This window comes from Mycobacterium sp. 5-140-3-2 (assembly GCF_035666375.1).
Lineage (GTDB): Bacteria > Actinomycetota > Actinomycetes > Mycobacteriales > Mycobacteriaceae > Mycobacterium > Mycobacterium intracellulare.
In genome coordinates this window covers 1,018,832-1,480,204 of record NZ_CP142025.1, presented here as the reverse complement: position 1 = coordinate 1,480,204, position 461,373 = coordinate 1,018,832, and the positions used below count along the sequence as shown (strand labels likewise).

The 461,373-nt window shown below is 67.9% G+C and carries 413 protein-coding genes, 4 tRNA genes, 3 rRNA genes, 4 pseudogenes and 2 riboswitches (1 of these 426 running past the window's edge); of the genes and pseudogenes, 179 read left to right on the top strand and 245 right to left on the bottom strand.

The genetic code is table 11. The annotated features are described in order from the left end of the window. Positions 1 to 191 precede the first annotated feature (191 nt). Positions 192 to 1,688, top strand: a complete 1,497-nt coding sequence (locus tag P6281_RS07225) for an acyl-CoA carboxylase subunit beta (protein ID WP_014379629.1) — start codon at positions 192 to 194, stop codon at positions 1,686 to 1,688. Here P6281_RS07225 and P6281_RS07220 read toward each other — a convergent pair. The 5 genes from P6281_RS07220 to P6281_RS07200 are packed head-to-tail and all read right to left on the bottom strand — an operon-like array spanning position 1,685 to position 6,333. Next, the gene (locus P6281_RS07220) at positions 1,685 to 2,749 is read right to left on the bottom strand and encodes a TIGR03857 family LLM class F420-dependent oxidoreductase (protein ID WP_026071494.1); all 1,065 of its coding nucleotides are present in this window, start codon (positions 2,747 to 2,749) and stop codon (positions 1,685 to 1,687) included. The two genes, P6281_RS07225 and P6281_RS07220, sit on opposite strands and share 4 nt — an antisense overlap. Further along, a complete protein-coding gene (locus tag P6281_RS07215; protein WP_008254988.1) occupies positions 2,746 to 3,126 on the bottom strand; it encodes a nuclear transport factor 2 family protein in 381 nt (126 codons plus the stop codon). The genes P6281_RS07220 and P6281_RS07215 overlap by 4 nt, the downstream gene beginning before the upstream one ends. After that, positions 3,126 to 4,247, bottom strand: a complete 1,122-nt coding sequence (locus tag P6281_RS07210; RefSeq protein WP_026071495.1) for a PHB depolymerase family esterase — start codon at positions 4,245 to 4,247, stop codon at positions 3,126 to 3,128. Before P6281_RS07210 ends, P6281_RS07215 begins: the two co-directional genes overlap by 1 nt. 18 nt (positions 4,248 to 4,265) lie before the next feature. Further along, complete coding sequence (locus P6281_RS07205; RefSeq protein ID WP_014384124.1) at positions 4,266 to 5,888, bottom strand: flavin-containing monooxygenase; 1,623 nt, start codon at positions 5,886 to 5,888, stop codon at positions 4,266 to 4,268. After that, positions 5,875 to 6,333, bottom strand: coding sequence for a nuclear transport factor 2 family protein (locus P6281_RS07200; RefSeq protein WP_014384123.1), 459 nt, complete (start codon positions 6,331 to 6,333; stop codon positions 5,875 to 5,877). The genes P6281_RS07205 and P6281_RS07200 overlap by 14 nt, the downstream gene beginning before the upstream one ends. A gap of 85 nt (positions 6,334 to 6,418) precedes the next feature. On the opposite strand from P6281_RS07200, the gene P6281_RS07195 reads away from it, so the two are divergent. The 6 genes from P6281_RS07195 to P6281_RS07170 are packed head-to-tail and all read left to right on the top strand — an operon-like array spanning position 6,419 to position 11,646. Then, entirely contained in the window at positions 6,419 to 7,426 is a 1,008-nt protein-coding gene (locus tag P6281_RS07195; RefSeq protein WP_009957694.1) for a Rieske 2Fe-2S domain-containing protein, read from the top strand. After that, positions 7,423 to 8,052: a cysteine hydrolase gene (locus P6281_RS07190; RefSeq protein WP_014384122.1), complete on the top strand. Its 630-nt coding sequence runs from the start codon at positions 7,423 to 7,425 to the stop codon at positions 8,050 to 8,052. The genes P6281_RS07195 and P6281_RS07190 overlap by 4 nt, the downstream gene beginning before the upstream one ends. After that, positions 8,049 to 8,669, top strand: coding sequence for a PaaI family thioesterase (locus tag P6281_RS07185; RefSeq protein WP_014384121.1), 621 nt, complete (start codon positions 8,049 to 8,051; stop codon positions 8,667 to 8,669). The genes P6281_RS07190 and P6281_RS07185 overlap by 4 nt, the downstream gene beginning before the upstream one ends. Positions 8,670 to 8,677: 8 nt before the next feature. Beyond that, positions 8,678 to 10,330 carry an acyl-CoA synthetase gene (locus tag P6281_RS07180; RefSeq protein WP_324738684.1) on the top strand — a complete coding sequence of 551 codons (1,653 nt, stop codon included), beginning with the start codon at positions 8,678 to 8,680 and terminating at the stop codon, positions 10,328 to 10,330. A 3-nt stretch (positions 10,331 to 10,333) separates the two neighbouring features. Continuing rightward, positions 10,334 to 10,807, top strand: a complete 474-nt coding sequence (locus P6281_RS07175; protein WP_324738683.1) for an SRPBCC family protein — start codon at positions 10,334 to 10,336, stop codon at positions 10,805 to 10,807. Further along, entirely contained in the window at positions 10,804 to 11,646 is an 843-nt protein-coding gene (locus P6281_RS07170) for an SDR family NAD(P)-dependent oxidoreductase (protein ID WP_014379622.1), read from the top strand. The genes P6281_RS07175 and P6281_RS07170 overlap by 4 nt, the downstream gene beginning before the upstream one ends. On the opposite strand, the gene P6281_RS07165 is transcribed toward P6281_RS07170, so the two are convergent. Further along, positions 11,647 to 12,852 (bottom strand): cytochrome P450, encoded by a 1,206-nt coding sequence (locus P6281_RS07165; protein ID WP_009957701.1) that lies wholly within the window; start codon positions 12,850 to 12,852, stop codon positions 11,647 to 11,649. Beyond that, a complete protein-coding gene (locus tag P6281_RS07160; RefSeq protein ID WP_080587985.1) occupies positions 12,849 to 14,345 on the bottom strand; it encodes an aldehyde dehydrogenase family protein in 1,497 nt (498 codons plus the stop codon). The genes P6281_RS07165 and P6281_RS07160 overlap by 4 nt, the downstream gene beginning before the upstream one ends. A 90-nt stretch (positions 14,346 to 14,435) precedes the next feature. Between P6281_RS07160 and P6281_RS07155 the strand changes: the two genes are divergently transcribed. The 4 genes from P6281_RS07155 (at position 14,436) to P6281_RS07140 (ending at position 19,506) form a co-directional block, all read left to right on the top strand. Beyond that, positions 14,436 to 15,644, top strand: a complete 1,209-nt coding sequence (locus tag P6281_RS07155) for a cytochrome P450 (protein ID WP_008254970.1) — start codon at positions 14,436 to 14,438, stop codon at positions 15,642 to 15,644. Between the two features lie 22 nt (positions 15,645 to 15,666). Next, positions 15,667 to 16,881 (top strand): CaiB/BaiF CoA transferase family protein, encoded by a 1,215-nt coding sequence (locus tag P6281_RS07150; protein ID WP_036458572.1) that lies wholly within the window; start codon positions 15,667 to 15,669, stop codon positions 16,879 to 16,881. 154 nt (positions 16,882 to 17,035) lie between these two features. Beyond that, positions 17,036 to 18,181 (top strand): thiolase family protein, encoded by a 1,146-nt coding sequence (locus P6281_RS07145; RefSeq protein ID WP_009957706.1) that lies wholly within the window; start codon positions 17,036 to 17,038, stop codon positions 18,179 to 18,181. An 83-nt stretch (positions 18,182 to 18,264) separates the two neighbouring features. Then, the gene (locus tag P6281_RS07140) at positions 18,265 to 19,506 is read left to right on the top strand and encodes an amidohydrolase family protein (RefSeq protein ID WP_201408043.1); all 1,242 of its coding nucleotides are present in this window, start codon (positions 18,265 to 18,267) and stop codon (positions 19,504 to 19,506) included. Positions 19,507 to 19,518: 12 nt separating this feature from the next. Here the strand turns inward: P6281_RS07140 and P6281_RS07135 are convergent, their stop codons facing one another. Genes P6281_RS07135 through P6281_RS07110 form a run of 6 tightly spaced genes read right to left on the bottom strand, consistent with a single transcriptional unit; the run spans position 19,519 to position 26,288 of the window. Beyond that, a complete protein-coding gene (locus tag P6281_RS07135) occupies positions 19,519 to 20,712 on the bottom strand; it encodes an acyl-CoA dehydrogenase family protein (protein ID WP_014379618.1) in 1,194 nt (397 codons plus the stop codon). Next, positions 20,712 to 21,764, bottom strand: a complete 1,053-nt coding sequence (locus P6281_RS07130) for an acyl-CoA dehydrogenase family protein (protein WP_009957710.1) — start codon at positions 21,762 to 21,764, stop codon at positions 20,712 to 20,714. Before P6281_RS07130 ends, P6281_RS07135 begins: the two co-directional genes overlap by 1 nt. Before the next feature lie 2 nt (positions 21,765 to 21,766). Continuing rightward, entirely contained in the window at positions 21,767 to 22,597 is an 831-nt protein-coding gene (locus tag P6281_RS07125; protein WP_008254960.1) for an amidohydrolase family protein, read from the bottom strand. After that, complete coding sequence (locus P6281_RS07120; RefSeq protein WP_014384115.1) at positions 22,594 to 24,219, bottom strand: acyl-CoA synthetase; 1,626 nt, start codon at positions 24,217 to 24,219, stop codon at positions 22,594 to 22,596. Before P6281_RS07120 ends, P6281_RS07125 begins: the two co-directional genes overlap by 4 nt. 22 nt (positions 24,220 to 24,241) lie before the next feature. Further along, positions 24,242 to 25,444, bottom strand: a complete 1,203-nt coding sequence (locus tag P6281_RS07115; protein ID WP_201407336.1) for an amidohydrolase family protein — start codon at positions 25,442 to 25,444, stop codon at positions 24,242 to 24,244. A 19-nt stretch (positions 25,445 to 25,463) separates the two neighbouring features. Next, positions 25,464 to 26,288, bottom strand: a complete 825-nt coding sequence (locus tag P6281_RS07110; RefSeq protein WP_009957714.1) for an enoyl-CoA hydratase — start codon at positions 26,286 to 26,288, stop codon at positions 25,464 to 25,466. A 264-nt stretch (positions 26,289 to 26,552) separates the two neighbouring features. Here P6281_RS07110 and mbp1 point away from each other — a divergent pair, with 264 nt between their 5' ends. Next, the gene (gene mbp1 / locus P6281_RS07105; protein ID WP_009957715.1) at positions 26,553 to 26,792 is read left to right on the top strand and encodes a microaggregate-binding protein 1; all 240 of its coding nucleotides are present in this window, start codon (positions 26,553 to 26,555) and stop codon (positions 26,790 to 26,792) included. A gap of 62 nt (positions 26,793 to 26,854) precedes the next feature. Here the strand turns inward: mbp1 and P6281_RS07100 are convergent, their stop codons facing one another. Next, positions 26,855 to 27,871: a dihydrodipicolinate synthase family protein gene (locus P6281_RS07100; RefSeq protein ID WP_201408041.1), complete on the bottom strand. Its 1,017-nt coding sequence runs from the start codon at positions 27,869 to 27,871 to the stop codon at positions 26,855 to 26,857. A 52-nt stretch (positions 27,872 to 27,923) separates the two neighbouring features. Further along, entirely contained in the window at positions 27,924 to 28,721 is a 798-nt protein-coding gene (locus P6281_RS07095) for an SDR family NAD(P)-dependent oxidoreductase (RefSeq protein WP_008254948.1), read from the bottom strand. A gap of 208 nt (positions 28,722 to 28,929) precedes the next feature. Here P6281_RS07095 and P6281_RS07090 point away from each other — a divergent pair, with 208 nt between their 5' ends. Beyond that, positions 28,930 to 29,715, top strand: coding sequence for a TetR/AcrR family transcriptional regulator (locus P6281_RS07090; protein WP_324738682.1), 786 nt, complete (start codon positions 28,930 to 28,932; stop codon positions 29,713 to 29,715). Positions 29,716 to 29,733: 18 nt separating this feature from the next. Here the strand turns inward: P6281_RS07090 and P6281_RS07085 are convergent, their stop codons facing one another. Together P6281_RS07085 and P6281_RS07080 are read right to left on the bottom strand one after the other, a co-directional pair. Further along, positions 29,734 to 30,630 (bottom strand): enoyl-CoA hydratase/isomerase family protein, encoded by an 897-nt coding sequence (locus tag P6281_RS07085; protein WP_014711113.1) that lies wholly within the window; start codon positions 30,628 to 30,630, stop codon positions 29,734 to 29,736. After that, on the bottom strand, positions 30,627 to 31,310 hold the full coding sequence (locus P6281_RS07080; protein WP_201407338.1) for a hypothetical protein: 684 nt from the start codon (positions 31,308 to 31,310) through the stop codon (positions 30,627 to 30,629). The genes P6281_RS07085 and P6281_RS07080 overlap by 4 nt, the downstream gene beginning before the upstream one ends. Positions 31,311 to 31,465: 155 nt before the next feature. Between P6281_RS07080 and P6281_RS07075 the strand changes: the two genes are divergently transcribed. The 6 genes from P6281_RS07075 (at position 31,466) to P6281_RS07050 (ending at position 38,523) form a co-directional block, all read left to right on the top strand. After that, positions 31,466 to 32,287, top strand: a complete 822-nt coding sequence (locus P6281_RS07075; RefSeq protein ID WP_201359149.1) for an enoyl-CoA hydratase/isomerase family protein — start codon at positions 31,466 to 31,468, stop codon at positions 32,285 to 32,287. Between the two features lie 98 nt (positions 32,288 to 32,385). Further along, positions 32,386 to 33,198 carry an enoyl-CoA hydratase/isomerase family protein gene (locus P6281_RS07070; protein ID WP_014382113.1) on the top strand — a complete coding sequence of 271 codons (813 nt, stop codon included), beginning with the start codon at positions 32,386 to 32,388 and terminating at the stop codon, positions 33,196 to 33,198. Further along, a complete protein-coding gene (locus tag P6281_RS07065; RefSeq protein WP_014384108.1) occupies positions 33,189 to 34,001 on the top strand; it encodes an enoyl-CoA hydratase/isomerase family protein in 813 nt (270 codons plus the stop codon). Before P6281_RS07070 ends, P6281_RS07065 begins: the two co-directional genes overlap by 10 nt. Further along, positions 34,001 to 35,470, top strand: a complete 1,470-nt coding sequence (locus P6281_RS07060; RefSeq protein WP_014384107.1) for a class I adenylate-forming enzyme family protein — start codon at positions 34,001 to 34,003, stop codon at positions 35,468 to 35,470. Before P6281_RS07065 ends, P6281_RS07060 begins: the two co-directional genes overlap by 1 nt. After that, a complete protein-coding gene (locus P6281_RS07055; protein WP_201407341.1) occupies positions 35,460 to 37,001 on the top strand; it encodes a class I adenylate-forming enzyme family protein in 1,542 nt (513 codons plus the stop codon). Before P6281_RS07060 ends, P6281_RS07055 begins: the two co-directional genes overlap by 11 nt. After that, positions 36,994 to 38,523: a class I adenylate-forming enzyme family protein gene (locus P6281_RS07050; RefSeq protein WP_324738681.1), complete on the top strand. Its 1,530-nt coding sequence runs from the start codon at positions 36,994 to 36,996 to the stop codon at positions 38,521 to 38,523. Before P6281_RS07055 ends, P6281_RS07050 begins: the two co-directional genes overlap by 8 nt. On the opposite strand, the gene P6281_RS07045 is transcribed toward P6281_RS07050, so the two are convergent. The 3 genes from P6281_RS07045 to P6281_RS07035 all read right to left on the bottom strand — a co-directional run bounded on the left by P6281_RS07045 (position 38,520) and on the right by P6281_RS07035 (position 39,923). Next, positions 38,520 to 38,882, bottom strand: a complete 363-nt coding sequence (locus tag P6281_RS07045; RefSeq protein WP_041785422.1) for a hypothetical protein — start codon at positions 38,880 to 38,882, stop codon at positions 38,520 to 38,522. The genes P6281_RS07050 and P6281_RS07045 overlap by 4 nt on opposite strands. 74 nt (positions 38,883 to 38,956) lie before the next feature. Continuing rightward, the gene (locus P6281_RS07040) at positions 38,957 to 39,265 is read right to left on the bottom strand and encodes a hypothetical protein (RefSeq protein ID WP_014384103.1); all 309 of its coding nucleotides are present in this window, start codon (positions 39,263 to 39,265) and stop codon (positions 38,957 to 38,959) included. A gap of 1 nt (position 39,266) precedes the next feature. After that, entirely contained in the window at positions 39,267 to 39,923 is a 657-nt protein-coding gene (locus tag P6281_RS07035; protein ID WP_009952875.1) for a DJ-1/PfpI family protein, read from the bottom strand. A gap of 75 nt (positions 39,924 to 39,998) precedes the next feature. Here P6281_RS07035 and P6281_RS07030 point away from each other — a divergent pair, with 75 nt between their 5' ends. Further along, positions 39,999 to 40,955, top strand: a complete 957-nt coding sequence (locus tag P6281_RS07030; RefSeq protein ID WP_324738680.1) for a GlxA family transcriptional regulator — start codon at positions 39,999 to 40,001, stop codon at positions 40,953 to 40,955. Here P6281_RS07030 and P6281_RS07025 read toward each other — a convergent pair. The 5 genes from P6281_RS07025 to fabG are packed head-to-tail and all read right to left on the bottom strand — an operon-like array spanning position 40,952 to position 46,031. After that, complete coding sequence (locus P6281_RS07025) at positions 40,952 to 41,638, bottom strand: GntR family transcriptional regulator (protein ID WP_009952873.1); 687 nt, start codon at positions 41,636 to 41,638, stop codon at positions 40,952 to 40,954. The two genes, P6281_RS07030 and P6281_RS07025, sit on opposite strands and share 4 nt — an antisense overlap. Positions 41,639 to 41,642: 4 nt before the next feature. Next, complete coding sequence (locus P6281_RS07020; RefSeq protein WP_014941523.1) at positions 41,643 to 42,836, bottom strand: acyl-CoA dehydrogenase family protein; 1,194 nt, start codon at positions 42,834 to 42,836, stop codon at positions 41,643 to 41,645. 23 nt (positions 42,837 to 42,859) lie between these two features. Next, positions 42,860 to 44,062: a CoA transferase gene (locus P6281_RS07015; RefSeq protein ID WP_014384100.1), complete on the bottom strand. Its 1,203-nt coding sequence runs from the start codon at positions 44,060 to 44,062 to the stop codon at positions 42,860 to 42,862. Further along, on the bottom strand, positions 44,059 to 45,285 hold the full coding sequence (locus P6281_RS07010) for an acetyl-CoA C-acetyltransferase (protein WP_014384099.1): 1,227 nt from the start codon (positions 45,283 to 45,285) through the stop codon (positions 44,059 to 44,061). The genes P6281_RS07015 and P6281_RS07010 overlap by 4 nt, the downstream gene beginning before the upstream one ends. Then, a complete protein-coding gene (gene fabG, locus P6281_RS07005; RefSeq protein ID WP_008254916.1) occupies positions 45,282 to 46,031 on the bottom strand; it encodes a 3-oxoacyl-ACP reductase FabG in 750 nt (249 codons plus the stop codon). The genes P6281_RS07010 and fabG overlap by 4 nt, the downstream gene beginning before the upstream one ends. A 113-nt stretch (positions 46,032 to 46,144) precedes the next feature. Between fabG and P6281_RS07000 the strand changes: the two genes are divergently transcribed. The 4 genes from P6281_RS07000 to P6281_RS06985 are packed head-to-tail and all read left to right on the top strand — an operon-like array spanning position 46,145 to position 52,029. Further along, on the top strand, positions 46,145 to 47,338 hold the full coding sequence (locus P6281_RS07000; RefSeq protein WP_041785419.1) for an acyl-CoA dehydrogenase family protein: 1,194 nt from the start codon (positions 46,145 to 46,147) through the stop codon (positions 47,336 to 47,338). Continuing rightward, a complete protein-coding gene (locus P6281_RS06995) occupies positions 47,338 to 48,159 on the top strand; it encodes a mycofactocin-coupled SDR family oxidoreductase (RefSeq protein ID WP_009952866.1) in 822 nt (273 codons plus the stop codon). Before P6281_RS07000 ends, P6281_RS06995 begins: the two co-directional genes overlap by 1 nt. Before the next feature lie 48 nt (positions 48,160 to 48,207). Next, the gene (locus P6281_RS06990; protein ID WP_009952864.1) at positions 48,208 to 48,636 is read left to right on the top strand and encodes a pyridoxamine 5'-phosphate oxidase family protein; all 429 of its coding nucleotides are present in this window, start codon (positions 48,208 to 48,210) and stop codon (positions 48,634 to 48,636) included. 51 nt (positions 48,637 to 48,687) lie between these two features. Further along, on the top strand, positions 48,688 to 52,029 hold the full coding sequence (locus P6281_RS06985; protein WP_420029427.1) for a helix-turn-helix transcriptional regulator: 3,342 nt from the start codon (positions 48,688 to 48,690) through the stop codon (positions 52,027 to 52,029). On the opposite strand, the gene P6281_RS06980 is transcribed toward P6281_RS06985, so the two are convergent. The 3 genes from P6281_RS06980 to P6281_RS06970 all read right to left on the bottom strand — a co-directional run bounded on the left by P6281_RS06980 (position 52,015) and on the right by P6281_RS06970 (position 57,542). After that, on the bottom strand, positions 52,015 to 53,097 hold the full coding sequence (locus P6281_RS06980) for a phosphotransferase family protein (protein ID WP_036458479.1): 1,083 nt from the start codon (positions 53,095 to 53,097) through the stop codon (positions 52,015 to 52,017). The genes P6281_RS06985 and P6281_RS06980 overlap by 15 nt on opposite strands. Before the next feature lie 87 nt (positions 53,098 to 53,184). Continuing rightward, a complete protein-coding gene (locus P6281_RS06975) occupies positions 53,185 to 54,930 on the bottom strand; it encodes an ABC transporter ATP-binding protein (RefSeq protein ID WP_238963625.1) in 1,746 nt (581 codons plus the stop codon). Next, a complete protein-coding gene (locus tag P6281_RS06970) occupies positions 54,927 to 57,542 on the bottom strand; it encodes an ABC transporter ATP-binding protein/permease (protein ID WP_324738679.1) in 2,616 nt (871 codons plus the stop codon). The genes P6281_RS06975 and P6281_RS06970 overlap by 4 nt, the downstream gene beginning before the upstream one ends. Positions 57,543 to 57,813: 271 nt before the next feature. Here P6281_RS06970 and P6281_RS06965 point away from each other — a divergent pair, with 271 nt between their 5' ends. Beyond that, positions 57,814 to 58,239 (top strand): thiol-disulfide oxidoreductase DCC family protein, encoded by a 426-nt coding sequence (locus tag P6281_RS06965; RefSeq protein WP_009952856.1) that lies wholly within the window; start codon positions 57,814 to 57,816, stop codon positions 58,237 to 58,239. 7 nt (positions 58,240 to 58,246) lie between these two features. On the opposite strand, the gene P6281_RS06960 is transcribed toward P6281_RS06965, so the two are convergent. Then, positions 58,247 to 58,576 (bottom strand): hypothetical protein, encoded by a 330-nt coding sequence (locus P6281_RS06960; RefSeq protein WP_009952855.1) that lies wholly within the window; start codon positions 58,574 to 58,576, stop codon positions 58,247 to 58,249. 92 nt (positions 58,577 to 58,668) lie between these two features. Further along, positions 58,669 to 58,752: transfer RNA gene (locus P6281_RS06955), tRNA-Leu, on the bottom strand. A 79-nt stretch (positions 58,753 to 58,831) separates the two neighbouring features. Here P6281_RS06955 and P6281_RS06950 point away from each other — a divergent pair. Both P6281_RS06950 and P6281_RS06945 read left to right on the top strand, forming a co-directional pair. Then, on the top strand, positions 58,832 to 59,212 hold the full coding sequence (locus tag P6281_RS06950) for a hypothetical protein (protein WP_026071506.1): 381 nt from the start codon (positions 58,832 to 58,834) through the stop codon (positions 59,210 to 59,212). After that, positions 59,209 to 59,559, top strand: coding sequence for a DUF3817 domain-containing protein (locus P6281_RS06945; protein ID WP_009952852.1), 351 nt, complete (start codon positions 59,209 to 59,211; stop codon positions 59,557 to 59,559). The genes P6281_RS06950 and P6281_RS06945 overlap by 4 nt, the downstream gene beginning before the upstream one ends. Before the next feature lie 167 nt (positions 59,560 to 59,726). Here P6281_RS06945 and rdgB read toward each other — a convergent pair whose 3' ends face one another. The 8 genes from rdgB to clpS all read right to left on the bottom strand — a co-directional run bounded on the left by rdgB (position 59,727) and on the right by clpS (position 65,547). Continuing rightward, on the bottom strand, positions 59,727 to 60,344 hold the full coding sequence (rdgB, locus tag P6281_RS06940) for an RdgB/HAM1 family non-canonical purine NTP pyrophosphatase (RefSeq protein ID WP_324738928.1): 618 nt from the start codon (positions 60,342 to 60,344) through the stop codon (positions 59,727 to 59,729). A gap of 29 nt (positions 60,345 to 60,373) precedes the next feature. Continuing rightward, the gene (gene rph, locus P6281_RS06935) at positions 60,374 to 61,153 is read right to left on the bottom strand and encodes a ribonuclease PH (protein ID WP_008254891.1); all 780 of its coding nucleotides are present in this window, start codon (positions 61,151 to 61,153) and stop codon (positions 60,374 to 60,376) included. A 22-nt stretch (positions 61,154 to 61,175) separates the two neighbouring features. After that, positions 61,176 to 61,958, bottom strand: coding sequence for a cyclic nucleotide-degrading phosphodiesterase (locus P6281_RS06930; protein ID WP_008254889.1), 783 nt, complete (start codon positions 61,956 to 61,958; stop codon positions 61,176 to 61,178). Between the two features lie 72 nt (positions 61,959 to 62,030). Then, the gene (gene murI / locus P6281_RS06925; protein WP_014384089.1) at positions 62,031 to 62,846 is read right to left on the bottom strand and encodes a glutamate racemase; all 816 of its coding nucleotides are present in this window, start codon (positions 62,844 to 62,846) and stop codon (positions 62,031 to 62,033) included. Beyond that, entirely contained in the window at positions 62,843 to 63,514 is a 672-nt protein-coding gene (locus P6281_RS06920; RefSeq protein WP_036458477.1) for a rhomboid family intramembrane serine protease, read from the bottom strand. The genes murI and P6281_RS06920 overlap by 4 nt, the downstream gene beginning before the upstream one ends. Positions 63,515 to 63,574: 60 nt before the next feature. After that, on the bottom strand, positions 63,575 to 64,630 hold the full coding sequence (locus tag P6281_RS06915) for a P1 family peptidase (protein ID WP_036458561.1): 1,056 nt from the start codon (positions 64,628 to 64,630) through the stop codon (positions 63,575 to 63,577). 5 nt (positions 64,631 to 64,635) lie between these two features. Continuing rightward, positions 64,636 to 65,217, bottom strand: a complete 582-nt coding sequence (gene aosR / locus P6281_RS06910; RefSeq protein ID WP_014384086.1) for an oxidative stress transcriptional regulator AosR — start codon at positions 65,215 to 65,217, stop codon at positions 64,636 to 64,638. A gap of 24 nt (positions 65,218 to 65,241) precedes the next feature. Further along, a complete protein-coding gene (gene clpS / locus P6281_RS06905; RefSeq protein ID WP_026071508.1) occupies positions 65,242 to 65,547 on the bottom strand; it encodes an ATP-dependent Clp protease adapter ClpS in 306 nt (101 codons plus the stop codon). Positions 65,548 to 65,613: 66 nt separating this feature from the next. Here clpS and P6281_RS06900 point away from each other — a divergent pair, with 66 nt between their 5' ends. Further along, a complete protein-coding gene (locus tag P6281_RS06900; RefSeq protein ID WP_324738678.1) occupies positions 65,614 to 66,921 on the top strand; it encodes a nicotinate phosphoribosyltransferase in 1,308 nt (435 codons plus the stop codon). 8 nt (positions 66,922 to 66,929) lie between these two features. Further along, positions 66,930 to 68,957, top strand: coding sequence for an ATP-dependent DNA helicase (locus tag P6281_RS06895; RefSeq protein WP_373306614.1), 2,028 nt, complete (start codon positions 66,930 to 66,932; stop codon positions 68,955 to 68,957). Positions 68,958 to 68,966: 9 nt separating this feature from the next. Here P6281_RS06895 and glgP read toward each other — a convergent pair whose 3' ends face one another. Further along, positions 68,967 to 71,609 carry an alpha-glucan family phosphorylase gene (glgP, locus tag P6281_RS06890; protein WP_014711093.1) on the bottom strand — a complete coding sequence of 881 codons (2,643 nt, stop codon included), beginning with the start codon at positions 71,607 to 71,609 and terminating at the stop codon, positions 68,967 to 68,969. A 295-nt stretch (positions 71,610 to 71,904) separates the two neighbouring features. Here glgP and P6281_RS06885 point away from each other — a divergent pair, with 295 nt between their 5' ends. Together P6281_RS06885 and glgB are read left to right on the top strand one after the other, a co-directional pair. Further along, positions 71,905 to 73,998: an alpha-1,4-glucan--maltose-1-phosphate maltosyltransferase gene (locus P6281_RS06885; RefSeq protein WP_198763772.1), complete on the top strand. Its 2,094-nt coding sequence runs from the start codon at positions 71,905 to 71,907 to the stop codon at positions 73,996 to 73,998. 35 nt (positions 73,999 to 74,033) lie between these two features. Then, positions 74,034 to 76,229: a 1,4-alpha-glucan branching protein GlgB gene (gene glgB, locus P6281_RS06880; protein WP_036458470.1), complete on the top strand. Its 2,196-nt coding sequence runs from the start codon at positions 74,034 to 74,036 to the stop codon at positions 76,227 to 76,229. A gap of 89 nt (positions 76,230 to 76,318) precedes the next feature. On the opposite strand, the gene P6281_RS06875 is transcribed toward glgB, so the two are convergent. Both P6281_RS06875 and P6281_RS06870 read right to left on the bottom strand, forming a co-directional pair. Beyond that, a complete protein-coding gene (locus P6281_RS06875; RefSeq protein WP_008254864.1) occupies positions 76,319 to 77,233 on the bottom strand; it encodes a tetratricopeptide repeat protein in 915 nt (304 codons plus the stop codon). Between the two features lie 180 nt (positions 77,234 to 77,413). Then, a complete protein-coding gene (locus P6281_RS06870; RefSeq protein WP_008254863.1) occupies positions 77,414 to 78,607 on the bottom strand; it encodes an acetyl-CoA C-acetyltransferase in 1,194 nt (397 codons plus the stop codon). 89 nt (positions 78,608 to 78,696) lie between these two features. Between P6281_RS06870 and mce the strand changes: the two genes are divergently transcribed. Next, on the top strand, positions 78,697 to 79,164 hold the full coding sequence (gene mce / locus P6281_RS06865) for a methylmalonyl-CoA epimerase (protein ID WP_008254861.1): 468 nt from the start codon (positions 78,697 to 78,699) through the stop codon (positions 79,162 to 79,164). A 10-nt stretch (positions 79,165 to 79,174) separates the two neighbouring features. Here mce and P6281_RS06860 read toward each other — a convergent pair whose 3' ends face one another. After that, entirely contained in the window at positions 79,175 to 79,477 is a 303-nt protein-coding gene (locus tag P6281_RS06860) for a hypothetical protein (RefSeq protein WP_080552542.1), read from the bottom strand. A gap of 22 nt (positions 79,478 to 79,499) precedes the next feature. Beyond that, the gene (nucS, locus tag P6281_RS06855) at positions 79,500 to 80,168 is read right to left on the bottom strand and encodes an endonuclease NucS (RefSeq protein ID WP_008254859.1); all 669 of its coding nucleotides are present in this window, start codon (positions 80,166 to 80,168) and stop codon (positions 79,500 to 79,502) included. A gap of 45 nt (positions 80,169 to 80,213) precedes the next feature. Here nucS and P6281_RS06850 point away from each other — a divergent pair, with 45 nt between their 5' ends. Continuing rightward, positions 80,214 to 81,839, top strand: a complete 1,626-nt coding sequence (locus P6281_RS06850; RefSeq protein ID WP_014384080.1) for an adenylate/guanylate cyclase domain-containing protein — start codon at positions 80,214 to 80,216, stop codon at positions 81,837 to 81,839. A 13-nt stretch (positions 81,840 to 81,852) separates the two neighbouring features. Here the strand turns inward: P6281_RS06850 and P6281_RS06845 are convergent, their stop codons facing one another. Then, complete coding sequence (locus P6281_RS06845) at positions 81,853 to 82,926, bottom strand: GGDEF domain-containing protein (protein WP_008254855.1); 1,074 nt, start codon at positions 82,924 to 82,926, stop codon at positions 81,853 to 81,855. 213 nt (positions 82,927 to 83,139) lie between these two features. Between P6281_RS06845 and P6281_RS06840 the strand changes: the two genes are divergently transcribed. The 4 genes from P6281_RS06840 to P6281_RS06825 all read left to right on the top strand — a co-directional run bounded on the left by P6281_RS06840 (position 83,140) and on the right by P6281_RS06825 (position 86,221). Beyond that, complete coding sequence (locus P6281_RS06840; protein WP_014941506.1) at positions 83,140 to 84,627, top strand: DNA-3-methyladenine glycosylase 2 family protein; 1,488 nt, start codon at positions 83,140 to 83,142, stop codon at positions 84,625 to 84,627. After that, positions 84,624 to 85,115, top strand: a complete 492-nt coding sequence (locus P6281_RS06835; protein WP_008254850.1) for a methylated-DNA--[protein]-cysteine S-methyltransferase — start codon at positions 84,624 to 84,626, stop codon at positions 85,113 to 85,115. Before P6281_RS06840 ends, P6281_RS06835 begins: the two co-directional genes overlap by 4 nt. Before the next feature lie 61 nt (positions 85,116 to 85,176). Continuing rightward, the gene (locus P6281_RS06830) at positions 85,177 to 85,485 is read left to right on the top strand and encodes a hypothetical protein (RefSeq protein ID WP_008254847.1); all 309 of its coding nucleotides are present in this window, start codon (positions 85,177 to 85,179) and stop codon (positions 85,483 to 85,485) included. Positions 85,486 to 85,507: 22 nt separating this feature from the next. Further along, positions 85,508 to 86,221, top strand: coding sequence for a hypothetical protein (locus tag P6281_RS06825; protein ID WP_008254846.1), 714 nt, complete (start codon positions 85,508 to 85,510; stop codon positions 86,219 to 86,221). Positions 86,222 to 86,251: 30 nt separating this feature from the next. On the opposite strand, the gene P6281_RS06820 is transcribed toward P6281_RS06825, so the two are convergent. Further along, entirely contained in the window at positions 86,252 to 87,406 is a 1,155-nt protein-coding gene (locus tag P6281_RS06820) for a PPE family protein (RefSeq protein WP_043954605.1), read from the bottom strand. A 366-nt stretch (positions 87,407 to 87,772) separates the two neighbouring features. Between P6281_RS06820 and P6281_RS06815 the strand changes: the two genes are divergently transcribed. Together P6281_RS06815 and P6281_RS06810 are read left to right on the top strand one after the other, a co-directional pair. Continuing rightward, entirely contained in the window at positions 87,773 to 88,072 is a 300-nt protein-coding gene (locus tag P6281_RS06815) for a PE family protein (RefSeq protein ID WP_008254840.1), read from the top strand. Between the two features lie 12 nt (positions 88,073 to 88,084). Further along, positions 88,085 to 89,260 (top strand): PPE family protein, encoded by a 1,176-nt coding sequence (locus P6281_RS06810; RefSeq protein WP_014384078.1) that lies wholly within the window; start codon positions 88,085 to 88,087, stop codon positions 89,258 to 89,260. Positions 89,261 to 89,493: 233 nt separating this feature from the next. On the opposite strand, the gene rrf is transcribed toward P6281_RS06810, so the two are convergent. From rrf to murA, 4 genes are all read right to left on the bottom strand, one after another. Then, positions 89,494 to 89,606 (bottom strand): 5S ribosomal RNA (gene rrf, locus P6281_RS06805). Between the two features lie 89 nt (positions 89,607 to 89,695). Then, positions 89,696 to 92,804 (bottom strand): 23S ribosomal RNA (locus P6281_RS06800). 282 nt (positions 92,805 to 93,086) lie between these two features. Next, positions 93,087 to 94,617 (bottom strand): 16S ribosomal RNA (locus P6281_RS06795). Together the 16S, 23S and 5S rRNA genes form the textbook arrangement of a ribosomal RNA operon. 361 nt (positions 94,618 to 94,978) lie before the next feature. Then, complete coding sequence (gene murA, locus P6281_RS06790; protein ID WP_008254832.1) at positions 94,979 to 96,232, bottom strand: UDP-N-acetylglucosamine 1-carboxyvinyltransferase; 1,254 nt, start codon at positions 96,230 to 96,232, stop codon at positions 94,979 to 94,981. Positions 96,233 to 96,346: 114 nt separating this feature from the next. On the opposite strand from murA, the gene P6281_RS06785 reads away from it, so the two are divergent. Then, entirely contained in the window at positions 96,347 to 96,931 is a 585-nt protein-coding gene (locus P6281_RS06785; RefSeq protein ID WP_036454908.1) for a cob(I)yrinic acid a,c-diamide adenosyltransferase, read from the top strand. A 30-nt stretch (positions 96,932 to 96,961) separates the two neighbouring features. Here the strand turns inward: P6281_RS06785 and P6281_RS06780 are convergent, their stop codons facing one another. From P6281_RS06780 to argS, 21 genes are all read right to left on the bottom strand, one after another. Then, the gene (locus tag P6281_RS06780) at positions 96,962 to 97,405 is read right to left on the bottom strand and encodes a DUF2550 domain-containing protein (protein ID WP_009955321.1); all 444 of its coding nucleotides are present in this window, start codon (positions 97,403 to 97,405) and stop codon (positions 96,962 to 96,964) included. A gap of 6 nt (positions 97,406 to 97,411) precedes the next feature. Then, positions 97,412 to 97,777 carry a F0F1 ATP synthase subunit epsilon gene (locus P6281_RS06775; RefSeq protein ID WP_008254826.1) on the bottom strand — a complete coding sequence of 122 codons (366 nt, stop codon included), beginning with the start codon at positions 97,775 to 97,777 and terminating at the stop codon, positions 97,412 to 97,414. 50 nt (positions 97,778 to 97,827) lie between these two features. Beyond that, positions 97,828 to 99,288, bottom strand: a complete 1,461-nt coding sequence (gene atpD, locus P6281_RS06770) for a F0F1 ATP synthase subunit beta (protein WP_014384076.1) — start codon at positions 99,286 to 99,288, stop codon at positions 97,828 to 97,830. Between the two features lie 28 nt (positions 99,289 to 99,316). After that, positions 99,317 to 100,231, bottom strand: a complete 915-nt coding sequence (locus P6281_RS06765) for a F0F1 ATP synthase subunit gamma (protein ID WP_008254818.1) — start codon at positions 100,229 to 100,231, stop codon at positions 99,317 to 99,319. 6 nt (positions 100,232 to 100,237) lie between these two features. Next, entirely contained in the window at positions 100,238 to 101,893 is a 1,656-nt protein-coding gene (gene atpA / locus P6281_RS06760) for a F0F1 ATP synthase subunit alpha (RefSeq protein ID WP_008254816.1), read from the bottom strand. A 70-nt stretch (positions 101,894 to 101,963) separates the two neighbouring features. Further along, the gene (locus tag P6281_RS06755; RefSeq protein WP_008254814.1) at positions 101,964 to 103,304 is read right to left on the bottom strand and encodes a F0F1 ATP synthase subunit B/delta; all 1,341 of its coding nucleotides are present in this window, start codon (positions 103,302 to 103,304) and stop codon (positions 101,964 to 101,966) included. Between the two features lie 6 nt (positions 103,305 to 103,310). After that, positions 103,311 to 103,844, bottom strand: a complete 534-nt coding sequence (locus tag P6281_RS06750) for a F0F1 ATP synthase subunit B (RefSeq protein WP_008254811.1) — start codon at positions 103,842 to 103,844, stop codon at positions 103,311 to 103,313. Positions 103,845 to 103,853: 9 nt separating this feature from the next. Beyond that, on the bottom strand, positions 103,854 to 104,102 hold the full coding sequence (locus tag P6281_RS06745; RefSeq protein WP_024636915.1) for a F0F1 ATP synthase subunit C: 249 nt from the start codon (positions 104,100 to 104,102) through the stop codon (positions 103,854 to 103,856). A gap of 84 nt (positions 104,103 to 104,186) precedes the next feature. Beyond that, positions 104,187 to 104,945, bottom strand: a complete 759-nt coding sequence (gene atpB, locus P6281_RS06740; RefSeq protein WP_008254800.1) for a F0F1 ATP synthase subunit A — start codon at positions 104,943 to 104,945, stop codon at positions 104,187 to 104,189. Further along, positions 104,938 to 105,432, bottom strand: coding sequence for an ATP synthase subunit I (locus tag P6281_RS06735; protein ID WP_014382086.1), 495 nt, complete (start codon positions 105,430 to 105,432; stop codon positions 104,938 to 104,940). Before P6281_RS06735 ends, atpB begins: the two co-directional genes overlap by 8 nt. A gap of 215 nt (positions 105,433 to 105,647) precedes the next feature. Next, a complete protein-coding gene (gene rfe, locus P6281_RS06730; RefSeq protein WP_201408060.1) occupies positions 105,648 to 106,826 on the bottom strand; it encodes a UDP-N-acetylglucosamine--decaprenyl-phosphate N-acetylglucosaminephosphotransferase in 1,179 nt (392 codons plus the stop codon). 61 nt (positions 106,827 to 106,887) lie between these two features. Continuing rightward, positions 106,888 to 107,547 carry an L-threonylcarbamoyladenylate synthase gene (locus P6281_RS06725; RefSeq protein ID WP_201408036.1) on the bottom strand — a complete coding sequence of 220 codons (660 nt, stop codon included), beginning with the start codon at positions 107,545 to 107,547 and terminating at the stop codon, positions 106,888 to 106,890. Next, on the bottom strand, positions 107,531 to 108,418 hold the full coding sequence (gene prmC / locus P6281_RS06720) for a peptide chain release factor N(5)-glutamine methyltransferase (RefSeq protein ID WP_202378016.1): 888 nt from the start codon (positions 108,416 to 108,418) through the stop codon (positions 107,531 to 107,533). The genes P6281_RS06725 and prmC overlap by 17 nt, the downstream gene beginning before the upstream one ends. 28 nt (positions 108,419 to 108,446) lie before the next feature. Further along, positions 108,447 to 109,520 carry a peptide chain release factor 1 gene (prfA, locus tag P6281_RS06715; RefSeq protein WP_009955314.1) on the bottom strand — a complete coding sequence of 358 codons (1,074 nt, stop codon included), beginning with the start codon at positions 109,518 to 109,520 and terminating at the stop codon, positions 108,447 to 108,449. Positions 109,521 to 109,619: 99 nt separating this feature from the next. Continuing rightward, positions 109,620 to 109,850 (bottom strand): 50S ribosomal protein L31, encoded by a 231-nt coding sequence (gene rpmE, locus P6281_RS06710; RefSeq protein ID WP_036454905.1) that lies wholly within the window; start codon positions 109,848 to 109,850, stop codon positions 109,620 to 109,622. Positions 109,851 to 110,015: 165 nt separating this feature from the next. Beyond that, positions 110,016 to 111,881 (bottom strand): transcription termination factor Rho, encoded by a 1,866-nt coding sequence (gene rho / locus P6281_RS06705; RefSeq protein WP_036454903.1) that lies wholly within the window; start codon positions 111,879 to 111,881, stop codon positions 110,016 to 110,018. 267 nt (positions 111,882 to 112,148) lie between these two features. Then, complete coding sequence (gene thrB / locus P6281_RS06700) at positions 112,149 to 113,096, bottom strand: homoserine kinase (protein ID WP_168710506.1); 948 nt, start codon at positions 113,094 to 113,096, stop codon at positions 112,149 to 112,151. Positions 113,097 to 113,172: 76 nt separating this feature from the next. Then, entirely contained in the window at positions 113,173 to 114,255 is a 1,083-nt protein-coding gene (gene thrC / locus P6281_RS06695; RefSeq protein WP_008254781.1) for a threonine synthase, read from the bottom strand. Next, positions 114,252 to 115,577, bottom strand: coding sequence for a homoserine dehydrogenase (locus P6281_RS06690; protein ID WP_008254778.1), 1,326 nt, complete (start codon positions 115,575 to 115,577; stop codon positions 114,252 to 114,254). The genes thrC and P6281_RS06690 overlap by 4 nt, the downstream gene beginning before the upstream one ends. A 4-nt stretch (positions 115,578 to 115,581) precedes the next feature. Then, complete coding sequence (gene lysA, locus P6281_RS06685) at positions 115,582 to 117,000, bottom strand: diaminopimelate decarboxylase (RefSeq protein WP_008254777.1); 1,419 nt, start codon at positions 116,998 to 117,000, stop codon at positions 115,582 to 115,584. Then, entirely contained in the window at positions 116,997 to 118,649 is a 1,653-nt protein-coding gene (argS, locus tag P6281_RS06680; protein WP_014941497.1) for an arginine--tRNA ligase, read from the bottom strand. Before argS ends, lysA (P6281_RS06685) begins: the two co-directional genes overlap by 4 nt. A gap of 115 nt (positions 118,650 to 118,764) precedes the next feature. On the opposite strand from argS, the gene P6281_RS06675 reads away from it, so the two are divergent. The 7 genes from P6281_RS06675 (at position 118,765) to P6281_RS06645 (ending at position 122,100) form a co-directional block, all read left to right on the top strand. Next, positions 118,765 to 118,840 (top strand) — tRNA-Arg (locus P6281_RS06675). 128 nt (positions 118,841 to 118,968) lie between these two features. After that, positions 118,969 to 119,334, top strand: coding sequence for a hypothetical protein (locus P6281_RS06670; RefSeq protein WP_324738677.1), 366 nt, complete (start codon positions 118,969 to 118,971; stop codon positions 119,332 to 119,334). Positions 119,335 to 119,501: 167 nt separating this feature from the next. After that, on the top strand, positions 119,502 to 119,735 hold the full coding sequence (locus P6281_RS06665; protein ID WP_324738676.1) for a hypothetical protein: 234 nt from the start codon (positions 119,502 to 119,504) through the stop codon (positions 119,733 to 119,735). Next, positions 119,732 to 119,998, top strand: coding sequence for a hypothetical protein (locus P6281_RS06660; RefSeq protein WP_324738675.1), 267 nt, complete (start codon positions 119,732 to 119,734; stop codon positions 119,996 to 119,998). Before P6281_RS06665 ends, P6281_RS06660 begins: the two co-directional genes overlap by 4 nt. Before the next feature lie 152 nt (positions 119,999 to 120,150). Beyond that, complete coding sequence (locus P6281_RS06655) at positions 120,151 to 120,540, top strand: hypothetical protein (RefSeq protein WP_324738674.1); 390 nt, start codon at positions 120,151 to 120,153, stop codon at positions 120,538 to 120,540. A gap of 161 nt (positions 120,541 to 120,701) precedes the next feature. Continuing rightward, positions 120,702 to 120,869 carry a hypothetical protein gene (locus P6281_RS06650; protein ID WP_164681173.1) on the top strand — a complete coding sequence of 56 codons (168 nt, stop codon included), beginning with the start codon at positions 120,702 to 120,704 and terminating at the stop codon, positions 120,867 to 120,869. Between the two features lie 121 nt (positions 120,870 to 120,990). After that, positions 120,991 to 122,100, top strand: a complete 1,110-nt coding sequence (locus P6281_RS06645; RefSeq protein ID WP_324738673.1) for a beta family protein — start codon at positions 120,991 to 120,993, stop codon at positions 122,098 to 122,100. Here the strand turns inward: P6281_RS06645 and P6281_RS26130 are convergent. The 13 genes from P6281_RS26130 to P6281_RS06585 form a co-directional block, all read right to left on the bottom strand. Further along, the gene (locus tag P6281_RS26130; protein WP_442757121.1) at positions 121,988 to 122,602 is read right to left on the bottom strand and encodes a sce7726 family protein; all 615 of its coding nucleotides are present in this window, start codon (positions 122,600 to 122,602) and stop codon (positions 121,988 to 121,990) included. The genes P6281_RS06645 and P6281_RS26130 overlap by 113 nt on opposite strands. 477 nt (positions 122,603 to 123,079) lie before the next feature. Further along, positions 123,080 to 123,445 (bottom strand): transposase, encoded by a 366-nt coding sequence (locus P6281_RS06640; protein ID WP_324738672.1) that lies wholly within the window; start codon positions 123,443 to 123,445, stop codon positions 123,080 to 123,082. After that, positions 123,438 to 123,788: a hypothetical protein gene (locus tag P6281_RS06635; protein WP_324738671.1), complete on the bottom strand. Its 351-nt coding sequence runs from the start codon at positions 123,786 to 123,788 to the stop codon at positions 123,438 to 123,440. Before P6281_RS06635 ends, P6281_RS06640 begins: the two co-directional genes overlap by 8 nt. A gap of 461 nt (positions 123,789 to 124,249) precedes the next feature. Next, a complete protein-coding gene (locus P6281_RS06630) occupies positions 124,250 to 125,110 on the bottom strand; it encodes a hypothetical protein (RefSeq protein ID WP_324738670.1) in 861 nt (286 codons plus the stop codon). Between the two features lie 89 nt (positions 125,111 to 125,199). After that, entirely contained in the window at positions 125,200 to 128,025 is a 2,826-nt protein-coding gene (locus P6281_RS06625) for a hypothetical protein (RefSeq protein WP_324738669.1), read from the bottom strand. Positions 128,026 to 128,170: 145 nt separating this feature from the next. Further along, positions 128,171 to 128,350 carry a helix-turn-helix domain-containing protein gene (locus P6281_RS06620; RefSeq protein WP_324738668.1) on the bottom strand — a complete coding sequence of 60 codons (180 nt, stop codon included), beginning with the start codon at positions 128,348 to 128,350 and terminating at the stop codon, positions 128,171 to 128,173. An 86-nt stretch (positions 128,351 to 128,436) separates the two neighbouring features. Continuing rightward, positions 128,437 to 128,790, bottom strand: a complete 354-nt coding sequence (locus tag P6281_RS06615; protein ID WP_324738667.1) for a hypothetical protein — start codon at positions 128,788 to 128,790, stop codon at positions 128,437 to 128,439. Positions 128,791 to 129,257: 467 nt separating this feature from the next. Continuing rightward, a complete protein-coding gene (locus tag P6281_RS06610; protein ID WP_324738666.1) occupies positions 129,258 to 129,809 on the bottom strand; it encodes a hypothetical protein in 552 nt (183 codons plus the stop codon). Between the two features lie 676 nt (positions 129,810 to 130,485). Further along, on the bottom strand, positions 130,486 to 132,534 hold the full coding sequence (locus P6281_RS06605; RefSeq protein WP_324738665.1) for a bifunctional DNA primase/polymerase: 2,049 nt from the start codon (positions 132,532 to 132,534) through the stop codon (positions 130,486 to 130,488). 303 nt (positions 132,535 to 132,837) lie between these two features. After that, positions 132,838 to 133,164: a hypothetical protein gene (locus P6281_RS06600; RefSeq protein ID WP_324738664.1), complete on the bottom strand. Its 327-nt coding sequence runs from the start codon at positions 133,162 to 133,164 to the stop codon at positions 132,838 to 132,840. Positions 133,165 to 133,166: 2 nt separating this feature from the next. After that, complete coding sequence (locus P6281_RS06595) at positions 133,167 to 133,355, bottom strand: helix-turn-helix domain-containing protein (protein ID WP_324738663.1); 189 nt, start codon at positions 133,353 to 133,355, stop codon at positions 133,167 to 133,169. A gap of 217 nt (positions 133,356 to 133,572) precedes the next feature. Then, complete coding sequence (locus P6281_RS06590; RefSeq protein WP_324738662.1) at positions 133,573 to 134,715, bottom strand: tyrosine-type recombinase/integrase; 1,143 nt, start codon at positions 134,713 to 134,715, stop codon at positions 133,573 to 133,575. A 207-nt stretch (positions 134,716 to 134,922) separates the two neighbouring features. Continuing rightward, positions 134,923 to 135,246 carry a hypothetical protein gene (locus P6281_RS06585; protein ID WP_008254773.1) on the bottom strand — a complete coding sequence of 108 codons (324 nt, stop codon included), beginning with the start codon at positions 135,244 to 135,246 and terminating at the stop codon, positions 134,923 to 134,925. Between the two features lie 175 nt (positions 135,247 to 135,421). On the opposite strand from P6281_RS06585, the gene P6281_RS06580 reads away from it, so the two are divergent. After that, entirely contained in the window at positions 135,422 to 136,105 is a 684-nt protein-coding gene (locus tag P6281_RS06580) for a hypothetical protein (protein ID WP_026071516.1), read from the top strand. A gap of 15 nt (positions 136,106 to 136,120) precedes the next feature. On the opposite strand, the gene P6281_RS06575 is transcribed toward P6281_RS06580, so the two are convergent. Together P6281_RS06575 and P6281_RS06570 are read right to left on the bottom strand one after the other, a co-directional pair. After that, entirely contained in the window at positions 136,121 to 136,591 is a 471-nt protein-coding gene (locus P6281_RS06575; protein WP_008254770.1) for a hypothetical protein, read from the bottom strand. A gap of 99 nt (positions 136,592 to 136,690) precedes the next feature. Continuing rightward, entirely contained in the window at positions 136,691 to 137,221 is a 531-nt protein-coding gene (locus P6281_RS06570; protein ID WP_008254768.1) for an NUDIX domain-containing protein, read from the bottom strand. A gap of 68 nt (positions 137,222 to 137,289) precedes the next feature. Here P6281_RS06570 and P6281_RS06565 point away from each other — a divergent pair, with 68 nt between their 5' ends. Beyond that, positions 137,290 to 137,661: a nuclear transport factor 2 family protein gene (locus tag P6281_RS06565; protein ID WP_008254766.1), complete on the top strand. Its 372-nt coding sequence runs from the start codon at positions 137,290 to 137,292 to the stop codon at positions 137,659 to 137,661. Positions 137,662 to 137,857: 196 nt separating this feature from the next. Next, positions 137,858 to 139,576: a potassium channel family protein gene (locus tag P6281_RS06560; protein ID WP_008254764.1), complete on the top strand. Its 1,719-nt coding sequence runs from the start codon at positions 137,858 to 137,860 to the stop codon at positions 139,574 to 139,576. Between the two features lie 16 nt (positions 139,577 to 139,592). On the opposite strand, the gene P6281_RS06555 is transcribed toward P6281_RS06560, so the two are convergent. Together P6281_RS06555 and P6281_RS06550 are read right to left on the bottom strand one after the other, a co-directional pair. Further along, positions 139,593 to 140,459 (bottom strand): tetratricopeptide repeat protein, encoded by an 867-nt coding sequence (locus P6281_RS06555; RefSeq protein ID WP_008254762.1) that lies wholly within the window; start codon positions 140,457 to 140,459, stop codon positions 139,593 to 139,595. A gap of 69 nt (positions 140,460 to 140,528) precedes the next feature. Continuing rightward, complete coding sequence (locus P6281_RS06550) at positions 140,529 to 141,407, bottom strand: LLM class flavin-dependent oxidoreductase (protein ID WP_008254760.1); 879 nt, start codon at positions 141,405 to 141,407, stop codon at positions 140,529 to 140,531. Between the two features lie 66 nt (positions 141,408 to 141,473). Between P6281_RS06550 and P6281_RS06545 the strand changes: the two genes are divergently transcribed. Then, positions 141,474 to 141,887: a VOC family protein gene (locus tag P6281_RS06545; RefSeq protein ID WP_008254757.1), complete on the top strand. Its 414-nt coding sequence runs from the start codon at positions 141,474 to 141,476 to the stop codon at positions 141,885 to 141,887. 43 nt (positions 141,888 to 141,930) lie between these two features. Beyond that, on the top strand, positions 141,931 to 142,320 hold the full coding sequence (locus P6281_RS06540; RefSeq protein WP_008254755.1) for a VOC family protein: 390 nt from the start codon (positions 141,931 to 141,933) through the stop codon (positions 142,318 to 142,320). A 17-nt stretch (positions 142,321 to 142,337) separates the two neighbouring features. Here the strand turns inward: P6281_RS06540 and P6281_RS06535 are convergent, their stop codons facing one another. From P6281_RS06535 to cysD, 3 genes are read right to left on the bottom strand one after another with little or no spacing between them, the layout of a single operon-like run. After that, the gene (locus tag P6281_RS06535) at positions 142,338 to 142,823 is read right to left on the bottom strand and encodes an Rrf2 family transcriptional regulator (protein ID WP_008254753.1); all 486 of its coding nucleotides are present in this window, start codon (positions 142,821 to 142,823) and stop codon (positions 142,338 to 142,340) included. Between the two features lie 58 nt (positions 142,824 to 142,881). Then, complete coding sequence (gene cysC, locus P6281_RS06530) at positions 142,882 to 144,723, bottom strand: adenylyl-sulfate kinase (protein ID WP_008254752.1); 1,842 nt, start codon at positions 144,721 to 144,723, stop codon at positions 142,882 to 142,884. Beyond that, the gene (cysD, locus tag P6281_RS06525; RefSeq protein ID WP_009955272.1) at positions 144,723 to 145,652 is read right to left on the bottom strand and encodes a sulfate adenylyltransferase subunit CysD; all 930 of its coding nucleotides are present in this window, start codon (positions 145,650 to 145,652) and stop codon (positions 144,723 to 144,725) included. The genes cysC (P6281_RS06530) and cysD overlap by 1 nt, the downstream gene beginning before the upstream one ends. Before the next feature lie 112 nt (positions 145,653 to 145,764). Here cysD and P6281_RS06520 point away from each other — a divergent pair, with 112 nt between their 5' ends. Further along, positions 145,765 to 146,205 (top strand): PaaI family thioesterase, encoded by a 441-nt coding sequence (locus P6281_RS06520; RefSeq protein WP_136244940.1) that lies wholly within the window; start codon positions 145,765 to 145,767, stop codon positions 146,203 to 146,205. Between the two features lie 74 nt (positions 146,206 to 146,279). Here P6281_RS06520 and P6281_RS06515 read toward each other — a convergent pair whose 3' ends face one another. Continuing rightward, a complete protein-coding gene (locus P6281_RS06515) occupies positions 146,280 to 146,771 on the bottom strand; it encodes a beta-class carbonic anhydrase (RefSeq protein ID WP_008254746.1) in 492 nt (163 codons plus the stop codon). Positions 146,772 to 146,983: 212 nt separating this feature from the next. On the opposite strand from P6281_RS06515, the gene P6281_RS06510 reads away from it, so the two are divergent. From P6281_RS06510 to P6281_RS06495, 4 genes are all read left to right on the top strand, one after another. Then, positions 146,984 to 147,961, top strand: a complete 978-nt coding sequence (locus tag P6281_RS06510; protein WP_008254743.1) for an ABC transporter permease — start codon at positions 146,984 to 146,986, stop codon at positions 147,959 to 147,961. Between the two features lie 101 nt (positions 147,962 to 148,062). Beyond that, on the top strand, positions 148,063 to 148,938 hold the full coding sequence (locus P6281_RS06505; RefSeq protein WP_008254741.1) for an ABC transporter permease: 876 nt from the start codon (positions 148,063 to 148,065) through the stop codon (positions 148,936 to 148,938). Continuing rightward, positions 148,935 to 150,770 carry a dipeptide ABC transporter ATP-binding protein gene (locus P6281_RS06500; RefSeq protein ID WP_008254738.1) on the top strand — a complete coding sequence of 612 codons (1,836 nt, stop codon included), beginning with the start codon at positions 148,935 to 148,937 and terminating at the stop codon, positions 150,768 to 150,770. The genes P6281_RS06505 and P6281_RS06500 overlap by 4 nt, the downstream gene beginning before the upstream one ends. 34 nt (positions 150,771 to 150,804) lie before the next feature. Next, positions 150,805 to 152,439 carry an ABC transporter family substrate-binding protein gene (locus P6281_RS06495; protein ID WP_043955643.1) on the top strand — a complete coding sequence of 545 codons (1,635 nt, stop codon included), beginning with the start codon at positions 150,805 to 150,807 and terminating at the stop codon, positions 152,437 to 152,439. Here P6281_RS06495 and P6281_RS06490 read toward each other — a convergent pair. The 3 genes from P6281_RS06490 to P6281_RS06480 all read right to left on the bottom strand — a co-directional run bounded on the left by P6281_RS06490 (position 152,426) and on the right by P6281_RS06480 (position 157,535). Continuing rightward, the gene (locus P6281_RS06490) at positions 152,426 to 153,670 is read right to left on the bottom strand and encodes an alpha/beta hydrolase (RefSeq protein WP_009955263.1); all 1,245 of its coding nucleotides are present in this window, start codon (positions 153,668 to 153,670) and stop codon (positions 152,426 to 152,428) included. The two genes, P6281_RS06495 and P6281_RS06490, sit on opposite strands and share 14 nt — an antisense overlap. A gap of 95 nt (positions 153,671 to 153,765) precedes the next feature. Next, on the bottom strand, positions 153,766 to 156,387 hold the full coding sequence (locus P6281_RS06485; RefSeq protein ID WP_324738661.1) for an AAA family ATPase: 2,622 nt from the start codon (positions 156,385 to 156,387) through the stop codon (positions 153,766 to 153,768). Next, positions 156,384 to 157,535 carry a metallophosphoesterase family protein gene (locus P6281_RS06480; RefSeq protein ID WP_008254730.1) on the bottom strand — a complete coding sequence of 384 codons (1,152 nt, stop codon included), beginning with the start codon at positions 157,533 to 157,535 and terminating at the stop codon, positions 156,384 to 156,386. Before P6281_RS06480 ends, P6281_RS06485 begins: the two co-directional genes overlap by 4 nt. A 162-nt stretch (positions 157,536 to 157,697) precedes the next feature. On the opposite strand from P6281_RS06480, the gene P6281_RS06475 reads away from it, so the two are divergent. Then, positions 157,698 to 158,201 carry a SixA phosphatase family protein gene (locus tag P6281_RS06475; RefSeq protein ID WP_038535523.1) on the top strand — a complete coding sequence of 168 codons (504 nt, stop codon included), beginning with the start codon at positions 157,698 to 157,700 and terminating at the stop codon, positions 158,199 to 158,201. Positions 158,202 to 158,293: 92 nt separating this feature from the next. Here P6281_RS06475 and P6281_RS06470 read toward each other — a convergent pair whose 3' ends face one another. Further along, the gene (locus P6281_RS06470) at positions 158,294 to 158,824 is read right to left on the bottom strand and encodes a DUF3558 domain-containing protein (protein WP_009953976.1); all 531 of its coding nucleotides are present in this window, start codon (positions 158,822 to 158,824) and stop codon (positions 158,294 to 158,296) included. Positions 158,825 to 158,832: 8 nt separating this feature from the next. Further along, positions 158,833 to 159,390 (bottom strand): DUF3558 domain-containing protein, encoded by a 558-nt coding sequence (locus tag P6281_RS06465; protein ID WP_008254722.1) that lies wholly within the window; start codon positions 159,388 to 159,390, stop codon positions 158,833 to 158,835. 181 nt (positions 159,391 to 159,571) lie between these two features. Here P6281_RS06465 and P6281_RS06460 point away from each other — a divergent pair, with 181 nt between their 5' ends. The 3 genes from P6281_RS06460 (at position 159,572) to P6281_RS06450 (ending at position 165,196) form a co-directional block, all read left to right on the top strand. Next, complete coding sequence (locus P6281_RS06460) at positions 159,572 to 161,338, top strand: ABC transporter ATP-binding protein (RefSeq protein ID WP_009953975.1); 1,767 nt, start codon at positions 159,572 to 159,574, stop codon at positions 161,336 to 161,338. Beyond that, positions 161,335 to 163,251 (top strand): ABC transporter ATP-binding protein, encoded by a 1,917-nt coding sequence (locus P6281_RS06455; protein WP_009953974.1) that lies wholly within the window; start codon positions 161,335 to 161,337, stop codon positions 163,249 to 163,251. Before P6281_RS06460 ends, P6281_RS06455 begins: the two co-directional genes overlap by 4 nt. Positions 163,252 to 163,429: 178 nt before the next feature. Next, entirely contained in the window at positions 163,430 to 165,196 is a 1,767-nt protein-coding gene (locus P6281_RS06450) for a serine/threonine-protein kinase PknH/PknJ (RefSeq protein ID WP_008254716.1), read from the top strand. A 43-nt stretch (positions 165,197 to 165,239) separates the two neighbouring features. Here P6281_RS06450 and P6281_RS06445 read toward each other — a convergent pair whose 3' ends face one another. Together P6281_RS06445 and P6281_RS06440 are read right to left on the bottom strand one after the other, a co-directional pair. Beyond that, a complete protein-coding gene (locus P6281_RS06445; protein WP_008254711.1) occupies positions 165,240 to 165,812 on the bottom strand; it encodes a hypothetical protein in 573 nt (190 codons plus the stop codon). 279 nt (positions 165,813 to 166,091) lie between these two features. Then, entirely contained in the window at positions 166,092 to 167,216 is a 1,125-nt protein-coding gene (locus tag P6281_RS06440) for an adenylate/guanylate cyclase domain-containing protein (protein ID WP_014382055.1), read from the bottom strand. A gap of 40 nt (positions 167,217 to 167,256) precedes the next feature. Between P6281_RS06440 and P6281_RS06435 the strand changes: the two genes are divergently transcribed. Continuing rightward, positions 167,257 to 167,781: a DNA-deoxyinosine glycosylase gene (locus P6281_RS06435; RefSeq protein WP_008254704.1), complete on the top strand. Its 525-nt coding sequence runs from the start codon at positions 167,257 to 167,259 to the stop codon at positions 167,779 to 167,781. 78 nt (positions 167,782 to 167,859) lie between these two features. On the opposite strand, the gene P6281_RS06430 is transcribed toward P6281_RS06435, so the two are convergent. Then, positions 167,860 to 169,248: an amidase gene (locus P6281_RS06430; RefSeq protein WP_324738660.1), complete on the bottom strand. Its 1,389-nt coding sequence runs from the start codon at positions 169,246 to 169,248 to the stop codon at positions 167,860 to 167,862. Positions 169,249 to 169,331: 83 nt separating this feature from the next. Between P6281_RS06430 and P6281_RS06425 the strand changes: the two genes are divergently transcribed. Beyond that, a complete protein-coding gene (locus P6281_RS06425) occupies positions 169,332 to 169,766 on the top strand; it encodes an HIT family protein (protein ID WP_009953969.1) in 435 nt (144 codons plus the stop codon). Between the two features lie 219 nt (positions 169,767 to 169,985). Then, entirely contained in the window at positions 169,986 to 173,852 is a 3,867-nt protein-coding gene (locus P6281_RS06420) for a bifunctional diguanylate cyclase/phosphodiesterase (protein ID WP_014384070.1), read from the top strand. A gap of 7 nt (positions 173,853 to 173,859) precedes the next feature. On the opposite strand, the gene P6281_RS06415 is transcribed toward P6281_RS06420, so the two are convergent. From P6281_RS06415 to P6281_RS06405, 3 genes are read right to left on the bottom strand one after another with little or no spacing between them, the layout of a single operon-like run. Next, positions 173,860 to 174,891 (bottom strand): LLM class flavin-dependent oxidoreductase, encoded by a 1,032-nt coding sequence (locus P6281_RS06415; protein WP_009953967.1) that lies wholly within the window; start codon positions 174,889 to 174,891, stop codon positions 173,860 to 173,862. A gap of 47 nt (positions 174,892 to 174,938) precedes the next feature. Then, a complete protein-coding gene (locus P6281_RS06410) occupies positions 174,939 to 176,069 on the bottom strand; it encodes an FAD-binding protein (RefSeq protein WP_008254693.1) in 1,131 nt (376 codons plus the stop codon). Further along, a complete protein-coding gene (locus P6281_RS06405) occupies positions 176,066 to 176,902 on the bottom strand; it encodes a uracil-DNA glycosylase (RefSeq protein ID WP_014379570.1) in 837 nt (278 codons plus the stop codon). The genes P6281_RS06410 and P6281_RS06405 overlap by 4 nt, the downstream gene beginning before the upstream one ends. A 65-nt stretch (positions 176,903 to 176,967) precedes the next feature. Here P6281_RS06405 and P6281_RS06400 point away from each other — a divergent pair, with 65 nt between their 5' ends. The 3 genes from P6281_RS06400 to P6281_RS06390 all read left to right on the top strand — a co-directional run bounded on the left by P6281_RS06400 (position 176,968) and on the right by P6281_RS06390 (position 180,272). Beyond that, positions 176,968 to 178,335 carry an FAD-binding oxidoreductase gene (locus tag P6281_RS06400; RefSeq protein ID WP_008254690.1) on the top strand — a complete coding sequence of 456 codons (1,368 nt, stop codon included), beginning with the start codon at positions 176,968 to 176,970 and terminating at the stop codon, positions 178,333 to 178,335. A gap of 114 nt (positions 178,336 to 178,449) precedes the next feature. Beyond that, positions 178,450 to 179,691, top strand: coding sequence for a cytochrome P450 (locus tag P6281_RS06395; RefSeq protein ID WP_008254689.1), 1,242 nt, complete (start codon positions 178,450 to 178,452; stop codon positions 179,689 to 179,691). Continuing rightward, positions 179,691 to 180,272: a TetR/AcrR family transcriptional regulator gene (locus P6281_RS06390; protein ID WP_008254688.1), complete on the top strand. Its 582-nt coding sequence runs from the start codon at positions 179,691 to 179,693 to the stop codon at positions 180,270 to 180,272. Before P6281_RS06395 ends, P6281_RS06390 begins: the two co-directional genes overlap by 1 nt. Before the next feature lie 117 nt (positions 180,273 to 180,389). Here the strand turns inward: P6281_RS06390 and P6281_RS06385 are convergent, their stop codons facing one another. Then, positions 180,390 to 181,529 (bottom strand): acyltransferase family protein, encoded by a 1,140-nt coding sequence (locus P6281_RS06385; RefSeq protein ID WP_014382023.1) that lies wholly within the window; start codon positions 181,527 to 181,529, stop codon positions 180,390 to 180,392. Then, complete coding sequence (locus P6281_RS06380) at positions 181,526 to 183,229, bottom strand: DEAD/DEAH box helicase (protein ID WP_014382022.1); 1,704 nt, start codon at positions 183,227 to 183,229, stop codon at positions 181,526 to 181,528. The genes P6281_RS06385 and P6281_RS06380 overlap by 4 nt, the downstream gene beginning before the upstream one ends. 99 nt (positions 183,230 to 183,328) lie before the next feature. Between P6281_RS06380 and P6281_RS06375 the strand changes: the two genes are divergently transcribed. Both P6281_RS06375 and P6281_RS06370 read left to right on the top strand, forming a co-directional pair. After that, complete coding sequence (locus P6281_RS06375) at positions 183,329 to 183,931, top strand: LppP/LprE family lipoprotein (RefSeq protein WP_036390547.1); 603 nt, start codon at positions 183,329 to 183,331, stop codon at positions 183,929 to 183,931. 60 nt (positions 183,932 to 183,991) lie between these two features. Further along, positions 183,992 to 187,405, top strand: a complete 3,414-nt coding sequence (locus P6281_RS06370; RefSeq protein WP_014384069.1) for a TM0106 family RecB-like putative nuclease — start codon at positions 183,992 to 183,994, stop codon at positions 187,403 to 187,405. 5 nt (positions 187,406 to 187,410) lie between these two features. On the opposite strand, the gene P6281_RS06365 is transcribed toward P6281_RS06370, so the two are convergent. Further along, a complete protein-coding gene (locus tag P6281_RS06365) occupies positions 187,411 to 189,411 on the bottom strand; it encodes an MFS transporter (RefSeq protein ID WP_014384068.1) in 2,001 nt (666 codons plus the stop codon). 273 nt (positions 189,412 to 189,684) lie between these two features. Between P6281_RS06365 and P6281_RS06360 the strand changes: the two genes are divergently transcribed. From P6281_RS06360 to P6281_RS06345, 4 genes are all read left to right on the top strand, one after another. Then, entirely contained in the window at positions 189,685 to 190,464 is a 780-nt protein-coding gene (locus tag P6281_RS06360; protein WP_029385054.1) for a hypothetical protein, read from the top strand. A gap of 182 nt (positions 190,465 to 190,646) precedes the next feature. Beyond that, complete coding sequence (locus P6281_RS06355) at positions 190,647 to 194,399, top strand: multifunctional oxoglutarate decarboxylase/oxoglutarate dehydrogenase thiamine pyrophosphate-binding subunit/dihydrolipoyllysine-residue succinyltransferase subunit (RefSeq protein WP_014384067.1); 3,753 nt, start codon at positions 190,647 to 190,649, stop codon at positions 194,397 to 194,399. An 81-nt stretch (positions 194,400 to 194,480) separates the two neighbouring features. Then, positions 194,481 to 195,308, top strand: a complete 828-nt coding sequence (locus tag P6281_RS06350) for an SDR family NAD(P)-dependent oxidoreductase (protein ID WP_008254671.1) — start codon at positions 194,481 to 194,483, stop codon at positions 195,306 to 195,308. A 111-nt stretch (positions 195,309 to 195,419) separates the two neighbouring features. After that, positions 195,420 to 196,271: an SDR family NAD(P)-dependent oxidoreductase gene (locus tag P6281_RS06345; protein ID WP_014384066.1), complete on the top strand. Its 852-nt coding sequence runs from the start codon at positions 195,420 to 195,422 to the stop codon at positions 196,269 to 196,271. A gap of 5 nt (positions 196,272 to 196,276) precedes the next feature. On the opposite strand, the gene P6281_RS06340 is transcribed toward P6281_RS06345, so the two are convergent. The 3 genes from P6281_RS06340 to P6281_RS06330 form a co-directional block, all read right to left on the bottom strand. Continuing rightward, positions 196,277 to 197,149 (bottom strand): glycine betaine ABC transporter substrate-binding protein, encoded by an 873-nt coding sequence (locus P6281_RS06340; RefSeq protein ID WP_008254666.1) that lies wholly within the window; start codon positions 197,147 to 197,149, stop codon positions 196,277 to 196,279. Further along, a complete protein-coding gene (locus P6281_RS06335; protein ID WP_008254665.1) occupies positions 197,146 to 198,345 on the bottom strand; it encodes an NAD(P)-dependent malic enzyme in 1,200 nt (399 codons plus the stop codon). Before P6281_RS06335 ends, P6281_RS06340 begins: the two co-directional genes overlap by 4 nt. Positions 198,346 to 198,408: 63 nt before the next feature. Next, the gene (locus P6281_RS06330; RefSeq protein WP_008254662.1) at positions 198,409 to 199,398 is read right to left on the bottom strand and encodes a malate dehydrogenase; all 990 of its coding nucleotides are present in this window, start codon (positions 199,396 to 199,398) and stop codon (positions 198,409 to 198,411) included. 179 nt (positions 199,399 to 199,577) lie between these two features. Here P6281_RS06330 and corA point away from each other — a divergent pair, with 179 nt between their 5' ends. Continuing rightward, entirely contained in the window at positions 199,578 to 200,672 is a 1,095-nt protein-coding gene (gene corA / locus P6281_RS06325) for a magnesium/cobalt transporter CorA (protein WP_008254660.1), read from the top strand. Positions 200,673 to 200,757: 85 nt separating this feature from the next. Here the strand turns inward: corA and P6281_RS06320 are convergent, their stop codons facing one another. From P6281_RS06320 to P6281_RS06295, 6 genes are read right to left on the bottom strand one after another with little or no spacing between them, the layout of a single operon-like run. Then, positions 200,758 to 201,351 carry a suppressor of fused domain protein gene (locus tag P6281_RS06320; protein ID WP_041784837.1) on the bottom strand — a complete coding sequence of 198 codons (594 nt, stop codon included), beginning with the start codon at positions 201,349 to 201,351 and terminating at the stop codon, positions 200,758 to 200,760. Beyond that, the gene (locus P6281_RS06315; RefSeq protein WP_014382019.1) at positions 201,348 to 202,526 is read right to left on the bottom strand and encodes an ABC transporter ATP-binding protein; all 1,179 of its coding nucleotides are present in this window, start codon (positions 202,524 to 202,526) and stop codon (positions 201,348 to 201,350) included. Before P6281_RS06315 ends, P6281_RS06320 begins: the two co-directional genes overlap by 4 nt. A 4-nt stretch (positions 202,527 to 202,530) precedes the next feature. Then, on the bottom strand, positions 202,531 to 203,370 hold the full coding sequence (locus P6281_RS06310) for a carbohydrate ABC transporter permease (protein ID WP_014382018.1): 840 nt from the start codon (positions 203,368 to 203,370) through the stop codon (positions 202,531 to 202,533). Next, positions 203,360 to 204,244: a carbohydrate ABC transporter permease gene (locus tag P6281_RS06305; RefSeq protein ID WP_014382017.1), complete on the bottom strand. Its 885-nt coding sequence runs from the start codon at positions 204,242 to 204,244 to the stop codon at positions 203,360 to 203,362. The genes P6281_RS06310 and P6281_RS06305 overlap by 11 nt, the downstream gene beginning before the upstream one ends. Before the next feature lie 50 nt (positions 204,245 to 204,294). Continuing rightward, a complete protein-coding gene (locus P6281_RS06300; protein WP_008254648.1) occupies positions 204,295 to 205,707 on the bottom strand; it encodes an extracellular solute-binding protein in 1,413 nt (470 codons plus the stop codon). A 23-nt stretch (positions 205,708 to 205,730) separates the two neighbouring features. Continuing rightward, positions 205,731 to 206,258 (bottom strand): general stress protein, encoded by a 528-nt coding sequence (locus P6281_RS06295; RefSeq protein WP_008254647.1) that lies wholly within the window; start codon positions 206,256 to 206,258, stop codon positions 205,731 to 205,733. 183 nt (positions 206,259 to 206,441) lie between these two features. Here P6281_RS06295 and P6281_RS06290 point away from each other — a divergent pair, with 183 nt between their 5' ends. From P6281_RS06290 to P6281_RS06275, 4 genes are all read left to right on the top strand, one after another. After that, positions 206,442 to 207,020 (top strand): DUF4190 domain-containing protein, encoded by a 579-nt coding sequence (locus tag P6281_RS06290; RefSeq protein ID WP_008254645.1) that lies wholly within the window; start codon positions 206,442 to 206,444, stop codon positions 207,018 to 207,020. Positions 207,021 to 207,080: 60 nt separating this feature from the next. Then, complete coding sequence (locus P6281_RS06285; RefSeq protein WP_008254643.1) at positions 207,081 to 208,388, top strand: magnesium transporter MgtE N-terminal domain-containing protein; 1,308 nt, start codon at positions 207,081 to 207,083, stop codon at positions 208,386 to 208,388. Beyond that, complete coding sequence (locus tag P6281_RS06280) at positions 208,385 to 208,927, top strand: DUF1003 domain-containing protein (protein WP_008254638.1); 543 nt, start codon at positions 208,385 to 208,387, stop codon at positions 208,925 to 208,927. Before P6281_RS06285 ends, P6281_RS06280 begins: the two co-directional genes overlap by 4 nt. 104 nt (positions 208,928 to 209,031) lie before the next feature. Next, on the top strand, positions 209,032 to 210,354 hold the full coding sequence (locus tag P6281_RS06275; protein WP_324738659.1) for a lytic transglycosylase domain-containing protein: 1,323 nt from the start codon (positions 209,032 to 209,034) through the stop codon (positions 210,352 to 210,354). Here the strand turns inward: P6281_RS06275 and P6281_RS06270 are convergent. Then, positions 210,324 to 210,593 (bottom strand): annotated as a pseudogene (locus P6281_RS06270) (hypothetical protein); the annotation flags it as partial. The gene P6281_RS06275 and the pseudogene P6281_RS06270 sit on opposite strands and share 31 nt — an antisense overlap. Here P6281_RS06270 and P6281_RS06265 point away from each other — a divergent pair. Further along, positions 210,592 to 211,746, top strand: a complete 1,155-nt coding sequence (locus tag P6281_RS06265) for an Mrp/NBP35 family ATP-binding protein (RefSeq protein ID WP_008254633.1) — start codon at positions 210,592 to 210,594, stop codon at positions 211,744 to 211,746. The pseudogene P6281_RS06270 and the gene P6281_RS06265 sit on opposite strands and share 2 nt — an antisense overlap. A 7-nt stretch (positions 211,747 to 211,753) precedes the next feature. On the opposite strand, the gene tatB is transcribed toward P6281_RS06265, so the two are convergent. The 4 genes from tatB to sigE form a co-directional block, all read right to left on the bottom strand. Then, positions 211,754 to 212,173, bottom strand: a complete 420-nt coding sequence (gene tatB / locus P6281_RS06260; RefSeq protein WP_009956299.1) for a Sec-independent protein translocase protein TatB — start codon at positions 212,171 to 212,173, stop codon at positions 211,754 to 211,756. Further along, a complete protein-coding gene (gene htrA, locus P6281_RS06255) occupies positions 212,174 to 213,688 on the bottom strand; it encodes a serine protease HtrA (protein WP_324738658.1) in 1,515 nt (504 codons plus the stop codon). Between the two features lie 154 nt (positions 213,689 to 213,842). Beyond that, on the bottom strand, positions 213,843 to 214,238 hold the full coding sequence (gene rseA, locus P6281_RS06250) for an anti-sigma E factor RseA (protein WP_020821917.1): 396 nt from the start codon (positions 214,236 to 214,238) through the stop codon (positions 213,843 to 213,845). Positions 214,239 to 214,379: 141 nt separating this feature from the next. Then, the gene (sigE, locus tag P6281_RS06245) at positions 214,380 to 215,135 is read right to left on the bottom strand and encodes an RNA polymerase sigma factor SigE (protein WP_014384063.1); all 756 of its coding nucleotides are present in this window, start codon (positions 215,133 to 215,135) and stop codon (positions 214,380 to 214,382) included. 201 nt (positions 215,136 to 215,336) lie between these two features. Between sigE and P6281_RS06240 the strand changes: the two genes are divergently transcribed. The 5 genes from P6281_RS06240 (at position 215,337) to P6281_RS06220 (ending at position 219,993) form a co-directional block, all read left to right on the top strand. Then, entirely contained in the window at positions 215,337 to 216,005 is a 669-nt protein-coding gene (locus P6281_RS06240) for an O-methyltransferase (protein ID WP_009956306.1), read from the top strand. A gap of 72 nt (positions 216,006 to 216,077) precedes the next feature. Further along, the gene (locus tag P6281_RS06235) at positions 216,078 to 216,716 is read left to right on the top strand and encodes a TetR/AcrR family transcriptional regulator (protein WP_009956308.1); all 639 of its coding nucleotides are present in this window, start codon (positions 216,078 to 216,080) and stop codon (positions 216,714 to 216,716) included. After that, positions 216,706 to 217,671, top strand: coding sequence for an ABC transporter ATP-binding protein (locus tag P6281_RS06230; RefSeq protein WP_014941451.1), 966 nt, complete (start codon positions 216,706 to 216,708; stop codon positions 217,669 to 217,671). The genes P6281_RS06235 and P6281_RS06230 overlap by 11 nt, the downstream gene beginning before the upstream one ends. Then, entirely contained in the window at positions 217,668 to 219,311 is a 1,644-nt protein-coding gene (locus P6281_RS06225) for an ABC transporter permease (RefSeq protein WP_014384062.1), read from the top strand. The genes P6281_RS06230 and P6281_RS06225 overlap by 4 nt, the downstream gene beginning before the upstream one ends. Before the next feature lie 7 nt (positions 219,312 to 219,318). Next, complete coding sequence (locus P6281_RS06220; RefSeq protein ID WP_009956312.1) at positions 219,319 to 219,993, top strand: methyltransferase family protein; 675 nt, start codon at positions 219,319 to 219,321, stop codon at positions 219,991 to 219,993. Between the two features lie 113 nt (positions 219,994 to 220,106). Here the strand turns inward: P6281_RS06220 and glgC are convergent, their stop codons facing one another. Then, positions 220,107 to 221,321, bottom strand: coding sequence for a glucose-1-phosphate adenylyltransferase (glgC, locus tag P6281_RS06215; RefSeq protein ID WP_008254617.1), 1,215 nt, complete (start codon positions 221,319 to 221,321; stop codon positions 220,107 to 220,109). Between the two features lie 156 nt (positions 221,322 to 221,477). On the opposite strand from glgC, the gene glgA reads away from it, so the two are divergent. Next, positions 221,478 to 222,650 (top strand): glycogen synthase, encoded by a 1,173-nt coding sequence (gene glgA / locus P6281_RS06210; RefSeq protein WP_014379458.1) that lies wholly within the window; start codon positions 221,478 to 221,480, stop codon positions 222,648 to 222,650. A 27-nt stretch (positions 222,651 to 222,677) separates the two neighbouring features. Here the strand turns inward: glgA and P6281_RS06205 are convergent, their stop codons facing one another. The 7 genes from P6281_RS06205 to P6281_RS06175 all read right to left on the bottom strand — a co-directional run bounded on the left by P6281_RS06205 (position 222,678) and on the right by P6281_RS06175 (position 228,430). Next, positions 222,678 to 222,851 (bottom strand): DUF3117 domain-containing protein, encoded by a 174-nt coding sequence (locus tag P6281_RS06205; protein WP_003878471.1) that lies wholly within the window; start codon positions 222,849 to 222,851, stop codon positions 222,678 to 222,680. Positions 222,852 to 223,017: 166 nt separating this feature from the next. Continuing rightward, on the bottom strand, positions 223,018 to 223,599 hold the full coding sequence (locus P6281_RS06200) for a DNA-3-methyladenine glycosylase I (protein ID WP_009956315.1): 582 nt from the start codon (positions 223,597 to 223,599) through the stop codon (positions 223,018 to 223,020). A 2-nt stretch (positions 223,600 to 223,601) separates the two neighbouring features. Next, positions 223,602 to 223,955: a DivIVA domain-containing protein gene (locus tag P6281_RS06195; protein ID WP_009956316.1), complete on the bottom strand. Its 354-nt coding sequence runs from the start codon at positions 223,953 to 223,955 to the stop codon at positions 223,602 to 223,604. Positions 223,956 to 224,014: 59 nt separating this feature from the next. Further along, positions 224,015 to 225,013, bottom strand: coding sequence for a glucosyl-3-phosphoglycerate synthase (locus P6281_RS06190; protein WP_014379457.1), 999 nt, complete (start codon positions 225,011 to 225,013; stop codon positions 224,015 to 224,017). Beyond that, complete coding sequence (gene folP, locus P6281_RS06185) at positions 225,010 to 225,885, bottom strand: dihydropteroate synthase (RefSeq protein WP_036397383.1); 876 nt, start codon at positions 225,883 to 225,885, stop codon at positions 225,010 to 225,012. The genes P6281_RS06190 and folP overlap by 4 nt, the downstream gene beginning before the upstream one ends. A gap of 127 nt (positions 225,886 to 226,012) precedes the next feature. After that, a complete protein-coding gene (fadD6, locus tag P6281_RS06180) occupies positions 226,013 to 227,791 on the bottom strand; it encodes a long-chain-acyl-CoA synthetase FadD6 (RefSeq protein WP_009956208.1) in 1,779 nt (592 codons plus the stop codon). A 75-nt stretch (positions 227,792 to 227,866) separates the two neighbouring features. Next, a complete protein-coding gene (locus tag P6281_RS06175) occupies positions 227,867 to 228,430 on the bottom strand; it encodes a TIGR00730 family Rossman fold protein (RefSeq protein ID WP_020188822.1) in 564 nt (187 codons plus the stop codon). Positions 228,431 to 228,517: 87 nt separating this feature from the next. Between P6281_RS06175 and P6281_RS06170 the strand changes: the two genes are divergently transcribed. Then, on the top strand, positions 228,518 to 230,635 hold the full coding sequence (locus P6281_RS06170) for an ATPase AAA (protein WP_041784835.1): 2,118 nt from the start codon (positions 228,518 to 228,520) through the stop codon (positions 230,633 to 230,635). Here P6281_RS06170 and dapE read toward each other — a convergent pair. The 3 genes from dapE to P6281_RS06155 all read right to left on the bottom strand — a co-directional run bounded on the left by dapE (position 230,632) and on the right by P6281_RS06155 (position 233,982). Beyond that, positions 230,632 to 231,696, bottom strand: coding sequence for a succinyl-diaminopimelate desuccinylase (gene dapE / locus P6281_RS06165; protein WP_009956183.1), 1,065 nt, complete (start codon positions 231,694 to 231,696; stop codon positions 230,632 to 230,634). The two genes, P6281_RS06170 and dapE, sit on opposite strands and share 4 nt — an antisense overlap. Positions 231,697 to 231,971: 275 nt before the next feature. Next, a complete protein-coding gene (locus P6281_RS06160; RefSeq protein ID WP_020415601.1) occupies positions 231,972 to 233,132 on the bottom strand; it encodes a PPE family protein in 1,161 nt (386 codons plus the stop codon). Between the two features lie 37 nt (positions 233,133 to 233,169). Continuing rightward, a complete protein-coding gene (locus P6281_RS06155) occupies positions 233,170 to 233,982 on the bottom strand; it encodes a PPE family protein, SVP subgroup (protein WP_014379453.1) in 813 nt (270 codons plus the stop codon). 308 nt (positions 233,983 to 234,290) lie between these two features. Here P6281_RS06155 and dapD point away from each other — a divergent pair, with 308 nt between their 5' ends. Further along, positions 234,291 to 235,244: a 2,3,4,5-tetrahydropyridine-2,6-dicarboxylate N-succinyltransferase gene (dapD, locus tag P6281_RS06150; RefSeq protein WP_029385460.1), complete on the top strand. Its 954-nt coding sequence runs from the start codon at positions 234,291 to 234,293 to the stop codon at positions 235,242 to 235,244. On the opposite strand, the gene P6281_RS06145 is transcribed toward dapD, so the two are convergent. The 4 genes from P6281_RS06145 to P6281_RS06130 all read right to left on the bottom strand — a co-directional run bounded on the left by P6281_RS06145 (position 235,241) and on the right by P6281_RS06130 (position 240,625). Next, on the bottom strand, positions 235,241 to 236,506 hold the full coding sequence (locus P6281_RS06145) for an MFS transporter (RefSeq protein WP_009957210.1): 1,266 nt from the start codon (positions 236,504 to 236,506) through the stop codon (positions 235,241 to 235,243). The two genes, dapD and P6281_RS06145, sit on opposite strands and share 4 nt — an antisense overlap. 163 nt (positions 236,507 to 236,669) lie before the next feature. After that, positions 236,670 to 238,094 carry an acyl-CoA synthetase gene (locus tag P6281_RS06140; RefSeq protein WP_014384057.1) on the bottom strand — a complete coding sequence of 475 codons (1,425 nt, stop codon included), beginning with the start codon at positions 238,092 to 238,094 and terminating at the stop codon, positions 236,670 to 236,672. A gap of 29 nt (positions 238,095 to 238,123) precedes the next feature. After that, positions 238,124 to 239,032, bottom strand: coding sequence for an alpha/beta fold hydrolase (locus tag P6281_RS06135; RefSeq protein ID WP_014379451.1), 909 nt, complete (start codon positions 239,030 to 239,032; stop codon positions 238,124 to 238,126). A 132-nt stretch (positions 239,033 to 239,164) separates the two neighbouring features. Beyond that, entirely contained in the window at positions 239,165 to 240,625 is a 1,461-nt protein-coding gene (locus P6281_RS06130; protein ID WP_009957214.1) for an aldehyde dehydrogenase family protein, read from the bottom strand. Between the two features lie 198 nt (positions 240,626 to 240,823). Between P6281_RS06130 and P6281_RS06125 the strand changes: the two genes are divergently transcribed. Genes P6281_RS06125 through P6281_RS06105 form a run of 5 tightly spaced genes read left to right on the top strand, consistent with a single transcriptional unit; the run spans position 240,824 to position 244,010 of the window. After that, positions 240,824 to 241,369, top strand: coding sequence for an FAS1-like dehydratase domain-containing protein (locus P6281_RS06125; protein WP_009957215.1), 546 nt, complete (start codon positions 240,824 to 240,826; stop codon positions 241,367 to 241,369). After that, on the top strand, positions 241,369 to 241,776 hold the full coding sequence (locus P6281_RS06120) for a Zn-ribbon domain-containing OB-fold protein (protein ID WP_009957216.1): 408 nt from the start codon (positions 241,369 to 241,371) through the stop codon (positions 241,774 to 241,776). Before P6281_RS06125 ends, P6281_RS06120 begins: the two co-directional genes overlap by 1 nt. Then, complete coding sequence (locus P6281_RS06115) at positions 241,773 to 242,228, top strand: MaoC family dehydratase (protein ID WP_009957218.1); 456 nt, start codon at positions 241,773 to 241,775, stop codon at positions 242,226 to 242,228. The genes P6281_RS06120 and P6281_RS06115 overlap by 4 nt, the downstream gene beginning before the upstream one ends. Further along, positions 242,225 to 243,391, top strand: a complete 1,167-nt coding sequence (locus tag P6281_RS06110) for a lipid-transfer protein (RefSeq protein WP_324738657.1) — start codon at positions 242,225 to 242,227, stop codon at positions 243,389 to 243,391. The genes P6281_RS06115 and P6281_RS06110 overlap by 4 nt, the downstream gene beginning before the upstream one ends. 7 nt (positions 243,392 to 243,398) lie before the next feature. Next, on the top strand, positions 243,399 to 244,010 hold the full coding sequence (locus P6281_RS06105; RefSeq protein WP_036458350.1) for a TetR/AcrR family transcriptional regulator: 612 nt from the start codon (positions 243,399 to 243,401) through the stop codon (positions 244,008 to 244,010). Between the two features lie 116 nt (positions 244,011 to 244,126). Here the strand turns inward: P6281_RS06105 and P6281_RS06100 are convergent, their stop codons facing one another. Together P6281_RS06100 and pruA are read right to left on the bottom strand one after the other, a co-directional pair. After that, entirely contained in the window at positions 244,127 to 245,086 is a 960-nt protein-coding gene (locus P6281_RS06100) for a proline dehydrogenase family protein (RefSeq protein ID WP_008254565.1), read from the bottom strand. Next, entirely contained in the window at positions 245,086 to 246,717 is a 1,632-nt protein-coding gene (pruA, locus tag P6281_RS06095; protein WP_324738656.1) for an L-glutamate gamma-semialdehyde dehydrogenase, read from the bottom strand. Before pruA ends, P6281_RS06100 begins: the two co-directional genes overlap by 1 nt. A gap of 83 nt (positions 246,718 to 246,800) precedes the next feature. Between pruA and P6281_RS06090 the strand changes: the two genes are divergently transcribed. The 4 genes from P6281_RS06090 to P6281_RS06075 all read left to right on the top strand — a co-directional run bounded on the left by P6281_RS06090 (position 246,801) and on the right by P6281_RS06075 (position 252,980). After that, positions 246,801 to 248,441 carry a PucR family transcriptional regulator gene (locus tag P6281_RS06090; protein ID WP_009957273.1) on the top strand — a complete coding sequence of 547 codons (1,641 nt, stop codon included), beginning with the start codon at positions 246,801 to 246,803 and terminating at the stop codon, positions 248,439 to 248,441. 10 nt (positions 248,442 to 248,451) lie between these two features. Then, positions 248,452 to 248,633, top strand: a riboswitch (cobalamin riboswitch). Between the two features lie 135 nt (positions 248,634 to 248,768). Next, positions 248,769 to 250,445 carry a PPE family protein gene (locus P6281_RS06085; RefSeq protein WP_324738655.1) on the top strand — a complete coding sequence of 559 codons (1,677 nt, stop codon included), beginning with the start codon at positions 248,769 to 248,771 and terminating at the stop codon, positions 250,443 to 250,445. 94 nt (positions 250,446 to 250,539) lie between these two features. Beyond that, the gene (fadD21, locus tag P6281_RS06080) at positions 250,540 to 252,276 is read left to right on the top strand and encodes a fatty-acid--AMP ligase FAAL21/FadD21 (RefSeq protein ID WP_014384050.1); all 1,737 of its coding nucleotides are present in this window, start codon (positions 250,540 to 250,542) and stop codon (positions 252,274 to 252,276) included. A gap of 17 nt (positions 252,277 to 252,293) precedes the next feature. Next, positions 252,294 to 252,980, top strand: coding sequence for a GAP family protein (locus P6281_RS06075; RefSeq protein ID WP_324738654.1), 687 nt, complete (start codon positions 252,294 to 252,296; stop codon positions 252,978 to 252,980). A gap of 25 nt (positions 252,981 to 253,005) precedes the next feature. Here P6281_RS06075 and P6281_RS06070 read toward each other — a convergent pair whose 3' ends face one another. Genes P6281_RS06070 through cysC (P6281_RS06060) form a run of 3 tightly spaced genes read right to left on the bottom strand, consistent with a single transcriptional unit; the run spans position 253,006 to position 255,271 of the window. After that, on the bottom strand, positions 253,006 to 253,323 hold the full coding sequence (locus P6281_RS06070) for a DUF6955 family protein (protein WP_008254554.1): 318 nt from the start codon (positions 253,321 to 253,323) through the stop codon (positions 253,006 to 253,008). Beyond that, complete coding sequence (gene sat, locus P6281_RS06065) at positions 253,320 to 254,579, bottom strand: sulfate adenylyltransferase (protein ID WP_324738653.1); 1,260 nt, start codon at positions 254,577 to 254,579, stop codon at positions 253,320 to 253,322. Before sat ends, P6281_RS06070 begins: the two co-directional genes overlap by 4 nt. Further along, positions 254,576 to 255,271 carry an adenylyl-sulfate kinase gene (gene cysC, locus P6281_RS06060; protein WP_026071439.1) on the bottom strand — a complete coding sequence of 232 codons (696 nt, stop codon included), beginning with the start codon at positions 255,269 to 255,271 and terminating at the stop codon, positions 254,576 to 254,578. Before cysC (P6281_RS06060) ends, sat begins: the two co-directional genes overlap by 4 nt. Positions 255,272 to 256,033: 762 nt before the next feature. On the opposite strand from cysC (P6281_RS06060), the gene P6281_RS06055 reads away from it, so the two are divergent. Both P6281_RS06055 and P6281_RS06050 read left to right on the top strand, forming a co-directional pair. Continuing rightward, a complete protein-coding gene (locus tag P6281_RS06055) occupies positions 256,034 to 257,221 on the top strand; it encodes a PPE family protein (RefSeq protein ID WP_324738652.1) in 1,188 nt (395 codons plus the stop codon). Between the two features lie 74 nt (positions 257,222 to 257,295). Beyond that, positions 257,296 to 258,453, top strand: coding sequence for a PPE family protein (locus P6281_RS06050; protein WP_201358813.1), 1,158 nt, complete (start codon positions 257,296 to 257,298; stop codon positions 258,451 to 258,453). 12 nt (positions 258,454 to 258,465) lie between these two features. On the opposite strand, the gene pks2 is transcribed toward P6281_RS06050, so the two are convergent. The 4 genes from pks2 to fdxA all read right to left on the bottom strand — a co-directional run bounded on the left by pks2 (position 258,466) and on the right by fdxA (position 268,990). Beyond that, entirely contained in the window at positions 258,466 to 264,852 is a 6,387-nt protein-coding gene (pks2, locus tag P6281_RS06045; RefSeq protein WP_036454839.1) for a sulfolipid-1 biosynthesis phthioceranic/hydroxyphthioceranic acid synthase, read from the bottom strand. 225 nt (positions 264,853 to 265,077) lie between these two features. Next, entirely contained in the window at positions 265,078 to 267,441 is a 2,364-nt protein-coding gene (locus P6281_RS06040; RefSeq protein ID WP_014384044.1) for an APC family permease, read from the bottom strand. A gap of 95 nt (positions 267,442 to 267,536) precedes the next feature. Next, entirely contained in the window at positions 267,537 to 268,622 is a 1,086-nt protein-coding gene (dapC, locus tag P6281_RS06035) for a succinyldiaminopimelate transaminase (RefSeq protein ID WP_085978365.1), read from the bottom strand. 41 nt (positions 268,623 to 268,663) lie between these two features. After that, positions 268,664 to 268,990, bottom strand: coding sequence for a ferredoxin (gene fdxA / locus P6281_RS06030; protein WP_007773662.1), 327 nt, complete (start codon positions 268,988 to 268,990; stop codon positions 268,664 to 268,666). 373 nt (positions 268,991 to 269,363) lie between these two features. Here fdxA and P6281_RS06025 point away from each other — a divergent pair, with 373 nt between their 5' ends. Further along, a complete protein-coding gene (locus tag P6281_RS06025) occupies positions 269,364 to 269,696 on the top strand; it encodes a hemophore-related protein (protein ID WP_008254522.1) in 333 nt (110 codons plus the stop codon). Positions 269,697 to 269,720: 24 nt separating this feature from the next. On the opposite strand, the gene P6281_RS06020 is transcribed toward P6281_RS06025, so the two are convergent. The 4 genes from P6281_RS06020 to mshB form a co-directional block, all read right to left on the bottom strand. Next, a complete protein-coding gene (locus P6281_RS06020; protein WP_014941440.1) occupies positions 269,721 to 270,485 on the bottom strand; it encodes a maleylpyruvate isomerase N-terminal domain-containing protein in 765 nt (254 codons plus the stop codon). A gap of 38 nt (positions 270,486 to 270,523) precedes the next feature. Beyond that, positions 270,524 to 273,166, bottom strand: a complete 2,643-nt coding sequence (locus tag P6281_RS06015) for a bifunctional FO biosynthesis protein CofGH (RefSeq protein ID WP_014941439.1) — start codon at positions 273,164 to 273,166, stop codon at positions 270,524 to 270,526. Between the two features lie 117 nt (positions 273,167 to 273,283). Next, a complete protein-coding gene (locus P6281_RS06010; RefSeq protein ID WP_008254516.1) occupies positions 273,284 to 273,745 on the bottom strand; it encodes a hypothetical protein in 462 nt (153 codons plus the stop codon). Positions 273,746 to 273,837: 92 nt separating this feature from the next. Beyond that, positions 273,838 to 274,752: an N-acetyl-1-D-myo-inositol-2-amino-2-deoxy-alpha-D-glucopyranoside deacetylase gene (gene mshB, locus P6281_RS06005; protein WP_008254515.1), complete on the bottom strand. Its 915-nt coding sequence runs from the start codon at positions 274,750 to 274,752 to the stop codon at positions 273,838 to 273,840. Between the two features lie 56 nt (positions 274,753 to 274,808). Between mshB and P6281_RS06000 the strand changes: the two genes are divergently transcribed. Further along, entirely contained in the window at positions 274,809 to 275,423 is a 615-nt protein-coding gene (locus tag P6281_RS06000; RefSeq protein WP_008254512.1) for a TetR/AcrR family transcriptional regulator, read from the top strand. Between the two features lie 6 nt (positions 275,424 to 275,429). Here P6281_RS06000 and P6281_RS05995 read toward each other — a convergent pair whose 3' ends face one another. The 7 genes from P6281_RS05995 to P6281_RS05965 all read right to left on the bottom strand — a co-directional run bounded on the left by P6281_RS05995 (position 275,430) and on the right by P6281_RS05965 (position 287,013). Further along, positions 275,430 to 277,325, bottom strand: coding sequence for an ABC transporter family substrate-binding protein (locus tag P6281_RS05995; protein ID WP_162130207.1), 1,896 nt, complete (start codon positions 277,323 to 277,325; stop codon positions 275,430 to 275,432). A 45-nt stretch (positions 277,326 to 277,370) separates the two neighbouring features. Next, the gene (gene typA / locus P6281_RS05990) at positions 277,371 to 279,260 is read right to left on the bottom strand and encodes a translational GTPase TypA (protein ID WP_036454829.1); all 1,890 of its coding nucleotides are present in this window, start codon (positions 279,258 to 279,260) and stop codon (positions 277,371 to 277,373) included. A gap of 194 nt (positions 279,261 to 279,454) precedes the next feature. Continuing rightward, positions 279,455 to 280,189, bottom strand: coding sequence for a respiratory nitrate reductase subunit gamma (gene narI, locus P6281_RS05985; protein WP_008254506.1), 735 nt, complete (start codon positions 280,187 to 280,189; stop codon positions 279,455 to 279,457). Continuing rightward, positions 280,182 to 280,850: a nitrate reductase molybdenum cofactor assembly chaperone gene (narJ, locus tag P6281_RS05980; RefSeq protein WP_036454826.1), complete on the bottom strand. Its 669-nt coding sequence runs from the start codon at positions 280,848 to 280,850 to the stop codon at positions 280,182 to 280,184. The genes narI and narJ overlap by 8 nt, the downstream gene beginning before the upstream one ends. Then, positions 280,847 to 282,466: a nitrate reductase subunit beta gene (narH, locus tag P6281_RS05975; RefSeq protein ID WP_201408244.1), complete on the bottom strand. Its 1,620-nt coding sequence runs from the start codon at positions 282,464 to 282,466 to the stop codon at positions 280,847 to 280,849. The genes narJ and narH overlap by 4 nt, the downstream gene beginning before the upstream one ends. Then, positions 282,466 to 286,164, bottom strand: coding sequence for a nitrate reductase subunit alpha (locus P6281_RS05970; protein ID WP_324738651.1), 3,699 nt, complete (start codon positions 286,162 to 286,164; stop codon positions 282,466 to 282,468). The genes narH and P6281_RS05970 overlap by 1 nt, the downstream gene beginning before the upstream one ends. A gap of 456 nt (positions 286,165 to 286,620) precedes the next feature. Continuing rightward, positions 286,621 to 287,013 carry a (deoxy)nucleoside triphosphate pyrophosphohydrolase gene (locus tag P6281_RS05965; protein ID WP_014384037.1) on the bottom strand — a complete coding sequence of 131 codons (393 nt, stop codon included), beginning with the start codon at positions 287,011 to 287,013 and terminating at the stop codon, positions 286,621 to 286,623. Positions 287,014 to 287,170: 157 nt separating this feature from the next. On the opposite strand from P6281_RS05965, the gene P6281_RS05960 reads away from it, so the two are divergent. Next, positions 287,171 to 287,386 (top strand): hypothetical protein, encoded by a 216-nt coding sequence (locus P6281_RS05960; protein WP_008254496.1) that lies wholly within the window; start codon positions 287,171 to 287,173, stop codon positions 287,384 to 287,386. A gap of 70 nt (positions 287,387 to 287,456) precedes the next feature. Continuing rightward, positions 287,457 to 287,741 (top strand): 4a-hydroxytetrahydrobiopterin dehydratase, encoded by a 285-nt coding sequence (locus tag P6281_RS05955; RefSeq protein ID WP_009952356.1) that lies wholly within the window; start codon positions 287,457 to 287,459, stop codon positions 287,739 to 287,741. On the opposite strand, the gene P6281_RS05950 is transcribed toward P6281_RS05955, so the two are convergent. After that, positions 287,738 to 289,048: a mannosyltransferase gene (locus P6281_RS05950; RefSeq protein ID WP_407937423.1), complete on the bottom strand. Its 1,311-nt coding sequence runs from the start codon at positions 289,046 to 289,048 to the stop codon at positions 287,738 to 287,740. The two genes, P6281_RS05955 and P6281_RS05950, sit on opposite strands and share 4 nt — an antisense overlap. Positions 289,049 to 289,197: 149 nt before the next feature. Here P6281_RS05950 and P6281_RS05945 point away from each other — a divergent pair, with 149 nt between their 5' ends. Together P6281_RS05945 and P6281_RS05940 are read left to right on the top strand one after the other, a co-directional pair. Continuing rightward, complete coding sequence (locus tag P6281_RS05945) at positions 289,198 to 289,950, top strand: hypothetical protein (protein ID WP_038535309.1); 753 nt, start codon at positions 289,198 to 289,200, stop codon at positions 289,948 to 289,950. 48 nt (positions 289,951 to 289,998) lie between these two features. Further along, positions 289,999 to 291,060, top strand: a complete 1,062-nt coding sequence (locus P6281_RS05940) for an Rv1157c family protein (RefSeq protein WP_324738650.1) — start codon at positions 289,999 to 290,001, stop codon at positions 291,058 to 291,060. A gap of 72 nt (positions 291,061 to 291,132) precedes the next feature. Here the strand turns inward: P6281_RS05940 and P6281_RS05935 are convergent, their stop codons facing one another. Further along, a complete protein-coding gene (locus P6281_RS05935) occupies positions 291,133 to 291,279 on the bottom strand; it encodes a hypothetical protein (RefSeq protein WP_003875447.1) in 147 nt (48 codons plus the stop codon). A 28-nt stretch (positions 291,280 to 291,307) separates the two neighbouring features. After that, positions 291,308 to 291,880 (bottom strand): HhH-GPD-type base excision DNA repair protein, encoded by a 573-nt coding sequence (locus tag P6281_RS05930; protein WP_324738927.1) that lies wholly within the window; start codon positions 291,878 to 291,880, stop codon positions 291,308 to 291,310. 111 nt (positions 291,881 to 291,991) lie between these two features. On the opposite strand from P6281_RS05930, the gene P6281_RS05925 reads away from it, so the two are divergent. After that, positions 291,992 to 292,522: a nuclear transport factor 2 family protein gene (locus P6281_RS05925; RefSeq protein WP_324738649.1), complete on the top strand. Its 531-nt coding sequence runs from the start codon at positions 291,992 to 291,994 to the stop codon at positions 292,520 to 292,522. Between the two features lie 34 nt (positions 292,523 to 292,556). On the opposite strand, the gene P6281_RS05920 is transcribed toward P6281_RS05925, so the two are convergent. Further along, positions 292,557 to 292,781 (bottom strand): DUF5302 domain-containing protein, encoded by a 225-nt coding sequence (locus P6281_RS05920; protein ID WP_324738648.1) that lies wholly within the window; start codon positions 292,779 to 292,781, stop codon positions 292,557 to 292,559. A gap of 48 nt (positions 292,782 to 292,829) precedes the next feature. Next, complete coding sequence (locus P6281_RS05915; protein ID WP_008254475.1) at positions 292,830 to 293,273, bottom strand: PPOX class F420-dependent oxidoreductase; 444 nt, start codon at positions 293,271 to 293,273, stop codon at positions 292,830 to 292,832. A gap of 74 nt (positions 293,274 to 293,347) precedes the next feature. Between P6281_RS05915 and P6281_RS05910 the strand changes: the two genes are divergently transcribed. Beyond that, complete coding sequence (locus P6281_RS05910) at positions 293,348 to 293,869, top strand: DUF1697 domain-containing protein (RefSeq protein ID WP_014941430.1); 522 nt, start codon at positions 293,348 to 293,350, stop codon at positions 293,867 to 293,869. Positions 293,870 to 293,924: 55 nt separating this feature from the next. On the opposite strand, the gene P6281_RS05905 is transcribed toward P6281_RS05910, so the two are convergent. Next, entirely contained in the window at positions 293,925 to 294,290 is a 366-nt protein-coding gene (locus tag P6281_RS05905; protein WP_008254464.1) for a GntR family transcriptional regulator, read from the bottom strand. A 37-nt stretch (positions 294,291 to 294,327) separates the two neighbouring features. Between P6281_RS05905 and P6281_RS05900 the strand changes: the two genes are divergently transcribed. Then, positions 294,328 to 295,041, top strand: a complete 714-nt coding sequence (locus P6281_RS05900; RefSeq protein WP_202349739.1) for an NAD-dependent deacylase — start codon at positions 294,328 to 294,330, stop codon at positions 295,039 to 295,041. On the opposite strand, the gene P6281_RS05895 is transcribed toward P6281_RS05900, so the two are convergent. Beyond that, positions 295,038 to 295,670 (bottom strand): class I SAM-dependent methyltransferase, encoded by a 633-nt coding sequence (locus P6281_RS05895; protein WP_008254462.1) that lies wholly within the window; start codon positions 295,668 to 295,670, stop codon positions 295,038 to 295,040. The two genes, P6281_RS05900 and P6281_RS05895, sit on opposite strands and share 4 nt — an antisense overlap. A 66-nt stretch (positions 295,671 to 295,736) precedes the next feature. Next, a complete protein-coding gene (locus tag P6281_RS05890; RefSeq protein WP_014384029.1) occupies positions 295,737 to 298,052 on the bottom strand; it encodes an MMPL family transporter in 2,316 nt (771 codons plus the stop codon). A gap of 312 nt (positions 298,053 to 298,364) precedes the next feature. Between P6281_RS05890 and P6281_RS05885 the strand changes: the two genes are divergently transcribed. Further along, complete coding sequence (locus tag P6281_RS05885) at positions 298,365 to 298,487, top strand: hypothetical protein (RefSeq protein ID WP_003878506.1); 123 nt, start codon at positions 298,365 to 298,367, stop codon at positions 298,485 to 298,487. Positions 298,488 to 298,632: 145 nt separating this feature from the next. Here the strand turns inward: P6281_RS05885 and P6281_RS05880 are convergent, their stop codons facing one another. Both P6281_RS05880 and P6281_RS05875 read right to left on the bottom strand, forming a co-directional pair. Next, a complete protein-coding gene (locus P6281_RS05880) occupies positions 298,633 to 299,385 on the bottom strand; it encodes a 3-hydroxyacyl-CoA dehydrogenase (RefSeq protein WP_324738647.1) in 753 nt (250 codons plus the stop codon). 49 nt (positions 299,386 to 299,434) lie between these two features. Next, entirely contained in the window at positions 299,435 to 300,517 is a 1,083-nt protein-coding gene (locus P6281_RS05875; protein WP_041785413.1) for a CaiB/BaiF CoA transferase family protein, read from the bottom strand. Between the two features lie 120 nt (positions 300,518 to 300,637). Here P6281_RS05875 and P6281_RS05870 point away from each other — a divergent pair, with 120 nt between their 5' ends. Both P6281_RS05870 and P6281_RS05865 read left to right on the top strand, forming a co-directional pair. Next, entirely contained in the window at positions 300,638 to 301,450 is an 813-nt protein-coding gene (locus P6281_RS05870) for an enoyl-CoA hydratase (protein ID WP_009954649.1), read from the top strand. 92 nt (positions 301,451 to 301,542) lie between these two features. Continuing rightward, positions 301,543 to 302,901 (top strand): NAD(P)H-binding protein, encoded by a 1,359-nt coding sequence (locus P6281_RS05865; protein ID WP_036458332.1) that lies wholly within the window; start codon positions 301,543 to 301,545, stop codon positions 302,899 to 302,901. A 1-nt stretch (position 302,902) separates the two neighbouring features. Here P6281_RS05865 and P6281_RS05860 read toward each other — a convergent pair whose 3' ends face one another. Both P6281_RS05860 and P6281_RS05855 read right to left on the bottom strand, forming a co-directional pair. Continuing rightward, positions 302,903 to 303,625 (bottom strand): CPBP family intramembrane glutamic endopeptidase, encoded by a 723-nt coding sequence (locus P6281_RS05860; RefSeq protein WP_014381995.1) that lies wholly within the window; start codon positions 303,623 to 303,625, stop codon positions 302,903 to 302,905. Continuing rightward, positions 303,622 to 304,770, bottom strand: coding sequence for an NAD(P)H-binding protein (locus P6281_RS05855; RefSeq protein WP_014384025.1), 1,149 nt, complete (start codon positions 304,768 to 304,770; stop codon positions 303,622 to 303,624). The genes P6281_RS05860 and P6281_RS05855 overlap by 4 nt, the downstream gene beginning before the upstream one ends. Positions 304,771 to 304,861: 91 nt before the next feature. Between P6281_RS05855 and P6281_RS05850 the strand changes: the two genes are divergently transcribed. From P6281_RS05850 to P6281_RS05840, 3 genes are read left to right on the top strand one after another with little or no spacing between them, the layout of a single operon-like run. Further along, positions 304,862 to 305,944 (top strand): type III polyketide synthase, encoded by a 1,083-nt coding sequence (locus P6281_RS05850; protein ID WP_043955624.1) that lies wholly within the window; start codon positions 304,862 to 304,864, stop codon positions 305,942 to 305,944. A 20-nt stretch (positions 305,945 to 305,964) separates the two neighbouring features. After that, positions 305,965 to 306,465, top strand: coding sequence for an isoprenylcysteine carboxyl methyltransferase family protein (locus P6281_RS05845; protein ID WP_014379405.1), 501 nt, complete (start codon positions 305,965 to 305,967; stop codon positions 306,463 to 306,465). Beyond that, complete coding sequence (locus P6281_RS05840) at positions 306,462 to 307,478, top strand: NAD(P)/FAD-dependent oxidoreductase (RefSeq protein WP_324738646.1); 1,017 nt, start codon at positions 306,462 to 306,464, stop codon at positions 307,476 to 307,478. Before P6281_RS05845 ends, P6281_RS05840 begins: the two co-directional genes overlap by 4 nt. Positions 307,479 to 307,494: 16 nt before the next feature. On the opposite strand, the gene P6281_RS05835 is transcribed toward P6281_RS05840, so the two are convergent. Together P6281_RS05835 and P6281_RS05830 are read right to left on the bottom strand one after the other, a co-directional pair. Next, complete coding sequence (locus tag P6281_RS05835) at positions 307,495 to 308,286, bottom strand: crotonase/enoyl-CoA hydratase family protein (protein WP_009957567.1); 792 nt, start codon at positions 308,284 to 308,286, stop codon at positions 307,495 to 307,497. Continuing rightward, positions 308,283 to 309,431 carry a thiolase family protein gene (locus tag P6281_RS05830; RefSeq protein WP_008254449.1) on the bottom strand — a complete coding sequence of 383 codons (1,149 nt, stop codon included), beginning with the start codon at positions 309,429 to 309,431 and terminating at the stop codon, positions 308,283 to 308,285. Before P6281_RS05830 ends, P6281_RS05835 begins: the two co-directional genes overlap by 4 nt. Positions 309,432 to 309,607: 176 nt before the next feature. Here P6281_RS05830 and P6281_RS05825 point away from each other — a divergent pair, with 176 nt between their 5' ends. Continuing rightward, positions 309,608 to 311,050 (top strand): WS/DGAT/MGAT family O-acyltransferase, encoded by a 1,443-nt coding sequence (locus P6281_RS05825; RefSeq protein ID WP_014381991.1) that lies wholly within the window; start codon positions 309,608 to 309,610, stop codon positions 311,048 to 311,050. 21 nt (positions 311,051 to 311,071) lie between these two features. Here the strand turns inward: P6281_RS05825 and P6281_RS05820 are convergent, their stop codons facing one another. The 10 genes from P6281_RS05820 to P6281_RS05775 form a co-directional block, all read right to left on the bottom strand. Beyond that, positions 311,072 to 311,863, bottom strand: a complete 792-nt coding sequence (locus tag P6281_RS05820; protein ID WP_014381990.1) for a lysophospholipid acyltransferase family protein — start codon at positions 311,861 to 311,863, stop codon at positions 311,072 to 311,074. Further along, entirely contained in the window at positions 311,860 to 313,128 is a 1,269-nt protein-coding gene (locus P6281_RS05815) for a cytochrome P450 (protein WP_020188677.1), read from the bottom strand. The genes P6281_RS05820 and P6281_RS05815 overlap by 4 nt, the downstream gene beginning before the upstream one ends. Positions 313,129 to 313,220: 92 nt before the next feature. After that, positions 313,221 to 313,883, bottom strand: a complete 663-nt coding sequence (locus P6281_RS05810) for a maleylpyruvate isomerase family mycothiol-dependent enzyme (RefSeq protein WP_014381988.1) — start codon at positions 313,881 to 313,883, stop codon at positions 313,221 to 313,223. Between the two features lie 87 nt (positions 313,884 to 313,970). After that, positions 313,971 to 315,455 carry an aldehyde dehydrogenase family protein gene (locus tag P6281_RS05805; protein WP_014381987.1) on the bottom strand — a complete coding sequence of 495 codons (1,485 nt, stop codon included), beginning with the start codon at positions 315,453 to 315,455 and terminating at the stop codon, positions 313,971 to 313,973. A 90-nt stretch (positions 315,456 to 315,545) separates the two neighbouring features. Beyond that, positions 315,546 to 316,763 (bottom strand): cytochrome P450, encoded by a 1,218-nt coding sequence (locus tag P6281_RS05800; protein WP_014941423.1) that lies wholly within the window; start codon positions 316,761 to 316,763, stop codon positions 315,546 to 315,548. 10 nt (positions 316,764 to 316,773) lie between these two features. Beyond that, entirely contained in the window at positions 316,774 to 317,787 is a 1,014-nt protein-coding gene (locus P6281_RS05795) for an SDR family oxidoreductase (protein WP_202349736.1), read from the bottom strand. Next, positions 317,780 to 318,928 (bottom strand): spirocyclase AveC family protein, encoded by a 1,149-nt coding sequence (locus P6281_RS05790; protein WP_029385560.1) that lies wholly within the window; start codon positions 318,926 to 318,928, stop codon positions 317,780 to 317,782. The genes P6281_RS05795 and P6281_RS05790 overlap by 8 nt, the downstream gene beginning before the upstream one ends. A 5-nt stretch (positions 318,929 to 318,933) precedes the next feature. Then, positions 318,934 to 320,052, bottom strand: a complete 1,119-nt coding sequence (locus tag P6281_RS05785; RefSeq protein WP_009957561.1) for an ABC transporter substrate-binding protein — start codon at positions 320,050 to 320,052, stop codon at positions 318,934 to 318,936. 87 nt (positions 320,053 to 320,139) lie between these two features. Continuing rightward, positions 320,140 to 321,000: a CbbQ/NirQ/NorQ/GpvN family protein gene (locus P6281_RS05780; RefSeq protein WP_201358826.1), complete on the bottom strand. Its 861-nt coding sequence runs from the start codon at positions 320,998 to 321,000 to the stop codon at positions 320,140 to 320,142. 55 nt (positions 321,001 to 321,055) lie between these two features. Further along, positions 321,056 to 322,816: a nitric oxide reductase activation protein NorD gene (locus tag P6281_RS05775; protein WP_324738645.1), complete on the bottom strand. Its 1,761-nt coding sequence runs from the start codon at positions 322,814 to 322,816 to the stop codon at positions 321,056 to 321,058. Between the two features lie 141 nt (positions 322,817 to 322,957). Here P6281_RS05775 and P6281_RS05770 point away from each other — a divergent pair, with 141 nt between their 5' ends. The 8 genes from P6281_RS05770 to metE all read left to right on the top strand — a co-directional run bounded on the left by P6281_RS05770 (position 322,958) and on the right by metE (position 332,845). After that, the gene (locus P6281_RS05770; protein ID WP_202349734.1) at positions 322,958 to 323,947 is read left to right on the top strand and encodes an SDR family NAD(P)-dependent oxidoreductase; all 990 of its coding nucleotides are present in this window, start codon (positions 322,958 to 322,960) and stop codon (positions 323,945 to 323,947) included. 142 nt (positions 323,948 to 324,089) lie between these two features. Next, entirely contained in the window at positions 324,090 to 325,265 is a 1,176-nt protein-coding gene (locus tag P6281_RS05765) for an acyl-CoA dehydrogenase family protein (RefSeq protein ID WP_179960062.1), read from the top strand. Further along, the gene (locus P6281_RS05760) at positions 325,262 to 326,374 is read left to right on the top strand and encodes an acyl-CoA dehydrogenase family protein (protein ID WP_202349733.1); all 1,113 of its coding nucleotides are present in this window, start codon (positions 325,262 to 325,264) and stop codon (positions 326,372 to 326,374) included. The genes P6281_RS05765 and P6281_RS05760 overlap by 4 nt, the downstream gene beginning before the upstream one ends. Then, a complete protein-coding gene (locus tag P6281_RS05755; RefSeq protein ID WP_202349732.1) occupies positions 326,374 to 327,021 on the top strand; it encodes a nitroreductase family protein in 648 nt (215 codons plus the stop codon). Before P6281_RS05760 ends, P6281_RS05755 begins: the two co-directional genes overlap by 1 nt. Before the next feature lie 138 nt (positions 327,022 to 327,159). Continuing rightward, positions 327,160 to 328,440 (top strand): TetR/AcrR family transcriptional regulator, encoded by a 1,281-nt coding sequence (locus P6281_RS05750; RefSeq protein WP_202349731.1) that lies wholly within the window; start codon positions 327,160 to 327,162, stop codon positions 328,438 to 328,440. Positions 328,441 to 328,537: 97 nt separating this feature from the next. Continuing rightward, entirely contained in the window at positions 328,538 to 329,380 is an 843-nt protein-coding gene (locus P6281_RS05745; RefSeq protein WP_008254428.1) for an SDR family oxidoreductase, read from the top strand. A gap of 86 nt (positions 329,381 to 329,466) precedes the next feature. Further along, positions 329,467 to 330,108, top strand: a complete 642-nt coding sequence (locus P6281_RS05740; protein WP_064893822.1) for an SDR family oxidoreductase — start codon at positions 329,467 to 329,469, stop codon at positions 330,106 to 330,108. Between the two features lie 73 nt (positions 330,109 to 330,181). Next, positions 330,182 to 330,405, top strand: a riboswitch (cobalamin riboswitch). A gap of 169 nt (positions 330,406 to 330,574) precedes the next feature. Beyond that, the gene (gene metE / locus P6281_RS05735; RefSeq protein WP_014941417.1) at positions 330,575 to 332,845 is read left to right on the top strand and encodes a 5-methyltetrahydropteroyltriglutamate--homocysteine S-methyltransferase; all 2,271 of its coding nucleotides are present in this window, start codon (positions 330,575 to 330,577) and stop codon (positions 332,843 to 332,845) included. A gap of 66 nt (positions 332,846 to 332,911) precedes the next feature. On the opposite strand, the gene P6281_RS05730 is transcribed toward metE, so the two are convergent. Then, positions 332,912 to 334,636 (bottom strand): DUF3556 domain-containing protein, encoded by a 1,725-nt coding sequence (locus tag P6281_RS05730; RefSeq protein ID WP_014384010.1) that lies wholly within the window; start codon positions 334,634 to 334,636, stop codon positions 332,912 to 332,914. A 52-nt stretch (positions 334,637 to 334,688) separates the two neighbouring features. After that, positions 334,689 to 335,411 carry a potassium channel family protein gene (locus tag P6281_RS05725; RefSeq protein WP_009957546.1) on the bottom strand — a complete coding sequence of 241 codons (723 nt, stop codon included), beginning with the start codon at positions 335,409 to 335,411 and terminating at the stop codon, positions 334,689 to 334,691. 121 nt (positions 335,412 to 335,532) lie between these two features. On the opposite strand from P6281_RS05725, the gene P6281_RS05720 reads away from it, so the two are divergent. After that, positions 335,533 to 337,029, top strand: a complete 1,497-nt coding sequence (locus tag P6281_RS05720; protein ID WP_026071435.1) for a potassium/proton antiporter — start codon at positions 335,533 to 335,535, stop codon at positions 337,027 to 337,029. Between the two features lie 1,101 nt (positions 337,030 to 338,130). Beyond that, positions 338,131 to 339,510 (top strand): flavin monoamine oxidase family protein, encoded by a 1,380-nt coding sequence (locus P6281_RS05715; protein WP_324738644.1) that lies wholly within the window; start codon positions 338,131 to 338,133, stop codon positions 339,508 to 339,510. Positions 339,511 to 339,571: 61 nt separating this feature from the next. Here P6281_RS05715 and P6281_RS05710 read toward each other — a convergent pair whose 3' ends face one another. Further along, complete coding sequence (locus P6281_RS05710) at positions 339,572 to 340,093, bottom strand: DoxX family protein (protein ID WP_008254413.1); 522 nt, start codon at positions 340,091 to 340,093, stop codon at positions 339,572 to 339,574. A 213-nt stretch (positions 340,094 to 340,306) separates the two neighbouring features. On the opposite strand from P6281_RS05710, the gene P6281_RS05705 reads away from it, so the two are divergent. Together P6281_RS05705 and P6281_RS05700 are read left to right on the top strand one after the other, a co-directional pair. Continuing rightward, positions 340,307 to 341,884, top strand: a complete 1,578-nt coding sequence (locus tag P6281_RS05705) for a pyruvate, phosphate dikinase (RefSeq protein WP_008254411.1) — start codon at positions 340,307 to 340,309, stop codon at positions 341,882 to 341,884. Further along, positions 341,881 to 342,495, top strand: coding sequence for a hypothetical protein (locus P6281_RS05700; RefSeq protein WP_008254409.1), 615 nt, complete (start codon positions 341,881 to 341,883; stop codon positions 342,493 to 342,495). Before P6281_RS05705 ends, P6281_RS05700 begins: the two co-directional genes overlap by 4 nt. Here P6281_RS05700 and P6281_RS05695 read toward each other — a convergent pair whose 3' ends face one another. The 3 genes from P6281_RS05695 to P6281_RS05685 all read right to left on the bottom strand — a co-directional run bounded on the left by P6281_RS05695 (position 342,496) and on the right by P6281_RS05685 (position 345,276). Further along, positions 342,496 to 343,737 carry a WS/DGAT domain-containing protein gene (locus P6281_RS05695; protein WP_008254407.1) on the bottom strand — a complete coding sequence of 414 codons (1,242 nt, stop codon included), beginning with the start codon at positions 343,735 to 343,737 and terminating at the stop codon, positions 342,496 to 342,498. A gap of 4 nt (positions 343,738 to 343,741) precedes the next feature. Beyond that, a complete protein-coding gene (locus P6281_RS05690; protein WP_324738643.1) occupies positions 343,742 to 344,644 on the bottom strand; it encodes an alpha/beta fold hydrolase in 903 nt (300 codons plus the stop codon). A gap of 143 nt (positions 344,645 to 344,787) precedes the next feature. After that, on the bottom strand, positions 344,788 to 345,276 hold the full coding sequence (locus P6281_RS05685) for a VOC family protein (RefSeq protein WP_043955617.1): 489 nt from the start codon (positions 345,274 to 345,276) through the stop codon (positions 344,788 to 344,790). 120 nt (positions 345,277 to 345,396) lie between these two features. On the opposite strand from P6281_RS05685, the gene P6281_RS05680 reads away from it, so the two are divergent. After that, complete coding sequence (locus P6281_RS05680; RefSeq protein WP_008254400.1) at positions 345,397 to 346,260, top strand: alpha/beta fold hydrolase; 864 nt, start codon at positions 345,397 to 345,399, stop codon at positions 346,258 to 346,260. Positions 346,261 to 346,269: 9 nt separating this feature from the next. Here P6281_RS05680 and gnd read toward each other — a convergent pair whose 3' ends face one another. Next, positions 346,270 to 347,292, bottom strand: coding sequence for a phosphogluconate dehydrogenase (NAD(+)-dependent, decarboxylating) (gene gnd, locus P6281_RS05675; protein ID WP_009953426.1), 1,023 nt, complete (start codon positions 347,290 to 347,292; stop codon positions 346,270 to 346,272). Between the two features lie 16 nt (positions 347,293 to 347,308). Next, a complete protein-coding gene (locus P6281_RS05670) occupies positions 347,309 to 348,718 on the bottom strand; it encodes a glucose-6-phosphate dehydrogenase (RefSeq protein WP_014384005.1) in 1,410 nt (469 codons plus the stop codon). A 122-nt stretch (positions 348,719 to 348,840) separates the two neighbouring features. Here P6281_RS05670 and P6281_RS05665 point away from each other — a divergent pair, with 122 nt between their 5' ends. Then, positions 348,841 to 349,674, top strand: coding sequence for an adenylate/guanylate cyclase domain-containing protein (locus tag P6281_RS05665; RefSeq protein WP_009953429.1), 834 nt, complete (start codon positions 348,841 to 348,843; stop codon positions 349,672 to 349,674). On the opposite strand, the gene P6281_RS05660 is transcribed toward P6281_RS05665, so the two are convergent. Continuing rightward, positions 349,626 to 349,835 carry a hypothetical protein gene (locus P6281_RS05660; protein ID WP_014381976.1) on the bottom strand — a complete coding sequence of 70 codons (210 nt, stop codon included), beginning with the start codon at positions 349,833 to 349,835 and terminating at the stop codon, positions 349,626 to 349,628. The genes P6281_RS05665 and P6281_RS05660 overlap by 49 nt on opposite strands. 146 nt (positions 349,836 to 349,981) lie before the next feature. Between P6281_RS05660 and P6281_RS05655 the strand changes: the two genes are divergently transcribed. Then, the gene (locus P6281_RS05655) at positions 349,982 to 350,665 is read left to right on the top strand and encodes a hypothetical protein (protein ID WP_014384004.1); all 684 of its coding nucleotides are present in this window, start codon (positions 349,982 to 349,984) and stop codon (positions 350,663 to 350,665) included. Positions 350,666 to 350,713: 48 nt separating this feature from the next. On the opposite strand, the gene P6281_RS05650 is transcribed toward P6281_RS05655, so the two are convergent. The 8 genes and pseudogenes from P6281_RS05650 to P6281_RS05615 form a co-directional block, all read right to left on the bottom strand. Further along, on the bottom strand, positions 350,714 to 351,037 hold the full coding sequence (locus P6281_RS05650; RefSeq protein ID WP_009953431.1) for a putative quinol monooxygenase: 324 nt from the start codon (positions 351,035 to 351,037) through the stop codon (positions 350,714 to 350,716). 362 nt (positions 351,038 to 351,399) lie between these two features. Beyond that, on the bottom strand, positions 351,400 to 352,032 hold the full coding sequence (locus P6281_RS05645) for a peptidoglycan endopeptidase (RefSeq protein WP_371286264.1): 633 nt from the start codon (positions 352,030 to 352,032) through the stop codon (positions 351,400 to 351,402). A gap of 124 nt (positions 352,033 to 352,156) precedes the next feature. Beyond that, positions 352,157 to 352,516, bottom strand: coding sequence for a hypothetical protein (locus tag P6281_RS05640; RefSeq protein WP_179960061.1), 360 nt, complete (start codon positions 352,514 to 352,516; stop codon positions 352,157 to 352,159). A gap of 85 nt (positions 352,517 to 352,601) precedes the next feature. Next, positions 352,602 to 352,984: pseudogene (locus tag P6281_RS05635) on the bottom strand (hypothetical protein). Positions 352,985 to 353,082: 98 nt separating this feature from the next. Beyond that, positions 353,083 to 353,481 (bottom strand): VOC family protein, encoded by a 399-nt coding sequence (locus P6281_RS05630; protein ID WP_009953435.1) that lies wholly within the window; start codon positions 353,479 to 353,481, stop codon positions 353,083 to 353,085. A 78-nt stretch (positions 353,482 to 353,559) separates the two neighbouring features. Next, positions 353,560 to 354,111 carry a VOC family protein gene (locus P6281_RS05625; RefSeq protein ID WP_038535279.1) on the bottom strand — a complete coding sequence of 184 codons (552 nt, stop codon included), beginning with the start codon at positions 354,109 to 354,111 and terminating at the stop codon, positions 353,560 to 353,562. A 57-nt stretch (positions 354,112 to 354,168) separates the two neighbouring features. Beyond that, the gene (locus P6281_RS05620) at positions 354,169 to 354,540 is read right to left on the bottom strand and encodes a type II toxin-antitoxin system VapC family toxin (RefSeq protein WP_041784823.1); all 372 of its coding nucleotides are present in this window, start codon (positions 354,538 to 354,540) and stop codon (positions 354,169 to 354,171) included. Then, the gene (locus P6281_RS05615; RefSeq protein WP_026071432.1) at positions 354,527 to 354,733 is read right to left on the bottom strand and encodes a type II toxin-antitoxin system VapB family antitoxin; all 207 of its coding nucleotides are present in this window, start codon (positions 354,731 to 354,733) and stop codon (positions 354,527 to 354,529) included. Before P6281_RS05615 ends, P6281_RS05620 begins: the two co-directional genes overlap by 14 nt. 238 nt (positions 354,734 to 354,971) lie before the next feature. Here P6281_RS05615 and P6281_RS05610 point away from each other — a divergent pair, with 238 nt between their 5' ends. Next, positions 354,972 to 355,634 carry a class I SAM-dependent methyltransferase gene (locus tag P6281_RS05610; protein WP_014384000.1) on the top strand — a complete coding sequence of 221 codons (663 nt, stop codon included), beginning with the start codon at positions 354,972 to 354,974 and terminating at the stop codon, positions 355,632 to 355,634. A gap of 79 nt (positions 355,635 to 355,713) precedes the next feature. Here the strand turns inward: P6281_RS05610 and ychF are convergent, their stop codons facing one another. Then, positions 355,714 to 356,787, bottom strand: a complete 1,074-nt coding sequence (gene ychF / locus P6281_RS05605) for a redox-regulated ATPase YchF (RefSeq protein WP_009953440.1) — start codon at positions 356,785 to 356,787, stop codon at positions 355,714 to 355,716. A gap of 141 nt (positions 356,788 to 356,928) precedes the next feature. Between ychF and P6281_RS05600 the strand changes: the two genes are divergently transcribed. Continuing rightward, positions 356,929 to 358,074, top strand: a complete 1,146-nt coding sequence (locus tag P6281_RS05600) for a DUF6542 domain-containing protein (protein WP_193375537.1) — start codon at positions 356,929 to 356,931, stop codon at positions 358,072 to 358,074. Between the two features lie 45 nt (positions 358,075 to 358,119). Here P6281_RS05600 and P6281_RS05595 read toward each other — a convergent pair whose 3' ends face one another. Continuing rightward, positions 358,120 to 359,118, bottom strand: coding sequence for a 4-hydroxy-3-methylbut-2-enyl diphosphate reductase (locus tag P6281_RS05595; protein WP_008254378.1), 999 nt, complete (start codon positions 359,116 to 359,118; stop codon positions 358,120 to 358,122). 89 nt (positions 359,119 to 359,207) lie between these two features. On the opposite strand from P6281_RS05595, the gene P6281_RS05590 reads away from it, so the two are divergent. The 4 genes from P6281_RS05590 (at position 359,208) to P6281_RS05575 (ending at position 362,472) form a co-directional block, all read left to right on the top strand. Further along, entirely contained in the window at positions 359,208 to 359,807 is a 600-nt protein-coding gene (locus P6281_RS05590; RefSeq protein WP_009953444.1) for a lipid droplet-associated protein, read from the top strand. Beyond that, a complete protein-coding gene (gene xseA, locus P6281_RS05585) occupies positions 359,804 to 361,051 on the top strand; it encodes an exodeoxyribonuclease VII large subunit (RefSeq protein ID WP_014383998.1) in 1,248 nt (415 codons plus the stop codon). Before P6281_RS05590 ends, xseA begins: the two co-directional genes overlap by 4 nt. Continuing rightward, entirely contained in the window at positions 361,041 to 361,310 is a 270-nt protein-coding gene (locus P6281_RS05580; protein ID WP_008254374.1) for an exodeoxyribonuclease VII small subunit, read from the top strand. Before xseA ends, P6281_RS05580 begins: the two co-directional genes overlap by 11 nt. A 61-nt stretch (positions 361,311 to 361,371) precedes the next feature. Continuing rightward, a complete protein-coding gene (locus P6281_RS05575) occupies positions 361,372 to 362,472 on the top strand; it encodes a 3-beta-hydroxysteroid dehydrogenase (protein WP_014383997.1) in 1,101 nt (366 codons plus the stop codon). Here P6281_RS05575 and P6281_RS05570 read toward each other — a convergent pair. Continuing rightward, the gene (locus P6281_RS05570; RefSeq protein ID WP_014941405.1) at positions 362,469 to 364,013 is read right to left on the bottom strand and encodes a carboxylesterase/lipase family protein; all 1,545 of its coding nucleotides are present in this window, start codon (positions 364,011 to 364,013) and stop codon (positions 362,469 to 362,471) included. The genes P6281_RS05575 and P6281_RS05570 overlap by 4 nt on opposite strands. 59 nt (positions 364,014 to 364,072) lie before the next feature. After that, positions 364,073 to 367,360 carry an amino acid adenylation domain-containing protein gene (locus P6281_RS05565; protein ID WP_324738641.1) on the bottom strand — a complete coding sequence of 1,096 codons (3,288 nt, stop codon included), beginning with the start codon at positions 367,358 to 367,360 and terminating at the stop codon, positions 364,073 to 364,075. A 154-nt stretch (positions 367,361 to 367,514) separates the two neighbouring features. Between P6281_RS05565 and P6281_RS05560 the strand changes: the two genes are divergently transcribed. After that, positions 367,515 to 368,786 carry a glycosyltransferase gene (locus P6281_RS05560; RefSeq protein ID WP_014381969.1) on the top strand — a complete coding sequence of 424 codons (1,272 nt, stop codon included), beginning with the start codon at positions 367,515 to 367,517 and terminating at the stop codon, positions 368,784 to 368,786. Between the two features lie 7 nt (positions 368,787 to 368,793). On the opposite strand, the gene P6281_RS05555 is transcribed toward P6281_RS05560, so the two are convergent. Both P6281_RS05555 and P6281_RS05550 read right to left on the bottom strand, forming a co-directional pair. Further along, entirely contained in the window at positions 368,794 to 369,591 is a 798-nt protein-coding gene (locus P6281_RS05555; protein ID WP_008254365.1) for a dienelactone hydrolase family protein, read from the bottom strand. 12 nt (positions 369,592 to 369,603) lie between these two features. After that, positions 369,604 to 370,305 (bottom strand): DUF4245 domain-containing protein, encoded by a 702-nt coding sequence (locus P6281_RS05550; protein ID WP_008254364.1) that lies wholly within the window; start codon positions 370,303 to 370,305, stop codon positions 369,604 to 369,606. A 55-nt stretch (positions 370,306 to 370,360) separates the two neighbouring features. Between P6281_RS05550 and glpX the strand changes: the two genes are divergently transcribed. The 3 genes from glpX to P6281_RS05535 are packed head-to-tail and all read left to right on the top strand — an operon-like array spanning position 370,361 to position 373,919. Next, positions 370,361 to 371,440, top strand: coding sequence for a class II fructose-bisphosphatase (gene glpX / locus P6281_RS05545; RefSeq protein ID WP_026071430.1), 1,080 nt, complete (start codon positions 370,361 to 370,363; stop codon positions 371,438 to 371,440). A 34-nt stretch (positions 371,441 to 371,474) separates the two neighbouring features. After that, positions 371,475 to 372,881 carry a class II fumarate hydratase gene (locus P6281_RS05540; protein ID WP_008254358.1) on the top strand — a complete coding sequence of 469 codons (1,407 nt, stop codon included), beginning with the start codon at positions 371,475 to 371,477 and terminating at the stop codon, positions 372,879 to 372,881. Positions 372,882 to 372,932: 51 nt separating this feature from the next. Beyond that, a complete protein-coding gene (locus P6281_RS05535; protein ID WP_324738640.1) occupies positions 372,933 to 373,919 on the top strand; it encodes a hypothetical protein in 987 nt (328 codons plus the stop codon). Between the two features lie 13 nt (positions 373,920 to 373,932). Here P6281_RS05535 and P6281_RS05530 read toward each other — a convergent pair whose 3' ends face one another. From P6281_RS05530 to glyA, 5 genes are all read right to left on the bottom strand, one after another. Next, entirely contained in the window at positions 373,933 to 375,387 is a 1,455-nt protein-coding gene (locus P6281_RS05530) for an adenylate/guanylate cyclase domain-containing protein (RefSeq protein ID WP_324738639.1), read from the bottom strand. Between the two features lie 49 nt (positions 375,388 to 375,436). After that, entirely contained in the window at positions 375,437 to 376,312 is an 876-nt protein-coding gene (locus tag P6281_RS05525; protein WP_008254353.1) for a polysaccharide deacetylase family protein, read from the bottom strand. An 88-nt stretch (positions 376,313 to 376,400) separates the two neighbouring features. Further along, the gene (locus tag P6281_RS05520; protein WP_014941401.1) at positions 376,401 to 377,702 is read right to left on the bottom strand and encodes a PhoH family protein; all 1,302 of its coding nucleotides are present in this window, start codon (positions 377,700 to 377,702) and stop codon (positions 376,401 to 376,403) included. A gap of 244 nt (positions 377,703 to 377,946) precedes the next feature. After that, positions 377,947 to 378,774: an acyl-ACP desaturase gene (locus tag P6281_RS05515; RefSeq protein WP_008254339.1), complete on the bottom strand. Its 828-nt coding sequence runs from the start codon at positions 378,772 to 378,774 to the stop codon at positions 377,947 to 377,949. Positions 378,775 to 378,870: 96 nt separating this feature from the next. After that, positions 378,871 to 380,151: a serine hydroxymethyltransferase gene (glyA, locus tag P6281_RS05510; protein WP_043954550.1), complete on the bottom strand. Its 1,281-nt coding sequence runs from the start codon at positions 380,149 to 380,151 to the stop codon at positions 378,871 to 378,873. A 115-nt stretch (positions 380,152 to 380,266) separates the two neighbouring features. Between glyA and coaA the strand changes: the two genes are divergently transcribed. Beyond that, positions 380,267 to 381,205, top strand: a complete 939-nt coding sequence (coaA, locus tag P6281_RS05505; protein ID WP_008254336.1) for a type I pantothenate kinase — start codon at positions 380,267 to 380,269, stop codon at positions 381,203 to 381,205. Between the two features lie 6 nt (positions 381,206 to 381,211). On the opposite strand, the gene P6281_RS05500 is transcribed toward coaA, so the two are convergent. Together P6281_RS05500 and P6281_RS05495 are read right to left on the bottom strand one after the other, a co-directional pair. Then, a complete protein-coding gene (locus P6281_RS05500) occupies positions 381,212 to 381,637 on the bottom strand; it encodes a hypothetical protein (RefSeq protein ID WP_008254335.1) in 426 nt (141 codons plus the stop codon). 148 nt (positions 381,638 to 381,785) lie between these two features. After that, positions 381,786 to 382,574 carry a (2Z,6E)-farnesyl diphosphate synthase gene (locus P6281_RS05495; protein ID WP_008254334.1) on the bottom strand — a complete coding sequence of 263 codons (789 nt, stop codon included), beginning with the start codon at positions 382,572 to 382,574 and terminating at the stop codon, positions 381,786 to 381,788. A 182-nt stretch (positions 382,575 to 382,756) separates the two neighbouring features. On the opposite strand from P6281_RS05495, the gene trhA reads away from it, so the two are divergent. Further along, positions 382,757 to 383,530 (top strand): PAQR family membrane homeostasis protein TrhA, encoded by a 774-nt coding sequence (trhA, locus tag P6281_RS05490; RefSeq protein WP_238963601.1) that lies wholly within the window; start codon positions 382,757 to 382,759, stop codon positions 383,528 to 383,530. Positions 383,531 to 383,538: 8 nt separating this feature from the next. Here the strand turns inward: trhA and P6281_RS05485 are convergent, their stop codons facing one another. The 4 genes from P6281_RS05485 to mca form a co-directional block, all read right to left on the bottom strand. Beyond that, entirely contained in the window at positions 383,539 to 383,922 is a 384-nt protein-coding gene (locus P6281_RS05485; protein ID WP_008254332.1) for a nuclear transport factor 2 family protein, read from the bottom strand. Positions 383,923 to 383,997: 75 nt separating this feature from the next. Next, a complete protein-coding gene (locus tag P6281_RS05480) occupies positions 383,998 to 386,013 on the bottom strand; it encodes a thioredoxin domain-containing protein (RefSeq protein ID WP_248913542.1) in 2,016 nt (671 codons plus the stop codon). Next, positions 386,000 to 386,317, bottom strand: a complete 318-nt coding sequence (locus P6281_RS05475; protein ID WP_014381964.1) for a hypothetical protein — start codon at positions 386,315 to 386,317, stop codon at positions 386,000 to 386,002. Before P6281_RS05475 ends, P6281_RS05480 begins: the two co-directional genes overlap by 14 nt. Continuing rightward, positions 386,314 to 387,186: a mycothiol conjugate amidase Mca gene (mca, locus tag P6281_RS05470; protein ID WP_008254328.1), complete on the bottom strand. Its 873-nt coding sequence runs from the start codon at positions 387,184 to 387,186 to the stop codon at positions 386,314 to 386,316. The genes P6281_RS05475 and mca overlap by 4 nt, the downstream gene beginning before the upstream one ends. A 112-nt stretch (positions 387,187 to 387,298) precedes the next feature. On the opposite strand from mca, the gene P6281_RS05465 reads away from it, so the two are divergent. After that, positions 387,299 to 387,733: a DUF4307 domain-containing protein gene (locus P6281_RS05465; RefSeq protein ID WP_014379376.1), complete on the top strand. Its 435-nt coding sequence runs from the start codon at positions 387,299 to 387,301 to the stop codon at positions 387,731 to 387,733. 219 nt (positions 387,734 to 387,952) lie between these two features. Continuing rightward, entirely contained in the window at positions 387,953 to 388,447 is a 495-nt protein-coding gene (greA, locus tag P6281_RS05460; RefSeq protein WP_007168983.1) for a transcription elongation factor GreA, read from the top strand. Between the two features lie 19 nt (positions 388,448 to 388,466). Here the strand turns inward: greA and P6281_RS05455 are convergent, their stop codons facing one another. The 4 genes from P6281_RS05455 to P6281_RS05440 all read right to left on the bottom strand — a co-directional run bounded on the left by P6281_RS05455 (position 388,467) and on the right by P6281_RS05440 (position 393,000). After that, positions 388,467 to 389,633, bottom strand: a complete 1,167-nt coding sequence (locus tag P6281_RS05455; RefSeq protein ID WP_014383987.1) for a cystathionine gamma-synthase — start codon at positions 389,631 to 389,633, stop codon at positions 388,467 to 388,469. Between the two features lie 11 nt (positions 389,634 to 389,644). Then, positions 389,645 to 390,379, bottom strand: coding sequence for an RDD family protein (locus P6281_RS05450; RefSeq protein WP_008254318.1), 735 nt, complete (start codon positions 390,377 to 390,379; stop codon positions 389,645 to 389,647). 111 nt (positions 390,380 to 390,490) lie between these two features. Next, positions 390,491 to 391,897, bottom strand: coding sequence for a cystathionine beta-synthase (locus P6281_RS05445; RefSeq protein ID WP_014383986.1), 1,407 nt, complete (start codon positions 391,895 to 391,897; stop codon positions 390,491 to 390,493). Between the two features lie 35 nt (positions 391,898 to 391,932). After that, positions 391,933 to 393,000 carry an alpha/beta hydrolase gene (locus P6281_RS05440; protein WP_009954592.1) on the bottom strand — a complete coding sequence of 356 codons (1,068 nt, stop codon included), beginning with the start codon at positions 392,998 to 393,000 and terminating at the stop codon, positions 391,933 to 391,935. 245 nt (positions 393,001 to 393,245) lie between these two features. Between P6281_RS05440 and P6281_RS05435 the strand changes: the two genes are divergently transcribed. Continuing rightward, complete coding sequence (locus tag P6281_RS05435) at positions 393,246 to 394,208, top strand: SGNH/GDSL hydrolase family protein (protein ID WP_087139827.1); 963 nt, start codon at positions 393,246 to 393,248, stop codon at positions 394,206 to 394,208. Positions 394,209 to 394,301: 93 nt separating this feature from the next. Further along, positions 394,302 to 395,519 (top strand): acetyl-CoA C-acetyltransferase, encoded by a 1,218-nt coding sequence (locus P6281_RS05430; RefSeq protein ID WP_009954588.1) that lies wholly within the window; start codon positions 394,302 to 394,304, stop codon positions 395,517 to 395,519. A gap of 197 nt (positions 395,520 to 395,716) precedes the next feature. Here the strand turns inward: P6281_RS05430 and P6281_RS05425 are convergent, their stop codons facing one another. Then, positions 395,717 to 396,568, bottom strand: a complete 852-nt coding sequence (locus P6281_RS05425) for a Bax inhibitor-1/YccA family protein (RefSeq protein WP_026071427.1) — start codon at positions 396,566 to 396,568, stop codon at positions 395,717 to 395,719. Between the two features lie 226 nt (positions 396,569 to 396,794). Between P6281_RS05425 and P6281_RS05420 the strand changes: the two genes are divergently transcribed. Genes P6281_RS05420 through P6281_RS05405 form a run of 4 tightly spaced genes read left to right on the top strand, consistent with a single transcriptional unit; the run spans position 396,795 to position 401,073 of the window. Then, positions 396,795 to 397,832: an enoyl-CoA hydratase/isomerase family protein gene (locus P6281_RS05420; RefSeq protein ID WP_324738638.1), complete on the top strand. Its 1,038-nt coding sequence runs from the start codon at positions 396,795 to 396,797 to the stop codon at positions 397,830 to 397,832. A gap of 13 nt (positions 397,833 to 397,845) precedes the next feature. Further along, positions 397,846 to 398,628 (top strand): enoyl-CoA hydratase, encoded by a 783-nt coding sequence (locus P6281_RS05415; RefSeq protein ID WP_008254287.1) that lies wholly within the window; start codon positions 397,846 to 397,848, stop codon positions 398,626 to 398,628. 8 nt (positions 398,629 to 398,636) lie between these two features. Beyond that, a complete protein-coding gene (locus P6281_RS05410) occupies positions 398,637 to 400,409 on the top strand; it encodes an alpha/beta hydrolase (RefSeq protein ID WP_014381955.1) in 1,773 nt (590 codons plus the stop codon). Between the two features lie 4 nt (positions 400,410 to 400,413). After that, on the top strand, positions 400,414 to 401,073 hold the full coding sequence (locus tag P6281_RS05405) for a TetR/AcrR family transcriptional regulator (RefSeq protein ID WP_014383984.1): 660 nt from the start codon (positions 400,414 to 400,416) through the stop codon (positions 401,071 to 401,073). A gap of 196 nt (positions 401,074 to 401,269) precedes the next feature. Here P6281_RS05405 and P6281_RS05400 read toward each other — a convergent pair whose 3' ends face one another. Next, positions 401,270 to 401,707, bottom strand: coding sequence for a rhodanese-like domain-containing protein (locus P6281_RS05400; protein ID WP_008254281.1), 438 nt, complete (start codon positions 401,705 to 401,707; stop codon positions 401,270 to 401,272). Next, a complete protein-coding gene (locus tag P6281_RS05395) occupies positions 401,704 to 402,318 on the bottom strand; it encodes a cysteine dioxygenase (protein ID WP_008254278.1) in 615 nt (204 codons plus the stop codon). Before P6281_RS05395 ends, P6281_RS05400 begins: the two co-directional genes overlap by 4 nt. Positions 402,319 to 402,493: 175 nt before the next feature. Here P6281_RS05395 and P6281_RS05390 point away from each other — a divergent pair, with 175 nt between their 5' ends. Both P6281_RS05390 and P6281_RS05385 read left to right on the top strand, forming a co-directional pair. After that, a complete protein-coding gene (locus P6281_RS05390) occupies positions 402,494 to 402,889 on the top strand; it encodes a lipoprotein LpqV (protein ID WP_008254276.1) in 396 nt (131 codons plus the stop codon). Positions 402,890 to 402,989: 100 nt separating this feature from the next. Beyond that, positions 402,990 to 404,060 carry a patatin-like phospholipase family protein gene (locus P6281_RS05385; RefSeq protein WP_170320553.1) on the top strand — a complete coding sequence of 357 codons (1,071 nt, stop codon included), beginning with the start codon at positions 402,990 to 402,992 and terminating at the stop codon, positions 404,058 to 404,060. 25 nt (positions 404,061 to 404,085) lie between these two features. On the opposite strand, the gene P6281_RS05380 is transcribed toward P6281_RS05385, so the two are convergent. The 10 genes from P6281_RS05380 to P6281_RS05335 form a co-directional block, all read right to left on the bottom strand. Further along, positions 404,086 to 404,955 carry a patatin-like phospholipase family protein gene (locus P6281_RS05380; RefSeq protein ID WP_008254267.1) on the bottom strand — a complete coding sequence of 290 codons (870 nt, stop codon included), beginning with the start codon at positions 404,953 to 404,955 and terminating at the stop codon, positions 404,086 to 404,088. A gap of 24 nt (positions 404,956 to 404,979) precedes the next feature. Further along, positions 404,980 to 405,870 (bottom strand): class II glutamine amidotransferase, encoded by an 891-nt coding sequence (locus P6281_RS05375; protein ID WP_324738637.1) that lies wholly within the window; start codon positions 405,868 to 405,870, stop codon positions 404,980 to 404,982. 28 nt (positions 405,871 to 405,898) lie between these two features. Then, positions 405,899 to 406,372 (bottom strand): SRPBCC family protein, encoded by a 474-nt coding sequence (locus tag P6281_RS05370; protein ID WP_008254265.1) that lies wholly within the window; start codon positions 406,370 to 406,372, stop codon positions 405,899 to 405,901. A gap of 35 nt (positions 406,373 to 406,407) precedes the next feature. Continuing rightward, positions 406,408 to 408,039 (bottom strand): fatty acid--CoA ligase, encoded by a 1,632-nt coding sequence (locus P6281_RS05365; RefSeq protein WP_008254264.1) that lies wholly within the window; start codon positions 408,037 to 408,039, stop codon positions 406,408 to 406,410. 373 nt (positions 408,040 to 408,412) lie between these two features. Further along, the gene (locus P6281_RS05360) at positions 408,413 to 409,504 is read right to left on the bottom strand and encodes a YncE family protein (RefSeq protein ID WP_225331965.1); all 1,092 of its coding nucleotides are present in this window, start codon (positions 409,502 to 409,504) and stop codon (positions 408,413 to 408,415) included. A 397-nt stretch (positions 409,505 to 409,901) separates the two neighbouring features. Further along, the gene (locus tag P6281_RS05355; RefSeq protein ID WP_014383980.1) at positions 409,902 to 410,663 is read right to left on the bottom strand and encodes a DUF427 domain-containing protein; all 762 of its coding nucleotides are present in this window, start codon (positions 410,661 to 410,663) and stop codon (positions 409,902 to 409,904) included. Between the two features lie 83 nt (positions 410,664 to 410,746). Continuing rightward, positions 410,747 to 411,544, bottom strand: coding sequence for a hypothetical protein (locus P6281_RS05350; protein WP_014383979.1), 798 nt, complete (start codon positions 411,542 to 411,544; stop codon positions 410,747 to 410,749). Positions 411,545 to 411,630: 86 nt separating this feature from the next. Next, a complete protein-coding gene (locus tag P6281_RS05345) occupies positions 411,631 to 412,848 on the bottom strand; it encodes a class I SAM-dependent methyltransferase (protein ID WP_014381937.1) in 1,218 nt (405 codons plus the stop codon). A 69-nt stretch (positions 412,849 to 412,917) separates the two neighbouring features. Then, the gene (locus P6281_RS05340; protein ID WP_232065568.1) at positions 412,918 to 413,331 is read right to left on the bottom strand and encodes a hypothetical protein; all 414 of its coding nucleotides are present in this window, start codon (positions 413,329 to 413,331) and stop codon (positions 412,918 to 412,920) included. Positions 413,332 to 413,855: 524 nt separating this feature from the next. Continuing rightward, positions 413,856 to 414,545, bottom strand: coding sequence for a GAF and ANTAR domain-containing protein (locus P6281_RS05335; protein WP_041785403.1), 690 nt, complete (start codon positions 414,543 to 414,545; stop codon positions 413,856 to 413,858). Between the two features lie 315 nt (positions 414,546 to 414,860). On the opposite strand from P6281_RS05335, the gene P6281_RS05330 reads away from it, so the two are divergent. Further along, positions 414,861 to 415,649: a GAF and ANTAR domain-containing protein gene (locus tag P6281_RS05330; RefSeq protein ID WP_014383975.1), complete on the top strand. Its 789-nt coding sequence runs from the start codon at positions 414,861 to 414,863 to the stop codon at positions 415,647 to 415,649. Positions 415,650 to 415,709: 60 nt separating this feature from the next. Beyond that, positions 415,710 to 416,474 carry a GAF and ANTAR domain-containing protein gene (locus P6281_RS05325; protein ID WP_014383974.1) on the top strand — a complete coding sequence of 255 codons (765 nt, stop codon included), beginning with the start codon at positions 415,710 to 415,712 and terminating at the stop codon, positions 416,472 to 416,474. A gap of 39 nt (positions 416,475 to 416,513) precedes the next feature. On the opposite strand, the gene P6281_RS05320 is transcribed toward P6281_RS05325, so the two are convergent. Continuing rightward, on the bottom strand, positions 416,514 to 417,824 hold the full coding sequence (locus P6281_RS05320; protein ID WP_014383973.1) for a fatty acid desaturase family protein: 1,311 nt from the start codon (positions 417,822 to 417,824) through the stop codon (positions 416,514 to 416,516). 342 nt (positions 417,825 to 418,166) lie between these two features. Next, entirely contained in the window at positions 418,167 to 418,241 is a 75-nt protein-coding gene (locus P6281_RS05315) for a hypothetical protein (protein WP_232065650.1), read from the bottom strand. A gap of 285 nt (positions 418,242 to 418,526) precedes the next feature. Here P6281_RS05315 and P6281_RS05310 point away from each other — a divergent pair. After that, positions 418,527 to 418,810: pseudogene (locus P6281_RS05310) on the top strand (IS481 family transposase); the annotation flags it as partial. Between the two features lie 449 nt (positions 418,811 to 419,259). Further along, positions 419,260 to 420,300, top strand: coding sequence for an NAD(P)H-binding protein (locus P6281_RS05305; RefSeq protein ID WP_014383971.1), 1,041 nt, complete (start codon positions 419,260 to 419,262; stop codon positions 420,298 to 420,300). Positions 420,301 to 420,924: 624 nt separating this feature from the next. Here P6281_RS05305 and P6281_RS05300 read toward each other — a convergent pair. The 3 genes from P6281_RS05300 to P6281_RS05290 form a co-directional block, all read right to left on the bottom strand. Next, positions 420,925 to 421,269: a hypothetical protein gene (locus tag P6281_RS05300; RefSeq protein ID WP_014383970.1), complete on the bottom strand. Its 345-nt coding sequence runs from the start codon at positions 421,267 to 421,269 to the stop codon at positions 420,925 to 420,927. Continuing rightward, complete coding sequence (locus tag P6281_RS05295; protein ID WP_051019704.1) at positions 421,266 to 421,634, bottom strand: transposase; 369 nt, start codon at positions 421,632 to 421,634, stop codon at positions 421,266 to 421,268. Before P6281_RS05295 ends, P6281_RS05300 begins: the two co-directional genes overlap by 4 nt. A gap of 678 nt (positions 421,635 to 422,312) precedes the next feature. Continuing rightward, positions 422,313 to 422,389 (bottom strand) — tRNA-Leu (locus P6281_RS05290). Between the two features lie 350 nt (positions 422,390 to 422,739). On the opposite strand from P6281_RS05290, the gene P6281_RS05285 reads away from it, so the two are divergent. From P6281_RS05285 to P6281_RS05230, 14 genes and pseudogenes are all read left to right on the top strand, one after another. Beyond that, the gene (locus P6281_RS05285; protein ID WP_014383968.1) at positions 422,740 to 423,624 is read left to right on the top strand and encodes a PPE family protein, SVP subgroup; all 885 of its coding nucleotides are present in this window, start codon (positions 422,740 to 422,742) and stop codon (positions 423,622 to 423,624) included. 58 nt (positions 423,625 to 423,682) lie between these two features. Then, entirely contained in the window at positions 423,683 to 424,837 is a 1,155-nt protein-coding gene (locus P6281_RS05280) for a PPE family protein (RefSeq protein ID WP_014383967.1), read from the top strand. 161 nt (positions 424,838 to 424,998) lie between these two features. Further along, on the top strand, positions 424,999 to 425,295 hold the full coding sequence (locus P6281_RS05275) for a WXG100 family type VII secretion target (RefSeq protein WP_003874404.1): 297 nt from the start codon (positions 424,999 to 425,001) through the stop codon (positions 425,293 to 425,295). 41 nt (positions 425,296 to 425,336) lie between these two features. Beyond that, positions 425,337 to 425,621 carry a WXG100 family type VII secretion target gene (locus tag P6281_RS05270; RefSeq protein WP_008254256.1) on the top strand — a complete coding sequence of 95 codons (285 nt, stop codon included), beginning with the start codon at positions 425,337 to 425,339 and terminating at the stop codon, positions 425,619 to 425,621. Positions 425,622 to 425,848: 227 nt separating this feature from the next. Beyond that, positions 425,849 to 426,622 (top strand): response regulator transcription factor, encoded by a 774-nt coding sequence (locus P6281_RS05265; RefSeq protein WP_009954125.1) that lies wholly within the window; start codon positions 425,849 to 425,851, stop codon positions 426,620 to 426,622. Further along, positions 426,619 to 428,154, top strand: a complete 1,536-nt coding sequence (locus P6281_RS05260; RefSeq protein ID WP_014379347.1) for a sensor histidine kinase — start codon at positions 426,619 to 426,621, stop codon at positions 428,152 to 428,154. Before P6281_RS05265 ends, P6281_RS05260 begins: the two co-directional genes overlap by 4 nt. 159 nt (positions 428,155 to 428,313) lie before the next feature. Beyond that, positions 428,314 to 428,397 carry a hypothetical protein gene (locus P6281_RS05255; protein ID WP_008254247.1) on the top strand — a complete coding sequence of 28 codons (84 nt, stop codon included), beginning with the start codon at positions 428,314 to 428,316 and terminating at the stop codon, positions 428,395 to 428,397. Then, a complete protein-coding gene (locus P6281_RS26125) occupies positions 428,394 to 428,483 on the top strand; it encodes a potassium-transporting ATPase subunit F (RefSeq protein ID WP_051019700.1) in 90 nt (29 codons plus the stop codon). Before P6281_RS05255 ends, P6281_RS26125 begins: the two co-directional genes overlap by 4 nt. Then, the gene (kdpA, locus tag P6281_RS05250) at positions 428,484 to 430,154 is read left to right on the top strand and encodes a potassium-transporting ATPase subunit KdpA (protein ID WP_014941385.1); all 1,671 of its coding nucleotides are present in this window, start codon (positions 428,484 to 428,486) and stop codon (positions 430,152 to 430,154) included. After that, positions 430,154 to 432,304, top strand: coding sequence for a potassium-transporting ATPase subunit KdpB (kdpB, locus tag P6281_RS05245; protein WP_038535228.1), 2,151 nt, complete (start codon positions 430,154 to 430,156; stop codon positions 432,302 to 432,304). The genes kdpA and kdpB overlap by 1 nt, the downstream gene beginning before the upstream one ends. A gap of 1 nt (position 432,305) precedes the next feature. After that, entirely contained in the window at positions 432,306 to 433,175 is an 870-nt protein-coding gene (locus P6281_RS05240) for a potassium-transporting ATPase subunit C (protein WP_014383964.1), read from the top strand. An 11-nt stretch (positions 433,176 to 433,186) separates the two neighbouring features. Further along, complete coding sequence (locus P6281_RS05235) at positions 433,187 to 435,769, top strand: sensor histidine kinase (protein WP_041784818.1); 2,583 nt, start codon at positions 433,187 to 433,189, stop codon at positions 435,767 to 435,769. Positions 435,770 to 435,784: 15 nt separating this feature from the next. Continuing rightward, positions 435,785 to 435,858, top strand: a pseudogene (locus P6281_RS26120) (hypothetical protein); the annotation flags it as partial. Between the two features lie 13 nt (positions 435,859 to 435,871). Then, positions 435,872 to 436,552 (top strand): response regulator, encoded by a 681-nt coding sequence (locus P6281_RS05230; protein WP_009954135.1) that lies wholly within the window; start codon positions 435,872 to 435,874, stop codon positions 436,550 to 436,552. 59 nt (positions 436,553 to 436,611) lie between these two features. Here P6281_RS05230 and P6281_RS05225 read toward each other — a convergent pair whose 3' ends face one another. The 8 genes from P6281_RS05225 to mfd all read right to left on the bottom strand — a co-directional run bounded on the left by P6281_RS05225 (position 436,612) and on the right by mfd (position 446,245). After that, positions 436,612 to 436,917 (bottom strand): hypothetical protein, encoded by a 306-nt coding sequence (locus P6281_RS05225; protein ID WP_009954136.1) that lies wholly within the window; start codon positions 436,915 to 436,917, stop codon positions 436,612 to 436,614. A gap of 111 nt (positions 436,918 to 437,028) precedes the next feature. Beyond that, a complete protein-coding gene (locus P6281_RS05220) occupies positions 437,029 to 437,979 on the bottom strand; it encodes a Ppx/GppA phosphatase family protein (protein WP_202378569.1) in 951 nt (316 codons plus the stop codon). Then, positions 437,973 to 438,461 carry a DUF501 domain-containing protein gene (locus P6281_RS05215; protein ID WP_009954138.1) on the bottom strand — a complete coding sequence of 163 codons (489 nt, stop codon included), beginning with the start codon at positions 438,459 to 438,461 and terminating at the stop codon, positions 437,973 to 437,975. The genes P6281_RS05220 and P6281_RS05215 overlap by 7 nt, the downstream gene beginning before the upstream one ends. Further along, complete coding sequence (locus tag P6281_RS05210) at positions 438,454 to 439,155, bottom strand: FtsB family cell division protein (protein WP_014379341.1); 702 nt, start codon at positions 439,153 to 439,155, stop codon at positions 438,454 to 438,456. The genes P6281_RS05215 and P6281_RS05210 overlap by 8 nt, the downstream gene beginning before the upstream one ends. A 1-nt stretch (position 439,156) precedes the next feature. Next, positions 439,157 to 440,449 carry a phosphopyruvate hydratase gene (gene eno, locus P6281_RS05205; protein WP_014379340.1) on the bottom strand — a complete coding sequence of 431 codons (1,293 nt, stop codon included), beginning with the start codon at positions 440,447 to 440,449 and terminating at the stop codon, positions 439,157 to 439,159. Positions 440,450 to 440,496: 47 nt separating this feature from the next. Further along, positions 440,497 to 441,225: a lytic transglycosylase domain-containing protein gene (locus P6281_RS05200; RefSeq protein WP_008254220.1), complete on the bottom strand. Its 729-nt coding sequence runs from the start codon at positions 441,223 to 441,225 to the stop codon at positions 440,497 to 440,499. A gap of 317 nt (positions 441,226 to 441,542) precedes the next feature. Continuing rightward, on the bottom strand, positions 441,543 to 442,523 hold the full coding sequence (locus P6281_RS05195; RefSeq protein WP_014379338.1) for a nucleoside triphosphate pyrophosphohydrolase: 981 nt from the start codon (positions 442,521 to 442,523) through the stop codon (positions 441,543 to 441,545). A gap of 53 nt (positions 442,524 to 442,576) precedes the next feature. Then, complete coding sequence (gene mfd, locus P6281_RS05190; RefSeq protein WP_324738636.1) at positions 442,577 to 446,245, bottom strand: transcription-repair coupling factor; 3,669 nt, start codon at positions 446,243 to 446,245, stop codon at positions 442,577 to 442,579. Positions 446,246 to 446,420: 175 nt separating this feature from the next. On the opposite strand from mfd, the gene lysA (P6281_RS05185) reads away from it, so the two are divergent. Further along, positions 446,421 to 447,761, top strand: a complete 1,341-nt coding sequence (gene lysA, locus P6281_RS05185) for a diaminopimelate decarboxylase (RefSeq protein WP_014941376.1) — start codon at positions 446,421 to 446,423, stop codon at positions 447,759 to 447,761. Between the two features lie 11 nt (positions 447,762 to 447,772). On the opposite strand, the gene P6281_RS05180 is transcribed toward lysA (P6281_RS05185), so the two are convergent. After that, positions 447,773 to 448,366 carry a TetR/AcrR family transcriptional regulator gene (locus P6281_RS05180; protein WP_008254212.1) on the bottom strand — a complete coding sequence of 198 codons (594 nt, stop codon included), beginning with the start codon at positions 448,364 to 448,366 and terminating at the stop codon, positions 447,773 to 447,775. Positions 448,367 to 448,581: 215 nt separating this feature from the next. Here P6281_RS05180 and P6281_RS05175 point away from each other — a divergent pair. From P6281_RS05175 to P6281_RS05155, 5 genes are all read left to right on the top strand, one after another. After that, a tRNA-Gln gene (locus tag P6281_RS05175) sits at positions 448,582 to 448,653 on the top strand. 132 nt (positions 448,654 to 448,785) lie between these two features. Further along, positions 448,786 to 450,267, top strand: a complete 1,482-nt coding sequence (glmU, locus tag P6281_RS05170) for a bifunctional UDP-N-acetylglucosamine diphosphorylase/glucosamine-1-phosphate N-acetyltransferase GlmU (RefSeq protein ID WP_008254210.1) — start codon at positions 448,786 to 448,788, stop codon at positions 450,265 to 450,267. 91 nt (positions 450,268 to 450,358) lie between these two features. Beyond that, the gene (locus tag P6281_RS05165; protein WP_008254209.1) at positions 450,359 to 451,339 is read left to right on the top strand and encodes a ribose-phosphate diphosphokinase; all 981 of its coding nucleotides are present in this window, start codon (positions 450,359 to 450,361) and stop codon (positions 451,337 to 451,339) included. Continuing rightward, positions 451,340 to 451,684 (top strand): arsenate reductase (glutaredoxin), encoded by a 345-nt coding sequence (arsC, locus tag P6281_RS05160; protein WP_008254208.1) that lies wholly within the window; start codon positions 451,340 to 451,342, stop codon positions 451,682 to 451,684. It begins immediately after the preceding gene. Then, positions 451,681 to 452,337 (top strand): LpqN/LpqT family lipoprotein, encoded by a 657-nt coding sequence (locus tag P6281_RS05155; RefSeq protein WP_014941374.1) that lies wholly within the window; start codon positions 451,681 to 451,683, stop codon positions 452,335 to 452,337. Before arsC ends, P6281_RS05155 begins: the two co-directional genes overlap by 4 nt. A gap of 2 nt (positions 452,338 to 452,339) precedes the next feature. Here the strand turns inward: P6281_RS05155 and P6281_RS05150 are convergent, their stop codons facing one another. Next, entirely contained in the window at positions 452,340 to 455,648 is a 3,309-nt protein-coding gene (locus P6281_RS05150) for a helix-turn-helix transcriptional regulator (RefSeq protein ID WP_442757117.1), read from the bottom strand. 140 nt (positions 455,649 to 455,788) lie between these two features. Here P6281_RS05150 and P6281_RS05145 point away from each other — a divergent pair, with 140 nt between their 5' ends. The 4 genes from P6281_RS05145 to pth all read left to right on the top strand — a co-directional run bounded on the left by P6281_RS05145 (position 455,789) and on the right by pth (position 459,745). Next, a complete protein-coding gene (locus tag P6281_RS05145) occupies positions 455,789 to 457,030 on the top strand; it encodes a cytochrome P450 (protein WP_009952965.1) in 1,242 nt (413 codons plus the stop codon). Beyond that, positions 457,027 to 457,896: an oxidoreductase gene (locus tag P6281_RS05140; RefSeq protein WP_014379330.1), complete on the top strand. Its 870-nt coding sequence runs from the start codon at positions 457,027 to 457,029 to the stop codon at positions 457,894 to 457,896. The genes P6281_RS05145 and P6281_RS05140 overlap by 4 nt, the downstream gene beginning before the upstream one ends. Before the next feature lie 595 nt (positions 457,897 to 458,491). Beyond that, positions 458,492 to 459,157: a 50S ribosomal protein L25/general stress protein Ctc gene (locus P6281_RS05135; protein ID WP_008254200.1), complete on the top strand. Its 666-nt coding sequence runs from the start codon at positions 458,492 to 458,494 to the stop codon at positions 459,155 to 459,157. Positions 459,158 to 459,169: 12 nt separating this feature from the next. Next, positions 459,170 to 459,745 (top strand): aminoacyl-tRNA hydrolase, encoded by a 576-nt coding sequence (pth, locus tag P6281_RS05130; RefSeq protein ID WP_008254198.1) that lies wholly within the window; start codon positions 459,170 to 459,172, stop codon positions 459,743 to 459,745. 10 nt (positions 459,746 to 459,755) lie between these two features. On the opposite strand, the gene P6281_RS05125 is transcribed toward pth, so the two are convergent. Then, a protein-coding gene (locus P6281_RS05125; protein WP_008254197.1) for a fatty acyl-AMP ligase crosses the window boundary here: on the bottom strand, positions 459,756 to 461,373 show its 3' portion. 17 nt of this gene lie beyond the right edge of the window; only the last 1,618 of its 1,635 coding nucleotides appear in the window; its start codon lies beyond the right edge, outside the window; the stop codon is at positions 459,756 to 459,758.

Sequence of the window (461,373 nt, the reverse complement as noted above, 5' to 3'; positions counted from 1 at the left end):
ACGGGTGAAACTCCTCGATTCGGGGCGCCCCCGCCGGCCGAAGACGGACCTTGAGGCGGGGCGCGTCAGGCATGCGGGTAACTTTACAGTAAGCAATCCAGTATGTGACCCCGCAATCCGTGGTGACCGCAAGCGGGTCGCCCCGCTGAGATTCGTCGCGCGACGGATCCTCGATGAGGTAGGACATAGGCATGCCGAAAGCCCAGGACTGGGGAGAAACGCTCGACGATCTCGAGCGCCGCCGTCAGCACGCGTTCGAAATGGGCGGGCCGGAGCGGCTCGACAAGCACCGCAACAAGGGCAAGCTCGACGCCCGCGCGCGAATCGAGTACCTCCTCGACCCGGGCACGTTCCGTGAGCTCGGCACCCTGGTCGGAGGTGAGACCGCGGCCGACGGGCTGGTCGTGGGCTCCGGTGAGATCAACGGCTCACCGGTGATGCTGGGCGCCGAGGACTTCACCACGCTGGCCGGCAGCATCGGTCCCGGCGGCAATTCCAAGCGGTACCGCATCGCCGAACTGGCGCTGCGCGACAAGATCCCGCTGGTCATGCTGCTCGAAGGCGCCGGCTTTCGCCCCACCGGCGGGCACTACGGGCGCACCCCGACCGACCTGCTGGCGCAGGCGCAATGCTCGGGGCGCGTCCCGACCGTCGCCGCCGTCCTCGGCCCCTCGGCCGGGCACGGCGCCCTGGTGGCCCCGGTTTGCGATTTCCGGATCATGAGCCGGCAGGGCGCGATCTTCACCGCTGGCCCCCCCGTCGTCAAAGAGTCGACCGGAGAAGACATTTCGAAGGAGGACCTGGGCGGGCCGGACGTCGCTTTGCCCAGCGGCGTGATCCACAATGTCGCCGAGGACGACGAAGCGGTGCTCGACGACGTCCGCCGCTACCTGTCGTACTTCCCGCCGAGCGCCTGGTCGTACCCGTCGCCGCAACCGACCGGTGCGGCCGCCGACCCGCGGGCGACGCCGGAGCTGCTCGACATCGTCTCCCGGGACAACCGCCGCGTGTACGACATGCGGGCCGTGCTCGACGTGGTCTTCGACAGCGCCGACTGGTTCGAGGTGCAGCCCCAGTTCGGCAGGGCGATCGTCTGCGCACTCGCCCACCTCGGCGGCCACCCGGTCGCGGTGGTGGCCAATCAGCCCCAGGTGCTCGCGGGCTCCATCGACGCCGACGCCGCGGACAAGGCGGCCCACTTCATCATGGTGGCGGATTCCTTCCACCTGCCGATCGTGTTCCTCGCCGACAATCCGGGCATGCTGCCCGGCAGCCGATCCGAGCGCGCCGGCGTGCTGCGCGCCGGTGCGCGGATGTTCGCCGCGCAGACGGCCGCCACCACGTTGAAGCTGCACCTCACGCTGCGTAAGGCGTACGGGTTCGGCTCGATGGTCATGTCGCTGTTGGGTTTCGATCATCAGGTCGCGACCTTCGCCTACCCCGGCGCGACGATGGGCGCCATGAGCGCCGCGGCGCTGAGCCGCGCCTCACACGCCGGCGAAGACCTCTCGGCGAAGCTGCGCAACGCCGAGCTGGAGGCGTCCTATCGATCGGCCGAACACATGGGGTTCGACGAGCTCATCGATCCCCGCGAGACGCGCGATGCTCTGCTCGCGTCCTTGAAGCGTGGCCTGTCGAGCAGGCAGGCCGCCGCCGAGCCGGTGTCCCGGACGGTCATCCTGCCTTAAGACTGCCGCGAGATTGCATCTACCGATTCGCGATACGCCGCGACGATCGGCTCGAGCTCGTCGGGCGTGGCGCCGTGCATGATGACCGCGTCGGCGCCGTAGTCGAACTCCTTGCGGATGCGGTCCACGCACTGTTGGGCGGACCCGGTGGCCGAGGGCTCCAGCCATTCGTCGGGAATCAGCGTCGCAATGTGCTCGATCTGTTCGGGCGTGCCCTTGTGGTCGATCCCGCCCGCGATCGACGTGACCACCGGGTCTTCGCGGAACCGCTGCAGCACATCGGGATCCCAGTCATTGGTTCGGACGAGCAGGTCGCCGTAGCCCTGCAGGTAAGTGGCCAGCCGCGCGACGGTCTTCTTCAGCCGCAGCTCTTCGGGCAGGTGGTCCCCGACGGTCGCGAAGCACGACCACACCCGCACGCTGTCGGGGTCGCGGCCCGCCTTCTCCGCGGCGGACTTCACGGTTTTGACGCTGCGCTGCAAGGTCTCCGGGGTGAAGTAGGTGTGCAAAATGACGTCGTCGAACACGCGGCCGCCGAGCGCGAGCGTGTTGGGTCCGAAGGCCACCAGGGCCAGCCGGATGTCTTCGTTGAAGTCCGGATCGAGAAAAAGGATGGGGTACTTGCCCATCGGGCCGTCGTGGTTGAAGATCAGCTCGCCGTGCCAGAGCCGGCGCATGACTTGGGCCCAATCCTCCATTTGCGCCGTCGTCACCGCCGGGATGCCGAAGGCCCCGTAGATCGCTGCGATGCCCCGGCCGACGCCCAGGGTGAACCGGCCGCCGGAGAGACGATGCATGGTGGTCGCCCACGATCCCGTGATGAGCGGGTGGCGGGTGTTGTGATTGGTTGCGGCGGTGGCGATCTGCATGCGAGTGGTCACCGCGCACGCCGCCCCGACCAGAGACGACGCCTCCTTGACGTTCCAGCGCTCGGAGATGAATCCGGTGCCGAAGCCCAGTTCCTCGCCACGGCGGGCCTCGTCCATCAAGGTCGCCGGGCCCTCACCGCCCGCGCCGGCCAGCAGATAGAAGCCCAGTTCATCAAGCGTACGATCACTCAATTCCAAACCCCTTGCTGGTAGCCGCAGTTCCAAACCTCGGTAATTTTGCCATCGACCACGCGGAACACCTCGATGCTGGCGATGTTGGTTTCGGTGCCGTCCTTGGTTTTGATCGTCGAGTCGTAGACGATCGCCACGTGTTCGCCGTCGTCGCCCTCGATGACGACGTTGAGGTCGAAGTGCAACGATTCGGCCGCCTGCCACATGTCCACCACCCGCTGGACCGCTTCGGCGTGGGTCAGCGTGCGGGAGGAACCGACCTCGTGCCGAATGACGGTGTCGCCCAACAACTCCTCGGCCAGCTCGATGTTGCGTTCGTTCCACACGACCAGGTTGTAGAGTTCGACGACGGTGCGCGCCGTCCAGGTGGGCGCCATCAGCCGGGCACCGCGTCGCGCAGGAATCGGTCGGTGATGCGCTGCACGCGCCGGGAGAAGATGTGCCCGACGTGGCTGCCGTCGTACCAGTACAACTGGCCGCCCCACCGTTCCTGCAACGCGTTGGCGGGCTCGCGCATCGCCATCCGGTCGTGCCACGCCCCGACGATCAGCCGGCGTTCCGGCGGCGGCGACGGCGTGACGGCCAGGGGGTCGATCACCGAGGTCAGCTGGGTGACGACGGGAGATTCCAGCAGCTCGCGAAATCCGTCGCGCGAGGGCCCCCAACGCTGAAGGTGCCGCGCGATCATCGCGTTGAGTCCCAGGATGGGCGTGTACAGGGCCACCGCATCGATCTGCTTTTCCAGATGCGACACCAGTGCGGCCACGGGGCTGCCCATCGAAATCCCTGCCACCACAACGGCGGTGCCTTGCGCCTGTGCCCAGCGCACCACGGCGCGCACCTCCGAGACGACCCGCATCATTCCCGCGACGTTGCCGAGCGGATCCATGTCGGGGTACGCCGGCCATTGCCGGCGCCGGCACCCGTGACCCGGCTGCACCGGCAGCGCGATGTTGAAGCCCAGCTTGCGATGTATCCGGCCGATGCCGGACATCAGCAGGTCTTCGGTGCCGCCCTGGCCGGCGCCGTGCACCCATACCAGCCAGGGTCGGGGGCCGTCGCGGTGCCGGCACACGTGCACCACCGCCCGTGCCGGGCCGCCCAACCCGTCGGCCTCCAAGCTCGGCGGCAGCGCGGGATCGTGTTCGAAAGTCACCCGTTCGTATGCCAGGCCGGCGATGCGGTGCCGGCGTATCGAGGCTTCCCGCAACGGTTTCGGGTCGCCATGCGCGCGGTCGATGCCGAGCGCCGAGAGCTCCTCGGCCGCCGCAATGCAGGCATCGAGCGGGCGCATCGCCGCGGGGCTCCCACCGAGCAGCGAAAAGCCGCTCAGCACAAGCTCATCGAGCATGACCTCACCGAACTGGCGCGCACCGCGCGGCGACAACGGGGACCAATTAGTGGACTCCTGCAGGCCGGCCACGGTGCGCGGCACCAGCATTCCGAGTTCCCGGGCCGCGTCTTTGGCCAGGCTCAGCCCGTTCAATGCCTTCGCCATGTCGCTCACCTTCAACAGCTACGCCAGTTTGAACCCGGTGTATCCGCTTGCCGCGATCTCGTCGCAGCGCCGCCGGTATTCGGGGATTCCGCCGGTATAGCCCATGTACATCCGTTTCTTGCCGGGCACGTTGCCACCGTTGTACCAGGAGTTGCACGACGGATGCACCAGCACCGTCGGCGCAACAAGCGCCGTGGCGTGGTCGATCCACTCCTGCTGAGCGGTGCTCAATGCCTCGATGGTGCGGATGTCGTGGGCGCGCAGGTACGCGATGCAGTCGCCGATCCACTCCACGTGCTGCTCGAGGGCGGCGACGAAGTTCGTCGCGGCGCTCGGGCTGCCGGGGCCCTGAACCGTGAAGAGGTTGGGGAACCCGGCGACCGCCAGACCCAGATACGACAGCGGGCCTTCGGTGGCCCAGAATTCGCCGAGCGAGACGCCGCCGCGGCCGCGAACGTCGATCCGGCTGAGCGCGCCGGTCATGGCGTCGAACCCGGTGGCGTAGACGATGACGTCGAGCTCGTGCAGCCGGTCCTCGGTGCGGATGCCGGCGGGCGTGACCTCGCGGATCGGCGACTTGCGCAGGTCGACCAGGGTGACGTTGTCGCGGTTGAAGGTCTCGTAGTAGCCCTGGTCGATGATCGGTCGCTTACACGCGAACGGATGCACCGGCACCAGGGAGGCGGCGGTCTCCGGGTCCTTGACGATCCGCGCCACCGCCTCGCCGTACAGCTTGGCGGCCATCCGGTTGGCTTCGATGTCGAAGAAGATGTCGCCCCAGTTCAATGCGCCCATGACGCCGTGCTCCTCGATGGCGCGCAGTTGTTCTTCGCGCGTCGCCGACTTCAGCGGCGGCCTGCCGAGCATTTCGAGCAGGACGGAGAAGGCGCTCAGCCGGGCCGCGCCGATCGGGTGGGCGCGCTGGGCCGCACGGATCTCGCCATACCGGGCCTTCATGTCGTCGAGCTCGCCCGGGGCGAAGCGATGCACCCGCCAGGGCAGGGTGTAGGCGGGTGAGCGCTGAAATACCGACAGCTGCAGGGCTTCTCGGGCGACGACGGGGATGAGCTGGACGCCGGTCGAGCCGGTACCGATGACGCCGACGCGCTTGCCGGTGAGGTCGACGCCGCCCTCGGGCCAGCGGCTGGTGAACAGCGACAGCCCGGCGAACGTGCCCATCCCGGGGATGTCGGGTTCCAACGGCACCGACAGGATGCCGGAGGCGGCGACGACGAAGGGAACGCGGAAGGTTTCGCCGGTTTCGGTGCGCACCGACCACGTCGCGGCTTCGTCGTCGAACGTCATCGCGACGACCTTGGTGCCGAATTGGATGTCACGGCGGAGGTCGAGCCGGTCGGCCACGAAGTTCAGGTAGGCCTCGATCTCGGGCTGGGCCGGCATCGACTCGGTCCACACCCACTCCTGCTGAATCTCTTCGGAGAAGCTGTAGGAGTATTCGATGCTCTCGATGTCGCACCGCGCGCCGGGGTATCTGTTGAAAAGCCAGGTGCCGCCCACGTTTTCGGCCATCTCCAGCACACGGGTGCGCAGCCCGAGTTCCCGCAGCCGGTGCAGCATGTACAGCCCGGAGAATCCGGCGCCGATGACGAGAACGTCGAACGAGGGATCAGCGTCGGCCATCGTCACCGCCGGTCATCTTCAAGATGGTTCGCGTCAGGTGCAAGGACTTGATCTGCCAACGACCGTCCCGCTTCTCGTAGGTCTCGTGGTAGTGCCCGGCGCCGTACAACTCGCGGCCGTCACCGAAGATCAGCAGGTCCTCCATCGCCCAGATGCCGGTCGCGGTGGTGGCCGAGGTGAGCGTGATCTCGGGGGTGTGGCAGTGATGTTTGGTGGCCACGCCCTCGAGGCCGCCCATCACCATCGGTGCGAAGTTCTCGACGCGCTCGATCGGCGGCGCGGTCTGGGGGTCCGCACCGGCGGTGGACACCGCCATGTCGAGCGTCACCACGACGTCGGCGGTGAACACTCCGCGCCAGGACTCGAGGTCTTTGGTGTCCAGGAAACGGCAGTAGCGCGCCTTGAGCTGCCGGATGGCTTCCAGCTCGTCAGCCGCTGTCGTCATCTCACTCCCTTGCCGCGCGCGGGCCGGACTGCTGAAATCTATACTGTAATGGATTTAGTATCAACGATCGCCGGGAGGCGCCGACGTGAAAGTCCCCTTCACCTGGAAGGTCACCGGCTGGTTCATGGTCGGCTGGTCCCCGGAGTTTCCCGTCGGCGAGGTCCGGCCGCTGCACTATTTCGGCGAGGACCTGGTCGCCTACCGCGACGAGTCGGGCGAGCTGCACGTCCTGGAAGCGCACTGCAAACACCTCGGCGCCCACATCGGCCACGGCGGCAAGGTGGTCGGCGACTGCGTCGAGTGCCCCTTCCACGGCTGGCGCTGGGGCCCGGACGGCTGCAACAAATACATCCCCTATCAGCCGGACCGACCCAACCGCGCGCTACACCTGAAGGTGTATCCCGTCCGCGAGCAATACGACTGCGTGTTCATCTGGCACCACCCGGACGGCAAGGAACCGCAGTGGGAAATGCCGGACATCTTCAGGAAGTTCCCCCAATTCGAGACCGATCCGGCGGCCTACTACCGGGCATATCCGGAGTTTTCCCGGCGCGCGGAGCGCGAGCCGGTGCATCCGCAGATCGTGGCCGAGAACGCCCCCGACAGCGCCCATTTCGAGTACGTGCACCACGCCACGGTGACACCCCGAGTCCTCGACTGGAAGATCGTCGACCACGAGTGGCAGTTCATCGCCGGCTGGCCTGATGCGAACAGCGACGACCCCGAGGACCTCGCGTTGCGGTTCCACAGCCACCTGTTCGGCCTCGGCGGGGCCATCAGCGTTTTCGAGGGCGCGCAGAATCACCGGCTGATCTTCACGTGCACACCGGTCGACGACGAGTGTTCGGACCTGTTCTACTCGATCTGGTGGCCGCGGATCCCCGGCGATGACTCCCCCGTACCGGAGGGCAAACTCCGGGAGGTCATCGAGAAGCAGTTCTTGTCCACCGTGTTCGACGACCTGCAGATCTGGCGCTACCAAAAGTACGTAGAGCGTCCGCCGCTGTCCAAAGTCGACGCGAAAGGCTATATGGCACTGCGGAAGTGGGCGACGCAGTTCTATGACGTCGCGCCGGTGGGCGCCCCCGCATGACGGACCTGCTGGCCGGACTGGCCGCACCCGAGCACACCGCGATCGTCACCCAGGAGTGCCAGGGCGCGGTGATGGGTCCCGATGCCGGCCTGGCCATGCTCGCCGAGGAGGCTCGCCGCGAGGCGCTGCCCAACATCGCGCGCCTGCTGCCCGCGGCCCGGGCGGCCGGGGTGCGCGTTGTGCATTGCCTGGTGCAACGGCGGCCCGACGGGCTCGGCTCCAATCACAACGCGAAGATCTTCGCGATGGGCGGCGGCAACCGGGTGGACATCACGCCCGGCACACCGGGTGCGGAGTTGCTGCCCGAATTAGGGCCGGAGCCTTCGGATTTGGTGTTGCGCCGCTGGCACGGCGTGGGCCCGATGGGCGGCACCGATCTGGACTCGGTGTTACGCAATCTCGGCGTATCCACCATTGTCGTGGTGGGCGTTTCGCTCAACATCGCGATTCCCAACCTCGTCATGGACGCGGTCAACGCCGCCTACCGGGTGGTCCTGCCCCGCGACGCGGTGGCCGGCATCCCCGCCGACTATGGTGCAGCGATGATCGCCAACACGCTGTCGCTGCTGGCCACCGTCACCAGCACCGACGATCTGCTGCAGGCCTGGGACAAGGGAGCCCGATGACCGATACCGCGCCGGAAGTTCGCGGCGGGTTCCCCGACGTCAAGCCCGTCGAGGACGCTCCCGCCGAGCTGGGCCCGTTCGTCGCCGCGCTGCGTCGCCTGCAGGACCTGACCGTGTCCACCAAGCCGGACCCCGCGCTGTGGGCCGCCGCGACGGCGCACCTGGAGAACGCCTGTGCGCTGCTGGACGGCCACCAGGTCCCGGAGATCGAGGCGGTGGCCGGCCGGGTGCTGACCCTGCCCGGGTTGGCCCATCCCCTCCTGCCGCCCTGGATGGTGACCGAGTCCGGCCCCGACGGTGTGAGGATGGCCGGGCATTTCACCGCCTCGCACATCGGCGGGAACCGGGCCGTGCACGGCGGCATGATCCCGCTGTTCTACGACTGGTTGTTCGGCATGGTGGTGTCCACCGCGGATATCCGGCCGACGCGCACCGCCTACCTGCATGTCGACTACCGGAATATCACCCCGATCGACCATCCGCTGAGCGCTCAGGGGCGCATCACCAAAGCCGAGGGCAGGAAAGTTTTCATTGACGCTACTATGACAGACGCGGACGGCACGTTGCTCAGCGAAGCCAACGGCCTGATGGTTCGCCTGCTACCCCACCAGCCGTGAGAGGCACGATGTCCGACACCACAACAACATTCACGGTGCCTGCCGTCGCGAAGGCCGTCGCGGCGGCCATCCCCGACCGCGAGCTGATCATCCATGGGGATCGCCGGTACACCTACGCGCAGGTGATCGACCGCTCCAACCGGCTGGCCGCCTACCTGCACTCGCAGGGGCTGGGGTGTCACACCGAGCGCGACGCGCTGGCGGGCCACGAGGTGGGCCAAGACCTGCTCGGCCTCTACGCCTACAACGGGAACGAATTCGTCGAGGCGCTGCTGGGCAGCTTCCAGGCGCGGGTCGCCCCGTTCAACGTCAACTTCCGCTATGTGAAAAGCGAGCTGCAGTATCTGCTGGCGGACTCGGGGGCCACCGCGCTGCTCTACCACGCCGCGTTCGCACCGCGGGTCGCCGAGATCCTCCCGGACCTGCCACAGCTACGCGTACTGATCCAGATCGCCGACGCCTCGGGCAACGACCTGCTCAACGGCGCAATCGATTACGAGGCCGCCCTGGCATCCGTGTCCCCGGAACCGCCGCCGGTGCAGCACTCCGCCGACGACCTGTACGTCCTGTACACCGGGGGCACGACCGGCATGCCGAAGGGCGTGCTGTGGCGCCAGCACGACATCTTCATGACGTCCTTCGGCGGGCGCAACCTCATGACCGGCGAGCCGTCCCAGTCCATCGACGAGATCGTGGAGCGCGCGGCCGCGGGGCCGGGCACCAAGTTGATGATCCTGCCCCCGCTGATCCACGGTGCGGCCCAGTGGAGCGTGATGACCGCGATCACCACGGGCCAATCCGTCGTCTTCCCTACGGTCGTCGATCATTTGGACGCCGACGACGTGGTCCGCACCATCGAGCGGGAAAAGGTCGCGGTGGTGACGGTGGTCGGTGACGCGATGGCCCGCTCCCTGGTCACCGCCATCGAGAAAGGGATCGCCGACGTGTCGTCGCTGGCGGTCGTCGCCAACGGCGGCGCCCTGTTGACCCCGTACGTCAAGCAGCGCTTGATCGAAGTGCTGCCGAACGCCGTCGTCGTCGACGGCGTCGGCTCGTCGGAGACCGGGGCGCAGATGCACCACATGTCGACCTCGGGGGCGGTCGCGACCGGCACGTTCAACGCCGGGCCGGACACGTTCGTGGCCGCCGAGGATCTGACGGCGATCCTGGAACCCGGGCACGAGGGGATGGGCTGGCTGGCCCAACGCGGTTACGTTCCGCTCGGCTACAAGGGCGATGCGGCCAAGACCGCCAAGACTTTTCCGGTGATCGACGGCGTTCGCTACGCCGTCCCCGGTGACCGCGCGCGCCACGGCGCCGACGGCTCCGTCGAACTGCTCGGCCGCGACTCGGTGACCATCAACTCCGGCGGCGAGAAGATCTTCGTCGAGGAGGTCGAAACGGCCATCGCGTCGCATCCCGCCGTGGCCGACGTGGTGGTCGCCGGGCGGCCGAGCGAACGGTGGGGCCAGGAGGTTGTCGCGGTCGTGGCGCTGGCCCAGGGCGCCCGCGCCGAGGCCGACGAGCTGGTGGCCCACGCCTCAAACACGTTGGCGCGCTACAAACTGCCCAAGGCGATCGTGTTCCGTCCGGTCATCGAGCGCAGCCCGTCGGGCAAGGCCGACTATCGGTGGGCGCGTGAGCAGGCGGTGAGTGGCTGAGCGATGTCATTGCTGCAGAAGGACGAGACGCTGACGGCATCGACCGAGGTGCGAGCCTCCGCGGAACAGGTGTACGCCGTCGTCTCCGACGTCACGCGGATCCCGGAGTGGAGCCCGGAGACCGTGCGTGCCCAGCGGCTGGCTCCGGACCGTTTTCGGGCCTGGAACCGAAGGCGGCTGGGGCGGTGGCGGACCGAAGCGGTCGTCGCCGAAGCCGCACCGGGACAACGGTTCTCGTTCGTCGTTCAGGCCATGGGCGGGGACTGGACGCAGTGGACATATCTCATCGAACCCGGCTCCACCGCCGGCACATCGCGCCTCACCGAAGTCGTCCGGATGTGTGTCCCATTGCCATGGGCCGCAGTGGCGTTCGAGCGCCTCTTCTTGTTCATCCGGGATCGTCGTAAAGATCTTCAAGCGAACCTCGAACTTTCGGTGGACCGGATCCGCACGATTGTCGAGGCAGGGAATCCATGAACTATCACGGGCGCATCGCTGTCGTCACGGGCGCCGGCTCCGGCATCGGCCGCGCACTGACGCAGGCCCTCACTCGCGGCGGGGCGCATGTCGCGGCCGCCGACATCGACGAAAAGGGCCTCAGCGAGACGCAAGCAGCGTGCCCACCCGGCCAGGTCACGCCGTACCGGGTCGACGTGGCGGACCGGGACGCGGTGCTGGGCTTCGCCGAAGACGTGCACCGGCAACTCGGGCCCGCCTCGATGTTGTTCAACAACGCCGGAGTCGACCTGTTCGCGAGCGTGGCGGACATGTCGTGGAAAGATTTCGACTGGCTCATCGGCATCAACATCGGTGGGGTCGTCAACGGCACCAAGGCCTTCCTGCCGCAACTCGTCGAGGCCGGTTCCGGCCAGCACCCGTCGCGGTTGGTGAACCTGTCCAGTGCCTTCGGGTTGATCGCGGTGCCCTACCAAGGCGCCTACAGCACCGCGAAGTTCGCGGTGCGCGGTTTCACCGAGGCGCTGCGCCAAGAGATGATCATCGAACGTCACCCGGTGACCGTCCACTGCGTGCACCCCGGGGTGGTCAAAACCAACTTCGGGGCCAACATGCGCGCCGCCGAGACGGAGGACCCCGACCAGGCGGCCAAACTCTTTGCGCGCGCGGCAATCACCTCCCCCGAGAAGGCCGCCCGCCTCATTCTGCGTGGGGCCGAGAAGAACCGGGCGAGGATCCTCATCGGCCCTGACGGGCGCGTGATGGCGGCGATGCCCCGGCTGCTAGGCGCGCACTACGCCGCGGTGCAGGCCTATGCCGCGAGGGTGACGAATTCGCGTTCGGGGCGCGCCGGCGCCTGACTACGGCAATACCCGCACCGGGACGTTGTTCCAGCCCGCGACGTTTTGCATGTTGACACGACGGCAGCCCGCCCAGTCCACCTCATAGCGGGGCATGTGATCGAGCAGCTTCTGCAGTGCGACAGAGCTTTCCATGCGTGCCAGCGCCGCCCCGAGGCAGCTGTGGATCCCGTACCCGAATCCGAGGTTCTGCGCCTCGGTGCGGTCACGCTCGATGTCGAAGACCTCTGGCTTCGTCCACGCGTCGGGATCACGGTTGGCCGAACCCAGCAGCAAAAACACCGGCTTGCCGGCGGGGATGGTGACGCCGTGCAGGGTGACGTCTTCGCGCGAGCAGCGCACGTTGTACTGGTTCGGGGATTCGTAGCGCAGCACCTCTTCGACGGCCGCGGGGACCTTGCTGCGGTCGTCGAGCAGTTTCTGCCATTGCTCGGGATGGCGCGCAAACAGCACCACCGCGTTGGCCACCAGCTTGGTCACCGTCTCGGCGCCGGCCCCACCCAATAGCACGGCGAACTGGGCGATTTCGATGTTGTCCAAGGCCGTGAGCTCACCGTTCTCGCGCTCGACGCGGGCCGCCACCAGGGCGCTGATCATGTCGTCGCGCGGGGCGGCCCTGCGCTCCTTCACCAACTGGTAGTAGGCGATCGCCATCTGCGTGGCGGCCTGCACGCCGGCCTCCGACATCTCGACCTCGCCCGGCTCGCGGTGCAGGAACGTGTCGAGCCACAGCCGGATCTGCTGACGGTCCTCTTCCGGCACCCCGAGCATCGTCGTGATGACCTCGACGGGGAACAACGCCGAGAAATCCTGGACGACATCGAATCCCGCGGGGTCGGTGGCGTCGAGATAGCGGTCGACCAGTCCGGTCACCAGCGGGCGCATCGCTTCGATCGCGCGCGGCGTGAACACCTTGTTGACCAGGCCGCGCATGTGCCGGTGCTCGGGCGGGTCCATCATGATGATCGACTTGTGCCCCATCGGTTCCTCGGAGCGCACAGCCGCGAGGTCCACGCCGCGCGCCGACGAGTACGTCTCGAAGTTCTTGTACGCCGCGGCGACGTCCACGTGGCGGCTCAGCGCGTAGAAGTCGTACCGTTCGCTGTAGTAGACGGGGGCTTCCTCACGCATCCGTCGGTAGGTTTCGTACGGCCCGTTGAAGAAGTCCTCCGAGAACGGGTCGAATTCCAGTTCGGCGACGGTCATTTCGCAACTTTCCTGAGTCGGCGGTGCGTGCGGGCCCGCGCGATTCGCAGGGCGGTGTTGGCGTAGAACCGCAACGAACTGCCGAACGGCGGCGCCGCGGTTCCGGTGATGCTGAACGGCAGGTCATTGCCGACCACGGTGCGGTAGTGGCTGAAGGTGTCGAACCCGGCCTTGCCGTGATAGGCGCCCATCCCGCTGCGCCCCACTCCCCCGAACGGCGCCGCGGACGGGATCATCTGCGCCGCAAAGTCGTTGCGGGCGACGCCGCCGCTGCGGGTGTTGCGGACAAAGCTGCGGAAATTCTCGTCGTCGGGACCGTACCAGTACGCCACCAGCGGCGCCGGCCGCCCGTTGATGTAGTCGATTGCCTCGTTCAGACGGGAGTAGCCCATGACGGTCAGCACCGGGCCGAAGACCTCTTCGTCGGCGATCCGCATCCGGTCGTCGATGTCGCGGACAATGGTGGGCGCAATTTTGCGGCTGGCGCGGTCGGGCAGCGACTCGCCCTCCGGGCCAATCGTTTCCACGCGGGCGCCGTGTGCCCGCGCGTCGTCGATCAGTCGTACCACTCGGTCGAAATTGGCCTGGTTGACGCTGGAGCAGTAGTCGGCGTTGGCGATCACCGTCGGGAACATCCCGCGCAACGTTTCGCGGGCGGTGTCGACGAAGCTGTCGAGGTGGTCGTCGGGCACCATGACGTAATCGGGGCAGACGCATACCTGTCCGCCGTTGACCATCCGGGCCCGCGCGATGCGCGCCGCCGATCGCGCAATGTCGGCGCCCGGCGCAACCACCACCGGGTTCTTGCCGCCCAGTTCCAGGGTCACCGGAACGAGGTTCTGGGCGGCCGCGCGTTGGACCAACGCACCCACCGACGGCGAGCCGGTGAAGAACAGATGATCGAACGGCAACGCCGCGAAGGCGGCCGCGACGTCGGCGCCACCGGTGACCACGTCGAGCTCGGCCGGGTCGAAGTACTTGGGCGCGGTCGCCGCCATCAGATCCGCGGTATGCGCGGTGATCTCCGACATCTTGATCATCACCCGGTTGCCGGCGGCGAACGCCGCCGACGCGGGCAGCACCACGAGGTTGACCGGGAAATTCCACGGACCGATCACGCCGACGACGCCGAGCGGGGTGGGCTCGACTTCGGCCCGCAGGCCACACAGCCGCGCGGCGGGCATCAGTTTGGCCGGACGCATCCATTGCGCCACATGGGATCTGGTGTGCTCGACCACAGAAGTGATCCCGATGATCTCGGTGAACAACGAGGCCGCCTTGGACCGGGTGCCGTAGTCGGCGGCCATGGCATCGATGAACGCGTCGCTGTTGTCCAGCAGCAGCGCCATCAGCCGATCGATACGGTTGCGCCGGACCGCGGCGGTGGGCGGCCCCTCGGCCACAAAGGAGCGCCGTTGCCGGTCCAGCATCGCCCGTAAATCGGCTTGCCGCCGCCCCGCCGGACCGTCAACCTGTTGGCCAACTGAACCCATGGCTGCACAGCTTACGGCAGCCGTAGCCGCGTCGATATAGTCTACTGTAATCTTTACAGTACGACCGTGTACCCGAGCCGGAGAGCAGCCGTGGAAAGTCAGCTTCAGGATGCCGTCACCGGCGACAAGCCGGGCGACTACCTGCGCGACCCGTACCCCTACTTCGCGCGGAAGCGCAGCGAGGGCGGGGTTTTCCACGGCACCGTCATGGACTACTCCAAGACCCCCGAGTCGCTGCGACCCAAGCGGTCCTTCGCGGCGGTGTCCTTCGACGCGGTGAACAAGGCGTTTCGTGACGGCCGGGTGTTCAGTTCGGCGATGTACGACACCACCATCGGCCTGTTCATGGGGCCGACCATCCTGGCGATGGAGGGCAAAAAACACCGCGACCACCGCAACCTGGTGTCCGCGGCGTTCAAGTCCAAGGCCCTGGCCCGCTGGGAACCCACCGTCGTCCGGCCGATCTGCAACGCCCTCATCGACGAGTTCATCGACTCCGGCCGGGCCGATCTGGTCCGCCAATTCACCTTCGAGTTTCCCACCCGGGTCATCGCCACCCTGTTGGGTCTGCCGGCAGACGACCTGCCCATGTTTCACCGACGCGCGGTCGAACTGATCAGCTACGCCGTCAAATACGAACGCGCCTTCGAAGCGTCGGCGGCGTTGAAGGACTACTTCCTCGAGCAGATCGAAGCGCGCAGGGCCGAGCCGACCGAGGACATCATCGGCGACCTGGTCACCGCCGAGATCGACGGCGAAAAGCTCAGCGACGAAGCCATCTACTCGTTCCTGCGCCTGCTGCTGCCCGCCGGGCTGGAAACCACCTATCGGTCCTCGGGCAACCTGCTGTTCCTGTTGCTCACCCACCCCGAGCAGCTCGCCGCGGTGCAGGCCGATCGCACCCTGATCGCACCGGCGATCGAGGAGGGCCTGCGCTTCGAGACGCCGTTGACCACGGTGCAGCGGTTCACCTCCGAAGACACCGAACTGGAAGGGGTCACGATCCCGGCCCGCTCGGTGGTCGACCTCTGCATCGGCTCGGCGAATCGCGACGGACACCGCTGGGAGCGCCCGGAAGAGTTCGACATCTTCCGTGCGCACGTGCCGCACATCTCGTTCGCCGCCGGGGAGCACACCTGCTTGGGTCTGCACCTCGCGCGCATGGAGACCCGGGTCGCGCTCGAATGCCTGCTGGATCGGGTGACCAACATCAAGCTGCTCACCGATGACGATCCGCATGTCCACGGTCAGCCGTTCCGTTCGCCGACCGCGCTTCCGGTTACGTTCGACGCGAAGTAGGGTCCCGGGAATGGTCAAGGTAATGCAGGGCTTTCGGGTCCTCGAGGTTGCGCAGTTCACGTTCGTCCCCGCCGCCGGCGCGATCCTCGCCGACTGGGGTGCCGACGTCATTAAGGTCGAGCATCCGGCGCGCGGCGATACTCAGCGTGGCTTCGTCAACATGGGTGGCTTCCAGCTCAATCCCGACCGGCATCCGCTGATAGAGCATCCCAATCGGGGCAAGCGCAGCGTCGGGATCGACGTCTCCACGCCGGGCGGTCAGGATGTGATCTACGAACTGGCCAAGTCCGCCGATGTGTTCCTGACCAACTACATGCCCGCGCAGCGGCAGAAGCACAAGTTCGACGTGGAGCACATCCGCGCGGTGAACCCGAACATCGTGTATGCGCGCGGCTCGGCCTACGGCGACAAGGGCGCCGAGCGTGACGTCGGGGGCTATGACGGGACGGCGTTCTGGACGCGCAGCGGGGTGGGGTACGCGCTGACCCCCGAGGAGTTGGGCGGTGCACTGGGACAGGGCATTCCCGCGTTCGGGGACTCCATTGGCGGCATGTTCATCGCCGGTGGCATCTCGGCCGCGCTGCTGCACCGCGAGCGGACCGGCGAAGCGCTCGAGCTGGACGTGTCGTTGCTGAGCACGGCGTGGTGGGCGGCGGGCGCGAGCGTGACGCAGGGCATGGAAACCGGCGAGGTCATGCGCACCCCGATGCCCGGATCCGCGGCCGCATCGGTGAATCCCTTCCTGGGCAATTACTTAACCTCCGATGGCGGCACGATCAACCTGTGCATCGTCAGCCCGACGGGCTACATTCGCGACACCTTCGAGCACCTCGGCATCCCCGAGGCGGCCGACGATCCCCGCTTCTGCGACGTGCTGCCGTTGATCCAAAACGCCGACGCTGCCGCCGAGCTGATCGCAAAGGCCTTCGCCGGCAAGCCCTTCGACTACTGGCGACAGCACCTGAAAACGATGAAAGGCCAGTGGGCGCCGTTTCAGAGCCTCCTCGATCTGGCCGACGACGAGCAAGCCATCGCCAACGACATGATCGTCGAAGTCGAGTCCAACGACGGCGGTGCACCGTTCAAGGTCGTCCGTGGGCCGGTGCAGTTCAACCACGAACCGCTCGTCACCACCCGGGCCCCGCAAGCATCCGAGCACACCGAAATCGTCCTGATGGAACTCGGGATGGACTGGGACCGCATCGCCGAACTCAAAGATTCAGGAGCCATCGCATGAATCGCGCCGACGACGATGCAAAACGAAGTGATGAGGAGGAGTGGCGCACATGAATCGCGCCGACGACGATGCAGAACGAAGTGATGAGGAGGAGTGGCGCGCATGAATCGCGCCGACGACGATGCAAAACGAAGTGATGAGGAGGAGTGGCGCCATGAATGACGTCGCGATCATCGGCGTGGGCCTGCACCCCTTCGGTCGCTTCGAGGGCAAGTCCGCGATGGAGATGGGCGTCGACGCGATTCGGCTCGCGGTCGACGACGCGGGCGTGCAGTGGAAGGACATCCAGGCCGCCACCGGGGGCAGCTGGACCGTCGCCAACCCCGATGCCATCGTCGGCATGGTCGGGCTCTCGGGCATCCCCTTCACCAACGTGTTCAACGCCTGCGCGACTGCTGCCAGCGCCGCCAAGGCCTGCGCCGACGGAATCCGGTTGGGCGACTACGACATCGGAATCGCCATCGGCCTGGACAAGCATCCGCGCGGCGCGTTCACCGAGGACCCGGCCCTGGTCGGGATGCCGCGCTGGTACGCCGAGAACGGCCAGTACCTCACCACCCAGTTCTTCGGCATGAAAGCCAACCGCTACCTGCACGAGCACGGCATCTCCCAGCAGACGCTGGCCAAGGTGGCGGCCAAGAACTTCCGCAACGGCGCGCGGAACCCGAACGCGTTTCGGCGCAAACCGATTCCCGAAGACGAGATCCTCAACTCGACGATGCTGAATTACCCGCTCACCCAGTACATGTTCTGTGCGCCCGACGAGGGCGCCGCCGCCGTGGTCATGTGCCGCGCCGACATCGCGCACCGCTACACCGCCAAGCCGATCTTCGTGCGGGCGGTCGAGGTACGCACCCGTCGCTACGGCGCCTACGAGGTGAACACCACCTTCGCCCCGGTCGACGAGGACGTGGCGCCGACTGTGTATGCCGCCAAGGCCGCGTTCGAAAAGGCCGGTGTGGCACCGGAAGACGTCGACGTCATTCAGCTGCAGGACACCGACGCCGGCGCCGAGATCATCCACATGGCCGAATGCGGTTTCTGCGCCGACGGCGAGCAGGAGAAGCTGCTGGCCGACGGCGCCACCGAGATCACCGGCTCGATGCCGGTCAACACCGACGGCGGGCTGATCGCCAACGGCGAACCGATCGGGGCGTCGGGCCTGCGGCAAATTCACGAGCTGGTGCGCCAACTCCGCGGCGAAGCCGGCGATCGTCAGGTGGCCGGTGAACCACGCGTCGGATTCGCTCAGCTCTACGGTGCGCCCGGCACCGCCGCGGCCACCATCCTGACCACCTAGCGCGAGCAGACACCAAAGCACCCGACTCGCCGGTGTGTTCCGTGCTTTTGTGTCTGCTCACGCAAGAAAGGGCACCTATCCCCGTGGCTCAATCCACCCAATTCACCGGAGCGCCGATCTTCGACGCCGACCAGCACATGTACGAAACGCCCGAAGCGCTGACGAAGTACCTTCCGGAAAGGTATTCGCGGGCCGTCCAATTCGCCCAGATCGGGCGGCAAACCCGCATCGTGATCAACAACAAGGTCAGTGACTTCATCCCCAACCCGACGTTCGAACGCGTCGCCGCCCCCGGCGCGCACGAGAAGTTCTTCGCCGGGGAAAACACCGAGGGCCTCACGTTGCGCGAGATGCAGGGACCGGCCATCGCGGCGCCGGCCGCGACCCGTAACCCGGTCGATCGGGTGGCCGAACTCGACCGCCAGGGTGTCGTCGAGGCGCTGAACTACCCCACGCTGGCCAGCCTGGTCGAGCACTCCTCGGCCGACGACCCCGAGCTCACACTGGCGATCATCCACGCGTTGAACCAGTGGATGGCCGAACACTGGACCTACAACTACGCCGACCGCGTCTTCTCCACACCCATCATCAACTTGTCCGAGGTGGACGCCGCGCAGCGCGAACTGGACTACCTTCTGGCCAACGGCGTCCGCGCCGCGCTGATCAAACCGGGTCCCGTGAACGGCGTCCACGGCTGGCGGTCGCCGGCGCTGCCCGAATTCGACCCGTTCTGGCGCGATGTCGAGGCCGCGGGCCTGCCGATCGTGCTGCATGCCAGCTACCCTCCGCTGGACGATTACGTCGGCACGTGGGAACCGCCCCACACCCAGAATTTCATGGCCATGAGCGCATTTCGCTGGATGGTGCTGGGGCACCGCGAAATTGCCGACATGATCACCAGCCTGATCTGCCACGGGACCCTGACCCGGTTCCCGAAGCTGCGCATCGCCAGCGTCGAGAACGGCAGTTCGTGGATCTTCCCGTTGTTCAACGACTTTGAAGACCTATACAAGAAGATGCCACAGAATTTCCCGGAGCATCCCCACGACGTGTTCCGCCGCAACATCTGGGTGAGCCCGTTCTGGGAGGGTTGCGTGGCCGACGTCGTCGACACGGTGGGATGGGACCGGGTGCTGTTCGGCTCCGACTACCCGCACCCCGAAGGCCTCGCCGAACCCAAGGGCTTCTGGAAATACGCCGACAACATGGACGAGCGGCGCACCTATGACTTCATGGGCGACAACGCGCGCCGGTTCATGGGCCTGCCGATCACCAACCCCGACCCGGACGCCGTCAACCCGCCCGCCCTCGCCGGCACAGGTTAAGCCCGCCGAGCGCTAGGAAGCCTTCTGCGCGACCGGCGCGTAGGCCGGCTTGCCCAGGCCCAGCACGTACTGCGCGATCATGTTGCGGAACACCTCGAGGGTGCCGCCGTAGATCCCGACCAGCGGCGCGAACCTGAACACGTACTCCGCGGCGCCGTCGTCGGCCGCGCCGTCGGTGCCGATCGGCAGCGCGGACGCCGTGCCGAGGATGTCCATCAGGTCCGGGGAGATGTCACGCATCGTCTGCGCGAGGGCGACACGGCCGAAAATGCTGGGCGCACTGAGCGCCGCTTCCATGCGCGCGGCGCTGCGCCCCAACCGGTACGCCACCGCCGCATCGTCAATGAGCCTGCGCCCGTTCGGATCCCGCTCTGACACCTTACCCGCGGCCTTGTCCAGCGCGTCGGCCATGAACCCGGCCTGATGCATCATGATCGACACGTCCTGTAGCCCGTCGGGGGCGGCCGCCACCGCGCCGTGCTCGACGTTGAGCGGCTCGCGCAGCACCGTCCAGCCCGCGTTCACGTCGCCCAGCCGGTACTTGTCGTCGACGCGCACGTCGCTGTAGTAGACGATGTTGGTGCGATCGCCATCGACGGTGCGGATGCCCTGGATCTCGATGCCCGGGGAGTCCAGCGGGACCAGGAACATGGTAAGGCTCTTGTGCTTGGGGGCAGTCGGGTCCGTGTTGGTGATGAGGAAAACGTACCGGCAGTTGTGGGCACCGGTGGTAAACATCTTGGAGCCATTGATAATCCAGCCGTTCCCGTCCCGCACCGCGCGGGTCTTACAGGTGGCGATGTCGGATCCGCCCTCGGGTTCGGTGTAGCCCAGGCACAGCCGAACGTGCCCGCTGAAGACGCCCGGCAGCACCTCGTCCCGCAATTCGCTCGACCCGAACCGCGCGACCGAACGCGCCACCATGGCGGTGGTGCCCCAGGTCACCCAGGGCACGTGGGCGCGCCGCTTCTCGAGTTCCCAGATGCGGCGATGCACGCGGCTGAAGCCGCCTTCGGCTTCCGGCTTCCATTCGCGTTCCAGGTATCCGGCGGCGCCCAGCGCCAGGTGCACCCCTTCGTCGAAGTTGTCGCCGGTCTCGCGGTCCCGGCGCTTGACGTCCTCGGTCACATGGGTGCGCAGGAATTCGCGTGCTTCGTCGAGGAAACGCCGATCGTCGTCGGACAGCGTGACACGTGAGAAATCCACTATGCGCCCTTCCTCGAGTTGCCTTCGCGCGCCGCGACGAGTTCGCCGATGTACTTCGCGCTGGCCCCGGGATCCCCACCGGCCAGTGCCCAACCGCGGGCACGCACAAGATAGGCCGTCGCGGCCGCCTCCGCCGAAACACCAAGACCGCCTTGCACATGCACCGCCATGGTCGCGGCCTTGGGCGCCTCTTCCGCCATGAACACGAACGCCGAGGGCGCCAACTCGGGGCGTTCGTCGGGCTCGTTGTCGAGGAACCAGGCCGCGCGCCGCGCCAGATTGCGGCCGCCCTGCACGGTGATGGCGATGTTGGCCAGTGGATGGGAGATGCCCTGCAGCGTCGAGATCGGCACGCCCAGCGTGTAGCGGGTCTTGGCGAACTCGGCGGCGATGGTCATGGTCTCTTCCACCAAGCCCACCAACGCGGCCGCCGACAGCACCCGCCACTCATCCAGCGCGCGTTGATATTCCGCCGCCGCCCCAGGGCCGCTGGCCAGGACGGTTCGGGTGTCGGCGGTGGCCGGATCCACCCAGGCCATCGGCAGCCGACCGATGTTGTCCACCTTCGCCGGGCGGGTGCCGAAGCTCAGCGCGACGACGTCCTCGCCGTCGCGCACGACGATCTGGTCGGCGATCGACCCGGTGGGCAGCAGCCGCGCCCCGGAGGCGCTGTCGTGCTGGGGATCGAACGCGGCCAGTCGCGTGCCCTGGACCACATCGGGTTCCGCCGCGCCGAGTCGGGCCAGCAGGCGCGCGGCGCAGACCTGGTCGATCCACGGCACCGGCGCCAGCGACCGGCCGATCTCCTCGGCCACGAGCGTCAGGTCGACGAGCGTCGCGCCGTCTCCGCCCGCGGATTCCGGCACGGCCATCGTGGTTGCGCCCATGGCGCACAACCGCTCCCAGAGGTTCTTGTCGAAGCCGGTCTCCTCCGCGGCGCGCACGGTCTCGATCGGGCAATGCGTCTTGAAGAAATCGCGGTACGCGGCCTGCAACGCCTCATGATCCGACGTCAGGCTGTAGTCGAGCCTACGTAGTTCGTAACGGTCCATACTCAGCGTTCCTCCTGGCCACTGAAGAAGAATTCCTGGGCGTTGTTGTAGAGATAGTTTTCGAGGACGTCGGCGGGCAAGTCCAACGCGGCGGCCTCGGGCACGACGCGGTGCATTTTCAGGACGGGCCAGTCGGAACCGAAGATCACCTTGCCCTTACCGCGCGTCCGCATGTAGTGCAGCAGGCTCTCCGGTAACCGTTTCGGCGACCACGCCGACGTCATCAGGCGCAGGTTGGCGTACTTGATCAGCAGCCTGATCGCGATGTCCCACCAGGGATCCGCGCCGTGGATCATGCACAGTTTCAGTTCCGGGAACCGCACGCACACCCGGTCGAGGTGGATCGGATTTTGCACCTCCCCGGGGATGGGCGGCCCGGGGATGCCGGTGTTGATGCACAGCGGAAGCTCGAGCTCGGCGCATTTGGTGTAGAGCGGGTAGTAGACGGCGTCGCTGGGCGGGTACTGGCCGTCCCCCCAAAAGCTCGGCCCCACAGCCGCATACGCCACGGGCAGGTCGTTGACGACGGCAGTAAGCTCCCGCAGGGAGGGCATCGGCCGCAGCAGGTTCACCCCGCCCATGGCCAGGGCGAACCGCTCGGGCTTGTCCTCGACGAATTTGCGCGCCGTCACCGACGGCTTGGCGAGGTTGTCCATCAGGATGGCCTTGCGCACGCCGTGCGCGTCCATTTCGTCGAGCAACTCGGTCAGCTCGACGGGCGCGAACATGGACTCCGGCCCCTTGAAGTAGTCGTCACGCACCTTGAGCATCCAGGTCGGTTGCTTCTCGGTCTCGCCGAAGTGCACGTTGACCAGGCAATCGATTGCTTTCATGTGGACATCGGCGCCTTTGCTGTTGCGTGACGTTTCGCCCAACGGTAATCGGCCTTGCCGTTGCCCAAGCGTTGGACGTGCTCGACGAACAGGAATTCCTTGGGCGCCTTGAACCGTGCCAGTTGCGTGGTGCACAGCGTGTGCAGCTCGTCTGCCGTCGCGGCGGCGTCTGCCCGGAGTTCGACGAGGGCGACGAGTTCTTCTCCCCAGCGCTCGCTGGGGCGCCCGACCACCAGCGCGTCGGCGATCGCCGGGTGGGCGCGCAGCACCTCTTCGACTTCCTCGACGAAGACCTTCTCGCCGCCGGTGTTGACCACCAGCGAGTCCCGGCCGAACAGCCGCAGGGTGCCGTCGGCCTCCAGCGCGGCGCGGTCGCCCGATATCACCACCCGCTTGCCGTCGATCTCGGGAAAGGTCTTGCGGGTTGCGTCGGGATCGTTGAAGTACCCCAACGGGATTCGTCCCTCCCTGGCGACCCAGCCCACCTCGGCCTCGCCTGGACGGAGAAAGCGGGTGTAGTCCTCGGAGAGGACCAGTCCACCCTCCCGCAGGGTGAACGTGTCGGTTTGCGTGTCGCGCCGGCTGTGGCCGAATCCCATGTTCCCGGTCTCCGACGAGCCGTACCCGTTGATCACCGTGACCTGGGGGATCAACTCCACCAGGGCGCGTTGGTATTTCGGGTTCGTCGCGGCGCCGCCGGTGCCGATCGCGTACAGCGACGACAGGTCATAGGAGCCGCGGCGCAGTTCGGTCACCAGCGGCGCCGCGTAGGCGTCGCCGACCATGGTCATCAAGCCGACCTTCTCGCGCTGCGCCGTTTCGAGAACCGTTCGGGGGTCGAGCTTTTTGCCGGTGTCGTACATCACCACGGGCGTGCCGGCCATGATCGCCGAGAACGCCGTCCACATGCCGGCGGCGTGCATCAGCGGCGACACGGCGAACCACGGCGCCCCGGCCGCCCCGCGCACCTTGTCGTGAATCTCCTCAGCGCAGGCGTGGTCTGCCCCCACCATCGACGACACATAGATGTCGGACTGCCGCCACAGCACACCCTTGGGCCGGCCGGTCGTGCCGCCGGTGCAGATCATCAGCAGGTCGTCCGGCGACCCGACGACGCGCTGGTCGGTATCCCCTTGCGCCAGGGCGTCTTCCAGCGACACCGCACCCGGTAGGTGCGGGGCCTCGCTGCCGTCGTCGACCGCGATCAGCAAGTCCGCGCCATCGCGGGCGAGGACGTCGGCGAACTGGGCGCCCAGCGCCCGGTGGTAGATGACCGCCCGGGGCTGTACGTAATCGAGAAGTTCACCGACCTCGCGCGGGGTGTAGTAGTAGTTGATGTTCACCGGGACGGTCCGGGCCTTGAGGCACCCGATGACCATGTCGGGGTACAGATCGTTGTGCATCACCAGCGCGACCCGGTCCTGCCCGCATTCCCAGTTCTGCAGTTCCGCCCGCTCCCGGTGTGCGCCGAATCCCTTGCTCGCCAGGAAGTTCGCCAGCCGGCGGGTGCGGTCCGCCGACTCGGCGAAGGTGCTGCGACGGTCGCCGCACACCGTCATCGTCCGGTCGCCAATGACGGCGGCGATCTCGTCGAGCACCGCGCCGATGGTCCATTCGCTCACGGAAGTAACCGCGCCCCGGTAATCAAGCAGCCGAACCGACTTGGACGCCTAGGAGGTCTAGGGCGTTGTCTCGCATGATCTTTCGAACATCGGACTCGCTGAAGCCCTTCAGCTCCTCGGCGAACGACACCGGCGATGCGAGTCCTTCCCCGTGCGGCCAGTCGGAACCGAACAGGATCTTGTCGACGCCGATGACCTCGGCCAGCTCCGGCAGATCGTCCTCGTAGTAGGGGGCGATCCACACGTTGTTGCGCAGCTGCTCCACCGGGTCCTCGGGGAAATACTGGGGCTGGGTGTTGGCCGCCTTCTTGAGGCGCTTGATCAGCCGATGCACGAAGTAGGACCCGTTTTCGATGCTGACCGCCTTGAGTTTCGGGTGGCGGGTGAACACGCCGTGCACGATCATCGAGGCCATGGTGTCGTGAATGGCCCGGTCGTCCAGGAGCACCTGATCCAGCGGATCCTTCGCGCCGAAGCCCTCGAAAGTCGATTTCCCGCCCCACAGCGCTGCGATCGCCAGGTAACCGCTGTCGGAGAGGTGGAATCCCACCGGCACTCCCGCTTCGGCCAGCCTGGCCCACACCGGATCGTGGCTGGGATCGCCCAGCGACCGCGGCTTGACCAGCCCGGGCACCGGCGCGGGCCGCACCAGGACCAGCTTGGCGCCGCGCGCCAACACGAACTCGACCTCTTCGACGGCTTTGACCGGATCGGCCAGCGAGATGATCGGGGCGGAGATGATGCGATGGTCCGGACGGTCGAAGCCCCAGTCCTCGTCGAGCCACAGGTTGAATGCGTGCACCGAGGCCATCGTCGCCTCGATGTCGTGTTTGAGCGCCTCTTCAACTCCGCACGCGAACGTCGGCAGCATGAACACCGTCTCGATGTCCTGGGTGTCCATCACCGCGATCCGGGCGTTGCGGTTCTGGTACTCCGGGTGCTCGGCGAGCCGCTCGACCTTCATCAACGAGGCCGGGTCGACGCCTTCCGGGATCTCGCCGCGGAACAACAGGTCGAGGCAGCCCGGCACGATGATCGGGTCGAAGGTGACGTTCGGGATGAAGTGGTTGATGCGGTCGCCCATCAAGGCCCAGCTGCGTTTGCCGTCGCTGACGATCTGGACACCGCGCCGTTTGAACCGCTTGTCCAAATGGCGGGTAAACGAATCCAACGGTTCGTAGTAGTGATTGTCGACGTCGATCGCTCGATAGTTCAGGGTGGTCATGATGTTCCTTTCCGGCTGGTTAGGTGGCCAATGGCGGGAACCGCGGTGGCCGCTTCTCCAGGAAGCTGGTGATGCCTTCGACAACGTCGGGCCGCAGCAGCGACTCGTGCATGAGTGTTTCGGCGCGGGCGCTGACATCGGCGACATCGCGCAGCGCGTCGCCGTAGGCCTGCCGCTTGATGACCGCCAGCGACGCCGGTGAACAATTGCGCGCGATGTCGTCGGCGTATGCCAGGGCGCGCGACATCAGTTGTTCGGGCGCGACGACGTCCTTGACCAGTCCGAGTTGCGCGGCCTCCTCGGCGAAGAACGTGCGCCCGCTCAAGAGCAAGTCCATCGCCGCGCCCCAGCCGGCGAGCCGCGGCAGGATCCAGGAGATGCCGTACTCGGCGATCAAGCCCCGCCGAGTGAACGCGGTGGCGAATTTGGCTCCGGCGGCCGCGAACCGGACGTCACACATCAGGGCGTGCGTCAGGCCGATCCCGACGCAGGCGCCGTTGACCGCGGCGATGATCGGCTTGCGCAGCTCGGTGAGGAAATGCGGGTGGCGGTCGCCGACCAGCTTGGTGACGTCGGTGTCGCCGTCGCCGAGTTTTTCGTCGATGGATCCCGCGCCACCCAGGTCCGCGCCCGCGCAGAATCCCTTGCCGGCACCGGTCAACACGATCACCCGCACCGCGGGGTCGGCTTCGGCGCGGTCGATGCTTGCGTAGAAGCCCCTCGAGATGTCGGGGCCCCAGGCGTTGAGGCGCTCGGGACGGTTGAAGGTCACGACCGCAACACCGGTTTCGGTGGTTTCATACAGCACCGCCTCATCGGTGACCACACGGTCGGCGGCGCCCATATGACCGTCCCCTCATAGCTGACCAACTGGCGAGTTTGTACCCATACTGTATACCTATCGGTACCGCATTCCACAACTGCGTCCACACCCCCGTGAACGGCGACTAAACAGCGATTTTGGGCGTCCGCTTGGCGCCGTGATCACCCCCTAGGCCGAGGGGCGGCGACGGGGATGTGGCGATCGACACGCTGACCCATGTTTGCGTCGACCCCGGGATCGGGAACGCGTAGAGGAGCCGATCATCACATGGGGGAAGGAGAGGCAATGGTTGACACCAAGAGCGGACCGGTCGAACTCGTCCGGGGCATCGTGGAAGACGTCCTCGGGAGGACCAAGCAGGTCATCGGCATCATCATCGGCCACAACGACCTGATCGAAGAGGGCAAGGCCCAGCAGGACAAGGCGGACGCGCAGCGCAGCGCCGGGAAAAAGGAAGCCGCCGCCGATAAGGCCCGCGGCAAGGCCAAGGCGTACGAGCAGCGCGAGCGGGCCGAACAGCAGTAAACGGTCGGACTGAGCGAGCGGGCCCGGTTCCTAACCGGGCTCGCTTCGCGTGGTAATCCCTTCTACTGCAACACCGTTTGGATCAAACCAAGGCGCTGGTAGGCGTGCTCGATCTGGGCCTTCGCCTCCGCGGGTAATTCGGCCTGCGGCGGGCGGGAATGTGGATACGCGCCGATGGGCAAACCCAGCAGCGACGCGGCGTACTTGAACGCGCCGCCCCAGTGGGTGAAGTATTCCGCGCGCCCCGGATAGCACGTCCACCACGATCCGACGTCGAGGTCGAACTGATCCAACCCGGATTCACGGGCGTAGTCCATGGCCTCGACGAGCTTGTCGCTCTGCACCAAATCCCAATACTCGGAGAACAATCGCCGCTCGGGCGTCTCGAACAGGTAGCCCGAGGTACCCAGCTGCGCCGGGCACACGATCCCGTCGCGCAGCCACCCCGCCCGGTACACCGTTTTGTCGCATTCCCACACGGCCAGACCGGGCGCCAGCTGATGAAGCATGCGGCTGGCCGCCGGCCGGAAGGCGCCCTCCTTGGTGGCGCACACCGCGGGCACCTCGTGGTAGATGCGTGCGCTCTCGGCCGGCGTCAACACGTAGCCCGAGGACGGCGAATTGAACATGCCCAGAGCGATATTCGTGCGCGCAGCCACGTATTGGAAAAAGCGGAGCACGCCTTCGCCGCCGTGGGCCTCCATCATCGGCGTCTGGATGTAGACGATGTCGGCGCCCGCTTCCTGGGCGTGCAGAGTCAGATCCAAACAGTCCTTCGCCGACATCGCCGCCGTGCAGGCCTGCACCACCACACCGGGATTGATGCTGCGCGCCTCCTCTACCGCAACCTCCAGCAGGCGTTTCCGCTCGTCGAGGGTCAGCGACCAGAATTCGGCAATGCCGCTGGTGCACCACAACATCGGGTGCCCGAGATCACCGACGCAGTAGCGCACCAGTGTCCGGTAGGCGTCCCAGTCGATGTCGTCGCCGTCGATCCCGCAGAACGGGGTGTAGAGGGAGTCACCGATCCCCCGCAATGCGCCGGGCGCCCACGCGCGTGCCTCTGCTGCCGTAGCCACAGTCGACTCCTTCTGTCTGCCAATCGATTTCTTCGACCCACGGTCAGGGAAGTCAGGTGAAGTCCGAACCGCCGTCGACGTTGATGTTGGCTCCGGTCATGTAGGAGTTGCGGCGCGAGGCGAGAAACGCTGCGACCGGGCCGATTTCCTCGGGGAGGCCCGCCCGTGGCATGTGCGCGGGATGACCGAAATGCTTGCCGATGGCCTCCATCAGGGCATAGGGATCATGGCCGTCGACGCCGACCGAATTCGCCCAGCCGACCAGTGATTCCGATGCGATGCTGCCCGGCGATACCACGTTGACCAAGATCTCGTCCTTGGCCAGCAGCAGGGACAGGTTCTTCGATACGCTCGTCAGCATCGATTTCGCCGCCGTGTACGCGGGCAGCATGACACTTTGTCGCTGAGTCGAGTGCGCCGAGAAGTTCACGATCCGCGCCCACTGCGCCTTACGCAGCAGCGGTAGCGCCGCCCGCACACAGCGCACCATGCCCAGCACCCCGTCTTCAACCGACTGACGCCATTGGTCGTCGGTCAAATCCTCGAAGGTACCCGCGGCGCCCGGCCCCACCGTGATGACCAGAGCGTTGAGTTCGCCGCCCCAGCGCTGGGAAAGCTCACCGAAAGCCGTGCCGACGGCGGCGTCGTCGCCGATATCGGCGACGAGCCCGAGGGCGTCCGGGCTACCCCGTTGCGTGAGATCGGTCACCGCGGAATCCAGCGCGTCACGGCTGCGCCCGACGACCGCTACCCGGGCCCCCTCGTCGGCAAGGCAGCGCGCGGTGGCCAAACCCATGCCGCGGCTACCGCCGACCACCACCGCGGCGGCGTTTGCCAGCCCTAGATCCATTGCTTGACCCGCAGCTCTAACCTGGCCATTTTCGCCTGTCCAGCCGATTTACCAAAAAGCCTACGATAGGTATTACAGTAGCAGAGGGAAATTACGACACGAAAGCGTATACGCAGGTCAGTACCGAAGAGCCGGTAAATTCGATTTTACCGGCAACACGGCCGGCAGACCTCATGCACGAAACAGATTTTGATGGAGGTGCCCGTAGGTGGCAAAACAGGCAACCGCCGATAAGCGTCAGCGACGCGAACGCGGGTCCATCAATCCCGACGACATCATCAGCGGCGCATTCGAACTCGCCGAGGAGGTGTCGATCGACAACCTGAGCATGCCGCTGCTCGGCAAACATCTCGGCGTGGGTGTGACGAGCATCTACTGGTACTTCCGCAAGAAGGACGACCTGCTCAACGCGATGACTGACCGCGCCCTGAGCAAGTACGTGTTCGCCACTCCCTATGTCGAAGCCAGCGACTGGCGGGAAACCCTGCGCAACCACGCGCGCTTGATGCGTAAGACGTTCATGGGCAACCCAATTCTGTGCGACCTGATTCTGATTCGCGCGGCACTGTCTCCGAAAGCGGCACGGATGGGCGCACAGGAGATGGAAAAGGCAGTTTCCAATCTGGTCGAGGCCGGCTTGTCGCCGGAGGACGCGTTCGACACCTATTCGGCGGTTTCGGTTCACGTCCGCGGATCAGTGGTGCTGCAACGGCTGTACGAAAAAAACCAGTCGTCGGATATCGGACCCCGCGCCATCGAGGACGCCGTTGCCATCGACCCCGAAAAGACCCCGCTCCTTTCGCAAGTCACCCGAATCGGGCACCGCATCGGCGCCCCGGACGAGACCAATTTCGAGTACGGCCTCACCTGCATCCTCGATCACGCCAGCAGGCTGATCGACGAGAGCAACGCAGCCAAAGGCAAGGCGGGGGCGAGCCGCCAGCGCAAGTCGTCGACCGCGCGAGGTCGGTCCAAGGTGCCGGCGAATCGCTGACCTAACCGAAACCGCTTGTCACGCCTCGGGTTCGGGCACGTAGAAGTGCTCGTCGCGTAGCCGGAAGGCCTCCCTGGCGCCGTGCTGGGCGCGGGTCTTGACGAAGTTGAATTCGCCCGGCCCGAACTGCAGGTTGGTGCCGAAGGCGTGGAACAGGTAGCTGGCGACCTCCTCACCCTGATACGCCTGGCTCTGCTCGACAAGCCGGAAAGCCTCCTTGGCGATGACGACCCCGTCGGCCGGCATCTTCGCCGCCTTCTCGGCCCAGTAGCGCGCCCGGGCGGTCACCGCGCCGGGATCGCAGGTGTCCGTGAAGATTCCGAGATGTTCGATCGCGCCCGCCTCGATGATGTCACCGGTCAACAGCAGGCGCCGCGCCAGCACCGGCCCGAGCCGGTGGAAGAACATGTGCAAGCTGCCCAGCGCTGGGCCCAGGAAGCGGGTTGCCGGCATGCCGACCTTGGTGTCCCGCGCGATGACGGAGATATCGGTCATCAGGGCCATCTCGAAACCGCCACCCAGCGCGTAGCCGGCGATCTCCCCCACCGTGACCTTGGGGAAACCCATGAAATTGTGATAGAAGCCAAAAGACTTGCGGTCCACGGCAAGTCGGCGACGCTGACTCGGGCGACGCTTGGCTGCCGCATCGTCGGACGCCTTGGCCTTGTCGCCGTACCACCCGTACGCATTGTTCATGTCGGCCCCGGTGGAGAAGACTCCCTCGGCTCCGCGCAACAACACCACCGTGAGGTCGTCGTCATCGGCCACCCGGTCCAGGCAACGGGCGACGGCCTCGCGCATGCTGGCGTCATAGGAGTTCCGCTGTTGGGGATTGTTCAGCGTGACCGTCGCGATGCGCCGGTCTTGATCGATGTCGAAGAGCACGCGATCGTCAGAGGTGCTCGAAGCGGTCATTTATCGGACTCCTTTCGGCGCCTGCCGAACCGCGATCCGGCAAGCTTCTCGGGCCGTGACGCCAACGTGTTGACCTCGCCCGTACACAGCACTTCGTCGTCGAGCCACAGTCGCGCGGTCGACGTGATACCCCGTTCGCCTTCCGAGCGCGCGATGTCGAATCGCAGCTCCGTCAACACCGGTGTCGGTCTGCGGAACGTCACGGCCAAGGACCGGGTTTTGCCGGAAAGGCCGGTGACGCAATTGTGGTGCTGGATCACGCAGTCGAAGAAGACGCCCAGGAATCCGCCGTGCACCAGTCCCGGTGGCCCTTCGTAGATCACCGGGAATTCGACTCCTCCCGTTGCCTTCTCGGCATCGAATCCGGTGAACCGGTACTCGGGGAAACACGGGTTGTAGGCGCCGATGTCGGTGGCGTGATTGAGGTAGACGCGCCGGGGATCGTCGGGCAGTTCGCCGATGCGCGGTGCGTTGTCCGCCGGCGCGGCGGCCGACAACTCGCGCTCCCACTCGGTGAACTTCTCCAACATGGCATCCACCGCCGGGTGCGGATGTTCCAGCGACACCAGCAGCGAGCTCAGGCGGCGCATGGCGGCGGCGGCGGCCACGGTCTGGTCAAGCGGCGCCTCGCCGAATCTGGCGTTGTCGTCGGCGCGACCATCGGCGCCACTCCTCCTCATCGCTTACGCTCTGCATCGTCATCGGCGCGGGCCATGATTCTCTCTTTCACCTGGGTAGTTTCGCAGGCAGCGTATCCTTGCTAACTTATACAGCGTATCAATCGTATTGCCTACTGTATGGGTAACCGTATCGGCGGAGAAAGGCCGGATCGACGGTGAGTCAAGGGGCCGGCTCGGCCGGAGCCGAGGGGTCGGTAACAGTGCACCGAGACGGTGCGGTGTTACGGGTGACGCTTGATCGCCCATCCCGGCGTAACTCGTTGACGCAGTTGATGATCGGAACTCTGGTCGAGTCGCTGACCGCTGCCGCGTCCGACGACTCGCTGCGCGCCGTACACCTCCGCGGAGCCGGAGACGATTTCTGCGCCGGCTCCGACTGGGTGGCCGCCAACGATCCCGGCGGCCAACGTCCCCGCGCCGGTGATCTGGTGCGCCGGGTTCCCCATGCCGCTCACCGCGTGATCGAACTCGTCGCCGGCATTCAGCTGCCGGTGGTGTGCAGCGTGCGCGGATGGGCCGTGGGATTCGGTTGCAATCTCGCCTTGGCCGCTGACTTCACCGTGGCCGCCGACGACGCGGTGTTCTGGGAGCCGTTCCTCGACCGCGGCTTCAGCCCGGACTCGGGGTCCACCTGGCTGGTGCCGCGGCTCGTCGGCCTGGCGCGGGCCCGGCGGATGCTGCTGCTCGGAGAGAAGGTGAGCGGGAACGACGCGGCCGACTGGGGGCTCATTCACCAGTCGGTGAGCGGCCCCGACCTCGACCGCGCCGCCGAGGAGCTGGTTGCCCGGCTGGCCTCCGGTCCGACGGCGGCGATCGGGCTGGCCAAGCAGGCCATGAACTTCGGACAGCATGCGACGCTGGGCCAGTCGCTGAACCAGGAGTTGTTCAATCTGGAGTTATCTTGCCGGACAGGCGATTTCAAGGAGGGCCTGGAGGCCTTCCGGCAGCGGCGGGATCCGGACTTTCGTGGACGCTAGCTCTCGGGCGTCGAGCGCGGGACCTACGCACGGGAACTGCCTCGAATTCGTCCATACGCCCCACACTCGACGTTCTCTGCAAAGCGAAGGGATGACCGATGCCCACTGATTCGTTCGACACCATCAAGTACGAGGTCGACGGGCACACCGCGACGATCACCCTCAATCGCCCGGACGCCCTCAATGCGCTCAGCCCGCACATGATCACCGAACTGCGGGCCGCCTACGACGAGGCCGAAAACGACGACAACGTCTGGCTCACCATCGTCACGGGCACCGGCCGCGCGTTCTGCACCGGCGCCGACGTCAAGGAGATCCCCGAAGACGGCAAGGTGATCTACGAGCGGCCGTACCTGTCGACGTATGACCAATGGGAGGCTCCGCAGGAGGGCACGCCGCCCTTTCGCACCACGGCCAAGCCGGTGCTGACCGCGGTGAACGGAATCTGTTGTGGCGCCGGTATGGATTGGGTCACCACGACAGACATCGTCATCGCCTCCGAGCAGGCAACCTTTTTCGATCCGCACGTCAGCATCGGACTGGTCGCCGGCCGCGAACTGGTTCGGGTATCCCGCGTGCTGCCCCGCTCGATCGCCCTGCGGATGGCCCTGATGGGCAAGCACGAGCGGATGAGCGCGGAGCGCGCCTATGAGCTGGGACTGATCAGCGAGGTCGTCGAGCACGACCGCCTGCTGGACCGGGCCCACGAGATCGCCGACATCGTCAATTCCAATGCGCCCCTGGCCGTCCGGGGCACCCGCCTGGCGATCCTCAAGGGCCTGAATGTGCCGCTGCACGAGGCGGAGATACTCGCCGAAACCTTCCGTGAGCGGGTGCTGCGGACCGAGGACGCGGCCGAAGGGCCCAAGGCTTTCGTCGAGAAGCGCAAGCCGAATTGGCAATGCCGGTGAACAGGCCGATGAGTTTCGAAACCATCCTGCTCGAGGTCGACGCCACCGATCACGTCGCCACCATCACCCTGAACCGGCCCGAGCAGCTGAACGCGTTCAACCGCACCATGTGTGAGGAGATGGCCCGCGCCTGGCACACGGTCAAACTCGACGAGTCCGTGCACGCGGTGGTGCTGCGCGCCGCCGGCGACCGGGCGTTCAGCGCGGGACTGGACATCAAGACGCCCTATGGGCAGCCCGAAAACATCTGGAACCACGAAGATCCCGGCGAAGCCCTGAGTCCCAAATGGCAGAAAATGTGGAAGCCGGTGGTCTGCGCGGTCCAGGGGATGTGCACCGCCGGCGCGTTCTACTTCATCAACGAATCCGACGTGGTCATCTGCTCGGAAGACGCCACGTTCTTCGACTCCCACGTGTCGGCCGGCCTGGTTTGCGCGCTGGAGCCGATCGGCCTGATGCGCCGCGTCGGCCTCGGCGAGACGCTGCGCATCGCCCTGATGGGCAACGACGAGCGGGTCAGCGCCGACGCCGCGCTGCGTATCGGATTGGTCTCCGAGGTCGTCGCTTCCGGCCAGCTCTGGGACCGCGCCCACGAGATCGCGTCGACCATCGCCGCCAAGCCGCCAACGGCGACTCAGGGCACGGTCAAAGCGATTTGGGAGTCGCTGGACAAGCCGTATCGCGCCGCGCTGGAACAGGGCCTCATCTACACCCGGCTGGGAAACCCGCTGGGCACCGCGGAACTGGCCGCGCAGAAGACTCCCGGCGACGGGGCCACCAAACGCACACCGAAGATCCGCTGATGCCGCGTCACTCGCTCATCCAACGCATCGCCGATGTGCTCGACCTCGAACCAGACTCACGCGCCATCGAGTATGGCGGCCAATGGATCTCGTGGGAGCAGGTCGGCACCCTGGCGCAGCGCATCGCCGGCCTGAGCGCCGGCGCCGAGGTCGGGATGCTGCTGCGCAACCGGCCGGGGCACGTGGCGGCCTTTCTGGGTGTGCTGCTGGGCGGCGGAACCGTTGTGGTCATCAACCCGTCGCGCGGCGACGAGCGCACCAAGGCCGATGTCGCGAGGCTGCAGCTTCGATTGATCGTCGGCGAGCGCGACGATCTGACGGCGCTGGTGACGCCGGGCATCCCGACGGTCGCGATCTCGGGACCGGCCGACGACGTCGACGTGTCCGGGCAACCCGGCGCCGAGCCAGGCCCGTCGACCGGTGTCGCGGTGCGCATGTTGACCAGCGGCACGACGGGTCCACCCAAGCGAATCGACCTGACCTACGACATGTTGGCGCGCAGCGTGATGGGCTCCGAACCCGACCGCGCGCCGGCACCCACCGAGCTGCGGCGCGGCGTCGCCATCGTGAACTCGCCGCTGGTGCACATCGGCGGGGTATTCCGCGTGCTGCAATGCATCGCCGAGGCCCGACCGTTCGTGCTGTTGGAGCGATTCGAGCTGAACGCATGGGTCGAGGCGGTGCGCACCCACCGGCCCCGCGCCGTATCGCTGGTACCGGCGGCCCTGCGCACGGTCTTGCACTCGGACGTGTCGCCGGCCGACCTGGACAGCGTCCGGGCCGTCACCTGCGGCACGGCGCCGCTGTCGGCCGATGATGCCGACGCCTTCACCGATAAGTACGGCATCCCGGTGCTGACCTCCTATGCCGCAACCGAGTTCGGGGGCGGCGTGGCGGGCTGGACCCTTCCCGACCATCAGCGGTACTGGCGAGCCAAACGAGGCAGCGTCGGCCGGGCCAATCCGGGCGCTCAGCTCAGGGTGGTAGCCGACGACGGAACACCGCTCGGCCCAGACGAAGTCGGCCTGCTGGAGGTCAAGCCGGGCCAGCTGGGGCCGGCCGCGTTATGGATGCGAACCACGGACATGGCACGCATCGACGCCGACGGGTTCCTCTGGATTGTCGGCCGCGCCGACCAGGCGATCATCCGCGGCGGCTTCAAGGTTATGCCCGACGACGTTCGCGCCGCGCTGGAGAGCCACCCCGCGGTGGCCGGCGCGGCGGTCATCGCCCGGCCCGACGAGCGGCTCGGAGAGACGCCGGTCGCCATGGTCGAACTGCGCGAGCCGGGTGCGGCCGACGCCGACGCGCTGGTGGTGCATCTGCGAGAGCGCTTGGCGCGCTATGAGATTCCGACCGAGATCGCGATCGTCGACGCCATTCCGCGAACGCCGTCGGGCAAACCCGATCTCGGCGCGATCCAGGAACACTTCCGCGAGCTCGCGGCGCCGCGCAACCATGCGCGCTGATCCTGTGACGGTCGCCGCGACGTTGCGACAGCAGGCCCGGGCGCGCGGGGATCACCCGCTGCTGGTCTGCGACGGCGACCGCATCGGATACGCCGAAGCCGATCACCGGTCGGCGGAGCTCGCCCGCGGCCTGATCGCCCTCGGCGCCGGTAAGGGAACCCATGTGGGCCTCCTGCACCCGAACGGAAGCGACTTCGTCGTCGGCATGCTGGCGGCGGCGCGAATCGGTGCCGTGGTGGTCCCGTTCTCCACGTTCGTCACCGCCCGGGAACTGCGCGAGCAGCTGGTCGACAGCGACGTCGAAATCCTGCTGAGCGCCAGGTCTTTTCGGTCTCACAACTATGTGCAGCGACTGTCCGAGGTGATTCCGCGGGCCGACCTCGATTTCGGCGACCGCTTGTTTTGCGCCGCGGTGCCGCAGCTGCGCCACGCGGCGTTTGCGCACGACGCGGTACGCGCGCTGGCCGGCAGCGTCGACGCGGCGCTGCTGCGGGCGAGCGAAGACGTTGTCTACGACTGCGATCCGCTGGCGATCGTCTACACGTCCGGGTCAACCAGTACCCCCAAAGGGGTAGTGCATACGCATAGCGCACTGCTCGGACATCAGCGGAACCTCAACGCGATCCGCGGCCTGACCGCTTCGGACAAGCTGTTCTGCAATTCGCCGTTCTTCTGGATCGGCGGGTTCGCGTTCGGTCTGCTGGCCACCCTGGTGGCCGGATCAACCCTGGTCTGCTCCAACGCCATCGACGCCGGGGCCACGCTCGACCTGTTGGAGGCCGAACGACCCACCATGACCAACGGGTTCGCGGCCGGCATCGCTCACCTCGCCGAGCACCCCAGCTACGCCGAGCGTGATCTGTCGTCGATGCGGCGCGGCAACCTCTACCCGATCATGGCCCCCGACACCCGCCCCGCCGACCCGGAGCTGCGGCACAACATGCTCGGGATGACCGAGGCCGGCAGCGTCGTCCTGATCAGCGAGGACGAATCCGACCAGCCCGAGACGCGGCGGGGATCATTCGGCAAACCCGCGCCCGGCTTCGAGACGATGATCGTCGATCAGGACGCCTCCGGAGTCGGGGAACTCTGCATCCGCGGACCGTACGTGATGCAGGGCTACTACAAGCGCTCTCGCGAGGAGTGCTTCGACGCCGACGGCTGGTTTCACACCGGCGATCTGGTGCGCACCGACGACGACGGATTCGTCTACTTCGTCGGCAGGCTCAGCGCGATGGTCAAGACGGCAGGCGCGAACGTCTCGGCGGCCGAGGTCGAGCAGGCGATCACCCGGGTCACCGGCGCCGAGGCTTACGTGGTGGGCGTGCCCGATACCCAACGGGGCGAGCTGGTCGCGGCGGTGGTCGTGCAGCCGGATTTCGACGAGTCGGCCGTGCGGGAACGGCTCAAGGCGGAGCTGTCGTCGTACAAGATTCCCAAACGGTTTGTCTCCCTGTCCCGCGCCGATGTCCCGCTGTTGTCCAGCGGCAAGGTCGACACGCGGCGGCTGAGAAAGCTTTTCGATGCCTAGCACCATCGACCAACTGGTGCGGTTTCGGGCCCGGCACGACGCGGATACACCGATGGTGATCGATCCCACGTCGCGGCTCAGCTACCGCGAACTCGACTCCACCACAAGGGAACTGGCGGCCGTGTTTGTGGAAGCGGGCGTGGGCAAGGGCTGCCGGGTCGGGTTGATCATGCCCAACGGCACCCGCTGGGTACAGATCGCCGTCGCCCTGACACGCATCGGCGCCGTCCTGGTGCCGCTGAGCACGCTGCTGCAGGCCGGCGAACTCGTCGCGCAATTGCGGGTCGCCGCCGTCCAGTTCCTGGTGAGCGTCGAAGAGTTCCGCGGCCATCGCTACCTCGACGACCTCAAGGCGGTGCCCGAGTCCGAAATTCCGGCGTTGCAACAGGTTTGGTCGACCGATCAGCTCGACAGCGACCCCGCGAGTGACCGGGCCCGCCGGATCATCGATGCCATGACCGAAACGGTCACCCCCTCCGACGCGCTGGTCATCATGTTCACCTCGGGCAGCAGCGGATCACCCAAGGGCGTCCTGCATTCCCACGGCAACGCGCTGGGCGCCGTGCAATCGGGGCTGGCCGCGCGCTGCATCAGCGGCGAAACGCGCCTGTATCTGCCGATGCCGTTCTTCTGGGTGGGCGGGTTCGGCAGCGGAATCCTGTCCGTCCTGCTTGCCGGCGCCACCCTGGTGACCGAAGAATTGCCCCGGCCCGAAACCACGCTGAGACTGCTGGAGCGCGAACGGGTCACCCTGTTTCGTGGCTGGCCCGATCAGGCCGAGGCGCTTGCGCGGCACGCCGGCTCGGTCGGCGTGGATCTCTCGGCGCTGCGACCCGGCAGCCTGGAAGCCCTGTTGCCGCCCGAGCAGCGCGCTCGGCCCGGGGCGCGCGCGACGCTGTTCGGCATGACCGAGGCATTCGGGCCGTATTGCGGCTACCCCGCCGACACGGACATGCCCGCCACGGCGTGGGGCAGCTGCGGAAAGCCGTTTCCCGGCATGGAAGTCCGCGTCGTGGACCCCGAAAGCGGTATGCCCGTCGCGACGGGAACCGCCGGCATGATCCAGATCCGTGGACCGCACACGCTGCGGGGCATCTGCGGGCGCCGGCGCGAAGAGCTCTTCACCCCCGACGGCTTCTATTCGACCGGTGACCTCGGCCACCTCGACGAGCAGGGATTCCTGTTCTACCACGGGCGATCCGACGACATGTTCAAGGTCAGCGGAGCGACAGTCTACCCCAGCGAGGTCGAGCGCGCGCTGCGCACCATTGACGGGGTCGACCACGCCTTTGTCACCAGCGTGCCCGGCGCCGCGGGCGAACGGGTCGGCGCGGCGGTGGTATGCAACGACGCGCTCACCCGCGACCAACTTCATGCGTCGGCGCGAAAGTTGCTGAGCGCCTTCAAGGTACCCACGGTGTGGCTGCTGCTCCACTCCGGCGACGACGTTCCACGGGGCGGCACCGGGAAGGTCGACATCCGCCGGCTGCGGCAGATGTTGATCGACGCGAATCAGCCCTAGGGGACCCGCGTCCAGGGTTGACAATTCTGCGACTCGAAGGCCTTGACCGCGGAATTGATGTTCGCGTACATCGGACCGATGGAGGTATTCGTCTGCAGCACATGGTCCTTGTTCGCATCGGGCGTGCTGTAGGTGAACCACGAGCACATCGAGTCCTGCGTGGGCACATTGTTTATCCACACGCCGAAGGCCGAACCCGAGCCGCCCGTGTGGTAGAGCCCCGGCGCGATATCGGGCCCCACGACAAACACGCCGTTGCCGGGAATCGGGTCGAGTAGGTCGGCACGTGCGGGCGCCGCGAATGCGATCGCTGTCACGCACGCAACGAATCCGGCCACGGCACGAGGCGTTGGAGCCATCTCCTTCTCCATTCGTTGCCCACCCTGATGGCAGCGTATGCCTCAGTGGGCTTTGCTACAAGAGAAGGCGATGCCTACCGACGAGCTCCGGATACCGCCGACTTCGGTAGCCGACCGGCACGCGAGTGACCGCTCAGAACGTCACCCGTGACGAGCACGTCAAAGGCCAGATTCAGCCGCATCGGCTTGGTCACCGCCTGTCGCCACCGCAGCCGGGTACCACCCTCGGTCGACTCGCTCGTAAAGTCTTGCAACGCAACCGTTTCGTCCCTGTACGTCGCGGTGCCCGTCAGCCCACCGCGCAACTCGGTGAACGCGTACAGGACTGCCAGCGTGCCGATCGGGGTCTCGATCGTCACGTCCCAGTCGCCCTGGATGCTCACCCTAAACCTCCAGCGGTTCCCGGCCCACCGGTCGCCATACCGTGCCCCGCCGTTCGTATTCGAAGAGTTGCTCGACAGCGTGCGCGACTCGAGGACCATAGCCACGATCAAGCAGATGCAGTGCGAGATCGAGGCCCGACGTCACGCCCCCCGCCGTAATCAGATCTCCATCGTCGACGACACGGGCCGCGACCGGATGCACACCTGCGGCCTCGAGTAGCTCCAACCCCAGATGATGCGTGACCGCGTGGCGGCCTTCGATCAGTCCGGACATCGCCATGATGATCGAGCCGCCACACACCCCCGCCAGAATCACCTCCGGGTTGGCAGCGGCCTTGTGTAACAGCGGGGTCAGCGCGGTCTGGGCCGCCCGGGCCAAGACCACCGGGATGGTGTCGACACCGTCGTCGGGATCCCCGACGGTCGGTCCGCTGGCACCGGGCACGATCACCCAGCCGCGATCAGCCGGATCGATCGCGGCGGTGGCGGCCAGCGCCAGCCCGCGGGTACCGCTGATCACGGCGCGGGGCCCCTCGGCCGCCACCAACGTCACCGCTAGGTCGCCCGCGACCATCTCGGCACCGGCGGCCAGGACTTCGAACGGAGCGATGACGTCGAACGGGTCGAACCCGTCGTACAACACGATTTGCGCATGCACCCGGCTATGGTCACCCATCGCCGCACCGGAGAACAGTGGCTGGATTGCCACGTTGCGCCGGTATATTGCCAACCCATGCATGCTGTCGCGATCCTGGCTGAGCCCGATGCCATCGCGTTCGACCTTGCCATTGCGATTGAGGTGTTCGGCCGGGTCTTCTTCGAGGACGGCGCGCCGGGCTACCGAGTGCGCGTGTGTGGCTGCGAACCCGTCGTTACAGCGGGACCGATCCGGATCGCGACGGACTACGGCTTGGCTGAGCTCGGCGATGCCGACACCATCGTGGTGCCGGGCCGAAACGACGCCGCGGCACCGGTTCGCGACGACGTGATCGTCGCGCTGAAGTCCGCGTACGAAAAGGGCATTCGGATCGCATCGATCTGTAGCGGCGCCTTCACCTTGGCCGCCGCGGGAATCCTGGACGGCAAGCGGGCGGCCACGCACTGGTTGGCGGCCGAACTGCTGACGGCGACCTACCCGGCCGTAAGGGTCGACGCCGACGCGCTCTACATCGACGAAGGCCAGATCCTCACCTCGGCCGGAGCGTCTGCGGGACTTGACCTGTGCCTGCACCTGGTCGCCCGCGATTATGGGTCGGCCGCGGCGGCCGATGCCGCCCGCCTGGCCGTCACCCCGCTGCACCGCAGCGGTGGCCAGGCGCAATTCATCATCCGAAACCGCCGCATGTCCAGCACCGAACTCGATGAGTTACTGGTGTGGATCGAGAACAACGCGCAGCGGCCGCTGGCGTTGCGCGACATTGCGCGCCGGGCGGCCAGTAGCGAGCGGACGCTCAATCGCCGGTTCAAGCACGAGACGGGCCAGACGCCGATGCAATGGGTCAACAACGTCCGGATCAGGCACGCGCAGCAACTGTTGGAGAGAACCTCCGACAGCATCGAAAAGATCGCGCGTCAAGTGGGTTTCGCGTCGACAACGAATTTCCGTGAGCAGTTTCGCCGGGTGGCCGGCGTGCCGCCGCAGAGTTATCGGCACACCTTTCGCCACCATGGCGGCGACGGTACCAGCTAGGGCGATCCGTCCCCGCCAGTCACCACCCCGCGCGCGATGAGGTGGTCGATCAACGGGACCGCGCCGGCGGCGAGATGCTCCGACATCGCCGCGCGCGCCAGCTCGCCGTCACGCTTTTTCAGCGCGGACAAGATCCGACGATGGTCCCTCATCGACTGCTCGGGCCAGCCCTCGATGGCGGGAAACACCGATTCGGGTGCGTAGCGGGTGATTTGCGACATCAGTTGCGCCAGCTTGGGCGAATCGGCGGCGATGTTGATGGCCCGGTGAAATTCGTGGTTCAGGCCGACGGTGTGCTCATGCTCGTCACCGGCATAGGCATTCTCCAACTGCGCCTGGATCTCTTTGAGCTCGCGTAGCTGATCGTCGGTGATGTTGAGCGCGGCCCGCGCGGCCAGCTCGCCGCCGACGTGCGCCTGCACGTTCGCCACGTCGGTGACATCGCGTCCGGTGACCGGCAGCACCACGAAACCCCGGCGCGGCTGTTGGGCGATCAAACCCTCGGCGCGCAGCGCGAACAGCGCCTCGCGCACCGGCGTGACACTGATGCCCAACTCCGCTGCCAATTGATCCAGCCGGACGTACGAGTCGGCGGCGTACGTGCCATCGAATATCCTGCTGCGGATCAAGCGCGCAACGTCCTCGGAAAGTTGCGGCCGCGCAGCGAAATCCGGAACGCTCATCGTGTCACACCCGATATTCGGCGAGCAGTCGCTTGCTGATGATGTTCTTCTGGATTTCGCTGGTGCCCTCGCCGATCAGCAGGAACGGCGCGTCGCGCATCAGCCGCTCGATCTCGTATTCCTTGGAATAGCCATAGCCGCCGTGGATCCGGAAGCTCTGCTGGGTGACCTCGGCGCAGTACTCGCTGCACAGGTACTTGGCCATCCCGGCGGCGACGTCATTGCGCTCCCCCGAGTCCTTCAGCCGCGCCGCGTTCACCATCATCAGGTGCGCCGCTTCGACTTTGGTCGCCATCTCGGCCAGCTGGAACGCGATGGCCTGATGCTCGGCGATCGGCTTGCCGAACGTCTCGCGTTGTTGCGCGTAACGCACCGCAAGCTCGAAAGCGCGAAGCCCGACGCCACAAGCCCGCGCCGACACGTTGACGCGGCCGACCTCGATGCCGTCCATCATCTGGAAAAAGCCCTGCCCCGTCGCCCCGCCGAGGACGTCATCGGCGCCGGCCTGGTAGCCGTCGAAAATCATCTCGGTGGTTTCGATGCCCTTGTAGCCCAGCTTGTCGATCTTGCCCGGAATACGCAGGCCCGGAACGACTTCGCCGAAGCCGACCGGCTTCTCGACCAGGAAGGCGGTCAGGTTGCGGTGCGGCTTGTCCGAGCCCTCGTCCGTGCGCACCAGCGTTGCCACCAGCGTCGCGGTGGCGCCGTTGGTCAGCCACATCTTCTGGCCATCGATCGTGTAGGTGCCGTCGTCGTTGCGTCGGGCCCGGGTCCGGATCGCGGCGACGTCCGAGCCCAGCTCCGGCTCCGACATCGAGAAGGCGCCACGCGTCTCGCCGGCCGCCATGCGCGGCAGGAAGCGTTGCTTCTGCTCGTCGGTGCCGTGCTGGCGCAGCATGTACGCCACGATGAAATGGGTGTTGAGCACCCCGGACACGCTCATCCACCCGCGCGCAAGCTCTTCGACGCACAGGGCGTAGGTCAGCAGTGATTCGCCCAGGCCGCCATATTCCTCGGGGATCATCAGCCCGAACAGACCCATGTCGCGCAGCTGGTCGACGATGGCCTGCGGGTAGGTGTCGGCGCGTTCGAGTTCAACCGCGTTGGGGATGACTTCCTTTTCGACGAATTGCCGGACGGTGGCGATGATTTCGGTCTGGACTTCGGTCAGCCCGAGCGTCTGGGCGAGTTTGGTCATGTGCTGTGTTTCCTTCCGGCTGCTCAGCCCGCGATGGTCTTGGCGTCCGTCAGGCGCTCGACGTCGGCGGTGGTCAGCCCCAGCAACCGCTGAAGGATCTCGGCGGTGTCTTGTCCCAAGGCGGGCGCCGGCGCGCTGGCGGGATGGATCCCGTCGAACGCCGCCGGTAGGCCCGGCGCGAAGTAGTCGCCGAGGCCCGGTTGCCGCAACCGCGAAAACAGCGGATTGTCAGTGACTTTCGGTCCCGCCGCGACCTCGGCAAAGGTGCGGTAGCGTTCGAACAGCACCGTGGTATTCGACAGCGCGGCGGTGACCTCGTCGGCGCTGTGATCGTTGAACCAGGTGGCGAACAACCCGGTCAGCACGTCCTGGTACCGGTACCGGTCGCCTTCGGACCCGAAGTCCACCCCGAGCGCCTCGGCAAGTGCCGACACAGCGTCCTGGGTGCCGGTGACCTCGACCAGATCGCGGAAGTGCCGCTTGGTCAGGGCGACGACCATGAACCGGCCGCCGTCGCGACTGGTGAAGTCCTGCCCGTACTGGCCGTAGATGGCGTTGCCCAGCCGTTCGCGTTGCGTCCCGTTGACCTGAGGTTCGGTGAGCAACCCCAGGTTGGCGGCGGTGGCCAGCGCGACGTCCTCCAACGCCAGGCTGATCCGCGTCCCCGCCCCGGACTTGTCGCGGCGATGGACGGCGGTGACGACGGACAGCGCGGCGTACAGTCCGCAGCACACGTCCCAGGCCGGCAGGACGTGATTGATCGGACCGGCATGATCGGCCGGGCCCGTGACGAGTGGATAGCCCAGGCCGGCGTTGACCGTGTAATCCACGCCGGTGGAACCGTCACCGCGCCCGAGTAACTGGACGTGGATGACGTCGGGGCGCTCGGCCGCCAGGACGTCGTGGCTCAGCCAGGACAGCCCGGCCGCGTTGGTCACGACGATGCCGTCACCCTCGACGATCAGGCGCTGGACCAGTGCCTGGCCGCCTTCGGAGCGCAGATCGATGGTGGCCGAACGCTTTCCCTTGTTCAGGCCCGTCCAATAGATCGACGTACCGTCCGCCGACAGCGGCCAGCGTTGCACGTCGGACGCACCACCGATAGGGTCGACCCGGATCACCTCTGCGCCAAGCTGATTCAGGGTCATTCCGCACAGCGGCGCGGCGACGAAGCTGGACACCTCGACAACGGTGAGGCCGTCCAGAGGCAGCCCGGGGTCGGTCATCTCGATGCGACCCGTTCGAAGACGGCGGCAAGCCCCTGCCCGCCGCCGATGCACATGGTCTCCAGCCCGTAGCGCGCCTGCCGCCGATTGAGCTCGCGCGCCAGCGTGGCCAGCATCCGTCCGCCCGTCGCCCCCACCGGGTGGCCCAGCGAGATTCCCGAACCGTGCACATTGGTCCGCTCATGGTCGGCCGCACCGAAATTCCATTCCCGCATCACCGCGAGCGCTTGCGCGGCAAAGGCTTCGTTGAGCTCGATGAGGTCGATGTCGGAGAGCTGCAGGCCCGCCTTGGACAGCGCCACCTCCGTCGCGGGGACCGGCCCGATGCCCATGACGTTGGGCGCCACCCCCGCCACCCCCCAGGACACCAGGCGCACCAACGGCTTCAGGCCGTACGCGTCGGCCCTCTCCGGCGTGGTCACCACGCACATGGACGCCGCGTCGTTCTGCCCGCTGGAGTTGCCGGCCGTGACCGTCGCCTCCGGGTCGTCTTTCAGCAGAACGGGTTTGAGCTTGCTCAGCGACTCCACCGACGTGTCCGCGCGCGGGTGTTCGTCGGCGTCGATGACTTCCTCGCCGCTGCGCGTGGGGACGGCAACCGGAACGATCTCCTCGGCGAGGACGCCGTCCTTCTGCGCGGCCACCGCGCGCTGATGCGACCGCACCGCCAGCTCGTCTTGTTCCTCGCGCGAAATCCCGTACTGGCGGCGCAGATTCTCGGCCGTCTCCAGCATTCCACCCGGCACCGGGTAGTGCCGTCCGCCGGCGGTCGTGCGTCCCCGCGCCAACCCGTCGTGCACCCGCACGCCGCCGCGAGCCCCGCCCCAGCGCATATCGGTCGAATAGAAGGCGACGTTGCTCATGCTCTCGCAACCCCCGGCGACGACGAGATCGTGGTCGCCATGGCCGACCTGCAGGCAGGCCTGGATCACCGCCTGCAGGCCCGACCCGCAACGCCGGTCGACCTGCATGCCCGGAACCGTCACCGGCAGGCCGGAATCCAGCGCGACCACGCGCCCGATCGCCGGCGCATCGCTGTTGGGATAGCAGTGGCCGAGGATGACGTCTTGCACGGCGTCGGCCGCCAGCCCGGTTCGCTCGAGCAGACCCTTCAGGGCGGTGACACCGAGGTCGACGGCGCTGAGCGCCTTGAACATTCCGCCGTAGCGGCCGATCGGCGTCCGCACCGGCTCACAGATGACGGTTTCACGGACCCCGCTCACAGGTGTCGGCCGCCGGTGATTTCCATGACGGTGCCGGTCATATACGACGACAGGTCGGAAGCCAGGAACAGGGCCACGCTGGCGACTTCGCTGGGCTCACCGGCCCGGCCCATCGGCACCTCGGCCACCTTCGAATCCCAAATGCGCTGCGGCATGGCCTCCGTCATCGCCGACCGGATCAAACCGGGGGCGATCGCGTTGACCCGGACGCCCAGATACGCCAGCTCTTTGGCGGCCGCCTTGGTCATGCCGACGATGCCGGCCTTGGCCGCCGAGTAGTTGGTCTGGCCGACCATGCCGACCTTCCCCGACACCGAGGACATGTTGATGATGGCGCCGCGCTTGTTTTCCCGCATGATGGCGGCGGCCAGCCGGGTGCCGTTCCAGGTTCCCTTCAGGTGGACGTTGATGACCTGATCGAACTGCTCCTCGGTCATCTTGCGCATCGTCGCGTCCCGGGTGATCCCGGCGTTGTTGACCATGATGTCCAGGCCGCCGAACCGCTCGACCGCGGTCTGGATCAGCGTCTCGACGTCGGAGGACTGGGTGACATCGCAGCGGACCGCGATCGCGACGTCGTCACCGCCCAGCTGCTTGGCCACCACCTGGGTCTCCTCGAGATTGACGTCACCGAGCACGACCCGCGCCCCCTCGGCGACGAAGCGCTCCGCGATGGCCAGACCGAGTCCTTGCGCTCCGCCGGTGATTACTGCGGTCTGACCTGCCAACAACGCCACCTGGATCACACATCCTTCTCTGTTATCGCCGCCATCGGGCACCCATCAGGCAAATATCATATTTGATATAGGATCCTCCCCTGAACCGGGGTGCCCCGGATCGGGAGAGGAGCGTGGAGCCGATGGCCACCGCCGAAATCGCCGAAGTCTCCGACGAGGACTTCCGCGAGATCCTGGCTCAGACAAGGCAATTCGTGCGCAGCGCGGTGGCCCCCCGCGAGCAGGAGATCCTCGACGAGGATCGTGTCCCCGACGACCTGCGCGACGAGGCCAAGCGGATGGGCCTGTTCGGCTACGCGATCCCCCAGGAGTGGGGCGGCCTCGGCCTCAACCTGATGCAAGACGTCGAGTTGGCGATGGAGCTGGGCTACACGTCGCTGGCACTGCGGTCGATGTTCGGCACCAACAACGGCATCGCCGGACAGGTTCTGGTCGGGTTCGGCACCGACGAACAGAAATCGCGCTGGTTGGAGTCGATCGCGTCCGGCGACGTCGTCGCGTCCTTCGCGCTGACCGAACCCGGCGCCGGATCCAACCCCGCCGGCCTGCGCACCAAAGCCGTTCGCGACGGCGACAATTGGGTGATCTCCGGGCAGAAGCGCTTCATCACCAACGCGCCCGTCGCCAACCTTTTCGTGGTGTTCGCCCGCACCCGGCCGGCCGACGACAAGGGACCCGGGATCGCGGTCTTTTTGGTGCCGGCCGATGCCGCCGGCGTGCAGGTGGGCGCCAAGGACGCCAAGATGGGCCAGGAAGGCGCGTGGACCGCCGACGTCGCCTTCGACGACGTCCGGGTGGACGACGCCGCACTGATCGGCGGCAGCGAAGACATCGGGTACCGCGCGGCCATGACCTCACTGGCCCGCGGCCGGGTGCACATCGCCGCGCTCGCCGTGGGCGCCGCCCAACGCGCGCTCGACGAATCCGTCGCGTATGCCGCCACGGCGACGCAGGGCGGGGCGGAGATCGGAAGCTTCCAGTTGGTGCAGGCGATGCTCGCCGACCAGCAGGCCGGCGTGATGGCCGGCCGCGCGCTGGTGCGGGACGCCGCGCGGCTGTGGGTCACCGATCAGGACCGCAGGATCGCGCCGTCGGCGGCCAAGCTGTTTTGCACCGAAATGGCCGGCAATGTCGCAGATCTCGCGGTGCAAATCCACGGCGGCAGCGGCTACATGCGAGGCGTTGCGGTCGAACGCATTTACCGCGACGTGCGCCTGCTGCGGCTCTACGAGGGCACCAGCGAGATTCAGCGCCTGATCATCGGATCGAATCTGGTCAAGGCGGCGGCGCGGACCACCACAACGAAGGAGCGTTAATGGCAGGCAGGCTTGCCGGAAAAGTGGCATTGATTACCGGCGCGGCGCGCGGCCAGGGCCGGGCGCACGCGGTGCGCATGGCCTCCGAAGGCGCGGACATCATCGCCGTCGATATCGCCGGCAAGCTTCCGTCCTGCGTTCCCTACGACCCGGCGAGCCCGGACGACCTGAGCGAGACCGTTCGCCTGGTCGAGGAAACGAACCGTCGCATCATCGCGTCGGTGGTGGACACGCGTGACTTCGACGGACTGCGAAGGGTCGTCGCGGACGGTGTCGCCGCGCTGGGCCGGTTGGACATCATCGTCGCCAACGCCGGGGTTGCGGCGCCGCAGGCATGGGACGACATCACACCGGAAGACTTTCGCGACGTCATGGACATCAACGTCACCGGAACGTGGAACACCGTGATGGCCGGGGCGGACAAGATCATCGAGGGCGGCCGCGGCGGCTCCATCATCCTGATCAGTTCCGCGGCCGGTATGAAGATGCAGCCGTTCATGATTCACTACACCGCCAGCAAGCACGCCGTCACCGGCCTGGCGCGCGCCTTCGCCGCCGAGTTGGGTAAGCATTCCATCCGGGTCAACAGCGTCCACCCCGGTCCGGTGAACACCCCGATGGGTTCGGGCGACATGGTCACGGCGGTGGGCAAGACGATGGAAACCAACCCGCAGCTGTCGCACGTCCTCACGCCGTTCCTGCCCGACTGGGTCGCCGAACCCGAGGAGATCGCCGACACCGTGTGCTGGCTGGCCAGCGACGAGTCCCGCAAGGTCACCGCCGCGCAGATCCCGGTCGATCAGGGCTCGACGCAGTATTGAGCTCAGCGCGGCGGGAATAGATCGCCGACGTCCGCGCTTTCAGGCCACATGAAAGCCTTCACCGAGACCGAACGCCAAGAGTTCCTGGCCGCGAAGCACGTCGGCGTCCTGTCCGTCGCGGCCACCGACGGCCGGCCGCCGGCCAGCGTTCCGATCTGGTACGACTACACGCCGGGCGGCAACGTCCGGATCATGACCGGCGCGTCCAGCCGCAAGGCGCGGCTCATCGAGCGGGCCGGGGTGGTGACGCTCGTCGTCCAGCGCGAGGAGCCGCCGTACCAGTACGTGGTGGTCGAGGGCAGCGTCGTCGAAACCACGAAGCCGGCCCCGGCCGACTTGCAGGAAGCAATCGCCATTCGCTACCTCGGCGAGGAAGGTGGGCGCGCGTTCGTCCGCAGCATGGAGGGCGTCGAGGAGGTGCTGTTCACCATCCGGCCCGACCGCTGGCTGAGCGCCGACTTCACCGGCGACCTATAAGCGCGGAGATATACGCGCATACGCCGATGTTTTGCCGCATGCGGCCAACCCATGCTGGCTAGCATGAGCAAAATCGATCCTCGGGCGGGCACGCCACCCTTGGAATGGAGCGACCTGGGCGTAGGCGAAGGCATGAACGAGCCCCTGCCGACCGGCACCGTGACACTGCTGCTGGCCGACGTCCAGGGTTCGACGCAGCTATGGGACTCCCAGCCGCGGGAGATGACCGCGGCGATCGCGAAGCTGGACCAAACACTCGCCCGGTTGGTCGGGGCGCATCACGGAATCCGTCCGGTCGAGCAGGGTGAGGGTGACAGCTTCGTCATAGCCTTCAGCCGCGCGTCGGACGCGGTGGCGTGCGCGCTCGCATTGCAACGGGCGCCGCTGGCGCCGCTGCGGCTGCGGATCGGGGTGCACACCGGCGAGGTTCAGTTGCGCGACGAGAACAACTACGTGGGGCCGGCCATCAACCGGACGGCGCGACTCCGCGAGCTCGCGCATGGCGGCCAAACGGTGTTATCGGGTACCACCGGCGATCTGGTTGCCGACACGCTCGCCGACGGGGCGTGGTTGAACGACCTCGGCATCCACGCGCTGCGGGATTTGCCGCGGCCGGAGCGGGTTGTGCAGCTGTGCCATCCCGACCTCCGCAACGAATTTCCGCCCCTTCGACACCGCGAATCCGTTGTCTCTCAGCGCCTTCCCGCACAACTGACCAGCTTTGTGGGTCGCGACGCCGAAATGCGCGAGGTGCGAGGTCTTCTCGCGCAGCACAGGTTCGTGACGTTGACGGGCGCCGGCGGTGCGGGCAAGACCCGGCTGGCGGTGCAGATCGCGGCCTCGGTCGCCGCCGACTACGCCGACGGAATCTGGTACGTGGACCTGGCTCCCCTCGCCGACGCCGACCTGGTGCCCATTACCACCGCCCGGGCGCTGGGGCTGCCGGATCAGCCGGGGCGATCCCCGGAGAAATGCCTGCTGCAGTTCGTCGGCGACCGCCACATGCTCGTGGTGCTCGACAACTGCGAGCACGTGCTGGACGCCAGTGCGGGACTTACCGGTGCGCTATTGGGGGGTTGCCCGCGACTGACGGTGCTGGCGACGAGCCGCGAGCCGATCGGCGTGAGCGGCGAGGTGACGTGGCGGGTGCCGTCCCTGTCGTTCGACGACGACGCCACGCGGCTGTTCGCCGACCGCGCGAGCAATGCGCGCCCCGGCTTCACCGTCGACGACGACAACGCGACCGCGGTATACGAGATCTGCCGTCGCCTCGACGGCATGCCGCTGGCGATCGAGCTGGCGGCGGCGCGCGTCCGTGCGCTGTCGCCGCACGAGATTCTGGCCGGCCTGCAGGACCGGTTCCGGTTGCTGACGGGCGGGTCGCGGACGTCGGTGCGCCGCCAGCAGACGCTGCGCGCCTCGGTGGACTGGTCACACGCGCTGTTGACCGAGCCCGAGCGGATCCTGTTCCGCCGGCTGGGGGTTTTCATGGGCGGGTTCGACCTCGACGCTTGCCGAAAGGTGGTCTGCGACCAGGATTTGGCGTCTCACCAGGTGCTGGACGTGCTCGCGCTGCTCATTGACAAGTCGCTGGTGACGGCCGAATCTGCCGGCGGCCCCATGCGATACCGGCTGCTGGAGACGATCCGCCAGTACGCGCAGGAAAAGCTCGGCGAATGCCCCGAGGTCGTCGCCATTCGGGACCGGCACCGCGAGCACTACGCTGATCTGGCGGCGGCCGTCGACGCGCCGGGCGACGAAAGGCTCGAACTCCTCCTCGATCGAGCGCAGGCCGAGATCGACAACCTGCGTGCCGCTTTCGCGTGGAGCCGGGAGAACTCCGACACCAACGGCGCGCTGCAACTGGCGACGTCGCTGCAGCCGCTGTGGCTCACCCGGGGCGGCCTCAGGGAGGGATCGGACTGGCTCGACGCGGGTCTAGCGGACGCCGAGCGTCAGGGCGCCGAGGTGTCGCCCCGAGCGATGGCGAGGGCGCTGGCCGACAAGGCATTCCTGGACAACATGCGCGACCCGGAAAGCCTTGCGCGAGCTCAGCGTTCGCTGGCGATCGCGCGCGAGCTGGACGATCCGGCGTTGCTGGTGCGGACTCTCACGGCTTGCGGTCGCCTCGCCGCGTGGAACGCGGAACTCGCCCGACCGTATTTGTCGGAGGCGGAAGACTTGGCACGGGCCATAGGTGACCGGTGGAGACTGGCCCAGATCCTCTACAGCAAGGCCCTGACGGCGACAGTCGGCACGGGTGATCCCGCCGCCGCCGTGGCGGCAGCGACCGAGGGGCGCGACCTCGCGGACGCGATCGGCGACCAAGGCTACTCACGCGGATGCCGTTGGTGTCTGATCGCTGCGCAATGGGTGTTCGGTGACGTCACAGGCGCCGCGGCGCGACTCCGCGAATTGATGAACGAAGCCGACGCGACGCACGCCCTGATCTGGCAGGTGTCCGCCCGCGAGCGTCTGGCCCACGTTTCGGCGCACACCGGACAGCCGGACGAAGGTCGCGCCCTCGCGGGTGACGCCCTCGACGGCGCCGCCGAGATCGGCCGGTATATGGAGGGCGTGGTGTACTCGTCGCTGGCCTACGCGGCGCTGGCCGGCGGCGATATCGACGCGGCCACCGAGGCCGGCGACACCGCACGCGAGCGGTTCGGGGACTGGCCGCTTGCGTCCACCACCGCGAAGCCCTGGGCGCAGGTCGCGCTGGCCCGCGGCGACCTGACATCCGCGCGTCGCTTCGCCGAGGAGGACATCGCGTCCGGTGCAGGGTGGTTCATGGTGCAGGCGCTGACGACCCGTGCGCGTGTGGCGCTGGCGGAAAACGAACCGGGCCACGCCGAACGCGACACCCACGACGCGCTGACCCGTGCGGTCGAATTGCGGGCGCACCTATTCGTTCCAGACCTGCTGGAGTGCCTCGCCCAGTTGGCACACCTTGCCGGGAGCCACCCGGAGGCGGCACGGCTCTTCGGCGCGGCGGATGCGGTCCGTCGGCGCACCGGCATAGTCCGCTTCCGGGTGTACGACGCGGACTACCAGGCGTCATCGGAGCAGACCCGTAACGCCTTGACGGACAAGGAGTTCGACGCCGCGTGGGCCGCCGGCGCTGCGCTGTCCACCGAGGAGGCGATCGCCTACGCCCGCCGCGGACGAGGTGAACGCAAGCGCCCGCCCACGGGCTGGGACTCGCTGACCCCGACCGAACGCGACGTCGTGCGCCTCGTCGCCGAGGGACTGGGCAACAAGGACATCGGCGAACGCCTCTTCATTTCCCCGCGCACCGTGCAGACGCACCTGACCCACGTCTACGCGAAACTCGGGCTCACGTCGCGGATGCAGCTGGCTCAGGAAGCCGCCCGCCGATCAGTGCTCGACTAGCTCCAGCGTGCCCAGCTCGCGGATCGCCTGGCAGCCGCGGCTGAGCATGGCCAGCACCATGTCGTCGCCACGCTCGGTGGCGGCGGCGAACGCGAACCCCAGCGCCGAGATCAGCGGCGCCTGCAGCACCCCGAGCCGGTAATCGCGCCAACATGTTTCGCGGTCGTAGTCGCTGACGCCGCCGGCCGTCAGCGCGCGATGGTAGTCGGCGACCAGCTCCTCCTCGATGGCAGCGCGCAGCTGCGAATTGAGGCTGGTTGCGGTGAAGTACGCGAGATCCCGGGTCGGCAGGCCCACCCCGAGCGTCTGCCAGTCGACCACGCTGACCCGGGTCCGGTCCGGGTCGAACAGCAGATTGTCCAGCCGGTAGTCGCCGTGCAGCAGGGCGAACCGGTCGTACTCGGACAGCAGCCACGGTGTGATCACACCCATTGCCGCGCTGAAGGTATCGCGGTCTTCGGCGCTCATCCGATCGCCCAGCTTCTCCAGCGTGATATCGGCGCTCATCTTCGCCACTTCGCCCATGCCGGCAGCGCCGGCCTCATCCGGGCGCCCGAACGCGATGCCGGGGAAATCGAGCCAGGCGGGATCGCACCAGGTCGGCGCGTGCAGGCCGGCGAGGGCGTTAACCGCCAGGCGCGCTTCGGCTTCGCCGCAACCGATGAGCTGATCGCCCTGCACCGCCGGCGCCTGATCCGCGAGCAGCAGGGCGAAATCCATTGCGTCTTCGGTGATCTCGGAGTAGAAGCACCGCGGGGTCGGCACCTGCACCCGGTCCACCACCGAGGAGTAGAACGCGCATTCGCTGCGGTAGCCGATCACCACCCGGTCGCGCACGGTGTCGTCCTGGGCGGGCAGCTTGATCACGAAGGTCTGCGGAAGGTCACCGGGATCCGTCGCGTAGCGGGCGCTCACCCGGTAGGTCGCCCCGGTCTGTCCCGTGCCGATCGCGACCACGTCCACCTCGGCGACCTCGACGGGCGCGCCGCGGCCACTGAGCGCGGCCGACAGCCATGCCGGGGTCACGTCGCCGGGGTAACGCGGTATCGACGACAGCACAGCACTCATTCCCAGCACGCCTCCTGCCCGCGGACAGCTCGATCCGACTGACCAACTGTAAGGCATACCGCAAGAGTTGCGGTCAACAGCGGTGATCTAATCGGCCAGAATGCGCCATTCGGCGGCCTCGTGCTGCTGGCGCCAGAATTCGTCGAAACGACCCCCCGCAGCGAGTAATTCGTCGACCGTGCCATCCTCGACCACCTGGCCGCTGTCGAGAAACAGGACGCGGTCGGCGTGGCTGATGCTCGCCAACCGATGCGCGACGATCACCTGGGTGCGCGATTGCGGGTCGGCGGTCAGCGCGTCGACCACGGCGGCCTCGTTCTCGGTGTCCAGAGCGCTGGTCGCCTCGTCTACCAGCAGTATCGGCGCGGGTTTGAGCAACGCGCGGGCGATGCTGACCCGCTGGCGTTCACCGCCCGAGAGCGCCGAACCGGCCTCGCCGACGACGCTGTCGGCGCCGTCGGGCAGCCGTGCGACGAGCTCGTCGACGCGGGCGAGCGCCACCGCGCGCGCGAACCGGTCGTCGTCGGCGCCGGGGTCCCCGGCGAAAACGTTGTCGCGGATGGACCCGTGGAACAGGTAGGGATGCTGGAACACGACGCTGCTCGCCGCCCGCCGGGCTTCGGCGTCCAGCGTCGCCGCGTCGACACCATCGATCAGCACCCGGCCGCGCGTGGGCTCGTGCAACCCCGCGATCAGCGCCAGGATGGTGCTCTTGCCCGACCCGGACGGTCCGACGATCGCCGTTGTGCTTCCCGGCTCCAACGAGAAACTCACCCCGTCGAGCACCAGGTCGGTGGCGCCACCGACAGCTGGGTACCCGAACGTCACGTCGTCGAACTCGATACGCGGGGCCGTGGCGCCCGGCAGCGTCGCGGCGCCCGCGTTCATCAGCGGCGCGGTGAGCACCGAGCGAATGTTGTCGAGCGTGGCGCGGGTGCTCTCCAGCGCCGGCGCCAGCTCGCTGATCGTGGTGAACGGCTCGAGGTAGCGCACGATGACGACGATCAGTGCGATGGCCTCGGCCACCGAGAGCGTTCCGTTCACCGTCAGCGCGGTGGTCGCCCCGGCCAGCAGGATCAGGGCCAGCTGGCTGGCGAGGCTGTACAGCAGCTGACCCGGCACCTGCATGGAGAGCAGCCGCATGGTCGCGCCGTGTTGGGCGGCCAGCGCGTCGCCGACCATGCTCCTGGCCGGTTCGACGCGCCGCGCGGCGCGCAATGCCTGCTGGGTCCGGGCGAACTCGATGATCCGCTCGGTGAGCGCGCTATTGGCCTCGGCCGCAGTGGAATCGGCGCGACGCGCCAGGCGCGCCGACGCCCACAGCGCGCCCAGCATCAGCGGCAGCCCGCCCAGCGCGGCCAGACCGAGTTGCCAGGAGACCGGCAGCAGGACGACCGCGATGGCGGCCGGCAGCAGCACGGCCGAGATCAACGGCGTGAGCAGGTTGACGACGAGGCCGACGAGTTCGGGGCCCGTCGCCGCGATCGCCTGCCGCGCCGTCGCGGTGTGCTCGGCGGTGAACCAATCCAGCCGCACACCGGGCAGTCGGTCGGCCACGTCATGCTGGCTGTGGTCCAGCACCGCGAAGCCCAAGTTGAAGCCGATGCGCGCCGTCGCGGTGTCGATCACCCAGCCGAGCGCGGTGGCGGCGGTCAGCCACCCCAGCCACACCATCGCGCGGTGTGGGGCCTCACTGAACAACGCGCCCACCAGGGGAACCAGCAGCACGGTGGCCACCGCCCGCACCACCACGGAGATCAACGCCAGCACCGTGTAGGCGACGACCCGGGTGCGCCGATCCGCCGGCACCAGGCTCAACCACGTACGGATCATCGGGCACCCTCCCCGGCCGCGCCGGCGGCCACCTCATCGCGCTGGCCGCCCTCCCACAGGCGCCGATACCGGCCATCGGCGGCCAGCAACTCGTCGTGGGTGCCGCGCTCGACGACGCGGCCGTGGTCGAGCACGACGATCTGGTGGGCCCGGGTGATGGTGTGCAGCCGGTGCGCGATCACGAGCACGGTGCGGTCCTGTGTCAACCGGTTGAGCGCTTGCTGCACAAGGTATTCCGACTCCGGATCGGCGAACGCGGTGGCCTCGTCGAGGATGAGAACGCCGGTGCCGGCCAGGATCGCGCGGGCGATGGTGAGGCGCTGGCGCTCCCCGCCGGACAGGCCGCTCCCGGCGCCCAGCATGGTGTCGTAGCCGTCCGGCAGCCGCATGATCCGGTCGTGGATCTGCGCCTCGCGCGCCGCCCGTTCGATCTGCGCCGGGATGGCATCGGGAGCGGCCAGCGCGATGTTTTCCGCCACGGTGCCGTGCACCAACTGCGTCTCCTGCAGCACGAATCCGACCTGGGCGTACAGCTCGTCGGCGGTCATCGACCGGATATCTTGTCCCCCAACGCGTATCGAGCCCTGATCGACATCGTGGAACCGTGCCAGCAACGCGGCCAGCGTCGACTTGCCGGATCCCGACGGCCCCACCAGCGCTGTGACCGTGCCGGGGCACAGGGTCAGCGACACGTCGTGGATCACGGGAACGCCCGGACGGTAGCCGAAACTGACGTCGTCGAACACCACCGCCTTCGTCGGCTCCCCCTGGGCTTGGCCGTGATCGCGCACGGCGAGTTCGGCTTCGTCGAGCGTGTTCTGCAGGCGCCGGGCGGCCAACATGCCGGCGCGGATGCCGCCGAGGCCGTAGGCGATCCCGAGCAGGCGTGCGCCGAAGGTAGTTCCCAGCAACAAGAATGGCAACAGGTTGACCGGATCCATCCGGCCCCCGACCACCAGCAGGGTGCCGGTGGTCGCGATGAGCCACAGGAAGGTCGACGGCCGGGTGACCAGATCCATGAAGGTCTTCTTGCCGGCCAGTGGGCGCTGCCAGGCGACCAGGAAGCCGACGTATTCGTCCAGGCGGCGCCGGAAACTCGATGCGGCGGCACCACCGAAGACGCGGATCACCGGCTGACCCTCCAGGTAGGCGCCGGCCTCGCCGCTCATCGTCTCCGCCCAGCGCTGCGACTGCGGGATGCGCGGGCCCGATTGAATCGTCAGGGACGAGGTCAGCACCAGGTAGACCAGGACGGGCGCGAACAACACCAGCGCCACCCGCCAGTCGACCACGAACAGATAGACGAGCACCGCCACCGGCGCGACGGCCGCGGCCACCGCGTCCGGGATGGCATGGGTGACCAGGTAGTGCAGGGACAGCGTGTCGTCCTGGAGCAGTTGCTTGATGGAACCCGATCCGCGCGCGGTGAACCAGCCCAGCGGCAGCCGAGACAGCTTGCGCAACAATCCCGTACGCAAATCGCGGGCGAATCGCGCGTCGACGACGTGGAGCCAGAGGGTGAGGGCCGCGCCCAGCAACGCCGCCAGGCCCAGCAACGACACCGCGGCGATGCCGACGTTCCACAGCCGGGACGCGGGCGCCCCGGACACCAGGAGGCGGGCGAGTTCGACCAGCAGCACGAACGGCGCCAGCTGCACCAGCGTGATGACCGCCTGCAACAGGCCCGACAGGATCAGCGCCCAGCGCAGCGGCGCGAGCAATCGGCCCGCGGCCTGGGCGCGCCAGTTTCCGCGCGACACCGGGGCGGGCGCCGTCTCGGGAACCTGCCGAGCCGACTCCAGTTGCGCCGCAACCTCTTCCGGGGCGACGGTGGGCGCCACGCTTTCGGAGCCCTCGGGCTCGTCACCGCGGCGGGTGCCCATCGCCCGCCCGGCACTCCAGTACGCCTGGGCGTGCACCTCGGATTTCGGAAAGCCGAACTCGTCGCGCAGCCGGGTCCGCACCTGCTTGAGCGTCGTGGCCTCCGGCGTCGCCCACGCATACCAGTCGGACCAATCTCGGCTCTCGATCGCCGCCGCAAGCGATTTCTCGTCGCGGCGGGCGACCCAGTGCAGCCGCAGCCGCGGATGCTGTGCGATCGGGATCAGCGTGTCGTTGTCGTCGTGCTGTTCGAGGTACATCTCGATCGGGACCTCGTCCGGGACGACGCCGATGATCCCGTTCATCCCCGGGATGGACGCCGAATCGCCGATGAGCAGATACCCGGCCGGCTGCTCGCCGGGCATATCGAACCGCGACGAACCCATCAGTGCCATGACGGCGATGGTGGCGCCGGGCTGCACGGTGCGCGCCCACTGCGACGCCGGACCGGCCGGCTCGTGCAGCACGATGTCGACCGCGAAGCGTCCGGCCGCGACGTCGGCTTCCGAGATCGTGTAGGCGCGCTGAAACTCGGTCTTCGATCCGTCCGGATCGGGGAACCAGAACCGCAGCCATGCGGCCGGTTCGGCGTCCACGTCTTCGAACAGCGTGGGCGACGTCATGCGCACGCGCACGAAGTGCGGTGCGATCCGGACGGTTTCGATGACCGTCGCGGTGTGATCGCGCGCGCCGAAGCTGCGCAACATCACACCTTGGAATCCGCGTGCCATTAGCGGTCCTTTCTCGCGGCGCTCCGCGCCGGCACGGAGCTGACGATCCGGCGGGATCACCGCCACGAGGCCACGGATCGGTGCGGCCGGCGAGGGCCGCACAAACTGTGAATTCGACACCTGCCACGATCCCGCGCGGGCGGCACCCCGCCGCGGATCACCGGCCACCCGGTCACGACTTGGTACGTTACCCCCACAAACTAAGGGTTGCCTTACCATAGGTCAACCTTGGGGCCCGCCCACCTTCCGCGGCGTCAGTAACCTGGGAGACATGAGCGGTGAGTCGGCGGCCCCGGTCCTGCTGTACGACGGTGTCTGCGGGGTGTGCAATCGGGCGGTGCGCACGATCCTTCGCTTCGACCCCGCAGGTCCGCTGCGCTTTGCGGCCCTGCAGAGCGTCTTCGCCAAAGCGATCATCGAACGGCACCCCGAGATCGGCAACGTCGACTCGGTGGTGTTCGTCGACGACCCCGGACAGCCCTCGGAACGCGTGGCCGTCCGCTCAGCCGCCGCGTTGCGCGTCGCGGATTATCTCGGCGGGCCGTGGAAAGCGCTCGCGGTCGCCCGTCTCGTTCCGACCCCCGTGCGCGACTGGCTCTACGACAGGTTCGCCGCCATCCGCTATCGGGTCTTCGGCAAGTACGACAGCTGTCCGCTGCCGCCTCCGGAGGTTCGCGCCCGCTTCGTAGAGGACTGAGAACGCGTCAGTCCGTGGCGGCGCCGGCCGCCAGGTCCGCCTCGGATTCCCTGCGCTTGAGCTCGGCCAGCTTGCGGTCCTCGGCCGCGGCTTCGCGGTGCTTGAGCGCGGATTCGCGGTGCACGTCGCGGTGCGGCACCCCTTGTCGGACGACCCAGTCTTGGCTTTTGGCGACTCGCTCATGCTGGATCGCGGATTCCTCGAAGCTTCGTGCCGCGGACAGCCCCGCGCGAGCCGCGCGCTCGCGCGCCATGGCCACTCTGCGTTCGGCGAGTTCGACATCTTCTGCGGTGAAAGCGTTTTCGCCGGGTGGTGCCGGCTCGCGTCCGGTGGGCATGGCGTCTCCCTTGTGTCCTGTGAGTTCGATGTACCCCCCAGGACGGGTTTGACGCTTAGCCCGCTGAAGATTTCATTTCGAATGTTGACCAGTGCGGGCGGAGGGACTCGAACCCTCAAGCTCTTTCGAGCAATGGCACCTAAAACCATCGCGTCTGCCAATTTCGCCACGCCCGCGCGCCCGGCAATCGTATCGCCTGCGATATGTCCAACTTGTCCGCGACGGGCGCGCATTGACGCGCGGTACGGTCAAGGGGTGTCCACTACACACCGTCGCAGACCCGCGCTGATCGCTTTGGTGATCATCGCGGCGTGCGGCTGCCTGGCCCTGGGCTGGTGGCAGTGGACCAGGTTCCAATCGGTCTCAGGCTCGTTTCAGAACCTCGGCTATGCGTTGCAGTGGCCGCTGTTCGCGTGGTTCTGCGTGTACGCCTACCGCAAATTCGTGCGCTACGAAGAGGAACCACCCCCGCCGCGCAGCACCGAGGCCGTGACGGAGATCCCCGCCGGTCTGCTGCCCGACCGGCCCACGCCCCCGCCGCAGGCACCCGATGACCCGGCGCTGCGGGAGTACAACAAATACTTGGCCGAGCTGGCCGCGCAGGACGCCGAAAAACAAAAGAGGACAACCGCATGACCACACCGGAGACCCCGGGCGGGGCAGTGCCCGCCGTGCCCGTCGACAAGATCCGCACCGCCTTGCTCGGCTACCGGATCATGGCCTGGACGACGGGTCTGTGGCTCATCGCGCTGTGCTACGAGATCGTCTCGCACCTGGCGTTCGACCACGAGATCCGGTGGATCGAAGTGGTCCACGGCTGGGTGTATTTCATCTACGTGTTGACCGCCTTCAACCTGGCGATCAAGGTGCGCTGGCCGATCGGCAAGACGGTCGGTGTGCTGTTGTCGGGGACGATCCCGCTGTTGGGGATCATCGTCGAGCACTTCCAAACCCGGGACGTCAAAGCCCGATTCGGCTTGTAAGCCACATCCGCCACACCCGTCCCTGCCGGGGACGGGACCCGCAATGCCCACCTCCTAGCGACAACGCGCGCGCACGACGGGTTGTCGCTAGGAGGTGGGCATTTCGCCTGTCACCCCGCGCCGCGACTGGTGTGACGAATGTTGCGAATGCCTCGCACGCCGGGGATTCAGCCCGCGGACCGGGCCAGCGTTTCAAGCGACGGCAACAGCAGTTGCAGCGCGCGACCGCGATGCGAGACCGCGTCCTTCTCGCTCGGGCTGAGCTCGGCCGCCGTGCGCTCGTACCCGTTGGGCACGAACACGGGGTCATACCCGAAACCGCCATCGCCGCGCGGTTCCCGGGCGATGCTGCCGGGCCATTCGCCCCGGACGACGACCTCGCCCGCCCCCGACACCAGCGCGCAGGCGGACACGAACGCCGCGCCGCGCCGTTCGTCTTGCACGTCGCGCATTTGCGCCAGCAACAAGGCGGTGTTGCCGGCGTCGTCGCCGTGGCTGCCCGACCAGCGCGCCGACAGCACCCCCGGCATGCCGTTGAGCGCGGCCACCTCTAGTCCGGAATCGTCTGCCACGCTTGGCAACCCGCTCGCGGTGAACGCGTCGCGCGCCTTGGCCAACGCGTTCTCCTCGAAGGTCGCGCCCGTCTCCGGCGCTTCCTCGAACGGGGCGACGCCGTCGAGCGACACCAACGTCAAGCCCGTCAGACCGGCGGCGTCGAGCACCCGGCGCAGCTCGGCCAGCTTCTTCGGGTTGCGGCTGGCGACCAGCAGGCGTGACGAGTGCAAGCGCGGCGGGTCGTCACCATCAGGCACGGTCAGCTGCCGAACGCCTTCGGCGCCGGAGCCCCCTCGGGGAGCTCACCGGGGTATGGCTGCGCCAACGCCTCGCGCTGGGCGGCGAACAACTTGTCGCAGGCGGCCAGCGCCACGTCGAGCAGCTTGTCCAGCGTCGAACGCGGGAAGGTCGCGCCCTCACCGGTTCCCTGAACCTCGACGAGGGTGCCGGTGTCGGTGGCGACGACATTCATGTCCACCTCGGCGCGGGCGTCCTCCTCATAGGGCAGGTCCACCCGGACCCTGCCGTCGACCACTCCGACGCTGACCGCCGCGATGGCGCACGACAACGGGCGCGGATCCGACAGCTTGCCCGCCGCCCCGAGATACGTCACCGCATCGGCGAGCGCCACGAATGCGCCCGTGATGGCCGCGGTGCGGGTTCCCCCGTCGGCCTGCAACACGTCACAATCGACGGCAATTGTGTTCTCCCCCAACGCCGCCAGGTCGATGCACGCCCGCAGCGAGCGTCCGATCAGCCGGCTGATCTCCTGGGTGCGCCCCGACAGCCGCCCCTTCACCGATTCGCGGTCGGAGCGCGTGTGGGTCGCCGACGGCAACATCGCGTACTCCGCCGTCAGCCACCCCAGCCCCGAACCCTTGCGCCAGCGCGGCACACCCTCGGTCACGCTGGCGGTGCACATGACCTTGGTGTGGCCGAATTCGATCAGCACCGAACCGGCTGGGTGGTCAGTGAAACCGCGGGTGATGACGACGGGCCGAAGCTCGTCGTCGAGGCGGCCGTCTTCTCGTCTCGTCACGACGCAACCCTAACGTGGAGTGTCAGACCCTCTCGGAGCGGCGGATATCGAACGTCTCACCGCACACCACCGCATGCACGGGACCATCGAACTCGGCCTTGGCCTCGCTGATCACGTCCTCCCGCGAGGTCCACGGCGGGATGTGCGTCAGCAGCAATTCGTGAACGCCGGCCTCGGCCGCGGCCCGGCCGGCCTCGGTCCCCGACAGATGCAGCGCGGGCGGCCGGTCCGCCGAATGCGTCCAAGACGCCTCGCAGAGAAAAACGTCGGCGCCGCGGGCCAGCTCGACGAGCTGATCGCAGACACCGGTGTCACCGCTGTAGACAAACGACGCGCCGGAGGAATCGGTGATCCGCAATCCGTAGGACTCGGTCGGGTGGGCCACTACCCGCGGCGTCACCGTCAGCTCACCGATCGTCACCGGCTCGCCGTCGACCCAGTGACGAACGTCGAAGATGTCCGAGCAGTCGTCGATCTCGCCGCCGTAGGGTGAGGACGCCGCGCCCAGCCGCGACCAGGTGTCGCCGGGGCCATACAGCAACGCCTTACCGAGCGGGCGCGTCGGGTGATAGCGCCGCCATACGAACAATCCGGGCAAATCCAGACAGTGGTCGGCGTGTAAGTGCGACAACAGCACGTGCACGGAACCGGGGTCGGCATAGCGCTGCAGTGCGCCGAGAACACCCCCGCCGAAGTCGATGACCAATGGCGGAGTGTCCGGTGCCCGGAGCAGATAACCCGACGCAGGCGAATCCGGACCCACCACGCTGCCCGAGCAGCCGAGCACGGTTATTCGCACGGACACTACTGTGCCATGCCCGACAGGGCCATGACGAAAACATGGCCGCTTTGGTGTGACGAGAATCTCGCCCGGTCGTCAATCAACGCGCACCTGATGAACGGGCTGAACTCCGGACACGGCGGGACCGAGGAATCGCGCCGCCAATCTGGTGAATGCGTCGGGGTCGCCGGTGGCTTCGAAGACGCGAGTCGCGGGCGGCGCATCATGCGGGCGAAGCAGGTCTCGCTCGGTGAGCACCCGCAGCACCTCTTTGGCGGTCTCCTCCGCGCTGGACACCAGCGTCACGTGCTCACCCATGGCCAGTTGAATGAGTCCCGACAACAACGGGTAGTGCGTGCATCCGAGCACCAGCGTGTCCACCTGCGCGCGCTGCAGCGGCTCCAGGTAGCCCTCGGCCAACCCGAGCACCTGACGCCCGCTGGTCACGCCGCGCTCGACGAAGTCGACGAACCGCGGGCAGGCCACCGCGGTGATCTCGGTGTCGCGGGCGGCCGCGAACGCGTCCTGATAGGCATGCGAGTTGATGGTCGCCTGGGTGCCGATGACGCCGATCCGTCCGTTGCGGGTGGTCGCGACCGCGCGGCGCACCGCGGGCAGGATCACCTCGACGACGGGCACGTCGTAGCGTTCGCGGGCGTCGCGCAGGCAGGCCGCGGATGCCGTGTTGCAGGCGATGACCAACGCCTTGACGCCGCGGCCCACGAGGTCGTCGCCGATGGCCAACGCGTGCGCCCGAACTTCGGGGATCGTCAGCGGGCCGTAGGGCCCGTGGCCGGTGTCGCCGACGTAGATGATGTCCTCGTCGGGCAGCTGATCGATGATCGCCCGCGCGACGGTGAGCCCCCCGACGCCGGAGTCGAAGACCCCGACGGGCGCCAGTGGTCCGCTCATGTCTTCCGGCGCGGCGACGCGGTGCCGGCCGTCCTTTTCGACCGGGCCTTGCGTTCCGGGGCGGACAACCAATAGGCGGCCACGACGCCGGCGATCGCACCGCACAGATGCGCTTGCCAGGACACGCCCCCGCAGAGTCCGAGCACCGGCATGGCGCCGAGCAGGACGCCGCCGTAGGCGAACATCACGACCAGCCCGATGACGATGTTGGACACCCGGCGCACGAATATCCCGAACACCAGCAAGAAGGCCAGCCAGCCGAAAATCAGGCCGGAAGCCCCGATGTGGTCGGTGGGGCCGCAGCTGCTGCCGACGTCACCGATGAGCCAGGTGCCCAAACCACCGAGGATCCATACGATGGCGGTCGCCCACACGAACCGGGACAGCCCCGCCAGCGTCATGAGGAAACCCAGCACGAGCAGCGGCACCGTGTTGGCCATCAGGTGCTCCCAGCTCGCGTGCAAGAGCGGGGAGAAGACGATGCCCCACAGGCCGTCGAGCTCGAGGGGCCGGATACCGTTGGCATCCAGCGAGTGCCGGGTCATCTGGTCGACCAGCTCGACGAAGTAGAGCAACACGACGAAGGTGAGGATCGTGGCGGCGCCCACCATCGGCGTGGACCGCTTCTTCTCCTGGGCGGCGGGTGCCCTCGGAGCGGTCTTACCCATAGCTGCCCTTCCAGCGCGTTTCCGGCATCGTCCAGGCTACCGGCGCGGCGGGCGGATTCCTCATCGGCCGAGTGCGCCGGGCAGCACGTCGCGGTAGCTCGGGATCCCGGCGATCGATTCGGCGGCCAGCACCCCGCCCAGCACCGCTCGCGCCAGGCAATCGGCGGCCGCGATGCCGACCTCGGTGACCAGCCGCGTCTCGGGGGAGAACGCGGCCGGCACCGGCTTTGAACTGGGCGACGGGGGCTCGACCTCGACCGCCCCGGTGGCCAGGACGAACACCGCGTCCCCGTCGACCGGCGTGTGGGCCGGCCGGATGCTGCGGGCCAGGCCGTCGTGGGCCGAGATGGCCACCCGACGGCACGCCGCCGGGCTCAGGGCGGCGTCGGTGGCCACCACCGCGATGACGGTATTGAGCGGTTCCTCCAGCGGGTCCGACGGGGACGGCAGCCGGGCGAAGGCGCCGACCTGCTCGGGCGGCGGCGGAGAGAGTCCGAACTCGTGGGCCAAGTCGGCCATCCACGGCAACCCGGTCGCCCGGTCGGCGACCTCGCCCGCGGCGTTCACCACGGCCAGCGCGCCGACGGTCACACCGCTCGGCAGCGCCGTCGAGGCGGTGCCGACCCCGCCCTTCAGCGCCCCGGCCCGGGCCCCCACCCCGGCGCCGACGTTGCCCACGCCCATCGCCGCACCTTCTTGCACGGCGGCCGCGCAGGCCAGGTAGCCGAACTCGTCCGTCGGGCGGCACTGCCAGCCGCCGACCGGCAGATCGAAGATCACCGCTGCCGGCACGATGGGCACCACGCCCCCACCCATCGCCACGCCGCGTTCCTGTTCTTCCAGCCAGCGCATGACGCCGTCGGCGGCCGCCAGGCCGTAGGCGCTGCCCCCGGCGAGCAGCACCGCGTCCACGAACCGCACCGTGTTGGCGGGGTCGAGCAGATCGGTCTCGCGGGTTCCGGGCGCCCCGCCGCGGCAATCGACCGCGCCGACGGTCCCCGGGGGCGGGAGCACCACGGTGACGCCGCAGGCCCAGCCCGCGCCCAACGAGGCGTCGGGGTCCAATCGCTGGTAGTGGCCGACGCGGATCCCAGCGACGTCGGTGATCGCGCCCATCGCGGTCACCGGGACCCCATCAGCACCAACACCAGGTACTCCTGCAGGACCGTCAGCCACTGGTAGACGTCGAAGTGCACGGCCAGCGGATGATCGGCCGGCAGCCGCTCGGGGCCCTCGGGTCCGACCTCGAGCATGACGCCCAACGTCAGCCGGATGTCGTTGACCGCCCCGATCCAACAGTTCGCGTCTTCCTCGCTCAGCTCGAACCGGCCGCCGTCCTCGGGGACCGTGCTCAGCAACCGCTGTGCCGCAACGCGTTTGGCGTCGACGATGCCCGGCTCGTGCAGGCTGCGCAGCGCGGCGTTCAGGCTGTCCGCGGAATCTGCAGGCGCGGTGTCCTGGTCGTCGTTTCGGTAGAAGTCCGGCAGCAGCCGGCGCAGGGTGGGGTCTTTGGGCGGTTCGGCGTTGCCGGTCTTGATGCCGGTGATTTCTTCGAGTTCGTCTGCCGGCGAAGAAGATTCACGCTCGTCGAGTAAACCGATCATCGCGGTGGCGAGGTTCTTCAGCAGTGCCGCCTCATGGGACGCCAGGGCCGACCGGAAACGGGGACCGTCCGCGGCCTCGACGCGCTTCCATTTGCGCACAGGGAATCGCCAGCGCCTCGATCGTCAGCGGTCCTGCTGCAGCGTCGCCCACAAACCGGCGGCGTGCAGCTTGGACACATCGGCTTCCATGGACTCCCGGCTACCGGCGGACACCACGGCCTTTCCTTCGTTGTGCACCTGCAGCATGAGTTTGGTGGCATGCGGCTCGCTGTAGCCGAACAACTTCTGGAACACGTATGTCACGTACGTCATCAAGTTGACCGGGTCATCCCAGACGATCGTGACCCAGGGACTCGCCGTGACCTCGACCGGCGCGGACTCGCGTTGTCCTGTAGTGCCCGGCTTAGTGGGCGCTGACATAACAACCATGGCCTACACGATACCGAGGGATGCACGACGTTTCCGAGCCCGCGGGGCAGCCGATACCGTTATGGAATGAACGACTCGGTCGTCACCGGGCTGCTGACCGACAAGTACGAGTTGACGATGCTGGCGGCGGCGCTGCGGGACGGCAGCGCCAATCGCCGCACCACCTTCGAGCTTTTTGCGCGCCGTCTTCCCGAGGGACGCCGTTACGGCGTGGTCGCCGGAACCGGCCGGCTGCTCGAGGCGCTGCCGCAGTTCACCTTCGATGACGAGGCCTGCCGGTCGCTCGGGCAATTCCTCGATCCAGATACGTTGCGGTACTTGCGCGATTTTCGGTTCGGCGGCGATATCGACGGCTACGCCGAGGGCGAGCTGTACTTCCCCGGATCCCCGGTGCTCTCGGTGAGCGGGACGTTCGCCGAGTGCGTGGTGCTCGAAACGCTGGCGCTGTCAATTTTCAACCACGACACCGCGGTCGCGTCGGCCGCCGCGCGGATGGTGAGTGCGGCCAGGGGACGACCGCTGATCGAGATGGGGTCACGGCGAACCCACGAACAGGCGGCGGTCGCCGCGGCCCGCGCCGCCTACATCGCCGGCTTCGCCGCGTCCTCCAATCTGGAGGCTCAGCGCTGCTACGGAATACCGGCCGAGGGCACCTCCGCGCACGCGTTCACCATGCTGCACGCGCGCGCCGACACCCCCGCGGAGTCGACCGAATTGGCGGCCTTTCGGGCGCAGGTCGAGGCGCTCGGCGTCGACACCACCCTGCTGGTGGACACCTACGACGTGACGGCCGGCGTGGCCAACGCGGTGGCCGCCGCCGGCACCGGGCTCGGTGCCGTGCGCATCGACTCCGGCGAGCTGGGCGTGCTGGCCCGCCAGGTGCGCCAGCAGCTCGACGACCTGGGCGCCACCGGGACCCGCATCGTGGTCTCCGGTGACCTCGACGAGTTCTCCATCGCCGCATTGGCAGCCGAGCCGGTGGACAGTTACGGCGTCGGCACGTCGCTGGTGACCGGCTCGGGCGCACCCACCGCGAACATGGTGTACAAGCTCATCGAAGTGGACGGCCTGCCGGTGCAGAAGCGCAGCAGCCACAAGGAATCCCACGGCGGACACAAAGAGGCACTGCGCACCGCGCGCAGCTCCGGCACCATCACCGAGGAGATCCTGTACCCAGCCGGTCGTCAGCCCGACGTCGATGAACCGGCCCGGGTGTTGACCGTCCCGCTGGTCCGCGGCGGGGAGCTGGTGTCCAAACCGAACCTCGCCGCGGCGCGCGAGCTGGTAGCTTCCGGGCTGCGCAGTCTGCCGTGGGAGGGGCTGAACCTGTCGCACGGCGAACCCGCGGTCACGACGACGCAGATCCGCGCCTGAGCAAGGGAGTGACCACGTCCGACGTGTCCGTGCACGAGCTGCTGGCCACCGCCGTGGCCGCGCTCGGCGGCAGTGAACGCAGCGGCCAACAGGAGATGGCCGACGCGGTGGCGCGGGCCTTCGCCACCGACGAACACCTCGTCGTACAGGCCGGCACCGGCACCGGCAAGTCGCTCGCCTATCTGGTGCCCGCGATCGTGCACGCCCTGGACGACGACTCCCCCGTCGTCGTGTCGACGGCCACCATCGCGCTGCAACGCCAGCTCGTCGATCGCGATCTGCCCCGGCTCATCGATGCGCTGGCCGACGCCCTGCCGCGCCGCCCGCAGTTCGCGCTGCTCAAAGGCCGACGAAACTATCTGTGTCTCAACAAGATTCACAACGGCGGGGCGGCCGACGGTGACGACGTCGACGGGCGGCCGCAAGAGGAACTCTTCAACCCCATGGCGGTCAGCGCCCTGGGCCGCGACGTGCAACGGCTCACCGAGTGGGCGTCGACCACCGAATCCGGTGACCGCGACGATTTGAAGCCGGGCGTGCCCGACCGGTCCTGGTCTCAGGTCAGCGTTTCCGCGCGGGAATGCCTCGGGGTGGCCCGCTGCCCGTTCGGCACCGAGTGCTTCTCCGAGCGGGCCAGGGGCCTGGCCGGCCGTGCCGACGTCGTGGTCACCAACCACGCGCTGCTGGCCATCGACGCGGTCGCCGAATCCGCGGTGCTGCCCGAGCACGCGCTGCTGGTGGTCGACGAGGCGCACGAGTTGGTGGACCGGGTGACGTCCGTGGCCACCGCGGAGTTGACGTCGGCCGCGCTCGGGGTCGCCTCGCGGCGGATCAGCCGGTTGGTGAGCCCGGAACTGGTCCAGCGCCTCGACGCGACGACCGCCAACTTCGCGGCGGCGATCCACGACGGCACGCCGGGGCGCATCGACCGCCTCGACGAGGACCTGGCGACGTACCTGACCGCGCTGCGCGACGTCGCCACCGCGGCGCGTTCGGCGATCGACACCACGAACGACGCCAAGGCGGCGGCGGCCCGCGCCGAAGCGGTCGCCGCGCTCAGCGAGATTTCGGAGACGGCGTCGCGGGTGCTCGCCTCGTTCGGGCCGGCCATCCCCGACCGCACCGACGTGGTGTGGCTGGAACACGAGGAGAACCGGGGTGCACCGCGCCCGGTGTTGCGGGTGGCCCCGCTCTCGGTCGCCGGGCTACTTCGCCGACGCGTGTTCTCGCGTTCGACCGTGGTGTTGACATCGGCGACGCTGACGATCGGCGGCTCCTTCGACGCCATGGCCGCGGCGTGGGGCCTGACCGCTCCCACGAGCGACGACGGCGGCGACGCACGCTGGCGCGGCCTCGACGTCGGCTCGCCGTTTCAGCACGCCAAGGCCGGCATCCTGTACGTGGCCGCGCACCTGCCGCCGCCCGGGCGCGACGGCGTCGGCTCGGCCGAGCAGCTGGCCGAGATCGCCGAGCTCATCACCGCCGCCGACGGGCGCACCCTGGGCCTGTTCTCGTCGATGCGGGCGGCCCGCGCGGCCGCCGAGGCCATGCGCGAACGGCTGTCGACACCGGTGTTGTGCCAGGGCGACGACAGCACGTCCGCACTGGTCGAGCAGTTCAGCGCCGACCCGCAGACCTCGCTGTTCGGCACCCTGTCGCTGTGGCAGGGCGTCGATGTGCCCGGGCCGTCGCTGTCGCTGGTGCTGATCGACCGCATCCCGTTCCCCCGCCCCGACGACCCCCTGCTGGGCGCGCGCCAGCGGGCGGTCGCCGCGCGCGGCGGCAACGGCTTCATGGCCGTCGCGGCCAGCCACGCGGCGCTGCTGCTGGCGCAGGGCTCCGGCCGGCTGTTGCGCCGCGTGACCGACCGCGGGGTGGTCGCGGTGCTCGACTCGCGCATGGTCACCGCCGGCTACGGCGGCTACCTGCGGGCCTCGCTGCCGCCGTTCTGGCAGACCACCAACGGGGCGCAGGTGCGTGAGGCGCTGCAGCGGCTGCGGACAGCAGAGGACTCGCAAGAAGGCCTGTCCGCCTGAGCGTTCCGGCTACCGGGCCAGGGTGACCAGACCGAGCTCGTTGCTGGCGGCCAGCATCGGATGGCGGGGCAGCACGCGCACGGTGTATCCCACCGATCCCGCCAGCGGCAGCGGTGTGGTCGTCGAGAACACCTGGTTGCCGCCCTCGGCGGTGCCGGTGTACGACATCTCGACGGTAATCGGCTCCAGCAGCGCATCGCCGGCGTCGACGCGGCCGACCACCGCCTGGACCGTGACCTCCTCGGGCGCCAGCCCGGCCAGCTGCACGGTGGCAGTCAGGGTCAGCTTCGAGCCGAGCACCGGACTGTCCGGCAGGCCGGTGCTGTCGACGTCGGTGATCACGATCTTCGGCCAGGCCTCGTAGGCGCGCCGGCGATAGGCGGCCAGCTCGCGGGCGGCGCCGAACTCGCCGCCGCCGTCGGCGGGCGCGAGCGTCTTGCGCAGCGATTGCGCCGCGGGCGTGTAGTACTGCTCGACGTAGTCGCGCACCATGCGGGAAGCCAGGACCTTCGGGCCGAGCGTCTGCAGGGTGTGGCGCACCATTTCGATCCAGCGCGGCGGTACCCCGTGCTGGTCGCGCTCGTAGAACTTCGGTGCCACGGCTTCTTCCAGCAGCCGATACAGCGCGCTGGATTCCAGGTCGTCGCGGCGCTCCGCGTCGGCCACGCCGTCGGCAGACGGTATCTCCCAACCGTTTTCGCCGTCGTACCATTCATCCCACCAGCCATCGCGGATGGACAGGTTCAGCCCGCCGTTGAGTGCGCTCTTCATTCCCGAGGTGCCGCAGGCCTCCAACGGGCGCAGCGGGTTGTTCAACCAGACGTCGCAGCCCCAATAGAGCAGCCTGGCCATGGACATGTCGTAGTCGGGCAAGAACGCGATGCGGTGGCGCACCTGCGGCCGGTCGGCAAAACGCACCACCTGCTGGATCAAGGCCTTGCCGCCGTCGTCCGCCGGGTGCGACTTACCGGCGACGATCAGCTGGATCGGCCGTTCGCTGTCCAGCAGCAGCTGCTCCAGCCGATCCGGATCGTGCAGCATCAGCGTCAACCGCTTGTACGTCGGCACCCGCCGGGCGAACCCGATGGTCAGCACTTCCGGATCGAAAGCTGTTGCTATCCAACCCAATTCGGCGTCCGAGGCGCCGCGTTCCAACCACGAGCGCCGCAGCCGGCGCCGCACGTCGTCGACCAGCAGGGACCTCAGTTGCGAACGAATCCACCACAGGTGACCCGCATCGACCTGCTGCAGGCGCAACCACACGCCCGGATCGCTGAACGAATCCGACCCGGCCAGCTCGTAGCCCAGCTGCAGCCACTGCGGCGCCGCCCAGGTGCGCGCGTGCACCCCGTTGGTGATCGACCCGATCGGCACCTCCCCGGGGTCGAATCCGGGCCACAGCTCGTTGAACATCGCCCGGCTCACCCGGCCGTGCAGCGACGAGACCCCGTTGGCCCGCTGGGCCAGGCGCAGACCCATGTGCGCCATGTTGAATTTCGTCGGGTCGTCCTCGGCGCCGAGCGCCAGGATGCGCGCCGTCGGCACCCCCGGCAGCAACACGGGCGCGCTCGTCGCGTCGGCCGCCGTGCCGTCGCCGCCGGATGCCGATTCGTCGGCAAGATGGTCGTCGAAGTACAGCCGCACCATGTCGATGGGGAAACGGTCGATGCCCGCGGGCACCGGGGTGTGGGTGGTGAACACGGTGCTCGAGCGCACGACCGCCAGCGCGGTGTCGAAGTCCAACGCCGCGCCCGTCATCAGCTCGCGAATGCGCTCCGCGCCCAGGAACCCGGCGTGCCCCTCGTTCATGTGGAACACCTCGGGCGCGGGCAGGCCGTGGATGGCGGTGTAGGCGCGGATCGCCCGCACGCCGCCGATGCCGGCCAGGATCTCCTGCCTCATCCGGTGTTCCTGATCGCCGCCGTACAGGCGGTCGGTGACACCCCGCAGATCGTGCTCGTTCTCGGGGACGTCGGAATCGAGCAGGAGCAGCGGGACCCTGCCCACCTGCGCGACCCAGATCCGGGCGTGCAGCTGCGCGGAGTCCGGCAGCATCAGCTCAACCAGGGCGGGGTCGCCGGTGGCATCGGTCAGCAACCGCAACGGCAGCCCCTGCGGGTCCAGCGACGGGTAGTTCTCGTGCTGCCACCCGTCGGCGGTCAGCGACTGCCGGAAGTAGCCGGACCGGTAGTAGAGCCCCACCGCGACCAACGGCACGCCCAGATCGGATGCGGACTTCAGGTGGTCACCGGCGAGGATGCCCAAGCCGCCGGAGTAGTTGGGCAGCACCTCGGCGATGCCGAACTCCATCGAGAAGTAGGCGATGGCGGCCGGCATTTCGGCGCCGTGGTCCTGCTGTTGCTGGTACCACAGCGGGCGGTTGAGGTAATCGTTCAATTCGGCGGTCAGCTCGTCGAGCCGGCGAAGGAAGGTCTCGTCGATCGCCAATTCGTCGAGTCGCGCCGGCTTGACCGCCCCCAGCAACGCCACCGGATCGCAGCCGCATCGCTGCCACAGGTCCGGGTCGATGCTCGCGAAAAGGTCCTGGGTCGGCGTGTCCCATGACCATCGCAAGTTGGTCGAGAGCTGGTCCAGCGCGGTCAAACGCTCGGGAAGGTGAGCACGGACGGTAAACCGGCGGAGGGCTTTCACGCGTCCCTACCTTACTGAGGATTCCGGCCCGCGCACGGCGGCGCGAAAGACCGCTTTTCGTTCGCTTTCCGTGGCGGGGTGTGACCGAAGACTAGGGTGGGTATCGGTTAGTTATCGGGGTCGCAACGATGCTTCCCCGCATAGAAAGTTCCCCACGACAGGAAGTTTCCCGACGAGCGGCGTTCCGCGCGGAGCACACCCCGGACTGGCCGCACACAATCTGGATCGCTCCCGGTGACGATGCGGCCCGCGGCGCGGGGCGCGGAGGAAGCGGGAAAATCGGAACGGAGTGGTGGTGCCCGGTCGTGTCGAGATCGATAACGTCCAGCCGGTCGTTTCCTGTGGCGCGTTTCCCGCGAAAGCCGTGGTCGGCGAGGTCGTGCCGGTCAGCGCCGCGGTGTGGCGGGAAGGCCACGAAGCGGTGGCCGCAACCCTGGTCGTGCGCTACCTCGGGCCGGGCTATCCGCAAGTCACCGAGACCCGGCGGGTCAAAGCGGTTCAGGCTCCGGCAAAGCCGGTGACCGATCGCGACGGCAAGGTCGACCAGCAAAAGGTCAAGCCGCTGGCGCTGCCGATGACGATGGGTCTGGAACCCTATGTGTTCCACGGCCAGTTCACCCCCGACCAGGTGGGGCTGTGGACCTTCCGCGTCGAGGGGTGGGGCGATCCGATCCACACCTGGCGGCACGGGCTGGTCGCCAAACTGGACGCCGGTCAGGGCGAGAAGGAACTGTCCAATGATCTTCTGGTAGGCGCCGGGTTGTTCGAACGCGCCGCGAGTGAGGTGCCGCGCGCCCGGCGCGAACCGCTGCTGGCCGCCGCCGCGGCGCTGCGCACCCCCGGCGACCCGGTCACCCGAACGGCGCTGGCGCTGGGGCCGGAGATCGAGGAAATCCTGGCGGACCACCCGCTGCGCGACTTCGTCACGCGCGGCGAGCAGTACAGCGTCTGGGTGGACCGGCCGTTGGCCAGGTTCGGCTCCTGGTATGAGATGTTTCCCCGCTCGACCGGCGGATGGGACGCCGACGGCAACCCCGTGCACGGCACATTCGCCACCGCAACCGCCGCGCTCGGGCGCATCGCGGCGATGGGGTTCGACGTCGTCTACCTGCCGCCGATCCATCCGATCGGCAAGGTACATCGCAAGGGGCGCAACAACTCCCCCACCGCCGCTCCGACAGATGTGGGTTCTCCCTGGGCGATCGGCAGCGATGAGGGGGGCCATGACGCCGTCCACCCGGATTTGGGCACCATCGAGGACTTCGACGCGTTCGTCGCCGCGACACGCGAATTGGGCATGGAGGTGGCGCTGGACCTGGCGCTGCAATGCGCGCCGGACCATCCCTGGGCGCGTAACCACCGCAACTGGTTCACCGAATTGCCCGACGGCACCATCGCCTACGCGGAGAACCCGCCCAAGAAGTACCAGGACATCTATCCGATCAACTTCGACAACGACCCGGCCGGCCTCTACGACGAGGTGCTGCGCGTGGTCCGGCACTGGATGGACCACGGCGTCAAGGTCTTTCGCGTCGACAACCCGCACACCAAGCCGCCGGACTTCTGGGCGTGGTTGATCGCCGCGGTCAAGGCCATCGACCCCGACGTGCTGTTTCTCTCCGAGGCCTTCACGCCGCCGGCCCGCCAGTACGGGCTGGCCAAACTGGGCTTCACGCAGTCGTACAGCTACTTCACCTGGCGCACGGCGAAGTGGGAGCTGACCGAATTCGGTAACGAGATCGCCGCTTTGGCCGACTTCCGCCGGCCCAACCTGTTCGTCAACACCCCCGACATCCTGCACGCCATCTTGCAGCACAACGGGCCCGGGATGTTCGCCATCCGTGCGGTGCTGGCCGCGACGATGGGACCGGCCTGGGGCGTGTATTCGGGATACGAGCTGTTCGAGCATCGCGCGGTGCGCGAAGGCAGCGAGGAGTACCTGGACTCCGAGAAGTACGAGTTGCGGCCTCGCGATTTCGCGGGTGCGCTCGCCGAGGGACGCTCGCTTGAGCCATTCATCACGCAGCTCAACGCGATTCGCCGACTCCACCCGGCCCTCGAGCAGCTGCGCACCATCCATTTCCACAGCGTCGACAACGACGCGCTGCTCGCCTACAGCAAGTTCGACCCGGCCACCGGCGACTGCGTGTTGGTGGTGGTGACGCTCAACGCCTTCGGCCCCGAGGAAGCGACCCTGTTTTTGGATATGGCCGCACTGGGTATGGAGCCCTACGAGCGCTTTTGGGTGCGCGACGAGATCACCGGCCAGGAATTCCAATGGGGACAAGCCAATTACGTTCGCATCGATCCCGGGCAGGCGGTCGCGCACATCATCAACATGCCGCGCGTACCGCATGACGCTCGAATGACGCTGCTGCGCAGGCATTGACACCAGACATGAAACGGACCGGAGGCGAAAGGGACATGAGCCAAGCCGACCAACTCGCTCGGACGCACCTGGCGCCCGACCCCGCCGACCTGTCGCGCCTGGTCGCCGGCACGCACCACAACCCGCACGGCGTGCTGGGGGCCCACGAATACGGCGACCACACCGTCATTCGGGCGTACCGGCCCCACGCGGTCGAGGTCGTCGCGATCGTCGGCGACGACCGATTCCCGATGCAGCACGTCGAGTCCGGGCTGTTCGCCGTGGCGCTGCCGTTCACCAACCTGATCGACTATCGGCTCCAGATCACCTACGAGGGCGCCGACCCCTACGTCGTCGCCGACGCCTACCGTTTCCTGCCCACCCTCGGCGAGGTCGACCTTCATCTATTCGCCGAAGGGCGCCACGAGCGCCTCTGGGAAGTCCTTGGCGCGCATCCTCGCTCGTTCACCACGGCCGACGGCGTGGTCAACGGGGTGTCGTTCGCAGTGTGGGCGCCCAACGCCAAGGGCGTCAGCCTGATCGGCGAGTTCAACGGCTGGACCGGCAACGACGCCCCGATGCGGGTGTTGGGCTCCTCGGGCGTGTGGGAGCTGTTCTGGCCCGGCTTCCCGCTCGAGGGGCTGTACAAGTTTCGCGTTCATGGCGCCGACGGAGTGGTCACCGAACGCGCCGACCCCATGGCCTTCGCCACCGAGGTGCCGCCGCACACGGCCTCCCGGGTGACGCGCAGCAAGTACACCTGGGAAGACGCGGACTGGATGACGCAGCGCGCCGGGCGCAACCCGGTGTTCGAGCCGATGAGCACCTACGAGGTTCACCTGGGTTCATGGCGACCCGGGCTCAACTACCGCCAGTTGGCCCGCGAGCTGACGGATTACGTTGTGGAGCACGGATTCACCCACGTCGAGCTGCTCCCGGTCGCCGAACATCCCTTCGCCGGATCCTGGGGATACCAGGTGACGTCGTACTACGCCCCGACGTCCCGGTTCGGCACCCCGGACGAATTCCGGGCCCTGGTCGACGCCCTGCACCAGGCCGGTATCGGCGTGCTGGTGGACTGGGTGCCGGCACACTTCCCGAAGGACGCGTGGGCGCTGGCCCGCTTCGACGGCACCCCGCTTTACGAACATTCCGACCCGCAACGCGGTGAGCAACTCGACTGGGGCACCTACGTTTTCGACTTCGGTCGCCGTGAGGTACGCAACTTCCTGGTGGCCAACGCCTTGTTCTGGCTCGAAGAATTTCACATCGATGGACTACGTGTGGACGCGGTCGCGTCGATGCTGTACCTGGATTACTCCCGCCCCGAAGGCGGCTGGACGCCGAACATCTACGGCGGGCGGGAGAACTTGGAGGCGGTCCAGTTCCTGCAGGAGATGAACGCCACGGCGCACAAGAGCGCCCCGGGCATCGTCACCATCGCCGAGGAGTCGACCTCCTGGCCCGGGGTCACCCGGCCGACAAACCTTGGCGGCCTGGGCTTTTCAATGAAGTGGAACATGGGCTGGATGCATGACACGCTCGACTACATCAGCCGCGATCCGATCTATCGGAGCTATCACCACCACGAGATGACGTTCTCGATGCTTTATGCGTTCAGCGAGAACTACGTGCTGCCGATCAGCCATGACGAGGTGGTCCACGGCAAGGGAACGCTATGGGGACGCATGCCGGGCAACAATCACGTCAAGGCCGCCGGCCTGCGCAGCCTGCTCGCCTACCAGTGGGCGCACCCGGGCAAGCAATTGCTGTTCATGGGCCAGGAATTCGGCCAGCGCGCCGAGTGGTCCGAAGAGCGCGGTCTGGATTGGTGGCAGCTCGACGAGCAGGGATTCTCCAACGGCGTCCTGCGCATGGTGCGCGACATCAACAACATCTACCGCAGCCACCCGGCGCTGTGGAGCCAAGACACCGTGCCCGACGGCTACTCCTGGATCGACGCCAACGACTCGGGCAACAACGTCTTGAGCTTCCTGCGTTACGGCAAGGACGGCTCGGTGATGGCGTGCGTGTTCAATTTCGCCGGTGCCGAGCACGGCGGCTACCGGCTGGGCCTGCCGTCGGCGGGGCGGTGGCGCGAGGTGCTCAACACCGACGCCACCGTCTACAACGGTTCGGGGGTCGGGAACATGGGCGGTGTCGATGCCACCGAAGACCCGTGGCACGGGCGCCCGGCCTCGGCGGTGCTGGTGTTGCCGCCCACGTCGGCGCTGTGGCTGGAACCGGAGTAGGGCCCCTGAACCCATCGCCGAACGTGGACTAGTTGCGCGATTTCGGCGCTGTTGGCGCCAACAACTCGACCTTCGTAGCCGATTTCGCGTCAGTACAGCGCGTTGGCGAGGTTGCGTCGCCCGACGACGACCTCGGGATCGGCCGGGTCGAACAGTTCGAACAGCTCCACCAGGCGGGTGCGCACCAACGCGCGATCATCGCCGGATGTGCTGCGCACCAAGGCGATCAGTCGCTCGAACGCGGCGGCGACCTCTTGGTTGAGGATCTGCACGTCGGCGGCCGCGAGGGCGGCTTCGATGTCGGTCGGCGCCGCGTCGGCGACCGCGACGGCGTCCGGGCGCTGGGCGGTCGCGCGCGTCAGGAACTCGATCTGGCGGATCGCGCCCTTGGCCTCCGCGCTGGCCGGGTTGGCATCCAGGATCGACTGATAGGACGCCTTGGCGGCCTCAAAGTCACCGTCCTCCAGCTGCTGGCGCGCCGCGGCCAGCTCGGGGTCGACGACGTCGGGTTCCGCGGAACCCGTTGCGCCCCTAAGCTTCCCGGCGGTCGCGGAGAGGATTTGGTCCAGCCAGCCGCGCAGTTGCTCGGCCGGCTGCACGCCTTGGAAACTCGAGATCGGCTGCCCGGCCGCCAAGGCCACCACGGTGGGGACGGCGTCGACGCCGAAGATCTGGGCGACCCTGGGCGCGACATCGACATTGACGGAGGTCAGCGACCATTTGCCGTTGTCCTGGCCGGACAGCCCGGACAGCGTGTCGAGGAGCTGGACGCACGCGTCGCTGCGCGGCGACCACAGCAACACGACGACCGGCACTTCCTCGGACCGCAGCAGAACCTCGGCCTCGAAGTTGGCCTCGGTGACCGCGGTGATGCCACCCCCCTCGGTGGTCGGGGGCGTGGGCCCTCCCGGAGCGGCGCCGGGCGACTGGGCGCGCTGCTTGAGACCGGACAGATCGACAGCACCGGTCAGTGCGGGGCCGATGGAAGGTCGCGGACGCGTCACGCCGTCAAGTTTGTCATGCGCGCGGGCTACCGATCCACCCGGTGGCGGCGCCGCTTGGGCACGGCCGGGACGGGGCCGAAAATCCCCTCAAAAAGGGGCGTGATCGGCCCTATGACGAAGATCACAAAATTCTTGCCGCCGCACGGCGCCAGCAACGTCGCGGGGAGCGTCGATCCCTGGCTAACCCGCCCGCAGAACCAGGGCGTCGCCCTGCCCTCCGGCCCCGCAGAGCGCCGCGACGGCGTATCCGGACCCCCGCCGCGCCAATTCCAGGGCCGCATGCAGCGTGATGCGCGCCCCCGACATGCCGATCGGATGCCCGACCGCGATCGCGCCGCCGTTGACGTTGACGATGTCGGGATTCACGCCGAGTTCGCGGGTCGAGGCCAGCGCGACCGCGGCAAACGCCTCGTTGATCTCCACGACATCGAGCTGGTCGACGGAGATGCCCTCGCGGCTGATGGCCTTCTTGATCGCGTTGGCCGGCTGCGACTGCAGGGTGGAGTCCGGACCGGCCACCACCCCGTGCGCGCCGATCTCGGCCAGCCAGCTCAGCCCCAGCTCCTGCGCTTTGGCCTTGCTCATCACCACCACCGCGGCGGCGCCATCGGAGATCTGGGAGGCCGAACCGGCGGTGATGGTGCCATCGCGGCGAAACGCCGGCTTGAGGCCGGCCAGCGACTCGGCCGTGGTGTTGGCGCGGATGCCTTCGTCCTCGGTGAACTGCAGCGGATCACCCTTGCGTTGCGGGATGTTGACCGGCACCACCTCGTCGGTGAAGACGCCGTCCTTCCACGCCGCGGCCGCCTTCTGATGCGACCCGGCAGCGAACTCGTCCTGCTCCTGGCGGGTGAACTTGTCGACGTCGTTGCGCTGTTCGGTGAGCGCGCCCATGGGCTGGTCGGTGAACACGTCATGCAGGCCGTCGTAGGCCATGTGGTCGAGGACCGTGACGTCGCCGTACTTGTAGCCCGAGCGGCTGTCCATCAGCAGGTGCGGCGCCTTGGACATGGACTCCTGGCCGCCGGCGACCACCACGTCGAACTCCCCGGCGCGAATGAGCTGGTCGGCCAGCGCGATGGAGTCGATTCCGGACAGGCACATCTTGTTGATGGTCAGCGCCGGAACGTCCCAGCCGATGCCGGCGGCCACGGCCGCCTGGCGTGCGGGCATCTGGCCCGCCCCGGCCGTCAACACCTGGCCCATGATCACGTAGTCGACCAGCGAACCCGGCTCTTGAACATTTGGGAAGGCCTTCTCCAGCGCGCCGGCGATCGCGATGGCGCCCAGATCGCTGCCCGAGAAATCCTTCAGCGAACCCATCAGCTTGCCGATGGGTGTGCGCGCTCCAGCAACGATCACCGACGTCGTCATGACTCTCTCCTAAGGCCTGCTGGGCGCTCCCCCGACGGCCGATTCGGACTCCCGGAGAAGCGCAATCTTTGCCGCCAGGTTACCGTTATGTGATGACGACCGATCAAGTTGACGCCCGTCAGATCCTGGCCACCTCACTGGTGACGGCGATCGATCACGTCGGCATCGCAGTCGCCGACCTGGACTCCGCCATCGACTGGTACCACGACCACCTCGGCATGATCCTGGTGCACGAGGAAGTCAACGAGGAGCAGGGAATCCGCGAAGCCATGCTGGCGGTGCGGGGCGCCCCGGCGGGCACCGCGCAGATCCAGTTGATGGCCCCGATCGACGAGTCCTCGACGATCGCGAAGTTCCTCGACAAGCGCGGGCCGGGCATTCAGCAGATGGCCGTTCGGGTCAGCGACCTCGACGCCATGGTCGAGCGGCTCCGCGAGCAAGGCGTGCGGTTGATCTACGACGCGCCCCGGCGCGGCACGGCAAACTCCCGGATCAACTTCATCCACCCCAAGGACGGCGGCGGAGTGCTGATCGAGCTCGTCGAACCGGCCGCCTGAAAGCCGGTAGTCAAGACCACTTCCTGGTGGGACCGCGGGTGGCGCGGTGCGCCCAGCACGGCGTGTGCCAATGCCGGCGGTCCTCGACGTGACCCGCGCCTGTCCCGGACACCGAATCGATCGGCCACACCACCAAATGAGCTGAGCCGGAGCGGATTTCGTGATCACAGCCCGGGCAGCGATAGGTCTTGACCGCTCGGGCCGCCGCGACGGGACGGACCTCGTACTCGTGTCCGTCGGGCCCGACCTCCACCCGGCGCAGCAGCGGCGCCGACGGCCGCTGCCTGCGTGGCGGTGGGCGGCGCCGAGGCATGCGATCAGTCTAGTGACGGGCTTCAGAACAGCCGGTACTCGTCGTTGTCCATGCCCCGCATCTTGTCGTAATCCAATGTCACACAACGGATCCCGCGATCGACGGCCAGGGTGCGCGCCTGCGGCTTGATCTGCTGCGCCGCGAAGACCCCTTGCACCGGCGCCAGCAGGCTGTCCCGGTTGAGCAGCTCGAGGTAGCGGGTGAGCTGCTCGACGCCGTCGATCTCGCCGCGCCGCTTGATCTCCACCGCCACCGAGCCGCCGCGTTCGTCGCGGCACAGCAGATCGACGGGGCCGATGGCGGTCATGTACTCGCGACGCACCAGCGTGTACCCCTCGCCGAGCAGCTGGACGTGCTCGGCGAGCAGCGCCTGCAGGTGCGCTTCGACGCCGTCCTTGACCAGCCCCGGGTCCACGCCGAGATCGTGGCTGGAGTCGTGTTCGATCTCCTCGACGGTGATGCGCAGTTGTTCGCCCGCCTTGTTTTCGACAACCCACACCGGGGGGTCACCGGCCTGCTCGCTCAGCCAGCACGGCGGGCTCATCCAATTCAGCGGTTTGTAGGCGCGGTCGTCGGCGTGCACACTGACCGATCCGTCGGCCTTGAACAGCAACAGCCTGCGCGCGGAGGGCAGGTGCGCGGTGAGCCGGCCGACGTAGTCCACGGTGCATTGAGCGATCACTAGACGCACCCGACTCACCTTAGAGCGTGGCCGACAAATTAGGCTGACGCCACCATGTCGGCCAACACGTCCTTGGCACAACGAATAGGCCGGGTGCTCGAGCGCGTCACCCGTCAGAGCGGCCGTCTGCCAGAGACGCCGGCGTACGGCTCCCTGCTGCTCGGTCGGGTGTCGGAAAGCCAGGGCCGCCGCCGGGTGCGCATCCAGATCATCATGACGGTGCTGGTGCTGGGCGCGAACCTGATCGGCATCGCCGTCGCGCTGTTTTTGGTGACGGTCGCCATCCCGGTGCCGAGCGTGTTCGACGACGCGCCGGCGTGGATCACGTTCGGTGCCTCCCCGGCCTACATCGTGGCGGCCTCGGCGTGGGGCACGTACTGGATCACCCGCCGGACCGTGATCGCCCTGCGCTGGGCGATCGAAGAGCGCGAGCCGACTCCAGAGGACGAGCGCAACACCTTTGTCGCGCCGTGGCGCATCGCCCTCGTCGACCTCGTCTTGTGGGGCGTCGGGACGATACTGCTGACGACGCTGTACGGCATGGTCAACACGCTCTTCATTCCGCGATTCCTGCTCGTCGTGAGCTTTGGCGGGGTGGTGGTCGCCACCGCTAGTTACCTGCTCGCGGAGTTCGCGCTGCGGCCCGTCGCCGCCCAGGCGCTCGAGGCCGGTCCACCGCCACGACGGTTCGCGGCGGGCATCATGGGCCGCACGATGGTCGTCTGGTTCCTCGGTTCGGCCGTGCCCGTCATCGGGATCATGATGCTCGCTCTGTTCGAGCTCGTGCTGCGCAATCTGACCCAGACGCAGTTCGCGGTGGCCGTGTTGATCGTGTCGATGGCTCCGTTGATCTTCGGGTGCGTCCTGATGTGGATCCTGGCCTGGCTCACCGCGACACCGGTGCGGGTGGTCCGTGCGGCGCTGGCGCGCGTCGAGCGCGGCGATCTGCGGGGGGACCTCGTGGTGTTCGACGGTACCGAACTCGGTGAGCTGCAACGCGGCTTCAACACGATGGTCGACGGCCTGCGGGAGCGGGAACGCGTCCGCGACCTCTTCGGCCGCCACGTCGGGCGTGAGGTGGCGCTGGCCGCGGAACGCGAACGGCCGAAGCTGGGCGGCGAAGAACGCCACGTCGCGGTCGTCTTCATCGACATCGTCGGGTCGACGCAGCTGGTGACGAGCCAGCCGCCGGCCGAAGTCGTTGCGGTGCTGAACCGTTTCTTCGCGATCGTCGTCGAGGAGGTCGACCGCTACTGCGGGCTGGTCAACAAATTCGAAGGCGACGCGACGCTGGCCATCTTCGGCGCGCCCAACCGCCTGGACAGTCCCGAAGATGCGGCGCTGGCCGCCGCGCGGTGTATCGCCGAGCGCCTGGCGGACGAGATGTCCGACCTCGAGGCCGGGATCGGCGTGGCCGCGGGCCAGGTCGTCGCCGGAAATGTCGGCGCCAAAGAACGATTCGAATACACCGTCATCGGGGAGCCGGTCAACGAGGCGGCGCGGCTGTGCGAGCTCGCCAAGTCACACACCAACCGTCTGCTCGCGACGGCCGACGCCATCGAGGGCGCAAGCGAAAACGAGCGGGCCCGTTGGTCATTGGGCGAAACGGTCACCCTGCGCGGGCACGAGCGCCCCACCCGTTTGGCGTCGCTCGTCGACGCCCCTTCATCCGCTCAGTAGGGCTTCGGCGGGCTCAGACCGCCACCTGGCGGTGGCGACTCTGGTTGCCGCCGCACCGTTTGGCTTCATACATCGCGGTGTCGGCCTGGGCGACCAATTGGTGGAACGCGTGCTCGGCATAGTCCGAGACGACGCTGCGCAACGCGAGGGTGGCGATCCCGACGCTGGCGGTCACCGATGCGTTCATCGCGGCTATCGCGTCACAGAGCTGTCGGCCCCACTCTGGCAGCTGGTCCGCGGTGACGATGTCGGCGACCAGGAACTCCTCCCCGCCGACGCGGCCGACGATCGCGGTCTCTCCGCAGGCGGTCGTCAGGGTGCCGGCCACCTCGATGAGCGCCTCATCGCCGGCCGCGTGCCCGCGGGTGTCGTTGAGCTCTTTGAAGCGGTCCAGATCGACCATGGCCACCGCCAAGAACATGTGATGCGCGCCCGCGAGCATCCGGCCGACTATCTCCCTGTCGCAGGCTCGCCGGTTCAGCAGGCCGGTCAGCGGATCGCGGTTGGCACGCGAGAGATCAACCCACAGGGCGCGCACCACGACCTGGATGGCGAGCGGAACGACCACGTTGAGTTCCAGAACCAGGAAGTAGCCGGTGAAGGCCAACACTGCTTGCCCCTCGGCGGCCAGACGCACCGCCTGCCAGGCCCCGATCGCGCTGGCCACGCCGAGGTTCAGCGCCATGAGCCTGGTGGTGTGGAAGAACGCGATGTAGCCGCCGGTCACCGAGAGCGCCGAGCAGGACATCAGCCCGACGAGCGGCTGGGGCTGCCACAGACAGCCGCCGCCAATGGATACGCAGCCGGTCATGATGTAGAAGATCGACTGGCGCCGGGTGGGCCATCCGCTCAACCACAGCACCGCCATGCCCAGTCCGATCACGGCGGACACGACCGAAACCGTCAGCGCCACATGGGGATACAACGGCTCGGGGCCCCAGTACACATTGACGGGCACCAGCACCAACGAGGACGCCACGACAGCCAACACCCTGCGGGTGTTGGTGCTCAGCCCGTGCGCTTGCAAATAACCTGTCAGCCAATCGAAGTGGTCGTCCTGCCCCCACCACGTCGCCAGCCGCTTCATCGGTTCGCCTTTCCCCGAACTCACTCACCCCGTCGGGTCACGCCGTCAGAGCCGGCGAGTTGGGTCACAGTAAATACCATCGCGTGCGGGAAGTACCTCGAATCGACAAGAAAGCCGCTCCGACGTGAGGCCAACCGACACCGATGCGTGCCCGCCCACCACGATGTCGCTTTCCCGCTAGTTTTGTCGGTGCCCGGGTGTAAGTCTGGAAGCGTGCACGACGATTTCGACCGCTGCTACCGCGCCGTCCAGTCCAAGGACGCCCGGTTCGACGGCTGGTTCGTCACCGCGGTGCTGACCACCCGGATCTACTGCCGGCCCAGCTGCCCGGTGCGGCCGCCGTTCGCCCGCAACGTGCGGTTCTACCCCACCGCGGCGGGCGCCCAGCGGGCCGGCTTTCGGGCCTGCAAACGGTGCCGTCCCGATGCCTCTCCGGGTTCCCCCGAATGGAACGTGCGCGGTGACGTGGTGGCGCGCACGATGCGGCTGATCGCCGACGGCACCGTGGACCGCGACGGTGTGGGTGGTCTGGCCGCCCACCTCGGTTACACCACTCGCCAGCTCGAACGGCTCCTGCAGGCCGAGGTCGGCGCCGGCCCGCTGGCACTGGCCCGGGCGCAGCGCGCCCAGACCGCCCGCGTGTTGATCGAGACGACGGACCTGCCGTTCGGCGACGTCGCATTCGCCGCGGGCTTTTCCAGCATCCGTCAGTTCAACGACACCGTGCGATCGGTGTTCGAAGGCACACCGAGCGCCCTGCGCCGGCGCGCGGCCGCCCGTACCGCGTCCGAGGACAATTCGCCTGGCACCGTGTGCCTTCGGCTCCCGGTGCGCACACCCTTCGCCTACGAGGGCGTCTTCGGCCATCTCGCGGCCGGCGCCGTTCCCGGTTGCGAGGAGGTCCGCGATGGCGGGTACCGACGCAGCTTGCGCCTTCCGTTCGGCAACGCCATCGTGAACCTGACGCCCGCCGTCGACCATGTCCGTTGCGTCCTCGTGCTCGACGATTTCCGCGATCTGACCACGGCGATCGCCCGCTGCCGGCGGCTGCTGGACCTCGACGCGGACCCGGAGGCGGTCGACGAAGCGCTGGGCGCGGACGCCGGACTGCGACCCGTCGTGGCCAAGGCGCCCGGGCAGCGCATTCCGCGCACCGTCGACGAAGCCGAACTCGCGGTGCGCGCAGTGCTCGGGCAGCAGGTGTCGACCAGGGCCGCGAGCACCCATGCCGGGCGGCTGGTCGCCGCGTACGGACGGCCGGTCAACGACGCCGAGGGAACGTTGACCCACACCTTCCCCTCGGTCGAGGAGCTCGCCGAGATCGATCCCGTCCATCTGGCGGTGCCCAAGGCCCGCCGCCGCACGCTGAGCGCATTGGTTGCCGGCCTCGCCGACGGCAGCATCGTGCTGGACACCGGATGCGACTGGGACAGTGCCCGCAGACAGTTGCTCGCGCTGCCCGGGGTGGGCCCCTGGACCGCGGAAGTGATCGCGATGCGCGGCCTTGGCGACCCCGACGCCTTCCCCGCCAGCGACCTCGGGCTGCGCCTGGCCGCCAAACAGCTGGGATTGCCGTCCGACGAACGCTCCCTCGTGGAACGCGGCGCCCGTTGGCGCCCCTGGCGTTCCTATGCCACCCAATATCTTTGGACCACTCTCGAGCATCCCGTAAACCATTGGCCGCCACAGGAGGTCGCATGATCGAGTACCGCACCATCGACAGCCCCATCGGATTGCTGACCCTGGCCGGTCGCGGCTCCGTATTGACGAACCTACGGATGGTCGACCAGACCTATGAGCCGAGCCGCGCCGGCTGGTCGCCGAACCCGCGGGCGTTCGGCGCCGCCGTCGAGCAGCTGGCCGCCTATTTCGCCGGCGAGCGCACCGACTTCGATTTCGAGTTCGACCTGCACGGCTCCGAGTTCCAGCGGCGCGTATGGAAGGCGTTGCTGACGATTCCCTATGGGGAGACGAGGTCATACGGATGGATCGCCGAGCAGATCGGCGCTCCGGGGTCCGCGCGCGCCGTGGGATTGGCCAACGGGCACAATCCGATCGCGATCGTGGTGCCCTGCCACCGGGTGATCGGCTCGAACGGCAGCCTCACCGGCTACGGCGGCGGCCTGCAGCGCAAGCGCGCCCTGCTGGATCTGGAAAAGACCCACAGTTGCGCAACGCTGTTCGACTGACCGCCGGCGGTGGTCGCGTTTCTTTTGCGAGGTCCGTCGTACGACGCTATCGTCCATATTTGTGGACGACAGTGCGAAGGATCCGGCGGTGGTGCTGCCGTATCTGGTCGGGAGACCCCTGGCGGCCACCGAGGTCTACGAAGCGTTCGGCTACCGCAAGTCCGCGTACTACAAGGCGGCTCGCGAGGGCAGGCTGATCACCGCCGACAACCTGATCAGGGCGGCCAAGTATTTGGGGTTGAACCCGGTCGACCTGCAGGTCCGCTACGGTCTGATCGACCCTGACTCGGTCACCGAGTACCTGGAGTCCCAGACCGGCCCGCCCAGGCTGCGCGACCTTCGCCCCGATCCCAACAGTCCGCCCGTCTGAGCGGCACTGCCGGACCGTTTGGATGATCAAAACCGCACTCATCGTCGTCACCTTGGCCGCCCTTCTGTGCAGCCTGTGGATCCGGCGTTACACGTGGCGCTCCCGATGGGAGGCCGGCGCCACCCGCAACATCGCACTGCATGGCTGCGCGGTGCTGCTGATGTCGCACTGGGCCGCGGCCGCGCTCGGACCCCCGCTGCACCGCGTCTTCGGGCTGTGGAACGTGCAACACCTGCTCGGACACATCTGCTGGATCTTCGCGGTGACGGCGATCATCCGCCATGGGCTCATCCGCCTGGTCGACGAAGCCCACGAGAGCGAGCTGTTGCGCAAGCACGTCACGCGCCCGCTACGCATCGCGGTTCCGCTGCTGGTGGTTCTGTTCGTCATCGCCGACGAGGGCCATCACCTCGACTTCTTCGCGGCCCCCGCCGACTTCTGGCTGCTGGCTTACTGGCTGGTCCTGGGCGCCCTGATGATCTACCTGCTCTCCTACGCCGGGCGAGTGCTGCTGATCCTGCGGACGGATCCCCGCTCAACGACGACCGTCGACCTCTACCTGATCTCGGCGGGATTCGGGGTGGCGGCGAGCGTGATTCAAATCGGCACCGCCTGGGCGGGCACGGACATCGCCTTGCCCGTCTGGTTGTGCGCCTGCCTGAGCGCCATCGGCTTCGCCTACGGATCCGCGCGATCGTGGCAGGCCAAGGTGGCCTGGTTCACGTCCGGCAAGTAGGCCATCCGGCGCCTTCGGCGACCTGAGCGTTTATCCGCCCACCACGTGCCGGGCTACCACCATCGGGCGGAACCCGTAACGCTGCCCGACGATCTTGCCCCCGGCCCCCCGGCCCGTGCCCGACAGCGGGATGCCGCGGAGCAACCCGCTTCCCTTGGCTTCGGCGCCGGCGCCGACGGTGCTGACCGCCGGCGCGGCTGTGTCCGCGCTTGTCGCCGGAGCCGCGGCGGCCCAACTCTGCGGCACCGACAAGTGACCCACCGTGGCCGCCCTGCCCAGACCCGCCGTCACGGGCGAGGACGCACCCGAGGACACCGGGCCACCGCCGAGCGTTCCTCCCACACCGCGCAAGGTGGCCGCGGCCGTCGCGGCTTTGCCGTCACCGGCGGCCGGCATCACGCCTTCCCAGATCTTCATCATGTGCTCCCAGTCGCCCGCGTGGTTGTAGGCCATACCAAGGTGGTTGGTATACAACGAGGTCAACTTTTTCCAGGACTCCGATGCCGACGATTCGGATGCCCCTGACGAGCCTTCCACCACTGCGCTGGAGACCAACGTTGGGTTTGCTAATCCGGAGGTGGAGGCACCGGGTTGCGTGCTTGTTTCGGCCGCCGTGTCGGCGGCATGGGCGACCGCGGCCGCTTGACCGCCCTCCCCCGCCGGGTTGGTGGTGGAGGGCGGCTGGTCGAACGGGGGCAACGCCGAGGCGCCGGCCGACGCCGCGGCGTAGCCATACATCGCGGCCGCGTCCTGGGCCCACATCTCGGCGTAGTGGGTCTCGGTGGCCGCGATCGCGGGCAGGTTCTGGCCGAAGAAATTCGTTGCGATCAGCATCATCAACTGGGCGCGGTTGGCCGCGATCACCGGTGGCGGAACCGTCATCGCGAACGCCGCCTCGTAGGCCCCCGCGGCGGCCTTCGCCTGGACCGCCGTCTGTTCGGCCTGTGCGGCGGTCGCGGTGAGCCACGCCACGTAGGGGGCCGAGGCGGCGGCCATCGTCGCCGACGCCGGACCCAGCCACGCGCCGGTGAGTTCGGCGATCAACGAACCGTAGGAGGCTGCGGTGGTGTACAGCTCGATGGCCAACCCGTCCCAGGCTGCGGCGGCCGCCAGCATAGGCCCCGAACCCGCACCGACGTACATCCGCCCGGAGTTGACCTCCGGCGGAAGCGCCCCGTAATCCACTAAGTGGTCCCCTCGTCTTGTCGGCGACGGCTGTCGCACGCGCGCCGACGCCCCCCGAAACTGTGGTCAGATACTTGTGCGCGGGTACCGTCCAGCGCAGCCGCCGGCGTCGGCCGTCGAATCACGAACGCGATGCCGATCCTCGGGCACGGCGGTCATCTCTTATGAGTGGACGTTTGTACACATATGTGATCGTAAGAACATATATGTACATATGAGTTCACAGATATGAACTGAATCTAGCTGAAAATGAACACTTGTCTTTAGCAATACACTATTGGGCGCGCAGCCCTTAACCTCGCGGTGGAGCGGCTTTCAGCGGCCGTTCAGCACCGTTGAATCGGAACCAGCGAGGAGAGAATCACCGTGTCGTTCGTGACCACCCAGCCCGAAGCGTTAACCGCCGCAGCCCAGAACTTGGCTGCCATCGGCTCGGCGCTGGCCGCACAGAATGCAGCGGCATCGGCGCCGACGATGGGAGTGGTACCCGCGGCAACCGATGAGGTCTCCGTGCTGGTTGCCGCGCAGTTCGCCACGCACGCCCAGATGTATCAGACCGTCTGCGCCCAGGCCACGGTGATTCACGACAGCTTCGTGAGAATGCTGCACTTCGGCGCCGGCTCATATGCGGCAACCGAAGCCATCAACGCCGCCGCGTCCAGCTGAGGCGGGTGCGACGTGCTGGATTTCGGAGCGTTACCCCCGGAGATCCATTCGGAGCGCATGTATTCCGGCCCGGGCTCGGCCTCGATGATGGCCGCCGCGTGGGCCTGGAATCTGCTGGCTGCGGAGTTGGATTCCGCGGCCAACGACTACGACAGGATCATCACGCAACTGGTGAGCGAAGAGTGGATGGGCCCCGCCTCGGCCCAGATGGCCGAGGCCGCCAAACCCTATGTGGCGTGGATGCGCACCACCGCCGTGCAGGCCGAACAGGCCGCCGTTTCGGCCAGGGCCGCGGCGGGCGCCTACGAAGCGGCGTTTGCCGCCACGGTGCCCCCACCGCTGATCGAAGCCAACCGCGCCCAACTCGTCCAGGCGGTGTCGACCAATGTCCTGGGCCAAAACACGCCGCTGATCGTTCAGCTCGAGACGCAATACGCCGAAATGTGGGCGCAAGACGCTACGGCGATGTACGGCTACGCGGGTCAGGCCGCGCCGGTCACCCAGGTGACACCGTTCACCCGGCCGGCGGAGACCACCAATCCGGCCGGCGAGGCCATGCAGGCGGCCTCGGTCGCTCAGGCGGCCGGCACCTCGGCCGGGGCGGAGTCGGCACAATCACAGTTGCTGTCCTCGGTACCGCCCACACTGCAGGCACTCTCGTCGCCCGCGGCGGCGAACACGGAACTGCCGCCGATCACCGACGTGCTGGAACAGAACCCCGTGTTCGACATGTGGGCCGAATACGCCAGCCCTGCCCAGAACACCCTCGCGATGATGTATCGCGTTACCGGGATGTCGACCCACTTCCTATCGCTCTCAAAGGGTTTGGCTCCCGCAGCCAAGGCCGCCAGTGAGGGAGCGAAGGCCGCCGCGAGCCTGCCCGCCGTGGGCGCATCGCTGCGCGGGCTGGCCGGTGGCGGCGGCGCCATATCGGCGACTTTGGCTTCTGCGGCGCCGGTCGGCGGCCTCTCCGTGCCCCCCGCCTGGACCTCCGCGGCGGGCCCGGCGGTCGCCTCCGGAGCCTCGTCGATTCCGGTCAGCCGCTTCATCACCACTCCCGAGACATCGGGACCCGGAAACCTGTTGGGCGGTATGCCGCTGGCGGGTGTCGGCGGGGGTTCGACCGGCGCCGGCCCGCGCTACGGGATCCGCCCGACGGTGATGGCCCGCCCGCCGTTTGCCGGCTAGCCGAGCAACAACGTCCCGAGCAATCGGGTCGAGATCCGGCTCAGCGCACCGCCGTTGGCATCGCGGAGGGCGCTGCACCCGGCTCGGCCGTGGCCCGTCGACCGCGCGTACCGCGTCGCCGGCTTACGGACACGGGACGCTGCGATCCCGCATGCCGGTGTAAATCCCTGTGCGCCAGTGGTTTTGGCTACGAATGCAAAAACACCCCCGTTGCCGGGGGTGTTTTTGTGTATGTTCGGCGGTGTCCTACTTTTCCACCCGTATGGGCAGTATCATCGGCGCTGACAGGCTTAGCTTCCGGGTTCGGAATGGGACCGGGCGTTTCCCTGTCGCTGTGGCCGCCGTAACTCTATTTAAATTTGTTTGGTGGGGGGTGCGGTGTTCAAGCTTCCAGCGGCAAAATGCCGCCGAAATGGACTGTGGTTGCGATTGTGTGTTGGTAAGTTTTCGGCCGGTTAGTGCCAGTTCCCTGCACTCATTGCTGAGCTTCCAGGTCTGGCCTATCGAACCCGTGGTCTGCGGGGGGCCTTATCCCTCTAAAAGGGTGAGAAACCTGATCTTGGAGAAGGTTTCCCGCTTAGATGCTTTCAGCGGTTATCCTGTCCGAACGTGGCTATCCAGCCGTGCTCCTGGTGGAACAACTGGTATACCAGAGGTTCGTCCGTCCCGGTCCTCTCGTACTAGGGACAGGTTTCCTCAAGTTTCTGACGCGCGCGGCGGATAGAGACCGAACTGTCTCACGACGTTCTAAACCCAGCTCGCGTGCCGCTTTAATGGGCGAACAGCCCAACCCTTGGGACCTGCTCCAGCCCCAGGATGCGACGAGCCGACATCGAGGTGCCAAACCATCCCGTCGATATGGACTCTTGGGGAAGATCAGCCTGTTATCCCCGGGGTACCTTTTATCCGTTGAGCGACACCCCTTCCACTCGGGGGTGCCGGATCACTAGTCCCGACTTTCGTCCCTGCTTGACTTGTAAGTCTCGCAGTCAAGCTCCCTTGTGCACTTACACTCGTCACCTGATTGCCGTCCAGGTTGAGGGAACCTTTGGGCGCCTCCGTTACATTTTAGGAGGCAACCGCCCCAGTTAAACTACCCGCCAGGCACTGTCCGTGAACCCGATAAGGGTTCGACGTTAGGTGTCCAATACGATCAGAGTGGTATTTCAACAACGACTCCATACAAACTGGCGTCTGTATTTCACAGTCTCCCACCTATCCTACACAAACCGTACCGAACACCAATACCAAGTTGTAGTGAAGGTCCCGGGGTCTCTTCGTCCTGCCGCGCGTAACGAGCATCTTTACTCGTAGTGCAATTTCGCCGAGTCTATGGTTGAGACAGTTGGGAAGTCGTTACGCCATTCGTGCAGGTCGGAACTTACCCGACAAGGAATTTCGCTACCTTAGGATGGTTATAGTTACCACCGCCGTTTACTGGGGCTTAAATTCTCCGCTTCACCTTACGGTTAACGGGTCCTCTTAACCTTCCAGCACCGGGCAGGCGTCAGTCCGTATACATCGTCTTGCGACTTCGCACGGACCTGTGTTTTTAGTAAACAGTCGCTACCCACTGGTTTCTGCGGCCGGATCCCGCTCCCACCGCAAGGGTGTTCACGGTATTCCGGCCCCCCTTCTCCCGAAGTTACGGGGGCATTTTGCCGAGTTCCTTAACCATAGTTATCTCGTACGCCTTGGTATTCTCTACCTGACCACCTGTGTTGGTTTGGGGTACGGGCCGTGTATGTGCTCGCTAGAGGCTTTTCTTGGCAGCAGAGGATCACCGAATTCACCTCAATCGGCTATGCATCACCTCTCAGGATTAATGAGCGACGGATTTGCCTATCGCTCTCCCTACAGGCTTGCCCCAGTATTACCACTGACTGGTACGGCTACCTTCCTGCGTCACCCCATCGCTTGACTACTACCAGCGAAGGTCCCACGCAGCCCCGAAACTCCATGCCCCCGAAGGGGAATGGTCGATCCGGTTTTGGGTGGTTAGTACCGCTGATTCATCAGGGACGCCCATACACGGGTACGGGAATATCAACCCGTTGTCCATCGACTACGCCTGTCGGCCTCGCCTTAGGTCCCGACTCACCCTGGGCGGACTGGCCTGGCCCAGGAACCCTTGGTCTTACGGCGGGCAAGGTTCTCACTTGCCTTATCGCTACTCATGCCTGCATTCTCACTCCCCCACCCTCCACCACCGGTCACCCGGAGGCTTCGCTGAATGAGGGACGCTCCCCTACCCACATCCACGTAAACGTGAATGTGCCGCGGCTTCGGCGGTGTGCTTGAGCCCCGCTACATTATCGGCGCATAATCACTTGACCAGTGAGCTATTACGCACTCTTTCAAGGGTGGCTGCTTCTAAGCCAACCTCCTGGTTGTCTCTGCGACTACACATCCTTTTCCACTTAGCACACGCTTAGGGGCCTTAGCCGGCGATCTGGGCTGTTTCCCTTTCGACGTACGGAGCTTATCCCCCGCCGTCTCACTGCCACGCTTTACACCACGGCATTCGGAGTTTGGCTGACGTCAGTAACCTAGTAGGGCCCATCGGCCATCCAGTAGCTCTACCTCCGTGGTGAACCACGCAACGCTGCACCTAAATGCATTTCGGGGAGAACCAGCTATCACGGAGTTTGATTGGCCTTTCACCCCTACCCACAGCTCATCCCCTCAGTCTTCAACCTAAGTGGGTTCGGGCCTCCACGCGGTCTTACCCGCGCTTCACCCTGGCCATGGGTAGATCACTCCGCTTCGGGTCCAGAACACGCCACTACACCCCAAAGGGGATGCGCCCTATTCAGACTCGCTTTCGCTGCGGCTACCCCGCACGGGTTAACCTCGCGACGTGTCCCTGACTCGCAGGCTCATTCTTCAAAAGGCACGCCATCACCCCACAAGGAGGCTCTGACGGATTGTAGGCACACGGTTTCAGGTACTATTTCACTCCCCTCCCGGGGTACTTTTCACCATTCCCTCACGGTACTAATCCGCTATCGGTCATCGAGAAGTATTTAGGCTTACCGGGTGGTCCCGGCAGATTCACAGCAGATTCCACGGGCCCGCTGCTACTCGGGAATTGATACAAGGTAGGTGACGGGTTTTCGCGTACCGGGCTCTCACCGTCTACGGCAGACCATCCCAGGCCACTTCCGCTAACCACGACACTTTCTGACTACCCCTCAGCCAGGTAGAGCTGAGATGTATCCTCCCACAACCCCGCACACACAACCCCTACCCGGTATCACATGCGTGCGGTTTAGCCTGTTCCGCGTTCGCTCGCCACTACTTACGGAATCACAATTGTTTTCTTCTCCTACGGGTACTGAGATGTTTCACTTCCCCGCGTTCCCTCCCGCACCCTATATATTCAGATGCGGGTAACACGACATCACTCGTGCTGGGTTTCCCCATTCGGAAATCCTCGGATCAATGCTCGGTTGACAGCTCCCCGAGGCATATCGCAGCCTCCCACGTCCTTCATCGGCTCTCGATGCCAAGGCATCCACCATGCGCCCTTAAACACTTACTTACACACAAAAACTAAAGAAGAAATTACACATTTCGACGAACGCATCAGCCCTAAGGACTATGCGCTCATCTAGATGCTCGCAACCACTATCCAATACTCAAACACCACACCCCACCACCAAGATGGAGGGACTCCACACGGATCGACCGAGTGTTGTCTCAGGGCCCAATAGTGTGTCTGGCAATCATTTGCTGTTGTGCACCCGGCCCCCGTCCACTACAGACGGGAACCCCTCACGGCTCGCACCCCACCAATTGGAGTGCTTTTCGTGGTGCTCCTTAGAAAGGAGGTGATCCAGCCGCACCTTCCGGTACGGCTACCTTGTTACGACTTCGTCCCAATCGCCGATCCCACCTTCGACAGCTCCCTCCCAAGGGTTAGGCCACTGGCTTCGGGTGTTACCGACTTTCATGACGTGACGGGCGGTGTGTACAAGGCCCGGGAACGTATTCACCGCAGCGTTGCTGATCTGCGATTACTAGCGACTCCGACTTCATGGGGTCGAGTTGCAGACCCCAATCCGAACTGAGACCGGCTTTAAAAGGATTCGCTTAACCTTGCGGCATCGCAGCCCTTTGTACCGGCCATTGTAGCATGTGTGAAGCCCTGGACATAAGGGGCATGATGACTTGACGTCATCCCCACCTTCCTCCGAGTTGACCCCGGCAGTCTCTCACGAGTCCCCGGCATTACCCGCTGGCAACATGAGACAAGGGTTGCGCTCGTTGCGGGACTTAACCCAACATCTCACGACACGAGCTGACGACAGCCATGCACCACCTGCACACAGGCCACAAGGGAACGCCTATCTCTAGACGCGTCCTGTGCATGTCAAACCCAGGTAAGGTTCTTCGCGTTGCATCGAATTAATCCACATGCTCCGCCGCTTGTGCGGGCCCCCGTCAATTCCTTTGAGTTTTAGCCTTGCGGCCGTACTCCCCAGGCGGGGTACTTAATGCGTTAGCTACGGCACGGATCCCAAGGAAGGAAACCCACACCTAGTACCCACCGTTTACGGCGTGGACTACCAGGGTATCTAATCCTGTTCGCTCCCCACGCTTTCGCTCCTCAGCGTCAGTTACTGCCCAGAGACCCGCCTTCGCCACCGGTGTTCCTCCTGATATCTGCGCATTCCACCGCTACACCAGGAATTCCAGTCTCCCCTGCAGTACTCTAGTCTGCCCGTATCGCCCGCACGCTCACAGTTAAGCCGTGAGATTTCACGAACAACGCGACAAACCACCTACGAGCTCTTTACGCCCAGTAATTCCGGACAACGCTCGCACCCTACGTATTACCGCGGCTGCTGGCACGTAGTTGGCCGGTGCTTCTTCTCCACCTACCGTCAATCCGAGAAAACCCGGACCTTCGTCGATGGTGAAAGAGGTTTACAACCCGAAGGCCGTCATCCCCCACGCGGCGTCGCTGCATCAGGCTTGCGCCCATTGTGCAATATTCCCCACTGCTGCCTCCCGTAGGAGTCTGGGCCGTATCTCAGTCCCAGTGTGGCCGGACACCCTCTCAGGCCGGCTACCCGTCGTCGCCTTGGTAGGCCATCACCCCACCAACAAGCTGATAGGCCGCGGGCCCATCCCACACCGCAAAAGCTTTCCACCTAAAGACATGCGCCTAAAGGTCCTATCCGGTATTAGACCCAGTTTCCCAGGCTTATCCCGAAGTGCAGGGCAGATTGCCCACGTGTTACTCACCCGTTCGCCACTCGAGTACCCCCGAAGGGGCCTTTCCGTTCGACTTGCATGTGTTAAGCACGCCGCCAGCGTTCGTCCTGAGCCAGGATCAAACTCTCCAAACAAAAACTCCTCGATGAACGAGGTGAATTTCAAATCAGAGATACCTGACAAGACACCAAATAACTGGCATCAAAAATTGCCATACCCACACACGGGGAGTGCTAGGTATGGCCAAAAAAACAACAACAAATAAAAAGACCAAACACACTATTGAGTTCTCAAACAACACTTGTTTCGCCCGTTTTGGGGCAACCCTGCCAGCTTAATACAAGTCCGGCAGTGGAGTCAACTCCCAGTTTTGGTCTTCCAGAGACCGAGTCGGGAGCAGCCGTGCCAGGCTAGTACCAATCCAGCGAGGGAGTCAAGGCCCCGCTCTCGTCCACCTTCGCGTCGGTGATCGCGCTTGTGGGGCACTGACTTTGGTTACTCTACCCGCTCGATCTCCGCTCCCAAAATCGCCAGGTTTTCCACGAACAACGGGTAGCCGCGATCGATGTGGAAGACGTCGTGAACCTCGGTGTCGCCGTCGGCGACGAGCCCCGCCAACACCAGGCCGGCGCCGGCCCGGATGTCCGAACACCACACCGGCGCGCTCGACAATTGCGGCAGCCCACGCACGACGGCATGGTGCCCGTCGGTGCGGGCGTCGGCGCCCAGCCGGATCATTTCCTCGACGAAACGAAAGCGCGCCTCGAATACGTTCTCGGTGATCATCGACGTGCCATCGGCGATCGACGCCAGCGCGATCGCCATGGGCTGCAGGTCGGTGGGAAACCCGGGAAACGGCAGGGTCGCGACATTGACGGCCTTCGGGCGCTCGTACTGGGCCACCCGGAAGCTGCTTTCCGTTTGGGTGACGGTGGCGCCGGCGTCGTGCAGCTTGTGCAGCACCACCTGCAGGTGCGCCGGGTCGACACCGGTGACCGAGATGTCTCCGCGGGTCATCGCGGCGGCGATGCCCCACGTGGCGGCGACGATGCGATCCCCGATGACGCGGTGTTCGGTCGGGTGCAGCCGCGGGACGCCGGTGATGGTCATCGTCGGCGAACCGGCGCCTTCGACCTGCGCGCCCATCTGGTTCAACATCGTGCAGAGGTCGACGACGTCGGGTTCGCGCGCGGCGTTGTGGATCGTGGTCACGCCTTCGGCCACGACCGCGGCCATCAGGATGTTCTCGGTGGCGCCCACCGACGGAAACTCCAACTGAATCTCCGCGCCGCGCAACGTATCAGCCTGCGCCACGACGCATCCGTGTTCGATGTTGCATTGCGCGCCCAGCTGGCGCAGGCCGGCCTGGTGCATGTCCAGCGGCCGCGAGCCGATCGCGTCTCCGCCGGGAAGGGCGACGCGGGCCCGCTTACACCGACCGACCAGTGGACCAAGTACGCACACCGAAGCCCGGAACTGGCGCACCGCCGCGAAGTCGGCATCGTATTTCGGCTCGTCGGGCGAGGTGATCCGGGCGACGTCACCGTCGAGTTCGACGGTTGCCCCGAGGCCGCGCAGCACCTCGGCCATCAGCGGCACGTCGAGGATGTCGGGGCAATTGGTGATGGTGCTGGTGCCTTCGGCCAACAACGCCGCGGCCATCAGCTTGAGCACGCTGTTCTTTGCGCCCCCCACCGCGACTTCGCCGGACAACCGGTTGCCGCCGGTCACCACGAATCGCTCAGCCACCCGGGTCAGTCTAGTGAAGCGGTATCGGCTTGTCAGTCGGCCGGCTTGCCAGCGAGCCCGTATGCCAACGAGCCAAGTCTTGGCCCCTACACGCGCCGCAGTACCGTTTTGCTCATGGCAGTGCACCTGACCCGCATCTACACGCGGACCGGCGACGACGGCACCACGGGATTGAGTGACTTCTCCCGGGTCCCGAAAACCGACCCCCGCCTGGTGGCCTACGCCGACTGCGATGAGGCCAACTCGGCGATCGGCGTCGCCGTCGCCGTCGGTCAGCCCGACGACGAGCTCAAGGCCGTGTTACGCCAGATCCAAAATGACCTCTTCGACGCCGGCGCGGACCTGTCCACCCCTGTGGTGGAAAACCCCGAGTACCCGCCCTTGCGGGTCACCCAGCCCTACATCGACCGGCTCGAAAAGTGGTGTGACACATATAACGAGTCGTTGCCGAAGCTGAATTCCTTTGTGCTGCCGGGCGGTTCGCCGCTGTCGGCGTACTTGCACGTGGCGCGCACCGTGGTGCGCCGAGCCGAGCGCTCGGCGTGGGCGGCGGTCGACGCCGCCCCGCAGCAGGTCAACGTCCTGCCCGCGAAATACCTGAACCGCCTGTCGGATCTGCTCTTCATCCTGTCGCGCGTGGCCAACCCGGACGGCGATGTGCTGTGGAAGCCGGGCGGCGGGCAAGCCCCCACAAGTTAGCCGGCACCGCAGGACGTTCGGTGATGCGGGCTAGATGCTGCGCCGGCGGGAACGCGGCGACGGGCGCGACTCCAGCCACGACAGGAACGCGGTCAGCGCACCCTTGTCGAAGGCGATCTCGTAGCCAGACCTGCGGTCCTGGGTCGTGTCGCGCAGTTCGATGACGACGATCTCGTCGGTCATGATGTCGAATTCGTCGCCACGCGGCGCGCGCCGGGCCACGATCTCAACGCCTCGCCGGCTCAGCCGCCGGTCCGGCCACAGTCGCAGGCTGGAGAGCCGGTAGAACGCGGCTTCGCCGCCGCGGTAACGGATTACACCATGCCGCCAGCCGTGACCGCCCACCGCGGGAACGTCGCGCATGATCCCCGCCGTGCCGCCCTGGCGCAGCTTCCACAGCCGATAACTCAACGCAACGACGGCGGCCGCCAGCACGACGACGAGCACGACCATGGCGGTCATGGGCGCGCTCATCGGCGCTTAGTCGATCGCGCCGACGGCGCGCAATCTGGCGCGCCCCCTGGCGGCGATACGCGGATCGTCCGACTCAGAAGCCTCTCTCGCGGCGCTCTCGTCGATCTCCGACTCGAACTCGGCGGATTCGGCCAGGATGGTCACCGTCTCCTCGGTGACCGACAAGAATCCGCCATCCACCGCGACCCGGAGATCGTCGTCGCCCTCTCGTTCGACGCGCACCATTGCGTCGTCGACCAATTGCGCTACCAACGGGATGTGCCGCGGCATGATGCCGATCTCACCGACGGTGGTGCGGGTGAACAGAAACGTTGCCGCACCCGACCAGATCTTTCGGTCGACGGCGACGATCTCAACGTTCAATTCGGCCATGCCACAGACCCCTTCGATAGCGTGCGAGCCCGTTTCGGCCCGGGTGCAAGTTAGAGCTTGGCGCCAAGGCTCTCTGCCTTCTTGGCCAGGTCGTCCAGACCGCCGATCAAGAAGAAGGCCTGCTCGGGCACGTGGTCGAACTCGCCCTTGGTCACGCGGTCGAACGCCTCGATGGTCTCCTTCAGCGGAACCGTCGAACCCGGCTGACCGGTGAACTGCTCGGCCGCCATCATGTTCTGCGACAGGAACCGCTCGATGCGCCGCGCCCGCTGCACCAGCTGCTTGTCCTCTTCGGACAGCTCGTCGATACCGAGGATCGCGATGATGTCCTGAAGGTCCTTGTACCGCTGCAGGATTCGGATGACTTCCTGGGCCACGCGGTAGTGCTCGTCACCGACGACGCTCGGGTCGAGGATGGTCGAGCTCGAGGCCAGCGGGTCCACTGCGGGGAAGATGCCCTTGGAGAACACCGAACGCGACAGCTCGGTGGTGGCATCCAGATGCGCGAAGGTCGTCGCCGGCGCCGGGTCGGTGTAGTCGTCGGCGGGCACGTAGACCGCCTGCATGGACGTAATCGACTTGCCCCGCGTCGAGGTGATGCGCTCCTGCAGCTCCCCCATCTCGTCGGCCAGCGTGGGCTGGTAGCCGACCGCCGAGGGCATACGACCGAGCAGCGTCGACACCTCCGAACCGGCCTGGGTGAACCGGAAGATGTTGTCGATGAACAACAACACGTCCTGGCCGGCCTCGTCACGGAACCACTCGGCCATGGTCAGCGCGGAAAGCGCCACTCGCATACGGGTACCGGGCGGCTCGTCCATCTGACCGAACACCAGCGCGGTGTCCTTGAGCACGTCGGCCTCTTGCAGTTCGACCCAGAGGTCGTTGCCCTCGCGGGTGCGCTCCCCCACCCCGGCGAACACCGACGTACCACCGAAGTTACGGGCGATGCGGTTGATCATCTCCTGGATGAGCACCGTCTTGCCGACACCCGCACCACCGAACAGCGCGATCTTGCCACCACGCACGTACGGGGTGAGCAGGTCGACGACCTTGAGGCCGGTTTCGAGCATCTCGGTGCGAGGCTCGAGCTCTTCGAACGGCGGTGGCTTGCGGTGAATCGACCAGTGCTCGAGCTCTTCTCCGTAGCCCGGCTTGTCGAGGCAGTGCCCCAGGACGTTGAAGACGTGGCCCTTGACCTCCTGGCCGACGGGCACCGAGATGGAACGACCCGTGTCGGTCACCTCGACCCCACGCACCAGGCCGTCGGTGGGCTGCAGCGAGATGGTGCGCACCAGGTTGTCCCCGAGGTGCTGGGCGACCTCGAGCGTGAGGGTCTTCGCCAGTTCCTCGAACGTGATCTCCGCGTTGAGCGCGTTGAACAGTTCCGGCACGGAACCGCGGGGGAACTCGACGTCGACGACGGGCCCGGTGACCCTTACCACCCGGCCGCTGGTGTCGCTCTTGGCCGACTTCGTGGACTTCTCGTCGGTTGCTGTCGTAGCAGGCATAATTTCTTTCGCTTCCTAGTGGTGCTACCTAGCGGGCGTCGGCGAGCGCGTTTGCGCCACCGACGATTTCGCTAATCTCCTGGGTGATCTGGGCCTGCCGCTCGCGGTTCGCCATCAGCGTCAGGGCCTTGATGAGGTCGTCTGCGTTGTCGGTGGCCGACTTCATCGCGCGTTGGCGCGAGGCCAGCTCCGATGCCGCCGATTCGAGCAGCGCCTCGTAAACACGGGTGGTCAGGTACCGCGGCAACAGCGACTCGAAAAGCGTTGTCGCATCCGGCTCGAACGAATACAACGTTCGCACTTCGGGCGGTTCCTCGACATATTCGACCACCATGGGGGCGATCCGGTGTGCGACCGCCGCCTGCGACAACATCGACTTGAACTCGCTGTAGACGATGTGCAACTCGTCGACGCCCTCGACGTCGGACTGGCCTTCGTCCTCGTCGCCGGTGCCCAGCATGAACGCGTTGACCAGCGTCTCGCCGATCTCGGCGGCGTTCTCGTACTGCGGCTGCTCGGAGAAGCCGGTCCAGGAGCCGCTGATGTCCCAGTTGCGGAACTTGTAGTAATTCAGCGCTTTACGGCCGACGGCGTACAGCACCGGCGTCTTGCCTTGTTCCCGCAGCAAGGAGAAGAGCTCCTCGGCGCGGCGGAAGATGCTCGCGTTGTAGGCACCGCACAGACCTCGGTCCGACGTCACCACCAGCACGCCCGCCCGCTTCGGTTCGGGCCGCTCGACGAGCAACGGGTGGTCGAGGGCGGCCTCGGCGGCCAGCGTGGTGAGCATCGCGGTGATCTGGAAGGCGTACGGTCTGGCGGCGTCCAGCCGCGCCTGAGCGCGACCGATCCGCGACGTCGCGATCAGCTCCTGGGCCTTGGTGATCTTTTTGATCGACCCGGCCGAGCGGATGCGTCCGCGCAATTCACGAAGTGTGGCAGCCATAGGTTGCTACTTCTTTGCCTTCTTCTTGGGTGCGGGCTTGGTGACCTTCACCGATTCCTTTTCGAGCTCGCCCTCATCGAGCGCCTCGACGTGCTCGTCGGGCACCACCGATCCACCACCGGTGGCGGCGAAGCCCTTCTTGAAGTTGTTGATGACCTTCTCGAGTTCTTCGGCCGCCTCGTCGGAGAGCTTCTGGGTGTCGCGGATCCCCGACAGGAGTTTCTCTTCGGAGGCCCGGATGTGGTCCAGCAATTCGGTTTCGAAGCGCCGGACGTCCTCAACGGGCACCGAGTCCAGGTGGCCACCGGTGCCGAGGAAGATCGAGATCACCTGCTCCTCGACGGGCATGGGCTGGTACTGGGGCTGCTTGAGCAGCTCCACCAGCCGCGCGCCACGGTCCAGCTGGGCCTTCGACGTCGCGTCGAGGTCGGAGGCGAAGGCCGCGAACGATTCCAATTCGCGGAATTGCGAGAGGTCCAAACGCAGCGAGCCCGCCACTTCCTTCATCGCCTTGATCTGGGCGGCGCCGCCCACGCGGGACACCGAGACACCGACGTTGATGGCCGGCCGCACACCCTGGTTGAACAGGTCGGACTCGAGGAAGCACTGCCCGTCGGTGATCGAGATGACGTTGGTGGGGATGTAGGCCGAAATGTCGTTGGCCTTGGTCTCGATGATCGGCAGACCGGTCAGCGAGCCGCCACCGAGTTCGTCGGAAAGCTTGGCGCAACGCTCCAAAAGCCTTGAGTGCAGGTAGAACACGTCACCCGGGTAGGCCTCGCGGCCGGGCGGGCGGCGCAGCAGCAGCGAGATCGCGCGGTATGCCTCGGCCTGCTTGCTCAGGTCGTCGAAGACGATCAGCACGTGCTTGCCGTCGTACATCCAGTGCTGGGCGATCGCCGAACCGGTGTAGGGCGCAAGCCATTTGAACCCGGCCGAGTCGGACGCCGGCGCCGCGACGATGGTGGTGTAGTCCATCGCACCACCCTCTTCGAGCGCGCGCCGGACCGAGGCGATCGTGGTGCCCTTCTGGCCGATGGCCACGTAGACGCAGCGCACCTGCTTGCGCTCGTCGCCGGACTCCCAGTTCTGCCGTTGGTTGAGGATGGTGTCGACGCAGACGGCGGTCTTGCCGGTCTTGCGGTCGCCGATGATCAGCTGGCGCTGGCCGCGGCCGATCGGCGTCATCGCGTCGATGGCCTTGATCCCGGTCTGCAGGGGCTCTTTCACGCTTTGCCGCTGAACCACCGAGGGCGCCTGGATCTCCAGGGCGCGCCGGACGTCGGTTTCGATGTCGCCCTGACCGTCGATCGGCTGGCCCAGCGGGTTGACCACGCGGCCCAGGAACGCGTCGCCGACGGGGACCGAGAGGACCTCGCCGGTGCGCTTGACCTGCTGGCCCTCTTCGATCTTCTCGAAGTCACCCAGGATCACCGCGCCGACGTTGTGCTCGTCGAGGTTGAGCGCGACGCCGAGCACGCCGCCGGGGAACTCGAGAAGTTCCTGGGTCATCACGGACGGCAGGCCTTCGACGTGGGCGATGCCGTCACCGGCGTCGACGACGGTACCGACCTCTTCGCGGGCGGTGTCGGAGGTGAAAGAGCCTACGTACTCCTCGATGGCGCTCTGAATGTCACCAGCGGAGATTGTCAACTCGGCCATGGCTTTTCGTCTTCCTACTTGATCTTCGTAACGCGTGCGTCGGGATGGATTTGTGGTTGGTCTGGGGTGGTCAGTCGGGCAACTGCGCCTCGGCCGCGGTCAGACGGGACGCGAGCGTTCCGTCGATCACTTCATCGGCCACCGAGATGAGCAGCCCGCCCAGCAGTTCGCTGTCGATCTGCAGCTGCACCGCCACCGGGTGACCATAGATGCGGCTGAGCACCTCGGTCAGGCGGGTGCGCTGGGCGTCGCTCAGGTCGGCCGCGGCGCTGACCTGCGCGACGACTTCGCCGCGGCGCGCCACCGCGACCTCTGCGAGGAACTGGATGGCCTCCTCGGCCGGCTGGCCCCTGAGCAACTCGACCGTCTGGGTCAGCAGCGCGGCCGCGATCGGATGAACCTTGGTGCTCGCGCTGTCGAGCACCTTGCGCAGCAACGCAACTCGGCCTTCCACCGGAACGGCGTAGTCGCCCAACAAGATCGCCAGTCGTGGTTGCGCGTCCAGGATGCGCGAGAACCGGAACAGTTGTTCCTCGATCTCGTCGACCTTGTCCTCACGTTCGGCGACTTCGAGCAGCGCCTGCCGCGAGACATGCTCGAGGGCGTCGATGAGGTCGGAACTGGCCGACCAGCGCTCCGATACGGCCGAGCGCAGAACGTCGAGGGTAGCGTCGCCGACCTGGCCGGCGAGCAACCGCTCGATCAACCGGGTCCTGGGTTCCGCGTCCTCGGCGGGCACGGTGAGGTACCGGGTGACAACGATTTCGCGGTCCAGCATCTGCGCCACGGAGACGAGTTCGCCGGACAGGGTGGAAAGTCCCTTGTTGTCAAGGTCTTTGGTGATGGTGCTGAACCACTCCGAGAGGTTGGTCAGCGCGACACGGCTCGACGAGCGCATCTTGGTCATCAGCGGATACTGGACATCCGCCGAGGCGGGCGCCATCGCGTCGAGGTCGTCGAGGAATCGATCCACGGTGGCCGATTGCTGTGCGGAGTCGGCGACGAAGTTACGCACCAGCTCGCCGGCCTGGCGCACCGCTTCGTGACCGAGTTCCAGGCGCAGCTGACGACTCAGCTGGGTACGCAGCAGGTCGACCTGGCGGCCGCCCTGCGACTTGATGCGTTCCGCCTCGACACCGGCCTGGGCCGACAACTGCTCGGTGATGCGCTTGGAGTCCGACTCCGCCTCTTCGACAACGCGTTTCGACTCTGCCTTGGCGTCCTCCACGGCCTTGCTGTGGGCGGTGGTCGACTCGGTCAACCGATCGCTCGCCGCGGCCGCGTCCTTCAATTGCTGGCGCACCGTGGCCTGCCGCGCGGCCATCAACCGACGCACCGGCGGCACGACATAACGCACCACCAGGAACACGATGGCCGCAAAGCCCACCAACTGGCCGATGAAAGTCGACATACGTAATTACCGTCCGGATGTCTTGGTTGCGGATGTGGTCGCTGCAGCGGGGGCGACGTCGACGCCGAGGATGCGACTGGCCAACGTCGCCGCCATGGACGCCACGTTGGCACGCAGATCCAGTTCCACGGCGTCCCTTTCCCGCTTCAGTTGCTGGGCGGCCAGCTGCAACGTCGAGGACACCTCTTGCTCGGCCCGGGCCCGCGCCTCTTCCACGACCTTACGGCCCTCGGCGCGCGCGTTGTCGCGTAACGACGACGCCTGCACTCGGGCTTCGGTCATGGCTTCTTCGTAATCGGCCTGGGCGGCCTCGAACTGCTCGGCCGCCTTCTTGGTGTCGGCGGCCGTCTTGGCAACCATGGCGTCGCGTTCGCGCAACACCTTCATGACCGGCGGCACGACGAACGTGCCGATGACGGCCAGCACGATCAGGAAGATGGCCAGCACGAAGAAGAAGGTGCCGTTGGGAACGAGGAAGTTGTTGCCTCCCTCTGCCACCACCTGGCCGGACGCCAGAACGCTCAGGCTCGCGTCACCCATCACAGCGAACTAGGTGCCGACGGGTGTTGCGAAGACGAACAGCGCCATGAAGGCCAGGTTGATGAAGTAGGCCGCCTCAACCAGACCGACGGTGATGAAGAACGGCGTGAACAGCCGACCTTGCGCCTCGGGCTGCCGGGCGATCCCGGAAACCAGCGCGTTACCGGCGATACCGTCACCGATACCGGCACCGATCGCGCCGCCGCCCATGATGAGTCCACCGCCGATGAGTGCAGCGGCAGCGACTTGGGGGTCCAGAGCCATTCTTATCCTCCTTGATATCTGGTAGGGGTCTACCAGGCCTCTGTAATGGTGCGTGGGACAAAACAATTCATGGTGGCTTTAGTCATGGTGATCCTCGATCTCCATGGCTTGACTGAAGTACAAGATGGTCAGAATCGAGAAGATGAAGGCCTGGATCGCCCCGACGAACAGGTCGAAGGCCTTCCAGATCGCGTTGGGCGCCCACATGATGTACGGCGGGAACAGCGCGATCAGCGCGACCAGGATGCCGCCGGCGAAGATGTTGCCGAAAAGTCGCAGCGACAACGAGATTGGCTTGGCCAGCTCCTCGACGACGTTGATCGGCGCCAGGAACGCCACGTGGCCCTTGAGCACGGCGAGGGGGTGTCCGACGACGCCGCGGCGCCAGATGCCGGCCACGTGGTAGCAGACAAAGACGAAAAGGGCCAGCGCCAGAACGTAATTGATGTCCGCCGCCGCCGACTTCAGCAGCTCGGTGGTGTGCCCGGAGGCGTCGGTGTACTGCAGCGGGAGCACCGACAGCCAGTTGGAGATCAGGATGAACACAAAGATGGTGACGGCCAGCGGCAACACGAACGGCGCGATCCGCATGCCGACCGCGCTCTCGATCTGGTCGCGCATCTGGACCGTGATGGCTTCCCAGAACAACTGAACACCGCTGGGGACACCGGTCGAGGTGATCTTCGCCCGCAGGAAGAAGGCCAGCGCGAGCACGATCAGCGCGGCGATCCCCGTCGACATGATGGTGTCGGTGTTGACGGTCATGCCGAGCCAGGTGGCGTGGTTGTGTTCGCCGACCTCGATCGCACCTTCGGCCAGAAACGTCGTCTCAGGCATCGGTGGTGTTCCTTCCTTCCGTACCTTCCGATCCTGCGTTGACGCCGCCCCCGGCACCGTCCGCGGATTCCGCCCAGTCGCCGGCGCGCAGCTTCTTCCACACCGGCAGCGCCGTCGATGCCACCAAGAGGATCTGGAAAAGCGCCAATCCGAACACCACGCCCAGGCCGGCGGGCCGGAAGACGTAGGCGATGATCAGCCCGATGACGGTGATGATGGCCAGCCGAGACGCCGAGTTGACGGCCATCGACCTTTTCAGCGGGTGATCCTTCGCGGTGATCGACTCAACGGAGCGACGCACCAGTACCGCATTGAGCAAACCCAGCAGCAGCCCGATCCCGAAGAAGACGCCAACCATCAGGTGACCGGACAGCCCGGCTGCGAGCACCGCCACCGCCGTGATGGCAATGCTGATCGCGAAGAGCCGAACCGGACGGAAAGCAACAGAGGGAAACACCAACGGCGCGTCCTGCGCTGGTGTCGTCACTGCAGCACCTCAATCCCAGGTTGGTGAACGGGAACCCCTCGACCGACTGATCGGTGGTCCGCCGAGCGTATCGCACGTCACAGTTGAATCACCCAAGGGGTATCTCCCGAGGCCGGTCTTGAACCAGCCCGATCGGATGAGCCTCCGAGGGGCCGGTCGCCTGTGCGGCTTTTTGGGGTTCTACCTGGACCGTACCACACAACACGCCCCTACTACTACCCCTCGTCGTAGTAGTCGTCGCCCCGGCGCAAGAGCGGGATCGCCGTCGCGACGCCGGCGACCAAGATGGCGCCCAGCATCACCGCGGCGGTGTCGCGGGGGCGGAAAAAGATCGTGCTCGCCGCGCCGAACGCGACGATGCCGACCCACAGATAAATCAGCAACACCACGCGGCGGTGGGAATGGCCGATCTGCAGCAACCGGTGATGCAGATGCATCTTGTCGGGGCTGAACGCGCTGCGGCCCGCGCGGGTGCGGCGCACGATCGCCAGCAGCAAATCGAGCATCGGCACGAAGATGACGGCCGCGACCAGCAGGAACGGTGACAGCAGGGCGAACACGTCGCGGGCGCCGTAGGCGTTTTGCGAAACGGGGCCGGCCGCCGTCGTGGAGGCGGCGGCCAGCATCAAGCCGATCAGCATCGAGCCGGAGTCGCCCATGAAGATCTTGGCGCGATGAAAGTTGTGCGGCAGAAAGCCCAGACACGCCCCCGCGAGCACCACCGAGATCACCGCCGGCGGATAGAAGAGGACGTCGCCGCCGTGGTCGCGGAGCAGCCCGACCGAGAACATGCAGATCGCCAACGCGGTGATCAGGCCCAGCCCGGCGGCCAGACCGTCGAGCCCGTCGACGAAGTTCATCGCGTTGACCACCGATACGGTGAGCGCCAGCGTCAGCAGGATCGACGACGCCTGGTCGAGCACGATGGTGCCGACCCCGCCCATGGGGATGTACAGGACGCTCCAGGCCACACCCATGGTGACCAGCACGCTGGCCGCGGTGATCTGGCCGGCGAACTTGGTCAGGGCGTCCAGGCCCCACCGGTCGTCGATCAGCCCGATCCCCATGATGACCGCGCCGGCCACCAGGACCGCTGGCATGCCCGTGGAGTAGACGAACCCGCGGGTGAGCGCGGGAAGCTGGGAGGCCAGGAACACCGCGGTGACGACGCCGAGAAACATCGCCAGCCCGCCCATGCGCGGGGTGGGTGTGACATGTACGTCGCGCTCCCGCGGATAGGCGACGGCGCCCAGCCGGGTCGCCAGCACGCGGACCGGTCCGGTGGCGAAATAGGTGATGATCGCCGCGGTGAGTCCCACCAGCGCCAGCTCGCGTAGCGGAACACCGGCGCCGCGGTCAGAAAGGGCGAGCAAACCACCGGCGAGGTTGGTCATGTCGCTGGACACCAACGAGACCGTAGTGCACAAACCTGGGAGCTCGCGACAACCGCTCCAGTCAGGCCTCGGCGGTCAGGCCCTCAGGATCGACACCGAGGACTTCGGCGATGCGCTCCGCGCTGACCGGGCCCGGCCGCAGGATGCGTGGCGTGGGTCCGGTCAGGTCCACGATCGTGGAGGCGGCGCCCTGCTCGGACGGACCCGCTTCCAGGTAGACGTCGACGAGATCGCCGAGTTGATCTCGCGCCTCACCGGCGTCCACGGCGGCCGTATGGCCGGAGATGTTGGCGCTCGAGACCGCCAGCGGTCCCACTTCACGCAGGAGTTCGATGGCGACCGGGTGCAGCGGCATCCGCAGCATCACGGTGCCGCGGGCATCGCCGAGGTCCCACTGCAACGACGGCGCCTGTGTGACCACCAGGCTGAGCGCGCCCGGCCAGAACGCGCGGATCAGGTCGCGGGCGCCGTCCGGCATGGTGTAGACGAGCCCCTCGATGGTGTGCCAGGAGCCGACCAGCACGCCCACCGGCATGTCGCGCCCGCGCCCCTTCGCCGAGAGCAGCGCCGAGACCGCGGCGCTGTTGAACGCGTCGGCACCGATGCCGTACACCGTGTCGGTCGGCATGACCACGAGCCGCCCGCCCTTGAGAGCTCCTGCCGCCGCGGCGATTCCGAGCGCGCGCTGCTCGGGATCGGCGCAGTCAAAGACGTCGGTCATTGGCGCCACTCCTCCTCGCCGTCACGAACCGCGGCCGGCCGGTCAGGTCCTGACGCGCCCGGACGTCCTCGAAAAGCCCGGTGCGAACAAACAATTCCACGGTCTCGCGCGAGGTGGTGTCGTCATGCTCAATGCCGATCAGCCCCCCGGGACGCAGCCAACGGCCGGCGAGGCGCACTATCGGAGCAATCACCGCCAGACCGTCCGGCCCGCCGAACACTGCCTGGCGCGGATCATGTTGGGCGACTTCAGGGTCCAGCACGGCGCCGTCGGGAACATAGGGCGGGTTGGCCACGATCAGGTCGACCCTTCCGTCCAGTTGCGGAAGCAGGCCGGGTTCGGTGACGTCGGCCCGCACGATCTCGACTGCCGTGCCCTCAGCGTTACCGCGCGCGTACTCGAGGGCGGCGTCGGAGTTGTCGAGAGCGACGATTCGTGCTTCCTGCCCCAGTTCGGCCCGGTGGTGGGCCAGCGCCACCGCCAAAGCGCCGGACCCGGTGCACAGGTCGACGATGACCGGCCGTGGCGCAAGTCGTTGCGCGCGGGCCCATTCCAGCAGGGCCTCGGTTTCGGGGCGGGGTATGAACACGCCGGGACCGACGCGCAGCTGCACGGGACCGAATGCCGCCGTCCCCAGCAGATGCTGCAGCGGCACGCGTCGCGAACGAACGGCCACCGCGTCGCGGTACCGTCCGAGAAAGTCCTCGCCGGGCGAATCGAGCAACGCCAGGCGACCGCGGTCGATGCCAGCCAGGTGCGCGGCCAGCTGCTCGGCATCCCAACGCGCGGAATCGATTCCCGCTTCGGCGAGGGTGGCCGTCGCATCGTCGATCGCGCGCCGCAGGCTGAGCTGGCTTGTCCCGCTCCTCATCGCTTCGCTCCGCGTCGTCGCTGGGACGTCATGCTTGTTGCAGCCGGCTTTGCTTGTCGGCCGCAGCCAGGGCATCGAACAACGCATCCAGGTCGCCGTCGAGCACTTGATCGAGATTGTGCGACTTGAAGTTGATGCGGTGGTCGGCGATCCGGTTCTCCGGGAAGTTGTAGGTGCGGATGCGCTCGCTGCGGTCCACCGTGCGGATCTGGCTGGCCCGGTCCGCCGACGCGTCCGCCAGCGCCTGTTCTTCGGCCAAGGACTGCAGGCGCGCCGCCAGAACCTGCAGCGCCCGCGCCTTGTTCTGTAGCTGCGAGCGCTCGTTTTGACAGGTGACCACGATTCCGGTGGGCAAGTGCGTGATCCGCACCGCGGAGTCGGTGGTGTTGACACCCTGGCCGCCCTTGCCCGACGAACGGTAGACGTCGATGCGCAGATCCGACTCGTCGATCTGCACCTCGCCGATTTCTTCGGGTTCGGGATACACGAGCACACCCGCCGCCGAAGTGTGAACGCGGCCTTGGGATTCCGTCACTGGGACGCGTTGAACCCGGTGCACCCCGCCCTCGAACTTCATCCGCGACCAGACCCCGTCGGCCGAATCACCTTTGCTGGCGATGGACAGCGTCGCGTCCTTGTAACCGCCGAGGTCCGAGGTGGTTTCGTCCAGCACGGTGACGGTCCAGCCGTGCCGCTCGGCGTAGCGAATGTACATCCGGGCCAGGTCGGCGGCGAACAGCGCCGACTCTTCCCCGCCCTCACCGGATTTGACCTCGAGCACGATGTCGTCGGCGTCGTGCGGGTCGCGCGGGGCCAGCATGTCGGTGAGCTGGGTGTCCAACTCGGCCACCCGGGATTCCAGGTCGCTCGCCTCGGCGGCGAAGGAATCGTCGTCGGCGGCCAGTTCGCGCGCGGCCTCGAGGTCTTCACGGGCGGCCATCAGCTTGCGGTAGGTGCCGACGATCGGGGCCAGCCGGGCGAAGCGCCGTCCGGCCTTGCGGGCCTCGTCGGGGTTGCTGTGCAGTTCGGGGTCGGCCAGCCGTCGCTCGAGGTCGGCGTGCTCGGCCAGCAGCACGTCAATGGTCTGTACCGGCTTCGTCATGCCATACCTCCTGCCCCGTTGTCGCCCGTCACTGCCGCAAACGCAAACCGACGCCCGGCCTGTGCGACTGCACGCACAGTTCGGGCGTCGGTAACCGAGCTATTTGTCGACAGCAGCTCCGGCCTTGCGCTTGCCGTAGCGCTTCTCGAAGCGGGCGACCCGGCCACCGCTGTCCAGGATCTTCTGCTTGCCGGTGTAGAAGGGGTGGCACTGCGAGCAGACCTCGACGGTGATGTGGCCACCCTCTTTGGTGCTGCGCGTCTGGAAGGTGTTGCCGCATCCGCAGAGCACGGTGGTCTCCGCGTAGGCGGGGTGAATGTCAGCTTTCATGGTGTCCTCTTCGATCGTTTCAGCGTCCGATTATGCCGGGTCAACCGTCATGCCCCAAAACAGCGGGATGGGCTTCGCCATTCCCGGGGCGGTCGCCGCGAACTTAAATTACGGCGCTGGCGCCCGGCGTGTCTTGTGCGTGGTTTAGCGGGAGCGACGGTCCCCCTAGTCGTTGTCCATCCCAGGCGTCGTCTTGGACACCTGGACCAGGAACTCGTAGTTGGTCTTCGTCTTGCGCAGCTGCGACATCAGCAGGTCGATGGCCTGGTGGGAATCCAGGCCCGACAGCACGCGGCGCAGCTTGTGCACGATGCCGAACTCGTCCGGCGACAGCAGCAGTTCGTCCTTGCGGGTGCCGGAGGGGTTCACGTCGACCGCGGGGAAGACCCGGCGTTCGGAGATCTTGCGGTCCAGCTTGAGCTCGGCGTTACCGGTGCCCTTGAACTCCTCGAAGATGACCGTGTCACCGGTGGACCCCGTCTCGACCATCGCGGTGGCGATGATGGTCAGCGAGCCGCCCTCCTCGATGTTGCGCGCGGCGCCCAGGAAGCGCTTGGGCGGGTACAGCGCGGTGGAGTCGACACCACCGGACAGGATGCGGCCCGACGCCGGCGAGGCGTTGTTGTAGGCGCGCCCGAGGCGGGTGATCGAGTCCAGCAGCACGACGACGTCCTTGCCCTGCTCGACGAGCCGCTTGGCCCGCTCGATGGCCAGCTCGGCGGCCTGGGTGTGATCGGACGGCGGCCGGTCGAAGGTCGAGGAGATGACCTCACCCTTGACGGAACGCTGCATGTCGGTGACCTCCTCGGGCCGCTCGTCGACGAGCACGACCATGAGGTGGCATTCCGGGTTGTTCTTGGTGATCGCGTTGGCGATGTCCTGCAGGATCGTCGTCTTACCCGCCTTGGGCGGCGACACGATCAGCGCACGCTGGCCCTTCCCGATCGGCATGATCAGGTCGATGACCCGCGTGGTCAGCCGGTCGGGCGTGGTTTCCAGGCGAAGACGCTGGTTGGGGTACAGCGGCGTCAGCTTGGAGAAATCGGGGCGCTTCTTGGCGTCCTCGACCGAGCCGCCGTTGACGCTGTCCAGGCGGACCAGCGGATTGAACTTCTGCCGCTGGTTGGGCTGCTCGCCTTCCTTCGGCACGCGGACGGCGCCGGTGACGGCGTCACCGCGGCGCAGGCCGTTCTTGCGCACCATGTTCATCGACACGTAAACGTCATGGGGCCCGGCCAGGTACCCGGAAGTGCGCACGAACGCGTAATTGTCGAGGACGTCAAGAATGCCGGCTACCGGCTGAACGACGTCGTCCTCGCGCAGTTCGGCGTCGCCGCCCTCTCCGGAGCGCTCGCCCCGGCGCCGGCGGTCGCGGAAGCGGCGTCCCCGCCGGCCGCCGCGTCCTTCGCCGTCGTCGTCCTGCTGGTTCGACCCGCCACGGCCCTGCTGGCCGCCGGAGCTCTGTTGATCCTCGCTCCCGCCGCCCTGGCCGCGGTTCTCGTTCTGGTTGTCTTTGTCCTGCTTGCCTTCGCGGCCGTCGGTCTCGCCGGTGGCGCCGCCAACTCGGCCGCCGGTGCGCTCGCGATCGGCATCCTCGTTGCCGCGGTCGGTCGATCCCGCGTCGCGGGAAGCGCCGCGTCGTTCGCGGCGGGGCGCCTCGGTGGCTGCGCCGTTCTGGCCTTCCTTGGCCGCCGGTGCGTCAGCGCCGTTGTCGTCCTTGGTGTCTTTGGTGTCGTCGTCTTTGGTGTCCGGCTTGCCGCTGTCCTCAGTGGACTTCGTGCCGTTGGCGGGCACGCCGTTGGCCTGTCCCCTGACTTCTTTGATCGCGGCGATCAGTTCGTTCTTACGCATTCCCGACGTCCCTTTGACGCCGACCTGGTTAGCCAGCGCGCGTAGCTCGGGCAGCACCATGGTGGACAGGGCGCCGGCCGAAGCGCTCGTCTTCGCGTCGGGAGTGTCGGTGGTCACGGCATTAGACAGTTGATTGGCGTCAGTGTTTTCGCCAGCCGTGAACAGGTCCGTATCAGTCACGGAGTTCCTTTCTTCCCCCAATGATCACGTCATACGGGGGGTTCGTTGCATTCAGCCAAATTGCCGAGTGCGCCCAATCATCGACTCTGCAACGGTGATCGCCTGGATCGGCGGAGTAAACGGCGAACCTCGTCCACAAGAAGAATTGGTGTTGTCCTAGCGGCAAGGCAGTATGGATGCAGATGCAGATGCTGCGATTGCTGGACGGCTCCGAGGATAGCCCCCATCCCTGCTGGAAGCAAGCAAACCCTCCGGCCACGCTGTTGATCAACCCGCGACGGTGACTCCCGGACTCCAGCGAACTCGTTCGCCGGCAGCCATCTTGATGAGGGCAAATCCGCTTGTGGCGGCGTACTCCACCGCCTCCGGGGGCAACCCCGCCGCCGTGGTCATCGCGATCACCGATGGACCAGCCCCGGACAGCGTCGCTGCCACGTTATGACGCCGCAGCAGCCGCAAATATTCCGCCGAGGCGGGCATGGCCGGTGCGCGCTGCGGCTGGTGGAGCACATCTTCGGTGGCCGCCATGAGCAGGTCCGGGCGTTCGGTCAGCGCGACCACCAGCAACGCGGTGCGGCTGACGTTGAAGCGTGCGTCATCATGGCTGACCTGCGCCGGCAGCAGCACGCGGGTCTCGGCCGTCAGGGAGCGTTCCTCGGGAACGGCGCAGTACAGGTGGATGTCGGGGTGAAGCCGCAGCGGCACCGCCGCGTACCGCGGGTGATCACCGCTGCGGTCGACCCACGACACGACCGCACCGCCCAGCACGGCCGCCGCCGCGTTGTCGGGATGACCCTCGAAGTCCGAGGACAATTGAATCAGCTGGGTGTCGTCGAGCGTCTGCCAATCCGTCTGCGCGACAAGGCCGTTCGCGGCCGCAAGCCCGCCCACCACCGCCGCCGCGGACGAGCCCAGGCCGCGGGAATGCGGGATGGCGTTGCGGCACCGCACCACCAGCCCGGGGGCGCGGACCCCGACAGCTTGCAGGCCGCGCTCGAGGGCGCGCACCACCAGATGGTCGGCGTCCACCGGCAGTTGGCCGGCACCTTCCCCCTCTACCGTGACGACCAAGCCGGAAGAAGTTGTCTCCACGGTGATTTCGTCGCACAGACTCAACGCCAGACCGATGCTGTCGAAGCCCGGCCCGAGGTTTGCGCTGGAGGCCGAAACCACGGCGGTGGCCACCAGCCCGGCGGGCAGCATCGGGGTCACCAACGTGACCGCCGAGTGTGGGCGCTATGTACGTGGCCTGCCTGGAATTCGTCCATACGCCCCGCGCTCGGTGACCGCACTACGCCAGCCCCAGTTTTTCGACCACCAGGACCGGATCAACCGGCAGCGCGGTCACGGTGGGCATATCCCGTAGTGCCGTGTCGGGATCCTTGAGCCCGTTGCCCGTCACCGTGCACACGACCGTCGACCCGCGGGCCACCCAGCCGTCGTCGACGGCCTTGAGCAGACCCGCGATGCTGGCCGCCGAGGCGGGTTCGACGAACACACCTTCGGACTCGGCCACCAGGTGGTAGGCGGCCAGGATCTCCTCGTCGGTGGCCGCCAGGAAGCGGCCGTTGGATTGGCGCTGCGCGTCGACCGCGGCCGTCCACGACGCGGGCGCGCCGATGCGGATCGCGGTCGCAATCGTTTCCGGGTTCTTGACCGGCGCACCGTTCACCAGGGGGGCCGCGCCGGCCGCCTGGGTGCCCAGCATCCGCGGCAGCTTTTCGATCAGGCCCTCGTGGTGATACTCGGTGTATCCCTTCCAGTACGCGGTGATGTTGCCCGCGTTGCCGACCGGAAGGGCGTGCACGTCCGGCGCTGCGCCGAGCGCGTCGACGATCTCGAACGCGGCCGTCTTCTGGCCCTCGATGCGCACCGGGTTGACCGAATTGACCAAGGAGATCGTCGGGAAGTCGGCGGCCATCTTTCGGGCCAGTTCCAGGCAGTCGTCGAAGTTGCCGTCGATCTGGATGATCTTGGCGCCGTGCATCACCGCCTGCGCCAGCTTGCCCATCGCGATCTTGCCCTGCGGGATCAGCACCGCGCAGGTGATCCCGGCGCGGGCGGCATAGGCCGCCGCCGACGCCGAGGTGTTGCCGGTCGAGGCGCACAACACGGCCTGTTGGCCGCGCGCCACCGCATCGGTGACCGCCATCGTCATCCCCCGGTCTTTGAAGGAGCCGGTGGGATTGAGGCCCTCGACCTTGAGATGGACTGTGCAGCCGGTCTTTTCCGACAGGCGGGTCGCCGCGATCAGCGGGGTGCCGCCCTCGAGCAGGGTGACCGGGGTCCAGTCGTCGCCCACCGGCAACCGGTCCCGGTAGGCCTCGATGAGCCCGGGCCAGGGCTGGTGGACGGCGGTGCGCGGCGCGCTCATAGGGTGGTCCCTTCCAGTCGCAGCACGCTCGTCACGCTCTGCACGGCATCGAGGTCGGCGAGCGCGTCGACGGTTTCGGACAGCGCGGCGTCCGTGGCGCGGTGGGTGACCACGACGATCCGTGCCCCCACCCGTCGTCCGCCCTCGTCCGCGACGCCCTCCTGCCGCACCTCGGCGATGCTGACCTCGCGTTTGGCGAATTCGGCTGCCACCGAGGACAACACGCCGGGCTTGTCCGCCACGTTCATGCTGACGTAGTAGCGCGTGGAGATCAAACCCATTGGGGCTACGGGGAGTTGGGCGTACTTGGATTCCCGCGGCCCGCGGCTGCCCAGCACGCGGTTGCGCGCGGCCATCACCAGGTCCCCGGCCACGGCGGACGCGGTCGGCGCGCCGCCGGCGCCCTGGCCGTAGAACATCAGCCTTCCGGAGGCCTTGGCCTCGACCACGACCGCGTTGAACGCCCCGTTGACCGTGGCCAGAGGATGCGACAGCGGCACCAAAGCCGGATAGACGCGGGCCGAGACCCGCTCCTGGCCATCGCCGTCCGTGATGCGCTCGCAGATGGACAGCAGCTTGATGGTGCAGCCCAGCGCACGGGCGGACTCGAAGTCGGCCGGCGTGACCTTGGTGATGCCCTCGCGATAGACGTCGTCGGCGATCACCCGCGTGTGGAACGCGATGGACGCCAGGATCGCGGCCTTGGCGGCGGCGTCGTATCCCTCGACGTCGGCGGTGGGGTCGGCCTCGGCGTAGCCGAGCGCGCTGGCCTCGGCCAGCGCGGTGTCGTAGTCGGCGCCGGTGCTGTCCATCGCGGACAGGATGTAGTTCGTGGTGCCGTTGACGATGCCCGCGACCCGCAACACCGTGTCGCCCGCAAGCGACTGGGTGAGCGGCCGGATGACGGGAATCGCGCCCGCCACCGCCGCCTCGAAATACAGGTCGACATGCGCGCTTTCGGCCGCCTGCGCCAGCTCGCCGGTGGAGATGGACAGCAGCGCCTTGTTCGCCGTGACGACCGATTTGCCGTGTTCGAGGGCGCACAGGATGGCCTTGCGGGACGGCTCGACCGGTCCCATGAGCTCCACGACGATGTCGACGTCATCGCGCGCGGCGAGCCCTTCGATGTCGTCGGTGAGCAGCTCGGCGGGAACGCCACGGTCGTCGGCGACGCGGCGCACTCCGACGCCGCGCAGCACCAGGGGCGCGCCGACGCGGGCCGCGAGGTCATCGGCGCTTTCCTCGATGATTCGGACGACTTCGCTGCCGACGTTGCCCAACCCGAGTACCGCTACACCGACCGGCTTTTCCTCACGCGGCACCAGTTCACCTCACTTCCAGACTCAGCAGATCGTCGACCGTCTCGCGGCGCAGGAGCAGGCGCGCGCGCCCGTCACGCACCGCGACGACGGCGGGACGGCAGACCATGTTGTACCGACTCGACAACGAATAGCAGTAGGCGCCGGTGGCGGCCACCCCGATCAGGTCGCCGGGATGCAGGTCGCCGGGCACCCACGTGTCGCGCACGACGATATCGCCGCTCTCGCAATGCTTTCCGACAACACGCGCCAGCTCCGCGGGCGCATCGCTGAGCCGGGAGACCAGCCTGGCGTCGTATTGGGCGTCATACAGGGCGGTGCGGATGTTGTCGCTCATGCCGCCGTCGACGCTGACATAGCGCCGGTGTGCCGTGGCACTGACGTCCACGTCCTTGACGGTGCCCACCTCGTAGAGGGTGATGGTGCCCGGTCCGGCGATGGCTCGTCCGGGCTCGACGACCAGCCGCGGTGTCGGCAGCCCGACAGCCTCCGACTCGTTCTTCACGATCGCGCTCAACTTGGCGGCCAGTTCGCCCATCGGCGGCGGGTCGTCCGCGGCCAGATACGAGATACCAAGTCCGCCACCGAGATCCACGGTCGAGATCTGCGCGGTCTTGTCGACGCCGAACTGCTCGACGGCCTCGTGCAGCAGGCCGAGGACACGGCGCGCGGCGAGTTCGAAGCCGGCGACGTCGAAGATCTGCGAACCGATGTGGCTGTGCAGACCGACCACCCGCAGGTGTTCGGCTTCGAATACCCGGCCGACGGCGGCCAACGCCGCGCCGCTGGCCACGGACAGTCCGAACTTCTGGTCCTCGTGTGCGGTCGAGATGAACTCATGGGTGTGCGCTTCGACACCGACCGTGAGACGGACGAAGACGTCCTGGACGATACCCGCCTCGCCCGCAATGGTATTCAGACGCTCGATCTCGGTCATCGAGTCCAAAACGACGTGGCCGACACCGGCTTTGACCGCCGCGGTCAATTCCGCGACTGACTTGTTGTTGCCGTGGAAGGTGATCCGCTCCGGCGGGAAGTTGGCGTGCAGCGCAACGGCCAGCTCGCCGCCGGTGCACACGTCGAGCGACAGGCCTTCCTCGTCGATCCAGCGCGCGATCTCGCTGCACAGAAAGGCTTTCGCGGCATAGTGCACGTTCTTGCCCCCACCGAACGCCGACGCGATCTCGCGGCAGCGGGACCGGAAATCGTCCTCGTCGACGACGAACAGCGGGGTGCCGTACTCCTGGGCGAGGTCGGTCACCGCTACCCCCGCGATGCTGGCGACTCCGCCTTCATCGCGAGTCGTGTTGCGGGGCCACACGTTTGGCGCCAACAGCAGCAGCTCCTCGGCGGATTGCGGCCGCGGCGGGCTGTCGGCGTGGCGGGTCTCTTCGGCGTGCCGAGGACCGGCGGGATGAACGTTCACATTCGCTCCGGGGCAGTGACGCCGAGTATCGCCAAGCCGTTGGCGATCACCTGGCGGGTCGCCTGGCACAGCGCCAGGCGCGCGGTGTGCAGATCGGTGGGCTGCTCGTCGCCCTGCGGCAGCACCCGGCAGGAGTCGTAGAACCGGTGGTAGTCGCCGGCGAGGTCTTCCAGGTAGCGGCAGATCCGGTGCGGTTCGCGCAGCGACGACGCCGTCGTGAGCACCCGCGGGAATTCGCCGAGGGTGCGCAACAGCGTCCCCTCCTTGTCGTGGTCGAGCAGCCCGAGGTTCCCGGTGTCGGGGATGAGACCGAGTTCGGCGGCGTTGCGGGCCAGCGCCGAGAGCCGGGCGTGCGCGTATTGCACGTAATAGACCGGGTTTTCGTTGGACGCCGACGACCACAGCGCGAGGTCGATGTCGATCGGGGTGTCCACCGAGGACCGGATCAGGCTGTAGCGGGCGGCGTCGACGCCGATCGCCTCGACGAGATCGTCGAGGGTGAGCACGGTTCCGGCGCGCTTGCTCATCCGGACCGGCTGGCCGTCGCGGACCAAGTTGACCATCTGGCCGATGAGCACCTCGACGGTGGCCGGGTCCTCGCCGAGGGCGGCGGCGACCGCCTTGAGGCGGGCGATGTACCCGTGGTGGTCGGCGCCGAGCATGTAGATGCACAGGTCGAAGCCGCGTTGCCGCTTGTCCAGGTAGTAGGCGATGTCCCCGGCGATGTAGGCGGGCTTCCCGTCGCTCTTGATCACGACGCGATCCTTGTCATCACCAAAGGCACTGGCGCGCAACCATGTTGCGCCGTCCTTCTCGTAGATGTTGCCGGTCTCGCGCAGCTTGGCGAGGGCCTCGTCGACCCGTCCGCTGGTGTGCATCGCGTCTTCGTGGGTGTAGACGTCGAAGTCGGTGCCGAATTCGTGCAACGACTCCTTGATGTGGGTGAACATCAGGTCGACGCCGATGGCGCGGAAGGTCTCGTGCATCTCGGGGGCGGGCAGGCTCAGCGCGTCGGGGGCCTTCTGCACGATCTGGGCGGCGATGTCGTTGATGTAGGCGCCCGCGTAGCTGTCTTCCGGGGTGGGTTCGCCCTTGGCCGCGGCGATCAGCGAGCTGGCGAAGCGGTCGATCTGGGCGCCGTGGTCGTTGAAATAGTATTCGCGCACCACGTCGGCGCCCTGGGTGGACAGCAGCCGGCCCAGCGCGTCGCCGACCGCGGCCCAGCGGGTTCCGCCGATGTGGATCGGCCCGGTCGGGTTGGCCGAGACGAACTCCAGGTTGATGTGGTGACCGGCCAGCGCGTCGGAATGGCCGTAGCGAGCGCCGCCGTCGATGACGTTGTTGACCACGACCGCCTGCGCCGACGCCTCGAGGCGCAGGTTGATGAAGCCCGGTCCGGCCACCTCCGCGGAAGCGACGCCGTCGGCCTGCGCGAGTGCCTCGGCGAGCCATCCGGCGAGCTCGCGGGGGTTGGCACCGACCTTTTTGCCCAGCTGCATCGCCAGGTTGCTGGCGTAATCGCCGTGCTCGGGATTGCGGGGCCGCTCGACGGTCACCGTCGCCGGCAGCATGGCAGCGTCCAGCCCGCGCTCGGCCAGCACCGCGGCGGCGGTGTTTTTGAGCAGCTCAGCGAGGTCAGCGGGGGTCACGAGCGTCCATCCTATTGGCTCGCATGCCCGCGCCCCGAATCCGTTGCGGTGGCGGGGCGGCCGCCTGGATGCGCTAGTCTGTCGGAGCCCAATGGTGCAACAACAAAGTTGTAGCGCCCCCGTAGCTCAGGGGATAGAGCGTCTGCCTCCGGAGCAGAAGGCCGCAGGTTCGAATCCTGCCGGGGGCACCAGGGTCTACGCAGGTCAAACACGGTTTTTGACCCTAGCAGATGGCCCCACTGTTGTCCGGCTGTTATTCGGCCACGCCGCTCCCGTTTGCTCGCGGATCACCCACCCGCGACACACAGGAGCCACAACAATGCCCCTCCACCCAGCCAACACCCACGGCGCCAACATCGACCGCCCGGCCGTTCCCCCGTTGCACGCGCTGCACCTCCGCGGTGACCGTTTCATCGTCCACGACACGGCCGTGTTGAACCTGCCGCACGCCACGGGCGTCATCCGCCGCCACGTCGGCCCGGGCGGCGGCGTCACGTTCACCGGGCACGTTGACGCCGCAACGCCGGCGGACTGGATCGACGACACCACGCAGGCCGCCGACGCCGCCCGAGCGTGGGCGTTCGTCGTGGCCGAACTGGACGCGGCGCGGGCCGAACACCAGCGGGCGATCTTCGCGGCCATGCAGCACCACCCTGCCGGTTCCGCGTTGGGCGGTGCCCGATGAGTAGCCGCAGTTGGCTGGAACGCATCGCTGCGGCGGTCGCGGTGACGTTGGGCGTGACGTACTTCGGCGCCACCCAGGCGGGGGGTCGCCGGCGGCCTTGTCGCGGGCGGGTTAGTCGCCCTGCTGTGGGGCGCAATTCTTCTCGGCCAACACCTGGGCGGGAAGCGATGACCGACAGCGACGCAGCGGAGACCGCTGTCGGGTCCGCAGCCGAACCGACCGACATGCTGCCCACCCTGGCGCAGGACAGCCCTTCGCTGGCGTGGGCCGATGACGACCTCGACCACGAGGATCCGGTGCCGGCGTCATGGGGGGCCGTGTTCAACTTGGCCGCCGTCCTCCTGGTCTGCGGCCTCATCGCCGCAGCCATCACCGTTGTGCTCATCTGGGGTGCCCGGTGACCCGCCGTAGGGCCACACTGATCGCGTTCGCGGCGGTAGTGGCGATCATCGTCCTCAAGGCCATCACGACCGCGGGAGCAGCCCACGCCGGCCCGCCACCGCCGCCCCCAACACCACCGGGATCCGTGGAATGCAACGGGCAGCTCATCCCGGCGGACCCGCGGCTCGACGTGCAGAATCCGATGGGCGCGGTCATGTACCGCTGGTTCCTGCAGCAGATGTGTGCCGCCGGGACACCACCGGCGCCACCGCCCAACATGTAGCCCGCTTAACTGGCCAGAAGTAGCGCCCCGTCGAAATCTCTCGGCGGGGCGTTTTCTGTGACGTTTATATGAGGCCGAACGATTCACACCCGGACCGCGGCCACGGATTGGTACCGTGAGCCGCTTTTCACGGCCTACCGGAGGTGACGTACATGCTGTCCGAATCGCAGCGCTCGAGCGCGCTCGACGAGGAGCTGATGGCGATGCTGGCGCGCGGTGGTCGCGTCGAGGCGCGTACGCCGACGTCGGCAATCGTGTCAACGGGCAAGCCCGTCAACCACATTTTGCACCTCCTGATAACCGTTCTCTTGTTCGGTCTATGGCTGCCGGTGTGGATCATCATCGCGATCGACGGTGGCGAGAAGCGCACCACCGTCAGCGTCGACGAAAACGGCCACGTGCGACGCACAAGGGGGGCACCTACGTCGCCGACCGCGAACTGGCTCGGCCGGATGTCCGAAAACCAAGCCACACTTGTGGTTATCGCTGTTCTGATCGGCGGGATACTGCTAATCTCCGGAATCGCCCACCTGCTCCATTAGTGCTAACACAGCGTTGAAATGTGAACGGAGCGGCGGGCGGTTGCCATTTCAGGGCCTGCCACAACGGATTCCGCCGAGATTCGCGGATTACCCACCCGAGAACGCCCGGCGCGTGCCACCATCGGCGCAACACCCGCCCATTGCGTCAACAGGAGAACCACATGACCCCAGCCGTCCAGCTCGCAGTCATCGCGCTCATCGCCTGCGCGGTATGCGTGATACTCCTAGTCGCCGCCCAGCGACAGATCACCAAGCTGCGGGAACAGGCGGACGGCTGGCGCGACATCGCCATCCAATTCGCCGCCGACCTACGGGGTGGGGGGTACTAGCCGGGTGGACTTGGGATTGCCGGGGAGCAGCTATCGCAATATCTGCATCTCTGTCGCTGTCGGGGTGTACGGTCACTGCTGGCCAGCTTCAAGGCAAAGGCAATAGTTGCAGAAGGACTCGATGGACGCATTCAACCGGGACCATTACGTTCCTATCCTCTTCACGAAGGCCGGCGAACGAGACGCCTTGGGTCAAATCGATGACGCCAAGAAGCGCCGATTTACGCCGTTGTTCGTCGCGCATCCGATTGACTGGGACTTCGACCTAGACCAACCTAAGAAAACGGTCGACGATCACCTAAAGAAGTTGCCCGCTGATCTCAAGAAAACATGGGGCAAGCGGGCGGCCTTCATCGATGTGCTCCACCTTGACGAAGAGACCATGGCGGACGGCCGCCATCCGCTTGAGTGGATGGTCACAGAGGCATCGAAAATTCAGTTAGAGCTGGTGCCGGTTGTTTCACCGAGTCGCTCCGCTGAGTCCTTGGAAGCTGCACGGACGCTCCTGGGCAGTGGTACATCAGCAGACGTCTGCCTACGGCTCGAGGCGGAGCACTGGCCGGTTCCGCCGCAAAGCCAGGAAATCGATGCGCTTCTGGACCACCTCGGCGCGAAAAAATCAAACACGCACCTGATGATCGATCTTCGAGACAACACGGGATCTTCGTCCCTGTTCGCGCTTAACACCGCTTTGCAGTCACTCTCAATGCCGGCGGAATGGAAAACGGTCACCGCCACCGCCACGGCAATGCCCCAGACCCTGCCGCTGGGTCAGGGATTGCACGAGATCCCCCGCCAGGAATGGCTGAACTACCGCCAATTGGTCGACAACGAACGGTACGGCGCACGCCAACCAACGTTTGGCGACTACGCCATCGCTCACCCAGATCCATTCGCCGAAGTCGATCCTCGATATCTGCAGATCAGCGGGAAGCTGAAATACACGTGTAATAGCAAATGGCTTTTCGGCAGGGGAACCTTGTTTAAAGGAACTCAGGGTCGGAGCGAAGGCGGCGAAGCCATCCGTCCAGCAGCGCGCGCGATCTCGGCTCACAACGAATTCACGGCAACGCACTGCGGCAGCGAACCCTGGATCACGGCCGCAGCAAGCGACGGACCTACTGGTATGCCACGGACCTGGGTGACGGTTGGAACGCAGCATCACCTGTTGAGAGTTCTAGACCAGATCGAATCGATAAACTCCCAGGGCGCCAACGTTCCCGGCTCCTGAGGCCGTCCCGCACCAACTCCCTCAAAACGTCAATCTCGACGACCTGTGTAAGGCGCTCCCACAGCGCCCTTCTGGGCTTACTCCGGTATCCCCTTGCGGCGTCTACCTCTTCCAGGGCGGCTAACGCTTCGTCGCGCCATAGAAGTTGGGCAAGTGCGTACGCGTCCACAGCGTAATTCCGCTGGGGACTGGCGATTTCGTCGAGCACCGCTTCTTTGCCGTCCCATCTGGCGGCGATGCACCCCCACCATGGGGGGATCAAAGGCAACGCATGATCGAGGTGATTCTCGGCAACGACAATGGTGCAGAAATCGAGTACACGTGAATACACCTCGACCTGTGCAGGGAGCCGCTTGAGCGTGTCCGACGCGCTCTTCAGCTCGAAACCTGACAGCGCGGCATTCACGACAGCGACGTCCACGCGCGCCTCTCCACAAAGGCATAGTTCGTCGACGAATAACGTTGACCCCAGGTCGTTGGCATGATCCTGAAGTAGCTGCATATGCAGGGCGGCTCTGACGTCCCTGTCTCGCATGCTGTTCACGGTAGCGCCTACCTCCTTCTTTGAATGCGGCGGCAGACCGAAGTCGCCCCATCGCGATTCCATTCCGGCTCGGTCACATGGCCGCATAGTTCGGCGGTCCCGTGTTTCGTCGCGCCAAGCCGCACGATCCGCGGCCTCCCGGCCTCCAACGCCGCCACCCGCGCCTCGAGGGCGGCCAGGCGGCGCCGCACCGACCACCACCGCAACCAGCTCACCACGGGCGTATCCGGTCACGCGGGATCGCATACGTGCGGCAACAACCAGGGCCGCGATGACAACCGGCCAAGACCGTTTTGCTGCCCATCGCCCGCCGCTCGTGGCGATGCTCACCACCGCAATGCGGGCACTGCACGAATACCTCGGGGCCGACCAATCGGACCACCTCAGCGACACCATCAACCCACTCGTCTGGGGTGTTTCCGCAGGTCAACGCGCTCATTTCTCAAAACCTCCTGTGGGTCGCACCGAATCATCGGGGCGGACCTCAAACTCATCAGCAACACGTCCGCCGCCGCGGAACATGGGGCGCAGCGGCGCCGGCAGCGGCAGCGAATTGCCGCCGAACACCCACGCCGGCGCGGCGAGCGGGCGCGCCGCGGCCAGAAGCTCCATCTCAACGAATTCAGAGGCGGCTACTGCAGCCTGTTTCTGCTGGTAGAAGCCATTTGGGTCGGCGAGCAGCAACCTTGGGTCAACCTCGGTCCGGTGCTGCGCCTCCCGCCTCGCCAGCACGGCGTAGGCCCCTTCGACGACAACGACAACCGCCCCAGCGCTGCCCGGTTCTTCCAGCAGCTCAGGCATGCTTGCCCCACCGGGCGTTCGCGGCCTCGCGGGCCTTCAGCGTGCGCAGCGATTCTGGCTGCTTCGGGGCCGCCACTTCGATCTTCGCGAGTAGCTGAACCACCAGCCGGTCTAGTTGCCGGATCTCGGTGGACAGCTTCACCTGAACTTTCGCTTCCGAGGCGGCATCAAATGCGCTGGTCAGAGCGGTGCGACGGTCGATGGTGTCCGCGAGGATATCGAGGGTGTGTTGCTCAGCCGCGGTCCATGCCAGCGACACCCCCTGGCGCTCGGCCGCTTTGGCGAGCTTGGCGTCGAGAGCGTCGAGGAGTGTTTGCGCCTCCTGGCAGTGGGCGGTGGCCATTGTTTGCTGTCCTTTGCTGGCGTTAGCCGGTTATTTGCTGCACCTTATTGACGCGCACCCGCTATTGACACCCGAAAACAAAACACGATGCGTGCATTCAGATGTGTTCTTGCGCCCGGCCGGTGAATCTTTTGCCCCGGTCAGGGGCTCTCCCGCACCCCTTCTGACCTGCGGAAACGCTGAGCTTAGTTGAGGACGTCTCTCGCCAACGGAGCAGTGGCGGGCGGCTCCGTTATTAGACACGAACGCGGTGTCGATCTTGATAGCGCCGATAACGTTTGCTGGCGGCCTATTGGTGTTAGCTGGCGTGGACATTAGTTAGCGGCCCCTACCCGATAAGCGCTGCCCAAGCTGACGCTTGCCCCGATGGGTAGGCCAATGCGGGCTGCCGCGGCCATCCGACCGGTGACTCACCACCGGTGGTATGCGCAGTTCGGGCAGCGGCTTATCGTCAGCGGCTGTCACAATTCCGCCTCGTAGCGGCGCAACTCCGCCTCTGGGTCATAGCGCTGGTCGTATGCGATGGCGGGGATCCGTTGCGGCCGCAGCCCATCCGGCGACGGTCCCGACCGCGCGATCATGTCGTTGAGGCGACGCCAGTCGGCGTCGCTGACCGTCTGGGCCTGCTGCGCTGCAACCAGGATCTTCTGCGCCGCACCGAGAGACGGCACCTTCTGGGCAAACAAACCGTCGAGGTAGTCATGCACATGGCCTTTGGCGCGTAGCCAGGGCTGAAGCTCCTCGACGAGGACGGACAACTGCTCACCGTCGGCGGACTCGATTGCCTCTCGGACAACGTTGATCATGTCGCCCGGGTCGGTCGAATCGAGTAGCCGTTCGGTGCGTGCCCAGTAGCGCAGTGCGCGGGACTCTGCTGCTGCATCGCCTGGCTTCGTCAACGTGGCACGTTGCGCGTCGACTAGCTGTTGTGCCTCTTCAACTTTCGCGTGTACCGCTTCGTGCTGTAGCTCAGCGTCGCGGTACGCCTGGGTTGATGTGAACGCGTTGACGTGTTCCCGGATCTGTTCGTGGGTGTACCGAGGGTCATGCACGGCGGCTTCGGTCGCGTCGAGGTAGTCAGCGAAAGCATCGAAGGCGTGTTGCTTGGATGCCCAGGCCCGTTGCGCGGCTGTCGCCCCGGCTCGGTGCGCGAGTGCTTGCACCGCTGGCGGTTTCAGTGAGAACTCGGGCTGATTCGGAAGATCATTGGGGCTCATCGCTCCGGGGTTAGTGTGTTCGGAGCGTGGCGCGGACCAGTGCGCGTTGCCGTGGGCCGTGCCGGTGCGGTCGGCCTCGAGCTGGGAGTAGTAGTCGGTGGTCATTTGGTTGTCTCGCTTTCTACGGATTGGGTTGTGTTTTGTGGCAGCGCTTCCCGCCGCCCGGGTTATTGGGTTGTAAGTTCTGTTGCGGGTCAAGGCCTTCCGGCGTGGCGCATCATCTGCAGGCGTTGCCTGCTGTCGATCTCGCGCCGCATGGCTTCAACGTCGCTCACAGTGACATTCTCGATACGGACGCTGTAGTCCGGCGAGTAGCCGCTGGCCGCCTTTGGATCCAATTCGGGCATGCCCTGGCTGGCGATAGCGTGCAGATCGTCGAACTGTCCCGGTGACAGGATCGGCTCCGGTCGGTTCGTCTTGTTGATCGCGATGCCGTTCGGCTGCAACCAGCCCCCGGTGTCGAACTTCCCGGGCACCACGCCGCCGTGAGCGAGTCCGAGCAGCCCAGCCAGGTCGGTGGGCTGCAGCGGCGGCTGCGTTCCTGCCGGTGGTGCCTGTTGCGGCTTCGGCTGCACAGGCTGCGGCCCCTGCACCGGCGCGGGTGATCCTGGAAGTTGCGGCGTGGGCGCGGCCGGCCCTTGCGGCTGCGAACCAGCAAGCCCCTGCATCGGTGTCGGCGCCGGTGTGAAGTCACCCGTACCCGCGGTCGCGATCGGCGCCGACGCCCCGACCGGCTGCTGGCCCGGCATCTGCCCGGGCTGCACCGGGCCGCTAGGCGACGGGGTTTGCAGCCCGTCCTGCTGCCCTTGCGCCTTCTCGCCTGTGGTCACGGCTGCGGCTTGGCCGGGAAGTTGCGGCATGAATTGCGAAGGATCTGTTTGGAAGAACCGCGGCACGCCGAACGGCATCAGGATTTCCGCGAGGGCATCGCCGCCGATACCCGCCATCTGGAACCCGTACTGCACTCCACGTTCGGCCATCTTGGTGCCGATACCGATCAGGAACGACGACGCGGCTCCGCCGGCCTGCCCGCCGGCGCCGAAGCTGCCCGCCGTGGCAGCCGCGGACATAGCGGTCGACGCCGCCGACGCGGCCTGCTCGATCAGGCCGTTGATGGCTTGGGCGCCCATCTGCATCGCACCCGACCAGAGGCTCGTGCCTGCCTGGCCGCCGCCACCCGCGCCCGCGGGGATATAGCCTTGCGTCCGTTGGTCTTTGCCGCCGGGCGCCCCACTGGCGAACGGGTCTGCCGGGTTGTCCGGGGCGCCGGTAATCGAGGCACCCAGCCCGGCCATTGCGCCGCTGCCCGGCAAGAACCAATGGTCCTCGAACTGGGGGTCATTCGCACCGTGTGCACCCGCGCCGATCTGCACACCGTTACCGGCCGACTCGACGGCCCGCCCATCAGGGAGCGTGCCTGCCATGTGGCTATTGGGGCCGCCGCCGCCATGGTGGATACCGAGATTGAACTCGCCCGGCTTGCTGCCGCGGACGAAACCGTAGGCGGCCAGGTCGCTTTCGGTGTTGAACCGCGGCATCTGCTTACCAGTGATCCGGTTGTAGAGCTGCGACATGTATCCCGAGCAGTCCCAGAGTGTGGCGTACTGATACGGATGCCCCTGCGAACTGTTCAAGAAGTCGTTGAGCTGGCCGGCCGCCCCCGTCGTCGCCTGCGGCACCTGAATTGCCGGCATCGGGATAGGCGCCCCGCCAACGTTGTTCGTGCCATCGTCATACCCAGGCAGCTTCGTCCCACCGTTGAGCGCGGCAACGATCGCCGCGCCGCCGCGGTCCATCGCGGACTTCTTGACGACGCCCTCGCCGGTGGACACCCGCGCAGTGGGGATCCCGTCGGCGCCGATGCCGACGATCGAGTCGGAAACGCCGGTGCCCGGGCCGTAGATCCGGCCAGCCGGGGTCACACCACCCTTGGCGCGCTTCGGAAGCCAGGAGTAATCCGTCGCGGGTGCCGTAACCGCCGGCGGCGCCGGCGGCCCGGCTGGCGCCGGCACCGGCGCGGCGGGCGTCAGGTGTTTATCCAAACCGTTCGACGGGTCTGTGAGGCCGAGCCAGTCCGGCACCTTCCCGAAAAGCACGTGCCCCCAACCATGCTGGCCCGGATCGAACGTGTTTGAGTCGATGTGTAGCGCCTGATCAATCTGCAGCGCTGCCGCGGCGGCCACGGCCAACGGCCCGGCCATCGCCGAGGCAGCGGTGCCGATCTGGCCGAGCTTGCCCGCGATGCCAGGCGCGTCGTTCCCGAGCGCGCGCAGGAGCTGCCCGGACCCGTCGATCTGGGTTTTCAGGTCGGTGAACGACTGCTGTACGGGCGCCACCTTGCCGGCGAGATCTTTCACAGCGTCGCCGGCCCCGCTTTGCCCAATCGAGTTGAGCGCCCCGGCAACGCCGTTCAGAGTTCCGGCGGCATCCCGGTCCCGGATACCTGTGATCGCGTCACCGATGTTGTGCAAGCCATCGACCACTGGGGCGACTTTGTCGCTGATGCCCTGCAGCCACTGTCCGACCGGGCTGTCGCCGATCGCGCGACCGACCGCCCCGCCGGCCCTGCCGGCGGCGTCCACCAGAACCTTGTTGAGATCGATACCCGCCGACGTCGCGGCCTTGTTGACGGACTCGAGGATCGAGCCACCGATCGAATCGCCGGCCTTCTTCCCAGACTGCTTCGCGGCGTCACCGATGCCCCTGTCGAGTGCATCACCGGCAGACTTTCCCGCCTTCTCGGCGCCTTGACGGACGCCCCGCTCGAGCGCATCGCCGGCGGCCTTACCGGCCGACTCGCCGGCTTTGGTTGCGCCCGTGACAAATTCATCGTTGACCGCCTTGCCGGCGGACTTGGCGCCCTGAGAGATGCCCTTGCTGAGAGCATCGCCGGCCTGCTTGCCGACCTTCTCGGCCTGCTTACCAACGCCCGTGATCTCAGCAGCGAGCTCCTTCATCGCGCCGTCTGTCTTGACGCTGAGCTGAATAAATCCGCTAGCTAGCTTGACGCCTTCGGTCATCGTTCGTCCTCCCACGATGCGCGGTCGTCAGACCAGCAATGCCGGCTGCAGGGGGCGTCCCGATGATGACGGCACGTCATGCAGAACACCGCCGCGCGGTGTGCGAATTCGCTTCTGCCTGTGAGGATTTGTCCTGTTGTCGCGGTCACTGGGCCGCCACCTCAACCGGGCGGCCAACGTGGGCAAGGTCGGTGGCTGAAATGCGAAGCAGGCGCGGTCCAAAGCGTTGGGCGGGTAACATGCCGGCATGTATCCACCGCTCGATAGTGCGGGGCGATACGCGCGCGCACGCAGCGGCTTCAGAAACGGTGAGCTGGTCAGGCATTGCAACAAATCCTCGCGACTCGGTTGCATCCCAGGCCCGTCATCAGCATAACCGACACACACCGACAAACGCGAAATACTAGGACGCTAGACGACATTCGGGAACGACCTGCGCACCACATCGAGAACGCCGGGCGCGGACACGAGGACGTCAATCGTGGTCCCGTCGCCGAAGTCTGCCCCATTAGCGAGCCGGCGCGGCTGATTCGACTCGTGCGACGGGACGGGATGCCACACCTTTTCGTAGCGATGCCCAGCCGCGGTCACGTCGACAACCGACGAGACCGGGATCCCAGTTGAATAGTGAGCAGCTCGCGTGCGGTGTGCAGTCAAATGCTCCGCCACTGTTCGATTCATTTCGTCCAGCCAGGCAAGCACCTGGTCGGCGAATTCGGTGCGCGTCATAGATTCCGGCGCATAATCGCGCAGCTGCGCCACCATGTTCGTCAACCGCTCGGCGCCCGCAGCGGTGTGCAACAGCGCGTCGCTGACGCTGTAAGTCGATTCAGTCACTTCGGCTCTCCCGTACGTAGGATCTCTGGGCTGTGAGCCCCGCTGGGCTGTATTGGTCTCCGGGGCGGGCAATTCCATTGCTGTGGCCCGATTCGTCGCTGTGCGTGCGCCACGGCGCGGAAGGCAAGGGTGCATGCCATGTCGCGGTCGGTGCGCCGGCCGGGGAGGGTGCGTACCAGCGGACCACGCCGCCGCGGGCCGCCGCGTTCACGCCGCCGCCCTGAGGTCAGCGCGCCGACGCTTCCGTTCCGCCGAGATCCGTTCCCGGTATCGGTAATAACTGCGTCGGTTGGCTTTTCGCTGACATGTCCGGCACCGACGCCGCCAACGCCGACCATCACGCAGCGTGTACGCATCGGACATGTCGTGCCCGTGCGTGCAACGTTCGGCGGCGGTCACGACGCCACCGCGATCTCAGCGCCCGCATACCTCGCCAGGCGGTCACGATCCACCCGCTGCAACGCGCCGCGGGCCACTAGTCGCTGCAATCCCTGGCGTGTTTGTTCAAGCTGCGAGGTCGCCGGATTGCTGCCGTGAACCGCCTTGGCGGCCTCCGCAACCGTCAGCCCGTCTCCGCCGGCGGCCTCGACCGCGGCCAGCAGCCGCAGCCGCAGCCGCCCATTCCGCGGCTTCGACGGTGGCCTCGGCGGGCGTGGTTTCCGCTCGGCCTGCATCGCCTCCCGCGCCGTCCTCGGCGCGTCAGGGTCGACGAGGCGGGCGGCCACTACACCGCGCACCTGTTGCTCGGCCCGAGGCGAATCCACCCAATCGCTGCACCGTTGGAATTCTGTACAGCCGAGGCAGATCTCGATGCCAGCGTCGATCCGCTCCCTGCTCGAGCTGACGTCGAGGTCCGCGAGCCACGTCTCGCCGCGGCAAGCGGCGTCCGGCATCCGCGGCACAGCCGCAGCCGCGCCGAGCAGATTGGCAAGCTGGTCGGCGTTCATCCGTTGACCTCCGAGCTGATCTGAGCCCAGCAGCGCGCGTTGCGCGAGCCGTCAGCGTGGACGTAGCGGTCCAGTTCAAAAACGAGCACCGAAGGCCGCCGGCAGATTGGGCAGGACGCCTCGACCGCTTGCCGTGGGCCATGCCCGCAGCGCGGCGCGGAATCTGGCGACGTGGTAGCCGCGGCCGGGCAGCGGGCCGCACAGCTCGCCCGGGCGAGCCCGGCACGAACGGCACGGGCACGGGGCGGTGAGGGCTAGATGGAGTCGGGCGGTCACCGTTGGCTCCGATCGCTGGATTGGTCGAGGCAGGCTCTGCACCGGCCGCGGCTCCACAGGCCTTGAGCGGAAACAACGGCCGGGGCGTGGGCGGGGTTGTGCCCGCACGACAGCGGCTCGGTCAGGGCTGCGGCCCATGCGCCCGTCTTCGAGATGGCCTCGATTCCGGCGCTCGAAGGGACATCGGTCCCCCTATAAGGGGGGACCGTGTCCTGTCCCTTCAGCGGTAGTGCCCAATGTCCCTTCATGTCCCGAATGTCCCTGCTTTGACCTGCGGTTTGTCCCTTTGTCCCTTCGATGTCCCTTCGTTTGCGGTCGTTAGCGGAAGTAACGATGTCCCTTTGCGTGTCCCTTACACTTTCGGCTGACTCTGTAACGTCGTCGGCTTGAAGGTTCGCGCTCATGCGGCCACCTCCCACCGCTTCGGGCGGACACCCGACGCCAGCATCAATCGACCCTCGGCTTGCAGTTGAGCCAGCGCCCGCTGGGTTGCTTTCTTCTGTGCTTCGGTCAGTGGCGTGTCCGGCGGAAGCCCGTGCGCCGACGCTCCGACTGCGCGCATGGTCACCGCGCCGCCGGCCGCCGCGATCTTCTGCGCCGCCTGGTAGTGCCGCTCGGTCACGGGGTCGATGACCGCGGCTGGCGCCTCGGCACGGTCGGCCGTAACCCGCCACTCCGCGACGCCTGTTTCTCGGTCGGGCTGGTCGAGGGTGAAGGTGCCGGCGAACTGGCGGCGCCCCTCGCCCTTGGGGCAGTGGGCGCGTAGCCCGCCTGGGCGGTCCTTGTTCACCCACAGCTCGGCCATGCCGCCCTTGCCGGGCGCGAAGGTCTGTTTGCGAACCAGGTTGATGGACACGCCGCTGACGGCCCGCCGTTTCGCCATTGTGCCGCCGGCACCGTAGGCGCGCGACTCGCTTCCCTTCGCTTGGTGGTCGAGCCAGATGACCGCGGCGCCGCCGCGCTCGAGCGGAGCGGACACCATCTGCATGACGCGCGTGTAGTCGTCTGCGTTGTCGGAATTGGCGCGGAACAGCGGCATCAGCTCGCCCACGCAGTCACCGCCGACCAGTGTTGCCCAGCCGGCGCAGTCGGAGACGACCTGCAGCACTTCGTCCGCGTCGAGGGGCTCGATGTGGCGGAAGCGGTCGCGGTCGGCCAAAACTGCTTTGTCGACGCCGAGCATGATCAGCCGTTGCGCGGTTTCCGCGGCCCCATTGTTGTCGAAGTCGAGGAATAGGACGCGGCCCACGGGCTTGGTCAGTTCTTTTGCGGCTGCAGCCAGTAGGACCATGGTCTTGCCGTCTTCGGGGTCGCCGTACAGCTCGTTGCGCTTGCCGTGGTAGAAGATGGCAATCCCGTCTGTGCGGTGCAGCACAGACGGTTTCGGTGGTTCGGGTAGCCCCCCGGCCAGTAGCGCGCCGAAGTCGGTGTACCGAATCGGCTCGTTACCGTCCTGGGCTTCCGCGTCGTGGATCGGCCCGTGACCGAAGTCGGTGTGGCCGTAGTCGGTCGGCGGCCTGAGTGCTTTCGCCGCCGCGCTCTTGTCCCCACCGTAATGCAGCAGGGTGTACGCGTCGAACTTGTCGTACCCGCGCGGATCGCCTGCAGATGTCTGGTCAAACGGCGTGTTAGACGAGTACACGTAAAGGCTTCCGTCGCGGATTGTGGCCGAGCAGTCCGACGTGTGTGTTGGGTGCAGCCATACCGCGCCGTCGGCGTCGGGGTCGGCGCTGCGGCATGTCCAGCCTTGCGGCCCAAGGACATTCGTCCACGAGTGATCGGCGTTGTACTTGTCGATGACCGATTCGCCGGTGTAGGTGGTGGGTAGGTGCGTGATCGATGCCGCTTCGGTGTTGCGGCGGACTGGCGCGGTGATCATCTCAGCCAACCATGCGGGCATATCGACGATTTCGTGCGGGCACAATGTGTACCGCTCCCCCGTATCGGGGTGAATGGATTGCGCGCCAACGATGTAGCCACCGTGGTCCTTGTATTCGAGGCCGGACGGCAATCCGACCTTGGACAGCTTTCCTCCCGGGTGTTTGAAGATGAGATGCAAACCACCCGAGCCTGTGATCTGTGTCAGTGTCGTCGGCAGGGGGCCGTGTTCAGCCTCGACGTGCGCGAGAGCCTCAAGCCCTCTACCCGGGTGCGGCCGCCTATTGGGGCCGTCAACGTCGAGGACGAGCATGTCCTCGGGCACCCGCACGCCGACGTTGGCGTCGCGGTACTGGCCCCACCAAGCGTCGATCTGTGCGGGATCGGTTGTGGCGTCGAGGACGCCGCGGCCGCCGCGGATAGCTGGCACCTTGCCGTTGAGCGGGAACACCTCCCAGCCGTGTTCCGCCAGGATTACCGCGACATCGCGTGTGGTTGCGCCATCGGGGATTTCGGGGACACGGGGCGCGAGGGAGTCGATCCATGCCATGAAGTCCGGGTTCGCGTTCATGCTGCACCGCCGTCGCGCCCTAGGTTCAGCAGTGCGGCTTCCTGAACGCCCCGAGGACACATATCGAAATAGCGTTCGTCGATCATGGCGCGTTGCACTCTTCGGCGCCAGTCTTCGGACCACTTATCCTGTGCTACAATAGTTTTACTTGGTGATGTTGAGGTGCCCCGGTCTCGGCCGGGGCCTTCTTCTTTTGTGGGCGCCTCCATGGCGCTGCTCCTTCGGGTGGTGCTCGCGGCCCGTCAAATTGGCCTGGTGGCCCCGCGGAGCTGTTTGGGATGAATTACCTTGCGGGCTAGGGCGTTAGGCAGCTCCTGCGTCTAGTACCAATAGCTCGGCGTGCGCTGACAGTTGCGCGTCAACCGCGGCTTCAACCCAGCACCCGATAAGCTCTTCGGTGAACGGGTCTTCCACCCCAGCATCAGTGGCGTGTTCAAGCGCCGCCAGAAGGTATTCCGCGGACTCGCGAAAATGGTCCGAGCACCTCAGGTACGCCTGTGCCGCATCGACATCGCCGGATTCGAATGCGAGCGCGCTGTCGTTGAATGCCTCGAAGCTCTTGTTGCCAGCGATGCCCATATGGCGCCACAGCCAGGAGATGTCGTCATCCTGCTCGGGGTCGCCTGCCATGGTTACGCTGCGCCGCCGAGTGATACGCCCAGGTATAGCGCGAGGACTTCCTCTTTGGGGATGCGAATGTTGCGCGGGCCGACGCGCCGGCCGCCTCTGATGACGCCGCTAGCGAGATATCGCCTGACGGTGCAGGGATGCACGCGGAGGATCTCTGCCGCCTCCGCCACGGTTACCAATTGCTCTGTCATGCTTCAAATTTGAACACATACCGCTTGACGCAATGTCTAGCGTGAGAAGTTGATCAACCGTTTCCGCAGGTCGCCGCGGTCGCTGACAGGCTCCAAGGGGGCAATGTGTCGCCTGGTGTGGCCCGAAAGTTTGGGCACCTTAGAAGCATTGGCGCACGTTGTGCCGTACAAAAAATCAGCGGGTCCGGAGTTCGAAACCAATAAGTGTCGCCTGTTGCTACTTTTCTTGTGTTTCAGCGAGTTTCGACAACGCTTCAGCCACCTCGGCGTCACGCCCGGACACGATCTGCTGATACAGGAGCGAAGCCTTCACGGTCGTGTGACCGAGCCGGCCCATCGTCTCAACCAGATTGCCGACTCGGGCGGTCGTTGTCCCGGCGAAATGTCTCAAATCGTGGATCGTCGGTCGCGGCTTCTTCTGGCCATCGCGGCCGATCTTGGTCAGCGCCGGGATGAAATAGCTGTCACGGAAAGCCTTGTCGTTCAGGTGGCATCCGCCGCGGACGGGCACGAACAATAGCGCCTCGGCGCCGTCGCCTACGTGTTGCTCAAGGTGGGTGGCGATGTCGGGGCGTATATGCGGGGGAACCACTACCGCGCGTCCCTTTCCGCTCTTGGTGGTGTCGACACGGCAGCCCTCACGATGGGTGACCGCCCGGGTCACCGTGATCACGCTGTGGTCGTCGCTGACGTCTTTCCGGCGAAGCTCCGATACCTCGCCCCACCGCACTCCGCACCACGCCGCGATGAGCACCAGGGCGCGGAAGCGGGGCAACGGGATCGCGTCGGCCAGCGCAGCGATCTCAGAGGGCGTGAGGATGACGGGCTGCTTTTTCGTGGCCGGTGTCATCACCTTCGGGATGTTGCACGGGTTGGAGAGCAGCAGCCCGTCGGCAACGGCCGTGGCGCACACGGCGTGCAGCAGCTGGTATGCGTGCGCGCGGGCCGTCGGCTTCTCGTTACTCATGCCCGCGTGCCATGACCGGACGGCATCTGGGGTGAGATTCTTCAGCGGCACCTGCTCCAAGATGGAGCCCTTGATTCGGCTGTCGAGTAGCGCTTCGTAGCCGATTTTGGTTCGCGGTTTCAGTGAGCGTTGCTCGATCCAGGTGGCGGCGTAGTCGGCGACGGTGATGGATCCGGCGAGTTTCTCGGCTTCGCGTTGGGCCGGCGGTGTCCAGATGCCGAATTCGATGAGCCGGCGTTCGTTGGCGAGCCAGTGCTCGGCGTCCATCTTGGCGCTGAATGTCTTGGGCGCGTGGTGGCGCAGTATGTCGGGGCCTTTGTAGGAGGCGTGCCAGGTGGTGCGGCCTGATTTTCGGATCCAGCCCCACGACCGCCGCCCTTTTGTGCCCGCCATGGTTGCCCCGCTCTGTTATCTGTCTGTTGTTAGCGTGCTGATTTGCGCCTACTTGCGCGCACCTATGCTTCCACCGTATTCTCGCTATATCAGCAGCTTAGATGGCATCTTGCCAGCTAGTTGCTGATGCGAGCAACCAGGGATACGGCATTTTCGAATCCTGCCGGGGGCACCGGTGTTACCGCAGGTCAGATGGTACTTTTGCGCTTAATCCGACGACTTGTCCGACTCATCGGAGTCCTCTGGCCCGTCGGAGTCCTCTGACTTCTCCGCCTTTTCGGACTCGTCGGACTCGTCGGACTCCTCGGCCTTGGCAGACTCCTCGCCCTCGCCGGACTCCTTGGCCTTATCGGAATACGTCGCCTCGTCGAGCTTGTCCGCATACTTCGTCAGCAGCCCCGCCAGGTCGCGCGCCTCCTCGGCGGCCAACGAATCCTCGAAAAGGCGCTCGTCGCTGTCCGAGATGCGCTCGACGTAGACCGCGGCGGCCTTGATTCCGACGTCCCATCGGCCCCCCTCGTGACGAACCATGTGCTGCCGCCTTTCGACCGGTGACTCGCTCTCGAACTTCTGCGCCGCGCGCTAGTGCGTTGTTTACCCACTTCTGCTGTAGGCCAGACGGTCACATTCGCTCGAACGACGCGTCGCACGCCCGTCTTCTGAAAACACCGCCACACAGGTCACAGGCGACATTAAGCTGCTGGCCGTGGGCGTGAGAGTGTTCGCCAAGGGCGCTGGCCGATGGCTGGCGGTCGCGGCGTCGCTCGTCGTCTCGGCCGCCATGATCCACGCCCAGGGCACCAAGCCGCGGTGTTGCGCCGAGACGCCGGCGGCGGCCCCCACCAGCGCCACCGCGGCGGCGGCCCCGCCACCCAGCCCACCGCACACCGCCAGTCCCGCGGAGGTGGAGGCGCTCACCGCCCTGGCACCACCCGCCCCCTCCGCCGGCCAGCAGTTCCAGCTCGCGTTGCCCCGCGGCGTCGCGTCCGAGGATCGGCTACAGGTCAAGACCATCTGGGCGGCCCGCGCGATCGGAGTGCTCTTTCCGCAGATCAAGACGATCTACGGGTATCGGGAGGACCCGCTGCCGTGGCATCCCAAGGGGTTGGCGATCGACGTGATGATCCCGAACTTCCACACCCCCGAGGGCATCGACCTCGGCAACCAGATCGCCGGGTATGCGCTGGCGAACGCCAAGCGCTGGGGCATCAATCACGTGATCTGGCGCCAGAAGATCTACCCGGGCGTCGGCGGGGGCAACTGGACGGCCGACCTGGGCTCGGAGACCGCCAACCATTACGACCACGTCCACATCGCCACCGACGGTGGCGGCTATCCGACCGGTCACGAGGTGTATTACATCGCCTCCATGACCAGCGCGCCGGATTGATCGGCGTCGCCTTCGTCAGGCCGTCCCGGCGGCAAACGCCGCCACCGGCATTTCGACCGTTCCGCGGCACGGGCCGCCGTTGATGTCGGTGTGCCAGACACCGCGCAACGATCCGTCCGCCTGCGGCGTGTAGAAGGCCCACGACCGCGCGGGCGCCCACACCTTCGGCGCGCCCTCGCCCATATAGCAATCCCACTGAAAGTCGAAGCGCTCCACCCATTTCGCCCCGTCCCAGGTGTAGCGCGACGGCTGGGGCAGGGTCGGATTCTTGGGCGTGGGCCCGTCGGTGGCGGTGGCCACACACCGGCCCGACGAGCATGCGGTGGTGAAGACGTAGTCGGCGCTGAACGTGGCTTCGGCCTGCGTCGCGGCGACGCTGGTGCCGGTTTTGCCGGCCGCATACCGCACCAGTGAGTATTTGCCGTTCCACGACGGCGACACCGCATGGGCGCAGACGGCGGGGGCGCCGGCGACCGAGGCAGTCACGGCTGCGAGGACCGCAACTACCCGAAGCCTCGGTCGCATCGGTCAATGGTGAGCGTCCGATGACGCGGTGTGATCTCGGCGAGGACACGATCACGGTTTTCAGCGCAACAGGAACAGTCCGTAGGCGGCGATCGACTGCGCGTCGGCGATGACGCCCTCGCGGATCATCCGCTCCACCTCGTCGCGGGCGAACCACGCGCTGCGCATGTCCTGTTCCTCGTGTTCGCGGTCGGCTTCGCCCTCGATGATGCCCGTGGCCAGAAACACCCAGCCGCGCTGACTGGTCATCCCCGGGGCCGCGTCGAGCTCGCCGAGCGCCTCGAACGTCGTTGCGCGCAATCCGGTTTCCTCGCGCAGCTCACGCGAGGCCAACTCGGCCGGGTCGGCGTCGGCCAGGTCCGGGGCGGTGCCTTGGGGAAACTCCCAACGCCGCTCCCCGATGGGGTAGCGAAACTGCTCGACCAACCGGAAGCGTCGCCCGTCATAGGGCATCACGAGCGCGTAGCCCGGCTTGTCGACGACGCCGTAGAGGCCGGTGCTGCCGTCCGGGCGGCGGATGTCATCCTCGCGCAGCACCATCCACGGATTCCGGTAGATCTCGCGGCTCGCGAGGCATTCGATGAACGTCACGCCGCCAGTATTGCCGTGCACACCGCACCCGAAGCGGTGGCCATGGCGAGGGAGTAGCGTCCGAATCCATGCCGTCCCCGCAAGCCATCACCGAGACCGTCAATCGCTACCTCGCGCTCGTCGCCACGGGCACCGCCGACGACATCGTGACCCTCTACGCCGCCGATGCCACCATCGAGGATCCGATCGGCGCCGACATTCGCCGCGGGCATGACGCCATCCGCGCGTTCTATGCGGGATTCCAAGACGCCAAGAAGGACACCGAACTCGCCGAATTGCGGGTCTCCGGCAGCGAAGCCGCCTTCTTCTGGCACCTCACGCTCGACGCCGGTGACAGCCGCACCCGAATCTCCCCCATCTCGACGATGTCGTTCGACGCGGACGCCAAAATCACGTCGATGCGCGCCTTCTGGTCACCGGCTGACGTCCAGGTGTTGTAGCCCGGTCGCCAATCCCGTTGGCATATGGCTTAACTCGGATTCGCACCCACGATCGCAGTGCCTTTGGCCGCGGCCCACCGCCCGCCCGCCCGCCCAATCAATTCGCGCTTGAGCACATGTCGCACTGGCGTCAACCGGCACGGTGCCCGATAGTCATAGCAACACGTGAGCGCCAATGTCATCAGAGGTGGGGTTTATGGGTGGCATCATCGTCAGCGGCGACGACGTGCTCGCGACCACGATCGCCACGGAACTGAACCGCGCGGGCGCCACAGTCGTCAAGCTGCCGAGCGAGGACCTCACCGGCGCGGACCTCACCCAAGCAAGCGCCATCGTCTGCGCCGGGCGTGACGACGCCAAGAATCTCGAAAACGCTTTATTGGCAAGGAAAACGAATCCGAATCTGCGCGTGGTCGCCCGGTTGGGCAACGACGTGCTGCGGGGAGCGGTGGCCGCCGACAACGGCCCCGGGGCCATCCTCGATGTCGCCGACCTCGCGGCGCCGTCGGTCGTCGAGGCGTGCCTGGCGAGCAACACCCACCCGGTCGAGGCGGCCGGCATCAACTTCGTCGTGTCGGGCGCCGAGGCGCCACGCGACGCGACCCTTCGAGAGATCTACGGCGACCTGGCACCGGTGGCCGTGATCCACGGCCAGGACGCCGCCACCCCCGGCGAGGTGGTGCCCTGTCCGGGCCGCGACCATCGGGTGCGCGCCGGTGATTGGACCGCCATGATCGGCAGCGCCGACGAACTGGCCGCCCGCGGCATCAAGACGCCCCGGCCGACCGCGACGCGCTCGCGCCGCTCGTGGGTGCGGCGGGCCTCGGACGCCGCACGCGCAATGCGCGACGACGTCAACCCCCTGCTCTTCCCCGCCATGCTGCTCGCGCTCACCCTGCTGCTCGCGTCGACGATCGTCGTGCACTTCTCCTACACGAAGCCGCGCCTGTCCTGGCTTGACGCAATGTATTTCACCGCGGAGACCATCACCACTGTGGGATACGGCGAATTCACCTTCGCCCAACAATCCGCGTGGCTACGCATCTTCGCCGTCGGCCTGATGTTCGCCGGCGTGACCACCACCGCGCTGCTCGTCGCCTTCGTGGCGGACTTGCTGTTGTCGCGCCGCGTCCTGCAATCGGCCGGCGTCCGGCGGGCGCGCCACCTGCGCGACCACATCATCGTGGTGGGGCTGGGGTCCTTCGGCAGCCGCGTCGTCGGCGATCTGACCGCGGCCGGATACGACGTCGCGGTGATCGAACGCGACGAGAACAACCGGTTCCTGTCGACCGCGGCCGAACTCGACGTGCCGGTGATCTTCGGGGACGCCACGCTGCGCCAGACGCTGGAGTCGGCCCGCGTCGACCGCGCCCGCGCCGTGGCCGTGCTGACTCAGGACGACATGGTCAACATCGAGATCGGCATCGTGCTGCGCGAGATGCTGGGTCCCCGGGTGATGCCCGAGGTCAACCGGCCCGACGTGCCGATCGTGCTGCGCATCTACGACCGCACGCTGGGCGACGCGGTGGCCAAGCGGTTCGGGTTCGAGAACGTCCGGTCGACGGTCGACCTGGCCGCCCCGTGGTTCATCGGTGCCGCGATGGGTTTGCAGGTGCTGGGCACGTTCTCGGTCGGGCAGCGATCCTTCATGGTCGGCGCCATGCACGTGGCGGCCGGCAGCGAACTCGACGGGCTGCGGATGTTCGAAATGTCCACCCAGACCCGGGTCATCGCCATCACCCGTCGGGACGCCCCGGTCGAGCTACACCCGCGCCGCGACGCCTGGCTTCGCGGCGGCGACACCGTCTACCTGGTCGGGCCGTACCGGGAGCTGCTGGAGACGCTGCGCAAGGGGCAGCCACCGCAGGAGCCTGCCGTCGACGACGAGCGCCCGGCGGACAAAGCGGCGACCTGACGCCCGCACATCCAGGTCAGGAGGCGGACCAGTCCACCGGGGTGTCGGGTTCGCCCGCGCGGGCGCGGTGCCGGGCACACCAGCCGGCCAATTCCTGGCGGGCCGCGATTGTCACCGGATGCTCGTCGCCGAGGACGCGGGATTCCTCCTCGACCAGCGCCTCCCATGCGGTGACCCCGTCCGTCACGCCGGCCCGGTTCGGGGCCCACAGCGTGAACATGTGCCGCGCCATGAGCAGATGAACGTGGTCGCTGCCCAGCTTGTCGCGCAGCTCGCCGATCAGCCACTCGAGTTCGGTGATCGCCGCGGGGATGTCACCGGCCCGCCCTCGCCAGATCGCCAGCATCAACCGCGTCCCGAGGGTGTCGGCGTGGTCGTCGCCGAGCACCCGCCGCCGCGCGGCGAGCACATGTTGGCCCTCGGTCATAGCTCCGGCGAAATCACCGGTCTCCCAACGCTTCTCGGCGACCCTCTCGCGGGCCATCAGCGTGCTCTCGTGGTCGGGCCCCAGAATCCGCTGTTCGTCGGCGACGAGCTGCGACCATTCGGACAGCGACGACACCGGCGCTTGTTGGCGACCGGCCAGCAGGTGGCGCGCGGTCAAGGTGCTCAGGTGATCGCGACCGAGCACCTCGACGAGATCGGGTATCAACTCCTTTAGGTCGGCGTAGACGGCGGCGTCCTCGCCCGCCCGCAGCTGCACGGTGGCCAGCGCCACCTTGAGCTCGAGGACGTTGGGATCGCGCTCCCCCAGCGTTGCCCGGCACAGGGTCACCAGCTCGTTCGCCTGCAGCGCGGCCCCGGCGAAATCGCCGTTGTTCGCGCACTGCGCCATCAGCCCGGTCATTTCGGCCAGCGGGGCGGGCAACTCCTGCTGCGTCATGTCGCTAATGAAAACCCCGCGGCGCCGATGCGGCAATTCACCCTGTGCCGCCGCTCGGCCCGAGCTGGACTACAGCCGCCCGGCGACCTCCGCGGCGCGGCGCAGCTGATCGACATCCGAGCTCGTCGGGATGAGCTGAACCTCGTCGGTGCCGATCTCCTCGAACCGGCGCAGCACGTCCAGCAGCTCGTCTTCGCTGCCGGCCCACCCGGTCATCGGCGCCATGGCGTCGACGTATTCGGCCGGTATCCAGTTCATGTAGCGACGTAGATGGCGGTGCACCTGGGCGCGGGACTCCTCGGGGGACCCGAAAGCGAACCAAAACGAGGTGATGAGGTGGGGTTTGGGCTTGCCGGCCCGCGCCCAGGCGTCTCGCGTGACGTCGAACAGCTCGTTCTGCTTGGCGACGTCGAGGTCCAGGGTGGTGCCCGCCAGCCCGTCGGCCCACGCCGCGGCGCTGCGGATGGTCTTCGGACCGATACTGCCGACGAACAGCGGTGGACCGCCGGGCTGCACCGGCGCCGGACCGACGGGCCGCACCGAGTCGGTGGTCTTCTCCCCCGCCCAGACGCGCTTCATCACCGCCACCCGTTCGGCCATGCCGCGCATGGTCTGTGTGGCGGGGTCGGCGCCGACGGCGTGGTAATCCTCGTGCCGGCCGCCCACCCCGATGCCGACGGTCAACCGGCCGCCGCTGAGCATGTCGCCGGTCGCCAGACCCTTGGCGAGCATGACCGGGTCGTGCAGTTGCGGCACGATCACCGTCGTCAGCAGCCGCACCCGATCGGTCCAGGCGGCCAGCGCGCCCAGCAGCGTCAGGTTGTCCGGATTGTCGAACGCGATGCGCTCACCCCAGCACAGTGACGAGAACGGCCCCTCGTCAATGGTGCGCGCCCAGGTCTCGAGCACCGTCGCATCCAGATCCGGTTCCATCACCGGCATCGTCATCGCTATCTGCACGACGGCGATTCTGGCATGTTTAACATGCGACCCATCAGTGGAACCATGGACCGAATGGACTTCACCAGCACTTCCATCGCGCATGTCCGACTGACCGTGACCGATATCGAGCGATCCCGGCAGTTCTACGAGAGCGTGTTCGGCTGGCCGGTGTTGCTGGAGGTCCCCGACAACGCCGACGAAGCCACCCGCAATCAGTTGAGCTTTTTGTTCGGCGGTGTCATCTACGACCTCGGCGGCACGCTGCTCGGCCTGCGGCCCGTCGCCGCGGGCCGCTTCGACGAGAATCGCGTCGGGCTGGACCACATCGCGTTCCGGCTCACCACTAGGGACGAATTGGATTCGGCGGCAGCGCATCTCGATGACCTTGGCGTCACTCACGAGCCGATCAAGGACATCGGGCCGTCTTACATACTGGAGTTCCGCGACCCCGACAACATCGCCCTGGAGCTGACCGCGCCGAAGTAGCGCGTTGTCGCGCGGGGCGTGCGGTGGTTGACTGGACAGAACTATGAGCATCAGTTTCAACCACACCATCGTCGCGTCGCGCGACAAACGAGAATCCGCCGAGTTTCTCACCGAGCTGTTCGGGCTGCCCAGCCCAAAGCCGTTCGGCCACTTCATGGTTGTCGAACTAGAGCACGGTGCCACCCTGGACTACGCGGATGCCCCCGACGGCGCGGACATCCCGCGTCAGCACTACGCCTTCTTGGTGTCCGAGCAGGAGTTCGACACGATCTACGACAAGATCCGGGCTCGTGGCATGCAGCACTGGGCCGATCCGGGCGCCACGCGTCCCGGCGAGATCAACCACAATGACGGCGGACGCGGGGTGTATTTCACCGACCCCTCCGGTCATGCCATGGAGATCCTCACCCGCCCCTACGGGTCGGGCGGCTGAGCCGTTGTGCACGTTGCCTAGTCGCCGGTGCGCGCCGAGCCGTGCCGCTGGCTCTCCTGTTTCCGATAGTCGTCGGCCAGTTGCGCCACATGCTTGGGCAGGCCGCCGGTCGCGACGTCGGCCAGGGTGGTTTGTTCCAGCACGGACCGCATGCTGGCGCGCAGCGCCCGCCAGACGTCGGTGAGCGCGGCGGTCGGTCCCGAATACGGCAGGTCCCCGAGTCCGATGTCGCGGACGCTGGCCAGTGGCCCATCGATGCAGCGCAGGACGTCGGCGATGCTGATGTCGCTGCCGGAGCGGGCCAATTCGTAGCCGCCCTCACGGCCACGATGGCTGCGCACGAGCCGGTCGGTGCGCAGGTTGGTCAGGATGTCGACGAGAAATTGCGGCGGGATGCCCTGGGCCTGGGCCAAGTCGTCGGTCTTCACCAGCGTCCCGTCGGACACCGTGGCGAGCTGGATCATCGCCCGCACGGCGTACTCCGCCTTCGCTGACATGCGCACTCTCAGGATTGTGCCATCCGGTGCGGGCATTTCGGCGCAGCCGGGCGGCACCGGCGTGCTACCCGCGCGATTCGAGCAGGTCGAGGACCCGCTGCGCCTGCTCCTCGATGGTGCCGTCCGGGGTGAGCCGCAGATCGGGATTCGCCGGCGGCTGATACGGACTGTCGATCCCGGTGAACTGGGTGATCTCACCGGCGCGCGCCTTCGCGTACAGCCCCTTGGGGTCACGCTTTTCGCATTCGTCGATGGGGGTGTCGCAGAAGACCTCGATGAACTCGAACCCGGCGTCGGCGTGCACCTTGCGGGCCAATTCGCGTTGTTCGGCCAGCGGGCTGATCGCCGGCACCAGCACGACGTTGCCGCAGTCGGCGAGCAGCGCCGCCACATGCGCGAGCCGGCGCAGGTTCTCGGCGCGGTCGGCCATGGAAAAGCCCAGGTCGGCGTTCAAACCGTGCCGCAGGTTGTCCCCATCGAGAACGTAAGCCAGAGACCCCTTTTCGAGCAGCTTTTGCTCGACCAGCATGGCCACCGACGACTTGCCGGAGCCGGACAGACCGGTGAACCACACCGTCTTGCCGCGGGGCCGAGCCTGCGCGATCGCCGAGGGCTTGTGCCGCACCGTGTTTGGGCTCGCCGCCTGCGCCGACGCGTCGCGCAACACCATGCCGGCGGCCACGGTACCGTTGGTGTGCGGGTCGATGAGGATGAACGACCCGGTGCTCGGGTTCCGGGTGTACTCGTCGAGGAGCAGCGGAACCTGGGTGCGCAGCGAAATGCGGCCAAGCTCGTTGAGCTTCAACGCCGTCGCGGACTTGTCGCGGTGCAGCGTGTTGACGTCGAGGCGGTAGTCGAGCGCGGTCACCTTGGCGTGCGTGGTGCGGGTGGTGTGCTTGATGACGTAATCGCGGCCGGGCTCGAGCGCCGCGCCGTCGGCCATCCAGCACACCGTCGCGTCGAACTCCTGCGCGACCCGGGGCTGGTTGTGGGTGCGGGCGATCAGATCTCCCCGCGAGATGTCGATCTCGTCGGCGAGGGTGACGGACACGGCCATCGGCGGGAACGCTTCTTCCACCGGACCATTCGGGCCCTCGATCGCGGTGATGCGGGTGTGCTTGCCGACGGGCAGCACCACGACCTCGTCCCCGGCGCGCATGACGCCGCTGGCGACGGTGCCGGCGTAGCTGCGGTGGTCTTGATGTTCGCGGGTGTGCGGCCGGATGACGTACTGCACCGGGAACCGCACGTCGACCATGTTGCGATCACCGGCGATGTACACCTCTTCGAGGTGCGACAACAAGGCCGGCCCTTCATACCACGGCGTCTGGTCCGACTTCGTCACCACGTTGTCGCCGTGCAGCGCGGAGATCGGGATGGTGGCCACGTCGTGCACGTCCAACCGAGCGGCGAAGGCGTGGAACTCGTCGCGGATCGCCTCGAATTTCTCTTTGTCCCAACCGATCAGGTCCATCTTGTTGACCGCGAGCACGATGTGCTGGATGCCCAGCAGGGACGCCAGGAAGGCGTGGCGGCGTGACTGCTCCAAGAGGCCGTGCCGCGCGTCGACGAGCACGATCACGAGCTGGGCGGTCGACGCCCCGGTCACCATGTTGCGGGTGTACTGGATGTGGCCGGGGGTGTCGGCGATGATGAATTTGCGCTTGGGAGTGGCGAAGTAGCGGTAGGCGACGTCGATCGTGATGCCCTGCTCGCGTTCGGCCCGCAAGCCGTCGGTCACCAGCGCCAGGTCGGTGTAGTCGTGGCCGCGGTCCTTGGACGTCTGCTCCACCGCGGCCCACTGGTCCTCCATGACGGCCTTGGAGTCATACAGTAGGCGGCCGATCAGGGTGGACTTGCCGTCGTCGACGGAACCCGCCGTTGCGAGCCTCAGCAAGGTGGCCATCAGAAGTATCCCTGTCGTTTGCGGTCTTCCATGCCGGCCTCCGAGATCCGGTCGTCGGCCCTGGTCGCCCCGCGTTCGGTGAGCCGGGACACCGCGGTCTCGGCGATGACCTCGTCGACGGTGGCAGCTTGCGATTCCACGCATCCGGTGCACGTGACATCCCCGACGGTGCGGAATCGCACCGTCGCCTCGAACACCGGCTCGTCGGCGTTGGGCTGCATGTTCTTATCGACCGCCAACAACATGCCGTCACGGCGAAAGACCTTGCGCCGGTGCGCGTAATAGATCGACGGAAGGGCGATGTTCTCGGCGCCGATGTAGGACCAGATGTCGAACTCGGTCCAGTTGGACAGCGGGAAGACCCGGATGTGCTCACCCTTGTGATGCCGGCCGTTGTACAGGTTCCACAGCTCGGGCCGCTGCGCCTTCGGATCCCATTGACCGAACTCGTCGCGGAAGCTGAACACACGCTCCTTGGCGCGGGCCTTCTCCTCGTCGCGGCGCGCCCCGCCGAACGCCGCGTCGAACTTGTTCTCCCGGATGGCGCGAAGCAGGGTCACGGTCTGGATGGGGTTGCGCCCCTGGCGTGGCTCGACCACCCGTCCGGCGTCGATGTCTTCCTGGACCGAGGCGACGACCAAGCGCACTCCGTGCTCGTTGACCAGCTCGTCGCGGGTCGCGATCACCTCGTCGAAGTTGTGTCCGGTGTCGACGTGCATCACCGGGAACGGCAATCGGCCCGGACGGAACGCCCGCAGCGCCAGATGCAGCATGACGATGGAGTCCTTGCCGCCCGAGAACAGCAGCACCGGCCGCTCGAACTCGGCGGCCACCTCCCGAATGATGTGGATCGCCTCTGCCTCCAGCGAGCGCAGGTGGCTCAATTCGTACTGTCCGACGGCGGGGGCCGTCTTCAGATCACTGGTCATAGCTTCCTTCGCTGGCTAAAACCTGGCATAACTGACCATATTTGGCATCTTAGCGATATATGAGACCAGCTGGCGCTGGACCTGTCAACCTGGGGTGCGAAAACATGGACGAATGACTTCTCACCCCGGACCTTCTCGCCCGCCCGCGCCCAGCGGCCGCGACGTCATCGCGCAGTTCCTCCCCCAGTCCCCGTTCGTCGTCAAGCTGGGCATCGTCGCCGACCGGCTCGAGGAGGACGAGGTGCGGCTGCGGCTGCCCTGGGACCCGTCCAACGTGACGCTCGGCGACATGGTTCACGGTGGGGCCATCGCCACCCTGGCCGACCTCACCGTCATGGCGGCGGCGTGGTGCGGCGTCCCAGCCCCGCCGGAACTACGCGGCGTGACGGTGTCGATGGCGCTGGACTACATGGCCCCGGCTCGGGCCACCGACGTGATCGGCATCGGCCGGGTGCTGCGACGCGGCCGATCGCTGGTCAATTGCGAGGCCGAGATCGTCGACTCGGGGGGCACGCTGGTGGCCAAGGCCTTGGCGACCTACAAGGTCGGCTGAAGGGCCACCGAACGTGCACTGATGGCGGGGATCGGGCCGATTTTTCGCCGTGGCTACACGCTCGGCGCGCGCTTCTAGAGCGTGACCTCGTTGAGCTTGCCGGTGGCGACGTCGAAGAAGAAGCCACGCGCGGAGACGTGCTTGGTGACGAACGGACTGCCCTCGATGCGCCGCAGCGACTGCCGGACGTCCTCGGCGACATCCGGGAACGCCTCGGCCGCCCACGGCGGTTTGACCCCGGTCTCCTCCTGGATGGTGCGCTTGAAGTCGTCGTCGGTGAACGTGAGCATCCCGCAATCGGTGTGGTGAATCAGGATGATCTCTCGCGTCCCCAGCAGTCGTTGGCTGATGGCCAGCGAGCGGATGACGTCGTCGGTGACGACCCCTCCGGCGTTGCGGATGACGTGGGCCTCCCCCTCGTTGAGGCCCAGGAGGCGATACACGTCGAGCCGCGCATCCATGCACGCGACGACCGCCACATGCTTGCCCGGCGGCATCGGCAGCGGCCCGTTGAAGGTCTTCGCATATTCGGCGTTGTTGCCCAGCAAGTCATCGGTAACCGTCACGCAAGCCTCCTCGACAGTGTCGCGGTCTGAGGCGTGCCGCAATCGCCGCACGGCTCGGTACCGCGGTGCATGTTAACAACCGATCACACGCGATTCACGCATGAGAATCAAGCAGATCTGAAGCTCACCGAACGCGCCCGGCGCTGCACGCGCGACGCCGTGCCGCCGGCTCGATAACCTGTCCCAATGCGACGCGTGCTGTGCGGACGGGTATGACCCGGTTTCTCGCCCGCCGCTTGCTCAACTACGTCGTGCTGCTGGCGCTGGCATCGTTTCTGACGTTCTGCCTGACGTCGGTGGCCTTCAAACCGCTGGACAGCCTGTTGCAGCGCAACCCGCGACCACCACAAGCCGTCATCGACGCCAAGGCCCACGCGCTCGGTCTCGACGAGGCGATCCCGATCCGCTACGCGCACTGGGCTTCACACGCCGTCCGCGGTGACTTCGGCAAGACCGTCACCGGGCAGTCCGTCGGGGAGTCACTGTGGCGCCGAGTCGGAGTGACGCTGCGCCTGCTGGTCATCGGGTCGCTGGTGGGCACCGTCGCGGGCATCGCGGCCGGGGCGTGGGGCGCGATTCGGCAGTATCGGCTCAGCGATCGCGTCGTCACCATGATGGCCCTGCTCGTGTTGAGCACCCCGACGTTCGTCATCGCCAACCTGCTGATCCTGGCCGCGCTGCGGGTGAACTGGGCCGTGGGTCTGCAGATTTTCGACTACACCGGGGAGACATCGCCGGGGGTGTCCGGCGGGGCCGGCGCGCACTTCTTCGACCGGTTGCGGCATTTGGTGTTGCCGTCGTTGACCCTGGCGCTGGCGGCCGCGGCGGGATACAGCCGCTATCAGCGCAACGCGATGCTCGACGTCCTGGGCCAGGACTTCATCCGCACCGCGCGGGCCAAGGGGCTGACCCGCCGGCGCGCGTTGGTCAAGCACGGGTTGCGCACCGCGCTGATCCCGCTGGCCACCCTGTTCGCCTACGGGGTGGCCGGGCTGGTCACCGGAGCGGTGTTCGTGGAGAAGATCTTCGGCTGGCACGGCATGGGCGAATGGCTGGTGCAGGGCATCGCGACGCAAGACACCAACATCGTCGCGGCCATCACCGTGTTCTCCGGCGCGGTGGTGTTGCTGGCCGGCCTGCTCTCCGATGTGTTTTACGCGGCTCTCGACCCGAGGGTCAGGGTGTCATGACCCGCGCCGCCGACGATGCAGAGCGAAGCGACGAGGCGCCGGGGCGTTCATGGACCTCCGCGGCGGATATCGATGGCGCCCACGGGTTTTCGAGTCACGACGTGGCGGACTTCACCTCGCGCCGCACGCTGGTGCTACGCAGGTTTGCGCGCAATCGGTTCGCGGTGGCGTCGCTGATCTTGTTGGTGCTGCTGTTCGTGGGCTGTTACACCCTGCCCGCGGTGCTTCCCTATTCCTACGAGGACCTCGATTTCACCGCGCTGCTGCAGCCGCCCAGCGCGCGCCACTGGCTGGGCACCAACGCGCTGGGACAAGATCTGCTGGCGCAGATCCTGCGGGGGATGCAGAAGTCGATGCTGATCGGGGTGTGCGTGGCGGTCATCTCCACCGGCATCGCCGCCACCGTCGGTTCGGTCTCGGGCTATTTCGGCGGTTGGCGCGACCGTGTGCTGATGTGGCTGGTCGACCTGCTGTTGGTGGTGCCCAGCTTCATCCTCATCGCCATCGTGACGCCGCGCACCAAGGACTCGGCGAACATCGTGATGCTCGTTCTGCTGCTGGCGGGATTCGGCTGGATGGTCAGTTCCCGCATGGTGCGGGGCATGACCATGAGTTTGCGCGAGCGCGAATTCATCCGTGCCGCACGGTATATGGGCGTATCCAGCCGCCGCATCATTGTCGGGCATGTGGTGCCCAACGTGGCGTCCATCCTGATCATCGACGCAGCGCTCAACGTCGCCTCGGCCATTCTGGCCGAAACCGGCTTGAGCTTCCTGGGTTTCGGCATCCAGCCACCGGATGTGTCGCTGGGCACCTTGATCGCCAATGGCACCCAGTCGGCGACCACGTTCCCGTGGGTGTTCCTCTTTCCCGCCGGGGTGCTGGTGCTGATCCTGGTGTGCGCCAACCTGACCGGCGACGGCCTGCGGGACGCGCTCGACCCGGGCAGCACCCCGGTGCGGGGCGGTGCGCGATGAGCCCCCTGCTCGAGGTGACCGACCTGGCCGTGACCTTCGCGACCGGCGGCGATCCGGTGACCGCGGTCCGCGGCGTCAGCTACCGCGTCGAACCGGGCGAAGTCGTCGCCATGGTCGGCGAATCCGGTTCGGGCAAGTCCGTTTCGGCGATGGCGGTCGTGGGCCTGTTGCCCGAGTACGCGCGGGTGCGCGGCTCGGTCCGGCTGCACGACACCGAGCTGCTGGGCCTGGACGACGACGCGATGTCGCGGTTCCGCGGCAAGACGGTCGGCATGGTGTTCCAGGATCCGATGTCGGCGCTGACACCGGTGTACACCGTCGGCGACCAGATCGCCGAGGCGATCGAGATCCACCAGCCGCGGGTGGGACGGCGGGCGGCCCGTCATCGCGCGGTCGAACTGCTCGAATTGGTGGGCATCGCCCAGCCGGAGCGACGCGCCCGCGCGTTTCCGCACGAGCTCTCCGGCGGTGAACGGCAACGGGTCGTCATCGCGATCGCGATCGCCAACGACCCCGACTTGTTGATCTGCGACGAGCCCACCACCGCACTCGATGTCACCGTGCAGGCGCAGATCCTCGAGGTCCTCAAAACCGCCCGCGACGTCACCGGGGCCGGGGTGCTGATCATCACGCACGACCTCGGTGTGGTCGCCGAGTTCGCCGACCGGGCGCTGGTGATGTACGCGGGGCGGGTCGTCGAATCCGCCGAGGTGCACGACCTTTACCGGGACCGCCGAATGCCCTACACCGTCGGGCTGTTGGGCTCGGTTCCGCGGCTGGACGCCGCACAGGGCACCCGGTTGGTGCCGATCCCCGGCGCACCGCCGTCGTTGGCCGGTCTGGATCCCGGCTGTCCGTTCGCCCCGCGCTGCCCGCTGGCCATCGACGAATGTCGGCTCGAGGAGCCGGAACTGCTTCCCGTCGGTGCCGACCATCGGGCGGCCTGCATCCGCACCGATCAGGTGGGCGGCCGCAGCGCCGCGGACATCTACGGCGTCAGCACCACGGCACAGTCGGTGAGACCCGATGACTCGTCGGTCGTCGTCCGGGTGCGTGACCTGACCAAGACCTACCGGCTGACCAAGGGCGTGCTGCGCCGCCGCGCCGGCGAGGTGCGCGCGGTCGACGGCGTCAGTTTCGAGCTGCGGCAGGGCCGTACCCTCGGCATCGTCGGCGAGTCCGGTTCGGGGAAATCGACCACGTTGCACGAGATCCTGGAACTCACCGGGCCCCAATCGGGATCGATCGAAGTGCTGGGCACCGATGTCACGACGCTGAGCCCGGCGAGCAGGCGGTCGCTGCGACGCGACATTCAGGTCGTGTTCCAAGACCCGGTCGCCTCGCTGGACCCGCGACTGCCGGTGTTCGAGCTTCTCGCCGAACCGCTGCGCGCCAACGGGGTCGACAAGGGCGGCACCAACGCGCGCGTCGCCGAGCTGCTCGAGATCGTGGGCCTGCGCCGCGCCGACGCGGTCCGCTACCCCGCCGAGTTCTCCGGCGGGCAGAAGCAGCGCATCGGCATCGCCCGTGCGCTGGCTCTGCAACCGAAGATCCTGGCGCTCGACGAACCCGTCTCCGCGCTCGACGTCTCCATCCAGGCCGGGATCATCAACCTGCTGCTCGACCTGCAAGCGCTCTTCGGCTTGTCCTATCTGTTCGTCTCCCACGATCTTTCGGTGATCAAGCACCTCGCCCACGAGGTGGTCGTGATGCGTTCCGGAACGGTCGTCGAGCGGGGCGACAGCCGGCAGGTCTTCGACAACCCGCAACACGAATACACCCGGCAGCTGCTGGACGCGGTGCCGCGACCCGATCCGGGCGCAGGTGGCTAGCGTCGGCATCCGGTTGGCGGCGGCGCTTTTCGCGATGGCGCTGGCGCTGTCGGGCTGCTCGCCGGCCATCAACCTGATTCCGGAAACGGGGCAAAACGCGCGGATCGGGACGTCCAGCGACATCAACCCGCGCGATCCGGCCACCCTGCGAGACGGCGGTGACCTGCGACTCGCGCTCACCGCCTTCCCGCCGAACTTCAACATTTTGCACATCGACGGCAATTCCGCCGAGGTCGCCGCGATGATGAAGGCCACCTTGCCGCGAGCCTTCGTCATCGGGCCGGACGGCTCGACGACGGTCGACACCAACTACTTCACCAGCATCGAACTGACCGGAACCGCACCGCAAGTGGTGACCTACACGATCAACCCCAAGGCGGTGTGGTCGGACGGCACCCCGATCACCTGGGAGGACATCGCCAGCCAGGTCCACGCGCTGAGTGGCGCCGACAAGAATTTCGAGATCGCCGGGCCCAGCGGCGCCGAGCGCGTCGCCTCGGTGACCCGCGGCGTCGACGACCGGCAGGCCGTCATGACCTTCGCCAAGCCGTACGCCGAGTGGCGCGGCATGTTCGCCGGCAACGGGATGCTGCTGCCCAAGAGCATGACGGCTACCCCCGAGGCGTTCAACAAGGGCCAGCTGGACGGGCCGGGCCCGTCGGCCGGCCCATTCATCGCCACCTCGTTGGATCGGACGACCCAGCGGATCGTGTTGAGCCGCAACCCGAAATGGTGGGGCCCGCGACCGCGCCTGGACAACATCACCTACTTGGTGCTCGACGACGCCGCGCGGCTGCCGGCCCTGCAGAACAACACGATCGACGCCACCGGGGTCGGCACCATCGATCAACTGACCATCGCGCAGCGCACCAAGGGAATCACCATCCGGCGCGCCCCCGCCCCGGCCTGGTCGCACATCACCTTCAACGGCGCCCCGGGGTCGATCCTGGCCGACAAGGCGTTGCGGGTCGCGGTGTCCAAGGGCATCGACCGCCAGACCATCGCCAAGGTCGTCCAGTACGGCCTCACCAGCGACCCGGTGGCGCTGGGCAATCACATCTACGTCGCGGGCCAGAAGGGCTACCAGGACAACAGCGCCGTGGTTCCCTACGACCCGGCCGCGGCCAAGCGCGAGCTCGACGCCCTGGGCTGGAAGCAGGTCGGCCAGTTCCGGGAGAAGGACGGTCGCCCGCTGGTCATTCGTGATCTGTTCTACGACGCCCAGGGCAGCCGACAGTTCGCGCAGATCACCCAGCACAGCCTCGCCCAAATCGGCGTCAAGCTCGAGCTTGTCGCCCGCGCGGGCAGCGGCTTTTTCACCAACTACATCAACGTCGGAGACTTCGACCTCGCCCAATTCGGTTGGCTCGGGGACGCTTTCCCGCTCTCATCGTTGACCCAGATCTACAAGTCCGACGGGGAAAGCAACTTCGGCAAGATCGGCAGCCCGCAGATCGACGCCGCCATCGAGCGGACCCTGGAAGAACTCGACCCCGACAGGGCGCGGGCGCTGGCCAACGACCTCGACCGGCTGATCTGGGCGGAGGGGTTCAGCCTGCCGCTCACCCAGTCGCCCGGGGACGTCGCGGTGCGCAGCACGCTGGCCAACTTCGGCGCGGCCGGCCTCGGCGACCTGGACTACACCGCCATCGGATTCACGCGCAGCTGAGCCGGCGCAGCAGCCGCGTGGGGACCGGCAGCGCGCCTTCGGCGGCGGCCGCCGTTTCGATCAACTTCCACAGCAGCCGCACCTCGGGGCGCGGCGGCAGCGCGTCCAGCGCCGACGCTTGGGCGGCAAGCCCTTTCAGGTCGCCGCGCCCCACCGCCTCGGCGGCGGCGAGCGCGACGGGCTCGCGGAAATCCAGCGCGCTGTGCGCCATGCTCGGCAGGCTCAAGAGCACCGCATCGGGCAGCAGCGACGCGACGCGCTCGGCCACCGCCGGCGGGGTGATGAGGTCACGGCCGCCGGAAATCACCGCGGTGGGCCAGTTGAAGTTCGGCATTTCCGTGGGCAGGTCATAGGGCTCGTCCTCGAAAGTCACTCGCTGCGTGCGCGCTTCGCTTTCGGCCACTGCGGGGTCCAGCGGCAGGCCGTCGGGTTCGGCGGCGTAGTCCAGCTCGCGAAACGCGATGCGGCTCACCAGATCTTCCTCGTAGCGGAACGGCAGATTGCTCAGGGTGGTGAACCGGGATAGCGTCCACCACAATAGTTTCCGGCGCTGCAGTAACAGATCGAGTTGACGCTCGAGCAGGTCGGCGCCGCCGTAGCCGTAAATGGTCGCGACGACGTGTGTCGCCGCCGGGGTCATGACGCCGGCGTCGACCAGTTTGCGCATTTTCGGTGCCAAGGCGGCGGTTTCGGGGCTGTCGCCCCGGAGTAGCAGCCGGCGAATCGCCCGGCGCACGATGACGATGTCGTGCCGCGACAGCAGCGGCGAATCGAGCACCATCGCATGCACGCGGTCGGGATGGCGCACACCCACTCCGGCCGCGATATAGGTGCCGTAGGACGCGCCATAGATGTCGGCCGAGTCGGCGTGGGCGTCGTCGAGCACCGCCGCCACGTCGTCGACGACCTGATTCACGGTCATGGACTGCGGGGGCAGGTCGGCACCCGAATCGTCGTGGCGCGACATCCCCACCCCGCGGTGTTCGATCATGATGACGTCGAGACCGGCCGCCGCCGCGCGTCTGCGCAGTCCCTTGTACATCTGCACCGACGCCACGCCCGGCCCGCCGGGGATGATGACCAGCGGGTGGCGGGACTTGCGGCCCGTGCGCACGTAGTACAGATCGAACTCGTCGGCGCTGTGCGGCGAGATCGGCCGGCGCACGGCGCGCACGCCGGGCAATTCCGCCAGCTTCTGCTGCACCCGGCTCCGCTTCGCGTTCATCGTCATTCGTGTCGGACCGCCATGGTCCCATTCTGCAGGCAGCGCATCCCGGCACGCGCCGAGTCGTCACACCCGGCGGTATCGGCTGAGGTCAGCGGCCCTCAGGCGGTGAGGTCGATGCGATGCGCGCCCCGCACACCGTCGTAACGGTCGGGACTGCAGGTGAGCACGATCACCTGCCCGTTAGTGCCGACGCTGTCGAACAACTGACCCATTTTGGCCAGCCGGTCGGGGTCGGTGAAACCCAGTGCGTCGTCGACGACCACCGGCACGGCGTCCTCCTTGGCGACCAGGGCGGCACCGGCGAGCCGGGCCAGGATGCCCAGTTGCTCCTTGGCGCCGCCCGACAAGGATTCATAGGGCACCGTGATGCCGTTGAGCGTGCGGCTACGGATGCACAGGTCGCTGTCGATGTCGACCTCGAAACTCGGCCCGAACACGGGACGTCCGAGCCGCTGCAGCTCCGCGCGATAAGGCTCGACGTAGCGTCTGCGCGTGGTGTCGCGGTGACGCGTCATGACCGAGCGCAGCAGTTTCGCGGCCCGGGCCCGCGCGCCGATCTGACTGTGCTCCGTGGCGGCGTGCTCGCGCTCCGTTTCCGCGGCGTCCAGCTTGCCCTGGCGCCCCTCACTGCCGAACACCGAGAGTTCGATGGTGATCTCACGCAACGCGCGGGCGGCTTCTTCGTAGCGCTCCCGCAGCGACTCGGCTTCCTTTGTGGCCTCGGCCAATTCGGCGGCAACGGCATCGGGGGACGCGGCGGCCAAGGCGGCGGCGAGCTCGCCGACTCGTTGGTCCGCGGCCTGCGCGGCCCGCAACGCCGAGTCCGCCGACGCCGCGAGTTCCTCGTCGCTGACCGAGGCGCGCTCGGCGGCCAGCCGGCCCGCGGTCGCCTGCAGCTCGGCCCGCTGGGCTTCCAACGTGTTCTGCAGAACGGTTGCCCGGGTGGATAACTCGGCCAGCGCCGCGGCGGCGGTGGTGGCGGCCTGGCGGTGAGCCTCGCAGTCGGTCGACGCCGCCGCGTGACCCTGCTGGGCCGCGTCGAGTTCGGCGCGGGCGGCGCCGATGTCCGTGGCACCGGGCGCCGGCTCGGCCGGGTGCTGGGCCCGCAGCTGCGCCAGGCGCGAGCGCATCTCGTCGATCTGCTCGTCGCCGCACAGACCGGCCAGCGTGGCGCCGAGCTGATCGCGGGCGCTCACCAGCTCGCGGCGCCGCTGGTCGGCCGAGCGCGCGGCGGCGAGATCGGCCACCTCGGCGGCGGCCAGCGCCGCCGCCATTTCTTGTTGTGCCGCAGCATGTTTCGTGTGGATATCCAGCGTGGTCGCGCCGGGGGTGACCCGGGCGGTCAGGACGTCGGACACCTCGACCACGGTGGACCCGGCGGCGGTGATCGACCAGCTCTGCCCCGCCGACAACGAGATTCGCTCACCGCCGACCACCAGGTGAATGTCCGCGGCGGCGGTGAATTCGATCGCCGCCGACGTCGACGCCAACTGGTCCCCGATGCGATCGACCGCGGCGCAGGCGTCCTCGATTCGTCGCAGCAGTTCCTCGGTGACGGCGATCGTGCTGAGCTCGGCGCAGATTCGCTCACGATCCCGCTCGATGGCGTCGACCTTGGCCAGCCGGGTGCTCAACCGGTCGGCCTCCTCGAGGTCGGCGAGCCGGTCGACGCCGCGGCGCGCGGCGTCGACCCGGCACTGCAGGTCGGCCAGGACCTGCGTGGCCCGCTGGAGCGTGGCGTCGCACGCCTCGGCCTCGGCGCGCGCCGACGCGTGCGCGGACGCGGCTTGGTCCGCCTGGGCTTCCGTTTCGGCGACAGCGGCGGCGCGGGCGTCGATTTCGGCGAGCAGCTGCAAACGGCTGGTGTGGGCGGCGGTCGCCGCGGCGCTGGTGGCGTCCGCGGCCTCGGCGACCAACTGGGCTTCGCGCTGCTGCGCGGTGAGCTCGGCGATCCGGTCGGCGGCTTCCCGGGCGGCCGCCACGCGCGGGCCGGCGGCGATGCGCCGCTGGGAGAAGTCGGCCACCTGCTCGGTCAAAACGGCGTGGCGAGCGACCCGGTCGTCGACCTCGGCGACGGCGGCCGCGCACTCGGCGACCGCGGCCTCGGCGTCGGCGAGCCGGGCGATCGCGGCGGCCCACGGCCCCGTCGGACGCCCGGTCGGGGTGAAGTACCGCGCGTATTCGGTGTCGATCCGCTCGATCAGCAACGGCTCGGTGCCACAGAGCCCGCCGCTGTCGCCGGCGGCCACATCGAGCGCGCGTGACAGCGCGTCGCACCCGGACAAGTCCACCGCGGCGGTCGACGCCGACTGCAGCACACGCTGGGCATGCCAGAGGTCGCTGTCCACCGTCTCGGCCAGCATCGCCCGCACCCGTTCGTGGGCTTCGTCGCCGGTCAGCTGTTCGCGGCACGGCGTGATGATCGTCAGCTCCGTCTCGCACTTCTTGTGAAACCGCTTGCGATAGACGAAACGGTAGGGGCCGCAACTGATTTCGGCGGAGACCTCGGAGCCCACGTCGCTGTGGGTGGGTTTGACCTGCTTGACTTCCTTCTTCGTCGACCGATCCCGGGACTCCAGGAGCAGGTCCAGCGCCTCGATCATCGACGACTTGCCGATCTCGTTGGCGCCGCACACCACCACGACGCCGTGGTCGGGGAATTCGATCTCCCGGTGCGAGATGCCGCGGTAGTTCGTCAGGATCAACCGGTGCAGCTTCACGCCGCGCCCCGATCAGCGAGGCGCAGCAGCAGCGCCAGCGCCGCCTGGGCGTCGCCGGCGGTGGCGGAATCCTCCTCGCGCGCCGTCGCCATCAGCTCCTCGACCGCCGCGGCGGCGAATCCCCCGATCCCGAGATCGCTGAACTCGCCGTCGGCGGGGATCACCGCCAGGTCGGTGCGCCGTTCCCACAGGCCCAGCCAGGCGAACAACCGCGCGTATTTGTCCAGGCAGGCGTCCAGGGCGGCGCGGTCGGTGACCGTCAACGACCCGGTGAGCGCCAGGCGCACCACGGTTCGGTCCTTGTCGGTCATCAGGTCCAGGTTCACGTCGAGGTCGGCGATGTCGCGGCTCGTGTCGACCTGACGGTGCAGCGTGACGAAGCGCCAGCGTCCGACGTCTCGTGCGGTCACCGAGACCGCGCCCCGCGGGTCGGTTTCGTCGACGTCCACGACCAGGACGTGGCCCGGGTCGGATTCCACGTCATCGAAGTTGGTGACTTCCGGCGATCCGGAATACCAGACCCGGCCGCTGTCGCCGACCTGGGTCAGAGAGTGCTTGTCCCCCAGCGCCACATAGTGCACCGCGCCGCGGGACAGCGCGTCGTCGAGGGTGGCGAGCCGGATCAGCGAGGGCTTGTCCTTGTCGGGGTCCAGGACGTCGACCCCGCCGTGCGCGACGAGGATTCGGGTGCCCGCGGCCGCGGGCAGGCCGTCGAGGACGTCGGCGACCAGGTCGGTGGTCGGCACCTTCGACCGCCACGGCGCGGCGACGATCTCCAGGCCGGGGCGCACCTGATGCACGCCGGCACGGTCGAGCACCACGACGTTGTCGGGACGCTCGGCGGCGAACAGCGCGCTGGTGTACACCGATGAGGCGTCCAGGGGGTCGTGGTTGCCCGGAAGCAGATACACCGGAATTCCGATGGCGCGCATGGCTTCCAGGGACTGTCCGATGACCGTCGGCGGGAGCTGGTTGTGCTCGAAGACGTCGCCCGACACGACGACGAACTCGGCGCCTACCTCCGCGGCGAGCGCCCCCAGACCGGCAACCGCGTCGCGGCGGGCCGCCGAGTAGCGTGGCTGGGCGTCGCCGGCGAGGAAGTGCCGGGTCATGCCCAGTTGCCAGTCGGCGGTGTGCAGGAATCGCATGCGGGCGACCCCCTTTCGAACTGCGTGTTTACCGGGGCATCGCGAGTTTAGGTCTGCGCACCGACAAGACGGGGGACCTCGATCGGCAGGTCTTGGCACTGCGCAAATTCCGGCGCAGCGGGCGTGGCCGGCGGGGTGCCACACTGATTAATCTGATCCTTCGTGACTGCCGAGCGCACCCTGCTGTTGATGCGGCATGCGAAGTCCGACTACCCGGCCGGGGTCGGCGACCACGACCGGCCGTTGGCGCCCCGCGGCGTCAGGCAAGCCGGGCTCGCCGGCGACTGGCTGCGCGCCCACGTGCCCCCCGTCGACGGGGTGCTGTGTTCCACGGCGACCAGGACCCGCGAGACACTGCGGAACACCCGTATCGCTGCGCCGGTGCGATACAGCGAACGCCTCTACGCCAGCACCCCGGGCACGCTGATCGACGAGATCAACACGGTGGACGACGGCATCGGCACGCTGCTCGTCATCGGACACGAGCCGACGATGTCGGCGCTTGCGCTGGGGCTGGGCCGCGCCGGCGGCACCGACGCCGCTGCGGCCGAACGCATTTCGGCCAAGTTCCCGACGTCGGCGATCGCGGTCCTCGCGGTGCCGTGCGCGTGGAAGGAACTGGAACTCGGGGGTGCGTCGCTGATCGACTTCGTCGTTCCGCGCTGAGCACACCGCTTCGCCGAACGTCGACTTGTTGGGCTCAAAACGCGAAATCGACGACAACAAGTCGACGTTCGGCGTGGTGGCGCAACCTCCGGCTAGGAGTTGGTGGCCAGCGTCAGTTCCATCAGCTTGATGGCCTGCCCGCACGCATCGATTCCCGGCGCCTGCGGGTTGACCCACCAACCGACCACCCCGGCCGCGTCGCTGGCCACGCCGCACGCGCCGTTGGCGTCGTCGGGACGCATCACGATCGAGTCGATCCCGGCGATGGGCCGCGACTCAATCTTGTACTTCAAGAACTCCGCGACCTTGCGCTCGTTGCTCAGGCTGCCCTGCTCGAACCAGAACCGCGTGATGTCGATCAGGCCGGCCGGGTTGGCCGCCTGCCACCGGCAGATCGCGCCGACGAACGTGCTCTGAATGTCGAGCGGGTCGGCCCCCACGGTCTTGGCCAGGATGTCGCTGGTCAACACCTCACATTCCTTGAGCAGGTTCGGGTACTGCTGCTGGGAGTTGTTGTTGCGGGGCACGTTGCCGCCCGCCTTGACCGCGTTGCCACCGATCGACCTGGAGCAGCCCGTCAGCACCAGCAGCGCGGCCAGCAAAACCACGGCGGCGGCGCGCATCGGGGCCCTCATTTCGAGTTCGCAATCGACTGACGAGCCAGCTCTTTCGCGATATCGCACGGCGGCGGGAACGGCTTCTGACTGAAACTGATCGACCACTCGATGAAGTCGTCCTGAAACTGAATGCCTACTTCGCACAGCGAGTCACCCAGGTTGGGCTCGTTGCCGACGGCGATGAAACCGCCGTGGCCGTTGATGTTGATGTCGTCGACGCTGGCACGTGAGAGCTCCTCGGTCTTGCGTTCGCGTCCGATCGGGCTGCCGCGATACCAGGAGAAGGAGAAGTGCGGCCCGAGGATGCCGCCCCCGGCGAGCCATTGGCAGCCGACGGAGTTGCGGGCGGTGTTGATCAACCCTGTCACCCGGGTCAGCTCGGCCACCGTCTGGTCGCTGATGCCGCCGCACTGCGGGAACATCGGCCCGTGGTTGCCTTGCCCCTTCTGCGGCGTCGAAGACGCCGTCGCCCCGGGTTTGTTGCCGCCGGAATCGGAGCAGGCGGCAACGGCGGGAATCAGGATCGTCAATGCTGACGCCACAAGAGCCAGCGCCCTCGCGCTACGCCGCACCGCTACCCTGCTTCCGTTCCGCCCGCTGCTCGTCCACACGATGCACTGTAGCGGCAGCCCAGCGGGTCAACCACCGACGCGCCTGAGCAGGTATTTCAATGTCGCCGGCGAGTGCCGTGCGCGCGTTGACCGTCGCCGGTTGGCGGGGACGCCCGGGCCGCCGGTGTGCGACAGTTACCCCATGCTCCTGGCACTGCTGCGCCAGTACATCCAGCCGTACCGCCGGCTGGTCGCAATGCTGATGGTGCTGCAGCTGATCAGCAACCTCGCGTCGCTGTACCTGCCGACCGTCAACGCGGCCATCATCGACGAGGGCGTCGCCAAGGGCGACACCGCCGCGATCGTCCGGCTGGGCATCGTGATGCTCGGGGCCACCGGCTTGCAGGTGTTGTGCTCGGTCGGCGCGGTCTATTTCGGCTCCCGGACCGGGATGGGCTTCGGCCGCGACCTGCGCGCGGCGGTGTTCGAACACGTCCTCACCTTTTCCGAGCGCGAGAGCGCCCGATTCGGCGCGCCGACCTTGCTGACGCGCAGCACCAACGACGTGCGGCAAATCCAGTACCTGGTCCAGATCACGGCCACCGTGCTGGTGACCGCCCCGATCATGTGCCTCGGCGGAATCGTCATGGCCCTGCGCCAGGAGGCGGCGCTGACGTGGCTGTTGCTGGTCAGCGTGCCGGTCATGGCGGTGGCCAACTACTGGGTGATGTCGCACATGCTGCCGCTGTTCCGCAGGATGCAGGGCCTGATCGACGGCATCAACCGCGTGATGCGCGACCAGCTGGCCGGCGTGCGGGTGGTCCGCGCGTTCGCCCGGGAAGGTTTCGAGCGCGACCGCTTCGCGCGCGCCAACGCCGCGCTGTCGAACACCGCATTGACCGCGGGCAACTGGCAGGCGCTGATGCTGCCGGTGACCACGCTGACCATCAACGTGTCCAGCGTCGCGCTGATCTGGTTCGGGGGGCAGCGCATCGATCGCGGCCAGATGCAGGTCGGCTCGTTGACCGCCTTCCTGGCGTACTTCACGCAGATCCTGATGGCCGTGCTGATGGCGACGATGACGCTGGTGGTGTTGCCGCGGGCGTCGGTGTGCGCCGAACGGATCACCGAGGTGCTCACCACCCGTCCCGCCGTCACCGACCCGCCCGGCCCGGCGTCTCCCCCGGGCAAAATCACCGGTGTGGTCCGCCTGGACGGCGCAACATTCACCTATCCCGGCGCCGATCGCCCAGTGCTACAAGACATTTCGTTCATCGCCCGGCCCGGGACCACCACCGCGATCGTCGGCAGCACGGGATCGGGAAAGTCGACACTGATCTCCTTGATGTGCCGGCTCTACGACGTGACCGGCGGAACCGTCCTGGTCGACGACATCGACGTCCGCGATTACCACACCGAGCTGCTGTGGTCGGCGATCGGTCTGGTCCCCCAGCGCGGCTACCTCTTTTCCGGAACGATCGCCGACAACCTGCGTTACGGCGCCGCCCCGGGGCACGACATCACCGGCGACGAGATGTGGGAAGCGTTGCGGGTGGCCGACGCCGACGGGTTCGTGCGCGCGCACCCAGACGGGCTGCAGATGCGGGTGGCCCAGGGCGGCATCAACTTTTCCGGCGGGCAGCGGCAACGACTCGCCATCGCCCGGGCGGTCATCCGCCGCCCCGCCGTCTATCTGTTCGACGACTCCTTCGGCGCCCTCGACGTGCACACCGACGCGCGGGTGCGCGCCGCCCTCAAGCAGATATCGAAGGAAGCCACCGTCATCGTTGTCACCCAACGGGTTTCGACCGCCGCCCAGGCCGACCAGGTGATCGTCATCGACGGCGGAAGGCTGGTCGGCGCCGGCACGCATGAGTCGCTGCTCGCCGACAGCGCCACCTACGCGGAATTCGCCGACTCACAAGCCGTGGGCGCCTTGCCGTCAGGCCACGTCGGGGGCGCGCAATGACCTCGTCGACCAGCACCGCGACCCGGGGCGTGGCCCCGCCGCCGGCCGGGCGATCCCGCGATTTCTGGGGTTCGGCCGCCCGGTTGGTGAAACGACTTGCGCCGCAACGCAGACTGAGCATCGCGGTGATCACGCTGGGCCTCGCGGGCACGGTGATCGGCGTGATCGTCCCGCGGATCCTCGGCCATGCCACCGATCTGTTGTTCAACGGCGTCATCGGGCGGCAGCTTCCCGCCGGCATCAGCAAGGCACAGGCCGTCTCGGCCGCTCGCGGCCGGGGCGAGAACACCTTCGCCGATCTGCTGTCCGGAATGAACGTGGTGCCGGGCCACGGCGTGGATTTCGGGGCGGTCGCGCGGACACTGACGCTGGCGCTGGCCCTCTATCTCGTTTCCTCGGTGCTGATTTGGGCGCAGGCCCGGCTGCTCAACCTCACCGTGCAGCGCACCATGGTGGCGCTGCGTTCCGACGTCGAGGACAAGATCCACCGGTTGCCGTTGTCGTACTTCGACGGGCGCCAGCGCGGCGAGCTGCTCAGCCGGGTCACCAACGACATCGACAACGTCCAGTCGTCCCTGTCGATGACGATCAGCCAGTTGCTGACTTCGGTCCTGACAGTGGTGGCGGTGTTGGCGATGATGCTGTCCATTTCGCCGCTGCTGGTGGGGATCACCGTGCTGACGGTGCCGCTGTCGCTGCTGGCGACACGGGCGATCGCGCGGCGTTCCCAGCGGCTGTTCCTCGCCCAATGGGCGAGCATCGGGCGCCTCAACGCCCACATCGAGGAGACCTACAGCGGATTCACGGTGGTCAAGACGTTCGGCCACCAGGCCGCGGCCCGCGAGCAGTTTCGGGCCCTCAACGGCGACGTCTACCGGTCCAGTTTCGGCGCCCAGTTCTTCTCCGGGCTGGTGGCACCCGCGACCACGTTCATCGGCAACGTCGGCTACGTGGCCGTCGCCGTGGTGGGTGGCCTGCGGGTGGCCACCGGGCACATCACCCTGGGCGACATCCAGGCGTTCATTCAGTATGTGCGGCAATTCAATTCGCCCCTGAGCCAACTGGCCGGGATGTACAACACCCTGCAGTCGGGGGTGGCCAGCGCCGAACGCGTCTTCGCCCTGCTCGACGAACCGGAAGAATCCCCGGATCCCCAGCCCGCGGCGCCCCCGCCTGCCGATGGCGCCCCACGCTGGACCGGCCGCGTGGAATTCGCGCATGTCAGCTTCGCCTACCGGCCGGGCGTCCCGGTGATCGACGACCTGTCGCTGGTTGCCGAACCGGGTAGCACGGTGGCGATCGTGGGACCGACCGGGGCGGGCAAGACCACGCTGGTGAACCTGTTGATGCGGTTCTATGAGGTCGATTCCGGCCAGATCCTCCTCGACGGGGTGGACATCGCCACGTTGGACCGGCATTCGCTGCGGTCGCGGATCGGCATGGTGCTGCAGGACACCTGGCTCTTTGACGGGACGATCGCGCAGAACATCGCCTACGGGCGCCCCGAGGCCGGCGACGGCGAGGTGGTGGCGGCAGCCGAGGCAGCCCACGTCGACCCGTTCGTGCGGTCGCTGCCGGACGGCTACCAAACCCGGGTCAGCGGCGACGGCGCCAACATCAGCGCCGGCGAAAAGCAACTGATCACCATCGCGCGCGCGTTCCTTGCCCGCCCGCAGCTGCTGATCCTGGATGAGGCGACCAGCTCGGTCGATACCCGCACCGAGGCCCTTATCCAGCGCGCCATGTGCGATCTGCGCCGGGATCGGACGAGTTTCATTATCGCGCATCGTCTTTCGACGATCCGCGACGCCGATCGGATCCTGGTGATCGAGGGGGGCCGGATCGTCGAACAAGGCAACCACGCCGAGCTGCTGGCCCGGCGCGGCGCCTACTACGCCATGACCCGCGCATGACAACCGCGGCCGGCGTCGCGGCCACGAAATGCTGGCCCGCCGATTGTCGGCGTTATCATGCGGCGCGACGGGTGGGCGCTTACCGTCATGATTGCTCGGTCACGGGTCGACGATCGGGCGTGCGTCCGCAACGTTGCCACGGGACGGCGGGCCGGGGGTCGGGTTGGAAGGATGAGCAATGAGCGACGAGCAGGCCTCACGGGCGGGGTCGATGTTCGGCCCCTACCACCTGAAACGGCTGCTGGGCCGCGGTGGGATGGGTGAGGTCTACGAGGCCGAACACACCGTCAAAGAGTGGACCGTGGCGGTCAAACTTCTCTCCGAAAGCTTCAGCAGAGACCCCGTCTTCCGCGAGCGGATGAAACGCGAGGCCCGCACCGCCGGACGTTTGCAGGAACCCCATGTGGTGCCCGTGCACGACTACGGCGAAATCGACGGCCAGATCTTTTTGGAGATGCGCTTGGTCGAGGGCACCGACCTGGACAGCGTGCTGAAACGCTTCGGCCCGCTGACCCCGCCACGCGCGGTCGCCGTCATCACCCAGATCGCCTCCGCGCTCGATGCCGCCCACGCCGCCGGCGTCATGCACCGCGACGTCAAACCGCAAAACATCCTGGTCACCGCGGACGACTTCGCCTACCTCGTCGACTTCGGCATCGCCAGCGCCACCACCGACGAGAAACTCACCCAACTGGGCACCGCGGTCGGCACCTGGAAATACATGGCGCCCGAACGGTTTTCCGACGCCGAGGTCACCTACCGCGCCGACATCTACGCGTTGGCGTGCGTGTTGTTCGAGTGCCTGACCGGGGCGCCGCCCTACCGGGCCGACAGCGCCGGCATGCTGGTCTCCGCCCACATGATGGACCCCATACCCGCGCCCAGTCAGCGGCGCCCGGACATCCCCAAGGCCTTCGATGCGGTGATCGCCCGCGGCATGGCCAAAAGGCCCGAGGACCGCTACGCGAGCGCGGGCGACCTCGCGCTGGCCGCCAAGCAGGCGCTGAGCCACCCCGATCAAGACCGCGCCGCCACCATCTTGCGCCGCAGCCAGGAAGCCGCACTGCCCACGGCCGTCAACCCCGATCCCCGGCTGAGCACCGCGCCGCCTCCCCGGCCGTACCAGCCCGCGTTCAACACCCCGCCGCCGTCGCCGTCCGCGGCGCCGTATTACCAAGGCGCCAGCGCCAATTGGGGCGGCCCGCCGCCGCAGTTCGCCAATGCGACGCCGTGGGGTCAGCCCCCGCCCAGGCCCCGCCGCAACGTCTGGCTCATCGTCGCGGCCGTCGCCGTGGTGTTCGTTCTCCTCGGGAGCGGGTTGGGCATCTGGCTGGTCACGCGGCCCGATCCCGAACCGCCACCCCCCGCGCCGCTGGAGGCCGACCGTCTCAGCGCCCTGCTGCTCGGCCCGTCCGATATCAACACCGTGATGGGCTCGTCGACGATGCAGCCGGGCAAACCCATTACGTCGACGGACCATTCGGCGGTGACGGTGTCGACGCCCGACTGCCAGGGCGCGCTCTACACGACCCAAGACCCGGTATATGCGGGCACCGGTTACACCTCGGTGAGTGGACTGGTGTCCTCGGAGCCGGGCGACAACTACGACCACTGGGTGAACCAAGCGGTGGTGCTGTTTCCGTCCGCCGACAAGGCCAAGAGCTTCCTGGAGAACTCTGCGGAGAAGTGGAAGGGCTGCGCCGGCAAGACGGTCACGGTCACGAACAAGAGCAAGACCTATCGGTGGACGTTCGCTCAGGTTCAAGGGAGCCCGCCGAAGATCACGCTGATGGACACCCAGGAAGGCGCCGACGGTTGGGAGTGCCAGCGCGCACTGACCGTGGCCAACAACGTGATCGTCGACATCAACGCGTGCGGGTATCACATCAGCGACCAGGGCGCCCAGATCGCGGACAAGATCGCCGCCAGAATCGCCGACGAGTAGCCGGACGGTTACGCGCCAACGCCGTTAGGGCGTCACGGCATTGCTACGACTGCAGATCGGGACCCTGCGCACGCAGGTCGTCGACCGCCGTCATCGCGTCGCGCAATTTGGCCAGCCATTCCTCGGCATGTTCGCCGACCAGCTTCACCGACCACGCCAGGGCGTCGGCGCGCGACCGCGCGACGCCGGCATCCACCAACGTGTCGAGCACCTGGCGTTCGGGCTGCTTCAGCCGGGTCATCACAGGTACTGCGATGTGGGTGAACAGGATTCGCTCCGAGCCGACCTCGACCCCCCAGGAAACCTTGCGTCCGTAGCGATCCTGGGCTTCGTCGGCGATGTGCATTCTCTCGGATCGCGTCTCCTCGCGGAATCGCGACGCCCGTCCCGCCGCGCGGGCCTCACTCTCCCCGCTCTCGGCGCTCGCCGTGTCCGGGAGCCGTCCCATGACGGTGATCTCTTCGCGGTCGACGATCACCGTGGGGTCGCCGTCGAACCACTTCTCGGGAAGGCGTCCGGCGAACCATTCCGCGGCGTCGCCGGCGTCGGGTTGCTGGGCTTGCTGCCAGCCTCCGGGGCGACCGTACCGCCGCCCATGGGTGTGATGCGCTTTCATGATTACATGATTACACCGTTGCACGTATAACGGAACAGCGTTCGCCGGGGGCGAAAGACGGGCCGGTCGCCGAACACATCTCCACGCCTGAAAACCCGTTGATCCGGGCTGTTGTGCGGCGTATTTTGGGTAGCGAAGCAGGCCCGGGAAGCGACCAATTCGAAGCGCCGGAACACGGGGTAGGAATCCGGCCGCGTAGGACACGCGTAAGACGGAGTCAGACGCCCCCTGGAGTCGCACCGGGCCTGCCCATATTGATGTCACCGCGGCCGGCGGCCGTCAGTCCTCGGCATCGCCGCGCCGGATGCGGAACAGTTTGACCTCGCCCTTGATGCCCTTGAGGTGGCGGGAGCCCGCGAACGATGCCGAAAACTCACCGCGCTCCCCGATGACCTCCCACACCGAATCCGCCGCCAGGACCGTGCCCGGGCGCGCCACGCTCGTGACACGGCTCGCCACGTTGACCGGACTGCCGAACCAATCGCCGGCACGGCTCACCGCCATGCCGGAGGCCACGCCCGCCCGCAGCCGAGGGAAGTCGTTGTCAGAGTCGACGGCTTCGACCAGTTTCAGGACGACGTCGAGCAACGGTTGCGGCTCGGGGCAGACGAACATCACCGCGTCGCCGATGGTCTTGATGAAACGCACCGGAGGAACGGTCATGTCGCGGGCGAGGATGGCCAGCCGGTTGGCCAGATGCCCCAGCTCTTCGGGCGTGACCGCCTCACCGATCCGGGTGAAGCCGACCAGGTCGGCGAAGGCGACGCTGATTTGGCGCGCGCCCGGCAGCGGCTTGCCAGCGGCGCGCTCGGCGGCGTTGACCGCTTCGGTCTCCATCATGTGGCGCAGCTGCATGAACAGCATGTGCTGGATCATCGGGCCCAGCATGGGCGCGATTTTGGTCACCAAAGCCTTTGAGGCTTGGGCGATTTCGAGCTCGCTGGCGCCCGGGCGCATGATCGCCGAAAGCGCCGAGTACCGCATGACCTCGGCGGTCCGCGACAGACCTTCGGCGAGCACCCGGACCACGAGAATCACGTGCTCGGGGTCCAGGCCCAGCTCGACGAACCGCTGGGTGAAGGCGGCGGCCTCGCCGTCGGCGCGCATGTGAACGGCCGCGTCGGGGTCGTCGACGCGGACCAGACCGATGGCGCGTTGCACACGCTGCAGCAGTCCCAGGTCGATGCCGTGGGTCTCGCTGATCTCCCGCGTCGACACGTACGTGCCGTCGTCGCCGATGATGTGGCGGGTGGCCAGCAACAGAGGCGGGTTGGTCGCCCGGATCTCCTCGGCGGTGATGCCCTGCTCGAAGAGCCACCGCACCAGTTCGGCCCGTTCCGTGCGCGCGGTTCCCTCGAGCCCTTCGAGCAGGTCGTCGATGGTGTGGTCGTCCCCGTCGTGCACGTCGCCAACGTACAACGCGGGCGCGGCATGATGTGAGGTGATGAGCACACCGTTGCTGCGGGGATTCCCGCCGGTCGTCGACGAGCGCGCCAGGACGCTGATTCTGGGGTCGTTTCCCAGTGCGCAATCACTGGTGGCGGACCAGTACTACGCCAATCCACGCAACGCGTTCTGGTCGATCACCGGTGAGCTTTTCGGCTTCGACGCCGCCGCGCCCTACGACAGGCGCCTGGCGGGACTGCAATCCCACGGAATTGCGCTTTGGGATGTTCTTCACACGTGCCGCCGCCGCGGCAGTTCCGACTCGGCCATCGATCCAACCAGCCTGACGGTCAACGATTTTGGCGCGTTCTTCGCCGACTACCCCGCCATCACGGCGGTGTACTTCAACGGCGCCAAGGCCGCCGAGCTCTACCGCCGGCGGGTGGTGTCGCCCGACGAGATCCAGTGCCACCGGCTGCCGTCGACCAGCCCGGCCCACGTGATGCGGCCGGGCGCCAAGCTCGCGGCGTGGGCGCCGATCGCGAGCGCGGCGCCGCCGGGCGAAGCGGGTCGGCGCGCGTAGATCAAGCCGATCGCGAGCGCGGCGCCGCCGGGCGCCAAGCTCGCGGCTTGGGCAGTGGTTGCGGAGGCCCGTCCGCTCTCATGACACCGGCGGCCGGCGAAGGGCCCACGGTCGAGCGGCTTCGATCTGCGCCGACAGCGACAACAGCGTCGCTTCGTCATAAGGCCGGCCGACGAGTTGGACCGACATCGGCATCCCGTCTGCGTCGAGGTCCCAGGGAACCACCGCGGCGGGCTGTCCGGTCAGGTTCCAGACCTGTTGGTAGGGAACGTATTGCCCCACCCTCAGCAGGGTCGACACGGCGCCGCGCCGTTGGTAGGCGCCGATACGGGATGGGCCCGTCGCCGTTCCCGGCGTGACGACGACGTCGACATCGTCGAAGATCGCCTGGATCCGCGACACCACGGCCCCCTCGGCCGCCCGCAGGGACTCCATCCGGCGGTCCGAGAAGAAAGACCCCAAGCGGGCCATGTTGCGGGTGCGCGGTTCCAGGCGTTCCGGATGGGCCAGGGCGTCGGCGTCGTCGCAGATGCCGCGCAGGTAGCGGGGCAGGTAGTTGGTGAGGATCGCCGAGGCCGGATATTCCGGGTCGGCCGTAATGACGTCATGCCCGAGGTCGCGAAGCAACGCGCCGGCCTCGTCGACCGCGGCCAACTCCCGCTTGCCGACCCGAACCGGCAGCGGGGTTGGGACCTTGGTGCTCAACGCAATTCGTAGCCGCCCGGGACTGCGGGTCGCCGCGGACACGAACTCGCCCTCGGGCCCGGGCACCGTCGAGGTCGCGTCCAGGAACACGGCAGCGTCGATCACCGTGCGGGCGATCGGGCCGTTGACGCTCAGCCCGTACCAGGCGTCGTCGTGGGGTTCCAGCGATACCCGGTCGCGTTGCGGCTTCAGGCCGAACACGCCGCACCAGGTCGCCGGGATGCGGATCGACCCGCCCCCGTCGGAGCCCAACGCCAGCGGGCCCAGCCCGGCCGCGACCGCGGCGGCGCTGCCGCCGCTGCTGCCGCCCGGCGTGCGCCTGGGATCCCAGGGATTGCGGGTAGCTCCGAAGGTCAGCGACTCGGTGTACGGCAGCATCATCAGCTCGGGCACATTGGTCTTGCCGACGATGACGGCGCCCGCGGCGCGCAGCCGGCGCACCACCTCCGCGTCGGAGCTCACCGCGGGCCGGTGCCCGCCGCTGCCGAAGGTCGTCACCTCCCCGGCGACATCGACGTCGTCCTTGATCGCGACCGGCACGCCGAGCAGGGGCAGCCGTTCGCCCGCGTCCAGGCGGTCCTGCGCCACGGCGGCCTCGTAGCGAGCTTTGTCAGCGAGCACCACGCGGTAGCACCGCAGCTGGCTGTCGAGCTGCGCGATCCGCTCCAGGTAGACCTCGAGCAGCTCCGGTGCGGTCAGTTCACCGTCGGCCAGCATGCGTGCTTGCGCCGCCGCGCCGGCGAAGGCGAGATCGTCGTTCACTGCGGCAGCGTAACCCCGCAATTGGGCCGGGCCCGGGCTGGCGTCGGCGGGGCCGCGGCGCGGCAACAAGTACCGTGGGCGACATGTCCTGCGTGTTCTGTGCGGTCGTCGCCGGGGAAGCTCCGGCCATCCGGATCTACGAAGACGACGACTACCTGGCGATCCTCGACATCCGCCCGTTCACTCGTGGCCACACGCTGGTGCTGCCCAAGCGGCACAGCGTCGACCTCACCGACACCACGCCGGAGACGCTGGCCGGAATGGTCACCCTGGGCCAACGCATCGCCCGGGCCGCGCGCACGACGGAATTGGCCGACGCGACCAACATCGCCATCAACGACGGCAGCGCCGCCTTCCAGACGGTGTTCCACATCCACCTGCACGTCTTGCCGCGCCGCAACGGCGACAAGCTGTCGGTGGCCAAAGGAATGCTGCTGCGCCGCGACCCCGACCGCGACGCCACCGGCCAGATTCTGCGCAACGCACTGGCCCGTATCGACGCAAGTCAACCGGATTAGGCCCGTGGCGGCCGTCCTTCGGCGGCACCGGAAACGGCACCAACCTGGCAAAAGCCACACTTAGCGCGCGTCTGCAGCGGTTTAATGCCCTGTAACTCGTGGTGATGCTGTTGTTTCTTCACCACACAACAGGGGAGCTCAAGCGTGACGAAACGGCGGGCGGTGAATCCGTGGCGGCGGTCGGGGGTGCCGGCACCCGCCGGGTGGTCCCTCGTCTCCGTGTACGGCGTAGCCGGCGTGCTGATCGTGCTGTCGTCGTTCTGGGGATGGCGCGGCCCGTACGGGACGCACCCCATCAACGGGTTCGTCATCGCGATGTGCCTTGCCATCGCGGCGGCATACGCCGCGCGCGCGGCCCGCTTCAAGCCCCGGCGGCAACGATACGGATGGCTGGCGCTGGTGACGGCCCTGCTCGGCTGGGCGGCCGGTGAGGTCATCTGGGCGTTCTACGACGTGCGCCCGGAATTCGATCACGCCACCCACCCTGCGGCAACCGAGTTCGTCCTTCTGCTGTGGCCGGTCGGCGCCATGACGTCGTTGGTGCTGCTGTCCCAATTGTCTCGCAAGAGCCCCCGGCGTCTGCTGCTCGACGGTCTCATCGTGGCGACGTCGCTGTTCGTCATCGCCTGGGTGTTCGTGGTCGAAGCGCAGCTGCAGGAGCATTCCGGCGCGCGGCTGGTGACCTCGGCGGAGGTCTTCGCCGACATCGTCCAGGTGACGACGGCGATCCTGATGCTTTCCCGGGCTCGTCCCGGCGACCGGCCGAGCCGCAGCCTGCTCGCCGCCGGCGTCGCGACCATCTGCATCGCCGACATGGCGCTGGTCTTCTATACCGGCATCGCCAGCTATCACACGGGCGGGGTCGGCGACCTGGTCCGAGTCGCGGGCCTGGCGTTATTGGCGCTCGCGGCCCTGGCCGCCGCGCACGAGCGTCCCGCGCCCGCGCCGCCGGATGAGACCGAGTTCCGGGCCCGGCTGTGGCTGCCCTACTTGCCGCTGATCCTCGCCGCCGCGGCGGGCTGGGCGCACGCGGCGGGCCATTCGATACACGACCCCATGCTCGCCGCGCTGGGCATCCTGGTGGCCGCCGTGCTGGCCCGGCAATTCGTCGTCCTGGTCGACAACCAGAATCTGTTGTCGGAGGTCGCGCGCGAGGCGTTTCGCGACAACCTGACCGGTCTGGCCAATCGCGCCCTGTTCCTGCAGCGCCTGGAACAGGCCGTCGCGCGCCGGCATCCCAACGGCATGCCCATCGCGGTGCTGTGCCTGGACCTCGACAACTTCAAGTCGGTCAACGACGCCCTGGGCCATCCGGCCGGCGACGAGCTTTTGGTCAGGGTGGCCGGGCGGCTCACCGCGGCGTTGGGGGAAAGCGGGACCATCGCCCGGCTCGGCGGCGACGAATTCGCGGCGGTCATCGAGGCTTCCGTCCAAGAATCGCAGGCGGCCGCGCACCGGATCCTCGACGCGTTCACCGGGGCCATCCTGATCGACGGCATTCCGATCATGGTCCGGCCCAGCATCGGATTCACGGTGTGCACCGGCGCATCGGCCTGCACGGTCGACCAGCTGCTGAGGCACGCCGACCTCGCCATGTACGCCGCCAAACGCGAAGGCGGGCAATGCATCCGCAGCTTCATGCCCGACCTGCCGTTGCCGTACGCGTTCCCGGCGTCTCCCGATTCCGGGGAATCCGACGTGGCGCCGCCGGTCGATGGCGGCGGCGGTGTCGCGACGCCGCAGGCGTCACCGCCCGTTTCCGACGTCGCGACACCGACCACGAACTCGCCCTCCGGCGATGTCTCAGACGATGCCCCTCGGCCACCGAGGGGTATCCGGGTGGGCTTCGCGGTGCTGGCGGTCGGCGTGATCGCCTTCGCCGCGTCCAGCGTCGCGCATCCGGACGCGGGACACGGCATGTTCTCGGCCACAACGCTGTATTCGGCGCTGACCGTGTTGGCCGCCGGTCTGGTTGTCCTTCGCGCGTACCGCGTCTCGGCGGACCGGTTGGCGTGGTCACTGATCGCCGCCGGGATGGCGTTCTCGGCCGCGGGCGACATCGTCTACGCGTTGTTTGTGCCCAACGGTCGCTCCCCGTCGGTGGCCGACCCGGTGTACCTGGCGTACTACCCGCTGGTGTACGCCGGGCTGCTGCTGCTCATGCGGGCACGGTTCAAGCGGTTGCCGATCCCGATTCAGCTCGACTCGCTGGTGTGCGCCCTGACGCTGGCGGCGGTGGCCGCGGCCGTGACGGAGGGCCCCATGCGGGCGGCGACGTCACGCACGCCCGCGACGGTGTGGATGGGATTGGTCTACCCCTGGATTGACCTGGTGCTCCTGGCCCTGGCCGCCGGCATGCTGCCAATACTCGGTTGGCGCAATGACTTTCGCTGGGCGCTGCTGATGACCGGACTGGTCGTGTTTGCGGTGGCGGACGTGGCGTACCTGTTCCAGACGACGGCGGGCTCCTATCGGGTCGGCACCTTGCTGGATGCCTGCTGGCCGGCGTCGTCGTTGCTCATCGCGATGGCCAGCTGGTCCCCCTCGTCGCCGACGGCGCCAGTGCCCAGACACCGATTCAGCCCGTATGTCACCCCGGTGACGACATCGGTTGTCGCGCTGGGAGTCATCGTCCTGGCTCATCATTCGCGGCCGGCCGCCACCCTGGCGGCGTTGAGCCTGGTCGTGGCGACCGCGCGATTCTCGCTCACCTTCCGGGACGTGAGCCTGTTGCACACGAACGCCAAGCACGCCATGACCGACGAGTTGACCGCGCTGCCCAACCGGCACTCGCTGGCCAGCGCCCTCACCGCGTTGCCCACTACGGCGCCGGGGCCGACGTCGATTCCGGGCAGAGCGCGCGCGCGGCGGGCTCTGTTGCTGTTGAGCCTGAGCGATTTTCACGAGATCACCGACTCGATCGGTCGCCACTTCGGCGATGAGTTGCTGTGCCACATCGCAAACCGCTTGTCCGGCAGCGTCCGTCGCGACGACATGCTGGCGCGGGTCGGTGATGACCAATTCGCCGTGCTGCTCGCGGACGGGGCCAACCTGACCGCCGCCAGCGCTCAGGCGGGCCGCCTGCTGGAAGCGTTGAGTGAGCCGATCGCGTTGGACCCGATCACCGTGCAGGTCGAAGGCCGCATCGCCATCGCGCTGTGTCCCGACCACTGCGACCACCCGCAAGAGCTGCTGGGCCGCGCCGAAACCGCGATGGCGCACGCCGAATCCGCCCGCAGCAAGATCGCGGTCTACGACTCGTCCTTCGAGGTTTATCGGAACAACGACCCCAACCTCATCGAGGACCTGCGTACGGCACTGTTCGACACCGACGAACTGAAATTGCACTACCAGCCCAAGATCGACGGGCGCGACGGCAGCGTTCACAGCGTCGAGGCGGTGCTGCGCTGGCAGCACCCCACCCGTGGAACGCTGCTGCCGGAAGAGGTCTTGCCCGTCGCCGAGCGCGCCGGACTGATGCGCAAGATCTCCAACCGCACCCTGAGCATGGCGCTGAAACAGGTCCGGTGCTGGCGTGAGCAGGGCATCACGCTCACCGTCGCGGTGAACCTGTCGACGACCAACCTGCTCGACATCGAGCTCGTCGGCACCGTCGAGCGGCTGCTCGCGAATTATGACCTGCCCGCGGACGCGCTCATCCTCGAGATCACCGAGAGCGCGCTGGTGGATTCCGCGCGATCCCGCAACACCGTCGCCGCCTTGCAACGCTTGGGAATTCGCATATCGCTCGACGACTACGGCACCGGCTGGTCGTCATTGGCCCGGCTGCAAGAGGTTTCGGTCGACGAGCTCAAACTCGACCGGATTTTCGTAACCCGCCTGGATCACGACGCACGATCGGTCGCGATCGTGCGGTCCACGGTGGCGCTCGCCCACAACCTGGGCGCTGACCTCGTCGCCGAGGGTGTCGAGAACGAGGCCACCCTGGACGCGCTGCACCGGTACGGCTGCATGATCACCCAGGGTTACGTGCACACCGCGCCGTTGCCGCCGGACGAGTTGCGGAACTGGATCGCCAACCACACACCCGAACCCCACACCAGCCAGTCCCACCGGCGGGCGTGAGCGGGACTCAGAACAGCTCTTTGGCCAACAGCTCCAGCGTCGCGACGCGCGCCGGTGCGGTGTCCGGGTCGGTGCCGCGGCGGGCCGAGGCCACCGGGTTCACCATCACCTCGTCGACGCCGAAGTGTTCGGCGAGCGCGCGGATCTGCTCGGCGGCCTCCGCCGGCGTCCCCAGGACGGCGCGTCGCAGACCACTGTCGACGATCGCCTGCTGCTGTCCGGTCAACTCGGCCACCGCCGCCTCCTCCACCAGCGGCACCGGCCCGAGTGGCTGCCCGGTCCGCAGCCTGGCCATCATCTGCAGGTTGGGCAGCATCAACGCCGTTGCCTCCTGCTGGGTTTCGGCCACCGCGGCGTTGACCGTCAGAAACGTCCGCGGCTCGGCGGCAAACGCGCTGGGCGTGAATCGGGCGCGGTACACCTCGAGCGCCTCTTCGGTTCCCTTGCCGGAGAAGTGATGTGCGAACACGTACGGCAGCCCCTTGGCGGCGGCCAAATGCGCCGAATACATCGACGAACCCAGCAGCCACAGCCGCGGTTCGGTCGCGGCGGCCGGGGTGGCTTTGAGCGTGTAGTCGCCCGAGCGCAGCGGAACCCGCACGCCGCGCGCGCTCATCAGCGCCGCCACGTCGTCGAGGTATTCGGGGAAGTTCTCGATGTCCCGGCCGTCCTGCCCGCCCCGCAGCGCGTAGGAGGTCACGGGGTCGGATCCCGGCGCCCGGCCGATGCCGAGGTCGATGCGTCCGGGGGCGGCCGCTTCCAGCAGCGCGAACTGTTCGGCCACCGCGAGCGGCGCGTGGTTGGGCAGCATCACCCCACCCGAGCCGAGCCGTAGCTGCGAGGTCTGTGGTGCCAGATAGGCGAGGACCACCGGCGGGCTGGTGGCACCGACGGAAGGCATGTTGTGGTGCTCGGCGACCCAGTAGCGGGTAAAACCCAACCGATCCGCGGCCTGCGCCAGCTGCACGGTGGCCGCCAGGGCGTCGCCGGTCGTCTGGTCGGTGCGCACCGGGATGAGATCAAGGACGGAAAGACGCACGATGGCGTCAACGTGCGCGGGCCGGCAAACGTTCCCGAACCCCGGCCCTAGTAGTCCTTGAGGGTGATCGAGGAGACGATGCGGTCGAACACCTCCTGCGGTATCGGTGCGCCGCCGGGAATGTTGTCCACGACCAGCCATTGATTGCGCTGCACGTAGTCGGCGAATTCGCGGTGGTAGTTGGCGAATCCGCGCTCGTGGTCGGCGGTCCCGTCCGAGGTGGCGGACTTAAGCTCGCCGGCGAGGATGTAGGCGCCCAGCAGCGCGACGCTGGTGCCCTGTCCTGACAGCGGCGAGCAGCAGTACCCGGCGTCCCCGACCAGTACCACGCGGCCGTGCGACCAGCGGTCCATCTTGATCTGCGACATCTCGTCGAAGTAGAAGTCCGGTGCGGTCCGCATGTACTCCAGCAGTTGGGGGCGAACCCATCCTTCCCCGGCCATCCGCCGCTCCAGCTCGGCGAACTGGGCTTCGGTGTCGCGGTAGTCGATCCGCAGCTCCGGGTCCATGAAACCCAACATGGCCCGGGCCTCGGCGTTGTGACGCGCGCTGTAGATCCCCGCCATGGTGGAGTCGCCGTAGTGCCACATCTGCCAGTGGTCCAGGTCCAAGAAATTGGGCACGGTGAAGATCGCCGCGTGCGTGCCCAGCCGTTCGATGAAATCCTCCTCCGGCCCGAACACCAATCGCCGCACGTTGGAATGCAATCCGTCGGCGCCGACGACGAGGTCGAATTCCCGTGGTGCGGCACGCTCGAAGGTGACGCGAACGGCCGCACCATCGGCCTCCAACGCGGTGATGGTGTCGTCGAATAGGTAATCGGTCGTCCATTGGCTTGCGCCGTAAAGCAATTCGACCAAGTCGTCGCGCAGCAGTTCGATGTCGGGGCTGTCGATGCGCCCGCCGGTGGGTGTCGATTCGGTGTCGCGCGACAGTTCATTGCCGTCACGGTCGACCACGGAGGAGCCGCGGATTTGCGTCTTGCGCTTCTCGGCGGCGGCCAGCAGCCCCATGCGGTCGAGCACGGTCAGCGCCGGGCCGCGAACGTCGATCGCCTGGCCGCCCGGCCGCGGCCCGGTATGGCGCTCCACCACGGTCACCGAATGGCCGTGCCGCCCAAGCCAAAACGCGGCCGCCGTGCCCGCCACGCTGGCGCCGGAAACGAGAATCTCGCTCACTTGATCCCTGCCAGTTCTTTCGCGTCGCGGAAGATGTCGTCGAGCATTGCCGGTGTCAACCTACCGGTGAACATGTTTTGCTGGCTCGGGTGGTAGCAGCCGAGCAACCGCACCCCGGGGGCGAGGTCGGCAACGGCGCCGTGGCCGAACCGGGGCTTGGGTCTCGCGGCTCTACCGGAGGTGCCCGGCAGTCGCAGCGCGATCTGCCAGCCGAATCCGCCGAGGGCCACGACCACGCGGACGTGGTCGGCCACCAGCTGCCATTCGGCCTGCAGCCAGGGCCAGCAGGTGTCCCGCTCGGCGGGGGTCGGGGCGTTGGCCGGAGGCGCACACCGCACCGGCGCGACGATGCGAATCTGGTTGGTCCGCAACCCATCCGCGGCGTCGACGCTGGTCGGTTGGTTCACCAGGCCGGCCCGGTACAGCGCCGCGTACAACTGGTCGCCCGAGCGGTCGCCGGTGAACATCCGGCCGGTGCGGTTGGCGCCGTGGGCGGCGGGCGCCAGCCCGACGATGAGCAGCCGCGGCCGCGCCGCTCCCCAGCTGGGTACGGGCCGGCCCCAATACGGTTGGTCGGCGAAGGCCCGCCGTTTGACCCTCGCCACCTCCTCGCGCCAGTCGACCAGCCGCGGACAGGCCCGGCACACGCTGACCAGGGCGTCGAGCTCGGGGATCGAGGTGGCCTGTTCCGCGAGGGCGACGACCCGAGCGGCATCGGCCGCCACCGGGGTCTGCGGCGTGGCCGGGTCACCCGGCCATCCGGTGCCCGCGCCAACCGGAGAGTCGAACGGCTGGCCGGTACGCGGGTGGTCGAGCACATGAACATCCTGCATTCAGTGGCCACGTCGTGCAGACCCGGGCACCGTCCGGGGCCGCGACACGGGCTTACTATCGGGCCGTGAGCTCTGACGCCCTGGCCAGCCTGATCGCCGACCTGCCCGACGGGATGGTCGTCACCGATCCCACCGTGACCGAGGGCTATCGCCAAGACCGCGCGTTCGACCCGTCGGCCGGCAAACCGCTGGCCGTGGTGCGACCGCGGCGCACCGAAGAGGTGCAGACCGTGCTGCGCTGGGCCACCGCTAATCGGGTGCCCGTCGTGCCCCGGGGCGCCGGGAGCGGCCTGTCCGGCGGGGCGACCGCCCTGGACAACTGCATCGTGCTCTCGACCGAGAAGATGCGAGACATCTCGGTCGACCCGGTGACGCGGACCGCCGTATGCCAGCCCGGGCTGTTCAACGCCGAGGTGAAAAAGGCCGCAGCCGAACACGGCCTGTGGTATCCGCCGGATCCGTCCTCGTTCGAGATCTGCAGCATCGGCGGCAACATCGCCACCAACGCCGGGGGGCTGTGCTGCGTGAAGTACGGCGTCACCACCGACTATGTGCTGGGCATGCAGGTGGTGCTGGCCGACGGGACCGCGGTCCGGCTGGGCGGGCCGCGGCTCAAGGACGTCGCGGGCCTGTCGCTGACCAAACTCTTCGTCGGCAGCGAAGGCACGCTGGGCGTCGTCACGGAGGTGACGCTGCGGCTGGTACCCAAGCAGAACGCGTCCAGCGTCGTCGTCGCCACCTTCGCCTCGGTGCAGGACGCGGTCGACGCGGTGCTCGGGGTCACCGCCCGGCTTCGCCCCTCGATGCTGGAGTTCATGGACTCGGTGGCGATCAACGCCGTCGAGGACACCCTGCGCATGGACCTGGACCGCGGGGCGGCGGCCATGCTGGTGGCCGGGTCCGACGAGCGCGGCCGCGCCGGTAGCGAGGACGCCGAGATCATGGCCAAGGTCTTGGCGGAAAACGCTGCGACGGAAGTATTTTCGACCGACGATCCCGACGAGGGCGAAGCATTCGTCGTCGCGCGGCGGTTTTGCATCCCGGCCGTCGAAGCCAAGGGATCGCTGTTGCTCGAGGACGTCGGCGTGCCGCTTCCGGCGCTGGGCCGGCTGGTCACCGGGATCGCCGGCATCGCCGCCGAACGCGACCTGATGATCTCGGTGATCGCCCACGCCGGCGACGGCAACACCCACCCGTTGATCGTCTACGACCCCGCCGATGCCGACATGACCGAACGCGCCCACCTGGCATTCGGCGAGATCATGGACCTGGCCGTCGGTCTCGGCGGCACGATCACCGGCGAGCACGGGGTGGGCCGGTTGAAGCGGCCCTGGCTGGCTGGCTATCTCGGGCCCGAGGTGATGGACCTCAACCGGCGCATCAAGCAGGCGTTGGATCCGAAGGGCATCCTCAACCCCGGGTCGGGCATTTAGTTCTGGCTGCTGAGCGCCCGGCTGGCCGGGAAATCGATGTCGACTGCCCGGCTGGCCGAGCACTGGCGTCGCCGGGCGGTTGACATATCTCGGCTGCTGTCGTACGAATAAGACATGGCTGCTGTTATGTCTCAGAACGCACCGGTCGCCTTCCAGCTCGCGACCGCCGCCACCTGGTCGAACCCGTGGCCGATGTACCGCGCGCTGCGCGACCACGACCCCGTGCACCACGTCGTTCCGGCGAATTCTCCCGAGCATGACTACTACGTGTTGTCGCGGCACGCCGACGTGTGGGCGGCGGCCCGCGACCACGAAACCTTCTCCTCGGCAAAGGGCCTGACCGTCAACTATGACGATCTGGAACTGATTGGCCTGCAAGACAATCCACCGTTCGTGATGCAGGATCCACCGGTGCACACCCAGTTCCGCAAGCTGGTGTCGCGCGGGTTCACGCCGCGGCAGGTCGAGGCGGTGGAACCCAAGGTGCGGGAATTCGTCGTCGAGCGCATCGAGGGGTTGCGCGCGGCCGGCGGCGGTGACATCGTCACCGAGCTGTTCAAACCGCTGCCGTCGATGGTGGTCGCGCATTATCTCGGTGTGCCCGAAGAGGACTGGGTGCAGTTCGACGGCTGGACCCAGGCGATCGTCGCGGCCAACACCGCCGAGGGCGGCGTCGCGGGGGCACTGGAGACCGTCGGCGACGCGGTCGGGTCGATGATGGCCTACTTCACCGGCCTGATCGAACGTCGTCGCACCGACCCCGAGGACGACACGATCTCCCACCTGGTGACCGCGGGGGTGGGCGCCGACGGTGACGTCGCCGGCACGCTGTCGATCCTGGCGTTCACATTCACGATGGTGACCGGCGGCAACGACACCGTCACCGGCATGCTCGGCGGCTCGATGCCGCTGCTGCACGAGCGTCCCGATCAGCGAAAGTTGTTGGTGGACAACCCCGAATTGATCACCGACGCTGTCGAGGAGCTGCTGCGGATGACCTCACCGGTCCAGGGGTTGGCGCGCACGACCACCCGCGAGGTGACGATCGGCGACACCACCATTCCCGCCGGGCGCAGGGCGCTGCTGCTGTACGGGTCGGCCAACCGCGACGAACGCCAATACGGGCCCGACGCGGCCGAACTCGACGTGACCCGGTGCCCGCGCAACATTTTGACGTTCAGCCACGGCGCGCACCACTGCCTGGGCGCCGCCGCGGCCCGGATGCAGTCCCGGGTGGCGCTCACCGAGCTGCTGGCCCGATGCCCCGACTTCGAGGTCGACGAATCAGGGATCGCCTGGGCCGGGGGCAATTACGTGCGGCGGCCGCTGTCGGTGCCGATTCGAGTGGGGTCCTGATGCCGGGAAACGACTGGCTTTCCGCGCGGCGCAGCGAAGCGGCCGCCGACCGGATACTCGACGCGGCCGAGGAACTCTATACCCAGCGCGACTCGGATTCGATCGGCATGAACGAAATCGCCAGGGCCGCAGGGTGTTCCCGAGCGACGCTGTACCGGTATTTCGAGAATCGCGAGGCATTGCGCACCGCGTACGTGCACCGCGAGACCCACCGGCTCGGCCGCGCCATCCTCGCGCGCACCGGCGGCATCGAGGACCCGCACGAAAGACTGGTCGCGAGCATCCTGGTCACCTTGCAAATGGTGCGCGAGAGTCCCGCGCTGGCGTCGTGGTTCGCCACGACGCGCCCGCCAGTCGGCGGCGAGTTGGCGGGCCAGTCCGACGTGATCGCGGCCCTGGCGGCGGCGTTCCTGAACTCGTTGGGAGCCGATGATCCCGCGGTGGTGGAGCGCCGGGCGCGCTGGGTGGTCCGGGTGATCGTGTCGATGCTGCTGTTCCCGGGCCACGACGAAGCCGACGAGCGGGCGATGATCGAGGAATTCGTCGTGCCGATCGTGGCGCCGGTGTCCGCCCGCGGCTAGGGCCGCCGGATTCGTCGCGCTCCCGGGCCGGAAGCAATGTCCTCAGCGCCCGCCTCCAAGCAACGTCGGCTCGGCGCGCTGAGCAATGCGCTTGTCGCTGGGAGGCGGGCAAAGGCGCTAGTCGCGAACCCGCGTGAAACGGTGCAACAGCCACGCCAACGGGATCGTCAGCGCCAGCGTCGCGACGAACAGATAAAGCATCGGCCCGGTGTAGACGCGCGCGCCCACCACGTAGTCCATCGCGAATTCCATGGTGATCAGGTGGATCAGGAAGATTTCGTAGGAGATCTCCCCCAGCCACACCATGGGGCGGCTGGCCAACAGCCGCGAATACCATCCGTGATCCCCCAGCGCCAAGGGCGCCACCGCCAGTGCGGCGATCACGGCATAAAAACAGGTCTTGAACAACGCCTCGCTCAACGTCGCCGGGGAGGTGGTGGGCGCGCCGGCGATGGGTGTGGACGCGATGAAATAGCTGATGATCGCCAGCGGGATGGCCACAAACCCGTACGCGCGCACGCCCATCTCCTGCAACACGGTGAGCATCATGCCGGCGAGGAACCAGGCCAAATAGGTGGGCAGCCACAGCCGGGCGCCGTCGGGGAACCAGTGGTCGGTGTGCACGAGAACCAGCCACGCCGGGCTGATCAACGCCATCGCCGCGAGGGCGCCCAGCACCAGCTTCGGCTGCCATTGACGCCGGCATATCAACACCAGCAGCAGGTAGGCCAGCAGCGGGAGGATGACGTAGAACGAGGCCTCCACGGCCAGGCTCCACATCTGGGTCAGCCCCTGGTGCAGATACTTGCCCAGGTAGCCGTTGCAGTAGATCTGGGTCAGCGTCAGGTTGCGCGCCAACCCCAGCCACGAGTGCCCGGGGTTGGGCCCCGCCTCGCGGTAGTGGTACAGCACGTAGGCGAACAACACCGTGACGACGTAGGCGGGCATGATGCGCCGAACCCGGTGCCACGCATAGCGACTCAGCGACGGCGGCGGGCCGCCGGTTGCGGCGGACTTCACCCACGGGCGGAACAACAGGTAACCGGACAGCACGAAGAAGATCGGCACCCCGATCTCCATCCGGGAACCGACCAGGCCCCAATAGCCGTGGGTGTATTTGCCGGTGGTGTAGGCCGCGTGGGTGCCGACGACGAGCAGCGCGGCGACGGCCCGGACGCCCGTCAGCGAGGCGACGCGGTCGACGCGCGAGGTCTGCTCGAGTCCGCCCTGGGCGTCCTGTTCTTCGGACAGCGTCATTCGCCGTGTTTCCTGCGCGGTTTCCCGCCGTCCCGGCCGCCGCGGGCCTTGGCTGAGGACCTGTCCGGCTGAAGGTTGATCAACACCCCCGAGATGCGGGTCTGCTCAAGCCTTTTGAACGTCGACTTGGGCAACTTGGCCGGCAGTTCCACCAACGAGAAGTCCGGGCCGATCGCGATGTGGCCGAAGTCGCTGCGATGCAGCCCTCCCTCGTTGGCGATGGCGCCCACGATGGCGCCCGGACCGATCTTGTGGCGCTTGCCCACCGCGATGCGATACGTGGCGAACGGCCGTGTAGACCTTGGCTTTTCGGGGCGGTCGCGGCGCTCGGTGCGCCGCTCGCGACGCTCGGGCGGAGGTTCGGGCGACATCAGGAATTCCTCGCCGTCGCGGGATTGCAGGGCCAGCGCGGCGGCGATATCGGCCATCGGGGTGTCGTGTTCGCGTTCGTAGTCCTGGACCAGCTTGCGGAACAGGTCGATGCCGGGGGCCCCGAGCGCGGTGGTGATCGAATCGGCGAACTTGGCCACCCGTTGCGCGTTGACGTCCTCGACGGTGGGCAAGGCGGTTTCGGTGAGCGTTTGCCGCGTGGCCTTTTCGATCGCCTTGAGCAGGTGGCGCTCTCGCGGCGAAACGAACAGCAGCGCGGTGCCCGAACGTCCGGCCCTGCCGGTGCGCCCGATCCGGTGCACGTACGACTCGGTGTCATGCGGGATGTCGTAGTTGAGCACGTGCGAGATCCGCTCCACGTCGAGTCCGCGTGCGGCCACGTCGGTGGCGACCAGGATGTCGATGCTGCCGTCCTTTAAGGCGGCGACGGTCCGCTCGCGCTGGCCCTGCGGGATGTCCCCGTTGATGGCCGCGGCGGAGAAACCTCGCGCCCTTAGCTTTTCGGCGACTTCCTCGGTGGCCTGTTTGGTTCTGACGAAGACGATCATCGCCTCGAACGGCTCGACCTCGAGCACCCGGGTCAGCGCGTCCATCTTGCGGGGACCGGCGACCTGGATGTAGCGCTGCGAGATGTTCTCGGCGGTCGCGGTTTTCGCCTTGGTGCTGACCTCGAGCGGGTCGTGCAGGTACTTGGTGGTGAGCTTGCGGATCGCGGGCGGCATGGTCGCGGAGAACAGTGCCACCTGCTTGTATTCCGGGGTCTCCGACAGGATGCGATCGACCTCTTCGGCGAAGCCCATGGTGAGCATCTCGTCGGCCTCGTCGAGCACCAGGTAGTCGACGTGGGACAGGTCCAGCGTCCCCCGTTCGAGGTGGTCGATCACCCGGCCGGGCGTGCCGACCACCACGTGCGCCCCGCGCCGCAGCCCGGCCAGCTGCACGCTGTAGGACGAGCCGCCGTAGATCGGCAGCACGTTGATCTTGGGCAGGTGGGCTCCGTACCGGCTGAACGCCTCGGCGACCTGCAGGGCCAGCTCCCGGGTCGGGGCGAGCACCAGGGCTTGGGTGGCGGTGCTGGTGACGTCGATTTTGGACAGGATCGGGATCGCGAACGCGGCGGTCTTGCCGGTGCCGGTCTGCGCCAGCCCGACCACGTCGGAGCCCGCCATCAGCGCCGGGATCGTCGCGGCCTGGATACCGGTGGGTGATTCGTAGCCGACGTCGGCAACCGCCCGCAGCACCGAGGGGTGGATCTGCAGGTCGGCAAACGTCGTAGAGGCAGCCCCGGTCGAGCTGTCTGAGAGGGTCATCGCCCAAGAAGTCTAGTGGTGACCGGCTGTCCGGCGGTCCGCGTGATCATCAGCACAGCCGAGCGGGCCTCGGCCACGCCTGCCACACCCGCGGCGCCGATGACGGTACGGTGCGTCGATGTGTGGTCGCTACCGTGTCGTACCGAGCCACTGACCTGCTCGGCCGCTGTTGCATTGATCGCCGCCACTTTGACCGGCTGCGGTTCAGGAGATTCCACAGTCGCAAAGACACCGCAGGCAAGGACTTCTGAGACCCCGTCGATCACGGCCCCGGCCACGCCATTGCCGGCCGCCCAGCCGGGCAACGCGCCACCGGCCGATCCATGTGCGGTCAACCTCGCCTCGCCCACCATCGCGAAGGTGGTGTCCGAACTGCCACGCGACCCGCGCAGCCAGCAGCCGTGGAATCCCGAGCCGCTGGCCGGCAACTACAACCAGTGCGCGCAGCTGTCGGCGGTGATCATCAAGGCCAACACCAATGCGGTCAGCCCCACCACCCGCGCGGTGCTGTTCCACCTCGGTCAATTCATCCCGCAGGGCGTCCCCGACACCTACGGCTTCAACGGCATCGACCCGGCGCAAACCACGGGCGACACGGTGGCGCTGACCTATCCGGGCGGGATCCAGGGCCTCAACACCCACGTGAAGTTTCATTGGAACGGCAACGCCGTCGAACTGATCGGCAATACGCCCGCGCACTGATCCCGGGCACGCCCGCCCGGCGCGACCATCGTGTCGGAGCCCTGTCCTACAGTGGCTCCAGTGTTCGTGACCGGCGACAGCATCGTTTACAGCGCGTCGGACCTTGCCGCCGCCGCCCGCTGCGAATTCGCGCTGCTGCGGGATTTCGACGCCAAACTCGGCCGCGGGCCGGCGACCGCGATCGAGGACGAACTGCTCACGCGGACAGCCACCCTCGGCGACGAGCATGAGCGGCGCGAGCTCGCCCGATTGCGCGAGCGATTCGGCGATGCCGTCGCGGTCATCGGCCGCCCGGCCTACACACCCGCGGGGCTGGCGGCGGCCACCGACGCGACGCTGCGCGCCGTCGCCGACCACGCCCCCGCGGTGTATCAGGCCGCGATGTTCGACGGCCGCTTCCTCGGATTCGCCGACTTTCTGGTCCGCGACGGCGAGCAGTATCGGGTCGTCGACACCAAGCTGGCCCGCTCCGAAAAGGTGACCGCGCTGTTGCAACTGGCCGCCTACGCCGACGTGCTGGCGGCCTCGGGTGTGCCCGTCGCGCCCGAGGCCGAACTGCGGCTCGGCGACGGAACGGCCGTGCGGCACCGCGTCAGCGACCTGGTCCCGGTCTACCGATTGCAGCGGGTGCGGCTGCAGCGGCTGCTCGACGACCACCATGCGAGCGGCGCCGCGGTGCGATGGGACGACGAAAGCGTGGCCGCCTGTTTTCATTGCCCGTCGTGCATCGAGCAGCTGCGCGCCGCCGACGACGTGCTGTTGGTCGCCGGTCTGCGGGTAAGCCAGCGGGACAAGCTGTTCAAGGCCGGCATCACCACCGTCACCGAACTTGCCGCCCACAGCGGGCCGGTTCCCGAGCTGGCCGCGGGTGTCGTCACCGCCTTGACCACCCAGGCGAAACTGCAAGTGCGCCAACGCGATACGGGCGTTCCGCAGGTCCAGGTCATCGACGCGCAGCCACTGGCGCTGCTCCCCGAGCCGGACCCCGGTGATTTGTTCTTCGACTTCGAAGGCGACCCGCTGTGGACCGCCGACGGCCGCGAGTGGGGCCTGGAATACCTGTTCGGCGTCTTGGAGGCCGGGCCTACGGGCAGGTTTCGCCCGCTGTGGGCGCACAACCGGGCAGACGAACGCAAGGCGCTGACCGATTTCTTGGCGATGGTGGCCAAGCGGCGCAGGCGCCGCCCCAACATGCACATCTACCACTACGCACCCTACGAGAAGACCGCGTTGCTGCGGCTCGCCGGGCGCTACGGCGTCGGCGAGGACGAGGTCGACGAACTGCTGCGCAGCGGCACGCTGGTCGACCTTTATCCGTTGGTGCGCAGGAGCATTCGCGTCGGCGCGGAGTCATTCAGCCTCAAGGCGCTCGAACCGCTCTACATGGGGTCACAACTGCGCGCGGGCGACGTGACCACGGCGACCGGTTCGATCACCTCCTACGCGCGCTATTGCGAACTGCGCGCGGAGGGCCGCGGCGACGAGGCCGCCTCCGTGCTCAAGGAGATCGAGGACTACAACCACTACGACTGCCGGTCGACACAGGAACTGCGTAACTGGCTGATGTTGCGCGCCTACGAATCCGGTGTCGTACCGATCGGCGCCCAGCCCGTCGGCGACGGCAACACCGTCGAGGACCGCGACGAACTGGCGGTGACCCTGGCGGCGTTCACCGGGGCCGCCGGCATCGACGAGCGCACCCCGGAGCAGACGGCGGTGGCGCTGGTGGCCGCCGCGCGCGGCTACCACCGTCGCGAGGACAAGCCCTTCTGGTGGGCGCATTTCGACCGGTTGAACTTCCCGGTCGACGAATGGGCGGATAACACCGACGTGTTCGTCGCTGAGCGCGCGTCCGTCAGCGTCGACTGGCACACACCTCCCCGCGCGCGCAAACCCCAGCGGCGGCTGCAGCTACGCGGCGAACTCGCGCGTGGCGACCTGAAAAGCGACGTATTCGCGCTCTACAACCCGCCGGCGCCGCCGGGCATGACCGACAACCCGGACCGGCGGGCGGCCGGACGCGCCTCGGTCATCGAGGCCGACGATCCGGCGGTGCCCACCGAGGTGGTGGTCGTTGAACGAGTTGGCAGTGACGGCAACACCTTTGACCAATTGCCTTTTGCGCTGACTCCCGGCCCGCCCATCCCCACCACCGCCCTGCGGGAATCGATCGAGGCGACCGCCACCACGGTGGCCGCCGGATTGCCGCAGCTGCCGCACAGCGCCGTGGTCGACGTGCTGCTGCGCCGAGCGCCCCGGACGCGCAGCGCTGATCCCCTCCCGCACGGCGGTGACACCGTCGCCGACATCACCGCCGCGCTACTCGATCTGAACTCGTCGTACCTGGCGGTTCATGGGCCGCCCGGAACCGGCAAGACGCACACCGCCGCCCGGGTCATCCACGACCTGGTTACCCGACACGGCTGGCGCGTCGGTGTTGTCGCGCAATCGCACGCCACCGTGGAGAACCTGTTGGACTGTGTGATCGACGCCGGTCTGGATCCGCAGCGCATCGCAAAGAAGCGCTACGACCGCCAGTCCCCGCGCTGGCGGGAGATCGATGGCGGCGCGTACGCCGCCTTCCTGGCTGACACACCGGGATGTGTGATCGGCGGCACCGCATGGGATTTCGCCAACGCCAATCGGATACCGCCGAAAAGCCTTGACCTGCTGGTGATCGACGAAGCGGGCCAATTCTGTCTGGCCAACACCATCGCGGTGGCCCCGGCAGCTGACAACCTGCTGCTGCTCGGGGATCCGCAACAGTTGCCGCAAGTCAGCCAGGGCACCCATCCAGAGCCGGTGGACACCTCGGCGCTGGATTGGCTGGTCGACGGTCAGCGCACCCTGCCCGAGGAACGTGGTTACTTCTTGGACCGCTCCTACCGAATGCATCCGGCCGTCTGCGCCGCGGTTTCGGCGCTCTCTTATGAGAACAGGCTGCAGTCCGACGACTGCACGGCCGCCCGCCGCCTCGATGGGTATTCACCTGGCGTGCAGCTACTTTCGGTAGAGCACCAAGGGAACTCGACCGAGAGCCCCGAGGAGGCGGCCGCCATCGTCGCCGCGATCGGACAGCTGCTCGGCGCGGCGTGGACCGACGAGCATGGCACCCGAGCCTTGACCGCCGCCGACGTGCTGGTGCTGGCGCCTTACAACGCCCAGGTGGCGCTGCTGCGCCGCCGCCTGACCGCGGCGGCGCTCGGCGGGGTCCGGGTGGGGACGGTCGACAAGTTCCAGGGCGGACAGGCGCCGGTGGTGTTCATCTCGATGACGGTGTCGTCCATGGATGTGGTGCCACGCGGAATCTCGTTTCTACTCAACAGGAATCGGCTCAACGTCGCGGTCAGCCGGGCTCAGTACGCAGCCGTGATCGTGCGCTCGTCGTCACTGACGGAATACTTGCCCGCCACACCAGCGGGCCTGATCGACCTGGGCGCCTTCCTGGCGCTGACCCAACCCGATCTGCGGTAGACCGGCTAACCGCTCGAGGAGTGCCGGCCCGACCCGGTGGGGTCGTCGTCCGGATCGGGACGGTGGTGTTGACCTCGCAGCGATTCGCCTTCGGTGAAATAGTGGCCCGCCGATCCATTGTGGTGGCGACGCGGCGGCCGGGTGAGCCGATCACCCGGTGGCATCGATTTGGGCGGGCGCCGCACCGCCACCTGGCGAAGGCGTTTGCCGCTGTCCACACGAGAACCGTTGTGGGCATAGCCAATTGGTTGGACCTTTGGTTCATCGAATGCGTTGTGCCACGAATCGGCCCGAGGCGGCACTTCGCTACGCCGTGGCTGCGGGGGATCGAGCCGCGGCGGCGCGGGTTGGCTCGACTGCCCGGCGTCGGGTTCGCGCACCAGCACCAATTCGACGTACTCGTCGTCGTCATAGTCGTCGTCGACGACGTCATCGTCGGGCCCGAGCAGATCGTCGCCGCCCCTACCGTTGTCGGTCCACGGCGCAGAGCCGACCAGGAACAGTGCGGCGATGATCCCGAACAATGCGATGAATGCGGGCAACAGCACCGATTGCGACATCGCGGCCGAGAACGGTTCGCGCAGGAATTCGGGCAGCTGCAACGCCAAGGCACCCTCGTCGGTGGCCCCGCCGGACGGCTGCCGCGGCATCTCGACAGTAATCCGCCAGGTCATGAACGCGGCCATGCCGGCGCTGCCCAGCACCGCGCCCAACTGGCGCACGGAGTTGTATACCGCGGAACCCGCGCCCGCCAGCTCCGGCGGCAAATTCCGCGTCGCGGTGGCGGTCAGCGGTGACCACACGCACGCCATCCCCACACCCGTCGCAAAGAACGGCAACACCAGCCGCCAAATCGGCGTCGTCGGCGACATCTCGAAGGTCAGCCACGTCAGCGCAATCGCCAGCACCGAGAACCCGAAACCGAGCACCGGCAGCGGATGGTATTTGTCGACGATCTTGCCGACGAACGGGGCGAAAACGCCGTTGGCGATCGCCATGGGCGCGATCAGCAGAGCCGAGCGCGTCGGCGAGAGCCCGCACACGGCCTGCGCGTAGAACGTGAGCGGCAACATCATTGCCGTCGCGGCGAAGGAGATGACGGCGACCCCGACGTTGCACACGCTGAAATCGCGGTCACTGAAGATCACCAACGGAATCAGCGGCTCGTGCGCGTTCAGCGACTGCCAGAACGCGAAGGCCGTCATGAATCCGACGCCCGCGACGATCAGCGCCCAAATCCACGGTTGCCAATGTTCGGCCTGCCCCTGTTGCAGTCCGAACACGATCAGGAAGATGCCGATGCCGGACAGCGCGACCCCGATCAGGTCGAAGCGGTGCGACTGGGTGGGCAGCACCGGAATCAGCCAATAAGCCAATCCCAGCCCGATGACACCGATGGGGACGTTGACGAAGAAGATCCACTGCCACCCCAGGCCGTCGACCAGCACCCCGCCGGCCAGCGGGCCGACCAAGCTGGCGACGCCGGCGGTGGCGCCCCACAGGCTGACCGCGACGCCACGCCGCTGCGCCGGGAAGATTCGGGTGATGGTCGACAAGGTCTGCGGAGTGAGCAGCCCGGCGCCGACGCCCTGCACGACGCGGGCCGCGATCAGCATGGTGGCGCTGCCGGCCAACCCGCACCACACCGAGGAGATGGTGAACACCACCAGGCCGAAAAGGTAGAGATTCTTGGGACCGAACCGGTCACCCAGGCGCCCGGCCACCAGCAACACGACCGCATAGCCCAGCAGGTAGGCGCTGGTCACCCAGACCACGGTGTCGTAGCCGATGCGCAAGCTGGCCATGATGGTCGGGTTGGCAATGGCGACGATGGTCGAGTCGACCATGATCATGAAAAAGCCGATCATCATCGCCCACAGCGGGTTCCAGGGGTTCTGCGACTGCGGCGAGCTCTGGGTGAAGAAATCCCAGCGGTGGGCGGACCGCGCCGGCCCGGATCTCGCGCGCCGCGCTCCCCCGGGCGTGCGGGGCGTAGCCGTGGTCATCCACCCCACCTCGTTTCGCTCCCGACGATGCCGTTACGCCGCATCGGCCCGTCCGGTCGATCGGCCTGAACTCCCAGGTCATCGACCGCGCGCGCGGCGAACCGTTCACCACGACGACCGGCCGGCGGCACGGCCGTCGCAGACATCCAGCCTGCATTATTCCCGGCGGCGCAAGAGGGCCGGCAGCCACGGATCCGGTGGGCGTCGATAACGGCGTCAGGATTTGGCGCGGGCACGTTAGCCTGAAAGAACCCCATTTGCAGGAGAGACACTATGCGGGCCCGACGGAACAGGTCGCCGAAGCGGTTATTCACCATGGCCAACGCGGGAGAGGCGCCGACCGGCAAGAACGGTCGACCCAAGATGTCCGCGCGGGCGTTGGCGCAGGTCATCGAGCGCAGCTCGCGGATACAGGGCCCCGCCGCCGAGGCCTATGTGACCCGGCTGCGCAACGCCGATCCCGATGCCAGCCCGGCCGAGATCCTGGCCAAGCTGCAGAAGCGCTACGTGGCCATGGTGACGGCCGGCGGTGTTGCGGTGGGAGCCGCGGCGACCGTCCCCGGAATCGGCACGTTGAGTGCCCTGTCCGCGGCGGCGGCGGAAACGGTGACGTTCCTCGAGGCCACCGCGTTCTTCGTGTTGGCGGTCGCGGTGGTCCACGACATTCCGGCCGATCACCGGGAACGGCGCCGCGCCCTGGTGCTGGCGGTGCTTGTCGGTGACAACAGCGAGCAAGCCGTCACGCAGTTGATCGGTCCGCGGCGCACCAACGGCGGCTGGATCTCCGAGAGCCTGGCCGCGCTTCCGCTGTCGTCGATGTCGGGACTGAACTCGCGGCTGCTCAAGTCGTGGGTCAGGAAGTACACGGTGCGGCGGGGCGCCCTGTTGTTCGGCAAACTGCTGCCGGTCGGGATCGGGGTCGTGGTGGGAGCGGTCGGCAACTACCTCGCCGGCAAGAAGATGGTCCGCAACGCCAACCGGGCGTTCGGCCCCCCACCCGGGCGCTGGCCCCGCGCGCTGCATCTGGTGCCCCCGATCCACGAAGCCGGCTGACCCGCCCCGAGGCCCCGGTCCGCCTGGCAGATTGGTGGCGAGAGGTTAGCCTTTATAGGGCGGCAGCAATGGGTACCGCCATGGATATGAGGTGCTCGGCCCGCCGGGCAGACGAGGGTGCAGGCACCGCGCGATAGCTGCGGTGGCCCTGTAGGACAAAGGGATTGAGGCGAACTGCGGTCGTGAGCAACATAAGTTCACCATTCGGTCAAAACGAATGGCTGGTCGAGGAGATGTACCGCAAGTTCCGCGATGACCCCTCGTCGGTGGATCCGAGCTGGCACGAGTTCCTCGTCGACTACAACCCCGAGCCGACGGGCGAGGCGGCGACGGCCACCCCGACCAGCGGCGATGGCCGGCCGGCCGTGGCCCCCGCCAAGCCGGCCGCAGCGGCCCCCGCCAAGCCGGCCGCGGCGGCCCCCGAAAGCCCCAAGCCCGCGCCCCCCGCCAGCACGGCGCCCCCCGCCAGCACGGCCGCCGGCAACGGGGTCCCGGCGCGCCCCGCGCCGGCGAAGGCCGCCGCCCCCCCGCCGGCCGAAGGCGACGAGTTGCAGACGCTGCGCGGCGCCGCGGCGGCCGTCGTCAAGAACATGTCGGCGTCGCTGGAGGTGCCGACGGCGACCAGCGTGCGCGCCGTTCCCGCCAAGCTGCTGATCGACAACCGGATCGTCATCAACAACCAACTCAAGCGCACGCGCGGCGGCAAGATCTCGTTCACCCACCTGCTCGGGTACGCGCTGGTGCAGGCGATCAAGAAGTTCCCGAACATGAATCGGCACTACGCCGAGGTCGACGGCAAACCCACCGCCGTCACCCCGGCGCACACCAACCTGGGCCTGGCGATCGACCTGCAGGGCAAGGACGGCAAGCGTTCCTTGGTGGTGGCCGGCATCAAGGGCTGCGAGACCATGCGGTTCGCGCAGTTCGTCACCGCCTACGAAGACATCGTGCGGCGGGCCCGCGACGGCAAGCTGACCGCCGAAGACTTTGCCGGCGTGACGATTTCGCTGACCAACCCGGGCACCATCGGCACCGTGCACTCGGTGCCGCGGCTGATGAACGGCCAGGGCGCCATCATCGGCGTCGGCGCCATGGAGTACCCCGCCGAGTTCCAGGGCGCCAGCGAGGAACGCATCGCCGAGCTGGGGATCGGCAAGCTGATCACGCTGACCTCGACCTATGACCACCGCATCATCCAGGGCGCGGAATCCGGCGACTTCTTGCGCACGATCCACGAGATGCTGCTCTCGGATGCGTTCTGGGACGAGATCTTCCGCGAGCTGGGCAACCCGTATCTGCCGGTGCGCTGGAGCACCGACAACCCGGACTCGATCGTCGACAAGACCGCCCGGGTTATGGAATTGATTGCGGCCTACCGCAATCGCGGCCACCTGATGGCCGACATCGACCCACTGCGCTTGGACGGCAGCCGGTTCCGCAGCCACCCCGACCTCGAGATCCTCAACCACGGCCTGACGCTGTGGGATCTCGATCGGGTGTTCAAAGTCAACGGCTTCGCCGGTTCCGAGTACAAGAAGCTGCGCGATGTGCTGGGCCTGCTGCGCGATGCCTACTGCCGGCACATCGGCGTGGAGTACACCCACATCCTCGATCCCGAGCAGCAGGAGTGGCTGCAACAGCGCGTCGAGACCAAGCACGTCAAACCGACGGTGGCCGAGCAGAAGTTCATCCTGAGCAAACTGAACGCGGCCGAGGCCTTCGAGACCTTCCTGCAGACCAAATACGTTGGGCAGAAACGGTTTTCACTCGAGGGGGCGGAAAGCATCATTCCGATGATGGACGCGGCGATCGACCAGTGCGCCGAGCACGGGCTCGACGAGGTGGTCATCGGGATGCCGCACCGTGGCCGGCTCAACGTGCTGGCCAACATCGTCGGCAAGCCGTACTCGCAGATCTTTTCGGAGTTCGAGGGCAACCTCAACCCCGCGCAGGCGCACGGCTCCGGCGACGTCAAATACCACCTGGGCGCCACCGGCGTTTACCTACAGATGTTCGGCGACAACGACATTCAGGTGTCGCTGACCGCCAACCCGTCGCACCTGGAAGCCGTCGACCCGGTGCTGGAGGGCCTGGTGCGCGCCAAGCAGGACCTGCTGGACCGGCGCGCCGAGGACCAGGGGGACGACAAGGCCTTCTCGGTGGTGCCGATGATGCTGCACGGCGACGCGGCGTTCGCCGGTCAGGGCGTGGTCGCCGAGACCCTCAACCTGACCCACCTGCCCGGTTACCGCGTCGGCGGCACCATCCACATCATCGCCAACAACCAGATTGGCTTCACCACCGCGCCGGAGTACTCACGGTCCAGCGAGTACTGCACCGACGTCGCGAAGATGATCGGGGCGCCGATCTTCCACGTCAACGGCGACGACCCGGAGGCGTGCGCGTGGGTGGCCAAGCTGGCAGTCGACTTCCGGCAGGAGTTCAAGAAGGACGTCGTCATCGACATGCTGTGCTACCGCAAGCGCGGGCACAACGAAGGCGATGACCCGTCGATGACCAACCCCGCCATGTACGACGTCGTCGACATCAAGCGCGGGGTCCGGAAGAGCTACACCGAGGCCCTGATCGGCCGCGGCGACATCTCGATGAAGGAAGCCGAGGACGCCCTGCGCGACTACCAGGGCCAGCTCGAGCGGGTGTTCAACGAGGTCCGCGAGCTGGAGAAGCACGGCGCGCTGCCCAGCGAATCGGTGGAGGCCGACCAGATGCTGCCCGCGGGCCTGTCCACCGCGGTGGACAAGGCGTTGCTGGCCCGCATCGGTGACGCGTTCCTGGCGCTACCCGAGGGCTTCACGGCGCACCCGCGGGTGCAGCCGGTCCTGGAGAAGCGCCGGGAGATGGCCTACGAGGGCAAGATCGACTGGGCCTTCGCCGAACTGCTGGCGCTCGGCTCGCTGGTGGCCGAGGGCAAGCTGGTGCGCCTATCGGGGCAAGACACCCGGCGCGGCACCTTCTCGCAGCGCCACTCGGTGATCATCGACCGCAACACCGGCGAGGAGTTCACGCCGCTGCAGCTGCTGGCGACCAACCCCGACGGCACCCCCACCGGCGGCAAGTTCCTGGTCTACGACTCCCCGCTGTCGGAATACGCGGCCGTCGGCTTCGAGTACGGCTACACCGTGGGCAACCCGGACGCGCTCGTCCTGTGGGAAGCCCAATTCGGGGACTTCGTCAACGGCGCGCAGTCGATCATCGACGAGTTCATCAGCTCCGGCGAGGCCAAGTGGGGCCAGCTGTCCAACGTGGTGCTGCTGCTGCCGCACGGCCACGAAGGCCAGGGCCCCGACCACACCTCCGGCCGCATCGAGCGCTTCCTGCAGCTGTGGGCAGAGGGTTCGATGACGATCGCGATGCCCTCCACGCCGTCCAACTATTTCCACTTGTTGCGCCGGCACGCCCTCGACGGGGTGCAGCGCCCGCTGATCGTGTTCACGCCCAAGTCGATGCTGCGCAACAAGGCGGTGGTCAGCGACGTCAAGGACTTCACCGAGATCAAGTTCCGCTCGGTGCTCGAAGAGCCGACCTACGAGGACGGCATCGGCGATCGCAGCAAGGTCAGCAGGGTCCTGCTGACCAGCGGCAAGCTCTACTACGAGTTGGTGGCCCGCAAGGCCAAGGACAACCGGGACGACGTGGCGATCGTGCGGATCGAGCAGCTCGCCCCGCTGCCGAAGCGCCGGCTGGGCGAAACGCTGGACCGCTACCCGAGCGTCCAGGAGTACTTCTGGGTTCAGGAAGAGCCGGCCAACCAGGGCGCGTGGCCGCGCTTCGGCCTGGAATTGCCCGAGCTGCTGCCCGACAAGCTGACCGGGCTCAAGCGGATTTCCCGCCGGGCGATGTCGGCCCCGTCGTCGGGCTCGTCGAAGGTGCACGCCGTCGAGCAGCAGGAGATCATCGACACGGCCTTCGGCTGATTCGCCGTTCACACCCGAAGAAAGTGGGACCGCCGGTACCGGCTAGCCTCGACGCAAACGGGCCGACTAGGAAGGGTGCTCATGCAAGGATTCGCCGGCAAGGTCGCGGTGGTGACGGGCGCGGGTTCGGGTATCGGGCAGGCGCTGGCCGTCGAGTTGGGGCGCTCGGGGGCCAAGCTGGCCATCAGCGACGTCGACCTCGAAGGGCTGGCCCAGACCGAGGAGCAGCTGAAGGCGATCGGCGCCCAGGTCAAGGCGGATCGCCTCGACGTGACCGAACGCGAAGCGTTCCTGGCCTACGCCGACGCGGTCAAAGAGCACTTCGGCACGGTCAACCAGATCTACAACAACGCCGGGATCGCCTTCACCGGCGACGTCGAAGTCAGCCAGTTCAAGGACATCGAACGCGTGATGGACGTCGACTTCTGGGGCGTGGTCAACGGCACCAAGGCGTTCCTCCCGCACCTGATCGCCTCCGGCGACGGGCACGTCATCAACGTCTCCAGCGTGTTCGGGCTCTTCTCGGTGCCGGGGCAGGCGGCCTACAACTCGGCCAAGTTCGCCGTCCGCGGCTTCACCGAGGCGCTGCGCCAGGAGATGGTGGCCGCCGGCCACCCGGTGGCGGTGACCACGGTGCACCCGGGCGGCATCAAGACCGCGATCGCCCGCAACGCCACCACCGCCGAGGGCCTCGATCAGGCCGAGCTGGCCAAGTTGTTCGACAAGCGGCTGGCCAAGACCACCCCGCAGCGCGCGGCCCAGATCATCCTCGACGCGGTGCGCAAGAAGAAGGCGCGGGTGCTCGTCGGCGCGGACGCCAAGGTGTTGGACATCTTGGTGCGCCTGACGGGTTCGGGGTATCAGCAGCTGTTCGGCCCCGTCATGGGCCGGCTGCTGCCCAAGCAGTGATCGATCTCTCAGTGTGACGGGCGCGCGCGTTCACCGTTTCGCCCTGCGCTAGCCACCATCACTGGTAACGATTAGCCTCAACGCGGTCAAGCCTGGTCGAGGGAGTGTTGCATGGATGGGTTCGCCGGCAAGGTCGCCGTGGTCACGGGCGCGGGCTCGGGCATCGGCCAGGCGCTGGCGGTCGAGCTCGGTCGCGCCGGCGCCAAGGTCGCGATCAGCGACGTGGACACCGCAGGGCTGGCGCAGACCGCAGAGCAACTGGCGGCGATCGGCGCACCGGTCAAATCCGACCAGCTCGACGTGACCGAGCGCAGCGCCTTCCTCGCTTACGCCGACGCGGTCAACGAGCACTTCGGCGCGGTCAACCAGGTCTACAACAACGCCGGCATCACGTTCATCGGATCCATCGAGGACAGCCGGTTCAAGGACATCGAGCGCGTCATCGACGTCGACTACTGGGGCGTCGTCAACGGCACCAAGGCGTTCCTTCCGCACCTGATCGCCTCCGGGGACGGACACGTCATCAACATCTCGAGCGCGCTCGGCCTGTTTTCCGCGCCCGGCCAGGCGGCGTACGTCTCGGCCAAGTTCGCCGTCCGCGGCTTCACCGAGGCGCTGCACCAGGAGATGGCGCGCGCCGGTCACCCGGTGCGGGTGACGACAGTGCATCCGGGCGGCATCAAAACCGCGTTCGCCCGCAACGCCACCGGCGTCGAGGGGCTCGACCACGCCGAGTTGGCCAACCTGTTCGAGGAACAGCAGGCCAAGACCACCCCGCAGCGTGCGGCTCAGCTCATCCTCGAAGGGGTGCGCAAGAACAAGGCCCGGGTGCTGGTTGGGCCGGACGTCAAGGCGATGGACCTGGTCGTGCGGCTGACGGGTTCGCGGCCGGAGCTGCTGCTGGGCGGGCCGGTGATGAGCCGGCTTCAGCAGGTCGTGCACCGGCTGCTGCCCAAGCGCTGATTTGTTCAGCGGCCCAGCGGGTGCTCGGCTAACCAGCCGGCCGCCACCGCCTGCGGGTCGGCGCCGGCACGCACTTGCCGGCGCATGTCGACCAGGGCCGCGGTGTCGAGCACGCCGGCCACTTCGTTGATCGCCAACACTTGCCGTTCGCTGAGCGCGTTGCGCCGATACAGCGGCACCACGTTTTCGGCCCGGATCAGCGTGGGCTTGGTGTCGGCCAGCGCGACCAGGTCGGCGGGGACACCCGGGTCGGCGGTGGTCGTCCATGCCGCGGTCAGCCGTCCGGACGCGACCGCCGCGAACATCGTTGTGCCATCCGGGAATTCACGCGGATCCGGAAGGCGGCAGGGGCCGATGGCCGACGGCGCCCGGTGGCCGGCGACGGTCCCGAGGACGAGATCGGCGCAGTGCCGCGGCAGCGTGCTCAAGTCCGCGCTGACGTCGCTGCCGCCCCATGACTTGGCGGTGGCCCGGCTCACCAACAGCACGGGTTTGTCCTCGGCGGCCGTCGTGTAGTCGCCCGCCACGATGCCCTCGGGTAGGGCGGCGATCATCGCTCGGTAGACGTCTTTGTCGGACATCGCTGTGGCGCTTGGCTGCAGGCGTTGCAACACCCGGCCGGTGAAGGCGGGAACGACGGTGATTGCGCCCGAATCCAATTCGGCCTTCGGGTCGGTGGTCGGCTGGAACCGCGCGCCGAATCCGTAGGACCGCAAGGCGGCCACGTAGATGCCGGCCAGCAGCGCCGATTCGGCATCAGACCGGGACCCGACCACGACCTCCGCGCGGGCGCGAGGATCGCCGCCGGTGTCGGTCGCGCAACCGGAAACGGCGAGTATGGCGGCGAGCAGCGGTGCCGCCAGCCTGCCGATTTTCACCCCCCGGAGACGGAAATGTCGGCGGCGATCGCCACGGCCGCGGCAACCGCCTCCCCGACGCGCAGGTCCAGCGGGCTGGGGACGATCCGGTCGGGGGCAAGGTCGTCGCTGACGACGGAGAAGATCGCCTCGGCCGCGGCGACCATCATCTTCTCGGTGATCCGGCGGGCACCCGCCTCTAGCGCGCCGCGGAACACCCCTGGGAATGCCAGCACGTTGTTGATCTGGTTCGGGAAGTCGCTGCGGCCGGTGGCCACCACCGAGGCGTACTTGGCCGCGATCTGGGGGTGGATCTCCGGATCGGGGTTGGACAGTGCGAACACGATTCCGTTGGGTGCCATCGTGGCGATCATCTCTTCGGGGACCACGCCGCCCGACAGGCCGAGGAACACGTCCGCGCCGCGGAGGGCTTCCGCCGCGCTGCCGGTCAGGCCGTCGGGATTGGTGCGCCGCGCCAGGGCCGCCTTGACGTCGTTCATGTCGTCCCGAGCGGTGTGCAGGATTCCGCGCGAGTCGAGGACGGTGATGTCCGAAACACCCATCACCATAAGGAGATTGGTGCACGCGACACCGGCGGCCCCGGCCCCGGACACCACCACCTTCAGCGAGTTCATGTCCCGGCCGAGCAGCTTGCTGGCGCCCATGAGCGCGGCCAGCACCACGATGGCCGTGCCGTGCTGGTCGTCGTGCATCACCGGGCAGTCCAGGGCCTCGATGGCCCGGCGTTCGATCTCGAAGCAGCGCGGCGCGGAGATGTCCTCGAGGTTGACGGCGCCGAACGTCGGGCGCAGGCGCACCAGGGTTTCGACGATCTCGTCGGGATCCTTGGTGTCGAGCACGATCGGGATGGCGTTCAGCCCGCCGTACGCCTGAAACAGGGCGCACTTGCCCTCCATGACCGGCAGCGACGCCGCGGGCCCGATGTCGCCCAGGCCGAGCACCGCGCTGCCGTCGCTGACGACGGCCACCAGCCGGTTCGCCCAGGTGTAGCGGGCCGCCTGAGCGTGGTCGGCGGCGATCGCGCGGCTGACCTGCGCCACGCCGGGGGTGTAGGCGATCGACAGCGCGCGCTGGGTGTCCAGCGGGGACGTCAGGCTCACCGAAAGCTTGCCGCCTACGTGTGCCTCGAAGATCTCGGCATCGGTGATCGCACCATGCTCGGCCTGCGTCTGTATCGATTCAAGCAATTCGGACACGGGGTTCAGGGTAAGGCCTACCCATTAGTAGGCCTAATTGGTGATCTGGGTCATACTCCGGCGTTAGATCAGCTTGAGCTCGGTGACCGCGGTGCGCTCCTCCACCAGCTCGGCGGTGGTCTTGTCGATGCGCCCCTGGGAGAACTCGTCGATCTCCAGGCCCTGCACGATCGACCAGTTGCCGTCCTTGGTGGTCACCGGGAACGACGACACGATGCCTTCGGGCACGCCGTAGGAGCCGTCGGAGTAGACGGCCATCGACACCCAGTCGCCCTCCGGGCTGCCGAGCAGCCAGGAGCGGGCGGCGTCGACGGTGGCCGAGGCGGCCGACGCGGCCGAGGACGCGCCGCGGGCGTCGATGATGGCCGCGCCGCGCTTGGCGACGGTCGGGATGAAGTCGTTCTCGATCCAGGCCTGGTCGTTGACCACCTCGGCGGCATTCTTGCCGCCGATCTCGGCGTGGAAGATGTCGGGGTACTGGGTCGCGGAGTGGTTGCCCCAGATCGTCATCTTCTTGATGTCGGTGACCTTGGCGCCGGTCTTTCGGGCCAGCTGCGAGATAGCCCGGTTGTGGTCCAGCCGGGTCAGCGCCGAGAACCGCTCCTTGGGGATGTCGGGGGCGTTGCTCAGCGCGATCAGCGCGTTGGTGTTCGCCGGGTTGCCGGTCACGCCGATGCGGACGTCGTCGGCGGCAACCTCGTTGAGCGCCTTGCCCTGGGCGGTGAAGATCGCGCCGTTGGCCTCCAGCAGGTCGCTGCGCTCCATGCCCGGGCCGCGCGGCCGCGCCCCGACCAGCAGGGCCAGGTTGACGCCGTCGAAGATCTTGTTCGCGTCCGCGCCGATCTCGACGCCGGACAGCAGCGGGAAGGCGCAGTCGTCGAGCTCCATCACGACGCCCTCGAGCGCCTTGAGCGCGGGCTCGATCTCCAGGAGACGCAGCTCGATCGGGCGGTCGGGGCCCAGCAGCGAGCCACTGGCCAGGCGGAACAAGAGGCTGTAGCCGATCTGGCCGGCGGCGCCGGTGACGGCGACCTTGAGAGGACTTGCGCTCACGTCGATGTACTCCTTGTGGAGAAGGTCGTGCGGATTCCGGTTTCGGCTCGAAACTAGCGCACCCTTTTTCGATCGCATTCTCCGGTCCGCTACCAGGGCTGATCGTCAGGCTTTGAACAGCCGGGACGCGTAGCATGGAGCACCGCCTGGTCGGGACCTGCGCTGCGAGGGAGGTGGATGTGTTCCAAGGATTCGACGCACTGCCCGAAGCGCTTCGGCCCCTCGCGCAGGAACCCGAACCGCAGCCGGGCGCGCGACCGGCCAAGGAGACGCTCGTCGACTGCGCCGTCTACGCCGACGGCCACCGGCTGCCCGGCAAGATCGGTTACGCCGCCTCCCTGGACAAGGTGCGCGAGATCGAAGCGCAGGGGCACGAAGGGTTCGTCTGGGTGGGCCTGCGCGAACCCAGCCAGGCCCAGATGCAGGAGGTGGCCGACGTCTTCGGCCTGCACCCGCTGGCCGTGGAAGACGCGGTGTGCGCCCATCAGCGGCCCAAGGTGGAGCGGTACGACGACACCCTGTTCCTCGTCCTCAAGACCGTCAATTACGTCCGGCACGAATCGGTTGTGCTGGCCCGTGAGATCGTCGAGACGGGCGAGATCATGGTCTTCGTCGGCCGCGACTTCGTGGTCACGGTCCGCCACGGTGAACACGGCGGACTGTCCGAGGTGCGCAAGCGGATGGACGGCGACCCCGAGCAGATGCGGCTGGGCCCCTTCGCGGTGATGCACGCGATCGCCGACCACGTGGTGGACCACTACCTCGAGGTGAGCAGTTTGATGTTGTCCGACATCGACAGCATCGAGGGTTTGGCCTTCGCGCCGGGCAGCAAGATCGACGTCGAGCCGATCTATCTGCTCAAACGCGAGGTCGTCGAGCTCCGCCGGTGCGTCAACCCGCTGTCGGCCGCGTTCCACCGGATCCAGGTGGAGAACAAGGACGTGATCTCCAAGGAGTTGCGGCGCTATCTGCGCGACGTCGCCGACCACCACTCCGAGGCCGCCGACCAGATCGCCAGCTACGACGACACCCTCAACTCGTTGATCCAGGCCGCGTTGGCTCGCGTCGGGATGCAGCAGAACAACGACATGCGCAAGATGGCGGCCTGGGCCGGCATCCTGGCGGTGCCCACCATGGTCGCCGCCATCTACGGGATGAACTTCCGTTTCATGCCCGAGCTGACTTGGACGTGGGGCTACCCGGGGGTGATGGCGGTGATGGTCGTCGTCTGCCTGGTCCTGTATTTCCAGTTCCGCAACCGCAACTGGCTCTGACGCTTCCTCGCCGAGCGTGTACTCACGGCGACGAAATCGCAGAATTCTCGCCCCGAGTGCACGTTCGGCGATGCGCTCAGTACGGTCAGTTGGGTTGTGCGGCGGGGCGATTCGTGTTCAGCACATCGACGCCGTCGTTATCCCACGCTTGCCGCATCGCCTCGGCGCCTTTCAACCGCACCCACGCCGCCTCGGTCGCGGTGATGGGGGTCGCCAACAGGAAGCGCACCGGGTCGCGCGGCGGTTCCAGCGGCAGATCCGCGATCTCGCTGCGGCCCAGCAACACCGCGGTGAACGGCACCTTCCGCGACGGCGACGCCCACAGCGGCGAGCCGAGGTCGATCAGCGCATCGGCACTCAGCACGGCGCCCTCGACGGCGGGAGTTGCCGCCAGTATCGCGATGCTGCGGGCGATGCCGGTGATCGGGCCGGGATCGCGCAACTGGAGGACGATTTCGGCCCGCGGGCCGCGCACCGGGTCGGCGATATCGAGGGTCGGTTCGGCCATGGGGTGGCGCGAGCAGCCCAGGGAGACGTAGTGCACCAGCCCGCTTGTCTCGCGGAATCGCAGCACTTCGATGGTTTCGGTGCCCAGGAATGTCACGCTCGCCGAATCGGGTTCGAGGTCGCCGAAGTGGGCGCGTACATGCGCACGGACCTGCTCCAACGGCTGTGTCACCGCGCGTCCGACGGCGCGATGGTCAGGTTGGCCCCGGAGTCGGCGTCGAAGACCACGAGCCGTGTCGTGTCGAACGCCAACTCGATCGACTGCCCGATGACCGCCTTGGATTCGGCGGGAACCCGTGCCACGAACTGGTTTTCGTGCGCGTCTCCCTCGGCGGCCAGATCGTCCAGTTGCGCCGAGTGCGCGGCCCATGCCGCGGTGGAGAAGTACACGTACTTGTCGGCGCCCAGCGATTCGACCAGGTCGACCTTCACCTCGAAGGTCAGCGCCCTGATGCGCTGGTAACCGTCGATCAACGCGGCGTCGGACAGATGCTCGGGCCGCACCCCCACGATGACGTTGCCCGGCGTGGGGTGCTGGGCGATCACCTCTTGGACGTCCGGTGTCAGCATCACCTCCCCGAAGGGCACCGTCAGCCCGATCGGCGTCAACGTGGCCGGGAAGAAGTTCATCGCCGGCGAGCCGATGAAGCCCGCGACGAACAGGTTGGCCGGGTGCTCGTAAAGCTCATCGGGGGTGCCTATTTGCTGTGCGACGCCCGAATGCATCACCACCACCCGGTCGCCCAGTGTCATGGCCTCGGTCTGATCGTGGGTGACGTAAACGGTCGTCGTGCCCAGGCGCTTTTGCAGCCTGGCGATCTCGCCGCGCATCTGGACGCGCAGTTTGGCATCCAGGTTGGACAGGGGCTCGTCCATCAGAAACGCCTTGGGATGGCGCACGATCGCGCGGCCCATCGCCACCCGCTGCCGCTGTCCCCCGGACAGCTGGGAGGGCTTGCGGTCCAGAAAGTCGGTCAGGTCAAGGGTTTTGGCGGTCTCGGCGACCTTTTGCGCGATCTCGGGCTTCGGCATCTTCGCCAGCGTCAACGGGAACGCGATGTTCTGCCGCACCGTCATGTGCGGGTACAGCGCATAGGACTGGAACACCATCGCGATGTCGCGGTCTTTGGGCGCCTTCTCGTTCACCCGTTCGCCGCCGATGCGCAGCTCACCCGAGGAGATATCTTCAAGCCCGGCAATCATGTTCAGCGTCGTGGTCTTACCGCAGCCCGACGGACCGACCAGGATCAGAAATTCGCCGTCGGCGATGGTGATGTTCAGGTCGTGCACCGCCACGGCGCCGTCGGGATAACTCTTGCTGACATGGTCCAGCACAATCTCGGCCATCGCGTCATCCCTTCACGGCGCCGGAGGTCAACCCGGCGACGATTCGTCGTTGGAAGATTAGAACAAAAGCGATGATGGGAACGGTGATCACCACGGCGCCGGCCGCGATCGATCCGGTCGGCTCCTCGAACTGTGAACTGCCACTGAAGTTCACGATCGCCACCGGCGCGGTGATCGCCGCCTTGGTAGCGGTCAGGGTCAGCGCCAGCAGCAGATCGTTCCAGGCGAAGATGAACACCAGGATCGCGGCGGTCACCACGCCCGGCGCCGACAGGGGGACGATCACCTTACGGAACGCCTGCGCCGGGGAAGCGCCGTCCATTTTCGCCGCCTTCTCCAAATCCCAGGGGATCTCGCGGAAAAACGCCGACAACGTGTAGATCGCGAGCGGCAGCGCGAACGTGATGTAGGGCAGGATCAGGCCCGGCCAGGTGTCGAACAGGCCGACGAAGCGTTCGATGTTGAACAGCGGTGTGACCAACGAGATCGCGGGAAACATCGTGATCAGCAGCGTGGCGCCGACCAGCGCCCGCTTGCCCGGAAAATTCAGGCGCGCGATCGCGTAGCCGGCCATCGCCCCGAGAGTCACCGCGATCGCGGTGGTGATCAACCCGATCCCGACGGAGTTGATCAGCGCCGAGCTGAAGATGTCGCCGCGAAAGATGCCGCGATAGTTGTCCAGGGATACCGACGACGGAATCAGCTTGCCGTCCTTGACCGTTGACGTCGGCTTCAGCGAGAGGCTGAAGATCCACAAAACCGGCAGCAGCGCGTACACCACGACCACCGTGTCGATGACGACCCAGATCGTGGTGCGCCGCGCGTCCTGCCGGTTAGCGGCCATCGACGTCACCACCGGGCGCCGCCGCCCCGAAGACCTTGATGAACAGTAGGGCGATGAGGCCCACGCACACGAAGATCAGCACGCTGATCGCCGAGCCGAGTCCGACGTTGAACCCCTTGAACAGGTTGTCGTAGCCCAGGATCGACACCGAATCGGTGTTGTTGGCGCCGTTGGTCAAGACGTAGATGTTGTCGAAAATGCGGAACGCGTCCAGGGTTCGGAACAGCAGGGCGACCACCACGGCCGGCTTGATGATCGGCAGAGTGACGCCGGTCAGCCGGCGCCAGGGGCCGGCGCCGTCGACCTGGGCGGCCTTCAGCAGCTCCTCTGGCACCAGTGCCAGCCCGGCCAACAGCAGCAGCGACATGAACGGCGTCGTCTTCCAGACCTCGGCGACCACGACGATCGCCAGCGACGGGATCTGCGAAGTCAGCGGAGCGCTGCCATGCGGCAGCAGGTTGGCCAGGTAGCCCGTCCCGGGCGTCCAGGCGTAGTACCAGCTGTACGACGCGACCACGGTGACGATGCCGTACGGGATCAGGATCGCGGTGCGCACCATGCCTTTTCCGACGAGGGTGCGGTGCATCACCAGCGCCAGTGTCAGGCCCAGGACGAATTCGACGGTCACCGACACGACGGTGATGCCCAGCGTGACCGCCAGCGCGGTCCACCAATACCGATCGGTCAGGATCGTCACGTAATTGCCCAGCCCGATGAACGCGGTGTCGTCGGGGACGGCAAGGTTGTTGCGCTGCAGGCTCAACCACACGGCGTAACCGATCGGATAGGCCGTCACCGTCAGCATCAGAAGCGCCGCCGGGGCGACGAGCAACAAGGCCAAGCGCTGTTCGGAGAGCCGGTTTCGGGTCCGCAAACGCGGTGCGACGGAAGACGGCCGGGCGCGCGTTGCGGGGGCGGTGGCCGTCACGGCAACAGCCCCTTCCCGTCGATCGCCTTCTGCACCTCGGCGCTGAGTTCGTCGGCGGTTCGCTCCGGGTCGATCTCGGTGATCGGGCTCAGTGTCGCGGCCAATCGGATGGCCACCGCCTGGTAGACCGGCGTGGCCGGACGCACCGCGGCGTCGGTGAGTTGCCGCCGGATGATCGTGTACATCGGATACTTGGCCTGGAACTGCGGATCGGAATACAGCGACGTGCGCACCGGGGGTAGGCCGCCTGCGATCGACACGTACTTCTGATGTTGCAGGCTGCGCAGGCAGCGGATGGCCTCGAACGCCTCGGCGCGGTGGCGGGTGGTGCTGGCCACCGCCAGGTTCGCCCCGCCGATGGTCACCTTGGCCGGATGACCCGGCGCCACACCGGGATACGGCGCGAAGCCGAAGACCTTCTGGCTGGCCTGATAGGCGATGCGGAATTGCTCGTCGCTGGGCACGAACGTCCCGACGTCGTTGATGCTGCCGGCCAGCCGCGGATCCTGGTTGAGCGGCAGAACGGGCACACCGCCTTTCACCGCGTTCTCCAGCATGGATGCCAGCGCATACGGCCAGTTGACCGCGAGTGCGGCCCGGCCCTGTTCGACCGCCAACCGCGCGGTGCCCTCGTCGGTGCGGGTGATCGACGGATCGGCCCCGGGCGCGGTCGCCACGGATTTGAGGGTCCGCAGCGCATCGACGGTGGCGGCCCGGTGCGCCGGCGTGTCGGTCAACGTGACGCGGCGGCCGTCCTCCGAGAGGACCTGGCCGCCCCCACTGGCCAGCAGCGTGTTGAACCAGACCACCAGGCCTTCGCCCTCATTGGCCTGCACGGCGATCCAGCTGGGCTGCCCCGCGGCGTGCAATCTGGTGGCCTCGCGCACCATCCCATCCCAGGTTCTCGGCGGCTGACGCACCAAATCGGGCCGATACCAAAGTAATTGGGTGTTCGTCGTGACGGGGGCCGCGAACAACTTGCCTTCCCAGCGCGCCGTCGACAGCGGGCCCGGCAGGACGTCGGCCGTCGCGTCGGGTTCGGCGCGCCCCGCGGGATCGTCGGACAGCGGTAGCGCCCAGCCCGCCTCGGCGAACTCGGCCGTCCACACCACATCGAGCGACATCACGTCCAGCGTGCGGTCGCGACCGGTCAGCCGCCGCGCCAGCTGCAAACGCTGCTCGCCGGGGGCTCTGGGCAGACTGATCTGTTGAATGGCGAAGCGGCCATCGAACTGCTTCGTGCAATCCTGAGCGACCGCGGTGAACGTCGCGCCGTCGGCGGCCGTGGTGTAGAAGCTGATTACCAGCCCGTGGGTTCCCGAAGCGCACGCGGGTACCGTCGCGGCGATGGTGAGCGTCGCCAGCGCGATTGCGCCTGCCCGGCGTACGCGCCCACGACGACTCACCACCGCTCACACCTCTCGTGCGCGCCTCAAATCGCCAAGCGCGCCAACAGGTCCCGCGCCTTCTCTGCGTTTTGCGGGTCACACAGCACGTCGTAACGCCCGGCCACCAACTGCATGGTCGAGCTGAAATCCCTTGTGCCACGGGCCATTGAGTACGGAACGGCCGAAGTGATCAGCCCAAAGAAGACACCCGCGACCAGGCCCGTGATCAGCGCACCCCACGGATTGGGACTGAAGAAACCCAGCACCAAGCCGATGAACAGGCCCAGCCACGCCCCGCTCAGCACGCCTCCGCCGAGCACCTTGGGCCACGTCAACCGGCCGGTGACCCGCTCCACCTGCATCAGGTCGACCCCGACGATCGTCACCTGCTGGACCGGGAACTGCTGCTCGGACAGATAGTCGACGGCACGCTGCGCCTCGGCGTAGGTGGGATAGGAGCCGACCGGCCAGCCCCTGGGCGGTGTCGGCAGTCCGGGCGCGCCTCGTCCACGCCCCGTCGCGTTTCCTGGTGTCGCCCCGGGAACCTGCCCAGGCTGGTAAGGATTAGTCATCGCCGTTCATTGTCCTCCGCCTTGGGGATGGTTTCATCTCAGGCCCTCCCCAGCCTAACCACCGGCCTTCCTCCACCTGCGAAAACACGGCGCACGGGGTGGCGGGAACCCTCCCGGGCGCCCGTGGCGCGCTGACGTTTCGCACCCACGGCCACCGGCGGCGGATGGGTTAGGTTGAACACCATGACAGCTCCCGGCGGCGGCTTCGGCGAGGGCGGCCACGACGACAACACCGACTCGCCCCCCACCGGCGGCGAAGCCTCCGAGCCCGCCCCCTGGGAGTCCCCCGCCGCCGAGTCGGCGCCCCCGGCGTACCCGCCGCCGGGTCCCACCGACCACCCGCCCGGGTACCCGCCGTCGTATCCCCCGCCCGTCCCCCCGCCCCCTGGGTACGAACAACCGCCCGGCTACTTCGGACCGCCCTACCCGATGGCGCCGCCGCCGTACGGCGGCCCGCCCCCCTACGGGGCGCACGGATATCCGGGCTATTACCCGCCGCCGGACTACCAGGGCGGCTATCCCACTCAAGCCGCTGTGCCCGGCACCAACGCGCTGGCGATCGCCTCGCTCATCGCGTCGTTCACCGGCCTGTTGTGCGGGCTGGGCTCAATCGTCGCCATAGTGCTGGGCGCGATCGCCCTGGATCAGATCAAGCGGACCCGGCAGGAGGGCTTCGGCCTGGCGGTCGCCGGCATCGTCATCGGGATCGCCACGCTGGTGGTGATTTTGGTGGTCGTGCTCTTCACACTGCGCACGCATTAACGGCCTGACCGCCCCCGGCCGGTCTGCCATCGGGCCGGCGGCTGCCTAGGCTCTACTTCCATGGGATCGGTCAACAGGGTGTACATCGCGCGGCTCGCGCGAATGTTGGTGTTGGGTCCACTCGGGGAATCCGTCGGTCGGATCCGCGACGTGGTGATCAGCATCAGCATCGTCCGCCAGCAGCCGCGGGTCCTGGGACTGGTCGTCGACCTCGCGACCCGGCGCAGCATCTTCATCCCGATCCTGCGGGTCGCGTCCATCGAGCCCAACGCCGTGACGCTGAGCACCGGCAACGTGTCCCTACGCCACTTCGTGCAGCGACCCGGGGAGGTGCTGGCGATCGGCCAGGTGCTGGACACTCAGGTCAAGGTCAACGACCCCGAACTGCCGGAGCTGGCCGGCCTCGACGTGGTGGTCACCGACCTGGGCATCGAACAGAACCGGACGCGCGACTGGATGGTGAGCCGGGTCGCCGTGCGCACCCACCGGCGGCTCGGACGGCGCGGTCCCGTGCACGTCGTGGACTGGCAGAGCGTGCAGGGTTTGACCCCGTCGGCCCTGGCCTTGCCGGGGCAGGGCGTGGCGCAGCTGCTGGGCCAGTTCGAAGGGCGCAAGCCGGTCGATGTGGCCGACGCGATCCGCGGGCTGCCGGCCAAGCGCCGCTACGAGGTGCTCAGGGCGCTCAACGACGACCGGCTGGCCGACATCCTGCAGGAGCTGCCGGAGCAGGATCAGGCCGAGGTGCTCTCGCAGCTGGGCACCGAGCGATCGGCCGACGTGCTCGAGGAGATGGATCCCGACGACGCCGCCGACCTGCTCGGCATGCTGAACCCCACCGACGCCGAGATGCTGCTGACCCGGATGGACCCCGACGAGTCCGCCCCCGTGCGCCGGCTGCTGACGCATTCGCCGGACACCGCGGGCGGCCTGATGACCTCCAATCCGGTGGTGCTCACCCCCGACACGTCGGTCGCGGAAGCGCTGGCACGGGTCCGCGATCCGGACCTGAGCACCGCCCTGTCGTCGATGGTTTTTGTCGCGCGGCCGCCAACGGCGACGCCGACGGGCCGCTATCTGGGCTGCGTGCACTTGCAGCGGCTGCTGCGCGAGGCGCCGGCCGAGCTGGTCGGCGGGATCGTCGACAGCGAGTTGCTCACGCTGACACCGGAGACTCCGCTGGTCGCCGTGACCCGCTACCTCGCCGCGTACAACCTGGTGTGCGGTCCCGTCGTCGACGACCAGAACCACCTGTTGGGCGCGGTCACGGTGGACGACCTGCTCGATCACCTGCTGCCGCACGACTGGCGCGTGGACATGCAGGAACTCGACACCGCCGGCCGGTTCGAAGGACTGGGAGGATCCTCGTGAGCAAATCCACGGCTCCGCGAGGGCTGTACACCCCGCGGACATCGCGCAGATACTCGCCGCGGCTGGACCCCGAGACCGTCGGGCAATTCACCGAGTCCATCGCGCGGTTCTTCGGCACCGGCCGCTACCTTTTGCTGCAGACGGTCGTGGTGTTCGTGTGGATCGCGTTGAACCTGTTCGCGGTGACGGTGCGCTGGGACCCCTACCCGTTCATCCTGCTGAACCTGGCGTTCTCAACCCAGGCCGCCTACGCGGCCCCGCTGATCCTGCTGGCGCAGAACCGGCAGGAGAACCGCGACCGCGTCACGCTAGAAGAGGACCGCCGTCGCGCCGCCCAGACCAAGGCCGACACCGAGTACCTGGCCCGCGAACTGGCCGCGTTACGCCTGGCCGTCGGCGAGGTGGTGACGCGTGAATACCTGCGCCACGAGCTGGATGACCTGCGCGAAAGGCTGGCCAATCTGCAGCCCGGGACCCCGGACTCGGGGCCTCCGCGGCAGGGCGACAACTTGGAGCGCGCGGCTAAGAAATCCAGGTGAGAACCTCTTCAACCATTGCGCCACTCGTGTCACAAGAGTTATGTATGGTGATCTGGTTCACCGAGCTAACAGAAAGTACGCCCAGCTCACACTAGGACGGTCGAGTGCGCATAGGGGGAAGCCGGGGTGCGAGCCCGGCCGCCGCGACTGTGCGGCAGCAAGCACTTCGGAACACGCGCAAGCCGATATTCGGCGTCGCCATGATTACTCCATTGGTCTTCGCGGGCGCCGTCAGCGGGGCGGCTCCTGAACTTCCGGCGCACATGCCGCCGGTCCACGCCGCCGTCACTCCGGTGGCCGCGGTCTCGCCCTCCTTCCCGGACCTCTCCGGGCCCGCCGTCGTCCCAATCGACCGCAGCCCCACCGCCTTTCACGTCGCCGAGCCCGCGCTGTCCGCGCCGCCGCCGGCGATGATCGTCAATGCGCGTGGCGCACTGGGCATTCCGAGCATCGCATTGGCCGCCTACCGCAATGCGGAGCAGAAGATGGCCGTCGCCGCCCCGGGTTGCGGCGTCAGCTGGAATTTGCTGGCCGGCATCGGGCGCATCGAATCGGGCCACGCGGGCGGCGGTGCGGTGGATGCACGCGGGACCGCGATCAACCCGATCTACGGCCCGTCGCTGGACGGCACGCTGCCCGGCAACGAGGTCATCATCCAGAGCAGCGCCGGCAGTCGCGTCACCTACGCCCGCGCGATGGGACCGATGCAGTTCTTGCCGGGGACCTGGGCGCGCTACGCCTCCGACGGCAAGGGCGACGGCGTGGCCGACCCGCAGAACCTGTTCGACTCGACGCTCGCGGCCGCCCGGTACTTGTGCAGCGGCGGGCTGAACCTGCGTGATCAGTCGCAGGTGCTGGCCGCGATTCTGCGCTACAACAACTCGATGCCCTACGCGCAGAACGTGCTGGGCTGGGCGGCAGCCTACGCCACGGGCGTCGTCCCGGTCGACCTGCCGCCGATGACCGGACCGCCGCCGCCGCTGGGCGACGCGCACCTCGAGCATCCCGAGGGGCTCGGACCCAACCTGCCGATGAACATCAACGGCCTGCCGATGGACGACCCGCTGGCGCGCGTGCCGCTGATCGACCTGAGCAGCCCGGCGATGGTCAGTCCGCCGCCGATGTTCCCCTGGATGTCTCCCACGCCTCAGCAGGCGCCGACCCAACTTCCCGGGTGCACCGTGATCTGCATCAGCACCCAAAGCGCGGCGCCCGCGGGGCCCCCGCCACCGTTCGCGCCGCCTGCGCCCTTCGCGCAGCCGCCGTTCGCTCCGCCGCCCCCGGATGTCGTCACGCCCCCGGCACCGATCGCGCCGCCGGCACCCCCGGTTGCGCCGCAAGCCGCACCGTCGCCCAAGCCGGCCGCTCCCCCGGCGGCGCCGAACGCGTCAGCGCCGCTTAAGCCCACGCCGGGCCCGGCCAACTGACCCCGCGGCGATCGCAAGCGCGGCGAAGCCGGGCGCAGCGGGTCGCCGCCAACTGACACGCGGCGATCGCAAGCGCGGCGATCGCAAGCGCGGCGAAGCCGGGCGCAGCGGGTCGCCGCCAACTGACCCCGCGGCGATCGCAAGCGCGGCAAGGCCGGGCGCAGCGGGTCGCCGCCAAACGATCCTGAGCGGGTCGCCGCCCAACCGCTCCGTCGCGCACGCCTACACTCGGCGGTGATGTCCAGCCACGACTCTTCTGACGCAGCCGACCTGAGCGCGGCGATTCGCACCGCACTGGGGAAGGTGATCGACCCCGAACTGCGGCGCCCCATCACCGATCTCGGGATGGTCAAAAGCATCGACACCGAACCCGACGGCTCGGTTCACGTCGCGATCTATCTGACCACCGCCAGCTGTCCGAAGAAGAACGAGATCAGCGACCGGGTCAGCCAGGCGGTCTCCGACGTCCCGGGCACCGGCGCGGTGAAGGTCACCCTGGACGTGATGAGCGACGAACAGCGCACCGAGCTGCGCAAGCAGCTGCGCGGTGACGCCCGCGAGCCGATTATCCCGTTCGCACAACCGAATTCGCTGACGCGGGTCTATGCGGTGGCGTCCGGGAAGGGCGGGGTCGGCAAGTCCACCGTCACGGTCAACCTGGCCGCGGCGATGGCGGCCCGCGGCCTGTCCGTCGGGCTGCTGGACGCCGACATCCACGGCCATTCCATCCCCCGGATGATGGGCACCACCGACCGGCCCACCCAGGTCGAGTCGATGATCCTGCCGCCCATCGCGCACGAGGTGCGGGTCATCTCGATCGCTCAGTTCACCGAGGGCAACACTCCGGTGGTGTGGCGCGGACCGATGCTGCACCGCGCGCTACAGCAGTTCCTGGCCGACGTCTACTGGGGCGACCTGGACGTGCTGCTGCTCGATCTGCCGCCGGGGACCGGCGACATCGCCATCTCGGTGGCTCAGCTGATCCCCAACGCGGAGATTCTGGTGGTGACGACGCCACAGCTGGCGGCGGCCGAGGTCGCCGAGCGGGCCGGCAGCATCGCGCTGCAGACGCGCCAACGCCTCGCCGGCGTCGTGGAGAACATGTCCGGGCTCACGTTGCCGGACGGCTCGACGCTGAAGGTGTTCGGTGAGGGCGGCGGCGAGCAGGTGGCCGAGCGGTTGTCGCGCGCGGTCGGCGCCGATGTGCCGCTGCTGGGCCAGATCCCGCTGGATCCCGAGCTGGTGGCCGCGGGCGATTCCGGCGTTCCGCTGGTACTGAGTGCGCCGGATTCGCCGGTGGGCAAGGCGCTGCGCGGGGTGGCCGACAGTTTGTCCTCACGTCGGCGCGGGCTGGCCGGCGTATCGCTCGGGCTCGATCCCAAAGGCCGCTGAAACCGGTTCAGGTCGCGTCGGTGTCGAACGGCGTGCGGTCGCCCGTCTGCTGTTCCGCCCCAAGCGTCTGGCCGTTCGCCGGCGTGGGAGGCGCGGGTGGCGGCGTCTCCGGCGGGGCGCCGTTCACCGGCTTGTCGAAGTTTCCGGTCAGAAACGAGTCGTCGCCGTCCAGCAGGTGCTTGGTGAGCGCGGCGCGGGGGGTCATGCCGCGCAGCTTCTGCAATTCGCTGAGCGGGCCCCGCAGGTCGTCGAACTCGGGCCCGAGGTCCTCGCGCAGCTGACTGGTCACACCGCTGAGGTAATCGCGCGCCTGACGCAGCGCGTTGGCCGACCATCGGATGGCGCCGGGGAGCCGTTCGGGGCCGAGGACCACCAACCCGACCACGACGAGGACGAGCATCTCTCCCCAGCCGACGTTGGCGAACATCTAGCCGTTATCCGGGTCCGGTTTCACCGTCAGGGTGACGTGGCGGCCATCGCGGACCACCTCGATCGGGGAATCCTGGCCGATGGTCAGCTGCCGCACCGCGACCACGAACTCGTCGGCGTCGGCAACCTTGCGGTTACCCACCTTGACGACGACGTCGTTTTCCAGGACGCCGCCCTTCTGCGCCGGACTTCCCGCCTTCACGTTGGCGACCTGGGCGCCGGAGGCGATCGCGTTGCTCACCGAGCGGGTGCTGACGCCCAGCGTCGGATGCACGATCTTTCCGTCCCGGATCAAGGTCTGGGCGACTTCCTTGGCCTCGTTGATCGGGATCGCGAAGCCGAGCCCACTTGCGCTGTCCGACAACGACTTACCCGCGGTGTCGATGCCGATCACCTGGGAATCCATGTCGATCAGCGGGCCACCCGAGTTGCCGTGGTTGATCGACGCGTCGGTCTGCAGGGCGTCGATCACCGTGTCGGTGTCCGAGCCCTCCCCGGACAGCGGAACCGGCCGGTGCAGCGCGCTGATGATGCCGTGCGTCACGGTGCTGCGCAGCCCCAGCGGCGCACCCGCGGCGAGGACCTCGTCACCCACCCGCACCTTGTCGGAATCGCCCAGGCGCGCCACGCTCAGGTTGTCGACGTTGTCGACCTTGATCACCGCCAGGTCGGTCTTGGGGTCGCGCCCGACCAGGTTGGCGTGCACTTCCTTGCCGTCGTTGAACACCACGGTGGTCTTGAACTGGCTGGGGTTGTTCGCCGCTTCGGAGATGACGTGGTTGTTGGTGACGATGTAGCCACGCCCGTCGATGACGACGCCGGAGCCCTGCATGCCCTCCTGGTCACTCTTGGACTCGATGGTCACCACGGAGTTCGCGGTCGCCGACGCCACCTTGGCGAAGCGCCCGGCCGGGCCTTCCCCGTTGCCGTTGGTCGACAGCGTCACCTTGGAGGTGGTGAACGCCTCGGCGACCTCGGCCGTCTTGCGGCCCACCACCCCGCCGACGAGGCCGATGACCAACGCGATGAGCGCCAACACGAGCAGCGCGAGGTAGGACACCCGGCCGCCGAACAGCACGTCGCGCACGCCCAGTTTGCCGCCGTAGCCCAGGGCGGAGCGCGACGTCGATGGCGCGACCGCCGGCGTTCCTAGGGCCGCCGCGGCCCCCGGGTCCCGCCAGGGGTCGTCCAGCTCGTCGGGCTCCCCGCCGTTTTTCTCGGCGGCCAGCGCGCCCACGTCCACGGGGTGGCGTTGCAGCGAATCGGAGCTGCCCTCCGGCCGGTGGAACGCCTCCTCGAGGACGGGGTCGGCCGGACGATCGCTCGGCCGGAATTCGGCCTGGTCCCGGTACTTCTGCGGGCGGACGCGCTCGGCCACGAACGACCCGCGCAACCCGTCGGGACGACTGAACTCCCGACGCGATGCGGGGTCGACCGGCGGACGCGAGACGGGGCGCGGCGCCAGGCGGTTGCCGCTGTCATTGCTTCGGTCGAAGCCTTGGTCGGACGTCACGTTATCCCTTTTGGATCCTCTACTTGAGCGCGCGAGACGGGCCTTTACCGGCCGAGATACGCGGCACCGGCGTTGTCCGTGTCCACCCTAGTATCCACGGCGCGCCGTAGGGCGACATGAACGAGCGTGTGGGGCGAGTGCGCAGCGGGTCCGACTATCGGCGCTTGCGCCGCTCGCGGGCCTCGCGGTCGGCGAAGGGGTCGGAGGCCGGCGCGGTCGAGTCGTCGCGCGAGTCGTAGGGAATTTCGGCCAGCATGCCGAGCAGCGTGCTGGGGATGCGGATGGGGTGGGAGTCGCGCAGCGCCGCGCGCGTCCGACTCTGATCGTCGACCTCGGCCGCGCACTGGGGGCACATCGACAGGTGATGCGCGGCCCGCAGGTGAGCGTTCATCCGCAACTCGCCGTCGACGAACGCGGCGATTGCTTCGACGGACAGGTGCTCGGTGGAACCGAACTGGCGGGGTGCGCCCACGGGCGCGTCGCTCTGGGAGGCGAACTGGGCGGGAAGCCAGGAGAACGCGCGGCGGAACACATGTCCTCGATCGGGCATTACCAGCTCCTTGCCACTCATTCTCATTGCCGCCTCCTCTCGAATGTAGCGCGAGCCGGTGCGCAATACCGCAGCTACGGGCGCAAAGCCGCTGAATATCTACCTGATCGCTCCGCTGCCGAAACAGGCGGGCGACGCTGCCTACGCCGACTGGGCGCGCAGTTCCTGCCGACCGGAGTGGGCGGCCAGGTAGTCCCGCAAGGCTTGGCGTCCGCGGTGGATGCGGCTGCGGACGGTCCCGAGCTTCACGCCCAGGGTGGCACCGATCTCCTCGTAGGACAGGCCTTCGATGTCGCACAGGACGACGGCCGCGCGAAATTCCGGCGGCAGCGAATCGAGCGCGGCCTGCAAATCGGGCCCCAGCCGTGAATCGTGATAGATCTGCTCGGGGTTGGGCTCGTCGGCGGGCACCCGCTCGTAATCCTCGGGCAGCGCCTCCATCCGGATGCGCGCGCGTCGGCGCACCATGTCGAGGAAGAGGTTGGTGGTGATGCGGTGCAGCCACCCTTCGAACGTTCCCGGCTGATAGTTCTGCACGGACCGGAAGACCCGGATGAAGGTCTCCTGGGTGAGGTCCTCGGCGTCGTGCTGATTGCCGGAAAGCCGGTAGGCCAGCCGGTACACCCGGTCGGCGTGCTGGCGTACCAGCTCGTCCCACGACGGCATGGCCGCCTTGTCCCCGGTCGCGTCGAAAACCGCGGTCCCCTGCGGGACGTCCGAGGGCTCCACCCACTCGTCGGTGGGGCGCTCTTGCGCGTGCGACATGCTGGACGGACTGAGAAGAGTGGTGATAATCAATTCCTCCGAATCGGGTGCGCCACCCAGTGGCACTTCGTCATTGACGGCAACAGGCAGCTGCCATTCGGTATTCCCCGTCCAACGCGCTCCGCGATCCATACGGACACCGTCGCGTATCGGCGTATGTGCGGTATATGAACAATCTGAGCTGCGCCTGAGAAACCGTTTCTTGCCCTGCGTTGTGCAGGAAATATCCACCGCGCGGTGACCTTAAACGCGCCGGGCCTCTTGGGCGTGTCGCCAGCGTGCGGTTCAGGCGCGCCTGTCCGTTCGTGCGATGAATTGGAATACGCTGCGGGCATGGACGGCACCGACGCAGAAGCCCCTGGCCACACGGCGCCCAGCCGGGCCGAATCGCTGTTTGCCCACGCCGAGGGATCGATATCGGAGGACGCGCTGCTGGCCGCCGCCCGGGAGCGGGCCGTCGACATCGGGGCGGGCGCGGTGACGCCGGCCGTCGGGGCGTTGTTGAGCATGCTTACGAAGCTGAGCGGCGGCAAGGCCGTCGCCGAAGTGGGCACCGGCGCCGGCGTCAGCGGCTTGTGGTTGCTGTCGGGCATGAGCGACGACGGCGTCTTGACCACGATCGACATCGAGCCCGAATACCTGCGGCTGGCCAAGCAGGCGTTCAGCGAGGCGGGCATCGGACCGTCGCGCAGCCGGCTGATCGGCGGCCGCGCCCAAGAGGTGCTCACCCGGCTCGCCGACGAGTCCTATGACCTGGTGTTCATCGACGCCGACCCGATCGATCAGCCGGACTACGTCGTCGAGGGCGTCCGGTTGCTGCGCCCGGGCGGCGTGATCGTGGTGCACCGGGCCGCACTGGGCGGGCGGGCCGGCGATCCGACCGCCCGCGACGCCGAGGTGGTGGCGGTGCGCGAGGCGGCCCGCCTCATCGCCGAGGACGAGCGGCTCACCCCGGCGCTGGTGCCGCTCGGCGACGGCATCCTGGCCGCCGTTCGCGACTGATTCGCACTTTTACGAATTCTTGACGCGGGTCGTCCTTGACCGCGGGCTGAACGCATGTTTAGTGTACTGAACATGCGTTCAGCCGACCTGACGGCCGCCGCCCGGATCCGCGATGCGGCCATCGAGCAGTTCGGCGAGCACGGGTTCGGTGTCGGGCTTCGCGCCATCGCCGAAGCGGCGGGCGTGAGTGCCGCGCTGGTGATCCACCACTTCGGCTCCAAGGAGGGCCTGCGCAAGGCCTGCGAGGACTACATCGCCGAAAAGATCCGCAACACCAAGTCCGAGGCTATCCAGTCCAACGACCCGGCCACCTGGTTCGCCCAGTTGGCAGAGATCGAGGACTACGCACCACTGATGGCATACCTGGTGCGCAGCATGCAGACCGGCGGCGATCTAGCGAACATGATGTGGCGCAGGATGATTGACAACACGGAAGGGTACATGGAAGAGGGCGTGCGCGCAGGGACGATCAAACCCAGCCGCGATCCCCAGGCCCGGGCCAAGTATCTGGCGATCACCGGAGGCGGCGGATTCCTGCTCTACATCCAAATGCACGACACACCAACGGATCTGCGCGCGGTGCTGCGCGACTACTCGCGCGACATGATCCTGCCCGCCCTCGAGGTCTATACCGAAGGGCTGCTGACCGACCGGACCATGTACGACGCGTTCCTGGCTGCCGAAGATCAAGGAGAATTCCATGGCACCTGAAAATTCAGTCGGCTCCGCCCCTGTCGAAATCCGGGGCCTCACCAAGAGATTCGGCGCGGTGCAGGCGCTGGACGGCCTCGATCTCACTGTGCGAGAGGGGGAGGTCCACGGATTCCTCGGCCCCAACGGCGCCGGGAAGTCCACCACGATCCGCATCCTGCTGGGCCTGGTGAAGGCCGACAGCGGTAGCGTGCGGTTGCTGGGCGGTGATCCCTGGACCCAATCCGTTGCGCTGCATCGTCAAATCGCTTACGTTCCTGGTGATGTGACGCTGTGGCCGTCGCTGACAGGTGGAGAGACCATCGACCTGCTGGCCCGCATGCGCGGCGGCATCGACAAGCGGCGCCGCGCGGAGCTGATCGAGCGCTTCGATTTGGACCCGCACAAGAAGGCCCGCACGTATTCGAAGGGCAACCGCCAGAAGGTCTCCCTCATCTCGGCGTTCTCGTCCCATGCCAGGCTGTTGCTCCTGGACGAGCCCAGCAGTGGACTGGACCCGCTGATGGAGAACGTGTTTCAACAGTGCGTGGCGCAGGCCCGTGACCGGGGCACGACGGTGTTGTTGTCCAGCCACATCCTGGCCGAAACGGAAGCGTTGTGCGAACGCGTGACGATCATCCGGGCGGGCAAGACCATCGAAAGTGGTTCGCTGAGCTCCATGCGGCATCTGAGCCGCACCTCGATCAGGGCCGAAATGATCGGCGATCCGGGCGATCTCAGGCGGATCAAGGGCGTCGAGGACATCAGCGTCGAGGGTAATACGCTGCGCGCCCAGGTCGATAGCGAAAGCCTGGGTGAGCTCATCCGCGTGCTCGGTGACGCCGGCGTGAGCAGTCTCGTCAGCCAGCCGCCGACGCTCGAAGAGCTCTTCTTGCGCCACTATGACACGTCCGGAGACGCGTCCGGCGGCGACGGCCGGCACGGGCGCGATGCGCAAAAGGTGTCGTTGTCATGAGCGCGACCACACTGGACCGGCCTCACGCGTCGGCATCGCCTGCGCCCCAGCGCAGTTCGAACTTCTCCGGAACGCTTGCGATGTTGCGGCTATACCTGCGCCGGGATCGGCTCTCGTTGCCGCTGTGGGTGTTTCTGCTGTCGGTGCCGCTGGCGACGGTGTACGTCGGCAGCATCGAAAAGATCTACCCCACCGAGGCCGCCCGTGCCGGGTTCGCCGCCTCCATCATGGCCAGCCCGGCCCAGCGTGCGCTGTATGGCCAGGTCTACAGCGACAGCCTTGGCGCCGTGGGGATTTGGAAGGCCGGGATGTTCCACGTGCTGATCGCGGTGGCCGTCATCCTCACGATGATCCGGCACACCCGCGCCGACGAGGAGAACGGACGGACCGAGTTGGTGGACTCGACCGCGATCGGTCGCTACGCCAGCCTGAGCGCGGCGCTGCTGCTGTCTTTCGGGGCCTCGCTCGGCACCGGCGCGATCGGCGCGGCCGGCCTGCTGAGCACCGACGTCCCGGCGGCCGGGTCACTGGCGTTCGGTGCGGCGCTGGCCTGCTCCGGCCTGGTGTTCACCGCGGTCGCCGCGGTGACCGCGCAGTTGTCGCCCAGCGCCAGGTTCGCCCGCGGTGCCGCGTTCGCCGTCCTGGGAACCGCGTTCACGCTGCGCGCCGTCGGCGACGCCGGGTCGGGCACACTGTCGTGGCTGTCTCCGCTGGGGTGGTCGCTACTGGTCAAACCGTATGCGGGTGATCGCTGGTGGGTGCTGCTGCTGCACCTGGTCACGGCGTCCGCGTTGACCATGGTGGCGTATTGGCTGCTCGCCGGCCGTGACGTCGGCGCGGGGCTCATCGCGGAGCGGCCCGGTCCCGCGACCGCCGCGCCGGCGCTGGGCAACGCGTTCGGGCTGACGTGGCGTCTCGACCGGGCCGCGCTGCTGTTGTGGACGGTCGGACTGTGCCTATACGGGTTGCTGGTGGGCAGCGTGGTGCACGGCATCGGTGACGAGCTGGGCGACAGCGGTCCGGCCCGCGATATCGTCGCGCGGATGGGCGGCACCAGCGCCCTCGAGCAGGCCTTCATCGCCGTGGCTTTCGCCATGATGGGCATGGTGGCCGCCGCGTTCGCCGTTTCGCTCACGTTGCGGTTGCACCAGGAAGAATCCAGCCAGCGAGCCGAAACGGTGCTGGCCGGCGCGGTGTCGCGAACTCGTTGGCTCGCGAGCCATTTGGTGACCGCGCTGGGCGGATCCGCGCTCGCGATGCTGGCCTGCGGGGTAACCGCCGGAGTTGTCTACGGCATCGCGGCCGGCGATGTGGGCGGCAAACTCGCGATGGTCGTCGCAAGCGCGGCGGTCCAACTCCCGGCCGTCTGGCTGTTGTCGGCCGTGACGGTCTGCGTATTCGGCGTCGCGCCGCGGTTCACACCGGTGGCCTGGGGCGTGCTGATCGGTTTCATCGCTCTGTACCTGATCGGATCGTTGGCCCGGTTCCCGCAGTGGTTGCTCGACCTGGAACCGTTCGGGCACATCCCGAGAATTGGCGCCGATTTCACCGCCGTGCCCTTGCTATGCCTACTGGCCATCGACGTAGGGTTGGTAATTCTGGGCGCCCTGGCTTTTCGGCGCCGCGATCTACGCTGCTAGGAGCGAGATGAAAACCGGGATCCGCGTGACGACGACATCCCTCGGAGGCATTCTCTCGTGGGTGTTGATCCTGCTCTTGCCGGCGGGCACGCTGCACTACTGGCAGGCGTGGGTTTTCATCGCCGTGTTCACGGTGGCGACCATCGTGCCCACGGTCTACCTGAGCAGGGCCAACCCCGCGGCCCTGCAGCGGCGCATGCGTGCCGGCCCGCGGGCCGAACCCCGAACCTCGCAGAAGTTCATCATCACCGCCTCGTTCCTGGGTCTCTTCGCGACGATGGTGTTCAGCGCGCTCGATCATCGGTTCGGCTGGTCGTCGGTACCGGTCTGGCTGTCGCTGCTCGGCGATCTGCTGGTGGCGACCGGGCTCGGCATCGCCATGCTGGTGATCGTCCAGAACAACTATGCCGGCGCCACGGTCACGGTGGAAGCGGACCAGACCTTGGTGTCCGGTGGCCTGTATCGATTCGTGCGCCATCCGATGTACGTCGGAAACGTGATCATGATGATCGGTATCCCCCTGGCGCTCGACTCGTATTGGGGGCTGCTCTTCGTCATCCCCGGCACCATCGTGCTCGCGCTGCGCATGTTCGACGAAGAGAAGCTCCTCTTCGACGAATTGCCCGGGTACCGCGAATACGCCGAGCGCGTGCGCTACCGGTTGGTTCCCTACCTCTGGTAGCCGGCGCGCCGAGGGTATTAGCCCGGCGTCGGCGCCACCAGGCGCGACGATGTTGCGGATCAACAACTTTCGCAATGTCGGCGCCGAAGCACGGTTCGCGGTGCCTGACCGAGCTAGATCCAGACGCCCTTGCCCACCGCGACCACACCGCCGGCGCTGATCGCGAAGCGCTCGCGGTCCTTCTCCAGGTCCACCCCGACCATCTCGCCCGGCCCCACGACGACGTTCTTGTCCAGGATCGCGTGGCGCACCACCGCGCCACGGCCGACGCGAGCGCCGGGCATGATCACGCTGCCCTCCACGATCGCGCCGTCGTCGACCACGACGTTGGACGAAAGCACCGAGTTGCGCACCGAGGCCGCCGAGATGATGCTGCCGGCGCCCACCACCGACTCCTGCGCGGAACCGCCGTTGACGAACTTTGCCGGCGCCAGGTTCTCCGACTCGCCGCGGATCGGCCAACGCTTGTTGTAGAGGTTGAACACCGGATGCACCGACACCAGGTCCATGTGTGCGTCGTAGAACGCGTCGAGCGTCCCGACGTCACGCCAGTAGGCCCGGTCACGGTCGGTGGCGCCGGGCACCTCGTTGTCGCTGAAGTCGTACACCGCGGCCATCCCGTCGTCGACCAGTCGCGGGATGATGTCACCACCCATGTCGTGATCGGAATGGTCGTCGTCGGCGTCCGCGCGGATCGCGTCGATGAGCACCTTGGTGGTGAAGATGTAATTGCCCATCGACACGAACGTCGTCTCGGGGTCGTCCGGGGTGCCGGGCGGATCCAGTGGCTTCTCCACGAATTGGCGGATGCGCCCGGACTCGTCGGAGTCGATACACCCGAACGCGGTGGCCTCGCTGCGCGGCACCCGGATGCCGGCGACGGTCGCGCCCGCCCCGCTGTCGATGTGGAACCGGACCATCTGCTCGGGATCCATCCGGTACACGTGGTCGGCGCCGAAAACCACTATGTAGTCGGGGTCTTCGTCGTAGATCAGATTGAGCGACTGGTAGATCGCGTCGGCCGAACCGGTGTACCAGCGCGGACCGAGCCGTTGCTGCGCGGGCACCGGGGTGATGTACTCACCGGCCAAGCCGGACAACCGCCAGTTCTGTGATATGTGACGGTCCAGTGAATGCGACTTGTACTGCGTCAGAACGCAGATCCGCAAATAGCGGGCGTTGACGAGGTTGGATAGCACGAAGTCGATCAGCCGATAGGCGCCGCCGAAGGGAACCGCGGGCTTGGCGCGATCCGCGGTCAGCGGATACAGCCGCTTGCCCTCACCGCCGGCCAGGACGATGCCCAGCACGTGTGGTGCTTCCCTCATGGTGTCAAACCTATCGGCCGCCGCGAAACGCTGCCAGGGGGAAGGGGCTATTGCCCGCGTTCTGTGGGGCTGTCTGTCAAGGTATTTGGCTGCGCGGGCGCACCGAGGGTGCCGCCCGGCTCGCGGCCCTCCCCGTCGCGGAACTACCGTGCGGGTATGCGGGTGGCGATGATGACTCGGGAATACCCCCCAGAGGTCTACGGAGGGGCGGGCGTACACGTCACCGAACTCGTCAGCCAATTGCGCCGGCTGTGCGCGGTGGACGTGCATTGCATGGGGGCACCCCGGCCGGGCGCCCAGGGCGTGCAGGTGCATCAGCCCGACCCGCGGTTGCAGGGCGCCAACGCGGCGATGACGACGCTGTCCGCGGACCTGCTGATGGCCAACGCGGCATCGGCGGCCACCGTGGTGCATTCACACACCTGGTACACCGGCATGGCCGGGCACCTGGCCGCGCTGCTCTATGCCGTCCCGCACGTGTTGACCGCGCATTCGCTCGAGCCGCTGCGCCCGTGGAAGTCCGAACAACTCGGCGGGGGCTACCGGATCTCGACCTGGGTCGAACACACCGCAGTGCTGGCCGCCGACGCGGTGATCGCGGTGAGCTCCGCGATGCGCGAGGACATCCTGCGCGTCTACCCCGCGCTGGATCCCGGGGCCGTGCACGTCATCCGCAACGGTGTCGACACCGACGTGTGGTGCCCGGCGGCCCCATCGCAGGGCGAGTCGATGCTGGCCGCACTGGGTGTCGATCCGGACCGTCCCCTGGTGGTGTTCGTGGGCCGCATCACCCGGCAGAAGGGCGTCGCGCACCTGGTGGCGGCCGCCCACCGGTTCAGCCCGGAGGCGCAGGTGCTGCTGTGCGCCGGGGCGCCCGACACCCCGGAGATCGCCGAGGAGATTCGGGATGCGGTCGCCGGCCTGGCCCGCGGACGCACCGGCGTCTTCTGGATCCGGGAAATGCTTCCCATCGGCGAGTTGCGCGAAATCTTATCGGCCGCAGCGGTTTTCGTGTGCCCGTCGGTGTATGAGCCGTTGGGCATCGTGAATCTGGAGGCGATGGCCTGCGGGGCCGCTGTGGTGGCCTCGGATGTGGGCGGGATCCCGGAGGTGGTCGCCGACGGGGTCACCGGGACTTTGGTGCATTACGACCCCGGCGATGTGGCGGGCTATCGGGCCGGACTGGCCGAGGCGGTCAACGAGCTCGTCGCCGACCGCGCAAAAGCGCAGCGCTACGGCAAGGCGGGACGCCGACGCTGCGTCGAGGAGTTCTCGTGGGCCCACGTCGCCGAGCAGACCCTGGAGATCTATCGGAAGGTGTGTGCGTAGCACCGCCGAATCGTTCGGCGGCAAGCCCTAGCTGGAGCTTGTGACGCCCTTGAGTTCGTCACCGAGGGCAGCGGCTTCGTCGGGCGTCAGCTCGACGACCAGTCGACCTCCACCTTCAAGTGGTACCCGCATCACGATGCCGCGCCCCTCCTTCGTTGCTTCAAGAGGACCGTCTCCGGTCCGGGGCTTCATCGCCGCCATCGAGTGCTCCCTCCAGGTTCGAGCTGGCCCGCCCGCGCGGACCTGGTCGGCACCGAGCACGCCCCGCCAGCGAACTTCAAGCCATGCCCGGCCACGAACTGACTTATCACCCCTCCATTGTTCCCTATCCAGGTCACCGCTCGTACAAAGACCCACAACTGTGTGCTCAGCGGGCGGTCGCGGGCACCCAGCAACCCCGGATATGGTCGTCGACCATGCCGGTTGCCTGCATCAACGCGTAGGCGGTGGTCGGACCGACGAAGCGGAACCCGCGCCGCTTGAGTTCACGGGCCATGGCCTTCGATTCGTCAGTGGCCGAGGGAATTTGGGATGCGTCGGCCGGGCGTGACCGCGGCGACGGCGCAAACGACCACAGCAGCTCCGCCAGGTCCGCCGGAGTACCCAGCTCCGCGGCCGCGCGCGCGTTGGCGATTGTCGCGTCAATCTTGGCGCGGTTGCGCACGATTCCCTGATCGGCCATCAGCCGCCGCACGTCGTCGTCGCCGTACTCGGCGACCGTCGTGATGTCGAACCCGGAGAACGCGCGCCGGAAATTCTCCCGTTTGCGCAGGATGATCAGCCACGACAGGCCGCTCTGAAAGGCCTCCAGGCTCATCCGTTCGAACAGGGCCACCCCGTCGTGCAGCGGGCGACCCCATTCCTGGTCGTGGTAATCGCGGTACATCTCGAAGTCCGGCCCGGGCCGAATGGCCGCCCAGCTGCACCGAACCAGCTCGTCTTCGCTCACATTCAGTCCTGACGATCCTCGCCCTCGCCGGGTTCCGCCGAATCGTCCTCGTGGTCCTGGTCGGCGGCGGGCGCGGCGTGCACCGCGGCCAGCTGGCCGCGCAGGGCCTCCAGCTCGCGGGCGAGGCGGTCCAGCACCCAGTCCACCTCGCTGGTCTTGTATCCACGCAGCGTCTGGGTGAACTTGACGGCGTCGACGTCGGAGCCGGTCACCCCGTAGGCCGGCAGGACGGTCGCCGTCGTCCCCCGGGGCAGGGGCGGCAGCTGCTCGCCGCGACCGAACAACAGGCTGGCCGCGCCGAACAGGACGATCGCCACCAGCACCAGGACCACCAGGTACAGCAACACCAACGCCACGGGATCGATACTGCCCTATGCCGCCGACACGGCGATGCCCAGCGTGACCGCGTCGGCGGCTACCGGGGCCTGATCGCCTGCATCGGCGGCCGGTCCGCCAGTGACACCGGCGAGGTGTGCTGGGTGTAGCCCTCGCCGTCGGGCCCGTGGGCCACGAACTGGGTCAGGCCGACCCCGGAGTCGGGGATCCCGCAGCGCGACAGCAGGGTCGCGATGACCTGGCGGCTCATCGCGCCCAGCTCGGCCAGCGGCCGGTTGCGGTGCTCCCGCACGCCCAGGTTGACCTGGGCGATCGCGTCCAGCCCCAGCCGGTCGAAGGTGTCCACCAGCAGTCCGATCTCCACGCCGTAGCCCGGGGCGAACGGCACCGACGTCAGCAATTCGCGGGTGGCCGCGTATTCGCCACCCAGCGGCTGCAGCACTGCGCCCAGCTCGGGGCGCAGCGCCGCGAGCAACGGCCGGGCCACCAGCTCGGTGACCCGCCCGCCGCCGGTCGCGCCCGCGCTGCCGCCCACGTCGGCGACGTTGAGGGGCCGCCGGTAGAAGCTCTTGACCAGGTGAATCCCGCGGGAGGGTGGGCAGGTGAGCAGGGGGCCGACGAGCCACGGCACGAACATCGGGTGCGGGTTGATCAGGTCGGAGTCGACGAACACCACGATGTCGCCGCGGGTGGCCGCCAGCGACCGCCACAACGCCTCGCCCTTGCCGGGCCGTATCGGCACCTCGGGCAGCGCCTGCTCGCGGCTGACCACGCGGGCGCCGGCGGCGACCGCCCGGATCTCGGTGTCGTCGGTGGAGCCGGAGTCCAACACGATCAGCTCGTCGACCAGCCCATCAACCAGCGGTGAGATGCTGTCGATCACCGACTCGATGGTGTCTTCCTCGTCGAGGGCCGGCAGCACCACCGAGATGGTCCGCCCGGCCTTGGCCGCCTCCAGCTCGGCGACGGTCCAGCTCGGACGGTTCCAGCTGCGGTCGCCCAGCCAGGTGTCCCCCGGCCTCGCGGCGAGCATCCCGTCGCTGGCCAGATCGCCGGCGACCAGGTCCGACATCGTCATGCGAGCCCCCTCACCGTGCGGGTCGGCGGGCGCGTCCCCTGGATCGACGCCACCATTTCCAGCACCCGGCGGGTGGCGGCGACCTCGTGCACGCGAAACATCCGCGCACCGGCGGCCGCGGCCAGCGCGGTGGCCGCCAACGTTCCCTCGAGCCGCTCCGTCAATTCCACACCCAGAGTCTCCCCGACGAAGTCCTTGTTACTCAAAGCCATCAGCACCGGCCACCCGGTATCGACGAGATCGCCGACGTGCCGCAACAGCAGCAGCCCGTGGAAGGTGTTCTTGCCGAAGTCGTGGGTCGGGTCGATCAGTACTCGGTCGCGCGCCACCCCGCACGCGACCGCCCGCTCGGCGGCGGCGGTGACCTGGGCGATCACGTCGTCGACGACGCCGCGCGTGGCGGTTCCGTAGTTCACCCGGAACGGGCGCGTGCGCGGCTGCGCGTTGCCGGTGTGCGAACAGACCAGACCCGCCCCGAACTCCGCGGCCACCTCCGGTAGGGCGGGGTCGACGCCGGCCCAGGTGTCGTTGATCAGGTCCGCCCCGGCCGCGCAGGCCACCTTGGCGACCTCGGAGCGCCAGGTATCGGCGCTGATCACGTGGTCGGGATAGGCGTCGCGCAACCATTCGATGAACGGCACCAGCCGGGCGATCTCGGTGTCGGCGTCGACCTCTTGGCCCGGGCCGGCCTTGACGCCGCCCACGTCGATGACGTCGGCGCCGTCGGCCACGGCCCGGTGCACGGCCGCCCGGGCGGCCTCGTCGCTGAAGGTCGCGCCCCTGTCGTAGAACGAGTCCGGGGTGCGGTTGACGATCGCCATGATCAGCGCGCGATCGGCTGACACGGGACGGCCGCAGAACGACGATTGCACGCGTCTATGGTGCCTGGTCGCCGAACAGCGTGCAGTGCCAGGTCGCGAGCGTGACGGCACTGCGAAATCCGACTCGCCCTCTCGCAGTGTGGTTACGCTCGCGACCGGCCGATCGGCGCTGCCGGCCCTACGGGCGTTTACCCTCGGCCACCTCGTCGGGGTACTCGTCGTAGAACGGCACGTAGCCCTCGTCGCGTCCGGCCAGCACGTAGAGCGGGTCCTCGACGTCGGGGCCGTAGGCCTGCTCGCGCAACTCCACCTTGCGGCTCTTGAAGGTCGTGGTCTGCTCGATCGACTCCACCACCCGCACGAACAGCGGCAGCGCGTAGCCGGGCAGCTGCTCGTAGACGGCGCGGGCCAACGACTGCCCGTCGAACTCGGCGCCGTCGCGCAGCTTGACAGCGGCCATCCCGGCGCGACCGCCGGTGCGCGGCACCTCGACCCCGAAGACCGTGCAGTCCTCGACGGAGTCATCGGATGCCAGTGCGGCCTCGACCTGGGTGGTGGCCACGTTTTCGCCTTTCCAGCGGAACGTGTCGCCCAGCCGGTCGACGAACGCCGCGTGTCCCATGCCCTGCGGGCTCATCACGTCGCCGGTGTTGAACCAGCAGTCGCCCTCACGAAAAGCGTTGCGCACCAACTTTTTTTCGCTGGACTCCGGATCGGTGTAGCCGTCGAACGGCTGCAGCCGGTTGACCGGGCTGAGCAACAGGCCCGGCTCCCCGGCCGGCACCCGGCGCACGCGCCCGTCGTCGCCGCGCAGCGGGGCGCCGGTGTCGGGGTCGTACTCGACGTAGGCCAACGGCATCGGGAAGACACCGGTGGAGCGGGGCACGTTGAAGACGTTGATGAACGCGGCGTTGCCCTCGCTGGAGGCGTAGAACTCGCAGACGCGCGCGATCCCGAACCGTTTCGTGAACTCGTCCCAGATCTCCGGGCGCAGGCCGTTCCCGGCGATCACCCTCACCTTGTGCGCTCGGTCGGTCGGCTTGGCCGGTTGGTTGAGCAGGTAGCGGCACACCTCGCCGATGTAGATGAACGCCGTCGCATCGTTGGCGATGACCTCGTCCCAGAACTTCGACGCCGAGAACGACTTGCCGAGCGCCAGCGTCGCTCCCGACGTGATCACCGACGACAACGCGACCGTCAGCGCGTTGTTGTGGTACAGCGGCAGGCAGCAGTAGAGGGTGTCCGAGCTCTTGAGCCGCAACCCGATGCCGCCGAACGCCGCGAGCGCCTTCAGCCAGCGCAGGTGCGTCATGACGCTGGCCTTCGGGAAACCGGTTGTGCCCGAGGTGAAGATGTAGAACGCGGTGTCCCGGGCGTGCACGGCCGACGCCGACGCCGGGTTGGTGGCCGGGGCGCTCGCCGCGAACCGTTCGAGGTCTTCGACGGTCAGCGTCTGGGTGCCGCCCGAGCCCCCGCACTCCGCCACGGCGCTGACCAGATCGGTCTCGGCGATGAGCACCTTGGCCTCCAGCAGGCCGAGACTGTGCGCGAGGACCTCGCCGCGCTGGTGGTAGTTGAGCATGCCGGCGACCGCACCGCACTTGACCGCGGCCAGCATGGCCAGCACGGCGTTGGGCGAGTTGCGCAGCATGATGGCGACGACGTCGCCGTGGCCGACGCCGCGCGCGGCCAGCACCGCGGCGTACCGGTTGGCGGCCGCGTTGGCGTCGCGGTAGGTCAGTTGCTGGTCGCCGAAGCGCAAAAAGATCCGGTCGCCGTAGCGGGCGGCCCGCTCCTGGAACACCGTGCCGATCGATTTCTTGGACCCCGGCTGGGCCGCCAGCCCGGTCAGCACGCCGCGCGCGATCACCGGCAGGTCGGCCAGCACGGCCGGCACCCGAGATGCGATGTCGGTCAGTTTGACCGCCGTGCGCGCTCCCCCGTCACGATCGGACACGTGATCCCCTCGATTCGTTTGGTAAAAGTCAAGCTCGGCGGACAGCCTAGTAGGGGCTGGGACGGGCCGGCGGGCTCAGCCGGGCGCGCACGCGTCCAGCGCCGCGCCCACCTTGTCGACCAGCACCAATCGGTCCATCGCCACCTGGGAGACGTAACCGCTGTCGAGCAAGCCGCACAACCACGTCCACAGCCCCTCGTAGTGGCCGACGGGGTCCAGCAGCACGATGGGTTTGTCGTGGAGACCGAGGTAGGCCGTGGTCCAGGTGTCGAGCAACTCGTCGAGGGTGCCGATGCCGCCCGGCAGCGCGATGAACGCGTCGGCGCGGTCTTCCATGATCTGCTTGCGCTCGTGCAGGGTGTCGCTGACGATCAGCTCGTCGGCGTCCGCGTCGGCGATCTCGCGCCGCATCAAGACCTGGGGGATGACGCCGACGGTCCGGCCCCCGCGGGCCCGCGCCGCGCTCGCCACCGCGCCCATCGCCGAAACGCGGCCACCGCCCCACACCAGCGTCCAGCCGCGCTCCGCGATGGCCTCGCCGAGTTCCGCAGCGACACCGAGCAATTCGGGATGCTGCGGACCGGACGCGCAGTACACACACACCGCCCACTCGCGGGCTGAATCGCGTTCCCCGGGCATATCCGCCAAAGGTAGACCAATTGCGATCACCGCTCATATGTGGGGCTTTCGCCGTGCCGACGGGCCCGCGCGCCATAAAATCCGGCAGTGCCGATTCGATGGAACGTCCCCCAACATGCGACGGCCTCAGAGCGGCTGGATGCGGCGTTGGCCGCGGGGGGCCGGGGAGCGGCGGTGTTGGGGCCCGACGGCGTCGGCAAATCCACCTTGGCCCGCGTGGCCGCCGAGCACTTCGCCGGTCAACATCCCGACACGCTCGTCCGCTGGGTCACCGGCACCCCGACCGAACGCGCGGTGCCCTTCGGGGCCTTCAGCCACCTGGTGCAGATCGCCGACATCGGCAAGCCGGCCGCGCTGCTGCGGGCCGCGCGCGCCTCGCTGGGCGGCGACGACCTGCTGCTCGTCGTCGACGATGCCCAACACCTGGACGTGCTGTCGGCCACGCTGGTCTACCAGCTGGCGCGGGCCGGGACGGCGCGGCTGATCGTGACCGCCCGCGCCGACGCCTCCCCCGATGCGATCGCCGCGCTGTGGAGCGACGGCCTGCTCGACCGGATGGATATCGAGCCGCCCGGCGGGACGACGCCGCCCGCGGAGGTCGACGCCTTCCTCGCCGAGTTGCCCGCGCCGGCCCGGTCGGTGCTGGAGTATCTCGCCGTGTGCGAGCCGCTGTCGCTCGCCGACCTGACCGTCCTGGCCGGCGACGGCGCGGTGGCCGAGGCGGTCAGGTGGGGCGCCGCCGAGACCCGGGTGCGGGGCGGGGCCTCCGAGGACCCCGTCGTCTACACGGCCCACCCGCTGTTCGCCGAGCGGACGCTGGCCGCGCTGGACCCCGACGACGCGCGACAACGGCGCACCGAGCTGGTCACGTTGCTGTCGCAGCGTCCATCCGAGCATCTCAGCGACCGGCTGCGGCTGATGTCGTTGGCGCGAGACAGCGACGCGCGCCAACGGCCCGCCGACGTCGTCGCCGCCGCGCAGCAGGCGCTGAGGCTGGGTGACATGGCGCTGGGCGAGCGGCTGGCCCGCTCGGCGCTCGAGCGCTCCGGCGGGCTGGCCGCGCGGCTCGCGCTCGCGCACGCGCTGGGCTGGCAGGGCCGCGGCCGCGAGGCCGATGCGCTGTTGGCCGACGTCGACTCCGCCGGGTTGACCGAAGCCGCCCTGATGGAGTGGGCGTTGCTGCGGGCGGCGAACCAGTTCTGGATTCTGAGCGAGCCCGAGCGTGCGACGGCGTTCTTGCGGACCGTCCGCAATCGCGTCGCAGATGCCGGGCCGCGGACCACGCTGGACGCGCTTAGCGCGACCTTCGCGATGAACGCGGGCAACGTCGGGCACGCGGTCAAGGTCGCCGAGGAGGTGCTGGCCTCGGCGTCGGCCGACGACCAGGCGGTGGCCTGGGCCGGCAGCGCGGCCGCGTTGTGCGCGGCGCGGCAGGGCCGGTTCGGTGACGTCGAGCCGTTGGCGCAGCGCGCCCTGGGAGCCGAACATCCCGGGTTGCTGCGCTTCACCATCGGGCTGGGCCAGACGACCACGTTGTTGATGGCGGGCAGGCTCGAGGAGGCCCGCCAATTGGCCCGGCAGTTCACCGATTTCGCCGAACTGCAGCAGCCGGGCCGCGCGATCGGCGAGGTGCTGCTGGCGCATGTGCTGCTTGCCGGCGGCGAATTCGCCTCCGCAGCAGACATTTTGATCCCGGCGACCGCCACTCTGGAGCGCACCGGCTATTCGTGGGGGCCGCTGTCGCTGACGCTGCTGGCCACCGCGCTGTCCCAGCTCGGAGATACCGCTGCCGCGGCAAAAGCGTTGAGCAGGGCCGAATCCCGGCACGGAACCAAGTCGGCGTTGTTCGCCCCCGAGCTCGGGGTGGCGCGCGCGTGGCGGCTGGCGTTGCTGCGCGACTCGCACGGCGCGGTGGCCGCCGCGCGCGAGGCCGCCCGCGCGGCCGAGCGCGGCGGGCAGCGGGCCGTGGCGGTGCGCGTCTGGCACGAGGCCGTGCGGTTGGGCGACAGCCGTGCCGGCGATCCGTTGGCCCGGCTCTGCGACGAGATCGATTGTGTCGTTGGCAGAATCGCGTTGGCCCACGCCCGCGCGCTCACCGCGGGCGATGCCGAGGCGTTGCGGGCGGTGTCGGACGAGCTGACGTCGATCGGGATGCACGCGGCCGCCGCCGACGCCGCCGCGCAGGCTCGGCGCTGCGGCGGCTAGCCGCCCAGGTAGCGGCGCAGCATGTCCACCGCCGCGGTGATGTTGGCGACCGCCACGCGTTCGTCGCGCCGGTGCGCCAAATTCGGGTCGCCGGGGCCGAAGTTGACCGCCGGTATACCCAGCGCGGCGAACCGCGCGACGTCGGTCCAGCCGTACTTGGCCCGCACGTTACCGCCCGCCGCCTCAACCAACGCCTTGGCGGCGGGCTGGGACAGCCCGGGCATCGCCCCGGCCGCGGCGTCGGTCTGTTCGATGTGCACGTCCAGTCCGGCGAGCACGTCGTGCACGTGTTGCAGCGCGTCGGGCACCGACCTGTCCGGGGCAAAGCGGAAGTTGACCGTCACCGCGGCCGCATCGGGAATGACGTTGCCCGCCACCCCGCCGTCGATGCGCACGGCCGACAAGCCCTCGCGGTACGTGCAGCCGTCGATGTCCACGCTGCGTGCCTCGTACGCGGCCAGCCGTTCGAGCACGGCACCCAGTTTGTGAATAGCGTTGTCCCCCAACCAGGATCGCGCCGAGTGGGCGCGGGTCCCGGCGGCGCTGACGACCACGCGCAGGGTGCCCTGGCAACCGGCTTCGATGTAGCCGCCCGTCGGTTCGCCCAGGATGGCCACGTCGGCGGCCAGCCAGTCCGGCAGTTCCCGTTCGATGCGGCCCAAACCGTTTGCCGCCGCGTCGATTTCCTCGCAGTCGTACATCACCACCGTCAGATCGTGCACGGGTTCGGCGACGGTGGCGGCGAGATGGAGGAACACGGCGTCCCCGGATTTCATGTCGGCGGTGCCGCAGCCGTGCAGCTCGCCGCCCTCGTGACGGCTGGGCAGGTTTCCGGCCACCGGGACGGTGTCCAGGTGGCCGGCCAGCAGCACCCGCGACGGCCGCTGGTGTCGGGTTCGCGCCAACACGGCGTTGCCGTTGCGGACGACCTCGAAGCCGGAGGTCTGCGCGCGCAGCGCTGCCTCGACCTCGTCGGCCAGGCGCGCCTCGTTCCTCGATTCGCTGGGGATGTCGACCAGCGCCGCGGTCAGCGCGATCGGATCCCCGCGTAAGTCCAGCACGGTCTCAGGGTAGTGGCGATCGCAAGCGCGGCGGAGCCGGGCGCAGCGGGTCGCCACCATCTAACCCAGTGGCGATCGCAAGCGCGGCGGAGCCGGGCGCAGCGGGTCGCCACCATCAACACCCAGTGGCGATCGCAAGCGCGGCGGAGCCGGGCGCAGCGGGTCGCCACCATCAACACCCAGTGGCGATCGCAAGCGCGGCGGAGCCGGGCGCAGCGGGTCGCCACCATCAACACCCGTGGGTGACCGTGATGGCGAGCCGCCGGACGCAGCGGCTACACGAGCAACCGCGTGGGCATCACCGTCGGCTTGACCCCGTAACGCGGGCCCATGCCGTAGCCGCCGCGCCCGGCCGAGGCCACCGCCGGCATGCCCGTCGCCCACGTCGTGCGCGGCTCTTCAACCGGCGCGGTCCACCCCGAACTCACAGGCGTCGCGGCGGCAGGCGCGGGCGTGGCCGCGGACCACGCGGCGGGCGTCGACAAGCCGCCGACCGGTGATGCCGACGCCATGCTCGCCAGCACCGGCGCGGCGCCGACGCCCGCGGTGCTCGCCGGGGCCGCCGCGCTTACCAACATGCCGCCGCCGACCGCGCCCCCCACCTCGCCGGCCGTGCCGGTGGCCGCCGCCACGTCGAGGGTGTGGTTGTAGAGGATGTTGGACACCATGGTGTTGAACACGTTCCAGGAGACCACGTCGAAACCGGCGTTGCCGACGTTGTTCACCACCGGGTTGCCCAAGAAGCTGTCCAGCCCGCTCAGTGCCGACGGCGGGTCGGCCATCGGGGCCGCCAGTGCCCGAACCGCGTTGGGCGCGTTGGTGACGGTCTGCTGGAGGCCGCTCGTCTGCGCGCCCGTTGCCGCGGCCTGGGAGACGGCCGCGGCCTGCGCCCCCAGCCCGCCCGGGTTGTTCGTCGGCGCCGGCGAGGTCAGGGGGCTCAGCTTGGCCGCGGCCGCCGACGCCGCCGCGTAGCCATACATGGCGGCGGCATCCTGGGACCACATTTCGCCGTACTGCGCCTCGGTGGCCGCGATGGCCGCGGTGTTCTGACCCAAGACGTTCGTCGCGATCAGGGCCGCGAGTTGGGCCCTGTTCGCCGCGATCAGCGGGGGCGGGACCGTCATCGCAAATGCCGCCTCGTAGGCCGCCGCCGACGCCATGGCCTGGGAGGCCGCCTGCTGCAGCTGGGCCGCGGTGGTGTGCATCCACGTGATGTAGGGCTCGACCGCGGTGGCCATCGCGGATGAGGAGGGCCCGATCCACTCCTCGCCGGTCAGGTTAGAGATCGCCGACTGGCTGGCCGAGGCCGTCGTACTCAATTCGTCGGCGAGGCTGCTGAAGGCCGCCGCGGCGGCCATCATCGGCGCGGCCCCCGCCCCGGTGTACATGCGGAGGGAGTTGATCTCGGGGGGAAGTGCTCCAAAGTCGAAAGACATTGCGTCGCTCCTATTCTCGGTTGTGGTTCGTGGGGTGCTAGATGGCTGGCTTGGGCATGACGGTCGGCTTGACCCCGTAGCGCGGCGCGCCGAGGCCATAGCCGCCGCGTCCGCTCGTGGCCATCGACGGCAGGCCGCCCGGCACGGTCGTCACCGGCGCGGCGTGGGGCGCGGCGCTGGTAAAGCCCGCGCCGACCAACTGCGTCGGGGTGGCGTTCACCGACGGGACACCGCCGGCCGCCCAGCTGGGCGGCACCGACAACGCGCCGATCGCGGGCCCGCGGCCCATGCTCGCCAGCACCGGCGCGGCACCGACTGCGGCGGGGGCCGCGGGCGCGGGCGCTGACGCCGAGGTGAGCCCGGGAGTGAAGTTGGGAATCCCCGCGGCGCCGGTGACGGGGGCGAATTGCCCCTCCCCCAGGGTGATGAAGTCCGACGCGGCGGCACCGACGTTCTGGCCCCACCCGATCCCGGTCCCGAGCGTGGTGCTCCCCGCGGGCGGGGGGTCGGCCGCCGCAGTCGGTGAGGCGGCAAGCGGCGACAGCGACGAGGCGGCGGTCGTCACCCGATTCGCGGTTTCGGTCTCGCCATAGGAACCGGCGCTGGTGTCCAGGTTGTTGACCATCGTCTGGTGGATCGCCTTCGCCTGGGCGCTGACCTGCTGATACCAGGCGCCGTAGGCGGAAAACTGCGCGGCCTGCAGCGCGGACACTTCGTCGGCCGCCGCCGGGGCGATGCTCGTGGTGGGCGCCGCGGCGGCGGCGTTTTGGGCGTCCATCGAGGAGCCGAGCGCTTCGAGCATGCTCGCCGCGGCCATCAGCGCCTCGGGGCGTGTGGTGACAAAGGACATGGTGTTCTCCTTCTCTAAACGAGCCGGCCCCTTGCGGACCCGCGCCGGTGGCTCCCCACCAGGCTCAGGACGTGACCAGCCGATCCCCGGGACCGAGGTACCCCGAAACGGCCGAGTTCACGCGGTTGACCTGGTAAGACGGTGGGCCTCGACACCCGCAGCGCAGCGGCTGCGCAGCGAGGGCCTCCGAATCACGTTGCGCGGGCCAGCGTTTCACAGGCGGCGGCGCACTCCGTGTATTTCGCGGCGCCCCGGGTCCGCGTTGCCGTGCAGGGTGGACGGACCTACGCAACCACCCAGGAAGTAACCTGACCGCCGTGACTGGAGCTGCAGGTATCGGGCTGGCAACGCTGGCCGCCGACGGATCGATCCTCGACACATGGTTTCCCGCACCGGAACTGACCGAGTCGGGCGCGAGTGCCACGTCGCGACTCGCGCTGTCCGACGTTCCCCCCGAGCTGACCGCATTGATCGGCCGGGACGACGACCGCGGCACCGAGACCGTCGCCGTGCGCACGGTGATCGGCTCGCTCGACGAGGCGGCCGCCGACGCCTACGACGCCTACCTGCGGCTGCATCTGCTGTCGCACCGACTGGTGGCGCCGCACGGGCTGAACGCCGGCGGCTTCTTCGGGGTATTGACGAATGTGGTCTGGACTAATCGCGGGCCCTGCGCCGTCGAGGGGTTCGAGGCCGTGCGGGCCCGGCTGCGCCGCCACGGACCGGTCACGGTCTACGGCGTCGACAAGTTCCCGCGGATGGTCGACTACGTGTTGCCGACCGGGGTGCGCATCGCCGACGCCGACCGGGTGCGGCTCGGCGCCCACCTGGCCCCGGGGACGACGGTGATGCACGAAGGCTTCGTCAACTACAACGCCGGCACGCTGGGAGCGTCGATGGTGGAGGGCCGCATCTCGGCCGGCGTGGTGGTGGGCGACGGCTCCGATGTCGGCGGTGGGGCCTCGATCATGGGCACGCTGTCCGGCGGTGGCACCGAGGTCATTTCGATCGGCAAGCGGTGCCTGCTCGGCGCCAACGCCGGCCTGGGCATCTCACTGGGCGACGACTGCGTCGTGGAAGCCGGCCTCTATGTCACGGCGGGCACCAAGGTCATCACACCCGAGGGCAAACAGATGAAGGCGCGGGAGTTCTCCGGCGGCAATAACCTGTTGTTCCGGCGCAATTCGCTGAGCGGGGCCGTGGAGGTGGTGGCGCGCGGCGGCCAGGGCATCGCCCTCAACGAGGACCTGCACGCCAACTAACCGACGCCGAGCGCCGTGCCGTTGGTTTCGGGCAGCAGATAGGTGCACGCCAGGCTGACCGCCGTGAGGGCGGCCAGCATGAAGCCGATCGCCCAGCTGCCGTATGTCGCCTGCAGGGTCCCGGCGATCAGCGGCGGCGACGCGCTACCGACGATGCCGGCGAGGTTTTGCGCCAGCGCCGTTCCGCTGTAGCGGTAGCGGGTGGCGAACAGTTCGGGGATGAACGCCGCCGTCGGGCCGGAGCCGATCGCCGCGGCCGTGCACATGCCGACGATCGCCACCGCGTACCCCACGGGTTTGCCGGTGTTCAGCAGCGGCATCACCAGAAACGACCACAGCAGACAACAGCTCCACCCCACCAGCATGATGCGACGGCGCCCGAGCCGGTCGCACAGAGTGGCCGACACCGCCATGAACGCCATGCTCGCGACCCCGCACAGCGCGCCGACGAACCAGATGAAGTTGCGCGAATACCCCAGGTGGGAGTGCGCGTACATGGCCAGATAGGTGTGGGCCATGTAAATGAACCCCAACGCGCCGAGGATGCTGCCCGCGGCCAGCGCGATCTCACGGCGCTGCAGCCGCAGCAGCTCCGCGAGCGGGGTTTTGGGGATCAGCTGGCGCGCCTTCTCCTCCGCGAACACCGGGGTCTCCTCGATGTTCAGGCGCACATACAGCGCGAGCCCGACCAACACCGCGCTGAGCAAAAACGGCACCCGCCATCCCCACTGCAGGAACGCCGCACTGCCCTCGCCGATGGTGAGGTTGACCGCGAGAAAGGTCGCACTGCTCAGCACGGCCGCGATGCCGCCGCCCATCAAGGTGAACACGCCGTATCGGCCGCGCCGGTCGGCCGGGGCGTATTCGGCGCTCAGCAACGCCGACCCCGCCCATTCGCCGCCGACGGCGAACCCTTGCAGCAGCCGAAGCGCGACCAAGATCAGCGGCGCCGCGGCACCGATCACCCCGGAGCTGGGGACCAGGCCGACGCACACCGTTGACACGCCCATGATCAGCAGCGTGGCGACCAGGGTCTTCTTGCGCCCCAGCCGATCCCCGAAGTATCCGAACACGGCCGCGCCGAGGGGCCGGGACAGAAAAGCCGTCGCGAACGTCCCCATCGAGGCGATCGTGGCTCCGGAGGGGCTGAGGTGCGGGAAGAACACCATCGGGAACACCAGTGCCGCCGCGGTGCCATAGATCATGAAGTCGTAGAACTCGATCGCCGAGCCCACGAGGCAGGCGACGGCGATCCGCCGCATCGGCGTGGGCGCGGTTACGACGGTCGCGGCGGCGCCGGCGGGGGGTACGTTCCGTCCTTGCACCGTTACGACGGTACCTGCCGCCGCTCGGACCGCGGGCGTAACGGGACTGCGAAGAATCGAGCCGAAATTTTCGGTGGGGTTGCGCTCGCGCGCAAGGCGCTCAGCCGTCGGACAGCAGCTCCTTTTTGAGGACCTTACCCATGGCGTTGCGGGGCAGCGTGTCGACGACGCGCACCTCGCGTGGCCGCTTGTGCACCGAAAGTTGTTGCGCGACATAGTCGATCAGTTCGTCGCCGTTGGCGGATCCGACGATGTAGGCGACGATGCGCTGACCGAGGTCCGCGTCGGGCATCCCGACCACCGCGGCCTCCTGCACGCCCGGATGACCGAGCAGCACCGTCTCGATCTCGCCCGCACCGATGCGGTAGCCGCCGGACTTGATCAGGTCGACCGACTCGCGTCCCACGATGCGGTGCATCCCCCCGCCGTCGATGACGGCGACGTCACCGGTGCGGTACCAGCCGTCGGCGTCGAACGCCTCGGCGGTGGCGTCCGGCCGGTTCAGGTAGCCGTCGAACATCATCGGACCGCGAACGTGGAGCTTTCCCACGGTTTCGCCGTCGTGCGGCACCGCGCCGCCGTCGTCGTCGAGCACCCGGGTCTGCACCCCGGCCAGCGGCAGGCCGACCCACCCCGGTCGCCGCTCGCCGTCGGCCCGCGTCGAAATGGTGATCAGCGATTCCGAGGCGCCGTAGCGTTCGACGGGCTGGTGCCCGGTGAGGGCGGCCAACCGGTCGAACACCGGAACCGGCAGCGGTGCGCTTCCGGAGACCAGCAGCCGCGCCGGGCCCAGCGCCCGGGCGGCCGCCTCGTCGGCGCCGACCCGCGACCACACGGTGGGCACGCCGAAAAACAGCGTGCCGCCGAAGTCGGTGCGGGCCTGGGCGTAGCCCTCCGGCGTCGGCTTCCCGGTGTGGATGAAGCGGTTCCCGACCCGCAACGAGCCGAGCAGGCCCAGCACCAGGCCGTGCACGTGAAAGAGCGGCAAGCCGTGCACCAGGAGGTCGTCGGCCGTCCATTGCCAGGCTTGCGCCAGCGCGTCGAGGTCGGCGGCGATCGCGCGCCGGCTCAGCACCACCCCTTTGGGCAACCCGGTGGTGCCCGAGGTGTAGATGATCATCGCGGTGGCGTCCGGCGAGGGTTCGGGATAGCGGTGCCAGGAGCGGGCGTGCAGCCGCACCGGGATGTGCGGCAGCCCCTCGGGCGCCGAGTCTTTTGGGGGCGCTGCCCCAAGCCAGGCCTGGGCTCCCGAGTCCGTGAGCATGTGGCGGCGTTCGGCGGCGCCGACGTCGGCGGGCACCGGGACGAAGGGCACACCCGCGATCAGGCAGCCGGTGACGGCCAGCACCGTCGCGGCGGTCGGCGCGGCCAGGATGGCGACGCGGCCCGCGCCGCCCACCCGTTCGGCCACCGACGTCGCGGCTCCGGCGAGGTCGCTGCGGCTGAGCACGGTGCCGTCGATGCGCACCGCGTCGGCGACATCGGTGGCGGTCAGGACCGAGGGATCAAGGGACGCCAGCAGCACGTCAGCAGGCTACCCGGCGCCGGACGAGGTCAGCCCCGCTCGTCCCAGATCTTCATCAGGGTGGACAGGATCTCCTCACCGCGCCCCAGCCCGCCGAGGTGGCTTTCGCCCGGGAGCACGATCAGCTCGCAGTCGGGCAGCCTGGCCACGACGTGCTCGCCGTGGGCGAACGGCACGATGTGGTCGCTGTCGCCGTGCCACCAGCGCACCGGGACCTTGACCTCGTCGAGCCGGAATCCCCAGTCCCGGGTGAACAGGATGATGTCGTTGAACGGGGCCGCCAGCTGCTTGCGGCTGCCGTTGAGCAGGTCGTCGAGGAACATGGCCCCGAACTCGGGCCGGGTCAGCAGGCGCCGGTCGCCCTCGGGCGATATCGCGGCATACAAAAACAGCGCGGGGTTCGCGACCGGGCGGATCGCCCGGACCACCAGGCTCGCACCGATCCGCAGCGGGTCACCGCCCAGCCGCAGCAGCGGCGCCACCCGCTTGCCCAGATTCATCAGGCCGCTGGTGATCCCCTCGTCGCCGAGGAAGGGCGCGACGCCGCCGAGGATGCCGGCGGCGACGACGCGATCGGACAACACCGCGCCCGAGGCGAGCGCGTACGGACCGCCGCCGGACAGGCCGATGACGGCCATCTTGTCGATGCCGAGCGTGTCCGCGATGGTCCGCAGGTCCTCGGCGAACGCGCGAATGTTCTCGTACCGATGTGGTGTCGACGAGCCGATCCCGGGGCGGTCCAGGCCGATCAGCCGGATCTTGTGGTTCTCGGCGTACAGGCGGGCCTCGGTGGGGATCTGGCGGCGCGCGCCGGGGGTGCCGTGCAGCCAGAAGACCGCGCGGCCCTGCGGGTCACCGAATTCGGCGAAGCCGATCTGGCGGTCTTCGCCGACGGCGACGTTTCCTTCGAGTTTGGGGCGGGCGATCTCGATGGCCATGTCAGCAGCTTGGCATGGGACGCACGGTTTACCAAAGGTGGACCGGGCCGGCGCCCGGCGGGCCCGACGTTAAGGCATCATGTCGGCGTCGGATGTGCCTCTGGCGCAGGGCATTTCGTGGAGCGGAGCCCGTCACGCGGGGACGCCGACGGCCATCGGCTCCATGTACTGGTGTAGCCCGCCGATGCCGCCGCCCTCGCGGCCCAGCCCGCTGAGTTTGAAGCCGCCGAACGGCGCGCCGCCCGGGCCGCAGCCGTTGACCGCGATCTGTCCGGTGCGGATGCGGCGTGCGACGCCGACGGCGCGGTCGACGTCGCCGCCCCACACCGCCCCGGAGAGGCCGTATTGCGAATTGTTCGCGATGGCGACGGCGTCGTCGTCGTCGCGGTAGCGCAGCACCGTCAACACCGGACCGAACACTTCCTCTTGCGCGATGGTCGAATTCGGCTCGACATCGGACAGAATCGTCGGTTCGAAGTAGAACCCGATGTCCAAGCCGGCCGGACGGCCGCCGCCGGTCACCAGCTTCGCCCCGTCGTCGAGCGCACCGGCGACGTGGGCCTCGACCCGGTCGCGCTGCGCCGCGCTGATCAGCGGGCCCATCTGAACGTCGGGATCGGTGGGATCGCCCACCTTGACTTCGCGCGCCAGCGCGGCGAGCCGGTCGACGACGTCGTCGTGTAGCGAGTCCGGCAGCAGCAGCCGGCTGTGCAGGATGCAGGCCTGTCCGGCGTGCAGCGAGCAGCAGTCGAACAGCATCTGCTGCAGCATCTCGTCGGTGACCTGCGCGTCGTCCAGGACGATGCTGGCGGACTTGCCGCCGAGCTCGAGCAGGATCCGCTTCATCGTGTCGCCGGCGGCGGACATGACCTGGCGGCCGACCACCGAGCTGCCGGTGAAGCTCACCATGTCGATCCGCGGATCGGTGGTCAGCAACTTGGCCGCCTCGACCCCGGAGGGGGTGACGACATTGACCACGCCCGGCGGGATATCGGTGTGTTCGTCGATGATCCGCGCGAGCGCCAGCCCGGCCAGCGGGGTCAGCGGCGAGGGCTTGAGCACGACGGTATTGCCTGCGGCCAGAGCATGATTCAGCTTCATCACGTTGAGGCAGTGCGGGAAGTTCCACGGGGTCAACACCGACACGACACCCAGGGGTTCATGGCGCAGCAACGTGGTGCCGGCGCCCATCCCGGTGACCGCTTCGTCCTTCAACTGGGTGGCCAGCTGGGCGGCGTGCATCGACATGAAGCCGGCGCCGTCGATCTGCATGAGGCGTTCGTTCGCAACGCAGCCCCACTCCACCTGGGACAGCGCGAAGAAGTCATCGGCGTGTTTGCTCAGCGCCTCACCCAACTGGTTGAGGCACCCGGCGCGCTCCTCGGCGCTCATGGTGCGCCAGGGTCCGCTGTCGAACGCGCGGCGCGCGGCGGCGATCGCCTCACCGACCTGGGCGATGCTGGCGTCGGGCGCGGTGGCGATCACGTCCTCGGTGGACGGAGAGATGTCGTCATAGCGGCCGTCCTGCGGCTCGACCCAGTCGCCGTCGATGTAGAGCGGATAGGACTGAACAAGGGCGGGCGAATCGGCCATGTGCTTCCTCCGGTCATCTGATCACTTGGTGTACCCGTCCCAGCGGCCGCCGTCAATCGTCATTTGCATGAATTCCGGAGCTCCTCGCGCACTTTGCTGTTGTATTGACACCATGCGACGGCGCAGAGTACACACAACTCGCGAGACAGATCGCATCAATCTGTCGGATCAAGGTGTTCTGCGAGAGGGGCTTGCTACGTGACCGACCCAGAATCCGTCAGCGCCAAGGTGCGGGCCCTCGTCGGGCAGCCGACCGGCGGCACCGGGAAGCCCTCGGTGGCGCCGGACCCGGTGAACCAGCCGATGATCCGGCACTGGGCGTACGCGATGGCCGACATGAACCCGGTGTACCTCGACCCGGAGTTCGCGGCCTCGTCCCGGTTCGGCGGCATCGTGTCGCCACCGGTGATGCTGCAGACGTGGACGATGCCATCGCCGATACTGGAGGGAATCGGCGAACGGGGCGGGGCGCCGATCGAGATCAAAAGCAACCCAACGGAATTCCTCGACGAGGCCGGCTACACCAGCACGGTGGCGACCAATTCGGAGTTCGAGATCGAACGTTACCCTCGGCTGGGCGATGTGATCAGCGCGACGACGGTCTACGAATCGGTCTCCGACGAGAAGAAGACGGCGCTGGGCACCGGTTTCTTCCTGACGTGGCTGACCACCTACACCGACCAGAACGGCGAAGTGTTGGGGCGGCAGCGATTCCGGGTGCTGCGATTCAGGCCGGCGAACTGATGGCGGCCCGTCTGGCGCCGGCGATCACCCCGGACACCGAATTCTTCTGGAATGGATTGCGGGAGAACAAACTCCTGATTCAGCGATGCGGTGGCTGCGGGCAGCTCCGGCACCCGCCCCGGCCAATGTGCCCGCATTGCCGTTCTCTCGAGTGGGACACGATCGAGGCTTCCGGCCTCGGCACGGTGTACAGCTACGTGATGCCACACGAACCCAAGTTTCCGTTCTTCGACTATCCCTACGTCGTCGCGCTGGTGGAACTCGAGGAGGGGGTGCGGCTGGTGTCCAACCTGACCGGCATCGATCCCCCCGACGTGACAACCGGATTGGCGGTACAGGTCTACTACCAGACGTTCGACGACGGCCTCGTGTTGCATCAATTCCGGCCCCGCGAAGGACACGCATGACGACCACCGCAGCCCGCACCACAACCCTGCGATGGCGGGACATTGCGGTGGGTGACGAGGTCACCCCTCTTGAAATCCCCATCACCACCACGATGATCGTTGCCGGCGCGATCGCCACCCGTGACTTCATGCCGGTGCATCACGACCGTGACTACGCCAAGCAGCAGGGTTCGCCGAACTTGTTCATGAACATCCTGACCACCAACGGTTACTGCGTGCGGTTCCTCACCGACTGGGCCGGGCCCGAGGCGATGGTCAAGAACCTGTCGATTCGCCTGGGCGTGCCGTGCTTTCCGGACGACCCGCTGCGGTTCACCGGCAGCGTCACCGGCAAGAGTGAGGGCTCGGGGGGCGAGAACTTCGTCGAGGTGTCCTTCGCGGGCGCCAACAGTCTGGGCGATCACGTCTCCGGCACCGCGGTGCTCAGCCTGCTCGACGGGCCGGGCGCATGAGCCGGTTGCCGGGCGCGGCGGCCATCGTCGGGATCGGTCAGACGGAGTTCTCCAAGGAATCCGGGCGCAGCGAACTCCAATTGGCGTGCGAGGCGGTCAGCGCCGCACTGGACGACGCCGGCCTCACCCCCGGCGACGTCGACGGCATGGTCACGTTCACCATGGATTCCAGCGACGAGATCGACATCGCCCGCAACGTGGGCATCGGCGATCTGAGCTTCTTCTCCCGCGTGCACCACGGCGGGGGCGCCGCCGCCGGCACGGTGGTGCACGCGGCGATGGCGGTCGCCACGGGCGTCGCCGATGTGGTGGTGTGCTGGCGCGCCTTCAACGAACGCTCCGGGTTCCGGTTCGGCGGCAGCGGGCGCAGCATGGCCGAAACCCCGTTGTTCATGGCGCATTACGCGCCGTTCGGGCTGCTCACTCCCGCGGCCTGGGTCGCGATGCACGCCCAGCGGTACATGTCGACGTACGGTGTCACCAACGAGGACTTCGGCCGGATCGCGGTGGTCGACCGCAAGCATGCGGCGGCCAACCCCGACGCCTGGTTCTACCAGCGTCCGATCACGTTGGAAGATCACCAGAATTCGCGCTGGATCGTCGAACCGGTGCTGCGGTTGCTGGATTGTTGCCAGGAGAGCGACGGCGGTGTCGCGCTCGTCATCACCGGCGCCGAACGCGCCCGCGACCTGCGGCAGCCCCCGGCCGTCATCACCGCGGCCGCGCAGGGCGCGGCCTACAACGGCGAGATGATGACGAGCTACTACCGCGACGACATCACCGGTCTGCCGGAGATGGGGGTGGTGGCCCGCCGGCTGTGGCGCGATTCGGGCCTCAAGCCGCAGGACATCCAAACCGCCTTCATCTACGACCATTTCACGCCCTTCGTGTTCACCCAACTCGAGGAGCTGGGCTTCTGCGGGCGCGGCGAGGCGAAGGACTTCGCGACCGTCGAGCGGCTGTCGTTGGGCGGCGATCTTCCGATCAACACCAACGGCGGCCTGTTGGGCGAGGCGTACATCCACGGGATGAACGGCATCACCGAGGGGGTCCGCCAGGTCCGCGGCACGTCGCACAACCAGGTCGACAACGTCGAGCACGTTCTGGTCACCTCCGGAACCGGCGTGCCCACCAGTGGGCTGATCCTCGCACCGGCGGGTTGAGGGTCCCGTGACGACTCAACCGGCCCAGGCCGCCGATACCCGCGAGCTCATCGTCGAGTCGGCGTTCACGTGTTTCGGCAGGCAGGGATTGGACAAGGCGACGATCGTCGACATCGCCAAGCAAGCGAGGGTGTCCCGCAGCACGATCTATGAATACTTTTCCGATAAGGCCGCGATTGTCGAGGCGTGCGCCGAGCACGCGTCGCAGCAGTTCTACCGCGAGATGACCAAGGCGATGAGCCGCGGCAGCACGCTGGAGGACAAGCTCAGTCGCGCAGCGGTATTCGTCACCCAGGCGCGGCGGACCATTGCCTCCGAGAAGTATTTTGACGAGGATGCGATCAGTCTGTTGTTGACCAAGGACGCCCGCGTGCTACTGCGCGAATGCGTCGAGTTCTTCGCCCCGTACCTGTCGGCTGCCAGGCTCACGGGTGAGGTGCGCAAGGATCTCGACGTCGAGGCGGCCGGCGAGTGGTTCGCACGGATCCTGTTCTCGCTCTTCAGCACTCCGTCGTCGACCCTGGACATGGACGATCCCGACGTGGCGGCGGCGTTCGTGCGCGCCCACGTGGTGCGCGGCTTCGCCAGCGACCGACCGCGGCCCCGCCGCGCTCAGTGAAGCGGCTTTGCGTGTCAATCGTCGGCTTTGCGTGTGAATCCTGGGTTGGGATCATCGGCGTGTCGCCGCCGTAGGCTCACACTCGAAGCCGTGAGCGCACACTCAACGCGACCGGCTCAGCGCCCGACCAAAGCCCGCAAGAAGAACGTCAGGTTGGCGGGCCGCTCGGCCAGTCGCCGCATGAAGTACCCGTACCACTGCGTGCCGAACGGCAGATACACGCGCACGTGGTTACCGGCCCCGGTGAGGCGGCGCTGCTCGTCGTCGCGGATGCCGTACAGCATCTGGTATTCGAATTCGCCGGCGCCACGGCCCGATTCGCGGGCAATGGCGCTGGCCGCGTTGATCACAGCCGGGTCGTGGGAGGCCACCATCGGGTAGCCAGTCCCGGTCATCAGCACCCGCAGGCAGGCCAGGTACGCCTCCGTCACCTCGGCCCGCCCGCGATACGCCACCGACGCGGGCTCGTCGTAGGCGCCCTTGCACAGCCGGACCCGGGCCCCGGACGCCGCGAACTCCTCGCAGTCGCCCGGCGTGCGCCGCAGATATGCCTGCAAAGCCACGCCCAGCCAAGCGAACTCGGCCCGCAGATCGCGCACGATGGACAGCGTCGACTCGGTGGTGGTGTGGTTCTCCGCGTCCACCGTCACCCACACACCCGCGCGCCGGGCCGCATCGCAGATCGACCACGCGTTCTCCCGCGCGATCTTGTGCCCGTCGCGCCCCAGCGTCTGTCCCAGCGCGGACAACTTGATCGAGACCTCCAGCGGCCGCACCACGTCGCCCCCGGCATCGAGGTCGCCCAGACCGTCGATCAGCTCCAGGTAGACCTGCACCGCCGCGTCGGCGTCGTCGGTGCTCAGGACGTCCTCGCCCAGATAGTCGACGCTGACGAGCCGGCCCGACGAGCGCAGCGCCGCAACGCCATTCAGCGCGGATCCGATCGTCTCCCCGGGAACGAAGCGGCGCACCACACGACGGGTGACCGGCAACCGCTGGGCGGCGCGGCGCACCACGTCGCCTCGTGCCGCCGCCAGGATCGCCGGGCGCAGGGTGCTCGCGAAGACTCCGGGCATCACTCGGCGCCCATGTGCGGGTAGGTGTGCCGGGTGGCGGGGACGAACGTCTCCTTGATGGTGCGGGCCGACGTCCAGCGCAACAGGTTCAGCATCGATCCGGCCTTGTCGTTGGTGCCCGAGCCGCGCGAGCCCCCGAACGGCTGGCGCCCGACGACCGCGCCCGTCGGCTTGTCGTTGATGTAGAAGTTGCCGGCGGCAAACCGCAGCCGGTGCTGGGCCGTCAGCACGGCGTCCCGGTCGTCGGCGATCACCGCGCCGGTCAGCGCGTACCGGGAACCGCGGTCGACGACGTCGAGGATCCTGTCGTAATCGTCGTCGGGATAGACGTGCACCGACAGCAGCGGCCCGAAGTATTCGGTGGAAAACGACTCATCGGTCGGATCATCGGACAGCAAGACGGTGGGGCGTACGAAATAGCCTTCGCGGTCGTCATATTCGCCGCCGACGGCGATGGTCACGTGTGGCGCGCCCTTCGCCCGCTCGATGGCGTCGACGTTCTTGATGAAGGCGCGCCGGTCGATCAGCGCGCCGCCGAAGTTGGCGAGATCGGTGACGTCGCCGTAGCGCAGCGCGGCCGTCTCCCCCAAAAAGTCGTCACCCATGCGGCGCCACACCGACTGCGGGATGAAGGCCCGCGATGCCGCCGAGCATTTCTGCCCCTGGTAGTCGAAGGCCCCGCGAATCAGGGCCGTGCACAACACATCCGGGCGCGCGGACGCGTGCGCGACCACGAAGTCCTTGCCGCCGGTCTCGCCGACCAGGCGCGGATAGCTGTGGTAGTGGCCGATATTCGTGCCGACCTGATACCACAGCCGCTGGAAGGTGGCCGTCGACCCGGTGAAGTGAATGCCGGCCAGCCGCCGATCGGCCAGCGCCACATCGGAAACCGCGAAGCCGTCGCCGGCCACCAGATTGATCACCCCGGGCGGCAGGCCGGCGGCCTCGAGCAGCTGCATGGTCAGATAGGCCGACAACGTCTGGGTGATCGAGGGTTTCCAGATCACGGTGTTACCCATCAGCGCCGGGGCGGTCGGCAGGTTACCCGCGATGGAGGTGAAGTTGAACGGCGTGATCGCGTACACGAAGCCGTCGAGCGGGCGGTACTCGCTGCGGTTCCACTCCCCCGGCCCGCTGATCGGTTGCTGCGCCAGAATCTGTTGCGCGAACGCCACGTTGAAGCGCCAGAAGTCGATCTGCTCGCACGGCGAGTCGATCTCGGCCTGATAGGCGGACTTGGATTGGCCGAGCATCGTCGCGGCGGCGATTTTCTCCCGCCACGGCCCGGCCAGCAGGTCGGCGGCGCGCAGGAACACCGCCGCCCGCTCGTCGAACGGCATTGCCGCCCAGCCGCTTTTGGCGGCCATCGCGGCGTCGATCGCCGCCGTCGCGTCGGCGTACACGGCGTTGGTCAGGGTGCCCAGCTTCGCGGCGTGCCGGTGCGGCTGGACGACATCGATGCGCTCACCCTCGCCCATCCGGTGATCGCCGCCGATGACGTGCGGCAGGTCGATCGGATGCTCGGCCAGCGCGGTCAGTTCGGCGCGCAGTCGGGTGCGTTCCGGGGAACGCGGCGCGTAGTCGTGGACCGGCTCGTTGGCCGGCATCGGGACCTGAGTGACGGCGTCCATGACGCCAGGATCCTCGCGGCGATCGCGCATGGAGTTAGCTGATCGAACAATACACGACTGGATTCATAGTAGAATCGGACAACATGGCCGGTGTGGGGCTGGGTCAGCTGTTGCTCGCGCTGGACGCGACCCTGGTCAGCCTCGCCGATGCCCCCCGTGGCCTGGACCTGCCGGTGGGTTCGGCCGCGCTGATCGACTCCGACGACGTGCGCCTGGGTCTCGCGGCCGCGGCGGGCGCCGCCGACGTCTTCTTCCTGTTGGGGGTCGCCGACGACGAGGCGATGCGATGGATGGGCAGGCAGGCGCGCGCGCGCGTGCCGGTGGCCATCTTCGTCAAAGAGCCCTCCCCCGCGCTGGTGAGCACGGCCGTCGCGGCGGGCGCGGCGGTGGTGGCCGTCGAGCCGCGCGCCCGGTGGGAACGCCTCTACCAATTGGTCAATCACGTCCTCGAGCATCACGGCGACCGCGCCGACGCGATGGACGACTCGGGCACCGACTTGTTCGGGCTGGCGCAGTCGCTCGCCGACCGCATCCACGGCATGGTCAGCATCGAGGACGCGCAATCCCATGTCTTGGCCTACTCGGCGTCCAACGACGAAGCCGACGAGTTGCGGCGCCTTTCCATCCTGGGCAGGGCCGGCCCGCCCGAACATCTGGAGTGGATCGGCCAATGGGGCATCTTCGATGCCCTGCGATCGGGCACCGAGGTGGTGCGCGTCGACGAGCGGCCCGAGCTGGGCCTGCGCCCGCGGCTGGCCCTCGGGATCCACCAGCCCGCGACCGACGCGCGGCGCCCGCGCGAATTCGCCGGAACCATCTGGGTGCAGCAGGGCTCACAACCGCTGGCCGACGACGCCGAGGAGATGTTGCGCGGCGCCGCCGTGCTGGCCGCCCGCATCATGTGGCGGCTGGCGGCCCGGCCCTCCACCCACGCCCGGCGGGTCCAGCAATTGCTGGGCCTGGCCGACGAACCCGTCGACGCCGCGATCATCGCCGGCGAACTCGGACTGGCCGCCGACACCACCGCAGCCCTGATCGGGTGGGACGCCGCCGACGCTTCGGCCGGCCAGGCGCGGCTCGCCGACATAATTGCGCTGAGCGCCAGCGCATTCCGCCGCGACGCCCAGGTGGCCTCGAACGGTTCACGAACGTACGTGCTGCTTCCCGTGGCCCGGACCCAGACGCAGCATCGGTCGGTCATCTCCTGGGTGCGGGGCACCATCGGCGCCATGCGCGCCGAGCTCGGGGTGCAGCTGCGGGCGGCCATCGCGGCTCCGGTCGCGGGCCTGGCCGGGGCCGCCGCGGCTCGCGTCGAGGTGGATCGCGTGCTGGACAGCGCTGAGCGCCATCCCATTTCGTTCGGGCAGGTGACTTCGCTGGCCGAAGCGCGCACCACCGTCCTGGTCGACGAGATCGTGACCCTGGTCGGCAGCGACGAGCGCCTGATCGATCCGCGGATCGTGCAGCTGGGCGAAGACGATCCGGTGCTCGCGGAAACGCTGCGGACCTACCTGGACGCCTTCGGCGACATCGCCGCGGCCGCACAGGCATTGCGGGTGCATCCGAATACGGTTCGCTACCGCGTGCGGCGAATCGAGAAGCTGCTGTCGACCTCGCTGGCCGACCCCGAGGTCCGGCTGCTGTTCTCGCTGGGACTGCGGATCCTGGAACGGCGCCGACACACGGGCACGCCGGTCCGCGCCGACCGCCTTGGGACGATTTGACGACATTTGCTCGGAGGGGATGCAAGAATGTCACCCCGTAAGGTGATGACGACGCAGGAAGCCGGTGCGAATCCGGCGCGGTCCCGCCACTGTCATCGGGGAGCGAACCTCAACGGCCACGGCTGAAAAGCTGGAAGGCGAGGCGAGCGGCGATCCGAGAGCCAGGACACTCGCGTCATCGCGTACTGCGACCCGGGGCGGGTGTACCCCGAGAGAGCTGTCAACGTCCATGTTTCGTCCGGCATGGGTGGCCTTCAATGCCGCCGTCACAGCGGCGCGGTGCCGCCGCGCCCACTCCCGTCACACCGATCCGCGCGGCGGCGAGCGATGACCGCCCCGATCTGGATGGCCTCCCCTCCCGAGGTGCATTCGACGCTGCTCAGCAGCGGACCGGGGCCGGGCCCGCTGCTGGCGTCCGCGGCGACCTGGAGCTCGCTGAGCGTGGAATATGCCGAAACGGCCAACGAGCTGACCGCGCTGCTGGACGCCGTGCAGGCCGGCAGCTGGGACGGTCCGAGCGCCGCGGAGTACGCGGCCGCGCACGCGCCGTATCTCGCCTGGCTGGCGCAGGCCAGCGCCGACAGCGCGACCATGGCCGCCCAGCAGGACCTCGCCGCCACCGCCTACACCGTGGCCCTCGCGGCCATGCCGACGATGCCCGAGCTGGCCGCCAATCACGCCGCCCACGCCGTCTTGACGGCGACGAATTTCTTTGGCATCAACACGATTCCGATCGCGGTGAACGAAGCCGACTACGCGCGGATGTGGGTTCAGGCGGCCACGGTGATGAGCACCTACGAGGGCGTGGCGACCGCCGCGGTGGCCACCGCGCCGCCGGCCGAGCCGGCTCCCGAGGTCATGAAGGCCACCGCGCTGGCCGCCACGGCGGAGCAGTCGTCGTCGTATCCCCCCGACACGCAGGACCAGTGGATGGACTGGCTGGAGAAGACCGGGTTCGTCGACTTCTACAACCGGTTCATCCAGCCGTTGATCGACCAGCTGATGAACAATCCGTTCTTCCAGTCCATGTTCTCCGGTTTCGACCCGTGGCTGCCTTCACTGGGCAACCCGTTGAGCTTTTTGAACCCGTTCAACATCGCGTTCGCGCTGGGCTACCCGATGGACTTCGGTTCGTACTTCGCCTATCTCGGGCAGATGTTCAGCTTCGTCGCGGCGGACCTGGCGGCGGCATTCGCCTCGGGCAACCCCGCGACGATCGCGTGGACCATCCTGTTCACCACCATCGAAGTGATCGGCACGGTCATCACCGACACCATCGCGCTGATCAAGACGTTGCTCGAGCAGATGATCGTGCTGATTCCGCTCATCGTGCCGCTGCTGACCGTCGCCGTGGTCCCGCTGGTCGTCCCCACCCTGATCGGAAGCTTGGCGGGCCTGACGGGCCTGGCCGGGCTGCACGCCATCCCGATCGTGCCGATCATCCCGGCCCCGGCACTCGTCCCCGTGGCACTGGCACCCACCCCGCCGCCCACGCCGACCCCGGCGCCATCTCCGGCGCCCACGCCGGCCTCCACACCCGCCGCGGCTCCCGCGTCGCCCGCGCCCGGCGCCCCGCCGCCCACACCGGCGGGACCGCCGGTCGCGGCGATGCAAGGCCTGGGCTACATGGTCGGTGGCCTGGCCGCGGACGCGCGCCGGGCCGCGAGCACCAGCGCCCGCGCCCGAAGGGCGGCGGCGGCCGACGCCGCCGAGGCCGAAGCCGTGGCCCTGCCGGAGGAAGACGCGACGAAGAAGCGCCGGCAACGGGTCAAGGTCTCCCAGCTCGGCCGGGGCTACGAATACATGGATCTCGAGCCCGAGCCGGCGACGACGGCCTCGGACCGGCCCGCGCCGACGATGGGGTTCGCCGGAACCGTCCCCACGAAGACCGCCGCCGCACCGGCGGGATTGAGCGCACTCGTCGTCGACGAGTTCGACGACGGCCCCCGCACGCCGATGATGCCGGGAACCTGGGACACTGGCGCGACGGGTTCTAAAACGTAAGGCGCATAGGCCGTTTGGCCCGCCACGGTTTCTCGCACCCCGGGCCTCGCACGACCGTCATACGCGAAAGGGCCGAGGCGGTAACCTGGCCCGCATGCAACATACGTCCGTCGTCTCCCTGTTGCGGGAACGCGCCGGTCTGCAGCCCGACGAGTTAGCCTTTCTCTATACCGATTACGAGCAGGACTGGGCGGGCGTCACCGAATCGCTGACGTGGGCGCAGCTGTATCGGCGGACCCTGCACGTTGCGCACGAGGTCACGCGGACCGCCAGCAGCGGGGAGCGGGCCGTGATCCTTGCCCCCCAAGGCCTCCCCTACATCGTGGCGTTCCTCGGCGCGATACAGGCCGGGCTGATCGCGGTACCGCTGATGGTTCCGCAGCCGGGCACGCACGACGAGCGGGTCAGTGCCGTCCTGGCCGACACCGGGCCGGCCGTCGTTCTCACCACCTCCACGGCCGCCGCGGCCGTGGACGAATATCTGCAGCGGCCGCACGGTGCGACCCCGGCCGTCATCGAGGTCGACTCCCTGAGCCTCGACGATCCGAATCCGCCGGGCATCCGCGTCAGCGACGCCCCGAGCATCGCGTACCTGCAGTACACGTCGGGCTCCACCCGCCTTCCGGCCGGAGTCATGGTCTCGCACCGGAACCTGCACGTGAATTTCCAGCAGCTGATGGCCGCCTACTTCCCGGATTTCAACGGCGTGGCCCCCCGCGACAGCGTGTGCGTGTCGTGGCTGCCCTTCTACCACGACATGGGCCTGATGCAAGGCGTCATCGCTCCGATCCTCGGCGGTTACCCCGGTGTGCTGACGAGCCCGGTCGCGTTCCTGCAGCGGCCCGCACGGTGGATCCAGGCGATGGCCCAAGCCGTTCCGGTCTTCTCGGCCGCACCGAACTTCGCCTTCGAACTGGCGGCGCGCAAGTCGACGGACGCGGACCTGGCCGGGCTCGACCTGGGCAACATCATCAGCATCGTCAGCGGCGCCGAACGGATTCATCCCGCAACGCTCGACCGGTTCTGTAAACGGTTCGCCCCGTACAACTTTCGCGAAGACATGATGCAACCCTCCTACGGCCTGGCGGAGGCGACCGTCTACGTGGCCAGCCGCGCACAGGCCGGCGCCCCGAAAGTCGTTCACTTCGACCCGGAGAAGCTGGCCGAGGGCAACGCCCAGCCGTCCTCCACACGGACCGGCTCGCCGCTGCTGAGCTACGGCGTGCCACAATCACCGACGGTACGAATCGTGGACCCCGACACCGGCACGCTGTGCCCGCACGGAACGGTCGGCGAAATCTGGGTCCACGGCGACAACGTGGCCGACGGCTATTGGCAAAAGCCGGAGGAAACGCAGCGCACCTTCGGCGCCGTCCTGGCCGACCCGTCGCCGGGCACCCCCGAGGGCCCGTGGCTGCGCACCGGTGATCTCGGCTTTCTCTGCGACGGCGAGTTGTTCATCGTGGGCAGGATGAAGGATTTGCTGATCGTCTACGGGCGCAACCACTATCCGGAGGACATCGAGTCGACCGTGCAGGCGATCACCGGCGGCCGCGTCGCGGCGATCGCGGTGCCGGTGGACGAGACCGAGAAATTGGTGACCATCATCGAACTGAAGAACCGCGGCGAGTCCGGCGAGCGCGGGCAGCGCGGCCTCGACGCCCTCAAGAACGATGTGACCGCGGCGATTTCGGACTCGCACGGGCTCAACGTGGCCGACCTGGTGCTGGTGGCGCCCGGATCGATTCCCACCACGACGAGCGGCAAGATCCGGCGGGCCGCGTGCGTCGAGCGGTACCGACGGCAACAGTTCACCCGGCTGGACGCCTGACCGGTCCGGTATCTGCGATGTTGTTCACCATCGGTGTGATGGCCCTTGCCGTGAGCCTGGAGCCGTTCCGGATCGGCATGACGGTGCTGATGCTCAGTCGCCCCAAGCCGCTGCTGCAATTGCTCGCATTTGTGGCCGGCGGGTTCGCGATGGGGTTGACGGTGGGTGCGACCGTCTTGTTCCTCCTCCGGCGCGTACTGCTGCGCTCGACATACTTCACCTTGCCCCGCGTGCAGATCCTCATCGGCGCACTGGCATTGGCGGCCGCCGCGGGACTGGCGGTGAAGATCGTCGCGGACCGGCGGCGGGGATCCCGGGGCGTTCCTCCCGACCGCGACCGCGCCGGGCCCGCCTGGCTGACGACTCGGCTCCGACGACTGCTCGACGGACGTTCCCTGTGGGTCGCCGCCGCCGCGGGCCTCGGCATCGCGCTGCCGTCGGTGGATTACCTGGCCGCCCTGGCGGTCATCCTGGCGTCCGGAGCGCCGGTCATGACGCAATTGGGTGCGCTGCTGATGTTCAACGTCATCGCGTTCTCACTTGTCGAGATTCCATTGGTCGCTTACCTGTTGGCGCCGACGGCGACGCGCGCGGCGATGACCGCGCTGCAGGACTGGATACGGTCGCGGCGTCGCATCGAGGTCGCCGCGCTGCTCGTCGCGGTCGGGCTCGTCCTGCTGGCGGCGGGCTTGGCCGATCTCTGACAGCGGCGGCGGCACTACCGTCGGCTCAGGGCTTCGTTTCCTCGAGGAAGCGGCCCATCACGTCCGGACCGGTGGAATGCATCGCGATCGACAGCTCCAACAGCCTGTCCTTGGCCTGCTTGGGCAGCAGCTCAATGGAGCGGGTGGTGGCGGAATCGTACTTGGATCCCGGATAGCGTTGCAGGACAATATTTTTCTGCTCTTCGGTGGTGTATATCTCCAGCAGCTTCATGCCTGCGAAAGCCTCGTTGGCCAGGTCGGCCATCCCGGCGTTCGCCAGCGCCTCCAGCCGCTCCTCGTTGATCCAGACGTTGACCTTGAAGTGTTTGTCGTCGCTGCTCACGAACCCTCCAATTGGTTGAGCGTGAAGACCGGCAGCCTGTCCCGCAAGTACTCCTCGGTGACGAACGGCGAACCCTGACCGTGCTTTGCGGCGCACTCCATCACGACCTCGAACACCTCGTGGCGCATCACCTTCTGCGTCGGCTTGACTTCGTCGGTCAGGATGCTTCGGATCAGGCTGCCGCTGAAGCTTTGCGCTTGTGAATCATGGCCGCACAGGGCGGAGTTGGTGACCTCCAGGCACACCGGGCAATACCAGTTCTCCCGCAGGAACACCGGCTTGATGCCCAGCTGGTCCCGGTACTGCTTGAGGATGTTCTGGGAATCGTACGGGTGGTAGAAATCGCCCACACCCGCGTGGTCTCGCCCGAACATGTGATGCGTGCAGCCCAGGTTCGTCCGCAGGATCGCGTGGAAGATGGCCTCGCGCGGCCCCGCATACCGCATGTCCCAGAGGGTGAAGGACACCATGTGCACGTTCTCGCGAAAATATCCGCTGGTGCGTAGGGCGTTCTGCGCCAACAGTATTGCCTCGTCGATGTAATCGCCCACCCGCTTCTGGCCGATGATCGCGTTCACCAGCACGCCCGTGTTCAGGTTGTCGACGGGCTGATCCTCGTTCGCGGCCAGCCACGCCTGTTTCATCAACGCCTCGTGCCCGGTGTGCGGAACGTTCCTGGTCTGGTGGGCGACCACCCGCTGCCAATGCCGCTCGGCCAACGCGTCCTGGTGCTGCTTGGGGGTGAGCCAGAAGCCTGCGAAGGGCTCGTTGAAAACGGGTTCGTTGATCAGCGTGACATCCCCGCCGATGAACCGGTTTTCGTAGCCCATGGTCTTCTTCACCCCGGGGTGTCGGGGATCGGTTGTGCCGTAGGTTTTTTCGGCCATGCGCTCGAGGTCGTATTCGTAGATCTCGGTGACGTCGAAGACGGCCATGGGGGCCCCGAGATAGTCGAGAACGACGCTGGCGCCTTCCTTGATATCGAGTTCCGCGATGTCGTCGGTGGACATGTCGAAGACGATCGGAATGCTCCACAACGTTCCGTCCGGCAGCGCGAAGTTGTCCAGGGTCCCGTCGACCTCTTGGCGGCCCATGAAGCCGGTCAGTGGGGTGAAGAAACCGTAGGAAAGGCTGATGACTTCGTGCGCGGTGGCCTTCGAGATCGGCACGCGCGCCAACCCCTCGATCCGGCCGCTCGCGTCGTCCGTGGCCACCCGCTCCACGATCGGCTTCCCGTTGTGACCCGTGTAGCTCATGCCGTGACCTCGCTGCTCTCCAGGTCGTCGTGAACTCGGTGCAAGGCCCGGATGATGCCCGCCCTCTCGAGGTGGGCGATCACCTCGTCGGCCAGCGTGTCCGCGTCCTTCGTTCCGCCCTCGAGGCGCAGCTCCGGGCGCGCCGGGGCTTCGTAGGGGTCGTCGATCCCGGTGAATCCCTTGATTTCACCGGCCCGGGCCTTCTTGTAGAGACCCTTGGGATCGCGCTGCTCGCACACCTCGATCGGGGTGTCGATGAAGATCTCCTGGAAATCGCCGTCACCCAGCGTGGCCCGGATCGCGTCCCGATCACGCACGTAAGGGCTGATGAAGGCCGTCAAAGCGATGACGCCGGCCTCGCAGAACAGCTTCGCGACCGCGCCGATGCGGCGGATGTTCTCCTCACGATCCTCGGCGGAAAATCCCAGCCCGAACCGCTTGGCGAACTCGGGCCCATGGCGTTCCTCGAGCAGCTCCGGACCGGCGTTGAGCCCGTAGCGGACGTTGTCGCCGTCCAGGAGATAGCTCCGGATGCCCCGCTCGTAGAGCTTTTGTTCGACGATGTTGGCGACCGTGCTCTTGCCGCTGCCGCTCAGCCCGGTGAACCAGATGACGCAACCCTGGTGGCCGTTGAGTTCCTCGCGCTCGCCGCGGCTGATCTTGTGTTCGTGCCAGGTGATGTTGTTCGGCATTTCTCGATCCTGTTCGCAACGAAGTCGATGCGCAGCTACGGCGCCGCCGCCACACACCTTCACCATATTGCTTATCAACCAAACCCGATCAGAACCAGCCTACAAGTAAAGATGGTCAACTTACGGAGTTTTTGGCGGCGGGGATCGCGCCCCCGCGGTCCCCGCACAGGGTTCGGCCAGCAAACGAAATCCCCAGGGGTCGAGCGACGCCGGCCGGCGCGGTCTTCGCCGTGACGCGGGAGGCGACCCGTGTTTGCTATAACACCGGCCCGGGGACGCAATTAACTGACGAGCGCGTCGACACTCGGCCCGCTGGTGACCCCGGCTGTCGATCGCTTGTGCGTCAACCGGTTCTGGCCGTCGAATGCGGGTCGCTGGGTTTTACTCAAGCAGAGAAAAATTTGCTTTCGCGCCGCCCCGGGCGCCAAAGGGCCAGGACGCCAGACGCGCAAGCCCGTCATAACCGCGCGTGAGCCTCGATCGTCGACAATCCGGCGAACATGCCGCAACGTCGCCGGCAAATTTGCAGCAGACGAGGCGACGCCGGGGCGGCCGTAAACACCAAGTAAATTTCATTTAACATTCCGATGATCAAGTCCCTTGACTCGCTTGCCATTGCCTGCTTGTCGACGCGCCTGGGCCGCAACGCACGAGGCCGTCGTCGCCCGCGAGAGCTAGCGACGGTCCCGGGTTCACCGCCGGTCGGCTCTACCGCCTGGTGGCGGAATGCTCCCGGGGCCGACCGACGAAGAGGAAGTACCAATGCTCGATTTCGGGGCCCTGCCACCAGAAATCAACTCGACCAGAATGTATGCCGGCCCCGGCTCGGCGCCGATGGTCGCCGCGGCGGCCGCCTGGGACGTGCTGGCCAACGGGCTGGAGACCGCGTCGCGCGGGTACTCCGCGGTGATCGCCCAGCTGGAAGGTGAGAGCTGGACCGGCAGCGCCTCGGCCGCGATGGCCACCGCGGCGGCCCCGTACGTGGCATGGCTGGCGGCCGCGGGGGCCCAGGCCGAACAGGCGGCCAGCCAGGCGCGGGCCGCGGCGGCCGCCTACGAGGCGGCCTTCGGCGCGACGGTGCCGCCCGCGCTGGTCACGGCCAACCGCACCCTCCTGGCGCAACTGGTCGCGAGCAACCTCCTGGGACAGAACACCGCGATGATCGGGGCGACCGAGGGCGCCTACGAACAGATGTGGGCCCAGGATGCCGCCGCCATGTACGGCTACGCCGCCTCGTCGTCGGGCGCGACGACGCTGACGCAGTTCCACGAGCCTCCGCGGACCACCAACGCCGACGGCCAGCCCGGGCAAGCCGCCGCGGTCGCCCAGGCCACGAACGGCTCGGCCGCGTCGCAATCTCATGCCGCGTTGTCCCGGACGATGTCGACCGTGCCGCAGAAGTTGCAAAACCTCTCCGAAACGCCACCTTCTGGCGGCACTTCGACAGGCTCGGCCCTCGACGCCGTCGACGATTTCAACACGCTGACGGCGCCGGTGAATCTCGGCGACGCCATGAGCCGCACCGTCACGTCGGCGGGCACCTTCGGCACCGGGGCCTTCCGCGCCAACCTGCAGGCGGCGAGCGAAGCCGCCAAAGCCGCCGCCGCCCCCGCCGCGGCGGCGAGTGTCTCGACCGGCACGGCGGGCGTCGCCGGGCCGACCCTCGCGAGCACGGGCAGCGCGAGCGCGGTGGGGCGGCTGTCGGTCCCGCAGAGCTGGGCGGCGACGAACCCGACGATCGCCACGGTCGCCGAGTCGCATTGGCTGTCGGATGCCGAGCTCGACGGTGGGCCGTCATGGCACGAAGGGCCGGCGACCAATATGTGGGGCGGGGCTCCGGCGGCGGGCGCGGGGGCATCCTCGGCGCTGCTGTCGCGGCCCTCGGTCAACAACGTCTTGCGGGTGGCCCCACGCCAATTCAAGATGCCGCGTCCTTCCGCGGGCGGATAGCCGCCACTTCCACTCTTCAGTGCAGGCATGGACCTGCAGCGACCGCGTGTGCGCTTGTTCAGAAAGGATCGCCGATGCTTGATTTCGGGGCGCTGCCGCCCGAGATCAACTCGGCCAGAATGTATGCCGGACCGGGCTCGGCCCCGATGTCGGCCGCCGCCTCGGCGTGGGACGCGCTGGCGGCGCAACTGGAGTCCCACGCCGCCGGCTACTCCGCCACGCTTTCGGAACTGCGTGGACGCGCGTGGTCCGGCGATGCTGCCACGGCAATGGCCGCCGCGGTCGAACCGTATGTGGCGTGGGCGTCCACCACGGCGGCCCAGGCCGGCCAGACCGCCGCACAGGCACGCGCAGCCGCCGCCGCCTATGAGGCGGCCTTCGCCGCAACGGTGCCGCCACATGTGGTGGCCGCCAACCGATTTGCGCTCCTCACCCTGATCGCGACCAACTTCTTCGGACAGAACGCCGCGGCAATCGCGGCCACCGAGACCGCCTACGCCGAGATGTGGGCGCAGGATGCCACCGCCATGTACGGCTACGCCGCAACGTCGTCGGCAGCCACCGCTTTCACGCCGTTCACCGAGCCGCCCCGCACCACGAATGCGCACGGCCAATCGGCCCAGGCCGCCGCGGTCAACGAAGCCGTGGGCACGGCCGCGGGTCAGGCCCGCGCGGCGCTGGCGTCGGGCGTGGTCACGAACGCTTCCTCGGCCGGCCTTGGCGAGGCGCCGGCGGCCGGATCCGGTCTGTCCCTTATCGGTTCGGTCGACAACTTCAACACACTCATCACCACACCGGGACAGACGTTTCTGGCCGGGGCCCGCACACTGCTGGGATGGGGGCAATTGGGTTACGGGCTAGACCTTTCCGATATCCAGGCCGCCAAGGCCGCCGAGGGCGGGGTGCCCATCGTGCCGGACATCCCCGCGCCCGCGGTGCCGCAAGTCGCGGGCGTCCGCGGTCCCGTGCTGGGTGGCCTGGGCCGGGCGGCACTGGTGGGCAAGCTGTCCGTCCCGCAGACCTGGACGGTCGCGAGTCCCGCGCCCACCGCCGGTATCGCACTCAAACCGTTGCCGGACACCATGTTTCGAGCAGCGTCGGCGTCCGCGGCGGACCCTTCCAACGTCCCGGGACCCCTGCCCGCGACGCGCACCGCGGGGCAGGCCGGTGTCCCGGTGTTACGCAACGGACGTCGCATCTTCAAGATGCCGCGCCCGGCGTACGGCGGGTAGCGACACCGCGAGTCAAGACGCCGACGGCGCCGCTTCCAAACCCGCCAGCTCGTCGCACAGGTGGTCCGCCAAACCGCGGACGGTGGTGATCTTGGTGGGGCTGATGCGCACGCCCGTCTCGGTTTCGATGCGGGTCCGCAGCTCCAGATTTCCCAGCGAATCCAGGCCGTAGTCGGATAGCGGGCGATCCGGATCGATTGTGCGCCGCAGCAAGAGGCTGATTTGGCCGGATACCAGCCGTCGGATTGCCGACGGCCATTCCTCGCGCGGCAACGCCTGCAGCTCGGCGAGGAACTTGCCCGTGTCCGGATTACCCTGCCCCACCGACCCGAACGCCTCGGCGAAGCGGCTGCGTTGCGCGAAAGAGGTCAGCCACGGCGTGCCCATGATCGGCGCGTAGCCCGAGTAGGGGCGGTCGTAGCGCAGCAGCGTCTCGAATGCGCGAAAACCCTCGGCCGGCTTGACCGCCATCCCGGCGCCGTCGGCGAGGGACGTCGCGCGGCCGACCTCTGACCATGCCCCCCACGCGATCGCGGTGGTCGGCAGGCCCTGAGCGCGGCGCCAATAGGCGAACGCGTCCAGCCAGCTGTTGGCCGCGGCGTAGGCGCCCTGCCCCGGCGAACCCACCAGCGCGGCGGCCGACGAGAAGGAACAGAACCAATCCAGCGGTTCGCCCGCGGTCGCTTGATGAAGGTTCCACGCGCCGTGCACCTTTGGCGCCCAGCACCGGTCGATGAGTTCATCGGTGACGTTCGCCAGCGTGGCGTCCTCGACGACGGCCGCCGCATGCAGCACCCCCCGCACCGGTAGCCCGGTGGCCGTCGCGCACGCCACCAGCCGTTCGGCGGTCCGCGGCTCGGCGATGTCACCGCACTCCACCACGACATCGGCCCCGGCGGCGCGGAGGCGCTCGATGGCTTGGCGCGCTTGCTCGTTGGGTTGCGAGCGGGAGTTGAGCACGATCCGGCCGCAGCCCGCCGCGCCGCCACGCGAAGCCATCTTCCCGGCCAGGAACAGGCCCAGGCCACCGATCCCGCCCGTGATGATGTAGGCGCCGTCGGCGCGGAACGGCCGGACCTTTTCCGGGGGCACCGTCGCCACGCTGGTGCCCGCGCGCGGCACGTCGAGCACCACCTTGCCGGTGTGCCCGGCGGAGGCGACCAGGCGCACCGCGGCGGCGGCGTCGTGGATCGGATAGCGGGTGCAGCGCGGCAACGGCAACTTGCCCGCCGCGGTGCGCTGGTACACCGTGGTCAGCAGGCGCCGAACGGTGTGCGGGTGGCTGACGGTCAGCAGCGCCAGGTCGACGGCGAACAGCGAGAGGTTGCGGCGGAACGGGAACAGCCCCAGACGGCTGTCGCCGTAGATGTCGCGCTTGCCCAGTTCGATGAAGCGGCCACCCAAGGCCAGCAGTTCGATGCCCGCCCGCTGCGCGGCGCCGGGCAGCGAATTGAGCACCACGTCGACCCCGTATCCGTCGGTGTCGCGGCGAATCTGGTCGGCGAATTCCGTGCTGCGCGAGTCGTAGACGTGTTCGATGCCCATGGTGCGCAACAGTTCTCGCCGCTGCGGGCTGCCCGCGGTCGCGAAGATCTCACAACCGACGGCCCGGGCGATCGCGATGGCCGCCTGCCCGACGCCGCCGGTGCCGGAGTGGATCAGCACCTTGTCCGTCGGGGCGATCCGGGCCAGGTCGTGCAGGCCGTACCACGCGGTCGCCGACGCGGTCGCCACCGCGGCGGCGTCTTCCAGCGGCACCCCGGCGGGCAGTGTCACCGCGTGCCGCGCGTCGGCGATGACGAAGGTGCCCCAGCAGCCGTGCCGGGACACCCCGCCGACGCGGTCGCCGACCTCGTGCTCGGTGACGCCCGGCCCGACGGCGGTGACCACGCCGGCGAAGTCGCCGCCCAATTGCTGCCGGTAGCCCTCGAACGTCGGATAGCGCCCGAACGCCACGAGCACGTCGGCGAAGTTGATGGTCGACGAGGTGACCGCCACCTCGATCTCGCCGGGTCCGGGCGGAACCCGGTCGAACGCGGTGAATTCCAGCGATTCCAGGTCGCCGGGGGTGCGGATCTCTAGCCGCATGCCGTCACGCTCGTGGTCGACGACGGTGGTGCGCCGTTCGGCCGCACGCAGCGGACCGGGCCGCAGCCGGGCGGTGTACCAGTGACCGTCGCGCCAGGCGGTCTCGTCCTCTTCGGAGCCGCTCTTCAGTTGCAGCACAAGCTTTTCCGGGCCGGTGGCGTCGTCGACGTCGATCTGGGTGGCGCTCAGATGCGGGTGCTCCGAATCGATCACCCGCATCAGTCCGCGCAGGCCGCCCTGCGCCAGGTTCGGCGCGTCGCCGGCTGTGACGCTCGCCGCGTTACGGGTCACCACGAACAACCGCGGCGATTCCCCGGGAAGATCCGAGAGTTCGCGGGCGATGGTCACCAGGTGCGACACGTAGTCGCGGCCGCGCCGGCGGCCCTGGGGGTCGTCCGGGTGGTCGCCGGGGGCCGCGGTCACCACGACGACGCCGGCCAGCCCCTTGAGGGGCCCGTGGCCGTCGGGGGCGGTCCGGCCGCCACCGGTCAGCAGCGAACGCAACTGTGCGGTGTCCACCGATCCGACGGGTGCCGTCGCGCATTGCGCCCCATCGGTATTCAGGGCTTCGGCGAGTTGTGCGGCCAGGCGGTCGTGGCCTTCGGCGGCGTCGGACGTGCTGAGCAGCAGCCAGGATCCGCGCTCGCTGTGCGCCGGCTCGGGCAGTTCGCGGGGCTCCCATTCGATGGTCAACAACCGCTCGTTGAGCAGCCGGTGGGCGTGTTCGCGTTCCGACGTGCCGCCGGCCAGCCGTAGCCCCTCGACGGTCAGCAGCACCGTCCCGGATTGGTCCAGCACGTCGATGTCGGCCTCGCACTCGCCGGGGCGCGAGGAGGTGACCCGGGTGAGGCAGTATTGCGCGTTGCGCGTCGAGTGGTGGTTGCGCAGCCGGCGCACCCCCACCGGCAACAGCAGAGCGCCGTCGCCGGCCTGTTGCACCTCCGGTGCGACGACCACGGACTGGAAGCAGGCGTCGAGCAGCGCCGGGTGCGAGCAGTAGGCCGACTGCTGCGAGCGGATCGCCCCCGGCAGCGCGACTTCCGCGAGCACCGTCGTGGTGTCCGCGTCGCCGACCAGCACCGCGGACAGACCCGAGAACGCGGGCCCGTACTGAATGCCGATGGCGTCGAAGGCCTTCCGCAACTCGGCGCCCTCCATGCGGGTCGGGTGATTGGCGATCAGCGTGTCCAGGTCGTGTGGGGGCGGCTCGGGTCCCGCATCGTCGGCGGCGACGCGCAGGACGGCGGTGGCGCGGCGGAGGCGTTCGCCTTCTTCGTGCGTGTCCACCGTGAAGTCGAGGGCCCCGGGCGCGGAGATCGTGGCGGTTGAAGAAGCCCACGTGTGGTCGGCCAGCAACAGCGTCCGCTCGAACGTGACGTCGCGCACCTCGGCGCGTTCGCCGAGCGCCGCGGCGGCGGCCGCGAGCGCCATTTCGCAGTAGGCAGCGCCGGGAAACGCTGCCACTCCGTGGATTTGGTGGTCGGCGAGCCACGGGTGGGCGTCGGTGCCGACCTCCCCTTGCCACACGTGGCGCTCGGGCTCCTCGCGCAGATGCACGTGCGCACCGAGCAGCGGGTGGACGGCCCGCAGCGAGGCTCCGTGCGCCCGCTCCACCGACTCGCGGCTCAGCAACAGCCGGCGATGCGTCCACGTCGGCAGCGGTGCGTCCACCAAACGCCCACTGGGGTATTGGACGGAGAAGTCCACCAGCGCGCCGGCGCTGTGCACGTTGGCGACCAAACCGCGCAAGCCAACTGGGAGCTGTCCCCCGCAAGCGGGTGGTGCCTCCGGCTCGCTTCTGCGCATGGCCGCGAGCGCGGCGATGGGCATGTCCAGGCTGGCGGCGTTCTGCTCGACAGCGTGGGTGAGCAGCGGATGCGGCGACAGCTCACCAAAGACGCGGAAGCCGTCTTTGAGGGCGGCTTGCACGGCGGCCGCGAATCGCACGGTGTGCCTCAGGTTTTCGGCCCAGTAGCCGGCGCTGAAGGACGGCCGTTCGCGTGGGTCCCACAGGGTGGCGGAGTAGTACGCGACCTCGGGGGCCGCCGGCCGCAGGTCCGCGAGCGCCTCGACCAGCTCGTCGAGGATCGGCTCCACCTGCGGTGAATGCGAGGCGACGTCCACCGCCACCTCGCGTGCCAGCACATCCTGCTCCTGCCATGCCGCGACCAGGTCGCGGATGGCCTGGGCCTCGCCGCCGACGACGGTCGACGTCGGCGAGGCGACCACCGAGAGCACGACGTCGGAGATTCCGCGGATGGACAGTTCCGAAAGGACTTGCTGGCCCGGCAGTTCCACCGATGCCATGGCGCCGCTGCCGGCGACCCGCCCCATCAGCCGCGAGCGGCGGCAGATCACCTTGACGCCGTCGTCGAGCGATAACCCGCCGGCGACCACGGCCGCCGCGGCTTCGCCGAGCGAATGGCCGATGACGGCACCGGGGCGCACCCCGTAGGACTTCATCGTCTCGGCGAGCGCGACCTGCATGGCGAAGATCGTCGGCTGGACCCTGTCGATGCCGGTCACCGTCTGCGGCGCCGTCATGGCCTGGGTGACCGAAAACCCAGATTCGCCGGCGATCAACGGCTCGATGGCGGCGATCGTGGAGGCGAACACCGGTTCGGTGGCCAGCAGTTCGACGCCCATCCGCGGCCATTGCGAACCCTGCCCGGAGAACACCCACACCGGTCCGCGGTCGTCGTGGCCCACGGCTGGCTCGTACGGAAAATCGTTGTCGGAGACTGCGCGTAGCCTCGCGCTCAACTCGTCAAAGGTGTTCGCGCACACCACCGTCCGTACCGGTCGGTGCGCGCGGCGGCGCGATAGCGTGTAGCCCAGATCCCACAGGGCGGCGCCGGTGTCGCGGTCGGGGCCGGCGCTGCGCTGCTCGTCGACCCAACTCGCGAGCCGGGCGGCCGTGACGCGCAACTGCTCGGCCGAGGTGGACGACAACGGAAATAGTTGTGGCCCAACTGGTCCGGGCGTGTCCGGACCATCGGGTGCCCGCGCGGGGGCGTCTGCCGGCGCCTGCTCCACGATGGCGTGCACGTTGGTGCCGGACATTCCATAGGACGACACCGCGGCGCGGCGCGGGTGAGCGGAGCCGGTGGGCCACGGCGTATTCGACTGCGGCACAAACAGGTCCGTCTCGATCCGGGCCATCTCATCGGGAAGCCGGGTGAAGTGCAGATTCCGCGGCACCACGCCGTGCTGCAGCGCGAGAATCGCCTTCATCAACCCCAGTGGCCCGGACGTCGACTGCATGTGGCCGAAGTTGGTCTTCACCGACCCCAGCACACAGGGCCCGTCGGTTCCGTACACGGCTGCCAGGCTGGAGAACTCGATCGGGTCGCCGACCGGGGTGCCGGTGCCGTGCGCCTCGACGTAGCCGATTGTCCTCGGGTCGATGTCCGCCACGCCCAACGCCTTTCGGTAAACGGCGACCTGGGCCGTTTCCGAGGGCGCCGCGATGTTCACGGTGCGGCCGTCCTGGTTGGCGGCCGTGCCGCGCAGCACCGCCAGGATGCGGTCGCCGTCGCGTTGCGCATCGTCGAGCGGCTTGAGTAGCAGCATGACGCAGCCCTCGCCGGAGACGAAGCCGTCGGCCCGCACGTCGAAGGCGTGGCAACGGCCGGTCGGGGAGAGCATGCCTTGCAGCGAACCCGAAACGGACTTGCGTGGTTCCAGGGTCACCACCACGCCACCGGCCAGAGCGAGGTCACTTTCGCCGGCGGCCAGGCTGCCGCACGCCTGGTGGACGGCCATCAACCCCGACGAGCACGCCGTGTCCACCGTGACCGCCGGACCGTGCAACCCCAGTGCGTAGGCGACCCGTCCGGACGCGAAGCTGTTGCTGGTGCCGGTGAACCCGTATGGTCCTTCGGCGGCGCCGCAATCGGCGGACAGGAGTTCGTAGTCGCCGTGTGTCAGGCCGACGAACACGCCGGTCTGCGTCTGGGCCAGGGACCCGGGGGCGAGGCCGGCGTGCTCGACGGCATCCCACGACGTTTCCAGCAGCAGGCGGTGTTGCGGGTCGACCGCGATGGCCTCACGCTCGGTCATCCCGAAGAAGTCGCAGTCGAAGCCCCCGACGTCGTCGAGGAACGCCCCCCACCGGGTCACCGAGCGGCCGGGCACACCGGGCTCGGGGTCGTAGTACAGGTCCGCGTCCCACCGGTCCGCGGGGATCTCGCCGACGAAATCGTCACCGCGCAGCAACGCTTCCCAAAGGCCCTGCGGGGAATCGATCCCCCCGGGAAGTCGGCAGGCCATCCCGATGACGGCCACCGGTGTGGCGTTCGCGGCACGCAAAGCGCAGTCCCCTCTTCTCGCCCGACCACCCGTGAGCATCGGGCGCACCATCGCTTCTCACGCGGTCGGGCGTAATTGTGCAGGCGTCAGTTTACCCACCGGAGCCACGTCAGTTAGCGGGATTAAACAATTTCGTCCGCGGCACCAGGGGGCCGCCGCGGCGGGCGGGAGCGCCGGGACAGAAAGTTCGAAATACCTTGCTGCGCAGTGCGTTTCACACCGACGCTAAGACTGGTCGGCTTGTTCGGGGGCCCCGGACTCGGCCTCCTTCGCCGGATCCTCGATGATCTGATAGGTCGGATCGACCATCGACAGGGAACGCTGGCCGGCCTGCCGGGCCTTGCCGCTGATCCGCAACAGTTGACCGGGCTGGATGTCGGCGCCCCCGCGCCCGGGGCGGAACGTCACGGTGATCTCCCCGCTGCTGTCCCCGACGACGATCTCTCGCCGGGTTCGCCCGCGTTCGGCGACGTCTTCGACCTCGCTGACGCGTCCTTCGATGGTGGCGCGCTGCCCGGAGATCAGGCCGGCCACCATGATCACCGACGACGGCCGTTCGGGGTGTTCGTAGGCCTCGACCTTCTCGTCCTCGTCCTGCGAGACCCAGGCCTGGATCTTGTCGATCTGCTGCGCGATGCGCTGTTCGAACGAGTCCGGGTAGGCCTCCCTGATCCGCGATTCCACGTCATAGGGCACGATCGTCGCCGCGGCGTCGGGGATGAGGCTGACGGCCTGGGCGACCTTGTCCGCGGTCCGGTCGTGCAACAGCCGCCCCAGCAGTGGCGCGAATGTCCGGCGCGGCAGGAGGACCGTCACGTTGGTGTCCGGTTGCTCGTCGCGCGCCTTGGCGACCAGCAGCTGCGCCGACCTGCTGATCCGCCGGTCGGGGCAGTCCACGATTCGCAGCGGTGTGTCGAGACCGAAGTGGTCCCAACGGTTTCGCAGTTGCGTGGCGTGGGCGGGGTCGACCATGAAGTGCACGGCAACCAGTTCGTCGGCCCGCAGTCCGCGGCCGTAGCGCAACGCTTCGATCACCGCGAGGTCGACCGAGTCGACGAACACCAGCACCTTGTGCCGCGCGTACTTCACCAGTTCCGGGCGATCGGTGCGGAACATCTCGAGAATGGCGGCCTCGGCGCGGTATTCGCGGTTCAGCCGCGTCAGGACGAACACCAGCAGCGGGAACACGACGACCACCAGCCAGGCGCCCTCGGTGAACTTCGCCACCGCGAAGATGCCCACCACGATCGTCGACAGGATCGCCGCGGACAGGTTGATCGCCAGCCGGTGCCGCCATCCCGGTTCGCGATGCGTCAAGTGGTGCTTGGTCATGCCGTAGCCGGCCATCGAGAATCCGGTGAACACGCCGATCGCGTAGAAGGGAACCAGCGCGTTGACCGAGCCGCCGGTCACCACCAGCAGCGCCACCGACAGCGTGGTGAGCGTGATGATCCCGTTCGAAAACACCAGGCGGTGACCGCGTTTCGTCAGTTGCCGTGGCAGGAAACGGTCTTCGGCGACGAAGCTGGCCAGGGCCGGGAAGCCGTTGAAGCTGGTGTTCGCGCCGGTGAACAAGATGGCCGCCGTCGAGGCCTGGACCAGGACGTAGAACACGTCACCGACCACGCCGTTGCCGTAGACGGCACGACCGATCTGCGACAAGACCGAGGGATATTCGGTCAAATACGGGGTGGCGTGGGTGACGTGGGCCAGGTAGGCGACCCCGGCGAGCAGGAAGCCCAGTATGCAGGCCATCGCCGTGAGCACCCGACGGGCGTTGCGGCCCTGGGGCTTTCGGAAGTAGTCGACCGTGTTGGAGATGGCCTCGACGCCGGTCAGCGACGAACCCCCGTTGGCGAATGCGCGCAACAACACCAGAATCGTCGCGCCCAGCACCAACCCGTTGCTCTGATGAACCGGCACGGCCCCTGCCGTGTGCGCCGGGTCGTAGAGCGGTAAACCCCCGCCGATTACGCGGACGACTCCGACCAGGATGGTCAGCGCGACCATGGCGATGAACGAGTAGGTCGCCACCGCGAACGGCATTCCCGCTTCCCGCAATCCACGCAGGTTCGCGTAGCAGATGATGAGCACCACGCCGACCGTGATCGCCAGGCTGTAGGGACCCAACGCGGGGATCGCCGAGACCACCGCGACCGTCCCCGCCGCCGATTGCACCGCGACGGTCACCACGTAGTCGATCAGCAGGGCCGCCGCGGCGATCTGAGCGACGCGGGGCCCGAAGTTGTCGCGCGCCACGATGTAGGAGCCGCCGGCCCGGGTGTAGGCCATGACCACCTGCCGGTACGAGGCGGCCACCAGCACGAGGATGAGCAGGATGACGCCGGTGATCGGAAGCAACAGGAGAAACGCCGCCAACCCGGCGTGCGGCAACAGTTCGATCAGGATCTGCTCGGGACCGTAGGCGACCGATGACACCGCGTCCGGCGAAAGCGCTCCCAGCGCAACGCCATTGGACAACTTCTCCGACGCGATGTCCTCGGTGATCAGTGGCTTTCCCAAAAACACACGCCTGGCGACGTCCCCGACCGAGAGCGGGATGCGCAGCTTGCCGGTCGAACTGGTCACAAGCACCGTCCTTACCCGAGGTTCAAGAACGTGAAACGCCTCCGAAGCATTGTGCACGTTCGGACCGCCCGCGGCGGCGCGCGCACTGCGGACGGTCAGGCGAGCCGGCGCACCGCGGCAGCGATCCGCTCGTCGCTGGCCGTCAGGGCAACGCGCACATGCTGTGCGCCGCGCGGGCCGTAGAACTCGCCGGGGGCCACCAGGATGCCGCGCTGCGCCAGCCAGGCGACGCTGTCGTGACAGGACTCGCCGCGGGTGACCCAGAGATAGAGGCCGGCTTCGGAATAGTCGACCGCGAAGCCGGCCGCGCGCAGGGCCGGCAACAGGGCGGCCCGGCGCCGCTCGTAGCGCTGCCGCTGTTGCAGCTCGTGCGCGTCGTCCTGCAGGGCGGCCACCATGGCGGCCTGCACCGGCCTCGGCACCATCATCCCGGCGTGCTTGCGCACGGCGAGCAGCTCGGCGACGAGGTCGGAATCACCGGCGACGAAGCCGGCGCGGTACCCGGCCAGCGACGAGCTCTTCGACAGGGAATGGATCGCCAGCAGCCCGGTGTGGTCGCCGTCGCAGACCGACGGATGCAGGATCGACAGCGGTTGGGCGTCCCAGCCCAAGCCGAGGTAGCACTCGTCGGAGGCCACCAGGCAACCCCGGTCGCGGGCCCATCCGACGACTTTGCGCAGGTGGTCGACGCCCAGGACCCGCCCGGTCGGGTTGCTCGGCGAGTTCAGGTAGTACAGCGCCGGCGATTGCGGGCCCAGCTGGGTGAGCGAATCCGCGCGCAGCACCCGCGCCCCGGCCAGCCGCGCTCCGACGTCATAGGTCGGGTATGCCAGCTCGGGCACCACGATCATGTCCGCGGAGCCCAGGCCCAACAAGGTCGGCAGCCAGGCGATGAGCTCCTTGCTGCCGATCACCGGCAGCACGTCGGCCTCGGCCAGCCCGGTCACACCGAACCGCCGGGCCAGGGCTGCGACCGCCGCTTCGCGCAGCCGGGCGGTGCCCGCGGTGGCCGGATACCCCGACGCCGCGCCGGCCCCGGCCAGCGCGTCGGAGATCACCGGGGCGACCGGGTCGACCGGGGTGCCGACGGAGAGGTCGACGATCCCGTCGGGGTGGGCGCTGGCCTGCGCTTTCGCGTCGGCCAGCGTGTCCCAGGGGAATTCCGGCAGGGACGCCGACACGGCGGGCCGCCGCTTTTTGAGCTGGTGTGGCACCGGGTCGCTCAGTCGCCTTCGCCCTGCGGTGGCAGGTCCTTGACCACCTGCGGGTCGTTCTCGGTCATGCCGACCTTGGCGGCGCCGCCGGGCGATCCCAGCTCGGCGAAGAAGTCGGCGTTGATCTGCGTGTACTGGCTCCACTGGTCCGGCACGTCGTCTTCGTAGTAGATCGCTTCGACGGGGCAGACCGGCTCGCACGCGCCGCAGTCGACGCATTCATCGGGGTGGATGTAGAGCATCCGGGCGCCTTCGTAGATGCAGTCGACCGGGCACTCCTCGATACAGGCCTTGTCCTTGATGTCGACACAGGGTTCGGCGATCGTGTACGTCACAGACGTCTCCTCCATGTACTACTCAATGTGGGCTGCTGTTCAGCTCGCACCGGCGCGTCCGTCCTCTTCCGGTGAAGCTTTCGGTTACTGATACTAGACGTTGCAGATACAGGTCAACCATTTGGCGCGCCTGTCGGAATACCGATTTAAGACTGACAGTCTCGGGGCCCGCACGCGGCCCCCGTTTCGCCAAGGGCGAACACTACGACCAACGCGCTGACCTGCGCAGAGTCTCGGCCCCGGGGTAGGCTTCGGTATCTGTTGCGTTGCAAGCACGCTCGCGGGGCCTGGTAATCTCATCGGAAGGACGGCAACCGCTGGGCAGATTTTCTCGCCGTAAGAGCGGTGCATTAACTGGGGAAGGTGTCCACACATGAGGGTGTCGTTGAGCAAATTGGGCGTTGCGGTTGGCAGCGCGGCAGTGGCGTTGACCGCCGCGGCCGGGATCGCTTCCGCCGACCCCACGGACGCGATCATCAACACCACCTGTAACTACGGACAGGTGATTGCGGCGCTCAACGCGACCGACCCGGCAGCTGCCCAGCAGTTGAACTCGTCGCCCGTGGCGCAGTCCTACATCCGCAACTTCCTGGCAGCGCCGCCGCCCAAGCGCGAGCAGATGGCCCAGCAGATCCAGGCCATGCCGGCGGCGCAGAAGTACTACAACACGATCAACCAGGTCGCGGTCACCTGTAACAACTACTGAGCCGACCGCTTCGCACGAAGCGGTTCAGTAGCCGCCGAGCAGGCGGCGCACGCGTCCCAATGTTTCCGGTCCGACGCGGCTGCGAATGCGTGACGGGTCGGCGGGCCTGCGCCCCCACAGCAGCAGCACCCGCGCGGCCGCATCGGTATCCAGGGTCGCCGGGCCGTCCGGCTCGGCGAACCCGATGGTAACCTGATCCGCGCCGGCCGTCAGAACGATGTCGTCGGTGCCCTCGGCCCGCAGCCGGGCGTCGATCCGCTCGCCGACCTCCAGCTGTCTGGCGCCTTTGGCCAGCAGCGGCTTGCCAACGGCGAGCACGCTGTGCGTCGTCATCCACGGTTCGGCCAGCCTCGCCTGGGCCGCGGGCTCGTCGCCGGTGATGTCCCAGCTGTGCAGGACGAGCTCTTCGCGCATGTGCTCGGCGAACCACGGCACCTTCATGGTGCGGCCGGTCCAGGCGACGTCGGTGTCGGCGGGCACCCCTTCGGCCGCCTCCGCGACGTCACCGAGGGCGGCCATCCGGTCCAGCAGCGCGTCCCACAGGTCCGCGTCGTTCAAGGCGCGCAACGGGCCCTCGCGCTCCTCGAACCCGCGGGTGGCCACCGGCTGGCCGGCGAGGTGGCCGCCGAGCACCCGGGCGAGTTCCTCGGCGTTTCCGGCCTGATGGACGACGATGTCGCGCACCGTCCAGGCCTCACACCAGGTTCCGGCGTCCGGGCCGTGCCGTTGCACGGCATCCGCGAATGGCCGCCACTCCGGGAACCGGTCGTCGTCAACTCGTCGCGTCACGGTGTCGGGTATACCCGTCGCGCCCGGCCGGCAAGCGGTCAGGCGGCCAACGGTGTGTAGTCGGTGGTGCGCTGGCGCGCGGGTCGCCCGATGCCCTCGGCGATCGCGGTCAGCTCGGCGACCGTCTTGGCCGACCCGTGTTCCGAACCGGCCATGCGCGAGATGGTTTCTTCCATCAGCGTGCCGCCCAGGTCGTTGGCGCCGCCGTTGAGCATCACCTGCGTGCGCTCGACACCGAGCTTGACCCAGCTGGTCTGGATCTGGGAAATGCGGCCGTGCAACATGATTCGCGCCAGCGCGTGTACGGCTCGGTTGTCGCGGTGGGTGGGTCCGGGCCGGGCCGCGCCGGCCAGATACAGCGGCGAACTCTGGTGCACGAACGGTAGCGGCACGAACTCGGTGAAACCGCCGGTGCGGTCCTGGATGTCGCGCAGCACGTTGAGATGGCCCACCCAGTGGCGCGGGCTGTCGACGTGGCCGTACATCATCGTCGACGACGACCGCAGCCCGACCTCGTGCGCGGTGGTGACGATCTCGATCCACATCGACGTCGGCAACTTGCCCTTGGTCAGCACCCAGCGCACCTCGTCGTCCAGTATTTCGGCGGCGGTGCCCGGGATGGTGTCCAGGCCCGCCTCGCGCAGGCTGGTCAGCCAGTCGCGAACGCTCAACCCGCTCTTGGTCACACCGTTGGCGATCTCCATCGGAGAGAACGCGTGCACGTGCATCGACGGCACCCGCGCCTTGACGGCCCGGACCAGGTCGGCGTAGCCGGTGACCGGCAGCTCGGGGTCGATGCCGCCCTGCATGCACACCTCGGTGGCGCCCTCGACGTGCGCCTCCCAGGCGCGGTCGGCGACCTCGTCGGTGGACAGCGAATACGCGTCGGCGTCGCCCTTGCGCTGCGCGAACGCGCAGAACCGGCAGCCGGTGTAGCAGATGTTGGTGAAGTTGATGTTGCGGTTGACCACGAACGTCACGTCGTCACCGACGGTGTCGCGGCGTAACGAATCCGCCAGTGCGGCAACCGCTTCCAGCGCGGGACCGTCGGCGGTGGCCAGTGACAGGTATTCGTTGTCGCTGCACCCGGCGGGGTCGCGTTCCGCGGAGCGCAGCGCGGCAAGCACGTCGGTGTCCAGGCGTTCTGGCGCTTTGGCGCCCTGCGCGGCCAGCTCGTGGACGTGCGCCCGGATCGATTCCCAGTCGCCGAACGCGCTGTCGATATCGCTGCGGGTTTCGGTGTTGCGGCCCTCGCTGTCGATCGCCGCGTTGAGGTCGACCCGGCCCACCGAACCGACGTCGTCGGGCTCCTGCCACGGCAACCCGACCGGGTTGACGTCACGGGCCAGGCCGGTCGCCGGGTCGGCCAGCGCCGCCACGTGTCCGGACACCCGCGGGTCGATCCAGGCCGCGCCGCCCTGCACGTATTTGGGTTGCGCGGTCAGCCGCTGGACCAGCTCGTAACCGGCTTCGGCGGTGACGGCGGCCAATTCGTCCAGGGCCGGCCACGGCCGCTCCGGGTTGACGTGGTCGGGCGTCAGCGGCGAGACACCGCCCCAGTCGTCGACTCCGGCGCCGACCAGCGCCAGGCACTGCTCGCGCGAGACCAGGTTCGGCGGCGCCTGGATACGCATCCCCGGGCCGAGCACCAGCCGCGCCACCGCCACCGTCGCCAGGTAATCCTCGATGCCGGCGTCGGGGACCGCGGCCATGGCGGTGTGTTCCTTGGCCCGGAAGTTCTGCACGATCACCTCTTGCACATGGCCGAACTCCTTGTGCGACTTGCGGATCGCATGCAAGGTGTCGGCGCGTTCGGCGAGTGTCTCGCCGATGCCGACCAGCAGGCCGGTGGTGAACGGAATCGACAGTCGGCCCGCATCGGTCAAGGCGCGCAACCGGACCGCCGGATCTTTGTCCGGGCTGCCGTAGTGCGCAAGCCCTTTCGTCTCGAACAGCCGCCGCGAGGTCGTCTCGAGCATCATGCCCATCGACGGCGCCACCGGCTTGAGGCGCGCCATTTCCGACCAACTCATCACGCCGGGGTTCAAGTGTGGCAACAACCCGGTTTCCTCGAGCACCCGGATCGCCATCGCCCGCACGTAGGACAGCGTCGAATCGTAGCCCCGTTGACCGAGCCACTCACGCGCCTCCGGCCACCGATCCTCCGGCCGATCCCCCAGCGTGAATAGCGCTTCCTTGCAACCGAGTTCGCCGCCGCGGCGGGCGATGTCGAGGATCTCGTCGGGTTCGAGGTACATGCCGGCGCCCTGGGCGCGCAGCTTGCCGGGCACGGTGACGAAGGTGCAGTAATGACAGGTGTCGCGGCACAGATGGGTGACCGGGATAAAGACCTTGCGGGAGTACGTGATCGGCAGCCCGCCGCCGGGGCCGCGCCGTCCGGCCGACTCCAGGCCCGCGTCGCGCACCCGCGCCGCACTCGCGCACAGGTCGGCCAGATCCGCGCCGCGCGCGGTCATCGCGAGCGCCGCCTCGTCGACGTTGAGTGCAACGCCATCTCGGGCCCGCCGCAATACCCGTCGCAGCGCCGACGCGTCGGCCCTCGACGCACTGGCCTTCGCCGGAATCTGTGGATCAGGCAAAGCGGTAGGCTCCTCGCCCGGAGTCAACAGCACCTTGGTGTAACTTCCCCACGATCGAATTTCATCCGTGCGTCCCAACATGTGAATTCGTGACACCCATGGCGGGTCCCGTATGGGCAACAGTCAACAGTAGACCCACGCCCGTAGGCGCAAGCGGGCGACATCCCGGCCGAAATGTCCACTCGCCACAGGCCGAGATCAACCGCCGCGGCCGCGCCGCCACAGCACCCAGACCGGCGGCACGACGCCGAGCACCAACAGCAGCAGGGCCCCGTAGGCCATCAGGCCGCGGCCACCCAGGATGACGTCGTCGGCCGGTCCGCCCATGCTGATCACCGCCACCGTCAGCAACCACGTCCACAGCGGCAGCGCCGCCAACCGGGGTGACCGGGTCCACCGCCCCGCGGCCCACACCAGGGCCGCGTTGACCAGCCCGGAAATCAATCCGCTGAGGGGAAACGGAACCGTCCCGATATAGAAAGGCAGCAGCAGGGCCCCGGCTAGTGCGGACAGAACCCCATCGACCGCCAGGAGGGACAGGACAACGAAACGGATCGCGGGGTCTGTGGCGCCGCCGTCCTCGACGGACGCGACGCGAGGCTGGGTGTCGGTCAGGTCGGAACGCTGTCGATGTTGGAGAGTATCGAGCCGATAACCCACTGCAGGCTGTCGAGCCGGTCCTGCCAGTGCTGCTGATTAGGGTCCAGGTCGGGGTCCATGCGAATTCCTTCCGTGGCTGCCTGTTTGGCAGCCTACCGCGTACGGGTCGCGGTCAGATCGAGCCCTGCGAGCAGATCCGTCTCCCAGCCACGCCCGTCGCGCTCCCCCGCGTCGCCGGCGGCCAGGACGTAGTGCTCCTCCCCCACGATCGGCAGGGCCACGTTGTTGGACAGGGCGCAGGCGCGACCGGTGGGCCCGACCACCACTTGGGTGGCGTGCGCCGCGAGCGCCGCCCGCTTGGCGGCCAGCGCATCCTCATCGGTCTCGACGACGGCGTCGATGTCGCCGTCGTCGTATCCGAACGTGAACTCCTCTTCGGACGGGAGCGACCACTCCGGCCGCAGATCCTCGGGCGTCAGCGCGGCCAGGCCGGCCTCGAACGCCCGGGTGGAAAAGACCGACCAGTAGAACTTCGGCACGGCCCACGGCTCGCCGGGAAACGTGGCAGCGCCGCCCGACGAGCCGGCCGCCGCTACGGCCGCCGTCGTCACCGTGTGCGCGTGCACGTGATCGGGATGGCCATAGCCGCCGGCCGGGTCGTAGGTGACGACGACGTGGGGGCGCTGCTCGCGGATCAGGGCCACCAGCGCGCCGACGGTCTCGCGCTCGTCGGCGTCGATGAATCGTTGCCGGTGCCGCGTGGGGGTGCCGCGCATGCCCGAATCGCGCCACCGGCCCGCGCCGCCGAGATAGCGGGGTCCACCGACCCCGAGCGCCCGCAACGCGGCGGTCAATTCGCCAATCCGGTAGCCGCCGAGCTGGTCGGCGCGATCGACGGCGAGTTCGGCCCACCGATCGCCGATCACCTCGCCCTCCTCGCCGAGCGTGCAGGTGACCACGCGGACGTCGGCGCCGCGGGCGGCGTAGTGGGCGATGGTGGCGCCGGTGCCGAGGCTTTCGTCGTCGGGATGTGCGTGGACGAACAGCAGCCGCGGCGTCTCAGGCATGGTCGGCACCCTACCGACAAGCAGCAGATAGGAACGCGCACGGCTACTATCAAGAAATGCCTCAGCTCACGGACGCAGACCGGACCGGCAGCCGGAGCCGCCGGCGAGGCGAGGTCCTCGAACGCGCCCTCTACGAGGCCACCCTGGCCGAACTGACCGAAGTCGGGTACGGGAGCCTGACCATGGAGGGGATCGCGGCGCGCGCCCACACCGGCAAGGCCGCGCTCTACCGGCGCTGGGACACCAAGTGCGAGCTGGTGCACGCCGCTTTGGTTTTCGCGCTGCCACCGGTGCCCGAGCTGCGGTCCGGCCGCTCGGCCCGGGAGAACCTGCTGGCGATGTTCACCGCCCAGCGTGACCTGCTGGCCGGAAAGACCGCCTTCCCCAGTTTGGACGTCATCCATCAGCTCCTGCACGAACCCGAGATGCGGGCCATCTTCGCCGATGCCGTGGTGCGCCCGCGCCTGCAAATCGTCGAATCGATCCTGCAGGCCGCCGTGGACGACGGCGACCTCGATCCGACGGCCATCACGCCGCTGACCGCCCGGATCGGCTCGGCGCTGATCAACCAGCACTTCCTGCTGAACGGGTCGCCGCCGAACCGGCGCGAGCTGGCCCTCATCGTCGACACCGTGATCCCGCCGCGGGCGTCGCGCCCGCCCGCCGACTGAGGGCGGTTACGGCCCGGTCTTGATCCACTGGCCGGCGTCGCCGACGATGCCGACCGGAACCGCTCCGGACAGGCTGACGTTCTGCACGCTCGGTCCGGCCGCGACGATCGTGGTGTCCTGCAGGATCGGCAGCACCGTGGACATGTTCCACAGCCGCGGTTCGACGGCGGTGATGACGTCGTTGATGCTCTTGGTGCCGTTGAGGGCGGCGTCGATGTTCGACTGGACGCTGCGATCGCAGATGCCGGTGAGGTTCGACGGCGCCTGCACCAGGGCGTTGGGATCCGCGGGGCGGCTGGGTGGGGGCGCCGACGTCGGTGTCGCGGTCGTGGTGCCCGGCCCGGTCGACGGTGGGGGCCCGGCGGGAGCGGACGAGACCGGCGTCGTCTCGCCGGTGGACGGGACCTGGGTCGATTGCAGCGCGGGACAGCCGTAGCGGGAGGCGAGCCGGGTGGCCAGGTTGCCGCCGGCCTGATGCCAGCCGACGATCGCGTCCACGCGGCCGTCGTTCAGCGCGTCGCGGTAGAGGGTGACCGGGTCCAGCGCCAGCACGGTCGCGGCGATGCCGACGTTGCGCAACTGGTCGGCGGCGGTGTTGGCGACGGCCACCGAGGTCGGGTCGTTGGCCGCCACCCCGATCGCCAGCGACAGCTGTTGGCCGTCCTTGCTGATCCGGCCGCGGATGACCTCGGGCGGCCCGGTGTTCGCCGGGGTCGGCGCGGGGGAAGCGGACGAGTTGGGTTCGACCCGGTACCCGGCCCCCTGCAGCAGGGTCAGCGCGGCCGCGGTCGTCATCGCCGGCGGCGCGGTCGGCTCGTAGCCGGGGTCGCTCGGCGCGCGGATCTGGGCCTGATCCAGCGTGACCGTGTTGTCGCTGCCCGCGCCGACGGCGGCCAGCAGGTCGACGTCGAGCAACCCCAGGATCGCCTTACGGACTTGGGTATCAGACAGTTTGGGTTCGTTGGCCCGCAGCGTGAGCTGCATGACCCGCGGCGTCACGATCCGGGCGGTGCGGACGTCGGGAATGGCGGACAACTGCGCGAAGGCCGCCGAACCGCCGTGGACCTGCGCCACCTGGGTGTCGCCGTTGCGCACGGAGTCGGCCAGGGCGGCGGGCGCCCCGGCGCGCCGGAAGAGGATGAGCGCGGGTTTGGCCGGCGGCCCCCAGTAGCGGTCGTTGCGGGCGACCAGGATCTCGTCGCGCTGCGGGTCGATGCTCTCCACCCGGAACTGCCCGCCCGTGACCGGAAGGGCCCGGGCCAGCCCGGCCGCGAATCCGCCGGGCACGTCCTTGACGATGTGCGCCGGAAGGATGTTGCTGAACAACTCCTTCCACGCCGGATACGGCTGGGCGAAGGTCACCACCGCCTGCTTGCCGCCCTCCAGCGACTGCACGCCGGTGATGAGGTCATACCCGGCCGGGTCGACGACCCCGGGCTGGCTGACCATCTGGCGCCACAGGTACCAGAAGTCGTCGGCGGCGATGGGGGCGTTGTCGGTCCACTGCGCCTCCGGCCGGATCTTGTAGGTCACCGTGAACGGGTTCTGGCTGGTCACGTCGGCGGACACCAACAGCGTCGGGTCCATCTCCCAGCGCGAGCCCGTCGGCGCGGCGGTGTCCGGAACCGGCCGAAAGGCGCTGGGCAACACCAACGCGCTGATCGCCGCGTTCACCGGGGACAGGTCGGACAACAGGTGCGGATTGAAGCCCGCGCCGATCGAGTCGATGCCCATGATGATCTCGCTGACCCGGGGCGGCGGAGGCACCGAGTTGTGCGGCGTGTCGGTGCTCTGCGGCGCCGGCGGCGGGTTGACCGTGCACGCCGAAACCACCAGCCCGACCAACGAGACGAGGCCGCCGAGCACCATGAACAAGCGGCGGACGCGTCTCGGCACGCTGATCAGGGTAGCGAGCAGCCGCGCGGCGGCCCGGCCGACCACCGAAGGTCAGCTCCGGGCCTTGGCGCGCGACCGGCTGCGCGCCCGGGCGGTGGCGTCCAGCTCGACCTTGCGCACCCGCACGATCTCCGGGGTCACCTCGACGCATTCGTCTTGCGCGCAGAATTCCATGGCCTGCTCGAGGTCGAGCTCGAGGGGCTTGGCCAACGTCTCGATGACATCGGCGGTGGACGACCGCATGTTGGTCAGCTTCTTCTCGCGGGTGACGTTGATGTCGAGATCCTCTGCGCGCGGATTGATTCCGACGACCATGCCCTCGTAGGTGTCCTGGCCGGGCTCGACGAAGAACTGGCCCCGGTCGGCGAGCTGGATCATCGCGAACGGCGTGATGGTGCCCGCGCGGTCGGAGACCAGCGACCCGGTGTGGCGGGCCCGGATCTCCCCCGCCCAGGGGCGGTACCCGTCGAACACGGCGTTGGCGATGCCGGTGCCGCGGGTCAGCGTGAGGAAGTCGGTGCGGAAGCCGATCAGCCCGCGGCTGGGCACGATGAAGTCCATCCGGACCCAGCCCGCCGCGTGGTTGGTCATCTCCTCCATGCGGCCCTTGCGGGCGGCCATCAGCTGGGTGATGGCGCCGACGAACTCGTCGGGGCAGTCGATCGTCATCGCCTCGAAGGGCTCGTGCAGCTTGCCGTCGATCGTGCGCGTCACCACCTGCGGCTTGCCGACCGTGAGTTCGAAGCCCTCCCGGCGCATCTGCTCGACCAGCACGGCCAGGGCGAGTTCGCCGCGGCCCTGCACCTCCCAGGCGTCGGGCCGGTCGATGTCGACGACGCGGATCGACACGTTGCCGACCAGCTCGGCGTCCAGCCGGCCGCGGACCATGCGCGCGGTCAGCTTGTGCCCGGCGACCTTGCCCGCCAGCGGCGAGGTGTTGGTGCCGATCGTCACCGAGATCGCGGGCTCGTCGACGGTGATGCGCGGCAGCGCATGGGCGTGGTCGGGATCGGCCAGGGTGTCGCCGATCATGATCTCGGGAATCCCTGCCACCGCAACGATGTCGCCGGCGACGGCCTCGTCGGTGGCGCTGCGCTCGACGCCTTCGGTCGCCAGCAGCTCGGTGATCTTGGCGCTGGTGATGACGGGCAGCCCGTCGACCTCGCGCATCCAGGCGACCTGCTGGCCCTTGCGCAGCTTGCCGTTGTAGATGCGGATCAGGGCGAGCCGGCCGAGGAACGCCGACGCGTCGAGGTTGGTGACCAGCGCCTGCAGCGGGGCCTCGGGGTCGCCCGACGGCGCCGGGATGTGTTCCATCAGCACGTCGAAGAGCGGGTCGAGGTTCTCGCCGGGGGGCACCTCGCCGTCGGCGGGTTGCTCGGTGCTGGCGATGCCCGCGCGCCCCGACGCGTACAGCGTCGGCAGGCCCAGCGCGTGCTCGGCCGCCGCGGCGGCCTCGTCGTCCAGGTCCGACGCGACGTCGAGCAGCAGGTCGTGGCTGGCCTCGACGACCTCGGCGATGCGCGCGTCGGGCCGGTCGGTCTTGTTGACGACCAGGATCACCGGCAGGTGGGCGGCCAACGCCTTGCGCAGCACGAATCGCGTCTGCGGCAACGGGCCCTCGGACGCGTCGACGAGCAGCAACACCCCGTCCACCATGGACAGCCCGCGCTCGACCTCCCCGCCGAAGTCGGCGTGGCCGGGGGTGTCGATCACGTTGATCACCGTGACGCTGCCGTCCGGGTGATGACGGTGCACCGCGGTGTTCTTGGCCAGGATGGTGATGCCCTTTTCCTTCTCGAGGTCACCGCTGTCCATGATGCGTTCCTGGGTGTCGTCACCGCGGTGGTGCAGCGCGCCGGACTGCCTCAGCATCGCGTCAACCAGGGTGGTCTTGCCGTGGTCGACGTGGGCGACGATGGCGACGTTGCGAAATGACACGTCGGAGATTGTGGCAGCGGGGGCCGTGGATAGCGAACTGGCAGGTCGCCGGGGGCGGCGTTTGAGTGTGCATCAGCGGCGTTGAGTGTGCGCCTGGGGCGCGGCGGATCGGCGTGTCGCCGGCGCGGCTTCACAATCAACGCCCACGTTGCACACCGAACGGCGAAGCGGGGCCTTCGCGCCTTGGCCGTCGGCTACCAGCCCCGGCGGCGCGGCGCCGTGCCCACCAGTTGTTGGCCCTTGCCCGTCGCCTCGCGGCTGCGATAGACGATGTAGGGCCGGAACAGGTAGACGACCGGGGCGCTGAACACGTGCACCAGCCGGGTGAACGGCCACAGCGTGAACAGCACCATGCCGATCAACGCGTGCAGCTGGTAGTCCAGCGGCGCGTTGATCATCACCTCGCCGTGCGGCTGCAGTATCCAGATCCGGCGGAACCACAAACCGACGGTGTAGCGGTAGTGGAATTCGCCGCCGTGTGGGCCGGTGCCGATCAGGTCGCAGTACAGGCCCACCACGATCGCCAGCACCAGCACCAGATACATCACCTTGTCGCTGCGGGTGGTGGCCATGGACACGGCGGGACGGGTGAACCGCCGGTAGACGAGCAGCCCGATCCCGACGAGCGTGGCGACGCCGGCGATCGAGCCGGCGATGACCGCCTGCATGTGGTAGACGTGGTCGCTCATCTTCATCAGCTGCGTGACCTTCGGCGGGATGAACAGCCCCACCACGTGTCCGGCGAAGACCGCCAGGATGCCGAAATGGAAGATGGGGCTGGCGATGCTTAGCAGTCGCGACTCGTAGATCTGCGAGGACCGTGAGGTCCAGCCGAACTTGTCGTAGCGGTAGCGCCACCAGGTCCCGACGATCAGGACCGACAGCGTGACGTATGGGGCGATATCCCAGAACAGGACGTTGCTAAACACCTGGCGTTCCTTTGCGGGGTGGCACGGTCAAGGTAAACGGTTGCAGCCCAACGGCTTCGGCGGGCGGCCCGGCCTGCGCCAGTCGCTCGGCGCGGCGCACCTCCTGATCGGTGGCCGCCGGCAGGGTCTCGCAGATCGCGGCCACGACCGGCTCGTACGGTGACTCGGCCTCGGCCAGGGCGCCGCGCAGCACGTCGATCGGCACACGGTGCTGGGTCAGCAGCCGCCGTCCGGCCTCCGGGTCGACGGTGGCGGCGAATTCGAGCACCACGGCCAGATGATCGGGGGCCTCGCCGCTCGGTGGCTGCGCACCCGCCTCGCGGTAGGCGGTGGCGAACGCCAGCATCTCCCGTCCGCGGTTGCGGGTGTCCCCCGCGGTCCAGTACGTCAGATACATGGTGGCGCGCCGGCGCATATCGAACGTCGCGACGTAGTCCATCGCCGCGGCCATCGGCTCACGGGCACGCAGCGCCGCGACCGTCTGCCCGAGGAGCGTCGCCGCGGGACCGCTGATGTGGCCGAGGATTTCGTCGACGGCGTCCAGGCGTTCGGTGAACCCGTCGTCCGGGTAGGCCAGCAGCAGCGACGCCGCCTGCCACACCAGGCGGTCCTGCATCGCCCGGCCGGTGGAACGGTCCCGGAGCGCGGACAGCAGCCTCACCGCTTCTGCTCCTCGGGGAACATTCCCGCGGGCACCTGGCCGCCGTCCCAATTGAGCAGGTTCACCCGCGGCCGGGCGTGAGCGGGTTCTGCTTCCGCGGAGCCGCCGCGCTGGAGCGCGTGGAAGGTTTCCACCGAAACCGGTATCGGTTCGGATTCGTACATGCCCGGGCCGCCCTCGCCCGTCAACGAACAGCCCATCTCCTCGAGCTCGCGGGCCTGCGGGGCGAACGCCGTCGGAATCACGTAGCGCTCTTCGTATTTCGCGATGGCGAGCAGCCGGTACATCTCGTAGATCTGCTCTTCGGTCATGCCGACCGAATGCGGGATGTGTGGCTGGGTGTCGCGGCCGAGGTTGATGTCGCGCATGTAGGAGCGCATCGCCGCCAGCCGCCGCAGCACCCCTTCCACCACGGCGGTATCGCCGGCGGTGAACAGTTCGGCGAGATATTGCATCGGGATGCGCAGCGCGTCCAGCGCGCCGAACAGGTTGCCGATGTCCTCCCCGTCGTGCCCGTCGCGGCTGACCGCGTCGACCACCGGCGACAGCGGCGGGATGTACCAAACCATCGGCATGGTGCGGTATTCCGGGTGCAGCGGCAACGCCACCTGGTAGGTGTGGATCAGCGCGTAGATCGGGGAACGCTGCGCGGCCTCGATCCACTCGTCGGGGATGCCCTCGGCCCGGGCACCGGCGATGACGTTCGGATCGTTAGGGTCCAGTAGGATCTCGCACTGCGCCCGATACAGATCGGTGTCTTTTTCCACCGACGCCGCTTCCAGCACCCGGTCGGCGTCGTAGAGCACCACGCCGAGGTAGCGCAGCCGGCCCACGCAGGTCTCCGAGCAGATGGTCGGCAGCCCGACCTCCATGCGCGGATAGCACAGCGTGCACTTCTCGGCTTTGCCCGTCTTGTGGTTGAAATAGACCTTCTTGTAAGGACATCCGGACACGCACATCCGCCAGCCGCGGCAGCGGTCCTGGTCCACCAGCACGATGCCGTCCTCGCTGCGCTTGTACATCGCGCCCGACGGGCACGACGCCACGCAGGAGGGGTTGAGGCAGTGCTCACAGATCCGGGGCAGGTAGAACATGAAGGTCTCTTCGAGCTTGAGCTTGATCTCCTCGTTGACCTTCTTCAGGATCGGGTCCCCGGCCAGGATCTCCGACGAGCCGGCCAGGTTGTCATCCCAGTTCGGCCCCCACGAAACCTTCATCGGCTCACCGCTGATCGCGCTTCGGGGCGCGGCGGTCGGGAACGTGTCACCCGCGGGTGCCGTGGTCAGGTTCTCGTAGTCGTAGGTCCACGGTTCGTAGTAGTCGCCGAGGACGGGCAGCTTCGGGTTGGCGAAGATGCGCAGCAGCTTCTGGATGCGGCCGCCGTCGCGCAGCCGCAGCCGGCCCTTCTTGTCGCGAATCCAGCCGCCCCGCCAGCGCTCCTGGTCCTCGTAGGTGCGCGGATAGCCTTGGCCGGGACGGGTTTCGACGTTGTTGAACCACACGTATTCGGTGCCGGGCCGGTTGGTCCACGCCTGCTTGCAGGTCACCGAGCAGGTGTGACAACCGATGCACTTGTCGAGGTTCATCACCATCGCCAACTGCGCCATGACCTTCATCAGTACGTCACCTCCTGGCTGCGGCGCCGCACGACGGTCACCTCGTCGCGCTGGTTGCCGGTCGGCCCCAGGTAGTTGAACGCGAAGGCGTGCTGGCCGTAGCCGCCGGCCAGGTGGCTGGGCTTGATCCGCACCCGGGTGAGCGCGTTGTGGTTGCCGCCCCGCTTGTTGTTGGTTTCGGTGCGCGGGGTGTCGATGGTGCGCTCCTGGACGTGGTAGACGTACACCACCCCGTCGGGCATCCGGTGCGAGACGATCGCCCGGCACACGTAGATGCCGTTGACGTTCACCGCTTCGACCCAATCGTTATCGCGCACTTGGATTTTCGCTGCGTCGCCGGGGCTCATCCACATCGTCGGGCCGCCGCGGGACAACGAGAGCATGTAGAGGTTGTCCTGGTAGGTGGAGTGGAAGGACCACTTCGAGTGCGGCGTCAGGTATCGCACCGTGAGCCCGATTCCGTCCTCGGTCGGCCCGAGTGTCGGTGCGCCGAACAAGCGCGCCATGTCCAGCGGCGGGCGGAAGACCGGCAGGTGCTCGCCGAGTTCCTCGACCCAGTCGTGGGCGAGATAGAAATGCATCCGCCCGGTCAGGGTGTGGAACGGCTTGAGGTTTTCGATGTTGATGGTGAATGGTGCGTAGCGGCGACCGCCCGTTTCGCTGCCCGACCATTCCGGGCTGGTGACCACGGGCACGGGCCGCGCCTGGGTGTCGGCGTAACTGATGCGCTTGTCCTCGCTGCCCTCGGCCAGGTGCACCAGCCGCTGTCCCGTGCGCTTTTCCAGCTCGTGGAAACCCTCGACCGCCAGGCGCCCGTTGGTCGTCCCCGACAGCAGCAGCAGTACGTCGGCCATCCGGGCGGCGGTGGTCACGGCCGGGCGGCCCGCTGCCACACCGGATTTGAGCACGCCGAACTTGGCGGCGAGCTCCTCGACCTCCCGGAACGGGTGCACGGTGATGCCCTTGGTGGTCAGCCCGAACTTGTCGACCAGCGGCCCCAGCGTCAGCCACTTGTCGTAGATGGCGCCGTAGTCACGTTCCACCACGGTGAGCTTGCCCATGGTGCGGCCCGGCACCGGCGTCGCACCGGTGCGCAGCCAATCGGATTCGGTGCCATCGGGATAGGCCATCGCGTCGGGCGTGTCGTGCTGCAGCGCGCTGAGCACCACGTCGGTGCGGGTGCCCAGATGCTCCTTGGCCATGGCGCTGAAGGCGCGGGCGATGGCGCCGAAAGCGTCGAAGTCCGAACGAGTTTCCCAGGGCGGGTCGGTGGCGGCGCTGAACGCGTGCACGTAGGGGTGCATGTCGGTGCTGGAGATGTCGGACTTTTCGTACCAGGTCGCCGCCGGCAGCACGACGTCCGAAACCAGGGTCGTCGACGTCATCCGGAAGTCGATCGACATCATCAGGTCGAGCTTGCCCTCGGGGATGTCCCCCTCGCACGTCACGTCGACGGGCCGCACCCCGTCCTCGGGCGGCAGCGCCGATGCGTTGGAGTCGGTTCCCAGCAGGTGGCGCAGGAAGTATTCGCCCCCCTTGCCCGACGACCCGATCAGGTTCGCGCGCCACACGGTGAGCACCCGGGGCCAGTTGACCGGGTTGTCGGGATCGGTCACCGCGAGTTTGAGTTCGCGCTGGCCGAGCTGCTCGGCCACGTAGTCGGCGACGTCGCGACCCGCGGCGCGCGCCTCGTCGGCGACGTCCAAACTCGACCGGTCGAACTGCGGGTAGTACGGGCTCCATCCCATGGCCACCGACGACGCCAGCAGGTCCATGGTGTGCTTGCCCGCGAAGCGCCCCCGGCCCACCGGGCTGGACAGCTTGTCCGCGCCGTAACCGTCATAGCGCCATTGGTCGGTGTGCGCGTACCAGTACGAGGCGCCGGGCACCTGGCGCGGCGGGCGCACCCAGTCGGTGGCCATCGCCATCGTGTGGAATCCGGTGAGCGGGCGCACTTTTTCCTGGCCCACGTAATGGGCCCAGCCGCCCCCGTTGCGGCCCATCGACCCGGTCAGCATCAGCAGCGCCAGCACCGCGCGGTAGATGGCGTCGGCGTGGAACCAGTGGCAGATGCCCCCGCCCATGATGATCATGGAGCGGCCGCCGGATTCCTCGGCGCTGTGGGCGAATTCCCGCGCGACGCGGATGGCTTGGGCGGCCGACACACCGGTGATCGCTTCCTGCCACGCCGGGGTGTTCTGCTGCGTCGCGTCGTCGTAGCCGGTGGGCCATTCGCCGGGCAACCCCGCGCGGGCGACGCCATACTGCGCGAGCATCAGGTCGAAGACGGTGCACACCATGTGCTTGCCGATGCGGCGCACCGGGACACCGCGCGCCACGGTGGTGCCCTCGCCGTCGACGGTGTCGAAGCTGGGCATGTGCACCAGCGCGGTGCTGCCCTCCCCGTTGGAGCCGTGCGCGTCGCGCACGCTGAGCGCCGGCACCAGGTCACCGAGGTCCAGGTTCCACTTCCCGACACCGGATTCGCCGTACCGAAATCCCAGCGAACCGTGTGGCACCACAACGGAATTGGTCGTTTCGTCCAGCACCGCGGGCTTGAGTGCCGCGTTCTCGACCGCCTCGCCCAGGTCCGCCGCCGTCAGGTTCTTGCCCGGCACCAGCATGTCGCCGCGTTCTTCCAGCTTGATCAGGAACGGCAGATCGGTGTAGCGACGCGAATAGTCGACGAAGAACGGAACCTGCTTTCGCACATAGGATTCCGAGAGAATGACGTGCCCCATCGCCATGGCCAGCGCCCCGTCGGTGCCCGCCGCGCACGGCATCCACTCGTCGGCGAACTTGGTGTTGTCGGCGTAGTCGGGGCTGACGGTGACGACCTTGGTGCCGCGGTAACGCGCCTCGGCCATCCAGTGCGCGTCGGGGGTCCGGGTGATCGGCACGTTGGAGCCCCACATCATCAAATACGCTGCGTCCCACCAATCTCCGGATTCGGGGACGTCGGTCTGGTCGCCGAACACCTGCGGTGAGGCCACCGGGAGGTCGGCGTACCAGTCGTAGAACGACGTCATCGGAGCGCCGATCAGCTCGAAGAATCGCGAGCCGGCGGCATACGACACCATCGACATCGCCGGGATCGGGGAGAATCCGGCGACCCGATCCGGGCCGTAGGTCTTGATGGTGTGCACGTGGGCGGCGGCGATCAGCTCGGTGGCCTCGGCCCAGGTGACGCGGACCAGTCCGCCCTTTCCGCGCGCCCGCTGATAGCGCCGGCGCCGTTCGGGGTCGGCCTGGATGTCGGCCCACGCCAGCACGGGATCACCCAGGCGCGCCTTGGCCTCCCGGTACATCTCGACCAGCACGCCGCGGGCGTAGGGATAGCGCACCCGGGTGGGCGAGTAGCTGTACCAGGAGAACGACGCACCGCGGGGGCAACCCCGCGGCTCGTACTCGGGGCGGTCCGGACCCACCGACGGATAGTCGGTCTGCTGGGTTTCCCAGGTGATGATCCCGTCTTTGACGTAGATCTTCCAAGAGCAGGACCCGGTGCAGTTCACGCCGTGCGTGGAGCGAACCACCTTGTCGTGGCTCCACCGGTCGCGGTAGAACACGTCGGCCTCGCGGCCGCCCCGCCGCGTCACGGTGCGCAGGTCGGCCGAGATCTCGCCCGGCGTGAAGAACCGCCCGCTGCGCTCCAAGAGCTCCTCGAGCACTCCACCAATGTGCGGTGTGGCAGTCAAGAAGTACTCCTCCTCGTCGGTAGCGTCGCGCCGCGTCGCCCGGCCCTGTGCGTGGCCCCAGTTGAGTTGTGTTCGGCGATCAGCCCCGTGAGCCGCCCGTCCGCACCAACTCGGATCGGCTCAGCCATCGGCATTTCGGGCCCGCGGGCCGGGCGGCGATACCGCACCAGCATAGGTCGATGTGCGCGGGGCGATCACCTTCGCCGCGCGCGGTGAGTCTGCGAGAAACAGGGTCATGAGCATCGGTTTTCGCGCACGCGAAGGCCTCCCGGTCGGGCACCGAGCCGGGACGGCAAAGGTCTGGACAACCATCTGGCTAGTTATCGGCACGCACATCCAGGGCAGATTCGTGTGGCGTTATTACAAGTCATTTTGTTGCCTTCAGTTCACTGTGGCGACCTGCAACGCGGCTGTACATCAGCTGCGGGAAGTCTGTGGACTTGTTGCCAGGCCCGTTCACAGGGCGCCGGCCAGGGCCGGAAGCCAGCCCCGGTCGGCCGGCACCCAGTCGAGATCGTGCAGCTCAGCGGCTGTGATCCAGCGCAGGGCCCGGTGCTCACGCGCGTCCGGACGGCCGCCGAGCAGATGCACCCGGTAGGCGCGCAGCGTGATCCCGCCGTCCACCGCGATGTCCGCGCCGAGCCGCTCGCCCACCGCGACGTCGCCCGCCGCCAAACCGAGCTCCTCGGCCAGCTCGCGGGCCAGCGCGTCGCGCTCGGTCTCACCGGGCGCGACCTTGCCCCCGGGCAGCTCCCAGCGCCCGGCCAGCTCCGGCGGGCGTACCCGCTGTGCCACCAAGACGCGCGCGTCGCGGATGAGGGCGCCCGCGACGACGATCTGGTTCGGCATGGCCAGTGACGGTATACCGTCGCGTCCTGGCTGTGTTATCGCGCGGCCACCACGGCTGGCACCGAGGTTGGCGCACTCATTCGCGGCGCGCTGTGAAGGCCGGCGTTGTCTGGGTATGCACTAGGTCGGCCGATCGCACTCAGTGAGGAGAAGCGCCATGCCCAACGTGTTCATCGAACCGCGACCAAAGGGCCGCGACGGAGACCCGATCACGCACTACGTCGTCGAGGACCACGGCGACAGCGAGCTCCACCAGAGCCAAACCCAGCAGGAGGCCATCGACTGGGCGAAGCAGCAGGGCCATTCACCCCTCGTCGCCCGCGTCCGCCATCTCAGCGACAAACAGAAGCCCGACCAGTGGCGGGGAGTCTAGGTCCTGACGTCCCGGATCTCCGTAACATTCTCGGTAGCAAGGATTTTGGACAACAGAACGGTGACGAGTCATGGCTGTGTTAACGGATGAGCAAGTAGACGCCGCATTGCCCGATCTGGACGGATGGGAGCGTGCCGACGGCGCCCTGCGCCGCTCGATCAAATTCGGAAGCTTCCTGGCCGGCATCGATGCGGTGCGCCGCGTCGCCGAGCACGCGGAAAGCAAGGACCACCACCCCGACATCGATATACGCTGGCGGACAGTGACTTTCGCTCTCGTCACCCACTCCGAGGGTGGCATCACCCAAAACGATATCGACATGGCCCGCGACATCAACGGGATCGTCGACAGCTAGCCGGCGGCCCGTACCCCGGGCGCGGCGTCTCGGCCGCGGTTGCCGGTGGCCGCGATCCAGATCAGCGTCGCCACCGCGGCCGCGGTGTAGATCAGCCCGGCCCAGGCCAGATACCACGGGCGGCCGATCTGCCAGATGGTCGGTTGAGCGAAGCTCAACAACCACGGCACGCCGATCAGGGTGAGCGCCAACCACGCCCAGCCGGCGATTCGCGCCCCGCGCAGCGTGCGCCCCGCGCCGTGGATCGCCCAGATCATCAACGGCACCAGCCACACCCAGTGGTGGGTCCAGGAGATCGGCGACAGCAGCAGCCCGAACAGCTCGACCACGATCAGCCTGCCCAGCTGATCGGCGGCGTCCAGCGCGCGCCAGGCCAGGACGGCCAGCACCGCGGTGACGACGAGCGCGACCACCAGCGGCGGCCCGAATCCGACGTCGTGGCCCAGGATGCGTGAGATGGCGCCGCGCCACGATTGATTGAACGAGGTGGCGATGGGACCCACCCGGTGAGCGTCGCCCAGTAGTTCGGTGAAGTAGTAGCGGGTCTGGTCGCCGACGACCACGACCGAAATCCCAACGGTGGCAACGAAAACGACCGCCGAGAACACCGCCGCGCCCCACCGCCGGGCGCCGGCCAGATAGACCCCGGAGATCGCGGGGGTCAACTTGATTCCGGCGGCCGCGCCGACCAGCAATCCCGACAGCCACCATCGCGTGGTGTAGACCGCCCACAGCACCGCGGTCATGAGCAAAACATTGACCTGACCGTAGTCGAATGTGCTGCGCAGCGGCTCAATCCAGATCGTGATCGCCGTCCACGCCATCGCCAGTCGGCGGCCGCGGGGACCGGCCGGCGCGGCCGTCAGGCGCTGGCTGATCCGGATCGCGCCGTACAGGGCGGCCATGGTCGCGATCTGCCACAGGAATGCGACGAGCCCGAACGGCAGCAGGTGCAGCGGGTAGAAGACGACGGCCGCGAAGGGCGGGTAGGTGAACGGCAGCGGGAAGTCCGGCGTCTGGTCGGCGTAGACGTAGCTGTACAGGGTGCCGGGATGGTCGATCGCGGCGGCTCCGCCGAGGTAGACGTGCAGGTCGACGAAGTTCGCGCCGTTGGGGGCCAGGTACGTCCAGGCCAGCCGCGCCGCGACGCTCGCGATGAGCAGGATCGGCGCGGCCACGACGAGGCGATTCGCCAACCGCTGGGTGATGGGTGCCGCCGCGGCGGCAGAGATGGTGTCTATCCGCCCGACTTTAGCGATCAAACCATGCGGCGCGGCCCCGTCGGTCCCCCGATGACCCATGCACATCTATGCAGTGCGCGCCATTTCGCGCGTTCGGTCACCGCTCCCACTCGTATCCGTAACGAATAAATAAATGCCACACGTGTCACTTGAGTCCCATCTGCATCAAAGTAGCTTCAGCGCCGGGACCTGTAATCGATCAATCAGGGAGAGTCATGCCAACCATCTGGACTTACTTGCGTGCAGCCGCCGTCCTGGCCGGTTCGTCCGCAGCACTATTGACGGGCGGTATCGCCCACGCCGACCCCGTGCCGGCTCCGGCGGTGCCGAACATTCCGCAGCAGCTGATCAGCTCGGCGGCCAACGCACCGCAAATCCTGCAGAACCTCGCGACCGCGCTCGGCGCCACGCCGCCCGCGGCGCCCGCCACACCGGGCATCAGCTTCCCGGGTGTTCCCTCGGCCGCCTCGCCGGCCTCGGCGACCACGGCGGGCATCCCGTCGATCCCCGGCCTGACGCCGGCGGCACCCGCCGCTCCCGCGTCATCTCCGGCGGCGGTGCCGTCCATTCCGGGGCTGGCGCAGTCGGCGACGCCCGCCGCGCCGGCGTCACCCTCCGCGGCGAGCGGCATTCCGGGGATGATTCAGGGCCTGACCGGCGCACAGCCGGCGGCCGCGAGTCCGGCCGCGCCGGCCTCGTCGATCCCGGGCCTGCCCGCGATCCCGGGGCTGTCGGCGCCGAGCGCGCCGGCCACCCCGCCCGCACCGCAAATCCCGCAGGCGCAGGTCAACATGCCGGCGATGCCGGCGGGCCTTCCGGTCAACGTGCCCCCGCAGGTGCGGCTTCCGCAGGATCTGCCGGCGCTGGCCTCGGGCCAGACCCCGGCGGCACCAGCCGCTCCGGCCGCACCCGCGCCGGCCGCCAGCCCGGCCGGACCGGCAGCGCCGCTGCTCGCCGCACTGCCTTGAGCAGCGTCGTCATCGGCCTAACCCACCACTGAGAACCGAAGGACAACCGTGGCAACCACTTGGAATCTGTCCAAAGGTTTGGCCGCTGTCGTCACGGCATCGGTTGCCGCGCTCGGGCTTTGCCCGAGCGCGGCAGCCGACCCGGCGGCGCCGCAGCCGACACCACAATCCAGCGCGGCCCAACAGCTGCCGGGGCTGCCTGCCCTGTCGCAGCTCAGCCCGCTCATCCAGCAAGCGGCCGGCGACCCGCAGCAGGCGACACAGCTGCTCATGGCCGCCGCGCAAGCCTTCGCCCACAGCCCGACCGCTCCCAGCGAGTCCAAAAACGTGGCGGCGGCGGTGAATCAGTTCGTCCAAGAGCCCACCGCGCCGGTGCAACACGTTCCGGCGACCGGGGTGGAACCCGGTGTGCAGGCGCACCTGCCGGCCGGGATCAACCCGGTGCACGCGGCGGGTCCCGCACCCCAGCCGGCACCCGAGGCGCACCTGCCGGCCGGCGTCGACCCGGCGCACGCGGCCGGGCCCGCACCCGCCGCCGCGCCGGCGCCCGCGCCCGCCCAGCCCGCGAATGTGCCCGTCGCGGCGCCGATTCCGGCACCACCAGCACCCGCCGCCGCACCCCCGGCACCCGAGGCCGCCCCGGCGCCCGCACCCGCGCCGGACGCCGCCCCGACCGCGGCCGCCCCGGGATTCGGCGCCGACACGCCGCCCACGCAGGACTTCATGTATCCCTCGATCGGCACCAACTGCCTGGCGGATGGCAGCAGCGCCATCGCCACCGCGCTGTCGGTCGCGGGCCCGGCCAAGATTCCGCTTCCCGGCCCGGGGCCCGGCCAGACCGCCTACGTGTTCACCGCGGTCGGCACGCCCGGACCCGCCGAGGTGCAGAAGCTGCCGTTGAACGTCACCTGGGTGAACCTGACCACCGGCAAGTCAGGCACCGTCGCCCTCAAGCCGCGACCGGACATCAACCCGGACGGGCCGACGACGCTGAGCGCGATTGCCGACACGGGCTCGGGCAGCATCATGTCGACGATCTTCGGTCAGGTCACGACCAAGGAAAAGCAGTGCCAGTTCATGCCCACGATCGGATCGACGGTGGTGCCGTAACACACCGGCGCCGTCACTGTTTCGCCGCCTGCGAACGCGCGTGTCCCCGCACCGGGGTCACGCGCGTTCGCTTTAGTACGCCATGAACAGGATCGCGTCACGGTCGTATTCGAGGCCGGGATGAACGCTGGCGAGATGAGCCTGGGTCAGTTCGACCAGCTCGTCCTCGTCCTTGCCGACAATGGCCTCGCCGCACGGACACGTTATGTGTGTCTTCACGTTGCTGCCCTTCCCTTCTGTGCACCGACTACTTCGCCGCTTTGGCTGCCGCCTTCATCTGCTTCTTATAGGCACGCACCGCGCCCATCGACTCGGCGTCGACGATATCGGCGACGGAGATGTGCGTGCCCGCCTTGCCGAACTCGCCGGCGGCCGCGCGAGAGCCCTTCGGCGTCACGCCGTACTGCTTGCCCAGCAGCGCCAGAAAGATCTGCGCCTTGACCGCACCGAAACCGGGCAGCGCCTTGATGCGCCGCAGCAGCTCCTCGCCGTCGGGGTCACCCGAGGTCCACAAGCCCGCGGCGTCACCGTCGTAGCGGTCCACGATGATCTGGGCCAGGGTCTGGATACGTTTGGCCATCGATCCCGGAAAACGGTGTATCGCAGGTCTTTCCGAGCACAGCGCGGCGAACTTGTCCGGGTCGTACTCGGCGATCTCGTGAGCGCCGAAACCGCCCATGCGGTCCGCGATCTTCTTCGGTCCCGAAAAGGCGGTCTCGAACGGCACCTGCTGATCGAGGACCATCCCGATGAGCAGGGCCAACGGATTCTCGTCCAGCAGCGCGTCGGCCTCGGGATCTTGAGCCAGCCAAAGTTTCACCGTCAACGACCTTCCTTTCGGTGAACACCCTACGACCGAGGCCGGTTGGTGCGACAGCAACCACCGAAACCGCGCCTACGATCAGCACCCTAACCGTCGAGTTATCGTGACGTGGTGGTGGATGAGGCCCGATTGGAGCTGATGCTGGCCCGCGACGAACTGCACGCGCTCGTCACGTCCTACTGCCGCGCCGTCGACCGCGCCGACTACGAAGGCCTGCGGGAGATGTATCACCCCGACGCGACCGACTCGCACGGCTCGTTCTCGACCGGCGGTGTCGAACAGTTCATCGCGCAGTTGCAGGCCGCGCAGCCGTATGTGCGTGTCTCCCAACACAACATCACCACGACGAACTTTGTGGTCGCGGGCGAAAAGGCCCACGGTGAGGTCTACTGCCTGGTGTTTCACACCTTCGCCGGTCCCGACCACGACGTCGACGTCATCATCGGCGGCCGGTACCTGGACGAGTACACCAGGCACGACGGCCGTTGGAAGTTCAGCCGCCGCACCATCGTGGCGGACTGGGCCTACCAGAACGACCCGTCCCGACTGGACTTCGGACATCCCAGCACCCGAGGCCTGCGCGGCAAACCGGGGCGAGACGACCCCTCGATCGGCCTGTTCTGCCCATCCAGCGGCTAGGCGAATCGGGCCGTCTACCAACGAGTCTCGGGGGTCAGCCGCTCTTGCGGCGGAACTCGCGCCGGTTCCCCGCCGCGCCGTGCGCCCGGGACTGCTTGCCGGCGCCGTCCTTGTGGTCGGATCCGGTCGAGGATTTCGCCATCTTGCGGTCGAGCGCTTCGCGGAACTTGCGCTTGGTGTCCTCGTCCGACCCGGGCGGTTCAGAAGCCGCCGAAGCCTTGGACGACTGTGAACCCTGCCGGGCATTCGATGCGGCCATACGGGCAGCTTAGCCCCGGTTTGACGGGCGGGCGCGCAGGCGGCGCGGCTACCGCATGCCGGGCGGCATGCCGTACAGGTGCGAGATCGGCAACGTCAGCAGCACCCGCCGATCGGTGACCATCGCCTGCCGGTATTCGTCCCAATCGGGATGTTCGCCGGCGATGTTGCGGTACAAGGCAATCAACGCCTCCACGGTGCTGTCGCCGGGCGCGGCCGCCGGGGGGGTCAGTTCGGCGGTGCCCTCGGCGACGGCGTACGACCAGCCGTCGTCGGCGTCGACCAGGATCGACGCCCGCGGGTCCCGGCGCAGGTTGCGCGTTTTGGCGCGCGGCTCGGTGATCGACACCTGGATCGCCATGCTGCGCGGGTCGAAGTGGTAGCTCACGTTCGACAGTTGCGGTCGCCCGTCGCGCTTGATGGTGGCCAGCACCCCGAGGGAATGTCCGCTTATCAAGGCCAGCAGCTTGTCGTCGAAGACTTGGCGTCCCATGACGAAAGCCTACGTCGCGCGCCGCCCGGGCGGCCGGGATGGTCGTCCCCCGGCCGGGCTGGTGGAATCGGGGCATGACCAAGTACGCGGCGTTTCTGCGTGGCGTGAACGTCGGGGGCGTCAATCTGAAGATGGCCGAGGTGGCGGCCGCGCTGACCGACGCGGGCTTCACCGAGGTGCGAACCGTGTTGGCCAGCGGCAACGTCGTGCTGGAGTCGTCGGCCGGCGTGGCGGCGGTGCGCAGGAAGGCCGAGGCGGCGTTGCGCGAACGGTTCGGCTACGACGCCTGGGTGCTCGCCTATGACATCGGCACCGTGCGCGAGGTGGTCGACGCCTATCCGTTCGAGCGCGACGCCGACGGCTACCAGTCCTACGTCACGTTCGTCGCCGATAAGGCGGTGCTCGACGAGCTCGCCGCGCTGGGTCAGGAGGCCGGCCCGGACGAGCGGATCAGCCGCGGTGACGGCGTGGTCTACTGGCAGGTCCCCAAGGGCGGCACCCTGGACAGCACCATCGGCAAGACGATGGGCAAGGCGCGCTACAAGTCGTCGACCACGACGCGCAACCTGCGCACGCTCGACAAGGTGCTGCGCTGAGCGGTACTACCGCATGGGCTGCGCGCCAACGCTTTTCGATGCCCAACGGTAGCGCTTACTCGTCGGGCACCGATTCGATGTAGCGCAGGGCATCGGCTTTGTCCAACCCGAGTCCGCGGGCTACCCGGACGTACTCGCGCGCGGCGGCGGCCATGGCGGCGTCGGTCGGGTCGTAGCGGGCGACGAATGTGCCGAAGCGGCCGCGGGTTTCGATGATGGCGGCGGTCTCCAGCTCGCGGTAGGCGCGAGCCACGGTGTTGACCGCGACCCCGAGCTGGCCGGCCAGGTCCCGCACGGTGGGCAGGCGCGTGCCAGGCGGCAGCGCGCCCTCGCGGACCCCGTCGATCACCTGCGTCCTGAGCTGGTCGAACAACGGCTTGCCCGCCTTCACGTCGACCCGCAACCAGTCACCCAGCTCCACCCGTTCAGTATCCCCCACCTCCGGCTATCTTGGTGGGATGCGCGTAGCGGTGCTCAGCGGCGCGGGGATCTCCGCGGAAAGCGGTGTGCCGACGTTCCGCGACGACAAGAACGGGTTGTGGGCCCGCTTCGATCCCTACGAGCTGTCCAGCACGCAAGGGTGGCGCGACAACCCCCAGCGCGTCTGGGGCTGGTACCTGTGGCGACATTACCTGGTCGCCGACGTGCAACCCAATGCGGGTCATCGCGCCATCGCCGCCTGGCAGGACGACGCCCGGGTCACCGTCATCACCCAGAACGTCGACGACCTGCACGAGCGCGCCGGCAGCGGCTCCGTCCACCACCTGCACGGGAGCCTGTTCGAATTCCGTTGTGCGCGTTGCGCTGAGCCATACAGCGGCGCGCTCCCGCACATGCCCGAACCGGCGCTCGAGGTGGAGCCCCCGGTGTGTCATTGCGGCGGCCTGATCCGGCCCGACATCGTGTGGTTCGGTGAACAGTTGCCCGACGAGCCGTGGCGGCGCGCCGTCGAGGCGACCCAGTCCGCCGACGTGATGGTGGTGGTCGGGACGTCGGCGATCGTCTATCCGGCGGCCGGGCTCGCGGAGCTGGCGCTGGCGCGCGGCGCCACCGTCATCGAGGTCAATCCCGAAGTCACGCCGCTGTCGGCCAACGCCACCCTCAGCATCCGCGAGTCGGCGAGCCAGGCGTTGCCGGGACTGCTGCAGCGGCTGCCCGCCCTGCTGAACTAGGCGGGCCGGCGCGCGCGGCCCAGCAGGAGTTCGGACACCGGCATCGGCGCCCAGGCCGGCAGCGTCCACTCCCGCCGCGAGGTGTCAACTTCGAATCCCGCGTCGAGGATCGAGCGTTCGGTGTCGCGATGGGTGTGGCAGTTGCCAAACAGCCGGGGCCACAACGTCGCATCGACGAAACGCTGAAAGCGGCCCCGCGCGCCGGCACTGGCGATGTGCTCGAGGTAGCGCAGTTCCCCACCCGGTCGCAGCAACGAGTACAGGCGCCGCAGCACGGCGCCCGGGTCACGCACCGAGCACAACACCAGCGAGCACACCACCGCGTCGAACGGCTCACCGGCGCTGAGACTTTCGGCCGTCTCGCCGGAAACGATCACCCGGGCGGGGGCCGCGTCGGCGGCGGCGCGGGCCCGCGCCGCCAGCCGCGGTTCGGGCTCCACCGCGATGACCTCGTCGACCGAGGCCGGATAGTGCGGAAAGTTCGTCCCGATCCCCGCGCCGACCTCCAACACCCGGCCGGACAACCCGGCCAGGTTCTCCCGGCGCAGGACCCGGATCGCCTCGGCTTCATGGTTGGCGACGAAAGGCCAGACGCGCGCGAAGAAGGGATTGTCGACCGCCGTTGTCATACGTGTGTGAACCTTCCGACTCGGATGACGCCCAGAATAGGGTTCGGCGCCGGGACAGGCCGGACGTTAACCGATATTGGGCACCGGCTCCGCGAGCGCCGCCCCGGCGACGGGCTCGGGGGTGGGCGGGCGGGGCGCGGGGTCGACGCCTTCGCTGATCCCGAACCGATCGTGCAGCCACGCCAGGGGCCGGGGCGCCCACCAGTTCCAGCGGCCCATCACGTGCATGAAGGCCGGGACGACCACCATCCGCACCAGGGTGGCGTCGGCGAAGACGGCCAGCACCAGGCCCAGACCGAACATCCGCATGAACGAGACGTGCGCGGCGATCAGCGCGGCGAACGACATCGACATCACCAACGCGGCCGCGGTGATGACCCGACCGGTGCGGGCGACGCCGAGGGCCACGCTCTCGTCGTTGGCGGCGTGGGCCTGCTTCGGGGTGGGCCGGGCGGGCCGGGCGGCGCCGGACGCCAGCCAGTATTCGCGGATCCGGGAGAGCAGGAAGACCTCGTAATCCATCGACAGCCCGAAGGCGATGCAGAACAGCAGCACCGGCATGTTGGCGACCAATGTCCCGCTCGGCGTGGTGCCCAGCGCACCGAGATGGCCGTCCTGGAAGATCCACACCAGCGCGCCGAACGCCGCCGTCAACGACAGGAAGTTGCACGCGAGCGCCTTGATCGGCAGCAGCACGCTGCCGGTGAGCAGGAACAGCAGCACGAAGGTGATCGCGGCCATCAGCCCGAGGACGAGCGGAAGCCGTTCGGTCACGGCGTCGACGCTGTCGCGGTTGACCTGCGCCACCCCGCCCATCTCGACGGCCCGCCCGGCCGGTCCGGGGACGTCGTGCAACCGTGCGAGCTGGGCGTCGTTCGCCGCGGAGAACAGCGGCGCCGTGCTGCTGACGGTCAAAAAGGCGCTGCCCTGGGCCAGCCCGGTCGCCCCGGCCGGTGGCCCCACCCGATTTCCGCCCGTGAAGGTGCCCCCGGGCGCGGACACGGCCGCCACGTCGGGCACGCGTGAGAGCGCGGCGGCGTAGCTGTCGAAATCCCCGGGATTCAGGCCGGAGGCATCGGGGACGACGACGGGCACCGACGTCGCGGAATCGTCGGCGAAGTCGTTGCGCAACCGGTCGCCGACCTGGTGCGCCGACGCCGAGCGCGGCAGCACCCGGTCGTCGGGGAACCCCCACTTCACCGAGAAGAACGGCAGCCCGAGCAGCAGGAGCAGGCCGACGACGGCCAGGCCGACCGGCGCCCAGCGGCGCATCACGAACTTGCTCGACCGATACCAGAACAGTTGCTCGACGGGCTTTGGCGCCGGCTCGGGTCGCCGCAGCATCCGCCGCAAGAACCGGCGCACATTGAACGCGTCCAGCCGGTCGCCCAACAGCACGATCGCGGCGGGGGTGATCACGATCGAGGCGGTGGCGACGAAGGCGACCGTGGCCACCCCGGCGTAGGCGAACGACTTGAGGAAGTACATCGGGAAGGCCACCGTCGCCGACATCGACAGCGCCACGGTGACCGCGGAGAACAGCACCGTGCGGCCGGAGGTGGCCATCGTCCGGATCAGCGCCTGGTCGCGGTCGTGGCCCTCGGCCAGTTCGTCGCGGTAGCGGCTGACGATGAGCAGCGTGTAGTCGATGGCCAGGGCCAGGCCCAGGGCGGTGCTGAGGTTGAGGGCGAAGATCGACACCTCGGTGGTGAAAGTGATCAGCCGCAACACCGACATCGAGCCGACGACGGCCAGCGCGCCCAGCGCCATCGGCAACGCGGCGGCCAGCAGCCCACCGAACACCCAGATCAGCACCACGAAGCTCAGCGGCAGCGCGATCATTTCCATCACCAGCAGGTCGTCCTGGTTCTGCTTGTTGATCTGGGCGTACTGCATGGCCGCGCCGCCGGCGCGGACGGTCACCCCGTCGCGGTCGTGGACGAACTGGTCCGACAGGGTCTGCGCGTTGTTCTGGACGAAGTTTTCGCCGCCTTTGAGGTTGACCACGATGAGGCCCGACTTGCCGTCGCGGCTCACGAGATCGGCTGGGGCCGCGCCGGTCCACGGCGAGGACACGTTGTAGACCAGCGGGGACCCTTGGAGTTGGTGGACGAGGTCGGTGCCCACCGCGCGGGCCTGTTCGCTGTTGGTGCCGCCGGGGGCCGTCACCAGGATCAGCATCTGCTGACCGCTCTGCCCGAACTTGTCGGTCAACACGGCGATGGCGCGGGCGGACTCCGAGTCCGGATCCTGGAAGCCGCCGGGAGACAAGCTCTTGGCGACGGGAACGCCGAAGACGGCGGCGGCGATGAAAACCAGCACCCCGATCGCGATGATCCGGCGCGGCGCCGCGATAGCGACTCGGGCGATTTTCTGCAGCATTGTGAGCCCTTCCGCTGCCGGTGCCCCGTTGCGCTGGCGGCTGGCTAGTCCGCGACAACGTAACAAACGCTAATGTCCACGCGTCGAACAGTGTTGTCCTTAAGCACGCAGGCGGGCGGGTGGATCGTTCAACGCCGCATTTTTTAAACCGGTAGAACGGTAAGAGTCCGGCCAGAAAATTGTGTCGCAAATAAGCAGCTCAGGGCGCAAATCCCAGCGGAAATGACGGCCACCCTACCCGCGGGTAAATTGCCACCATTTTCCGAATCGTGACTCAAAGTTTCCTTAAGGGTGGCCCATACGCTCAGTGTCATGTGGATCGACGACACAAGTGCCGACGTCATCAAGGTCGACTTCGAGGCCCTCTACCACGGCGACGTGCTGGTGGAAGGCGAGACCTCGGAGCAGTTCGACGAACTGCAAGCGGCGAGCTGAGGCAGACCATGAGCATGCTCGCACGGCTGTTAATGGCCGAACCCTCCGTCAGTCGGTGGTTCCGCAAGTAACCATCGATCGTGGTCATCACGAAAGCCCCCCGCCGACGCGGGGGGCTTTCGTTTTGTCCGACGGCGGCACGCGCCTAGCGCGGCGCCATGCGAATGGCGCCGTCCAGGCGGATGACCTCGCCGTTGAGCATCGGGTTCTCGACGATGTGCACGGCCAGCGCGCCGTACTCGTCGGGGTCGCCCAGCCGGGCCGGGTGCGGCACCTGCTTGCCCAGCGAGGCCTGCGCCTCCTCGGGCAGCGAACCCAAAAGCGGGGTCTTGAACAGCCCGGGCGCGATGGTCACCACGCGGATGAGCTCGCGCGAGAGGTCGCGGGCGATCGGCAGCGTCATGCCGACCACGCCGCCCTTGGATGCCGAGTAGGCGGCCTGGCCGATCTGGCCCTCGAACGCCGCGACGGAGGCGGTGTTGATGATGACGCCCCGTTCCTCACCGAGCGGCTCGGTCCTGGCGATGCGCTCGGCGGCCAGTCGCAGCACGTTGAAGGTGCCGATCAGGTTGACGCCGATGACCTTCTTGAACCCGTCCAGCGGGAACGGGCCGTCCTTGGACAGCGTCTTGATGGCGTTGCCGATGCCGGCGCAGTTGACGTTGATGCGCAGCGTGCCCATCGACTCCGCGGCGTCCAAGGCCTTGCCGACGGCGGCCTCGTCGGTGACGTCGGCCTCGACGAAGCGGGCGCGCTCGCCCAGCTCGCGGACGGCGTCCTCGCCACGCAGGTCGATCACCACCACCTGGGCGCCCCGGTCGAGTAGCCGCTTGGTGGTGGCCAGGCCCAGCCCTGAGGCGCCCCCGGTGACGACGGCGACGGCGTCTTTGATCTCCATGCGAGTCCTTCCCTGATTTCCTGGATTCCAGCCAACTGGTTGGTTGGGACTATACCCAGTCGTTGAGTACGGCTTCGGCGTCGGCCACCGGCGTCGCGGGGCGCGGTGTCTCGGGCGCCGTGCGGGAGAACCTTGGCGCCGGCCGCGGCTGCAGGCCGCCGTCGACCTCGTAGAAGGTGTCCCGCTCGGTGATGTGCGGCTCGGTCTGCACCTCGCCGAAGGCCAGCACCGGCGTCACGCACGCGTCGGAGTCGGCGAACACCTTGGCCCAGTGGTCGCGGTCCTGGCTGGCGAATTTCTCGGTCAGCACCGCCCGCAGTTCCGGCCAGCGGCCGACGTCGTTCTGCCCGGGCAGGTCCGCGCCGTCCAGCCCCAGCCCGGCGAGCATGGCGGCGTAGAACTGCGGCTCGATGGCGCCGACCGCGACGCAGCGCCCGTCGGCGCATTCGTAGGTGTCGTAATACGGGGCGCCGCCGTCGAGCAGGTTGGTGCCGCGCGCGTCGGTCCACATGCCCGACGAGCGCATCTGCCACATCATCTGGACCAGCACGCTCGAGCCGTCCACCATCGCCGCGTCGACGACCTGCCCCTTGCCGGACGTCTGCCGCTCCCACAGCGCCGACAGGATGCCCAGCAGCAGGAACATCGAGCCGCCGCCGAAGTCCCCGACGAGGTTCAGCGGCGGGACGGGCCGTTCGTTCACCCGGCCGATGGAGTGCAGGATGCCGTTGAGCGAGATGTAGTTGATGTCGTGGCCGGCCTGCTGGCTGCGCGGGCCGGTCTGACCCCAGCCGGTCATCCGCGCGTAGACGAGGCGGTCGTTGACCTTCGCGCAGTCCTCGGGGCCGAGGCCGAGCCGCTCGGTGACGCCTGGGCGGTAGCCCTCGATCAGCACATCGGCCTTGGCGATCAGTTTGAGGACGAGACCGCGGCCTTCGTCGGACTTCAGATCGGCGGTCACCACGCGGCGGTTGCGCATCATGGCGTCCTTGGCGACACCCCCGGGGCCCGAGGAGGGACGATCGATGCGCACCACGTCGGCACCCAGATCCCCCAGGATCATCGCGGCGTGTGGGCCCGGCCCGATGCCGGCCAACTCGACGACACGCAACCCCTTCAACGGTCCAGCCATGATCCACCGACCTTTCGTCCGCTCTGACGACTCCGACCGTTCGTGCTCAAACAACCGGTCGTTCGACATCTTCGCAGCCGTGCCCGTGGCCCGCGCAGCCCGGTCACTTATGGTGAGCCCATGCCTTCATCCGCGATCGCCACCCTCGCCCCCGTCGCCGGCCTCGACGTCACGCTGTCCGGCGGCGTGTTCTCGGTGACCATCAACCGGCCCGACAGCCTGAATTCCCTGACCATTCCGGTGATCACCGGGATCGCCGACGCGATGGAGTACGCGGCGACCGACCCCGAGGTCAAGGTGGTGCGGCTCGGCGGCGCCGGACGCGGCTTCAGCTCCGGTGCGGGCATCAGCGCCGACGACGTGTCCGACGGGGGCGGCGTCCCGCCGGACGAGATCATCCTCGAGATCAACCGGCTGGTGCGCGCGATCGCCGCGCTGCCCCACCCGGTGGTCGCGGTCGTCCAGGGCCCCGCCGCCGGGGTGGGCGTTTCCATCGCCCTGGCCTGTGACGTCGTATTGGCTTCGGAGAGCGCGTTTTTCATGCTCGCCTTCACCAAGATCGGCTTGATGCCCGACGGCGGCGCGTCGGCGTTGATCGCGGCCGCGATCGGGCGGATCCGGGCCATGCAGATGGCCTTGCTGCCCGAACGGTTGACCGCCGCCGACGCGTTGTCCTGGGGGCTGGTCACCGCGGTCTATCCGGCCGACGACTTCGAGGCCGAGGTGGACAAGGTGATCGCACGGTTGTTGGGCGGCCCAACCGTCGCCTTCGCCAAGACCAAGCTGGCGATCAACGCGGCCACGCTCACCGAACTGGATCCAGCCCTGCAGCGGGAGTTCGACGGGCAGTCGGTGCTGCTGAAGTCCCCCGACTTCGTCGAGGGCGCCACGGCCTTCCAACAGCGCCGCACGCCCAACTTCACCGACCGCTGACGGCCGTCGCGCCCACCCGCCGCGACGCTTGAGCCCGCGCCGATGCGGTAACCCTCTCGTCAGGAGAACGACGGCTGACGAGCGGAGAATCGATGCCCGAACAGGTGCGGTGCCTGGTGACCGGAGCGACCGGCTACATCGGCGGGCGCCTGGTGCCCCGGCTGCTGGACGCGGGACATCACGTTCGGGCCTTGGCGCGCAACCCGGACAAGCTGGCCGAGGTGCCGTGGCGGCAAGGGGCGGAGGTCGCGCGCGGCGACCTCGGTGACGTCGATTCGCTCATCGCCGCCTGCGACGGGATCGACGTGGTGTACTACCTGGTCCACTCGATGGGAACGTCGAAGGACTTCGCCGCCGAGGAGACCCGCGCCGCCCGCAATGTCGTGACGGCCGCCCGGCGCACCGGGGTGCGCCGGATCGTCTACCTCAGTGGCTTGCATCCCGAAAACGCTGATCTCTCACCGCATCTCGCGTCGCGCAAGGCCGTCGGCGAGGCCCTCATCGACTCCGGCGTCGAGACCGTGGTGCTGCAGGCCGGGGTGGTCATCGGGTCGGGGTCGGCGTCGTTCGAGATGATCCGGCACCTCACCGACCGGTTGCCGGTGATGACCACACCGAAGTGGGTGCACAACCGGATCCAGCCGATCGCGGTGCGCGACGTGCTGCACTACCTGGCCGCCGCGGCGACCACCCCGGTCCCGAAGTCGCGGACCTGGGACATCGGTGGCCCCGACGTGTTGGAGTACGGCGACATGATGCGCGTCTACGCCGAGGTCGCCGGGCTGGGCAACCGCTACCTGTTCGTGCTGCCGTTTCTCACCCCGGCGATCGCCAGCCTGTGGGTGGGTCTGGTGACCCCGATCCCGTCCGGCCTGGCCCGGCCGCTGGTCGAGTCGCTGGAATGCGATGCGGTGACCCGTGATTCCGACATCGACGACATCATCGCCCCGCCGCCGGGCGGGCTCACCGGATACCGCCGCGCGGTCGAGTTGGCGCTGCGGCGAGCCGCCCGCGGCGTCCCCGAGACCAGCTGGTCCTCGCTGCGGTCCGAGCCGGCCGAGCCGTTGCCCAGCGACCCCGACTGGGCCGGTGAGATCGTCTACACCGACGTGCGGACCGCGATCGCCGGCGCCGCACCCGGTGACGTGTGGTCGGCGGCCCGCGCCGCGGCAACCGCCCGCCGGTGGCAGCGACGCCTACCGCTTAGCGGCTGGACGGTCGAGGAAAGCGATCCCGGCGTCGGCCTGCGGCTGCACTCCACGCCGAGTCGAGTGGGCCGGGCCTGGCTGGAGATCACGACGCGGCCGCACGACGGCGGCGCCAGCCGGTACACGCAACGGCTGATCTTCGTGCCGCGCGGCGTCCTCGGCCGGATGTACCGGCGCACGGTGTGGCCGTTGCGCGTCGCGGCGCTGCGGGGCCTGGCGCGCGAGGTCGTCACGCCGGGGTGACTCAGACCCCGAACATCGGCGGCAGGACCAGCACCATGATCAGCCCCCAGCCGACGTGGGTCAGCACCGGCGCCAGCACGCCGCCGCTGGCCCGGCGCTCCAGCGCGCACACCGTCCCGAGGATGATCGCGGCGAATCCCAGCATGGGGTTGCCGCTGGCCATGGTGGCGGCGGTGTAGAGCAGCGTGGAGATCAGCACCGGGTGATAGCGGCCCAGCGCGGTGTAAAGCGCGCCGCGGAAGAACAGCTCCTCGGCGACGCCGTTGATGACGGTGATCAGCACGACCAGCAGGAAGGACCCCTGATGGGCGAAGAGCAGGACCCGGGTGATCAGGTCGGAGACGGCCGGGATCTCTCGGGCGATCAGCCCACCCACCACGAACGCGCCAGCGACGAGCAGGCCGACGGTCGTCCCGGTGATGACCGGCCGCTGGTTGCGGCCCCGCCAGCAGATGCCGCCCAGGTGCAGCGGGCCGGAGACCAACGCGCCCGCGGTCCACACCGCCGCGAGCGCCAGCGTCAGCCAGTAGAAGCTGGCCTCCCCCGGATGGCGCCGCAACGAATACCCCAGCACCGCCGCGCCGACCACCAGCGTGATCGCGACGATGACGCGGCGCCGCCGCACGACGGACGGCGATTCATGATGGGGCACAGCAACATTGGTGATCGCGCGCCGCAACTCGGCGAAGACGCTGCTGTGGTAGGGGGCCGTTGACTGGCTCATGCGGGACGCACCTTCGGGGTCAGGGCGATCAAAATGTCGAGGCCGGTGCGAAGCGCTCCGGCAACCGGACCGGGGACCCTGTTCACCAGCCCCAGGGTCGGCCGCGCGATGGACGGTGTGACGCGCTGGGCGAGTTGGCGGAGGCGCCGCGCGTCGCCACCGGCCCAGGCGGCGTCGGTGTTGGCGAGGTCGTGCGGATCGGCCAGGGCGTTGACCGGGCGCGGCCGCTGATTGGAGAGGCCGCGCAGCGCCAGCGCGATGGCGTCGTCGATCCCGAGCAGGCCGCCGGGCGGATCGGGTACCCGGTCGCGCAGGTCGCTGACCGACGCCACCATCGGGTGGTCCAGCGACTCGACCAGGTCCCCAGCCAGGCCCGGGGGCACCGGCAGGGCGACGCCGGTGATCAGCGAGGCCAGCCCCGTGTCGACCCTGCCGACCGGCAAGCCGGTGTGCCAGCGCCCGGAAATACGGGCGTAGGTCTTCAGCAGCCGCCGGTAGGAGGTGGTGTCGGGCCCCGAGATGTCGTAGGCCCCCGCAGGCACCCGGTCACGATCGGCCGCGGCGACGAGATAGTGCAGGACGTCGCGGATCGAGATCGGGTCGATCGGGTTGTCCATCCAGCTCGGGATCGGGATGACCGGGAAGCGGTCCCCCACGTAGCGCATCATCTCGAACGACGTCGAGCCGGCGCCGATGATCATCGCCGCGCCAAGCCACACCAGCTCCGGGCCGTCGGGGACAGCGAGCGCCTCGGCCACCTCGGCCCGGCTGGTCAGGTGCTCGGATAACGCCTCGTCGGCGGGCACGAAGCCGCCCAGGTAGACGATGCGGCGCACCCCCGCGTCGCGGGCCGCGGTCGCGAGGTTGGCGGCCGCGGACTTGTCCGCGTCGCGGAAACCGGGCTGACCGATGGCGTGCACCAGGTAATACACCACGTCAATGGGGTCGCAGCCGGCGAAGGCCGCCCGCAGCGACTCCGGGTCGGCGGCGTCGAGGGTCACCGGTGTGATGTCGTCGAACCAGCCGAAGCGCTTGAGCCGCAACGGGTTTCGCGTGGCGGCCACCACCTGGTGCCGGTTTTCCAGCAGCGCCGTGACCAGCCGTGATCCCACATAGCCGGTGGCACCGGTGACCAGAACCCGCATACCCCGACCCTAGCCCGACGATCTGGCCCGTGGCCCGCGCGACGCAAAGACGAATTTGAACCGGTGCGGCACCGGCACCGTGACCGGGGGCATGAAGAAGTTCACTGGGGGCGCCGCGGACACCGCGGTGAAATATCCGTCCATCGCCGGCGTGGCGGTGAAGTTCCCGCCCAATCGCTACACCCAACACGAGGCCATCCGCGCGCTGACCGACATCGCCGGCCCCGATTTCCGCCGGTTCGGCGGCAGCAGCGGGGTCGAGTTCCGCAACACCGCCTTGCGGCTGCCCCGCTACCGCGAGCTGAGCGGCTTCACCGAGGCCAACGACGCCTACCTCGACGTCGCGCTCGAGCTCGGCGAGCAGGCGCTGGTGGCGGCCCTGGACGAGGCCAAGGTCAAGCCGTCGGAGCTCGACATCGTGTTTTCCACGACGGTCACCGGGCTCGCCGTGCCGACGCTGGAGGCGCGCTTGGCGACGCGGGTCGGGCTGCGGCCCGACGTCAAACGCGTCCCGCTGTTCGGGCTGGGCTGCGTCGCCGGCGCGGCCGGGGTGGCGCGCATGCACGACTATTTACGTGCCTTCCCCGACCACACGGCCGCGCTGCTCGCGGTCGAACTGTGCTCGCTGACCATCCAGCGCGACGACACGTCCGTCGCCAACCTGGTCGCCACCAGCCTCTTCGGCGACGGCGCGGCCGTGGTGATCAGCGAGGGCGCCCAACGCACCGGCGCCGAACACACCGGACCCCGGGTGCTGGCCACCCGCAGCCGGATCTATCCCGACACCGAAGACGTCATGGGCTGGAAGATCGGCGGCGACGGATTCCGCATCGTGCTGTCCGCCGACATCGCCACCATCGCCGAGAAATACCTGGGCGACGACGTCCGCGATTTCCTCGCCGACTACGGTTTGCGCCCCCGCGACGTGACGACCTGGGTGTGCCACCCGGGCGGCCCGCGGGTGATCGAGGCCGTCGAGCACGTGTTGGACCTGCCCGCGGACGCCCTGGACCGCACCCGAAAGTCGTTGCGCGAGAACGGCAATCTGTCGTCGGTCTCGGTGCTCGACGTGCTCGCGGCCAACATGGCCGATCCGCCGGCGCCGGGCTCGATCGGCCTGATGATCGCGATGGGGCCGGCGTTCTGCTCCGAACTGGTGCTGCTGGCCTGGTAGCGCTGGTAAAGACTGTAGCCATGTATTACCTGCTGGTGCTGGCCGTCGGGGTCGAGCGCGTCGCCGAGCTGGTGGTGTCCACCCGCAACGCGCGATGGTCGTTTACCCAGGGCGCCAAAGAATTTGGCCGATCGCACTATCCGGTGATGGTGGTCATCCACACCGGGCTGCTGGTCGGTTGCCTCGTCGAACCGTGGGCGCTGCACCGGCCGTTCATTCCGTGGCTGGGCTGGCCGATGCTGGCGGTGGTGGCGGCCAGCCAGGCGCTGCGCTGGTGGTGCATCGCGACGCTGGGGCGGCGGTGGAACACCCGGGTGATCGTGCTGCCGCAGGCCCCGCTGGTGCGACGGGGTCCCTACCGCTGGCTGCACCATCCGAACTATGTTGCAGTGGTGGCTGAGGGGTTGGCATTGCCGCTGGTGCACACGGCGTGGCTGACCGCGGCCATCTTCACGCTGGCCAACGCCGCGTTGCTCGGGGTGCGGCTGCGGGTGGAGAACTCGGCTCTGGGTTACACATGAGCGATTACGACGCGGACCTGCTGATCGTCGGCGGCGGCCCCGGCGGCCTGGCCACGGCGTTACACGCTCGACGCCTTGGACTTTCGGTGATCGTGGCCGAGCCGCGCGAGAGCCCCATCGACAAGGCGTGCGGTGAGGGGCTGATGCCCGGCGGCCTGGCCGAGCTCACCGCGCTGGGCGTCGACCCGGCCGGCATGCCGTTCCATGGCATCGCCTATGTGAGCGAACGGCGGCGGGCCCAGGCGCGGTTTCGCGGCGGGCCGGGGCGCGGCGTGCGTCGCACCACGCTGCACGCGGCGCTGGCCGCGCGCGCCAAAGAGCAAGACACCGACTGGATCCGAGCGCGGGTGACCGGTGTCCGGCAGGACGCGCACGGCGTCTCGGCCGCGGGGGTGCGCGCGAAATGGTTGGTGGCGGCCGACGGCCTGCATTCACAGGTCCGGCGGGACGTCGGCATCGCGACGACGGCGGGAACGCCGCGACGCTACGGCGTGCGTTGGCACTACCGGGTGCCGGCGTGGACCGATTTCGTCGAGGTGCACTGGTCGCGCTGGGGCGAGGCGTACGTGACGCCGGTTGAGCCCGACCTGGTCGGGGTGGCGATTCTGTCCCGCGGGCGGCCCGACCTGGCCTGGTTTCCGCGGCTGGCCCGGCAGCTGGAGGGCGCGAGCCGCGGGCAGCCGCGCGGCTGCGGCCCGCTCCGCCAGGTGGTCTCGCGGCGCGTCGCGGGCCGCGTCCTGCTGGTCGGCGACGCCGCCGGTTACGAGGACGCCCTGACCGGCGAGGGCATCAGTCTGGCACTCAAGCAGGCCGCCGCGGCCGTCGATGCCATCGCCGCCGAGGCGCCCGCGTCCTACGAGCAGGCCTGGCACCGGATCACCCGCGACTACCGGCTGCTCACCCGCGGGCTGGTGCTGGCCAGCACGCCGCCCGCGGTGCGCCGCGCCGTCGTGCCGGCGTGCACGCTGCTACCGGGGGTGTTCCGCCGCGGGGTGAACGTCCTGGCGCACTAGCCCGCCTAGCAGCGCGTTACCGCGCCTTCCAGACCGGCTCCCGCTTCTCGGCGAACGCCAGCGGCCCCTCCTTGGCGTCCTCGGATTTGAGCAAAACCCGCATCTCGCGCACGGTGCGGTCCCAACCCGGCTCGTCGCCGACGACGACCCCGTCGTCGACGCCGTAGGCGACCCGCTTGCTGGCCTGCACCGACAGCGGCGCGTTGACGGTGACCCGCGCCGCCAGCGCCAGCGCTGCGTCCAGCACCGAGCCCTGCGGGGCGACCTCGTTGATCAGCCCCCACTCGCAAGCGGCGGCCGCGGTGAGCGGCTCGCCGGTCAGCAGCAGTTGCATCGCCACCTTGCGCGGCAGCTGCTGCGCGATGCGGAAAACGCCACCGGCGGCGGCGATCAGCCCACGCTTGACCTCGGGGAGCCCGAACTGGGCCCGCTCGTCGGCCACCACCAGGTCACTGGCCAACGCCAGCTCGGTGCCGCCGCCCAACGCGGTCCCGTTCACCGCCGCGATGGTCGGCTTGTCGATGAAGTGGTGCACGTAGCCGGCGAAGCCCCATTCGGGATGGTCGGGGTGATACAGGTTTTCGCGGCGCGCGATCGCCTTGAGGTCGGCACCGGCGCAGAACGACTTGTCGCCCGCGCCGGTGAGCACCACCGCCCGCACCTCGGGGTCGTGTTGCGCCGCTTCCAGCGCATCCCCGACACCGATGCTGACCGCGGCGTTGACCGCGTTGCGGGCCTCCGGCCGGTTGATGGTTATCACCATCACGTTGCCCCGGCGTTCGGCCAGGGCGCCCGGCTCCTGGGTCACAACAGTTCCACGATGGTGGCGTTGGCCTGGCCGCCACCCTCGCACATGGTCTGCAGACCGTAGCGAATTCCCTTGTCCCGCATGTGATACAGCAGGGTGGTCATGATCCGGGCGCCGGATCCGCCGAGCGGGTGGCCCAGCGCGATGGCGCCGCCGTTGGGGTTGAGCTTCTTCTCGTCGGCGCCGATGTCCTTGAGCCACGCCAGCGGGACCGGCGCGAACGCCTCGTTGACCTCGTAGGCGCCGATGTCGTCGATGGACAGCCCCGATTTCTTCAGCACCTTCTGCGTCGCCGGGATGGGGGCGGTCAGCATGATCACCGGGTCGGCCCCGGCTAGCGAAGCGGTGTGCACCTTGGCGATCGGCTTGAGGCCCAGCTCCTTGGCCTTCTCGGCCGACATGAAAAGCAGCGCCGCCGAACCGTCGGAGATCTGCGACGAGTTGCCGGCGTGGATCACGCCGTCCTCCTTGAACGCCGGCTTCAGCGAGGCCATCTTCTCCATCGGCGTGCCGCGGCGGATGCCCTCGTCCTTGAGGACCACATTGCCGTCCTGATCCTTGATGCCGACAATCTGATCGTCGAAGGCACCGGAATCCTGTGCGGCCGCGGCCTTTTCGTGCGAGGCCAACGAGAACTCGTCGAGCGCCGTGCGGTCGAAGCCCCACTTCTCGGCGATCATTTCCGCCCCGATGCCCTGGTTGGGGATCTGGCCCTGGTAGCGGTCCAGGAACGCCTGCGAGTACGGCCGCCCGCCGTTGGCCAGCGACGCCCCCATCGGGGTGCGCGACATCGACTCGACGCCGCCGGCGACGACGACGTCGTAGTGCCCGGCGATCACCCCGGCGGCCGCGAAGTGGATCGACTGCTGGCTCGACCCGCACTGACGGTCGACGGTCACGCCGGGGACGGTCTCGGGCCACCCGGCGGTCAGCAGCGCGGTGCGGCCGATGTCGAGAGCCTGCTCCCCGGCCTGCATGACGCAGCCCCAGATGACGTCGTCGACGATGCCCGGGTCGACGCCGGCCTTGTCCACCAGGCCGTTGAGCACCTGCGCGGACAGATCCGCCGGGTGCACCCCGGACAATCCGCCGTTGCGCTTCCCGATCGGTGAACGCACTGCCTCGACGATGACGGCTTCAGCCATGGTCTTGTCTCCTTTGACACGTGGACTTCGAAAAACGAGTGAGTCTTGCCTCGATTGTCAACCAAGGGGTTGGGAGGGCGAGGGCCGGGGGTTGGTTTTAGGCCAGCCGCCGACGTCAACGCCCACGAACCAGAATTTTGTTCTCATCGCAGGCGGTGCGGGGCAATAATGGTCGAGTGAAGCGGCTCAACGGTATGGACGCGATGCTGTTGTACAGCGAGACGCCGAACCTGCACACGCACACGATGAAGATCGCAATCGTCGATGCCGCCGACTTTGACGGTGAGCTGAGCTTCGACCTGTTCCGGCACACGCTGCGTCGGCGCTTGCATCGGCTGGATCCGTTGCGCTACAAGCTGATCGAAATCCCATGGCGGTTGCATCATCCGATGTGGCTGCAAAACTGCGACGTCGACATGGACTATCATGTGCGGCGCGTTGCGGTGCCCGCCCCGGGTGGGCGCCGCGAGCTTGACGAGGTGATCGGGCAGATCGCCAGTATTCCACTGGATCGCGACCGTCCATTGTGGGAGTTCCACTTCGCCGAAGGCATGGCCGATCACAAATTCGCGATCATCGGCAAGATTCACCACGCCTTGGCCGACGGCGTCGCCTCCGCCAATCTGCTGGCCAGGATCATGGACTTGCCCGGTCCAGTGCAGGACGACCGCGACACTGACACAACGTGCGCTACGCCCTCAACCGCGCAGCTGCTGCGCGCCGCCGCGGAGGATCACGCCCGGCAGGCCGCCGGGTTACCCGGGGTGCTCACCGAGGCGCTCGCCGCGACGCGACGGCTGCGACGACGCGCACGGCAGCGCAGTAGGCAGCCGGACCTTGCCCGCATCTTGCATGCGCCGCCGACGTTCATCAACCACAAGGTCTCTCCTGCAAGGACTTTCGCCACCGCCACCCTATCTTTGGCTCAGGTTAAAGAGACGGGTAAACAGTTGCAGATCACCATCAACGACATGGTAATGGCAATCGCCGCGGGCGCGTTGCGCGAACTGCTCTTGCGCTATGACGGCACGGCGGACCAACCACTGGTAGCTTCGGTCCCGGCCACGACGGACAGGTCACCACAGCGGATCAGCGGCAACGAGCTGGGTGGCATGGCGGTGTCGCTGCCGACGCACATCGCCGATCCGCTAGAGCGGGTGCGGCTGACGACGATCAGCACTGCAATCGCCAAGGAGAACAACGAGCTGTTCGGCCCCGAGCTGTATGGCAGATTGATCAGCTACCTGCCGGGCGCCGCAGCCCCGCTTGCGTTCAGATGGCTGGCCCGGCGAAACACCCGAAACAGGCTGTTCAACATCCCGATTTCCAATGTGATGGGGCCTCGTGAACGCGGCCGTTTCGCAGGCGCCCCGGTCAGCGAGATATATTCGGCGGGTCCGCTCATCACCGCCTGCGCCATCAATATCACCGTATGGAGCTACGTCGATCAGCTCAACGTATCAGCAATCGCCGACGACCGCACCCTGCGCGATACCCATGAACTCACCGACGCCATGGTCAGCGCGTTCTGCGAAATTCGAACTGCTGCAGGCTTTCCCGATGACATAGCCGTCGTGCAGAGCGCCATGCCGCCCGCCGCTGTCAAGTCGACGGGCTAGCACAGTTCCGTCGAACTGGCCCTACCCCAGAACCGGGAAGCGCCGCTCGCGGGCCAGCCCGTCCAGGGCCTGCTGCATCGCCGCGCGGACGTGCTCGTCGACCTCGACGGCGTCAGGCGTGTCCCCGAATTGGGTGACGACATCGATCGGTTCCAAGACCTGGCTGACGATTTTCGTGGGCAGCGGCAGATTGGGCGGCATGATCATGCTCAGCCCGAACGGCAAACCCACCGTGACGGGCAGAATGTCGGATCGCCAGCGCGACAGGCCAAGGCGCTTCGCCAGCCATGTGCCCCGCGTGAGGAACAATTGCCCCTCCTGCCCGCCGATCGAGACCACCGGCACGATCGGCACCTGCGCCTCGATCGCCGCCCTGACGTATCCGGTCCGGCCGTTGAAATCGATGACGTTCTCCGCCACCGTCGGTCGATAGGCGTCGTAAATCCCGCCCGGAAACACCAGCACCACACCACCGGCCCGAAGGGCCCGCGCGGCGTTTTTCGAGTTGGCACGAATGAGGCCAAGGCGAGCCAGCCATCCCGCCACCGGCCCTGCGAACATCCCGTCGTGACCGAGGGTGTACAGCGGACGCTTGTAGCCAAACTTGCGATAGAACGCCGCGCCGAAGATCAGCACGTCGGGCGTGAGTATGCCGCCCGAGTGGTTGCCGACGACCAGGGCACCGCCTTCAGGCGGCATCGATTCCAGCCCCCGCACTTCGAAGCGAAACCAGCGCCGCGCCAATGGTTCCGTCGCGGCGAGAAAGCGCTGGGTGAAGCCGGGATCCCACCCGCCGAAATCATGGACACTCACGGAATCGGGGTGAATTCGAGGTGCAGCTCGGACAGACCTCGCATCTGCCAAGTCGGGTCGTAGGTGTAACGACGGGCGTCCGTCGGCCCGTGCTTCGCCTCCGCAATGGTGATGTCCGCCATCCGGTCGAGTATGCGATTCAGCGAGATCCGTCCCTCGGCGCGGGCCAGCGGCGCGCCCGGGCACGAATGATTGCCACGACCGAAGGCCACATGCTCGCGCACATTCGGCCGGTCGATGAGAAACGCATCGGGTCGCTCGAACTTTCGTGCATCCCGGTTGCTCGCACCGGGCAGCAGCATCACGGTGCTCCCTGCCGGCACGTCGATGCCACCGATCGAGGTCGTCGTGCGTGCCATCCGGAAGTGGCATTTGACCGGACTTTCCATACGCAGCGTCTCTTCGACGAAATTCGATATCCGGCTGCGGTCTTCGCGGAGCAGCTTTTGCAAGTCCGGGTTCTCGGCGAGGATGCGGACGCCAAAGCTGAGTAGCTTGGTCGTGGTTTCCTGGCCGGCCGCGAACAGAAACGTCGCCAGCCGGACCACGTCGATGACTTCCGGTATCGAGCCGTCGGGATACTTCGCCTGGGACAGCTCGGTCAACACGTCTTCGCGTGGTTGTCGGCGTCGTTCTGTGATGTGGGTGGTGAACTTCTCGTCGAGGTATTCCAGCGGATTGTGCGCGCGGGTCATCGAGTCGTCCTCGACCCCACCGGAGAACTTGCCGGAAAACACGTCCCGAAACTCTTCGTGGTCCTCGACTGGAACCCCCAGGAGGTCGGCGATCACCAGGCCGGAGAACGGTCGCGCGTACTCGTCGAGGAATTCACAACTCCCGCGTGACAGGAACTCGTCGAGCTGCTGATCGGCGAGTCGCCACATGAAGTCTTCATTTTCCTTGAGCCGCTTGGGCGTTAGCAGGCGACTGAGCAGACCCCGCGTCCGGGCGTGCTCCGGTGGGTCTTGAGTCACGATGTGTTCGCTCATTGGGATCTGCGAGCGATATTGTTCGATCAAGTGACCGATGTCGTCGCCTTCGGGCTCGAAAGGCAATCCCGCAAACGGGCCAGCGACCGAGACGCACGACGAGAACGCCGGATCTTTGTAGACCGCGAGCGCCTCGGAGTGTCCCGTTACCGCCATCACGCCCTGCTCGGGTCGCTCCAACACCGGGCAACGCGCGCGCAGGTCGTCGAAGTAGGGGTACGGGTCAGGAATCAGGGATAGGTCAGTGAAGAAATCGACCGATTCGAGATCACTCAACAGGACTCCTAGGCATCCAGGTAACCGCACCACCAGCGTGAACCCGGGCGACGCGACTTCACCTGCCAATCTAGGGCTGAACAAATATTAGGTCAAGCTTTGCGGCGAGGGTCACCGGACTGCACCGACAACCGCGAGACAAGTATCGGCAGGCCGGGCCCGTCGAGCATGCCTAGGAGCGCAGTGCGGCCGGTGACAGCCAGCATCAGAGCGGCGACCGGTCCGCGGATTTCCGCACCGCTGCCCCAAGCCCAGTCAATATCACCGGCGCACAGGCGGATTCCGCGTAATCGCCCGAGGGGAACGAAGCCGAACGGCCACCGGCCGGTCAAGAAGTCCATGGCCAATGCTGCTCGCTGCGGATCGGGTTGGAAGGGCAGTCCGAGTGGGATCCGGATGTCAGCGCTATGCACCAAGACATCCGCCAGTGGGTCCAGCGGTCCGAATAGTGGCGGATCGATCCGGCGATCCGCGCACTCGCGCAGACTGGCTACGATCTCAGCGGCCGGCAATTCGCCACGGCGGCGGGCCAATTCGTCGATCGCGCGAGCCATGCTCCTACGGCGCAGCGCGAGCCGCAGGAATGTGGGGGTGCCATCCGTGGCACTGCTGACCGCATGAGCGGCGACTGTCTTGACATCCCAACCCGCACACAGGCTCGGCGTGGCCAATTGTGCGGGGCTCAATCCGTCCAGCAGACATGCGATGCGACGCCGCTCGTCGGCGACGGCGGCGAAGACGAATTCGCGGTCCACACGCATGGGTTACCGCAACGAGATTGTCACCACGGCCGTGCCTAAGCCCGAAACCGCGACCCTGGCGGCAATCCGTCGAAAGGTGATCTACCCGGCAGGGTATGCGACCGACTTGATCTCGGTGTACTGGTCGAACCCGGCCACACCGTTCTGGCGCCCCACACCGCTTTCCTTGTAGCCACCGAACGGCGTGTCGGCCCCGTACGGGGCGCCACCGTTGACGCCCATGAAGCCGGCCTTGATGCGGCGTGTGACCGACAGCGCACGCTCGAGGGAACCGGCGAAGACGTTGCCGGCCAGCCCGTACACGCTCTCGTTGGCGATCCGGATCGCGTCCTCTTCGTCATCGAACGGGATGACCGAGAGTACCGGGCCGAAGATCTCCTCCTGCGCGATGGTCATCTTGTTGTCGACGTTGGTGAAAAGCGTCGGCCGGATGAAGTATCCCTTATCAAAGCCGGTTTCCGCGCCGGGGCCGCCGACCAGCGCGGTGGCGCCCTCGTCGACACCCTTCTGGATGTAGCCGGTGACGCGCTCGAACTGGCGTTGCGAGATCACCGGCCCGCACAGCGTTGCGGGGTCCTGCGGGTCGCCGCATGTCACGTTCTCGTAGATGTTCTTCAGGATCTCCACGCCCTCGTCGTACCGGGACCGTGGCAACAACAGCCGGGTCGGGTTGGCGCACCCCTGACCGGCGTGCATGCACGGCGCGATGCCGACCATGCACGCCGTCCCGAAGTCCGCGTCCTCCAGGACGATGGTCGCCGACTTGCCGCCGAGCTCCAAAAACAGCCGCTTCATGGTGGCCGCACCCTTTTCCATGATCCGCTTGCCGACGACCGTCGAACCGGTGAAGGAGATCAGGTCGACCTTCGGCGACAGCGTGAGCTCCTCGCCCACGAAGTGGTCGGACGCGGTGACGACGTTGACCACACCGGCGGGGATGTCGGTCTTCTCGGCGATCAACCGGCCGAGCCGGGTGGCGTTGAACGGCGTGTTCGGCGCCGGCTTGAGCACCACCGTGTTGCCGGTGCCCAGCGCCTGGCCGAGCTTGTTGAGGGTGACCTCGAACGGGAAGTTCCACGGCACGATCGCCCCGACCACACCCACCGGCTCCCGCCAGACCTTGCGGGTGGTTAGCGTGCCGGTGAGGCTGATGACCTTGTCGCCCAGGTCGGTCTCCCACGCATACTCGTCGATCAACCGGGCGGGATACTTCAGCCCGTCTTCCAGCGGGGCGTCCAGCTGGGGGCCGAACGTGATGGCCCGCGGCGAGCCGACCTCAAGGATCAGCTCCTCGCGCAGTTCTTCCTTCTCCGATTCGATCGCCTCGTGCAGCTGTAGCAGGCAGCGTTTGCGCAACTCCTTGTTGGTGGACCAGTCGGTCTCGTCGAAGGCGCGCCGGGCGGCGTCGATGGCCCGGTGCATGTCCTCCTTGGAGGCGTCGGCCACCTCCCCGAGCGACTCTTCGGTCGCCGGATTGATGTTCGTGAAGGTGCCGGCCTGCCCGTCAACGAGCTTGCCGTCGATCATCATCTTCGGCTCGAAGCGGACCTTTACAGCCTCAGTCATATCTGTCACTCTCTTCTGGGTCGTTGAAGGGCTACTGAGAGCCTTACCGCAACCTAGCCGATTGGCAAGTTGCAACCGCTGCCGGGCTGGTTACTGCGGATCGAACAGCACCGGAACCGACGTCGGTGACCGGAAGACCTGACCGCGGATGTGCGGGTCGTCCCCGTCGGGGTCCAGCCGAAGATTCGGCAGGCGGTCGAGCAGCAGGTTGATGGCGGTGCGCATCTCGAGGCGCGCCAGGTGCATGCCGAGGCAGACGTGTACGCCGTGCCCCCAGCCCAGGTGCGCCCGAGCCTCCCGGTGGATGTCGAACTTGTTCGGATCGGGGTAGCGATCCTCTTGCCGGTTCGCCGAACCGAGCATCGGCATCACCGTCGCCCCGGCCGGAATCGCCACGCCGCCCAGTTCGGTGTCGCGGGTCGCCACCCGGGTGATGGTCAACAGCGGTGATTCCCAGCGCACGCCCTCCTCGATCGCCTGGGGCAGCAGCGATCGATCCGCGCGGATGGCATCCAGCTGCGCCGGATCCGACAACAGCGCCAAGAGCAGGCTGCCGAGTGCGCGGTAGGTCGTCTCGACGCCCGCTGGCAGCAGCAGCCGAAGGAACGAGAAGATCTCCTCGTCCGCGAGCTTCTCCCCGTCGATCTCGGCCGCACCTAGGGCGCTGATCAAGTCGTCCTTCGGGTCGGCCCGGCGGGCCTCGAGTATCGGCGCGAAGTACTCGCACAGAGCGGCTGAGGCCGCAAGCCCGCGTTCGGGGTTCATCAGCCAGCTCAGCAGCGAAATCGACCACCGCTGAAACTGTGGGTAATCCTTCTCCGGCAAGCCCAGCAACCCCGCGATGATCTGGCTCGGGTAGTCGAAGGTGAATTCCTTGACCAGATCCGCCTTACCGTTGGGTGCGAACTTGTCGATCAAGCCGTTCGCCACGCGGCCGACCAACTCGTCCTGCCAGCGCGCCAACGACTTCTGCGAGAACGCCTTCGATACCAAGGAACGCAACCGTCCGTGGATCGGCTCGTCCATGCCCAGCATTACGCCCTCGCCCAGCACGGGACCGAACGCGGCGATGACCGCGGCCGAGGAGAACGTCTCGTTGTCGCGCAGCATCTGCTGGATGTCCTCGTGGCGATACACGATGAACATGGGCAGCCCTTCCTCGTGCGGAAGCGCTCCCGAGGTCTCGAGTCGCTGCACCGGTTCCTCGTGGCGCAGCCGCGCCAATTCGGTGTACGGGTCGCGCACGTCGCCGGATATCGCGTCGTCGAAGGCGCCGAAATCCGCTAGATCGTCGAAAAGTTGTTCCATGGTTGCCCCTCTAATCCCCTTGCGTTGCCGCATTCTTTTGCGACGAGGACCGCCCCGCTACCGCGGCCAAGCGCTGCAGTACCGGCTGCGGAAGAACGCGGGCGACGAAGACCATCGCCTTTTGACTTGTCGTCAACGGCCACGCCCCGCCCCGCATCGACCCCTGTTTGGGTATGCCCAGCACGGTCCGCGACATGTGGTGCATGCCCGAGGCGGGCAGGATCCTGTTGGCCGCCAGCAAGATCGACGCGTCCGGGCCGATGCCGCGGCGGCGAAACGGCGCGCGGTCCTCGAGCGCCCTGAGCAGGCCATCGGTGAAGCGCTCCGGTGGCCGGGCCATCTTCATCGCCAAGCGACCGCGGCTGTTCATGGTGTTGTGCAGCCGGGCGTACGGGCCCTCGAAGTTGCGATCGTCGGTGGTGCCGGCGTCGGTGATGATCTCGGTGTCATAGGTGCCGGCGACCACCACGGTGACCCCGAGTCCGAAGGGCGCGATCTCGCACGCCATCGATTCCCCCCACCGCTCCAGCGCCCCCTTGGCCGCCGAGTACGGCGCGGTGGCGGGCTGACCGCGCACTCCAGCGGCGCTGGACACCAACACAATTCGGCCCGCACCGGCCGCGCGCATCGACGGCAGCAGGGCCTGGGTGAGCGCGACGGGCCCCAGGACGCTGGTGGCGAACATGCGCTGCCACAACGCCATGTCGGTCTCCTCCACCATTCCGGCGGCGGAGATGCCCGCGTTGTGCACCAGCGCATACGGTGCACCCACGGCCTCTTCGATGGCCTTGGCCGCCGCGGTGATCGACGCGGTGTCCGTCAGGTCGAGCTGCACACCGATCAACCGTTCGTCGTCGGGCGACAGCCCTCGGTCCTGAATCGCCCGACGCAGCAGCGGCATTCCCCGGTCGGGTGTGCGCATGGCCGCGACGACCCGCCACCCCTCCCGATACAGCCGCACCGCCGAGGCGAACCCCAACCCGCGCGACGCGCCGGTGATGACGACCGTGCGCGGCTCAGCCATGGTTGCCCGACGGGGGAGTCGCACACGGGCCTTCGCCCGGCGGCGGCGGCTCGACGTGGGGTCGACCGTTGGGCTCCCCGCTCGCCCACGTCGACCAGATGCCGACCGAGAACGGACCCTGCGCGCCCGCCTTCTCGTAGAAGCCTTGCGGGTCATAGACTTTGGCCTCGGGGTACGGCCACGGGCACGCCACCGAGGTGGCGGCATGGCTGACCTTGATGACCCAGAACCAGCCGCCGTACGCGAAGTAGGACACGTTGATGATGACGAACATCACCAGGAACGTGCCCAGCACCGGTCGCCCCGGGAACAACTTCGCCTTTGCAGCAAGCTTTTCCGCGACCGACTTACCCGTGTCGTCGCGGTAACACAGGATCGCGGCCGGCACCATCACGAAGCACACCGAGAACGACTCCCAGATCAACGGGAACTGGAATGTCGTGCCGGTGAACACCGATCCCCAAGGAATGACCTGCGAGTAGATGTACATGCCCCAGTGGACGAGGGTGTTCTCCAGGAAGGCGTCGAAAACGAAACCGATCACCAGGGTGATCAGACCCAGGCACACCAACGGGTGCCGCGACGCATAGCTCGCGGGCCCGTATTTCGCCTGCAGCTTGCGCAGCAGCCAGACGGCCGGGAAGTAGGGGCCGAAGTAGAACATCACGTAACCGAAGACCACGAACGGCTCGACCGTCGGCGACAGCGAAACCAGCGGCCAGGATTCCGGCCAGTGCACCAGATCGGGGTTGTAGACCGCGAACGGCGACCAGTTCATGATCGGGTCCTGCCACACGATCAGCGTGGTGCACAAGAACATCAGCATCGCCGGGCTGCCGGGGTTGCGGCGCCAGCCCCTGATGAAGACGATCAACAGCACGATCAGCGCCACCACGGTGGCCCAGTCCAGGAAGTCGATGTAGTCCAGCCCGAACATGAACTTCACCGGGCGCGGCCGCCCCTGCACGTTCGGATTGGCCACGCGCGGGTCGAGGGCCACCCGGCAGTTCGCGATGAAGAACAACACGAAGGCGGCCAGTGCGGCGCCGGAGATCCAACCGCCCCAGCCGCGCCTGTTGGTTCGCGGCGGGGAAACCGTTTCCTGCTGCGCGGCAGGGGGTGTGGACTGTTCGGTGGACATCGTCGTCACCCTTCCTCGCCGAAGCGATCAACCAGGTGCGAGTTGACGCCGTCGGCATCCAACGTCCGGGCCACGAGATACCCGGCGCCCATCCATGCCCGGCGCGTCCACTTGCCGAAGGAGACCCGGGTTCCGGGCGCCCCCGAGGCGGCGGGCATCATCTTCACCCGCTCCAGCGCCTCCTTGACGCCGCGCGGGCTGAGCGGGTGCGCGTCGGTGAATGCGCGCACGAGTGTCGCGGCGACGTCGCGATTCACCACGGTCACGCAGAACTCGGGGCGGCTGCCGTTGTACTTCTTGGCGTAGCTGTCGAGGAAGTCCTGGCCGATACGGTTGGCCTCGTCGTATTGGTCGACGCCGATCCAGCCCATGAACGCGTTCCACATGATCGGGTTCACCCAGGCGTTCTGCCACGCGGTGGTGGTGAAACGGGGTGGGTCCCAGCCGAGAGCCTCGAGCGCCGGGTTGATGAAGACGATCCCGAACCCGAATCCCAGGTGCACGATCGCCTCGGCCTTTGCCTCGTGGAGCGTCTGCACCGCAGCGTTGATGTCCTGAGCCGTCTGGGCGATCGCGGCCTCCGCCACGATCCGAATGCCCTTGCGCCGACAGGCACTTCGCAGGTTTTTCAGGTAGCTCTCCCCGATGAGGCTCTGCTCGACCAGGACACCGACCTCGGCGAGTCCCCGCTTGGCGATCAGGTCGGCCAGGAAGATGGGTTCGTCGGTCATCGATCCCTGGGGGAACGCGAAGGTCCACTCGCCTAGCCAGTCGTCGGTGCCGGTCACGCTGATCGCGGGCACCTTGAACCGCTCCTCGATCGCTTCGCGCAACGGCACACAGTTGTCGGTGATGTTGGGGCCGAAGACCACCAGGCAGCCCTCGTCGACCAGTTCGCCGTAGGCATCGATCACCGCCTTGACCGAACCCTTGGGCAGGCCCTCCACCTCGCGATAGATCATCTGCACCGGACGGTCCATCAGGCCCTGGGCGACGGCCTCCTCGAAGATGAGGTCGAAGGTCTGGGTGAACGACGCGAAAAGATCCTCCGGAAAGCCCGGCGGCAGCGTGAAATCCATCAGGTAACCGACCTTGATCGGCTCAGCGCTGCTCTCGTAGGACATCTGACCTCCCGGGTGACGAACTCAGGCGCGCGCCCCAAATCAAAAACCTAATATTTGTTCAGACCCTAGCCGGGCCGGTATGCAGCGTCAATGACCGGGCCCGTCGGGCCCGCACAGATAGATCTCGATCATCTCGCCCAGGGCCCTGCCCACCGCCACATCGTCGGTGAGCGGCCCCGCGATGGCGGCCCGGGCGGCCTCTTTCATGCTCAGCCCCTCGGCCACCAGCCTGCCCGCCGCGATCAGCACGCGCGTCGACGCGACCTCACGCAGCCCACCGGTCTCCAGCCGGCGGATCGCCTGGCCGAAACGGACCAACTCGGCCGCGATGGCGGCGTCCACCCCGGCCTCGTGCGCAACGATTCCCTCTTCGACATCGGCTGCGGGGAAGTCGAATTCGATCGCGACCATGCGCTGCCGGGTCGAATCCTTGAGGTCCTTGAGCACGCTCTGATACCCCGGGTTGTACGACACCACCAGGCCGAATCCGGGGGCGGCGTCCAGCGTGACACCGAGCCGCTCGATGGGCAGCTGTCGGCGGTGGTCGGCGAGCGGATGCAGGACCACGGTGGTGTCCTGCCGGGCTTCGACCACTTCGTCGAGGTAGCAGATGGCACCCTCGCGCACGGCCCGGGTCAGCGGGCCGTCCACCCAGACGGTCTCGTCACCGCGCAGCAGATAGCGGCCGACCAGGTCCGCGGTCGTCAGGTCGTCATGACAGGCGACGGTGATCAGCGGCCGGCCCAGGTCGTAGGCCATCGCCTCGACGAATCGGGTCTTTCCGCAGCCCGTCGGACCCTTGAGGACCAGCGACAGGCACTGGCGGTACGCCGCCTTGAAGACGGCCTCTTCGCTGCCCACCGCCTGGTAATAGGGCCGCACTTCTCCCTTTTCGTCCCCCTCGGACTTACCGCGGTCGAAGTACGCAAGCCCGGACTCGTTGGCCATAGCTTCCCTTCAGATCGTCCGGCGATTGGAGCCTAGCCGGAACAGATGTTTGTTTTCAAGCGTCGTGACGTGCGGGGCCGGTGAGTTGGCGCGCCAACTGTGTTCTGGGACTTGACATCACCGACACTCTGCGGCGAACCTCCGCCGAGCGCAGCGCAGACCGAAACAGGGGGCCGACGACGCCGGCCAGCTGATCGGGGCGTGCGATCGTCGCGTGCGCGGCGCTGCCGAACACCCTGCGCAGCGATTGCACGTCGGTGCCCGCGCCGACGGTCAGGCACACACAGCCGGTCCCCCGCCGGCGGGCCTCGGTCAGGGCGCGGCGCGCGTCGGCGGCACCGTAGGCGCGCTCGTATCCGTGGTCGTAGGCGAGCCCGTCGGACAGCACCACCAGCAGCCGCCGCGACGTTCCGCCGCGCGCCTCCAGGACCGCCGAACCGTGCCGGATCGCCGCGCCGAGCCGCGAGTACGCGCCGGGTTCCAGGCTGTTGAGCCGCCGGATGACCAGGGCGTTCAGCTGGTCGTCGAACCGCTTCACGGGCACCATGCTCACCGCGCGCCGGCCCTGCGAGTAGTAGGCGTAGAGCGAGACGCGGTCGCCCAGGTAGTGCAGGGCCACGGTGAGGTTGGCGACCGCGGCGCGCTGTTGCTCGTGGACCGTCCGCCCGACCGTTCCCGGTTCGCCCGCCGACCCCGACACGTCGAGCAGCAGCAACACCGACAGGTCGCGCCGGCGCCGCAGGCTGTCGAGGTACACCGCCTCGTCGGGCACCGCGCCGGCCCGCACTTCGACCCGGGCTTCGACGGCGGCATCGATGTCGATGTCGTCGCCTTGCGACTGCCGGTGCCGGCGGTGCAACCCCATGCCGAGCCGCGAAAGTGGCCGGCGCACCCCGATGGCGTCGTCGATGGCCTGTGTCGCGGTGGCCTTGATCTCGGGTTGGATCTCGCGCACGGTGCACCACGCGGGCCGGTAGCTCTTGCGTGCCACATCCCATTCCGGATACCGCACGCCGTCCGCGACGGGGTACTGCTCGTTCCCCTCGTCCCCGGGCGCCGACGCCAGCGACGCCACGGCGTAGGCGCCGCGCTTGGTGGAGTTGGTGCGATGCGTGAAGCCGTCCGCGCCGGGCGGACCCCCGCCGCTCCCGGTCTTGCGCGCGGACGACAGCATCTTTTTCAGCCATTTGCCGATGAAGCCGCCCCCGCCCACCGGGCTGGTGAACAAGTCCGGGTCGTCGGAATCGTCGACGTCACCGTCGTCGAGCTCCTCGAGTTCCCGCTTCTGATCGCTCGAGTTTCGCGGAACGTGTTGGGGCTCAGCCTGGTTCCGTTGCGGTGCCAGGCGGGAGGCCGCCGCCACCACCTTCGCCGCACGGATCACGCCGAATTCCGGTCGCGGGTCCTCGACGGCGCCCCGGGCGGAGGCGATGCGCAGCGACGCCGCGGGCGAGTCACCGCGGCCGGCGACGCCGCGATCACCGACCGACGCGAGGATGCCCGGCAGCACGTCGGCGTTACTCACCAGTGCGCGATGACCCTCCACCGCCAGATAGCGTCTGGCCAGCCGCGGGTGGCGCACCAGGGCGCGCACCACGTCGGAATCCAGACTGCCGGCCGCGATCATCGAGGCCTGCACCGCAACCGATGCGAGCCGCTCGCGGTCTGGCGCGGCCGGGTCGACGTAGATCGTCTGTCCGTCCGTCCACGGCGGTTCACCCGGCTGCAGTTCGGCGACGGCCACCGCGCGGCCCGCCAGCGCCGAGGCCAGCATCGCGAGCCCCCGCACCCGGTCGCCACGCGCGTCGTCCGCCACCCCGGACCTCCGAACCAGTCGTTGACCAAATATCTGTTCCACCGTAAAGTCCGCCCTGAGCGCAGTCAATCGCCCGGGTTGGTCTGTCCCAACGGGTCGGAGCTCCACCGTGGGTGGACACGAGTTAGTCGGGAGCACATCATGATTGACTTCACCGGCCAGGTGGCGGTAGTGACCGGCGCCGGCCGCGGGCTCGGTCGGCTGTACGCGCTCGACCTGGCCCGCCGCGGCGCCACAGTGGTGGTCAACGACCTGGGCGGCGGAATGCGGGGCCTACCAAACGAAGCCGCCGACGCCCGCGTGGCCGACGACGTGGTCGACGAGATCACGAAGGCCGGCGGCACCGCGATCGCTTCCTACGACTCGGTCGACACCCCCGCCGGTGGTCAGGCGATCGTCGACACCGCGGTCGACACGTACGGGCGCCTGGACGCGGTGATCAGCAACGCCGGCATCTTCGGCAGTGCACCCTTCGAGGACCTCTCGCACGACGACTGGGCGCGCATGCTGCGGGTGCATCTCGACGGCGGCTTTCACCTGTCGCAGCCCGCGTACCGCGTGATGAAGAAGAACGGAGGCGGCCGATTCGTGTTCATCTCGTCATCCGCCGGGATCTTCGGTCAGCCGATGGAGGCGCACTACGCCGCAGCCAAGGCCGGCCTGGTCGGGTTGACGCACGTCATCGCGATCGAAGGCGAGGCACACGGGATACTCGCCAATTCCGTGCTGCCGACCGGCTTCTCGCGCATGGTCACCGAAACCGTCGGTGACGAGAAGTTCCTCGCCGAATCCGGGTTCATGCAGGCCATCAGGCCCGAACTCGTCGTGCCGTTGGTGATTTTTCTCGCCAGCAGGGCCTGCACGTTCAGCCATCGCAACTATTCGGCATCCGCCGGCCGCTACGCGCGGGTGTTCGTGGGCCTCACCCAAGGATGGCTCTCCGACGCGGGCAGCCGGCCCACCGCCGAGGACATCGAGGCACACCTCGAGCAGATGTCGTCGACGGAGAAGTTCATCATCCCCGCATCGATCGTCGACGAGGTGCTCGAAGTGTGCGCGCGGCGCGGTGTCAGCCCGATGCCGGGCGGGACCGACATCGAATTCCCCGCACCCCAACACCACGGGAGCTGACCGTGGATGACCAACTGCGCGAGCAGGTCCGGCGCCCGGTCGATCGCACGGCGATCTACGACCGCGCGCAGCGCTGCGCGCGCGGTCGGGGCCGCGCACGCCCCGTGATCGTCCGCTTCTGGCGTCGCGTCATTGACCCCCTATGTGCCCAACCGTAAAGTCCGGGAAAGTGGACTTCTCATACCCGGCGGAAGTGGAACAGTTCCGCACCGAGCTGCGTGAGTGGCTTTCGGAAAACCTGACCGACGAGCTGGTGGCCGCCCGCCGGCCCACCGGGCGCGACGACGCCGCGTTCGAGAAGCTGCGCGTGTGGAACGCGACGATGGCCGACGCGGGATGGGCCGCGGTGTCGTGGCCGCGTGAGTACGGCGGGCGCGGCGCGTCGGTGCTCGAGCAACTGGTCTACACCGAGGAAACCACCCGCGCCCGAGCGCCCGTGCCGCTCAACGTCATTGGGCTGAACAATATCGCGCCGGCGATCATGCAATACGGCACCGAGTCCCAGAAGCGCACCCTGCTCCCGCGCATGATGCGCGCCGACGACATCTGGTGTCAGGGCATGTCGGAACCCGAGGCGGGCTCGGACCTCGCGGCGTTGCGCACCCGCGCCGTGCGTGACGGCGACGACTTCATCGTCAACGGCCAAAAGATCTGGACGTCGCTGGGACATCGGGCCGACTGGTGCCAGCTCTACGTGCGCACCGATCCCGACGCTCCCAAGCACAAGGGGATCTCCTGTCTGATCGTCGACATGACCCTGCCCGGCATCGAGGCACGCCCGCTGGTCACGCTCAACGGCGACGCCGACTTCGCCGAGGTGTTCTTTCACGACGTGCGGGTGCCGTCGGACGCCTTGCTCGGGCCACTCAATGCCGGCTGGCAGGTGGCCACCACCACGCTCAGCCACGAGCGTGCCGGGGCCGCCCGGTTGTACGCCGAGATGCAGGTGCGGCTCGAAGAGCTGGTGGACGATCTCGCCGCGGCGGACACCGGCGCGCTGGACGACCCGGTCACGCTGCGGCGCCTCGGTGAAATCGCCGTCCGCATCAAGTATCTCGAAGTCCTGTGTCAACGATCGATCTCGGCCACGATGCACGGCGGTGATGCATTGGGGTCGGCCAGCCTCGCCAAGACCGTGTGGGGCGAGATCGGGCAGGACCTGGCCGCCCTGGCCTTTGACGCGCTGGGCGGCCGCGACACCGGTGCCCCGTGGGCGGACTACCGCCTGACGTCGCGCGCGCTGACCATCGCGGGCGGCACCAGCCAGATCAACAAGAACATCACCGCCCAACGGGTACTGGGGCTGCCGCGAAAATGAACCTCGAACTCAGCGACGAGCAGGCAGCGCTGCGCGACACCACGCGGCGCTTCCTCGCCGAAAAGGCCTCCGTCTCCGACCACGTGCGCCCGCTACTCGACGACCCGACCGGCACCGATGAGTCGGTGTGGCGGGGCCTGGCCGGTCTCGGCGTCACCGGTCTGCTGGTGCCGGAGGACTGCGGCGGCTGCGGCATGACGATGGTCGAGGCCGGCATCGTCGCCGAAGAGCTGGGGGCCGCACTGCATCCGGGACCGTGGTTGTCGACCGCGGTGGCCGCCCCACAGGCGCTGAACCTGTTGGGCGCCAACGATACCGCCGCAGAGCTGCTGCGCGGGATCGCGGACGGCACCACGATCGCCGCCGTCTGCTTCCTGGACCTCGGCAACGCGTCCGTCACCGCCAGCCGCCGCGACGACGGCATAACGCTCCGCGGCGAGGCCACCGGCGTACCCGATGCCGCCGCCGCCGACGAGCTGCTCGTGCTCGCCGACGATGCCGGCGACACCGGGCTTTTCGCGGTGCGAAACGGCTCGCCCGGGGTGTCAATTGCGGCCCAGCCCGGCATCGACCCGACCCGCAAGCAGTTTCGCGTCTCGTTCGACGCCGCCCCCGCCCGGCGCCTGGCCCCGGTGTCTGCGCACCAGATCGCCGCGGTGATCGACGACGTGCTGATCGCGTCCGCCGCCGACGCGCTCGGCGCCGCGCGCGCAGTCATGGACCTCGCCGTCGGCTACGCCAAAGCCCGAACGCAATTCGATCAACCGATCGGCTCGTTCCAGGCGATCCAGCACCTGTGCGTCGACATGTACGAGACCGTCGAGCTGGCCCGCAGCGGGGTGATCCACGCCCTGTGGGCCAGCGACGCGCACCCCGGCACCGACGGCGGCGAGCGGCATGTTGCCGCGCTGCGGGCCAAGGCGTTCGCCGGGCGGCTGGCGACCGTGGCCGACACCGCCATCCAGGTGTTCGGCGGGATCGGCTACACCTGGGAGCACGACGCTCACCTCTATCTCAAGCGCTTGCTGGGCTGGAGCGCGTTTCTCGGCGGGCCCGACCGGTACCTCACCGAAATCGGTGCGCGCCTTGCGAAGAGAGGCCGTCACTGATGGAGATCGACTATCTGCTCACCGCAACCCCGTCGGCGCGAAAGTCGCTCGACCTGGACGCCGACGTCGATCTCGGCGACATCCGTGAGTGCCTGCGGATCGGCCTGCAGGCCGCGAACGGGTCCAACGCGCAGTCGTGGCGCTGGCTCGTGATCGCCGATCCGGCGCTGCGCGCCAAGATCGCCGAGCTGTATCGCGAGGCCTACCTGCGGCGGGTCGGCGGGCAGCTGCTTGCCGATCTGATGCCGGCGGGAACACCCGAGAGCCGGGTCATGTCGTCCACCGAGTGGCTGGTGGAGAACATGGCGCGCGTGCCGCTGCTGGTGATCCCTTGCTATGAGGCCTACTTGCCGCGCATCGACGGTGACGAATCGTTCCACCTGGCAACGCTGTACGGTTCGATCTTCCCGCCGGTGTGGAATTTTCAGCTGGCCCTGCACACCCGCGGATACGGGACCTGCATCACGACGCTGCACCTGCACCACGAGGAAGAAGTCCGAAAGTTGCTCGGGATTCCGCAAACCTACGTTCAGGGCTGCCTGCTGCCGGTGGGCCGCCTACGCGCGGGCCGCACCTTCCGGCCGGCCCCGCGGCGCCCGGTCGAGGACGTGGTCGCGCGCGACCGCTGGGATGGCCCGGCGCTCTAGAATGGGGTTTTCGCCGCTTGTGCAGCGCATTCATCGGGTCCGGGTCTGATAGCCTCTAACAAAGATTTGGTTCGGCACGAGAGGACGAATGCGCATGCTCGCCACCCCGCACTCGTCCGGACTCCCACACCGCTGATCATGGCGAAAGCCGAGTCACTGCGGTCCGGCGGAATCACCGACTCCCCCACGCGCCGCGCCGAGATCCTTGCCACGGCGGCATCACTGATTGCGTCCTCCGGATTGCGGACCTCGCTACAGGAAATCGCCGATGCCGCAGGCATTCTTCCCGGCAGCCTGTATCACCACTTCGAGTCCAAAGAGGCGATCCTCGTCGAGCTGATCCGGCGCTACCAAGACGATCTGGAACGGATCGGCCGGTCCGCGCAGGCGAAGCTGGACGAACCGGACTCCCGTCCGGTCGCCGAACAGATCATCGAGCTCGGGGCGGCGATCGCCAACTGCGCCGTCGAACACCGCGCCGCCCTGCAGATGTCCTTCTACGAGGGGCCGAGCACGGATCCGGAGCTGATCAAGCTGACGCAGCAGCGGCCGGTCGCGATTCAGCAGGCGATGCTGCAAACGCTGCGCGCCGGCCGCTGGAGCGGTTACATCAAACCCGACATCGACCTGCCCACGCTGGCCGACCGCATCTGCCAAACCATGCTGCAGGTCGGCCTCGACGTCATGCGCCACAAATCTCCCGGGGATCAGGTGGCCGGCCTGCTGTGCCGAATCATCCTGCAAGGGTTGGCAACTCGCTCGCCGACCGACGCCGCGCTGGACCGCTCGAAGGCCTTCGCCGCCGCCGACGACGTCATCGCCACCTGGTCCGACGACAGCGACGCCGACCCTAGCGACAAGGCGGCACTCGTGCGCGCGGTGGCGCGAACGGAATTCGGACGCAGGGGTTATGAGGTCACCACCATCAGGGACATCGCGTCGGCCGCCGGGCTTGGCACCGGGACCGTGTACCGGGTGATCGGATCCAAGGACGAGCTGCTCGCGTCGATCATGGAGTCCTTCGGCAAGAAGGTAGAGGCGGGCTGGGTCAACGTCCTGCGCTCGGATGCCACCCCGATCGAAAAGCTGGACGCGCTGAGTTGGGTCAACGTCAACGCGCTCGACCGGTTTTCCGACGAGTTCAGGATCCAACTCGCCTGGATGCGTCAATCGCCCCCGGACACGCCCAACCCGGGCTGGCTGTACGCCACGCGGCTGCGGCAAATGAAAACGCTGCTTTCCGAGGGGATCCGGTCCGGGGAGATCGGCGTCGACGCGCCGTCCACCGCGATGTTGGCACGCTGCGTGGTCGGCCTGCAGTGGATACCGGAGAACATCCTCCGAGACGTCGGCAAACGCGCGGGACTGGTGCACGCCCGCGACACCGTGCTGCGCGGCGTCGCCGTGCGCGGCAAGTAAAACCGCAATAACCCGCCCCGGTATTGAACCAAATAACTGTTACCCATACAGTTGAGCAGTTAGAACCGCGTTAGCATTATCCGAGAAGGGGATTTCCATGACCATTGTCGATCGGTTGCGCTACGACGGCAAGCGCGCTCTGGTGGTCGGCGGCGCGACTGGCATGGGCGCCGCCGCGGCCAAGTCAGCGGCCGAACTGGGCGCCGAAGTGATCGTGATGGACTACGCTCCGGTGGACTACAAGGTCGCCCAGTCCGTCCAGGTGGACCTGCGCGACCCCGCGTCCATCGATTCCGCCCTCGAGCAGGTCGACGGCCCCATCCACGCGGTGTTCTCCGCCGCCGGCGTCGCCGACGGAACGATCGACCTGATGAAGATCAACTTCATCGGCCACCGCCACCTGATCGACCGCCTGCTGGAAAAGGACCAACTGCCCAACGGCTCGGCCATCTGCTTCATCTCCTCGGTCGCGGGCATGGGCTGGGAGAACGACCTGGACCTGATGCTGGAATTCCTGGCCACCCCGGACTTCGCGGCGGCCGAGGCGTGGTGCCAGGCGCACGAGGCCGAAGGGATCAACCACTACGGCACCAGCAAGAAGGTGATCAACACCTACGTGGCGACGCAGGGCTACCCGTTGGCGAAGAAGGGCATTCGCATCAACGCGATCTGCCCCGGCCCGACCGACACCCCGCTGGCCCAGGCCAACGCCGACCTGTGGCTGTCCTTCGCCCAGGACTACCGCGACGAGACCGGCTCCAAAGTGCACACGCCCGAGCAGATGGGCGACGTGATGGCCTTCCTCAACAGCGAGGCGGCCTGCGGCGTCAGCGGGATCACCCTGCTGGTGGACTCGGGCCACACCATGGCCTCGATGACCGGCGCCTACGCGCCGGGCAAGCCGATCATCGACATCATCATGGGCAAGGTGAAGCTCTAACCTTTCTCCCGCGAGACCGTAACCGCCTACCGCTTACCCGGCGTTCGCGTCGGGAGTTGCAGTTTGGCGGGAAGTAGCGTGGGGGCATGGCTCGCATCGCCCTCATCGGCGGCCACGGCAAGGTCGCCCTGCAACTGGCCCGGATCCTGACCGAACGCGGCGACGACGTGAGCTCGGTCTTCCGCAACCCGGACCACGCCGGCGATGTCGCCGCCACCGGCGCCGAACCGGTGACGGCCGACATCGAGCGGCTCGACACCGACGCCCTGGCCGGCCTGCTGGCCGGGCATGACGCGATCGTGTTCTCCGCCGGGGCCGGCGGCGGCAACCCGGCACGGACCTATGCCGTCGACCGCGACGCGGCCATCCGGGTGATCGATGCCGCGGCCCAGGCGGGCGTCACGCGGTTCGTGATGGTGTCCTACTTCGGCGCGGGCCCGGATCATGGTGTGCCGCAAGACGACCCGTTCTTCGCCTACGCGGAGGCCAAGGCGGCCGCGGACGCCCACCTGCGCGCCAGCGACTTGGACTGGACGGTGCTGGGCCCGGGTCGGCTCACCCTCGAGCCGGCGACCGGGCGCATCGCGCTGGGCGAGGGCAAGGGCTCGGTTTCGCGCGCCGACGTCGCGCACGTCGCCGCCGCCGCGCTGGCGGACGACTCCACGATCGGCCGCACCATCGAGTTCAACAACGGTGACGTCCCGATCGCCCAGGCACTGGCTCGCTGACCCCGTCACCAGCGGAGTAAGCTGCGCTACGCAGCTGGTCTGCCGTCACCGCACAACGCGGCGTCGGCATCGAGCGAGACATGTTAGACATGCTTCGCAAGAGGGAACCCGGTGGGAGTCCGGGACTGTCCCGCAGCGGTATGCAGGAACGACCGCCGTCACGAGCACTGGTCTGGCGAAAAGACTGGGAAGCGACGGCCATTAGGAACTGCCCGGCTCCTCAGCGGCCCTTCCGGGCCGCATCGTCGGCCGGGCGTGAGCACCACCTGGTGCGCGCCTGCGAGTCCGAAGACCTGCCAGCTGTGCCGGACGCGCCGCGTCCGGCGGGCTCATCGCCTCGTGGAATGGGCGTTTGACCGTAACCGTTAGTGGTAAGTGCCTGAAAGAAAATCGGGCACGCACCGCGAGACGGTTCGGCCTCGCGTCCGCCGGCGGTGACCAGACCGTTGATAAAAGGACGAAAAACGTGACCACTCAACCATTCACCGCCACGGTTACCGGCTCGCCGCGCATCGGCCCGAAACGCGAACTCAAGCGCGCCACCGAGGGCTACTGGGCCGGCCGCACCAGCAGATCGGAACTGGAATCCGTCGCCGCGACACTGCGCCGCGACACCTGGGCGAGCCTGGCGGCCGCGGGCCTCGACTCGGTGCCCGTGAACACCTTCTCCTACTACGACCAGATGCTGGACACCGCGGTGATGCTCGACGCGCTGCCGGCGCGGGCCACGCACGTCTCCGACGACCTCGACCGCTACTTCGCTGCCGCGCGCGGCAATTCCGACGTCGCGCCGCTGGAGATGACCAAGTGGTTCGACACCAACTACCACTACATCGTTCCCGAGATCGCCCCCACCACGAAGTTCGCGCTGAACCCCGACAAGGTGCTCTCGGAGCTGAAAGAAGCACTGGCACAGGGCATTCCCGCGCGGCCGGTCGTCATCGGGCCGATCACCTTCCTGCTGCTCAGCAAGGGCGTCGACGGCGCGGGCGCACCCATCGAACGACTCGAGGAACTGGTGCCGATCTATTCCGAGCTGCTGTCGCTGCTCGCCGATAACGGCGCGCAGTGGGTGCAGCTCGACGAGCCGGCGCTGGTGACCGACGCCTCCCCCGACGCGCCCGCGTTGGCCGAGGCCGTCTACAACAAGCTCGGCGCGGTGAGCAACCGGCCGTCGATCTACGTCGCCACCTACTTCGGTGACCCCGGCGCGGCGTTGGCCGGTCTGGCCCGCACGCCCGTCGAGGCCATCGGCGTCGACCTGGTCTACGGTCCCGACACGGCGATCGCCGCGGTCCCCGAACTAGCCGACAAGGTACTGGTGGCCGGCGTCGTCGACGGACGCAACATCTGGCGCACCGACCTGCAGGCGGCGCTGGACAAGCTGGCGAGCCTGCTGGGTTCGGCTGCCGCGGTTGCCGTCTCGACATCCTGCTCAACGCTGCACGTCCCGTATTCGTTGGAGCCGGAGACCGGACTCGACGAGGCGCTGCGCAGCTGGCTGGCCTTCGGACAGGAGAAGGTCGGCGAGGTGGTGGCGCTCGCTCGCGCGCTGCGCGAGGGGCGCGAGGCGGTCGCCGAGGAGATCGCGGCATCGAACGCCGCGGTGGCCTCCCGCAAGAGCGATCCGCGCCTGCACAACGACCGCATCCGTGCCCGCATCGAATCGATCGTGGCCTCCGGCACACACCGCGGTGACGCGGCGAGGCGCCGGGCCAGCCAGGACGAGCGGCTGCAGCTGCCGCCGCTGCCGACGACGACGATCGGGTCGTTTCCGCAGACCGTTCAGATCCGCAAGGCCCGCGCCGCGCTGGTCGCCGGCGAGATCGACGCGGCCGAGTACGAAAAGCGGATGAAGCAGGAGATCGCCGACGTCATCAAGCTGCAGGAGAACCTCGGGATCGACGTGCTGGTGCACGGCGAGCCCGAGCGCAACGACATGGTGCAGTACTTCGCCGAGCAGCTGGAGGGCTTTTTCGCCACCAAGAACGGCTGGGTGCAGTCCTACGGCAGCCGCTGCGTGCGTCCGCCGATCCTCTACGGCGACGTGATCCGCCAGCACCCGATGACGGTGGAGTGGGCCAAGTACGCGCAGTCGCTGACCGACAAGCCGGTGAAGGGCATGCTGACCGGTCCGGTGACGATCCTGGCGTGGTCGTTCGTGCGCGACGACCAGCCGCTGGCCGACACCGCCAACCAGGTGGCGCTCGCGATTCGCGACGAGACCGTGGACCTGCAGTCCGCCGGTATAGCGGTGATCCAGGTCGACGAGCCGGCGCTGCGTGAGCTGCTGCCGCTGCGTCGCGCCGACCAGGACGACTACTTGCGTTGGGCCGTAGGGGCTTTCCGGCTGGCCACGTCGGGTGTCGCGGACTCCACGCAGATCCACACCCACCTGTGCTACTCGGAATTCGGCGATGTGATCGGCGCGATCGCCGATCTGGATGCCGACGTGACGTCGATCGAGGCGGCACGCTCACACATGGAGGTGCTCGACGACCTCAACGCGATCGGCTTCTCCAACAGCGTCGGACCGGGCGTCTACGACATCCACTCGCCCCGGGTGCCGAGCACCGAGGAGATGGCAGAGTCGCTGCGCGCGGCGCTGCGAGCCGTTCCGGCCGAACGGCTTTGGGTCAACCCCGACTGCGGACTGAAGACCCGCAACTCCGACGAGGTGACCGCGTCGCTGAAGAACATGGTCGCCGCCGCGCAGGAAGTGCGCGCGGGGGTCTGAGGCATCGCGGGAGTAACGCCACGGCGGTTTCCGGCGGGAAATGTCGCCGTGGCGTTACAACCGCGCCTACCCCGACACCACCTCGACGGGAACGTCGTCGGCCCAGGGCTGGCGGGTGACCATGTCGGCGACCCGGACGATGCCGCGCTCGAACTCACCGGTCGCGGCGTCGACCAACCGATACGCCTGCGTTTGCTTGTGAATCGGTTGCGCGTCAAGCAGAACCACGCGGACCTCGCCCGGTTCGAAGTGGCAGCGCTCCTGCAGCGCGCTGATCAGCTGCTCGTTGTGCATGTGGCCGTCGCCGAAGTTCCAGCCGATCGCGGTGCTGCAGATCCGCTCGCCGTCGGTGAGGACGTAGTCGTCCTCGTTCTGGCCGGCCATGGCGCGGTGCGCCAGCGTGAACAGCGCCCGGCCGTGAGTGTTGAAGCCGCGGAACGCGTATCCCATGTAGAGCGGAATCTGCGCCGCCTCCGGGCTGCCATAGAACCGTTCCAGCTGGGCCTGCGGCATGCTGGCGATCGCCACGATGCCCCTGCCGATCTTGTCGTTGGCGGACGGCTTGATGCACCACAGCGTGGTGTCCCAGTTGCCCGCGTAGTACCGCATCCCGGGCAGAAACGAGATCTTGCGCGGAAACATGTTGCCCAGCAGAACGATTCCCGCGATCACGACAAACAGGATCGCCACCACCACCGGGTGCTTGAGATCCGCGAGACCGAGCTGGGTGTGGGCGACGAACAGCGACAGCACCCCGAAGATCATGAAGACGTTCCACTCCAGCGGCACGCCCATCGGGATCGAGACCAGGATGCCGAGGTGGAAGCACACCATGACCACCGCGGCCACCGTGACGGGCCAGCCGCCGTGACAGAAGAACAGTGGCAGCGGCACCAGCATCTCGATGGCGGTGCTCAGGTGCGCCAGCCACCGCGACAGCCACCCCGGCCGCAGGTCGTCCGGGAACTTCTCGAAGAAGCGCCTTTTCAGCCAGCGGGGCCGCACCAGCGGATTGTTCGACATCATCGTGGAGATCACGAACGGAAAGTGTTTGTTGAGTTTGGATGTCGCGGCGCCCATCCAGATCACCAGGAACACCACCTTGGACCCGACGATCATGTCGGGCGCGGCGAACAGGAACGTCACCGCCATCGTCGCGTAGACCTCGCCACGCGCGGCCAGGAAGATCACCTTGTCGCGCAGGCCGAGCACCGCGAGCAGCACCAGGATCAGCACGACCTTCCATGCGGGCAGCAGCCCGATGGTCGTGCCCAGTTCGGGGATCGGCCCGGTGCCGTCGGCGAACAGCGCCGCGAACGTCACCAGAAGGAACAGCGCATACAGGGCCACGTCGACCGGTTTGCGCTTGGTGCCCTTGGTCAGTGGCACGCGGTCCGGCCAGGGTGGCAGCCGGATGGTGCCGAAGCGCATCCAGTACAGGACCGAACCCATCGGCGGGAAGAACCGGTTGTTCAGCGGGCCGAAGCCGCAGCCCAATCCGATCACCTCGAACAGCATCGTGTAGAGCACGACCTTCTCGAACACGATCGGCTCCGACCACCACGACGCGACCTGTGTGAACCCGCCGAGGCCGCGGGTGGCCGAGGCGAACACCCACGCGCCGAGGATGTAGAGCAGGATTTTGACGACGTAGAACAGGTGCAGCGCGACCGGTGTGCCGAAGCCGACCTCGGCCCAGTGCTTGGCCATCGGGCGGATCTTGTCGCTGCGGCTGCCCTTGTTCCATTCGGCCATGTCGAGCTGCGGTAGCTCGGGCTTCAGAAATCCCATGGTTCCACAGACTAGAACGTGTTCTAGGTAGGTGGCACGCGTTGGGCCCGAACTAGGCGGGCAAGTTTCTCACCGGGCCGGCCGGTATTTCACGCCGGCGCGCCGCCCGGGCCGGGGCACCCTGGACGATGAGGGCGCGGACCTGATTCTCGGCGGCACTGCCTGCGACGAACAACATTTCGTCGCCGGCCTCGAGCACGTCGTCGGGCTGCGGCAAGATGACGCTGCCGGCGCGCAGCACGGTGATCAACGCGGCGTTATCCGGCAGCGGCAGGTCACTAATCCGGCGGCCGACAAGCGGGTTGTCCACCGGCAGTGTCAGTTTCGACAGGCCGACCTGACCGCGCGCGAGCCCCATCAGCTGCACGAGGTGGCCGACGTCGATGGCCCCCTCGACCCCGGCCACCATGGCGCGGGGCGTGGAGACCGCCACGTCGATGCCCCACGCCTCGGTGAACAGCCACTCGTTTCTCAAGTCGTTGACGCGCGCCACCACTCGGGCGACCCCGAACTCGGCCTTGGCCAACAACGCCGCCGCGAGGTTCACCTTGTCGTCGCCGGTTGCCGCGATGACGACATCGCACAGCTGCAGTCCCGACTCTTGGAGCGACGCCAGCTCACACGCGTCGGCGAGTAACCACTCCGCGTCGGGCACCGTCTGCGGTACGTAATGGTCGACGTTGCGCTCGATCAGCAAGACGCGGTGACCGGCCTCGAGTAGCTCGAGTGCGACCGAACGACCGACCGCGCCCGCGCCGGCGATCCCGATGCGCACTATCCACTCTCCTGACGGCTGGTCGGCGTGTACCCCAGCTAGTCATTAGTGTTACTAGTGATTCACTTGCACACAACCCGACTTCGCTGGCCTGAGCCGCGACCGAACGGCGATGAACAACATGACCTTGCAGCAGCTGTACGTGACGCTGCTGGTCGGGGGCCTCGTGCTGCTGGCCAGCATCGTCGCCACCCGGGCGGCCGCCAAAGTGGGGTTGCCCAGCCTGCTGCTGTTCCTCGCGGTCGGCGTGGCCCTCGGCAACGACGGGCTGGGGCTGGAATTCAACGACGTCCAGCTCGCCAGCGACCTCGGCACCACGGCGCTGGCCGTCATTCTGGTCGAAGGCGGATTGACGACGCGGTTCGCCGACATCCGCAAGCTGCTGGCACCCGCGGGTGTGCTGGCCACCCTCGGGGTGGGCATCAGCATGGTGATCACCGCCGCGGGCGCGCACCTGCTGCTCGGCATCAACTGGCAGCTCTCGTTGTTGCTCGGGGCGATCGTTTCGCCCACCGATGCCGCCGCGGTGTTCTCGGTCCTGCGCGTCCTACCGCTGCCCAGGCGCCTCGCCGGTCTTCTCGAGGCCGAGTCCGGATTCAACGACGCGCCCGCCGCGATTCTCGTGCTCATGTTCAGCACGACCCCCATGACGCTGGCGCCGGGAACCGCCGCGACTGGCGTGGTGTACGAGCTGGTCGTCGGCGTCGCGGTCGGCCTGTTCAGCGGCGTGCTGGGCGCCTTCGCGATGCGACGGGCGGCGCTGCCGGCCTCCGGCCTCTATCCGTTGGCGACGTTTGCGCTGGGCATGGTGGCGTTCGCCGCGGCCGCCAGCGCCCACGCCAGCGGGTTCATCGCCGCGTATCTGTCGGCGGTGATATTGGCGAACTCCGGGTTGCCCCATCGCTCGGCGACCCGGTCCTTCGCGGAGGGGCTCGGCTGGCTGGCCCAGATCGGGCTGTTCGTGCTCCTCGGCCTGTTGGTGAGCCCGAGCCAATTGGGCAGCGAACTGATCCCGGCGATCGTCGTGGGCGCGGTGTTGCTGTTGCTCGGTCGGCCGCTCTCGGTCTTGATCTCCCTGGCCCCGTTCCGGGTGCCCTGGCGCGAGCAGGTGTTCCTCTCGTGGGCCGGGTTGCGCGGCGCGGTCCCCATCGTGCTGGCGACGTTTCCCATCGTCGAAGGGGTCGCGGACAGCTACCGGCTGCTCAACATCGTGTTCATTTTGGTCGTGGTCTTCACCCTGATCCAGGGCCCCGGATTGAGCCTGCTGGCGCACAGGATCGGGCTGATCTCGCGTGAAGCCACGAGGGAGATCCAGGTGGAAGCGGCGCCGCTGGACGTGTTGGAGGCCGAACTGTTGACGATGACGGTGTCGCCACCGTCGCGGCTGCACAACGTCTCGGTGCTCGAGTTGCGGCTACCCGACCCCGCCGTCATCACCCTCATCATCCGGAAAGGCCGCACCTTCGTCCCCCAGCCCCACACCCGCATCCAGGCCGGCGATGAGCTGCTGATCGTCACGACACCCAAGACGCGCGCCCCCACCGAGCGCAGGCTCCGCGCGGTGAGTCGCCGCGGCAAACTGGCGTACTGGTTCGACGAGTACGGCGAACCGGACTGATCTGCCGCCTGTCTGGCCACGGTCGGCACATATGAGATCGGCCAGAGTTTCGGCGGCGCCCAGCGCGCCGTCGCTAGAATCCAATCATTGTGTGGTTCAACGACGGAACCAGACCGCGACGGTCGCGCCCGGTCATTGCGATCGCCGCCATGGTGGTGTTGCTAGCCGCGGTCGTCGGATCCGGCCCGTGGCGCTCGGAGTCAGCGGGGTCCGGGCCTCCCGCGTCCGCGGCCCCGCATCCGGTGGTCGCCGCTATTGGCCACGACGACCACCCGGCTCCTGACCAGGGTTTGTCCGCCGAGTACCACAAGCCTCCCGCGACCGCGGCCGCACCTCATGGCCGGCAAGCGAATTCGCCGCGCTGGACGCCGGCGCCGCCGTGGTCACCGTCGCCGGCTTCATCCATGTCGAGTTGGCGAGCCGACGCCGTCGACCCGTGCACACCCGGCACTTCCCTTGGCGCCCAAGATCTTTTGACCCGGCTCTGCGTCTCCAGACGCTGATCGGCCAGGACCGGCCGTCATGCCATGCGCGACGGCCGCTCAGACGCATCGACGTTAACTCCTGCTGCTCACGCGCCACCGCACACCTCTCTCAATCGGCGGGTGTACGCGCGGGACCTTGTATTTCAGGGAGAAATTTTGTCCACATTCTTGGTCGCGAAGACCCTCACAATTCTCGGTGGTGCCGCGCTGCTTGTCTCGGCGGTCGGATGCGACGACGGCGTCGTCGCGACGTCGGCGGGCCCGTCAATCACCACGACGGCCGCTTCGTTCGGCGGGGCGCCGGCACAACCGCTTCCGGCTTCGCCCGAAAGTCGTGCTGGCGGTGCGGGATTCACTGGCTGCATCATCGGCCTAAACTGCGGTTGCTTCCCTCGTCAAGGCAAGTGTGGGCGGCAGCGGTCGCCACGGGTGGTGCCTTCGCCCCCGCCGCCGGGCGAGTTCGGTAACAACGGCCCCGCCGAAAACCGGCATGTGCCCGTGGTTCCGTGAGCCGCCGACCACACCGTCGTCTCGGAAATCCGGGTGAACTCGCTGTCGCGGACGCCGCCGTCGGTGTAGTTTGCTGCTGGGGCGGGACTACGGTGAGGAGCCGGCCATGTCCGACGTCGATTATTGCGTGGTCGGAGCGGGATTCGCGGGCCTGACGGCCGCCTTGCGGCTCCAGCGGGCCGGCCGATCGGTGGCCTTGCTGGAGGCGCGCGACCGGGTCGGTGGGCGCACCTTCACCGAGACCCGCCCGGACGGGACGTGGATCGACCGCGGCGGCGCGTGGATCGGCCCGGGCCAGGACCGGATCTACGCGCTGATGAACGAGTTCGGCGTGCCCGAGTACAAGCAGCACAACGACGGCGACGCGATGATGATCGTCGGCGGCAAGAAGCACCGCTACGGCGGCCCCATCCCCTGGACGATGAGCCCGTGGGCCGTCACCAACCTGGGCCTCGCCCTGATGTCGTTCGAGAGAATGTGCAAAACGCTCCCGCGCGAAGCCCCTTGGGAGGCAACGCAAGCCGCCGCGTGGGACCGGATCAGCCTGGGCGAGTGGATCGAGAAGCACACGCTGTCCAAGGCGGCCCGGCAAATGCTGGACATGGCCCTGTCCGGCCTGTACACCTCGGCGGGATCCGAGACGTCGTTGCTGTGGGCGCTGCTGCAGACGGGATCGGCCGGCGGCCCGACGTTCGCCATTTCCGGCAAGGGCGGCTCCCAGGACGCCCGCCCGGTCGGCGGCATGGGCGCCATCTACCGACAGATCGCCGCCGAGCTCGGTGATGCGGTGCACCTGTCGCGGCCGGTCCGGCAGGTCGCGCAGGACGCCGACGGCGTCACCGTCAGCGCGGAGGGCATGACGGTGCGGGCGCGGCGGGTGATCGTGGCGATCCCACTGGCGATCGCCACGTCGATCGCCTACGAACCGGCCCTGCCGGTGGATCGGGCGTTTCTGCACCGGCGCATGCCGAGCGGCGCGGTCGTCAAGATCTCGGTCGTCTACGACGAGCCCTTCTGGCGGGCCGACGGGCTGTCCGGCCAGTCGGCCGCGCCGGGAGGCCCGGCGACGCTGACCATCGACGCCTGCACCGACACGGGCAATCCGGGGGTCATGTGCGTCATCAGCGAGGGGCCCGCGGCGCGACGGCTCGGCAGGCTCGGCGAGGCGGAACGCCACGCGGTCATCATCGGCGAGCTGGTCGACCGCTTCGGGAGCAAGGCGAACGATTACCGCGAATTCCACGAACAGAACTGGACGGTGGAGCGCTATTCCGGCGGCGGCATGATCAGCCACGCGCCCACCGGCGTGCTGACCGAATTCGGTTACACCCTGCGCGAACCCTGCGGCCGCATCCACTGGGCCGGCACCGAGAGCTCGGCCGTCATGTGCGGGTGGGTCGACGGCGCGATCCGCTCCGGGGAGCGCGCCGCGGCCGAGGTGACCGCGGCCGACACGGCGACCGTGGCGGCCTCGAGCGTCGACTAGTTGCGCGCGTCGCCGGCGTGTCGGCCCGACAACTCGACGTTCGGCGCGGGGGGCGCCGTGGCTAGCCGGCTTGCTTGGCCGGCGGCCGATAGAAGATGACCAGCTGGCCGATGGCACCGGCCAGGCCGAGCACCACCGAGATCAGCAGGCCGTGCCAGCCGTCCATCCAGTTCTTCCCGAAGACCAGGTAGTCCAGGCTGTACTTCCCGGCGCCCAGCGTGGCCACGACGACCGCGCTGACGGCGAGCACCAGGTTGTATTCCCAGCCCTCCTTGACGATGAAGAAGCCGTTGGCGCGGTGCACGGTCCAGGCCGCGACCAGCATCAGCGAGACGAAGCCCGCGGCCGGGATGGGGGTGAGCAAACCCGCCGCCAGGCCCAGGCCAGCGGCCATTTCCGTGGTCGCCGCCACCGTGGCGTGAAACTTTCCGGGTTTCATGCCGATGCTCTCGAACCACCGTGCGGTGCCCGGGATGCGGCCGCCGCCGAAGAACTTGTTGTAGCCATGCGCGGCCAACGTCACGCCCAACACCAGCCGCAGGATCAGTACTCCGACGTCATGGAACGTGTCATATGAAGTCATAACTGTAAACCTAGATCATGGGGCGGGTGGCAAGACAAGAGCCGCCGAGCAGCTACGGCGCTTTATCCGCTGGTACGTGTGGGAACATAGCGGGCGTTCCGACGTCGGCATCGGTAGCTAAGTCCACAAAGGGGGTGCACCACGGCTCGCACCGCATCAGGTAGCGGCGCCCACCGCCATGCGTCGAGCGGGGCCACGCGTGCCGAGCATCCCGTGGTGTTACTGGACGGCGCATCGAACCACCCGCGCGAACTGCTGGGCAACAAGGGCCACGGCATCCAGACGATGCGCCGCCACCAGCTGCCGGTGCCGCCCGCCTTCTGCATCACCACCGCGGTGGGGCTGCGGTACCTCGCCGACCCCGCGGCGACGATGGACGCCATCTGGGACGACGTGCTCGACCGGATGGGCTGGCTGGAGACCCAGACCTCGCGCACGTTCGGACGGGGACCGAATCCCCTGCTGGTCAGCGTGCGCTCGGGCGCCACCCAGTCCATGCCGGGCATGATGGACACCATCTTGGACCTGGGCATCAACGACGACGTCGAGCAGGCGTTGGCGGCGGGCGACCCGACGTTCGCCCGCGACACCCGCCGGCGGTTCTGCGACATGTACCGCCGCATCGTGGGCGGCGGTGAGCAGCACGACGTTCCGTCCGACCCGTACGCTCAATTGCGCGCCGGCGTGGAGGCCGTGTTCGCCTCGTGGAACTCGCCCCGCGCGGTCGCCTACCGCACCCACTACGGTTTCGGTGATCAGCACGGCACCGCCGTGGTCGTCCAGGCCATGGTGTTCGGGAATTACGGCCCCAATTCCGGTGCCGGGGCATTCATTTCACGCAATCCGATAACCGGCGACAACGAGCCGTTCGGCGAGTGGCTCCCCGGCGGCCAGGGCGACGACGTGGTGTCGGGATCGGTTGAGGTGCAACCGATCACCGCGCTGCGCGACGAGCAGGCGGCCGTCTACGACGAGCTGGTCGCCGCCGCCGGCACCCTCGAGCGGCTGGATGCCGACGTCCAAGAGATCGAGTTCACCGTCGAAAGCGGCAAACTGTGGTTGCTGCAGACCCGGGCGGCGGAGCGGTCGGCGCAGGCCGCGGTGCGCACGGCGCTGCAGCTGCGGCACGAGGGACTCATCGACGACGCGGAAACACTGCGGCGGGTGACCCCGGCCCACGTGCAGACCCTACTGCTTCCCGCGCTTCAGCCCGAAATACGCTTGGCGGCGCCGCTTTTGGCCAAGGGGCTGCCGGCCTGCCCGGGCGTGGCGTCGGGCACGGCATACACCGACGTCGACGAGGCGCTGCGTGCCGCCGACCGTGGCGAACGAGTGATCCTGGTGCGCGATCACACCCGGCCCGAAGACGTGTCGGGGATGCTGGCGGCGCAGGGCGTCGTCACCGAGGTGGGTGGCGCCGCCAGTCATGCGGCGGTGGTCAGCCGCGAATTGGGCCGGGTGGCGGTGGTGGGCTGCGGCCAGGGCGTGGCGGCGTCGCTGGCAGGCAGACAGATCACCGTCGATGGCGCCGAAGGTGAAGTGCGCGAAGGCCTTTTGGCCTTGTCCGCGTGGTCGGAAGACGATTCGCCGGAGCTGCGCGAGCTGGCCGACATCGCGCGACGCGTCAGCCCGCTGCGCGCCCACGTCACCGGAGACCATCCGCGGCTGGACGACAACTCCGAGGCCGCCGTGCGTGCCGCCATCGACCGCGGACACACCGACGTGGTCTCGGCCACCCCGTTGATCGTCATGCTGACCGCGCTGCGGCTGGCCGCGGGGGCGGCGCCATGACCGAACTGGATGTGCTGCAAGGGGTCCGGCTCAAGGGCCGGGTGAGCAGAACCGATCTGGCCGCGACATTGGGGGCCGATCCCGGCGACATCACTACCATCGTCGAGCAACTGACCGCGGCGGGCCTGCTGGCCGAGGGCGCAACCGTGCAGATCACCCGCGCCGGCAGCGACCGGTTGGCGACGCTGCTGGCCGAGGAGCGCGAGGGCATCGATGCGGGCGCGATGGCCGCCGTGTACCACGACTTTCGCGCCGTCAACGCCGACTTCAAGCGCCTCGTGACGGATTGGCAGCTCAGGGGAGGCCCCGGCGGCGTTCCCAACACCCACGACGACGCCGAGTACGACGCCGCCGTGCTCGCCCGCCTCGACGACGTGCACGCCCGCGCCGTGCCGATCGTCGAGGCCGCCGCGGCCCAACTGCCCCGGCTCAATGCCTACGCGACGAAACTTGCTGCGGCATTGGACAAAATCAAGGCCGGGGAGACCTCCTGGCTGGCCAGGCCGCTGGTCGACTCCTACCACACGGTGTGGTTCGAGCTGCACGAAGAACTCATCGTCGCCGTCGGCCTGACCCGCGAGGAAGCGGCCAGATCCGGCGACGCGCAATAGCTAAAGGGCCTCGTCGAGCAGCGCCGTGTAGGCGTCGATATCGGGAATGGCCGAGGCCGCCGCGTGCACGCTGATCGCGATGGTGTCGCCGATGCCGTGCACGCCGTGCGTCAGACCCATCATCGGCGACAGCGCCGGATATCCGGCCGTCAGCACCACCGGGGCGCCGCCGAAACTCAGGTCGGCGGCGCCGCGGTAAACGCTGGACACCACGGTGTTGCCGGCCACCTGCGTCGGACGCTGGTCGAGGTCGAACTGGTTGATCCCCCAACGCAACAGCGGTGCGGGCACCGCGGCGAAGGCCCGGTCGGCGGTCCGCGTGGCCGGATGCTCGAACCGGCGCCGGCCATCGGCCAACTCGGCCGCGATCCGCCGCAGCCGCGCATCCAGATCAAGCTGTGGGTACAGCCCGACGACCACGTTCCCGAAGTGGTTATTGGCATGAGGCACACCGGGTTTGGCCATCGGGACTTCGGCCCCTAACGTCTCGGATCCCGGTCCCAGCAGTCGATACAGCGCGGTCGACACGGCGGCGAGAGCCCCGACGGTCACCGTGGGCCCGCGAAGCTGCGCGCGGGGACGCACCAGCGTGCGCACCGAGCGCGCGCCGTTCGGGCGGGCATTCGTCGGCAACAGCGGGCGGGGCCCGGCACCAGGCGTCAGCACGCCCGCGCGGATATCGCGGACCCGGCGGCGGTCGGCGCGGGCCGCCTGCACGGCCCGCCACGGCAGGAACCCCGCCGGCAACCGTCGCACCTCGGGCACCGGAACGTCCCGGCCGAACAGCCAGGCCGCCATCGCCGCACCGCGACCCCCGTCTGCCAGCGCATGCGCGAGCTGCACGACCGCGACCGCGCCCGGGCCGTCGACGCCCGGGATGCCGTCCACCGGCGTGAACAGGTGCACCCGCCACGGCATCCGGCGAACGTCCAGCTGGCTGTCGGCGAGGCCGGCGACCGCCGCCAGGCACGCACCCCAGCCGCGCTCGACGAGCTCGTGGCGCACGATCTGCTCCGACACCACCCGAGCGGGAACCCACTGCGGATACCTCAGTAAGGACCGGTCGTGGACCCGCACCGACAGGGCGGGGCAACCATTCGCCCGGCGGCGAACCTGTTCGACGGCACGGCCGAGGTCGGCGGGCTCGCCGGCGAAGGCGTACAGCAGGAACTCGTCGCTGGGGATTTTCGCCGACATCCAGTAGAACTGCGCATCGACGGCCGCCATCCGGCGCGCAGTCATCGCGTCAGCCGGGTGGGCCAACGAACGCAAGCACCCGCTCGGCCACCTTCTCGGGCTGTTCGAGCTGCAGGAAATGCCCGGCGTGATCGATGATGGCCACGTCGCCTCCGGGTGGCAGCACCTTTTCCGTCCAGTGCGCGAAAGCCGGAGTCATGCAACCGTCGTCGAGGCCGTGCAGATACAAGCTCGGCAGGATGGGCGCCTCGGTCCAGCGCTCGTTCAGCTCGGCGTACCGCTGCGGGGGCTTGGTGTTGCGCAGGGTGGCCCGGTAGGTCCCCAGGGCCGCGCGCCAACTTTCCGGTGTGCCGATCGCGGCGTCGACGTGCCGCAGATCCTCGTCGGCACCGCGATAGCCCGGCGACCATCGCCGCCACAGCAGCGGCAAGATCCAGCGCGCGGAACGCTCTGGCAGCAAAGGCAATTGGAAATAAAACATGTACCAGCTGCGCAACAACTGGCGCGGCAGCTGACGGGCCAGCCGGCCCCGCTCGCTCACCTGCCCCCGGAACGCGGCCGAGACCGGCACCGACATGATCACGGCTTTGGTGAACGGGCTGTTGGGCATCGCGGCCAGGCCGGTGGCCGCCAGCGCACCCCAGTCGTGACCGATCACCACGTCGCGGTCGGTTCCTCCCGCGGCCGCCCGCACGCGCAGGGCGTCGTCCATGATCGCCCCGACGTGATAGCTGCCGTCCTCGGGAATCGACGAGGGCGCGTATCCGCGCATGAACGGCGCGATGACCCGCCAGCCCGCCGCCGCGAGGAGCGGGGCCATCTTGCGCCAGCCGTAGGCCGTGTCGGGAAAGCCGTGCAGGCATAGGGCGATCGGACCGTCGGCGGGTCCCCAGGTCAGCGCCTTGAGATCCCCGGGCGGCCCCGGCACGTCGATCCACCGCGGCTCGGTCATCTCGCGTTGTCCGCCATATCCACTCCTGTTCGGCGCGTCCGCACGGACAAACCTAACCCGTGGGACTCCGCGATGCACCGACCGGCGCGGGATATTCGTCAAATATGGCCCGCCTCAGGGGGTTTCGCGGTCAGAGTGAGTCATCACCGCGCGGGGTCGCCGGACGCCTCCGCGGCCCGTTCCAGCTCGGCGATGATGATCTTGCGCATGCCGTACATCGCCTGGGTGGCGGCCGCCGCCCGGGCGCGATCGGGATCGCCGATCAATTCGTAGAGCCGATCGGGGACGATTTGCCAGCTCAGGCCGAAGCGGTCTTTGAGCCAGCCGCATCGCGATTCCTCGCCGCCGTCGGTCAACCGGTCCCAGTAGTAGTCGACCTCGTCCTGGTCCTTGCAGTGGACCGTGAAGGAGACCGCCTCGCTGAACTGGAAGTGCGGACCGCCGTTGATCCCGATGAACCGGGCGCCGTCGAGCACGAAGCTGCCGGACAGGACGGTGCCGGGCTCCCCAGGTCCGGCGTCGGTGGTCCGGTTGAGCCCCTCAATGTGGGAGTTCGGAAACACCGAGGTGTAGAAGCCGGCGGCTTCCTCCAGGTTGTCGTCGAACCATAACGACGGGGTGATCGATGGCATGTGCATGGCCTCCTGGGTCGCTCGTGGGGGTTCGACAGACAGACCCCCGCGAACACGGAAAGTCATCGCGCCGTCGACCCGCGCAAGAGTGCTTATGCGACCTATGTAACGTCAGGACGCATGAGCACCGTCAGCAGCAGCCCCCAGACGGTTGAGTTTGCCGGCGCCAAGGGCATCACCCTGATCGCCGACGAATGGAATCGGGGCACCGATGCCGCCGGCCGGCCGAGCATTCTGATGCTGCACGGGGGCGGCCAGAACCGGTTTTCGTGGAAGAACACCGGTCAGAGGCTGGCCGACGAGGGTTTGCATGTGGTGGCCCTGGACTCCCGCGGGCACGGTGACAGCGATCGCTCACCCGATGCCGACTACGAGATCGAGACGTTGACGACCGACGTCCTTCGGGTGCTGGACGCGATCGGGCGGCCGGTGACGATCATCGGGGCGAGCATGGGCGGGTTGACCGGCATCCTCGCCGCGCACCGGGCCGGCCCGGCGAAGGTGACCCGCTTGGTGCTGGTCGACGTGGTGCCCCGCTTCGAGAAGGGCGGCAGCGCCCGCATCCGCGATTTCATGTTCAGCGGCCTCGAGGGGTTCGAGTCGCTGGAGGAAGCGGCCGACGCCGTCGCCGCCTACCTGCCCTACCGCAGCAAGCCCCGCAGCCCCGAGGGGCTGAAGAAGAACCTGCGCCTGCGCGACGGCCGCTGGTACTGGCACTGGGACCCGGCGTTCATGACCAAGCCCGGCGACGATCCCGAACTGCGCACCGAGAGCTTCGAGCAGGCCGCCAAGAACCTGAGGATTCCCGTCCTGCTGATCCGCGGCAAGCTCTCCGACGTGGTGAGCCCCGAGGGCGTTCGGCACTTCCTGGCCACCGTGCCGCGCGCGGAGTTCGTCGAGCTGTCCAACGCCGGGCACACCGCGGCCGGCGACGACAACGACGCGTTCAGCGACGCCGTGGTGAAATTCGTCCAACGCCACTGACCAGTTCGGTCAGTTCGCCGGCTTCTCCGCGTGCCCGCCGAATTGCTTACGCATCGCCGAAAGCGCCTTGTTGGCGAAGTCGTCGAGCGAACGCGAGGCGAAGCGCGACTGCAACGCGGTGGTCAGCACCGGCGAGGGGACTCCCTCGTCGATCGCGGCGATGGACGTCCACCGTCCCTCTCCGGAGTCCGAGACGCGCCCGGAGAATTCCTTCAGCTCCGGGGATTCGTGCAGGGCGATCGCCGTCAGATCCAAGAGCCAGGACCCGATGACGCTGCCGCGCCGCCACACCTCGGCGACCTCGGGGATGTCGAAGTCGTACTGGTAGAACTCCGGATTCGACAGCGGCGCCGTTTCCGCGTCACCTTCCTGGACGTGCTTGCCGATGTCGGCGTTGCGCAAAATGTTCAGCCCCTCGGCGAGCGAGGCCATCATGCCGTACTCGATGCCGTTGTGCACCATCTTCACGAAGTGCCCGGCGCCGGCCGGCCCGCAATGCAAGTACCCCTGCTCCGACGTCGCGACCTCGCCGTCGCGGCCCGGTGTGCGGGGTGCCGCGTCGACGCCCGGCGCGACGGTGGCGAAGATCGGCTCGGCGCGCGCGAACGCTTCGTCGTCGCCGCCGACCATCAGGCAGTACCCACGTTCGCGGCCCCACACCCCGCCGCTGGTGCCGCAGTCCAGGAAGTGAATGCCCTTCTCCGACAGCGTCTTTGCGTGGCTGATGTCGTCGCGGTAGTAGGAGTTCCCGCCGTCGATGACGATGTCGCCGGACTCGAGTGTCTCGGCCAGTTCGTCGATCACCCCGGTGGTGATCGTCCCGGCCGGCACCATCACCCATACGACGCGCGGCGCGGTCATCTTCTCGGCGAGCTCTTGCAGCGAGGACACCCCGGTGGTCTTGTCCTCCCCCGCCATCGCCTCCACCGCGTCGGGGTTGTGGTCGTACACCACGCATTCATGTCCTCCCGCGACCACGCGTCGGACGATGTTGGCGCCCATCCGGCCGAGGCCGATCATCCCAAGCTGCATGCTGTCCCTGGTCTCCTTACTGTTTCGTGGCCGTGCTGCGCGGCAGCCACGGCTCCTGCCAGGCGTGGTGGCCACGCACCAGCGCTTCGGCGGCCTCCGGCCCCCAGGAGCCTTGGTCGTAGTGGTGGATTCGACCCGGCTTGTCCAGCAACGGCTGCACGATCCGCCACGTCTCTTCGATGGCGTCCTCGCGGGCGAACAGCTGGCGATCTCCGTTGAACGCGGCGTAGAGCAGCCGTTCGTAGGGGCGTACCGGCTCGCCGAGATCCTCGGCGAACGACGAGTCCAGGTGAACGTCGTGCCACGAATCGCCGACCTGAGCGGACAGCTGCAGCCGCATCCCGGGGTCGGGGTCGATGCGCAGCACGATCTGGTTGGGATCGGGTGGGCGACGGTTGGGCAGGAACGAAAACCCGGGGACATGGTGCAGGAACATCCGGACCTCGGTGACCTTTTCCGGCAGCGCCTTGCCGGCGCGCAGGAAGATCGGCACGCCGGCCCAGCGCCAGTTGTCGATCTCGGTGCGCAGCGCGACGTAGGTCTCGGTGGTGGAATCCTTTGCCACGCCGGCGACTTCGGTATAACCGCGGTACTGCCCACGCACGCAGCGCTCCGGGTCCAGCGCGGGCATGGCCCGGAAAACCTCGGCCTTCTTGTCGTTGAGGTCGTCGGCGCCGGCGCCCACCGGGGGCTCCATGGCGACCAGCGCCAGCACCTGCAGCAGATGGTTTTGCACGACGTCGCGCAGCGCTCCCACCGCGTCGTAGAACTTGCCGCGGTCCTCGATCCCGAAGTCCTCGGCCATGGTGATGTGGATCTCGGAGATGCTCTCGCGGTCCCACAGCTTCGCCAGGCCGTTGTTGGCGAAGCGCAGGTACTGCAGTTCTTCGACGGGTTGTTTGCCCAAAAAGTGGTCCACGCGCAGGATTTGGTCTTCGTCGAGCACCGCGCGCAGCCGGGCGTTGAGGTCGCGCGCCGACTCCAGGTCGTGGCCGAACGGCTTCTCGATCGCCACCCGCGCCCGCTCCAGCAGGTCGGCCTTCGCCAGGTTCTCCACGATGGGCGCGAACAGCGCCGGCGGCATCTCGAGGTAGTAGAGCGGATGCGCGTCCGAATCGATCTCCTTGGCGAGCTGCTTGTAGAGATCGGCATCGGTGACGTCGCCGTGCAAGTAGGAGATCCGGCCGGCCAGCCGGTCGAACACCGCGTCGTCGAACTTCTCGCCGGATTTCTGGATGGCGTCGCGCGCCCGGTCCAGCAGCTGCTCGGTGGTGATGTCGTCGCTGGCCACGCCGATGATCGGGTGGTGTAGCTCGTCGCGACGCTCGAGGCGATACAGGGCGCGAAACGTCATCTTGCGCGCCAGGTCGCCGGTGATTCCGAAGATCACCAGCAGGTCGGATGAATCACCGTCGCCGTCGGCCAAAACCGCTCCTCCCGAAAGTCACCTGATGGGACGCCCCTGAGATCACTACCCGCGGCCGGCGGCCTCAACCCTAGACACTGCTCACAGGGCCGACAACCTAGCCGGACCGCGGCCTTGCAAGGATGACCGGCATGGGTGACGCGCTGCATGTCTCGGTCTACATTCTGGCCGGGTTTGCTGCGATCGAGGCCATCGGGTTGGTGGTGCTGTGGCAGCTGCTCGCGCGCAGTCAGCGCGAGCTCGACGAGCTGCGCCAGCGAAACGACGCCCGCAGCTGGTTGCTGTCGGGCGGCCGCGAAGCCGTGAAGACGGTGTGGAACACCGCCAACCTGGTGCGCAAGGAGGGCTTCGGGGCGGCGGTGCGCAGCTCGATCGAAGACCTCGCGGACTGGGCCGAGGTCGAACGGCCCGACCTCGCGCGGGTCACGCCGGACGGCCGGGTGGTGATCCTGTTCTCCGACATCGAGGAGTCCACCGCGCTGAACGAGCGCATCGGGGACCGGGCGTGGGTCAAACTGATCAGCTCGCACGACAAGCTGGTCTCGGATCTGGTGCAGCGGCGGTCCGGGCACGTGGTGAAGAGTCAGGGCGACGGATTCATGATCGCCTTCGCGCGCGCCGAAGAGGCGGTGCGCTGCGGGATCGACCTGCAACGCGCGTTGCGCAGGGATGCAAACCGCAAGCGGCACGAGGAGATTCGCGTTCGGATCGGCATCCATATGGGACGGTCGGTGCGCCGCGGCGATGACTTGTTCGGCCGCAATGTCGCCATGGCGGCGCGGGTCGCGGCACAAGCCGCCGGTGGCGAGATCTTGGTGAGTCAGCCGGTGCGGGACGCGCTTTCGGAGTCCGAGGGCATCCGTTTCGACGGCGGCCGCGACGTCGAGCTGAAGGGTTTTTCGGGCAGCTATCGGTTGTTCGCCGTTGAGCCCTCGGCCGATCCCGGCCCGGACTGAAGGCCTCCCCCTTCGTATTCGGCCAACCGCTGATGCAACCGATTGCGGACCTCGTCGGCGGTGTAGGCGCGCCGCTTGCGCTGGTCGCGAGCCACCAGCACGCCCCCGGCGACGACGCCGGCGGCACCGGCCAGTCCCAGCCACTTCCACACACTGCGCATGAGACCAGGCTATGCGTAGTCCCCGTCGTCGCGCGCTGGTTGTGATTGACTGGTGTGCCCGCGAGGCACGGCACCGCGACGCGCAGGCGGGCTCAGGAGACGAGGAGACCGGCGAAAGCCGCAGCGGCGAACGGGCTTACACAACCATGCTCACCTTGAACCAAGCGCTCGAGGAGACCCGTACGGGCGATCTTTGGCTGTTTCGCGGCGGTTCGGGACCCGACCGTGCCATCCAGACCTTGACGAACGCCCCGGTGAACCACGTGGGAATGACGGTGGCCATCGACGACTTGCCGCCGCTGATCTGGCACGCCGAACTGGGTGACAAGCTCGCCGACCTGTGGACGGGGACGAACCACCGCGGCGTGCAACTCAACGATCTGCAGCAGTCCGTCTTGCAGTGGACCCAGCGCTACCACCAGCGGTGCTGGCTGCGCCAGCTGACGCCGCCGGCCAACCGCGAGCAAGAGAACAAGCTGCTGCGCGTCATCGCCCGCATGGACGGCACCGCGTTTCCGACCACCATGCGCCTGACCGGCCGGTGGTTGCGCGGCCGCCTGCCGAACGCGTACGACTGGGCGCGCGGAATCCCGGTCGTGGACAGGAAAGTTCGAGAGTCGACGCTGCGGCGCAAGGAGCGCCAGCGCCTCGGCCTGGAGGCCGCCTACTGCGCGGAAACGGTGGCCATCACCTACGAGGAAATGGGTTTGATGGCCACGGAGAAGTACTCGAACTGGTTTGACCCCGGCTCGTTCTGGAGCGGTGAGAGCCTGCCGCTCACACCGGGATACGCGCTGGGCGACGAAATCGAGATCGTGGTGGCCGGCTAGCTTGGGGGGAAGGGTGTCTGGCCGACCGCCGACATCCGTGGCCGGCGGCTAGCCGACCGACATCTCGCCCATCTCGGACCACCCAGTGGCATCGAGCGTCTGGTTGATGATCTTCGGCGTCGACTTCAACGCCTGCGGAAGTTCGTGCATGGCCCGCTTGAAGTGATCGCTGTTGACGTGGACACCGCCCGCCTCATCGTCGCGGAACGCTTCCACCAGGACGTACTCCGCCGGGTTGTCCAGGCTGCGCGACCACTCGAACCACAGGTTGCCCTCCTCGGCACGAGTCGCCGCCGTGAACGCGGCGACGAGTTCAGGCCACCGGTCCGTCCACTCGGGTTTGGTTTCGAACTTGACGACGATGAAGATCATTGCGGCCCCGCCTCGGTTCGCCGATTTCGGTGTGCCCGCACCGCAGGCAGCGCCAGCCTATCTGGCGGCGGGCACTGTTGCGGCGGGGTGTCGGGCGCGTTTCCGGTCAGCGAACGCGGCAGCAAAGTGTTCTCACGAGTCACAAGCAACCCATGAGAAACTTTCGCCGCGGCGCGCACTTCCGCCACTTTTCCGAAGGCAGTGTCGTAGCTCACACACGACTCGGCGATCGTGTCATTTCACTATTGTGCCGGCCCGTCGGGATGGCCGCCGCCAATCGTCGGAAAGAACCGATAAATGGCCGACGGCACGCATTTCATTTGTTATGAATCCGCAATTACCGCGCTGTCGGACAAATACAATTAAAGTGCCGGCGGGGTGTCCATCGGCGGTGCCGGAGCGTCGATCAAAACGGCGGGCTCTTCCGGCGGGGGCGCGGGCGCGTCCGCCGGCGCAGGAGCGTCGGGCGGAGGCGGCAAAGCGTCCGCCGGCGGAGGGGCGTCGGGCGGCGGCGGCAACGCGTCCGGCGGCAAAGCGGCGTCCGGCGGCGGCGGCAACGCGTCCTCCAACTCCATCGGAAGGAACATGTGATGCGTGAATCCGGCCTGGTAGGCGCCGGGGCCGCCCACGTGGACGCCGCCGCGCTCACCGCTGGCCACCGACGTCCCGTCGGGCAGCGTCACCGCGGTGTGGCCACCGTTCCATCCGATGACCAAGGCGTTGGGCGCGGTCCCGTATTGGAACCCTCGCGCCAGCAACGCCGCTTCTTCGTTTCCGGTATTAAATCGATCCCCAAAAACTGGCCTATCGGTTGCGGCATTCGCAATCCACGAAGCGAGTCCCGAACAATCGGTCCCGGCGGGAGAATCTCCGCCCGCGATATACGGCGTGCCGGAAACCTGATTGATCAACGACATCAATGTAGCAATAACGACCATGGGCAGCGAGGCTAGCAATAACATATATTGCCAACCAAAATTTGTGGCGCACGTCATTCGGTAAACCAACAATGACCTGTGCCGCAGCTAAAGCAAATTTATTACACACGGGTATATTTTTGGCGGCAAATTGCCCGCATTTAGGCGATGCCGTCCAGGGGTACCTCGGTCGCGTCACCCATCAGGCGGGGTCAGGGCCCCGTTCGCTTTGCGCAATCTCGCGGTCAACGTCGGCCTGGTCCCGCTCCGCGCGCGCCTGTGCGCGCTGCACCCCTTCATCGGCGCGCCGCAGTCGCGCGCGTTCCTGCTCTTCGCTCGTGCCCTCGCGTTCGTCCGCGCGCTGCTCTCGTTCGTCCGCCGCCCGCTCGCGCTCGTCGGCAATCTGGTCGCGCTGGTCGGCAATCCCGTCCCTTTTGCCGGCAAGAAATTCACGCTTTCGGAGCTCAGCCTCCTGCCGGACCAGGGCCCTTTCGCGCTCCTCGAGCGCGTCGGGCCCGCATTCCGGCCCCTCGGGCGGCTCGGCGCGGTCGTCTGCGGCCACAGTTCACCCTAGCCCCGGGAGGGTTGACCGTTAGCGCCGCCAATCGCGTCTGATCAAAGCGGCCTTGGCCCGAGACGGTGCCTGCTCAGATGGGCGTCCATATCCCGTTGTTCCACAGGCCCCAATCGGCGTCGGTCGGGTTCCACATCAGTTGAGCCCCCGGCGCCCACGCCGGTTGAGGTGGCTGCGGCGGCGCCCACGCCGGCGGGGGCCCCAGGGACCCCAGCCCGACGGGGCGGTCGGGCCGCCCGGATGTTGCCACTCGTGGCAGCGATTCCAGTCCCAGTCCAAGACGTTGCCCCAGGCCGGGTTCCATGGCTCGCCCGGGCACCAGTGGTCGGTGGGCGCCGGCGCCGCCTGCGCGCCCGGGCCGCCGGCCAGCCCCAACGCGGACAATGCCAACCCGCTGCTCACCAGCACGCGCGCAGCCCGCCGCGGCCACGGTCCCGTTCGCTTGACAATCGTCATCTCCCCAGGATTTCCCTGGACCGGGATCCGGGCAAGTAGTTCTGCGGATCATCTGCAACCTGCAGGTCCGTCGACCGCCTCATCGCGGCGCCCGGCGATCAGAGCCCGAACTTCGCGCGCGCCTCGTCGGTGACCGGAGTGAACAGGTTGACGAGGTTTCCGTCGGGATCCCGGAACAACAGCGCGCGGTTGCCCCAGGGCATGGTCGTCGGCGTCGTCACGACCTCGGTGACACGCTCGCGCAGCCGCTCGAACTCGGCGTCCACGTCCTCGACGATGAATTCCACGATTGCGCTCCGGTTCGCCGCCGGCTCGGCCGATCCCGCCCCGAACAGCGGCACCGTCTTGTCGCTACCAATGGCCAGCGTGCCGGCCGGGGTCGGAATCTCCGCGAACAACTCGTTGCCCCACACGGCCGCGATCTGGGTGACCATCTCGTAGAAACCCACCAGGCGCTTGACGTCGGCGGTGATGATGCGGGTCGATACGAACTTCATGCGGTCCTCCTGCGGGCCCCGGCGGTGTGGGTGTCGTGCGGGAAGGATGCTAAGCGCCACCCCCGACAACGGCGGCGGTCATCGGGCCGGCAGGGTTCTCCTGGCCTGCATCGTGACGCCCGGGACCGTGTTCGCCAGGTCCGGCCGACTCTTCGCGAAGGCACGAATCGCGCGATAGAACGCCCAAAGTTGGCGAGGCGTAGGGACTTTCGGCACCCAGGCCAATTCCCAGTGAATCCCATTGATCGGGTCGTCGAAGAACACCGCGTAGTAGCCGGGCCAGTACTGCGGGTACTCCTTCGGCTCGTCGGTGACCGGGATCGCACGTTCGACCAAGAATTCACGATGGAAGCGGTCGACCTCTGCCCTACTGCGCGCCCACAACGCGATGTGGTTGATGCCGACCGCCTGATCGGAGTGCGTCAACTTGTCGCCGGTGCGGGCGGGTTGGATGCCGATGTAGCTGTGCGGGTTGACATTACGCGTCATGTAATACGTCGACTGGTATTCCATGTTGAGCGACGAGAAGCTGCTGTAGCCGAGCCAGCCGAACAACGCGTCGTAGAACGCGATCGAGTCGTCGTAGTCCAACACCGCGAACTCGACGTGACACACGCCCCGCCACCGCATAGCGCCTCCTTGTGTGACTGTTGAAGCGGAGCTGGATGACGGCTGCTCCAAACAACGTCACGACTCATCGACGATCGCAACACCCACTTCTTTACACGCCGCTTTCAACTTCTTGTCCCTCGTCCAAAGCCGTGCACCGTCGACGACAGCAACCGACCCAAGAAGGTGGGCGTCGATTGCGCTCAATCCCCTTCCCCACAAGCGGCGACGGTCAACGAGATGGAGGATTTCCGCGTGCGTCAACAACGGAAACTCGCGCAGATGGGACAGCAATCTCAGTACGTCGTCGCGCTGCTTGATCATACCGAGTGCCAGCTCCTCGATCACCATTTGGTGGCAACCGATTTCGTCGTTGGTCAAGCGGCCGACGAGGCGATGCTCGGCGACGTGCAGATGGTCAATCCATATCGATGTGTCAACGAGGATCACGGGTCGGCGGCCTCCGCCGCGGGGCGGCCGACGCCTTGGGGTCCGTGCCGCCGAGCGCCGCGAGACGGCGGGCGCTCTCTACCCGAATGAGGGTCTGCAATCCCTGACGGAGAAGCGCCGCACTCTCCGTCACGCCGGTCAGTTCCGCCGCCTGAGCCAGTAAGGCATCGTCGATGGTCACTGTTGTCCTCATCGACACCTCCATACGCATCATTTGATGCATACCATGATGCCACAAGTCGACCGGCGAGTCCTTCGGGCCATGATCACGCGGCCGGCGTTGGTCTGGGACGGAGCTAGACGTTGAACCGGAACTCCACGACGTCGCCGTCGGCGCGTCGTCACGATGTGCTGGACGATATTCGTCCGCCGACCGGACACCTTCGTTGCCCAGGCTCCAGTCACTTCATCCGATAAGCCGTGCCGCATCAGTGTCCGTGCTCTACGGTCGTCAAATGGGTGTCCGGGACGCGGTCATGGCGGGTATTGCTCAGCAGCTCGGCCATCCAAGTGGTCTGCGCGGGCGGTTGGTTGGTGCGGCGCTCAATCGGGGCAACCGGCGCTTCGTGAGCGCCGCCGCGCGGGCGCTGCAACCCGATGAAGCATCGGCGGTGGCCGATGTCGGATTCGGTGGCGCAGTGGGGCTGAAATTCCTGCTCGACAGTGTCGGTCCGTCGGGCAGAGTTCACGGTGTCGAGGTGTCGGAGACGATGCTCAGCCGAGCCGCGCGACGCTACCGCCGTGACATCGCAACCGGGCGGCTGTCGTTGCATTCCGGGTCCATGACGCAGTTGCCCTTTCCCGATGGGGCATTGGACGGCGCCATCACCGTCAACACCATCTACTTCGTCGCCGAGCTCGACAGAGCGTTCAGAGAGCTTGCCAGGGTGATAAACGGTCGGGGCCGACTCGTCATCGGACTGGCCGACCCCGACGTCATGGCAAAACTGCCATTCACGGAACACGGCTTTCACCTCCGTCCGGTGCCGGACGTGATCGACACGTTACGCAGCACCGGCCTCACGGTCGAACACCGCCAGATCAGTGGAGACGCCAACGCACGGCACCTGCTGATCGCCCACGGCGTCGCGTGAGAGGTCGCGAACGAGTGCGGGACATCGATCGAGGCAGACTTTCGACTTCGTTCGCCAGCGACCGCCCTACTTTGATGGCTTAGACGTTGAAGCGGAACTCCACCACGTCGCCGTCGGCCATGACGTAGTCCTTGCCCTCCATGCGGACCTTGCCGGCCGCCTTGGCCGCCGCCATCGAACCCGCGGCGATCAGGTCGTCGTAGGACACGATCTCGGCCTTGATGAAGCCCTTTTCGAAGTCGGTGTGAATCACCCCGGCGGCCTTGGGAGCGGTGTCTCCCTGGTGAATCACCCAGGCGCGCGCCTCTTTTGGGCCCGCCGTCAGGTAGGTCTGTAGCTTGAGGGTGTGAAAACCGGCCCGCGCCAACGCGTCTAGCCCCCGCTCGGTTTGCCCGATGGACTCGAGCAGCTCGGCGGCGGATTCGTCATCCAACTCCTGCAGCTCGGCCTCGATCTTCGCGTCCAGGAACACCGCGTCGGCGGGGGCGACCATCGCGGCCAGCTCGGCCTTGCGGGCATCGTCGGTCAGCACGGACTCGTCGGCGTTGAACACGTACAGAAACGGCTTGGTGGTCATCAGGTTCAGCTCGCGCAGCAGGGACGCGTCGACGCCGGCCGCGAACAGCGTCTTGCCCGAGTTCAGCACCGCCTCCGCGGCGACGGCCGCCTCGTGCACCGGCTTGCGTTCCTTGTTGTTGCGGGCTTCCTTCTCCAGGCGCGGCACGGCCTTCTCCAGGGTCTGCATGTCGGCGAGGATCAGCTCGGTCTCGATCACCTCGATGTCCGAGCGCGGATCGACCTTGCCGTCGACGTGCACGACGTCGTCGTCGGCGAACACCCGCACCACCTGACAGATCGCGTCACACTCGCGGATGTTGGCCAGGAACTTGTTGCCCAGCCCGGCGCCCTCGGACGCGCCCTTCACGATCCCGGCGATGTCGACGAATGTGACCGGCGCCGGCACGATTTTCTCGGAATCGAACATCTCCGCCAGCTTGTCCAGCCGCGGATCGGGCAGCGGGACGACGCCCTCGTTGGGTTCGATCGTCGCGAACGGGTAGTTGGCCGCCACCACGTTGTTCCGGGTCAGCGCGTTGAACAACGTGGACTTGCCGACGTTGGGCAGGCCGACTATTCCCAGGCTCAGGCTCACAGGGAGCCAAGTCTAGGGGCCGCGGGCGTGCCGGATGATCGGGACCGCCCCGCGGCCGAGCGTGCGCGGGAATGGGGCACGCCACAGGATCGCTACGAGGTATTTACGAGCCTTTCGGTCCATTCCCGGTACGGTCTACATGTGTCAGCACAGCGGGCTAGTGCGACGGTGGATGGTGCTCACCGTTCGGTCCACCCCAACATCCCAGGCGCCCCCTGGTATGCAGCCCTGCTTATCGCCGTCACCGCGACAGCTATCGGCTACGGAATCGACGCTGGTCACAAGGAACTGACCCACGTCTTCGCGGGCTTCTATATAGCGGGTTGCGTGGCGGCGGTGCTCGCGGTGCGCCAGGACGGCATTTTCACCACCATCATCCAGCCGCCGCTGATCCTGTTCTGCGCCGTGCCCGGCGCCTACTGGCTGTTCCACGACGCCAAGATCGGCCGCCTCAAAGACCTGCTGATCAATTGCGGCTATCCGCTCATCGAGCGCTTCCCGCTCATGCTGGGCACCGCCGGCGCCGTCCTGGCGATCGGACTGGCCCGCTGGTATTTCGGAAACGCCCAGGGCACGAAGGCGACGAGCACGTCGACCGATTCCGCCGGCGCCACCGGCGTGCACGTCAAGTCCTTCTTCAACAGCATCGGCGCCAAACTGCAGTCGGCGCTGCAGCCCGATGCCGATGACACCGACGAGGCCACCGAGTCGCGCCGCGGCCGCACGTCGGGCTCGTCGGCCAGGACACGCAGAACGGCGCGCGACGGTCGCTCCTCCACGCGTTCCCGCTCCCGGCATGCGCGACCGTCCCTCGACGACGAGTCGGTCGAGCGGCCCGAGCGTCCACGGCGCAGTACCCGCCGCAACGCTGCGGCCGCCCGCGACTACGACGCCGAACCGCCCCGCCGGTCACGGCGCCGGCCCAGGCCGGAGGGCGACCCGGACTTGCGCGGCCAAACCCCCCGGGAGCCGCGCCGCGAGCCGCGCACCCGCCGCAATCCCTACGAGCGACCCTACGACCGGCCCGCGCCCCGCGGCAGCCGTTTCGACGGCTTTGAGCCCTACGGCGACAGGTACGAGGAGAGCCGCGAGCCCTATGAGCCGCGGCGCCGGCGGCCCCCGTCGACCGGGAGCGGCGGCACGCATCACCCCATCTCGCAGGTCCGCTACCGCGGCGGCACCCAGGACCAACCGCGGGAGCCGCACACCGAGCGCCGGAGTCGCTCACGCACACCGGGTCGCGCGCACGGGCGGCCCGCGGCGGAATCCTGGGAGTACGACGTCTAACGGCGCAGCCGGGCGCGGCGAGTCACCGCCAGCGGTCCAAGGCCCTCAGCGGGCTGAGCGGATCTCGCGCGGCAGCGCGAACACGAGGGTCTCCTGCGCGGTGGTGACCGGTTGCACCAGGTCAAAGCCGCACTCGGCGAGCCGCTCGAGCACCCCTTGCACCAAGACCTCGGGAACGGACGCCCCGGACGTGACGCCGACCGTGGTGACTCCCTCGAGCCAGGCCGGGTCGATGTCATCGGCCCAGTCGACCAGGTGGGCCGCGGCGGCCCCGCCGCCCAGCGCCACTTCCACCAGGCGCACCGAGTTCGACGAATTGCGCGACCCGACGACGATCACCAGCTCGCACTCCGGCGCCATCGCCTTGACCGCAACCTGCCGGTTTTGGGTCGCATAGCAGATGTCGTCGCTGGGCGGGTCCTGCAGCTTGGGGAATCGTTGCCGCAGCCGTTCGACGATTTCCATGGTCTCGTCGACCGACAGCGTGGTCTGCGAGAGCCACACCACCTTGTCCTCGTCGCGAACCGTCACGTTGTCCACGGCGGCGACCCCGTCGACCAGCTGCACATGGTCGGGCGCCTCCCCGGCGGTGCCGACGACCTCCTCGTGGCCCTCGTGGCCGATGAGCAGGATGTCGTAGTCGTTGCGGGCGAATCGCCGGGCCTCGTTGTGCACCTTGGTGACCAGGGGGCAGGTGGCGTCGATGGTGTGCAGGTTGCGTTCGGCGGCCGCCGAGTGCACCGAGGGGGCGACGCCGTGCGCGGAGAACACCACGATGGCGCCTTCGGGCACCTCGTCGGTCTCCTCGACGAACACCGCACCGGCCTTTTCCAGCGTGCTGACCACGTGCCGGTTGTGCACGATCTCGTGACGCACATAGACCGGCGGCCCGTGCTTTTCCAGCGCGCGCTCCACGGTCTCGACGGCCCTGTCCACGCCCGCGCAGTAACCGCGCGGCTCCGCCAGGAGCACGCGCTTGCGGGTCGGGGGGACGGCGACCGAGCTGGCTGCGCCGGGAATCCCCATGTCGACGGTCGAGGGCATGTCCCCCAGGGTACGTTCTGCCGACACGGGGCTGCCAGCTCGCGGCGGCGGGCTTGGAGTTAGCCGCCGCTTAAGGCAATCTTGGACCCATGGCTACTGCACCGTATGGGGTTCGGCTGCTGGTCGGCGCGGCGACGGTCGCCGTTGAGGAGACCATCAGGCTGCCGAAAACCATCCTGATGTACCCGATGACACTGGCCAGTCAGGCGGCGCACATCGTGATGCGCTTCCAGCAAAACCTCGCCGAGCTGGTGATCAAGGGGGACAGCACCCTCGAGTCGATTTTCCCGCCCAAGGACGAGAAGCCGGAATGGGCGACGTTCGACGAGGACGTGGACGACGCGATCGACGGGGCTTATGCCACGGTGACCGACGGCGGCGAGGGCGAACGCCGGGCCGAGGGACGGTTCGCGCTGTACTCGGTGGCCGACGCGCACGAAGATGCCAGCGCGCTGACCAAACCCGCCCGCCCATCGAAGAAGCCGGCGGCCGGCGCGTCGGTCTCGCAGCCGGCGGTGGCCACCGAGCTGGACTACTCGGCGCTGACGTTGGCCCAGCTGCGGGCCCGTCTGCAATCGCTGAGCGTGGATGAACTCGAAGACCTGCTGGCCTACGAGCAGGCGACCAAGGGCCGCGCCCCGTTCCAGACGTTGCTCGCCAACAGGATCACCCGCGCGAACGCGAAGTGACCCGAGCCAATACGTCCGAACCGAATTCCGCGGAAAACCCTTTTCCGGTGCGCGCGGTGGCGATCCGGGTGGCCGGCTGGATCGACAAGCTGGGCACCGTCTGGGTGGAGGGTCAGCTCGCCCAGGTCTCGATGCGGCCCGATTCCAAGACCGTGTTCATGGTGCTGCGTGACCCCGCCGCCGACATGTCGCTGAGCGTGACGTGCCCGCGCGACCTGGTGCTGAATGCGCCGGTGAAGCTGGCGGAGGGCACGCAGGTGGTGGTGTGCGGCAAGCCCTCGTTCTACACCGGTCGCGGCACATTTTCGTTGCGGCTCAGCGAGATTCGCGCGGTGGGGGTCGGAGAGCTGCTGGCACGCATCGATCGGCTGCGCAGGCTGTTGGACGCCGAAGGGCTTTTCGATCCGCGGCTCAAGCGCCCAATCCCCTTCCTGCCCAACATGATCGGCCTGATCACCGGCCGGGCGAGCGCGGCCGAGCGCGACGTGAGAACGGTGGCGGCGGCCCGCTGGCCTGCGGTCCGTTTCGCGGTGCGCAACACGGCGGTCCAGGGGCCCAGCGCGGTTGCGCAGATCGTCGACGCCCTACGTGAGCTCGACCGCGACGCCGACGTCGACGTCATCGTCCTCGCCCGCGGCGGCGGCAGCGTCGAGGACCTGTTGCCGTTTTCCGACGAGACGCTGTGCCGCGCGATCGCGGCGTGCCGCACCCCGGTGATCAGCGCCGTCGGCCACGAACCCGACAACCCGCTGTGCGATCTGGTCGCCGATCTGCGTGCGGCCACCCCGACAGACGCGGCCAAAAAGGTGGTTCCCGACACCGCGGCCGAACAGCGGCTGATCGACGACCTGCGCCGGCGCAGCGCACAGGCGTTGCGCAACTGGGTATCTCGCGAGCAACGTGCCCTGGCCCAGATACGCAGCCGCCCGGTGCTCGCCGAGCCACTGACGGCGCTGAAGGCACGCGCGGAGGAGATTCACCGCGCCCGGTCGGCGATTCGCCGCGACATCACCCGGCTGGCCGCCACTGAAACCGAACGGATCGGCCATCTGAGCGCGCGGCTGGCGACGCTGGGCCCGGCGGCCACATTGGCGCGCGGCTATGCGGTCGTGCAATCGGTCGGTCCCGCCGAGAGCCGAGTGCTGCGTTCGGTCGACGACGCGCCGGCGGGCACCCGCTTGCGGGTGCGGGTGGCTGACGGCGCCGTGGCCGCCGTCAGCGAGGGGCCGGCCGATGGCCCGTAAGAATGACGCCGGGGAGGGCCCCGCCGAGCCGGAGGGGACCGAATCCATTACACCTATTAGTCAGCTGGGCTACGAAGCGTGCCGGGACGAACTGATCGAGGTCGTGCGGCTGCTGGAGCAGGGCGGGCTGGACCTCGATGCGTCGCTGCAGCTATGGGAACGAGGCGAACAGCTGGCTAAACGCTGCGAGGAGCATTTAGCTGGCGCCCGCAAGCGGATCGAGGACGCGCTCGCCTCCGGCGACGCCGACGACGCCTGAGACCCGCAACATCGGAGGGCTGCGTTGAAAGATTTTTTCCGAACTGGAACACGTTTCAGTTATGATTTCGCGCATGGGTGATGCATCTCTGACGGCCGAGCTCGGCCGCGTCCTGGTCACCGGGGGGTCCGGATTCGTCGGCGCCAACCTGGTGACCACCCTGCTCGACCGCGGGCATCAGGTCCGCTCGTTTGACCGCGCCCCTTCGCCGCTACCGGAGCATCCCCAGTTGGAGGTGCTGCAGGGAGACATCACCGACACGGCCGTGTGCGCCCGAGCGGTCGACGGCATCGACACGGTGTTTCACACCGCGGCGATCATCGACCTGATGGGCGGCGCGTCGGTGACCGAGGAGTACCGCCAGCGCAGCTTCGGGGTCAACGTCGGGGGCACCGAGAACCTGGTCCGCGCCGGGCAGGCGGCCGGGGTGCAGCGCTTCGTCTACACCTCGTCGAACAGTGTCGTGATGGGCGGCCAGAACATCGCGGGCGGCGACGAGACGCTGCCCTACACCGACCGGTTCAACGATCTGTACACCGAGACCAAAGTGATCGCCGAGCGATTTGTATTGGGCCAGAACAATGTTGACGGCCTACTGACGTGTGCGATCCGGCCCAGCGGCATCTGGGGCCGCGGCGACCAGACGATGTTCCGCAAGCTGTTCGAGAGCGTGATCGCCGGTCACGTCAAGGTGTTGATCGGCCGCAAATCGGCCAGGTTGGACAACTCCTACGTGCACAACCTGATTCACGGTTTCATCTTGGCGGCCCAGCATCTGGTACCCGGCGGCACCGCACCCGGTCAGGCGTACTTCATCAACGACGCCGAGCCGATCAACATGTTCGAGTTCGCGCGGCCGGTGATCGAGGCCTGCGGCGAGAATTGGCCCCGCGTCCGGGTGAACGGCCCCGTCGTGCGCGCGGCGATGACGGGTTGGCAACGGCTGCATTTCCGGTTTGGGATACCGGCGCCGCTGCTCGAGCCACTGGCCGTCGAGCGGCTGTACCTGGACAACTTCTTCTCGATCGCCAAAGCGTCTCGTGACCTCGGCTATCAACCGCTGTTCACCACGGAGCAGGCGCTGTCGGAATGTCTGCCGTACTACGTGGGCATGTTCGAGCAGATGAAGCGAGACGCGTTGACGGCCAAGGTATCCGGTTAGCGAAAGCTCACCATCTCGCTGCCCCAGGCGGCGCGGATGTTCGCGTCGACGTCATGGGCGAGGGTGTCCTTCTTGCCGATGAGCAGGCAGGCACGGTCGGTCGCCCGGTAGCGGGGCCATTCCGGCTCACCGGCGGGTCCCGCGGGCGCGCCGTGCGCGGCGAAGTTGATCCATCGGGTGCGCACCCTCTTGGAGACCGCCTTGGCGGTTCTGGTGCCGCCGAGCTTCAGCGTGGGATCCTTGGGCGCACCGAGAGTTCCCCAGACGTAAGGCAATTCGGTGGCGTGCGCGGCTCCGACCGTCAGCAGCCTCAACAACGGGGTGGAGTAGTCGAACCGGTACAGATACACCGGTGCCGCGTGGGCGTGTCCCTCGGCCAGCCACACCGAGGGCATCCGGAAGCCGACGTCGGTGGCGATGCTCAAACTCCGCGCCTTGCGCCGCAATCGCGAATACGCCGAGCCGATCTCCTCCTCGGTGGGCAACTGCAAATCGGGTTGCTCGGCGGCGATCTGGTTGAACATCGAGGTGATCGCGCTCGGGGTGATCGGCATCAGCGGCGAGCGCATCAGCCGGAAGAGTGCCGCCTCGTGTTTGTTGGTGCCGATGATCAGCGGGACCGGGTGGGTGCGGCCCTCCTGCGCCAGCTTGACCGGGTAATCGCCCAGCACGTCGCCATCGACGATCGGCACGAACGCCAGCGTTCCCGGGTTGCGCGCCGGCACTTCGTCGAACACCTCTTGCGACGCGGCCAGGATCGCCGCCATCGGCATGTCGACCAACCGCTGCGCCTCCGACGGGGCGATCCCCAGTTTGCCGAGGAAGGCTTGGGTGACCCGGTGCGCGCGGTCGCGGTCGTACACCGAGGTGGCCGGCGAGCTCTGCGCGATCGCGCCGGCGAACAGGCCGTCGGCCGCCGGGCTGGCCAGCAGCGTCGTGACGATGCCCGCCCCGGCGGATTCACCGAACAGCGTGACCCGGTGCGGATCGCCGCCGAAGGCGGCGACGTTGTCGCGCACCCACTCCAGCGCCGCGAGCGCGTCGCGCAGCCCGACGTTCGAGTCGAACCGTCGCCCCGCGGTGTCCAACGACGTCAGGTCGAGGAAGCCGAGCACGCCGAGCCGATAGTTGACCGTCACCACGACGACGTCGCCGTGGCTGACCAACCTGCTGCCGTCATAGAGCGTCTGGCTGCTCGATCCCAGGACGTAGGCGCCGCCGTGCAGCCACACCAGGACCGGTTTGGCGTCCCCGGGCCGGGTCTCAGAGGATGCCCAGACGTTGAGCCGCAGGCAGTCCTCGCCCTGCGGTGCGCCCAGATCCAGCGGCATGTTGGGAAACACCGGTTGCGGGCAGGCCGGCCCGAACACGCTGGCGTCGGCGATCTCGGTCCAACGCTCGGGCGGTTGCGGCGCCCGGAAACGTAAGTCGCCCACTGGCGCCGCCGCGTAGCGGATGCCCTTCCACGCCTTGACGCGGCCGTCGTCGACGCCGCGGACCGGGCCGTTGCTGGTTTCGACCACCAGGTCGTCGATCGCCATGCGCGTGCACAATCTCCCGAGTGAGCTCAACAGGGTCGTTACGCCATTATCGTCGACGATCAGGCCGACGGTGCCGGCTCACCGCCGCCACCGTGCCGCACATGCGCGCAGATGCCGGTCAGTGCCTCGAACAACAGCCGGTTCAGCCGCTGGATCTGTTCCTCGTCCAGCGCCGAGGGTGCCCACGTCCATGTCGTGTGCAGGCGCTGGCCGGTACCGGTATCCAGGAGGGCGGCGTTGAATTCCACGGTGTGGCCGAGCGGCGTGGGTATCGCCGACGCCGCGGGGATGGTCGCCATGGCGTCCTCGTCGACCCGCCAGAGATGTTCGGACAGAACGGCCGCATCGGCGTCAAACCGCCCGAGGTAGTTGAATTCGATGGTCGGCTCCGAACCAGCCAGTCCCACTTCGGGATTCAAATAGCGCAGGAGACCGTAGGTCAGGCCGTCAGGCATGGCGCGAAGCCGTTCCAAAGTGGCCGCGATCAACGGTCCCAGCGCGGCCCCGCCGGCGGCTACGTGCGCCCACGGCAATTCACCCACCGTCAGCGCCACCGGGTACTTACTGGTGAACCATCCCACGGTGCGCGACAGGTCGACGTCGCGCCGCAGTTCTTCGGCGCGGCCGTGACCTTTGACGCTGATACCGATCGGTGCGCCGGCGGCGCCGAGGAATTCGTTCCAGGCCAACCCGAACGCGATCAACAGAACGTCTTGCACCCCAGCGTGAAACGCGGCCGACACCTCGCCCAGCAACTGGTGAGTGGTCTCGATATCCAGCGTCGCCAACAGGTGACCAGCGCGGGCGTAGGTGTCGACCGCCGGTCGCACCGCGGGCAACGCGGCGGGCGTCGCCAGCAATTGGCGCCATGCGTCGGCCAGCTCCACGACCGCCGGGCTGCGCGCGTGCTCACTCAGTATCGCCGCCCACCGCGCGAACGACGTTCCACCAGTGGGCAATTCGACCGGCTGCCCGTGGTGATGTTGCGCCCATGCAATGTTCAAGTCTTCGAACAGGATTCGCCATGACGGCACATCCACGGACAGATGGTGAATCATCAACGCCAACTGGCCCGTGTTCGGCACCCACAACGCGGTGAACATCGCCCCGGTCGCCGGATTCAACCGTGACCGGGCGGCCACGAGCGCCTCGTCGGACAGCGCATCCAGCGACTGCAGGCAGGCGCGGGCGTCCACGGCCCCTACCTCGGGTACCCACAGCGACCAATCCCCGTTCCCGGTGTCCGCGGCGCGCAGCCGCAGCATGGCGTGGCGGTCCAGCAGGGCTTGCAGCACGACGACGACGTCGGCCTCGGTCACTCCGGCGGGAGCTTGCAGCACCACCGTCTGGTTGTACTCATCGACCGGACCGTCAAAATCGTGTAGCCAGCGCATGATTGGGGTGGCCACCACCGCACCGACGCCCTCGTCGACCTCCGCCGCCTCGCCATCGAGCAAGACGGCCACCTGCGCAAGCCGGGCCACCGTCTGCTCGACGAAGACATCGCGCTGTCGACACGCCACACCGGCCGCGCGCGCCCGGGCCACCACCTGCATCGACAACACGCTGTCCCCGCCCAGGTCGAAGAACGAGTCGTCCACGCCGACCCGATCGACACCGAGGACCTGGGCATAGATGTCGGCCAGGACCTGCTCGACCGCGTCTCCCGGCGCGCGGTAACGGTCGGCGTCCCGGTACTCCGGTGCCGGCAGGGCGCGTGTGTCGAGTTTGCCGTTGACCGTCAGCGGCAGAGCCTGCAGCCCCACGACCGCGGCCGGCACCATATATTCCGGCAATCGATCCGCCAGTTGCGCGCGCACCTTGACCGGATCGGAGGTCCCGGTGACGTAGCCGACCAGGCGCTTGTCGCCGGGACGGTCCTCACGGGCGATCACGGCAGCCTGCTCGACGCCGTCCAGCGCGCCGAGTGCCGCCCTGACCTCGCCCAACTCGATGCGATATCCGCGGATTTTCACCTGCTCATCCGCGCGGCCCACATACTGCAGCTCACCGTCAGCGTCCCAGCGCACCAGATCGCCCGTGCGATACATACATTGACCGGGCGCCTGGGCATCGCCGAACGGGCACGCCACGAACCGCGACGCCGTCAACCCGGACCGGCCCCAGTATCCGCAGGCCACTCCCGCACCGGCCACATACAGCTCACCGACGGCGCCCGCCGACACCCGACGCAGGAACTTATCGAGCACGAAGAAGGCGAGATGCGCCAACGGCACGCCGATCGGGCTGACGCTGTTCTCGACGTCGCGGACGGCGATCTCCCGGAACGAGGCGTGCACCGTCGTCTCGGTGATGCCGTACATGTTGATCATCCGCGGCGACCCCGGATGATTACGGAACCACGACGCAAGGCGTTGCGGTTCAAGCGCTTCGCCGCCGAAGACCACCGTCTGGAGGTTCAGCTGCCCCATCTCGGAGTGCAGCGCGTCGGCGGTCTGCAGCGCGTGGAACGCCGACGGGGTCTGGCTCAAGACGCTGACCTGTTCGCGCACCAGCAGGGCGTGGAATTCTTCCGACGAACGCACGACACCGTCGGGCACGATCAGCAGCCGAGCGCCGTACAGAAGCGGAGCCCAGATTTCCCAGACGGAGTAGTCGAAGGCCAGGGAATGGCATTGCGTCCACACCTGTCCCCGCGCCAGTTCGGCGTCGAGTGACTCGAGGAGCCGGGTCACATTGTGGTGCGTGACGGCCACGCCCTTGGGCATGCCGGTGGTGCCCGAGGTGTAGACGATGTAGGCGAGGTTGTCGGCGGCGGGGGCCGGCAATGCGGCAGCAACACCGGCGTCGATCGCGGAGTTGTTGATGTCGATGACGGGCACGTCCAAGGTGTCCACCCGCAGACGCAGGTCCGCGGTGGTGATCACGGCGATCGGGGCAGCGTCACCGAGGACCATCCCGAGGCGCGCGTCGGGGTGCGCCGGATCCATCGGCACGTAGGCCGCCCCGGTCTTGATCACGGCCAGGACCGCCACGATCGCCTCGGCGCAGCGCGGCAGCAGCATCGCCACACGCTCGCCCGGGGCGGCGCCGCGGTCAACGAGCAGGTGCGCCAATCGATTAGATGCCGCGTCCAGTTCGCCGTAGTTCATCGAGCGGCTCCCGCACGTGATCGCTACCGCCTCCGCGTCACGGGCCACCTGCGCCGCGAACAATTGCGGAATCGAGACCGGCGTGCGGGCCGGCTGTGCGAGCACCGCTCGGTTGCCCCATTCGTCGAGCTGGCTGTGTTCATCGGCATCGAGTAGGTCGATCGACAACAACCTCTTGGCCGGTTCGGCCGCCGCGGCCGCCGGTAACGCGCCGCCATCAGATTCCATTTTCACCGTTCACACGCCGAGAGAGCTGCCATAGAGTGCAGCGATATTAGGCACACTGATTTTCTCAGCCCCCTGGACGACATCGTGAAATGGTCCGAATTGTACTCAGAGATAACGTGACCCGTCCCGGTTTCACTCGATTGAAAGTTTGAGATCCGTCATGAGATTTGCGCTGGCAAGCTATGGAACTCGAGGCGATATCGAGCCTGCTGTTGTTATCGGCCGCGAACTGCAGCGCAGAGGGCATGATGTGTGCATCGCAGTCCCGCCCGATTTGGTCGGCTTCGCGCAATCGGCCGGCCTGTCCGCGGTGCCCTACGGGGCGGAGACGAACGCCTGGATGGACGCGTTTCGCACCTTCACCACGACGCTGTTCAGCAGGTTCTGGAGGGTTCGGGACATATCGCGGTCTGGGCTCGAAATCAAGAAGGTCACCGACCAGTCTTGGGCGCACATGAACGAGACATTGAAGTCGTTGGCGGAGGGGGCCGACGTGGTACTCGCCGGGCAGACCTATCAGGAAATCGCCGCCAATGTGGCTGAATACCATGGTCTTCCGTTGGTTACCCTGCACCATGTTCCGATGCGTCCCAACGGCCAGGTTGTGGCGATCTTGCCGGCACCGGCCTCTCGCTTCGCGGTGCGGGCGTTCGACTGGCTGACGTGGCGCCTGAGCAAAAAGCTCGAGGACGCGCAGCGCGGCGAACTCGGCCTGCCGAAGACAACGTCTTCCTCACCGCGACGAATTGCCGCATTGAGAGCCTTGGAAATTCAGGCATACGACGAGGTTGCCTTCCCGGGATTGGCGGCCGAATGGGCGAAATGGCGGCGCCAACGGCCCTTCGTGGGCGCGCTGACGATGGAGTTGGCGACGGGCGCCGACGACGAGGCCGCATCGTGGATTGCCGCGGGAACACCGCCGATTTTCTTCGGCTTCGGCAGCATGCCGGTGGAATCTCCGTCCGACACGATCGAGATGATCAGCGGGGCGTGCGCGCAGTTGGGCGAGCGGGCGTTGATTTGCGCCGGCTGGAGCGACTTCGACGACGTCCCGCATTCCGATCACGTCAAGGTGGTCGGCGCGCTGAATTACGCGTCCATCTTTCCCCTGTGCCGGGCCGCCGTGCACCACGGCGGATCGGGCACCACCGCCGCAAGTCTGCGTGCCGGAATTCCCACCCTGGTCCTGTCCGTGGACGGCAATCAGATCATCTGGGGAGCCCAGGTGAAACGCCGCCTCAAGGTGGGCACCCACCGCCGCCTATCCGCCACCACCCGGGAATCGCTCGTCGCAGACCTGCGCCGAATCTTGGCGCCGGAGTACGCAATCCGAGCTCGCGACCTTGCCGCCCGGATGACGACACCCGCCGAAAGCGTCGCCAAGGCAGCAGATCTCGCCGAGAATTTCGCCAGTTCGAGGCGGTCGGCCTAGCGGACCGCTAGGTGAGCCGCTCGGTGAGGAATTGGACCACGCGTTTACGGGCCTCGTAGGCGGGGTGTCCGTCGATTTCACGGACCTCATCGGTCAGCACCGAATGCGCCGCCTTGCCGAAGCCGTGCTGGTTGGTCGGGCCCGAATCGATGTCGATCACCTCGAACGCGTCCCCGAGGCGCTCCTTGAGCGTCGCGAACCGCTCGCCCGGCGACAGTTTGTCCTCGCTGAATCGTAATCCCATGGCGCACAAGCCGTCGGTGGCGCAGCGGTCGGCCACGGTGGTCAGCTCGGACTCGCTCAGGCCGGGGTCGCGGCGCCGAGCGGCGCCGAGCGGGAACGGCACCGACGGCTGCGACAGTACCGGGGCCAGCACGCTGTCGTCGACCGCGGCGGCCAATGCGAATCCCCCGGTGAAACATTGGCCGATCACGCCGACGCCCTTGCCGGGAGTCGAAGCGTTGAGGTCGCGCGCCAGCGCGCGCAGGAACGCCGACACCGGCCGCTGCTTGTTCAGCGCCAACGCCGCGAATTCCCTTGCCACACAGGCTCGCCCGATGGCGCCGACGAGGTAACCGGCCGTCTTGGCACGGCCCGGCTCGCCGAACAGCGACGGGATGGCGACGGTGAAACCGTTGTCCACCAGGTGATTACCCAAGCCCAGCACGCCGGGATGTATTCCGGGCAGCTCAGGGATCAGCACCACACCGGGGCCGGCGCCCTTGCGGTAGACGTCGTGAGTGTAGCCGCCACCGCTGAACGGCGCCGCCGACCACCCGGACAGATCGGCCTCCGGTGCACCCATGCGAGTCCCCTTCTATCGGCTCGTCGGCAGCGGCGGCTGCGATTGCGTCGCCGAGGCCAGCGTACGAAACTGATCGCTGCTTCCGGCGCCGGTTATCGCGATCTGCGTCGCGCCGCCCGGGCCGCTTAGCCGGGTCGTCCACACGGCTTCGGCGTCCGCGCCGCTTTCGCCGGACCCCTGATAGACGACCCAGTTGGTCCCGCTGACGTCGACCGCCCCGGTGGGATACGCCGACGGATGGATCGAGTTGATCAGCTTGTCCTCGTCGGCGTTGCTCTGGGTCAGGCTCAGATACATGCCGCTCGGGCTGATGTATCCGACCACCGAGATGGGCGCGTTCACGCGTTGACCCGTCGCGGGGTCGGATCGCCCGTTGGGGATGCCGCCGCGGTGCCCGGAGTTGGCCTGCCAGCCGCCGGGCAACTGCGGTTGGCGGATGGGAAAGCCGAGCGTCGCCGCGTCCGCCCGCAGGGCCGCCGCGGCGTCATAGGACGGGATGGGGCCCCTGCGGCTGTCGAGCTGAAACGAACACATGCCCAGCAGCCCGGCCAGCACCACGCAGCCAATGACCAGCGGAATCAGGGACCAGAACATGTCCCGGCCGTCCTGCAGCAGCCGAGGCTTCGCCGGCCTGGGCGCGGGCCCGGCGGCCGGGGCCGGCTCGTCGGCCACAGAGCCGTCCGAGCTGGCATTCAGCGGCGGCTTCTCGGTCATCCCCCGAGTATCCCAGTTCCAGCGGACCGATCCGCTTCTGGGACAATCAGCAACCATGACAGTTGAGGGCGACCGCTCGTCCACCGCCAATGGCCGAGCTCCAGCGCAAGCGCGGCCGCGCGGTGAGGCTCCAGACCGCAACCTGGCCTTGGAACTGGTCCGGGTCACCGAGGCCGGCGCCATGGCGGCCGGACGCTGGGTAGGCCGCGGCGACAAAGAGGGCGGTGACGGCGCGGCCGTCGACGCGATGCGCGAGCTGGTCAACTCGGTGTCGATGCGCGGCGTGGTCGTGATCGGCGAGGGTGAGAAGGACCACGCGCCGATGCTCTACAACGGCGAAGAGGTCGGCAACGGGGACGGCGCGGAGTGCGACTTCGCCGTCGATCCGATCGACGGCACCACACTGATGAGTAAGGGCATGCCCAACGCCATCTCCGTGCTGGCGGTGGCCGACCGCGGCGCGATGTTCGACCCGTCGGCGGTCTTCTACATGAACAAGATCGCCGTCGGCCCCGAGGCGGCGCACGTGCTCGACATCACCGCGCCGATCGCCGAGAACATCAAGGCCGTCGCGAAGGTGAAGGCGTTGTCGGTGCGCGACATGACCGTATGCATTCTCGACCGGCCGCGGCACGCCCAGCTGATCGAGGACGTCCGGGCCACCGGGGCCCGCATCCGGCTGATCACCGACGGCGACGTCGCGGGCGCGATCTCGGCCTGCCGGCCGCACTCGGGCACCGACATGCTGGCCGGGATCGGCGGTACGCCGGAAGGCATCATCGCGGCCGCCGCGATCCGGTGCATGGGTGGCGCCATCCAGGCGCAGCTGGCCCCCACCGACGACGAGGAACGCCAAAAGGCCATCGACGCCGGCTATGACCTCGATCAGATCTTGACCACCGAGGACCTCGTGTCCGGCGAGAACGTCTTCTTCTGCGCCACCGGGGTCACCAACGGCGACCTGCTCAAGGGCGTGCAGTACTACCCCGGCGGCTGCACCACCCAGTCGATCGTCATGCGGTCGAAATCGGGCACCGTCCGCATGATCGAGGCCTACCACCGGCTTTCGAAGCTCAACGAATACTCCGCCATCGACTTCACCGGCGACAGTTCTGCCGCCTATCCCCTGCCCTGACCGCCAGATCGAAGAACGAGGAAGCCAGCACTCTATGGCCACGGATGACACCGAGTACCGCATCGAGCACGACACCATGGGCGAGGTCCGCGTCCCCGCAAAAGCGTTGTGGCGCGCGCAAACCCAGCGCGCGGTCGAGAACTTTCCGATCTCGGGCCGCGGGCTGGAGCGCACCCAGATCCGCGCCCTGGGCCTGCTGAAGGGCGCGTGCGCGCAGGTCAACAAGGACCTCGGGCTGCTGGCCCCGGAGAAGGCCGACGCGATCATCGCCGCGGCCGCCGAAATCGCCGACGGCCGCCACGACGACCAGTTTCCGATCGACGTCTTCCAGACCGGTTCGGGCACCAGCTCCAACATGAACACCAACGAGGTGATCGCCAGCATCGCCGCGGCCAACGGCGTCACGGTGCACCCGAACGACGACGTCAACATGTCGCAGTCGTCGAATGACACCTTCCCCACCGCGACCCACATCGCGGCCACCGAAGCCGCCGTGCGCCACCTCATCCCGGCGCTCGAGGTGCTGCATGACGCGCTGGCGAGCAAGGCCCGCGAATGGCACACTGTGGTCAAGTCGGGCCGCACCCACCTGATGGACGCCGTGCCCGTGACGCTCGGCCAGGAATTCAGCGGGTACGCCCGCCAGATCGAGGCCGGCATCGAGCGGGTGCGCGCCACGCTGCCGCGGCTCGGTGAGTTGGCGATCGGCGGCACCGCGGTGGGCACCGGCCTCAACGCTCCCGACGGCTTCGGCGCCAAGGTCGTCGAAACGTTGGTTGCCTCCACCGGCCTGAGCGAATTGCGCACGGCGGCAAACTCCTTCGAGGCCCAGGCCGCGCGCGACGGCCTCGTCGAGGCGTCCGGTGCGCTGCGCACCATCGCCGTGTCGCTGACCAAGATCGCCAACGACGTCCGCTGGATGGGCTCGGGCCCGCTGACCGGCCTGGCCGAGATTCAGCTGCCCGACCTGCAACCGGGTAGCTCGATCATGCCCGGCAAGGTGAATCCCGTTCTCCCCGAAGCAGTTACGCAGGTGGCCGCGCAGGTGATCGGCAACGACGCCGCGGTCGCGTGGGGCGGCGGCAACGGTGCGTTCGAGCTCAACGTGTACATCCCGATGATGGCCCGCAACATCCTCGAGTCGTTCAAGCTGCTGACCAACGTCTCGAAGCTGTTCGCGGAGCGCTGCATCACCGGCCTGGCGGCCAACGTCGAGCACCTGCGCGAGCTCGCCGAGTCGTCGCCGTCCATCGTGACGCCGCTGAACTCGGCGATCGGATACGAGGAGGCCGCCGCGGTCGCCAAGCAGGCCCTCAAGGAGCGCAAGACGATTCGCCAGACCGTGATCGACCGCGGCCTGATCGGCGACAAGCTGTCGATCGAGGAGCTCGACCGCCGGCTCGACGTGCTGGCCATGGCGAAGGTCAAGCCGGAAGACTAGGCCCGACCGTCACGCGGCGACGGTGTCGATGAGTGTAAGGGTGGTTTTTCCATGACGGCTCCTCCCGGCGGCGGCCCCTACGGCCCTGGGCCTTACGGAAGCAATCCCTATGGGCAGGAACCGAATTGGGGTGGCCAGCCGCCGGCCGGCGGCGCTTACCCGCAGGGTCCTTACCCGCAGGGGGGTCCGTACGGCTACCCGCCGGGCGGTCAGTACCCGTATCCGCCGCCGGGTGGTCCCGCCGTCAATCCGTACCAGGCACCGCAGTATCCCCCGCCGGGACAACCATTTCCGCCCGGCGGGCCCTACCCGCCCGGCCCTCCCCCAGGCGGCTCGAAGCTGCCCTGGCTGATCGTCGCCGGCCTGGTCGCGCTGGCCGTGATCGCGCTGGTGGCCACCCTCGTGGTGATGAAGGGCGGCCACGGCAACAAGCGATCGAGCGCCGCGCCGCCGTCGACGAGCACGTCGGTCTCGCAACCGAAGAATTCGGCACAGAACGCCACGGATTGCACCCCGAACGTGTCCGGCGGTGAGATGCCCCGGGGCGACTCGATCACCGCCGGAAAGCTGTCGTTCCCGGCCAGTGCGGCGCCGTCCGGGTGGACGGTGTTCTCCGATGACCAGGGCCCCAACCTGATCGGCGGACTCGGCGTCGCCCAGGACGTGCCCGGGGCCAATCAGTGGATGATGACGGCCGAGGTCGGCGTCACCAATTTCGTTGCCAGCATGGACCTCACGGCGCAAGCCACCAAACTGATGCAGTGCGTGGTCAACGGGCCCGGCTATGCCAACGCGACACCCACGCTGGGACCGGTCAAGACGTCGTCGATCACCGTGGACGGGACCAAGGCGGTGCGGGCCGACGCCGACGTCACGATCGCCGATCCCACCCGCAACGTCAAGGGCGACTCGGTCAGCATCATCGCGGTCGACACCAAGCCGGTCACCGTGTTCATCGGCAGCACACCCGTCGGTGACACCGCGTCGGCGGACCTCGTCGGCAAGATCATCGCCGCGCTGAAGGTCGCGAAATCCTGACGCGGCCCTGGTCCTAGGTGGTCGGCGCCGAGACGTGGGTCGTCTCGGATCGCCCACGCAATACGGTGGAATAGCATTCGGCCCAGTGCCCGCGTTCGGCCTCACCGGCCGCATCGATGGCGGCCGCCGAACACAGGATTCGCCGATCGGACGTCTTGGCGAGGTCGGCCAGCCGCGCGGCCTCGTTGACGGCGTCGCCGATCACGGTGTATTCGTACCGGTTCTCGGCGCCGACGTTGCCGGCGAACACGCGCCCCGCGGAGACGCCGACGCCGAAATCGACTGGCAGCCGGCGCAGTTGAGTGGCCAGCGCCCGGGCCGTCGCCAGCGCTGCGGACGCCGGCTCGCTGGTCGGCAATGGCACCCCGAAGACGGCCAGCGCGGCGTCTCCGGCGAATTTGTTGATCAATCCGTGGTGGTCGTCGACGGCGTTGACGACGATCCGGAAGAAGTCGTTGAGCACCTCGGCGACTTCTTGCGGCGGGCGGCTTTCCGCGAGCTGCGTGGAACCCACCAGGTCGATGAAGAGCACCGCCGCTTCGACCACGTCGCCGGACAGGGAGGCTCCCTCTTCGACGGCGCGCTGCGCGACGTCGGCGCCGACGTGGCGGCCGAACAGGTCACGCAGCCGGTCGCGCTCGGCGAGCCCGGCCACCATACGGTTGAAACCCGTTTGCAGCCGCCCGATCTGGGAACGTTCGTAGGCGCCGACGTAGGTTTCCATGCGGCCATGTTCAACCTCCGCCATGGCGTCGACGACCTCCCCGATCGGGTCCGAGATGGACCGCGAGGTCAGGATCATCGTCGGCAGTCCCAACACCAGCGCCGCCAACGACACCACCAGGATCGGCACGTCCAACGATGCCGACTTCTCGATCAGCCACCCGTAGGAGCGCAGAACGACCAGGGACGCGATGACCGCGATGGGAAACGCGCTGCAGAGGAACCACAGCAGAACCAGTCGCGCGTACACGCTCGGCACGGCCAGCCGTGGCTCGGCGCCCAGTGTGGCGGCACGCATGATGGGGCGCAGGGTGCGTTGCGCGAGCAGCATCCCCGTGCCGGCGGCGGCCGACCCGCCGAGCAGCACGCCGAGCACGATGGGTAGCAGAAGCCGGGCCCCGCCACCAAGATTCAGCAGGATGAAGGTCCCGCCGCTCAGCGCCCAGGCCGTCACCAGGATCGCCGACTGGCGCCCGGCGAGCTTCATCACGGCCTCGCGTTGCTGTGGTGTCGGTTCGTCGCCCGGCACGAACCAGCGCAGTGTGGGCGCCAGGCTCAAGGCGCCGGCCACCGAGACGCCGATGATGCCCAGCACGACGAGCAGCGCCACCGGCCCCGTGCTGTGCCGCGCGAAGTCGGCGTTGGCCCCGACGGACGTGTGGCCGCGCAACGGGATCAAGATGGCGGCCGCTTCGACGACCGCCAGCACATACGACAGACTCAAGTCGAGGCCGTAGTGAAACATCCACCGTCGAGCGGACTTTCGTCCTTTCGTCGCGGGCCCGCTCGTCGCGCTAGGCACCGTTGTTCGGCCCGCCGGAATTCTGCCCGGGGATATCGGTGATCGGGAAGTTGGGCATCGGCTTGGGTGAGGGCGTGTTGGGCAGCGTGGGGATGTCGCTGGCGGGAATGTCGCGCAGACCGTTGACGGGTGGCCCGTTCTCCCGGCCGCCATAACTGCTGCCGGGCGCGCGTGGTCCCAGCAGTTCGCTGACCGTCACCATCCGGTAGCCGTTGGCCTTGAGCACCGGGATGAACTGATAGACCAGATCGACGGTGCTCGAGTAGGTGTTATGGAACAGCACCACCGAGCCCGGTTTGATGTAGGTCATCAGCATCGATCGCGTCGCAGCCGTGTTCGAGTCGTTGGCCCAATCGAAAGGGATGACGTCCCACAGGATTTCGGCCAGCCCGAATTGCCCGGCGGTCTGGCGCACCACCGGGTCGGACAAGCCGCCCGCGGGCCGGTACAACGTCGGCGTGTGGCCGGTCGCGGCGGTGATCGCGTCATTCGCCTTGGAGAACTGCGCGGCGATGTCCTCCCGCGGGATGGTGGTCATGTTGGGGTGTTCCCAGGTGTGGCTGCCGATTTCCATCCCCGCGTCGGCGATGCGTTTGGCCCCCGCCGGGTTGGCGGCCACCTTGTTGCCGATCAGAAAGAAGGTGGCCTTCGCGTCGTTGCCCTTGAGGATCTGCAGCAGCCGCTCGTCGAAGGGGCCGGGGCCGTCATCGAAGGTCAACGCGACGCATTTGACGACCGAGCAGGACAGGTCGTCGGCGCGCGTCACGTGACCGGTCAGCCCGCCGATCACCAGCACCGCGACGGCGGCGACGACACCGGCCAGCGTGCGCCCGTAGCGCCAGGCCAAGGTGTCGGGTCGTTTCGCCACGGTAAAAGCGTACTCACCGCGAGACTGCAACCAGCGACACATATCGCGAGTGGAGCTGTCGTGGAATACAGCTTCGCGGCGAAACCGCTCAGTGCGGCCCGGCGATCTCCTCGAGCATCTCGGTGACCAGCGCGGCGATCGGCGAGCGCTCGCTGCGCAACAGGGTGATGTGGGCGAACAGCGGGTGGCCCTTGAGCTTCTCGATCACCGCCGCGACCCCGTCGTGGCGGCCCACCCGCAGGTTGTCGCGCTGGGCGATGTCGTGGGTCAGGACCACCCGCGACCCGGTGCCCAGCCTGGACAGCACGGTCAGCAACACGTTGCGCTCCAGCGACTGCGCCTCGTCGACGATGACGAACGAGTCGTGCAGCGAACGTCCCCGGATGTGGGTCAGCGGCAGCACTTCGAGCATGCCGCGGGACAGCACTTCCTCGAGCACCGCCGGGCTGGCCAGCCCCTCGAGGGTGTCGAACACGGCCTGCGCCCACGGGCCCATCTTTTCGCTCTCGCTGCCGGGCAGGTATCCCAGCTCCTGGCCGCCGACGGCGTACAGCGGGCGGAAGACCACCACCTTGCGCTGGGTCCGCCGCTCCAGCACGGCCTCCAGCCCGGCGCACAGCGCCAGCGCCGACTTGCCGGTGCCGGCCTTGCCGCCCAGCGACACGATGCCGACCGACTCGTCGAGCAGCAAGTCCAGCGCGACCCGCTGTTCGGCGGACCGCCCACGCAATCCGAACACCTCGCGATCACCGCGGACCAGCTGAACGCGCTTGTCCGCGTTGACCCTGCCCAACGCGTGAGAGCTGCCACCGAGCAGCCGAATGCCGGTGTGGCAGGGCAGGTCTCGGGCTTCCGCCAGATCGATCTCGCCGTCGCTGAACAGGGCGTCGATATCCTCGGTGGCGGTTTCGATCTCGCGCATGCCCGACCAGCCGGAGGCCACGACGTCTTGGGCGTGGTATTCGTCGGCGGCCAGCCCCACCGCGGCGGCCTTGACCCGAAGCGGAATGTCCTTGCTGACCAACGTGACTCGTTTGCCTTCGGCGGCCAGGTTGGCGGCGCAACTCAGGATCCGGCAGTCGTTGTTGTCGTTGCGGAAGCCGGCGGGCAGCACCGCCGGGTCGGTGTGGTTGAGTTCGACGTGGAGCGTACCGCCTTGTATCCCAACGGGAATGGGTTGATCCAGGCGCCCGTGCACAAGCCGAAGATCGTCGAACAGGCGCAACGCCTGGCGGGCGAACCATCCCAGCTCGTGGTGGTGGCGTTTGGCCTCCAGCTCGCTGATCACCACCAACGGAACAACCACCTCGTGTTCGGCGAACCGGCTGCACGCCCACGGGTCGGACAGCAGCACGGAAGTGTCGATCACGTAGGTCCGGATATCGGTCACGTAGCGCTCCTCGAGCGGGATGAGCCCGCGCGGACCCGCACAGGCATGTCGACGGGAACCGCAGCACCAGGACCGGGGCCGGTCCTTCCGTTGTGGTGACGGGAGGTGCCGCCCTGGCAGCAGAGCATGACGCTGACCATCGGGAACGACGCTACTCCCGTGGTCGCGTGCCCGCTGTGCAGGCGCGCCGACATGACGAGCCGCGACGACGCCCCAAAGGGATCGGCGGGGAGGGGGCCGCGGCTCAGCCGACGATGAATTGCCGCAGCGCGGGCTCGTCCGCGAGCCCCCATGCGGCGATGCGGTCGGAGATCGCCTGACGCAGCTGCTCCGGACCGAAAATGCCTGCCTTTTCGACGTTCTGCACCTTGTCGCGGTACGCGTCGATGTCGGCGCCGGGCACATCCAGGTCGGCCGCACGGGCGGCGATCGCCGCGATCGTCTCGTCGCGGGTGTATCCCAGGCAGTGCTCGACGAGGTTGGAGAAGAACAGTTCGTGCCGCCGCTCGTCGCGGGCGATCCGGTCGATCAGGCCGGCCAGGATGGGCTCCTCGAGCTTGGCGGCCAGGTTCTCGCAGAACACGGCGTGGGTGCGTTCGACGAACGCCATGTGCACCAGGGTCTCCACCTGCGAGTAGGTGTCGGCGCGGTAGCCCTTCATGACGTACTGGACGCGGGCCTCTTCGTTGGCGGTCGGGTCGACCTCGCGGGTCACCACCAGGTACTCGCGCAACGCGATGGCGTGCAGGTGTTCCTCGGCGGTCCACCGGCCCAGCCAGCGGCCCCAGTAGTCCTCGAGGATGAAGTGCTCGACCAGCTCGCGGTGGTGCGCGGCCAGGTTGTCCTTGAGCAGCAGCATGATCTCGCAGGCGTCGGTCAGCGGTCTCGGCAACGTCATTGACGACGGGTCCCAGTCGCGCCCACCGAGGAATGCGAAGTTCTCGCCCCGATCGAACGGCACGTAATCGTGGGCGAACCAGAGCTCTTCGGTGGACAGGTGGCGGTCGACGTTCGCTTCGACGACCGGCTCGAGTTCCAGGGTCAGCGCGTTAGCGACGGGTCTTTCGGCCATGAGATAACTGTAACCCGCGTACACAGGTTCATGAAATCGGCGGGGTCGTGTCGGAGCAAGTGGTGACGTTGGTCCTCGAACCCGACCAGACGGGCGTCAGCGGCCGACCAGCGCCCAGTCTTCCAGGCCGTCGTACAGCGGGAACTCCTGCGCCAGCCGTGTCACGCGCTGGCGCAGCCCCGCCACGTCGGCCGAGCTGCCCGCGGCCAGGGCGGTGGCGATGACGTCGGCGACCTCGCTGAACTCGGCGTCGCCGAAGCCGCGGGTGGCCAGGGCGGGCGTGCCGATCCGCAGCCCCGACGTGACCATCGGCGGCCGCGGGTCGTTGGGGACGGCGTTGCGGTTGACGGTGATGCCGACCTCGTGCAGCAGGTCCTCGGCGGCTTGGCCGTCGAGCGGGGAGTTGCGCAGATCCACCAGCACCAGGTGCACGTCGGTGCCGCCGCTGACCACCGATACGCCGGCCTTGGCGACGTCGGCGGCCAACAGCCGGTCGGCGAGGATGCGCGCGCCCGACAGGGTGCGCTGCTGCCGCTCGACGAATTCGGGGGTGCTCGCGATCTTCAGCGCGACGGCCTTGCCCGCGATGACGTGCATGAGCGGTCCGCCCTGCTGGCCGGGGAACACCGCCGAGTTGATCGCCTTGGCGTACTCCTGCTTGCCGAGGATCATGCCCGAGCGGCCGCCGCCGAGCGTCTTGTGAATGGTCGTCGACACGATGTCGGCGTGCGGCACCGGCGAGGGGTGCAGGCCGGCCGCGACCAAGCCCGCGAAGTGCGCCATGTCCACCCAGAGCTGGGCGTCCACCTCGTCGGCGATCGAGGCGAACGCCGCGAAGTCGAGGATCCGCGGGTAGGCCGACCAACCGGCGATGATGACCTTGGGGCGAAATTCCAGCGCCTTGGCGCGCACCGCGTCCATGTCGACGAGATGCGTCGTCGGGTCGACACCGTAGAAACCGTTCTCGTAGAGCTTGCCGGAGAAGTTCAGCTTCATGCCGTGCGTCAGGTGGCCGCCGTTGGCCAGGTCCAGACCCAGCAGCCGCTCCCCCGGCGTCATCAGCGCGTGCAGGACGGCGGCGTTGGCCTGGGCGCCCGAATGCGGCTGCACATTGGCGAAGTCGGCGCCGAAGAGGGCCTTGGCCCGGTCGCGGGCGATGTTCTCCACGACGTCGACGTACTCGCAGCCGCCGTAGTAGCGGCGCCCCGGCAAGCCCTCGGCGTACTTGTTGGTCAGCACGCTGCCCTGGGCCTGCAGCACCGCGCGCGGGACGAAGTTCTCCGACGCGATCATCTCCAGCATGTCGCGCTGGCGGCCCAGCTCCTGGCCCAGCAGCCCGGCGATGTCGGGATCGACCTCGGCGAGCGGGGCGGACATCACGGAGGTCGTGGCGCGGGCGTCAGGTGCAGCAGTCACGGCGCCAGTCTATCCAGCGCCGACTTTTCGCCAGCCCAGCCGTCGGGCTTTTCGGCGCTCCTGCAACACTTGCACTATGCCGCGGCTTAGCGAGCCGAGCCCTTATGTGGAGTTCGACCGAAAGCAATGGCGTGCGCTTCGTATGTCGACGCCGCTGGCCCTCACCGAGGAGGAACTGGTCGGCCTGCGCGGTCTGGGTGAACAGATCGACTTGCTCGAAGTCGAAGAGGTTTACCTGCCGCTGGCCCGGCTGATTCACCTGCAGGTCGCGGCGCGCCAGCGGTTGTTCGCCGCCACCGCCGAGTTCCTGGGTGAACCTCAGCAAAACCCGGACCGGCCGGTGCCGTTCATCATCGGGGTCGCCGGCAGCGTGGCGGTCGGCAAGTCGACGACCGCCCGTGTGCTGCAGGCGCTCTTGGCGCGCTGGGACCATCATCCCCGGGTGGACCTGGTGACCACCGACGGATTCCTGTACCCCAATGCCGAGCTGGACCGGCGAAACCTGATGCATCGCAAGGGGTTTCCGGAAAGCTACAACCGTCGGGCGCTGATGCGGTTCGTTACGTCGGTCAAGTCGGGCTCGGACTACGCGTGCGCGCCGGTGTATTCGCATTTGAAATACGATGTGATCCCCGGGGCCAAGCACGTGGTGCGGCATCCCGACATCCTGATCCTCGAGGGCCTCAACGTTTTGCAGACCGGTCCGACCCTGATGGTGTCGGACCTGTTCGACTTCGGCGTCTATGTGGACGCGCGGATCGAGGACATCGAGCAGTGGTACATCTCGCGGTTTTTGGCCATGCGCAGCACGGCCTTCGCCGATCCCGAGTCGCACTTCCACCACTACGCGGCGCTCAACGACACCAAGGCCGTCGCCGCCGCCCGCGAGATCTGGCGCTCCATCAACCGGCCCAACCTGGTCGAGAACATCCTGCCCACCCGGCCGCGCGCCACGCTGGTGCTGCGCAAGGACGCCGACCACTCGATCAATCGGCTGCGGCTGCGCAAGCTCTAGGCGCCACTATGCCGTCTCGAGGCGCCGCACTCCCAGGTATTGGAGCGCGGCGAACGCGGCCGCGTAGGCGCCGCTGGCCAGCGTCAGCGCGGCCCCGGTGACGGTCAGCGGCAATGCTTCGGTTGCCACGATCGAGGACAGCGTGAAAAAGATGTTGGCCACGATCACGCCGATGCCGACACCGCGCACGTCCGGCATCGCCCCGAGGCTGAACACCACGAGGCCGTAGATCACGAAGAAGGCCCCCATGGCGTAATTCTCGAAGGACGTCAGGCCGGTCAGCGACGAGAGCGGGTCGGCGAGGAAGGCGATGACCAAGCCGAAGAGTCCCGTCAGGGTGGCGTCGGCGCGCACGGCGAAGCGCAACAGCGAGTCGGTCGCGTCGTAGAGCGGCCGCGTGGTGAGGCCGGATACACCAGAAACAAGCAACATGTGATTACTCCTCGCGATGGCGGTGTTGGCTATTGCCACGGATACAACGACGAGGTGGTTCACCCGGCTATTCCCGTTATTTTGTAAATATTTGACACGCGCCAGTCGGGCGGGATCAGCCGCCCCACGAGTCACAGGCGCAGCGGATTTACTTCCCGTAGCGGCGATGGCGCTGGCTGTAGTCGCGCAGCGCGCGCAGGAAGTCGACGCGGCGGAAGGCGGGCCAGTGCGCCTCGGTGAACCACATCTCCGAGTACGCGCTTTGCCACAGCAGGAAGCCGGAGAGCCGTTGCTCGCCCGAGGTGCGGATCACCAGGTCGGGATCGGGCTGACCGGAGGTGTAGAGATTTTCCGAGATCGCATCGACGGTGACGGTGTCGATCAGCTCTTCGGCGGTCGCGCCGTTGGCGAGTTCCTTGCTCAGCAGCGAACGCACCGCGTCGACGATCTCGCGGCGACCGCCGTAGCCGACGGCGACGTTGACGTGGAAGGGCGCCACGACCGGGGTGGACTCCACCGCCCCGCGCAGCCGGCGGGCCGGTTGCTCGCCGAGCAGCTCGAGGTCGCCGACGGTGCGCACGCTCCAGCGGTTGGCCGGCGCGCAGATCTCCTCGACGACGTCGGTGATGATCTCGATGAGCCCGGCCAGCTCGTCGGGATCGCGCTGCAGGTTCTCCGTGGAAAGCAGGTACACGGTGGTCATCTCGATGCCGGCTTCCTGACACCAGCGCAGCATCTCCGCGATCTTGGCCGCGCCCATCCGGTAGCCGTAGCTCACGTCGTCGTATCCCGCGTCGCGCGCCCACCGGCGGTTCCCGTCGCACAGCACCGCGATGTGGCGGGGCAGTTCCGACTTGGAAGCGGTCAGGCCCTGCCGCAGCCGCATCTCGTAGATCCGATACAGCGGCTCTTTGAGTCGCCGCGGGATGATTTCCACGAACACACACCCTACTGCCAGGCGCAATGGATTCCGGCTACCGATTTCGGCCGGTCATCCGAGCAGCCGGGCGAGAAGTCGACACTGCGCCGTAACCATCTCTGGCTACTCTGGCTCTTACACCCCGCCCATGGCACCGTGGCCACCGGCGTCCCCCGTTGTAGAGACATTCCACAGGAGACATGAGCAGCCAGACCAGCACCGTCCCGCATCCTGAGCGCGAACCCGAGCCGATCGCCCCGGGCAACACCGTCGAGCGACTCGCCGAAGGGGCCGCCAATGTTTTGGGCAGACCCCGGATGCGCGGCTGGATCCACTTCTACTCGGCGTGGCTGGCGATCATCGCCGGCGCCACGCTGGTGTCGGTGTCGTGGGCGGCGTCCTCGCCCCGCGCCGGGCATTCGACGCTGATCTACGCCGCGTGCACGGTGGCGTTGTTCGCGGTCAGCGCGACCTATCACCGGGTGCACTGGAAGTCGGACCTGGCCCGGATTCGCATGAAGCGGCTCGATCATTCGATGATCTTCATCTTCATCGCCGGCAGCTACACGCCGTTCGCGCGGCTGGTCATGCCGCAGGACACCGGCGTGGTGGTGCTGTGCATCGTGTGGGGCGGCGCGCTCGCGGGCATCGCGCTGAAGGTGTGCTGGCCGACGGCGCCGCGCTGGCTGGGCGTACCGCTCTATCTGCTGTTGGGCTGGGTAGCGATCTGGTACGCGCCGACGATCCTGCACCAGGCCGGGGTGGCCGCGATGGTGCTGCTGGCCGTCGGCGGTGTGTTCTACAGCGTCGGTGGCATTTTCTACGGTCTACGCTGGCCCGACCTGTGGCCGCGGACGTTCGGCTATCACGAGTTCTTCCACGCCTTCACCGCGATCGCGGCGATCCTGCATTACATCGCCATGTGGTTCGCCGTGTTCTACACGGAAGAACACGCGTGGCTGCTGGGAGCCTGATGGCCCGGCTAACCCTGGTCGACGTCGTCGTCGGGTGACCAGTACGCCTTCATCGCCGCGATCTTCCCGCTGCCGTCGAAGACCATGACATCGATCGGCTCGATCACCATCCGGTGCTCGCCGGCGGTCACGGTCAGCCGGAACTGGAAGGCCGCCTCGTTGCCGGCCACGCGCAGCGTCTTCAGTTCGCATTCGCGCTGCAGGTTGTCGACCGCGGAGTAGAAGCCGTGGATCGCTTGGCGCCCGATGTGCACCTCGCCGCCGACGGGGTCCTCGACCGTGGCGTCGTCGGCGTACAGCTCGACCAAGTCGTCGGCGCTGCCCTTGGCGACCAGCTCGATGTAGCGGTGGACCGTGCTTCTGATCGCTTCGGTCTTGGCGGCATTCGGCATGGGAGGCAGGGTAACCCGGCTCAGTGGTGATCGCCAGCGCGGCGCAGCCGGGCGCAGCGGGTCACCACCCTCGGCTCAGTGGCTGGAAACAGCCAGGGCGGCGGCCAGTTCGGCCGCGGTGGTCACCGGAAGGTCGCAGACCTGGCCACGACACACGTAGGCGGCGTCGGCGCCGCCCACCCGGTCGCGGCCCGCCAGCAGCGCCGAGGAATCGACGTCCCCGCCCACGACGACCGCCCCGCCGGGCGCCAGCCGTCGCGCCTCGGCCAGCAGCGGCGACCACGACGGGTCGCAGGCCACCGCGATCTGCAGCGGCCCGCGGACCGCGGCCTCCGCCACGGCCAGCCAATGCCCGGCCGACCGCGGCGCACGCTCCAGCAGCACCGAGTGCGCGCGCAGCGCGTCGTCCGCCGCCCGCAGGTACCGCTCTGCGCGCTCCCCGTCGACCACGTGCGCCGCGGTCAGCAGGGCCTCGGTGATCGACGACGCGCCCGACGGGGTCGCCCCGTCCAGCGGGTCGGCGGGCCGCAGCATCAACCGCTCGGCATCGTCGGCGGTGTCGAACCAGCGGCCGGGCTGCTCACGATCGGCGAAGTGCGCCAACGCGGTGTCCAACAGATCGGTCGCCCTTGTCAGCCAGGCCGCCTCGCCCGTCAGCTGGTAGAGCGCCAGCAGCCCGGTGGACAGCATCGCGTGGTCCTCAAGGATGGCGGCGCTGTCGCCGACCACGCCGCCGAGGCTGGCGCGCCGCAGCCTGCCGTCGACCACGTGCAGGTCGAGCACCGCCCGCGCGCAGCGGCTTGCGGCGTGGACGAACTCGGGCTCGTCCAACGCCACGCCGGCCTCGGCCAAGGCGGTGATCGCCAGCCCGTTCCAGGACGTGACGATCTTGTCGTCGCGGCCGGGCTGGACGCGGGCGCGCCGGGCGTTCAACAACGCGGCCCGCACGCGTTCGGCCCGCTGCGCATCCTCCGGATCGGCGGGGAGCTGCAGCACCGAGGCGCCGTGCTCGAAGGTGCCGGCCGGGGTGACCGCGAAAACCTGTGCGGCCCAACGACCGTCGTCGGGCCCGAGCGCGTCGTTCAGCTGTTCCGGCGTCCACACATAGGTCGAGCCCTCGCGGCCGTCGGCGTCGGCGTCCAGCGATGAGGTGAACATGGCACCGTCGGCGAGGTCGTCGAGCAGGAACCGGGCGGTCTGGTCGGCGATTCGGCGCGCCAGCGGATCGCCGGTACGCCGGGCCCAGTGCGCGTAGGCGCGCAGCAGCAGCGCGTTGTCGTACAGCATCTTCTCGAAATGCGGTACCACCCAAGCGTTGTCGACGCTGTACCGGGCGAAGCCGCCGCCGAGCTGGTCGTAGATGCCGCCGCGGGCCATCGCGCTGCCCGCGCGCGACACCGCGTCGAGCGCCGCCGGCGATCCGGTGCGCTCGTAGTTGCGCAGCAGCGCCTCGAGCAGCGCCGAGGGCGGGAATTTGGGCGCACCGCCGAACCCGCCGTGCACGGTGTCCTCGTCCCCGAGCAGCGCGGCGACGGCGTGGTCACACAGGTCGGCCGCCACCGCGGGGCCGCCACGCGCTACACCGGAAGCCATCTTGCGCAGCTCGCCGGCGATGTGGTCGGACGCCTCCTCGACCTCACCGCGACGCTCCCGCCATGTGGCCGAGACGGCCGAAAGAAGTTGCAGGAAGCTATCTTTCGGATAGTAGGTGCCGCAGAAGAAGGGCCGCCCGTCCGGCGTGAGGAAACAGGTCATCGGCCAGCCGCCCTGCCCGGTGAGCGCCACCGTGGCGTTCATGTACACCGCGTCGATGTCGGGCCGTTCCTCGCGGTCGACCTTGATGCAGACGAATCCCGCGTTCATCGCGGCGGCGACGTCGGCGTCCTCGAACGACTCGTGCGCCATGACGTGACACCAGTGACAGGCCGCGTAGCCGACCGACAGCAGGATCGGCACGTCGCGGGCGGCGGCGTCGGCCAGCGCCTCCGGTGTCCACTGCTGCCAGTGCACCGGATTGTCGGCGTGCTGGCGCAGATACGGGCTGGTGGCCAGCCCCAGGGTGTTCGCGGCGGACGAGTCAGCCTGGCTCATCGCCGGATCCCGGGGGTCGCGGCGACCCGTCCGCCCGATCCGGGGCCTGCCCGGCGCCCGGGTCGACCGCGTCGGTGCCCTCGTCCGCGGCCTGGTCCGGCTCGGGATGCTTGGGGTCGAACGACTCCGGCACCTTCTTCAGCTGCCGGTTCATCGAGCGCAGCAAGAACAGCGTGCTGATCAACAACAACACGACGATCAGCAGCCCGACCGGGCTGGCCTTGCCGAAGTCGGGCCCGGTGTGCTGCGGCGCGTTGTCGGCCTGCCAGTCGGCGGCGCTCGCGAGGAGGACGAGGTGATTCACGCGTCCGTCTCGATCCCGGCGAACAGGTCGTCCTCGGGCAGCCGGGCCGGGACCCGCGAGCGGGCCAACTCGAATTCCTCGGTGGGCCAAAGCCGTTGCTGCCATTCGATGGGCGCCGCGAAGAAGTCGTGGTCGGGGTCGATCTGCGTGGTATGCGCCCGCAGCGCGTCGTCGCGCTGGCTGAAATAGGCCGAGCACTCGACGCGCGTGGTCACCCGGGATTCGAACGGGTCGTGCGCGGCGTCCCAGTGCTCGAGCCACTTCTTGAACGGCGGTTCGTGACCGTGCTTGAGGGCCTCGTCGTGCAGCAACTGCATCCGGGCCCGCAGAAAGCCGTGGTTGTAGTACAGCTTGGACACCGTCCACGGTTCGCCGGCGTCCGGGAAGCGCCGATAATCCCCGGCCGCCTCGAAGGCGCCGACCGAAACCTGGTGGCAGCGAATGTGATCGGGATGGGGGTAGCCGCCGTTCTCGTCGTACGTGGTCATCACGTGCGGGCGGAACTCGCGTACGACGCGCACCAGCGCCTCGATCGACTCCTCCAGCGGCACCAGCGCGAAACACCCCTCGGGCAGCGGGGGCGGGGGGTCGCCCTTGGGCAGGCCGGAGTCGACGAAGCCGAGCCAGGTGTGCTCCACCCCGAGGATCTCGGCGGCCTTCGCCATCTCGTCGCGGCGGATTTCGGCGATGTGCCCGTGCACCTCGGGCAGATCCATCGCGGGGTTGAGGATGTCGCCGCGCTCACCGCCGGTCAACGTCACCACCAGCACCCGATGCCCCTCGTCGGCGTAGCGGGCCAGGGTGGCCGCGCCCTTGCTGGACTCGTCGTCGGGGTGGGCGTGCACCGCCATCAACCGCAATTCGCTCACGTGCTCCCTTGTCACCTCGGGTGGTCACCCGGTCTGACCCTATAATTCCAGTTCCACATCGTTGCATGCTGTCGGCCGGTGCCCGGCAGCCGACAACCAGGCATAACCAGCCATGACCGATACCCCCACTCCGCGTCCGGAGGCCCGCTACGGGCGTTCCCGGCTGTCGCGCATCCCCCGGCGATGGGTGATCGTCGCGCTGGGCGTGCTGGTCGTCGCGGCCGGCCTGGCCGTGGCCGCCGTCGGCTACCACCGCTTCGGCACCAGTGATGTCAAGGGGACGCTGGCCGGGTACCGGGTGATCGACGAGCAGACGGCGTCGATAACGATCAGCGTGACCCGATCGGATCCGTCGCGCCCGGTGGACTGCATCGTGCGGGTCCGCTCCGCCGACGGGAGCGAGACGGGACGACGTGAGCTGCTGGTCCCGCCATCCGACGCGGCCACGGTGCAGGTGACGACGACGGTCAAATCCTCCCAGCCGCCGGCGGTGGCCGACATCTATGGCTGCGGCACCGATGTGCCCGCCTACCTGCGCCCGTCCTGACCGTCGCCATCGACGCCGAACAGCGAAGATGGAGTCATCAGTTGTTCGCGCGGTGGTAACATGGGTGAATGCACGGTTCCGATTGGGACCGTGTTGCTGCATTAGCGGCCGTCAGCAGATCGGCGCCGCAGCACACGGGGATGGACCCGCACGCTTTCGACGGCGGAGTTAACAGGACTTACGCGAACTCGCGGAACAACATACGAGGAGCACGACGAGATGACGGACACTTCGGTGACCTGGCTGACCCAGGAGTCGCATGACCGACTCAAGGCCGAGCTCGACCAGTTGATCGCGAATCGTCCGGTCATCGCCGCGGAGATCAACGACCGCCGCGAAGAGGGCGACCTGCGCGAAAACGGCGGCTACCACGCCGCCCGCGAAGAGCAGGGCCAGCAGGAGGCCCGGATTCGCCAGCTGCAGGATCTGCTCAACAACGCCAAGGTCGGCGAAGCGCCCAAGCAGTCCGGCGTCGCGCTGCCCGGTTCGGTGGTGAAGGTCTACTACAACGGCGACAAGTCCGACACCGAGACGTTCCTCATCGCCACCCGCCAGGAGGGCGTCAACGACGGCAAGCTCGAGGTGTACTCGCCGAATTCACCTTTGGGCGGCGCCCTGATCGACGCCAAGGTGGGCGAGACCCGCAGCTACGTGGTGCCCAACGGCAACACCGTCGAGGTCACGCTGGTCAGCGCGGAGCCGTACCACTCCTGATCGCTTTGCGCGAGGTGCGCTAGGCGAGGGCCTGCTGCAGATCGGCCACCAGGTCGGCGACGTCCTCGATGCCGACCGACAGCCGCACCAGGTCGTCGGGCACTTCCAATTGCGACCCGGCCGTCGACGCATGCGTCATCGCGCTGGGGTGCTCGATCAGCGACTCGACCCCGCCCAGCGATTCGGCCAGGATGAACACCTTGGTGTTGGCGCACAGATCCCGGGCGGCGTCCCGGCCGCCTTTCATGCGCACCGAGACCATGCCGCCGAACCCGCGCATCTGCCGCGCGGCGACCTCGTGCCCGGGGTGGCTGGGCAGGCCGGGGTAGAGCACCGCGCTCACCGCGCGATGGCCCGCGAGGAATTCCGCTACGGCCATGGCGTTTTCGCTGTGCCGCTGCATGCGCAGCACCAGGGTCTTCAGTCCGCGCATCGTCAGGTAGGCGTCGAACGGGCCGGGCACCGCGCCGGCCCCGTTCTGCAGGAAGCCGAACGCGTCGTCGAGTTCCTGGTCGTTGGTGACCAGCGCGCCGCCCACCACGTCGGAATGGCCGCCGATGTACTTGGTGGTGGAGTGCAGCACGATGTCTGCCCCCAGCGTCAGCGGCTGCTGCAGCGCGGGTGAGGCAAAGGTGTTGTCCACCAACACTTTCGCGGAATGCTGCTCGCCCAGCTCGGCGATGGCGGCGATATCGGCGATGGACAGCAACGGGTTGGTCGGGGTTTCCACCCAGATCATCCGGGTGCGCGGCGTGATCGCGGCGGCGACGGCGTCCAGCTCGTGCAGCGCGACGGGCGTGTAGTCGACGTTCCACTGGGTGAAGACCTTGTCGATCAGCCGGAACGTGCCGCCGTAGGCGTCATTCGGGATCACGACGTGGTCACCCGGCCGCAGCACTGTGCGAAGGGCGCAGTCGGTGGCGGCCATCCCCGAGGCGAAGGCCCGGCCGTAGCTGCCTTCCTCGACGGCGGCCAGCGCGGCCTCCAGCGCGGCGCGGGTCGGGTTGCCGGTGCGCGCGTATTCGAATCCGCCCCGCAATGCGCCGACGCCGTCCTGGGCGAAGGTGCTGCTGGCGTAGATCGGGGCGTTGACCGCTCCGGTCGCCGGGTCCGGCCGGTAGCCGGCGTGAATCGCTTTGGTGGCCAGCCCGGTGAACTCGGGGTGTGGGTTGCCGTCGTCGCTCATCGACGATCAGCCTAGGTGACCGGCGGCCTTTCGGTCCCGTCGATCGGCAGGCACACGGTCGTCATGATCTTGTCCGCCAGCGTCTGACGCTTCGAATCCCACAGCGGGAAAAGGAAACCGATGAAGCAGATGATCGCGTCGACGAAGTGCGCCAGCGCCCGCACCACGGACAGGCCGAAGCCCAGGGGTTGGCCGGTGACCTCGCTGACCACTTTGAATTTCATCACCGATTTGCCGACGCTCGACCCGGTCGTGCCCTGCTGGTAGCCGTAATTCCAGATCAGGTAGAACAGCCCGACGATCGACGCCAACCACTGCGCCACCATGCCCAGGGTCGAATTCTGGGTGGCGCAGTACTGGTTGACGGCGTACTGGGTGACGTCGGTGATGCAGGCCGTCTGCTGCGTGGCGAGCAGGATCGCGGTGCCGATGCCGTGCACGACGACGTACGGGAGGATGTCGATGACGAACGCCAGCGCGCGGGTGAGCCACGGCGTGTACTCCTGCGTCGGCAGGGTCCGGATCGCCGGTCCCGGCGGCGGCGGCGCGTAGCCCCCGGACGACGGCGGCGGTGGCGGGTAGGACCCGCCGGGCGGCGGTGGCGGCGGGGGGTAGGAACCGCCGCCGGGCGCCGACGGAGGCGGCGGGAACTCCTGACCGCCGGACGGCGGCTGTTGCCCACCGGATGGGCCGGGCGACGAGGGGGGCGGCGGGTAGGCGCCGCCGGGCGGCGGTTGATCGGTCATGGGCAACCTTCCACTGCGGAACAGCCGGACATCTCGCTGGATTAGCCGAATTACCGTACCTGAGCGTTTCACGGACGGGCGAGACGCGCATCACCCGCCGAGCGCGGCGAACTACCGGCGTCCGCTCAGTCCACGGGGCGCCTCGGAGAGGAAGCCCAGCAGGTCATAACGGGTGATCACGCCGACCGGTTTGCCCTCCTCGACCACCATCAACGCGTCCCAGTCCCGCAACGCCGTGCCCGCCGCGCTGATCAGCTCACCCGCGCCGATCATCGGCAGCGGCGGGCTCATGTGCTGGGCGACCGCGTCGGCCAGTTTCGCCCGGCCCTCGAACACCGCCGACAGCAATTCACGTTCGGAGACGCTGCCGGCGACCTCCCCCGCCATCACCGGCGGCTCGGCGCCGACCACCGGCATCTGGGACACCCCGTACTCGCGCAGGATGCCGATGGCGTCGCGCACCGTCTCCGACGGGTGGGTGTGCACCAGGTCGGGCAGCGCACCGGACTTGCGGCGCAACACGTCGCCGACCCTGGACTGCTCGGTGGACCCGTCGAGCCGGCTGCGCAGGAACCCATACGACGACATCCAGGCGTCGTTGAAGATCTTCGACATGTAGCCCCGGCCGCCGTCGGGCAGCAGGACCACGACGAGCGCGTCGGGTCCGGCTTGCTCGGCGACGCGCAGCGCGGCGACCACCGCCATCCCGCACGACCCGCCGACCAGCATCGCCTCCTCGCGGGCCAGGCGCCGGGTCATGTCGAACGAGTCGGAGTCGGACACCGCGATGATCTCGTCGGGCACCGTGCGGTCATAGGCCTGCGGCCAGAAGTCCTCGCCGACGCCCTCCACCAGATAGGGCCGGCCGGTGCCGCCCGAATACACCGAGCCCTCGGGGTCGGCGCCGATGATGCGCACGGCCCCGTTCGATATCTCCTTGAGGTAGCGGCCGGCGCCGGTGATCGTGCCGCCGGTGCCGATGCCGGCGACGAAGTGGGTGACCTTGCCGTCGGTGTCGGCCCAGATCTCCGGGCCGGTGGTGGCGTAGTGGCTGGCCGGGCCTTCCGGGTTGGCGTACTGGTCCGGTTTCCACGCGCCCTCGATTTCGGTGACCAGCCGGTCGGAGACGCTGTAGTAGCTGTCCGGGTGGTCGGGGGGCACGGCCGTCGGGCACACGACCACCTCGGCGCCGTACGCGATCAGCACGTTGCGCTTGTCCTCGCTGACCTTGTCCGGGCAGACGAACACACACTTGTACCCGCGGTGCTGGGCGACCAACGCCAGCCCGACGCCGGTGTTGCCCGACGTGGGTTCGACGATCGTGCCGCCGGGCCGCAGCTGTCCGCTGGCTTCGGCGGCGTCGATCATCTTGACCGCGATCCGGTCCTTCGAGCTGCCGCCGGGGTTGAGGTATTCGACCTTGGCCGCCACGATGCCGGCACCGTCGGGAACGACGGAGTTCAGGCGCACCAGCGGCGTGCCGCCGATGAGGTCACTGATGTGCTGCGCGATCCGCATGCGTCACATCGTCTCAGGCGGTTTCGCGCGGCGCGCTACTCGGTGGCCTCGCGGATGTAGTCGCCGATCTGGCGCAGCGAGCGCACGGCCTCCGGCACCATCGGCGCGGCCAGCTGGAAGTCGTGGATCTGGCCGGGCCACACCCGCACCTCGGCCGGGGTGCCGACTGCGGCCAGCCGGCTCGCCGCCAACCGCGCGTCGTGCAGCAACACCTCGGAGCCCGAGACGTGAATCAGCGTGCGCGGCAGGCCCGGCTTGATGTGTTCCAGCGGCTCGTAGATCTCCTCGGCTTTGCCGTCGACCTTGTTCTTTCCGGCCGCGGCGGCAACCAGCTCGGCGAGGGCGTCGAACGCCCCGGCGGAGAACATCGCGTCCGTGTCGATGTTGGGGTGGGCCTGCTTGGGTTCCTTCGCCAGCTGCAGCAGCGGCGAGATCGCCACGAGCGCCGCGGGCTCCTCGCCTTCCTCCTGCAGGCGTTGCGCGAGCGTGAGCGCCAGGTAGCCGCCCGCGGAATCGCCCGCCAGCACGATCTGGTCGGGTTGGTAGCCGCGCAGCCGCAGCCATCGGTAGGCGTCGTGACAATCCTCGATCGCCATGCCCACCGAATTCTTGGGCAGCAGACGGTAATTGACCACCAAGATGGGCGCGTCGGCGAACTTGGAGAGGGCTTCGACGAGCCGGCCGTGCGAGTTTGCCCCGCAGGTCAAAAACGCGCCGCCGTGGAGGTAGACGACCACGCGGCGGCTGCCGTCGGCGGGAAGCACGCCGGGCGCGCGCACCAGCTGCGCCGAGGCGTGCGGCAACTTCACCGTCTCGCGGACGGTGGCCGACGCCGGGATCAGCACCCGGGCGGTGAGGTCGATGAGGCCCCACGGCCACGGCAGGTTGGGGACGTGGCTGCCGACGGTCAGAATCGGTCGGATCGTCAGCCGTGACGTCAGGTTGGCCAATCGCGCAGCAACGCTGGGGCCGGATTCGAGGACCTCGACGGGCGCGCCGTCGCTGATCGCGAACTTGCGCGTCTGGGCCCGACGGGCTTTGAGGACATCATGGGCACGAACGGTGGCCTCAGGCGACCCCGATACCTTGCTAGGTGCGGTCATGCTCAACACTTCCTACGCCGTTGTAGTGCGATACAGCATGTGACGAGGCTGTTGAGCGTCTGGTTCGACCGTTTGCCAAAGCGCTCAGCCATCCCCTTGTTCTCAGCTTGACAGCCATCGCTTAGTGCAACGTATGAAATCTCTGAGTTGATACCAGTTTTGCTTCGCACCGTGATCAGTTCGTTTTTTCGCACCGGCCGCGCAAACTCCGCAGCGGCCCTAAACTTGAGTGCGTGACCATTCGGGTGCCACGCCGGTCGGCGATCGCCCTGGCCACAGCGGGCGCGCTGGCCTCGACAGGAACCGCCTACCTGGGGGCACGCAGTCTGTTGGTCGGCCAGGCGTCCCACGCGCGCACCGTCATCCCCAAGGCATGGGACATCCCGCCCCGCGCCGACGGCGTGTACACGCGCGGCGGTGGGCCCGTGGAGCGGTGGCGCCGCGGGATGGCGGCCGACCTGCACCTGATGATCTTCGGCGATTCGACCGCCGCCGGATACGGATGCATGAGTGCCGACGAGGTGCCGGGGGTGCGGATCGCGCGCGGCCTGGCCGAGCAGACCGGCAAGCGAATCCGGCTGAGCACCAAGGCCATTGTGGGCGCCACCTCGAAAGGCTTGTGCGGCCAAGTCGACGCCATGTTCGTGGCCGGCCCCCCGCCGGACGTGGCGGTGATCATGGTCGGCGCCAACGACGTCACCGCGCTCAACGGGGTGAGCCAGTCGGCGCAACGGCTGGGGTTGGTCGTCCGCAGGCTGCGCGCCCGGGGCGCCGTGGTGATCGTCGGCACCTGCCCGGATCTGGGCTTCATCAGCGCGATTCCGCAGCCGCTGCGGTCGCTCGCGCACGAGCGTTGCCTGCAACTCGCCCGCGCCCAGACCGCGGCGGTCCGCTCGGCCGGCGGCGTGCCGGTTCCGCTGGCGCAGCTGATGGCGCCGCAGTTCCGGGCCACGCCCGACGCGATGTTCTCCGCCGACGGCTACCACCCGTCGGCGCCCGCCTATGCGCTGGCCGCCGACGCGCTGCTGCTGGCCCTGTGCGACGCGCTGGGCGAGAAGGTGGAGCGCCCGCCGCTGAGTCCACCGGTGCCGCCGGCGGAGCCGGTCCTGGGGCAGCGCCACACGCGGGCCAGCGTGATGTCGCGGCTGTGGCGGCGCCCGGCACCCGGACCTGCCCCGTCTTCGTGCCCCGAGGTTGGCAGCGACTAGATTTGTCTTCGCCCGTCGGCGTGGGCCCACCGCCCGATGATGAAGCGAGCCAGCCCCATCTGTGGGATCTGCAGGGATCTGAAGGGAACCACCATGCCTGAAGCCGTCATTGTCTCAACTGCTCGCTCGCCGATCGGCCGCGCGATGAAGGGGTCGCTGGTCAACATGCGCCCCGACGACCTGACCGTCCAGATCGTGAAGGCCGCGCTGGACAAGGTGCCCGCCCTGAACCCGCACCAGATCGACGACCTGATCCTGGGCTGCGGGCAGCCCGCCGGCGAATCCGGATACAACCTGGCGCGAGTCATCGCCGTCGAACTCGGCTTCGACTTCCTGCCGGGCACCACCGTCAACCGGTACTGCTCGTCGTCGCTGCAGACCTCCCGGATGGCGTTCCACGCGATCAAGGCCGGTGAGGGCGACGCGTTCATCTCGGCGGGTGTGGAAACCGTGTCGCGGTTCGCCAAGGGCAGCGCCGACTCGTGGCCGGACACCAAGAACTCGCTGTTCGGTGAGGCTCAGGAGCGCTCGGCCGCCGCGGCCGAAGGTGCCGACGAGTGGCACGATCCCCGCGCCGACGGCAACCTGCCCGACGTGTACATCGCGATGGGGCAGACCGCCGAGAACGTCGCCTTGCTGACCGGCATCAGCCGCGAAGACCAGGACCACTGGGGAGTGCGCAGCCAGAACCGCGCCGAGGAGGCGATCAAGAGCGGGTTCTTCGAGCGGGAGATCACCCCGGTGACCCTGCCCGACGGCACCACGGTGAGCACCGACGACGGCCCCCGCCCCGGCACCACCTACGAGAAGATCAGCCAGCTCAAGCCGGTGTTCCGGCCCAACGGCACGGTGACCGCGGGCAACGCGTGCCCGCTGAACGACGGCGCGGCCGCGGTGGTGATCACCAGCGACACCAAGGCCAAGGAGCTCGGCCTGACGCCGCTGGCGCGGATCGTGTCCACCGGGGTCAGCGGCCTCTCCCCGGAGATCATGGGCCTGGGCCCGATCGAGGCGACCAAGAAGGCGCTGGCGCGGGCCAAGCTGTCGGTCAGCGACATCGACCTGTTCGAGATCAACGAGGCGTTCGCCGTCCAGGTGCTGGGCTCGGCCCGCGAGCTGGGCATCGACGAGGACAAGCTGAACGTGTCCGGCGGGGCGATCGCGCTGGGCCACCCGTTCGGCATGACCGGTGCCCGCATCGCCACCACGCTGCTCAACAACCTGCAGACGCACGACAAGACGTTCGGCCTGGAGACCATGTGCGTCGGCGGCGGGCAGGGCATGGCGATGGTGATCGAGCGGCTCAGCTGAGCCGCTCGTCGTTGGGTGCGTCCCGGCTTTGCGTGTGAAACCCGGGCTTTGAGTGTGAAGCCTGGGCGGCGACACGCCGAGCCAGCGCACCGCTGGTTCACTCTCGACGCCGGCGCTTCACACTCAACGGCAGTGCACGAGGACCGCAGACAAAAAACCGGCACGCCCATCGGCGTGCCGGTTTTCGTGTGGCAGAGCTAATCGTTTTGTAGATAGCTGAGCAGGCGCAGGATCTCGATGTACAGCCAGACCAGCGTCACGGTCAGGCCCAGCGCGATGCCCCACGCCGCCTTCTCCGGCGCACCGGCGCGGACCATCTGGTCGGCCGCGTCGAAGTCGATCAGGAAGCTGAACGCCGCGATGCCGATGCACACCAGCGAGAAGATGATCGCGAGCGGGCCGCCGCTGCGCAGGCCCAGGCCCGCGCCGCCGCCGACACCGAACATGGCCAGCACGAAGTTGCCGAGCATCAGGGCCAGCACGCCGAACAGGGCGGCGACCACCATGCGGGTGAACTTGGGCGTGACCCGGATGGCGCCGGTCTTGTAGACGACCAGCATGCCGAAGAACACCCCGAAGGTGCCCATCACGGCCTCCCCGATCAACACGCCGGCGTTGGCGTTCGACACCGAGAAGTGGGCGAAGACGAACGAAAGCGCTCCCAGGAACAAACCCTCGAGTACGGCGTAGCTGAGCACGATCGCCGGGCTGTCCTGCTTGCGACCGAAGGTCGCGACCAGCACCAGGCCCAGGCCGCCGAGCGCGCCGATCAGGGTCAGCGGCATCGCCAGCGCGAGGTTCGAGACCACCAAGAAGTAGGAGACGACGGCGGAGGCCGCCAGCACGGCCAGCGTGATGCCGGTCTTGGTCACGACGTCGTCGATGGTCAGGGGGCGCGAAGGCCGGGCCTCCTGGTACGGGGCCTGGTAGGGAGCCGCATAGGGGTCGGCCTGGTAGCCCTGCATCGGGGCCGCGCCAGTGCCGAATTGCGCGTATCCGCCCCTCTGCTTAGGCAGCGAACGAAATACCGGGTTGCTTGTCTCCCGCACCGTCGGATCCTCTCTTATTGGCTTCGAGCTGTGCGAACACCATCTCAACGATCAGCGGTCCACCCAGGTTCCCAGCCGAACTGGGCATTTTGCGGAGTTCTCGAGCCTTGGAAGGCTTAAGCCGTTGTCGTCGCGTTAAACATAACCCTTACCCGCGCATACCGCGCCGGTCGTGACGATCTAGATTTCTTCCTCGAGGCTGGACCGGCGCGAGGGAGGCTAAGGCGTGACCGACGGATCCGATGAGGTTCTCACCGAGGTTGACGGAAGCGTCGGCTTGATCACGCTCAACCGGCCCAAGGCGATCAACTCGCTGAACCAACGGATGGTGGACGATCTGACCGCCATCCTCACCCGCTGGGCCGGCGACGAGGCGGTGCGCGCGGTGGTGCTCTCCGGCGCCGGTGAACGCGGACTGTGCGCGGGCGGCGACGTGGTCTCGATCTACCACAGCGCGCGCAAGGACGGGGCGGAGGCGCGACGCTTCTGGCGCGACGAATATCTGCTCAACGCCCAGATCGCCGACTTCGCCAAGCCATACGTCGCGGTGATGGACGGCATCGTGATGGGTGGCGGTGTGGGCGTCAGCGCGCACGCGAACACCCGGGTGGTGACCGACACCTCCAAGATCGCCATGCCCGAGGTCGGAATCGGCTTCATCCCCGACGTCGGCGGGGTTTACCTGCTGTCGCGCGCGCCCGGCGGCCTGGGCCTGCACGCCGCGCTGACCGGGGCGCCGTTCTCGGGAGCCGACGCCATCGCCATGGGCTTCGCCGACCACTACGTGCCGCACGCCGACATCGAGGCGTTCCGTCGGGCGATCGTCGGGGACGGCGTCGAGAACGCGCTCGCCAAATACACCGTCGAACCGCCACCGAGTGAACTTGCCGCACAACGCGATTGGATCGACGACTGCTTCGCGCGCGACACGGTCGAGGACATCGTCGCGGCCCTCGCGGGCCACGGCGCGGGCCCGGCGAACGACGCCGCCAACCTGATCGCCACCCGCTCCCCCATCGCGTTATCGGTGACGCTGGAGGCGGTACGCCGCGCGACCGAACTGGAAACGCTCAAAGACGTTCTCGTTCAGGACTATCGGGTGTCCTCGGCGTCGCTGCGCTCACACGACCTGGTCGAGGGAATTCGCGCGCAGCTGATCGACAAGGATCGCGATCCCAAGTGGTCGCCGGCGCAGCTGGCCGCCGTCACGGCGGCCGATGTCGAGGCGTATTTCACCCCGGTCGACGACGACCTGAGTTTCTAGAAAGGCGGCCCAGATGACAGACACGCAGTACGAGACCATCCTCGTCGAGCGCGAGGAGCGCGTCGGCATCATCACGCTGAACCGGCCGAAGGCCCTCAACGCGCTGAACACCCAGGTGATGAACGAGGTCACCAGTGCGGCAGCGGATTTCGACGACGACCCCGGCATCGGCGCGATCATCATCACCGGCTCGGCCAAAGCGTTCGCCGCCGGCGCCGACATCAAGGAGATGGCCGAGCTGACGTTCGCCGACGCCTTCGGCGCCGACTTCTTCGCCCCCTGGGGCAGACTCGCTGAGGTCCGCACCCCGACGATCGCCGCGGTGGCCGGGCACGCGCTCGGTGGCGGCTGCGAGCTGGCCATGATGTGCGACGTGCTGATCGCCGCCGACACAGCGAAATTCGGCCAGCCCGAGATCAAACTCGGTGTGCTGCCCGGCATGGGCGGCTCGCAGCGCCTGACCCGCGCCATCGGCAAGGCCAAGGCCATGGACCTCATCCTGACCGGGCGCACCATCGACGCCGCGGAGGCCGAACGGAGCGGGCTGGTTTCGCGCGTGGTGCCCGCCGACGACCTACTGACCGAGGCGAAGAAAGTCGCGACCACCATTTCGCAGATGTCGCGGTCGGCGTCGCGGATGGCCAAAGAGGCCGTCAACCGCGCGTTCGAATCCACGCTGGCCGAGGGGCTGCTCTACGAACGCCGGCTGTTTCACTCCACTTTCGCGACCGAGGACCAATCCGAGGGGATGGCGGCCTTCGTCGAGAAGCGCGCGCCGAACTTCACCCACCGCTAGGACGCACCATGAGCGAACCCGGCTCCGCGACCAACGTCGACACCGGCGACAAGCCGGCGGACGACGTCGAGGAATCCGCGGTCGCCGTTTCACAGGCCCCGCCCGCCCCGCGGGCCGGGCGCGCCGCCCCCACCCTGCCGTGGACCGAAAAGCCTTGGTGGGTGCGGCATTACACATTCACCGGTACCACGGTCGGCCTGGTCTTCATCTGGCTTTCGCTGACGCCCTCGCTGCTGCCGCGCGGCCCGTTGTTCCAGGGACTCGTCAGCGGGCTCTCCGGCGCCATCGGCTATGGGCTGGGCGTCTTTTCGGTCTGGTTGGTGCGGTTCATGCGGGAAAAGGATCACAGCCCGCCGCCGCCACGCTGGGCCTGGAAGGTGCTGATCCCGATCGGTGTGGTCGGCCAGGTACTGATGGCGATCTGGTTCCACGTGTGGCAGGACGACGTGCGCGACCTGATGGGCGTGCCACATTTGGAGTGGTACGACTACCCGCTGTCGGGAGTCCTCTCGCTGGTGGTGCTGTTCACGGTGGTCGAAATCGGCCAGTTCACCCGCTGGTTGGTCCGCTTCCTGGTCGGTCAGGTCGACCGGTTCGTGCCGTTTCGGCTCTCGGCGACCATCGTGGTCGTCACGCTGGCGGTCCTGACCGTCACCGTGCTCAACGGCGTCGTGCTCAAGTTCGCCATGCGCACCATGAACGACACCTTCGCGTCGGCCAACAACGAGATGAACCCCGACAGCGCGCCGCCGAAGACCGCGCTGCGCTCCGGCGGACCGGAGTCGCTGGTGTCGTGGGAATCCCTTGGCCACCAAGGGCGCGTCTTCGTCGAGGGCGGTCCCAAGGTCGGCGATCTTTCCGCATTCAACGGCGCCCCGGCGACCGAACCGATCCGGGCCTATGCGGGGCTGAACTCCGCCGACGGCATCACCGCGACCGCCGAACTCGCCGCGCGCGAGCTGCAGCGCACGGGCGGGCTGCGGCGCGCGGTCGTCGCGGTCGCGACCACCACCGGCACCGGCTGGATCAACGAGGCGGAGGCCACCGCGCTCGAGTACATGTACAACGGCAACACCGCGATCGTCAGCATGCAGTATTCGTTCCTGCCGAGCTGGCTGTCGTTTTTGGTGGACAAGGAGAACGCCCGGCACGCCGGCCAGGCGCTGTTCGAGGCCGTCGACCGGCTGATCCGCCAGATGCCGGAAGCCCAACGCCCCAAGCTGGTCGTGTTCGGTGAGAGCCTCGGCTCGTTCGGCGGCGAGGCGTCGTTCATGAGCCTGAACAACGTGCTCGCCCGCACCGACGGCGCCCTGTTCAGCGGGCCGACGTTCCAGAACACCATCTGGACCGACCTCACCACGACACGCGACCCCGGGTCCCCCGAATGGCTGCCGATCTACGACGACGGCCGCTACGTCCGCTTCGTGGCCCGCGCGGGCAACCTGGCGCGCCCGAAGGATCCGTGGGATCACCCGCGGGTGGTCTATCTGCAGCACGCCTCGGACCCGATCGCCTGGTGGACCCCGGACCTGGTGTTCAGCAAGCCCGACTGGTTGCGGGAGCGGCGCGGCTATGACGTGTTGCCGCAGACGCGCTGGATCCCGGTCGTCACCTTCCTTCAGGTGTCGGCGGACATGGCCGTCGCGGTGGACGTCCCCGACGGGCACGGTCACCGTTACGTCGCCGACGTCGCCGACGGCTGGGCGGCGGTGATGTCGCCGCCCGGGTGGACACCGGAGAAGACGGCCCGGCTGCGGCCGCTCCTGCACGCCGAAGGCTAGCCGGGTGGGCCGGGAACCGGTGTCCCCGTCTGGGATTCAGAAGCGGCGCGGTAGACGCCAGGGCGAGCCGGTATCGCGCGACGCGGTCCTTCGCGCGGCGAAGCGGCAGTTCGCCGCCCATGGCTACGACAAGACGACGCTGCGCGCGATCGCCGACGATGCGCGAGTTGATCCTTCGATGGTTCTCTATCTCTTCGGCTCGAAGGCGGCATTGTTTCGCGAATCGCTGAAGCTGGTGCTGCCCGCTGACCTGCTGACGACCGAGATCGCACGCAACGACGACGATCTGGGCTGCCGCGTAGTGCGGGCCTACCTGGGTATCTGGGAGCAGCCCGACACGGCCTCGAGCATGGCGTCGATGGTGCGGTCGGCGACGTCGAACGGCGACGCCAACGACGCGTTTCGCGGATTCCTGCACGACTACCTGCTCACCGCGGTGTCCAGCGCTTTGGGCGGTGGAGATGAGGCGCGGCTGCGCGCAACGCTGGCCGCGACCAACCTCGTCGGCACCGGAATGCTGCGCTACGTCATGCGGGTGCCTCCGCTGTCGTCGCTCGGGGTCGACGAGGTGGTCGGGTTGGTGGGGCCGGCGGTGCATCGGTTCTTGACCGCACCCGCCGACGAGCTGGGGCTGGACCCGACGTCGCAATCAGCCGACGGTTAGCGATTAATTCAATCGTTATTGAAATTTGCTCGTAGGCCCGCTAGAGTTCTGCGCCGGGGGGCCGACGAACGGAGTCCTCATGTCACGTCTAGCCGCGAAACTCGTCGTTGCGGCGGTCCTCGCACTCACCGCCGTCACCGCGGCCGCGTGCGTTCCCAGTGCCGAATCACCCGTCGGGGTTGCAGTTAACTAGCGGCTAGATCCAGCGGCGGGCGCCGGCGGCCGTGTCGGCCAACGGGGCGTCGGACGCACCGCCGGCCAGCTGGGTGAGCACGCCCGCGCCGGCCAACGCGTGATACCCGCCGATGACGTCGGTGGCGCGGTGCAGGCCGATGTCCAGCAGCGCGGCCGCAGCCAGGCTGGACGTGTAGCCCTCCGAGCACAGGATCACCCATTCGACGTCGTCACCGACGGCTTCGGGCAGTTTGGCGTCGCTGGTGGGGTCGCAGCGCCACTCCAGGACGTTGCGTTCGATCACCAGCGCCCCGGGCACCTCCCCCTCGCGGAACCGCTGGGCCTGGGGCCGGATGTCGACGAGCACCGCGCCGCGCCGCAGCGCGTCGGGCACTTCGGTGGCGGGCAGGCGGCGATACCGGCGCCGGGCGGACCTCAAGACGACGTCGATGCGGCTCACGGCGATCCTTCCGGCTGGTCGGTCAGTTCGGTGCGTTGCCGGCGCAACGTGTTGCGGTCGGTGATGTCGTAGTACGACATGGCGGTCAGGGGCGGCGAGTACGCGTGCACGCTCAGGGTCGGCTGCGCCGGCCCGGCGCTCGCACCCGGCAACCCCGTGACCGGCACGGTGACCGGCCGCGGCGCCCAGACCACGTCGTGCACCCAGCCCAGCGGGAACCCGGCCTGGTCGCCGGCGTCGAGCCGACGGCGCCGCAAAGCCCTTCCGTCCCAACGGTATTCATTGAGCGAGCCGGAAACGACGGTCAACGCACCCAGCGAGCCGCCGTGGTCGTGCAGCTCGGTCGGATGGCCGGGCACCCAGCTGATCAGCCAGACGTCGAGTTCCTCGTCGCCGTGGATGCGGGTGAACCAGCGCTGCGACTCCGGGATGCCGCCCTCGGGCAGCAGGTGGTCGCAGCGCCCGCTGAGCACGTCGTCGGCGGCCTGGTCGGTCGCGTGCAACAGGTCGGGCACCCGCAGCGGGGTCGGGCCCGCGGACGGGGACGAGAGGGTTCGTGGGCGCGTGACCGCGGCGGTGACGGGCGCTGCCCCGGCAAGGGACAAAGTCATGGGGGGAACTCCAGAGCGAAAGAGGATCGAACGGGCGGCGGCGTGTTACGGCCGACAACACTCGCAAAATCCGAAGCGCTCCATCACGGCAGCCAGTGTTGCATAGATTGAGACCGTGCGCTGGCGCGGTGGTCGACCCCGGCGGCGGGGCGCGGCGGTTGCCGCGGCCCCTGTAGTGGGCGTCCTGCTGGCGGTCGCGGGCTGCTCGCAGGGCGGCCAGCACGGCCCACCGGCCCCCTCGTCGGCGCCGCAATCGGACAGCGCCGGCGGCCCGGGCTCGGTGCCGGCGGGCGCCATCGGCGTGTCCCCCGGCGGCGTGACCACCAGGGTCGACGTCCCCGCACACTCGACCGAGGAGGAGTACTACCAGGCCTGTCACGCCGCAAAAGTGTGGATGGATGGCCAGCCCAGGACCGGCGCGTCGCTGTTCGAGCCCTATCTGGCCATGCTGCAGGCGTCGCCGTCGGGCACCGCGGGCAGCTGGAACGCCCCCTGGTCGAAGCTGACCCCGGCCCGGCAGGCCGCCGTGATCGTCGCCGCGCGGGCGGCGGCCAACGACGAGTGCGGGTAGCGCCGCGCGCGGGCGCCCTCCCCCGCGGAGTAATTACGATCACGGCTGAAAAAAGTCCGCGCGCGGCCCGCTGAGGACCCCCGCCGCGCAAAATGGTGGGGTGCCTGACGAACTTTCGCGTCGCTCGGCACCGACTCGGGTGGCACTGGCGCTCGGCAGCGGTGGCGCCCGCGGCTACGCGCACATCGGGGTGATCGAGGCGCTGCGCGAACGCGGTTATGACGTCGTCGGCGTCTCCGGCTCGTCGATGGGCGCGCTGGTCGGCGGCCTGCACGCGGCCGGGCGGCTCGACGAGTTCTCCGAGTGGGCGAAGTCCCTGACCCAGCGCACCATCCTGCGGCTGCTGGACCCGTCGATCAGCGCGGCCGGCGTGATGCGAGCCGGAAAGATCCTGGACGCGGTGCGCGACATCCTGGGCCCGGTCGCCATCGAAGACCTGCGGATCCCGTACACCGCGGTGGCGACCGACCTGCTGGCGGGAAAGTCGGTGTGGTTTCAGCGCGGCCCCCTCGACGAGGCGATCCGGGCGTCGATCGCCATCCCGGGGGTGATCGCGCCGCACGCGGTCGACGGGAGGCTGTTGGCCGACGGCGGCATCCTGGACCCGCTGCCGATGGCCCCGCTGTCGGCCGTCAACGCCGACCTGACCATCGCGGTGAACCTGTCCGGCAGCGAGGCGATCACCACCCGGGAAGCGGAGCCGGGGGCCACCGCCGAATGGTTGACCCGCATGCTGCGCAGCACCTCCGCGCTGCTCGACACGGCCGCCGCCCGCTCGTTGCTCGACCGGCCGACCGCCCGGGCGGTACTGAGCAGGCTGGGCGGGCCGGGCGGCGAGCCGGATGACTGGTCGGACAACCCCGACGAAGAGCCGTCACCGGCCGACGCTGTCGCCGGCGAGCTGGCCGCCGCGGTGTCCGACGTGCCGAAGTTGGGCAGCTTCGAGGTGATGAACCGGACGATCGACATCGCGCAGGCCGCCCTGGCGCGTCACACGCTGGCGGTCTACCCGCCCGACCTGCTCATCGAGGTTCCGCGGTCGACGTGTCGGGCCCTGGAATTTCACCGGGCGGTGGAGGTGATCGCCACCGGCCGAGCGCTCGCGGATGACGCCCTGGACACGCTGGAAGCCGGGCGCGACGACGCCGCCCCGCCCGCGATCGATCGCTAAAGGTTGTGTGCGGCAACCAAATCCGTCACAAGCCCAGGAACCGGGCGAGGGCCGCGGCTTCGCGGCGACCCTGCTCGCGCCCGGCCAGGGCCGAGGGGATGCGGCAGCCCGGATCCAAGGCGTTGGGCCCGAAGGCGGCCAGCGAATCGGCGTCGGCGAACACCGCGAACGCCGCGCCGGGAAACGATGAGACCTCGGCGGCGGGCCCGGCGCCGAACGGCGACGGCACGTCGATGCCCGAGGGCACCAGCACCACCGCGACGTCACAGTCGGCGGCCACCACGAGGTTGACCGAGCTGGCCACCCCGCCGTCCATGTAGTGGCGGTCCGCGATCGCCACCGGCGGCCACGCCCCGGGCACCGCGCAGCTGGCCGCCACGGCATCGACGAGGTCGACGCCCGATTCGCGGTCGAAGACGGTCAGTTCTCCGGTGGCGACGTCGATGGCGGTGAGCCGCACCGCGCGCTCGGGCCACTCGTGCGACGGCAGGCGCTGCGCGATCACCTGGCGGCGCACCGGCGCGGGAACGGTTTCGGTCGCCAGGGCCACGGCCCCGATCCGCTGCATTTGTTGGCGGGTCTTGTCCAGCGGCTCCTCGTACGGCGCGGCCAGGGCGGTCAGGAACAGTTCGGTGATGGTGTCGACGTCGACGCCGGAGTCGATTTCGGCCGACGACTCGGAGACTTGCCGGTCGAACAGCTCGTCCAGCGTGTGGCCGCTGCCGAGCTGCGCGGCGACGGCCGAGCCCGCCGACGTCCCCACCAGCACGTCCGATTCGATCAACAGCCGGGCCGCGGCCGGCGACTCGTCGGCGATGCCCCGCAGAACACCTGTCTCCCAGGCGATTCCCGCGATCCCGCCACCCGCCAGCACCAGGGCGCGTTTGTTCGTCACGCTCACCAACTCTGCCAAACGTCCTCAGACCAGCCGCCGGGTGCTCGGCAGGGCGTGTTGCGAGTCCTCCACCGGCGTGCGCAGGTCCTCGCAGCGCAACAGCTGGTTGGGCGGGTCGGGCAGCACCAGGCTGCGGGTGAAGCGCAACCCGGCGTCGACGTGAATCAGCTCGCCGGGCTCGAGAAGGCGCCAGCGCGGGTCGGCGTCCATGCGTTCGGTGGCGAACACCACCGACGGCCGCGTGCACAGGTGCTCGGAGCGCGCGTGAATTCGTATGGTGTGCAAGTCGAATTCGGGGTCTTGGGACGCCACACCGTCGGATCGATCCAAGACGTAGAGCTCGTGGGTTTGCGGGTAACGCAGCGCCCACATGTCGGTGGCCGTGCTCAGCAGCACGTTGACCGCGTAGATCGGAACGTGCTCGGCGAGCCATCGCATGGCGTCGACGAGCCCCGCGGTGATGTCGCCGCCGCGGGCCCGGATCGAGCCGGTGATCAAGCCGAACACGCGCTCGGAGTCGGTGTCGCCCAATACCAAATCGGCGGTACCGATCTCGCGCAGCCGCTCGTCGATGATGTCCAGCCCTTCGAGGACGCCGTTGTGCGCGAAGATCCGGTCGTCCTGCATAAACGGGTGGGTGTTGCGGATGTCGAGCGAGCCGGTGGTGGCGTAGCGGACGTGGGCGATGACGGTGGTGCCGGTCAACCGGTGCGCCTCGGTCGCGAATGCGGCGTCCTGCCAGGCCGCTATCGGCTCCTTGTAGAGGTGCGGCGCGGCGTGCTCGTCGAAGATGCCCAGGCCGGTGCCGTCCGGGTTTCGCCGGCTCTGTTCGGACAGGCTGTCCGGCGCGTCCAGCAGCCAGAAGGTCGCGGTGCACGCGTGCGTCCCGGCGTGCAGGCCAAAGAGTCGGCACATGCCTTCACACCGTAACGGTTCGCGGCTCTCACTTCGTCAGCAAGCCCGACAGGTTGGCCAGCGCGCGCCGCGCGTAGCCCTTCCACATCCTGCCCAGCAGCGGGACCGCCCAGGCCGTGCGCGGCGACTTCGGGTGGATGTCCCAGCGCCAGGTGATCTCGGTTCCGGCGGCCGCCGGTGTGAAAATCCATTCGCCCACAACGTGATCGACCAGCAACGCCATCGGGCCGGTGACCTCGCAGAGCCGATAGCCGAACGAGCGCGGCGGGTCGACACTGGTCAGCTCCTCGCGCATGGTGGCGCCGCCGGCCAGGTGCACGATGCGGGTCTGCCCCGCCGCGTCCCAGGCGCCGGTCTGCTCGCGCACGTCGCGGATCGGCGGGAACGGGCCGTACCAGCGGTTGAACAGCGTGGGCAGTGGCATCGGCAGCGTCCGGCCGAACGCGTCGTGCACCGCGACCGGTGTGACGACGGATTGGTCGACGACGAGTGAATGTGTCACTGCCTCAAGCCTTTCCGGTCTCGTTGCGGCGTCGATCAGTCGCGGGCTTCGGCCACCTGGTAGCCGTCTTCGGCGTAGCGCGAGCGAATGGCTTTCTTGTCGTACTTGCCGACGCTGGTGCGGGGGATCTCGTCGACGAACGTCCACCGTTCGGGCAGCCACCACCGAGCGACCTTGTCCGCGAGGAAGTTTCGCAGCTGCCCCGGGCTGACCGACGCGCCCTCCTTGGCCACGATCACCGCGAGTGGGCGTTCCTCCCAGCGTTCGTCGGGGACGCCGACCACCGCGGCCTCGACCACCTCGGGGTGGCCGATGAGGACGTTCTCCAGCTCCACCGAGGAGATCCATTCCCCGCCGGATTTGATGACGTCCTTGGCCCGGTCGGTCAGCGTGACGAAACCGCGGCCGTCGATGCGGCCCACGTCGCCGGTGCGCAGCCAGCCGGAGTCGAACTTCGACTCGTCGTGGCCCAGGTAGTAGGAGCCGGCGATCCACGGGCCGCGGACCTCCACCTCCCCCACGGCGACGCCGTCGTTGGGCAGCACCTGGCCGTCGTCGTCGACGATCCGCATCTCCACCCCGCAGACCGGTTGGCCCTGGGTTCCGCGGAAGGCCCAGTGCTGGTCCTCGGGGGTGCCCGGCGGTGGCCAGGCCATGGTCGCCAGCGGCGACGTCTCCGTCATGCCCCACAGCTGCCGGATCTGCACGTCGTGCTTTTCCTCGAAGGTGCGCATCAGCGAGACCGGGACGGCCGAGCCGCCGCAGACCACCAGCCGCAGCGACGACAGGTCGTGGTCGGGGTCGTCCTCGAGGTGGTGCAGGACGGCGTTCCAGATCGTCGGCACCGCGCCGGTCACGGTGGGGCGCAGGTCTTCTACCATGCCGACCACCGATGCCGGGTCGAGGTGGCGATCCGGCAGCACCAAGTCGGCGCCGGCCATCAGCGCCGCGTACGGCAGTCCCCAGGCGTTGGCGTGGAACATCGGCACGATCGCCAGCACGCTGTCGACGGCCCCGACGCCGATGCCGTTCGTGGTGCACGCCGCCATGGTGTGCAGGTAACTCGAACGATGGCTGTACACCACGCCTTTCGGGTTGCCGGTGGTCCCGCTGGTGTAGCACATCGCCGCCGCGGATTTCTCGTCGATGTGCGGCCAGTCGAATTCGGTCGGCTCCGCGGCGATGGCGTCGGCGTAGTCCAGCACGGTCTTGCCCGATTCCCGCAGCGGTTCGGTGTCGCCCTCGCCGACGGCGATCACGGTGTGCACGGTCTCGAGGCGGGGCAGCACCGGGGCGAGCACGTTGATCAGGGAGGCGTCGACCAGCACCACCTGGTCTTCGGCTTCGTTGGCGACGTAGGCGATCTGTTCGGGGAACAGGCGGATGTTGAGGGTGTGCAGTACGGCGCCCATCGAGGGCACCGCCAGGTACGCCGTCAGGTGCTCGGAGTTGTTCCACATGAACGTCGCGACCCGTTGGTCACCGGTCACCCCGAGCCGGCGCAACGCATTCGCCAGCTGGGCGGCCCGGCAGCCCAGTTCCCGATAGCTCGTCGTGCGGTAGCCGTCCCCGGTGGCGGTGGTGACGGTGCGATCCCCGTGAACGCGGCAGCCATGGCGCATGATCGCGGTGATCGTCAACGGATAGTCCTGCATCGTGCCGTCCATCGATGTACCGCCTCACTCTCCGCGCGGCACCGTCCGTGCCAAGCCGCGAAATGCCGCGCCCGCATTCCGGGCCGACGGCGACGAGCCGTCGGCCGCTTCCACCCTAAGCCCGATTTCGGCGATCGTGACAGAAACCACCCGTGCCGGTCGCCCGCGACGTGGATCCCGTTCGGCGGGCGGGCCTTTCGGATGACTCTGCGGTTGAGTGTGCGTGCTCTGCCGACGACCCGCGCCCGGTGCCGTTGAGTGTGCGTCCCGGGATTTGAGGGTGAACGCTGGGCGGCGACACGCCGACGATCCCCGGCCCAGGATTCACACTCGAGGGCGAGGATTCACACACTCCGGGCGCCGCGCCGTCCCGCAATGCAGCCGGCTAGGCCAGCGCCGGCTCCCACTGGGGCACATCGAACAGCCAGCCCGCGGTCGCGTCCGGGTGATCCGCGTCGCCGCTGTGTGGCGTCTGGCCCGAGTCGATGCGCGCCGCGGTGAGCACTCCGGAGTAGTCGGCGACGTACAGGTGGCTGCCGTCGGGGCTTTCCAGCACGCAGGACGGGTTCTTGGTCACCGTGACCTCGCCGAGGACGTCGAGCGCGCGCATGCCCAGCACCGTGACGCGGTCGTCGCTGACCAGGTAGGCCCGCTCGCCGTCGCGGCTAAGCGTCATCCGCGCCAGCGGCCCGGTGATCTCGTTGATCTTGTGCGTCTTGACGAGTTTGTTCGCGCGGGTGTCGATGACGTCGAGCACCGAGCCCACGACCGGGCCGCAACTGGCGACGTATGCCGTGGCGCCGTCGCTGCTCAGCGCCACATCGCGGACGGGCAGACCGAGCTCGATCGTGCCGACCACGCGCGAGCGGCCGCCCACCCGGCCGCCATCGGATCGGGTGCGGGTTTCGACGACGGCAAGGCTGCCGCCGTTCGGCCCGTTGACCCCGACGTAGAGGCGCCGGCCGTCGGCGCTGGCCCGCACGCATGCGGTGGTCGTGCCGGGTGCGGTGGCCAGTTCGATCACCTCGAGTTCGCCCGTGGTGGTGTCCAGGACCGTCACGTCGGCGCCGCGAACGGCGTTTCGGCTCGCGTACAGGTGCTTTCCGTCGGCACTCACCGTCAGGTCGCTCACGCTGTGCGCGACCGGGTGCGTCGCGATCCGCCAGTTCGTGACGACGTCGATGACTTCGATGGCGTCGTAGGCGGCGGTGGCGGTGCTGACGTAGGCGTAGTTCGCGTCCGCGCTGCTCATGGCGACGGCGGACGGTTCGCTGAGGCCGGCGAGGGTGCTCGAGACCCGAAGGGTGTGGGCGTCGATGACCGTTACCGCGTCGCGGGCATAGTTCGTGACGAGCAGCCGGCGACCGTCGCCGCTGAGGTCCATGTCGCTGATCGGGCCGTGGTGCACCGGGACTCGAACCACCGCGGTGTCGTCGACCGAGAACCCGGCCGCCGTTGGGTCGTATGCATCACTCACGCTGGTACCGCCTTTGCTGTGTTCGTCGGCCCTGGTGGCCAAGTGGCGCCGCCGCACACACGCGACGATTTGGCCTCCGGATCCACCGGCTTTCAGCACCGAAAGGCGCTGACGAGACTGGTTTTCGGTAGTCTACTGACCAAAATTCGCCTTAAAGCAGTTCAAAATGCTCGACGTTAGCTACGTCACTCCGCGCACTCAGGTTCTGCTCAGACTTTCAATCACGCTGTATCGCAATCGCTTACCCGTAGCGAAACGCATGCAAACCCTCTTCCGGCGGATTTTGCCTACACCGCTAACGATTCGCGTTTCCGCTCGACCGAGGCTTTAGTAAGGAATTCTCAGGATTTGCCGTCAGCGAGGCGAATATCACACCGCCGCGATTCGGCCGCCGCCGCTAGCTGAACTGCGTCTGCGGCCGCGCCAATGGGGCCCCGTCGACGACGATGTCGACCTTTTCGTTGTAGAAGGCGATCAGGCCGGCGATCTGACCGACCGCGGGCAGCGGATAGTGGTAGGTCCACGCCAGGTCCTCGTGCACGATGTCACCCACTCGCACCGACCAATATCCCGACGTCGTTCCCTTGTACGGGCACAACGTCTGTGTGGTGCTGGGTTGCAGGTGCTCGAAGACGACGTCGGTAGGATCGATGTAATACCTTGTGGGCAAGCCTGTTTCGAACAGCAACACGGGAGATTTGGTGTCCGCCAAGGTGATTCCGTCGAGCTCCACCCGGACATGGCGGTGCGAGCGCAGGGCGTCGACACGCGAATAGGGGTTGCGCGGGTGACCGTAGACCGGCTCGTCCTCTTCGAACCAGCGCAACGGATTCCATTCGAACCGCACGGTGCCCGCCAGCGGGCTGTCGCTGTCGGCGTCGAATACCCGTGCGGCGGATGCATGCGTCTGGCCGGCGGCCACCAGGGAGTACAGCCGCGACGGGCCGAATTGCACTGTCTGCGCGTGGTTCTCGTCGCGCAGGAACTCGGTACGCACGTCGGCCAGCGGAATGTAGTACTGCGGGTAATAGGGGACCTCCCACACGTAGCGCGCGGCGGTGGTGTCGAAGACCAGCGCGTCGCCGAGAAAGCCACGGACCCGCCGGGGCACGGGCTCGATCCTGCCCCGGGCGGCGGCCATTTGCGGATAGTCGGTCATGGGCGGTCGTATCCGGGCAGGTGGTGAATCCACACGATGCCCTCCGTCGGGCTGGACGCGTTCATCACGACTCCTTGTGGGGTTCAGTGCCGCTTGTCGCGCACCTTGTACGTCGACGGCCACGACTTGCGGGACTCGTCTCCGGTCAACGGGGTTCCCATCCCGCCGACCTTGACGGCGTAGGCCTCCTTGCCCGGGCCCACCTCTCGGTTGGCGTGTTCCTGGGCGAGGAAGTACAGCTCGTCGATGGTGGCCTCGTCGTAGGCGACGAAGGAGGTTTCCCGCGCCACATCGTCGATTCCGACCAGCATCCGGTCGGGCAGCAGCCGCGAGGCCACCGCGGCCAGGCCCAGCAGCCCGAACGGGATGATCCAGTAGCAGAGGAAGGACAGCGGGGTCTTGGTGTCCAGGATCAGGCCGGAGGCGTTCGCCGCGGGCCGTTGCACGATCGACGGGATGGCCGAGGACACCGTCATGGCGGCGAACGTCGCGACCCAGACCCAGCCGAGGACCTGGACGACGCGGCCGAACAGCTCGGTTTTGGCGACGTCGGGAGCGTGCTCCGCGGCGGCGAACTCGGCCACGAACGGCTTGCCGACCAGCATCCCCACCAGTGTCACCACCAAGATCCCGGCGTTGCTGAGCGTCAGTAGCCACCGCTCGAGGAACGACTGACTGAGCGTGAAAGTCAGCACGGCGAGGATCAAAAGCGCTGCGACAGAAGCGAAGTCAAAGAACTGCCACTGCCTGCCCGTCGCGCCGCCCAGGCCCAGGCCGGCGGCGGCGACCGCCAGCGCGACCAGTACTGCAGCGGCGAAGGGAACGTTTCCGACAAGGACCCAATACACAATCCACGGCGCGAGACCGAACAGCATGCCCATGCTGGGTCAGTGTATGAGTGACGGTTTGCTCCGGCGTGGGCAGGCCCAAAATGTTGGTCCGACGCTGAACCACGTCGCCGGGGGTGCTAATCCGACGACGTGTGCAGCGACATCGCCAGGAAATCGAGGCGCCACAGCGACTGGAACAGCTGGTGCCCGAACTCGCGCACCCGCGTGCCGTCCTCCCGGCTGCCCTGGGCCACCGCATCGACGATTTCCCGTATGGTGCGCCGCCCGTCGACGCGCCGGACAAATGCCAACTGGGCCGCGGTGAGTGTCAGCTTCGCGCCGGGAAGGTGAATCTCGTCGCCGGACAGCAGGCATGCCGTCCGCGGCAGGGGGACGTAATCGAGGGACGACGCCGTCGAGAAGTCGATCGCATAGTCCCGTGTCGGGCGTTCGGGGCGGCAGGCGAGGAAGAAGTGGGTGGCATTGGCCGGCTGCAGGCGTTCCATCACCGACCACAGCGTGGCGTCGGGCAACCGGTTCAACAGCGACTGAAACGGACCCGTCTGCGCAAAGAGCCCGTCGTGGGGGTAATACGGCGAATTGCGCAGCCAGCCCTGGAACGTCAGCCCGGCGGCGCCGACCAACTCCAGGCATTCCTCGACGGTGTAGCTGCGTTGGCGGGCGTGCAAGAAGGTGTCGACCAGCGCGCCGTCGGACATCAGGTCACGCGCGCCGTGCAGGTAGGGACGGACGGGATGGTCGGGCGGCAGCGCCGCAACCGCCTCCTTGACCAGCTGAACCGACGCGTCGTCCTGCGACAGGCCGAGGTCGCGAAACGCCGATTCGAGCAGCTCCACGCCGAACCGGCCGTACTTGGCGTAGAGCATGACGCCCAGGGCGCCGTCTCTGCGCAGGCATCCACCGAGCGCGCTGAGCCCGGCCAACGGATCCGCCAGGTGGTGCAAGACGCCGGTGGAGACGATGAGGTCGAAGTCGCGGGACAGTGCCGAGACCTCTTCGATGGCCAGCAAATGCAGTTCCAGGTTGGTCAGCTGATGCTTGTCCTTCAGGTACCGCTGGTGATCCAACGCGGACCGGCTGACGTCGATCGCGACGACCCTTGCGGCGCGGTTCATGAAGGCGAAAACGGCCGCCTGGAACGTGCCGCAACCCGCAATGAGGATGTCGAGATCCGGCTTGTATGCGCGGTTCGGCCACAACACGCGATGCGCATAGAAGGGATCGAACCAATCCCAATGGTTCTTGGTCCACGCCTCGAGATCGGTTACCGGGGGCGGATATTCCCACCGATCGTATTGGCGGGAGACGCCGTCAGCCCGCGGATCCTCGGACACCTTCGCGCTGGCTCCTTCGCGGTGGCGGCTCGCACAATGGTCTCGAGCAACTTACCGCGAGTGGGGTGTTCAAGGGCGGGTCGCCGTTGCGTCCCAGCCCTCGACGTACGTGGACACGTCCTCGATGTCGTCGGCGCTTCTGCCGAGAATGCTTTTGACGGCCTTGCCGTGCACGTAGATCGTCACGGTCTGCGCGCTGGCCTTGTCGTCCTTGTTGAAACGCCTGACCAGCCACCGTTTGATGCTGTCGGAGATATCGGCCAGCAACAGCGACAGGAATTGGGTTGTGACGCCGGCGAGGATGTAGACGCTGACCGATTCCGGCGTCTGCACGGCGAACTTGCCGGGATCGGGCATTCGGAGGGTGACGTTGCGCCCTTCGCTGGCCAGCTCACTGCGCAGTGCGTCAACGTCTTGCCGGGAGCCGGGATCGAAAGCCGTACGAATAGTTGGTCTGAGCAATACCGACGGCTGTCCATCCATCCCTGGACACTAGCCGCAAACCCGCACCGGCGCCGCGAGCCGGTGGATGCGGGCGTGGCGTCCACACGGCGCGCGTGCGTGTTCGGACGCGTTTCGCGGTGCCCCCAGTCGGACTCGAACCGACACTTGACGGATTTTAAGAGTGCTCTACCTGGTGATTTATAGTTAGCGGTTAGCAACGGCTTGAGATGAATTTCTTCGCATACGCTGCGTAAATAGCGACGAACAAACTTGGTTGTTGTTGGCTGCTGTCGAGTGCTCTGCGGACTGCCTGCGGACTGCAACCTCGGACCTACGGCGGCCGCCGCAATCGATCCGGGACGGCGAAGTGTCCCGCGGGCGCGTCCGACGGACAGCGAGCAAAGTCTCCGAAACCGTGCAGACCCTCTGGTCCCTCCATAAGCAATCAGCGGTGACTGGAGTCGATCGACGCGGCAGTCATTCGCCGACGGATTCACAGTCGACCGGACTGCCAGGGCTGGTGTTTTCCATCGATGTCCCTGGGGTGCCCGCCCATTTGGGGGTTAGTCGATGTTGTCAATGATTTGTTGGGCGATGTCGACGAGTTTCGTGTTGGACTCTTGTGATAGGCGGGTGAGCAGTTCGAATGCTCGGACGGCATCGATGTTGAACTCGTTCATGATGATGCCCTTGGCTTGGCCGATGAGGTCACGGGAAGCCAGTGCGCTGCGGAATTGCGCGTTCCGACGAAACATGTTCCACGCCAACGCGATATGGGCGGCGAAGATGACGCCGAGCTCGGTGGATTCCTGCTCGAACGTTCGGGGATGCTCGGAGTAGAAGTTGAGTGCCCCCAAGCTGTCGTCGCTTACGAAAACCTCGATCGCGAGCACCGAGCGCACTGGAGTCTCGGCGAGGGCGTCGATGCGGTAGCGCGGCCACCGTCGCTCGGTTTCCACGTCGTCAATGCGGACGGTGTGGTGCTCCCAAGCCGCCGAGAGGCAGGGGCCTTCCTGGTGACGCTGTTGAATTTCGTCGAGAATCCTCGCGTAGGTACTGGTGGCTGCAGCGGTGCTGATTCCCTGGGTCCGGCTAGCCACCGTCATCCCGGCGAACTGCGCGCCGGGGACGTGCTGAGCGGCACTGGCGACGAGTTCGCCCAGCCCGGATGCCATCGGGGAATCACTGCGCTGCTGCTTACCGACCAACGCGGCGAGTTGAGCAACGATTTCGTTGTGCTCACCCTCTGACATGACCACAACTTTCCACTCGGCGGCGACCTGCGTTACAGACTACTGTCCGAGCGCGCTGATCGTCCGAGGACGAAAGCTGCTCAGCGATCGCGGCCCACATTCTCGATCGCTGACTGCGGCTTCCTTCTCGGCGGGAGGACTGAGTCCAGGGCCGTCCATCTCGACGTACTCGACGTCGGTCTTCGAAATCGCGTGGGCATCATGGGGGGATGACCGCCACAGCGTTGCTGAATCGGATTTGGGGCGGCGATCGCGTTACGCCGGTCCAATGACGCCCCGTTTCGGGCTCCCGACACCGGGTATTCGGCCCAATCATTGGTCGGCGTGGCCAAGGATGGGAACGATGATGAGACGCAAGCGGTACATCCACGCGATCCGGCTCGAACACTGACGATGCCGGCGATCGAAGAGCAGCTGCTCGCCGCGATGGGTGAGCAACGGGGTGTCGGTGCCGCCGATCGGCTTTGTGAGGCGTGCGTAGGTCTGTTGGGCATCGATGCGGCCGCGGTGTCGTTGGTGTTCGATGGTGCCAATATCGGCACCCTGGGTGCCAGCGGCCCCGCGGCGCGCATATATGACGAGGAACAATTCACCCACGGCGAAGGCCCGTGCCTGGACGCGGTGGCTTATAAGGCGCCGGTGGTTGTCGTCGATCTAGCCGATCCCGCCGAAACTCGGTGGCCCGCCTACGGTCCGGCGATGCTGGCCCGCGAGATCCGCGGGGTGTACGCGATGCCGATCATGGTGGCCGGCGAGTACGTCGGTGCCCTGGACCTTTTTCAGACCACACCCACCATGCTCGCGGCAGAACAGGTCGCCGGAGTCACGGTAGCCGCCGAACTGGCCCAGATGCCGATGCTGGACCTGCTCGAGCAGAACCTGGACGACGCCGCTGCCAAACCGGGCAGCACCGCCTGGAACGAGATCAACAACCTGACGCGCTCCGAAGTTAGCCAGGCCACCGGCATGCTGATGGCGCAACTCAATCTTGCCGCCCCCGTGGCTCTGGTCCGGCTGCGGGCACACGCCTATGCCACCGGGCGCAGTGCCACCGAAATCGCCCGCGACATTCTTGAGCGCCGCCTGCGACTGGACCCCCACTGATGCGCCACGGTCGCGGTACCGCTCCGGCGTCGAGCGAGCAGTGCAGAAAGGGACACACCGATGAGTGACACTCCTCGAGAAACCCGCGTCCTGAACGCGGTCGTCTCGCTGGTTGACAGCATGCTCGACGACTTCGACGTCGTGGAACTGCTTACCGACCTCACCGAACGCTGCGCCACGCTGCTTGACGTCGAGGCCGCCGGTCTTCTGCTAGCCGACCCGCGCAAACACCTGCATTTGATGGCCGCGACCTCGGAGCGCTCTCACGAGCTGGAGTTGCTTCAACTGCAAGCTGACGAAGGCCCCTGCCTGGACTGCTATGCCACTGGCCAACCCGTCACCGTGGCCGACCTATCCACCCAACGCGAGCGGTGGCCGCAGTTCGTGCCGGCCGCCACCGACGCCGGGTACGCTTCCGTGCACGCCGTGCCCATGCGCGCCGCCGGCACTGTGCTAGGTGCACTCGGACTCTTCGGAACCCGGATTGGCGACCTCAACGACGCCGACCTACTGGTCGCCAACACCCTGGTCCATGTCGCGTGCGTGGCCATACTCCAAGACCACGCCCCCACTCCGAGCACTGTTCTTCCGCAACTACGCGCCGCGCTCAACAGCCGGATCGTCGTCGAGCAGGCTAAAGGGTACCTGCGTGAACACTTCAACATTTCCATCGAAGACGCCTTCACGATGCTGCGACAGCACGCACGGTCGCATGGCGAGCACCTCACCGAAATCGCCCGGAGCCTGATTAGCGATTCAGACGAACGTCGGACCATCCTGGCCGGCATGGAAAGCAACGCTTCGTTGCCCGATCAGCATCACTGAACGCGCCGAGGATTCGGCCGGGCCGAAGTTTCAGGCGCCTTAACTGACCGCCCGGTCATCCCTCCATATGAACCCGTCCGTGCTACGTTGCACGGCCATCTCGACCTCATCCGATCGACCGTCCGTACACCGAGCGTTCAATGGCGACACCGCGAGTGAGCGTGAAAGCAGATTGGACCGAACCGTGCCACCAATCTGCGCAGCGTCAGCACTGCGTCGGCGAGGCAGGAAATTGTTTCGTTGCCCGAGCTTCAGGTGCGCCTCGTCGAAATACCTGCTGGAGAAGCGGTTCGGAAGCGCCAGCCGATGAATGGTGCGCAGCGTCTGCAGATACTGCGTCAATAGTGACCCGGTTGTGTAGGGCAGGCCGAACCTTTCGCACAGCGTCCGCACCCGCACGGCGATCTCGGCGTACCGGTTACTGGGCAGGTCGGGGAACAGGTGATGTTCAATCTGGTAACAAAGGTTTCCGCTGGCGAACGCCATCAGGGCGCCGGCCCGAAAGTTCGCGGTACCCAGCATCTGGCGCAGGTACCATTCCGGCTTGCTTTCATCCTGTACAACGGCGGGAGTGAACTTTTCGGCGCCGTCGGGAAAGTGCCCGCAGAAGATCACGACGTATGCCCACAGATTGCGCAGGACGTTGGCGGCCACGTTGGCGTAAAGGGTTCTGCGCCAACGCGAGAGGCTCAGCGCGGGGAAGACCAGGTAATCCTTCGTCGTCTGCCTGACGATCTTCCTGACGAAGGCCCGTGACTGCGCGGCCTTCTCCGGCTCCGTCTGGGCCCGCGCTTGCGCGGCATGCATGCCGTGCCGGGCGATTCCGAACTCGAACCCCACCGCCATCAATAGGTTTCGCAACGGCTGCAGCAGATAGCGAGGTTCCCACGGTTGATCGCGGGTCATTCGCATGACGCCGTAACCGAGATCGTCGTCTAGGTCAAGAACGTTGGTAAACACGTGGTGGCGATAGTTGTGGGAGTAGCGCCACTGCGACGACAAGCCCGCCATGTCCCATTCCCAGGTGTTGGAGTGAATTTCTGGGTCGTTCATCCAGTCCCATTGGCCATGACCGACGTTGTGGCCGATCTCCATGTTCTCGACCGTCTTGGCGAAGGCCAGCGCCGCGACGCCGGTGCCCCAACTTGCTTTGGAGCGGCCAACGGCGATGAGTAATCGCGCACCGACTTCCAGGGTGCGCTGGAAGGCAATCGTTCGACGGATGTAGGACGCATCGCGCGCACCCCGAGAGCCCTCGATGTCGTAGCGAATGGCGTCCAGCTCAGCGCCGAGCGTTTTCATATCATCCTTGGTCAGATGCGCAAACTGCGCAACATCGGCTACAGCCATGATCGTCCTAAGTGCACTCTGCAGCCGCTGGGGCTGCACAACGAAAAGAATGGATCGGCTCCGCGCTGTTTGGGAACCTGAGACAGTCGGATCCGGCGGGCCGTGTTTTGTCAGACACCGTATCGAGGTGGGTCGATCGCCGTCGGAACCTTCGCGAATTGGTTACCCGCAAAAGGCGGAAGGAAACCCGACGTGCCTGTGATTTAGAACCGGTTCATTTTCCTCCGCGTCCACGCCTGATTTTGCTCAAGAGCGTGAAAAGTTGATTCAGTCGCCATCTGAAACAAGCTGTGAGACAGTCGATGCGGACAAACTGACGAGGTTCGGTCCCCTGCCGCGCGATCACACAAGCAATGCAATCAGAACTCGGGTCCGTACTGTCGCGAGTAAACGACTCAGCAATCGGGACACATGCATCTGGGAGATGCCGAGCCGTTGGGCGATTTGCGTCTACGTCAGGTTCTCGAAGAATCGAAGCTGCAGCACGGCCCGTTCCTATCGGGCAGCGCCGCTATCAGCGGGCGAACCGTCTCTATGTCGAGCACCTTCTCCAGGTTGGGGTCGATGTCTCCAAAATTGTCCGCGAGGAGGGGCGCGTCGCCGTCTCCTGCAGCACGAGGGCTAAGCGCGTCGGAAGACTGGGTTGAGTATGCATAGGAGGCAATCTGGGCCCGCACCACCTCCTCCCGGTCAATTCCAGGAGGCCCGGAAGGACTGCTCGACCGCTCGTCACGCCCGCATCACTGCCCGTGCCGTACCTCGGCGGCGGTGGAAACTGCGGTAGTCGAACTGCGTCGCTCCTCACGCCGCGGCCAGGACTGGATCGGCGCCGAACTCGCGGTGCCGGCCCGCAGAGTCAGTGCAATCCTGCGTCGCCACCAGGTGGCGTACTGCGTGATTGCGATCCGTTGACCGGAGAATTGATCCGCGTGTCGAAGACCACCGCACTGCGTTACGAACGCTCACGCCCAGGCGAACTGATTCACCCCACGCAGCGATCGTCGCGAAAAGCGGATCCTTCTGTAGCCGTTTCTGGTCTTGACGTCAGAGAGGCGACGAGCCGGTTAGCCTCTGGTGGTCGGTATCGCAACGGTGTGGCGCATCTGGCACCAGGGACTCGAGAGACGTAGTCGCAAATCTTTAGCAGCAAGACAGACGGGCTCTTTGTGGGAACCGCACAACTCAGGTAGCGGCGGTTCGTTTCACGGTGTTGTAGCGCTAGGGGCTAGTGCGGCGACATGGTCGGGCTCCAGTTCAATCAGGGTGGCCAATTCGGCGTCGAGCACCTCACTCTGGAATTTTGCCAACTCTCTTGGGCAGAAACTCAAACACCCCGCCCCGCAAATCCGAATCGAGCGTGGATCGCCCATCAGCGGGTAACTGCTAGCAAGGCCGCGCGCACCGTGAACATGTTGCGCCAGGCCAACCAGTACCGGTGTCGTCGATTTTGTTCCGTATGGAAGAAGAGGGGGAGCGCATGAAATGTCTGGTGACCGGCTCCACCGGTTACGTGGGTGGCCGACTCATCCCACGACTACTCGCTGCTGATCATCAAGTCCGCGCGATGGCGCGCGACCCTCGCGATCTCGATGCACTGCCCTGGGTCGGCCAGGTGGACGTCGTTGCCGCCGACCTTAGTGACCCCAGATTCCTGGAGCACGCGTTCGCAGGGGTTGACGTGGTGTTCTACCTAGTGCACTCGATGGGCAGCTCGATCAACTTCAGCAGCGCCGAAGCTGAATCGGCCCGCCACACCGTCACTGCTGCCCGACGGGCGAATGTCAGCAGACTTATTTACCTCGGGGGCCTGCACCCTCGCACCAGGGAACTGTCCCGGCACCTCCGATCCCGCTCCGACGTCGGCGACACCCTCATTGGGTCCGGGATCGAGACCATGATCCTGCAGGCAGGGGTTGTCATAGGCGCTGGGTCAGCATCATTCGAGATGATTCGCCTGCTCGCCACTGCCCTCCCAGTGCTTCCGGTGCCCCCTTGGACCCGCCATCTGGTCCAACCCATCGCCATCGACGACGTCCTGCACTACCTCCTTGGCGCAGCCACCGTAGACCTACCCGGTTCTCGCAGCTGGGACATCGGCGGCCCCAACGTCCTTCGTTACCAAGACATGCTGAGCGATTTCGCCGAAGAAGCCGGACTACCCCGCCGACGGTTCATCCCGGTCCCATTCATTACCCCAGCACTGAGCGCCCGCGGCATCGCCTTCCTCACGCCCATGCCAGCCGACCTGATACGCCCCCTTGTGGAATCACTGCGACACGACGCAGTAATGAAAGACCGTGACATTGACAACGTCATCGGCCCCCCACCACATGGGCTCAGCACCTACCGCGGCTCCATCCAACAGGCCCTACGACACCCACCCACGACCCACCACCTCGACACCCCTAGCGCTGACTCCGACGCGGCGGCGCTACTCAGCACCGACCCCATATGGGCGCACCACGGCCGCAACTAACCCCAAATTGCAGCGCCGCGCACCCGCCTATGAGACAAGAACTAATCCGTCTCGACTCTTTACCTTTGAGACGGAGCCACGAAGACCGTTCGCCGGGAAACCTTCGCCGCCGTTTCGGGGGTGGCGACGATCTGCTGCCCACGCCATCCGTCTCAGCGAACAGAATTGTCTGATCAGCGACGAAGCGCCGCAATGTCTTTGGGGTCACTGAAGGATGGGACGCCCCGCACGCAAAGCTGATGTACTGCGTTGTCGTATGCGACTTGTCACAGTGAGTGCATTCGATCTTGGTCATGCTGCAATCCTGGACTGCAATGCAATCGCGCGACGTCTCACCGACCCCAGAATCCGTGTCACACCGGTTGGCCAACCCATATAGGCATTACAAATGGACTACAACCCAAGCGTGGTCTATTGGGTCTGCTGCTTTTTGCCCTGAATCGAGATCCGCGATCGGAGTGCAGGATGCAGCCTGCCACCGCGCCGCGGCGTGCCACGGCATTGCCTAAGGCCGTGGTCGCTAACCGGGACTTCATTCGAGAGTCGATCGAGTACCCGACGATGGGTTAGAGAAAGCGTCTTTGATCGCATAAAGGTAGAGCTTTCCTTCGGTGTGATGTTCTGTTATGTCGCTGAGCCACAGCTGATTTGGTGCATCTGCGGTGAAGTCACGCTCGACGAGGTCGTCGTGCACAGATGGCCCGACTTTGCCGTTCTTGCCGCGCTTCTTGCCGAACACACTCCACCACCGTTGTTGGTGCAGATCCGCCAGGCGGTGCGCTCGGCCATCGATTCGCCGACGTCTCGGGCCTCCTCGACCAGGTAGCGGTAGCCGAACTCCGGGTCGTCTTCGTGGGCGTTGAACAGGGCGTTAGCGCGGTAGGCCTCGACGATTTCGGCATCGGTGATGGGATTGGCCAGCCAGCGGTAACACGGTTGGCGGGCGAGCTTGAGTACCCGGCAAGTCACCGCGACGGGGATCCCGTCGGCGGCGAGCTCTTTCCCGAGCGGGGAGAGCCCTTTCCCGGCAGGTTGGCCGGCGACAGACAGGCCGTGGCCCGGCGCAGGACTTCGTTCTCCTGCTCCAATAACTTGATCCGTCGCCGTGCCTCCCTCAGCTCAGCGGACTCCCCGGTGCTCCTGCCGGGCTTGGCGCCTTCGTCGATATCGGCTTGGCGCATCCACTTGTGCAGTGTCATCGGGTGCACCCCGAAGTCTGTGTCGATCTGTTCGATCGTCACGCCGTCGTCGCGGTTGCGGGCGACCCGCACGACATCATCGCGGAACTCTCGGGGGTAGGCCTGGGCACAAGGACATCCTTCCAGCTCACCCATCCCGGGCAAGCCAACTCAGATGTCACCTATTCGTGCAGCAGACCCGACCCGTCGTCGCTGGCGGCTCGGTCACTTCCGACAACGTGACGACGACGTCTTCGCCGTTGGAACCAAGGCGGCAGGAATATACGGATGACACCTAACCTGTGTACGCGGGTAACGGTTCAGAACAACGGCAACGAGCAGGCGGCCTTCAACGCACTGCTCGACTGGAAGATGCAGGACCCCCCGGGAAGGACGAGAGACGCAACCCTGATGGGTGCAACCACCGAAAACTTGCTCGGTGCGGGGAAAGTTGCGCCGGGCGGTACCGCCCAGGGCATGTCTGCTTCGAGAGCCCCACAGTCAACCCCCGCGGCGCCTACGTCGTCCTCTTCGACCCGACGATTCGTCTCTCTTCGAACCGCGTCGGCTGGATCAACGAGTTATAGACGAGGGGCGCTTAAGGGCGGCGGTTTGACGGGCCAGGCTCGCTGCTGAACCAGGGTCACCACCGCCGAACCACCTAACGCCAGCGTGGACTGTGACCGACCCCAGCTTCGGCGCGGAGCAAACAGTTCCCGCGACACCCAAAGCCGAAACGCGTCGGTGGTGCGCCCAAAGAACGCCCGTCCGCCGGTGTGAACGCTACGGCTCTCACGATCGAAGGGCTCCTATGGGCGGCTACTTGCGCTTTCATGGTGCCCCCACTGGGATTCGAACCCAGACTTTCCGGATTTTAAGTCCGCTGCCTCTGCCAATTGGGCTATGGGGGCCCGGCGGCGAATCTAGCGCGTGAAACCCGAACACGGGGCATCGCATCCCGGCCGGTATTTGCCAGACGTCCAACATGCGGGGGCCGTGTCCATCGATTAGGATCCGCGCGCCGCGCGCGATTTCTCCCTGTCCGCGCCCGCGATCAGATGACGTCCCGATGTCGTCCGACAGGGTCTTGTTAAAACTGCCGCCCTTGTCGTTAAGAAGCCGTAAACGACTGTAACCCCAGCTCATTGGGTGGGGAATGTGGAGTTGTGGCTCGCTAGCGTTACGCCAACGCACAGCGGCCGTTACGTGAACACACAGCGACCCACACCGGGGGTCGGCTCGTTCAGCATAGGAGCAACAGATGTCGTTTCTGACAACACAGACCGAGGAAATGCTAGCCGCGGAGACGTTGCTGTCCGGAATCAACAGCAACCTGGCGGCGCAAAACACGGGCGCCGCGTCGGCGACGACCGTCATCGCGCCCGCCGCCGCCGACCCGGTGTCGGCCCAGCAGGCGGCGATCTTCTCGGCGTACGGCGCCCAGTACCAGGCGATCGCCGCCGAGGCGCAGGCGCAGCTGGAGAAGTACTCGCAGACCCTGGGCATCAGCTCCAACAGCTACGGCGACACCGAGGCCGTCAACGCCAGCCAGGCCGCCGTTCAGGCTTTGGACGCCGCGGATTCCGGCACCGGCGCTGCCACGGGTTCCAACCCGATCGACATCCTCGCCTGGCTCCTGGGCTTCAACGGCCAGTCCAGCGGCGGCCTCGGTGGCATGTTCGGCCTGTCGAGCAACGGCGCCAACATCGGAAACATCGGCTTCGGAAACTGGGCGTCGGCCACGTCGAACCTCCTCGGCCTCGCCGGTGGCGGCCTGCTGGACACATCCGGTGACGCCGCCGGTGCGGCCGCCGCGGCGGACCTGGCCACCTCGACCACGCCGGCCGGCGCCGGGGTGAGCGGCGTGGCGGGCGTGGGCGCGATGCCCGCCGCCGCGATGGGCCAGGCGACCATGGTCAACAAGCTCTCGGTGCCGCCGAGCTGGGCCGGCTCCACCCCGGTGGCCGCCTCGAGCGCCGCGCCGCTGCAGACCGTCGGCTGGACCGCCGCCGCGCCGCAGACCGGTGCCGGCACGGTGGTGCCCGGCATGCCCGGGGTGGGTGCGATGGGGCGCAACAGCGCCGGCTTCGGCGCGCCGCGCTACGGCGTCAAGCCGATCGTCATGCCGAAACCGGCGGCCGTCTAGGCGATCACGGCCACTCGTCAGACATCGAATCCGAACAGACAAGGAGCGGGAAACCCAGATGGTTCTTGACTTTTCAGCGATGCCCCCGGAGATCACCTCCTCGCTCATGTACGCGGGTGCGGGCTCGGCTCCGCTCATGGCCGCCGCGACGGCGTACGCCAACCTGGCCGCCGAGGTGAGCGCCACCGCCACGCAGTGGGAGTCGATCATCTCGCTTTTGACCACCGAACAGTGGACCGGCGGTGGGTCGGCCGCGGCGGCGGCCGCCGCCCAGCCCATCGTGTCCTACCTGACGGAGACGGCGACCACCCTCGAGCAGGCGAGCGCGCAGGCCACCGCGTCGGCGGCTGCCTACGAGGCGGCGTTCGCCGCGACGGTGCCCCCGCCGGTGATCGCGGCCAATCGCACGTTGCTGGCCACACTCGTCGCGACCAACTTCCTCGGCGTCAATTCGGCCGCGATCGCCGCGACCGAAGCGCAATACGCCGAGATGTGGGTGCAAGACGCCACCATGATGGCCGCCTATCAGGCCTCCTCGGCGGCGGCCGGGGTCCTCACCCCGGTGACGCCGCTGACGTCGACCACCGACCCGGCGCGAGCCGCGGCCGTGGACAACGGCGCGGTCGCCTTCGACGCGGCGAACAGTACGTCGCAGGCGGCCGGCCTGGACCTGTCGTCGCTCATCACGTCGCCAACGAGCAGTGGCGGCCTGCTGCAGTCCATCGACAACTTGATGGGCACCCCGTCGTTCCTGAACGCCACCAACGGCGCCGTCAACACCGCGGCGTGGTGGGTGTGTGCCACGATCCCGAACGCGGTGTCGCTGGGGCACACGCTGGGATCGGTGCCGTCGATTCCGTTCTCGCTGGCCGACTCCGTCGCGCCGGCGGCGGGCGCGGCCGCGATCACGCCCGGCACCACGGTGGGCTCGGTGTCGGGCGCGGGCGCATCGGCGGCGCTGGGCGAGGCCTCCACCGTGGGCCGCCTCTCGGTGCCGGCCGGCTGGAACGCGGCCGCCCCGGCGTCGTCGTTGGCGTCGGCCACCGCTCCGCTCGAGGGTTCGGGCTGGACGGCCGCGGCCGAAGCGGAGGGCGTCACCGCGATGCCCGGCATGCCGGGCATGGCGGCGGCGGCCAAGGGCGCCGGCGCCTACGGCGCCGGACCCCGGTACGGCTTCAAGCCGATCGTCATGCCCAAGCAGGTTGTCGTCTGAGGAGGGACGCTGATACGGGAATCAAGGGGGTACATGTCGCCCGTTTAAGGCGAACAATTAACCGGCAGGCCGTAATCTAGTTGAACCGCGGCCACCGCCGCATCAATTTCCATTGTTAAGACTTCGGCCGACTGAAGCTATCAAGATAGGAGACAGCCGAGATGGCAACACGTTTTATGACCGACCCGCACGAGATGCGGGCGATGGCGGGCCGTTTCGAGGTCCACGCCCAGACCGTCGAGGACGAGGCTCGCAAGATGTGGGCGTCGTCGATGAACATCGCGGGTGCGGGCTGGAGCGGCCAGGCGCAGGCGACGTCGTATGACACCATGGGCCAGGTCAACCAGGCCTTCCGCAACATCGTCAACATGCTCCACGGGGTGCGCGACGGGCTGATCCGCGACGCGAACAACTACGAGCAGCAAGAGCAGGCCTCGCAGCAGATCCTCAGCAGCTAGCCCAGAACTGCTGCTGCCCAACACTTTTAAGGAGTCATGTAATGAGCATTAACTACCAGTTCGGCGACGTAGACGCCCACGGCGCCCTGATCCGCGCCCAGGCCGCGTCCTTGGAGGCCGAGCACCAGGCCATCATTCGCGATGTGCTTGCTGCCGGCGACTTTTGGGGCGGTGCCGGTTCGGTCGCGTGCCAGGAGTTCATCACCCAGTTGGGTCGCAACTTCCAGGTGATCTACGAGCAGGCCAACTCCCACGGACAGAAGGTTCAGTCCGCGGGCAACAACATGGCCAGCACCGACAGCGCCGTCGGGTCCAGCTGGGCCTGACGCCTCGTCTCTTGAAAACGGGGCCGCGCACCGACCGGTGTGCGGCCCCGTTTTGCATCTTCCGTGCACTCGACGAAACCCTCTCGGGCGCTGTCGTTTTGGAAGACGAATGCCCGTAACGCCTCAAGGCACAGCGCCTTTCGAAAGCGTCGGGAGACGCGCATACATTTGAGAATTCTATGAACTCCGTGACAATCCGGTGTGTGACCGGCCAGAATTGAAGGAATATGACCGCAACGGCCGGATACTCAGGCTCGCAGCGGCCCCGCCAAGCCATCCTGGGGCAGCTGCCGCGGATCAACCGTGCCGATGGCTCACCGATCAGGGTTTTGCTGGTCGACGACGAGCCGGCGCTGACCAATCTGGTGAAGATGGCCCTGCACTACGAGGGCTGGGTGGTCGACATCGCCCACAACGGGCGTGAGGCCATGGCCAAGTTCGAGAGGGTCAACCCCGACGTGCTCGTCCTCGACATCATGCTTCCCGACGTCGACGGGTTGCGGATCCTCGAGCGGGTGCGCCAATCCGACGTCTACACCCCGACGCTTTTCCTGACCGCGCGCGACTCGGTCATGGACCGGGTGACCGGCCTGACCGCGGGCGCCGACGACTACATGACCAAACCGTTCAGCCTGGAGGAATTGGTCGCCCGGCTGCGCGGGTTGCTCCGCCGCTCCGGCCAGCCGCCCACGCCGACGGCCGAAACCCTCATCGTCGGCGACCTGCGGGTCGACACCGCCAGCCGGGAAGTCACCCGCGGTGACACCGCGGTGTCGCTTTCCTCCACCGAGTTCGAGCTGCTGCGCTTCCTCATGCGCAACCCGCGGCGCGCGCTGAGCCGCACCGAGATTCTGGACCGGGTGTGGAACTACGACTTCGCGGGGCGCACCAGCATCGTGGATCTCTACATCTCGTACTTGAGGAAAAAGATCGACTCCGGCCGGGAGCCGATGATTCACACGGTCCGCGGCGTGGGGTACATGCTGCGGCCGGCGGAATGACCGAAGACAAGGCCGCGACATCCGGGATCTTTCCCCGGTGGTTTCCCTCGTCGCTGCGCCGCCAGCTCCTGTTGGGCGTGCTGGCCGTGGTCAGCGTGGTGCTGGTGACCGTCGGCATCGTTTCCGTGCTGAGCCTGCGCGGCTATGTCAACGCCATGAGCGACGCCGACATCGCCGAGTCCCTCGACGCGTTCAGCCACCAGTACACGAAATACCGCAACGGCGAACACACTTCGACGCATCCGGGCACACCGCCGATCGGACAGGCGATGCTCGAATTCACCGGACAGACGCCGGGCAACCTGATCGCCGTGCTGCGCAACGGCGTGGTGATCGGGTCGGCTGTCTTCTCCGAAGGCGAACCGAAACCCGCGCCTGCCGACGTCATCAGCGCGCTGGAAGGGCAGACGTGGTCCGGCGGCCCACCCCGGACCGAAATACTGGGCAGGCTCGGGTCTTATCGCCTGGACAGCACCGTGGACGGCTCCGACGTGCTCGTGGTCGGGATGTCGCAGAACCTCGCCGACCGGATCATCGCGCGCAAGCAGATCACCACGATCGCGCTGACCGCCGGGGCGCTGGCCCTTACCGCGGCTCTGACCGGGTGGGTCGTCGGATACACGCTTCGTCCGCTGCGCCGGCTCGGCGCGATCGCGGCCAACGTCGCCGCCATGCCGCTCGCCGACGACGACCACCGCATCAGCATCCGGGTACAACCGCAGGACACCGACCCGCAAAACGAGGTCGGGATCGTCGGCCACACGCTGAACCGCTTGCTGGACAACGTCGATGGCGCGCTGGCGCATCGGGTCGAATCCGATTTGCGGATGCGGCAATTCATCAGCGACGCCAGCCACGAACTGCGCACACCTTTGGCGGCGATTCAGGGCTACGCCGAACTCACCCGCCAGGACAGTTCGGAGCTGCCGCCCACCACCGAATACGCGCTGGCCCGCATCGAATCCGAGGCCCGGCGGATGGCGTTGCTCGTCGACGAGTTGCTGCTGCTTTCCCGGCTGGGCGAAGGGCAAGATCTGCAGTCCGAGGACGTCGACCTGGCCGCGGTGGCCAACAACGCGGTCAATGACGCGACGGTGGCTGCGCTGACCCACCACTGGGTCAAAGACCTGCCCGACCATCCGGTCTGGGTGCGGGGCGACCACGCCCGGCTGCACCAGTTGGTCAGCAACCTGCTGGGCAACGCCCGGGTGCACACACCGCCCGGGGTGACGGTGACGACCGGAATCACCTGCCACCGTGACGGTCCCGAACCGCCGTTCGTGGAATTGACCGTCACCGACGACGGGCCCGGAATCGACGAAGAGCTGCTGCCCAGGCTGTTCGAACGGTTCGTCCGCGCAGACAAATCGAGATCCGACGGCTCGGGCCACGGACTGGGCCTGCCGATCGTCAGTTCGATCGTCAAGGCCCATCATGGTTCGGTCACCGTCGAATCCACGGAGGACGAGACGGTTTTCCGGGTACGGCTCCCCCTGATCGACGGGCCGCCACGGGGCGTTAACAAACCGTAAAGGTGCACGGTAGCCCCGTTAGGAAACCGTCAACCACACACCCTGACCGCACGCCACCCGGTTAGTTTCGATCGGACGTTGGCCCGCGGCTGTCGCGCGACGGTGGGGCTACTCGGAGTCCCTTGCGTATGCGCGTGATTGGCGCGGAACGGAGACGAGATGGGCGTGGCGGTGTACGTCGTGCTGACCGTGGCGGTGTTCGCCGCACTCGGCGTGGCTCAGAAGCTGGTCGAGCGGCTATGAACTACCAAAACACGGTCGGTTTGGTGCTTTCCGTCCTCGTTGCGCTCTACGTGGGTAGCGCCCTGCTGTTCCCCGAGAGGTTCTGAGTGAGCACGACAACGGCCGGGATCGTTTTCCTCGTTGTCCTCGTCGCGGCGGTGGCGGTTGTCCACGTGCCCTTCGGGGACTACATGTTTCGCCTATACGCCTCGGAGAAGGATTCTTCTGTCGAGCGGATGATCTATCGGCTGATCGGCGTCGACGCGCGCTCGGAACAGACCTGGGGGGCCTATGCCCGAAGCGTGCTGGCGTTCTCGTCGATCAGCATTCTGTTCTTGTTCGTCTTCCAACTCGTCCAGGGCAAGTTGCCGCTGCACCTGCATGATCCGGCCACCAGGCTGACGCCCTCGCTGGCGTGGAACACCGCGGTCAGCTTTGTCACCAACACCAACTGGCAGGCCTACTCCGGCGAGACGACACAGGGACATCTCGTGCAGATGGCCGGCCTGGCGGTGCAGAACTTCGTGTCCGCCGCCGTCGGGATGGCGGTGGCCGTGGCGCTGGTGCGCGGGTTCGCCCGCACCCGCACCGGCGAGCTCGGCAACTTCTGGGTCGACCTGGTGCGCGGGACGCTGCGGATCCTGTTGCCCGTCGCCATCGTCAGCGCGATCCTGCTGATCGCCGGTGGGGCGATCCAGAACTTCCACCTGCACGACCAGGTGGTCACCACCGTCGGCGGCGCCCAGCAGACGATCACCGGCGGGCCGGTGGCCAGCCAGGAGGTCATCAAGGAACTCGGCACCAACGGCGGCGGCTTCTACAACGCGAATTCCGCGCACCCGTTTGAGAATCCGACCGGCTGGACCAACTGGCTGGAGATCTTCCTCATCCTGGTGATCGGGTTCTCACTGCCCCGCACGTTCGGGCGCATGGTGGGTAACACCAAGCAGGGCTTCGCGATTGCGGCCGTGATGGCGACGCTGTACATGATCAGCACCACCTTCATGCTGTGGTTCCAGACGCAGCACCACGGCACGGTGCCGACGGCCGTCGGCGCGGCCACGGAGGGGGTCGAGCAGCGCTTCGGCGTCGCCGACTCGGGGGTGTTCGCCGCCGCGACGACGCTCACGTCCACCGGCGCGGTCGATTCCGCGCACGACTCGCTGACCAGCCTGGGCGGCATGATCACGATGTTCAACATGCAGCTGGGTGAGGTCGCGCCCGGCGGCACCGGCTCCGGCCTGTACGGCATGCTGGTGCTGGCGGTGATCACCGTGTTCGTCGCCGGGCTGATGGTCGGACGCACCCCGGAATACCTCGGCAAGAAGATCACCCCGCGCGAGATCAAGCTCGCCGCAAGCTATTTCCTGGTCACTCCGCTGATCGTGCTGGCCGGCACCGCGATCGCGATGGCATTGCCCGGCCAACGCGCCGGCATGCTCAACAGCGGACCGCACGGACTCTCCGAGATCCTCTACGCGTTCACCTCGGCGGCCAACAACAACGGGTCGGCCTTCGCCGGGCTGGGCGCCAACACCGACTGGTACAACACCGCTCTCGGCCTGGCCATGGCCATCGGCCGGTTCCTGCCCATCGTGCTCGTGCTGGCGCTGGCCGGATCGTTGGCCCGCCAAGGCAGCACACCGGCCTCGGCGGGCACCTTGCCCACGCACCGGCCGCAATTCGTGGGCATGGTCGCGGGCGTCACGTTGATCGTCGTTGCCCTCACGTTCTTGCCCATGCTCGCGCTCGGGCCGCTCGCCGAAGGGATTCACTGATGACCGCCACCGCGATCCAGCCGGCCGAGCAGACGCGACCGGCGGCGTCCACCGGCAGAAAACGGGTGCAGGGTGGCCTGCTCGACCCGAGGACGCTGTGGCGCTCGACCCCGGACGCGCTGCGCAAACTCAATCCCCGCACCCTGTGGCGCAACCCGGTGATGTTCATCGTCGAAATCGGCGCCGCCTGGAGCACCGTCCTAGCGGTCGCCGCGCCGAGCTGGTTCGCCTGGCTGGCCGTGATCTGGTTGTGGCTGACCGTGCTGTTCGCCAATCTCGCCGAAGCGGTTGCCGAGGGCCGGGGCAAGGCCCAGGCCGAAACGCTGCGCCGAGCCAAAACGCAAACCGTCGCCCGGCGGCTCAAGGACTGGGTACCGGGGGCCGCTGCGGTTGAGGAAGCGGTCGCCGCGGCGCAACTGCGACAGGGCGACATCGTCGTGGTCGAGGCCGGCCAGGCGATCCCCGGCGACGGTGACGTGGTGGAAGGCATTGCCTCCGTGGACGAATCGGCCATCACGGGCGAGTCGGCGCCGGTGATCCGGGAGTCCGGCGGCGACCGATCGGCGGTCACCGGCGGCACCACCGTGCTGAGCGACCGGATCGTCGTCAAGATCACCCAGAAGCCCGGCGAGAGCTTCATCGACCGGATGATCGCGCTCGTCGAGGGCGCCAACCGGCAGAAGACTCCGAACGAGATCGCGCTGAACATCCTGCTGGCCGCGTTGACGATCATCTTCGTCTTCGCCGTCGTGACCTTGCAGCCGCTGGCCATCTACTCCAAGGCGAACAACCCCGGCGTCCCGGATAGCCAGGCGCTGGACGCCGGCGGCGTGACCGGCATCGTGATGGTGTCGCTGCTGGTGTGCCTGATCCCGACCACCATCGGCGCGCTGCTGTCGGCCATCGGCATCGCCGGCATGGACCGGCTGGTGCAGCGCAACGTGCTCGCCATGTCCGGGCGGGCGGTGGAGGCCGCCGGCGACGTCAACACCCTGCTGCTGGACAAGACGGGCACCATCACGCTGGGCAACCGGCAGGCCGCCGCCTTCATCCCTCTCGACGGGGTGTCGCCCGAACAATTGGCCGACGCCGCGCAATTGTCCAGCCTCGCCGACGAAACACCCGAGGGCCGTTCGGTTGTCGTGTTCGCCAAGGAGCACTTCGGATTGCGTGCCCGCACACCGGGCGAGCTGTCACAGGCCCACTGGGTAGCCTTCTCGGCCACCACGCGGATGTCGGGCGTCGACCTCGACGCGCACCTGCTGCGCAAGGGCGCGGCCAGCTCGGTCGCGGAATGGGTGCGCGGCCAAGGGGGCAACGTCCCCGCGCAGCTCGGCGAGATCGTCGACGGCGTCTCCGCCGGTGGCGGCACGCCGCTGGTCGTCGGAGAAAGCGTCGATGGGCACGCGAGGGTGCTCGGTGTCATCCACCTCAAAGACGTCGTCAAGCAGGGCATGCGGGATCGGTTCGACGAGATGCGCCGGATGGGCATCCGGACGGTGATGATCACCGGCGATAACCCGTTGACCGCCAAGGCGATTGCCGACGAGGCCGGGGTCGACGACTTCCTGGCCGAGGCCACCCCGGAGGACAAGCTCGCGTTGATCAAGCGCGAGCAGGCCGGCGGCAAACTGGTGGCGATGACCGGCGACGGCACCAACGACGCGCCCGCCTTGGCGCAGGCCGACGTGGGTGTGGCGATGAACACCGGCACGTCGGCCGCCAAAGAGGCCGGCAACATGGTCGACCTCGACTCCGATCCCACCAAGCTCATCGAGATCGTGGAGATCGGCAAGCAGCTGCTGATCACCCGCGGGGCGCTGACGACCTTTTCGATCGCCAACGACATCGCGAAGTACTTCGCGATCATCCCGGCGATGTTCGTCGCGCTGTTCCCCGGCCTGGACCTGATCAACGTGATGCGGCTGCACAGCCCGCAATCGGCGATCCTGTCCGCGGTGGTCTTCAACGCGATCGTCATCGTGTTGCTGATCCCGCTCTCGCTGCGCGGTGTGCGGTACACGCCGAGCAGCGCGTCAAAACTGTTGAGCCGCAACCTGTATGTCTACGGTCTGGGCGGCATCGTCGCCCCGTTCGCCGGAATCAAGGCCATCGACCTGATCGTCCAATTCATCCCGGGGATGTCCTGATATGACGAATTTCGTCCGCCTGCACTGGGCGGCACTGCGTGCGCTGCTGGTGCTGACCGCGATCACCGGTCTGGCCTATCCCCTATTCGTCTGGGCCGTCGCGCAGCTTCCGGGATTGCGGGAGCATGCCGAGGGGTCGATCCTCACCGCGGACGGCAAGCCGGTGGGCAGCAGGTTGATCGGCCAGTCCTTCACCGACTCCGGCGGCAACCCGTTGCCGCAATACTTCCAGAGCCGACCCTCGGCGGCCGGCGCCGGCTACGACCCGACCTCGTCGGGCGGCAGCAACCTGGGGCCGGAAAGCATCGTCGACGCGCCCGGCAAGCCGAGCCTGCTGACGCAGGTGTGTGCGCGCAGTGCCGCGGTGGGCAGGCTGGAAGGTGTCGACGGGTCGCGGCCGTTCTGCACCGGCGGGGGTGTGGGCGCGGTGCTGTCGGTGATAGGCCCGCGCGACGCGCGTGGAAACGTCGTCCACCCGACCCGGGTTATCAGCGTCAACGAGCCGTGCGGCTCGACGCCGGCGCCGTTCCTCACCCTCTACCAGGGGGTGCGTGTCGAATGCGCCCAAACCGCAGAGGACTACTCGATCGGACAGACCGTGCCCGTCCGCGGCGCCGCGCCCGCCAGCCCGGCCGTGCCGGCCGACGCGGTCACCGCCAGCGGCAGCGGCCTCGATCCGAACATCTCGACGGCCTACGCCGACATCCAAGTGGCACGGGTCGCCCACGCCCGCAGTGTCAGCCCGGATCAGATCCGTGCGGTGGTGGCGCAGTACCGGAGCGGCCGCGCGCTGGGGTTTTTCGGTGAGCCGTGCGTCGATGTGCTGCAACTCAACCTGCAACTCGACCACCGGTATCCCGTCACGAGTTAGCGCCAAGGGGGATGATGGTTGGCGTGAGTGACGTCAACCTCCACGGCCGCCAACCCAGGCGGGGGGAGCTACGCATCTACCTCGGTGCCGCTCCGGGCGTGGGTAAGACGTATTCGATGCTGGGTGAGGCGCATCGGCGGCTGGAGCGTGGCACCGATCTGGTGGCGGGCGTGGTGGAAACCCATGGGCGTGCGAAAACCGCTGAGCTGCTTGAGGGCATCGAGATCATTCCGCCGCGCTATATCGAGTATCGCGGCGGCCGCTTCCCCGAGCTCGACGTGCCGGCCGTGCTGGCGCGCCGCCCGCAGGTCGTCCTCGTCGACGAACTCGCGCACACCAACGCGCCGGGCAGCAAGAACCCCAAGCGATGGCAGGACGTCGAGGAGTTGCTCGACGCCGGGATCACGGTGATCTCCACGGTCAACGTGCAGCACCTGGAAAGCCTCAACGACGTCGTCGCCCAGATCACCGGGATCGAGCAGAAGGAGACCGTCCCGGACCTGATCGTGCGGCAGGCCGCGCAGGTCGAACTCATCGATATCACGCCAGAGGCGTTGCGGCGCAGGTTGTCCCATGGCAATGTCTACGCTCCCGATCGCATCGATGCGGCGCTGTCGAACTACTTCCGTCGCGGAAACCTCACCGCGCTAAGGGAACTGGCGCTGCTGTGGCTCGCCGACCAGGTCGATACGGCCCTGGCAAAATACCGGGCCGAGAACAAGATCACCGACATGTGGGAGGCGCGCGAGCGGGTTGTCGTCGCGGTCACCGGTGGACCCGAATCCGAGACGTTGGTGCGACGGGCGTCCCGCATCGCGTCGAAGTCGACCGCCGAGCTCATGGTGGTCCACGTCGTCCGCGGCGACGGCCTGGCCGGCCTGTCGGAATCCCGGATGGCCAAGATCCGCGAGCTGGCGACCAGCCTGGACGCTTCGCTGCACACCGTCGTCGGCGACGACGTGCCCACGGCCCTACTCGAGTTCGCGCGCGAGATGAACGCCACGCAGCTGGTGATCGGCACCTCGCGGCGGTCGCGCTGGGCGCGCCTGTTCGAGGAGGGTATCGGCCCGAGGATCGTCGAGCTGTCCGGCAAGATCGACGTGCATCTGGTCACCCACGAGGAGGCCAAGCGCGGATTTCGCACGGCCTCGCTCGCGCCGCGCGAACGGCGGGTGACGTCGTGGCTGGCGGCGCTCATCGTGCCGTCGATCATCTGCGCGATCACCGTCACGGCGCTGGATCCCTACCTGGACACCGGCGGCGAGAGCGCCTTGTTCTTTGTGGGGGTGCTGCTGGTCGGGTTGTTCGGAGGCGTTGCGCCCGCGGCGCTTTCGGCGATGCTGTCCGGGCTGCTGCTGAACTACTTTTTGATTGCCCCGCGGCACAGCTTCACCATCGCCGAACCCAACAGCGCCATCACCGAATTGGTGCTGCTGCTGATCGCGGTCGCGGTGGCGGTGCTGGTCGATTTCGCGGCCAAACGCACCCGGGAAGCCCGCCGCGCGTCGCAGGAGGCCGAGCTGCTGACCCTGTTCGCGGGTTCGGTGCTGCGCGGCGCCGACCTCGAAACGCTGCTCGAACGGGTGCGTGAGACGTACGCCCAGCGCGCGGTCGCGATGTTGCGCGGGGCCGGCGAGGAAGCGCGCGGCGGCGGCACCACGAGCGACGTCGTCGCCTGCGTGGGCAGGGATCCCTGCGTCACCGTCGATTCCGCGGACACCGCGATCGAGGTCGGTGACGACGAATTCTGGATGCTGCTGGCGGGCCGAAAGCTCTCGGCGCGGGACCGGCGGGTGCTCAGCGCGGTGGCCAGGCAGGCGGCCGGTTTGATCAGGCAGCGGGAACTCGCCGAGGAGGCCAGCCGAACCGAGGCGGTCGTGCGGGCCGACGAACTGCGGCGCTCGCTGCTGTCCGCGGTCAGCCATGACCTGCGCACGCCGCTGGCGGCGGCCAAGGTCGCGGTATCCAGCCTGCGCGCCGAGGACGTCGCCTTCTCCGCCACCGACACCGCGGAGTTGCTGGCGACGATCGAGGAGTCCATCGACCAACTCACCGCGCTGGTCGGCAACCTGCTCGATTCCTCGCGGCTGGCCGCCGGGGTGATCCACCCCGACCTGAGCCGGGTGTACCTCGAGGAAACCGTGCAACGCGCGCTGGTCAGCATCGGCAAGGGCGCCACCGGCTATTTCCGGTCCGCCATCGACCGCGTCAAGGTGGACGTGGGCGACGCCATGGTGATGGCCGACGCCGGGCTGCTGGAGCGCGTGCTGGCCAACCTGATCGACAACGCGCTGCGCTACGCGCCCCACTGCCTGGTCCGGGTCAACGCCGGGCGAGTGGGCGATCGGGTGCTGATCAACGTCATCGACGAGGGGCCCGGAATACCCCACGGGGCCGAGGAGCAGATCTTCGAAGCGTTTCAGCGGCTGGGCGATCACGACAACACCACCGGCGTCGGTCTGGGGATGTCGGTGGCGCGGGGCTTCGTCGAGGCGATGGGCGGGACCATAACGGCCACCGACACTCCGGGAGGCGGGCTGACCGTGATCGTGGAAATGGCTGCGCCGCAATCGATAGAGGACCGGCGCACATGACGCGCGCCGGCGACGATGCAGAGCGCAGCGATGAGGAGGAGCGGCGCACATGACCCGCGCCGGCGACGATGCAGAGCGCAGCGATGAGGAGGAGCGGCGCACATGACGCGCGTATTGGTGATCGACGACGAGCCGCAGATACTGCGCGCGCTGCGCATCAACCTGTCCGTGCGGGGCTATGAGGTGGTCACCGCGTCGAGCGGCGCGGGCGCGCTGCGCGCCGCCGCCGAGCACAAGCCCGACGTGGTGATCCTCGACCTCGGCCTGCCCGACATCTCCGGGATCGACGTCCTGGCGGGTCTGCGCGGATGGCTCACCGCACCGGTGATCGTGTTGTCCGCGCGCACCGACTCGTCGGACAAAGTGGAGGCGCTGGACGCCGGCGCCGACGATTACGTCACCAAACCCTTTGGGATGGACGAGTTCCTGGCCCGGCTGCGCGCGGCGGTCCGCCGCAACACCGCAGCATCCGAAGTCGAGCAGCCGGTGATCGAAACAGAATCGTTCACCGTCGATTTGGCCGCCAAGAAGGTCAGCAAGAACGGCGGCGAGGTCCATCTCACCCCCACCGAGTGGGGAATGCTCGAGGTCCTCGTCCGCAATCGCGGCAAGTTGGTCGGCCGCGAGGAGCTACTCAAGGAGGTGTGGGGCCCGGCCTATGCCACCGAAACCCATTACCTGCGTGTGTATCTCGCGCAGCTGCGCCGCAAGCTCGAAGACGACCCGTCGAACCCCAAACACCTGCTGACCGAGTCGGGCATGGGCTATCGCTTCGAGGTATGACGCCCGCGCCCACCGACATAGTCCCATCCGCCACACGCGTCCCTCCGGAGGAGGACATGTCAATTGCCCACCTCCGAGCGACAACCCGCGGCCTCGCGCAACGCCAGCACGCGCTGATGGATTCGATGCTCGGTGCTGCGCGGCAGGTAGCCGGGGCCGTACCTTCCTCGCCCTAGTCGCCGTACCCGCCCACGACCGATCTCCCATCGCAGCGCGTCCGAAATCGCCTTCGACGGCCTGCCGCGCACCGAGAAGCGGTGCCAGTTCAAGGCTTCGATCAGTTCGGCGATGGTTGCCGGCCCGTGAACGGCCAGCTGCATCGTGAGCACGTAACGCAGCTCGATGCCTTTGAGTGCATGGTTCATTCCCGGACGGTCGCACAGGGGTACGACACCGCCGAAGTTGTCGCTCGGAGGTGGGCAATTGACATGTCCTCCTCCGGAGGGGCGCATGTGGCGGGTGTGACTAAACCCGGCCTATTCGGCGATCGACAGCACGATGCCGTCCAAAATGTCGTGCTCGCTCACCGTCAACTCCTCGATGCCCGCACGGGCGCGCAACTCGCGGGCCAGCTCCTCCACCACGATCGCACCACCGCCGATCACGTCGGCCCGCCCCGCGTGCATCGGCGGCAGCGCCGCGCGCTCGGCGCGCGTCATCCCGATCAGCCGTTCACACACCGCCAACAGATCCGCACCGGCGACGCGTGAAAGATGAATGGCCGCAGAGTCATACGCCGGCAAGTCGTGCGCCAGCGCGGACAGCGTGGTCATCGTCCCGGCCAATCCGACCCACGTCCGCGCGCCCTCGACGGGCACCACGCCCAGCGCGACCTCGAGCCGCTCGCGCACCACCTGCCGGGCCGCCGCCACTTCCGCGGGCGTCGGCGGGTCCGAATGCAGGCAACGCTCGGTCAGCCGGACGCAGCCGATGTCGGCCGAGTAGCTGGCCACCACCGCCTCGCCCCCCACGACGATTTCGGTGGAGCCCCCACCGAGGTCGACGACGACGAAAGGTCCGGCCCCACCGTCCAATTCGCCGACCGCGCCGCGGAACGACAGCTCGGCCTCCTCGGCGCCGCTGATGACCTCGGCCACCGCACCGGGCAGCACCGCGCCCAACACGTCGGCCGTCATCGCGAAGAAGTCGTCGCGGTTGGCGACATCGCGGGCCGCCGAGGTCGCCACCATCCGCACCCGCTCCACCCCATGCGTTTTCAGCAGCGCGGCGTAGTCCGCTAACGCCGCCCGGGTGCGGGCTATGGCCTCGGCCGCGAACTCGCCGGTCGCGTCGACACCCTGGCCGAGCCGCACGATCCGCGTCTCCCGATGCACGTCACGCAGCCGCCCCGACCCTTCAACATCGGCGATCAACAAGCGAATCGAGTTGGTACCGCAGTCGATTCCCGCGAGCCTGCCGTTCACCATTGGCCCTCCACCAAAATGCCCGCCATCGCGGGCTCGCCGGCCAGGATCGCCAGCGCCTCGTCGCCGAACGGGTTAACGCCCGGCCCCTTGGCCAGCGAATGCGCGATCAGCACGTGCAAGCACTTGACCCGGTCGGGCATCCCGCCGCCGGTGAAGGTCGTCCCCAACGATTCGATCGCGTCACGCTCGGCCAGATAGGACTCGTGCGCGCGCCGGTACGCTGCCGCCAGGTCGGCGTCGCGGCCCAGTCGCTCGGTCATCTCGCGCATCAATCCCGTCGTCTCGAGCCTGCTCGCCGCCGCCGTCAGCGCCGGATGTGTCAGGTAGTACAGCGTCGGAAACGGCGTTCCGTCAGGCAATTTCGGCGCGGTCTTCACCACGCCGGGTTCGCCGTTGGGACACCGGTAGGCGATTTCGAGCACCCCGCGCGGTTCCCGCCCGAGCTGGCGGGCCACCGCGTCCAGGTCGGCACGATCAACCACCGGGACCGGGGGGGTTCGGCGCGGACGGACCCGGTTCGGCCGGCGGGGCCGGGGCTTCGGCGGGCGGCGGCGCGGGAGGCGGCGCGGCCGGCGGCAGGTGCGGGGCGTCGGCGATGGTGTGCCACAGCGACGTGTACCACGGGTCGTTGTTGACCGGTTTCGCCGACGGGGCCCCCGGCTGGGTCGGCTCGGCCGCCGACGGGGGAAGCTGAACCTGGAACGGGATGTCGCCGGGCTTCACGAAGCCGAGCCGCTCGCGGGCCTGCGCCGCAATGTAGGCCGGGTCACCGAGTTTGGTCTTTCGCTGCTCCAAATCCGCGATCTGACGGCGCAGCGCCGCCTCGCTGGCGGCCAGCTGATTCATCTCGGTGCGCTGCGCGAAATAGGTGCGCACCGGTCCGGCGATCGTCAGCGTCAGCACGCAGATCACCGCGGCCAGCACCGCCGCGCGCCGCGCGGTGAACCCGAGCCGTTGCTCGGAGCGCTGCTCAACCGATTCGGCGGCCTGCCGGGCGATGGGTTCGACGACATGCTCTTGCTGCGTGGCGTTGCGGCCGCCGTGGTTCGCCGTGGGCGATGTCCGCGCGGACGGCTTCGACGACGGCTTGGCCGACCGAGGGCGCCGAACCGAAGCGCCGGCCTTCCCCGGGCGCGATGCCGGGGAACGCCGCTTCGGATCCGGCTTGCCGGGCAAGCTATTTGGCCTCCGGCGGCGTATACCGCGGGAAGGCGAGATCGCCGGCGTAGCGGGCGGCATCGCCGAGCGCCTCCTCGATCCGCAGCAGCTGGTTGTATTTGGCGACGCGCTCGCTGCGGGCGGGCGCACCGGTCTTGATCTGCCCGCTGCCGACCGCCACCGCCAGGTCGGCGATCGTGGTGTCCTCGGTCTCGCCGCTGCGATGGCTCATCATCGTGCGGTAGCCGCTGTGATGGGCCAGCGCGACGGCGTCGAGCGTCTCGGTCAGCGTGCCGATCTGATTCACCTTGACCAGCAACGCGTTTGCCACACCCTTGTCGATACCCTCTTCCAGGCGTTCGGGATTGGTGACGAAGATGTCGTCGCCGACGATCTGCAGCCGGTCGCCGATGGCCGCGGTCAGGGCTACCCAGCCATCCCAATCGTCTTCCGACAGTGGGTCTTCGATGGACACCAGCGGATAAGACCCGAGCAGCCCGGCGTAGAACTCGGTCATCTGCTCCGCGGTGCGGGTGCTGCCCTCGAATTTGTAACCCGTCCCGTCGGTGAAGAACTCGGTGGCCGCCGCGTCGAGGGCCAGCGCCACGTCGGCGCCGAGTTTGAAGCCGGCCGAGTCGATGGCCCGGCTGATCAGGTCCAGGGCGGCCGTGGTGCCCGCCACGTCGGGGGCGAAGCCGCCCTCGTCGCCCAGGCCCGTGCTCAAGCCCTGCTTCTTGAGCACCGATTTCAGCGAGTGATACACCTCGGCGCCCCAGCGCAGCGCCTCGGCGAAGCTGGGCGCACCGATCGGCGCCACCATGAACTCCTGGATGTCGACGGCGGTGTCGGCGTGCGCGCCGCCGTTGAGAATGTTCATCATCGGCACCGGCAGGATGTGCGCGTTCGGGCCGCCGAGGTAGCGGAAAAGCGGCAACTCGGCGGAATCGGCGGCCGCCTTGGCCACGGCCAGCGACACACCCAGGATCGCGTTGCCGCCCAGCCTCGACTTGTCGGGCGTGCCGTCCAGGTCCAGCAGCGCCTGGTCGACCAGCCGCTGATCGTCGGCGTTGAGGCCGATCACCGCCGGGCCGATCTCGTCCAGCACGGCCTGCACGGCCTTCTGCACACCCTTGCCGGCGTAGCGCTCGCCACCGTCGCGCAACTCGACGGCCTCGTGCTCGCCCGTCGACGCGCCCGACGGCACCGCCGCGCGGGCAAAGGTCCCGTCGATCAGGGCTATCTCGACCTCGACTGTCGGGTTGCCGCGGGAATCGAGGATCTCGCGGGCCCCGACCTGCTCGATAATCGGCACTGGGGTTCTCCTTGTTCGCGTAAGGCCTGGGTCAGCGATACATCCTGCTATAGCGGGTGACCTTTCGCGTAAGCGGTCGCCCAATCCCGGACCGCCCGCGCGTAGACCCCGGAATTGTTGTAGGCCCGCAGCGCGGTGATCCAGCCCCGCGGCGTCGCGAGATCCTTTCCGCGCCAACACAGGTAGCCCGCCGCGGCGAGCGCGGCGTCGTCGATGTTGTCGGGGCTGACGCGGCCGTCGTTGTGAGCGTCGACACCATAGAGCCGCCACGTCTCGGGGATGAACTGCATCGGCCCCATGGCACGCGTCACGCCGTCGCCGTCGGTGAGGTCCTCGTCGGTGTCGACGATGCGCAGCGTCCCGCCGCTGCCGTCGAGTCGGACGCCGCGGATCGGCGGGCTGACATCCCCGTTGGGGGCCAGCGTGGCGCCGCGGTAGGTGCCGTGGTGGCTCTCGACCTGTCCGATGCCCGCCAGCGTGGTCCAGGCGATGTGGCACTTCGGGTTCTCGACTTCGGCGACCCGGGCCGCGTACGCGTAGGCCTCGAGCGCGATCAGCGGGATCTCCAAGGCCGCCGACCGTGGTTGGGCCCAGTCGCGCAACTGTTCCGCGGGCCGACCGCTGGCGTGCGTGTCCACCGGCGGCACCGGGTCACCCGCGGGGGGCGGCACGCCGTCGGGGATGAACAGGCTGAGTTGCCACGTGCAACTGGAGGCCAGAACGATCGCGGTCGCGCCGATCACGGCGGCCGCGCGCATCCAACGCCTCGGCGACACCATGCTTTCCTGAGCTCCCCTAAACTCGCCTGCACCAACTTCCGCCACACCATCGTCCCATGCGTTCGGGGACCGCTCGGTCGCGTCGGGCCTCGGCGCACCGGCGTCGTGCCGGGTTCAGCTAATTACCGATTAGCTGCTGGCCGCCTTGGCTAGCGCGGTCAGACCAACGCCGACCACGGGGATTCGCAACCTCATCCGCGATATTACCGACGCGCCGAGGACAAATCCGGCAAACACCGCGGCGATCGCTCTCGCCGATGACGGCGGGCGGGAAATATCCGTGGCGCGCCCGCCTGCGAGGCGTCGTCGCGCGCTCAGGCCTCGTCGGCAACGGCGTCGGTGGCGGCCCCCTTGGGGGCCGAGTCACCCGTCGGCCAGTGCTCGCGCCACTCCTGTTCGGAGACTTCACCGAGCGGGGCCACGTCGAACTCGTCGGGGACGTCTCCCCCGCGGCGCGCCGTGGCGATCGCCCGTTCCGCACCGCGAACCGTGTCGACGAAGTCCAGAACCGCTGTGCGCAGAGCGCTTTCGGCATCGACATCGGCCGACACACGGATCGAGGTGATTTCGTCGGGGATCAGGTCGGCGGGCACACCGGCTTTGCCGGCGCGCTGAATCACCTTCTGGGCAAGCGCCAGCGCGGGCTGCCCCGTGTGCACGTCGTCCATCACCGACTTGCGCGGCTTTTCGGACGCCTTGCGCTCTTCCCACTGGGCCAACTGCTCTTCGAGCGAAATCGATTGCCCAGCAAGCACTCCCGGGACCCGATTGCCCAGCTTGCGCATCAGGGCTGCGGCGACGTCATCGATGGTGAAGGCGGACTGCGGCGCCTCCTCGGCGATGCGGGCGTGGAAGAGGACTTGCAGCAGCACGTCGCCGAGTTCGTCGCGCAGCTGGTCGGCGTTGCCGCTGCCCACCGCGTCCAGCAGCTCGTAGGTTTCCTCCAACAAAAACCTGCGCAGCGAATCGTGGGTTTGCTCACTCTCCCACGGCCCGGCAGTGCGCAGTTTGTCCATCATGGCCACGGCGTCGACCAGCCGTTCGCCGCGCGGCGTCTCGGGCGCCGAGATCAGCCGGGCCCCGGCCGCCAGGCGGGCGGTCACGGCCGGGTGGTCGGGGTCGGACGACAGCAGCACCGGCGCGTCCGCACCGGAGTGCACCGGACGCGCCGCCGACAACGACCAGGGCACCGCGACGGGCATCTCCTCGGTGTACTGCACCTCACCGGCGAGATGCTCGATGGCTTCGATGGGGACCAGCGAAGGGCGGCGGGGGTCGAACAACACGACGATCATTGGCGCCGCTCCTCCTCATCGCTGCGCTCTGCATCGTCGCCGGCGCGGATCATTTAGCGCCCCTCACTCGTCATCGCCGCAGGTGAACTCGTTATACCAATATCCGTCTGCGCCTTGCCCTGCAATGCCGTCACCAGGTTGGCCACCATCTGCACCAGCTCGACATCGCGCAGCCGCGGCGCGCCGACGCCGCCGGCGCGCGGGATGGGAACCTGCACGGTGGAGGTCGTGGCGCGGTAGCCCGCCGCCGGATACATCCGCTTGAGCCGCACCTGCGCCGAATCCGGCAGCGTCATCGGCGAGAGCCGCACGGTGGCCGCCGAGGGCGCCGACACCTCGGTGATGCCCGCGGCGCGGCACAGCAGCCGCAGCCGGGCCACCGCCACCAGCCGCAGGGCCGGCTCGGGCAGCGCGCCGTAGCGGTCGACGAGTTCCTCCACGACCGCGTCGATCTCGCCGTCGGAGGCCGCCGCGGCCAGCCGGCGGTACGCCTCGAGCCGCAGCCGGTCGCTGGCGATGTAGTCCGGCGGCAGGTGCGCATCGACCGGCAGGTCGATGCGCACGTCCTTCGGCTCCTCGGCCGTCGTGACGGTGTGGCCGTCGGCGGCCGCGCGGTAGGCCTCCACGGCCTCGCCCACCAGGCGGACGTACAGGTCGAAGCCGACGCCGGCGACGTGCCCGGACTGCTCGACGCCCAACACGTTTCCGGCGCCGCGGATCTCGAGGTCCTTCATCGCGACCGCCATGCCCGCGCCGAGCTCGTTGTTCTGCGCGATGGTGGCCAGCCGGTCGTAGGCGGTCTCGGTCAGCGGCGCATGCGGCGGATACAGGAAGTAGGCGTAGCCGCGCTCCCGGCTGCGGCCGACCCGGCCGCGCAGCTGGTGCAGCTGCGAGAGGCCGAAGGTGTCGGCGCGCTCGACGATCAGCGTGTTGGCGTTGGAGATGTCCAGCCCGGTCTCCACGATCGTGGTGCACACCAGGATGTCGTATTCGCGGTTCCAGAACCCCTGCACCGTGCGTTCCAGCCGTTCTTCGGGCATCTGACCGTGCGCGACGACCACCCGCGCCTCGGGCACCAGCTCCCGGATCTTCGCCGCTGTCCGGTCGATCGAGCTGACCCGGTTGTGCACGTAGAAGACCTGCCCGTCGCGCAGCAGCTCGCGGCGCAAGGCGGCCGCGACCTGCTTGTCGTCGTGCGGGCCGACGTAGGTCAGCACCGGGTAGCGCTCCTCGGGCGGGGTCAGGATCGTCGACATCTCGCGGATCCCGGCCAGGCTCATCTCCAGCGTGCGCGGGATCGGGGTGGCGCTCATGGTCAGCACGTCGACGTGGGTGCGCAGCGACTTGATGTGCTCCTTGTGCTCGACGCCGAACCGCTGCTCCTCGTCGACGACGACGAGGCCGAGGTCCTTCCAGCGCACCCCCGTCTGCAACAGCCGGTGCGTGCCGATCACCACGTCCACCGACCCGTCGGCCAGGCCCTCGATCACGGCCTTGGACTCCGCGGGGTCGGTGAACCGGGACAGGCCCTTGACGGTCACCGGGAACCCGGTCATCCGGTCGGTGAAAGTCTGCAGGTGCTGGTCTGCCAGCAGCGTGGTGGGCACCAGCACGGCCACCTGCTTGCCGTCCTGGACCGCCTTGAACGCCGCCCGCACCGCGATCTCGGTCTTGCCGTAGCCCACATCGCCGCAGATCACCCGGTCCATCGGGATCGGCTTTTCCATGTCCCCCTTGACCTCGGTGATCGCGGTCAGCTGGTCGACGGTCTCGGTGTACCCGAACGCGTCTTCCATCTCGGCCTGCCACGGGGTGTCCGGGCCGAACGCGTGCCCGGGGCTGGCCTGTCGCTTGGCGTACAGGGACACCAGCTCGCCGGCGATCTCGCGCACCGCGCGGCGCGCCTTGGTCTTGGTGTTGGCCCAGTCGCTGCCGCCGAGCTTGCTCAGCGCCGGCGCCTGCCCACCGACGTACCGCGACAGCTGATCCAGCGAATCCATTGGGACATAAAGCTTGTCTGTATTTTTGGCCGCGCCACCACGGTTCTTGCTGGACGCGTACTCCAGCACCAAATACTCGCGCCGGGCGCCGCCGACGGTGCGCTCGACCATCTCCACGAACCGGCCGATGCCGTGCTGATCGTGCACGACGAGATCACCGGCGGTCAGCGCCAACGGGTCAACGGTGTTGCGCCGCTTGGCCGCCAGGCGCTTGCCCTCGACGGCGGCGACCCGGCTGCCCGTGAGGTCGGTCTCGGTGATCACCACCAGCGTGGCGCCGGGGATGATGACGCCGTCGTGCAGCGGGCCCTTGAGCACGCCGACTATCCCCTTTTTAGGTCGAACTTGGCCTGCGGCCCCGGATTCCAGCATGGCGGCCGGGGTGTCGCATTCGGCGAGCCGTTCCACCACGCGGTGCGCGGTGCCGGCGCCGGGGGCGACGACGACGGCGTAGCCGCCGGTGGTGACGTGCGCGCGCAGCATCGCGAAGATGCCGTCGATGTCGTGCTGATGGCCGCGCGCCGAGGGCGCCGCCCGGATGTCCAGCTCGACGGCCGACTCGTCGGACAACTGGCTCAACGTCCACCACGGATGCCCGCCTTTGGCGGCCGCGGCCCGCACGTCATCCAGCTCGGCGAATCCCGATCCGCCGAATTGCGCGACATCGACGGGGGCGTCCGTGCCCATGGCGGCCGCCGACCACGAGGCTTCGAGGAATTCGCTGCCGGTCTTGATCAGGTCGGCGGCGCGGGTGCGGATCTTCTCGGGGTCGCACAACAGGATCGGGGTGCCCTGCGCCAGTTGGTCGGTCAGCAGCACGTGCTCGCCGGGCCGCAGCACGGGCAGCAGGGCCTCCATGCCGTCGACCGAGATGCCCTCGGCGAGCTTGGCCAGCATGTCGGTGACGCTGCCCGTGATCGCGGGCTCGGTCGCCGGGTGCCGCGCGGACAGCTCGGCGGCCCGTTGCCGCACCTCCTCCGTGAGCAGCAGCTCGCGGCAGGGCACCGCGATCAGGGTGTCGACCTCGATCTCCGGGATCGACCGCTGATCGGCGACGGAGAACATGCGCATCTCGCTGACCTCGTCACCCCAGAACTCGATGCGCACCGGGTGCTCGGCCGTCGGCGGGAAGACGTCGAGAATCCCGCCGCGCACGGCGAACTCGCCGCGCCGGCCCACCATGTCGACCCGGGTGTAGGCCAGTTCGACCAGCCGGGCGATCACGCCCTCGAATTCGACTTCCGCACCGACGCTCAATGTGACCGGCTCGATTAGGCCGAGCTGCGGTGTCATCGGCTGCAGCAGCGAGCGGGCCGCGGTGACCACGACCTGAAGGGGAGGGCCCAGACGCGCGTCGTCGGGGTGGGCCAGGCGCCGCAGCACGGTCAGGCGGGCGCCGACGGTGTCGACGCCGGGCGAGAGCCGCTCGTGCGGCAGCGTCTCCCAGGACGGGAAGACCGCGACGGCATCGCCGAAGACGCCGCGCAGTTCAGCGGTCAGGTCGTCGGCTTCGCGCCCGGTCGCGGTGACTACCAGCAAAGGACCCAACCGCGCCAGCGCGCTGGCCACGAACAACCGTGCGCTGGCTGGACCCACCAGGTGCAGTTCGGCCGGCGACGCGGCCGCGCTGTCGATCAGCTGCTGGAAGGTCGGCGCGGTGAGCGCCAATTCAACGAGCCCCGCGATCGGGGTTTCTGGGCGAGCAGCCCCCGGTGCGGTCATGATGAATTCCATTCTAGGGCGGCTTGCCCGGCTCCTTCCTCCCGCCGACGCGGCGCTCGCCGTCGCCGGGCGGGGGACCGCCGGACAAGCCGATCCGCGTCAATATCGGGCTCGGCGTCGTCAAGGGATCGTCAAGAAAGCTCTACGCGTGCGCCCGCGGGCGCACGTTGGATTCATGACATTGCTGGACATTCTGCCGTCGCTCGGCCACGCGGCTCCGCCGCGCTTCGACCCGGCGATCTGGCCCCTCACCGCCCATCCCGACGAGGAGGGCAGGCTGTGCGTCGGCGGTGTGGCGTTGGCCGATATCGCCGACGAGTTCAACACCCCGGCCTACGTGATCGACGAAGCCGACTTCCGGCATCGCGCCCGCCGCTATCGCCGGACCCTGCGCGGGGTCGAGGTCGTCTACGCCGGCAAGTCGCTGCTGAGCACCGCGGTGGCAGGCTGGGCCCGCGACGAGGGCCTCGGCGTCGACGTCTGCTCGGCCGGTGAACTGGCCACGGCCCTGGCCGGCGGCGTGGACCCGGCCCGCCTCGTCATGCACGGCAACGCGAAATCGCCCGACGAGCTGCGCGACGCCGTGCGCGCCGGGGTGGGGCGCATCGTGCTGGACTCCTGCATGGAGATCGCCTACCTCGCCGGCCTGGCGCGGCGGCGCCAGCGGGTGCTCATCCGGGTGACGCCCGACATCGACATCCACGGGCACCGCGCCGTCACCACCGGCGTCAGCGACCAGAAGTTCGGCTTCACGCTCGCCGGCGACCACGCCGCCGACGCGGTGGCCCGCGTGCTGGCGCACCCCATCCTCGACCTGGTCGGCCTGCACTGCCACATCGGCTCGCAGGTCAGCGACGCCGCCCTGTACGGCGAGGCCATTCGGCGGATGATCGCCGCGATGGCCGACATCCGGGCCCGGCACGGCGTCATCCTCACCGAGCTGAACATCGGTGGCGGACATGCGATCCCGTACGTTCCCGGCGACCGCGAGCTGGATCTCGACGAGCTGGCCGCGGCGATCGAGGACGCCCTCGACGAGGCCTGCGCCGCCGAGCAGTTCCCCCGCCCGCAGATCGTGGTGGAACCGGGCCGGGCCATCAGCGGCCGCGCCGGCGTGACCCTGTATCGGGTGCGCTCGGTGAAGACGCAATTCGGCGGTCGCACCTTCGTCGCCGTCGACGGCGGCATGAGCGATAACCCGCGGGTGGCGCTGTACGGCGCGCAGTACGCCGTCGCGCTGGCCAACCGGCATCCGCTGGGGCTCAAGCAGACCGTCACCGTGGCCGGCCGGCACTGTGAATCGGGCGACGAGATCGCCCGCGACATCGAGTTGCCGGCGGATCTGCGCCCCGGCGACCTGCTGGCCGTGGCGTGCACCGGCGCCTACCACCACAGCATGGCGTCCAACTACAACATGGTCGGCAGGCCGTCGCTGGTGGCCGTCAAGGATGGCCGGGCCCGCGAACTGGTTCGCCGCGAGACCGTCGCCGACCTGATGGCGCGCGACTGCGGGTAGCCCGTCGCGGTCTACTCGTCCTGCAGGCGGGGGTCGGCCTCCAGCCCGATCAGCCCGTTCCACATGAGGTTGACCAGGTGCGCGGCCACCACTTCCTTCTTGGGCTCGCGGGTGTCGAGCCACCACTGCGCGGTCATCGACACCGAGCCCACCAGCGCCTGGGCGTAGAGAGGAGCCAGCCCCGGATCCAGGCCGCGACGGGAGAAATCACCGGCCAGGATGGAGCTGACCTGGTTGACGGCGTCGTTGAGCAGGCTCGAGTAGGTGCCCGAGCTGATCGCGGCCGGTGAGTCGCGGATCATGATCCGGAAGCCGTCGGTGCGCTCTTCGACGTAGGTGAGCAGGGCAAGGGCGACCCGCTCGACCCGCACCCGGGAGCGGTTGTTGGTCAGCGACGAGGTGATGCCGTCCAGCAGCGCCGACATCTCCCGGTCGACGACGACGGCATAGAGGCCCTCTTTGCCCCCGAAATGCTCGTAGACGACCGGCTTGGACACGTTGGCCCGCAGCGCGATCTCCTCGATCGAGGTGCCTTCATACCCGCGCTCGGCGAACAGCGAACGCGCGATGCCGATGAGTTGTTGGCGACGTTCGGTGCCGGTCATCCGCGCGCGCGGCGCCCGAACCTCCTTGTCCGGTTCCTTTTGCGTTTGGGGGTCCAGCACGGCCACGTCAATCAGCGTATCGGGCGGTGGGCGGTTCGGTGGGCGACCAGCGCCCCGCATCGTCATCCGACTAGGCCCGGATTGTCGGATTCCTCCTCGGGCCGCAAGCGCCCCGCATCGTCATCCGACTAAGCCGACTAAAGTCTTCTTGGCGATCCGTCGTGGTGTAATCGGCAGCACCTCTGATTTTGGTTCAGATAGTTCAGGTTCGAGTCCTGGCGACGGAGCTTCCTCCGAATCGAGCGCGGGTCTCCCGCGGCTCGATTTTTTGCCTTCACCGCAGATGAGGTGACACGCTTGACGGCGTGTCGGCGCTTCCGCGCGCAGCCCGCGCGGGACGAACCCGAAAAGGAGGGTTGATGTCGTCTCCTGGTGATACCGCGGTCGTGGTGCTCGCGGCCGGGCCCGGCACCCGGATGCGGTCGGACACCCCGAAGGTGCTGCACACCATCGGCGGGCGCAGCATGCTGTCCCACCTCCTGCACGCGATCGCCAAGGTGGCGCCGCAGCACCTGGCCGTGGTGCTGGGCCACGATCACGAGCGCATCGCCCCGCTCGTCGCCGACTGGGCCGACGCCCTCGGACGCCCCATCGACGTGGCCCTGCAGGACCGGCCGCGGGGCACCGGCGACGCCGTCCTGTGCGGCCTGTCCGCGCTGCCCGAGGACTACGCCGGGGTGGTCGTCGTCACCTCGGGCGACACCCCGCTGCTGGACGCCGACACCCTCGCCGACCTCATCGCCGCCCATAGCGCGGCGCCGGCCGCGGCCACGGTGCTGACCACGACGTTGAGCGACCCCAGCGGCTACGGCCGCATCCTGCGCACCCAGGACAACCAGGTCACGGCGATCGTGGAGCACGCCGACGCCACCGAATCCCAGCGCGAGATCCGCGAGGTCAACGCCGGCGTCTACGCCTTCGACATCGCGGCGTTGCGCTCGGCGCTGAACCGGTTGAGCTCCAACAACGCCCAGCAGGAGCTGTATCTGACCGACGTCATCGCCATCCTGCGCGGCGACGGCCTGGCGATCCACGCCCGCCACGTCGACGACAGCGCGCTGGTGGCCGGCGTCAACAACCGGGTCCAGCTCGCGCAGCTGGGCGCCGAGCTCAACCGGCGCATCGTCGCCGCCCACCAGATGGCCGGCGTCACCATCGTCGACCCGGCCACCACCTGGATCGACGTCGACGTGACGATCGGCCGCGACACCGTGATCCACCCCGGGACTCAGCTGCTGGGCCGCACCCAGGTCGGCGGGCACTGCGTCGTTGGCCCGGACACCACCCTGACCGACGTCAGCGTCGGCGACGGCGCCTCGGTGGTGCGGACCCACGGCACCTCGTCGTCCATCGGCGCCGGGGCCACCGTCGGCCCGTTCACCTACCTGCGGCCCGGCACCGTGCTGGGCGACGACGGCAAGCTGGGCGCGTTCGTCGAGACCAAGAACTCCACCATCGGCACCGGCTCCAAAGTGCCGCACCTGACCTATGTCGGGGACGCCGACATCGGCGAGCACAGCAACATCGGCGCGTCCAGCGTGTTCGTCAACTACGACGGCGAATCCAAGCGGCGGACCACCATCGGTTCGCACGTCCGCACCGGGTCGGACACCATGTTCGTGGCTCCGGTGACGGTCGGCGACGGCGCCTACACCGGCGCGGGCACCGTGGTGCGCAACGACGTCCCGCCGGGAACGCTGGCGGTCTCCGCAGGTCCGCAACGCAACATCGAGGGCTGGGTGCACCGCAAGCGCCCCGGCAGCGCCGCCGCGCAAGCGGCCGAGGCCGCCGAAAAGGCCACCGGCCAGCCGCCCGCCGCAGAAACCGAACAGACATCGTGACGTCGGTAGCTGGCAACCCGGCCACATTTCCGTACGATTCGCTTCGTACGATGGGCACTTCCATTGGGATCCGAACGGCAAGGGCAGCACGGTGAGCCACGACTGGACCGATAACCGCAAAAATTTGATGCTCTTCTCCGGTCGGGCGCACCCCGAGCTGGCCGAGCAGGTGGCCAAGGAGCTCGACGTCCACGTCACCGCGCAGACCGCGCGCGAGTTCGCCAACGGCGAGATCTTCGTCCGGTTCCACGAATCGGTCCGCGGGTGCGACGCCTTCGTGTTGCAGTCGGCGCCGGCGCCGGTGAACAACTGGCTGATGGAACAGCTCATCATGATCGACGCGCTCAAGCGGGGCAGCGCCAAGCGGATCACCGCCGTCATGCCGTTCTACCCCTACGCCCGCCAAGACAAGAAGCACCGCGGCCGCGAACCGATCTCGGCGCGCCTGGTCGCCGACCTGCTCAAGACCGCCGGCGCCGACCGGATCGTGACCGTCGACCTGCACACCGATCAGATCCAGGGCTTCTTCGACGGGCCCGTCGATCACATGCGCGGGCAGAACCTGCTCACCGGCTACATCCGGGACAACTACCCCGACGGCAACATGGTGGTCGTCTCCCCCGACTCCGGCCGGGTGCGCATCGCCGAGAAATGGGCCGACGCCCTGGGCGGTGTCCCGCTGGCGTTCATCCACAAGACCCGCGACCCGCGGGTGCCCAACCAGGTGGTGTCCAACCGCGTCGTCGGTGAGGTGGCGGGACGCACCTGCGTCTTGATCGACGACATGATCGACACGGGTGGCACCATCGCCGGCGCGGTCAAGCTGCTGCACGACGACGGCGCGGCCGACGTGGTGATCGCCGCGACGCACGGTGTGCTCTCCGACCCGGCGGCCGAGCGGCTGGCCGGCTGCGGCGCCCGGGAGGTGATCGTGACGAACACCTTGCCGATCGGTGAGGAGAAGCGTTTCCCGCAGCTGACGGTCCTGTCCATCGCGCCACTGCTGGCCAGCACCATCCGTGCCGTGTTCGAAAACGGCTCGGTCACAGGGCTGTTCGACGGGGACGCCTAAATGGCCGACACCGTCATCTACCACAACCCCCGCTGCAGCACCTCCCGCAAGACGCTGGACCTGTTGCGCGACAGCGGCCTTGAGCCCGAAGTCGTCGAGTACCTGAAGAACCCGCCGTCGCGTGCCGAGCTGGTGAAGATGATTCGCGACGCCGGCATCGACGTGCGTACGGCGGTGCGCAAGCGTGAATCGCTGTATGAGGAGCTCAATCTCGCCGACGCGACCGATGAGCAATTGCTCGACGCCATGGTCGAACACCCGATCCTGATCGAACGACCCTTCGTCGTCACGACGAAGGGCACTCGGCTGGCCCGCCCGATCGACGCGGTCCGCGAGATTCTGTGAATCGGTTCGGCAGCTGCGCGGCCGGTGCCGCGATAGTTGCACTGGCCGTGTCGGCCGCCGGCTGCGCCCCGAAAGCTCCTGACTATCAATCGATCTTGTCGAAGACGCCGACGACCTCTACCACCACGCCGACGGCAAAGCCGGTCCCCCTGTCGCAGTATCTGCAAAGCATCGGGGTGACCGGCCAACCCGTGGCACCGGAATCCGTTCCCGGCCTGACGATCTCGATCCCGACGCCGCAGGGCTGGGCGCCGTTCACCAGTCCCAACATCACACCGCAAACCTTGATCATCTCCAAGGGCGGTAAATTTCCGACGGCGCGGCTGGTGGTCTTCCAGCTGAACGGGGATTTCGACCCGGCCGAAGTCATCAAGCACGGCAACGACGATGCGCGCCTGTTCGAGAACTTCAAGCAGCTGGACGCCTCGGGCACGCCGTACAACGGCTTCCCGTCGTCGATGATCCAGGGCAGCTACGACCTCGACGGCATGCGGCTACACAGTTGGAACCGCATCGTCATCCCCACCGGGCCGCCGCCGGACCACAAGCGCTACCTGGTGCAGCTGACCATCACCAGCATGGCCAACCAGGCCGCCGCGGAGTCGACGGACATCGACACGATCATCCGCGGATTCGTCGTCGCGGCGAAGTAAATTCAGGAGCGACGGCCCGCTTCCTGCACCAGCTGGACCCGGGATGTCAGGCCGAGCTTCGAGTAGACGTGGGTGAGGTGCGTCTGGACGGTGCGCGGCGAGATGAAAAGCCGCGCGCCGATCTCCTTGTTGCCCAGGCCTTCACGGACCAGGCGTACCACATCGTTCTCCATGGGCGTCAGCGATTCCCAGCCGCTACTCGGGCGTTTGCGTTCGCCACGCCCGCGTTGCGCGTAGGCGATCGCCTCTTCGGTGGATAGCGCGGCCCCTTCCGCCCAGGCGGCGTCAAAGGCATTCTGCCCCAATCCTTCTCGTATGGCCGCCACTGCCGAGTCGTAGCCCTCCCGATACAACGCAAAGCGGGCATGACCCATGCGCTCGCGGATCGCGGCGGACGCGCCGAGCAGGCGGGCCCCGTATGAATGGGTGCCGACGCCGGCAGCCAATCGGACGAGGCATTCCAACGCGTCGGCCACCCGCAGATATCCCTGGGTGCGGGCGGCGATCACGAGGGCTTCGTGTGCGTCGCGCTCGGCCTGGTCGAGATCGCCTTGGGCTAACGCGATGTGCGCCCGCACCGTTCGCGCACCCATTTGGTGCCAACCCGGGACCATCGCGACGGTGTCATCGACCCAACGGCGGGCGGCGGCGACGTCACCGCATGCCAGCGCGGCCTCGGCCATCGGATTGAAACACCTCGCGTAAAGCTCGCGCGCCGGAACCGTATGCCGCCACGCCTCTTCGGCTGCCTGCCGTGCGCCCGCGCCATCGCCGGTAATCAGGGCCGCATGCGCAAACATCGCATACATGGTGTCTCCGTAGAGTCCACCCATCGCCTCGGCGGCATTGAAGGCGGATCGCGCCGAGGTTAACAAGGTGGCCGCCCGCCCCTGGAAGGCGAGCACCTGTCCATAGCCCACTTGACCGAAGACCGTCATCGGGAGATCGCGGGCAGCCTCTGCTTCCTCGGCCAACGCATGCAGGACCTCTTGCGCCTCGGTGAGATGGCCCTGCATGCACAGCGCGAGACCCAACCACGTCCGACAGTTCCGGGAGAAGAACCGGTCGCCGAGCGCGTCGGCAAGTTCACGTCCTTCTTCCGCCGCCGCCCGCATCGGAATTGGTTCACCTGCATAGCAATTCGTCACCGCCAGATAGGCAAGAGTCTGACACAGACTCCACCGATCATCGATCGCACGAACCAGGTCGATGGCCTCGTCAACGTAGGACTCCAGTTTGTCGACCTCGTAGAGTGCCAATGCCCCCCGCCCGACCAGGGCCAGGGCGAGCAACGCCGGGACGTCGAGCTCACGAGCGATCGCCAACGCCTCGCGGGAACGGTCCACATCCCCGCGGGCCCCCGCCCACGCGCACAGCACACCGTGATAGGCGACCCCGCGCACCCAGGCCGCGGGCGTGACGTGCGATCGCGTTTCGTCGGTCAAGAGCGCGTCGAACCCCGCCAGTCCTTCCCGGAACCGCCCGCAGCGGATCCAGACCTGCTGTACCGCGGACACCAGCTCCAGCGCAATCTCCGGCTCGGATTTCTCCAGGCTCCAGCTGTAGGCGGCTCGCAGGTTGTCGATTTCGCTCTGTGCCCAATTCAACAGCGCCTCAAGGCCACTCAACCCATGTGACTCAAAGTCAATGGCCCTGGCCGTGTAGTAGTCGCGGTGGCGCGTGCGAACCTCGTCGGCCTCACCGGATTCGCCGAGCTTTTCCTGGGCGTACTGGCGCACCGTCTCCAGCAAGCGGTAGCGCATCCCGTCGGCGGTGTCGTCGGCGACGACGAGAGATTTGTCGACCAGCAAGCTCAATTGATCCAGCAGCTGGTAGCTTTCGACATCGCTGTCGGCGCCGACGGCTTGGGCAGCATCCAGGTCGAAACCGCCGGCGAACGCGGCCAGCCGCCGAAACAGCACCTGCTCCGGTTCTGTCAGTAGCGCGTGCGACCAATCCACCGACGCTCGCAGCGTCTGCTGGCGCCGCACCGCGGTGCGCGCACCCCCGGTGAGCAACCGGAACCGGTCATGCAGGCTGTCCACGATCTGATGCAACGACAGCGCCCGAACCCGCGCGGCGGCGAGCTCGATCGCCAATGGCATGCCGTCCAGACGCTCGCAGATCTGCTCGAGCAGTGCCCGGTTTTCCTCTGTCACAACGAATTCGGGACGGGCACGCCGCGCCCGGTCGGTGAACAATTCGATGGCCTCGTCGGCAAGGGACAGCGACGGAACCCGCCAGCTCAGCTCCCCGGGCAAGCCCAGCGGCTCGCGGCTGGTGGCCAGGATCGTCAATTGTGGGCAGGCCGCCAGCAATTCGATGGCCATCGCGCCGCACGCGTCAAGCAGGTGCTCACAGTTGTCGAGCAGCAGCAAGATCTTCTTGTCGCCGAAGAACCGAACGAGCAGATCCATGGTGGAGCGGCCCGGTTGATCGGGCAGTCCCAGCGTGCGGGCGACGGTCACCGGCGCCACTTCCGGGATGGTGATCGGCGCGAGGTCGACGTACCAGACCCCATCGGAGAAGTCCGCGGCCACTCGTGCGGCGCTTTCGACGGCCAGCCTGGTCTTTCCCGCGCCGCCGGCTCCGGTCAGCGTCACCAGCCGGTTGGCGGTGACGATGTCCCGCAATTCGCCCAGTTGCGCTTGGCGGCCGACAAAGCTCGTCAACTGGGCGGGAAGGTTCTGCGCCACAACAGCTGTGCGGACGCGCAGCGGCGGGAACTCGTTGCGCAGGTCCGGATGACACACCTGCACGACCCGTTCGGGACGCGGGAGGTCCCGCAAGGGATGGCTGCCCAGATCGGCCAGCCAGACGTCCTCGGGAAGGCGGTCGACGACCAGCGATTCGGTCACCCCGGACAACACGGTCTGGCCACCATGCGCCAAGTCGCGCAGCCGCGCGGTGCGATTGATCGTCGGGCCGGCGTAGTTGGCGTCGTCGCGCAGCTGGATCTCGCCGGTGTGGATTCCGATGCGCAGCCGGATCGGGGCCAGCGGGGCCCGCTGCAACTCCAGCGCACATGCCACCGCGTCGGACGCCCGCGCGAAGGCGGCCACAAAGCTGTCGCCCTCACCCTGTTCGAGCGGGCGCACCCCGTCGTGCGAGGCGATCGCTTCGTTCACCGTCTTGTTCAGCTGGACCAGCGCGGCCGTCATCTCCTCGGGTCGCGTTTCCCACAGCCGCGTCGAGCCCTCGACATCGGCCAGCAGCAACGTCACCGTTCCGGTCGGCAGCAACTCGACCACGCCCAAATCGTCCCAGGTTAGCGACGGTATTTCCGCATGTTGGCTCATGTTAGTCAGCATCGCCTCCGCCGACTAGGCAAAACATCGGCCAATACGCGCAGATCGCCTTCGCGCGGCGCGCGGATCTACGACCCCCGGGCCGTAGATCTACGCGCCAGGGCGGATGGTCTTTGCAGCGCGGCGCCGGATAGTCGACTGCCATGACCACTCTCATCAGCGGATGCCCGAACGTTTTCGACGCCGGCCTACCCGTCATTGCCTATGATCACCTCACCGATCCCGACGCGGCGCACCGCGTCATCGACGACGCCCGCGAGCTGTCACCGATCGCCGTCGGCCCGCACGGACCGGAGGTGTTGAGTTACGAGCTGGTCCGGACGGTGTTGCGCGACAGCCGATTCGTCACCGCGCACGGCCTCGGGCTCGGCCTGCAAGGCGTTACCTCCGGCCCGCTGTGGGACAGGGCCATCAGCAACATCCTCGGACTCGACGGCGCCGCACATCACCGGCTGCGCCGCCTGGTGTCGAAGGCCTTCGCACCGCGGGGCGCGGAGCGGCTGCGCGCCCTCGTCATCCAGATCATCGACGGCCTGGTCGACCCGCTCGCCGAGGCGGGGCACTGCGACGTCGTCGCCGACATCGCTCGCCGCTACCCGACGCCGGTCATCTGCGCGTTGCTGGGTGCGCCGCCGGAGGATTGGCACCTGTTCAGCGACTGGACCGATGACATCAAGAAGATCTTCGATTGGAACGTCGCCGAAGACGGCCCGGCGATCCTGGCCGCGTGGGATCAACTCGACGCCTACCTCGAGGAGTTGATCGCGCGGCGGCGCGCGTCGCTGTCCGACGACCTGATTTCGGAGCTCATCCGGAGCGAAGACGATGGAGACCGGCTCACCCACGACGAACTGCTCATGCTGTGCGCGACGCTGCTCGGTGCCGGAACCGACACCACCCGCAACCAGCTCGCCGCGGCGGTGCAGGTGTTGGCCGACCAGCCCGATCAGTGGGCGCTGCTCGCCCAGCATCCCGAGCTGGCCGCCAACGCGGTTCACGAGCTGATGCGTTACTACCCAATCGTTTTCGGCACCATCCGGGAAACCGTCGAAGACGTCGAGCTGGCCGGGGTGTGCATTCCCGCCGGCACCCTGGTGCTCGCCAATACCGCCGCGGCCAACCGCGACGCGAGCGTGTACGACCGGCCCGACCGCGTCGACATCACGCGTGAAGACCCGCCGGCGATGCTCACCTTCGGTGGCGGCGTGCACTTTTGCCTCGGCGCCCACCTCGCGCGCCTCGAATTGACCGAGGCACTGCGGGTGATCACCCGACGCATGCCCAACCCCCGCCGCACCGGACCGGCACCGTGGAAAGCCATCAGCGGCATCACCGGACCGACGACCCTGCCGCTGGCGTTCGATGTCGGTACTGTTCAGCCATGACGAACTGGACCGCCGCAGACCTTCCGTCGTTCGCCGAACGAACCGTCATCATCACCGGTGCCAACAGCGGGTTGGGCGCCGTGACCGCACGCGAACTGGCGCGCCGCGGGGCCACGATCGTCATGGCCGTGCGCGACATCCGCAAGGGCGAGACCGCCGCCCGGACCATGGCCGGCCAGGTCGAGGTGCGTGAACTCGACCTACAGGACCTGTCGTCGGTGCGCCGGTTCGCCGACGGGGTGGGCACCGCCGACGTGCTGATCAACAACGCCGGCATCATGGCGGCCCCGTTCTCCTTGACCGTCGACGGCTTCGAGAGCCAGATCGGCACCAACCACCTGGGCCATTTCGCACTGACGAACCTGCTGCTGCCCAAGCTGAGCGACCGGGTGGTGACCGTGTCGTCGATGGCGCACTGGCCGGGACGCATCAGGCTCGACGACCTGAACTGGCAGGCGCGCCGGTACTCGCCGTGGCTGGCCTACAGCCAGTCCAAGCTCGCCAATCTGCTGTTCACCAGCGAGTTACAGCGACGCCTGGCCGCGGCCGGATCCCCGCTGCGCGCGATCGCGGTCCATCCCGGCTACTCGCACACCAACCTGCAGGGCGCCTCGGGCCGCAAGTTGGGTGACGCGCTGATGTCGGCCGCGACCCGGGTGGTCGCCACCGACGCCGATTTCGGCGCGCGGCAGACCCTGTACGCGGCGTCGCAGGATTTGCCCGGCGACACCTTCGTCGGCCCGCGATTCGGCTATCTGGGCCGCACCCAACCGGTGGGGCGGAGCCGGCGGGCCAAGGACGCGGCCATGGCCGCCGAGCTGTGGGCGCTGTCCGAGCAGCTCACGAAGACGCAATTCCCCCTCTGAAGTCACATGGGTCACGCTGGCCCCAGGTGTCCCTGGCCGAGGGGATGGGCCTTTTGCCCACCTCCGAGCGACAACCGCGGCCGCCCGGCGCGCAACCCGGCGGGCGGACCCGGCGACACCCGGTGCGCAACCCTTACCGCACCCGGCGCGCAATCCCGGCGTCGGCCGGCGCGCAACCCTTACCGCACCCGGCGCGCAATCCCGGCGTCGGCCGGCGCGCAACCCCGGCGGCACCGCGCCTCGCCGTCCGCAGCGCGCCTCGCCGTCCGCACCGCGCCTCGCCGTCCGAACCGCGCCTCGCCGTCCGCGCGGCGCCCCTTTGTCGCTCGGAGGTGGGCACTTGCAACATCTCCCGGAGGAGCGACGGGAGTGACAGGAGTGACAAGCGTGGCGTCCGCGCCCGACCACGCCCTCCGCGCCGGGCGCCGAGACCACGCCCGGCGCCGAATTTCCCCTCTGAGGTGCACATGCGATAACCTGACCGGGCGTCACGGCGAGGGTAGCTGGCTGGCCAGCACCGTTATCGACGGAGACCGACGATCTGTCGCGAACCTGGCCGTGCCCCGAACCACCGAGCACACACAGGAGCGACACGATGGCTGCCAAAACCCTCAACCAGCTCAAGGTCACGGTGCGCGCCGAGACCGGCAAGGGTGCGTCCCGGCGAGCACGCCGCGACGGCAAGATCCCGGCCGTCCTCTACGGCCACGGCGCCGACCCTCAGCACCTCGAACTGCCCGGCCATGACTTCGCGGCCGTGCTGCGGCACGCCGGCACCAACGCGGTGCTGACCCTCGACATCGAGGGCAAGGAGCAGCTGGCGCTGACCAAGTCGCTCGACATCCACCCCATCCGCCGCACCATTCAGCACGCCGACCTGCTGGTCGTGCGGCGCGGCGAGAAGGTCGTCGTCGAAGTCCGCGTCGTCATCGAGGGCGACGCCGCGCCCGGCACGCTGGTGACCCAGGAAACCAGCACCATCGAGGTCGAGGCCGACGCCATGTCGATCCCCGAGCAGCTGACGGTGTCGGTCGAGGACACCGAGCCCGGCACCCAGTTCACCGCCGGACAGATCTCCCTACCCAAGGGCGTCAACCTGATCTCCGACCCGGAAATGCTTGTGGTCAACGTGGTTAACGCGCCGACGGCCGAGGAGCTGGCCGAAGAGGGCGCGGGCGAGGTCACCGAGGAGGCCGCGCCGGCCGAGGGCGAAGCCGAAGAGGCCGGCGAAGAAGAGGCCTCCGAAGCCGAGTCCGAGTAGGCGGATCGCAACATGGCCGAGCCGTTGCTGGTGGTCGGCCTGGGCAATCCCGGAGACAACTACGCCCGCACCCGACACAATGTCGGGTTCATGGTTGCCGACCTGCTCGCGGCGCGGATGGGTTCGAAGTTCAAGGCGCACAAGCGTTCCGGCGCCGAAATCGTCAGCGGCCGCCTCGTCGGACACTCGGTGGTGGTGGCCAAGCCGCGCTGCTACATGAACGAATCCGGCCGCCAGGTCGGCCCGCTGGCGAAGTTCTACTCGGTGACGCCGGGCGACATCATCGTCATCCACGACGATCTCGACTTGGACTTTGGCCGCATCCGGCTCAAGATCGGCGGCGGCGAAGGCGGCCACAACGGGCTGCGTTCGTTGGCTAACGCCCTGGGCAGCAAGGACTTTCAGCGGGTCCGCATCGGCATCGGCCGTCCGCCGGGACGCAAAGATCCGGCGGCGTTCGTGCTGGAAAACTTCAATGCCGCCGAGCGCACCGAAGTCCCCACGATCTGCGAACAGGCCGCGGACGCAACCGAATTGCTGATCGAACTGGGGTTAGAGCCCGCGCAGAACCGCGTCCACGCCTGGTAAGCGCAAAACCCTAGGTGACCAGGGTGACCGAGTTGGATCGCCGCAACTTGCCCGACGGCGTCTTCGGAATGGTCCCGGGACCGAGCACCACCACGTTGCGCGGCCGCACGTCGACCTCCGCCACCACCTCGCGGGCGACCTGGTGCTCGATGCGACGCACCTCGGCCTGGTCCTGGAAAGCGTTGGACTCCACGGCCACGGCGAACGTCTCGCGGGAGTGGCCGGCGTCCAGGCGCACCGCGACGGCGCAGCCGGGCCGCACCCCCTCGACGCGGCAGGCGGCGCGCTCGATGTCGGTCGGATAGATGTTGCGGCCGGCCATGATGATGACGTCCTTGACGCGGCCGCACACCACCACGTGGCCCTCCTCGGTCAGGTAGCCGAGGTCGCCGGTGTCATACCAGCCGTTCTCGTCCTGGGCCGAGATGAAGCCGCCCATGGTCAGGTAGCCGGGCGTCAGCGACTCGCCGCGCAGCTCGATCACGCCGACCCCGCGGGGCGGCATCACATCGCCGTTCTCGTCGATGATGCGCGCCTCGAGATCCTGCAGCAACGGACCGAGCGTGGCCAGCCTGCGGGTGTTGCCCTTGGTGGCGGGCACGGCACGACGCAGGGCGGCCAGCAGGTCGGCGTCGACCTCGTCGACGACCAGACCGGCGTTGCACTCCGAAAACGACACGGCCAGTGTGGTTTCGGCCATGCCGTAGGCCGGCAGGATCGCCGACGCATTCAGGCCGAACGGCTTGCCGGCATCGAGCAGGTCCTCGACGTCGGCGGGTTCGACGGGCTCGGCGCCGGACAGCGCGAAGCGCAGCGTCGACAGGTCGAAATCGCCGGGCTTGGCCTGCCGGCGCAGCCGCTTGGCCAGCAGCGCGTAGGCGAAGTTGGGCGCCGCGGTCATGGTGCCCTTGTACTTGTCGATGAGCTTGGCCCACAGCAGCGTGTCGCGCAGGAAGTCCATCGGGGTGACCTTGACCAGCTCGGCGCCGAAGTACATCGGGATGGTGAGGAAGCCGACCATGCCCATGTCGTGGAAGCAGGGCAGCCAGCTCACCATGACGTCCTTGTCGACGTCGTACTGGGCGCCGATGAACATCGCCTCGGCGTTGGAGTAGATGTTGCGGTGGGTGATCTGCACCGCCTTGGGGGAACCGGTCGAGCCGGACGTCAGCTGCATCAGCGCCAGCGCGTCCTCGCCGACCTCGACGGGGTCGATCGGCTCCGCCGTGAGCAGGTCGGCCACCGTGACGACCTTGATGCCCTTCTCCTCGAGCACCGGGATGGCCACCAGGAACGGCTCCGACACGACGACGGCCTTCGCCTCGATCATGCCGATGACGTTCATGGTGTCCTCGGCCCACACGGCCAGGTCGGTGCGCGGTGTGGGCTGGTGCAGCATGGTCAGGCTGGCGCCGCGCATCCACAGGCCCTGCGCCGTCGGCGCGATCTCCACCGGGAAGCCGGCGAGCACGCCGACCGCGTCGCCGGGCCCGATGCCCGCGGCGGCCAGGCCACCCGCGATACGACGCGCGCGCTCGTGGACCTCGCCCCAGGTGTGGCGGACTGGTTCGTGGGGTTCACCGGTAACCATGCCCGTCGTCACGGACCGGGCATTGCGGTACATCTTC

Bases quoted from the DNA above. Each gene is read 5' to 3' on its own strand.
- P6281_RS07165 (WP_009957701.1), bottom strand. From the start codon at position 12,852: ATGACCGTCGCCGAACTGGAATTCGACCCGTTCTCGGAGGACTTCTTC.
- P6281_RS05410 (WP_014381955.1), top strand. From the start codon at position 398,637: ATGAGCGAACCCGGCTCCGCGACCAACGTCGACACCGGCGACAAGCCG.
- P6281_RS05960 (WP_008254496.1), top strand. From the start codon at position 287,171: ATGCCCAACGTGTTCATCGAACCGCGACCAAAGGGCCGCGACGGAGAC.
- P6281_RS05950 (WP_407937423.1), bottom strand. From the start codon at position 289,048: ATGTGCATGGGTCATCGGGGGACCGACGGGGCCGCGCCGCATGGTTTG.
- P6281_RS07170 (WP_014379622.1), top strand. From the start codon at position 10,804: ATGAACTATCACGGGCGCATCGCTGTCGTCACGGGCGCCGGCTCCGGC.
- P6281_RS26130 (WP_442757121.1), bottom strand. From the start codon at position 122,602: ATGCAGCTACTTCAGGATCATGCCAACGACCTGGGGTCAACGTTATTC.
- P6281_RS07210 (WP_026071495.1), bottom strand. From the start codon at position 4,247: ATGGCGAAGGCATTGAACGGGCTGAGCCTGGCCAAAGACGCGGCCCGG.
- P6281_RS05845 (WP_014379405.1), top strand. From the start codon at position 305,965: ATGTATTACCTGCTGGTGCTGGCCGTCGGGGTCGAGCGCGTCGCCGAG.
- P6281_RS05655 (WP_014384004.1), top strand. From the start codon at position 349,982: ATGCTCACCTTGAACCAAGCGCTCGAGGAGACCCGTACGGGCGATCTT.
- P6281_RS06110 (WP_324738657.1), top strand. From the start codon at position 242,225: ATGAGCCGGTTGCCGGGCGCGGCGGCCATCGTCGGGATCGGTCAGACG.
- P6281_RS05590 (WP_009953444.1), top strand. From the start codon at position 359,208: ATGGCTACTGCACCGTATGGGGTTCGGCTGCTGGTCGGCGCGGCGACG.
- P6281_RS05570 (WP_014941405.1), bottom strand. From the start codon at position 364,013: ATGGCGATCGACGACCTGGTGGTCGAAACCAGCAACGGCCCGGTCCGC.
- P6281_RS06620 (WP_324738668.1), bottom strand. From the start codon at position 128,350: ATGCCTGACCAGCTCACCGTTTCTGAAGCCGCTGCGTGCGCGCGCGTA.
- P6281_RS06375 (WP_036390547.1), top strand. From the start codon at position 183,329: ATGACGGTACGGTGCGTCGATGTGTGGTCGCTACCGTGTCGTACCGAG.
- P6281_RS06645 (WP_324738673.1), top strand. From the start codon at position 120,991: ATGGACGCATTCAACCGGGACCATTACGTTCCTATCCTCTTCACGAAG.
- P6281_RS06385 (WP_014382023.1), bottom strand. From the start codon at position 181,529: ATGACGCTGTCCGAAGAACAGGACGCCCAGGGCGGACTCGAGCAGACC.
- P6281_RS06545 (WP_008254757.1), top strand. From the start codon at position 141,474: ATGGACTTCACCAGCACTTCCATCGCGCATGTCCGACTGACCGTGACC.
- P6281_RS06835 (WP_008254850.1), top strand. From the start codon at position 84,624: ATGATCGAGTACCGCACCATCGACAGCCCCATCGGATTGCTGACCCTG.
- P6281_RS05915 (WP_008254475.1), bottom strand. From the start codon at position 293,273: ATGGGACGCCAAGTCTTCGACGACAAGCTGCTGGCCTTGATAAGCGGA.
- P6281_RS06625 (WP_324738669.1), bottom strand. From the start codon at position 128,025: ATGACCGAAGGCGTCAAGCTAGCTAGCGGATTTATTCAGCTCAGCGTC.
- P6281_RS07125 (WP_008254960.1), bottom strand. From the start codon at position 22,597: ATGAAAGCAATCGATTGCCTGGTCAACGTGCACTTCGGCGAGACCGAG.
- P6281_RS05535 (WP_324738640.1), top strand. From the start codon at position 372,933: ATGACGGCTCCTCCCGGCGGCGGCCCCTACGGCCCTGGGCCTTACGGA.
- P6281_RS06460 (WP_009953975.1), top strand. From the start codon at position 159,572: ATGCTCCTGGCACTGCTGCGCCAGTACATCCAGCCGTACCGCCGGCTG.
- P6281_RS06470 (WP_009953976.1), bottom strand. From the start codon at position 158,824: ATGCGCGCCGCCGCCGTGGTTTTGCTGGCCGCGCTGCTGGTGCTGACG.
- narH (WP_201408244.1), bottom strand. From the start codon at position 282,466: ATGAAGGTCATGGCGCAGTTGGCGATGGTGATGAACCTCGACAAGTGC.
- P6281_RS06155 (WP_014379453.1), bottom strand. From the start codon at position 233,982: ATGTCCTTTGTCACCACACGCCCCGAGGCGCTGATGGCCGCGGCGAGC.
- P6281_RS05445 (WP_014383986.1), bottom strand. From the start codon at position 391,897: ATGCGGATCGCGCAGCACATCAGTGACCTCATCGGCGGCACGCCGCTG.
- P6281_RS06995 (WP_009952866.1), top strand. From the start codon at position 47,338: ATGGCAGGCAGGCTTGCCGGAAAAGTGGCATTGATTACCGGCGCGGCG.
- P6281_RS06980 (WP_036458479.1), bottom strand. From the start codon at position 53,097: ATGAGTGCTGTGCTGTCGTCGATACCGCGTTACCCCGGCGACGTGACC.
- mshB (WP_008254515.1), bottom strand. From the start codon at position 274,752: ATGCCTGAGACGCCGCGGCTGCTGTTCGTCCACGCACATCCCGACGAC.
- gnd (WP_009953426.1), bottom strand. From the start codon at position 347,292: ATGCAGCTTGGGATGATCGGCCTCGGCCGGATGGGCGCCAACATCGTC.
- P6281_RS07175 (WP_324738683.1), top strand. From the start codon at position 10,334: ATGTCATTGCTGCAGAAGGACGAGACGCTGACGGCATCGACCGAGGTG.
- P6281_RS07205 (WP_014384124.1), bottom strand. From the start codon at position 5,888: ATGGCCGACGCTGATCCCTCGTTCGACGTTCTCGTCATCGGCGCCGGA.
- P6281_RS05695 (WP_008254407.1), bottom strand. From the start codon at position 343,737: ATGACTGCGCGCCGGATGGCGGCCGTCGATGCGCAGTTCTACTGGATG.
- P6281_RS05580 (WP_008254374.1), top strand. From the start codon at position 361,041: ATGGCCCGTAAGAATGACGCCGGGGAGGGCCCCGCCGAGCCGGAGGGG.
- P6281_RS06900 (WP_324738678.1), top strand. From the start codon at position 65,614: ATGAACGACTCGGTCGTCACCGGGCTGCTGACCGACAAGTACGAGTTG.
- pruA (WP_324738656.1), bottom strand. From the start codon at position 246,717: ATGGACGCCGTCACTCAGGTCCCGATGCCGGCCAACGAGCCGGTCCAC.
- P6281_RS05630 (WP_009953435.1), bottom strand. From the start codon at position 353,481: ATGAAGTTCGTATCGACCCGCATCATCACCGCCGACGTCAAGCGCCTG.
- P6281_RS05685 (WP_043955617.1), bottom strand. From the start codon at position 345,276: ATGCCATCGATCACCCCGTCGTTATGGTTCGACGACAACCTGGAGGAA.
- P6281_RS07020 (WP_014941523.1), bottom strand. From the start codon at position 42,836: ATGACCAAACTCGCCCAGACGCTCGGGCTGACCGAAGTCCAGACCGAA.
- P6281_RS05900 (WP_202349739.1), top strand. From the start codon at position 294,328: ATGCGCGTAGCGGTGCTCAGCGGCGCGGGGATCTCCGCGGAAAGCGGT.
- mbp1 (WP_009957715.1), top strand. From the start codon at position 26,553: ATGGTTGACACCAAGAGCGGACCGGTCGAACTCGTCCGGGGCATCGTG.
- P6281_RS05260 (WP_014379347.1), top strand. From the start codon at position 426,619: ATGACCGAAGACAAGGCCGCGACATCCGGGATCTTTCCCCGGTGGTTT.
- P6281_RS06540 (WP_008254755.1), top strand. From the start codon at position 141,931: ATGAGCATCAGTTTCAACCACACCATCGTCGCGTCGCGCGACAAACGA.
- rpmE (WP_036454905.1), bottom strand. From the start codon at position 109,850: ATGAAAGCTGACATTCACCCCGCCTACGCGGAGACCACCGTGCTCTGC.
- P6281_RS05945 (WP_038535309.1), top strand. From the start codon at position 289,198: ATGCCAACCATCTGGACTTACTTGCGTGCAGCCGCCGTCCTGGCCGGT.
- P6281_RS05785 (WP_009957561.1), bottom strand. From the start codon at position 320,052: ATGTCCTACGAGAGCAGCGCTGAGCCGATCAAGGTCGGTTACCTGATG.
- P6281_RS06960 (WP_009952855.1), bottom strand. From the start codon at position 58,576: ATGCCCACCGGACGCGAGCCGGCACCACCCGGCGAAAACGCTTTCACC.
- P6281_RS26125 (WP_051019700.1), top strand. From the start codon at position 428,394: ATGAACTACCAAAACACGGTCGGTTTGGTGCTTTCCGTCCTCGTTGCG.
- P6281_RS06610 (WP_324738666.1), bottom strand. From the start codon at position 129,809: ATGAACGCCGACCAGCTTGCCAATCTGCTCGGCGCGGCTGCGGCTGTG.
- P6281_RS07050 (WP_324738681.1), top strand. From the start codon at position 36,994: ATGCCTAGCACCATCGACCAACTGGTGCGGTTTCGGGCCCGGCACGAC.
- P6281_RS06555 (WP_008254762.1), bottom strand. From the start codon at position 140,459: ATGACGCAGCAGGAGTTGCCCGCCCCGCTGGCCGAAATGACCGGGCTG.
- P6281_RS06655 (WP_324738674.1), top strand. From the start codon at position 120,151: ATGCTGTCCGAATCGCAGCGCTCGAGCGCGCTCGACGAGGAGCTGATG.
- P6281_RS05270 (WP_008254256.1), top strand. From the start codon at position 425,337: ATGAGCATTAACTACCAGTTCGGCGACGTAGACGCCCACGGCGCCCTG.
- P6281_RS06860 (WP_080552542.1), bottom strand. From the start codon at position 79,477: ATGCCTCGGCGCCGCCCACCGCCACGCAGGCAGCGGCCGTCGGCGCCG.
- P6281_RS06000 (WP_008254512.1), top strand. From the start codon at position 274,809: ATGCCTCAGCTCACGGACGCAGACCGGACCGGCAGCCGGAGCCGCCGG.
- P6281_RS06050 (WP_201358813.1), top strand. From the start codon at position 257,296: ATGCTTGATTTCGGGGCGCTGCCGCCCGAGATCAACTCGGCCAGAATG.
- P6281_RS06135 (WP_014379451.1), bottom strand. From the start codon at position 239,032: ATGGCCATCGAGATCGCCCGCCCCAAACTCGAAGGAAACGTCGCCGTC.
- P6281_RS05830 (WP_008254449.1), bottom strand. From the start codon at position 309,431: ATGGCTGAAGCCGTCATCGTCGAGGCAGTGCGTTCACCGATCGGGAAG.
- P6281_RS06615 (WP_324738667.1), bottom strand. From the start codon at position 128,790: ATGGTGGCGCAGCTGCGCGATTATGCGCCGGAATCTATGACGCGCACC.
- P6281_RS07095 (WP_008254948.1), bottom strand. From the start codon at position 28,721: ATGGATCTAGGGCTGGCAAACGCCGCCGCGGTGGTGGTCGGCGGTAGC.
- P6281_RS07150 (WP_036458572.1), top strand. From the start codon at position 15,667: ATGCAGGGCTTTCGGGTCCTCGAGGTTGCGCAGTTCACGTTCGTCCCC.
- P6281_RS05375 (WP_324738637.1), bottom strand. From the start codon at position 405,870: ATGTGCCGACTCTTTGGCCTGCACGCCGGGACGCACGCGTGCACCGCG.
- P6281_RS06495 (WP_043955643.1), top strand. From the start codon at position 150,805: ATGGCGCTGGCGCTGTCGGGCTGCTCGCCGGCCATCAACCTGATTCCG.
- P6281_RS05540 (WP_008254358.1), top strand. From the start codon at position 371,475: ATGGCCACGGATGACACCGAGTACCGCATCGAGCACGACACCATGGGC.
- P6281_RS05365 (WP_008254264.1), bottom strand. From the start codon at position 408,039: ATGGACGGCACGATGCAGGACTATCCGTTGACGATCACCGCGATCATG.
- P6281_RS05575 (WP_014383997.1), top strand. From the start codon at position 361,372: ATGATTTCGCGCATGGGTGATGCATCTCTGACGGCCGAGCTCGGCCGC.
- P6281_RS06665 (WP_324738676.1), top strand. From the start codon at position 119,502: ATGACCGACAGCGACGCAGCGGAGACCGCTGTCGGGTCCGCAGCCGAA.
- P6281_RS06845 (WP_008254855.1), bottom strand. From the start codon at position 82,926: ATGAAGCGGCTGGCGACGTGGTGGGGGCAGGACGACCACTTCGATTGG.
- murI (WP_014384089.1), bottom strand. From the start codon at position 62,846: ATGAGCGGACCACTGGCGCCCGTCGGGGTCTTCGACTCCGGCGTCGGG.
- lysA (WP_014941376.1), top strand. From the start codon at position 446,421: ATGACATTGCTGGACATTCTGCCGTCGCTCGGCCACGCGGCTCCGCCG.
- trhA (WP_238963601.1), top strand. From the start codon at position 382,757: ATGAGCAGCCAGACCAGCACCGTCCCGCATCCTGAGCGCGAACCCGAG.
- P6281_RS05515 (WP_008254339.1), bottom strand. From the start codon at position 378,774: ATGGCCGAAAGACCCGTCGCTAACGCGCTGACCCTGGAACTCGAGCCG.
- P6281_RS06145 (WP_009957210.1), bottom strand. From the start codon at position 236,506: ATGCGGCGGATCGCCGTCGCCTGCCTCGTGGGCTCGGCGATCGAGTTC.
- P6281_RS05325 (WP_014383974.1), top strand. From the start codon at position 415,710: ATGAGTGACACTCCTCGAGAAACCCGCGTCCTGAACGCGGTCGTCTCG.
- P6281_RS05750 (WP_202349731.1), top strand. From the start codon at position 327,160: ATGGCGAAAGCCGAGTCACTGCGGTCCGGCGGAATCACCGACTCCCCC.
- P6281_RS07080 (WP_201407338.1), bottom strand. From the start codon at position 31,310: ATGAGGAGGAGTGGCGCCGATGGTCGCGCCGACGACAACGCCAGATTC.
- P6281_RS05840 (WP_324738646.1), top strand. From the start codon at position 306,462: ATGAGCGATTACGACGCGGACCTGCTGATCGTCGGCGGCGGCCCCGGC.
- rseA (WP_020821917.1), bottom strand. From the start codon at position 214,238: ATGCCCGATCGAGGACATGTGTTCCGCCGCGCGTTCTCCTGGCTTCCC.
- P6281_RS07045 (WP_041785422.1), bottom strand. From the start codon at position 38,882: ATGGCTCCAACGCCTCGTGCCGTGGCCGGATTCGTTGCGTGCGTGACA.
- P6281_RS05910 (WP_014941430.1), top strand. From the start codon at position 293,348: ATGACCAAGTACGCGGCGTTTCTGCGTGGCGTGAACGTCGGGGGCGTC.
- P6281_RS05145 (WP_009952965.1), top strand. From the start codon at position 455,789: ATGACCACTCTCATCAGCGGATGCCCGAACGTTTTCGACGCCGGCCTA.
- P6281_RS06870 (WP_008254863.1), bottom strand. From the start codon at position 78,607: ATGACGACGTCGGTGATCGTTGCTGGAGCGCGCACACCCATCGGCAAG.
- P6281_RS05765 (WP_179960062.1), top strand. From the start codon at position 324,090: ATGTGCCCAACCGTAAAGTCCGGGAAAGTGGACTTCTCATACCCGGCG.
- P6281_RS06120 (WP_009957216.1), top strand. From the start codon at position 241,369: ATGGCGGCCCGTCTGGCGCCGGCGATCACCCCGGACACCGAATTCTTC.
- P6281_RS06520 (WP_136244940.1), top strand. From the start codon at position 145,765: ATGACTTCTCACCCCGGACCTTCTCGCCCGCCCGCGCCCAGCGGCCGC.
- P6281_RS06285 (WP_008254643.1), top strand. From the start codon at position 207,081: ATGGGATCGGTCAACAGGGTGTACATCGCGCGGCTCGCGCGAATGTTG.
- P6281_RS05240 (WP_014383964.1), top strand. From the start codon at position 432,306: ATGACGAATTTCGTCCGCCTGCACTGGGCGGCACTGCGTGCGCTGCTG.
- P6281_RS05265 (WP_009954125.1), top strand. From the start codon at position 425,849: ATGACCGCAACGGCCGGATACTCAGGCTCGCAGCGGCCCCGCCAAGCC.
- P6281_RS06595 (WP_324738663.1), bottom strand. From the start codon at position 133,355: ATGACAGAGCAATTGGTAACCGTGGCGGAGGCGGCAGAGATCCTCCGC.
- P6281_RS06775 (WP_008254826.1), bottom strand. From the start codon at position 97,777: ATGGCCGAATTGAACGTTGAGATCGTCGCCGTCGACCGAAAGATCTGG.
- P6281_RS06220 (WP_009956312.1), top strand. From the start codon at position 219,319: ATGAAAACCGGGATCCGCGTGACGACGACATCCCTCGGAGGCATTCTC.
- P6281_RS05625 (WP_038535279.1), bottom strand. From the start codon at position 354,111: ATGCGGTGGCGGGGCGTGTGTCACGTCGAGTTCGCGGTGTTGGACTAC.
- P6281_RS05465 (WP_014379376.1), top strand. From the start codon at position 387,299: ATGACCGATACCCCCACTCCGCGTCCGGAGGCCCGCTACGGGCGTTCC.
- P6281_RS05500 (WP_008254335.1), bottom strand. From the start codon at position 381,637: ATGTTGCTTGTTTCTGGTGTATCCGGCCTCACCACGCGGCCGCTCTAC.
- P6281_RS05350 (WP_014383979.1), bottom strand. From the start codon at position 411,544: ATGGGCATGCTGTTCGGTCTCGCGCCGTGGATTGTGTATTGGGTCCTT.
- P6281_RS05870 (WP_009954649.1), top strand. From the start codon at position 300,638: ATGCCTTCATCCGCGATCGCCACCCTCGCCCCCGTCGCCGGCCTCGAC.
- P6281_RS06345 (WP_014384066.1), top strand. From the start codon at position 195,420: ATGGATGGGTTCGCCGGCAAGGTCGCCGTGGTCACGGGCGCGGGCTCG.
- pth (WP_008254198.1), top strand. From the start codon at position 459,170: ATGGCCGAGCCGTTGCTGGTGGTCGGCCTGGGCAATCCCGGAGACAAC.
- P6281_RS06390 (WP_008254688.1), top strand. From the start codon at position 179,691: ATGCCGGGAAACGACTGGCTTTCCGCGCGGCGCAGCGAAGCGGCCGCC.
- atpB (WP_008254800.1), bottom strand. From the start codon at position 104,945: ATGCCTGAGACGACGTTTCTGGCCGAAGGTGCGATCGAGGTCGGCGAA.
- P6281_RS07200 (WP_014384123.1), bottom strand. From the start codon at position 6,333: ATGACGACAGCGGCTGACGAGCTGGAAGCCATCCGGCAGCTCAAGGCG.
- P6281_RS05280 (WP_014383967.1), top strand. From the start codon at position 423,683: ATGGTTCTTGACTTTTCAGCGATGCCCCCGGAGATCACCTCCTCGCTC.
- P6281_RS06380 (WP_014382022.1), bottom strand. From the start codon at position 183,229: ATGACCCTCTCAGACAGCTCGACCGGGGCTGCCTCTACGACGTTTGCC.
- P6281_RS06360 (WP_029385054.1), top strand. From the start codon at position 189,685: ATGCGGGCCCGACGGAACAGGTCGCCGAAGCGGTTATTCACCATGGCC.
- P6281_RS06235 (WP_009956308.1), top strand. From the start codon at position 216,078: ATGCGTTCAGCCGACCTGACGGCCGCCGCCCGGATCCGCGATGCGGCC.
- P6281_RS05450 (WP_008254318.1), bottom strand. From the start codon at position 390,379: ATGACCGATCAACCGCCGCCCGGCGGCGCCTACCCGCCGCCCCCCTCG.
- P6281_RS05680 (WP_008254400.1), top strand. From the start codon at position 345,397: ATGAGCACCGTCAGCAGCAGCCCCCAGACGGTTGAGTTTGCCGGCGCC.
- P6281_RS06190 (WP_014379457.1), bottom strand. From the start codon at position 225,013: ATGACGATGTCGGACCTGGTCGCCGGCGATCTGGCCAGCGACGGGATG.
- P6281_RS05285 (WP_014383968.1), top strand. From the start codon at position 422,740: ATGTCGTTTCTGACAACACAGACCGAGGAAATGCTAGCCGCGGAGACG.
- P6281_RS05890 (WP_014384029.1), bottom strand. From the start codon at position 298,052: ATGCTGCAGAAAATCGCCCGAGTCGCTATCGCGGCGCCGCGCCGGATC.
- P6281_RS06755 (WP_008254814.1), bottom strand. From the start codon at position 103,304: ATGTCGACTTTCATCGGCCAGTTGGTGGGCTTTGCGGCCATCGTGTTC.
- P6281_RS05780 (WP_201358826.1), bottom strand. From the start codon at position 321,000: ATGGCCAACGAGTCCGGGCTTGCGTACTTCGACCGCGGTAAGTCCGAG.
- P6281_RS06975 (WP_238963625.1), bottom strand. From the start codon at position 54,930: ATGATCCGTACGTGGTTGAGCCTGGTGCCGGCGGATCGGCGCACCCGG.
- P6281_RS05480 (WP_248913542.1), bottom strand. From the start codon at position 386,013: ATGAGCCAGGCTGACTCGTCCGCCGCGAACACCCTGGGGCTGGCCACC.
- P6281_RS06785 (WP_036454908.1), top strand. From the start codon at position 96,347: ATGGCAGTGCACCTGACCCGCATCTACACGCGGACCGGCGACGACGGC.
- P6281_RS06945 (WP_009952852.1), top strand. From the start codon at position 59,209: ATGACCACACCGGAGACCCCGGGCGGGGCAGTGCCCGCCGTGCCCGTC.
- P6281_RS06640 (WP_324738672.1), bottom strand. From the start codon at position 123,445: ATGCCTGAGCTGCTGGAAGAACCGGGCAGCGCTGGGGCGGTTGTCGTT.
- P6281_RS05875 (WP_041785413.1), bottom strand. From the start codon at position 300,517: ATGGCTGGACCGTTGAAGGGGTTGCGTGTCGTCGAGTTGGCCGGCATC.
- P6281_RS07030 (WP_324738680.1), top strand. From the start codon at position 39,999: ATGCATGCTGTCGCGATCCTGGCTGAGCCCGATGCCATCGCGTTCGAC.
- P6281_RS05455 (WP_014383987.1), bottom strand. From the start codon at position 389,633: ATGAGCGACGACGGCAACCCACACCCCGAGTTCACCGGGCTGGCCACC.
- P6281_RS05220 (WP_202378569.1), bottom strand. From the start codon at position 437,979: ATGGTGAACGGCAGGCTCGCGGGAATCGACTGCGGTACCAACTCGATT.
- atpD (WP_014384076.1), bottom strand. From the start codon at position 99,288: ATGCCTGCTACGACAGCAACCGACGAGAAGTCCACGAAGTCGGCCAAG.
- P6281_RS05230 (WP_009954135.1), top strand. From the start codon at position 435,872: ATGACGCGCGTATTGGTGATCGACGACGAGCCGCAGATACTGCGCGCG.
- greA (WP_007168983.1), top strand. From the start codon at position 387,953: ATGACGGACACTTCGGTGACCTGGCTGACCCAGGAGTCGCATGACCGA.
- P6281_RS06290 (WP_008254645.1), top strand. From the start codon at position 206,442: ATGACAGCTCCCGGCGGCGGCTTCGGCGAGGGCGGCCACGACGACAAC.
- P6281_RS06565 (WP_008254766.1), top strand. From the start codon at position 137,290: ATGCCGTCCCCGCAAGCCATCACCGAGACCGTCAATCGCTACCTCGCG.
- P6281_RS06395 (WP_008254689.1), top strand. From the start codon at position 178,450: ATGGCTGCTGTTATGTCTCAGAACGCACCGGTCGCCTTCCAGCTCGCG.
- glyA (WP_043954550.1), bottom strand. From the start codon at position 380,151: ATGTCCGCCCCGCTCGCCGAGGTCGATCCCGACATCGCCGGGCTGCTG.
- P6281_RS05800 (WP_014941423.1), bottom strand. From the start codon at position 316,763: ATGGAACAACTTTTCGACGATCTAGCGGATTTCGGCGCCTTCGACGAC.
- arsC (WP_008254208.1), top strand. From the start codon at position 451,340: ATGGCCGACACCGTCATCTACCACAACCCCCGCTGCAGCACCTCCCGC.
- P6281_RS07000 (WP_041785419.1), top strand. From the start codon at position 46,145: ATGGCCACCGCCGAAATCGCCGAAGTCTCCGACGAGGACTTCCGCGAG.
- P6281_RS06100 (WP_008254565.1), bottom strand. From the start codon at position 245,086: ATGCCCGGAGTCTTCGCGAGCACCCTGCGCCCGGCGATCCTGGCGGCG.
- P6281_RS05275 (WP_003874404.1), top strand. From the start codon at position 424,999: ATGGCAACACGTTTTATGACCGACCCGCACGAGATGCGGGCGATGGCG.
- P6281_RS06480 (WP_008254730.1), bottom strand. From the start codon at position 157,535: ATGCGATTCCTGCACACCGCCGACTGGCAACTGGGCATGACCCGGCAC.
- P6281_RS05770 (WP_202349734.1), top strand. From the start codon at position 322,958: ATGATTGACTTCACCGGCCAGGTGGCGGTAGTGACCGGCGCCGGCCGC.
- P6281_RS06630 (WP_324738670.1), bottom strand. From the start codon at position 125,110: ATGACCACCGACTACTACTCCCAGCTCGAGGCCGACCGCACCGGCACG.
- mfd (WP_324738636.1), bottom strand. From the start codon at position 446,245: ATGACCGCACCGGGGGCTGCTCGCCCAGAAACCCCGATCGCGGGGCTC.
- P6281_RS06310 (WP_014382018.1), bottom strand. From the start codon at position 203,370: ATGGCCGCTAACCGGCAGGACGCGCGGCGCACCACGATCTGGGTCGTC.
- P6281_RS07060 (WP_014384107.1), top strand. From the start codon at position 34,001: ATGCCGCGTCACTCGCTCATCCAACGCATCGCCGATGTGCTCGACCTC.
- P6281_RS07055 (WP_201407341.1), top strand. From the start codon at position 35,460: ATGCGCGCTGATCCTGTGACGGTCGCCGCGACGTTGCGACAGCAGGCC.
- sat (WP_324738653.1), bottom strand. From the start codon at position 254,579: ATGAGCTACACGGGTCACAACGGGAAGCCGATCGTGGAGCGGGTGGCC.
- P6281_RS07065 (WP_014384108.1), top strand. From the start codon at position 33,189: ATGCCGGTGAACAGGCCGATGAGTTTCGAAACCATCCTGCTCGAGGTC.
- P6281_RS05690 (WP_324738643.1), bottom strand. From the start codon at position 344,644: ATGACCGAGCCGCGGTGGATCGACGTGCCGGGGCCGCCCGGGGATCTC.
- P6281_RS07070 (WP_014382113.1), top strand. From the start codon at position 32,386: ATGCCCACTGATTCGTTCGACACCATCAAGTACGAGGTCGACGGGCAC.
- P6281_RS05550 (WP_008254364.1), bottom strand. From the start codon at position 370,305: ATGACCGAGAAGCCGCCGCTGAATGCCAGCTCGGACGGCTCTGTGGCC.
- P6281_RS06015 (WP_014941439.1), bottom strand. From the start codon at position 273,166: ATGTTGGGACGCACGGATGAAATTCGATCGTGGGGAAGTTACACCAAG.
- P6281_RS06915 (WP_036458561.1), bottom strand. From the start codon at position 64,630: ATGGGCGCGATCACCGACGTCGCTGGGATCCGCGTCGGCCACTACCAG.
- P6281_RS05150 (WP_442757117.1), bottom strand. From the start codon at position 455,648: ATGCTGACTAACATGAGCCAACATGCGGAAATACCGTCGCTAACCTGG.
- tatB (WP_009956299.1), bottom strand. From the start codon at position 212,173: ATGTTCGCCAACGTCGGCTGGGGAGAGATGCTCGTCCTCGTCGTGGTC.
- P6281_RS05805 (WP_014381987.1), bottom strand. From the start codon at position 315,455: ATGACTGAGGCTGTAAAGGTCCGCTTCGAGCCGAAGATGATGATCGAC.
- P6281_RS05715 (WP_324738644.1), top strand. From the start codon at position 338,131: ATGTCCGACGTCGATTATTGCGTGGTCGGAGCGGGATTCGCGGGCCTG.
- P6281_RS05955 (WP_009952356.1), top strand. From the start codon at position 287,457: ATGGCTGTGTTAACGGATGAGCAAGTAGACGCCGCATTGCCCGATCTG.
- P6281_RS05355 (WP_014383980.1), bottom strand. From the start codon at position 410,663: ATGACCGACTATCCGCAAATGGCCGCCGCCCGGGGCAGGATCGAGCCC.
- P6281_RS06725 (WP_201408036.1), bottom strand. From the start codon at position 107,547: ATGACCGACGTCTTTGACTGCGCCGATCCCGAGCAGCGCGCGCTCGGA.
- P6281_RS06090 (WP_009957273.1), top strand. From the start codon at position 246,801: ATGGCCGGTGTGGGGCTGGGTCAGCTGTTGCTCGCGCTGGACGCGACC.
- P6281_RS06780 (WP_009955321.1), bottom strand. From the start codon at position 97,405: ATGAGCGCGCCCATGACCGCCATGGTCGTGCTCGTCGTCGTGCTGGCG.
- P6281_RS05320 (WP_014383973.1), bottom strand. From the start codon at position 417,824: ATGGCTGTAGCCGATGTTGCGCAGTTTGCGCATCTGACCAAGGATGAT.
- glpX (WP_026071430.1), top strand. From the start codon at position 370,361: ATGACAGTTGAGGGCGACCGCTCGTCCACCGCCAATGGCCGAGCTCCA.
- P6281_RS07085 (WP_014711113.1), bottom strand. From the start codon at position 30,630: ATGACCGCTTCGAGCACCTCTGACGATCGCGTGCTCTTCGACATCGAT.
- P6281_RS05745 (WP_008254428.1), top strand. From the start codon at position 328,538: ATGACCATTGTCGATCGGTTGCGCTACGACGGCAAGCGCGCTCTGGTG.
- P6281_RS07225 (WP_014379629.1), top strand. From the start codon at position 192: ATGCCGAAAGCCCAGGACTGGGGAGAAACGCTCGACGATCTCGAGCGC.
- P6281_RS06605 (WP_324738665.1), bottom strand. From the start codon at position 132,534: ATGAACGCGAACCCGGACTTCATGGCATGGATCGACTCCCTCGCGCCC.
- P6281_RS06265 (WP_008254633.1), top strand. From the start codon at position 210,592: ATGTCCAGCCACGACTCTTCTGACGCAGCCGACCTGAGCGCGGCGATT.
- P6281_RS05720 (WP_026071435.1), top strand. From the start codon at position 335,533: ATGACCTTGCAGCAGCTGTACGTGACGCTGCTGGTCGGGGGCCTCGTG.
- P6281_RS06635 (WP_324738671.1), bottom strand. From the start codon at position 123,788: ATGGCCACCGCCCACTGCCAGGAGGCGCAAACACTCCTCGACGCTCTC.
- P6281_RS05885 (WP_003878506.1), top strand. From the start codon at position 298,365: ATGTGGATCGACGACACAAGTGCCGACGTCATCAAGGTCGACTTCGAG.
- P6281_RS06405 (WP_014379570.1), bottom strand. From the start codon at position 176,902: ATGCAGGATGTTCATGTGCTCGACCACCCGCGTACCGGCCAGCCGTTC.
- P6281_RS05700 (WP_008254409.1), top strand. From the start codon at position 341,881: ATGACCGAACTGGATGTGCTGCAAGGGGTCCGGCTCAAGGGCCGGGTG.
- P6281_RS06365 (WP_014384068.1), bottom strand. From the start codon at position 189,411: ATGACCACGGCTACGCCCCGCACGCCCGGGGGAGCGCGGCGCGCGAGA.
- P6281_RS06160 (WP_020415601.1), bottom strand. From the start codon at position 233,132: ATGTCTTTCGACTTTGGAGCACTTCCCCCCGAGATCAACTCCCTCCGC.
- P6281_RS06600 (WP_324738664.1), bottom strand. From the start codon at position 133,164: ATGGCAGGCGACCCCGAGCAGGATGACGACATCTCCTGGCTGTGGCGC.
- P6281_RS07145 (WP_009957706.1), top strand. From the start codon at position 17,036: ATGAATGACGTCGCGATCATCGGCGTGGGCCTGCACCCCTTCGGTCGC.
- P6281_RS06920 (WP_036458477.1), bottom strand. From the start codon at position 63,514: ATGGGTAAGACCGCTCCGAGGGCACCCGCCGCCCAGGAGAAGAAGCGG.
- P6281_RS05755 (WP_202349732.1), top strand. From the start codon at position 326,374: ATGGAGATCGACTATCTGCTCACCGCAACCCCGTCGGCGCGAAAGTCG.
- P6281_RS05555 (WP_008254365.1), bottom strand. From the start codon at position 369,591: ATGGGTGCACCGGAGGCCGATCTGTCCGGGTGGTCGGCGGCGCCGTTC.
- P6281_RS05225 (WP_009954136.1), bottom strand. From the start codon at position 436,917: ATGAACCATGCACTCAAAGGCATCGAGCTGCGTTACGTGCTCACGATG.
- sigE (WP_014384063.1), bottom strand. From the start codon at position 215,135: ATGGATCGCGGAGCGCGTTGGACGGGGAATACCGAATGGCAGCTGCCT.
- P6281_RS06750 (WP_008254811.1), bottom strand. From the start codon at position 103,844: ATGGGTGACGCGAGCCTGAGCGTTCTGGCGTCCGGCCAGGTGGTGGCA.
- P6281_RS05850 (WP_043955624.1), top strand. From the start codon at position 304,862: ATGAAGAAGTTCACTGGGGGCGCCGCGGACACCGCGGTGAAATATCCG.
- P6281_RS06230 (WP_014941451.1), top strand. From the start codon at position 216,706: ATGGCACCTGAAAATTCAGTCGGCTCCGCCCCTGTCGAAATCCGGGGC.
- P6281_RS05920 (WP_324738648.1), bottom strand. From the start codon at position 292,781: ATGGCCGCATCGAATGCCCGGCAGGGTTCACAGTCGTCCAAGGCTTCG.
- P6281_RS06425 (WP_009953969.1), top strand. From the start codon at position 169,332: ATGTCCTGCGTGTTCTGTGCGGTCGTCGCCGGGGAAGCTCCGGCCATC.
- P6281_RS06350 (WP_008254671.1), top strand. From the start codon at position 194,481: ATGCAAGGATTCGCCGGCAAGGTCGCGGTGGTGACGGGCGCGGGTTCG.
- P6281_RS05795 (WP_202349736.1), bottom strand. From the start codon at position 317,787: ATGGCTGAGCCGCGCACGGTCGTCATCACCGGCGCGTCGCGCGGGTTG.
- P6281_RS05865 (WP_036458332.1), top strand. From the start codon at position 301,543: ATGCCCGAACAGGTGCGGTGCCTGGTGACCGGAGCGACCGGCTACATC.
- P6281_RS05340 (WP_232065568.1), bottom strand. From the start codon at position 413,331: ATGGATGGACAGCCGTCGGTATTGCTCAGACCAACTATTCGTACGGCT.
- P6281_RS07160 (WP_080587985.1), bottom strand. From the start codon at position 14,345: ATGGGTTCAGTTGGCCAACAGGTTGACGGTCCGGCGGGGCGGCGGCAA.
- cysD (WP_009955272.1), bottom strand. From the start codon at position 145,652: ATGACCAGTGATCTGAAGACGGCCCCCGCCGTCGGACAGTACGAATTG.
- P6281_RS07130 (WP_009957710.1), bottom strand. From the start codon at position 21,764: ATGGACCGTTACGAACTACGTAGGCTCGACTACAGCCTGACGTCGGAT.
- P6281_RS05895 (WP_008254462.1), bottom strand. From the start codon at position 295,670: ATGACAACGGCGGTCGACAATCCCTTCTTCGCGCGCGTCTGGCCTTTC.
- P6281_RS06085 (WP_324738655.1), top strand. From the start codon at position 248,769: ATGACCGCCCCGATCTGGATGGCCTCCCCTCCCGAGGTGCATTCGACG.
- P6281_RS07110 (WP_009957714.1), bottom strand. From the start codon at position 26,288: ATGGGCGCCGCCGACCGTGTGGTCACCGATGAGGCGGTGCTGTATGAA.
- P6281_RS05180 (WP_008254212.1), bottom strand. From the start codon at position 448,366: ATGACCGGCACCGAACGTCGCCAACAACTCATCGGCATCGCGCGTTCG.
- P6281_RS07185 (WP_014384121.1), top strand. From the start codon at position 8,049: ATGACCGATACCGCGCCGGAAGTTCGCGGCGGGTTCCCCGACGTCAAG.
- fadD21 (WP_014384050.1), top strand. From the start codon at position 250,540: ATGCAACATACGTCCGTCGTCTCCCTGTTGCGGGAACGCGCCGGTCTG.
- clpS (WP_026071508.1), bottom strand. From the start codon at position 65,547: ATGGTTGTTATGTCAGCGCCCACTAAGCCGGGCACTACAGGACAACGC.
- P6281_RS06435 (WP_008254704.1), top strand. From the start codon at position 167,257: ATGAGCACACCGTTGCTGCGGGGATTCCCGCCGGTCGTCGACGAGCGC.
- P6281_RS05860 (WP_014381995.1), bottom strand. From the start codon at position 303,625: ATGAGCCAGTCAACGGCCCCCTACCACAGCAGCGTCTTCGCCGAGTTG.
- prmC (WP_202378016.1), bottom strand. From the start codon at position 108,418: ATGAGGAGCGGGACAAGCCAGCTCAGCCTGCGGCGCGCGATCGACGAT.
- P6281_RS05295 (WP_051019704.1), bottom strand. From the start codon at position 421,634: ATGGGTGAGCTGGAAGGATGTCCTTGTGCCCAGGCCTACCCCCGAGAG.
- P6281_RS05645 (WP_371286264.1), bottom strand. From the start codon at position 352,032: ATGACGTGCGCCACAAATTTTGGTTGGCAATATATGTTATTGCTAGCC.
- P6281_RS05710 (WP_008254413.1), bottom strand. From the start codon at position 340,093: ATGACTTCATATGACACGTTCCATGACGTCGGAGTACTGATCCTGCGG.
- P6281_RS06965 (WP_009952856.1), top strand. From the start codon at position 57,814: ATGAGCGGTGAGTCGGCGGCCCCGGTCCTGCTGTACGACGGTGTCTGC.
- P6281_RS05595 (WP_008254378.1), bottom strand. From the start codon at position 359,118: ATGCCCTCGACCGTCGACATGGGGATTCCCGGCGCAGCCAGCTCGGTC.
- P6281_RS06985 (WP_420029427.1), top strand. From the start codon at position 48,688: ATGCTGGCTAGCATGAGCAAAATCGATCCTCGGGCGGGCACGCCACCC.
- P6281_RS05440 (WP_009954592.1), bottom strand. From the start codon at position 393,000: ATGACCGCACCTAGCAAGGTATCGGGGTCGCCTGAGGCCACCGTTCGT.
- P6281_RS07025 (WP_009952873.1), bottom strand. From the start codon at position 41,638: ATGAGCGTTCCGGATTTCGCTGCGCGGCCGCAACTTTCCGAGGACGTT.
- P6281_RS05880 (WP_324738647.1), bottom strand. From the start codon at position 299,385: ATGGAGATCAAAGACGCCGTCGCCGTCGTCACCGGGGGCGCCTCAGGG.
- P6281_RS06510 (WP_008254743.1), top strand. From the start codon at position 146,984: ATGACCCGGTTTCTCGCCCGCCGCTTGCTCAACTACGTCGTGCTGCTG.
- P6281_RS05965 (WP_014384037.1), bottom strand. From the start codon at position 287,013: ATGCCGAACCAGATCGTCGTCGCGGGCGCCCTCATCCGCGACGCGCGC.
- P6281_RS06560 (WP_008254764.1), top strand. From the start codon at position 137,858: ATGGGTGGCATCATCGTCAGCGGCGACGACGTGCTCGCGACCACGATC.
- P6281_RS06825 (WP_008254846.1), top strand. From the start codon at position 85,508: ATGATCAAAACCGCACTCATCGTCGTCACCTTGGCCGCCCTTCTGTGC.
- coaA (WP_008254336.1), top strand. From the start codon at position 380,267: ATGCCGCGGCTTAGCGAGCCGAGCCCTTATGTGGAGTTCGACCGAAAG.
- P6281_RS06130 (WP_009957214.1), bottom strand. From the start codon at position 240,625: ATGGCCGATTCGCCCGCCCTTGTTCAGTCCTATCCGCTCTACATCGAC.
- glgA (WP_014379458.1), top strand. From the start codon at position 221,478: ATGCGGGTGGCGATGATGACTCGGGAATACCCCCCAGAGGTCTACGGA.
- P6281_RS06025 (WP_008254522.1), top strand. From the start codon at position 269,364: ATGAGGGTGTCGTTGAGCAAATTGGGCGTTGCGGTTGGCAGCGCGGCA.
- kdpB (WP_038535228.1), top strand. From the start codon at position 430,154: ATGACCGCCACCGCGATCCAGCCGGCCGAGCAGACGCGACCGGCGGCG.
- glgB (WP_036458470.1), top strand. From the start codon at position 74,034: ATGAGCCAAGCCGACCAACTCGCTCGGACGCACCTGGCGCCCGACCCC.
- P6281_RS05415 (WP_008254287.1), top strand. From the start codon at position 397,846: ATGACAGACACGCAGTACGAGACCATCCTCGTCGAGCGCGAGGAGCGC.
- P6281_RS06550 (WP_008254760.1), bottom strand. From the start codon at position 141,407: ATGACGATGCCGGTGATGGAACCGGATCTGGATGCGACGGTGCTCGAG.
- P6281_RS05135 (WP_008254200.1), top strand. From the start codon at position 458,492: ATGGCTGCCAAAACCCTCAACCAGCTCAAGGTCACGGTGCGCGCCGAG.
- P6281_RS06240 (WP_009956306.1), top strand. From the start codon at position 215,337: ATGGACGGCACCGACGCAGAAGCCCCTGGCCACACGGCGCCCAGCCGG.
- P6281_RS05740 (WP_064893822.1), top strand. From the start codon at position 329,467: ATGGCTCGCATCGCCCTCATCGGCGGCCACGGCAAGGTCGCCCTGCAA.
- P6281_RS05665 (WP_009953429.1), top strand. From the start codon at position 348,841: ATGACCGGCATGGGTGACGCGCTGCATGTCTCGGTCTACATTCTGGCC.
- P6281_RS05760 (WP_202349733.1), top strand. From the start codon at position 325,262: ATGAACCTCGAACTCAGCGACGAGCAGGCAGCGCTGCGCGACACCACG.
- P6281_RS05855 (WP_014384025.1), bottom strand. From the start codon at position 304,770: ATGCGGGTTCTGGTCACCGGTGCCACCGGCTATGTGGGATCACGGCTG.
- P6281_RS06225 (WP_014384062.1), top strand. From the start codon at position 217,668: ATGAGCGCGACCACACTGGACCGGCCTCACGCGTCGGCATCGCCTGCG.
- P6281_RS06295 (WP_008254647.1), bottom strand. From the start codon at position 206,258: ATGACTAATCCTTACCAGCCTGGGCAGGTTCCCGGGGCGACACCAGGA.
- P6281_RS05530 (WP_324738639.1), bottom strand. From the start codon at position 375,387: ATGTTTCACTACGGCCTCGACTTGAGTCTGTCGTATGTGCTGGCGGTC.
- P6281_RS06500 (WP_008254738.1), top strand. From the start codon at position 148,935: ATGAGCCCCCTGCTCGAGGTGACCGACCTGGCCGTGACCTTCGCGACC.
- P6281_RS06990 (WP_009952864.1), top strand. From the start codon at position 48,208: ATGAAAGCCTTCACCGAGACCGAACGCCAAGAGTTCCTGGCCGCGAAG.
- P6281_RS07190 (WP_014384122.1), top strand. From the start codon at position 7,423: ATGACGGACCTGCTGGCCGGACTGGCCGCACCCGAGCACACCGCGATC.
- rfe (WP_201408060.1), bottom strand. From the start codon at position 106,826: ATGACCAACCTCGCCGGTGGTTTGCTCGCCCTTTCTGACCGCGGCGCC.
- P6281_RS06850 (WP_014384080.1), top strand. From the start codon at position 80,214: ATGTCGGCCAACACGTCCTTGGCACAACGAATAGGCCGGGTGCTCGAG.
- P6281_RS06205 (WP_003878471.1), bottom strand. From the start codon at position 222,851: ATGGCGGCGATGAAGCCCCGGACCGGAGACGGTCCTCTTGAAGCAACG.
- P6281_RS06765 (WP_008254818.1), bottom strand. From the start codon at position 100,231: ATGGCTGCCACACTTCGTGAATTGCGCGGACGCATCCGCTCGGCCGGG.
- P6281_RS07180 (WP_324738684.1), top strand. From the start codon at position 8,678: ATGTCCGACACCACAACAACATTCACGGTGCCTGCCGTCGCGAAGGCC.
- P6281_RS05140 (WP_014379330.1), top strand. From the start codon at position 457,027: ATGACGAACTGGACCGCCGCAGACCTTCCGTCGTTCGCCGAACGAACC.
- P6281_RS06490 (WP_009955263.1), bottom strand. From the start codon at position 153,670: ATGACGATGAACGCGAAGCGGAGCCGGGTGCAGCAGAAGCTGGCGGAA.
- prfA (WP_009955314.1), bottom strand. From the start codon at position 109,520: ATGACGAAGCCGGTACAGACCATTGACGTGCTGCTGGCCGAGCACGCC.
- P6281_RS06970 (WP_324738679.1), bottom strand. From the start codon at position 57,542: ATGGCACGCGGATTCCAAGGTGTGATGTTGCGCAGCTTCGGCGCGCGC.
- P6281_RS05395 (WP_008254278.1), bottom strand. From the start codon at position 402,318: ATGACTTTGTCCCTTGCCGGGGCAGCGCCCGTCACCGCCGCGGTCACG.
- glmU (WP_008254210.1), top strand. From the start codon at position 448,786: ATGTCGTCTCCTGGTGATACCGCGGTCGTGGTGCTCGCGGCCGGGCCC.
- P6281_RS05730 (WP_014384010.1), bottom strand. From the start codon at position 334,636: ATGGGATTTCTGAAGCCCGAGCTACCGCAGCTCGACATGGCCGAATGG.
- P6281_RS07015 (WP_014384100.1), bottom strand. From the start codon at position 44,062: ATGACCGACCCCGGGCTGCCTCTGGACGGCCTCACCGTTGTCGAGGTG.
- P6281_RS06055 (WP_324738652.1), top strand. From the start codon at position 256,034: ATGCTCGATTTCGGGGCCCTGCCACCAGAAATCAACTCGACCAGAATG.
- P6281_RS05660 (WP_014381976.1), bottom strand. From the start codon at position 349,835: ATGCGCAGTGTGTGGAAGTGGCTGGGACTGGCCGGTGCCGCCGGCGTC.
- P6281_RS07115 (WP_201407336.1), bottom strand. From the start codon at position 25,444: ATGACCACCCTGAACTATCGAGCGATCGACGTCGACAATCACTACTAC.
- P6281_RS05195 (WP_014379338.1), bottom strand. From the start codon at position 442,523: ATGATCGTCGTGTTGTTCGACCCCCGCCGCCCTTCGCTGGTCCCCATC.
- atpA (WP_008254816.1), bottom strand. From the start codon at position 101,893: ATGGCCGAGTTGACAATCTCCGCTGGTGACATTCAGAGCGCCATCGAG.
- P6281_RS05430 (WP_009954588.1), top strand. From the start codon at position 394,302: ATGCCTGAAGCCGTCATTGTCTCAACTGCTCGCTCGCCGATCGGCCGC.
- P6281_RS06115 (WP_009957218.1), top strand. From the start codon at position 241,773: ATGACGACCACCGCAGCCCGCACCACAACCCTGCGATGGCGGGACATT.
- P6281_RS05650 (WP_009953431.1), bottom strand. From the start codon at position 351,037: ATGATCTTCATCGTCGTCAAGTTCGAAACCAAACCCGAGTGGACGGAC.
- cysC (WP_008254752.1), bottom strand. From the start codon at position 144,723: ATGGCCACCTTGCTGAGGCTCGCAACGGCGGGTTCCGTCGACGACGGC.
- cysC (WP_026071439.1), bottom strand. From the start codon at position 255,271: ATGCCGAACAACATCACCTGGCACGAACACAAGATCAGCCGCGGCGAG.
- P6281_RS05485 (WP_008254332.1), bottom strand. From the start codon at position 383,922: ATGCCGAATGCCGCCAAGACCGAAGCGATCAGAAGCACGGTCCACCGC.
- P6281_RS06585 (WP_008254773.1), bottom strand. From the start codon at position 135,246: ATGGTTCGTCACGAGGGGGGCCGATGGGACGTCGGAATCAAGGCCGCC.
- P6281_RS06590 (WP_324738662.1), bottom strand. From the start codon at position 134,715: ATGGCGGGCACAAAAGGGCGGCGGTCGTGGGGCTGGATCCGAAAATCA.
- P6281_RS06315 (WP_014382019.1), bottom strand. From the start codon at position 202,526: ATGGCCGAGATTGTGCTGGACCATGTCAGCAAGAGTTATCCCGACGGC.
- P6281_RS05235 (WP_041784818.1), top strand. From the start codon at position 433,187: ATGATGGTTGGCGTGAGTGACGTCAACCTCCACGGCCGCCAACCCAGG.
- P6281_RS07215 (WP_008254988.1), bottom strand. From the start codon at position 3,126: ATGGCGCCCACCTGGACGGCGCGCACCGTCGTCGAACTCTACAACCTG.
- P6281_RS05335 (WP_041785403.1), bottom strand. From the start codon at position 414,545: ATGTCAGAGGGTGAGCACAACGAAATCGTTGCTCAACTCGCCGCGTTG.
- P6281_RS05790 (WP_029385560.1), bottom strand. From the start codon at position 318,928: ATGTCCACCGAACAGTCCACACCCCCTGCCGCGCAGCAGGAAACGGTT.
- glgC (WP_008254617.1), bottom strand. From the start codon at position 221,321: ATGAGGGAAGCACCACACGTGCTGGGCATCGTCCTGGCCGGCGGTGAG.
- P6281_RS06075 (WP_324738654.1), top strand. From the start codon at position 252,294: ATGTTGTTCACCATCGGTGTGATGGCCCTTGCCGTGAGCCTGGAGCCG.
- P6281_RS06455 (WP_009953974.1), top strand. From the start codon at position 161,335: ATGACCTCGTCGACCAGCACCGCGACCCGGGGCGTGGCCCCGCCGCCG.
- P6281_RS05615 (WP_026071432.1), bottom strand. From the start codon at position 354,733: ATGAGGACAACAGTGACCATCGACGATGCCTTACTGGCTCAGGCGGCG.
- P6281_RS06445 (WP_008254711.1), bottom strand. From the start codon at position 165,812: ATGAAAGCGCATCACACCCATGGGCGGCGGTACGGTCGCCCCGGAGGC.
- P6281_RS06450 (WP_008254716.1), top strand. From the start codon at position 163,430: ATGAGCGACGAGCAGGCCTCACGGGCGGGGTCGATGTTCGGCCCCTAC.
- thrC (WP_008254781.1), bottom strand. From the start codon at position 114,255: ATGAGCGCGCCGCGCACCGCCGTCCACCAGCCCTGGCCCGGGCTCATC.
- P6281_RS05255 (WP_008254247.1), top strand. From the start codon at position 428,314: ATGGGCGTGGCGGTGTACGTCGTGCTGACCGTGGCGGTGTTCGCCGCA.
- P6281_RS06650 (WP_164681173.1), top strand. From the start codon at position 120,702: ATGACCCCAGCCGTCCAGCTCGCAGTCATCGCGCTCATCGCCTGCGCG.
- P6281_RS06670 (WP_324738677.1), top strand. From the start codon at position 118,969: ATGCCCCTCCACCCAGCCAACACCCACGGCGCCAACATCGACCGCCCG.
- P6281_RS06175 (WP_020188822.1), bottom strand. From the start codon at position 228,430: ATGCCCGGGGAACGCGATTCAGCCCGCGAGTGGGCGGTGTGTGTGTAC.
- P6281_RS05560 (WP_014381969.1), top strand. From the start codon at position 367,515: ATGAGATTTGCGCTGGCAAGCTATGGAACTCGAGGCGATATCGAGCCT.